Raw genomic sequence first — 445,440 nt, 5'->3', positions numbered from 1 at the left:
CGACCCTCCGACCTTTTCGGATTCAAGGCGCATTTTACCGGCGCAGCCCTTGCGCCCGACCTGATGCCGTTGCTGGTGTTCCCGGGCGGCTATGGCGGAATGGTCACGGCCGATCGCGGCCGGGTTTCGATTTCCTGCTGTATCCGCAGGGATGTTTTATCCGGGCTGCGCGAGCGCTTTGGAAACATCGCGGCCGCCGATGCACTGTCGCGCCACGTCCTGGCTTCGTGCCGAGGCGTAGGGACTGTGCTGTCCAGTGCGGAACTCGATGGTCCATGGCTCGCCGCCGGACCGATTCATCCCGGCATTCGGGCTGGCTACGATCAGGGCATCTTCCGCGTCGGCAACATCGCAGGCGAGTCGCACCCTGTCATCGCCGAAGGCATTTCGATGGCGCTGCAATCCGGCTGGCTGCTTGCGCGGGAACTGATCGCATCAGGCAAAGGCCGCGAGGGCAACGACGAGGCCGGACATCGCTACGAACGCGCATGGCGTCGGCAATTCTCGGCTCGGCTGCGTGCCGCGGCCTTGATTGCCAAAATAGCGCTTGGGCCTGGCGGAGCGACGGCCATGCGTGCCGTGATCAAGAGTTTCCCGGCGGCTTTGACGCTTGGCGCCCGATTGAGTGGAAAGACCCGGCCTGTTCCGGGCTTTTGACGTCGTGTAGCGCGGCCCGCCATTGTCTGCGACGTCTCGAGACTTTGACGCTGAGCGATGTCGGCGCCTCAGGCGCTGAACCACCGTGGCTTGAGCATCCTCATCCACCCCAACAAACCCCAAACGCGACCACCTGATCGACCCGATCTGGATCGGTCTCGCGCCGGCGGTGCATAGAGAAATGCTGGGGGAGGACTAGTCGCTGGAGTTTGAAATACCGAGGCTGGGGCGAGAGGGTGAAATCGTGGCGGCCTAGCACGGCTATCAATCTCTAGATTAGAATCTGCTCTCGCGCGAAATGCATCGGAAGCGGAGCAGGTCAGTTCGCCCCAGGAAACATCGACAGTTGTGCATCGTTTGATTGCGAGGAATCTAAATCGTAGATGGCCCGCATACCGTTCACAAATTCAGCTTGGCCGCCATAGCTTGGGTGGCGAACTTGGACAGCTGCGATGCCCAAATCCGCAAGAGCAGATTGGGCGTCGCGACCAATCGCAACAACATGCTTTGGTTGCAGAGTCGCGATCAGCCAAACAAGAAGCGGTCGACAGGCTTCGCGCTCTGCCCTTGTATGACATCTGTTGGTGAGGGGATCATGCGGCTCGTGAGGGTGAAGAGGAAAGACATTCCAAAAGAAGACAGGGCGGTTGATCCTCTTCACCATTTGCCAGATTACAGTCGCTGTTCGTTCGACAACCACAGGGCCCTTCGTTGCACGAACAAGTGGCAGATCGCCATAAAGATCTGAGTGGTCGGACAAGTGAGCTTCGTCGGTGAGAGCGAGACCGGTTCGCCTTCCCCCTCGATAGCCAAGATCTCGTGCAATCCATAAAGAATCGACAGATGCAGCAAGGGCAGCATCAATCACGAGCTTCAGGTTTCTTTGTCGAATAAGCGGAGCGTCATCTTGATCAAACGCGGTGCATCCCTCGGAATACGGATTGAATGTGTCTTTGAACCGCAGCCTGGCTAAAGTTTCCACAAAGGACGATGGGTTCATCAGGCCATTTCCTCTATGCTCAAGCTGCGAGATTTTAGGTCCATTTTCAGAATCCCGCGACGATGCGTTCGCAAAAATCTGAAGGCTCTATTACCCTGTAAAATTGCATCTTCCCACAACCATAGTGGGCATCTATCGACCTCATAGCCGCGTACGAACTGGCGAACATTTTTCAAGAAAGTGAAGCTGAGATCGCCTGGCCTTTGCCCATCGAAGAAATCGAAGTCCTTAGCGGTGCCGAATACATAGGTAGCCACTCCCTCCTCAATCAGGCCGGCCCTGGCACCATCTTGCCCCTCATCAACTCTTGCTTCACTTTTGCGCTTTCGCCGGAAAAGGGCACGGGTGACGGGCGACCATCCAAGAACTGCCGCGTAGGCATAATGGAAAGCGTCGTGGAACCGGTAGTCATCGGGTCGCATGATATTGTCGGTGAGTCTGTCCCCAATGAAAAGACCGTTGCACCGTTGCAATACATAACGTTTGCCGTTCGCGGCCTCCCGCTCGTAAATCTCGATTGTGAGATCTCTGGAAGCTGCTCCTCTTCGGGATACTGACCGTCGAACAAGGGAGGAAACGTTCTTTCGCTCGGCCAACGATCAGCCGCCTTCTCTAGATTCTGCAAGGCGGCTGTTTCCAGCGTGACGCCGGCTTCATTGGCCGCGACTATAAGCAGTCGGAGCACGTTTCGAAGGTCGGCCACAAATCTTTGCCTGTCGCCGTTGTGGCTGCTGTCAACCATGCCGCCAGCCAGTGAACCAGCGGCTGCGGCTAACGCTAACAAGGTTCGCTCAAACTGGCCTGCAGGGCTATTTAGCTCTAGCACTCGTTGAGGTTGCAACGCCGAAAACGAAACCTCGTCGTTTGTCGCAGGCGATGACCGATCTTTGTCTACGACCAGTGCAGAAAGAGAAATCCCAGCGAGGCGGGCGATGGTCGCTAGATACCAAAGAGTATCGCCTAGCTCCTCGAGAACGGTTCCTTCATGGTTTACGTACGCGGCAGAATCGCGCTGCTTCTTTTTGACCTCACTTAGCAAACTCCCTATTTCGCCCACGAGCCCGAGGGTATGCAAACCGAGGCCTTGGTCCTTCGCGCCAAGTCTGTCGGTTCGCAAAGCTCGAACCTGATACTCGTTGAGTCCCAACGCAGATGGCGCTTGCATATTTACCCCCGATTTTGTTTGCAAACGTCATGCTTGGCGACGAAGGCTTAGCCACTCGAAAGGCGGTCCCTGATATCCCCAATCGCCAAGTGACTGAAGCCAGGTCTTGAAGTCTTCTTCGAGAGACACGTCGTCGAAACGCGATCGTCCTCGACCGGTGTGGACCATATGCCTGCCACCAGCGTCTCTAAGCGTTTGCGGAATTTTTGGTCCATTTCCCCCGTAGTAGACAAATTTATCACTTACCAACACACGGTTGACCCCAGTATCACGTGTAACATGCTTCGGATTGGTAGTTCCGTCGGGCAAACTGTGAAAAGAATCCCGTTGTGCCCAGGGGCCAGGAAGTGTGGTGCGCGAATAGATATTATCGCCACAGCTCTGTTTTCGGCTCCCCGTCCGGTACGGCTTCTTCCTGCTAAAGCGCAGATCGGAATCGTATTCGTCGAACGTAAGGGTTTCCGTTACCAGCATGGCGTAGACCATTTGGCCTTCGCGCCTGACACTTTTGTCACCGCTCCCGCATCCGACTACCCAATCGCCAATGGAGGCGTGCTGACGAATATCTGGCTTGCAGGTTGCAAGTGTGCAAAATCCATAGAATGGATTTGGCGCAAAGCCACTGTCATAGCGAACAACATAGGAATGAAGCGACATTTGAAACTCAGCAGGGATGGCGCTTGAGAGATACAGCCGATGTCGGGCTTCCTTCCGTCGTTTCCCATTCATCCTTTTCTGCAACGATAGCGTCGATGATGGAGTTTCCATGCCAACCGACCATTGCGTCTCCATACTCTAAAAGCGCCTCTGGCAGCTCACAATCCTTGGCGCCCTGTTCCCAAACACCGACGATTCGCTTACCGAGCTTGGCGGCGTACTCGATTTCCCAGTTGACCCATTCGCTGTTTTTTGTATCAGGTGATACATAAACCAACAATGTTCCCGCCCATTTTATCTGTGGTGCAAGAATCTCGCTTTTTATATATGATTCGCTTTTAGCTTGATTTGGATTACTTGAATTTATTGACGAATCACGAATATCCATTCCGTTATTGGCAAGGAGTTGTTTAAGTTTTGAAAGACCTGCGTCGTCTTCGTGAATATGACTTATGAAGACGTTATTTACGTGCTTAGCCATCCAAGTCCCCTCCGCTACCCATCGCAATATTGCCATGTCGGTAAAAATGTACAAGGGCCTTAAATCTAAAGGCCCAATCTTCCACAAGTGCTACAATTGAAGAGCTCTCAACAAGCGGATTGGCGAGCGTCGTGGATGCCAATATGATGAAGCTGCAAAGAAAGTGGGGGGCGTCTTGAGTTCGAAAGCAAAAAAAACGACTTGGAGGGGCTGCTTGGCTGACTCGAGCGAAGGTCCGTCAGGGGTTTTCGGTCCAGATTTCATGCGTGAGTTTGGCGATCGGTTATGGGCGCCCTCTGAGGCGGATATGTTGGCCGCCCACGAGCTTCACATCGAGCTGATATCCCGAATTGCCACGCAACCACTAGGATACGCGAGTGGTGTTGAGAAAAGAGCGTTAGGAAGCATCTTTGAAATTTTTGGAAAAGCGCGGGAAATCACCAAGGGTAATCCCAAGTGCCAAACTTTTGAGACTATCGTCTGGCACGTATTTAATGCCTACGTTCGACCATTCACGGCGAAATGGCATGCTAAGAGCGAATCTGGGGAGTTGAACGCGCTCGATAGTAGTGATTTGTTTCGAGCAGAACTCGAAGTAACTCAGAACAGCTTAGTTGCGCTGGATAATGTTCTGACGCTGATTCGCGGCACCGAAGGCATATCGGCCATCGCTATCGGACGTCCTATCAATCAATCTCTGAAGCGAGAGATGGAAAGGCTCGTTGGCTGGCGCCCGATGGGTGAAGTCAGGACGGACGGCGCATCCGCTCTAAGTTCGTCGGAAGAAGCCAAGGTGCGAGAAAGGCAGAGTTGGTATGGAATTTCTGCGAGAGATTGGGCCGCAGGATTGGCGCTTTCGGGCGGCGGTATAAGGAGCGCGACATTCGCGATGGGGGTTTTGGTCGCGCTATCAAAGAGAGGGTTACTGGAGCAATTCGACTATCTTTCCACTGTCTCTGGCGGCGGCTACACTGGGTCCTTTTTGACGCAGTTACTTGGGGGTACAATATCGAAAGAGAATTTGAGTCTCAGGCAAGAAGATTTGCCGTTCAAGCGAACTGAAGGGGAATCCGAGCTTCTACAGCGTATACGCCAGGGGGCGAGTTATCTGTCAGGTTCCGGATGGGAGCGTTTTGCAGTCGCGATGGCGCAGGCACAGGGCGTCCTTTTGAATGTCTTCTTTGTCTTTTGTTTTGTAAGCAGCTTCGCGTACTTTGACTACGTAGCTCGCCAGCTCGTTACTGAGTCCGTTTGGAGAGGCTTGGCCCTTGCCTCGTCGGCTGGCTTAGTTGGGCTATTTCTCGGGATGCCGATTGCCCGTAGTTGGGCGAAGAGGTCATTAGCCGGAAAAGATAGGTCAATGGCCTTGATAGGCGCATTACTTCTTTTGCCGTCACTGTGGTGTATGCTTGGCATTGTTCACTGGGCGAGTAATTTTATATCGGATGTTAGTTATAGGGCGGATTCTCAAGGTATAAATCAGTTATTCTTGATATGGACTGTTATAGGATCTACAGTTATATTGTTTGCTGTTGTATTTTCATATATGAAAATTCTTAGGCCGATGATTTTGTCGATGACAAGTTTAATATCAATCATTGTAATAGAAGCTATTGCTTATGACATGTTTATATGGTCAGGTGTTGAAAACGCTACGGTATTTGTTGCGACCATGGTGATTTTCGCAATTTTTTTGTTTTTTGTTATAGATATAAACACAACATCTCTCCACGGATATTATCGACTTAAGCTTTCGCAGTCATTCTTGATAGATGACAATTTCAACGCTGCCACAGCGTTGAAGCTAGGGAACGTAAACGGATCGCGCACATTTTTTCCAATATGGAATTGTGCATTGAACGTACCCGGGTCAACCGATCCAAGGATGCGTGGTCGCCAAGCCGATCTTTTTTCATTCACGCCCGTATCGGCAGGCGCGACTCTAGTTGGGCACTCCTCTATCCAGGAATGGGAACAAGCGAATCCGACCATGGATCTTGCCACTGCCATGGCTCTCTCTGGGGCTGCGCTTTCGCCTCAGATGGGGCTACGCACTTCGCGATATGGCAGTTTCTGGTTGACGCTCCTGAACCTTCGTCTGGGAGCCTGGCTGAAGAATCCCGGAACTAAGGCCAAGAGTAGGAAATTTCCGAACGCCAGAAATTTATTTCAAGAGCTTTTTGCCACGGCAAATGAGCACGACGCCTTTCTTCAGATATCAGACGGAGGGCATATTGAGAACCTAGGGGTATACGAGCTGTTACGTCGCCGATGCCGCTTCATCGTGGCAGTCGATGGTGAGCAAGACGAGAAGATGACTTTCAACGCACTTACAAATCTTCAACGCCTTGCGTATATTGATCACGGAATAATAGTCGAGGCCAATCTCGAGGACTTACGGATTACTGAAAAAGGTTTCAGTAGGTCGCACTTTAGGTTTTGCCGAATAAGGTACCCGTTGGGCAATTTAGATCAACACGAGGAAATAGGATATCTTGTTTATCTAAAGCTATCTTTGACTGGAAATGAGGGGGAATTTATCCGGCGCTACAAGCTTGATGAGCCTGCGTTTCCACATCAGTCGACGGTCAATCAGTTTTTTACCGAGGTTCAATTTGAGGCGTATCGTGCGCTGGGCGAGCATGTTGGCGACAAGATGTTTCTCACGGCAATCACAGGGTTGCCGGAACACGAAAAGCTTGACTTAGAGCGGTGGTTTCAGAGCCTAGGGTACAGCTTTCTCGACCCGCTAATCTGAGGATGGTTCAGTGCCTTAGTTGAGCCCAGATGTTGGCTTCCGTTGTAGTGCGAGGCGCATTTGTATGCACGATTCGGCGGATCCTCCCCAGCCGCCCCCCCCATTAACCCCCAGCGAGCCTTGGCAGCAGAAAAATCTCCGCCCCCTCCGGCAGCTTCTTCCCCACGTATCCCGATAAATCACCCCGTCGATCGAAACCGCGATCCCCTTCTCGATCCACGGCTCCAGCGCCGGATACTGCTCAGCCAGTTTCCGGAACAGCTCCCTGATATCCCGCGCCTCGACCTCGACCTTGCTTTGGCCCCCGCGAGCTGGCCGAGCGCGCCCCAAAGCGTCACCTCGACCATGAGGGATAATTCCCATACGACAGTGGCTGAAAGCTGCTGCGCACCTTTCAGCCTTTACCCTTCCCGTTCCGCCTCGATCGCCGCCAGGATCCTCGGCGGCGACATCGGGATATGCGTCATGCGCACGCCAGCTGCGTTCGAGACCGCGTTGGCGATCGCCGCCAGCGGCGGCACGATCGAGGTTTCGCCGACGCCGCGCACGCCATAGGGGTGGTTGGGGTTGGGGATTTCCAGGATCTGCGTGTCGATCATCGGCAGGTCGGAGCAGACCGGGATGCGGTAGTCGAGGAAGCCGGCGTTCTGCAGCCGGCCGTCCTTGCCGTAAATATACTCCTCGTTGAGCGCCCAGCCGATGCCTTGCGCGGCACCGCCCTGGTATTGGCCCTCGACATAGGTCGGGTGCACCGCCTTGCCGGCGTCCTGCACCACCGTGTAGCGGATCACCCTGGTCGCGCCGGTCTCGGGGTCGATCTCGATGTCGCAGATATGGGTGGCGAAGGAGACGCCGGCGCCGTCGGCGACCAGCTCGCTGTGGCCGGCGATCGGCCCGCCGGTCTTGCCGGATTGCGCGGCGATTTCCTTCAAGGAAAGCGGCGAAAGGTTGCCGTATTTCTCGCCCCTGGCGACCGCATGGCCCATTTCCCAGTGCACGTCGTCGACCGGGATATCCCACATCTGCGCGGCGCGATCCCTCAGGATCTTGATTGCGTTGCGGGCGGCCGAGATGGTCGCCATCGAGGACGAGAAGGTGCCGCGGCTGCCGTCGGTCATGTCGTTGTAACCGAGCGAAGAGGTGTCGGCGACGACCGCCTTGAGCTGCGAATAGTCGATGCCGAGCTCTTCGGCGGCCACCAGCGACAGCGACGCGCGCGAACCGCCGACGTCCACCGTGCCGACGGCCAGTGACACCGAGCCGTCCATGCCGATGTTCAGATCCACGCAGGTCTGGCCGCCGAAATTGAACCAGAAGCCGCAGGCCATGCCGCGCCCCTGGTTCTTCTTCAGCGGCGCCTTCATATGCGGATGGTGCTTTGCCGCCTCCAGCGTCGGGCCGATGCCGATCGGGCCATAGACCGGGCCGTAGGAGGAGCGGGTGCCTTCCTGCGCGGCGTTCTTGATGCGGAACTCGACCGGGTCGATGCCGAGCTCCTTGGCGAGCTCGTCGACAGCGCTTTCCACGGCGAAGGCCGCCATCGGCGCCGAAGGCGCGCGATAGGCCGCGGTCTTCGGCCGGTTGACCAGCACCTCGTAGCCGACGGTCTTGACGTTATCGAGCTTGTAGCAGGCAAACGCCGTCATGGCGCCGATCTCGGCCCAGGTGCCGGCATAGGGCCCGCTGGTGTAGCGCAGCGTGGCTTCGGCCGCCGTGATGGTGCCGTCCTTGCGGGCGCCTATTCTGACGTCGATCGAGGTGGCGCTGGTCGGCCCCGAGGCGCGAAACACCTCGTCGCGGGTCATCACCAGTTTTACCGGACGTCCGGCCTTGCGCGACAAAGCGAGCGCCACCGGCTCGGCCCAGACATGCGTCTTGCCGCCGAAACCGCCGCCGATCTCCGACGAGGTGACGCGCAGCTTGAGGCCTCCATGCCCAGCAATTGCGCGCAATGCTGGCGGTAGACGAAATGGCCTTGCGTGCACACCCACAATTCAGCCGTGCCGTCGGAACTCACGCTCGCCACGCAGGCATGCGGCTCGATATAGCCCTGATGCGTCTGCTCGGTTTTATACGAGCGCTCGATGATATGGTCGGCGTGGCCGAAGCCGACATGCACGTCGCCATGGCCGAACTGGCTGCGCTTGGTGACGTTGGAGGGTTTTACCGGCTTCTCCTCGAGACCCTCGGTGAATACAGTGTCGTTGATCAGCGGGGCATGGTGCTGCATCGCCTCGTCGACATCGGTGACATGCGGCAGCACCTCGTAGTCGATCTCGATCAGCTTCAGCGCCTGCCTGGCGGTGCGCGCATCGACGGCGGCCACCGCGGCCACCGCATGGCCGTCATAGAGCGCCTTGGTGCGCGCCATGCAATTGTCGAGGATGTCGTACATGCCGGCATCGCCGTCGGTGAGGTCGGGCAGGTCTTTCGCCGTGATCACCGCCTTCACGCCCGCGAGCTTTTCCGCTTTGGAGGTGTCGATCTTGCGGATGATCGCATGGGCATGCGGGCTTCTGAGCACGCGGCCGACCAGCTGTCCGGCCATGTTGAAGTCGGCGCCGTAGCGGGCGCGGCCGGTCACCTTGTCGATGCCGTCGGGACGGATGGGCCGCGTGCCCACGGAGGCGAATTTGCGGCCTGAAAAGCGCGGATCGAAATTCATGGCTCAGGCTCCCTTCATTACGTTTGCGGCGTCCTGGACGGCGCGCACGATCTTGTCATAGCCGGTGCAGCGGCAGAGATTGCCGGCGAGGCCAAAGCGGATTTCCTCCTCGGTGGGCGAGGGGTTCTTGGCCAGCAGGTCCTTCGCTGCGATCAGGAAGCCCGGCGTGCAGATGCCGCATTGCAGGGCGGCATGCTCCAGGAATTTCTGCTGCAGCGGGTGCAGCTGCTCGCCATGCGCCATGCCTTCGATGGTCTCGACCTTGCGCCCTTCCGCCTCCGCGCCCAGCACCAGGCAGGAGCAGACGAGACGGTTGTCGAGAATGACGCTGCAGGCGCCGCAGTCGCCGGTGCCGCAGCCTTCCTTGGCGCCGGTCAGCCCCAGGCGGTCGCGCAGCACGTCGAGCAGCGTCTCGTCGGGCTGGCACAGATATTCGACCGTATCGCCATTGATCGTCGTTGAAACCGCTATGCCGGCCATCATTTGCCTCCCGCGCGCTTGTAGGCGGTAGCGGCGACACGTTGCGCCAGCACACCCGCGACTTTCCGTCTGAATTCGATTGTGCCGCGCTTGTCGTCGATCGGACGGCAGGCGCCCGCGCAGATTTTTGCCAGCCGCTCCAGCGTCGCTTCGTCGAGCTTGGAGCCGATCAGCACCTGCGCCGCTTCCTCGACTAGAAGCACGGTGGGCGCGGCGGCGCCCAGCGCCACACGCGCGGTCTTGATCGCGCCCTTGTCGTCCAGCGTCAAATTGATGCCGGCGCTGACCACCGCAATGTCCATCTCGGTGCGCGGAATGAAGCGCAGATAGGCGTCGCCCGCATGCGCCGGCCGCTTGTCGAGCAGGATCGCCTCGACGATCTCGCCCTTGGCCAGAGACGTCCGGCCAGGCGCCGTCGGCACGCTCTCGACGGCAATGGTGCGCTTGCCCGACGGCCCGGCGACGATGGCCTTGGCGCCGGCAGCCACCAGCGCCGGCACGCTGTCGGCGGCGGGCGAGGCGTTGCACAGATTACCGGTTATCGTACAACGGCCCTGCACCTGTTTGGAGCCGATCAGCTTCGCCGCCTCGACGACGCCCGGCCAGGCTTGTCTCAGCGCCGCATTCTCGCCCAGCACCGCGCAGGGCACGGCCGCACCGATGCGAAAGCCGTCCGGGGTCTGCTCGATATCGCTGAAACCGCCGATATGCTTGATGTCGACGATCAGCTCCGGCTCGATGAAGCCACCCTTCATCCTGACCAGAAGGTCGCTGCCGCCGGCCAGGATGGCGGCCGGCCCAACCGCCTTGGCGAGCTCGCCGACGGCATCTTCGATTGAAAGCGGACGTATGTAACGCATCGTCTCCCCTTATTCCGTGCAATGTCGCCGACCGTTATGAGGGGCCGGGCTATAGCGACCGTTATAAAGCCTCTGTTTATAATGACCACCCGCTACGTGGCACGCCGCGATTGGGCCAGAGGCGGCAGAAGTCGGTCCAACCGCAACCGCCACGCGTTCCACCGGCACGCGCTGCCACCGGCGATGGAGTTTGCGGCCAGCGATCCCGCCACACCCGTCACTCACCCCCAGGCGCGCAGGCGCGGCTATCTCCTCCATGAACCCGTTGCAAGGAGACAGCCGGCGCAGACGGTGTTCGAGAAGATGCCGTGAGGCCGGCGTCCTTGCAAAATCGCGAGGCGTTAGGCACGTTGGTCCGCCAGCTTTGGAGCAAGCCGCCGCATGGATTCGCCAGCGCCACAATCGGTCCGCCGTGCGCCGAACCGCCTGAACCTGTCCATCCATGCCGGCAATGCGCGTGAGTTCGAGCTTTGGCAGTCGGGATATGCCCCGCTCTACGAAATGGACGCCGAAAGCCCCGCGGCCCGCCCGTCGTTCAGCGCCGGGTTGACGAGCTACAATTTGGCGAACGTCGTCATTATCGACGGATACTCCTCAGCGGAGACCCTGGAGCGCACGGCGCGCACGATAGCGCGCAGCAACATCGACCACATCAGCCTCACGCTCCGCTCGCAGGGCGGGTTCGGCCTCGACGTCGAGGGGCGCGCGAGCGAGGTCCACACCGGCGATCTGTGCGTCCTCGACATGACACGTCGCAGCATATTGCGCTCGTCCGACTACAAAAGCCTGACACTCGTTTTGCCGAGGACATTGCTGGAGCCGTATATTGCCGATCTCGACGCGCTTCACGGCAGGATCCTGCCGAGGGCCAGCGCGCTGAACGCGATGCTTACCGCGCACATCCGCCAGCTCTACGCGCAGGCTCCCTCGCTGGCGCCGGCCGAGATTCATGCCGCCGCGCAGGGGACGGTAGCCATGGTCGCGGCATTTGCGGGGGCATCCGGCGACGGGCGCGACATGATCGCTCAAGTCGCCGCCGGTGCCTCGCTCAAAGCCTGCCGGAAGGTGATCGACGCCAATCTTCATGATCCGTCGATGGGCCCGGAGTTCCTGTGCGACAAGCTCGGCGTGTCGCGGGCGAAGCTCTATCGCATGTTCGAACAATTGGGCGGTGTCACCCTGTATATCCAACGGCGGCGGCTGGCGCGCGCCTATCGGATCATAGTCGATCCGGCGCATGCTCGCGAGCGCATCAGCGCCATCGCCGCTCGGTGCGGCTTCGGCAATGTCTCTGTCTTCAACCGGGCTTTTCGCCAGGCTCATGGGATGTCGCCAACCGAATTGCGCCTCGCCTCCATCAGCGGGGAGCTGGACGTGACCGAGCTGGTTGGCGATCCGGCCTTCAGGACCATGGGCCGCTGGCTTCGTGGTGAGGATGCAACGGCGACGTAGACCGCCCGTTTCCAGCGCCGAGGCTTTCGAATCTCCCTGTCGCTCACTCTGCTTGGCCCGCGCTTGCAGGAGAGCGGCGAAGCAGCCCGGCAACGCGCCGCGGGCCTTCGACAATCTTCGCCTCCATCCATCGTCAATGGCGGCGCGCCGCGCCGGTCCTGCTTTGCAAGGCGTCTCATTTTCTTGACCCGGCGTCTCATTCCTCTCTGCCCGCCTTGCAGGTCCGGATGCGTCTGCGAATTGTCCGGTGTGTTCAAGGGGGAGGCGGACGGTGGGCGAAACAGCGACGGCAGAGGGGCCAGATGAAAGTCTTGTGGTGGCTTGCGCGTGCCCGGCGCCCGCGCTGCCCGGCCGCCTGCGCCAAGGCCTGACGGATCGCGGTCGAGCCTTCCCCGATGCGCGCCGGCCCACCATGCGGCGAGGCATCACGCGAAGCGTAGCCCTTCTGCTTCTGGCAAGCACGACATTGTGGATCGGCCCCGCGCTGGCGGGTGGTGGGCGCGGAGGCCTCAACGCCAGCGGTGACGGCGGAGGAGACAGCGCGACCGGCGCCGGCGGCGGCGGTCAGAATGGCGGCGGCGGTGTCGGTGGTGGCGGCGGCGGTGGTGGCGCCGGCGTCACCGGCGGCACCGGAGGAACGGGCAGCAGGGCGGGCGGCGCCGGCGGCATCGGCGGACAGACGGCCGGAGCGGATGGCGACGACGGCAAGAATGGCCAATCATTCAACGCCTCTGGCGGCGGCGGTGGCGGTGGAGCGCACGGGTTCGTCGGTGTGGCGCTTCCGCAGACGGCCTCGACCGGCGGCGATGGCGGCAATGGCGGCAATGGCGCGGCAGGGGTCAGCGGCGGCGGTGGCGGCGGCGCCGGCGGCTATGGCGCGGTTGTCACCGGCGCCGACGCTTTTCGCGCGCTTGGCGTGGCGGTAACCGGCGGCAATGGCGGTGCCGGCGGCGGCGGCTTTATCGGCGGCGATGGCGGCAACGGCGGCATCGGACTGCTGTTCACCAATCTCGGCGGGGTCCAGTTCGCTATCGCCAGCGCTGTCTCCGGAGGCAACGGCGGGCTCGGTCGATCACTCAGCACAGGCGGCGCCGGCCTCGTCGGCGGCAATCTGACCTTCACCCTTTCCGGGACGATCTCGGGAGGTTTGGGCGGCGACGGCGTGACCCGCGCCAACAGCATCATCTTCACCGGCGGCGACAATTTCCTCACCTTCGCCAACCCGACATCCGGCCTCACCGGCGCCATCTCGGTCACTGGCTCGCTCACCTTCAATCAGTCGACGGCCGCGACCCTCGAGCAGGCCGTCACCGGCAGCGGATCGGTGACGAAAGCCGGCGGCGCCATGCTGATCCTGTCGGGAACAAGCACCTACACCGGCGCGACCACGGTAAGCTCGGGCACGCTCGGCGTGACCGGCTCGATCGCGGCGTCATCGCTGACCACGGTTGAAAGCGGCGCCCATCTTGCCGGAACCGGCAGCGTCGGCGCCACGGTGGTCAATTCAGGGGGATCCTTACGGCGGGTGACGGCACGCCGGGAACGTCGATGACCCTCTCCAGCCTTACGATGCAGTCGGGCGCCTATTACGGCGTGGTCGTCGATCCTGCAGCGTCTTCTTCCGCCACCGTCACCGGCAACGCCTCGCTTGGCGGCGCCACCGTTTTCCCGCTGTTTGCCAGCGGCAGCTATGTCGCCAAGCAATATACGATCCTGACCGCCGACAGCATCACCGGGAAGTTCAGCCCCACGGTCCTCAACGCGAACCTGCCGTCCGGCTTCCAGACCTCGCTCAGCTACGACGACACGCATGCCTATCTCGACCTGGAGCTGAGTTTCGTCCCGCCGCCGGGCACAGGGCTTTCCGGCAACCAGCAGAATGTCGCCGACGCCATCGTCGGTTACTTCGACACCAATGGCGGCATCCCGATGGTGTTCGGCGGCCTGACCTCGGCGGGCTTGACGCAGCTTTCCGGCGAGATCGGCACCGGGGCGCAGCAGGCGACGTTCTATGCCATGGATCAGTTCCTGGGCCTGATCACCGATCCGTTCATCACCGGGCGCGGCGGTGCGGCCGGCGGCGATCGCGACACCCAGGCCATGGGCGGCCTGGCCTATGCCGAGGAAGGCCCGGCCAAGCACGACGCCTATGCGGCGCTATCCACCGAGGCATCGCCCAACCAGCCTGTCGAGCGGCGCTGGCGCGCCTGGGCGGCCGGCTATGGCGGCTCGCAGCTGACCGACGGCGACGCTACTGTTGGGTCGAACGATACCCGGACCAATCTCTACGGCTTCGCCGTCGGCGCCGATTACAGCCTGTCGCCCGATACGGTCGCCGGCTTCGCCCTGGCCGGCGGCGGCACACGCTTCAGCGTCGATGGTCAGGGCAGCGGCCGCTCCGACCTGTTCCAGGCCGGCGCCTTCTTCCGCCACAATGCCGGCGCCGCCTACCTGACCGGCGCGCTTGCCTATGGCTGGCAGGACTTCACCACGGACCGGTTCGTGACCGTCTCCGGCACCGATCACCTGCGCGGCGAATTCGACGCCAATGCCTGGTCCGGCCGCCTCGAGGGCGGCTATCGCCTCGCCGCCGGCGGCATCGGCTTCACGCCTTACGCGGCGGCCCAGTTCACCGCCTTCGACATGCCCTCCTATGCCGAGCAGGCGGTCGGCGGCGCCGATACGTTCGCGCTGGCCTACAATGCCAGAAACCTGACCGACACCCGCGCCGAGCTCGGCCTGCGCCTGGACAAGTCGTTTGCGATGGCCGACGGCGACCTCACGCTGCGCGGACGCCTGGCTTGGGCGCATGACTTCAACCCCGACCGGAACCTGACCGCGACCTTCCAGACGCTGCCCGGCGCCAGCTTCGTCGTCAACGGCGATGGCGCGGGATTCCGCGCTGGTGACGGCGGCGGTCGAGAAGAAATGGCTGAACGGCTGGTCGGCGGCGGCAAGCTTCGAGGGCGAGTTCTCCGATGTCACCCGGTCCTATTCCGGCAAGGGCGTGCTGCGCTACGCGTGGTGATCCGGCGCGCGAGCCGGGCATGGCGCGTCCGAGTCGTCGGCAGCGGTTCCGGACAATGTCCATCCGGCCAGGCCGGCGCGCCCCTGCCGGCTCTGATTTGCAAGGCGTCTCATTTTCTTGACCTACGGTCTCATTCCCGCTCCCTTGCCTTGCCCGTCCGGGTTGCCCCGGTAAGGTCGCCATAAAAAAGCGGCGCAGGCTGCGAACTGGCCCTGGGGATCGGATTTGACCGGATCAATCAAACTTGCGCGCCGAAGGCCGGCGTCCCTTCTCCTCGCCCTGCGCGACAGTTCCTCGGTTGCGGTTCTCGGGCTGGTGTTTGCGGGCGCCACGCCCGCTCTGGCGGCGGAGACGGACTGGACCGGCAGCACGTCCAACGATTGGTTCACCGGCTCGAACTGGTCGGCCGGGGTGCCGGTCGCTGCCACCGACGTGGTGATACAGACCGTCACCCCAAACCCGACGGTGATCGGCGCCGCCGGCGCCCAGGCAAAGAACATCTTTGTCGGGCTGCCCGGAGCCGTGGGCTCCTTGACCATCCAGAATGGCGGAACCCTTGCTAATTTCGACAGCAGCATCGGTGCCTACACCGGTTCCACGGGCACCGCGACCGTGTCGGGCGCCGGCTCGCAATGGACCAGCGCCGGCAGCTTCTTGGTCGGCAATTTCGGCGATGGCACATTGACCATCGAGAACGGCGCATCCGTCAGCGATAATTTCGGCCTCATCGCGAGCGTCGTGGGTTCGACCGGCAAGCTGACGGTAACGGGCCCAGGCTCGACCTTGACCAATCTCGGCAACCAGAATGTCGGCAACTCCGGCAACGGCACGCTTTCCATCGAGGACGGCGGCAAGGTCACCGACACGTTGGGGCTGATCGGTGTCAATGCCGGATCGGTCGGTACCGCCACGGTCGACGGCACCAATTCGTCCTGGACCAACTCCAGCGATCTCTATGTCGGCATGGACGGCACCGCCACGCTGACGATCAAGAATGGCGGCAGCGTCAGCAACGTTGGGGGCCAGATCGGCAGCGGCGCCGATTCGACGGGCACGGCGACCGTCGAAGGCGCGGGATCCTCCTGGACGAATTCCGATGAGCTCTATGTCGGCAACTCAGGGACCGGCACGCTGGCCATTCAGAACAGCGGCAAAGTAAGCGATACCTACGGCTATATTGGCTACGCCGCCGATTCCACGGGCACGGCGACCGTCGAAGGCGCGGGATCGTCCTGGACGAATTCCGGTCAGTTCTATGTCGGCAACTCCGGCAACGGCACGCTGAACATCCTGAGCGGCGGCATAGTGAGCGACACCTACGGCTATATTGGCTACACCGCAGGTTCGACCGGTGCGGCGACGGTCGATGGCGCCGGATCGTCCTGGGCCAATTCCGGCAATGTCTATGTCGGCCTTTCCGGCGGCGGCACCCTGGCCATTCAAAACGGTGGCAAAGTAAGCGATACCTACGGCTATATTGGCTACGCCGCAGGTTCGACCGGTGTGGCGACGGTCGATGGTGCCGGATCGTCCTGGGCCAATTCCGGCCACCTCTTTGTTGGCGGGTCGGGCGTCGGTACGCTGACAATCCAGAATGGCGGCGCGGTCAGCAATGCTGTTGGCTATATCGGGTTGAATACCGGCTCGACCGGCACGGTGACGGTCGATGGCGCCAACTCGACCTGGACCAATTCCGGCGATCTCGTCGTCGGTAACTTGGGAACCGGCACGCTGAACATCCAGGACGGGGGCAAGGTCACAGATGCCAACGGCACTATTGGCTCGCTTCTAGGTGCGACGGGCACTGTGACCGTCGATGGCGTCAACTCCACCTGGATCAACTCCAGCGACCTCTATGTCGGCGTGGACGGCACCGCCACGCTCACGATCAAGAATGGCGGCAGCGTCAGCAACGTTGGGGGCCAGATCGGCAGCGGCGCCGATTCCACGGGCACGGCGACAGTCGAAGGCGCGGGATCCTCCTGGACGAATTCCGATGAGCTCTATGTCGGCAAATCCGGCAACGGTACGCTGACCATTCAGAACGGCGGCAAAGTAAGCGATACCTACGGCTATATTGGCTACGCCGCCGATTCGACGGGCACGGCGACCGTCGAAGGTGCGGGATCCTCCTGGACGAATTCCGATGAGCTCTATGTCGGCAAATCCGGCAACGGCACGCTGAACATCCTGAGCGGCGGCATAGTGAGCGACACCTACGGCAATATAGGCGACGCCGCAGGCTCGACCGGTAAGGTGACAGTGGATGGATCGGGCTCGACCTGGATCAATTCCGTCGACCTTCTTGTCGGCTTCTCCGGCAACGGCACATTGAACATCCAGAACGGGGGCAAGGTCACCGATGCTGCTGGCTCTATTGGCATTAACCCCGGCTCGACCAGCAGCGCGACAGTCGATGGCGCCAACTCGACCTGGATCAATTCCAGCAACCTTTATGTCGGCTTCTTCGGCACCGGCACGCTTTCCATCGAGGGCGGCGGCAAGGTCACCGACAAGTTCGGGCTCATCGGTGTCAATGCCGGATCGACGGGTGACGCCACGGTCGACGGGACCAATTCGTCCTGGATCAACTCCAGCGACCTCTATGTCGGCGTGGACGGCACCGCCACGCTGACGATCAAGAATGGCGGCACCGTCAGCAACGTTGGGGGCCAGATCGGCATCAACGCCGATTCGACGGGCACGGTGACGGTCGATGGCGCCGGATCGTCCTGGGCCAATTCCGGCAATCTCTATGTCGGCCTCTCCGGCGGCGGCACGCTGACCATCCAAAACGGCGGCAAGGTCGCAGATGCCATGGGCTATATTAGCTCCCTTCCAGGTGCGACGGGCACGGTGACCGTCGATGGCGCCAACTCAAGTTGGACCAATTCCGGCAGCCTCCATGTCGGCGCCTACGGCCTCGGCACACTGACAATCCAGAATGGCGGCGCCGTCTCAAGCACCAATGGCTTTATTGGCACCACGGGCGGCTCGCTTGGGAGTGTGACAGTGGATGGCGCGGGTTCTTCCTGGGTCAACTCTGGTCTTCTCAATATCGGCATTTTCGATACCGGTACCCTGACCGTTCGGAACGGGGCAACGGTCGATGTCGGTGGACCGCTCACCATCGCTTTTGCCGCCGGTTCGACGGGAACCATCAACATTGGCGCGGCTGCCGGCGACGCCGCAACCGCGGCGGGCACGCTTAGCGCGAACCAGGTGAATTTCGGCCTGGGCACCGGCACCTTGGTATTCAACCACACCAGCACGAGCTACGATTTTGCCGCCCCGTTGAGCGGCAACGGCAGCGTGCGCCAGTTGGCCGGCTTCACCAACCTCACCGGCAATTCGGCGGGTTTCACGGGCGCCACCACCGTCGAGGGCGGCACGCTGGCCGTCAACGGCTCGCTCGGCGGCACGCTCGACGTGCTTGCCGCCGGCCGCCTGCAGGGCGGCGGCACGGTCGGGAATACGGTCGTTTCAGGGACGGTAGCGCCCGGCAATTCGATCGGCACGCTCAATGTCGCCGGCGATATCGAATTCAAGGCGGGATCGACCTACGAGGTCGAGGTCGATGCCGCCGGGCAGGGCGACAGGATCGCCGCGTCGGGGACAGCCACTATCGACGGCGGCACCGTCGAGGTCCTGAACGCTCCGGGCACCTATGTCGTCGGCACCCGCTATACCATCCTCACCGCAGCCAATGGATTGGCCGGAAGCTTCAGCGATTTGACGCAGGCCGCGCCGCTGTCGACGCCGTTCCTGTCCTTCACGCTGGATTACGACGCGGGCGCGGCCTATCTCGACGTGACGCGCAGCGACCTGACCTTCAGTTCGATCGGCACGACCCCGAACCAGAAAGCTGTCGGCGGCGGCCTGGACAGCCTGCCGCTGTCGAGCCCGCTGCTCAACGCGGTTAGCCAGCTCGATACCGTGTCGGTGCAATCGGCCCTCGACCAGCTCTCGGGCGAGATCCACGCCTCCGTCGTCTCCGCTCTGATCGAGGACAGCCACTTCGTTCGGGATGCGGCGACGGAGCGGCTGCGCTCGGCCTTCGACACGGCCGGCGCGACCGAACTTCCGGTCATGAGCTACGCGTCCGGCGGTCCGGACCTCGTGCCCGCGACCACCGATCGCCTGGCGGTCTGGGGGCAGGGCTTCGGCTCCTGGGGCCACGCCGACGGCGACGGCAATGCAGCTCGCCTCAGCCGCTCGACCGGCGGTTTCTTCGTCGGCGCGGATGGCGTTGCGTTCGAGACATGGCGGCTCGGCCTCCTGGCCGGCTACAGCCGCACCGATTTCGACGTGACGGATCGTGGCTCGTCGGGCGAAAGCGACAACTACCATCTCGGTGTCTATGGCGGCACGCGCTGGGGCGATCTCGCCTTGCGCGCCGGCGCTGCCTACACCTGGCACGATATCCGCACGGACCGTTCCGTCGACTTCACCGGCTTTGCCGACAGCCTGAAGGGCGACTACCACGCCGGCACGGGGCAGGTATTTGGTGAACTCGGCTACGGCATCCGCGCCGGCGGCCTGGCCCTCGAACCATTCGCCAACCTCGCCTATGTCAATTTTCACAATGATGGCTTCATGGAAACCGGCGGCGCCGCCGCGCTATCGGGATCGGGTGGTTCGGCCAGCACAAGTTTCACCACGCTCGGCCTGCATGCCTCCAGCGATTTCACGCTGGGCGACGTCAACGCCACCGCCAGGGCAACGCTCGGCTGGCGTCATGCCTTTGGCGACACCACGCCGAGCCTCGCCATGGCCTTCGAAGGCGGCGCGCCATTCACGGTTTCCGGCGTGCCGATCGCCCGCGATGCGGCCGTGCTGGAAACCGGGCTCGACCTGGCTCTTTCTCCGTCCGCCAAGCTTGCGATCGCCTATAGCGCGCAACTGAGCTCGGGCAGTTCCGACCAATCGGTGCAGGCCAGCTTCGCCGTGAAGTTCTGACTTCTGAAAACAAGCCAATCGCCATCGGCCGACAGGGCCATTCACCCCAAGAGATTGCGCGCCGTGCGCATGAAAATCCGCGCGCCGATCGGGATCAGATCGTCGGGAAAATCATAGTCGGGGTTGTGCAGCGACGGGTATTTTTCGCCGGCGCCGAGGAAGAACATCGCCGACTTGGCGCTGTGGCCGAAAACGCCGAAATCCTCCGAGGCGCGCATCGGCAGCGTCGCCTCGCTGCGTACCACGCCTTCCTCGTCGAGCGCCTGGTTGAGATGCTCGACCGCATCGGGCGCGTTGATGCTGGCGACGAAGATCTCGTGATAGTCGAAGGCGACGCTCAGGCCATGCTTGGCGGCGATCCTGCTGGCCAGCGCTTCGGCAGCGGCGACCTGCTCGGCCATGCGTTCGTCGCGCCTGGTGCGCAGCGTCGCCCACACTTCCGCATGCGCCGGCGCGATGCCGAACACGGCCTCGCCCATGGTGCAATGGGTCACCGTCACCATGCCGAAATCGTCGTCGGCAAACGTGCCATGGCCGAGCGCGGGCAAGGCCGGCATCAGCTCGCTCACCGCCAGCATCGGCGAAATTCCGGTTTCGGGCATCGAGGAATGCGCGGTCTTGCCTTCAAAAATGATGCGCATGCCACGCGAGGCGCAATTGACCACACCATCCTTGAGCCGCACTTCGCCGAACGGCACGCCGGGCAGATTGTGCAGCGAAAAGGCGAAGTCAGGCGTGATCTCGTGAAAACGCGGATCGGCGACGACGCCGGCGGCACCATTGCCGGTCTCCTCGGCCGGCTGGAACATCAGCACGACACGCCCGTGCGCCGGCCGCTCGCGGCCGAACTGCCGGCCAAGCGCCGCCAGGATCGCGGTGTGCCCGTCATGCCCGCACATATGCGATTTGCCCGGCACCTGCGACGCATGCTCGACGCCCGAAAGCTCCTCGATCGGCAGCGCGTCGAGCTCGGAGCGGAACAGCACGGTCGGCCCGACCCGGCCGCTGTCATAGACCGCCGCCACGCCATGCCCGCCAAGTCCGGTCAGCACCTTGTCCGGCCCGGTATCGGCGAGGAAGGCGACGACTTCCTTCGCCGTGTTCTCCTCCTCATTGGAAATCTCCGGCTGCCGGTGCAGCTTGCGCCGCCATTCGGTCAGCTCGACGAGGTCCCGGTTGGTGAGGGTCATGGTGGGGCTCCCTTTGGCTTGCCGGTCACACAAACACGATAGGGTTTTTCGCGCGCCGTGCCATGGCGATCAATTCCGATAGGCCATCGGCCTAGGGTTTTGCCGGCTGACGCCCCACCAGCGGTAAAGCCAGGCCGAGGATGGCAAACACGAACAGGCCTCCAAGCATCAGCCACTGGATCATCACGGACCGCTCATTGTGCCCGAGCACGCGGTAGAGGCCGTTAATCTCGACCATCTCCCGCTCGGATAGCCGCTTCTTCGGCAAGCTCCGGTCGGTGTAGAAATACTTGGTCATCGCGTTGAATTCGAGCTCGCTGCCGACGAACATCTCGTTCGGGTCGATGTCCGACGTGACATTGCCCTGGTAGCTCAGTTCCTGCGTGGAGCGGATGTCGACAGTGTTGAAGTCAGGTTTGATCGCCCCTTCGTGGAACCAGCCCGGCGAGAACACCGACACCGCGCCTGAGCGGGCGAGATGCGTGATTGGCTGATTGACTATCGCGACTATCTTTTGTTGCGCCTGCGCGGTTTCACCATTGAGCGCCTCGATGTGCGGCAGCGTCCACAAAATGGCGAACGCAATCACGAACGGAATGCCCGCCAGGCCGGCTAGTCTAAGCGCAAAGCCGTTGCCACGCGTCTTCTCCTGCGCACGGACGGGCGGTGCCGCCGGCGTGCCGACAGGGCGCCCGCGTTGACCGAACGCGGCATTGGACGGGTTGGCAGCCTTCATCCACCTATTCTGGGCAGCGCGGGCTAATGCACCATTAACGGAGCGGTCCGCCGGGGCGCTCGTCGCGCTACTCTAGCGCCAGATGGCCACCCGCGCCGGCGCCAAGACTGTGGAAGTGCCCGGCAGCCACGCGGTCTATGTCTCCAATCCCAAGGCCGTCGCCGACCTGATCGAGCAGGCCGCCAAGAACTGAACGCAGATCTTCCCCCAAAGCCCGGGCGTCGGATGACGCCCGGGCTTGCTCCCTGGTCATAGAGGTCAGCGCGGCAGCCCTGATCGCGCGCCGTCAAAAATAGCGCAGTTGGAGTGTCGGGATCGCCGGCGCTCGTCCGTCCTTGGGCATGAACGGCGCCAGCCGCCGACGAGACCGCCAGCACGGAGCTTCCAATGACCCCGACCATCACCGCCTTCGAACGCTCGCCCGATCGCGGGGCGGGACAGGCGCGCGACATGCGCGTCCGCTGGGCGTTGGAGGAAGTAGGCCAGCCTTACGATGTCCGCCTCGTTTCGTTTGCGCAGATGAAGCAGCCCGCGCATCTGGCGCTCCAGCCTTTCGGGCAGATCCCGACCTACGAGGAGGGTGGCCTCGTCCTGTTCGAGACGGGCGCGATCGTCCTGCATATTGCGGAGCGCCACGTCGGTTTGCTGCCGCAAGAAGCCAACGCCCGGGCGCGCGCGATCAGCTGGATGTTCTGCGCGGTCAACACCATCGAGGCACCGATCCTCGAGCTGCAGGTCGCAAAGTTCGCAGAGGCCAACGAGAGCTGGAACGAGCAGCGCATGCCCATGGTCAAGGATCGCATCCGCGAGAGGCTCAGTCCGCTTTCCAATCGCCTCGGCGACGCCGAATGGCTCGACGGCGCCTTCAGCGCCGGGGACATCATGATGGTGACGGTGCTGCGCAGGTTGAACCTATCAGGCCTGCTGGATGAATATCCGAACCTTGCCGCCTATGTCGCGCGTGGCGAAGCGCGGCCGGCTTTCAAGCGGGCGTTCGACGCGCAATTCGCGGTGTTTAAAGCTTTGGAAGAGGGCGGTCGGCCGTAATAAACCCGGCCGGCTGTTTTAAGCTTGGAAGAAAAGTGGGGGCGACCGGCTGAAAAGCCGCTCGGCTGTTTTAAGGAAGAAAAGGAGGGCGACCGGCTGAAAAGCCGCTCGCCTGGGCTTGAGCGAATTACCGCTTCAGCGCGATGCTGATGCCGCTGAGATCGGCATTGACCTGCAGGCCCACCTGTCGGCCGGAGAGCTCGAGCTGCGCTCCCTTGTCATTGGTCATGACGATCACCTGGGCGCCTTTGCCGATCGTGCCGCCGCCGCCGGCAGCACCATAGACGCCGGTCACGTCGCTGGCGCGGCGAATGTGGCGCACGGTGCCCTGGAAATAGGTCTTGGAAGCGCCGAAGGCGAGGCCGCCCGAGACGCCGCCGACCGAGATCGGATAGCGTTTGCCATGGAAGGTCAGCGTGCCTTCGCCGCCGGAGCCGCCGATGAAGAAGGCCGCCTTGTAGACGGCGAAACGGATCGTGCCTGAATCGGCATGCGCGGCGCTGGCAAGGCTGACGCCCGCGGCGGCGATCGCCGCGACAGCGACGGAATGGAATCCGGACGAAAGGTTCATGGTGGCAACTCCTCAAGATGGCAGCATGCCCGGTCGTCCAGGCAGGTCAGCGTAAACACTTTTGGCCCGTCATTGGTTCCAGCCACGCGGACCGAATCCGATAGCGAGAAAGCAACGAGGCGAGTCGGATGGTGGACGCAATATGCTCCTCACGACAAGAACGTTTGCCGATCGTGCAATGTCGCCGTGATGGCGGCGATGCCCTCCTCGATTTCGCGTTTGCCGGCCAGGATCTTGTCGCCGGCGGCGCCTTCGACGATCGACCGCAACAGGTCCGCCTGGCCGACGAGAACCGCATCCTTGTCGGCGAGCGCGGCGAGTGTTGCGGCTTCCTGCCGGTAGCGCTGCATCATGCGGTCGTTCTCCGGCACCGGCTGGTGGCGGATCAGGCCTTCGAGCGCGCCGACCTCGCGGCCCAGCCGCTCGAGCGCCTGGGCATTGGCGACGATTGTCCCGTCGGGAAACGGATTGGCCCGCGTCGGCGGGGCAATGTTCTCGCGGCGGTAGCGGCTCTCGGCGTCGTCTATCGCCGCCCGAGCGCGCCCGAGCAGCGTGCACGCCATCTGGCGCACCCGCTGGTCGTCGGACCGCAACTGGTTTTCCTGGCGGTAGAAATTGTAGCCATAGCCGTAGAAAAGGTTGATGCCGACTTTTGCGAGCGGCCCGGCCTCGTAGAAGCGGCTCATCTGGTGGCGCCCACTTCATCGCCGAGCGGATAGAAGCCGGTCGGCTGGCCGCCGATCTGGAAGGGCACGCCGGCCGCGGCGTTGGGCGCCGAAACCAGGCCTTTGTCGGCCATGCGCAACGCCAAATAATAGCGCACCGCCTCGATCGGGCTGAGGCCGATCGCCTGCAGCGAGATCAGCTCGCGCATGCGCTCGTCGCGCGGCGTGATCAGCACCTTGAGGTCGTTGAGCATGATGCCGTAGACTTTTAGGAAATCGGTGAGGTGCAGCTTCACCGCCTCGCGCACATCGCTGATGCGCTCGTTGATGTTCTCCATCTTGGTGACCTGGATGATCTGGTTGATCGCCTGCTCGATGGCCGGTCCGGCATAGTCGGCGATTTCCTTGGTATCGATCACCGCGCCCGCGAAAGGCATGTGGGTGATGAGATCGAGCGCCTCTTCCTTGCTGTCGATGTGGATGTAGTAATCCACGACATAGGACATCTCGGCCATCTCGGCGCTGGTGGCAATGCCCTCGTTGCGCACCAGGAGCTTGGAGCGATTGATGTAGATGACTTCGTAGACCCAGGGCGACGAGCCGCCGAAAAATCCCTGGACGATCGAACCGACCAGCGGCTTGTCGGGCGTCTGCAGCGCATATTGACCGGTCTCGTAGACGTTGAGCACCGCGCCGCGCGACTTCAGGATGCAGAAATGGTTGCTTTCGACAGTCAGCAGCGAGCCTGAAACGATGCTCTCGTCGACGATCTTCATCGCCACGGTCCTGGTGCCCAATGCGTCCGTGCCGTCGCGCTGCAGTGACGTGATGACCTGTCTGGTGATAGCCATTTTGAATTGCCCTCCGTTGTGTTGAAACCGTCGATTTGCGGCTGAGCGGACCTGGTTGGCGCCACCAACACGGCGTCCGCTTAGGTCATTTGTTTGTTGCCTGGCGCGGTGAACACAGGCCCTTGCCCCTGAAGGATTGCTCAAGCCGTGCGGTGCGGTCGGTGCGCTGCCGGTAGCCCGCATCGCTGTCGAGCAGATATTTGACCCGCCGTTGGTCGCGCGCCTTGGGCCTCGCTGATGAGAGCGCCTTGACGATCGGTTCAATCGCCTGGGGGTATTCGCGGCCGGCGCCGGCCCTGGAATCACGGATGACCCGTTCGACGGCCTGGTCGATAAGATCCTGGCCTTTCGCGCCAAACAGGTTCGAGACCAGCCCGGCGACATCGGTTTCCTCGACCTCATCGTCGTCATCATCAGTGGATGCGGCCAGCGGCGAACCGGGCCGATCGGCATCCGGTCGAATGTCTTTCTTCGGACGCAGGCGCCTGCTCCAACGCCAGGCAATGAATGCGAGGGCAAGTATAAATAAAAGATGCGACATGGAAACCTGATCAAATCGGAAATGTCGGACAACAAATAAAATGTTGGATCCACGCAGTGGCCCGCGTTGATGCCGGATTTCAAGATGTTGGGATCGCCGTCATTCGCTCCGGAACGCCAATGTGTCGCGCCCTGAAGCATCCCCTCCCGCAATTCGTCAAAAAAATTCTTCCCCGGACGATGCCGTCCGGGAGCTATGGATAAGCAATGTTGCATCGTTGATAAGCGAAGTCTTAAACGTCGGCCATACACATTATCGAGAGGTATTTGCCAGGCATTCGTAGGCCGCGTTGTCACGATCGCGTAAATCCACCGTAAAGCGCTGAAATCCTTAACACGATTTTCATCCCGCTCGCCTAACCACTAAGAGCATGGCGAGACACTATGAGCGGCTGGTCGCGGGCCCCGATCCCCGGGCGCAGAGCGAAGCCGTGGCCGCCGGGATTTCCCGCGACCAGCTCGCCGATCTGCGCAAGGGCATTTTCATTTCGATGCCCATCGGCACGGTGCTCTCGGCGCTGATCCTGGCCGTGCAGCTGCTTTCGGGCGGCCGCCTTGCCGCGGTGCTGTGGTTCGCCGCGATCAGCGCGATAAACGTCGCGCGCGTGGCGCTTGCAGCGGCCCAATCGGATACAGCCGACTCGACCCGGCTGGCGGTCGGCGCCCGGCTTTCGCTTTACGGCCGGCTGGCGCTGGCGTCGGGCGCTGCCTGGTCTTTCCTGGCCGTGCTGTCGGACGGCTACACCACGCCCCAGGCGCCGCTTTATCTGATCGTGCTCGCCGGCACGTCGGCCGGTTCGGTCACCTACAGCCCGTCCTACGCGCGGACTTCGATCAACTTCATTGTGCTGCCGCTTCTGATCGCCGCCGGATGCCTGGCTGCGAAAGGCGGTCTCGAAAACTATGTGCTCGCCTTCACGGTTGTGCTTTTCCTCGGCGGGATGATCAGAAGCTCGCTCATCGGGCAGGACCGCTTCCGCGAGACCAGCCGTCTCAAATACGAGGCGCGGGAATTCGCCGCCGAGATGGAGCGCAACTCCAGGCGCGATCCGCTGACCAACCTGCTCAACCGGCATGGGCTCGATCAGGCCATTGGCCAGCTCGGACTTGCCGACGGCCCGTTCGTGGCCATGCTGATCGACCTGGACGGCTTCAAATCGGTCAACGACACCTATGGCCACAACATCGGCGATGATCTGCTGGTCAAGGTTGCGCGCCGGATAGAGGACCATGCCCCACAAGGCGCGACGATCGCGCGCATCGGCGGCGACGAGTTCGTCCTGCTTTTCCCCACCGGCGGATTCCTGCATTCGACCGGCCCGCTTGCATCCGCGATCATCGCCGCCATCGCAAGTCCGGATCCGGCATTGAAATCGGTGCGTGTCGGCGCCTCGATCGGCATCTATGTATCGGAAAAGCCGCGATTGACCGAGATGCTGCTGAGGGCCGATTTCGCGCTCTATGCGGCCAAGCGCAGCGGCAGGAACGAATACTGCCTGTTCGATGCCGAGCTCGACCAGGCGCTCGAGCGCAAGCAGTGCATCGAGCGCGACCTGCGCGGCGCCATCGAGGCCGGCGCGCTCTGCTCCTGGTTCCAGCCCGTGATGCGGCTGGACACCAGTGCGGTGGTCGGCTTCGAAGCGCTGCTGCGCTGGCAGCATGACGTCCACGGGCCGATTTCCCCACCCGAGATCGTCACAGCAGCGCGCGAAACTGGCCTGCTGTCGCTGCTGACCGAGACCGTGTTCCTCAATTGCTGCTCGATGATCGCGGCGTTGGTAAAGAAGGGGCGTCATGATGTCCGGGTGGCGATGAACCTGTCGCCGCGTGAGCTCGAGGCAGGCAATGTCGACGACATGATCCTGGACGGCCTGAAGGCGAGAGGCGTGCCCGCCGCCATGCTCGAGATAGAGATCACGGAAGAAGCACCGGTCGACCGCGACCGCGTCGACGAAAAGGTCGGCCGCCTGGCGGATGCCGACATTTCGATCGTGCTCGACGATTTCGGCACCGGCTTTTCGACGCTGGTGTCGCTGAAGGACAGCCGCATCCGCAAGATCAAGATCGACAAGGATTTCGTGCGCGACCTTGCGAAGTCGGTCGAGGACCAGGCGCTCGTCGAGGCGGTCATCGGCCTCGGGCGCACGCTCGGCATCGAGGTGATGGCCGAGGGCGTCGAGACCGACGCCGACCGCATGATCCTGCGCTCGCTGGGTTGCACGATCGCGCAAGGCTTCCTCTTCTCGGCGGCACTTCCGATCGCCGATGCGCTTGCCTTCAGCGTGGCCGGCAATTCCGTCGCCGCCGAAACGCTCTTCGACCCGGCACGCAATCGCCAAAGCGGCAACGCTGCCTGATCTTTCCCTCCGCTGGGCGATCGGTGCCAGTCGACATCGTTCAACCGAGCGGAATGACGGCGGTTCCTGTTGGGCGGCCATGATGAAACCTTTGATTTCGAGCCCGTTGTCAGGGCGCATGTCCGAGGCGAAACCCAAACCGAAGTCGGCCGGTGGCGCCAGGTCAGGTGGCGCTGAGAAGCCGCGGCGAGCAAAGCCGCGTCGCAAGACGTTGCACCGGGATGCGCCTGAATCGAAAGCTTCAAGTCAAAAGGCTGCCGGCCAAAAAGCGTCGGACCAGGCGAAATCGGATACCAAGCTTCCGCTCGAAAGCAAAACCTCTGGAAACGGCACATCGCCTGACCAAAGGTCTGTCGGCGCCAAGCCGGCGCTGGACAACGGGCTGCCCGAGAACACGCAGTCGGAGCAGAAGCCAAAACCGCGCCGCAAGAAGGCGCCGGCCGTCGAGGCAGCAGCCGATCCAAACACTCAGGAAGCGCCGCCGCCCGATCCGATCGAGCCCGATCGACAACAGTCGCGCGAGGAGGCCGAAAAGGCGCGCAAGAAATACCTACTGAGACGCTTCTGGATCACCGGACGCGGCTACTGGGGCAGGCATGGCGACAAGTTCGCCTGGCTGCTGACGATCGGGCTTCTGGTCATGATCGGCGTCAATGTCGGTTTCCAGTACGGCATCAATCGATGGAACCGCGCCATCTTCGACGCCATCGAAAGGCGTGACGCCCATACCGTCTATGTGCTGAGCGCCGTCTTCCTGCCGCTGGTCGCCTGCAGCATCAGCCTTGTGGTGGCGCAGGTCTATATGCGCATGACCATGCAGCGGCGCTGGCGCTCCTGGCTGACCACATCGGTCATCGCGCGCTGGCTCGACCACGGCCGCTACTACCAGCTCAACCTCGTCAAGGGCGACCATGCCAACCCGGAAGCCCGCATTTCGGAGGATCTGCGCGTCGCCACCGAATCGCCCGTCGATTTCATCGCCGGCGTCATTGCCGCCTTCCTGTCGGCCTCGACCTTTATCGTCGTCTTGTGGACCATCGGCGGCTCGCTGAGCTTTACGCTTGGCGGTTCGACCATTACCGTGCCTGGCTTCCTCGTCGTCACCGCCATCATCTATGCAGGGATCACCTCGACCTCGATGTTCGCGATCGGCCGCCGTTTCGTGCAGCTCTCAGAGGACAAGAACCAGTCGGAAGCCGAATTCCGCTACGTGCTGACGCGGGTGCGCGAAAACGGCGAGAGCATTGCGTTGTTAGGCGGCGAGGAGGAGGAGAATGCCGGCATCGACCGGACCTTCGGTGGCGTGCTGCAGCGCTGGGCGAGCCTCACCGGCCAGTACATGCGCACCGCGCTGGTCTCGCAGGGATCCAGCCTGTTCGCGCCTGTCGTTCCGGTGCTTTTGTGCGCGCCAAAATTCCTCGACGGTTCGATGACGCTCGGCCAGGTCATGCAGGCCGCGTCCGCCTTCGCCATCGTGCAGGGCGCTTTCGGTTGGCTGGTCGACAATTATCCGCGATTGGCCGACTGGAATGCCTCGGCGCATCGTATCGCCTCGCTGATGATGTCGCTCGATGGGCTGGAGCGGGCCGAGCAATCGCAGGAGCTCGGCCGCATCAAGCATGGCGAGACCAAGGGCAGCGCGATACTTGTCCTCGACGATCTCTCCGTCACACTCGACGACGGCACCTCGGTGGTCAAGGAAACCGAGGTGGTGATCGAACCCGGCGAGCGCGTGCTGGTTTCGGGCGAATCCGGCACCGGTAAGTCGACATTGGTGCGCGCCATCGCCGGACTGTGGCCATGGGGCAGCGGCAGCGTCAATTTCCATCCTGAACGGCGGTTATTCATGCTGCCGCAACGCCCCTACATCCCGTCCGGCACGCTGCGTCGCGCCACCGCCTATCCCGCTCCGGCCAAAAACTGGAAAGCGGCCGAGATCAAGGCCGCGCTGGACAAGGTCGGCCTCGGTTATCTGAAAACCCGGCTTGGGGAGGCAGCGCCCTGGGACCAGACGCTGTCGGGTGGCGAAAAGCAGCGCCTGGCCTTCGCGCGCCTGCTGCTGCACGCCCCCGACATCGTCGTGCTGGACGAGGCGACCTCGGCGCTGGACGAGAAGAGCCAGGACCAGATGATGGCGACGGTGATCGGCGAACTGCCCAAGGTCACCGTCATCAGCGTCGCGCACCGCGCCGAGCTCGAAGTGTTTCACACGCGCAAGATCACGCTGGAAAGGCAGAAGGGCGGGGCGCAACTGGTCAGCGACATCGAGCTTGCGCCGCGCAAGAAGAAGCGCAGCCTGCTGCAGCGCGCGCTGTGGGGCTCAGGCTCAGGGCCGGAAGAACGGCGCGGGAAGTAGGTTCGGAGGCGTGCATCGGGCGAGCGTTTCACCGTTTCACGGAAACGGCGAAGCGCTCTAACTCTTTGTTTTTGTGCAATTCCTGGCGGAAAACCGCTCACACTTTTCCTGGAATCGCTCTAAACCGCCAGCGAATAGCCGAGGTCGCGCAGCGGCAGGCGTCGCACACGTTCGCCGGTGGCGGCGAAGATCGCGTTGCCGAGCGCCGGCGCCAGCGCCGGGAAGGCGGGTTCGCCCATGCCGGTCGGCGGATTGTCCGACTGGATGAAATAGGCATCGATGGTCATTGGCGCGAACGGCATGCGCAGGATCGGATAGGCGTTGTAATTCTGCTCCTCTATGCGGCCGTTCTCGATGGTGATCTTGAGGCCCATCGCCGTCGACAGCGCGTCGGTCGACGCGCCTTGCGCCTGCGCTTCGGAGCCGGCCATGTCGATGATCGGGCCTACATCGAGAACCACCACGATGCGGGCGATCTTGATCCGCTTGTCGGCGTCGACGCTGAGCTCGACGGCTTGTGCGACGTGACCGGCATGCGAATAGCACCAGGCGAACCCCAGGCCGCTGCCCCTGGGCAGCGTCTTGTCCCAGCCGGCCTTGTCGGCGCACAGCTTGATGACATCGGTCGCCCGGCCAGGGCTGAAATTGACGCTCTTGTCCTTGGCCACGAGTTCGGGCACGTCACGGTTCACCGCGTCGATCAGGAACTCGACATGGTCGCGCCCCGAAGCGAGCGACAATTCGTGCATGAAGCTCTGCGCGGCGAAGACCTGCGCATTGTCGCCCGGCGCGCGCCAGGCGCCGGTCGGGATTTTCAGCGGGAACATCGTCTTGCCGCGGCGCAGATTGGGCGCCTTGATCGAGTATCGGAGATTGTCGGTGAGGTTTGCGCCCGAGGCTTCCTTCTTGCCGTCGGCGGTGAAGGTGATGAAATGCTCCTGCCAGGCGTCGAGCCGGCCGTTCTTGTCGACCGCGCCCTTGAACTGGTGGTAGCCGGCGGGCCGGTAGAAGTCGTGCGCGAAATCGTCCTCGCGGCTCCATTGCAGCTTGACCGGCGCGTTGACCTTGAGCGCGATGGCCGCCGCCTCGCAGGCATAGTCGTTGACCAGCCGCCGCCCAAAACCGCCGCCGACGCGGGTCTGATGCATCACGACTTTCTCGGGTGCGACGCCGGCAACCTTGCCGATCAGCGGCAGGCCGCGATCGGGCTGCTGCGTCGGCACCCACAGCTCCATGATCCCGTCATGCCAGTGCGCGGTGGTGTTCATCGGCTCCAGTGGCACATGGGCGGCGAAGGGATATTCGTAATAGGCCTCGATGGTCTTGGCGGCATTGGCGAAGGCCTTGTCGACGTCGCCGACATTGTCATCAGGCTTTTGCGGGAAATTCATAGCGATCTTCCTCGCATCGGCCGAGAAGCGTGTGGAAGAATCCTTCGAGGCTTCGCTGAGATCCCAGTCGACCCGGAGCTTGTCCCGGGCCTGGAAGGCGCTCCACGTGTCCCTGGCGATGATGGCGACGCCCGGCATCACCTCGACCGCCAGGCCCGTGCCCTCGACGGCGAAGGCATCGAGCACGCCAGGCCCGGCCTTGATCTCGTCGGCGTTGAAGGATTTCACCTTGCCGCCCGCCGCGGGGCATTTGGTGTAGGTGGCATAGACCATGCCGGGACGCTGGACATCGATGCCGAACAGCGGCTGGCCGCTGACCACCTTGGGATCGTCGACGCCGCGATAGCGCTTACCGATTAGGCGGTATTGCGCGCGGGTCTTCAGCTTCAGGCTCTTGGGGTCGGGCACAGGCATTTTCGCGGCCGCCGCGGCAAGCGAGCCATAGGTGGCGGAACGGCCGCTGGCGGTGTGGGTCAGCACCGAATCCTGCGCGGTGATCTGCGATGGATCGACCGCCCACGCTTGCGCGGCGGCGGCAACCAGCATCGCCTTGGCGCCGGCGCCGGCCTGGCGCAATTGGTTCCAGGCGCGCGGGATCGACGTCGAGCCGCCCGCGCCCTGGCTGCCATAGACTTTCGGATTGATGTCGGCCTGTTCCATCACGACGTGCGTCCAGTCGGCATCGAGCTCGTCGGCGATGATAACGCCGAACGACGTCTTGATGCCCTGTCCGATCTCCGGGCATTTCGAATAGATGGTGATCGTGTTATCGGGCGCGATGCGGATGAAAGCGTTCATCGCCTGGTCTTTGGCATCGGCGGCATTGCCGCTGGCGGGCTCGGCCGCGAAGGCGGTGTCGCCGAGGTGGAAGCCCAGCACCAGCCCCGCCACGCCCGCGCCGGTCAGCTTGAAGAAGGCGCGGCGTCCCATCGTCATCGCCGTGTTCGCCGCCACCGAATGGACCTCGTTGAGCAGCGCTGAGAGATAGACGTCGGACTGAGCGAAACTGGTTTGGGTGTCAGCCATTGGGAGCGTCCTTCGATTGCTGCGCCGCCTGCTCGCGCAGGCCAGCCACATCCTTGGCCGTCAGATGCGCGCCCTTGGCGCCGAAGCGTGCGGTGACGTAGTTGGCAACGGCGGCGATGTCGTCGTTCGAATAACCCTCGCCGAAGGCCGGCATGAATATTTTGCCGTCCGCCGTGGTGCGGCTGACGCCGTTGATGACCGTCTGCGCCACATTGGTGGCGCTGGGATCGTTCACCGCGCGCACGCCCGTCAGCGTGGCAAAGCCGGTGACCGGGCTGACGCCCGTCCAGTCGTGGCAGGAGGCGCAAGCGCCGGCGAAAATCTTTTCGCCGCGTATATTGGCGTCGGCCACGACGCCTTGCTTGTAGGAAGCCGGTGCTGCTGTCGTGACGGTGCGCGGCAGGTCGCTGGCATGGGCCGGCACGCTGCGCAGATAGGCGACCAGCGCATGGGTGTCGTCCGGCACCAGGTAACTCAGGCTATCGTCTGCGGCTTCGCCCATCGGCCCGGCGGCGCCGCCATGGCCATTGGCATGACCGGTCGAGAGATAGGCGTAAAGGTCTTCGTCGCTCCAGTCGCCGAGGCCCGAAACCTTGTCGCTTGAAATGTTGTAGGCGCGCCAGCCGGCGGTGAGCGCGCCGGCGAATTTGCCGTGATTGTCGAGCCCAAAGGCAAGGTTGCGCGGCGTGTGGCACTCGCCGCAATGGCCCATGGCTTCGGCCAGATACGCGCCCCGGTTCCATTGCGGGCTCTGGCCGGTGTTGGGGCGAAAGCGCTCGTCGCGATTGAACGCCACATTCCACAGCGCAATCAGGCTGCGCTGGTTGAACGGCCAGGACAATTGGTTCGGCTTTGCCGGCGCGTTAACCGGCTTGAGCGTGAACAAATAAGCCTTGATCGCCAGCGCGTCGGCGTCGGTCATCAGGCTGTAGGAGGCGTAGGGCATGGCCGGATAGAGCTTTGCACCATCGGCGCGAATGCCACGGTGCACCGCCGCCAGGAACTCGGCGTCGTTGTAGCTGCCGATACCGGTCTCTTTGTCCGGCGTGATGTTGGTGGAATAGATCGTGCCGAACGGCATGTTGAAGGCGAAGCCGCCGGCGAACGGCGCGCCGCCCGGCGCGGTGTGGCAGGCCTGGCAGTCGGCGGCATGGGTGAGATACTCGCCGCGCTTCACGAGATCGGCGCTGGCAAGCTGAGGAGGCACGCCGGCCACGGTCCCGCCATTATAGTCGGCCAGCGCCACGGTCGAGCCGCCGGCGAACGCAAGCGGATTGCGGCCAAGCAAAAGCCAGCCCGCGAAGCCCAGCGCGGCAACCACAACGACTGCAACGAGGATGCCGATCGCTTTTCTCATGGTCAGGCCGATTTGGCGGCGGCGTTCTTGATGGCGCGACGGATGCGGATATAGGTCCCGCAGCGGCACAGGTTGCCGGCCATCGCCGCATCGATGTCGGCATCGTCGGGCTCGGGGTTGGTATCGAGCAGCGCCGTCGCCGACATGATCTGCCCGGCCTGGCAATAGCCGCATTGCGGCACGGCGATCTCCATCCAGGCCTGCTGCAACTTGGCGCCGTTCGGCGTGCGGCCGATCCCTTCAATGGTGACGACCGCGCGCGTGCCGACATCGCCGACGGTCAATTGGCAAGACCGCACCGGCTTGCCGGCGACATGCACGGTGCAGACGCCGCATTGCGCGACGCCGCAGCCATATTTGGTGCCGACCAGGTTGAGATGGTCACGCAACACCCACAAAAGCGGCATGTCCTCCGGCACGTCGACGTCGCGCGATTGCCCGTTGACGGTAAGGGTGAGCATTCGAGCCTCCCTGGCTGGCGATGGAATCCGCGCGGAGACGGGGCTTGCTTGGGAGAAGGGTAGGGGATGACCACGCCCTGGGTAGGGTTCGTCGGATCACATTTAGGGGATTGGGCAGCGAAATTGGGTAGTGTCTCAGTTTGAAATTTGCGCCAACGCCTAATTCGGTTGGCTGACTTGTGCAAACGCCCATATGGTTAGCGCAAAGCATAGGAGGTTTGCGTGTCATATACCGTCCAGACATGCCCAGACGACGTTGAGAGGTTAAAAACGCTTCTCCACAGCTTGGGCGAAGAGGGCAGTCGGATCATCAACGTTATCTGGCAGCCCAAGCGGGATATTCCGACAGAAATTGGCCCCATCACGTCGCCGTCTGGCTACGTCATCGTTTTGGAATACCCACGCTAATGCCCACCGACCTAAAGGCCAGAAGCGCCCCGCCGACGTGATCGGCAATGCCGTCTGCGTCATGCGCATTGCTACAGGCAAGGACGCCGACTACGTGATTGACGACGGGCAAGCGCGGTCCTTACAAAAAGCGGAGTGAGGAAATTTGAAGTACGAGTGGGCGAGCAATCCTCATCTGTTTATTCCAGTAACTTTCTTCTTTGTGGTCGCGTTCCTGAGCGCCGCAGCCATCATCATTGCAATGTTGAGCATTTTTTTGCGGACCGATTCTTATGGATCGATTGATGAGCAGAATCTTCCATGGAGTGAACGATGGGGAAAGCGAGATACACGTCGGTATGCTGACTTTTGGTCGCCTCGTTTCCTAACCGCGCGCCGAGTGATCGCGTATGGCGCCCTTGTCTTTATCTGCAGTTTCGGTGGGCTCGCACTTATTACCGCCGTCTTCGGCCATCCATCCTGATCAAATTTCAAACTGAGACACTATCCGGAATTGACTGCGATTCACAACGCCGCCACGGCAAGGGTAGGCTTCGTTGCTTCCCGAAAGCGGACACCCCACCAGCCGCTGAGTACGCATGATTCAAGCGTCTGGCCGTTGACAAGCGTGCGCTCGCTCGTGTTCTATTTCGCAAGCGCACATTTTTCCGCGTAACACATCGCGTCCGGCAAGGCCGGACAAGGGCAGCATGGCCCCACCGCGTCTCATCGAGCATGGGGTGCGTGTGGGGCCTTTGTTTTTTGAGGTCCGGGTGAAGATTTTCAGGGTCGGTATCCTCTATTCGACCACCGGTCCCTACGGGGCGATCGGCCGCGACTGCCGCGCCGGCGCCGAATTCGCCATCGAGGAACTCGAGAAAGCCGGCAGCCCGGTGCGCATCGAGCCGGTCTTCGGCGATCCCGCCGGGCAGCCGGAGCGCTACCTCGATCTGATCCGCACCATGCTGCGCGACGAAGGTTGCCGCAATGTGATCGGCACCATCACCTCGCTGTCGCGCAAGGACGTCATCCCGCTGGTCGAGAAATATGACGGGCTGCTCTGGTACATCTGCCCCTATGAAGGTTTCGAGGCCAACGAGAACGTCATCTACACCGGCGCCTGTCCCAACCAGCATCTGATACCGCTGTTCGACTATATGCTGCCCCGCCACGGCAAGCGCGTCTATCTCGCCGGCGCCAATTACGTCTGGGGCTGGGAGATGAACCGGCTGGCGCGCGAGCTTCTGCTGCGCGCCGGCGGCGAGGTGCTGGGCGAGCGCTGTCTGCCGATCGAGGAGACCGATGTCGGCCTGCTGATCGCCGATCTGGAGCGTCACCGGCCGGATTTCATCCTCAACAACATGATCGGCCCTTCGAGCTATGCCTTCCTTGCCGCCGTCAAGCGGTTGGCCGAGCGCGATCCCGCCTTCGCGCCGGAACGCTGCCCGGTGCTGAGCTGCGACCTGACGGAATGCGAGCTGGGCGAGATCGAGCCGGGCGTGGCCGTCGGCCAGCTCTCGACGGCTTCCTATTTCGAAAGCCTGGCGTCGCGCGAAAACCACGCCTTCAAGCAACGCGTCGCTGCCCGCTTCGGCGGTGAGCGGCGCGTCTCCAGCTTCTTCGCCGGCGCCTACGCCGCCGTAATACTTTTCGCCGAGGCGGTTTCGGAGGCCGGCCGCGACGATCCGGCCAGCGTGCGCGGCTTCCTGCATGCCCGGCCGCGGCAGACCGTGCTCGGGACGCTGGCTATCGATCCGCGCACCAATCATGCCGCCTTGCCCTTCCATCTCGGCCGCATCAATGAGCGCTCCGGCTTCGACATCATCGCCTCGCATGGCGCCATCGCCGCCGACCCGTATCTCGTCGGCACGCTGCCCATCCAGCACGCCCCGCATCTGAGGGTGGTGCAATGACGCGGACGCCGAATTTCGTTTCCTGGCGCGCCGCGATCCTGCATCGCGCCGACGACAACATCGAGCGCCTGAAGCGACAGCTCGAACGTCTGGGCGTCACCGCCCTGGTGCAGTGGAAGCCACTCGATCTTGCCGAGACGCCGGCCGATATCGTCCTCGTCGACGCCGACCAGGGCTGGGACGACCTGTTGCCATGGGATGGCGACGACGCGCCCGTTCCTGTGGTAGCACTGCTTGGTTCCGAAGCGCCGGGCCGCATCGCCTGGGCGCTGGCAAAGGGCGCCGGGGCGATCATGGCAAAGCCGGTCGTCGCCTCCTCGGTCTACCCGGCGCTGGTGCTCGCCACACATGCCCACCACGAACGCACGGCGGTGCGGGCGCGCATCGCCGGCCTCGAGGAGCGTCTGCGGCTGCGGCCGATCGTCTATGACGCGATGCGCTCCATTGTGGCCGCGCAGGGCACGGACGAGGCCGGCGCCTATCGCATCCTGTGTCACCTCGCCATGCAGCGCCGGCTCACCGTCGAGCACGTCGCTGCGGCAATCGTCGCCGGGCACGAGCCCGTGCCGCGGGCGATGTAAGCATGCGGGTCCTGCGCGAACTTGTCAGACGGCCTTCCGCCCTGTTCGGGCTGATCGTGGTTGCGATCGTTCTGCTTGCGGCGCTCTTCGCGCCATGGATCGTGCACTTCTCGCCGGACAACCAGCTCACCGACGGCCTGTCGCTCGAAGGCGCGCCGCTGCCGCCGGGCGGCGAGCATCTGTTCGGCACCGACACGCTCGGCCGCGACCTCTTCTCCCGCGTGCTGTTCGGCGCCCGCACGTCGCTCATCATCGGTCTCGTCGCCAATGGCGTCGCCGTCGCGATCGGCCTCCTGGTCGGGCTGCTCGCCGGCTATCTGCGCGGCGCAATCGGCAATCTCTTGATGCGTTTCACCGACCTGATGATGGCGTTCCCAGCGCTGCTGCTTGCAATCGCGCTCGCGGCGCTGCTCAAACCCAGCCTGTGGATCGTCGCCATGGTGATTGCCCTGGTGAACTGGGTGCAGGTCGCCCGCATCGTCTACACCGAAACGCGGGGCCTGGTGGAGCGCGACTTCATCGTCGCCGAGCGCTCGCTCGGCGCCGGCAACAGCCGCATCATCTTTCTGCACATCCTGCCGCATCTGATGCCGACGGCGATCGTCTGGGGCACGCTCGGCATCGCCACCACGGTGCTGCTCGAGGCGACCTTGTCCTTCCTCGGCATCGGCGTGCAGCCGCCGCAGCCCTCCTGGGGCAACATCATCTTCGAAAGCCAGAGCTATTTCCAGGATGCGCCCTGGCTGGTGTTCATCCCCGGCGCGATCATCCTCGCCACGGCGTTGTCGTTCAATTTGATCGGCGACGCCTTGCGCGACATCCTCGACCCGACCCAGCGCGGGAGGCTGTGACGATGGCCGTGTTCCTTGCCCGCCGTCTCGTCCAGGCCGTGCTGATCCTGCTCGGCGTCGCGGCCATCACCTTCCTTTTGCTCTATTACCTGCCGGCCGACCCCGCCGTGCTGATTGCCGGGCGCTCCGCGACACCGCAGATGGTGGCCGCCATCCGCCACGAGCTCGGCCTCGACCAGCCCTTGGTCATGCAGTTCCTGCATTATGTCGGCTCCTTGCTGCATGGCGATCTCGGCCGCTCCTATACGCAGAAGACGCAAGTACTGCCGCTGATCCTGGCGCGCCTGCCGGCGACGCTGATGCTGATGGCCGCCGGCATCGTCGTCGAGGTCGCGCTTGGCCTGACCTTCGGCATCATCGCCGCGGTCTGGCGCGGCGGCTTCGTCGACCGCTCGATCATGATGCTGTCCTTCGTCGGCGTCTCGTCGCCGCAATTCGTCGTCGCGCTGCTGCTATTGTACGTCTTTGCCGCCACGCTCGGCTGGTTCCCGATGTCCGGCTTCGGCACGGCGCGCCATGTCGTGCTGCCGGCGCTGACGCTCGGCGTGCTCGGCGCCGGATGGTACGCGCGCATGGTGCGCTCGGCGATGATCGAAGTGCTGCGCCAGGACTATGTGCGCACCGCCCATGCCAAGGGCCTCAGCGGCCGCCGCGTGGTGCTCAGCCATGCGCTGCCCAACGCGCTTTTGCCGATTATCGCCATGGTCGGCATCGACATCGGCCAGTTCATGAGCGGGGTGGTTGTGGTCGAGGCCGTCTATGGCTGGCCCGGCATCGGCCAGCTCGCCTGGCAGGCCATCCAGCAGGTCGACGTGCCGATCATCATGGGTGTCACCCTGGTCTCGGCGCTGGCCATTGTGCTCGGCAATCTGCTCGCCGACTTCGTTGCGCCCTTCGTCGACCCGCGCATCCGCAGCCAATAACCAACAAGACCAACAGAGGAGTGAACTCAATGAACAAATTCGCCAAAAGAATAGGCCTGGCGGCCTTGCTCGCCACCTCGGCCCTGGTGCCGGCCAAGCTTGCCTTTGCCGACACGCCGACCAATGGCGGCGACATCATCGTCACCTACAAGGACGACATCGCCACGCTCGACCCGGCCGTCGGCTATGACTGGCAGAACTGGTCGATGATCAACGCGCTGTTTTCGCGCCTGGTCGACTACAAGCCCGGCACAACGGAACTCGGGCCGGCGCTTGCCGACAGCTACGACGTCTCCGATGACGGCAAGATCTACACCTTCAAGCTGCATCCCGGCGTCAAGTTCACCAATGGCCGCGAGGTGACGGCGGCGGACGTGAAATGGTCGATCGAGCGCGCGGTCAATCCGAAGACGCAAGGCCCTGGCGCCGGCTTCTTCCACTCGATCGTCGGCGCCGACAAGATGACCGCCGGCACCGTCGACACGTTGGACGGCATCACCGCGGTCGACGACCACACGGTCAAGTTCACCCTGTCGCAGCCCGACGCCACCTTCCTCAACGTGCTGGCGCTGAACTTTGCTTCCGTCGTGCCGAAGGAGGCCGTGGAAGCCGCCAATGGCGACTTCGGCAAGCACCCGGTCGGCAGCGGCGCCTTCACGCTCAAGGAATGGACGATCGGCCAGCGCCTCGTCTTCCAGAAGAACCCCGACTATTTCGTCAAGGACCGGCCGCATGTCGATAGCTTCACCGTCGAGGTCGGCCAGGAGCCGCTGGTGGCGCTGCTGCGCCTGCAGAAGGGCGAGGTCGACATCGCCGGCGACGGCATCCCGCCGGCGAAATACCTGGAGATGAAAAAGTCGGCCGAGTTCGAGGGCATGATCGTCGATCGCCAGCAGCTCGAGACCAGCTATGTCACCTTGAACACCCAGGTAAAACCCTTCGACAACGCCAAGGTGCGGCAGGCCGTCAACATGGCCATCAACAAGGACCGCATCGTGCGCATCATCAACGGCCGCGCCACGCCGGCCAGCCAGGTGCTGCCGCCGCTGATGCCGGGCTTCGACCAGAACTACAAGGGCTACGCCTACGATCCCGAAAAGGCCAAGGCGCTGCTCGCCGAAGCCGGGTTGAAGGACGGTTTCTCGACGCAGATCTACACCTCCAACACCGACCCGCAGCCGCGCATCACCCAGGCGATCCAGCAGGACCTGGCGGCGATCGGCGTCAAGGCCGAGATCAAGGCGGTGGCCAACCCGAATGTACTTGCCGCCGGCGGCACGCAGGGGCAGGCGCCGATGGTCTGGTCGGGCGGTCTCGGTTGGATCGCCGACTTCCCGGATCCGTCCGACTTCTACGGGCCGATCCTGGGCTGCGGCAGCGCCGTTGCCGGCGGCTGGAACTGGTCGTGGTACTGCAACAAGGACATCGACGCCCGCGGCCAGGCGGCCGACGCCATGCCGGTGCCGGCCAAGGCCGAGGAACGCAACAAGGCCTGGGCGCAGATCTTCACCGACATCCAGACCAATGACGCACCCTGGATCCCGGTGTTCAACGAGCGCCGCGTGGTGGCCAAGTCCAAGCGCATGGGCGGGCCGGACGAGATCTACATCGATCCCACCCGCGTCATCGATTACGAAGCGATCTACGTCAACAAATAGACCGCTCCCCGGCGGCGCGCGTTCAGCCGCCGCCGGGACCTTTCCATGATGCCGCCTGAACGGGAGAGGCGGCTTGCCCAAGACAACGAGAAAAAACCATGTGCGTGAAGTGCGACTACACCATCCACCGCGCCAGTCATCATTTCGGCTGGAACCGCGATTTCGAGCCGGCGCTGACGGCCAAGCCGGGCTCGACCATCCATTTCGAGTGCCTCGATTCCGGTGGCGGGCAGTTCAACGCCAGCTCCACGGTCGAAGACGTCAGGGCGATGGATTTCGGCAAGGTCAATCCGGTGACCGGACCGGTCTATGTCGAGGGGGCAAAGCCAGGCGATGCGCTGAAGATCACGCTGCGCCATTTCGAACCGTCGGGCCTCGGCTGGACCGCCAACATTCCGGGCTTCGGCCTGCTTGCCGACCAGTTCGAGGAGCCGGCCCTGCACATCTGGAAATATGATGCCGCCGCGATGACGCCGGCGCTCTATGGCCCTGGCGGGCGCGTGCCGCTGAAGCCCTTCGCCGGCACGATCGGCGTCGCACCTGCCGAACCCGGCCTGCATTCGGTGGTGCCGCCGCGCCGTGTCGGCGGTAATCTCGACATCCGCGACCTTTCCGCCGGCACCACGCTTTATCTGCCCGTCGAGGTCGAAGGCGCGCTGTTTTCGATCGGCGACACCCACGCCGCCCAGGGCGACGGCGAGGTCTGCGGCACCGCCATCGAGAGCCGCATGGATGTCGAGGCGACGATCGATCTCGTCAAGGACGCGCGGCTGCAAAGCCCTCGCTTCACAACGCCGGGGCCGGTGACCCGCCATCTCGACGCCGCCGGCTACGAGGCCACCACCGGCATCGGGCCGGACCTGATGACCGCGGCGCGCGAAAGCGTCATGCGCATGGTCGACCTGCTGGCCGCCGACCATGGGCTGAAGCCCGTCGACGCCTATATGCTCTGCTCGGTCTGCGGCGACCTGCGCATCAGCGAGATCGTCGACATGCCGAACTGGGTGGTCTCGTTCTATTTCCCAAGAATCGTCTTCAATTGATGCCGGAGGTTTCCAGAGGCGAGCAAAATGCCGTCCTGACCGTCGACAATCTGTCGGTGGACGCGCTGACGCCCGAGGGCGCCCGGCGCGTCATCGACGGCATCAGCTTTGCATTGGCGCCGGGCGAGACATTGTGCATCGCCGGCGAGTCCGGCTCGGGCAAGTCGGTGACGGCGCTTTCGATCATGCGGCTGTTGCCGCGCACCTCGCTGCGCATCGCCGGCGGCGACATCAGGCTCGACCGGCAGAGCCTGCCGCGCCTGTCCGAGCGGGCCATGCGCGACGTGCGCGGCGGCGAGATCGCCATGATCTTCCAGGAGCCGATGACGTCGCTCAACCCTGTACACTCGATCGGCGCGCAGTTGACCGAGGCGATCCGGACGCATCAGGGCGCGGAAGGCGCCAGCGTCGAAAATCGCGCCCGCGCCATGCTCGACGTTGTCCACATCAACGATCCGGCGCGGCGCATGAACCAATATCCGCACGAGCTCTCCGGCGGCATGCGCCAGCGCGTCATGATCGCCATGGCGCTGTCGTGCCGCCCCAAAGTGCTTCTCGCCGATGAGCCGACGACGGCGCTCGACGTGACGGTCCAGGCGCAGATCCTGAAACTGATGCGCGAGCTGAAGCAGGAATTCGGCACCGCCATCATCCTCATCACCCACGACATGGGCGTTGTCGCCGAGATGGCCGACCGGGTGGCCGTCATGCGCGACGGACGCATCGTCGAGGCAGGCTCCGTGCTCGATATTTTCGAGCGGCCGCAAGCCGACTATACGCGCGAACTGCTCGCCGCCGTGCCGCGCCTCGGCGCATTCGCGGCGACGGATACGCCGCCGAGGGTCACCGCCTCCGCACGGCCGCCCGCGCCGGATGGCGCCGCCCCGGTGCTGTCGGTCAAGAACCTTGTCGTCGATTACGGCGCATCCTCCAGCCTTTTTAGCCGCCGCGCCGCAGAAGCGCCGGCGGTGCAGGACGTCTCCTTCGACATCATGCCGGGCCAGACGCTGGGCCTCGTCGGCGAAAGCGGCTCCGGTAAATCGACCACCGGCAAGGCCGTGCTCGGCCTTGTCCCGTTCACCGGTGCGGTGACCATCGGCGGCACGGCCATCCAGGGCCTCTCCGCCGCCGCGATGCGGCCGGTGCGGCGGGCCGCCCAGATGATCTTCCAGGACCCTTACGCCTCGCTCGACCCGCGCATGACGGTGGGTGCTGCCATCGCCGAGCCGCTTGTCATCCATGGCATCGGCGCCAGGAGCGACCGGGCCGAACGGGTGGCGTCGCTTTTAGGGCGCGTCGGGCTCGCCGCCGACCACGCCTCGCGCTATCCGCACGAGTTTTCCGGTGGCCAGCGCCAGCGCATCTGCATCGCCCGGGCGCTGGCGCTCGAACCGAAGCTGATCGTCGCCGACGAGAGCGTCGCCGCGCTCGACGTGTCGGTGCGGGCGCGCGTGCTCGACTTGATGCTGGAGCTGCAGGAGACGCTCGGGCTTTCCTATCTGTTCATCTCGCACGACATGGCCGTGGTCGAGCGCATGAGCCATCATGTCGCCGTGATGCGCGCCGGCCGGATCGTCGAGGCCGGTCCGCGCCGTACGGTGCTGTCGTCACCGCGCGAGGCCTATACGCGCGAATTGATCGCCGCCGTGCCTATTCCAGACCCACGCGTCGCAAAGCCAGGACGGGCAGGCCTCGCCTGACATTGCGTTGTTCATCTCCGACGTCATGCGCCTTTCGCTGACACGCTCCCGTGCCAAACCATCCGCGATAATGCACCCACCACAACTTGACGGGCGGCTCCGACATGGCCAGGCGGTTTGCGTTTCTCCTCGTGCGCGACTTCACGCTGTCGCCGTTGTCGCTGTTCATCGATACGCTCAGACTGGCCGGCGACGAGGGCGACCGCAGCCGCAGGATCGAGTTTGACTGGGATGTCGTGGGCGAGCGCGGCCTGCCGATCCGGGCGAGCTGCGGCGTCGAGCTGTTGCCGACCAAGGCGATCGGCAACCCCGAGGATTTCGACAACATCGTCGTGGTCGGCGGCCTGCTCGACACCAACCGCGCCTTGAGCTCCGAGAAGGAGGCGTTCCTGTTGCGCGCCGCGGAAAAGGGCGTGCCGCTGACCGCGCTCTGCACCGGCAGCTTCACGCTGGCGCGCTATGGCCTGCTCGATGGCTACAGCGCCGCCGTCAGTTGGTTCCACATCAAGGATTTCCGCAACCGGTTTCCCGAGGTGAACGCCCACGCCGACAGCCTCTACACGGTCGACCGCGGCCGCGCCACCTGCGCGGGTGGCACCGGCGCTGCCGACCTTGCCGGCTATTTCGTCTCGCAATTCATCGGCAGCAAGGCGGCCGAGAAGGCCGCCAAGATCCTCGTGCTCGACCGCATCAGGAGCAGCCGCGATGTCCAGCCCGTCGGCGATCTCTTTCCCGCGGCCGCCAGCCGCGCGGTGAAGCGGGCGCTCCTCTTGATGGAAAGCAATCTGCAGGAGACGCTGCCGGTCACTGAAATCGCCAGCCGCCTCAACGCTTCGCGCCGCCAGCTCGAGCGCCTGTTCGGCGCCGAGCTCGGCATCGGCCCGATGGCGGCCTATCTGGCGCTCAGGGTCCATCACGCCAAGTCGCTGCTCGAAGGCAGCGACCTGCAGGTCGGCGACATCGCCTATCGATGCGGCTTCACCAATGCCGGCCATTTCAGCCGCGTCTTCCGCCAGCAGACCGGCATCACGCCGACGCATCTGCGGCACCCGAGCCGCGGCTCTAACGGCGCGGCGAAAGGGTAGCCAGCTGGGGCGGAGCCGGGCGGAGAGATTGCCAGGCCTAATGCATGTCGCGCAGAAGTGTGCAGCGGTTTTGCGGCAACGACATGCATAAAAATAAGGACCTAAAGCGCGTCGCGTGAATCCGTTTCAGCGCGACGCGCTTTAGGCCGAGAAGCTGAACAGTCGGAACAGGTCCGAGGTCGATCGATAGTGTTCTCGCATCCGGGCAAATCCGGCCCGATGGCCAAGCTCCCGCCAATCAGACACCGCTTCCGGATAATCCATGCTGTGCACATGGGTGGTGAGCAGCAGCCATTCGAGGCCGCTGAATGCCGAAAAGTGTTTCCGCTGCCGATCCCAGCGTTTCATCCAGCCAGCCCGGTCCTCCGCTCTCCTGCAGGTGTTTTCGTAGACCAGAAGCGTGCCTGACTGACCGGCCAGTCGCCGCAGGTGATGCATGGCTTCCAGCTTCCGCTCGAACGGCAGGTGGTGCAGCGACAAGCCGATCCAGGCGACGTCGATCGGTGCCTCGCAGGCGCTCAACCATTCGACGAAGTTGCCGCGCCGCAATTCGCTTGGGCAAGGCAACGCGGCAATATTGACGGCGGCGTCGTCGAGAGCCGGCTGCGACAGGTCGATGCCGATATAGCTGCCGACCGGCAGGTCTGCCAGGGCGGCGGCGCTGAAGGAGGCGTCGCCGCAGGCGATGTCCAGGAACGAGAAGTCCGGCCGCTGATGCCGCAGAAGCTGACGCAGTGCAGCGTAGGCTTCGCGGTGATTGAGGTAATTGTTGTCCACGACCTTGCGGTATATCCCCCACATGTCCTGGAACAGGCGGGCGGAGGAATTCGCGGTGACTTCGTTCCTGATGATGGCAGTCATGATCGCTCCTCCTGGTTAAGTGCGATCACAGTGGAACCCAGGCCGCTAAAAGTAGCGAAGGGTGCCTCTAAAACTTCCGAAATCTTCCAAAATGTTGCTCATTGTATTAGCGTTCGATGATGAGGGAGCAGCGATATATGTTCGGTCCCTTCCTGCTCGATGCGGGAGCGGGCGTGCTTTACCGGCGTGGCGTGCCGATCTCCGTCGGCTATCGCGCCATGCTGCTTCTGGAGTGCCTGTTGCGCTCCGCCGGAACCGTCGTTGGCAAGGACGAACTTCTCGATGCCGCCTGGAAGGGGTGGCTGTGGAGGAAGGCAACCTTTCGGTGCAGATCGCCGGCCTGCGTAAGGTGCTGGGCGAAGGACCCGAGGGTTCGCATTCCATCGTTTCGGTGGCGCGCGTCGGCTATCGACTGGTTGGCGATGTACAGCCGCAGGCAAGCGAGGCGCGAAACGGCGCGGTCGATCCTGAGGATGGGCCGTCCATCGCGGTGACCCGCTTTCGCGCGATTGGCGATGATCCCGACAAGGCTTACTTCGCCGACGGTTTGTCGGAGGACATCATCACCGGCCTGTCGCGGCTGCGCGGCCTGCACGTGCGCGACCGCAGTGCTTCCTTCGCCTATGATCCGCAGCATGTCGAGCTCGATCGCCTGCGCCGCGAGTTGAAGGTGCGTTACGTGCTGCAGGGCAGCGTGCGCCAATCCGGCCGCGCCTTGCGCATCACCGCGAGTTTGAGCGATGCCAGCGCGGGCACGCAAGTGTGGGCCGAGCGCTTCGACATCGAGTCCGGCGACTTCCTGGCGCTCCAGGACCAGATCACGCACAAGGTTATGGCCTCGATCGAGCCCCAGCTTTATGAAGCCGAACGGCTGCGCCTGCACAGCCGGCCGGCCGAGAGCCTCGATGCATGGGGCTTCGTCATGAAGGCGATGCCGCATGTCTGGACGTGGGGATCGCAGAAAGACCTCGACATAGCCGAGGGCCTGCTGGCCAGGGCGCTCGACATCGATCCCGACTATGCGCGCGCCAACAGCCTGCTTGCCTGGACCACCGGCGCCCGCGCTGCGCTTGGTCTGACGCCGGAACCCCGCGATCTGCTGGCCTCCGCGCTGGCGCGGGCGCAAGCCGCCGTCGTCCGTGACCAGGACGATCCATGGGCGCATCTGTCGGCCGGCTACGTTCATATGGTGTCGCGCAATTTTCGCCCAGCCGTGGACGAATTGCTGGAAGCGATCGACCGCAATCCGAGCCTGTCGCTCGCGCATTGCATCCTGGGCTCGACCTATGGCTATGGCGACATGGCCGAGGACGGCCTTCATCATCTCGGGATTGCCGCGCGCCTCAGCCCGCGCGATTTCACCCAGGCAGCGATCTTCTCGACGATGGGGATCTGCCACTTCACCGCCGGGCGGTTCGACGTGGCGGCCGACCTGGAGCGCCGGGCGATACAACTGCGGCCAGCCTTTGGAACGGCTTGGCGCACCTATGCCGCGACCGCGGCGCTCGCCGGCGACACCGCCACGGCCGCCATGGCGCTGGGAGAGGCTCGGCGCTTGCAGCCGAACCTGACGGTCGCCTGGATTGAAGAGCATCATCCGATAGTCAAGCCGGAGAAGCGCGCGCTTTACATCAGCGGCCTTCGCATTGCCGGGCTGTCATAGCGCGCGCCGACGGGGCAGGACGCCGTGGTCGCCTCGCATGCCTCGCCTGGCCGATTGCGCCGGTGCGGAAACCAACCGTAGCATCCGAACAAGCGGTGTTGCCGCCGCTGTCTCAACACTCACATCCGACTGGAAAATTCATGCCGCATTATCCCGACGCCATGCCCGGATCGAAAAGCCTCTTCGAGCGCGCCAGGAAGGTGATGCCGGGCGGCAACACGCGGACTACGGTCTTTGTCGACCCGTTCCCGATCTACGCGGCGCGCGGCGAAGGCTGCCGCGTCTGGGATGTCGACGGCAATGTCTATTACGACTGCATCAACAATTTCACCTCGATGATCCATGGCCACACGCATCCCGATGTCGCGGCGGCGGTGGTCGAGCAATTGCCGTTCGGTACCGCCTTCGGCGCGCCGACGCTGAGCGAGATCGAGCTTGCCGAGCTTCTGGTCGGTCGCCTGCCATCCGTCGATCAGATCCGCTTCACCAATTCCGGCACCGAAGGCGTGATGATGGCGATCAAGGCAGCGCGCGCCTTCACCGGGCGGCCGAAGATCGTCAAGATCGAGGGCGCCTACCACGGATCCTACGATTTTGCTGAAGTTAGCCTGGACTCCTCGCCCGCCAATTGGGGCGATCTGCCGAAATCGACCGCCTACTCCAGGGGCACGCCGCGCGGCGTGCTGGACGATGTCATCGCCGTGCCCTTCAACGACATCGAGGTTCTGCGCGCGATCTTTGCCGCGCAGGGCGAGACCATCGCGGGCGTTTTGATCGACCCGATGCCCAACCACGCAGGGCTCATTCCGGCGCGGCGTGATTATCTCGACGCCATGGTCGAGATCGCCCATGCGGCGGGCAGCCTGGTCATCTTCGACGAAGTCATCTCGTTTCGCCTCGGATGGTCGGGCGCGCAAGGCTTGTGGGGCATCGCGCCCGACCTGACTGCGCTCGGCAAGATCATCGGCGGCGGCTTTCCGGTGGGCGCGGTCGGCGGACGCGCCGATATCATGGCGGTGTTCGATCCGACCGCCGGCAAGCCCGCGCTTCCGCATGGCGGCACATTCACCGCCAACCCGGTGACGATGCGCGCCGGGCTTGCCGCGATGCGCGCGCTGACGATAGAAAGCTTTGCCCACCTCGACCGTCTCGGCGCCTTGTTGCGCGAGGGCATCGCCGCCTCATTCGAGAGGCATGGCCTTGCCGGCCAATGCGTGGGCCTTGGTTCGCTGTTCAAGGTCCATTTCACCTCGCACCCGGCAACGGATTACCGGTCCGTCTATCCCGGCCAAGCCGAGCGCAGGAAGCTCGATGCCTTCCACAAGGGCCTGCTCGGTCGCGGGGTACTCGCCGCCAGCTACGGCCTGTTCGCGCTGTCGACGCCGATGACCGAGGCGGATGCCGGCGCCATTCTTCAGGCGATCGACGAGACCCTGGGCGAGATCGGCGCGCAGTCCTGATTGGGGTGGACGACAAAATGACAGCTTCTCCGCATGTCGTGGTGATCGGCGCCGGCACGTTGGGCATGTGCACGGCGCTGAACCTGGTCGAGCAGGGCGCGCGCGTGACCGTGCTCGAGGCCCAGTCGATCGCTTCGGGCTCGAGCGGCAGGTCGGTCGGCGTTGTCGGATCGCAATTGACCGATCCGTTCGAGATCGCGTTGCGCGTGCACTCGCTGCGCCGCTTCCGTCAGTGGGAAGGCGAGGGGCTGCGCTTCAACCATATCGGTTATCTCAGGCTGGCGCGCACATCGGCGCAGATGGCGCTTTTTGAGCGATCGGTCGAAATCCAGCACGAGGCGGGTTTGAGGTCGCGCCTGATCCGCGCCAACGAACTCAGGGAATTCGTTCCGCACATCAATCCTGATGGCCTCGAAGGTGGGCTGTTCGGGCCCGACGATGGTTTCCTCGACCCTCACGAAATGTGCAATTTGCTGGCGGGGATGGTTCGCGCCAAGGGCGGCGCTATCAGCCAGTACCGCAAGGTGCTTGGCGTACAACGGCCACGGGGCGGCTACAGGCTGCAGACCAATGGCGGTCCGGTCGATCGCAAGCGACGACTGATCGATTGCGATGTGGTGGTCAATGCGGCTGGTGCCTGGGCGCCGCAGGTGGCCGAACTTTTCGGCCAGCGCCTGCACATCTGGCCCGAGCGCCATGAGGCGATCGTCATCCATCTGGACGAGCCGCTCGCCTACACGATGCCGATGGTGATGGATCTGGTGAACGGCGAAGGCAGCGGCCTCAATTTCCGCCATGAAAAGCCAGGCGAGCTGATCGCCGAGGTCCATAAGGTCGATGCGATCGCGCCGGAGGACCCGGACAATTACAACGACCAGTGCGAGGAGCGGTCGAAGGTCGATCTGGCTGAGTTGCTGCTCGAACGCTTGCCCGATCTGCCGGGCGCGCGGCTCGGCCGGGGCTGGGCTGGCCTTTATCCCGTCACCGCGGATCATCGCCCGTTCGTCGGACCGATCGATGCGTCGGAGCCGTCGCTGATCACGGCCGCCGGCGCCGGCGGCTACGGCATCCAGCTCGCCCCGGTGATCGGGCAGATCGCGGCCGACTGGGTTCTTCAGGGCGCGCCGGTTTCAGTGCCCGGTGCGCGGAGCCTGGCGCCGTCGGCTGAGCGAAACAGACCCGGCCGCTGACGACTAAAACCCGACCGTTCCCGTTAACCATCGATTAACTATCCGGTCGCTTTTAATAGCGTTCTGGAGGATACTGATTTTGGTCGCGATCAAGCGCGGCCGGGAAAAGAAGCGGCGGGAAACGTCGCGGTCTGCCGGGGAGGCGCCCCAGCATCTTTGATCAGGAGCGCCGCAATGAAAATCGAAGAAGCAGTCACTGCAGCGACGGCGGAGTCGGGTGCACTTCTGTCCTGTCTTGGCCAGCCTGTCGTCGCTTATCACGTCACCGCCATCATGCGCGAACCCGACAAAAACCATGCGCGGCAAATGCAGCTCGCCTTGATGCAGCGAAGCATCGAGGCCCTGGTCGACGATGGGCTGGACGACAGCGAGGCCGAACACTGCGTCTCCCAGTTCAGCGGTCGTCTCGGCTCGACCTGGGATCTGCTGCACATGTCCGACACGGCGCATTGATCTCGGCGGCGTCCGGCCGGGGCGCAGCCATCGGCTGATGATCCGACCGCAACGCCCGGCAAGGCGATGCCAAAAAAGTCGACTAACATATGTGGCTGTTTGCCTCGAAAGATGGGCGTATGCCCGCGGATGGCGGGGAGAGTCGCAATTGGAATTCTTCGATCGGCTGGAAGCGTTGATCGAGGCCGGCGGCGCGGATGCGGCGGCCGAGGCGCGCATCTTGATGCGGCACGCTGAAGGCCGGTCGCGTGCTAACCGTCGAGGCCGTCGACGATTTCCTCATCGACCTGATGACCATGGGCTTTCTGGCCGAGGCTGGCCTGGAAGCCTTCCAGCATCCGGCGCGGCGGCTGGCACGTGCCAGGCTGTCGAGGCTGAGGCTGCTGCTGGCCTGATGCAGACGGCCTGCGGCAAGACAAACGAGCCAAAGAATATCGACCCTGGCCTTCTGTCCTACCCGGAGCGTCCGCCGCCGATGCTAGATTATGGCGATGACCTTCCCCTTCGCATCAAGCCGGCACAGAACTTTTGCCTGGCGCAATTGGATAGCGCCTTTGCGCACGTAATTTATTCGTACCTCGATCGGTGCCTCCAGACCGGCTTGGCGTTGTCGCATCCGACCCGCGCTGACCGTGGATACGCTTGTAGCGCCTAACGGCGTCGCGGCAGACACGATCGCCGCGCGGCAGGCGCTCACGACTTTCAACGGCGTACCTGGTCTCGCTTTAAGCGACACCATTGGCGCAAAGGGATAGCCTGCCGTAACGCGCGTGTCGCTCCCGGTCCTCGCAGGTTTGAGGGTTGACGGGAGGCTGACGGGATTGCCTCCGCTCTGGGACGAAAAAACGGCGGTATTGTTCGGGCTTCCGGTCGTCTCCGACGTTCCGGTGCTAGTGCTGGTCGACGCACCTGCGCTTGCGCTGCCGACGGTGCTGCCAGTTGTAACGCCCGCGCCGATGGAACTGTTGCCGGCACTCACCGACGCGCCCACGTTTGCGCCTCCAGCGCCCACTGATGCGCCGACATTTGCGCCCAACGAGCCGGCGCTTGCCCCCACACCGGCGGAAACCCCTTGCGAGCCGGCACTTACTCCCGCACCAATTCCAAGTCCGCCGACTTTGCCGCCACCGCCAACGTCAAGGGCCCCTGCTGGTCCAGTGGCGGCTGCGATCATCAAGACGACTGCCACGTATCTGCGCATGTCGGAAACCCTCCCGCACCCTTGCGTAAACCCAGCGCTCTTCATCATTGTCATGGCGGGGTGGGAAGTAATGCGTCGGGAAGCGCAATCGTCGTAGCCACGAGTACCCGCTTCGGTGATTTTGCAATCTTCGGTCTGCTTTTGTCTTGGTCCGTTTGGAGGATGGGTTTGCTGTCTTGTCCTGAAAGCGAGATTGCAGCGGAACGCGCCTTGGGTGTGAGCTCCATGCGCGCGGTGCTGGGCGAGCGTTGCGCTTTGACAAGCTCGATCGCCTTGCGCGCAGCGGTGAGGGCAACGGACATGTCAGTCAGTTTTTGGCGCTCTTGCTCCAATGCGGCGCTCAATTGGTCGGAAGCCTGCTTTGCGGCGTCCCTTTCCCGACGGGCATTATCGAGATCGTTTGCGGCCGCGACAGCCCGCGCTCGCTCCAAACCCAACACGTCGTTGGTACGCTTTACAGCGGCGAGGGCGACCTGGAGGTCCTTGCGGGCATCGGCCCGCTCGGCTGTTGCCGAATTTGCACGTTTGTCGGCGGCATCGCTTGCTTGACGGGCTGTGTCGAGTTGTTGTCTGGATAACTCAGCCTTCCGCCGCTCTTCGTTAAGAGATTGATTTGCCTCGGCCAGGGAGACTTCCATCGAGTGGCGGCCTGAGTCCGCGACGACGGTCTGTGTCTTCAGGTCTTTGATGATCCGCTGCGCCGCCGCCAAATCGAGTTCGAGCGTTTCGCCCTTTTGATTTGCCTCGTTCAGGGCCCGTTCTTGGTTTACCGCTGTGGCCGTCAATTCACTGAGCCGCGCGCTGGCAGCTAGCCCTTCGCGCTGACTGAGGTCCAGTTGCGTCTTTATCGATGCCAATTGCTGGCGGCCGGCCAAAATCTCCTGCTGCAGCGCAGTGCCGTTGTCTTGCGGTGATATCAGGAACAGAAAGAGAATGCATACGGGAACTGCGCTCCACCGCCAGTGGCGGGTTATAAATCGGACCCAAACGGTCTGCGCTGCGTCCTCGAAATCCGCCGAAGATCCATGCCTGAATGTCACTGGTCACGATCCTTTCAAAGATTCCGGATATTCACGTTGATACCTGTGGTGCACGCCGCGCGGCGGCGCTCGCAGTGATCAAGGCTTCCTGTTGTAGATTTCGCCCATACAAAATTCGACCTATAAGTCTGATTATAGGTCTGACAATCGATATTTCTCAGAGCATCGAGCCGGATAATCCATCAGGATTACCCGGCATAATCCTTTGGTTTAGATATTTTAGATGTTTGTTTCGAAATGAAACATTTGAGCGCGGGCTGATCAACGGACCCTATCGCTGGAGATTGCCTGATGCACAAAGCGGCCGGGCCGACCGTTCGAGTGCGGGACTGTCCGTTCCTACCGCTCCGTGAACGCTCTCGCGAACGAGTCCAGCATCGGCCGCGCCAGATAGTCGAAGAAGGTGCGGTCCCCCGTGCTGATAAACGCCTCGACCGGTGTCCCGGGATAAAGCTGCCCGGGCTTCACGCCCGGCGGCAGGGGTTCGGCAATCTTCAGCCGGGCGCGGAAATAGGGCTGGTGCGTCGCCTCGTCGATCAGCCGGTCGGCGGAGATCTCGCTCACCGTGGCGTCGACCTCCGGCGTCAGCCGCGCGTTCAGCGCCGACAGCCTGAGCTTGGCCGGCTGGCCGACGCGCACTGCGTCGACGTCTTGCGGCTTGAGCTTCGCATCGACGGTGAGGCCCGACGCCGTCGGCAGGATCTCCATGATCTTTTCGCCCGGCGCAATCACGCTGCCTTTCGAATTGTAGGTCGACGACACCACGATGCCGTCGGTGGGCGCCGTGATCGTCGTGCGCTTCAGCACCGCTTCGGCGGCCCTGATCTGCTCGCCGATATCGGCAAGGTTGGTGCGCACATCGTCGAGCTTGGTCAGCGCCTCCTCGACGCGCTGCGTGGTGGCGCGCTCGGCCTGGGCTTCAGCCTCGACGATCTGCGTGTTGGTCGCCGCAACGTTGGCCTCCAGCGCGCCGGCCTGGCCGACGAGGTCGGCTTCCGAGCGCAGGAGCTGCGAATATTCGTTGCGGTTGGTCAGGCCCCTGTCGAGCAGGTCGGTCTTGATCGCAAGCTCCTTCTTGACGATGCCGGCCTGCTCATCGATGGCACGCTTTTGCGCGGCCAGCCCCTTCACCGACTCGCGATGCATGGCGACGCGCTGCGCCAGGATCGATTGCTCCGAGTGGAAGCGGGCGAGCCTGGCGTCGAACTCCTTGCGCTGCTCCAGGAGCAGCCTTTCGAAATCCTGCTGGAAGGCCGCCGGCGGGGCGTCCGCGACCGGCGCCAGCGCGGCGAGGCCGTCGCGCTCTGCCTCCAGCCGGGTCGCGCTGGCCTTCAGCGCCATCGATTGCCGCGTCAGCCGGTTGAGGTCGGCTTGCGCCGCCGTGCGGTCGAGCAAGACGAGGTGCTGCCCCTGTCGCACATGGTCGCCTTCATGGACCAGCAATGTGTCGATAAGGCCGCCCTCGCGATGCTGGATGAGGATGTTGCCGCCGGTCGCCGCGATCGTCCCTTGCGTGATCACGGCGCCGGCCAGCGGCGCGCTCGCCGCCCAATAGCCGAAGCCGCCGATGAACAGCGCGACCGCCGCGTAGCCGATCAGCGCCGTGCGGCGGAAATCGGTGCTGGGCTCGGTTGCAAAGGCCAGCGTCAGTGTCATCGTTCAGGACCCGAAGCGGATGGCATGCGGGCGCATCGTCGGCGCGAACGAGCCCGTCGCCACCGTGGCGCCTGACGCGGCCTTGGCGCCTGGCTGTCGCAGCACCTCGCCGCTCGGCGCAAACGCCTCGATCACGCCGCCGCGCAGCAGCATCACGCGGTCGCAGGCGGCCGCGATGGCAGGGCGATGGGTGATGACGATCATCGTCACCCCGGCGGCCCGTGCAGCGGCAAGCGTCGCTTCGAGCGCCGTTTCGCCGGCGCCGTCGAGATGCGTGTTGGGCTCGTCCAGCACCAGCAGGCGCGGATTGCCGTAGAGCGCGCGGGCCAGCGCGATCCGCTGCCGCTCGCCGCCCGACAGCGTGGTCGTGACCTGCGTCTGGTAGCCGTCGCGCAGCGCCACGATCGTCTCGTGCACGCCTGCGCGCCTGGCCGCGTCCACGATCGCGGCATCGTCGGCCGCAGCGTCGAAGCGGGCGATGTTTTGCGCGATCGTGCCGGGGAACAGCTCCGCGTCCTGCGCCAGATAGCCGACATGCCGGCCGCGCTGGCCGTCGTCCCAGTTGCGAAGGTCCGCGCCGTCGATCCGCACCGCGCCGCCGCTGGGCTGGAGCGCGCCGACCATCAGCTTTGCCAGCGTCGATTTGCCGGCGCCGCTCGGCCCGACGATCGCCACCGCCTCACCGGCTTCGATCGAAAAGTTCAGCCGCTTGAGGATGGGCTCGGTGCCGAACGCGGCGTTCGGCGCGATGCAGAAAAGGTCCTGCGCTGACAGCGCGCCGGACGGGTCGGGCAGGATGGTCCTGCGCGCCTCCTGCGGCTGTGCCGCCAGCGCCGTATTGAGCCGACCCCAGGCGCGGCGCGCGTCGATGATCTGCCGCCAGGCGCCGATCAGCTGGTCGAGCGGCTGCAGCGCGCGCGCCGACACCAGCGACGAGGCGAAGATCATGCCGGCCGTCATCCGTCCATCGAGCACCAGCCACGCGCCGGAACCGAGGATGGCGAGCTGCAGCATCATGCGCAGCGCCCGCGACGCACCGCTGAAGACGGCGTTGGCACCGGCCGAGCGGTCATGCAGGGCGAGCGCCTCGGCGACATGCCTTTGCCAGGCGCGCGCGGCGTTTCCCACCATGCCCATGGCGCGCAGCGTGTCGGCATTGCGCGTAAAAGCCTGTTCAGCCTGGCTGGCCAGCGCCGAACGCTCCGCCGACATGGCATCGTTGCGGCCGATGGCGATCTGGTTGGCGATCACCAGCATGACGAGCAGCGCAGCGCCACCCAGCGTCACCCAGAACAGCACCGGGTGGATGAGATAGAGCAGCGCCAGGAACAGCGGCGCGAAGGGCAGGTCGAACAAGACCGCCACGCCACGCGAACGGATGAAGGCACAGATCGAGGCGAGGTCGCGCAACGGCGCCCCGGCGTTGCCGAGCGCGGCGGCGAAGGTGTCGGCGCCAAGCGCCTGGTCGACGGTGGCAGCTATGCGCTGCATGTAGATGGCGCGCACCGCATCGAGGAAGCCGAGGAAGGCAAGTGCAGCAACCGCGATGGCCGACAGATAGGCGAGCGTCTCGGCGCTGGAGGAAGGCAGCACGCGGTCATAGACCTGCAGCAGATAGAGCGGGATCACCAGCAGCAGGATGTTGATCAGCGCCGAGAACAGGCTGGCATCGGCAATGGCGCGCCGGAAGACCCTGCGCAAAGCCAGGGCGCGCGGCTCGACGCGCTGCCCTGGCTGGCCGGTTGTTGCATCCGCGCGCATCGCGCCGGCCGCCTAGAGCCGGAAGATTTCAGGTCGATCCGACCTGAAATCTTCCGGCTCTAAATCAAAGAGATAGAGCATGATGTCGTCCGAAAACCGCTTCACACTTTTCGGCATCATGCTCTAAGCCGTGTGCTCGCCTGTTACGCTGACATGGTTCTGCTGCAGATCGTTCAGCGTGTAGGCGTGGATATAGTCGATCTTCATCTGCGCCGGTGTCGCCAGGTGGTCGGGCGGCGCGCCGGCCTGGCCGCCGACCGCGAGATCGACCAGCATATACATCGGCTTGTTCATGTCGGACGGCGTCGCCGCTTCCGCGACCTGCACGCCGTCATAGGTCCAGACCAGCTTGTCCGGTGTCCACAACAGACCATAGGTGTGAAAACCGGCGGTGTTCGAGACACTCACCGTCGACCCGACCGTGGTGTGCTGGCCCGTCTCATTGGTGTGCGCGGTCATCAGCAGCGAATTCGGGTTCTGCCCGTACATTTCCATCACGTCGAGCTCCGGCGGCCACGAGCCGTCTTCCGGCAGCAGCCAGAAGGCCGGCCACGCCCCGGCGTTTTCCGGCAGGTCGGCGCGCATTTCGAAATAGCCGTAGGTCTGAGAGAAGCTGTCATGGGTGTTGAGCAAGCCGGACGTGTACTCGTAATTGTTGATCAGCGGTTTGATGTCGGCCGAGGCGTGCGCCGCCGTGATGGTGAGCACGCCATTGTTGACGCTGAACGGATGCACCGAGCTCGTCGGGGCGTAATTGGCGTCGATATACCATTGCAATTCGTTGTTCTGGGTCAGCGTGCTGCCGTTCGCGGCACCCCACCAGAAATTGGTGTCCCAGGTACCGCCTTGGGCATTGTGAAGGTTCAGCGAGTTGAATTCATCGCTGAAGGACAGTGTCATGCCGGACTTGTCGATCGGCAGCTCGAACTGCCCGGGCTGGAACTTGTCGATGGTGGTGTCCTTGAACTCGAGGATCTCGCCGGATCCGAGGTTCAAAAGCACGTTCGGTCCCGCCTGTATCATGTTCGAGTGGATGGCGTCGAACGAGGTGAACCCGTAGCCATCGAGCCGCACCGTGTCTGTCGCGGCGAAATTCGCAATCAGGTCACTGCCATTGCCCTTCGAGACAATGAAGGTGTCATAACCATTGCCGCCATCGATCAGCACATCGTTGCCCGCTCCGCCGTCCACGGTCTGGTGGCCGCCCGTGGCGGTGATGATGTTGTCCAGCCCATTGCCGAACGCAAAGCTTTTGGCGTTGGTGACGGTGAGGTTCTCGACATTGTCGGGGAGCTTGTAGCTCATCCATGTGCTGATCGTGTCGATGCCTGCCCCATAGCCCTCGGCTACCTTGTTGCCGGCGCCATAGAGGTAATAGATGTCGTCGCCCGTGCCGCCATGCATGGTGGTGTTGACGCCCGATGCTCCATAGAAGGAATCGTTGCCGGAGCTGCCCCACAAATCCGGCCCCGCGCCCGAAGCCGAGTACCAGTGGTTGGAAGAGCCGCTATAGGGAAGGGCAACGCCTACCGCGTTGACGAAGGTGCTCATCGCTCAGTCCTCCTCGTGCCATCCCGCCGCCCGAGACGCTCGATCGAACCCGCCGCTTCCAGTCCAACCTGCGAGTCACCCCATCGTTCCAAGGTTTTGCGTCATAGTACAGATAAAAATCTGTTCTTCATCGATTAATGATTACGAATTGAATGGGATGAGCTCTGTCTAATACAATTATGGCGTGAGTGCTTTGCAATTTTACTTAATTTTGCGAGGTTTTCTGCCAAAATATTGTGCAGGTAGCCATGGATGGATGCAGTTGGCTCAACAGTCTCAAACAGGTCACTTCCTGCACCTGACGCGGGAAAACAGGCCCCCGGCATGCCGCTGTATCAGATCCTTCTATCGGATGGACAAAGGCAGCGCCGCAACAGCACGGGGATGCCTTGTCAGTTGTTCCAGTCGTCCCAGTTGTCGTCGCCCCCGGGATCGCTGGGTATGACCCGGATGATCGGCCGCCGGCGCTGGTAGCGCCAGTCATACTCGTCCGGCGGCTGCGGCTCGTAGGTTTCGTAGATGCGCCGGTGGTAATGCCGGTGCTTCCAATATTTGTGCGCCTTATGCGGCCGCACGCAGTAGCCGTCCTCCGTCAGGTAAGCGCATCTGACATCCGCCTGGTACACAAGGCTGTTCCTTGGCGGAGCGGCAAGCATCGGCGCAGCCTGGGTTGCGGGCAAGGGCAACAGCACAGCGCCGGCAAGGGCAATAACGAACGGTTTCATCGGCTCTCCATCATCTCGTTCGAGGCGGAACAAACCCGACGCGTTGCGCGATTTGAAGGTGGCCGGAGATCACTTTGTTTTTCCGCCGCAAACAAAGCGGCGCTGCCGGCCGAACGCGGGGGCCATAGGCCCCTGCGGCACGCTTTCGGCCGACGGAATCCAGCACCGCAAGATCGGCGAAAACCAGAAGGATTCCAAAGGCTTGGTTAACAGCAGGTAAAGGTGTTGCCTGGCAATTTCGGCAGTTTCGCCCAACGCCGAACCCACCCTTACGACCTTGGTCCCCGAACGGCGGCGAAAAGGTCTGTCCGTCCAAGGCAGGGGTCGTGGGCCGCTTCCGGCGCCGCGCCAAACCCGTGATCCTTGCGGCGGTTTCGCGCTGATTCAAAGCTGATCGCTGGGTCGGCTCGAAGAGGCCCCGACGACGAGGAGAAGATCGGATGATCAAACTTCCCTTTAACCGGTTTGCCTGGCTCATGCTGCGCGCCTCGACGGCGCTGGTGCTCACCATCGCCCCCTATCACATGACGTTGGACGGTTCGGCCAAGCTCGTTCCGGCCGCAGCCCACGCCGAGTCCGAGGGCGGTGGTGACGGTGGCCACGGTGGCGGTGACGGTGGCCACGGTGGCGGCGAGGGGGGCACGATGGCGGCGATGGCGGCGACGGCGGCGATCACGACGGCGGTGATAGCCACAGCAGCGGCGGTGCCGCCGGCGCCCATGGATCCGGTGACGACCAGGGCGACGACAACCAGGGCGAGGACCACACGGATACGTCGGGTACCGGTACCGATACGGGCTCGAGTGAGACCGACGAGACAGATGACTCGTCGTCCACGACCACGTCCGAAACGGACGACTAAATCCGGGAAAATAGCGCGGCGCCGTCGCAGGGGATATGCGCGGCACCCCTCGCCATCTGTTAGGATGTAAGCCGCTCGCTCGCTGGTCGGAGGCGGCCGTGAAAAAGATCATTCTCGGCGTTGCGGCGTCGCTGTCCCTGGTGGCTATCTTGTCCACCGTCTATTCATTGGCGGCGGTCGTGCCGCGATAGCCGAGGAGGCTTCGACGGTGTCGGCCGGCGAGACGTCCTTCAAATCGAGCAGCCGGCCAACCTCGGGCGCGAGGCCTGGTTGTCGTCGGTGCAGAAACGCGTCGGAAAACGATCCGGCCTTGCGCTGCGGTAGAGATCCTGCGCACGAATGACGCCGGCTTGAAGCGCGGCGCCCGCGATGGCGCCGCCCAGCCAGCCCGCGCCGCCGACGATGCCCAGCCTGATCGAAACGCTCTTGTCCTTAGTCTCCGTTGCAGAGGCGGCACGGTAGCCGCCGGGCAGAAAATTTGGCAGCCTCTGTCGGATCGGCCGGAGCCCGCCCGTCCTTGGGGCATCGATCAACGAACAACAAAGGATACCGAAGACATGCCCAGCACCATCCATTTGCACCGCGTGCTCACCACCAAGCCGGAGAAGGTCTATCGCGCCTTCCTCGAAGCCGATGCGCTGGCGAAATGGCTGCCGCCGAACGGCTTCACCTGCACGGTGCACAGCCTCGACGCGAAGGTCGGCGGCACGTTCAGGATGTCCTTCCGCAACTTCACCACCGGCGGCAGCCATGATTTCGGCGGCGAGTATCTCGAACTCGTCCCCGGTGAACTGATGCGCTACACGGACCGCTTCGACGATCCCAACCTGCCCGGGCAGATCGAGGTGACGGTGAGCCTGAAGAAGGTTTCGGTCGGCACCGAAATCAACATCACCCAGGCCGGCATCCCGGATGCCATCCCCGCCGAGGCCTGCTATCTCGGCTGGCAGGATTCGCTGAAAAACCTGGCCAAGCTGGTCGAGCCGGAGATCAACCAGTAGGTCTGAGAGCGAGCGGCGGCTGTGTCTCGGCCGCCGCCTCACCCAAGGTAAGCAAAATTTCACCAAGTCCGGTTAAAAGCCGCCTTATGGATCGCAACAAGAACAACGACCTCTTTGTTCTGATGGCGGCGCTCGCCGCCGTGGCGATCTACAACATTGCCTGCGGCATCAAGACAGGCGAAGTCAGGGGCACGTTGCATTGGGTTGCCCTGGCGGACGATCCGACACGTTTTTGGAATATCGTGGTCGGCAATTCGATCGTCCTGGTGGCTTCGATAGCCTTTCTATGGGTGCTCAATATGCGCAGGCCCGGGTGACTTGAGGCAGCGTCCTCCTTACCTCACACCGCCCTTGTAATCCCACCATCGACACGGATGTTCTGCCCGGTAATGTAGGCTGCTCCATCCGAGGCAAGGAAGGCGATCGTCGCGGCGATCTCATCCGACGTGCCGTAGCGCTTCATCGGCACGCTGCCGCGGCGCTCCTCCGTCGTGGGCAGGCTGTCGATCCAGCCGGGCAGCACATTGTTCATGCGGATGTTGTCGGCTGCATAGGTATCGGCGAAGATCTTTGTGTAGGCGGCAAGTCCGGCGCGCGCCACCGCCGAGGTCGGGAACATCGCGCTCGGTTCGAACGCCCAGGCGGTCGAGATGTTGATGATGACGCCCGACTTCTGCTTCTGCATCACCGGCGTCACCAGCCGGGTCGGCCGCACGGCGTTGAGGAAATAGGTGTCGATGCCCTTGTGCCAGTCTTCGTCGGAGATCTCGATGATCTGCGCGCGCGGCCCATGGCCGGCGCTGTTGACCAGGACGTCGATGCGGCCCCAGCGTTCCAGCGCGCCGTCGGTAAGCCGCTTGAGATCATTTCGACTGGTTGGAGCCGGTGACGCCGAAGCCGCCGAGTTCCTTGCCTAGCGCCTCGCCCTTGCCGGAGGAGGACAGCACGCCGACCTTGAAACCGTCGGCCGCCAGGCGCTTCGCCGCCGCCGCCCCCATGCCGCTGCCGCCCGCCGTCACCAGAGCTACCTTGTCCACCATATCGCGATCCATCCTGGCTAGGGGCAGGGGAACCCGCCCGTGTTGAAAGAGGTCCTGTTAGCATGCGCCAATGCGGGGCGCGAACCGCTTCCGATTATGCCAATGACGCCAGGTGATTGGCGAAGACAGCGGAGCAGCCAATCTCCTCCACGAGGGAGGAGATTGGCAGTTCGAGCGCCGTCGCTCACACCCCGAACACCCCCATCACCGCCTTCGAAAGCTTCGCGCAACGCCCAGGCGTCACGTCGCCCGCCTTCAGCGGCACGCCGGTTCCGGTCGGCACCGCCGGCTGATACCAGCCGCGCAGCGCCTGGTCGGAGGCTGAGTAGCCCCAGTTGACCAGATCGATCGTCTCCTTGGCTCCCAGGAAATGCAGCGAGGTGGCGATGTCGGCCGGCGCGGTCGCCGCACTTTGCACGAAATGCGGCGCGGTCGCGTCGGGTTTGCTGGTGATCGACCAGTAGACGCCGCGCGTGGCGGCATAGTCGGGCCGGGTGGTGTCGTTGGGCAGGCCGCGGTCGTCGGCGTCCTTAGCCGCCTGGAAGCGGGCGACAAGGTCGCGGCGACGCAGCGACCGCACCTGGTTGTCGGTGGTGTCGGAGACACGCTTCAATTGCGAGTACCAGTTCCACAGCCCGGAATTCGACGCCCGCCACGGCGCGCCGGCGTCGCTGACCAGAAGCCAGCGGCAGCGCTTCAGCGCCGGCTCGATGCCATGATTGTCGTAGACGCCGCCATCGGTAAGAACCGCGCGGCGCGGCGGCACCGGCGGGCCGACCGTCGGGTCGAGCTTGTCGTTCTTCCATTGGAACGGCGTCAGGTCGAGCCTGAGCGGCGACAGCAATGGCGGAAAGGCCGACGAGGCGGCGACAGCAAGCGCGACCGGCAGGTCGGCATGATAGGCAACGCCGATGCGGTAATCGGCGATGTAGCGCCGCGACAGGCGAAACAGCGAGCCGGTGCTGAGATTGCTGGAGCAGAACACGAACCAGGGTTTTTCCGGCAGGCCTTTCAGCATCGGCATTGCGCCATCGAACAGATGCCGTTCATAGCAGGCAGCAACGGCGCGCGCCGCGCTGGAAAACGGATTGAACAGTCCCGTGGCGATCGAAGGCGCGTCGAGAAACACTTGCGAGAATTCCAGTATCTTGCTGAGATAGATGCCGAAATTGGTGGCAACGCCGTTGACGAAGGTGAGGCGCGGCCACAGCACCGCCAACAGTCCGGCGGCGATCGAGCCGCCCGAGACCGAGCTCACCATGTCGAGCTTACCGAGCAGGCCAGCTTCGTTGAGCCGCGCAAGCGCCCCGGCATGGAACAGCATCGCGCGATAGCCGCCGCCCGACAGGCAAAGGCCAAGCCCCTGGCGCACTGTCGTCGCTCCGTTTGCGGTGACCTGGACCGAATCCGGGCTCATTCCAGTCCCCCTTGCCAGTCCCCCTTGCCGCCGTTCCTCAGGCGAGCCAGTCGGCCGTCACTGTCGTTCCGGCCTGCGGCCCTTTGTCCGATGTGTCGTAGACGACGAGGATACCGGGCCGGCCGTCGATGGCAAACGGGCACAGGCCTTCCGGGTGCCGGGCGCTTGTGTTCCATTCGTAAATCAGCTGCGGCGCGCAGGCCGCCGAAGACATCGAGGGATTCGAGATCGGCCTCATGGCCGGCCGGCAGGTCGGGGAAGAAATCGTCGAGCTTGTATTGCTCTTCCAGCGTGAAGCCGGCGTCGTTGATCCTGAGGCACTCGAAGGTCCGGCCCTCGTCGGAAACCGTCCACGCGAACTCGCGGTCGATGGCGATGCCAGACACGTTGCCGATGACATCGCCGATATCACGCGCACCGGCATAGTCGAAGGTCACCTGGCGCATGCGGGTAAGCCGGTTTTCCGACGGCGCCATCTCGATCGTCCCCGAATTTTCCCTGCAAAGCCGGCCGCCGATCATATCGTGGCGGACCACAAACCGGAAGGTGCAGAAATTTCGTCGCGAAACTGTGAAGTGGATCACATGTTGTTGTCGTCAAAGGCTGCAAGCATAATCCACGGATAATATTATCGAGGCATCGCGAGGACCAGGCGAACACATTTGCCGATACATTTGCCGGCAAAGTAGAGATTGTTGAGCGAGGCGTTTCGCCAGAGTAGAGAGCGATTTTCTGTTTATCGCCGGAGGATGGACAATGGGAAAGTTGGTCAAGGCGCGTGCATGGTGCAATGGCGAGGTCGCCTACCTGTCGTGGGAAGCGGACGGACCGATCGACAATTGCATCGGCTTCATGGTCACGCGCATTCACGAGACGGGCGCCGACGCCGGACAGAACCGGATATTGCCCACCTGGATCGGCTTCACCGACCAGTCGAACCCGGATTGGCTGGACCAGGACAGTTCGGTATGGCCGATCCAGCAATATGAATGGCGCGACCTGACGCTGCGCCGCTCTCGCGACACGACCAAGGTGCGGCCGATCGACTTCAGGGTCCGCTACAGGATCACGCCGGTCGGCCTGGCGGGGCCGGCGCGTCCAGCGCTTCCGGCTTCGCCGACAGCGCCTTACCTCGATGATCAGGGCAAGCCGCGCTATGGGGGTCCGCAGCATCCGCTGGCCGAGGTCGGCGAAGTTATCGAGACGGATTCGATCGATGTCACCCATGACTACGCCGGCATACGCGCCACTTACACCAACGGCATCTTGTCGACGCAGAACCTGCTGCAGCAACTGAAAGCGGCGCAGGCAAGCACGCCGCAGGACTTGGCCCCCGGACCGGCCCCGAAGTACACCACCGGCCTGTTGAAGACGCTGCAGGACCACATCCCCGCGCAGGACGATCCGATCAGGATGTTCCTCACCGCCGACGTGCTGGGCTTCCTGCTATCGATGATCGACCGCGCCGAGCAGGGCGGCGGCGAGCTTTACCTGGCGCTCTACGAACTGCACGATCCGGAACTGATCAAACGCCTGACCAAGTTGACGGCGGCCGGCAAGGCGCATGTCATCCTGTCGACGGCGGGCGATGTCGATCCCAATCCCCGCGGGACGTCTCCGGGGCAGAAGCAGCCCGTCGTCTGGGACACTGAGAACCATCCGGCGCGGGCCGGCCTGCACGCGGCCTCGGCGGCCAATGTAGAGGACAGGCTGTTCAACAACACGGCGCATATCGGCCACAACAAGTTCGCCGTCTATGTCGAGGGCGGTGTTGCGAAATCCGTGCTCGCCGGCAGCACGAACTGGACCTCGACCGGTCTCTGCACGCAATCCAACAACGTCATCATCATCGAGGACGAGCAGGTCGCCGCGCAGTATCTGGACTATTGGAAGCGACTGCTCGACGACCCGCAGCCCGCTGGCGAGGAGGTCGACATCACCTACCGGAACAAGCCGCTGCAGGGCTTCGCCCAGAACAGCGGCGTGCAGGGCGCGGCGCTGCGCGCCGCGAACGCGACGCCGGCCGTGGCCAACACGCTTGCCGGCGGCGGCACGGTCGAGGTTCTCTTCTCGCCCAACACGAAGGCGAAGACGAAGAACATCAGTTCGCCCACACCCGTCGATCTCAGCCGGGTCTATTCGCTGATGGAGCACGCCAGCCACGCAATCCTCTTCCTAGCGTTCCTGCCCGGCTACAACGGCGTGCAGAACATCATCGGCGAGGCGGCCAAGCTTGCCGCGGACCGTCCGGACCTCCTGGTCCAAGGCGCGGTCAGCGACCCGAAGGCGCTGCCGCCACCGGCCAAGGCCGGCCAGCCCACGACCTACAAGGCGCCGGACGGGACGATGCAGAAACTGCCGTCGCCGGCGGTGTGGTGGCCCGGCGGCGATGCCAGCCGCATAGCGGTGATCCGCGCCGCCGCCGTCACCGTGCCGACCGGCCCGCTGCAACCGGAACTGCTGTCGGCCGGCCCGGCCATCATCCACGACAAGATCATCGTCATCGATCCGCTGGACCCCGTGGCATGCACGGTCGTCACCGGCAGCCACAACTTCGGCTACAAGGCTTCTTACCAGAACGACGAGAACCTGCTTATCATCCGCGGCAATCAACCACTGGCGGTCGCCTATGCGGTCCACGTTCTGGACGTCTACGACCACTACCTCATGCGGGCGAAACTCTCGGACAAGCTGCGGGACTCGTTGATCAAAACGGGCAAGCCTCCGGTCACCGGCGTCGGCGGCTTCCTGAGGATGACGGCGGACTGGCAGCAGCGCTGGTTCATGCCGAACCCCATCCCGACCAGCCGCGACTATTTCCTGTCGTAAGCGGTTCCTTCAAGGCCAGCGGCTGGAAAAGTCAACCGCAAGATGAACTGGAACTGCCGATCTCCCCGGCAAGGGTCGTGCAATGGGCGGGGTTGTGCACTTTGCCCCTTTGCAACCCATTGCTTGTGCTACATCCCCCTCGCGCCACCTCTCGAAATGCGCCATAGCGGTCTGCAAGGCACGGGGAGGTGAATCGCATGCTCTTCTGGATGGCAGCCGTGGCCGGACTGGCGGTCGCTTACCTCTTCGGTTCGATCCCGACCGGCTATCTGGCGGGCCGGCTGGTCCGGGGCATCGACATCCGCGAGCATGGCTCGAAATCCACCGGCGCGACCAACGTGCTGCGCACGCTGGGCAAAGGAGCAGCTCTGGTGGTGCTTCTGGTGGATGTGCTGAAAGGCATGGCGGCGGTCGTCTTTGCCCGCTGGTTCTATGCCTGGCTCGACACCATACCCTCGCTGGCGCCGCCATCCGGGGCGCAAAGCCTGGTGCCTTGGGGCGTGTGCCTGGCTGGGCTTGCGGTCTTGCTCGGGCATGGCCGGTCGATCTGGCTAAGTTTCACCGGCGGCAAATCCGCCGCGACCGGGCTCGGCGTGCTCTTGGCATTGTCCTGGCCGGTCGGCCTCGGCGCCGCGGTGGTTTTCGCCGCTGTGCTCGGCCTGTCCCGCATCGTCTCGCTGAGCTCGATGCTGGCGGCGCTGGCCGCGATCGCGCTGGTCTTCGCCCTGGACCAACCGCTTGCCTATCGGCTGCTGGTGATCGCCGGCGGCCTTTATGTCATTGCGCGCCATCGCGCCAACATCGGCCGGCTGCTCGCCGGCACCGAGCCGCGCCTGGGGCAGGCGAGCTCCTGAATTTCACAGCTCCTTCTCGGCCAGTTCCCTGAACTCGTCCGGCACCGAGCGCGCTGCCTCCAGCGCCACCGTGCCGTAGCCCACGGCCTCCTTGCCGAAGCGTTGGCGGATCTTGTCGATGGCCCGGTCGGCGCCGAAGCGGGCGAGCCCCTTGCGGCTGCCGGGCTTCAGCTTCTCGTCGGCGAGGCCGAGCGGCAGTTCGAGCTGCAGCGTCGCATGTTCCTCCAGGTGCGAGACGGAAATCGCGAGCAGCGAGATGTCCTTTTCGCTCGGATGGGCGGCCAGCACCCCGCGCACCAGCTCCTCGGCGATTTCGGCGAGCATCGTCGTGGCCTGGATCGGCTGCTCCAGCGTCACCGAGCGCGAGACGGCGCGCATATCGGCGAAGCGCACGCGCACCGTCACTGTACGACCGGGCCGGTCCTTGGCGCGCAGGCGGCTGGCGACGCGGTCGGCGAGATGCAAGAGCGTCGGCACGAAGACGCGCGGCACGGCGGGCTTGCGGCCAAGCGCCGACTGCGCGCCGGCTGAAATCGCGCGGCGCTGCGTTTCCAGTTTGCGCGGGTCGCGGTTCCAGGCAAGTGCCGCGAGCTTCTGGCCGGCGGCCGGGCCGAGCAGCCGTTCCAGCGCGCCGCCATGCGTGCGCGCCAATTGGCCGATGGTCTCGATGCCGATCTCGGCCAGCCGCGCCCTGGTCGCCGGGCCAACGCCCCACATCAGCGTGACCGGCAAATCGTGCAGGAAGGCAAGCTCGCTGCCTGGCGCTACCACCACCAGCCCGTCTGGCTTGGCCACCTGCGAGGCGATCTTGGCCAGATGCTTGGTCCGCGCCACGCCGATCGAGATCGGCAGGCCGAGTTCGGACTTCACGCGCTGGCGGATTTTTCGCGCGATCTCGTCCGGCGGGCCGAACAGGTGCGTGCAGCCGGCGACGTCGGCAAAGGCCTCGTCGATCGAGATGCGCTCGACCAGCGGGGTGAAATCGTCGAGCACCTTGATCGCGGCGTCGCCGAGCCGCTGGTATTCGCCGAAGCGGCCGCCGACGAAGATCAGCTGCGGGCAGAGCTCGCGCGCCTTGCGGCCGGGCATGCCGCCGCGCACGCCGAAAACCTTGGCTTCATAGGAGGCCGCCAGCACCACGCCGCCGCCCACTGCGATCGGCTTGCCGCGCAGCGACGGGTCGAGCAGTTGCTCGACCGAGGCATAGAAAGCGTCGAGATCGGCATGCAGGATGGTGGCTTCGCCGCAAGCAGCGTTCGTGGCGAGCATGCCGCGCTCCCGTCTCCATCCGGCCCGTCGTCTTCACGCCGCACTGCAGCATTAGCCGGACGTGTTTTAAGGGAAGTTGCGTGAACATAAAGAGAACAAAGCAGGTTTTTTGTCAAGCCAGGGCAGGGCCGTCCGGCGCTGTCTGTGACCGATCGCACGCAAGCGCATCATCGCCAGTCTCGCCGCGACGCAAAAAGAAGCCCGCGCGGCGAACAAGGCCGCGCAGGCAAAGGCTGGAGTAGTCATAGGACCAACGCGGTGGCACGGTATTGGTTGCGGTCATCCGGGCCGGCGGGAACAATTGCCGGCGCCACGCCGTTGTTTTGAACCGGAGGCTGTCATGGATAGTTTCGAACTTATCGATCTTCTCTGCGTCGTGGAGGCGTGCGCCAGCGACCATGTCGCGGGCCGGGTCGTCCCGATGTCGAAAGCCGTCGAGGAACTGCGTGTGCTGACCGGCGATTTCATCTCGTCGGACCAGGACGCTGCCAATGCGCTGTCGTGGATAGCGCTCGAGCGCGGCTGCGCGGTGCTGTTCGACGAAAGGCCGGGTGCTGATATCGTGGATATCGTGGCCGCGCCGTAGCTTGTGTCCTCCTCATATTTTGGCCGAAGGCCGTGCCCTTCGCGCTCCTCCGCGCCGCTTGCCTTTGAAGTTCGCTAAGACCTCAGTCTGCCCTGCGTGATATAGCTAACATACGCAGGAAGGTGTAATTTGCCAAACGGGTCAACGCATCGGAGGGACAACAAAATGCCAAGGATTTCAGAGCTTTTCTTCAAGACGGGCGTCGTATTTTTGCTGCTGGGCATTGCGATCGGCATCAAGATGGGGATCTCGGGCGACCATGGCGCCTTCCCGGCGCACGCGCATTTCAATCTCCTGGGCTGGGTCACCAGCGCTATTTTCGGCGGCTATTATGCGCTCAATCCAGCTAAGGCCGAGAAGCGCCTGGCCATGATCCATTACGGCCTTTACACGCTCGGCCTGGTGGTGATGCTGCCGCCACTTTATCTGAAATACGCGCAGGGCAACGATGCGATGGAGCCGATCCTCGGCATAGGCTCGCTCATTGTCGCTGCCGGCGTGCTGGTCTTTGCCGTCGTGGTATTCTCGCCTGCGCAATCCACGCGCCAGGTCACCATGGCGGCGCGCTAGAACGGTTCACCGTGTCACGGAAAAATCGCGCCGGACGGCTTTGCTGCTCGGCGCGATTTCACACTTTTCTAAAGCAGGCGCGAGATCAGCGTATGGATGATGCCGTCGCGCTTGAACGGACCGGGCAGCTCAGCGGGCGCGGCCTCGCTCGCCTTGCTTTCAGCAGCCGCGCGGCCTTCGCGCTGGATGATCAACAGCACGATCAGGAAATAGCCGGCCTGCAAGAGCACGGCCGCCAGCAACATCCAACCTAGCGACGCCCAGACCGATCCCGTGGACGCGTATGTCCACCCGAGGACCAGCAACAGCGTTGCCGTCATTCCCACAAGAAAACGCGGAAAATACATCTGCCCAATCGAGCGCCTGAACCGATCAAGGTCCCGGCAATCTCGCCCATTCTCTACCCGCCTTGAGCCTTGCACCTTTCCTGCGCGGCCGCAAGCGGTGGTTGCCGGCTGGCCCTATGGCCGGCCCTTTGGCCGATGCCACTGGGACCAGTGTCCAGGGACTTCTGCTTGGGGAACCACGAGCCCCGGCATCTCGTTCCCAACGCGCAATCAATTCAGGAACCGCTAATCGAGCGTCACCACGCGCGGTAGACTGAAATCGCCGAGAACGTCCCTTCATCGGCGCATGGCCGATTTCCCGCCGCCTTTCCTGCGAGGGCGGTGGGAGATCGGTTCGGCATGCGGGCACTGCCGAGACGGATGGAGGTGCCGGGCACAAAAAAAGCCCGTCGTGCCGGAGCATGACAGGCTTTTTGCGGCTGGCCGCCCGATCAGGTCAGGATCAGCACGATCTTGTAGCTGTCGGGGTCGACGATCACAATACGCCCGTCGGCAAGCACGAAATACTCGTAGCTCTCATATTCCGGGACGATCTTGACGATGCGCGACGGCAGGCGGTGCAGACGCACCTTGTGCCGGGGCACTTCGACGCCGACCGAGATGTCGAAGCTGATATCGCGAACCGGCTCGACCTTGGTTTCGTGAATGACCTGCGTGATCTGCGTCTTCTGCTCGACCGTCACGTTGTTGATCGAGGCGGTTTTGCCCTGGTCGGTTTGCGTGTTGGTCTGGGCGTTCTGCTGGGTGGAGGTGCCGGCCTTGCCCTGGGCCTGCTGGTCGGTCTGGACCTTGGTCTTGTCCTGGGCGCTCTGCTGGGTGGAGGTGCCGGCCTTGCCCTGGGCCTGCTGATTGGTCTGGACCTTGTTCTTGTCCTGTGCCTGCTGGCTCTTCTTCAGCTTGGTGTTGTCCTGGGCGTTCTGCTCGGTGGAGGTGCCGGCCTTGCCCTGGGCCTGCTGATTGGTCTGGACCTTGTTCTTATCCTGCGCCTGCTTCTTCAGCTTGGTGTTATCCTGGGCGTTCTGCTCGGTGCTGCTGCCCGTTTGGCCCTGAGCGTTTTGCTCGGTCTGGGACTTCATCTTGCCCTGGGCCTGGTCATTGGTCTTGGCGCCAGCCTGGCCCTGGGCGTTCTGTTCGGTCTGCGATTTCATCTTGCCCTGGGCCTGCTCGCCCGCCTTGCCACCCTTCTGACAATCGGCGGTGCCGGCTGCGCAGTTGGTGTCGCCGCTCGGCTGCGCGGATTCGGTCTGCGCCATTGCAGCGCCGCAACCGACGCCAAGTGCGATCATGCTCGTGATAAGCAGATGTTTCATCGGATATCTCCTTGGAAAGTCGGTCCCTTCACCTGAGGAACACGCGTTCGCAGCCATTGTTCCGAAATTGCTTGGGAATCGGAATTGTTACGAGGAGCCGGCGCCGGCGTCGTGGATCCCGGCGGTAATTTAGGAACAAGACTTGTCGATCGGCGTTTGAGCGGTGCCGACCGGCTGTGGGAAATCGCAGGCGCAGCGAAGGAGGCGATTGACCCAAAGGAGACGACCATGAAAATGCACCTCACGACAGCCGCGGCCAGCCTTCTGCTTCTAGCCGGCGTAGGCGCCGTAGCTGCGCAGGATGTTGTTATCGCGCCGGAGCAGGAGACGGTCATCCGCGAATATGTGCACAAGCAGCCGTTGGCCTCGGTGAAGGTTCCCGGTATTGAGCTCAACGTCGGCTCGGCCCTTCCCGATACGGTCGAACTGCACGAAGTGCCGAACGTCAAATATCGCTACGTCGTCGTCGATAATCGTACCGTCATTGTCGACCCCGGCACGCGCAAGATCGTCAAGGTCCTTGATTGACGTGGGCTGGCCCCGCCGGCCTCCGCGGCTGGTGGGGCAATTAACCCAGTTTTATTTTGTTACCGAATGCTAACGGAACCTTCGCTCGGAGCACGCGTTGGCGGCTTTGTGTTCGCATTTGCCTCATCAAGAACACAAGCATGCGCAGGATGCGGATTCGGGCGGCGGCGTAACAGGCACGGGTTGGGGGAGGAGACTGACCAAGATGTCGAAACGAGAAATCGGAACATCCCGCACGCTCGGGATGCGTGTCGCCGATCTGCGAGCCAGGATGCAGGACGCCAGGATCACCGAACATGACATGAAGGCTTTCCAGAAGGTCGCGGCCATCATGGGGGGCGGCGAGGGCTCCCTACGCATCGACGCGGACGACCTGATCGCCGCGTCCTTTCTTACCGAGGCGCTGGGCGAGCAAACGCCAGGCTGATTTCGGCCTTTCCCATCATCCGATACCGATACGCTGTCGGCCTGGCCCGTTACCTGCGTGATGGAGGGCGGCGAACTGTGCCGCCTGCCACGGTGCCGACAAGGTTCGGGTCGAGCCGATCGACCGCGCCGGGCGAGCAGCTATTCTGGCGCATCGGAACGAGTGGGGCGTCATGAAGATTTACCAAAAGCCAGTGCTGACAAAGCGCGAGAAACTGTCGTCGGCAACGGCGGCCGTTCCGTCGTCGCAGCACTGACCCCGTCGTCGCAGCCGCGCGCAGCATCGGGTTGACAGCAAGCTGCAACTTGTTGCCAGCAAGCTGCAACTTATTGGCGGCAAGAACGGAAAACCGCTCACACTTTTTGCTCTGGTCAGTGCCGCGCCTGGTTTTCGCGCGCCTTTGTGCGCCTGATCTTTGCTTCGCGCAGCATCGCCACCGGATCGGCGCCCGTCCACACGATGCCCGCCTGCCTGGCGAAGACGAGGAAGGTCCGCCGGACTTCGCCGAGATCCATTCGTCCGCCACGCGCCGCCTCGCAGGCGCGCAACGCCGCCCGATAGCTCTCGCCGCGCGTCCCTGGCCATTCCTTGAGGAAATTCTGCATTTCGCAAAGTGAGGCGATCTCACGCTTGAAGCCGGCCCCGACGGCAACAGCCACCGGCGCTCCAAAAGCCATGTCGCTCCTGATCAGACCTTCATGCATGGCGCTGCCTTTTTTGCAGGCGTCAAAGCCTTAAAATGCAGAGCGCTCCGAACCGTTCCGCGCCAATGCATCGAGTCCAGTGGATCAATTAGGCGCCGCTGACGGAACAAGTCCTAAACAAGGGCGTTTGCCCCGGAGCTCCCATGTTGACCTGCCTGTGTTTCCGCGCCCGCGGAGGCCAGGCGGAGCTCACCAACACAACAGGAGAGTAAGATGAAAACCACCCTCATTCCTGCTGTCGCAGGTCTCGCTTTGATGGCCGGTATTGGCGTCGCCGCCGCTGACGAGGTGATCGTCACCCCTGAGCAGCAGACCGTGGTCAAGGAATATGTCCACAAGCATCCGGTCGCTTCCGTCAATGTGCTCGGCCTTGAGCTGGGCATCGGCTCAACGGTGCCTGACACCGTCGAGCTGCAGCAGGTGCCGGATGTCCGGTACCGCTATGTGGTCGTCAACGACCACACAGTGCTGGTCGACCCGTCGACGCGTCGCGTCGTCCAGGTCATTCAGTAGTGTAGTTGGGCGCTGACGAGCCCCGACCCTCCCGCCGTGCAGCGGCGGGAGGGTGTCGGCTTCTCTGAACGAAGCAAATTCAGAAAGGAGTCGTTATGCATCACCCCCATGTCGAATCGCCCAACCTCGTCCAGCATGTCGATAAGCTGCTGGCTGAACGTCGAACCGCGCTGCTGTCGATGGGGCAGGCAATCTCATTGCTGCGCGAGCGCACCGGAACCGACCGCTCGGACGCCGACCTCGCCGGGCTGATCACCAAGAAAGCCGCGCAGTTGGGTGTCGCGATGGTATCCGACCCACATTGAGACGGCTGCATGCGAAACCCGGCGACAACTCGAGTCTCCGTGCAAGACGGCGCGCGAAAATTCGGCTAATGTTTCTCTTCGGTGATCGGTCCCAAGCCAAGGAGACGACAGTGACGGACGACAGGCACGAGCGTATTCGCCAGCGGGCGCACGAAATCTGGGAACAGGCCGGCCGGCCGGAAGGCTCGCATATGGAGCATTGGGACCAGGCGACAGCCGAGGTCGACGGCGAGAAGCCGAAAGCCAAAAAGGCGGCGGCAAAAGCTGGCAAGCCGAAAGCCGCCAAGGCGGAAAAACCCGCCAAGGCAAAGGCTCCCGCCAAGAAGAAGGCCTGACGGCCCGGTCCATTTTCAACAGCTCACGCAAGGGTGCGTTTGACCGCCTTGGGAGGTTATGTCCGAGGGCTGTGGCGATGCGCCCGGTCGGCCTCCGGAGCGGCTACGGTCTCACGCATCCCACGCATCGCTCGACTTCGCAAACCTTACCCCGGCGGCGATCATCGCGCTCTCGCACTCGCTGATCAGCCTGAGGTTTCTCAGATACCGCGCCTCGGTTTCCGGCAGCCATGCCGCGCATGCTGCGACATAGGCGCTGCCATGCACCAGCGTTCCGGTCGACAGGCGCACATTCCTCTCGGCAATCACCTTAAGATATTGCCGGATGAAGCGGATGTCGTCGGCGATGTCCTGGCTCGCCATGCGCCAGGCGCCGGCGAGACGCTCCCGTTCGTCCAACGGCAAAGGCGACAGCAAAGGGCGGGAGAGGTCGGCGAAAGCGGCATGGTTGGCGGTGCTCAAGGAGATTCCCTCAAAGAAGAAATCGTACTTTATGTACGAAGAGCAGTCAAGCGGGATTCGTACAATTTGAACGATTTAGCGGTAATTTGCCCGTTATAGGAAATTCGCAAGAATCTTATAACGGGCCATCTCCCCTTAAGGGGAGATGGTCTGCCTGACCCAACCGACGATCGCAAAAACCGCTTCCCCATCGTCGCAAACAGTGCTTAAATTCCGCATCCACAGGGGTGCTCCGTATGGTCGGGGCTGAGATGGCGGCGGCAAGCTTCCGGACCCTAAAGCTGATCTGGATAATACCAGCGGAGCGAGGCGGGCGATGTTTTCCGGTGCACAGATTTCCCTTTATCCGATGACCGACGATTTCGTCGGCGTCATCCTCGGCGCGTTGGGCGCGCTCGGTCCCTACCGCGACAAGCTGCGCATCGAGACCGATGATATCTCGACGCTTCTGGTCGGACCGCCCGAGGTGCTGTTCCCGGCCATGCGCGACCTGTTCGTGGCGGCGGCCAGAAGCGGCAAGCACTGCGTGCTTTCGGCGGCCGTCTCGCGCGGCTGCCCCGGTGAGCCCGACGATCCGATCTGCCGCTCCGAGGAGATCGGGGGCCCGGTGATCCCGCTTGACGAACGCAAGGCCGCAGCCCTGCGCGCCGTCGCGCAAACCCCTCGACCGGCCAACCGACAGCGGCGCAATTCTCGCTCTATGTGATGGGCACCGGCGACCACATGGACGAGATCTATGGCTGCATCGATTTTCTGAAGAACTCCGGCGTCTTCGATCGCTCCAAGAATTTCTGCACCAAGCTGCGCGGCGATGCCGGCGCGGTGTTTGCGACGCTTAATGAAGCCTTCTGCCGCTTCGGGCCGGGCGCTGGGCATGTGACCCTCGACATCACGATTTCGGCGAACAGCCCAAGCGCGGTTTGAGCGCGCGTTCGTCGAGGAGAGCGTGGTGGCTGTTATGTGTGATTCCGCGCCGCAAGAGGAATCGTCCGAGATTGGCGAAGCACGCGGTGACGGCCAATCTCCCCCTTGTGGGGGAGATGCCTGGCAAGGCAGAGGGGGCGCTGTCCCGCCGACCTATCAACTGGTTACACGCGCGGCGTTCGCCTAATCCTGCAATGCAAACATCGGACGTTGGCGTTCCTTCGCGCCCCCCTCTGGCCTGCCGGCCATCTCCCCCACAAGGGGGAGATCAGCCTTCACCTCGGCCTTCGCCAAAGCCTTCCCCGCCGCCGTCGCATTCGCCGTCCTGCTCCTCGCCTGGGAGCTCTACGCCCGCCTCGGCGGCATCGCGCCCACCGTGCTGCCGGCACCATCCCGCGTCTTGGCGCAGGCCTGGGAGAACCGCGCGGCGCTGGCCGAAAACACTCCCCACCATCCGCGCCACGCTGGCCGGCTTTGCCTGCTCGCTCGCCGCGGCTTTCACCTTTTCGGCGCTGGTGGATTTCCTGCCGCGCCTGCGCCGCGCGCTGTTTCCCTTGCTCATCGCCAGCCAGACTTTGCCGCTGGTGGCGATCGCGCCGCTGGTGGTGCTGTGGTTCGGCTTCGGGCTGTTGCCAAAAATCATGCTGGTGGCTTTGGTCACCTTCTTTCCGATGATGGTGGCGCTGGTCGAGGGCTATGCTTCGACGTCGAGCGAGATCGCGCAGATGCTCGCCGCCATGGGGGCAGGGCGCTGGCGCGTCTTCTGGCTGGCGCGGCTGCCGTCGGCGCTGCCCTATTTCTTCGCCGGCTTGCGCATCTCCATCACCTATGCGGTGGTCGGCGCGATCTTCGCCGAATATGCGGGTGCTGCGAAGGGGCTCGGCATCTACATGCTCAGCGCCAAGAACAATTTCCGGCCCGATCTGGTGCTTGCCGCCGTCGCCGTCAGCTCGGCGCTGACGCTGGCTTTGTTCGGCCTCGCCGTGCTCGTCCAGCGCCTTGCCATGCCCTGGGAGCGGACAAGGAGTGAGCGGGCGGGGCGCGAGGTGGAGCGTTCGAACGAGGGTCGGCCATGACCCGGCTCGAGCTCCGCGACGTGCGCAAAAGTTTTGGCGCGCTCGATGTGCTGGCTGGCATTTCGCTTGACGTCGGCGCGGGCGAGTTCGTCTCGATCCTCGGACCGTCCGGTGCCGGCAAGTCGACGCTGTTCCAACTGCTCACCGGCGCGCTCAAGGGCGGCGGCGAGATGCATTTCGACGGCGCGCCGCTCGACGACCACGGCCGCTGCTTCGCCTTCATGCCGCAGCGCGACGCGCTGATGCCGTGGCGGCGCGTCATCGACAATACGACGCTGGGGCTTGAGGTGCAGGGCGTGCCGCGCCGAGCCGCGCGGCTACGCGTGGCGCCATTATTTGCCGAGTTCGGCCTTGCCGGCTTCGAGCGCGCCTGGCCGGCCGAGCTTTCCGGCGGCATGCGCCAGCGCGCCGCACTGTTGCGCACCGTGGTGCAGCAGCGCGATATGCTGCTGCTCGACGAACCCTTCGGCGCGCTCGATGCACTGACCCGCGCCGCCATGCAGCGCTGGCTGGAGACGATGTGGCAAAGCCACCGCTGGACGGCGCTGCTGATCACCCATGACGTGCGCGAGGCCGTGCTTCTGTCCGACCGTATCTATGTGCTGTCGGCGCGGCCCGCGCGCGTGGTGCGCGAAGTCGCCGTGCCGCTGCCGCGCCCGCGCAGCGCAAGTGCAGCCCTTGCCCGCGAAGCGGCGGCGATCGAGGCCGACATTCTCGACACGCTGCTTGGGCAGACGAATTCCCGAACCGGAGAAACCAAATGACCAACCTTACCCGCCGCCAGACATTGCTTCTGGCCGCCGGCCTGCCTTTGGCCCCGCTCGCTGGGAGCGTCACCCGCGCCCGTGCCGCCGCGCAAAAAATCACCGTGGCGCTCGACTGGACAGTCAACACCAACCATATCGGCCTGTTCGTCGCCCGCGACAAAGGGTTTTACCGCGATGTCGGGCTCGACGTCGAAGTCCTGCCCTATGGCGACACCGGTTCGGGCACGCTGGTTGCCAACCGTGTCGCCGATTTCGGCATTTCGGGCTCGCTCGGCCTGTTCACCCAGAAGAGCGCCGGCGCCGATCTGAGAGCCGTCTACGCCGTCGTCCAGTCGGAGACCGGCCGTGTCGTCTTCAATGCCCGCGCGACGATCAAAAGCCCCAAAAATCTCGACGGCCTGACCTATGGCGGCTTCGGCAGCGCCTGGGAGAACACGCTGCTGCAGACCATCATCCGCCATGACGGCGGTAAGGGCGATTTTGCGACGGTGACATTGGGCACTTCGGCTTACGAGGCACTGGCCAACGGCGCGGTCGACTTCACGCTGGAAGTCTCGACCTGGGAAGGCGTGGAGGCTGAACTGAAGGGTCTCAAGCAGCGCAGCTTCCGCTATGCCGATTACGGCGTGCCGGACGAGCACACCACGCTGATCGCCTCCAGCAACGCTTTCCTCGCGGCCAACCGGCAAGCGGCCACCGCTTTCGTCCAGGCCACGCGGGCTGGCTACGAACTCGCTGTCGATCAGCCGAAGCAAGCCGGCGAGCTGCTGATCGCCGCCAACAAGGACACGCTTACCGACCCGGCGCTGATCCATGCCTCGCTGAAGGCGCTGAACGACGGGCACTTTTTGAAAAGCGCCGACGGCGCCATCGGCACGATGGACAAGGCGAAGATGGAAGCGATGGGCGGGTATTTGTTTGCCTCGGGCATATTGCTTGGTGGCGACGGCAAGGCGCTGAAGGAGCGGCCGGATCTGGGCGCGTACTTCACGAATGAGTTTTTCGGGTAGGGGAGGCTAAGAAGCCGTCGGCTGGCGAGACAGAGGGGGCGCGACGGAACGCAGCCTGTCAGTCCTTGCACCCTTGCTCAACTATCCGCCTTCTTCCGGCCGAACAACCGCCGCAACCACACCAAAGGCAGCAGCACGAGGAAGGCGCCCTTCTTCAGCGCCAGCAGCGCGAGCGCGATCAGCCCGGCGCTCGCGGCCCCGCCATATTTGACGCCGAGCATTGTCGCCAGCACGCCGAGCGCGCCATAGCCGGCCACCTTGTCGCCGCTGGAGAATTCCAGATAGGTCGAACCGGCTTGTGGCTTGTAGGCGGCCGCCGATGCCGTGACGATCTTTTGCACGTCATCGCCTGTGATGTTGCCGTTCACCGGCACGATCTTGATGGGGACATAGCCTTGCCGGTCGAAGATCGAGACCGAGATGTTGATCGTCCTGTCGCCGCCCCAGTTGAGGATGTTGGCGTAGTAGAGGATGTTCTTGCCCTTATCGATCTGCGGGTAGACCAGCCAGCCGTCGAAGCGGATGTCCTGCCCGAGCCGCTGCGACTGCGCCTTGACCGAATCCTTGAAGCTTTCCTCGATCGAGCCGATTTCCTGGCTGCGATCGCCGCTGTCCCAGTCGGCCAGGCTGACATAACCGTCCGACACCGGCTTCTCGACGGTGAGATTGTCGATCTCCGGCGTGAAGCCGAAGATCAGCTGGTCGATCGTGCCGCACTGGTCACGGTCCCAGCCAAATTCCTTCACCACCAGGTCGCAGCGGTCCTCCGGCTTCAGATAGACGGCGTCACCACTGGACGGAGCGATTGTGCCTCTTGCAGCGCTCAGAGGCTGGGTGAATTTTTGCGGATGATAGTTCGTATCTTCCGCGTGCACGATGGCCGGCTGCCCCAGCAAACAGGCATGCGCCACCAGGATGAAAATCAGATTTTCCCTGACCGATTTGTTCATGACCCCCTCCGGCAGACCGGACCCCCAACCTCACGCTCCCGTGATCTAAAGGGATTTCGAAGGCAAGTACAAGACGGCAAGGTTCTTTTTTTGTTCTTGATGTTCAGGGCGACGCGGTAATCCTTCGTGCCGGCCCTTACTTGAGCCGAAAGCTCGGTTTCCCGTTTCCAACAGGACATCCGCAGGCCCTCCCGATACCGGACGCTTAATTCGATTGGAGACTCAGCGCTTTCTTGCGGTCGGCCTCGGCGCGCTTGTGGTTGCCCTTGGCCTCCCAGGCGCGACTTCGCGCCTCATACAGCCCGTCGAAGTTCGGATTGAGCTGGATGCCTTTGCTGAGGTCGGCAAGCGCGCCATCATAGTCTCCCCTGGTTCCTCGGATCACGCCTCGGCCATAGTAGCCGTAGACGTTTTTGGGATCGAGACTGAGCGCTTTTTGGAAATCGCTGTAGGCGCCGTCGCCGTCGTGGCGGCCCATCCGCACCAAACCGCGATCCGCATAAATCTTCGCTTCGCCGGGGGCAAGGCTGATGGCCTTGTCGTAGTCGCCAAGAGCCTGCTCGAAGTCATGTTTCAAGGTAAGGCTCTGAGCACGGCCGTAATAGGTCGCGGCATTGTTCGGATCGAGCGTGATCGCTTGATTGTAGTCGGCAATGGATCGATCGTAGTCGTGCCGGGCATATTGGGCCAGGGCGCGCCCGAAATAGGCATCATGGAACGTTGGCGCGAGCGCAATCGCGTGGTCGAATTTTGCGATGGCGCCATCATAGTCGCCCTCGTCATGCAGTGCACGACCTTCCTTGAAGAACACCATGGCGCTTGCCTGCTTGATCTTCTGGGAAAGGTTGTCTCCCGCGAACGGCCCCTGAGGGAGCTTGCCGGGCTTTTTCGAGCGAGGTGCTTTTTCCTTGGCGGCTGTTGCCAATTTTCGGCCCTGACGGGCCATGTCGGATTTAGGATCGAGCTTGAGCGCCCGGTCGAGATCGGCGACAGCGCGGTCGAAGTCGCCCATATAGTACCAGGCGCCGCCACGTCCGAAATAATAGGGGGCATAGTCCGGTTTCATTTCGATCGCACGGTTGAAATCGGCGATCGCCTTTTCCGGCTCGCGCTTCTTCACCAGCGCGAGAGCGCGGCCATGATAGGCTTCAATATAGGACGGATCGATCTCAAGCGTCCGGCTGTAGTCGGCCAGGGCGCCGTCGTAATCACCTTTCTGCAGGCGCGCCAAAGCGCGCGCTGAATAGGTAGACGGTTCGTTTGGCGCGAGCGTTACGGCGCGACCGTACTCGGCGATGGCGCGATCGTATTTGCGTTTTTTGTAGAAGGCATCGCCGCGCTCCAACAATGCCATGACAGCCTGCGGATCCAGGCTGGCCGCGGCATCGGCCTCATCGCTTTGTCCTTTCATCGCCAACGCCGCCTTGCGGCTGACGGCATAATCGGCATTGCCAGGATCGAGCTTGAGCGCCTGGTCGAAGTCGGCAATAGCGCCGGCATAGTCCTTGCGGTCGGCTCGCGCCATGCCGCGCGCATAATAGCTGGCGTCGTCTTTCGCATCGATCCCGATCGCCACCGAATAGGCCGCGATCGCGCGTCCGGCGTCGCCCTTGGCGTGCCATGCCATGCCCTTGCAGTAGTGGGCGTCACGCGCCTTCGGATCGAGCTTGGCGGCCCGCTCGCAGTCGGCAAGAGCGCCATCGGCGTCGCCGGACGTCACCTTGGCCAGGCCGCGGCCAAAATAAGCGGCGGCAAAATTCGGGGCGAGCTGGATGACCCTGTCGAAATCGGCGATCGCCTGACCGTAGTCGCCTTTGGCGGCGCTCGCTCTGCCCCGGCCGAAATAGCCGAAGCGATAGTCAGGGTCGAGCGCGATCGCCTGGCCATACGCATCGATCGCCTTGTCGTATTTTCCCATGTCCAGCCAGGCATCGCCGCCGAGGATAGCTTGCAGGGCCCGCGGATCTTTCGCCTCCAGCGACTTTGCCGCCAGTGTGTCCTGCGTGGCCGTCAAATTCGGACGAACGGCTTGCGGCTTTGATGCGGCGGTCGATGGCTTCGCAGCGGCGATCGCTGGCTTCGGCTGGCCCAGGTCCTGCGCCGGCGCGGTTTTGCCGTTGTCGCCGGCAGCCTGCTCGTTGCAGCTTCCCGACCGGGCAGGGTCCAGGTCGACGGCGCGCCGGCAATCCTCCGCTGCTCCGGCCTTGTCGCCGTTGAGCGTCCTAGCACGACTGCGGCCCAGATAGGCGTCGGCATTTTTGGGATCGAGACTGATTGCCTTGTCGAAATCGAGCAGCGCGCCGTCCACGCCGTATTTTGCCAGGCGCGCGCCGGCGCGGTCGACCAATATCCTGGCGGCGGCCTGTGTCTCGGCGATCTGAACGGTTTGCTGGCCGGCCATGAGCGCGGCGCACGCGCTGGCGTATTGCGGATCGAGTTCGACGGCGCGCCGGCAATCCGAGGCGGCAAGATAGTTGTGACCCTGGGAGGCTTCGGCAAACGCCCGGTCGAAATACGCAACGGCATTGTCGGGATCGAGCTTGATGGCATAGCTGAACAAATAGACCGCGCCCGGTACGTCGCCTTCCTGCTGATCCTGCAATCCTTGCTTTATGTACCAGGTAGCGGGGTTGGAAGGATCCAGCGTGGCGGCTGCCTGAACAGCGTTGCCCGGGGACGACATCACGGGCTTGGGCGCAGTGTCCGCCGCTTCGGCGACAACCGGCCCAGTATCGCAAGCGCCTGTCCTTTTCGGATCGAGCGCGATCGCCTTTCGGCAGTCGGTGGCCGCGCCGGCCGAGTCGCCATTTCGAGCCCGTGTCAGCGAACGGCCGATCAAGGCTGTGGCGTCGTTCGCATCGAGGGCGATCGCCTGGCTGAAATCGGCGATGGCGCGGTCGTTGTTGCCTTTGTTGGCCCAGGCGACGGCCCGGTAGTAGTGGGCATCGGTGTTGCCGGCATCTAGCGCGATCGCCTTGTTGGCGTCGGCAATCGCGCGGACCCATTCCTTCTTGTCGAGCCAGGCCCCGCTGCGGGTGGCATAGGCAACCGCGCTTTCGGGATCCACGCCTATCGCGGCGTCATAATCGGCAATGGCGCGGTCCAACTCGCCTTTCTTGGCGCGGGCGAAGCCGCGACCGATCAGGGCGATCAGGTCCGTCGGGTCGAGAGAGATCGCCTCGTCATATTCCGCGATCGCCTTGTCCTGATCGCCCTTCTTGTTCCAGGCCGTTCCAAGGCCGGCATGGGCCCCGCCATTTTGCGGATCCGCCTGGATCGCCTGTTGGTAATCGACGATGGCCGCGTCGATCTTGCCCTGGTGCAAGAAGGCCGCGCCGCGGCTGGCGAAGGCATCACCGGCGGACGGCTCCAGGGCGATCGTGGCGGTGAAGTCCGCGATCGCCCTGTCGTCGTCGCCCTTGTTGAACCAGTCGGCGCCACGGTTGAAATAGGCCGCAGCCTGCTTCGGATCGAGCGCGATCGCCTCGCCATAGTCGGCGATCGCCCTATCCCAGTCTTCCTTGTCGTCGCGGGCGAAGGCCCTGTAGAAATAGGCCTTGGCGCGCAAAAGCGATGTTTCCGTGACGTCCTCGGCAATCACGGTGCAGGCGACGATGCGGTGGTCGGCTGCCGCGGCTTTGTCATCCCCGGCGCTTTTTTCATCGCCGAAGCAAAGGGCATAGTCTCTCACAATGGCGGACGCCGGCTCGCTCAACCCGCCAAGCATCGCCATCGCCGCCAGGACCACCAGCGGTCCGCGCGGAAGCCAGGCAACAAATGCGCGCGCCAGCGCGCCGATGCGGCGTGACATGGTTTTTGATCCTCCCCCGGAGTTGCTGCGGCTGCGGCCGCGGTTGCTTATATAGTTCTGCCTTTGTTCCAAAATGCAAGCAGAAATTGCAGTGGCCGCATTCATATCGTTGCAGTGGGCCAAGCAAGGGGGAAGTCGGCTTGAAGGGCGAGAGCAGAGGCAGGCGGGAAAAAACGCGGTTCCTCGTTCCAACTCCGCCGCGACCGGCACCCTCACATATCGATCATCGACCGCTTCACCCGCCCGATGATCGTAATCGCGCCCTCCAGTTCCGGCGGCGGGATGTCGAGATAGGAGGCCGGCTGGAAGGGCGGGGTGTCGTTGGGGCGGTAGCGCTTGTAGGTGGCGCGGCCGGTTTCGTCGGAGATCACGTAGCAGCCATTGGTCACCAGCCGCTTGTCGCGCAGATTGACGAAGATGATCGAATCCGGCGGCGAGATCTTGTTCATCGACGGGCCGTCGACACGCAGCGCGATCCACTCGCCTTCCTCGAGGTCGGCGGTGGGGATGGTCGGGTAGTCGGAGAGGTTGACCACGGTCTCCTGGCCGCCGAGCTCGCCGGCGCTGATCCAGGACACGATCGGCACATCGACGGTGACGGGCGAGGCGGCAAGATTGACGGGCGCCGTCTCGCTGCCGTCGGCATTGAACAGCAGCCAGCCCGGGTCGACGTCGAACAGCCGGCCGTATTTCTCGGCAGCTTTGCGAGACAATGGCCGGTTGCCGTTCTCATGGCTGATCAGGGTGTTCTTGTTGATGTCGCGCAAGGCCCGCGCCGCATCGCTGGGCGAAGCATAGCCGGCCTGGGCGCGCGCCTGCTGCAATCTGTGCCGTGAATCCATCATCGTACAAAATGCCTGAAAATTATCGTCCGATACGTACGATTTCACTTGCGACTCTTTCGTACATAACGTACGCTTAACCCATGATCGAACATCCCGCAAGCCTTTCCGCATTCCCGGCCGCCGCCCCGGCGCTGGCCGCTGGCATCGCGGCTCCGCCTACGAGTATCTCGGAGCCGCCCGCGAGCATCTCGGCGCTTATCGACCGCTGGCAAGGCATCGGCGCTTTCGCCGCCGATGTCGGCTGCGGCTACGAGGCCGCCCGCCAGATGCGCCGTCGCGGCCGCATCGCGCCGCAGCACTGGCCGCATGTGGTGGCCGCGAGCCGCAGGCGCGGCATTGACGGCATCACCTACGAATGGCTGGCGGGCCATCGCATCGCCGCCATGCCAGGGGAGGCGGCATGAACGCGCCGCCCCCGTTTTTCGAATTCGAATCGTCCGGACTGTCCTCCTCCCCGGTCCGGACGCATTCCGGGGCATTTGCCCCGGATCCGGTTGAACCGCCCGCACCCCGGTTCATCGGAACGGCCGGAGCCGCTCCTCCCGCGGCTCCGGCCACCAATTCCGGCCCGCCAGGCCCAAGCTGCATCCGCACCGAGGATGGCACCGTCATCCTGTTCGACCGGGCGAGCGGCCGGGCGGTGTCGGGCCTGACGCGAGCTTCGGCTGAAGCGGCGTTTCTTCGATTGATCGGCGCGGCGTCTGGCGCCGCCTGATCAGCTCCTTTTCCTCGAACCTGACATGCGGCCTCGCGGCCGAACCCTGGCGCTTGGCCCGGAGCCCAACTCTTCGGAAGCCAAAGCCCGTCGCAAGCAAACGGATCAAGACATGCCTGCCGCCTATACTGAAAAGGAAATCGACGAGATCGCCGCCTGGCTGAAAGAGGGGCTTTCGGCCTCCCGCATCGCCGGCCGCTTCAGCGCGCTGCGCGGCGCCCCGGTCTCGCGCAACGCCATCATCGGCATCGTCCACCGCAATGCCGGCCTGCGGGCCATCGGCTTCGCCAATCCCAAAGGCGGCCGCGCCGGCGGCCGGCCGCGGAAAGACGCGCGGATTTCGCCGCGACGCAGACCGAGCAAGATGGCTGGAGGCGTCACACTGTCCGAACCGGCAGCGCTTTCGAGACGCGCGGAGCTGGTGGAGATCGCCGGCGCCGAGGCTGCCAATCTCCCCCCAACCCTCCACTAACAAGTAGGGGAGATGTCCGGTCCACCCTCCGAAGCGGCAGCGCAGCTGTTGCGGAGGACGGGCAGGGCAGAGGGGGGCGCTGTCCCGCCAGTGTATCCAGCAACGAAATTCCCGCGCCGACAGATCGTATCGTTGAGGCACGCACCGCCACCAAGCTAGAAAAACCCAAGCCGCGTAAATCCGCCCGCGCCCTGCCGCCAGCTTGGCTCTCGCCGGGCGGTGCCAGGCGCGAGAAACCCGAAGCCTACAAGCTGCCGGCCCCACCGCCCGCAGTAAACCCCGGCCGCCAGCCGCATGTCGCGGCGATGCGCTTCCTCGATTGCCTGTTCAGCCGCTGCCGCGCGCCGCTCGACCTGGCGCTGCGCGAGGATGCGGATGCCGACCCGCCCGGCGCGCGCCCAGGCACCGACATGCTCTGCTGCGGTTTGCGCACGTCAGGCACACGCTCTTACTGCGCGCATCACCATGCAAGGTTTCACGGCCATCGCGGGAGGGGGATGTGAGGGAGGAACTGCTAATCTCCCCGCTCGTGGGGAGAGGTCCGGTCCACCCTCCGAAGCTGCAGCGCAGCTGATGCGGAGGACGGGCAGGGCAGAGGGGGCGCTGTCCCGCCAGCCTTTCCAATTGCCCATCTATCCGAACAAGGAGCCTCCATGCCGCGCAAGCCCTCCAAAAAGCCGCAACCGCCAAAACTCGCCAAGGGCGAAGCCGAGCAGGTGCGCATCCGCCGCGAGCTCGGTCATGATTTCGCGCTGAAGGCCGACACCTTCGGCCGGCAGCGTCTCACCCCCGGCACCGCCGATGCGCGTCGCGTCTATGAAGTGTCGAACGGCGGCTACACCTCGACCGGCGGCATCGTGCGGCTGCGCAATGTCGATCCGCTGGTGGCGATCACCTCGCTGTCGCGCCAGCAGCGCGAGGCCGGCGGGCGTTTTCGCGACGATTTCGAGCGCACCCAGCGCGAGGGCCTGCAGCCGCAATCCTGGAGCGAGCGCATCGACGGCTGCCGCATCGGCGGCGGCATCCCCGACCGCGTGCTCTCCGCCGGCCGGGCGCACGCTCACGCCGCCGCTGCCCTTGCCCATTGGGAGGTGGCAGAGGTTGTGCGCAAAACCTGCCTCGAAGGCCAGTCGGTCAAGGCGATCGCCGAACGCACCGGCGAGGGCCGCGACGTGGTGGTGAAGCTGCTGAAGGTCGGGCTGGACCTGCTGGCGGTGCATTACGGGATGATGGGGCGGAAGGCGGGGTGAGAGAGTCGCAGTGCCAGGGGGATAAGAATGAGCTTGTCATCTGAAAACAAGCGTTTGGCGCGGAAAAGTGAATCAAAGGCTGAGGGGGCGGTTGGCTCGGAGGCCCGAAATTGCGGAGGTCGGTATTACCCCTCATCCGCCCTCCGGGCACCTTCTCCCCGTAAACGGGGCGAAGGAAGAGGCGCGGCGCTGGCGTTACCCTCTTTCTCCCCGTTTACGGGGAGAAATGCCCGGCAGGGCAATGAGGGGCAGCGCTGACCTGCGAGGTTATCTGGCCTCTTGCAAAGAATCTCAGCGCTCGTCGCTTCCGCCCTCAGGCGCCCCCTCCCATCCAAACACACTCCGCCCGCCCAGCAGATGCGACTGGTCGAACTCCCCCGCCACGATCTCCTTCAGGCTCGGCCCGGTCACGTAGCGCTCCATCCGCCGCGACTCGCCATCCAGCCGCCTGAGCGCCTGCAACTCTTCCTCGCGCCCGAGCTTCGCCTTGCCCACCGCCGATTTCAGCACCGAAATCGTCTCGTCATAGACTTTGAGCGGCACCGGGAAGGGATGGCGGTCCTTGCCGCCATGGGCGAGCGAGAAGCGCGCCGGATCGGAGAAGCGGAACGGCGCCCCATGCACCACTTCCGAGACCATGGCGAGAGCCCGTACCGTGCGCGGGCCGACGCCGGGCACAAGCAGCAATTCGGGGAAATCCTTCGGGCCGCTTTCGATCGCCGACGCGATGTTGCCGTGCAGGCGGCGCATGACGATGTCGCTCTCGCGCACGTCGTGATGCGCAGGCATGATGAGGTTGGGCAACAGCGGCTGCGCGGCGGGTTCCGGCTTCGTGATTTCAGGGGGCTCCAGCACGGCAAGCTCGGCCAGGATCTTTTCCAGGCTCATTGTCTTCAACAGCTCGATCTGGCCACCGCGGGCTTTTGCCGCGCGGCGGTCGGTGAGGTTGACGATCTCGCCTTGTGTTTCGCCCTCGATCGCCGCATGCGGCTGGTCGACGAAACTGGTCAGCCCTTCCGATAGCCAGTGGTAGCGGCGCGCCTGGCGGGCGTCGCCGTTCATGCCTTGCTGCACCACCACCCAGCGCCCGTCATCGGTGACGATGAAGCCGTGCAGATAAAGGTCGTAGCCATCCTGTACGGCCGCGCTGTCGACCTTGGCGACCAGCCGGCTGGCGCTGGCGAGCGCCTCGCCGTCGAGGCCGACGCGCTCGCCGATCGCCAAGAGCTCGCCCGGCGTCTTGCGCGAATGCGCGCCGCGGCCGCCGCAGACATGGATGCCGAGTTCGTTGCTGAGCGGATCTCAGCCGCGCTTCAGCGCGCCGATGACCGAGGTGGTGATGCCGGACGAATGCCAGTCCATGCCCATCACGGCGCCGAAGGACTGGAACCAGAACGGGTGGGCCAGGCGCCTGAGCAACTCGTCGCGGCCGTAATGATGGATAATGGCTTCGCACAGTACCGTGCCGAGCTTGGTCATCCGGTCGCCCAGCCATTTCGGCACCCGACCGCCATGCAGCGGCAGGTCCGCGCTGCCGCTTCGCTGCGTCACTTTTTGTTCTCCTCGGAACCGGTGACTTAGATGGCATTTCGGCGGGGATTTGCAACATGCGCCGAAGCTGATCTCCCCACTGGGAGATCAGCTTCTGCTGGCGGCCGCTGCTACCTGCGCCCGTAGATCCTGTGATGGTAATGATGGTGGTGGTAGTGCCTGACGTAGTAGCGGGGGTGGTAATAGGAATGCCGGTAGTACCGGTGGTGCGGGTAGCGCACGATATAACCGGGATAATAGTCGTCGTAATAATCGTCGTAGTACGGACCGCCATAATATGGACCGCCGTAATACGGCAAATAGCCGCCGAAGGGTGCGAAGCCGAAGCCGAAGAACACGTGGGCGTCTGCCGGTGCGACCGTGGCCACCGCCGACGCAACGGCGATTGCCGAGGCTAGTAGAAGCTTTTTCATGGCAACCTCCTCCTGAAGGTTCACATTGACAACGCTTTACGCGCGGAAAAGCTGCCAACGAGTCGGGGCGCCTGCCCGGAAATCACCGGGATTTGAAGTCGCGCCCCGCTCGCCGGCGGTGGATAAGGCTGGAGCGCTTCACCGATTTACGGAAACGGCGAAGCGCTCTAACTCTTTGTTTTGACACAATTCCGGACGGAGGGTTACGGCGAAGTCGCCGAACTTAACCGCTCACACTTTTCCCGGAATTGCTCTAGTCGCAGACGCGCACCTGCCGCATGAACCGGTGGTCACCGCTGCGGGTTCTCACCATTTCGGTCCGGCAATGGCGGCGGGCGTGTACGGCATTCGGCGGGGCGACATAGCTGCTATCATAGTTGTCGTGCTCACCGGGGGCGTAGTTGAGATAGGGGCCGCCCCAATAAGAGCCGTAGACCGGTACGGAGCTGTAGCTGTCGTAAAAGTCGCCGAAGGGGCCGTAGTCGAAATAACTGCCGCCGAGGAACACATTGCCCGCATCCGCCGGCGTGGCGATGGCGGCCGCCGAGGCGATGGCGATAACCGAGGCAAATAGAAGCTTTCTCATGGCAACCTCCTCCTGAAGGTTCGTCATGATAACGCGCGACGAGCCGAAAAGGCCGCGCCGGCCGTGCCGGGATCAGCAACATTTGAAGGCTGCGCGAATGCCAGGAGCGGGCGCCGCAAGAAAAATCGCGCGGCAAGCCGCTCCGCGCGATTTTCAGACTCGTTTAGTAGCCGTCGTAGCCACCATAGCCGTTACCGCAAACCCGCACTTCTTCCGTCACGCGGTGGTGGTGACGCCAGTGGCTGACCAACTCGGTGCGGCAATGATGGCGGTGATGGTAGCGCACCACGTAGCCGCCATTGTCGTAGTCGTCATTATAGACATGACGGTAGTAGCGGTGAGGGTAATACCCGCCATAGTTGTCGCCGTAATAATCATCATTATAACCCGGACCGACGCCAATGCCGAGCTCGACGCTGGCTGCACTGGCCGGCGCGATCGCAAACGCCGAGGCGATGGCGATCATCGAAGCAAGCAGAAGCTTTTTCATCGCTGCCTCCTGTGAGGTTTTGCCCCTTCGATGGGTTAACGGTTTCGTGATCGGGGTGTTCCAAGCAAAATCGGGCGGCGCGGCGTGTCGCGATATCGCGCGCGAATCCTGGCGCGATCCGCTATCTCGTCCTGAACAAGCCATATCCAACCGCAGGAGCCATTCCATGACCCATCCAACCATCCTCAAATTCGGCGCCGTCGAGCATGCCGATGGCGGCGACCTGCCGGGCTGGGTCGCGGTCGAGGGCTCGCCGACCATGCAGACCGCCGTCCAGCACACCACCGAGGACGGCAAGGTGATGTCGGGCACCTGGCGCGCTTCGGTCGGCACCTACCACGCCACCTACACAGATTATGAATTCGTCCACATGATCGCCGGCCGCATCATCATCACGCCGGACGGCGGCACGCCGGTCGAAGTCGGCCCGGGCGATGCCTTCGTGGTCGAGGCCGATTTCAAGGGCACCTGGAAAATCCTCGAGCCGGTGACCAAGCACTTTGTGGTTGTGGTGGGGTAAGCACGGATAATCTCCCCCTTGAGGGGGAGATGTCGCCGAAGGCGACAGAGGGGGTCGTTGCGCGTGAAGCGCTAACGCCTTCTTCGTGTCGCGCGGGGCGTCGGCGCTCTACGCGCCAGGACCCCTTCTGGCCTGCCGGGCATCTCCCCCACGAGGGGGGAGATCGGCAGCCTCTACCTCCCCACCTTCGAAATCACCCGTCTTTCCACCTCCGGCTCCAGCGATTGCGCGAACGGCGTCGCCATGTGGTGCTGGTCGCGGAAGGCGAGCATGCCATCGATGAAGACGTGGCAGGTCGTCGTGCCGCAGAAGCGGTCGGTGAGGTCGACATAGGATGCGCCCGGCACGCTGTCGACGATGGCGCGTTCCACCGCCGCCATCTGGTCGTTGGCGGCATAGGCGCGCGTCTGGTCGCAGAGCGAGGGCGTCTTGTCGCGCCACAAAGCGCGGGCGACGCAGGTGTCGATGTTCTCGTCGTTGAATGGCACGTCGCGGATGAAGGCGATTTTCAGTCCGGCCTGGCTGAGGCTTGTCAGCGTCGCCCGCAAGCCGGCCTGCCAGTCGGCATCTTGGCTGTCCGGCTCGCCTTTGCCCGCCGCCATCTTGCGCTGCGAGGTAAGCGCCAGCTCCGAGATCACCACCAGTTCCGGCTTCGCCGCGATGATCTCGGCGATCGCCTGTTCTCGCCAGCGGTCGCACTCCGAATAGTCGCGCTTGAGCTTCGACGACCATGTCGTGAACCGCGAGGCGCGGCAGGAGCTTTTCAGCCACGTCACCACCCGGAAGCCATTCTTCTTTCCCGCCTCGATCAGCGGCGTCGACCAGTGGTCGGCGTGCGAGTCGCCAAACAGCGCGATGGTGCGTTGTCCGTTGCCGAACACGCATGGCTTCGGCGTCACCGTCACGTAATCAAGCACGCAGCCGGTCTTGGCGCGCGCCGTGGAAGGCTCGGCCGCGCTTGCCGCGATGATGCGCTGCTCGGAATCGAGATCGCGCACGGCGAGCTTTGCGTTGCCATAGGCGGCTGCGACGCCGGTGCCGGTGAGGAGGAGCGCCGGCACCAGCGCCCGCGCCGCTTTGGCCGTCAGCCAGCCGTTGCGACGGATTGGATTTTCGATGAGGTGGTAGCTGAGCACCGACAGCGCCAGCGTCAGCCCGGCGCAGGCGAGGCGCTGCGCGATGGTGAGTTGCGGCGTCAGCATGCCGGCATAGACGATTATCGGCCAGTGCCAGAGATAGAGCGAATAGGAGAGTTTGCCGATCCACTGCAAGGGCGGCAGCGCCAGGGTGGCATCGACGCAATTCGACGAAAAATGCCCCGCATTTTTCCGTTCGAAACTGCGTGAAGAAATGCCGTCCCTGACGCCGGCCGCTCCCGCCATCAGCAGAAGGACCGCGCCGGCCACCGGGAGGAGCGCCAGGAAGCCGGGGAAGGGAGAGTCCTCGCTGAAGGTAAGGTATGCGGTCGCAATCATCGCCAGCCCGGTCAGGCCCAGCGCCAGGCGCAGCCTTGGGTAGCGTGTAACGAGTTGTCCCGGCGCCATCGCGCAGAGGCCGCCGGCGGCGAACTCCCAGGCGCGCAGCGGCGAGAAATAGAACGCCCAGGGCTGCGACACGCTAGTCAGCCAGGCGCAGGCCGCGAAGGAGACGAGCCCGGCAATGGTGATGGCAAGCACAATCGCACGCTTGCCTGGCCTCAGCCAGGCGGCCAGCATCAAAAGCGCAGGCCAGGCGAGATAGAACTGCTCCTCGACCGACAGCGACCAGTAGTGGATGAAGGGGTTCGACGCCGCGTCGTTGGCGAAATAGTCGAACGACCAGCGGATCAGCCACAGATTGATCATATAGGCCGAGGCGAACATCGCGCCCTTGGAGTAAAGCGCCTGCTCCTCCGGCGACAGGATCACCGCGCCGGCCGCAAGTGTCGCCGCAATGACGAACAGTGCCACCGGCAAAAGCCTGCGGGCGCGGCGCGCATAGAAGCGCAGCAGATCGAGCCGGCCGGTTTGCGAAATCTCGGCGGTGAGATGGCGGGTGATCAGGTAGCCGGAGATGACGAAGAAGATATCGACGCCGGCAAATCCGCCGGGCAGCGCGGTCAGGCCGAAATGGAAGGCGACGACGCCGGCCACGGCCAGCGCCCGCAACCCTTCGATATCGGGCCGGAAATTCCGCGCAGATGCTGACACGAAGACGAACCTCGCACTTGCTCGTTCGCATCCCGCCTGTCTGGGAGACTCGGACCTATACGGCCATATCGCAATGCAACAAATCTAACGCAGTGCAACATAACGGGAGTTTTTGCTTCGAGGAGACCGCGATCATCATCTCATCGGACCCACCCAGCACATCATTTGCTGAGCGCCAGAACCTCACCATGCGGATGCACATGCGCCGCTTTACCCGCCTGACCAATGGTTTTTCCAAAAAGGTGGAAGCTCACGCCAATGCGGTTGCCCTGCATTTCATGTATTACAATTTCGTCCGCATCCATGCTTCTCTGCGCATGACCCCGGCCATGGCAGCTGGCGTTACCGGTAAGCTTTGGGAAATCGCAGACATCGTTGCGCTGATCGAGGCGAAGGAAGCCGAAAAGCCGATGGTGCGCGGTCCACACAAGAGGCGTGGCTAAGGCCTGGTCTCGTCTCCGCCCGCATATCTCGGCAGGCCTGCCACGGCTGCCTCGAAAGCTTCGCGTATCTCTGTTTGGCTAAAGTAATGATCCCATAATTCGGTCATAAGGTAGTTCATGGCAAAAGGTAGCAGGGGTAGGTCAGGCCAAGGATTGCTGTCGTGCAGTTCACGTAAAGCGATGCCGAAATCGCAGATGGTCGTCGAAACGCGCATCTGCCATGCGTCTTTTGGGTCGTCTGGATTCATCGGTATGGTCATGCTGCGTATCTCAGCAGCATTTCTCGCTTTTGCGCAATGGGCGCTTAAGGCAACCGCTATAATTTCAAACTGACCCACTACCGAGCATTCGTAGGACTTGACAGGGGCGGGCTCGCTCGCTCTCCTGCGCTTGATTGCGCACCCATGCGGGCAGACGATGAAGAAGCCATATAGCAAGCCGACAATCGAGCGACGTGACAGGCTTTCGGCCGTCACTGCGGCCGTGCCGGCCTCCGGGTTCACGTTCTGATATCCGATGACGCGTCGAGACGCTGTGTTATTGCTTAGGCAAAGCTCTACAACGGCGCCGCGCCGGGCTCCTTGGCCGCCATCATTTCGGGGGCAGGCAGAATATCTATGAAGAAAAACTATAGCAGGCCGACGCTTGAAAAACGCCAGAAGCTGTCGGCCGTGACGGCGGACGCGATACAGTCCAACAGATGATAGCAGCCGGCTTGGTTCGTTGAAGCGCACCGCCTCGGCAGGAAAAACCCGGGACTGGCCAGGAGCGGGCGGAACACTGCGCAGGTGTCCGCCCGTCCGGCGCCGCCGCCAGACTGTTGAAACCCCGTCCGTCCCCAACAATCACGGTCATGGCGTGACCAGTGGCTGCGGAGTGCCATTGCCGCAGGGTCGTGTCAACGTCATCGGCATGGCCCTCCGGAGAGGCATTTTCGCCGATTTTTCGGGACCGAGACGCCCCTCCGTCATTACGCCATTGCGAGATGGAAAAGCCCGGAATGGCGGAATTCCGGGCTTTTTCGAGGCCCCGGCGGCTCTGTCCGGCTTATATGTCTATGCGCTTGAATAAGCTTGTTTTTCGCCGGCTGTCGCGTTTTCGGCCCGCGCCGCGATCCTGACTTTTTTTGGGTGCATCAGTGCATTGCAGCAAATGACGCCGAACGCGCCGGTTTGGCTCTTGCGCGGGGCACCGGCGGCCTTTGTGAACCGCTTCATGGTGTCCTGGTCCCAATGTGATAGGATGCGCGATGGCGAATGGGGAATGTTCCAATGGGCAATGCATTGTTCGAGCTTCTTGCCAGGCGCCGAACCTGGCTGGACCGCGTTGCAATAGGACTGCTTGTTTTCCTGGCGACACTGGTCGCGGCGCTTATGGGCGGCGCCAGCACTTAAGGCAGTTTTCAGGAAAGCAGATCGAGCGGTTCGTCATTTCCGGATAAAATGCTGCAGTTGGTCAAAGCCGCCTCAGCCCCTTTGACCGATCGCCCTGAACTCGAAGATCTGCGGTCGGAGCCTGACCGGCCGGTTCCGCTCGGTGAGGTCGACAACGCGGACCCATGTGTCGGCTCCGCCGCGCAGGGTCACCTTCAGCCCAAGCGCTTTCTCGGCGGCTTCGAACGGGGTCTTCGCCTCGACCGCATGGCTGGCGACGGTGGTGTCACCGCTCATCTCTTCGACGCGATATGCCTTCATGCGCGCGCGCCCGCATGTTCTCCGTTTGACCTCTATTACATTAGTAATAACGAATATAGCGTGAGGTTCCAATGGCGATGCGTGCGGGGAGGGCGCAATCCTCCCTTCAAAGCCGTCATGCCGCCTTCTTCCCCGCCACTGGGTTGAGGCTGTCGACCAGCCCGGTCGGGATCAGGATGGTGGCGCCACGCTCCTTGGTCGTCTCGTAGATGATGTTCATGGCGCGCAGTTGCAGCGCCGCCGGATGGTTGGCGTAGGTCACGGCCGCTTCGACGAACTTGCCGGCGACCTCCGCCTCCGCCGAACCCAGGATGACGCGCGCTTGCTTCTCGCGCTCGGCCTGCGCCTGGCGCGACATGGCATCCTGCAGTGCCACCGGGATGGCGACGTCACGGATCTCGACCGACATCACGGTGATGCCCCATTGCGCCGTCTTGGCGCCGATAACGTCCCTCAGATGCTCGTCGGCCGCCTTGCGGTCGGCAAGCAGCGACGACAGCATCGAGGAGCCGATCATCTCGCGCAGCGAGGTCTGCGCCACGCGGTCGATCGCCTCGCGGTAATTGGTGATCTCGAGCGCCGCCTGGCGCGCGTCATGCACGTGCCAGAAGATGACCGCGTCGACATTGACCGGCACGGTGTCCTTGGTCAGCGCCTGCTCGGCGTTGAAGGCGGTGGTCTGGATGCGCTCGTCGATCACCGCCACGACGTTGTCGACGACCGGGATGATCATGAACAGGCCGGGGCCACGCACACCCTGCAGATTGCCTGCGCGCAGGACGACGAATTTCTGCCAGGTATTGGCCATTTTCAGCGAGGCTGCAATCAGCGCCGCGATGACGAAGAACGGCCCGCCCGCCCATGGCCCGGCGAGTGCGCCGACGCCGGCGCCGATGAGCGCGAAGACAGCGGTGAGGAAAAGGGTGATCGAGTTCATGGATAATGCTCCTTGTCGCGGCCGAGTAGGGGTCGCGCGATGCCGCAACGGGCCTCGCGAGGAGCGTCGTCGGTCCGGGATGGACCGCTTGGCCGGCTTGTCTGGGATCGATCACGCTTGTCGCGAGGACAATCATCGCCGGCGAGGAGTCATATGGTGTGGGGCGAGGGGGTTCGCCAAGGGGCGAGATCGGCTCTCTTCAATCCGCTTCCCCGGCCGAACCCTTGCCGCACTCCGCCAACACCTTGCCGATTGCCCCGCCGGAGCCTTTCAGCGAAAAGCTCGCCGCGCCATATTTGTCGGCGGATACCGTCACATCGCCCTTGCCGCGCAGCAGCGCCAGCAGCGGATCGGACGGGCCGGCAAGTTCGGCGGTGAAGTAATTGTACATCGCCTCGAGGTCGAGCTTCCTGGTCACGCTTTTGTCGCCGGCCTTGAAGGTGAAGGATGAGCTGATGCCGGGTTCGAGCTGCTGACCGGCGGCGCCGAGATCGTAGCTCAGCACCGGCTTGTCGAAACAGGCCAGCATCAGATGCGCATCGCCCCTCGGCCCGCCGCAGACCGAAGCCGTCATCACGCTGCCGCCCTCGTCCTCCTCCATCTTGGCGTTCCAGCCGCAGGAAGCGGCCTCGGCCTGCTGGGCGGCAAGCAGCGCCAGGATGAGTGTTGCCAATGCGCGTTTCATGATCCTCCCCCCTTTGAGAACGGACTTGATCGTACAGGGATTGGGCTAGGCACGCGAGAGGGTGCCCCCCAAGAGCGGAGAGGGGTTCCGCATACCTCTTTCACCACACCACGCAGCCAGCGATGCGCCGGGTCGGCGTCGAGGCGCGGGTGCCACAACAGCGAGATCGTGAGTTCCGCGAGCTTCACCGGCAGCGCGAAGCTGAACAGCCCGTGGCGCAGCGTCTGCGTGTAGCGCTCCGGTACAACTGCGATGAGGTCGGAGCCGCGCGCCAGCGCCAGCGCCTCGGCAAAGCCGCCGACCACGGTCGCGATCTCGCGCGACAATCCCACCATCTCCAGCGCCGCGTCGACCGGCCCGCGATCGAGCCCGCGGCGCGAGACCAGGATGTGCCTGCCGGCAGCGAAACGGGCGGCGGTGATCTTGCCTTCGCTTAAAGCGTGTCCGGCGCGCGCGACGCCGACGAAGCGGTCGCGGAACAGCGCCTGGGCGCGCACCTCCGGACCGACCGAGCCGCCGACCACGCCGGTTTCGAGGTCGACCGCGCCCTCGCGCATCGGGCCAGAATCCTTGTCGGGTTTTGGCACGAAGCGCAACTGGACGTCGGGCGCTTCCTGGGCGACCCGGGCAATCAGCGCCGGGCCGAAATTCTCCACGAAACCGTCGCTGTTGCGCATGGTGAAGGAGCGGACAAGCCTTTTGAGATCGAGTCGCTCTGCCGGCCGCAGCACGGCTTCCGCCTGGCTGACCAACGGGCCGACTTGCGTGCCCAATTCGATGGCGCGCGGCGTCGGCACCAGGCCGCGACCGGCGCGCACCAAAAGCGGATCGCCCGTCGCCTCGCGCAGCCGCGCCAGCGCCCGGCTCATCGCCGAGGGGCTGAGCCGGAGTTTGCGCGCGGCCTTTGCCACGCTACCTTCTGAAAGCAGCACGTCCAGCGTCACCAAGAGGTTGAGATCGGGTCGCGACATGGCGCGATGATAGCACGGGGCGAGCAATATGACATGGCGTTTCATGCACTGATCAAGTGCAAACACTGCGCATTCCGCCCTATCTCGCCAGCGCCTATCTTTCCGGCAAGTCCCACCCTACCGGAGAACAACAATGGCCGACGTCATCGCATCGCAATCGCTCCCTACAAGCCGCTCGGCCGCCGGCGCGCTGGCCAGCCTGTCGCTGGCAATGCTCTTGTCCTCGCTCAGCACCAGCATTGCCAATGTCGCGCTGCCGACGCTGAGCACGGTTTTCAACGCGTCGTTCCCGGCGGTGCAATGGGTGGTGCTGGCCTATCTGCTCGCCATCACCGCGCTCATCGTCAGCGTCGGGCGCCTCGGCGACCTCGTTGGCCGCCGGCCGCTGCTTGTCGCCGGCCTCGCGCTGTTCAGCGTCGCCTCGCTGGCGGCGGCGCTCGCCCCGTCGCTGGCGCTGCTGATTGCCGCGCGCGCCGCGCAAGGCCTTGGCGCGGCGGTGATGATGGCGCTGACCATCGCTTTCGTCGGCGAGACGGTGGCGAAGGAGCGCACCGGCAGCGCCATGGGCCTGCTCGGCACCATGTCGGCCATCGGCACCGCGCTCGGGCCTTCGCTCGGCGGCGTGCTGATCGCCGGTTTCGGCTGGCGCTCGATCTTCCTCGTCAATGCCGGGCTCGGTGTTGTCGCCATGCTTGCCGCCTGGCGCTTCCTGCCTGCGGCAAGCATCGTCCGTCAGGCGGGCAAGCGGGCGCGCTTCGACATCATTGGCACGCTGCTGCTTGCCGCGACGCTCGTCGCCTATGCGCTGGCGATGACGATGGGGCGTGGCCATTTCGGCGCCCTGAACCTCGCGCTGCTGGCCCTGGCCGTGTTTGGCGCCGCGCTGTTCGTCTTTGCCGAGGCAAAGGTGGCGTCGCCGCTGGTCAAGCTCGCGCTGCTCAGCGACCCGGTGCTGTCGCCGAGCCTCGCCATGAACGCGCTGGTCTCGACGGTGATGATGGCGACGCTGGTCGTTGGCCCGTTCTTCCTGTCGCGGGCGCTGGGCCTGAGCGAGGCGATGACCGGCGTGGTGCTCTCCATCGGTCCGGTCGTCTCGGCGCTGTGCGGTGTCGTTGCCGGCCGTATCGTCGACCGCCTTGGCGCCTCCGCCATGGTGCTTGCCGGGCTGGCGCTGATGGTCGCCGGCTGTGCGGCGCTCGGCCTGCTGCCGCAGTTGTTCGGCGTCGCCGGCTACGCGGCTGCGATCGTGCTGCTGACACCGGGCTACCAACTCTTCCAGGCGGCCAACAACACCGCCGTCATGGCCGATGTCGGCCAGGGCGAACGCGGCGTGGTGTCGGGCATGCTCAGCCTGTCGCGCAATCTCGGCCTCATCACCGGCACGGCGGTGATGGGTGCGCTGTTTGCCTTTGCCGCCGGCACCAGCGAGATCGCGAACGCCGCGCCGGCAGCCGTCGCGCACGGCATGCGCTTCACCTTCGGGATGGCGGCGGCTTTGGTGCTGGCGGCGATTCTGGTGGCGGTCCTCAGCCCATCTGCAAGGCGCGCCGCCTAGCGCTTCCGCGATCGCGTAATTTCGCCGCCGCCCTCAACGTCTGTGTTTGCTGGCGGCGGCGCCTATCCGCCTTCGGCCGGTGCCTCAGCTACCCCAACGAACCCCACCCACTGCGGCGTCGGCCTCGTTCATTGCGCCCGTCGAGCCCTCCGGAGCCGCCGGGCGCTCGGCCTCCATCTCCAGTTCCGCCAGTTTCGACCTGATCTCATGCGGGTCCGCATGCTCGAGCCCGCTTCCAGGATACTGTTGCGGTGGTGGTCCATGTCGATAGCTCCTGTCGGCGGTCTGCGCGTTGCGATTTCAAGCTGGCAAACGGCGGCCGGCGGCCTTCGCTCCGCCGATCGGGCAACGGTCCGAAAGTCTTATCGGACTGAAGTCGCACGGCCCCGGGAGAGGGCTGAATGCCGCAACCAAAGCCCGGGCTTCGCATTGGCAAACGCGCAAATTTTACCGCTGACAGGAGCACCCGCCAATGAGCCTTGAGAGACCTCTCGACGACCAGGATGAGGAGCCATACGACACGGCGTTCTTCGCCAAGAAATACGGCCTGTCCCAACGGCTCGCCAAGACGATGATCGAGGCAAACGGTCACGCACGGCGCGCCTGCGATGCCGCGGCCACGACCTATCTCGAATATGTGGCGCTTCGGCGCCAGCGCGGAAGCCGAGGCCCGCCGGAAGCTTAGCCGCAATGGTTTCTTTCAGCGCCACACGGAACTCGCAACAGGCCGGAACAAAAATGGTGGGCGGCAATTTACCCGCAGAAGGGGCATTTCAGGAGATAGGAATAGAACAATGAAAACAGTACTTTTTGCCGCCTTGGCGCTTTGCGTCGCCGCGCCCGCCATTGCTACCGCGGCTGAGACCGAGATCGTTATCGGAACGCATCACAGGCACTATTATCATCATCATCATCGGCCGACCGTGATCATCGGCGACGAGGGGCATCGTCTCCATCATCGCCATCACGGCACGATGGCCTTCTATGACCACGGCCGGCGCGATTGGCATCGCTATCATCGCTCGGACAGCATGGTCGTCACCGGCTCCATCCAGAACCGGCGCCATCACCGTCCGGTCGTGGTCGAGGGCGACACCGACTATTGATGATGAACCGGTCCGGCCTGGGCGCTGGGATGCGCGGGCCGGACAGTTCCTTCGCCATTTGCAACCGTGGGCGCGGTCTTCGCCTTGCCGCCGGCGCCGGATAGATCGCCAGAGCCGCGCCCGCCGCGATCGACGAAAACGACAGGGCGATCGATTTTCCCCTTGCTGGGCAATCGCGTGTGGCCCTTCTCCGGAGAGGAGATCGCTCTCAGAGGCCGTGCCAGGGCTTTGACGGAAAATGCCTCCGCATCGGCATGTCCCGCCAGCCGATGTCCATCCGGTTGAAGGACGGCAACCCATCCTGCATCGGCCTCGTCAGGCGCGGATCCTGCGCGTATTTCAACGCCGCGCCCAGGCGGCGGAGAGTTTTCAACATCGACATGGAATTTATCCTTCATCGTCCAAGGCTGTCCCGAGATGATCTTCGGCCGCCTTCGGATCTAAATCGTCGATGATTGTTTCAGCCGCATCGCACAAAAACATGCCGTGCGTAACAGAACACGCACCGCTGCAATGTTTGCAGGCAAACGAATTCGCTCCGTCTTGTTTGGTACGTGACGGGGTCCATGGTTGAACATCTGAACTTCACCGCCGGGTATGGCTCTGGAGGCGTGCCGCTTATGGTTCAGCGCGTGCGCGTTGCCAAATCGAAACAAAACCGCACTCAAGCGCCATCAAACCGAAACACAATCGCTGCAAAACGCCGTCGACCGGCATCGACCGGAAATCGAGACAAAGGAAAATTCGAAATGACCAAGATCCTTCGCAATGCAATTCTCGCCGCTATTGCCGCTTCTGCTTTCGCCGGCACGGCTTTTGCTCAGCAGAAAATCGTTCCGTGCTCAGATCACGACACCTACTTGGGCCAGTGCCTCGGCGGCGGAAACCATGGCGGCGACCATGAGGGTCGCGGCCGCGCTGCCTGATCGGCGGTCTTCGCCGATAAGGAGCCCCGCCGGCGGACCGCCGGCGGGGCTCTTTGCGTTCCGAAGGGATTGCGCACGGCCTGCCGGGGGCGTCGGCGATGCAGCCGGACAACCACGCGCTAGGCCGGCAGGCAGAGGAGGGCGCCTCGCGCCGGCCTCTTAGATCAGCTTCTCCAGCGTGATCGGCAAATCCCTTACCCTTTTCCCCGTCGCATGGAACACCGCGTTGGCGATCGCCGGCGCGATGCCGACGATGGCGAGCTCGCCGACACCCTTGCCGCCGAGCGCCGAGGAATGCGGGTCGGGGATGCCGACGGAGATCGTCTGGATGTCGGGGATGTCGGCATTGGTAGGCAGCATGTAGTCGGCAAGATTGCCGTTGACGACGCGGCCGTGGCGGCGGTCGACGATGCCTTCCTCGAGCAGCGCCTGGCCGATGCCCATGATGATGCCGCCCTTCCACTGGCTCTCCGCCAGCTTCGGGTTGTAGAGCCGGCCGGAATCCAGCGCCGACACCACGCGCGACACGCGCACCGTGCCGAAATCCTCGTCGACCCGGACCTCGACGAAATGCGCGCACCAGGAATGGCGCGAGTAATTGCCTTCGGTATGCGGGATCGACATGGCGATGGTGGTGTAGTTCTTGTAGCGCTCCTCCGGCGTTGTGCTCGCCGGCAGGGTGTCGCCCTTGGCCTCGATCCGGTCGCGGCCGACAGCTTGCATCAGTTCGGCGATCGACAGGTCCGGCCCGTCGCCGCGCGGCGAGGCGATGCGGCCGTCCTTGACCACAAGCGTGTTGGCCTGGACCTTCTGGAAGGGCGAACGCGGGTCGGAGAGTGCGAGCCCGATCAGCTCGTCCAGCGCCTGGCCGGCCGCCTTGTAGACGGCGCCGGTCATGACGCCGGCAAGCCGCGAGCCGCCGGTGACGCCGGCGCGGGCAAAGTGCGAATCGCCGAGCTTCACCGAGACCTGGTCGACCGGCACGCCGAGCGTTTCGGCCGCGGTCTGTGCCAGGATCGTGTAGGTGCCCTGGCCCATGTCGATCGACGAGCTTTCGACCTCGACCGAGCCGTCGGCCAGGATCTTGACCACCGCCTCGCCATGGGCGCGGCGCACCGGATAGGTGCCGGCCGCCATGCCCCAGCCGATGAGCTGGTGGCCGTCGCGCATCGAGCGCGGCTGTGGCGAGCGCTTGGCCCAGCCAAAGGCTTCCGCCCCGGCGGCGAACGCCTCGCGCAGCTGGCGCGTCGACCACGGCTTGTTCACCTGCGGGTCCTGTTCGGCATAGTTGATCAGCCGGACCTGCAACGGATCCATGCCAAGCTCATGGGCAAGCTCGTCGATGGCGCTTTCGATGCCGAAGGCGCTGGGATTTTCGCCCGGCGCGCGCTTTGCCCCCGGCACCACCGTGTTGACGCGCACGACATTCTGCTTCGAGGAAAAGTTGGGCGTGGCATACATGATCGAGGTGACGGATCCGAGCGGCTCGACCCACATGCCGTCGACCGACGTCTCGTTGACGCCGCGATGCACGATCGACTGGATGCGGCCGTCGCGGTCGGCTCCGATCGTCACCGTCTGACGGGTCGCGGCGCGGCCGCCATAGGAGGTGAAATTCTGCGGCCGGTTGAGCACCAGCTTGACCGGGCGGTTCAGCATCTTGGCCGCCGCCGCCGCCACCGCGCTGTGCGCCAGCGCCAGCGCCTTCGACCCGAAGCCGCCGCCGATATAGGGCGACACCAGTCGCACATTCTCGAACGGAATGCCGAACCATTCGGCGTAGGTGCGCGCCATGCCGTCGAGCCACTGGCTCGGCTCCCAGATGGTGAGCGCGTCGCCTTGCCATCGCGCGATCAGCCCATGCGGCTCCATCGCCGCCTGGAATTCGCGCGGCGTGTTGTAGGCGGCGCAGACCCGCACGGGCGCCGCGGCAAACGCAGCCTGGGCGTCGCCCCATTCCTTGGTCATAACGTCGATGGGGATGCCGTCGCCGGCCTTGCCGTCGCTGAGGTCCACGATCGCCGGCGTCTCCTCATAGGTCACCTTGACCAGCGCCGCCGCGGCGACCGCCTGCTCGAAGGTTTCGGCGACCACGGCCGCGACGTGCTGGCCGGAAAAGGTGACGGTGCGCGCCAGGGGCGCGTAGGTCGGCAGCGCCGGCGGATTGCCCAACCAGTCCGATGCGCCCTTGAGTTCCATGATGGTGTCGGGCGTCAGTACCGCAAGCACGCCCGGCGCCGTTTCGGCCGCGCGTGTGTCGATCGCCGTTACCTTGCCGGCGGCGATCGTCGCGCCGACCAGCACCGCATGCGTCAGGCCTTCCAGCTGCTGCTCGAAAGCGTACTTCGCGGCACCGGTGATCTTGGCCGGCCCGTCGACGCGCGACAGCCGTCCGCCGACGGCTTCGAGGCGCGCGCTGTCGGAGCCTGCATGTTTCATGTCATGAGCGGTCATGCCGTCTCTCCCAATTTGAGGATCGCCCGGGCGGCAACGCGGGGGCCGAGCGCGATCTTGTAATGATTGGCGCCATGGTCGACGGCGCCTTGCATGGCGAGCTCGCAGGCCTCGCGCACGATCGTCTCGTCGAGCGGCTTGCCTCTCAGCGCATCTTCGACGGCGCGCGCCCGCCACGGCCTGGTGGCGACGCCGCCAAGCGCGACGCGGATGTCGCGGATGGTGCGGCCGTCTGCTTCGAGCTCCAGCCCTACCGCCGCACTTGCCGCGGCGAATTCATAGGACTGGCGGTCGCGCACCTTGATGTAGGTCGAGCGCCTGGCTGCAGCCGAAGCGGGAATTTCGATGGCCGTGATCACCTCGCCGGGGCGGATGTCATGCTCGCGCTCGGCGGTGGCGCCTGGCGCGAGGAAGAAGTCCTCGAGCTTGAGCGTGCGCTCGCCCAGATGCAACTCGGCGTCGAAGGCGACGAGCGCGATGGCGAGGTCGCCCGGATAGGTGGCGATGCAGGCTTCGCTCACGCCAAGCACCGCATGGCCGCGCGTCACGCCGCCGATCGCCGAGCAGCCGCTGCCCGGCGAGCGTTTGTTGCAGGCCGGGAAATTGGCGGGGTCGCGGAAATACGGGCAGCGGGTACGTTGCATGAGGTTGCCGCCGATGGTCGCCATGTTGCGCAGCTGCGCGGAAGCCGCCTGCCACAGCGCTTCGGAGGCCGCCGGGAAGTGGCTCTTCACTTCGGCGTTGTCGGCGACATGGCTCATCTTGGCTAGCGCGCCGATCATGGCGCGGTCAGCCGTGATGTCGATGGCGTTCAGCCCCTCTATATGGCTGATGTCGATGACCGTCGAGGGCTCGGCGACGCCGCATTTGGCGAGATCGACCAGCGTCGTGCCGCCGGCCAGCAGCATGGCGCCGGGCAGCGCCGAGGCATTGCGCGCGGCCTCGATGGTGTCGGCGCGGAGGTAGGAAAAATCTCTCATGCGTTGAGCTCCTTCGCGGCCTGGCGCACGGCGGCGACAATGTGCGGGTAGGCGCCGCAGCGGCACAGATTGCCGGCCATGTATTCACGGATCTCGTCGTCGGAGCCGGCATGGCCTTCGCGGATGCAGGCCACCGCCGACATGATCTGTCCCGGCGTGCAGTAGCCGCACTGGAAAGCATCCTGTTCGAGGAAGGCGGCCTGCACGGCGTCGAGCGTGCCGTCCGCGTCCGCCAGCCCTTCGATTGTGGTGATCGAGCGGCCCTCGACCTGGGCGGCGAGCGTCAGGCAGGCGAGCACGCGCTCGCCATCGACATGCACGGTGCAGGCGCCGCACTGGCCCTGGTCGCAGCCTTTCTTGGTGCCGGTAAGATGCAGCCGCTCGCGCAGCGCGTCGAGCAAGGTGACGCGCGGCTCGATGTCGAGGGAATGGTCGCGGCCGTTGATGGTGAGATGGATGGACAGCGTGGTCGGGCTGATGGTGACTTGGTCATTCATGGCGTCGGGCTCCAATTGCTGGACGCTTATGCGGATGGAAATGGGGCTTGGCAGGAGAGGGGCAAGGCGTGGAAGCTGCTAATCTCCCCCTCGTGGGGGAGATGCCCGGTTCACCCTCCGTAGCTGCGGCGCAGCTGCTGCGGAGGACGGGCAGGGCAGAGGGTGGCGCTGTCCCGCCGACTTTCGAATTCGTCATCCTCGGGCTTGACCCGAGGATCCATGCCGTGACGTTTGCCGAGTAACGCGGCGGGCCAGAATTCCGCACCGTAGCCGCGCTCGCAGGGAATGGCATGGATCCTGGGGTCTGCGCCGCGTCGCTTCGCTCCTTGCTTCGCCCTAGGATGACGAACTCACGGGCGAAGCCGTTATTCGCGGACGTCGCGAAAGGCGCCGCACTCCAGCGGGCAGGGACAGCTTTCCGTCCTTCTCTACGTGACATTCCGCTTCCCCTGGTTATACGATGGAACCACTCCACTTAAGCGGAGGTGCCTCCGTTTATTTAACTGGGGTCTGGCCAGCGATGGTTCAAGCCCCCATATTGCGTTGGTGGAGAAAAAAGTGTCCGACCAGGAAATGACCGCCGAGGCGACGCGCGAAGCGTCGGCGCCAAAGCAATTGCGCGTCGACGCGCAGCGCAACCGCGACAAGCTTGTCGAGGTAGCGGCGCAGACCTTTGCCGCCGACGGCGTTGATGCTTCGCTGGAAGAGATCGCCAAGCGGGCAGGGGTCGGCATCGGCACGCTCTACCGTCATTTCCCGACCCGCGAGCATCTGGTCGAGGTGGTCTATCGCCGCGAGGTCGAGGGCCTGTGCCACGCCGCCGAAGAACTCGCGCGTGAGCATCCGGCCGACGTCGCACTGGAGCTGTGGATGCAGCGCTTCGTCGACTACATCGCCACCAAGCGTGGCCTGGCCACCAGCCTGCGGCTTCTGCTCACCACAAACTCGACGCTGTTCTCCGACACGTCGGGCCGTGTTTCCGGCGCGATGCGCAACCTGATCGACGCGGCCGCCGCCTCGGGAAAAATCCGCGCCGATGTCGACGCCTCGGATGTCATGCACGCGCTCGGCGGCATCTACTCCGCCCCCAACACACCCGACTGGCGCGACCGGTCAGGGCGGCTGGTCAAGCTGCTGATGGATGGGTTGCGGTTCGGCGCGAAGGGCTAGCCAGCTGGTCCGTCGAAAGGCACCGCGAGGCGCCTTGGCCTTACTTCCCAACCGCCTCCACTTTATAGCGCAGCCACACCACGCCGCCTTCCAGCGTCTCCGTGCCGAAATGGCGAAGCGCCTTGCCGGCGGCCGGACGATCGTCGGCAACGCCCAGGGGCGCCGTAAAGTGTTGGTGTGGAGAAGGGCGAGGCGTCGAAGCTGCTGATCTCCCCCGGTAGTGTGCTGAGAGTTCTGCAAATTCGCTGAGAGGGGGCGGTCATGGCAGGCTGGTGATTGTTCACGTCACCGATTCCCGCGAAGGAACGCCACCATGACCAAGATTGAAAGTAAGACCGCCAGCGCTGCCGTCAAAGACATTCTGCTTTCGAACCCGGATGGACTGCACGAAGTGATCCGCGCGGTGATGCAGGAGGTGCTCGAGGCCGAGATGGACGAGGCGCTTGGTGCTTCGAAAAGCGAACGCACGCCGGAGCGGCTGGGCTACCGCTCGGGCTACTATGGCCGCACCCTTGTCACGCGTGTCGGCAAGCTTGAGCTGCGGGTTCCGCAGGACCGCTCGGGGCGCTTCTCGACCGAATTGTTCGAGCGCTACCAGCGTTCGGAGCGAGCCTTGGTGGCGACGCTGGCCGAGATGTATGTGCAGGGTGTGTCGACCAGGAAGGTGAAGGCGATCACCGAGGAGCTGTGCGGTCATGCGTTTTCGGCCTCGTCGATCTCGGCCATCAACAAGCGGCTGGACGAGAGCCTCGCTGCCTTTGCCAGGCGCCCCCTTCAAGAGCCGTTCCCTTACCTCATCCTCGACGCGCGCTATGAGAAGGTGCGTGAAGCCGGCGTCGTCATGAGCCAGGCGGTGCTGATCGCTGTCGGCATCGACTGGGACGGAAGGCGCCAGATCCTGGCTGTGGAGATGGCCAATCGCGAGAGCCGTTCGGCCTGGAAAGACTTTCTCGTCTCGCTGAAGGCGCGCGGCCTCAAGGGTGTCGAGCTGGTCGTCTCCGACGACCATGCCGGCCTCGTGGCGGCGATCGGTGAGGTGATCCCGGAAGCGGCATGGCAACGCTGCTACGTCCACTTCCTCAGGAACGCGCTCGATCATCTGCCGCGCAAGCACGGCGACGACTGTCTGCAGGAACTGCGCTGGCTCTACGACCGGCGCGATCTCGCTGAGGCCAAGGCCGATCTCGCCGCATGGCTCGCCAAATGGTCGCCTCGTTATCCGCGCCTGACAGGCTGGGCCGAGGATGCCATCGAACAGACCCTGACCTTCTTCAGGCTGCCGAGACAGCACCACAAGCATCTCAAGTCCACCAACATGCTCGAACGGCTCAACGAGGAAATCCGCCGGCGCACCTATGTCGTGCGCATCTTCCCCAACGCCGAAAGCTGCCTGCGCCTCGTCAGGGCCTTGGCTGTCGAGACCAACGAAAACTGGATGGAGGCCAACCGCTACATCAACATGGACGACCTGCGCGAGCACAAGAAGCTCGCTCTGCGCCAAGCCGCATGACCAGCATCGTGGCCGCCCCAATTTGCAGAACTTGACGCACACAACCTCTCCCCCCTCGTGCAGGGCTGTCCGGGGAAAGTTATTCATATATGAAGGCCATCTGATTGGGGGAGGATCGGTCTCTTGGTCGGCTCGGATTGACCGGCGGCGGCTTGTCGATGGCGTGTATTTTTCGCCGCCCGAACAAGTATTGGGCGACCATCTCTGTGAACCTCAGGATTGGAATGGCGACGCAGCGGGTGCGCGCGACGATGCGCAGCAGTGCATAGGCCATCATTGCCGCGAAGAGCTGCAGGCGGATTGCATTGGCGTTATTGCCCAGGAACTTGCGGATATTGAGGTGCTGCTTGATCCAGCGGAACAGAAGCTCGATTTGCCAGCGGCCTTTGTAGAGCTGCCCGATCTCGACTGCGGAGCGCTCCAGGTCGTTGGTCAAAAGCATGATGGTGTCGCCCTGCTCGCGCTGAATGCGCAGGCGCCGCAGGCGCATCGGCAGCTTGCAAACGCCCTTGCTGACCAGGCTCACCTCACTGTCTTCCAGGACCAGGAAGCCGTCGCCCTGCGGCTCGGCTATGGGGCGATTGCACACCTGCGCCAGCCCCATGTTGGTCTTGGGCCGCGTCACGAAGACCGACCCGGCCTCGGCGATCGCCGTCCACCAGCCATAGTGGCAATAGCCCTTGTCGAACACATAGGTCGCCGCGGGTTCGATGGTGATCCGGCGGCCGATCTGGGCGTCGTTGACGTTGGCGTCGGTGATGTCGAGGACGCGCGGATGGTCGGCCTTCGGGTCATAGACGACATGCACCTTCATGCCGCGGATGCGGCCGTTCGACTTGGCCCAGTCGCACAGCTTGCCGAGTGGAATGGGGGTCGAGTCGATCAGCCGCAGCATGTCTTGGCCCTCTTGCCGCGTCTGTCGGTCGAGCAGGCCCGCCACAAGGCTGAAGGCCTCGGCAAAGATGGCGACCGGACGCCGTCTGTTGGCGTCCGACAAGGTCGAACGCATCAGCGGACCGCTGCCCAGGTGGTAATGGTGCTGGCGGTTGGCGTTCCAGCCGGCCTCCAGGCCGCGCAGACCGCTGCTGCCGCAGAACTGGGCATAGATCAGCACCACCAGATGATCCCAGCTCCTGAACGATTTGTCGTAGGCATCCCCGTCGTGGCGATCCACAATTGCCTGGAATTGACGGCGATCGACGGCTTCAAGAAGCTGCCCGAAGATGCTAGGTGCAAAGCGCATGCCCCGTTCCTTTTCTGAGTCTCGACAACCAGAGAAAAGACGGACAAACCCCGTTTTACGGGGCATGCACATGCGGCATTTCGATTCACTCAAAACTTTCCCCGGACAGCCCTGCCCCTCGTGGGGGAGATGTCCGGCAGGACAGAGGGGGGCGCCGTAGAGTAGAAGCGTTGCCGGGACAACCTCAGCCTAGTTGCGACCATGCCGCATACACCTCTGCCGCCTCGACATCGTGACAACGCCAAATCGATGCGCAAGGTCATGACCAGCGCGGAGCTGAAATTGTGGAACGAGCTTCGTGCCCACCGGCTGATGGGTTTGGGCTTTCGCAGGCAATTTCCGGTCGCGGGATATATAGTCGACTTCGCTTGCCCACAGATGAAGCTGGTCGTCGAAGTAGACGGGTCACAGCACGGCGACACCCATCTTTTGGAGATCGACAGGCTTCGGACCGAGCGCCTTGAGCAGGACGGCTGGATCGTCCTGCGTTTCTGGAATGACGATGTCATTCGCGACATCGACAATGTCTGTCAGCATATTGTCATTGCATCGGGATTGGCTGGACCGAGTTGAGATGCTGGCGGGACAGCGCCCCCTCTGTCCTGCCGGACATCTCCCCCACGAGGGGGAGATCAGCAGCTTCGACGTCGCGCCACCGTCTTCGCCGTCACCCTCGCATTATCCGCCATGCAGCCTACATAGACGGCTCCACCCACCTCGCATAAGGAACCCCCCATGCCTGAACAGCTGACATTGAACGACGGCGCCACCATCCCGCAGATCGGGCTCGGCGTGTGGCAGGTCGATGCGGACATCACGGCCAAGGTGGTGCGCTGGGGCATCGAGGCCGGCTACCGGCTGATCGACACCGCCGAGGGTTATCGCAACGAGGAAGGCGTCGGCGAGGCGATCCGTTCCGCCGGCGTGCCGAGGAGCGGGCTCTTCATCACCTCGAAACTGCGCAATGGCGCGCATCAGCGCGACGCGGCGCTGCGTGCCTTCGACGACACGATGCAGAAACTCGGCATCGACCGGATCGACCTCTTCCTCATCCACTGGCCGGTGCCCAGCCAGAACAAATATGTCGAGGCCTGGAAGGCGCTGGTCGAATTGCAGAAGGCCGGTCGCATCAAGTCGGTCGGCGTGTCGAACTTCAACCAGAACCATCTGGAGCGCATCATCGGCGAGACCGGTGTGACGCCGGTGGTCAACCAGATCGAATTGCATCCGCGCTTCCAGCAGCGCGACAAGCGCGATTTCCACAAGCAGCACAACATCCATATCGAAAGCTGGAGCCCGCTGGGCAGCGGCCGGCTGCTTGCCGATCCGACGCTGGAAAAGATCGGCAAGAAGCACGGCAAGTCGGTGGCGCAAGTCATCATCCGCTGGCACTTGCAGGAAGGACTGGTCGTCATCCCGAAATCGGTCCACCAGGAGCGCATCGCCGGCAATTTCGATGTGTTCGATTTCGAACTGGATGGCGACGACATGCAGACCATCCGCGGCATGGACGCGCGTGACGGCAGGACGGGGCCGGACCCGGCCACGGCGGCGTTTTTGTTCTGAAGGATTGAGCTGCCAAGCCCCCTGCGGGGAGATTGGCAGCTTCGGCGCGCTGATTCATTTCTCCACGGAGGAGAAGGACCAGGTCGCCAACTATCCCTTCTCTTCCACCAGGATCACCAGCGATTCAGGTACCACGCCGTCGAACGCCATGGCATCGGCTGCTTGCTTGCTCTGCATCAGGGCCGCAAGCTTGTCCATGTCTGGAACGTCCATCATCAGCGCCACACGCGTCGGGTCGCGCGGATCGACGAAGGTGCGCATATTGGTGATCCCGAGCGCGCCGCAAATCTCCTTGCGCTTCGGCGAGTTGAGCCAGTGCTTGGCGCCTTTGGTGATGTTGTGATGGCCGATGACCGTTGGCATTTCAGACCCTCCCGAGGTGACGTCCGACGGGTCCGAGATCGCCCGTCCGCAATCTACGCGGACGCCACTCAGCGCCGTTTCCATCTGACTGTCAATTAGCATTAACTAAATAAGGGCCGCGCATCATGCGAGGGCGGCCGCGACGGCCAATCCACCATGCGGAGGAGGGAAAATGGCGGCTTCGGCGTCGCTCACCTCCTCGAACTGAACCGCCATTCATCCCCCCGGCTTGCATGCCGGTCACGCGACCTGTTACATTCCTCACATTTTAATGTGATCGACAGGCCCGGTGAATGACAGCTCGCAAGGCGGAGAGGACGGCAAGGTTGATGCACTTGCTGTCGGAGAGGCGTGTCATCCATCTCAGCGAGGCCGCAAGCCTGCTTGGTGTTTCCGAAATGACGGTGCGCCGCGACATCGCCACCAACCAGGACCAGATCGCCTATCTCGGCGGCCATATACTGGCAGCGGCCGAGATCGATGCCGATGTCCCTTACGAGTTGGCGACAGCGGCCGACAGCCATGCCGCGGCCAAGCGCGCGGCATGCCTCAACGCGGTGCGCAGGATCCGTCCCGACGAGACGATCTTCATCGATTGCGGCACGACGCTGGTTCATCTCGTCGACCTTTTGCCGGATAATTATCAAATAACCGCAATATGTTACGCCATGAACGTGGCGGAACGCCTGACCCGCAAGGCCAATGTCACCACCATCATGCTGGGCGGCGTCTACCATCCCGCATCGGCCTCGTTTTCCGGCACGCATGACTTCGACATCCTGAGCACTGTCGGCATCAACGCCGCCTTCCTGTCGGCCGCCGGCATCGATGCCGAGCGCGGCGCGACCTGCGAGCATTTCCACGAGGCGGTGGTCAAGCAGAAGGTGATGGGGCTGGCGCGCGAGAATTTCCTCGTCGCCGACTCCAGCAAATTCGGCAAGCTCAAGCGTGCCTACTTCGCGCCGGTCGGCGCCTTCGACGCCATCATCACCGAGCATGGCGAGGTAGCGCCGGACGCTCTTTGAGGCGCGATCGCGATTTGACATTTCGCCGGGCTGATGGAAAAGTCACAAAAAAAGTAAGAAAAGTCTCAAGGGGTAGAGTCGGCGTGCCGGGGCGCCGGAGGAGGAAACACGGGCCTCATGACCGAACCGGGTTCGACTTCGCTATTGCCCGCGGCTCCCTTGCTTCGCGTCGAAGGTGTTCGCAAGCGCTTCGGCGGCGTCATTGCGCTGCGCGGTGTCGACCTCTCCGTGCTGCCCGGCGAGGTGCATGCGCTGCTCGGCGAGAACGGCGCCGGCAAGTCGACGCTGATCAAGATACTGAGCGGCGTGCAGGGCCATGACGGCGGCTTGATCGAGATCGACGGCAAGCCCGCCAGTTTCTCCTCGCCGGCGCAATCGCGCGAGGCCGGCGTCGCCGTGGTCTATCAGGATCTGAGCCTGGTGGAATCGCTGTCGGTGGCCGACAATCTTTTGCTCGGCCGCGAACCGCGCAACCGCTTCGGCTTCCTGCGCAAGCGGCAATTGCTCACCCAGGCGCAAAATTTCCTGCGCGCGCAAAACATCGCGCTCGACGCGCGCGCCATGGTCGGCTCGCTGCCCTTCGCCTACCGGCAGATGACCGAGATCTGCAAGGCGCTGATGGGCGATGTACGTCTGCTGATCCTCGACGAGCCGACATCGGCGCTGACCGACGATGAAGAGCGCATCCTATTCGACGCGATCCGCAAGGCGGCCGCGCGCGGCGTCGGCGTCATCTACGTCACCCACAGGCTGAACGAGGTGTTCCGCATCTCCAACCGCGTCACCGTCTTCCGCGACGGGCAGAACGCCGGCACCTTCGTCACCGCCGACACCAACATGCGCCAGCTTGTCGGCGCGATCGTCGGGCCGGACCATGCGGTGCTGAAGGCGCCGGTGGCTGAAGCCGGCGATACCGCCCCGTCACTTCAGCCGCGCGAAACGGTGCTGCGGCTGAGCGGCGTTTCCAACGACCGCCTCGACCGCGCCGAACTCGAAGTGCGCGCCGGCGAGATCCATGGGCTCGCCGGCCTGATCGGCAGCGGCCGTACGGAAATCCTGCAGACGATCTTCGGCCTGCGGCCGGTCTTGATGGGGCAGGTGAGCCTCGACGGCAAGTCGCTCAAGGGCGTCGATCCGGCGGCGGCGATCGCGCGCGGCATCGCGCTGGTGCCGGAAGACAGGCAGGTGCAGGGCCTGGTGCTCGAGCATTCGATCGAGCGCAACCTGACGCTGCCCAGGCTGCCGCATTTCTCGCGTATGGGATGGCTGGAGCGGCGGCCGGCGGCCGAGCAGGCCGACAGCGCCATGCAGCGTCTGCGCGTGCGCGCGCCGAACGCTTCGACCGCGGTCAAGAACCTGTCCGGCGGCAACCAGCAGAAGGTGGTGTTCGGCAAATGGAACCAGCCGGTGCCACGCGTGCTTCTGCTCGACGAGCCGACGGTCGGCGTCGATGTCGGCGCGCGCGAGGAGATCTACGGCGTCATCCGCGCCGCCGCCGCCGCTGGCAGCGGCGTGCTGATGGTCTCGTCCGACCTGCCTGAACTGGTGCAGCTTTGCGACCGTGTCTCGATCGTCGTCGATGGCCGCATCGTGAGCACGGTCGCGCGCGCCGAAATCGGCAGCGCCGAGGAACTCCACCATCTGATCCAGCTTTCGCAGACTTCGGAAGAGCACGCCGCATGAGCGATACCCAAACCGCCGCACAGCCGGCCCCGGCCAGCCAGGGGCGCTCGCTGCTCCAGCATCTCATCAAGGGCGAGCGGCCCTATATGCTCTATGTCGCCTTCGTCATCATGCTGGTCGTCTTCAGCCTGGCCTCGCCATGGTTCCTGTCGATCGACAACTTCCTCAACATCGGCCGGCAGACGGCGCTGGTCTCCATCATTGCCGTCGGCATGACCTTCGTCATCATCGCAAGACAAATCGACCTGTCGGTCGCCTCGACGCTGGCGTTGTCGGGCATGGCGGCCTCGCTGGCGATGAGCCTCGTCTTCAACAACTGGGCCTTCGGCGCGCTGGCCGGCCTGGCGACGGGCGCGCTGATCGGGCTGATCAACGGGCTGCTGACGACCAGGCTGGAGATCCCGTCCTTCCTGGTCACGCTGGGGTCGCTGAGCGCCGCGCGCGGGCTGGCGCTGATGGTCACCAACACCAAGCCGGTGATCATCACCAACGACTATTATTTCAAGATCTTCGGCGAGGGCTCGGTGCTCGGCGTGCCGGCGCCGATCCTGTGGACGCTGGCTGTCACCGTCGCCGGCATCCTGCTCCTGCATTACAGCGTCTACGGACGGCGCATCTATGCCGCCGGCGGCAACCCGACCGCCGCGCTTTATTCCGGCGTCCACATCAAGCAGGTGACGACGCTGGCCTTCGTCATCACCGGCACGCTGGCCGGGCTTGCCTCGCTCATCCTGTCGGCGCGCTCGCACGCCGCGCGTCCGGATGTCGTCCAGGGCATGGAGCTCGATGTCATCGCCTCGGTCATCCTTGGCGGCTGCAGCCTGTTCGGCGGGCGCGGCTTCGTGCTCGGCACACTGCTCGGCAGCCTGATCATCGGCACGCTCAACAACGGACTGGTGCTGCTCGGCGTCAGTTCCTCGCTGCAGCTCGTCATCAAGGGAGCAATCATCGTGGCCGCCGTCGCATTCACAAGGAGGTAGGGGCGAGGGGAGCGGCAAAGCATTCAACAGGGACGTGAAACAACCAAACGGAGGAGAATCATGAGAAAGCTTGCAACACTGGGTTCTATCGGCATCGCCGTCAGCGCGATCACCCTTTCGACATCGATCGGTATGGCGCAGACCGCGCCAGGTTGCGTCACCAGCGTCGACCTGGCGACGCTCGGGCCGAAAGGCATCGTCGGGCAGGGCCCGCATGGCGAGAAGGCAGCCTCGCCCGATGAGTTGAAACTGACCGACGACGAGGCCGCCAAGGTCAAGGCCGGCAAGTTCAAGGTCGGCATCTCCATGCAGACGGTGAACCTCGACTGGTCGCAGCTGCAAGTGGCGGGTATCAGCGAGACGCTGGCCAAATATGGCGTCGCCGTTACCGGCGTGGCGTCAGCCGAATATCAGGTCGACAAGCAGATCGCCGATATCGAGAACACCATCCAGCAGCACCCGGACGGCATCATTTCCATCCCGGTCGACTTCACCGCGACGGCGCCGACCTACAAGAAGGTGGGTGAGGCCGGCATCAAGCTGGTGTTCATGGACTCTATCCCGGTTGGCCTCTCATCGCCAAAGGATTTTGCCTCGATGATCTCGGCCGACAGCCAGGGCAACGGCCAGATTGCGGCGACTATCCTGGCGTCTTGCATGCCCAAGGGCGGCACGATCGGGCTGGTCAATTTCGGCGTCGACTATTTCTCCACCAACGAGCGCACCAAGGGCGTCAGCGAGTGGATGAAGAAGAACCGGCCCGACATCGTCATGAAGCAGGTCGACTTCACCGATCCTTCGAAAGTGTCGCAGATCGCCGGCGACTTCCTCACCGGCAATCCCGACGTCAAGGGCATCTTCGCGGTCTGGGACCAGCCAGCGCTGGACACGCTGTCGTCGATGCGCGCGCAGAGCATCGACATTCCCATCGCCACTGTCGATCTCGGCCTGCAGTCGGCCATCGAGATCGCCAAGGGCGGTCCGCTCAAGGCGACCGGCTCGCAGCGTCCCTATGACCAGGGCGTCGCCGAGGCGCTTGCCATGATGAAGGCGCTGATCGGTCAGCCGACGCCGGCCTGGGTCGGCGTGCAGTCGCTGCCGGTGGTGCAGTCCAACGTGCTGGAATCCTACAAGACCGTCTTCCACAAGGATCCGCCGGCCGAACTGGTCGACGCCTGCAACGCCGCCAAGCCGGCCTGCAACTAACCAGATGCTTCGCCATGGGCACGGGCAGGCCCCGTGTCCATGGCGTATCTTCTAAGTTGAAAAATCGGCGTCAGATCCCGTCGCCGTCCACCAGCGGCACGTCCTCGCCTTCCCACGGGCTCGGCATCGAAGCACGGCCGGCCGACGGCAGCGCCATCCAGCATCTGAGCTCCGGCTCGGCATATTCGACGATGCGGCCGGGCGAAGAGTCCGACGCCCGCCAGCCTTCCGGGCCGAACTGGTCGGCGCGGGCCCAATAGGCCATGTCGACCTCGGCCGGCCCCTGCTCGGACGAACGCACCGTCACCAGGATGCGGCTGCCGTCCCGCGGCGCGCTCGCCATGTTGCGCCATTGGTCGGTGTCGTCCATGCGATTCCTCCAAAAACAAATGCTTGGCCGGGCCCGGCGATTCAAAGCTTGAACTGCCCTGATATGGCGATAGTCGCCGTCCTCCGGGAAGGGGTCAACCCGAACTTGGTGCGAGACAGAAATATCATCTGGAGCTAATATATTTGCCGACCGCAATCGGACAGACGACGATGGAAAAAGGATTGCTGTCTCAAGCCACCCGTCTCGGGCCGGTCCATCTCAGGGTGACCGACATCCCGGCGGCCTTGACTGTCTGGCGCGGCACGCTCGGGCTCACGCTATTCAATGAGGATGATGCCATTGTGGAGCTCGGTGCCGGCGGCCGGGTTCTGATCATGCTCCATGCCGGCGCGGAAGTCGCCCTGCCGCAGAAGTCGCGCGATCTCTTCCATGTCGCCATCCATGTCACGACCCGCCGCGACCTCGCGCACACGGCTGCCCGCCTCAAGGCGTCGGGCTTGCGATACAGCGCCCAGGACCACCTTATTTCGGAATCGCTCTATGTCTCCGACCCGTCGGGCAACGGCATCGAGATATGCTTCGACACGCCGGAGCGCTTCCTGCGCCGGCAAGTATCGCCCGACGGCCGTGTGGCGCTGATCGCCGTCGACGGCAGCTCGCATACCGGGCTCGAGCCGCTGGACGTATCGGGCCTGTTGCGCGATCTCGGCAATTCCGGCCATGTCGAGCCGAAGATGGCGCGGGACGCCTTCATCGGCCACATCCACCTGCGCGCCCGCGCCCCGGAGACGCTGATGGAATTCTATCTCGGCGTGCTCGGCTTCCGGCCGCATATCCAGTCGCGGACCTTCGGCATGTTCGACTGCGGCACCCAGCGCCGCGCGCATATGATCGCCTTCAATATCTGGGCGCGCGATGAGCTGCGCGAGCCGCCGCCGAATGCCGCCGGCCTCGACCATTTTACCATCGAGCTTGGTTCCGCACAGGAGCTTGCCGCCGTGGAGCGCAGGCTCGAAGCGGCCAACGTGCCAGCGAAAAGGGATGGCGACGTGGTTTCGACTGCTGATCCGGAGGGCAACCGCTTGCAGCTCCTGGTCCAGGGAGGTTGACCGCGGCCATTTGACGAGGGGAAGGTGGAGAGGGGAGATGTCGCTCACAGTGATAGGAACCGGCTTCGGCCGAACCGGCACGGATTCGATGCGCGAGGCGCTGAACATGCTTGGTTTCGGTCCTTGCCATCATATGTCGGAGGTGATGGCGGATGCGCAGCAGAAGCTGCTTTGGCGGGCGCTGGCCAAGGGCGCCGCACCCGATTGGGAGAGGCTCTTTGCCGGTTACAAATCCTGCGTCGACTGGCCCTCGGCGCATTACTGGCGTGAGTTGGTCGAAACCTACCGCCAAGCACGCGTCATCCTTACCTGGCGCTCGCCCGAAAGCTGGTGGGAGAGTTTCCAAAAGACCATCCTGCCGGGCATCGCCGACAGCAAGGACCAGGACTCGCTGGGCATTGCCCTTCTCACCAAGCAGGTCTTCGGCGGCCGCCCGCAGGATCGCGCTCATGCGATCGCCGTCTACGAGGCCAATGTCGACGCCGTGCTGAACACCGTGCCGGCGGAGCGCCTTCTGATCCACAAGCTCGGCGACGGCTGGGACCCGCTTTGCGCCCATCTCGGCGTTCACGTGCCGGACGAGCCCTATCCCGCTCGCAACACCACGCAGGAATTCCGGACGGCGTTTTCGATGAACTGAGGGGAGCAGGGGATAGAAGTCGCGGCGTCGACGGAGTCCGATCCCTTGCTCCTTCCTCACACATGCACGTCGCCGAAGGAGAGCTCGCCATCGTCGGCGCGCACCAGGAAGGCGGCGGCAACGAGCGCGAGATAGCAGAGCGCCACGCCGCACACCACGACGACGCCCGGGATCGGCCCCAGCGTCGCCACGCGGAACGTGTCGACCAGCGAGGCGCCGAAGCCGAGCGGCGAGCCGTCGCGCGTGAGGCTCGGTGTGGTGATCTTCAGCACCCAGGCCAGCATCAGGATCGTGTACATGAAGATGTAATTGCGCCTGAGCCGCCTGATCAGCGCCGCGCGTTGCGAAATCAGGAAGCGCGGCGAACGCAGGCCTTCGCCGACAATCGCCAGCCAGTTGGAGGCGTAGTCGGGCTGCGGCGAGAAAACTTGAGCGAAATAATAGCGCTCGAACTGGCGCACGCGGGCGCGGTAGACGTCGAAGAAGCGATAGCGCCGCGCCTCGATCCACAACAAGAGCGTGATCAGAAGCATGGCGAAGAGCAGCACGCCATGATGCGCGGAGGGTGTCGACAGCGACACCGAAAGCATCGCCGCCACCACCGTGATCGCCCAGTTGCTGGTGCGGTCGAGCCGGTCGCGCCAGCCGGCCATGCGCGCGATCTCGGCGCGGTGGAAATGCGACAGCGTGGTGGTGAATTCGGAGGAGCTGAGTTTCAGCGCCAGCGTATCGGAAGCGCGCGGCGGTGCGGCCGCCTCATTGGATTTTGCCGGTACAGCCGCCTCTGTCGACCTTGCCGCGTCGGTGGATCTTGCGGCCTTCGTCTGGGACATTCCTCTGCCATGCGCCTCCCGCCGCCGTGACCGGCCGAGCGACCGGCCACACCCCAACTTTCATAACGTGCGGCCGGCCGGAATGTTCCGGCCTTTTCAGGCGGATAAGTCAGGATGCAAGGGGTGGCAGGGGCCCTTCGACGGGCGGGAAAACGGCACCACGTCGGCGGTGGGACGGGCATATTGCGCCGTGGCGACCGCTTCGATCACCAGGTCGAGCGCGGCAAGGGCAGCGCGGCTCACTTCATCGTCGCCGCGCAGATAGTGGCAGGCCCGATCCAGATGCAGATGGGCGGCGGCAAAGTCGCTTTTCATTAGCTTCTCCTTATTGCCCCGCCTGGCGGCCAACATCGTCGAGTCGATTTACCGGGAAGCAAACAAGGGCGCTGGCATTTGATTAGAATTTTAGGGATGTGGGGCGCGGATGATCTCCCCCTTGAGGGGGAGATGGCCGCGAAGCGGTCAGAGGGGGTCCTAGCGCGTAGAGCGCTAACGCTGTTCCTTGCGGCAAGGTGCGTGGCGCTCCACGCGCGGCGACCCCTCTGTCGCCTTCGGCGGCATCTCCCCTCAAGAGGGGAGATCAGCAGCGTCGACGCCCTGCAACCGAACCACCCTCCAAACCGTTATGGCGATGCTCAAATTGAGGGGTGCATCATCTTGCCTTTCCTGCTCAATCGGCGCTGGTCGGTCGCTTCTGCCGCCATTGCGCTTCTGTTGATGCCAGTCGTCGCCTTCGCCGCCGAAAAGACCGGCATGTCCTCCGAAGGCATTTTCGTTCTCGAGCTTATCCTGCTGCTGGTCGTCGGCCGCGGCATCGGCGAGATACTGGAAAATCTCGGCCAGCCGGCGGTGATGGGCCAGTTGATCGGCGGCATCCTGCTCGGGCCCTCGCTGCTCGGCTGGTTGTGGCCGGCAGCCGAGCGGCTGGTCTTTGCCGACGATCCGTCGCAGAAGTCGATGATCAACGCCATCGCCCAGCTGGGCGTGCTGATGCTCCTGCTGCTCACCGGCATGGAAACGGACCTCAGGCTCGTGCGCCGCGTCGGCCGCGCCTGCTTTTCGATCTCCGCCGCCGGCGTCGCGGTGCCTTTCGTGCTCGGCTTCATTGCCGCGCAGTTCATGCCCGACGCGCTGCTTGCGGCCGGCAGCGAGCGCATCGTTGCCGGGCTGTTCCTCGGCACGGCGCTCTCCATTTCCTCGGTCAAGATCGTCGCCATGGTGGTGCGCGACATGAATTTCATGCGCCGCGACCTCGGCCAGGTTATCGTCTCCTCGGCCATCATCGAGGACACCATCGGCTGGGTCATCATCGCCATCACCATCGGCATCGCCAGCAAAGGGCATATCGCCGTCGGCAGCCTGGCCTTCATTGTCCTCGGCGTTGCCGCCTTCATGGCGTTTTCCTTCACGCTCGGGCGCCGCATCGTCTTCGACGCCATCCGCTGGACCAACGACACCTTCCGTTCCGAATATGCGGTCGTCACCGTCATCCTCGCCATCATGGGCGCCATGGCCTTGATCACCGACCTGATCGGCGTCCACACCGTGCTCGGCGCCTTCGTCGCCGGTATATTGGTCGGTGAATCGCCGATCCTGTCGCGCCACATCGAAGGGCAATTGCGTGGAATTATTACGGCCCTCTTCATGCCGGTGTTCTTCGGCGTCGCCGGCCTGTCGGCCGATCTCACCGTTCTGATCGATCCGCAGTTGGCGCTGCTTACCGTTGCGCTGGTGGTGATTGCCTCGATCGGCAAGTTCGGCGGCGCCTTCATCGGCGCCGAGGTCGCCTGCATGAGCCGCGCCGAAGGCATCGCGGTCGGCTGCGGCATGAACGCGCGTGGTTCCACGGAAGTGATCGTCGCTTCGATCGGCCTGTCGATGGGCGTGCTGTCGCACAACCTCTTCACCATGATCGTCACCATGGCCGTCATCACCACGCTGGCCATGCCGCCGACGCTGCGCTGGGCGCTGGGCCGCTTGCCGATGGCCGAGCAGGAGAAGAAGCGGCTTGAGCGCGAGGAGATCGACCAGCGCGGCTTCGTCGCCAGTCTGGAGCGGCTGCTGGTGGTGGTCGACGAGGGTGTCGTCGGCCGCTTCGCCGCTTACCTCGCCGGCGTCATCGGCGCCGGTAAGCCGACGACGGTGCTGCATTCGAGCGGCGAGATCGACGCCGAGCCGACCGAGGGATTGCATCTCGACGAGATCGAGAAGGGTGCGGAGGACAGCCGCGAGGCGGCCAGGAAGTCCGACGAGAGGCCCACCCGCGAGGCGCCGGTCACCCGTCGCCAGCATGACGTGTTGTCGGCGGAGGCGGTCGCCAAGGAGGCGCGCAAGGGTTATGGCATGCTGCTTGTCGGTCTCGGCCGCGCGGTAACCGCCAAGGGCGGTTTCTCGCATCGGCTGAACGAGGTCGCCAGCGCCTTCGAGGGACCGCTCTGCCTGGTGCTGAAGCCGGCATCGGCCGGCCGTCAGATTCCCGGCTTGGTCCGGATTCGGGCAAGATCCTGGTGCCGGTCAACGGCACGGCGGTTGCCCGCCGCGGCGCCGAGCTGGCTCTGGCCATCGCGGCGGTCACCGGCGCGCCGGTCAAGATGCTCTATGTCGCCCGCGTTGGTCGAGACGAGCCGCGCGACACCGTCTCGCATCGCCGCCGGGAGGCGGTGCTGAAGGACATCGTCGCGCTTGCCGACCGTTATGGCGTCGAGATCGAGACCGCGATCCGCTCAAGGGCCGCCGCCGCCGATGCCATTGCCCGCCAGGCCGGCAGGAACGCGGCATTGATCGTCATGGGGGTGGCGCGGCGCCAGGGCGAGGAGCTCATCTTCGGCGAGACGACGACGGCGGTCCTGCAGCGCAGCCCGTGCCCGGTGGTGCTGATCTCCGACGAGCGCCTGCGCCGCGACGAAAGCGACCGCGAGGCGGTGCGCACCGGGACGGGGACTGGGTGAGACGGTTGGCTCCGGCGCAGGAATCGGAAATCGATGTGAAGCGTCTCACAGGCTGACGGCTGATCGCCCTGTATCCCGTATCCCGGGTGGCTTGGGAGATGCGCGATGACGTTTGGCAGGGTGCCGGCTTCCAAGCTTGCCGTCACTGCAGTGCTCCCGGACCATGGATCGCGCCGGCACGCGGCCGGCCTGCCTTGCCGAGCGTTTCACAGTCGCCGGCCTCGGCAACGGATTTTCGCGGCGCTGGAGCTGCCAATCTCCCGCGCGAGGGGAGATCAGCAATACGCTACGCCGCCTGCAGCCGCTGCCGGCTGGGCTGCGGCGGAAACGCAATCGCGATGCCGGCCGCACCGAGGCCGATCAGCGCCGAGCCGATGAACAGCCAATGATAGCTGGCATAGGCGTCGTAGATCATGCCGCCCGCGAGCGGGCCGAACGACATGCCGAGGCTGGAGAGCATGGTGGCGGCGCCGAGCACCGTGCCGATGATGCGCAGGCCGAAATATTCGCGCGCCAGCACCGCGTAGAGCGGCATGACACCGCCATAGGTGGCGCCGAAGATGATGGCCAGAAGGTAGAATTGCTCCAGATTGCCGACGGCGAGGTAGGCCGCGATCACCAGTCCCTGGATGACGAGCCCGGTGACCAGCACCGGCTTGACGCCGAGGCGATCGCCGGCAATGCCGTAGAGGATACGCCCGCCGAGACCGGCGAGGCCCTCGACGCTGTAGATCGAGACGGCCGCCATCGGCGCCACGCCGCACGACATGGCATAGCTCACCATGTGGAAGATCGGGCCGGAATGGGCCGCGCAGCAGGCGAAGAAGGTCAAGCCCAGCACGATGAATTGCGGCGAGCGCAGCGCCTGGCCGACACTCATGCCCGGGTCGTCGGTGACAGGCGCCGGCGCGCCGTCGCTCGCCGCGACCGCCACTGGCGGCTGGCGCACCAGGAAGACGGCTGGCAGCAGAAGCACCCAGGCCATGACACCGATGTCGAACATGGCGGTGCGCCAATCATAAGCCGAGATCAGCCAGCGCGCGAAGGGCGAGATCGTCATCGGCGCCACCCCCATGCCGGCCGAGACCAGCGACACGGCGAGGCTGCGGTTAGTGTCGAACCAGGCGGTGGTGAGCGCGATCATCGGCGCGAAGAAGGCGCTGGCCGCCAGCCCGACGATGACGCCGTAGCTGAGCTGGAAGACGAGGAGCGATGAGGCGCGGCTCGCCACCACCAGCGACAGCCCGAGCAGCACGGCGCCCGCAAGCACCACGGGCCGCGCGCCGACCCGGTCATAGATGGCGCCCCAGGCGAAGCCGCCGAGGCCCATCACCAGGAAATTCAGGGTCATGGCACTGGAAATGCCGGTGCGCGACCAGTTGGTGTCGAGCGACATCGGCTCCAGAAAGATCGCCAGCGAAAACATGGCGCCGAGCGCCACACAGGTCATCAGCGCGCCCGCCGCGACGATCACCCAACGATAGGAATGGTTCATGGTTCTGCTCCCATGCCGTAAGGCATCCTGTTGATGTCCGAAGGACGTGGGCGCGGATGCCGATCCTACAATCCGGTTGCAGTTTTTATCTGGATTTTTGAAGGGAGCGCCGGCGTCTGCAAAGCAGCGTTGCTTCGCACCAACATCAACCCCCGCCCAAAAACGCCGCGATCAGCTTCAGCATGTTGCCGTTCTGGCCGAATTCGACCTTGTCGAAGTCGCGGCTGCCCTGGCGCTGCGCCTTGGAGAGCTGGTCGAGATATTGCGTCAGCTGCGTGCGGATCTTCTTGCAGCCGGGATCGTCCGCGACGGTGAGGCCGGTACTGAAGGCGACGATCTTGTCCACCATGTCGACGATGCCGGCGCCGTGCACCTTCTCATGCGCGATCAGCCCAGCGGCGAAGGTATTCCAGCGTGCCTGCAAGGCCGGCGCGAGTTTTCCCGCCGGCCTCGGCAACGTGTAGGTGATGACGAGCTTCGGTCGCGCCGTCTTCAGCACGCAGGCGCCGCCTTGCGGCTGGTAGTCGCGCTGCCAGGTCAGCTTGAAATTGGTATGCGCGATGACCCGCCGTTCGGTTCCAGCGCCATCCTTGCCGATCACCGGTCCCTTGGCGCCGATCGAGGCGTAGAGCTCGGCCGGGCTCTGGCCGGTGATGGCATAGGTCGAGATTGTCTCGATCGGCTTCCAGTCGGCGGCGAGTGCCGGCGAGGACGCAAGCAGGGCTGCGAGGAGGAGGGCGACAGATTTCATGAGCACTATGAATGTCCGGACGAGGCTTCGTCCATAGCGCTTATCGGCTGCTGCGGCAAAGAGGCATGGATGCTCTCCCTCTGTCCCGCCGACGCCCCAATGTTGAAGAAGGCGGAACCCGCTCCACCGCCGATCGTTTCCCTGCCACCGTCCCGACCACAGGAGAGAAAGATGACCCGCAACGACATCATTTCCGTGCTTGGACCGGTCGACGAGGCTGTCATCGCCGACATCGCGCTGACCGGCGCCAGCCTGGACGAACTGCGCGAGGCCTTCGCTTGGATCGGCGCCGACGAGGCGCTGGTGAATGAAGGCCATGCCATGCCCGGCGCCCGCGTGGCGAAACTGATCGAGATTCTCGAACCGCCCGAGGACGAGCCCGAGGCGCCGGGCGCAATGGAATAGCGCGCCGACAAGTAGGTGCTTCTCCCTACTTGTCGCCTGCACACCTCCCGTCATAGGTTTTGCAGCTTCGGCGGGAGGAAAAGTGTTTGGATGCCAATGTCGTCATTGTCGGCGCCGGCCCCGCCGGGCTCGCCGTAGCCGCCTGCCTGAAACAGGCGGGGGTCGATTTCGTCATTCTCGAGAAGGCCAATGAAGTGGCCCCGGCCTGGCGCCGGCACTACCGGCGGCTGCACCTTCACACGGTAAGGTCCTTCTCCTCGCTGCCTTTCGTGCCGTTCCCGAAAACCCATCCGCGCTACGTGCCGCGCGAAAAAGTGGTTGCGTATCTCGATGCCTATGCGCAGCGCTTCGGCTTGAAACCACGCTTCGGCGTCACCGTGAAATCCGTCCGCCGCGACGGCGAGAAATTCCTGGTCGAGACCGATGACGGCGCGATCGGCGCCAGGAAAGTGGTCATCGCCACCGGCAACAACGCCGAGCCGATCCAGCCTTCCTTCCCCGGCATCGAGGCGTTCAACGGCAAGGTGCTGCACAGCGCCGCCTACACCGAGGCCGCACCTTATGTCGGCAAAAACGTCCTGGTCATCGGCATGGGCAACACCGGCGCCGAAATCGCGCTCGACCTTACTGAGAGCGGTGCGAAGCCGACCATCTCGGTGCGCAAGGGCGTCCACATCGTACCACGCCAGCTCTTCGGCATCCCGATCCAGATGGTCGGCATCGCCAGCCAGCCGATGCCGCAGGCGCTGAACGACTGGATGTTCCCGAAAATCCTCGACCTTGCGCTGGGCAGGCTTGAGAAATACGGCATCGTGCGGCCGAGGCAGGGCATCCTGGCGCAGATCGATGCTGGCCGCATTCCGGTGATCGATGTCGGCACGGTGGCGGCCATCAAGGCCGGCAAGATCGGCGTCGCGCCGGACATTGCCCGCTTCACCGAGGATGGCGTGACATTCACCGACGGGCGCGCGCAAAAATTCGACGCCGTGATCTTCGCCACCGGCTACCGTCCTGGCTATGACGGGTTCCTGCCGGCGGAACTGACGCCGGTGAAAAGCGGCGTGAATGCGCGGGCAAAGGAGTTGGGTCTGTATCTCGTCGGGTTCTACAATCCGGTCACTGGGCTGCTGCGCGAGATCGGCATCGAGGCGCAGGCGGTGGCGAAGGATATTGCGGGGCGGTGAGGGTTCGATGGGTGCAGGTGGCCTAGAGCACGTCCTGTGATCGATGAATCGATTGTGAAGTGACGGCTGCGTTTTGTGCTGATTCAACGTCCACCTCGATGGAGGTTGACGATGGGAAAAGCATTGAGCGTGGATCTTCGGTCGCGGGTCTTGAAGGCTTCGGACGAGGGCATGTCGGCGCGGCAAGCGGCGGCGCGGTTCGGCGTGGGAGTATCCAGCGCGATCCGCTGGATTGCGCGGGCGAAGATCGGCGAACTGGCGCCCCGCCCACAGGGCCGCCGCCGCGCCTCCAGCCTCGATACGCATGAAGCGTTCATCGTCGGGCTGATCGAGGAGCGCAAGGACATCACGCTGAACGAGATGGTGGAGCGGCTCGTCGCCGAGCAGTCGGTGCGCATCAGCCGCAGTGCCTTGAGCGCCTGGCTTCGCCGCCACGGCTGGACATTCAAAAAAGTCCGCGCACGCGCTGGAGCAGGATCGCCCCGACATCCTGAAGCGGCGCCGGGACTGGTTCGACGGCCAGCTCGACCTCGATCCGGCGAAGCTCGTGTTCATCGATGAGACCGGCCTCTCCACAAAGATGGCCCGCCTGCGTGGAAGAGCGCCGCGCGGCGAGCGCTGCCGGGCCGGCGTGCCGCATGGCCACTGGAAGATCACGACCTTCACCGGAGCGCTGCGGCTGACGGGCATGACTGCGCCCTTCGTCTACGACGGCGCCATGAACGGCAACGTGTTCCTGGCCTATGTCGAGCAGGTGCTGGTCCCGACATTGTCGGAGGGCGACATGGTCGTCATGGACAACCTGCCCGCCCACAAGGCCGCCGGCGTGCGCGACGCGATCGAGGCCGCGGGCGCGAGCCTGCTCTACCTGCCGCCTTACAGTCCCGACTTCAATCCGATTGAGAACGCCTTCGCCAAACTCAAGGCGCTGCTACGGGTAAAGGCCGAGAGAACCATCAAGGCGTTGTGGGACGCGGTCGGCGCGGTCGTCGACCTCTTCACCCCAGCCGAATGTGCCAACTACTTCAAAGCCGCAGGATATGAACCGGATTAAACAGGACGTGCTCTAGATTGAGTTTCGTCGCCCCCCTCTCTGTCCTGCCGGACATCTCCCCCTCAAGGGGGAGATTAAACTTCACCTCGACCTTCGCCAATCTCCAGCGCTGCAAGATGACGGCCCGACGCTGAAGCTGCCAATCTCCCCCAAGTGGGGGAGATGCCCGGCAGGGCAGAGGGGGGCGCCTCGCGCAGACGTCTCAGTCTGGTCGCCCGCCTGAATCGGGTGGCTCTCTCGACCGCGCCATGCAAAGCCAATCCCATCAACCCGGGAACCGCTCCATGCTCACGCTCTACGATTATCTCCCATCCCAAAACGCCTGGAAAATCCGCGTCCTGCTCGGCCTTCTCGGCATCGGCTACGAAACCCGCATCATCTCCATCTTCGAGGGCGAGAGCCACACCGACGCTTTCCTGAAGCTCAACCCGGCCGGCGCGGTTCCCGTGCTCGGGCTGGAAAACGGCGAGGCGATTGCAGAGTCAAACGCCATCCTCAGCTATCTCGCCGAGGGTACGCGCTACCTTCCATCCGACCGCGTCCAGCGCGCGAAAGTGATGCAGTGGCTGTTCTTCGAGCAATATCATGTCGAGCCGGTCATCGGCTCGCTGCGCTACTGGACGCTGACCGGGCGGCTGGAGCGCAACCAGGCGATGGTTGCCGGCAAGCGCGAGGCGGGCGTCCGCGCGCTTGCCGCACTGGAGCGCAGCCTCGTGGATACGCCCTTCCTGGTCGGCGATGCGCTGACCATCGCCGACATCGCCGTATACGCCTACAGCCACCGCGCCGAGGATTGCGGTTTTTCGCTCGCCGACTATCCGGCGGTCGCCGCCTGGGCGGGCCAGGTCAGCGCTGCGATCAGCCCGGACTATCCCGTCCATCCCTACAGCATCGATCCGCGTTCCGGCGGGTGAGGGACGGCCGACTGCGACTCTCTAATTTAGGCAATTCCAGGCGGAACGCTTCCTGGAATTGCTCTTGCCTATGTGCCGGCCGGCCTTCAATGCTTGCTCTTGGTGGAGCCGGCACCGGCACCGCCGACCGGGATACGCCTGGCCTTCGCCTGGGCGCGCTGGGTCTTGGGCAGCGTCACCGTGAGCACGCCGTTGTGGAAGTCCGCGCGCACCTTGTCTTCCTCGATCTCGGTGCCGAGCGGAATGCGCCGCTCGAAGCGGCCATAGAAGTGCTCGGAAAACTGCCTGTCCTTGTCCTCGGACTGCGACTTCTTCTCGCCGCGCAGCGTCAGCACGCCGTCGTCCAGCATCAGTTCGACGTCTTTCTCCTCCATGCCGGGCATCTCGGCCGTGATGCGGACTTCGGAGTCGGTGTCGGAGATTTCGACGCTCGGCCATCCGGCGCGTCCGCCGAAGTAGTCGCCGAACGACGGCATCCTGCTGCCAAAATCGCGGAATGCGTCGTCGAACAGACGGTTCATCTCGCGATGCAGCGCCACGAAGGGATCGCGATCGCCGTCGCGATAGAGACCGGGGACCTTATTGCCTTCCCTGGCCCACGGGATGAGATCACGCATTGCCATTTCGATGTCTCCTTCTCGGTTGCATGAGGCGATGCAGGTGCCTGGCACCGGACAGCTTCAAGGCTGTGCTGGCCTGACTGGTCCTCCGGGCGTCGGCCGCGCTTCGAACACACCCGGCATGTCCAGCGCTTGCGCACGAGATCGGCTAGCATCGATCTGGGGAACGGCTCCGCGAAGTCAAGGCCCGCTTTCCCATCGCGCCGGGCTTTCTTCGATGGGTCGCCGGACGCACTGATTTTGAGCCTCTTTGTCGCCGCCCAGGAACGCTGGGCGATGCCGGAACAGAAGGCCGCTCAGGGCGTTTCGTTCAAGCAGTTTCGGGAAGCGCACGTGGGTTTTCCGTCATGGTTGGATCAATGCCGCCCACGCAAGGGTGCCACGAGTTCCGGCCTGCTTTCCCGACAGCACAGTGGAGATCCGCAATGGTGCGCATCATCGCTATCGCTATTCTCGCCACCGGCATAGCCAGCCTGCCCGCCATGGCAGCCGAGCAATACTGGGTCGCCAGGGATGCCGTCTCGAAACAGTGCGAGATCGTGCCGAAAAAGCCCGACGGGACGCTTGTCGTCGATCTCGGCAAGAAGAAATACGCCAGCGAGGAGGAGGCCAGGAAGGCGATGGAGGCGTTGCCGGATTGCAAGAAGAAGTAGGCGCAGGCAAACGCCTACCGATCCACCATCGACATCGCCCGCTCGGTATATCTTGGCCCCGAGACCTTGTCGGGCGCCAGCGCCATGTCGAGGCCGAGCATCTCGGTCGCATCCAGCTTTATGTCCGCCGCCGCGACATTCTCTTCTAGGTAACTCCGCCGCTTGGTGCCGGGAATCGGCACGATGTCGATGCCGAACTCCGATCCCCGGGCGAGCAACCAGGCGATCGCGATCTGGCCGGGCTTTGCGCCCCTGGCGTCGGCAATGTCGCGCACCGCGCTTGCCGCCGCGACGTTGGCATCGAAATTCTCGCCCTGGTAGCGCGGGTCGCGGTGGCGATGATCGTTGTCCGGATACTCTTCCGCGCGCTTGACGTCGCCGGTGAGGAAGCCGCGGCCGAGCGGCGCGAACGGCACCAGGCCGATGCCGAGCTCCTTCAGCGCCGGGATGACTTCCGGCTCGAGATTGCGCTCCCACAGCGAATATTCGCTCTGCAGCGCAGAGACCGGATGCACGGCATGGGCACGGCGGATGTTGGCGATGCCCGCCTCCGACAGGCCGAAGAAGCGCACCTTGCCTTGCTTGACCAATTCGCCGACGGCGCCGGCGACATCCTCCATCGGCACATCGGGGTCGACGCGGTGCTGGTAGAGCAGGTCGATGCGATCGGTGGCGAGCCGCTTCAGCGAGGCCTCGACCACCTCGCGTATATGCTCGGGACGGGAGTCGCGGCCGGCCTGCTTGCCGTCCTTGATCTCGAAGCCGAACTTCGTCGCGATGGTCACTTGATCGCGCCGGCCTTGCAGCGCGCGTCCCAGCAGTTCCTCGTTGATGAAGGGGCCGTAGACCTCGGCCGTGTCGAGGAAGGTGCAGCCGAGCTCGATCGCCCGGTGCAGCGTCGCGATCGATTCCGCCTCGTCGGCCGGACCGTAGGACTGGCTCATGCCCATGCAGCCGAGGCCGATGGCCGAGACTTCGAGCCCTTGATTGCCGAGCTTGTGCTTGCCGAGACTCATGCGTTTTTCTCCGGTCAAATGAACCGGCAAAATATAGGGCCGGAACCGGATGCGTCCAGCGGCGAGGGCAAGATGGTGGCCGCGCGAAGCCGGTTTAGGCGCCCCGGCAGGCCGCGTCGTAGTCGGCAAGGACCAGGTCGACGGCTGAGATCAGCACCGTCTCCGGATCGCCAGCGGCACCCAGCGCGGCCGGCAGCGTCGGCAGGAACTGCCGCATCAGTGTCTCGGGAATGGCGACGCCGCTCAGCGCCTCGCGCAGCCGGGCGACGGCGACGCTTGCGGCGGGCGTGCTCCAATAATAGCGGATGCGGTCGCTGTAGCTGTAATGCCGCTGTAGATAGAGGCGCCTTTCGTCGCCGTGATAGTGGCTGCGCCAGTGGTTGGGCGCGGAAAGCATCAGCTTTTCCATCGCCTTGGCGAGCGAACGCTCGCCGTAACCGGCGACCATCTCGGACGCCACCAGGTCGAGCCCGTAAAGCGCCTCGCGCAGCGCGAAGGTCAGGCCCGGCCCCACTTTAAGAATGGGAAAGCCGTTGGCGACCAGCGCCGTCAGCGCGGCGCGGCTCTGATAGTCGGTCGAATGCGCCTCATAGACCAGCGAGGCTTCCTGATCGAGCAGCCTGGTCAGCGACTGTGAGGCTTCCGGCCGGTAGGCGACGACATTCTCGCTGCCGAACTCGACGCCCGGCTGCACGACGACGGCGATGACGCGGCCAAAGGCTTCGTCGAGCCCTTCGCGGGCAAAGATGTCGCGATGGATATCGATGGTGCGGCGCGCCGCTTTTGCCTCGGTGGGTTTCAAATCGCTGATGGCGTGGTCGGCGCCGCCGGGCACCGGAACCTCGGTGCCGATGATGTAGAGCGGCATGACGCCGCCACGCGCCCGCGCGGCTTTTTCCGCTGCCTTGGCGAGTCTCGCGGCCCGCGCGGCGATGGTCTCGTCGTCGAGCGCCGCCGGCTCGCCGGCGCAGCCCATCGAGGCGTCGAGGTGGATCTTGCTGAAACCGGCCCAGACATAGGCCATGACCATCGCCTCTGCCTTGGCCATCGCTTCCGAAGCCGGTTCGGCTTTCCACGGGTTCGGCCCCAGATGATCGCCGCCGAAGATGATGCGCGAGGCGTCCAGTCCCTCACGGTTGGCGATCTCCTTGACGAAGGCGACGAACAGATCCGGCGTCATGCCCGTATAGCCGCCGAACTGGTTGACCTGGTTGCACGTCGCCTCGATCAACAGCACCACGTCCTTGTCGTCGACGGCGCGCCGCACCGCCGCCCGGATCACCAACGGATGCGCCGAGCACACCGAGGTGATGCCGTAGGGTTTGCCTTGCCTCCGCGCGGCGGCGAGGCCCTGGAGCGGGTTTATCGTCATTTAGCCCGATCCGCGCCGGCCCGATCTGCACCAGCAATGAAACGGTCGAGCGTTTCGAAGCCGGCAAGGCCTTCCATCGGCCCGCGCCGCGTCACGTTGAGCGCGCCGGCGGCGTTGGCGTAGAGCAGCGCTCGGCCGGGCGCCATGCCCTTGCGCCGGCAGGTGAGGTAAGTCGCGCCGAAACAGTCGCCGGCGCCGGTCGGGTCCAGTTCCTCGACGAGGAAACCAGGGCAGTCGGTGCGGCTGCCGTCGGCGCCGAAGCGGGTCGAGCCGGCCGCGCCGCGCTTCAGCACGATCTCGCCGACGCCGCGCGCGATCAGCGCCGCAACGGCTTCGGCCTCGTCCGCGACGCCGGCTGCGGCGAGCAGCTCGTCGCCGGAGGGCAACAGCAGGTCGGCGTCGTCGACGAGCGCCGAAAACAGCCCGCCATCGGCGCCATCGATCAGTTCCTTGCGCACATTGGGATCGAACGAGGTCGAGCCGCCACGTGCGCGGATCGCTTTCAACGCGTAGGCGACGATCTCCTTGAGGCCGGCGATCGACAGCGCCGAACCCATGACATGCAAATGCCCGGCGCCGTCGGCCAGCCGCCGCGCTTCAGCGGTAAGCGTGATGCGGCCGGCGGCGGATTCGGCGATGTTGTAGACGAAGTCGCGGCCGCCATCGGGCCGATAGCGCACGAAGGCGCTGCCTGTGGGATAGCGCTCGCTGACGGACACGGCCGAGATGTCGACGCCGTCGCGCTTCAGCCGCTCCAGGTTGATCGCGCCGAAATCGTCGCGGCCGACGCAGGCGATAATGCCGGCGCCGCCGCCGAGTTTTGCCACCTGGTCGATGAAGATGGCCGGCGCGCCGCTCGGATAGGGCCCCATCAGCGTCAGCGGCTCGAGGAAGCCGTGGCCGGCTTCCGTCGCCATGATCTCGACCAGGATCTCGCCGGCGACGATTGTCGGCCCAGCACTTTCGGACGCGATCTCGCTTCGGCGGCTCATTCCTGCACTGTCCTTTTCTCCCAAGCCCGGTCGCGCATTGTCGCGGCGCGTTGGCCGCACGATAGCGCCAGGTTCCCGCCGAGGTAAATCGCGGCGTATGTGAAGTCAACAAAAACTACACGCGCGTTCACTTAACTTTCCGCATGTGAAATCTTTCATTCATGGGAATTTGCGCGCCCAACCGAGAGGTAACATAAAATCATCGAAAGAGGCGGCTTGACGAGGTCGCCTTGTAGCGCAATAGGATATATACGCATGTTCAGTTTCACATGCGCATTCGTAAAGGAGGAGACGAAATGCCTATGCGTAAGCTTTTTGGAATTCTGGCTGCGGCGACCGCCGCTTTAGCGCTTATGGAGGGTGCTGCCCTGTCGGAGGAGATCACTGTCGCCACCGTCAACAATGGCGACATGATCATCATGCAGAAACTGTCGTCGGAGTGGGAAAAGGCGACCGGAAACAAGGTCAACTGGGTGGTGCTGGAGGAAAACGTGCTGCGCGAGCGCGTCACAACGGACATCGCCACCAAGGGCGGCCAGTTCGACGTCATGACCATCGGCGGTTACGAAACGCCGATCTGGGGCAAGGCCGGCTGGCTGATGCCGCTCAACGACCTCGGCGCCGACTATGATTACGATGACCTCATCGCTCCGGTGCGCAGCGGCCTGACCGTCGACGGCAATCTCTACGCCGTGCCGTTCTATGCCGAGAGCTCGTTCACGCTTTACCGCAAGGATCTGTTCGACGCCGCCGGCCTGAAGATGCCGGAGCAGCCGACCTACGACCAGATCACCGAATTCGCCGACAAGCTCACCGACAAATCGAAGGAGCAGTACGGGCTCTGCCTGCGCGGCAAGCCGGGCTGGGGCGAGAACATGGCCTTCGTCGGCACGCTGGTGAACACGTTCGGCGGTCAATGGTTCGACATGAACTGGAAGCCGCAGATCAACTCCGACGCCTGGAAGAAGGCGATCGGCTGGTATGTCGACACGATGAAGAAGGACGGGCCTCCGGGCATCAGCTCCAACGGCTTCAACGAGAACCAGACGCTGTTTGCCTCCGGACATTGCGCCATGTGGATCGACGCGACCTCGGCCGCCGGCCGCGTCTATGACCCGAAGCAGAGCAAGGTCGCCGACAAGGTCGCCTTCGCCAAGGCGCCGGTCGCCGTCACGCCCAACGGCTCGGCCTGGGGCTGGGCCTGGAGCCTCGCCATTCCGGCCTCGACCAAGAAGGCCGATACGGCGAAATCCTTCGTCAAATGGGCGACCTCGAAGGCCTATGTCCAGCGCGTCGGCGAGACCGAAGGCTGGGTCGCGGCACCTCCGGGAACGCGCAAATCCACCTATGCCAGCCCGGACTACCAGAAGGCGGCGCCATTCGCCGCGACCGTGCTTGCCGCGATCGAATCCGCCGATCCGACCAAGCAGACCAAGGACCCGGTGCCCTATACCGGCATCCAGTTCGTCGCCATTCCCGAATTCCAGGGCATCGGCACGCAGGTCGGCCAGGCGGTCGCCGCCGCGGTCACCGGCGAGCAATCGGTGGACGACGCGCTGAACGGCGCGCAAGGCGCCGTCGAGAAGACGATGGAGGAGGCGGGCTACATCAAATAGCTGAGCTCAGGCAGGCCGGAGAGCGTAACGTGTGTCGCCTCCGGTTCCGGCCCGCCGCACCACTCCCTTGCGGCGGGCTGGAGATGCGCGGATACGCTGTCTAAGCGGGTCCGTGCTTTCTCGAGCCGGGCTGCAACGAAACGCGGACAGGACTGGAAACTGCAATGAAACTCGACAACAAAACTGCCCTGATCACCGGCGGCGCGCGCGGCATCGGCCTTGGCTTCGCGCAGGCCTTTGTGCGCGAGGGCGCGCGCGTGGTGATCGCCGACATCGACATCGAGCGCGCGATCAAGGCAGCGGCCGGGATCGGCCCGCAGGCCAGCGCCACGAAGCTCGACGTCACCGACCTTGCCGCCATCGATAGCGTCGCCGCAGAGGTCGACCGCGAATTCGGCGGCATCGACATCCTGGTCAACAACGCCGCCATCTTCGACATGGCGCCGATCACCGACATCACGCCCGAGAGCTACGAGCGCGTCTTCAACATCAACCTCAAGGCGCCGCTGTTCATGATGAAGGCCGTCTCGAACCTGATGATCGCGCGCGGCCGCGGCGGCAAGATCATCAACATGGCGAGCCAGGCGGGCCGCCGCGGCGAGGCGCTGGTGACGCTCTACTGTGCCTCGAAGGCGGCGATCATCTCGGCCACGCAATCGGCGGCCCTTGCCCTGGTCAAGCACGGCATCAACGTCAACGCGATCGCGCCCGGCGTCGTCGATGGCGAGCATTGGGATGTCGTCGACGCGCATTTCGCCAAATGGGAAGGCCTGAAGCCCGGCGAGAAGAAAGCGGCGGTGGCGAAGTCAGTACCGATCGGCCGCTTCGCCAATCCCGAGGACATTGCCGGGCTCGCCGTGTTCCTGGCTTCGCCCGACAGCGACTACATCCTGGCCCAGACCTACAATGTCGACGGCGGCAACTGGATGAGCTGAGGGTTTGGAGCTTTGGAGAAGATGAGAAAATGAAAGCTGTCCGATTTGCCGCCGCAGGCGTTGCCGGCATGGCGGAACTCGACACGCCGAAGGTCAAATCCGGCCACGCACTGGTGCGGGTCCGCGCGGCCGGCCTTTGCCACACCGACATCGAGGTGCTGCATGGCCGCTACGGGGAAGGGGCGTTTCCGCTGGTTCCCGGCCACGAATATGCCGGCACCGTGGAAGCTGTGGCCGAGGATGTGACGTCGCTGAAGCCCGGCGACCGGGTGGCTGTCGACCCCAACATTCCCTGCGGCCATTGCGCCGCCTGCCGCAAGGGGCTGACCAATCTCTGCGCCACGCTCAAAGCCTATGGCGTGACGGAAAATGGCGGCTTTGCCGAATACAGCCTGGTCAAGGTGGACCATCTGCATTCCATCGGCGATCTCGATTTCGCCACCGCCGCCCTGGCCGAGCCGCTCGCCTGCGTGCTCAACGGGCTTGGCGCGGCAGGGGTCGAGGCGAGCCGGCCGGACTCCGCGCTGGTCTTCGGCGCCGGGCCGATCGGCCTGTTGATGGCGCTGTCGCTCAAGGCCAAGGGCGTGGCGGAGGTCGGCGTCGCCGACATCAGCGAACCGCGCCTGGCCTTCGCCGAGGCGCTCGGATTGACCCCCTTCGTCTCAGGCTCGCAGGCGCTGGTCGCGCGATCGGGGAGCTTCGACTTCGTCGCCGACGCCACCGGTGTCGCCAAAGTGGTCGAAGGCATGATCGGCTTCACCGCCGATGGCGGCACGGCGCTCATCTTCGGCGTCTGCGCGCCGGACGCCCGCATCGCGGTCGCCCCGTTCGAGATCTTCCGCCGCCAGATCAGGCTCGCCGGCTCGCATTCGCTGAACCGAAACATCCCGCAAGCGCTCGAGATCCTCAGCCGCGACGACGGCACGATGTCTAGGCTGGTCAGCCACCAGCTGCCGCTCGCCGAGATGCTGCCGTTCTTCTCCAGGCACAGCGGCGATCCGTCAACGATGAAGGTGCAGTTCTCGGCCGACAGGTGAGGCGGCTAATTGGCAGGCGACTAAGAAGGGGCGCCCGCCTTTGCGCCAGAGGGTGACTCACGTAGACAGTCGTGACGGCGGTACCGACAGGGGCAGAAGGATGGCAAAGACGATCCGGACGATGGAGGATTTTTCCGACTTTGTCGGCCTGTCGCGCACCACGGTCTCAAAATACTTCAACGATCCGAATTCGGTCAGGAAGAACACCCGCAGCGCCATCGAGGCGGCGCTGAAGAAATCCGATTTCCGGCCAAGCATGTTCGCCGTCAATTTGAACCGGCGACGCTCGAACATCCTTGGCGTCATCGTGCCGAACTCCACCGATCCGTTCTACATGGCGCTGACGCGGCGCATCGAGACGATCGCCAACGAGGCCGGCTTCCTCGCTTTCGTGCTCTCCTCCGACGGCCGCGCAGAGATGGAGGACCAGGCGATCCAGACCTTTCGGTCGATGAACATCGCCGGCGCCATCATCGCACCGCTCGGCGTGCGTTCGCACCACCGCATCCTGGCCGAGCTCGGTGCGTCGATCCCGCTGATCTATGTCGACTCGCCGCTCGACGAGACCTCGTCCTTCGTCGGCACCGACAACCGGCAGAGTTTTAGGCTGATCGTCGATTATCTGTGCCGCTCCGGCGAGCCGCCCTGCTACTTCGCCATGCCGCTGGTCAACAACAACGCCGGGGCCAGGCAAGAGGCCTATGTCGAGGCCATGCAGCAGTTCAAGATGACGCCGGTGATCGTGCCGGTCGAGGACGCGCGCTCCTGGGATTTCGAGAAATTCGGCTATGACGAGGCGCTACGCATCCTGAAGGCCGGCGGCTTCCCGACCGGCACGGTGCTGTGCGCCAACGACCGCATCGCCTTCGGCGTCATCAGCGCCGCCTATGAGCTCGGCCTCAAGGTCGGCCACGGCGCCGACTGCGACCTGCGCGTCGCCGGTCACGACGACCATCCCTTGTCGCGCTACGCCTGCCCGCCGATCACCACCGTGGCGCAGAACTACAACGAGATCGGCCGCCTGGCGATCGAGCTGTTGCTGAAGCGGCTCGACGAACAGCCCCCGCCGCAAAGCGCGGTGGAGAGCGGATACTGCTCAACGCCGAACTGATGCTGCGCCGCTCGGCCTGAAGGGGAATTCACTGAAGGCGCCGCTCCCGCAACGGCGGCGATTGGCGAAAGCCGGTGCGACAGCTGATCTCTCTCTCTCCCACGAGCGGGAGATTGGCAGCTTCGCCGACAGCGCTGTTCCTGCAACATCGCCTAAGCCCTCGACAGCATGCACCGCACGATCAACGAGACGTGACTACCGTGGCCGTACGAGCGGAGAGCGCCTGTGATCGCGCGGCTTTGCGTCCGACGGCCCTATTGGTGGCACAATCTTCGCCTCCGCTGGACGGGAGAGGAACGGAATTCGGATCACGTGCGGCACGACAGACTTGTCCTGACACTGCTCTGGCGCGAACTGGCGGGTGGCGTGCGCGCCATGCGCCGGGGCGACATTGCTTGGATCGTGTTCGGCGGTGGCGGGTTGTTGACCTACGCGATCGCCGACGTCGCCGTCGCCTTACACGCCGCCGCGGAGAAGCTGCGCGACGACCAGTTGCTGTGGGCACTCGTACTTCCCTTCACACTAGCCACGCTGGGATGCCTGGCAGGCGGTACGGTCTCGCGGCTTTGCCTGGCGCGCGCCTTCGCGCCGTTCCTGAAGGCGCTGCCGCTGGCTGATGTGGAGCGCCGGCGAATGGCGGGCGTGGCGGCGTTTACGCTTGGTTTCCCGCTCACGCTGCTCGCCGCCATGTCGGTCGGGCTTGCCTGCACGACCATTGCAAAGCCATCGGCGCCGGCATGGGGCATTGGCGCGGCCGCCCTGTTCGCCGCGGCCTTTACGGCCGTCACCCGGTGGCGTCTGCGGCACCCGTTCGTCCTGATCGAAGAGCAGGCAGGTGAGGAGGCACCGACCGGCAGGTCCTGGTTCGGCCGCTTCGATCGCGCCCGGCCGCGCTGGCTTTCGAGCTGGGCGTGGAGACTGCCGGGCGGCTATGTGCACCCGACATGGAAGCTGGCCATCGTCTGCCTGTCGCTTGGCTTGGCCGCCTTGCTCGGCGCCTGGATCAGTCTCGCCGGCCACTCGGCCGGGCCGGCGGCGGTTGCCGGCCTTGGCGGCGGTCTGATCGTCTTCATGCTCAGCCTGCGCTGCCAGCCGCTCGGCTCGCCGGTCCTGCGCACCGCGCCTATCGGCTTCACCCGCCTCTGGCTACGGTTGGTGCGGCTGCCGCTGCAATTGTCGCTCGCCTTCTTTCTGCTGCCCGCCGGCGCAGCGCTCGCGGCCGAGCCTTCAGCGTGGTCCATTCCGGCGGCAGGTGGCCTCTGGCTTATAGCGCTGAACGGCGTCTACGCGGTCTTCGGCGCCTATTTCATGAATTCGCCCTTTCTGGCGATGCTGAGCTTCCTCGGCGCGCTCGGCTACGCCGGTTACGAGACGCTCGAATACGGCCGCACGGTGCTCATCGGTCTGGCATTGCTCGTGCTTTTCCTGTGGCGCCGGACAAGACAGAGGTATCGCAATGGATAGATTGGAAGTCCTCGCCGTCAGGGCGCTAGGCGCCGGCTATCGCGGGCGACCCGTGGTCCACGGTATCGATCTGTCGCTTGCCCGTGGCGAGATACTTGGCTTGCTCGGCGCCAATGGCTCCGGCAAGTCGACGCTTATCCGGGCGATCACCGGCCAGATCCCTTGCTCGGCGGCGGCGTGGTGATCGACGGCATCGATCTTTCCAGGGCGCCGGAACAGGCCAAGGCCGGCTTCGGCCTCGCCATCGAGCCGCACGAATTGCCTGCATCGCTTTCGGGGCGCCAATATATCGAGCTCGTCGCCTCGATCCGTGCCTGCGCGCCGGACGACCCGCCGGGCCACGATCTCATCGAGCGGCTCGATCTCGGCCGTTGGCTCGACCGGCCGATCGCGGAATACTCGCTCGGCACCCGGGCCAAGGTCGCAATCGCCGCCACGCTCATCGGCGCGCCGGCGTTGCTGATCTTCGATGAGACGCTGAACGGTCTCGACCCCGTTGCCGCCTGGGAGGCAAAGCGCGTCATGACCGCTCTGGCCGCAAGCGGACGCCACGCCATCATCGTCTCCACCCACGTGGTCGAGGCGGTGCCTGCGCTCTGCAACCGCGCCGTGCTGATGGCTGAGGGGCGCTTGAGCCGGGATTGGGACGCGGCTGAGCTGGCTAAGGCGGGGAGCGTGCCTGGGGCGTTTGAGGAGGGCGTGATGCAGGCGCTCAGGACGCAGGTTGCGGCCTGAAGTGCTTTGAACCAGCCCTCGGCGCGAGGCGCCCCCTCTGTCCTGCCGGACATCTCCCCCACGAGGGGGAGATTGGCTATTTCGCCCTAGGCGCCAGAACCGCTCGAAGCTCTAAGCCCTCGCCAGCAACCGCCGCATGATCAGCGAGGCGTGGCCGCCGACGCCGTGCGCGGCCTCCCGGCGCTCGACCACCTGGAAGCCATGCTTGCGATAGAAGGCGACGGCGCGTTCGTTGCCTTCGATCACCTCCAGCGCAATGCTCGGAAGGCCAGCATGCGCGGCAAGCACGGCGTGCAGGAGGTCGACGGCCAGCCCGCTGCCAAACTCGCTTGGCTCGATATGCAGGCGTTCCAGCATGACGTCGCCGTGCCCGTCCATTGCCGCCATGGCGTAGCCGGTGATCGAGCCGTCGTTGCGCTCGGCGACGAAGGACATCTTGTCCTCGTCCTCCAGCTCGGTCGCCAGCATCTCGGGCGCGTGCTTCTCATCGGAAAGCCGGGCGGCGTTTTCAGCGCCCATGATCGGCGAATAGGTGCGCCGCCAGGAGGCGCCGAGCAGCCGCGACACGTCAGCCAGATCGTTGCTTGCCATCGCCCGGATGTGAGTCATCGCAATCTCCTCTTTCAAGGAATATAGCGAAGCGAGGGCGACAGCCAATCTCCCTGAAATTGGGCCACGCCAAGGAGCGCCGGCCTATGCGTCTGCCATTTAATTTTTCGAAAGAGAGGTGCCGGGCGGAGCCAGGCGAGGACCTGCGGCAGGGCACGGGTTCGCCTTTCCGGGGAGGGGGCTCGGCCCGGGCATATTCCCCGCACAAAGGGCACACTAGTTGGTTCCCGCGGTCGGGAACCTCGGGTGCCCCGGCGAGGGGGATCGGCTGGATCTGTGGTTGCCCTGAAAACAGGGCGATGGGATAAGGCTCCCTAGAGCGGTTCATCGTTTCCGCGGAACCGCTCCACTCCCAATAGTCTTTGCGCAATTCCGGACGGAGGGTCACGGCGAAGTCGCCGAACTTAACCGTTCACGCTTTTCCTGGAATTGCCGTTGCTTACGCCATGCGCGGCATGCCCGGTTGTCCGGCGTGGCGGAATTTGCGACCGAAGATCATCAACTGGCGGGCGGCGTTGTTGCGCAGTCGGCGCAGCCGCCATTCCAGTCCGGTCTCGATGGTGATCTGCTTGGCGTAGAAGCTGGAACGCATGCTGGCTTCGTCGGTCGCGGTTTTCACCGGATCGTCGTAGAACGCGCAGATCTTGTCGGCGTCCATGCCGGGCGTCTCAAGCCATTGCGGGATGTAGGTCGAGGCAAGCCGGTCGACATCGGTAACCACGCGGTTGATGCCGATGCCGGGCGTCGGGCATGTCGTCCAGAACGCGTCGCCAATGGCGACGACGCCGGCGCGACGGTGGCCCTTGGTCGTCGTCAGGCTGACCTGCCTGACCTCGACCGGACTGGCGACGGCGAAATTGCCGCATTGGCCGGCGATCTCCGGCATCAAGTCGCACAGCATCTGTTGCGGATTTTCGCGGAACCTGCGCGTCCAATCGTCGGCCACTGTATGGTAGCCGAACATGTTGCCGCGCATGCGGTCGCCGATCGGGAACACGCTGAGATAGGCGATGCGGTCGGACGGGCGTTTCGCATAGCAGGTAACGGCGCTGAAGGCGCATTCATCCGGCTTGATCGCGAGGTCGAAGCCGATCGACAGCGAATGCGCCTTGGATTCCTCGACGCGTTCGATGCCGATGGCGCGCCGGATAGCCTCGCTGTAGCCGGTGGCCACCACCAGCAGGCGGGCCTCGATGACGGCGCCGTTGGTCAGCACCAGGCGTTGTTTGTCCGGGCCGGTCGACACCTCGGCGACCTTGCCCACGGTGAGCGGCACTTGCGGCGGCAGCGCCTGGCGCATGCCGTTGACCAGCGCGCCATAGGAGAAGGCGAACTCCCATTTCTGTTCGCGCTGGAAGAACTGGCCGAGGCGATAGACATGGATGTCGGTCATCGGCGTCACTAAGGGCCTGATGGCGGGACCGAGGCCGATCTTCTCGAACACCTGCATCTGCTGCATGCCGATCTTCTCGGCCCGGAACTCTTCATGATGGACCAGATGCGGGTCGATCAGCGCCACTTTATAGCCGGCCTTGCCCAGCACCGCGGCCAGGCTTGTGCCTGCCAATCCGGCGCCGACGATCGCCACTTCGACTTCGGCCAAACCTGCCTGTACGGCAGGGGTTTCATGGCCTTTCACGCTGCTCATTTCCCTACTCCAAAGTCCATTGGGGCAAATATCCCTGGTGGCCGAAACAATCTCAAGCAACCCAGGCGCGAGCCCGGTAGCAATGAAAAGTTAGGTTAATTCCCGAGACTTAGCTTGTTTCCAGCGCGGCGCCATCGCCGAACCGTCGATGAATTCCAGTCCGCCAGCATCGTTGAGCGTGTGCAGCTTGCGGCCGGCCCAGCCGGCACCCGGGGTCAGGATCGTCTCCACGACTTGCTCGAAGCCGTCATCGTCCAGCCTGGTGACGCGCGCGATGCCAAGGGCCGCGCCATAGCTGCGCCGGCAGTCCTGCACCGGGCGCAGAAGCGCTCCACCGCGGCTGACCATGCGGCCTGCCGGCCGCGCCGAGGCAATGTCGATCATGACAGGGTTCTTCGGGTGCGGCGTCCACGGTCCGCGGAAGTCGGGCGCCGACCACAGATGCAACTGATCGGAAAAGGCGCCGCCGTCGCGCACGGTGGCGAACATCCACCAGCGGCCGCCATGCTCGGTCAATGTGGCGTCGCTGGCGACGATGTCGGACAATAGAGTCGCTTCCTTCACCCAGCCCCCGGGTAGGCGGTGGCGCGATAGAGGTCGACGCTGCGGTTGGCCCCGCTTTCCGGCACCATCCACATCTGGCCGTCGCGCTCGAACACGAAGGGGTAGGAGAGGTGATAGGGCAGTTCCAGCACCGGCTTCGGCTGGCCGATCGGCCCGTTAGGCCCGAACGCCACCGCCGACAGGATCGCCTTGCCGGTGCGGTGGATGTAATCCTCGACGAACAACGTCACCTGGCCCTTGTAGAGGACGGGGAAGGGATCGGCGTAGAAGCGGCTGCCGTCGTCGGGCAGGTCGCGCCAGCCCGACTGCGGAAGGGCGCGCAGCTCGAAGAGATCGCATCCTTGCGTCTCGCGCCAGCCGACCCGCCAGTGCGGGGCGTTGTAGCACAAATGATAGATCTGCTGGACGATGCGGCGTGCCGTCGCCTTGGCGGCCCGCACGCCGAGTTTTGCCGCCGACGGCATGGCCGGCGGCAGCGCCTCGGATGACGGTTCAGGCAGCACCGGCAGGGCCGAACGCGCCGCGCCGCTGACGGCCGCCACGATCAGGCTGGCGGAACGCGCCAGCATGTCCTGCAAGGAGGCAAGCGCGATGCCGTGATATTCCGTGCCAAGCCGCGCCTCGGCGACGATTGCGCCGTTCTGCTCGAGGCGGGCAGTGGGCGTGCGGCCGGCAAGGATCAGCGCCAGCAGCGCCGCCTCGCCGCATGCGCCGTCGTAGCTGAGGCGCCAGACGCGTCGCCCCTCCAGCCCGACGTCGCCGCACAGGTCGACGGTGAGATCGGCCGGCCCCGACGGCTTGGCATAGCCTGCGAATGCCGAAATCGGCACACGCCGGGCCGTGCCATTGGCGGGCAGGCGGTGGATCAGCGTTTCAAGCTGGAACAGCGCCTCGGCCTCGCGCGGCACAGCGCCCGCCGCCGGGCGGGCGTCGATGGTGAGTTCCATGCCGGGAAGCAGCGCCAGCCGCTCGGCCAGGCTGACATGGAAAGCGCGCACGCAATCCCCGTTGAGACGCAGAGCTAGCCGCATGGCCAAGACCCCGGCTGTTCCTGTCCGGTGTCGGGCCAGCCCGCCAAGTCGAATTCCCGCCGCATGCGCCCCGTTTCTCCGCTACCGGTTGCAACCAGGTTGTACTTCTGAAAAGCAAGCTTCATGCCAGGATCCCCATGAATAATTAACATAATTAACAATGTTTTAATCGTTGCCGGGAATAGCTAGATCGACGCCGCGATTTCGACTTTGCCGGCAGATGGAGCGTTGTCGGAGCGACCTTTGCAATCATCCCTGCTCATGGTGCCTCAGCAGTACGCTCCGGACGGGTCGGCGCCGATGCCCGTCTATGCGCCCGCGCCTGCGCCGCAATCGGCCATGGTCGAGCTCGGCGATCTCGGCCGCATCCTGTTGCGCCGCCGCTTCCTGATCTTCGCCACCGTCGCGCTGCTGACTCTCGTGACGCTGGCCTATGCCTTGCTGACGCCGGCGCTCTACTCATCGACGGCGCAGATCATCGTCGACCCGGAAGATCTCCAGGTCGTCACCAACGACGTCAATCCAAGCCGCATCTCGCCCGATGGCGGCATCACCCAGGTCGAGAGCCAGGTCAGCGTGATGCAGTCGAATGGCGTGCTGCTGCGTGCGATCGAAGCGACCCACCTTACCGATAATCCGGAGTTCAACGGACAAGGCGGGCTGAGCCGTTGGATGGCCATGCTGTTCGGCGCGGATGACGCCGACAGGACGGCAACAACATTGGATTCGCTGCGCCGCCGCCTGGCGGTGAAGCGCGACGACAAGGTGCTGGTGCTCAACATCATCATCACAGCCAAGAGCGCCCAGACGGCATCGGACTTGGCCAATGCCATCGCCAAGGCCTACCTTGCCGACCAGGCGGATGCGCGCAAGGGATAAGGCGGCCAACGCGTCGAAGGCGATCACCGCGCGGCTCGACGAGCAGCAGCGGCGCGTCGAGCAGGCGGAGAACGCCGTCGAGGCCTACCGCTCGCAGCACAACATGGTGATGGCCCAGGGCAATCTGGTCAGCGACCAGGAACTGACCGGGCTCAATGCCGAGCTGACCGCCGCGCAGGCGCGCACCCAGCAGCTCAAGGCCCAGGTCGACCAGCTGCGCCGGCAGGGCGGCGCGCCGGACGCGACCTCGGAAGCGATGCGCTCCTCGACCATTTCCAGCCTCAGGGCGCAGGAAGCCTCGTTGGTCGACCAGATATCGCAGCTCGGCACCGGGCTCGGGCCGCGCCATCCCTCGATGATCGCCGCGCAGCAGCAGCTGCGCGATCTGCATGTGCTGATCCAGCGCGAGCTTGGCCGCATCGTTACCGCCGCGGAAACCGATTACGGGCGGGCTCTGGCCAACCAGCAGGCGCTGGAGGGCCAGGTCGCGGCGCTCAAGTCGAAATCGCTCGACACCGACCAGGCTTCGGTGCGGCTGCGCGAACTGCAGCGCGATCTCGACGCTGTGCGCACCGTCTACGCCAACTACCTGCAGCGCGCCCAGGAAACGCGCGAGCAGACCAATGTCGACAGCACCAACGCGCGCATCATCTCGGACGCCATGCCGGCGCTGAAGAAGAGCTGGCCGCCGAAATGGCTGTTGCTGTTCGGCGCCATCTTCGGTGGTCTGGCGCTGGGCACCGGCCTGGCGCTGGTCGCGGAATATCTCGCGCCGACCGTGCTGTCCTCCAACCAGATGCAGTCGGCCATCGATGCGCCGGTGCTGGGCGTGCTGCCGGGCAAGACCGTGCGCAAGCGCCCCTGGCCGTTCAGCCGATCCAATGGTCCGGCGCAAAGGACCGATGCCGTCGCCGGGCTGGCGCTGCAGCGCATCGCAGCCGCCACCAGGCGGCCGCCGGATTGGCCGCTGGTGCCCTCGATCCTGGTGACGTCGCCGCATGAGGACAAGGCGCAGCGCGCCAGGGTGTCGTGGCAGCTCGCCAATGCGGCCGCGGCGAGGGGCCGCCGCGTTCTGTTCATCGACACCAATGCCGGCAAGGACCAGAAGGACCCGCAGCCCGGCATACTCGACGTCATGCGCGGCGACTATCCGCTGGAGGCGATCAGCCGCTACGCGCCCGGCAGCAGCGTGGCGCTGGTCGGCCGGGGTCGGCCGACGGCGGTGTTCCAGGAATCGCAGGCGCTCTATTTCGCCCATCGCATGCTGGCCGAGGCCAACCGCAGTTTCGAGCTCGTCGTCATCGACGGCGGCGCACTCACCGACGACCTCAACGTCTCGCCGCTGGTTGCCATGGCCGACGAGATCCTGCTCGTCGCCAGGCTGAACACCACGCCGATGCGCGACGTCGCCACGACCTCGCAGGCGATCTCGGTCATGGGGCGGCTGCCGACTGGCGCCGTGCTGGTCGACGAGGCGGCCTGAGATGGCCTCGCTGCTGTCCATTCCGACCCAGTCCGGCTCGATCGAAGCTGGCCCGACCCAGGCTCGTCCAGTCCCGGCCAGCCCGCTCCGGACACCCCTGCGGGCTCCTATCGCAAAGCCGGCCCGCGCATCGTCCCCGTCGATGCGCTGACCCGCCTCGGCCTCACCGGCGTGGTGCTGCTTTTGTTTGGCATGTCGGGCGGCATGCTGTGGCTGGCCGGCTATAATTACGATGGCCTGCAGGGCAGCCCGCTGAGCAAGATCCACCCGTCTACCTATCTTTTGGTGCTGGTGTTTATCTGGCGCTCCTGCGTCTTCGGCAATCCGGTTGGCTATATGGTCCATGTCGCCGACAGGAGGCCGGCCTCGGCGCTAATGGCGGTGATCTCGACGGTGCTGCTCGTCGTCGTCATTCTGAGGCAACGCCCCGGCATGGCCGGCATGATCGACACCTTCGTGGCGCCGGCGCTGCTTGTCTTGATGCTGGGGGAGGACGACGAAAAAACCTTCGCCAGGCTGGCGGTCGTCGTCCACGCCGTCATGACGGTGAATGCGCTCCTGGCGCTGTTCGAATTCGCCACCAAGCATCTGGTCTTCCCCTACCGCTTCGACGGCGTGACATTCACCCAGGATTTGCGCTCGACGGCGCTGCAGGGCCACCCGCTTTCCAATGCCACCGTCACCTCGGTCTATGTGCTGGCGCTGCTGTCTGGTTCGCGCTCGCTGCCGCCGCCGCTCAAATGGGGGCTGGTCGGCCTGCAATTCGCGGCGCTCGTCGCTTTCGGCGGCCGCTCGGGCATGGTGCTGACGATTGTGCTCGGCGGCTTCTATATGTTGCTGCGGGGCATGGCGCAGCTCAGGACGGGGCGCGTCAATCTGCTCGGCGTGGCGGTCGTCGTCATGCTCTGCGCGCTTTTGCCGGTGGTCATCGCGGTCGCTGGCTATCAGGGCTTCTTCGACGCGCTGCTCGAGCGCTTCGTCTCCGACAACGGCAGCGCCAACGCGCGCGTCGAGATGTTCGATCTGTTCAGGCATCTGGAACTGCGCGACATCATCGTCGGGCCGGATGTCGACTTCGTCGACAGCCTGCGCCGCATCAGCGGCCTCGAGCAGGGCATCGAGAACCCGCTCATCCGCATGATCCTTTACCAGGGCGCTTTTTTCACCTTGCTGATCGCCTTCGGCTTTGCCCTGTTCATGCACGAGGTGGCGCGCCGCTGCCATTCCGGCGTCTGGCTGGTGATGCTGGGCTGGCTGATCCTGATCAACACTTCCGAAAGTCTCGCCTCCAAGACGACGCTGATGACCAAGTTCGTGGTGATCGCGCTAGCGCTGTATCGGCCGGCGCGGTCTCATGTGCGCCAAGCGATGCAGGCGTAGCGCTCTGTAGCAACGCGGCGAGGCGTACTACGCCCGCGTCCCGACGAGAACCAGCGGCACCGGACATTCCGGCAGACGCGCGACAGGGGCAAGGACGTCTTCCTGGCGCTGGTCGACAAGGGCACTGCAGGCCTCAACGCGGCGATGGCGAGCACGCCTTATGTCTGAAGGTGTGTGACGGTCTGGGAGAGCGGCACGCATGAAAACAAAGGTTTAAGCGCGTTGTCCGAGATCGACGCGTTAACCGCGGGCTCACTCAGCCGGCATCGTCAGCCCCAGCGCCTCGACCATCGCCGGGTCGAGCACGCGCGATGTGTCGTCCATCATGCCCATGCCGTCGAACAGGTCCCAGAACGCCCAGGGGAAGCCGGCGGTTTCGGCGCTCTGCCGTACGTCGGTTATGTAGCGGGCGCGGTCCGGGTTGGGCGCGGCGACATAGCGGGCGTCGGTGCGCAGCGCGCCGAATTCGCCCATGACGATGCGTTCGGGCGCGATGCCGTGACCATCTGCCCAGTCGCTCACCTGCTTGAGGTAGCCGTCGATTAAACGGCGATCGGGCCGGGCGTCGAAATAGACCTGCAGCACGCGCTCGGTCTCGGCATAGGCGGCCTGCCTGTCCGCTTCCGAGGTCTCCGTATCCCGCGCCATCCGCGCCTTGACGGAGGCCAGCGTCGCCTCGAGCGTACCGGCGGAAGCCGGCCACGGCACGTTGTTCAGCGCTCGATAGACCGGCTCGCGCATCCACGGCGCGCCCTGGTGGCTGAACAGATACGGCTCATAGAAGTGGAAGGTGAACAGGATCGGCTCGAAGGTTGCCAGCGGCGCCGGATCGAGCGCGGTCAAGCCGCGCACCATCGAACCGCAACCGCCGGTCGTGACCAGCGGCAGGTTTTGCGCCGTGGCCCGCGCGGCGGTGAGCAGCGCAGCCTGCACCGCCGGCCAGGTCTCGGAGGTGCAGTCCTGTGGCGGTTCGTTGACCGGCTCCAGCGCGATCTTTCCGGGGGCGATGCCTTCCAGCCGGCCGGCGAGCTCGCCGACGAAAGCCTGGTAGCGCGTGAATTCCGGCGCTTGGCGGCTGGAAACCATGCGGTCGGGATTCCAGTAATGCGTGGCGCCGTTGGCCTGCACATTGACGATGACGCCGAGATCGGCGGCAAGGGCCGCGTTGACCGCGTCGATCAGCATTGTCATCAGCTTGGCGTGGTGATCGCCTGCAAAAGCGAGGAACGGGCCGGGATCGACCGGCAGGCGGATGAAATCGAGGCCGCTGGCGCGCAGCCGGGCAAGGTCGGCTGGCGTCGGCACCGGCCGCTGCGACTGGAAAGCCGGCCAGTCGTAATCGGTGCGCGGCGCGGGAAATTCGCGCGTCAGCGCAAACCACGGCCAGGCGTTGACGCCGCGCCTGAACGGCCACACGCCGGTCGCGGCACGGGCGTGCGATGGGAGCGGTGGCAGCAGCGGCGCCGTCGCCGTGGCGAGCGCCGCCTTTAGGATCCGGCGGCGCGACCAGCCGGTCATGCGGCGCCGGGCTTGACGCGATCGATCGCGGCTGGCGCCGGGGCTGTGGCGCCGAGCAGGTCCAGCGCTTCCTTCTCATAGGCAAGCAGGATGTCATCCCAGCGGAAGGCCGCGCGGGCGCGTTCGCGCGCCGCCTTGCCGCAGCGCTTCACCAGCGCGTCGTCGGCCAGCGCCTCGTCGATGCGCTCGCTCAGGCTGTCGGCATTGTCGAAAAACAGCGCGGCTTCGCCGGCGGTCCAGCGGTTGTAAGGGTTGTCGTGGGCGATCACCATGTTGCCGGCGGCCAGCGCCTCGACCAGCGAGGGATTGGTGCCGCCGACCGTGTGGCCGTGCATATAGGCGCGCGCATGATAGCGCAGCGCCTTCACCGTCGCCTGATCGTAGATCGCGCCCGGCAGCACCACCGTGTTGCCCGCCGCCTCGCGCACCGCGCGGTGATAGGGAATGTCGTCGTTGAGCGTGCCCAACACCACCAACTTGATGTCGCCGCGCTCGCGGCGGCGGAAAGCTTCGACGATCGGCAGGATGTTGTTGTCGGGCTCGACGCGTGCGATCGAGACCAGGTATTTGCCGGGCTCCAGCCCTAGCGCGCGGATAGGTTCTTCCGGCGAGGATGTCACCGGGTCGCCGCCATAAGCGATCGTGGCGATGGCGCTGCGCGGCCGCCTGGTCGCCAGATGGTCGGCGATCGCCGGGTGGTCGGCGACGAGCCGGTGCGACAGCCAGGCGCCGATCCATTCGTTGAGCCAGAACCAGCTGCGCGCCGCCGGCCCCCATTTAGGCCGCCGCCACTCGATGCCGTCCATATTGGTGATGATCTTGCGCCGCATGATCCTGAGCCAGGTCAGGAACAGCGCGCCATTATAGCCCAGCACCAGGCACACGCCCGGCCGCCTGGCGGCGTCGAGCACGCATTGCCAGTCAAATTCCAGCGTCGCGCGCGGACCCTTGGAAGCAACCTCGATAGTGATGCGCTCGATGCCGCGCCAGGTGTCGGTGGCCACCCGCTGGCCGACGCGCTCGACCTCTTTCTGGCAGTAGACGCCGACGTTCCAGCCGCGCCCGGCCAAGAACAGCGCCAGCCGCTCGGCGAAAGTCTCGAAGCCGCCATGGGAAGCGGGGATGCCGCGCGTCCCAAGGATCAGGATCGAAGGTTTTTCGATCAGAATGGAAGGTCGTTCCGGTTTCAAAGCAAAGGGTTCCCCGGGGTCCGGTCAAGATCGTTGTTATGTCAATGACACGCCCAGCAACTTCCGTGCCAGGGCACCCCCAGTGCGAACATTCTCATGAAGGTGTAAAATTTCTCTTCAGAACACATGCTTTGCTTCATTATCGGTCAACTTTCGCGACGTATCTGTATCGATACGGGGCACGGTCGGGGTTCCTGGGTCGCAGCCGGGCAATTCAGACCCGGCATGATCCTTGCTCCTGGGCTGCGGTGGCCACCGCTGGGTAGAGCGGCGTGCGGATTTGGCATGAGTTTCTTCCGCGCTTGAGGGTCCGGTGTACGGAGCGGACTCGGGGTGCAAGGTAGAAAGATAGCAATGCGCATTGCCTGCGTTCATCAGGGCTACGAACTCTATGGTTCGGACCGCAGCTTCGCGGAGAGCGTGGCTGCGCTGCGCGCCGCCTTTCCGGCCGCCGACATCGAGGTCGTGCTGCCGCGTGACGGCCCGATCGTCCCGATCCTCGAGCCGCATGCCAGCCGCATCGTCTTCGAGCCGCTCTGGATCTTGCGGCGCCAGGCGGCGATACGGCTTGCCACCGTCGAGATGGCGCGGCTGCCGGTGGCGCTGTGGCGTGCCTGGCGGCGTATGCGCGGCGCCGACATAACCTATGTCAACACTTCGATCGTCGCCGACTATGCGATGGCCGCGCGGCTTCTGCCGCGCAAGGCGCTGCTGCATATCCACGAGATCCCCGAAGGCATTTTGCGCAAGGTTCTTGTCGGCCTGATGCGCTTCAGCCGCGCCGACCTCATCTTCAATTCGCGCGCCACGCGCGCCACCTTCGGCGATCCGCCGGTGCTCGATGCTCGCGGGCGGCGTACGTATGTCGTCTATAACGGCGTTGCCGGCCCGAGCGCTGCCCTGCCGATGACCTATGACGGCAATCGGCCGCTCAAGGTGCTTCTGCTTGGCCGCGTCAACCGCATCAAGGGGCAGGAGGTGCTGCTCGAAGCGGTGGCCTCGCTGCCGCCCGCATTGCGCGATCGTGTCGAGGTCCGCCTGGTCGGCGGCGCCTTCGAGAGCGTCGAGCGCGAGCGCGCTTTGGCCGAGCTGGTCGAGCGCATGCGGCTGACCGGCCATGTCGAAGTGCTGCCGTTCATATCCGATCCCTCCGAGCACTACCGCTGGGCCGATATAACAGCGGTGCCCTCGCGGCGACCGGAATCGCTCGGCCGCGTCGCCATCGAGGCGATGGCCTGGGGCCGGCCGCCGCTGGTGTCGGCGATCGGCGGACTGGTGGAAGTCGTGGCCGACGGCGAGACCGGCTGGCACGTTCCGCCGGGCGATGCCGCCGCACTTGCCGCCAAGCTTGAAAAGATCATCCTGCGGCCGCAGGACTGGCGCGGCTTCGCCACTGCCGGGCGTGCCCGCTTCGAGGCGATCTTCAGCGAGGCTATCGCGGCCGCGGCGATCGTCTCGATCGTCGCCGACAAGCTGAAAGCCGCGCCGGCGCGGCAAGGCCGGGCGCCTGTCGCCCGCGAGGCTGAGACCCGCTCGTGAAACTCGCTTTACCAAGCCATCTGGTACGGCGCCTGATCCTGATGATCGGCGGCGAGGCGATGCAGAGCGGCTTTCACTTCGCCCTCAACATCGCGCTCCTGCATCTGTTGTCGGCCGAAGGCTACGGCCTCTTCGCCATCGCCATGGTGATGGGCGGCGTCGGCCTGTCTTACATCCGCTCGCTGACCGCCGTTCCCGCCAGCATCTGGATGGGAAAGAGCACGACCGCCGCCGGCGTCGACGCGCATGACGTGACTTTCGGATCGGCGGCGCTGGTGGTGGCAATCGTGATGGCGCTTTGCACCGGGCTGCTGATGCATGTGCTGGGTGACCCGAGCGGCATTGCCGCCGGATGCTTCGTCGGCGCATGGTCGTTGCGCAGCCACATGCGCACCGCCTTCTTCGCGCGCCGCATGCAGGTTGTCGTCTCGATCAGCGACGCCGTTTTCACTTTTGCCGGCGTCATGCTTGCCGCGCTGGCGATCTGGTTCTTCAGCGACGACCTGGAAGGCAGCTTCTACGCGCTTGCCGCAGCCAATGTGATCGGCATCGTAGTGCTGGTCCGCCTGTCGCCCCGCACGATGCGCATCTCGTTCAGGGCGCCCACCTGGCGGCGTTATGCCAAGCTCTGGTCGCAGCTCTGCTGGTCGGCTTTCAGCGCCACCACCACCAACATCCAGGGGCAGTGCTTGGCGCTGCTGGTCGCCGGCATTGCCGGCCCGGCCGCCTTCGCGCCGCTGGCGGCGGTGATGCTGCTGTTTGCGCCGCTGCGCATCATCAGTCTGGCTTTCGTCAACATGACGCAACCCGAGCTCGCCAAGCTGCTGTACAGAAACGAGGCCGCCCGGGTCTGGACGCAGGCCAGGATCTGGACGCTCGTCATGGGCCTCGGCAGCGTAGCCTATGGTTGCGCCATCCTGTTCATCCTGCCGATGATAAAATCCCAGACCCTGCAGGGCGCCTCGATCAGCTTCATCGGGCTTCTGGCCATCGCCAATTACGTGCCGATCATGCTCTACGTCATGCCGCGCGTGGTGCTCGAGATTATCGGCGACTTCCGCATCGTCGCGATCATCAACATGGGCGGCGCGGTCGTCGGGCTGTCGCTGATCGCGATAATCCTCGCCATCGCGCCGCCGACCTGGGCGCTGGCCGGCTCGGCGGCCTCCGAGACTTTCGTGTTTGCGCTCTGCTGGTATTTTGCGCGCCACCGCATGTGGAATTTCGAACATCCGAACGAGCGGCGCGACAGCTGGTTCGGATCATGGCGTCGCGCGGCCGCGCTCGCGGCCCACAGGCGATAGGAGAGAGATCTTGGCAAGCGAGACGATGCCGATGCACGCCGTGGCCGGCCTGGTCGACGACCAGGCCGAAACGCCTTCGGTTCGCACCGTCAGCGGCGCTTATGTCGCGCGGCTCTACACCACCCTCGAGGCGGTCAAACCGCTCTGGCTGCGTCTCGAGACAACCGGCGTGTGCACCGGCCATCAGCACTTCGCCTGGGCCGAAGGCATCGTTGCCCGGCTGCTGCCCGAAAAGGCCGAGCTCCTCATCGTCGAAGTGCGGGATGCCGCGACCGGCGAGCCGGCAATGCTTCTGCCGCTGATGCGACGCCGCGCTTTTCACCATTGGGTAGTCGAATGGCTGAGCTGCGGCGTGTGCGACTATGCGGCGCCGCTGCTCGTCGATGCCAGCCCCTGGACCAGCCAAGCCGCGGAGGCGGCCTGGGCGGCGGTGCTTTCAGTGCTGCCGCTGGCCGACCGCATCCACATCATCGGCATCCCGAAGGAAATCGGCGGCGTCGCCAATCCCCTGGCGCTGCTCTCGCCGGCGCGTGACTCCATCCATTCCCACTACGGCATCGCCATGGACGGCGACGCCGAAACCGTCGTCAAGCGCATCTGCCGCCCGTCCTTCGTCAAGGCGCTCAACAAGGACCTGCGCCGGCTCGATCGCAATGGCGGCCTGGCGCTGGTGGAGGCCGATACGCCGGCCCTGGTGGATTCCACCTTCGGCCGGTTGGTCGAGATGCGGCTCAGCCGCTTTCGCGAGCTCGGCCGGTTCGATCTCCTGGCGCAGCCAGCGGTCGTCGATTTCTATCGCAGCGCCGCGCATCGCGGCCTGACGGATGGCTCAGTGCGGATCTTCGGTCTGCGCGCCGGTGACGTCATGGTCGCGGTCCAGTACCTGGCGGTCCATCTCGGCACCTTGCATGCGCTTCTGATCGCGATCGACCAGGGCGCGGTGCCCAACGTTTCGCCGGGGCTTTGCATCATGGGCGAGCTGATCAGATGGGGGCGGGGCGCCGGCTTCGACTATTTCGACCTGTCGGTCGGCAACCAGAGCTACAAGGAACATATGGGCGCGGTGAAGTCGGTTCTGTCCGAGCTTTGCTACGGCGTTACGCTGAGGGGCGTGGTCGCCAGCAAGGCCATTAAGTACCGTGGCAAGGGCGTGGCGTTCGTGCGCTCCAACCCGCGCCTGCACAAGGTCGCGCAGGAAGCCATGCAGCGCTGGCGCCGGCTGCGGGCGGGCCGCTGAGCAGCGGCGCAAAGCTGAAAATTGACTCGCACCCCGCTCTCCGCCATCCTTAAGGCAGCCGCCAGTCCAGCGGCAGCGTGTTCGAGTAAAGCCATGGCCAGTCCCACCGCCAGAGAAAATTCCCGCCGCGCCGCGGTGAAGAAGGCGCTTGATCGCCACCAGGTCTATGTCGCCGCGCAGCGTTTTTCCGGCGGCAGCTACAGCGCCCGCGTATTGGTCGATGGCGAAGCCTACTGGGTCGACGAGTTCCGGCTGAGCCAGCTCAGGCAAGGGCTGACGCCCGCCGAGCTGGAATTGACGCCGGCCGCCGACGATTGAGTTTTCACGGATGAAGACGGCAAGGCTGGCGGGAACTCGGCCTTTGTCTTTGGCCGCCGCGGACTCCGGGCACTGATGCCGCCCAAACTCAAATCCTACCGTGCCAAGCGCGAATTTTCCCGCACCCCGGAACCCGCGGGTGGCACACCCAGCGACGGCGGCAACCGCTTTGTCGTCCACAAGCACCACGCCACCGCCGACCACTATGATTTGCGCCTCGAACTCGGCGGCGTCCTGAAGAGTTGGGCGGTGCCGCGCGGGCCGTCGCTGAACCCGGCCGACAAGCGCCTTGCCGTCGAGACCGAGGACCATCCGATCGAATATATCGACTTCGAAGGCGTCATTCCCGCAGGCGAATATGGCGGCGGGCCGATGATCGTCTGGGACACCGGCACCTGGGCGCCGATGGAGGATGTCGAAAAGAGCTTGCGCACCGGCGCCTTCAAGTTCCGCCTGGCCGGCGACAAGCTGAACGGCGGCTGGATGCTGACCCGGCTGAAGCCGAAGCCGGGCGAGGACGAGCACAAGAAGAACTGGCTCCTGTTCAAGGAGCGCGACCTTGCCGCCGACGCCAAGCTCGACATCCTTGCAGCGCGGCCGGAAAGCGTGAAGTCGGGCCGCCTGATCGAGGAACTGGTGGCGCCATCTAGGAAGCGCGAGCGCCTGCCGCCCAAGCCCGGCTCATTGAAGCCCGGCGCGCTGCCCGGCGCGGTGAAGGCCGAGCCGCCTGCCCGCATCGAGCCGCAGCTTGCCACGCAGGTGCAAAAGCCGCCGGGGAGCGACGACCCCGCCGGAAACACCGGTGAGCTTTGGCTGCACGAGATCAAATTCGACGGCTACCGCACCATGGCGCATGTCATGGATGGCGAGGTGCGGCTGATCACCCGCGGCGGCATCGACTGGACGAAACGCTATGGCGATCTCCCGCAAGCCTTTTCGCGCCTGCCGGTCAGCCAGGCGATCATCGACGGCGAGATCATGGTGCTCGACGACAAAGGCATCTCGCGTTTCGCGCTGCTGCAGGATGCGCTCTCGGCCGGCGCCGGCTCAAAACTGCATTTCTACGCTTTCGATCTTCTGCATCTCGACGGCTGGGACCTGCGCAAGGCGCCGCTGCGGAGGCGCAAGGCGCTGCTGGCCGAACTGCTTGCCGGCCAGGCCACCAATTCCGCGATCCAGTATAGCGATCATGTCGAAGGCGACGGGCAGGGCCTCTTCGACCAGGCTCCGGACCTTGGCCTGGAGGGGGTAGTCTCCAAGCGCGCCGATGCCATCTACATCAGCGGCCGCACCAAGAGCTGGACCAAGGCCAAGGCGCCGAAGACCGACGATTTCGTCATCGCCGGCTATACGGTGTCGGAGCAGGCGGAGGGGCTGGCAGCGCTGGGCATGGCGGAGTTCGTCGATGGTGAACTCCACTATCGCGGCAAGGTCGGCACCGGCTTCGATGCCCAGATGGCGGCGGACCTTTTGGCAAGGCTGGAGCGGCTGACGGCCGGCGCCACACCGCCCGAAAGTGTGCCGCGCGAGATCATGCGCGAAATGCATTGGGTGAAGCCGCTGCTGTCGGCCCGTATCCGCTATGCCAACCGCACCGCCGACAATTCGCTGCGCCACGGCGTGTTCCGCGGCCTGCGCGATGTCGGCGGGCTGACGACGCCGGTGAAAGTCAAGCGCAAGCGGCTGATCGCCGAATCCGACCTTGCCACCATCTGGGTCACCAATCCGGAGCGCCGCCTGTTCGGCAAGACCGGGCCGACCAAGCTCGACATTGCCGTCTATTACGCGCTGGTCGGCGACTTCATGCTGCCGCACATCATCGGCCGCCCGGTGTCGCTGGTGCGCTGCCCGACCGGCAAGCCGCAGGACTGTTTCTTCCAGCGCCATGCCTTCACCGGCATGCCGCCTTCGGTTGCCGTGTTCGAGAGCATCAATTCGGAAGAAGAGGCGAAAACCTATCTCTCGGTCGAGGACGCCAAAGGCTATCTGGCGCTGGCGCAGTTCGGCGTGGTCGAGTTCCACACCTGGGGCACGCATCGCGCCAAGCTCGACAGGCCGGACCAGATCGTCTTCGACCTCGACCCCGGCGAGGGGATTGCGTGGCGCGAGGTGGTGGAGGCGGCGGTCCACATCAAGGGCGGGCTGGAAAGCCTCGGGCTGGTGCCTTTCGCCAAGACGTCCGGCGGCAAGGGCATCCACATCACGGTGCCGGTGACCAGAAAGCAGAACTGGAAGAAGCTGCATCAGGCATCAAGCGCGATTTCGACGTTGCTGGCGGCGACCGCGCCCGACACCTTCACCACGACGATGGGCAAGGAGAACCGCAAGAAGCGCATCTTCATCGACTTCCACCGCAACGCGCGCGGCCACACCTCCGCCGCGCCCTATTCGCTGCGCGCCCGCACCAACCTGCCGGCCTCGACGCCGGTCAGTTGGACGGATCTGGAGGCGATCGATGCGCCGGAGGATTTGAACTACGCCTCGCTGCCGGGTCTTTTGGAGACCTCGGGCGATCCATGGGCGGAGATCGACGCCTTCGCCAGGGATTTGCCGGCGCTTGAGGGGAAAACGCCCCCTCGCGTTCGTCATCCTAGGGCGGAGCACGACCGCGTGGAGGTCCAACGGCCGTGCCGGTGAAACGCTCAGCCGTAGATCTGCTTGTGGATCTGGTAGAGCATTTCCGAACGGTCGGCGCGCAGATCGGCGAGATCGCGGCTCGACAGGTTCTCGATTTCGGCGACGAGGCGGTTGTAGTGGCGGCGCTTGGCCATGCTGGCGCGGGCGCGGGAGACGAGGTTGTCGAACATGGTGACAGGGTTCCTTCTATGCCGCGCTCATGCGGCCGGTTGTTCCTCCCTGATCAATTGCAGCATGACATAGGAATGGTGCATCGCAAAAGAAAGATGTTGCAATGCACCATTGCGCCCAGTGCATAGCCGGTTAATGCAGGCTAAAGCATGATCCCGAAAAGTGGGAACCGGTTTTCGGGACAAGATCATGCTCTGGCAGACCGCCATGATCCCGCCCGCGGAGCTCTTGTCTGCGGCGGCATCACGTCTTTCTCATCAGTCTTGTCATACAAATTGCTGCTTGCCGTCTTGCCAGATCGGTCGCGTGCTGGCTTGATCCGCCCGTCACCGATGCCGGGAGGAAAAGCATGGCGGCCGCCGACTATTACGAAGTTCTCGATCCGCGTTTCGCGCGCCTGTTCAACGGCAGCGCTCAGGTGGAAAAGCTGTTCACCGGATGCCGCTGGGCGGAAGGCCCGGCCTGGTTCGCCGCCGGCCGCTATGTCGTGTGGTCCGACATCCCCAACAACCGCATGCTGCGCTTCGACGAGACCGACGGCAGCGTCAGCGTCTTCCGCCAGCCGTCGGGCAATTCCAACGGCAACACCGTCGACCGCCAGGGCCGGCTGGTGACCTGCGAGCATTCCGGTCGCCGCGTCAGCCGCACCGAGCATGACGGGTCCATCACCACCATTGCCGCAAGCTGGAAGGGCAAGCGGTTCAACTCGCCCAACGATGTCGTCGTGCGCTCCGACGGCTCGATCTGGTTCACCGACCCGAGCTACGGCATCGATAGCGACTATGAGGGTGACAAGGCTGAAAGCGAAATCGGCGCCTGCTATGTCTATCGCGTCGATCCGGAGACCGGCGATGTCGAGGCCGTCATCACCGACATGGTGCGGCCGAACGGGCTTGCCTTCTCGCTCGACGAAAGCCTGCTCTATGTCGTCGACACCGGCCGTACGCATGGCGAGAAGAACCCGGCGCATATGCGTGTCTTCAACGTCGGCAAGCACGGCAAGAAGGTTTCCGGCGGCAAGGTTTTTGCCGACTGCACCGCCGGCCTGTTCGACGGCTTCAGGCTCGATTCGGACGGGCGCATCTGGACCAGCGCGGCCGACGGCATCCATTGCTACGACCCCGACGGCACGCTGATCGGCAAGGTGAAAGTACCGGAAGTGACCGCCAATTGCGTGTTCGGCGGCAACAAGCTGAACTGCCTCTACATCGCCGGCACGACGTCGCTCTACATGGTGCGGCTGATGGTGAACGGGGCCAAAACCTATTGAGGCGAGACAGTCTCTCGACGGCGTAAGCAGACTTTCAAGGGGAGGGCATCATGCCATTCGTCAACATCCGCATCGTCAAGGAAGTGATCGCCGCCGATCCGACCGGCAAGAAGGCCGACATCGCCAAGAAGGTGACCGCCGCCATCATGGACGCCACCGGGCTCGGCAATGACGACGTCTGGGTCGTGTTCGAGGAAGTCAACGCCCGCGACTGGTATGTCGGCAAGACCGACGTCGAGACGCTGCGGAAGAGGTAGAGCGCGTTACGCGGCGTGAAGCAGCGAGGGGCGCGCGAAGGATCGCAAGCGAAGAAGGCCGGCGCTAACGCGCCCCTATAAACCCCGCGAAACCCTGCAAGGCGTCGCGCATCGCCTGCCGGTTCGCGCCGAGGATCGTCGCCATCTCCGCCGGCTTCTTGCCCAGCAGCGCGATCTCCAGCGCCGCCTCCTCGTAGAGCGCGAACGACATGGTGCGCATGATCTCGGCAAGTGCCGCGCGCGCATGGAGCGACCGGGCCGAGGCGTGCACCAGGATGGCCGGCTTGCCGACGGCGGCGTCGCGCGAGACCAGCCAGTCGAGCGCGTTCTTCATACCGCCGGGAACGCCATGCGCATATTCCGGGCAGGAGACGATGACGCCGTCGGCCTGGGTGACGGCGCCGATCAGCCGCGCCGCTTCGGCCGGCGTGCGCTCGCCCTCGTCATCCGGGTTGAAGATCGGCAGCCGGCCAAGGCCGTCATAAAGGGTTACGCGGCAAATCTCGGGCGCGCTGGCGGCCAAAGCCGCGAGCAGCGCCGAATTGGTCGAGGCGGCGCGCAAGCTGCCGGAGATGGCGAGGATTTCGATCAAGGGGTTCGAACGGATGAGTCGTCGCCGAGGCTACCACAAGGTCTTCTGGTAATCCTCGTCCAGTTCGCGGTCGATCTCGCCGGCGCTTTCCGATAGCGCCAGCTGGTCGCGGATGATCTGGCCCAGCGTCGGCAGGCCCGCGCGGTCGTACCAGGTCTCCGGCCTCCACAATTCGGAGCGCATGAAGGCCTTGGCGCAGTGCATGTAGGCGGCCTTGACGGTGACGACGACGATGCTCGGCGGCTCCTTGCCGTCCACGGCCAGGCGCTCGCGCAAGCCGGCATCGGCGGTGATGCGCGCGTCGCCGTTGATGCGCAGCGTCTCGTTCATGCCCGGAATGAGGAACAGCAGCCCGACCGACGGGTTGCGCAGGATATTCTCCAGCGTGTCCAGCCGGTTGTTGCCGGGACGGTCGGGGATGGCGATGGTGTTGTTGTCGAGGATGGCGGCGAAGCCGGGGCGGTCGCCTTTCGGGGTCACATCGGCATTGCCGACGCCATCGGAGGAGCCGATCAGCACGAAAGGGCTTTTGCCGATGAAGGACCGGCAATGGCCGTCGAGGAAGTTGAGTTCCTTGCGGATCGAGCCGTCGGTCGGCCGCGGCGTCTTGTAGATCGCCCTCAGCTCGTCATGCGTGGCGAGGAATTCCATACGTCCCCCTGACTGCCCCTATTTGCCGGCCTGTTCTTCCTTGGCCGTCTTGTCCTCGAGCGAGTGGCGCATGATCAGCGGCATCTGGCTGAAGGTGAACAGCAAGGTGATCGGGATCGTGCCCCAGACCTTGAAATATAGCCAGGTCGCTTCCGAGAAGTTGCGCCACATGACTTCGTTGAGCACGGCCAGGAACAGGAAGAACAGCCCCCAGCGGAAACTCAGCTTGCGCCAGCCCTCGGCATCGAGCTGGAAGGCGGAATCGAAGACATAGCCGAGCAGCGACCGGCCGAAGGCGAGGCCGCCGAGCAGCGTGACGCCGAACAGCGAATTGATGATGGTCGGCTTCATGAAGGCGAAGGTCTTGTCCTGCAGATAGAGCGCCAGCGCGCCGAAGCCGAACACGACGACGGCCGAGACCAGCGGCATCAGCGGCAGGCTGCGCATCAGCAGCCAGGAGACGCTGAGCGAAAGCGCGGTCGCGACCATGAAGAAGGCGGTGGCGATCAGGATCGGCTCGCCGAGATGGATGAGCACCGGGAACTTCTCGGCCAGCCATTCGCCGCGGATGGTGGCGAAGAAGAACACCAGGCCGGGCCCGAGCTCGAGCAGGAACTTCAAGCCGGGGTTGATCGGCTTGCGGCGTGGATCTGACGGGTCGCGTTCGAGGATGTTCATAAAAGTCCTTCTTGCGCATGATCTGGCCAAAATGCAGGCCGTTTCAAGAGACCATGCCTTGTTTCAGGCCACGCCGGCGATTGCCCTGGCGAATTCGCTCGCCGAAAACGGTTCGAGGTCGTCGACCTGCTCGCCGACGCCGATGAAATAGACCGGCAATTTGTGCTTGGCCGCGATCGCCACCAGAATACCGCCGCGCGCCGTGCCGTCCAGCTTGGTCATCACCAGGCCGTTGACACCGGCGACGTTGCGGAAGATCTCGACCTGGTTCAGCGCATTCTGGCCGGTGGTGGCGTCGACCGTCTGCAGCACGGTGTGCGGGGCATCAGGATCGAGCTTGCCCAGCACGCGCACGATCTTTTCCAGCTCCGCCATCAGCTCGGTCTTGTTCTGCAGGCGCCCGGCAGTGTCGATGATCAGCACGTCGGAGCCGGCTTCTCTTGCCCGTTCGAAGGCGTCATAGGCAAGGCCGGCGGCATCGGCGCCGATCTTGGAGGCGATAACGGGCGATTTGGTGCGCTCGCCCCAGATCTTCAGCTGTTCGATCGCGGCGGCGCGGAACGTGTCGCCGGCCGCCAGCATCACCTTCAGCCCGCCATCGGTGAGCTTGGCAGCCAATTTGCCGATGGTGGTGGTCTTGCCGGTGCCGTTGACGCCGACCACCAGGATGACATGCGGCTTGTGGCTGAGGTCGAGCTCCAGCGGCCTGGCGACCGGGGTCAACACCTTCTCCACCTCCGCCGCCATCACGGCGCGAACCTCGGCATCCGAGACATCCTTGCCGTAGCGGCTGGAGGCCAGCGAATCGGTGACGCGCAACGCCGTCTCGACGCCGAGATCGGCGCGGATCAGCACGTCTTCCAGGTCCTGCAGCGTCTCTTCGTCCAGCTTGCGCTTGGTGAAGACGCCGGCGATGTTGCCGCTGAGCTCGCGCGAGGAGCGGGCAAGCCCGTCGCGCATGCGCTGGAACCAGGAGCGACGCACCACCGGCTCCGGCGCTTTCACCGGCTCGGCTTTCTGCTCGACCTTTTTCGCAACTGTCACCTTGCCAGCAGCGGGCGCAGGTGAAAGAGGCGCGGGCGGTGAAGCTTCTCTTTCTCCCCATCACTATACGGGGAGAAGGTGCCGGCAGGCGGATGAGGGGCGGCGCTCACTTCCGAAGTTGGCTCGATCGAAGGCGGCGCAGCCGGCGGCACCTCGATCGGCGCTGGCGTCTCGGCCGGCACTTCGCTCGGCGGCGCCGGCACTTCGACAGGCGCCGGCTCAGGCTGCGGCTCGGGCCGCGAAGGCTCGATTTCCGGCTTGGCCGGTGCCGGTGCAGGCACTTCCTGCGGCGCGGGCTCCGGCTCGGGAGTAGGTTCCGGTTCGGGCTCCGGCACTTCCTCAGGGGCCGGTGGCTCCGGCGTCAAGGGCGCCGGTTGCGGCTCTTCTTCCGGCGCGGGCTCTGGCCGTGGTTCCGGCTCGGCCGGAACGGTTGGTTCCGGCGGCTGTGGAATGGCCGGAGCCGGCTCGGGCTTAGGCTCTTCCGGGGCAGGTTGAATCGCAGCCCCTACCTCCCCCTCGATGGGGGAGGTCCCGAGCACAGCTCGGGAGTGGGTGTGACTGGCGCCGGCGTCGGCGCTGTCACCGCGCCCCGCCACTTCGTGGCGACCCTCCCCATCGAGGGGAGGGTGGGGTGCCTGCTCGGCCTCCGGCTTCAGCGCCTCCAGCGCATCCCATTTGATCGGCGGCAGCGGCGCGGTCTCATCGACGCGCTCCTCGACGACCTCTTTCTTGCCGAACGAAAATATCTTCTTGAAAAAACCAGCCATGCTCTTTGCTGTCTCAGGCGGCTTGCGCGGCAGAAGGCGCCGCCATCAGCCGGGCGCCGTCATGGCCGGTGACCACGGCGTCGACGATCTCGCCCGGTTGTCCCGCAGCGATTGCGGCGAGCGTAAACCCTTCGGTGCGGCCAAGCCCGGCACGCTCGATCAGGATCGATTGCCGGCTGCCGCCGAGCGACGTCAGGTGACGGCGATACGCCGCTTCACCTGCGGCGCGCAGCCTTGCGGCGCGCGCCTTCACCACCTCGCGGCGAACCTGCGGCATGCGCGCGGCGGGCGTGCCTTCGCGCGGGCTGAACGGGAAGACGTGGAGATGCGTCAGTCCGCATTCCTCGACGATCTTCTCGGAGTTCTCGAACATCGCCTCGGTCTCGGTCGGAAAACCGGCGATGATGTCGGCGCCGAAGACGATGCCAGGACGCAATTTGCGCACGTCCTCGCAGAAGCGGATCGACTGGTCGCGCAGATGCCGGCGCTTCATGCGCTTCAGGATCATGTCGTCGCCCGACTGCAGTGACAGATGCAGATGCGGCATCAGCCTGGGCTCGGTAGCGATGGCGTCGAGCAGATCGTCATCGGCCTCGATGGAATCGATTGAGGACAGCCTGAGCCGCTTCACGTCGGGCACCTGTTTGAGAATGGTCTTCACCAGTTTGCCCAGTTTCGGCGCGCCCGGCAGGTCGGCGCCGAAGCTGGTCATATCGACGCCGGAAAGCACGATCTCGGCATAGCCGTTGTCGGCCAGCCGCTTGACCTGTTCGACGACCGCGCCCATCGGCACCGAGCGCGAATTGCCGCGTCCATAGGGGATGATGCAGAAGGTGCAGCGATGGTCGCAGCCATTCTGCACCTGCACGAAGGCGCGCGCCCGGCCTTCGATGGCGTCGACCATATGGCCGGCCGTCTCGCGCACCGAAAAAATATCGTTGACGCGCGCCTTCTCGGTGTCGTTGACGCCGAAATCGGGCAGCGCGCGATAGGAATTGGCTTTGAGCTTCTCCTCATTGCCGAGCACGAGGTCGACCTCGTCCATGGCGACGAAATTCTGCGGCTCGGTCTGCGCCGCGCAACCGGTGACGATGATGCGCGCTTCAGGGTTCTCGCGGCGCGCCTTGCGGATCGCCTGCTTGGCCTGGCGCACCGCTTCGGCGGTGACGGCGCAGGTGTTGAAGATGACGGCGCCGCCTTCGAGCGCGCCGAGCCCTGCGTTCTCGGCCTCGCGGCGCATCACTTCCGATTCATAGGTGTTGAGGCGGCAGCCGAAGGTGACGACGTCGATGCCTTTGGTCCGCGCCTTTTTCAAGGGCGGACATCAGGCGGCGCTTTCGGTGTCGCGGGCCCAGGCGCCGGTCGAGGGATCGAAGCTGCCGGAAAACTCCCATTCGGCGGCACCCGTCAGGATGACATGGTCGTCGTCGCGCCATTCGACCTTGAGTTCGCCGCCGCCGGGCGTCATCAGCGAGACGCTGCGGCCGGTGCGCTTGGTGCGGGCGGCGGCGACCACCGCCGCGCAGGCGGCCGAGCCGCAGGCCTTGGTCAGGCCGGCGCCGCGCTCCCAGGTGCGGATGATCATCGTTGAAGGCGAGGTGACCTGCGCGATGGTGATGTTGGCGCGCTCGGGAAAGATCGGATGGTTCTCCAGCAGCGGGCCGAAACGCTCGAGCTCGTAAGACCAGACATCGTCGTCGACCCAGAAGATCGCATGCGGATTGCCCATCGACAGAGCCGAGGGCGAATGCAGCGCCGGCGCGTCGATCGGGCCGATCTGCAGCTCGATCATGCGGGTGTCGCGGAATTCTTCCGCCAGCGGGATATCCTGCCAGCCGAAGCGCGGCGTGCCCATGTCGACCGAGATCAGGCCATCGGCATGTTCCTTGGCGTTCAGGATGCCGCCACGGGTCTCGAAGGTGAAATTCTTCTGCCCGGTCTCGGCGGCCAAGGCCTGCACGACGCAGCGCATGCCGTTGCCGCAGGCCTGCGCGCCCGAGCCGTCCGAGTTCAGGATGTCGACATAATAGGCAGTGCCTTGCGTTCGCGGGTCGTGGATCGCCATGATCTGGTCGAACTTCGTCGCCGCGTCGGCATTGAGCGCGATCGCAGCCGAAGCCGTCACCTGATCGGCGCGGCCGCGCATGTCGGCAACGATGATCTCGTTGCCGATGCCGTTCATCTTGGCGAAGGGGGCGCTGCCTGCCATCTAACCGGTAAATCCAATTCCGTTGGCCAATTCCATTTGGCGCTATATGGCGGAAACGGCCAGGAATTACCAGTCTGGCTAAGTGGCGACGGCGAAGACGCCGCGCCTGCGACGGCGAAGACGCCGCGCCTAGGTTACCGCAAAGACCCCGAGCACGATCAGTAGGAAGATGATCAGCACGATGCCGATCAGGACGCGCGCGCCGGTGGCGGCGGCTCCAGCCAGCGCCGGCATGCCGAGAAGGCTCGCCGCGGCAGCGACAATCAATAGGATGATGATCCATCTGATCATGGAGGAACCTCGCAAATCCACTTTGTTTGCAGTGACTTAGGAAACGCGTTGGCCGCGCCCTGGTTCCTTTGCGAGATCGATTCCCTGCCGACTCTATTGCGCGATCTCGAAGTCGGTCGTGAAAGGCGCCGTCTTTTGCGAGTTCTCGTCATGCATGAGGAAGTCGGCGCGGTATTTGCCGGGCGGCACGCCATCCAGCGAGACGTTGAGCTTGAAGAACATCTCGCGGTTATGCGAGCGCGAGGCGAGCTGGACGCGGCCGAGCTTCTCGAAAGTGCCGAGCTTTTCGCCGGCGTCGCTCAACACGGTGAGGTCGACATAAAGCGCGATCTGGTTGTTGCCGAGCCCGTCGGAACCGTAGCCATAGCCGGCGGGCTCCATGTAGAGCACGATCTCCTCGCCGGGCTTGTAAATATGGTTCGGGCGTTCATTGTAGATGCCGAAACCGCTGGCCCCGGTAATGTGCTTCACATTCATCACTTCGAGCGGCATTGCTTTCCACAGCGCCTCCTCGGCGTCGCGGAATTTCGTCAGCGCGCCCACGCCGTCATTGGCTTGCAGCGCCTTCTCCGCCTCGGCGGCCTTGTCGGCGATTTCGCCGGCGTAGGCGGCAGTCGAGGTCGAGATGATCAGCGCAGCTAGGCTCGCGGCAAGGGACTTCATAAGCTTTCCTCCAGAAGACGACATATCCCCATCGTCTTCGAAAAAACTAGCCGGGTAAACCCGCCTGGATCATCGCGAAGCCGCGTTCGGCACGTCCCACACTTCGCCAGGCCGCATGGCGCGAAAATGCGTCTCGGGCAGGCCTTCGGCGGCCAGCGCCTCGGCGAGCTTCGTGGCGGGCTCGTCGATAGGCTCGTCGGTGAGGTGGAACGTGCCCCAGTGGCAGCCGGCGGCATGCGCAGCGTTGCACAGCTTCATGCCTTGCACGGCTTCCTGCGGGTTCTGGTGCTGCGGCGCCATGAACCAGCGCGGCTCATAAGCGCCGATCGGCAGGATGGCGAGGCGGAAGCCGCCATGTTTCTCAGCTATCAGCCGGTAGTTGATGCCATCGTGAAAGCCGGTGTCGCCGGCGAAATAGACCTTGCTGCCCGCCGTTTCGATGACGAAGCCCGCCCACAGCGCCATGCGGCGGTCGCGTCCGCCGCGTGCCGACCAGTGATGCGCCGGCTCGATATGGATCACCGCGCCGTTGCCGGCGTCGACCCGGTCGCCCCAATCATGCGCGCTCAACCGCATGCCAGGTGCCGCTCGACCGATGATGGCGTCGTTGCCGAGCGGCGTGATCACCAGCGGGTCGTGGCTCTCTTTCAGCCGCTTCAGCGTCGCGAGGTCGAGATGGTCGTAATGGTTGTGGCTGACCACGACGATGTCGATCGGCGGCAGGTCGGCGAAGGCGATGCCCGGCGCATTGACCCGCTTCGGCCCGGCAAAGCTGAAGGGCGAGGTGCGCTCAGACCACACCGGATCGGTCAGGATGTTCAGGCCGGCGGTCTGGATGAGCATTGAGGCATGACCGACCATGGTGAGCCTGAGCGCGTCGCCTTCGATACGGCTGTCCGGTTTCGCCGGCGGGTAGCGGCTCGGCCAGGCGGCTGGCCATTTCGCCCTGTTGCCGCTGAACTGCCATCTCAGGATATCGGCGAAGCGCCCCGGCGGCTTGCCGCCGGGATTGAAGAAAAGACTGCCGTCGAAATGGTCGCTCGCCGGGCCGCTGTAATAGCGGTTGGCGCTTTTTGGTCCTGCGGCCATTTTTTCTCCGAGCAGCTTCTTGTCGCTTCCGGCGATATATGCGGACGCGGTCGGGCTAACGCCAGCCCGATCTGTCAGGCAGGATCGGTGGCAGTCGACGGGTTCACCGGCGCCGTCGCGTGCCAGCGGATGAACTCCACTTCTTTGCCGGTGACATCCCTCACCGTCCGCAGCAGCCTCTCATGCAATGCCCGCATCGAGCGGTAGTGGTCGCATTGGGGCGATATGAGTGGACTGACGATACTGCGATGCATCCCTTCCGCCGCTTGCAGAAACCGCTCCAAATCCGGACCCGATAATTGTTTGGGCCTGTTGCGCCTTACCATTGCGATCTCCATTTTTTGAATCGCCCCATCCAAGGACAATATTCCTATATTCTAATCGAAGGGCAAGGCCCTTGCGTCTGGCGCAAGCATTTTGCTGGCGAATGCCAACGGCTTACGGAAAGCCGTCGTCTAGGATCGGGGATGTTGGGGGTAATTCGCCATGGCGATGAAGCGGACCAAGACACCCTGGATGAAGGCCGAGGATTTCGGCCGCTCGCTGCCGCTTGGGCTCGGCGTCAACCTTCTGGTCACCGACATGGCGGCGATGGAGGCTTTCTGCCGCGACGTGCTTGGCGCTCACATCATCTACGCGGACGAGGATTTCGCCGCGATCGAGCTGCTGGGCTCGATATTCATGCTGCACGCCGACCATTCCTATCTCGACAACCCTCTGACCGGTTTCGTCACCGGCGCCGAGGCGCGCGGCGCCGGCATCGAGCTCAGACTCTATGGCGCCGATCCGGATCAGATCGAGAAAAAGGCGATAAGCGCCGGCCACGTCGCACTCGCCGGCGCGCTCGACAAGCCGCACGGCCTGCGCGAATGCTACATTGTCGGCCCGGATGGCTATGTTTTCGTGCCGAGCGCCCGGATATAATGTCGATATTTCAGGCTTTTAGGCGGCCTTGTTACGACGCCGTTCCGGCGCGACGCGATTGCTGCGATAAATTTGCAACAGCAGCTTCGAAAACCCTATTTTAACCATATCAGGTTGAAATTCTGCCACCTTCGCCATCTTGGTGAGGTGAAGATTACGCGGATGGGCTCCCCCGGCCGGATCCGACGGAGGTTTGAATGAATTTTTCCATGACCCGCCCCTTTTTGCGGAGCACCCTTTTGGCCGTGTCGCTGGCCGCGCTTGTTGCGGGCGGTTGCTCGACCTCGCGCTTTTCGTCGATGGACGACCAGCAGCCGGCGCCGCTTAACCCGGCTCCCGCCGGCACGGTGACGCAGAATCAGCTGCCGCCGCCGGCATCGCCCGGCACGACCGACCCGTCGCAATTCCCGACCGCGCCGAAGAACGCGCAGGTCGCTTCGCTGCCGCCGGATGGCACCGCGCCCGCCGGCGCCACCGATCTCACCGCGGCCAGTGTCGCCGGTGTGTGGAGCGTCAATGTCGCCGGACAGAGCTGCAAAGTGGCGACGCCGCAGACCAAGTTCGGCGCCGGCTACCGCGCCGGTCCGCTGCATTGCCCGGCGCCGATGGACGGCATCAAGTCGTGGAATGTCGCCGGCAAGCAGCTGACGCTCTATGATGAGAATGGCGGCACGCTCGCGCGCCTCTATTCCTCGGGCGGCGAAAAGTTCGACGGCCAGACTTCCAACGGCCAGCCCATCTCGCTTACAAGGTAAGGCGAAACCGCGCCCTCAACTGTTGATGCAATTCCGGCGGCTTTTGCTGGAATTGCTTCGGAACCACGTGACCTATGCATCTGCGTGACGGCCTCCAGACCCATGCGACCGTCAGGCAGCGTTACGACCATCTGGTTCAGAGCGGCGCCACCGAGCGCGATCCGGCGCAGGAGCGCATCGTCGCCGCCCTCGACCGGCTGACCGGGGAGATCGCCTCCAAAAGGCTGGCGCAGAAATCGAGCGCGCTCGGCTGGCTGTTCGCCGCCAAGCGGCCGTCGCGCGAGCCGGTCAAGGGTCTCTACATCCATGGCGGCGTCGGTCGCGGCAAGACCATGCTCATGGACTTCTTCTTCGAGCTGTTGCCGGTCAGGCGCAAGCGCCGCGTTCATTTCAACGACTTCATGGCCGATGTGCAGGACCGCATCCAGAAGCATCGGCAGGCGCGCAAGGACGGCACCGTCAAGGAAGATGATCCGATCCCGCCGGTGGCCCGCGCCTTGGCCGAGGAAGCCTGGGTGCTTTGTTTCGACGAGTTTTCGGTCACCGACATCGCCGACGCGATGATCCTGTCGCGCCTGTTCGCGGCGCTGTTTGCCAGCGGCGTGGTGCTGGTCGCCACGTCCAATGTCGCGCCCGAAAACCTCTATCGCGACGGGCTGAACCGCCAGCTCTTCCTGCCCTTCATCGCGCTGCTGGAGCGCAACGTGCAGGTGATGACGCTCGATGCACAGAAGGACTACCGCCAGGACAAGCTCAACCGCCAGCCCGTCTATGTCACGCCGGACGACGACGCGGCCGAACGCGCGCTGGACGAAGCCTGGAAGGCGATCACGCATGGCCAGCCGGCAACCGAGGTGACGCTGACGCTCAAAGGCCGCCAGCTCGTCGTGCCGCGCGCCGCCGGCGAGGCCGCGCGCTTCACCTTCGCAGATCTCTGCGAAAAGCCGCTTGGCGCGCGCGACTACCTGGCGATCGCCGGCCGCTTCTCGACCGTCTTCATCGACCATGTGCCGGTGCTGGGCGAAGGCAAGCGCAACGAAGCCAAACGCTTCATCCTGCTGGTCGACACGCTCTACGACCACCATATGCGCCTGGTGGTGAGCGCGGCGGCACCGCCCGAAGGGCTCTACACGGCCAGGCGCGGCAACGAGGTCTTCGAGTTCGAGCGCACCGCTTCGCGCCTGGTCGAGATGCAAAGCCGCGACTGGCTGGACGATTGGGCCGAGCGGCGGAAGGGCGAGCGGACTGGAGAGCCGGACGAGTTGCGTCCCGGCCAGGCCGCGCAGTGATCGCCGACGGCCGTCATCCCATCTCCATCGACGCTTGCTACAATTTGAATTATTCTGGGCCCAACCTCGCGGTGGCCCCGAAAAACATTTCGCTAGGGATTTGCCGTTATCGTGAGGGGTCTGTGTAGGATTTCCAGGGTGCCGCTCGTCCTTTGGACGAAAAGCACTGCAAAGGGCATGATCCCGAAAAGTGGGAACCGGTTTTCGGATAAGATCATGCTCCAGCTAATATAAGTGCGTGGCCGCGTAGGAGTTCATCATGGCGCCCAGGGCAAGTTGGAAGGGTTATCTCAAGCTCAGCCTCGTCAGCTGTCCGGTCCGGCTGTATCCGGCCACCAGCGCGAGCGAGCGTATTTCGTTCAACCAGCTGCACAAGAAGACCCACAACCGCATCAACATGAAGCCGGTCGATCCCGAGCTCGGCCTGGTCGAGCGCGCCGACCTTGTGCGCGGTTACGAATATGAGGACAAGCAGTACATCATCATCGATGACGCCGACCTCGACGCGGTCAGGATCGAATCCAACCACACGATGAATATCGAGGCCTTCGTCGACGAGGGCGAGGTCGATGTCATCTATCAGGACGCGCCCTATTACATGGCGCCCGATGGCGCGATGGCGGAGGAAACCTTCGCCGTGCTGCGCGAGGCAATGCGCCAGTCCGGCAAGCTCGCCATTGCCCGTCTTGTGCTGTCCAGCCGCGAGCGCATCGTGACGATCGGCGCGCGCGAGAACGGCATGTTCGTCTGCACCTTGAGGAACCCCAACGAAGTGCGCGGCACGGCTGAATATTTCGGCAACATCCCGGCCGGCAAGCCGGATGCCGAAATGCTGCAGCTCGCCGAGGCGCTGATCAAGCAGAAGGAAACCCACTTCGATCCGAAGAATTACGAGGATCGCTACGAAGTGGCGCTGATGGCGATGATCCGCGAGAAGCTCAAGGGCCACAAGCCGATCATCGCGGCGGCGCCGGAGCGCGGCAACGTCATCAACCTGATGGATGCGCTGAAGGCCAGCCTGTCGCAGCAGGCGAAGCCCCCGGCCAAGTCGAAGAGCAAGGCCGAGGAAGCGCCCGCGAAACCCGCCAAGAAGGCGGCTGCCGGCGGCGCGGCTGAGAATCCGCTGAAGGCGAACCTGCTCAAGGCGGTCGGCAAGAGCAAGAAGTGACGGGAAGCATCGGGCCAGTGATCGTCCCCGGCGCCGTTTATGGCGTCGTCGGCGCGCTGGCCGCGTTTCCGTTGCGGCTCGCCGCGCGCGAGGTCGAGCGCCGCCATGCCGAGCTCAGGCGCGGCGTCACGCGGCGCACCTCGCATGTCGTGTTCGGCCGCGCGCTGCTCGCCAAGGCGGGGCTTTCGAGAACCGGCGATGCCGAGATCGAACGCCGTGTGAGGGCCGAGCGGGAAGCCGGCCGCGCGCTGATCAGCGAAAACGGGTTTCTACGCCTGCTCGGTCTGATGAAAGCGCCCGAGGCCTCGTCGCTATCCCGGCAATCGCTGATCGACCAGTCGCGGCTTGCCGGCGCCGATCTCGACATGCTGTCGCTGTTCGACGCCTTCGAGCATGACGGCGGGCCCTATTCCTTCCGCGACCTGATCCTGGCCCGCAAATATGCCGGGCTGATTGCCAGCGGCGCCTCCTGGGGCGCCATCGCGCGCTCTGTGCACCGCTCCGGCCCGGTCGCCTCGCTCACCGCAAAGTCGCTCAACCTCGGTTCCCAGCACGGCCGCCCGGACGCCATCTATCTCGACGAAGGCACGAGCGAGCTCGACGGGCAGTTGCTGTTCGATCTCGGTTCATCGGAAGACGACACCCTGGAGGACCTCTTCGCCGAGGCTGAAAGCGCCGAAGAGGAGGGGCGTCACGAAGATGCCGCCGCCCTTTACCAGCGCTGCCTGGCGATCGACCCCAAGGACGCCATCGCCGCCTTCAACCGCGCCAACTGCCTCCGCGGCGCCAGTCGCGTCGCCGAAGCCGCGCATGACTATGCGCGCGCGATAAAACTCGATCCGGGTTTCGTCGAGGCCTGGTTCAACCTCGCCGGCCTGATGAGCGACGAGGGCAAGGTCGCTTCGGCGCGCCGGCACCTGCAAAAGGCGATCACGCTCGACAAGGCCTACGCCGACCCGGTGTTCAACCTCGCCCGGCTGGAATTCGACGCCGGCAACCTCGCCGAGGCGCGACGGCTGTGGGCGCGCTATCTGGAACTGGACGCGGAGTCCGAATGGGCGCGGTTGGCGCGGAAGGGGATCCAGTTCGTCGATTTGCACATGGCGCGCACGGCGGGGTGAGGATGATTGGCGAGGGCCGAGCTAACAGCCAATCTCCCCCTTGTGGGGGAGATGTCCGGCAGGACAGAGGGGGGCGCTGTCCCACCAGCCTCTCGATTGTTGGCCGCTAAGATCTCTAGAATTCTCTTTTTGTAACGGTGGAAGTCGGCGTTCCTTCACTCCCCCCTCTGCCCTGCCGGGCTGCCCGGCCCTTCGCTATCGCTCCGGGCTTTCGTCGCTCAGAAAGCCAAGCAATTGGCTTTCCGTCCGCTGCGCGGAGCACTCCTCAGCCCCCACGAGGGGTGAGATCAGCAGCGTCGCCGCCTCGCGGAATAACATCCCATGACCCACTTCCTCTTCGACGGCCACGACACCGCCCCCGTCACCATCCTGCTCGCCCATGGCGCCGGCGCTTCGATGGATTCGCCCTCGATGACCGCCACCGCAAAGGCCCTTGCCGCCGCCGGCTTCCAGGTCGCGCGCTTCGAGTTCCACTACATGGCCGCCCGCCGCTACGGCCATCGCAAGCCGCCGCCGCGCGCCGAGACGGTGAACCCGGAATACATCAAGGCGATCGCCGATCTGCGCGCCAGGGGTGTGACCGGCAAGCTCATCATCGGCGGCAAGTCGATGGGCGGGCGCGTCGCCTCGATGGTCGCCGACGAGATGTTCGCCAAAGGCGAGATCGCCGGCCTCGTCTGCCTCGGTTATCCGTTCCATCCGCCGGCCAAGCCCGAGCAATTGCGGACAAAACATCTCATCGACCTGAAGACGCCGACGCTGATTTTCCAAGGCACGCGCGACGAGTTCGGCACGAAGGAAGAGGTCGCGGGTTATGGCCTGTCTAACGCCATCGAGGTGGTCTGGCTGGAGGACGGCGATCACGATTTGAAGCCCCGCAAGGCGATCTCGGGGTTTTCGACTGGGGATCATCTGAAGACGGTGGCCGAGACGATAGCGACTGAATTCGCGCAACCCTCAGCGTCGTCATCCTAGGGCGGAGCAAGGAGCGAAGCGACGCGCGCAGACCCTAGGATCCATGCCGTGACGCCAAGGCGTTGCAACGGTTCAGAATTCTGCCCCGCTGCGTTCCACGGCAGGCGTCACGGCATGGATCCTTGGGTCAAGCCCAAGGATGACGAAGCGAGGGGCGCCTTCGGCATCCAAAAATGAAACTCGCCACCTTCAACATCAACAACATCAACAGCCGGCTGGAAAACCTGCTCGCCTGGCTCGCCGCCGCCAAGCCCGATGTCGTCTGCCTGCAGGAGCTGAAATCGCGCGACACGCAGTTTCCGCTGACCAGGCTCGCCAAGGCCGGCTACGGTGCGGTCTGGAAGGGCGAGCCGACCTGGAATGGTGTTGCGATCCTTGCGCGAGGCGCCGAGCCGGTGCTGACGCGCGATGCGTTGCCCGGTGACGAGGACGATCGCCAGGCGCGCTACATTGAGGCCGCCGTCGACGGCGTCGTCATCGCCTGCCTCTACGCGCCCAACGGCAACCCGCAGCCGGGCCCGAAATTCGATTACAAGCTCGCCTGGCACGAGCGCTTCGCCGCCCACGCAAGCGAGCTCCTCGACACCGGCCTGCCGGTGGTGCTGGCCGGCGACTTCAACATTGTGCCTGAGCCGCGCGACATCTACCAGACCCGCTCCTATGACGACAACGCGCTGGTGCAGCCTGAGAGCCGTGCCGCCTTCGCCGCGCTCATCGAGCAGGGCTGGACGGATGCGCTCCGCAAAGTCTTTCCGAACGAAGAGCGGCTCTACACCTTCTGGGATTATCGCCGCAACCGCTGGCCGCGCGACGCTGGGCTGCGGCTCGACCACATCCTGCTGTCGAAGGAGCTTGCGCGAAAGTTGCAGGCGGCCGGCATCGACCGCGAGGTGCGGGCAGGCGACGGCGCGAGCGATCATGCGCCGGTGTGGGTGGGGTTGGCGACCTGATTTTTCCCCGGTCCAAGCTGAGACGCTGGCACCATCCCGCCAGCGTCTCAATACTGGAGGGGCCCTTGCAGCATCAGCCTCCATCGCTAGGACGGCAAAGCAGCTGAGTTCTGGTGGCTGGCGGCTGCGAAGACGGGCAACGCCGATGCCAAGTTTAGCCTGGGCAAACTCTACTTTCTCGGGGTGCGGGGAAAGCCAAACTACCCGGAGGCCGCCAAGTGGTTCCTGAAAGCAGCGGAACACGGTAACGCCCAGGCCAAGACCTATATCGAGCTCATGAAGGAAAACGGCCAGATCGACAGCAAGGCGTTGTGAACTGCGTTGCCGGCGATTGGCGAAAGCGATCGTGACATCAATTCTCCTTGCGGAGAGGTGCCGGGCAAGGCAGAGGTGTGAGACCGCCACCGCCCGAAGGCTGAACACATGAGCAGTTTCCTGGACGAGGTTGAAGGATCGTTTCCCGCGGCGCTGCGACTCCCGGAAGAGCTTAGGATGGCACTCCGCTGGATGGAGCAAAATGGCTTCGTCCAGCAGGAAGCAGTTCGCTACTGCGGACTTTACCCTGCGATTGTGCCGCGAGCATTGCGCTCGGCATGTGCCCAATTCACCAAGGTTGATCCAAAGCTGGCCGGATACTGGCTTGGCAACCACGCCGATACAATCACGAGCAGATTGGCACCATTCATCTCTACTGGGTATGACGGATCCTGTGCGGGACTCTGGCTGGACGACACCGGACAGCAGCGCTTTGTGCACATGGGGTCAGGATCCGGATCGACATTAGCCTGTGTGTTGGCGAACGATGCTATTGATCTTCTACGCTTTTTGGCAATCGGCTATGAGGAAACGTGCTGGCCCGATGTTTTCGAACTGACACCCGAGGAAGCCCATGCTTTGGAAGATTCAGACGATCCATATCGCTCGCCTGTCGAGTTCCGCCGTTGGGTCGAGACAAGCTTCGGGGTCAAAATTCCGAGAACCGCCTCGGAGATTGTAGGACGGGTGGCAGGTATAGACGACGATCATTCTGATGATCCGTTCTGGCAATGGGCTCGCAAGGTTGCGGGATAGGATCACATGACTTTATTCCATCTCGTCGAAGCCTCGATCGCCGATCTGCGCCGCGCGCTGCAGGACGGCGCCGTCACCAGCGTCGAGCTCACCGGCGCATACTTGCGGCGCATCGCCCATTACGATCGCCACGGCATCGCGCTCAACGCCGTGCCCATCCTCAATCCCAATATGTTCGAGGAGGCGGAGGCCTCGGACCAGCGTCGCCGCGCCGGCAAAAGCCTCGGGCCGCTCGACGGCATCCCCTACACCGCAAAGGATAGCTACAAGGCCAAGGGCCTAACGGTCGCGGCCGGCTCGCCGGCCTTTGAGCATCTCGTCGCAACCGAGGACGCCTTCACCATCGCCAGGCTGCGCGCCGCGGGCGCGGTGCTGATTGGGCTTACCAACATGCCGCCGATGGCCAATGGCGGCATGCAGCGCGGCGTCTATGGCCGCGCCGAAAGCCCCTACAATGCCGATTACCTGACCGCCGCTTTCGCCTCCGGCTCGTCCAACGGCTCGGGCACGGCGACGGCCGCCAGCTTCGCCGCCTTCGGGCTGGGGGAGGAAACCTGGTCGTCGGGCCGCGCGCCGGCTTCCAACAATGCGCTGGTCGCCTACACGCCCTCGCGCGGCGTGATCTCTGCGCGCGGCAACTGGCCGCTGGTGCCGACCATGGATGTGGTGGTGCCGCACACGCGCAGCGTCCCCGATATGCTGGAGCTGCTCGACGTGATCGTTGCCGACGATGCCGAGACGCGCGGCGATTTCTGGCGTGTGCAGCCCTGGGTGAAGATCCCGAAGGCGTCCGAGCTCAGGCCGGCAAGCTACACCGGGCTGGCGCTTCAGGGTGCGCTGCGGGGAAAACGGCTCGGCGTGCCGAAAATGTATATCGGCAAGGATGAGGGCGCTCCGATCGAAACCCGCGCCTCGGTGCTCGACCTCTGGGCACAGGCGGCGCGCGATCTCGAAGCGCTCGGCGCCGAAGTGGTCGAGGTCGATTTCCCGGTCGTCTCCAATTACGAGCGTGACCGCCCGGGCGCGCTGACGATGGTCGATCGCGGGCTGGTGCCGGAGGCATTCGCCGCGCGCGAACTCTGGGACCTCTCCATCTGGTCCTGGGACGATTTTTTGCGCGCCAATGCCGATCCGTCGCTGCCCGATCTCGCTTCGGTCGACGGCCCGAAGATTTTCCCCCAGCCGCCGGGCACGCTGCCCGACCGCTATGGCGACGCCGATTTTGACTTGGCGCAGTATGTCGAACGGGCGAAACAGGGTGTCGCGCCGCTTGAGCAAATCCCCACCGTCGAGGACGGGCTGAAGGGTCTCGAGGCGACGCGCCGCGTCGACTTCGAGGATTGGCTCGATGCCAACCGGCTCGACGCGGTGGTGCTGCCGGCCGTCGCCGACGTCGGGCCGGCCGATGCCGACATCAACGAAGCTTCCGCCCGGCTCGCCTGGCGCAACGGCACCTGGGTCGCCAACGGCAATCTGGTGTGGCGCCATCTCGGCATTCCGACGGTGACGGTGCCGATGGGCACGATGGCCGATATCGGCATGCCGGTCGGCCTCACCTTTGCCGGCAAGGCCTATGACGATGGGACGCTGCTGGCCTTGGCCGGCGACTACGAGCGCGCCACGCAGCGCCGCACAGTCCCGCCGCGCACGCCGGCGCTGGCCGATGATGTGTTTTCGCGCGAGGGCAGGGCCGCCCCGAGTCATGTCGACGATGCACCGCTTGGCCTCGCGCTGAGTGCCGAGACGACCCGCGTCGGGGATGATGACGAGATCGCGATTGTGCTGGAGGTCGACGGGAGCGATCCGGCCGCCGTCAAAGTCCATGTCAACGGCGAGCCTGTCGTCCTGCAGGCGAGCGGCAACCGCTACACCGGCAAGGTGGTGGTGCCGGCCTCGACGCATCAGGGCTCTCACAGCGTCTGGCGCGGTTCCTACGGCTCGATCGTCACGGCGATCGCGCGGCTGAAGGATGGGCGCAGCGCTGGAGCTTATGTTGTGACGGGTGGGATAGGGTGAGGCGCCGAAACAGCTGATCTCCCCCTCGTGGGGGAGTTGGCCGGCAGGCCAGAGAGGGGCGCTGTCCCGCCGGCGTTTCAGTTGACTTGGCAACTGGTAGTGACGCGTCTCGGAAGAGACGAATGCGCAAAGCCTCGTTCCTTCGCGCCCCCTCTGCCCTGCGGGCATCTCCCCCACGAGGGGGGAGATCGGCAGCTTTAGCGCCGCCACTGCTCCACCCAATCCACCACCAGCGCCACAACCCCAAACACCGCGCCCGCCGCGCACACGGCATTCCAGCCGCCCCAGGCCCAGGTCACCCCCGCCAGCAGCGAGCCGAGCGCGCCGCCGATAAAGAAGAGGCCGACGAACAGCCCGTTGATGCGGCCGCGTGCTTGCGGTTGCAAAAGGTTGACGGCGCGGCGGCCGAGCGTCTGGTCGCCGACGACGCCGATGTCGAGCAGCACGGCGCTGACGCCCATCAGGATAAGCGGTAGCCATGGGTTGGCGGCGGAAGCCGCGCCGGCGAAAGCCGCCAGCCCCAGCGCCGCGATCAGGACGAGATGGCACAGGATCGTCGCCGGCCGGGTCCAGCCACGATCGCCGGCGCGGCCGAACAGCGGCGTCACCGCCGCACCGCCGGCGCCGACCAGCGCAAACAGCGCAATGCCTTTTTGGCTGAGGTCGAAAGGCGGTGCGGCGAGCCGCAGCGCCACCGCCGTCCAGAACACGCTGAAGCCCGCCATCACCAGGCTCGCGGTGAAGGCGCGCCGCCGCAGCACCTGCTCCTGGCGCAAAAGCTTGAGCAGCGAAGCGATCAGCGCCCCGTAGCCCGCATTTGCCAGCGGCCGGCGCCTGGGCAGGGCGAAGCCGAGCAGGATGGCGAGCAGCGCCAGCGTCGCGGCGATGATGCCGTAGAAGGCCCGCCAGCCGAAGACATCGGCGACAAGGCTGGCCAAGGGCCGCGACAGGAGGATACCGATCATCAGCCCGCTCATCACGTCGCCGATGACGCGTCCGGCTTGTCCGGGCGGCGCCATGGAGGCCGCGACCGGCACCAGCACCTGGATGCAGGACGACGCCGCGCCGAGTGCGAATAGCACCAAAAGCAGCGAAGCGGCGGACGGCGCGACCGATGCGATGGCGGCGGCGAGCACCGCCGCGCACAGCATGCGCAGCACCAGCACGCGGTTCTCGACGAGGTCGGCGAGCGGCACCAGGAAGAACAGCCCGGCGGCATAGCCCAGCAAAGCCGCCATCGAAACGAGCCCGCCTTCAGCCGTTGCCGCGCCCAATGACGGCCCGATCAGGCCGACCAGCGTCTGCGGCGCAAAGATGTTGGTGACGATGATGCCCACCGAACCGGCAAACAGAAGCGTTTGCGCCCGGGTGATGGTTTGAGCCTCGGCAGGCTGCGCGGCCAACCCGGCCGTAGCGATCTGGCCATTGTCGGTTCCGTCCATGCGTGGTGTTTCCTGTGGTCCGCATATCCAGCAGGGACTTTATTCCGAACCATCATAATGCTACAATTCAATTGACCTGATAATGATTATGCGAGGAACGCATGAACATTCATGATCTCGAAGCCTTTGTCGCTGTCGTCGAGACCGGCTCGATCGTCGGTGCTTCCGCCAGGCTCAACCTCACCCAGCCCGGCGTGACGCGCCGCATCCAGAACCTCGAGGAGCGCCTGGCGACGTCCTTGCTCGACCGCCAGTCGAAACCGTTGAAGCCGACGGTCGCGGGGCGCGAAGCCTATGAGCATGGTCGCCGCGTGCTGCGCACGCTGGAAGACTTGAAGGCCGGGGTTTCGCCGGCCGGCGAGGTGAGGGGCGAGTTCCGCCTCGGCATCATGCCCTATCTGTCGACCAGCGCGCTTTCCGAACCGCTCGATGCTTTGCGCGCGGCCTTCCCGCAATTGACGCTGAAGATCACGTCGAGCCTGTCGCCGCGTCTGGTCGAGCAGGTGCTGCACAGCGAGATCGACGCGGTCGCTGTCTGCCTCCCCGAAGGCATTGCGCCGCCGCCCGAGCTTGCCGGCGACGATCTCGGCGCGCAGTCGGTGCTGCTGGTCGCTTCGCCCGGCCTCGGCGTGCCGAAGCCGGTCGAGATCGACGCGCTGTCGCGTTACCCTTGGGTGCTCAACGAAACCGGTTGCGGCTTCCGCGCCTTCATCCGTCACCGCTTCGAAGTGGCGCGGCTACCCTTCCAGGTCGGCGTCGAGGCGCAGGGCGCGGATCTGCGAATGTCGTTGGTGGCGCGCGGCCATGGCATCGGCGTCGTCACCCCCGGCGCGCTTTCGGGCAGCCAATGGCGTGACCAGGTCGAAGTCCTTGATTGCCCCGGCTTCAAACCGCAAGTGCGCTGCTGGCTGCTCCATCGTCCGCCCGCGGGCAGGCTCGCCCGCCCCATCGCGGTCTTCCGCGAAGCATTGGCCGAAGCGCTGAAAGGCCCGATGCCGCTGATGTCGTAGGGCAGGGCGCCTTATCCTCCCTTGCCAAGGGAACAAAGCGATTTCACCAACTTGGCAAAGCCAAGTTTTAGAGATCGTAAGAAGGGGGCTCTGTGACCACCTTCTCGTCAGTCTTCTCCTGGTCCTCAGACGGGCGGGGTATTGATGGTCGAGTGGGTAAGGAGGCCAGCCATGAATCCCAAAATTTCTGCTGCATGTAGACGAACACAGGCGCCACGTCATAGCCTTCGTCAAATATGTTGACCAAGTCACTCCCTTTAGGATGCTCTCCGGATTTTACCTTGCAGACCACCAATCCACGGCTCATTTCTGTTACGGTGCCCTCGGGAAAAACGTTGTAGCTAGCACCATAGCAAAAGGGCAATATTCCTTCCGCTTCGAGCCGCTTGCGGATTTGACACAAGGCTTCAAAATAGTCGTCTTCCTCTGCCTCGATAACCTTGTTCCGATAGCTGCAGATGAGCCGGCACTTGGATCCTACATCGAGCAACGTGAACACCGCCGGCTCGTTGCCGCCAGTGTCTCCCCCGATCAGAAAAACGGTGTATTGTTGGCCCATTCCAATTTCCAATCACTCGGCGAACAATAGCTGCTGAGGTTTCAAATTTCAACCATAGATTGTTGAATTTGCCTCGGCGGTTGCATTGCCGGTTCTGTTCCATCGCCTTGACCCATTCTCCACCCACGCTAAGTTCGCGCCCATGCCAAACACCGCTCCCTCCGCCGTCGCGCCGCTCATCGTCATCGACCTGCAGACCGGCATGTTCGACGGCCGCCTCGAGCCGCCTATCCATGACGCGGATACCATCGCCGAGCGAACGCGCCGGTTGATCGACTGGGCGCGCAAGTCCGGCCGCAAGGTGGCCTTCATTCGCCATGACGGACCGGCGGGCGATCCGCTGGCGCCCGGCGCTGCCGGCTGGCCGATATGGGCCGCGCTCGGCCAGGCCGCCGACGAGCCGACCTTCGGCAAGAGCGTCGGCAATGCCTTCTCCAATGCCGCGCTCGGCCAGTGGGTGGCGGGGCAGGGCGCGGGCGACGTCGTGCTCATCGGCGCCCAGTCAGACTTCTGCATCGCCGCCACCGTCAAGGGCGCCTTCGCCGAGGGCCTCGGCGTCACCGTGGTTTCGGATGCGCATTCGACGCTGGACAGCGGGGAGCAAAAGGCGCCCGACATCATCGCCCGCCACAACCAGGTGTTTGCCGGTCAGGGCGTATGGCTGGTGACGACGGCGGAGCTGGTCGAGCGTTGAACGCGCCTCTTCCTTCTCCCCTTGTGGGAGAAGGTGGATCGGCGCGCAGCGCCGAGACGGATGAGGGGTGTTCCAGCGGAGTGAGACGTCAGCGTTCCCTGGAACACCCCTCATCCGTCGCCTTCGGCGACACCTTCTCCCACAAGGGGAGAAGGGGAAGAATCCCAACCCCAGGAGCCTCGCCTTGCCCAACCTTTCCTTGCCCGCCGAAGGCGGCTGCCGCTGCGGCCGGGTGCGCCTGAAGATTTCGGCTAAGCCGCTGCTCACCATGGCCTGCCATTGCACCGGCTGCCAGTCGATGTCGTCCAGCGCCTATTCGCTGAGCGCGGCGATCCCCTCGCAAGGTTTTGAGGTCACCGAGGGCGAGCCGGTGGTGGGCGGCCTGCACGGCGCCTCGAAGCATTATTTCTGCGGCCACTGCATGACCTGGATGTTCACCCGGCCGGAAGGGCTCGACTGGTTCGTCAATCTGCGCCCGACGATGCTCGACGATCACGCCTGGTTCACGCCCTTCATCGAAACCTGGACCAGCGAGAAACTGCCCTGGGCAACGACGCCGGCCGTGCACAGCTATGCGGCGCTGCCGGCATTCGAGGAATATGAGGGGCTGGTTGCCGAATACGCCAAGGGCGGGGATTGATCAGAAAACAAAAAACGGCGGCCTCTCGGTCGCCGTTTGGCCTAAAATGGTCGACGCGGGCGTTGGGGGCGCATTGTTGGGGATGTGCTTGGGGCGTCCGCGCCGACCACAGCGGCCTCTTACCGCTGACATAACCATCGCATATTTTTTGCGCGCGGAAACTTCCGTGAAAACGGAATATGAAAGCGGCGCGCCTGCGATTGGCGAAAGCGGTCCGGCGCGTGATCTTCCCCCTTGAGGGGAAGATGGCCGGTCCACCCTCCGTAGCTGCAGCGCAGCTGCTGCGGAGGACGGGCAGGCCAGAAGGGGTCGCCGCGCGTGAAGCGCCAACCTTCATCTGCCGCAGTCGGTCGCGTCCGGTCGAGCCGACCCCTCTGTCGCCTTCGGCGACATCTCCCCCTCGAGGGGGAGATCACTTGGCGCGAAACATTTTCTCCCACAATCCGCATTGACCTCGCGCGCTCGACCGGCGACGACTAACGCTTGCCTTTCAATGGATTGCATCTTGAACCAGACTCATTTTCTCAACGCCAGGTTAGCCGATGGCAGGCTCGCCGACCTCATCGTCACCGACGGTCGCTTCAGCGCGATCACACCCGCTGCCGATGCAGCCACTCCGCTCGCATCCGCCATCGATCTTGCCGGTCATCTGGTGTTGCCGGCTTTTGTCGAGGGCCATATCCATCTCGATACCTCCTTCTATGGCGATGCCTGGCGCCCGCATATTCCCTGCACCGACGGTTTTGACGTGCGCGAGCGCGTCGCTTTCCAGATGCGCAATCTCGCGCTGGCCGCGCCAATGGAAGAGCGCGCGAAAAGCCAGCTTGAGCTCTGCATCGGCAATGGCAGCCTTGCCATGCGCAGCCACGTCATGGTCGACGCCGACGTCGGCCTGAAGCATGTCGAGACCATCCTCGCCGTGCGCGAAAAATATCGCGAGCTGATCGACATCCAGCTCGTCGCCTTCCCGCAGAGCGGTATCCTGTCTTCGCCGGGCACGGCCGAGCTTTTGGACGAAGCGCTCAAGCTTGGCTGTGACCTCATCGGCGGGCTCGATCCGGCGAGTTTCGACCGCGACGTCAACGGCCATCTCGATGTTGTCTTCGGCCTTGCCGAAAAGCGCGGCGTCGGCGTCGACATCCATCTGCATGATGCAGGCACGCTCGGGCTGTTTCAGATCGAGGCGATCGCGGCCCGCGCAAAGGCGCTCGGCATGGGTGGCAAGGTCGTCGTCAGCCACGCCTACGCGCTGGGCGACATTTCGGCCGACGCATTGGCGAAGGCCGGCGAGATGCTGGCCGCTTGTGGTGTCGCCATCATGACCAACGCGCCCGGCAACCATGCCTTTCCGCCGGTGGCTGCGTTGCGCAAGGCCGGCGTCACCGTCTTTGCCGGCTCCGACAACATCCGTGATTCCTGGTGGCCCTATGGCGATGGCGACATGTTGAACCGCGCCAACATGATCGGCTACCGCTCGGGCTTCTACGAGGATCGGGAGCTGCAGGCTGCCTATGATGTGGTGAGCCACGCCGGCGCCAGGGCGTTGGGGCTCGAAGGCTATGGCATAGCCGTCGGCGCCAAGGCGGATTTCGTCGCGCTTAAGGCCGAACATATGCCGGAAGCGGTGGTGGCGGTGCCGAAGGACCGCACCGTCTATCGCGCGGGCAGGGAGGTGGCGCGAGGTGGGCGGGTAGTCGCGTAGGTCTCGGCAAACACGATTGCGCGTCGACCAATCGGGCGGCAACCGGCCTTCAGCTTGACAGATCATGCGCCGATGCCGCACGTTTCTGTGCAGGTTGGGGATTTTGCCATGAAGAAAGAATATGCAAAGCCGACGCTCGTCCGCAAAGGACGGCTCTCGGCGCAGACTGCCGCCAGGATCGTTTCCGGGGATTCGCAGGCGCCGGAGTAAAGCGCGCCCTCCCTTTCGGCGGGACATGAATCAACCCATCGGGCAAGCCCAAGTGTCCGGCATTGCAGGCCCGCGCATTGCGCGCAGGTCGCATGGCCGATCCCGTAAAATTAGTTTGCATGCATATGTTTCAAGCCACTCCGGCTTCGTGAAGCATTTCACCGTTCGCGCGCAATCCACCGGTTACAGGCGCATCGCAAAAGCGACGCCGGGTGAAGAGGCGGCACCGGTTTTCCGCTGCTGATTTTAAGGGGTTTTCATGTTCAAAAGTCTTAACCGAATCCGCGCCGCCTTCGCGCGGGCCAGCCAGCGCCGCCGCACCACGCGCGAGCTCAACGAGCTGCCGCCGGAGATCCGCAAGGACATCGGCTGGCCGGAGGCTTCTCGGGACGACGAGATTCGGCTGCCGTTCTAAAGCGCGTCGCGCCGAAACGGATTCAGGCGACGCGCTTTAAATATTTGTTTTGATACATATCGTTGTCCCAGAACCGCTGCGCACTTCTGGGCGACATGCATTAGCCTAACGGGCGAACGCAGACGCGCCGCGCCAGCGCGGGCACCATATTGCCGAGCTCAGCCGGGGGGCGGCGGCCGGACCGGCCTGGCCGCCGGCCATCGCCAACGGGCAGCTTCCTCAGCCAATTTCCGCGACGACTGTCCCCGACACCGGGTCCGTGACGCCAAGGTCGCCGCCGAGGTCTTCGAGCATGTCGCGGAACGTGTCGAGAATGCCGATCATCGCCGGGCGGGCGGCGGCGAGGCTGTCCATGCTGTTCCATTCGCCGACCATGCAGAATGTGCGATCGCCGGTCTTGATCAGGGCGCCCTTGCGAAAGCCCTTGGCGTTCAGAGTGAGCTTCTGATGTGCGTCGACAAAGGCCTTTTCCTTGCCGGGCTTGGTGCGAAAGCGGACTACGTTGTAGGCGGCCATGGCTTCCTCCGTTCAGTTCGAGATCAGCCGGCGGGCTTGTAGGCGCCGGCGGCCTTGTTGGCGGCCGCGATCACCGCCTTCATGTCGAGTTCTTCGAGGACGACCATGTCGCGCACCGAACCGCTTGCCCGCACGGCAAGCGTCATGCCCATCCCGGCAATCTGATCCGGCACCTCGCCATTGACGATGACGTCATAGATGCCGCGCGTGAACATCAGGCTGCTCATTCTGCCGCCCACGCTTTCAAACAGCGCCTTGATGGCAGCTTCCCGGTTCGATCCTGCCATCAGTCCTTTGGCGGCATGGGGCTCGTAAGTCGCCAGTATTGTAACCTTCATGGGATACTCCTCCAGATATCGTGCCTTGGACTGCCCAATCCTGTAGGCAGCACCGACCTCTTTCCGACATTTGATGTGGTCCGTGGACCGCCTGGGCAATATGGCACCGGGCGGTTCGGTCGGAGCATTGCTCCGGCTTTCCTTAATATGCGCCAATTCTAATATAACGACAATCCCGCCCTGCGCCGGGGGCCCGGGGACCTTGCCGACTTGTCGACTGTCGTGCGTGGCCGGCGCTACCCCAGCCACCACCACAGGGCGCCGATAACCAGCGCGATCAGGGCCGCCACACCGGCAAGCATCAGATAGGATCCCATGATCATCTCGTTGATGATCTTCTTGATCGAGGCGCGGTCGTTGAGGTTGGGGAAGGGCTCGTTGGGCAGCGCGACGCCGAGGAAACCGCAGAGCGGCGCCCAGCCGTCGCTGACCTTGAACACCAGCAGCTTTTCCGGCGGCACCGCCGCCTTCACCTCGTCGATATAGGCATTGTAGCGCGCCACCGCCTTGTCGCGGTCGCCCATGACGCCGGCCAATGTGCGGCCCCAGACCAGTTTCCGCGACATGTCGCCGAACTTGCGGCCGAACGGCGTCAGCCATTCCAGCACCTTGAACTGCCAGACGGTCTCGGTGAAGTAGATCGTGTCGATGGTGCTTTCGTACCAGGCCTCGGCGCCGCGCGGATGCAGCGTCAGGAGCACCTTGGCCTCGGGATAGGCGGCCATCAGCTCGCGCCAGACACAGCAGCCGGGATTGTCGACGGTTGCCTTGTAATTGGCGAAGACGCGGCTCCAGTCGTGCTGGCTGCCCGGCTGGCTGTTCGCCACCTTGCGCCAGAAATCGAGATGGCCCTTGTTGGCCTTGTTGAGGATGACTTCCTGCATGTGGTAGCTGGCAAAGCCCAGCCTGTTCAGCGCGGCGAAGGTCGACCACGTGCCGGTGCGGCCGAATCCAGCCCCGATCAGTTCGAGTGTCATTGCCCCTCCCATTTTTGGACCGGTATTTTTTTTGGCCGGTTTCCTGGAATGAGGTTGCATCCGCTCGCGCTTTCGCGCAACGGGCTTCCCCAGGCAAAGGCTAAATATTCTTGAATTGTTTGGGTGATCGGGGTGGCGGTCCTCTCCAGGGCCGCCACCCGCGCCCGATCAGGCGTGGCCGGCCAGCGCGTTCAACTTCGCGCAGAATTCGGCATGCGGCTTGCTCATCGCCGCGTCCTGGCATTCCTTCATCATTGCCGTCTGGTGCTTCTTGGACATCTTGGCCCAGGCCTTCTTCATGTCGGCATCGGACTTCATCGTCTTCATGGTCTTGTCGGTGAAGAAGGGCGCCATCATCTTGGGCTCGTCGAGAATGCCGGCGAACGCAGTGCCGGCAATGACCGAGGCGGCCAACAGGCTCAGAAGTGCAGTCTTGGTTTTCATGACTTTTATCTCCCATCGTTGTCAGCCCCTTGCAGAGCCACGTCATCAGTATCACCTGCGCTTGCTGAATTAGAGGCGGCTGATATTTAGCGCTGGTAACATTTCGGTGACTACGATGGTCGGTGGCAGGCGGCAGCTACGGCAAGGGGTTGGCCTGCGCCCGATGCGCGGCTGGGCTATTCAACGCGGCGATAAAGCCTGATAATAGGTCAGCCAAGTTGACCTAAATAAAACACACCCCGGGAGGTGCGCCTTGACCCTGTTGAACCTTCTGGCCTCGCGCTCCTCGCGCATGAAGGCCTCCGAAATCCGCGAGCTGTTGAAGCTGCTCGACCAGCCCGACATCATTTCCTTTGCCGGCGGCATTCCCGACCCGTCGCTGTTTCCGGCGCAGGCCATAGCCGACGCCTACCAGGCCGTGCTCGGCGGCAAGGAAGCAGGGGCGGCGCTGCAATACCAGGTCAGCGAAGGTTACCTGCCGCTGCGCAAATGGCTGGCGGCCTATATGGGCAAGCTCGGCGTCCAGTGCGACGAGGACAACATCTTCATCACCTCCGGCTCACAGCAGGCGCTCGACTATCTCGGCAAGCTGTTCCTGTCGCCGGGCGATACCGCTCTGGTCACCTGGCCGACCTATCTCGGCGCGCTGCAGGCCTTCAACGCCTATGAGCCGCGTTACGACCGGCTGAACACCGCCGGCGGCAACATGACGCCCGAGGCCTATCGCGCGGGCGCCGGCGCAAATGGCGGCAAGGTGAAGTTCGCCTATCTGGTGCCGGATTTCGCCAACCCGACCGGCAACACGCTGGATGCCGGACAGCGCGAGACGGTGCTCGATCTCGCCGGCGAGCTCGACATCGCCGTCATCGAGGACGCCGCCTACCGGGCGCTGCGCTATGATGGCGAGGGCGTGCCGCCGATCCTGGCGCTAGACTGCGCGCGTTCCGGCGGCATCGACAACGCCCGCACCCTCTATTGCGGCTCGTTCTCGAAAATCCTGTCGCCCGGCATGCGCGTCGGCTGGGTCTGCGCGGCGCGCAATGTGGTGGAGAAGCTGGTGCTGATGAAGCAGGCTTCCGACCTGCACAGCCCGTCGATCAACCAGATGGTCATGCATCGCGTCGCCGAAAGCATTTTCGACGGCCAGGTCGACAAGCTGATCGGCGCCTATCGCAAGCGCCGCGACGCGCTGCTTGCCGCGCTCGAGCAAAACATGCCCGAAGGCATTTCCTGGAGCAAGCCCGACGGCGGCATGTTCGTCTGGCTGACGCTGCCGGAAGGCACCGACGCCACCGAGCTTCTGGCGCGTTCGGTGAAGGAGGCGCGCGTCGCCTTCGTACCCGGCAACGCCTTCTTCGCCGACGGCACCGGCCGCAACACCCTGCGCATGTCGTTCACTCTTGCCGATGACCGGGCAGTGGCCGAGGGCGTGCCGAGGCTGGCGAAGCTGATGCGGGGGTAAGGCGCGACGCCGAACTGCCAATCTCCCTCCTCTTGGGGGAGATCAGCTGTCGCCTCGGCTTTCGCCAATCTCCGAATCCCACTTCCTTCGCCGACTATCACCTGCCCCTCGCGCAGGCGTGATTGGGAGTGCGCAGGCGTGATTATCCGCGCGACCGAATCTTCTCTAATGTCGCGCTTGATCCAACACCCCCTGGATCGACCGGCCGTGGGGTCCCACCTTCACGGTCCGAACAAAAGAGCCCCGACGGCCTCCACCGGCGGGGCTTTTTCGTTGTCGCGGCCGGCTGCCGCGCTACTTGCCCTGTTTTCGGACCGGTTCTTCTTCGGGCCGGTTCCTCGCCGTGCTGCATTGTTGTGAAGGAGGATAGCCATGACCTTGCACCTCGGTTTCGCCGCGCTTGCCCTCGTTGCGTTCGCCGGCCAGGCGTCGGCTTTCGAAATCTCCAGCCCTTCGGTGTCCGATGGCAAATGGAACGACAAATATCTCGGTGATCGCGCAGGCGGTTGCACGGGAAAAAGCGTCTCGATCGCCTTGAACTGGAAGGATCCGCCGGCCGGCACCAAGAGCTACGCGCTCACCATGTTCGATCCAGATGGCGCGGGCGGCAAGGGTTTCTGGCATTGGCTGGCGTGGAACATCCCGGCAAGCGCCAAGGGCTTGGCCGAAGGCGCTGGCGCCCAAGGCGGCAAGCATATGCCCAAAGGCTCGGTGCTCGGCAAGGGTGGCAGCGGCCGCGCCGGCTATTTCGGTCCATGCCCGCCGCCCGGCAGCGGCACGCATCACTATGTCTTCACGCTCTACGCGCTTGGCGAGAAGACCTTACGCACACCGGAAAACCCGCTGCCGGAGATGGTCTCGACGGCCGCCAAAGCTCCGCGCTCGGCGAAGCGAGCGTGACCTATACGTTCGGGAGGTAGCTAATCTCCCCCTTGAGGGGGAGATGCCCGGCAGGGTAGAGGGGGTCCTAGCGCGTGAAGCGCCGACGCCCTCGAAGCGCAGAAGAGGTCGGCGCTCTACGCGCGGCTACCTCTGTCGCCTTCGGCGACATCTCCCCTCAAGGGGGAGATTAGGCCTTCACCGCTTCCAGCTTGTCCTGCGTCTTGGTCTCGAAGTCGCTTGCGTCGTGGCGCTCGTGCAACTGGAAGGCAGGGTCGCCGAACATGCGGTTGACCATGCGGCCGCGTTGCACCGTCGGGCGGGCGTCGATTGCCTTGGCCCAGCGCTGCACATGCTCATACTCATGCACCGAGAGGAAGGAGGCGGAATCGTTGTATTGCCGACCGAGCGCCAGCCCGCCATACCAGGGCCAGACCGCCATGTCGGCAATCGAGTAGCGGGCGCCGCCGAGATATTCGGTTTCGGCCAGCCTGCGGTCGAGCACATCGAGTTGCCGCTTCACTTCCATCGAGAAGCGGTCGATGGCGTATTCGAATTTCTCCGGCGCATAGGCGTAGAAGTGGCCGAAGCCGCCGCCCAGATAAGGCGCCGAGCCCATCTGCCAGAACAGCCACGACAAGGTCTCGGCCCGCGCCAGCTGTTCGGTGGGCAGGAACTCCCCGAACTTTTCGGCCAGGTACAAAAGGATCGAACCGGATTCGAACACCCTGACCGGCGTCTTGCCGCTATGGTCCATCAGCGCCGGGATCTTCGAATTGGGATTGATCTCGACAAAGCCCGATCCGAACTGGTCGCCGTCATTGATCTTGATCAGCCAGGCATCGTATTCGGCGCCCTTGTGGCCAAGCGCCAGAAGCTCTTCCAGCATGATTGTCACCTTCACGCCATTCGGCGTCGCCAGCGAATAGAGCTGCAGCGGGTGCTTGCCGACCGGCAGCACCTTGTCATGCGTCGGCCCGGCGATCGGCCGGTTGATCGAGGCGAATGCGCCGCCATTCGCTTTGCTCCAGGTCCAGACTTTCGGCGGGGTATATTGGTTCATGTTCGGCAGGCCCTTTTTAAAGCGGTGACGTCGGCGACGGATGAATGGCGATAGAATTAGGTACGGTTCCGCGCGCGTCAAAGAAAAAAGTTCAACTTTTGTTGAACTAGTGCTTGTGCCAGCCTGCAGCTCCCAAAAGTGAAGGGGAAAATCGCCCTTGCACCACGCCGCTTTGGCCATACCTATAGGGAAAGACCCGCACTACAGGTTGGATCGATGACCATCGAAAAAATTTCACGTTCCGTCGTCGCCGTGCGCGCCACGGTTCCGGACGACGCCTTCACCGCCGATGCTCTCGGCACGCGCCGCGAAGGCAGCGGCGTGGTGATCCGCGACAACGGTCTGGTGCTCACCATCGGCTATCTCATCACCGAGGCCGAGGAGGTGTGGCTGACCGACCAGAACGGCCGCGTTATCCCCGCCCATGCGCTGGCCTATGACCAGGAGACCGGTTTTGGCCTGGTGCAGGCGCTGTCGCCGCTCGGCCTGCCGGCGGTCGAGTTCGCCGATGCGGCACAAGCCGATACCGGCGACGCGGTGACGCTTGCCGACGGCATCGGCCAGCAGGTCGACGCCCACATCGTCACCAAGCAGGAATTCGCCGGCTATTGGGAATATCTCCTCGACGAGGCGATCTTCATTGCGCCGGCGCACCCGTCCTGGGGCGGCGCCGGGCTATTCGACGCCGACGGCAGGCTGCTCGGTGTCGGATCGCTGCGCCTGCAGATGAGCCGCGCCGGCGAGGTCGCCGACATCAACATGGTGGTGCCGATCAATCTTCTGACGCCGATCCTCGACGATCTGATCAAGCGCGGCCAGACCGCTAAGCCGCCGCGCCCGTGGCTCGGCGCCTTCTCGGCCGAATCGAACGGCATGGTGGTGGTGATGAGCGTCACCGAGGGCGGCCCGGCCGCCAAGGCCGGCCTGCGCCAGGGCGACATCATCTCCGATGTGCGCGACGGCGAGGTCGACGGTCTCGCCGACTTCTACCGCAAGCTCTGGCAGAACCCGGCCGGCTCGGAGATCCCGCTGCGTGTCGTGCGCGACGGGCGCGAGACCTGGCTCAGGGTAAAATCGGCCGACCGCAATTCCTTCCTGAAGAAGCCGCAGCTGCAGTAGCGCCGGATGCATCCTCGGCTGCTGAAGACTTTCCTCGCGGTCGCGCGCACCGGCAACGTCACGCGCGCCGCGGCCGAGGTCAATCTCGCGCAGTCGAGCGTCAGCGATCAGATCCAGGCGCTCGAAGCCGAGTTCGGCGCCGATCTCTTCACCCGCTCGCGGCAGGGCCTGGAACTGACACCGGCGGGCGCGGCGCTGAAACCTTATGCCGAGGAATTGCTGGCGCTCGCCGACGAGGCGCGCGGCGCCATCGATGCGGCGTCCGGGCGGACCTCCGGCCAATTGTCGATCGGCGCGCTGGAGACGATCGCGGCCGCACGGCTCGCCGGCTGGCTGGCCGCGTTTCGCGCTGCTCATCCCGATATCGACATCAAGCTCAAGATCGCCGGCAGCGGCGAGTTGCTGCGCCGTCTCAGCGAGGGCGAGATTGACGTTGCCTTCTGCTTCGACCGCTCCGGCGCGGATGAGATGGACAGGCGCTTTGCCAGGCGCGTCGTTTCGGCCGAACCGCTGGCGCTGATCGCGCCGCCCGGCGAGAATCGCGCCGAGATCGATCTGGCGACGCTGGCCGAAAAGCATTTCGTCGCCACCGAGACGGGCTGCGTCTATCGCGCCATGGTCGACAAGGCGTTCGCCGAGGCCGGCCTCGGCAAGCCCAGCCTTGCCGCGGAGGCCGGCAGCATCGACGCGATTGCCGGGTTGGTGGCGGCCGGCGCCGGCTTTGGCCTCGTGCCGCGGCTGGCGGTCGCCACCGCGATCGATCGTGGCGAGGTGGCCGAGCTTAACTGGCCTGGGCCGGTCCGCGCGGCGGACCTAATCATGATCTGGCGGCGCCGGCGTGTGCAGCCGCCGGCGCTAAAACTGTTGCTTAGCGAGATCGGCGAGGATTTCGTCGCCGTCACACCAGCCGGTGGCCGCCCTCGACATGCAGCGTCTCTCCCGTCGTAAAACCATTGCCGATCAGGAAGCGCAGCGCGTCGGCAATGTCCTGCGGCCGCCCGACCCGACCGACCGGCAGGCGCTTGGCCATGGCGGCAAGCATGTCGTCCTTCTTGTCGCCGGCGACGAACTCCCAGATCGGCGTATCGACCCAGCCCGGTGATACAGCGTTGACGCGGATCGGCGCCAGTTCGACGGCCAAAGCCCGCACCAGTCCTTCCAGCGCCGCATTGACTGCCGCAACCACCGCGCCGCGCGCCGCCGGCCGGTAGGCGGCAATGCCGGAGACGAAGGTCAGCGAGCCGGTGGCCGGGAGCATCGGTGCGCCATGCTTGGCGAGCAACAGCGGCCCGTACAACTTGCTTTCCACCACGCCGCGCGGCCGAAAGCTCGATCTCCGGCAGCAGCCGGTAAGCGCCCTCGATATCGGCCGCCGTACTGACGATATGGTCGAGCGGCCCGATGTGGGCAAACAGCGCCGCGACCTCATCCTCGCGGCTGATGTCGACCACCGCCGTTTCGAGCCCGCTCGGGTGGCCGAGTTCATCACGCGCGGCGGTCAGTTTTGCCTCGTCGCGCCCCGCGATGATGACACGAGCGCCTTCATCCAGACAGCGCCTGGCCAGCGCCAGCCCCATGCCCGAGCTGCCGCCGACGATGAGTATTTTTGCCTTGTCCATATCCATGCCTTTCCTGTGCATGGACGCTGATGTGGCGGTTCGCAGCCGTCAGCGGAAACGGAAGAAACCGATAGCACCATCGGCGGCTCCGATTGCGGAGCCGAAGGATCGCCAGCTTGTGCTTCTGGACCTGGCACAACCGGTCGAGAGACCTGGCTACCCGTCAAATCCGCGGGCTTCAATTCCCTCCCGAGAAACCGCGGCTGCGGCAGCCTTGACTTGGGCGATGGCCGATCCAGATGCTCGATACGGGGTTTTGGGTTGGTGCGTTGCGCCCTCATCGTCGGCTCGTTCAGGGCGATGAATGGCCGTCGAAAGGAGATATCCCGTGAACAAAAAATCGCTCATCGTGCTGGCAACGTCGCTGGCTTCCGTCTTTGCTTTTTCGCTCGGCCAAACGTCCATTGCGGCCGCGCAAAGCGCGACAACCATCGTGGTCGGCGCTGACACGACCTTCCCACCCTTCGAGACCGAAACGAATGGGCAAGTCACGGGTTTCGACATCGATATGATCAATGCGATCGCCAAGGCCGAGAACATGACGGTCAGCCTGAAAACGCTGCCGTTCGACGGCATCATTCCCAGTTTGCAGGCCGGCTCGATCGACGCCGCGGTCGCCGGAATAACCATCAAGAAGAGCCGCATGCAGAACGTCGAGTTCAGCGACGCCTATTATAAATCCGGCCTTTCGGTGCTGGTGAAGAAGGACTCCGAAATCAAGAGCTTCGACGACCTCAAGGACCATGTGGTCGCGACCAAGAAGGCAACGTCGTCCGTCGACTATCTGACCGGCCACGGAATCGAGCAGGACTATATCAAACAGTTCCAGAGCATCGATGCCGCCTATCAGGCGCTCGAGACCGGCGGGGCGGATGCCGTCATCTTCGACAACCCGGTCAACGTCAACTTCAAGGCCGCCCATGACAATGTCCAGACCGTTGGCTCGCTGCTGACCGGCGAATATTACGGCATCGCCATCAGCAAGCAGAAGCCGGAGCTGGTCGAGAAGATCAATGACGGCCTCGCCAAGATCAAGCAGAACGGCGAATACCAGAAACTGTTCGAGAAATATTTTGGCGGCGATACCAGCGGCGTTGTCAAGGACGTGCAGAAGCCGGACGCCGTGGCGATCTCGGGCTGAGTCTGGCTCTGATCATTTGCGCAGCTGATCCATCAGCTTTCCCGCCAGTCTTGCGAAGACGGCCGGGAAGGCTAACCCAGGGCACGGTTCATGGACCCAATCCGGCAAAACCTACCCGTCCTCCTCGACGGCCTGCGGTTGACCATCCAGTATTCGATCGTCGCCATCATATTGATGGTGGTCATCGGCCTGATCGCCGCGCTGATGCGCCTGTCGAAGGTTGCAGCGTTGCGCTGGATCGCCACCGCCTATGTCGAGATTTTCCGGTCCACGCCGCTGTTGGTGCAACTCTTCTTCATCGTGCTTGGCTTGCCCGCCATCCTGCCCGTCAACCGATGGTTCGGACAGCTGACATATCCCATCGTCGCCGCCGCCTTCACGCTCAGCCTGAATGAAGGCGCCTACGTCACCGAGATCGTCCGCGCCGGCATTCTCGGCGTCGATCGCGGGCAGAAGGAGGCCGCGCAGAGCATCGCCATGAACGGCTTCCAGACGATGCGCTACATCGTGCTGCCGCAGGCGTTCAAGCGCATGATCCCGCCGCTGGTTAACCAGGCGGCCCAGACCATCAAGGACACCTCGCTGCTGGCGCCGGTCGGCATCGTCGAGCTCGTCTACAAGGGCCAGATCGTCATTGCGCAGACCTTTGCGTCCTTCGCCATCTGGGGGATGATCGCCGCCCTCTACTTCGTCCTCATCTTCTCTCTGTCGAAGTTTTCGTCCTACCTGGAGAGGAGGCTTCAAGTTGATAAACGTTAAGGACCTGCACAAGTCCTTCGGCCACAACGAGATCCTCAAGGGGATCAGCACGCATGTGGAGGAGAAGGAGGTCGTCGTCGTCATCGGTCCTTCAGGCAGCGGCAAGAGCACATTTCTGCGTTGCCTGAACGGGCTGGAGGCAGCCACCAGCGGCGAGATCGAGATCGCCGGCATGATTTTAACCGATCCGAAGACGAATATTCACAAGCTGCGCCAGCATGTCGGCATGGTGTTTCAGCAGTTCAACCTGTTCAAGCACCTGACCATTCTGGAGAATGTCACGATCGGGCCGCGCAAGGTCAAGAAGATCGCGACCGAGGAGGCCAACAGGGTGGCGCGCGAGTTGCTGGCCAAGGTCGGCCTGGTCGGCAAGGAAGCGAACTACCCCGATGAGCTTTCCGGCGGCCAGCAGCAACGCGTCGCCATCGCCCGCTCACTGGCGATGGGACCGGACGTCATGCTTTTCGACGAGCCGACCTCCGCGCTCGATCCCGAAATGGTGGGCGAGGTGCTGCAGGTCATGAAGACGCTCGCCATCGAGGGCATGACGATGGTGGTCGTCACCCATGAGATGGGTTTTGCCCGCGAGGTCGGGCATCGGGTGATCTTCATGGATGACGGCATGATCGTCGAGGAAGGCGCGCCGAAGGCGCTTTTCTCGGATCCGCAACGGGACCGCACGAAGAGTTTTCTCGCGAAAATCCTCTAGCTTTTGTCCTGGCCGCCTGAGGCTCGGCGAGACCTTAGTTCAGTCTGGCGCTGGCGAGGACGACGAGATTGTCGTCGGGATCCCGTATGCGCGTGATGTAAAAGTCCTTCGTGTCCTCGACCGGTCCTGGCTCAAGGCCGGCATCGGCCAGGCGTTTGCGCTCGGGCTCCAGAGGCAGCACGCCGATGGTCAGCGTGCTTTTGCCGGCTTTGTCCTTGTCCTCGAAGAGCTGCACTTCGGCGCTATCGGTGAACTGCCATTCGACCAGCCCGGCCATCGGCCGGCGGGCGGGCGCCTTGCCGAACAGTTTCTCGTACCATTGCGTGCTGGCTTCGAGATTGGAACAGCTGACATGGGCGAAGATCGTTTCGATGGCCATTGGGGCCTCCTCGGATCGGTTGCTCTGCATCAGGAACGCGGCGCCACCCGGCGCGTTCCGGCCGGAGAGGACTTCCCGATAGCCTGCGGCCGCCTGCTGACAGAAACTGGCATCAGGGAGGGCTACAAGCGCGACGGAATCGTCCAGACTGCTCGCGAACAAGTGAGGTGAAGATGGCGCCGATCAAGGTTGACCCGGACAAGGTGCGGGAGTTCCCCGACGCTCAAAGCTTCTATGCTTGGCTCGGCGACAATCATGCCAGCGAAAGTGAGGTCTGGATCAAGGTCCACAAGGTCGGCTCGGGCCTGGCCTCGATCACGCCGAAGGAGGCGATCGACGTCGTGCTGTGCTTCGGCTGGATCGACGCGGTGCGCAAGTCGCTCGACGACAAAAGCTTCCTGCAGCGCTACACGCCGCGCGGCAAAAAGAGCATCTGGAGCAAGATCAACATCGACAATGTCGCCCGCCTGGTCGAGGAGGGCCGGATGACCGAGCATGGCCTGCGTCAGGTCGAGGCGGCCAAGGCCGACGGCCGCTGGGACCGCGCCTATGGCGGATCGAAGCAGATGACCATTCCGCCAGACCTGCAGGCGGCGATCGATGCCGAGCCGAAGGCCAGGGCGATGCTGGAAACGCTGACCGCCCAGAACCGCTTCTCGCTCGCCTTCCGCACCCACAACATGAAGACCGAGGCGGGCCGAAAGAAGAAGATCGCCGACCTTGTCGCCATGCTGGCGCGCGGCGAAACGATCCATCCGCAGAAGAAATAGGGCATGATCCCGAACCGAAGGACCGCGTTAGCGAAAAGCGTTGCCGGTTTTCGGAAAAGATAATGCCCCTTCGAAGATGACACAAAAACGCCGCCCGGAAGGGAGGGCGGCGTTTTCGGGAAGCGATGATCCTGAATCCCTTGCAGGCGGTCCGGGATCATCCGGTCATGAAGAGTGTTCGCAACTCCAGGAAGCCACGGAACCGCGCAGAGGCTACGCCTTAGGCGGCCTTCTTCGCGGCATGCTTCTTCACGTGGTGCTTGCGCACGTGATGCTTCTTCACGTGATGCTTCTTGGCATGATGCTTCGAGTGCTTCTTGCCGTGATGATGCTTCTTGGCGTGATGACGGTGATGCTTCTTGGCGTGATGCTTCTTGTGCTCGACCTTGGCGGCCGGCTTCGCAGTCTCGGTGGTCGCGGCCGGAGCAGCGGTCGTGGTGGTCGTCGTGGTCGCGGCGGTCGTCGCGGCAGCGTTGGCTTCGGTGGTGCCGAGCGCCGGCACCGCGAAAGCGAGCGCGACGGCAAGGCCGAGTGCGGAAAGAAGGGTCTTTTTCATAATCGGGATTCCTTGTTTAAGATCGATGTCTCTGTCGCGCGCCGCATTTTCGGCTGCTCCGGTACCGCTTATGACAGGCGCTCTTTTCGCGAGTTTTTCCCAACCGTTGAATCTTGTTTCCGGATTGTGTCTGGCATGCCCCGTACCTCTACGGAATGCGAGAGGTGGCGCCGGTTCGAGATCGCCATCATTCATGAGCTGCATCGCGCAATGCGTGCGAACGCCATGCCCTAATCAATCACTGCGATCGATGCCATCTTGCTGTCGACACGAGGAACCGAAGGAACCCGCGCAATGACCACCGACAAGGACAATTCCGGCAAGGTGGCGCTTGTCACCGGCGGCAATCGCGGCATCGGCCTGGAGACGGGTCGCCAGCTCGCCGCGCTCGGCTTCACCGTGCTCCTCGGCGTGCGCGACCTCGCCAAGGGCGAGGCGGCGGCGAAGCGGCTCGGCGGCAAGGTCGAGGCTATCGAGCTCGACATCGCCGCGCCCGATGCGGCGGCCCGCGCGGCGGCTGGGGTCGAGCGCCGTTTTGGCCGGCTCGACGTTTTGGTCAACAACGCCGCCATCCATTACGACCCTGGCTCGCGGGCGCTGAGGCCCGACTGGACTGTGATCCGCGAGGCGTTCGAGACCAATGTCTTCGGCGCCTGGCGCATAGCTGCTGCCTTCGCGCCGCTGCTCAGCGCCTCCGGTCATGGCCGGCTGGTCAATGTCTCGTCCGAGGGCGGCTCGCTCGCGTCGATGGGCGCCGGCGCGCCGGCCTATTCGACCAGCAAGGCGACGCTCAACGCGCTGACCCGTATCCTGGCCGGCGAGCTGCGCGGCGCCGGCGTGCTGGTCAACTCGATCTGCCCGGGCTGGGTCGCGACCGACATGGGTGGTCCGGGCGGCCGCCCCGTCGCGCAAGGGGCGGCCGGCATCGTCTGGGCGGCGACCTTGCCGGACGACGGCCCGACAGGCGGCTTTTTCCGCGACGGCAAGAAGCTGCCCTGGTGAGCGGCCGTTCAACGAATGCAAGGGAGGCGACAATGAAGATCGGCATCCTGGGAGCGGGCATGATCGGCGGCACGGTCGGCCGGCTTTGGGCCGAGGCTGGACACGGGTGGCTTTCAGCGTTGTTTTTATGCAGTTTTCCACTACCGAGACCGATGGTCATCGTATGAGTGGAAAAAATGAGGTAACGTATTGCAGTAGAATATTTTTCCACTACATTGTCAGGAAATTGACTGAAGAGTGGAAAATTGGCTCTGAGAGATTTGACGGGCGAGCAAAGGCGCCAGTTCATCGACACGCAGCAGGTCTACGAGGCCTGGCTGAGTGCCGAGGATGAGCGTTTGAGACGTTTCGTTGGCAGCATGCGCTGGGTGGAGCGCAACGGTGCCGACTATCTGTTGCGCAAGGTAAGGCAGGCCGAAACCTCGCTCGGTCCAAGAACTCGGGAAACCGAAAAGGCGTTTGCCGCTTTCTCCGACGGTAGGCAACGTAACAAGGATCTGCTGGCCGGCTTGTCCGACCGGCTGAACAGTTTGGCCAAGGTCAATGTGGCCATGGGGCTGGGGAGGGTGCCGGTCATCGCCGCGCGCATCCTGAGGCGCTGCGCCGAGACAAATCTGCTTGGCTCGCAGCTGTTGGTCGTTGGCACGAATTCCTTGTTCGCCTACGAGGCACTGGCAGGGGTCCAGATTTCCAGTGGCCTCGTTGCAACCGGAGATATCGATCTGCTCTTCGATTCCCGTCGGCGCATCAGCTTCGTAACGCAGGAGAAGATAACGCAGTCGGGCCTGATAGGCATCCTGCAGAAAGTGGACAAATCCTTCAGACCACTTCAGCCAAGAGCCTTCAGAGCAACGAACCGGGACGGCTATCTGGTCGACCTCATCCGGCCGCAGGTGAAGAACGTCCTTAAGGACAAGTCGCCGACGGCGATCACTTCAATCGCGGATGACATGGAAGGCGCGCCGATTGACGGACTGCAATGGCTGATAAACGCGCCGAAGACAGAGGCGATCGCGATCGACGAGCGTGGCTATCCCGTGAAGATTCCGACGATCGACCCTCGCGTGTTCGCGCTTCACAAGGCGTGGCTGGCGCAGCGGCCAGATCGGTCCGCGGTCAAAGCGGCGCGCGATCGCGAGCAGGCGCAAGTGGCCGCCCGCATCGCCACCGGCTATCTCAACCTCCCGCTCGATAGCGAGCGCCTCAGAGGGCTTCCGGCGGCATTGCGCGACGCTGCGGAAAAGACGCTTTCGCCGTCGGTGGCGCAAGGCTTCTCGGAAGATTCTCCAATCGAACCCGACTGGTAGTTATCGCGCATCGTCCAGCCCGAAGTGCTTCCCTCAAGCCGCCTCGCCATTCTTCTCGATCTCATCGAGATAGAACTTCTTGCTTGGCTGCAGATGGTCGACGCAAAGCTGCGCCAGCACCCAATTGTCGCGGCGCTTCAGCGCCTCGATCATGATTTCGTGGTGTTGGCGCGACACATCCAATTGCTCGGGATCGGCCAGCGAATTGGCGCGCACCGGCAGGCTGAGCCGCATATATTGCTCGATCGACGACACCAGGTAGTCGTTGCCGCAGGCCGAGAACATGGTCAGGTGGAAGCGGTCATTGGCCTCGTGGATGCCACGCAGATAATGCGCGTCGACATGGACGCTGTAGAGCCGATGGATTTCCGTCAGCACCTCGATCAGCGCCTCGCTCGCCGGTAGCGGGATCATCAGCGCCGCTTGCCGCTGCAGAAGCTCGCGCACCTCGTAGATCTGCCTGACCTCCTCGGGCGAAAGCCTTCTCACCATCGCGCCCTTGTTGCGCTCGCGGGTGACGACGCCGAGCTTTTCGAGCTGGTAGAGCGCCTGGCGGATCGAGTGGCGCGAGACGGGAAAGCGGGCGAGCAGCACGTCCTCGACCAGCCGCCTACCGGGCGCCAGGCGGCCGAAGATGATGTCTTCCTCCAGCGCCCGCACGACATCGGCTTCCTTGCCGCCATAATCGGTCGTGGTGAGCATCCCGTCGTCCTCGCTTGCGTCGGTCATTCTAAAGCATGATCCCGAAAAGTGGGAACCGGTTTTCGGAGAAAGATCATGCTCCGACAAAGAGTTAGATCGTGATGGCGATTCAAGGAAACGCTATCGCGATCGAACATCGCAACATGCTACGAAAATAGCATTCTGCGTTCACGGGGCTGATGCTAGGGTCTGGTTGCGTCCACACGAAGGGCGGCGCGTGCGTGCGCGGAGGAGGAACAAGAAGCGGGGCGCGCAGGCCCGCATTCTCAGGCAACGGACACAACTGTTGAAACCATCGCGAGGCGGCCGCGTTTGGCGTGGTCGGCCACAAGGGAGGAACCACCAGTGAAAGCATCCTATCTCATTTCCGCCGCCCTGCTCGCGGCAAGCACGGTGCCGGCGGCGGCCGGCGAAATCTCCGACGGCAAGGTCAAGATCGGCATCCTCAACGACCAGTCCGGCGTCTATGCCGATTTCGGCGGCAAATGGTCGGTCGAGGCCGCCAAGATGGCGGTCGAGGATTTTGGCGGCAAGGTGCAGGGCGCACCGATCGAGATCGTCAACGCCGACCACCAGAACAAGCCCGACATCGCCTCCAACATCGCGCGCCAGTGGTACGACACCGAGCAGGTCGACGCGATCATGGAGCTCACCACCTCGTCCGTGGCGCTGGCCGTCCAGGGCATTTCCAAGGACAAGAAGAAGATCGACATCGTCACCGGCGCGGCCGCTACCGATCTCACCGGCAAGCAGTGCTCGCCCTATGGCTTCCACTGGGCTTATGACACGCATTCCCAGGCGGTCGGCACCGGCGGCGCGTTGGTCCAGCAGGGCGGCGACAGCTGGTATTTCATCACCGTCGACTATGCCTTCGGCTATTCGCTGAAGGAGCAGACCGCCAAGCTCGTCGAGGCGAGCGGCGGCAAGGTGCTGGGTGAAGTGCGCTATCCGCTGGGATCGACCGACTATTCCTCCTTCCTGTTGCAGGCGCAGTCCTCAGGCGCCAAGGTCGTCGGCCTGGCCAATGCAGGCCTCGACACCTCCAACGCCATCAAGCAGGCTGCCGAGTTCGGCATCGTCGCCGGCGGCCAGCGGCTGGCCGCACTTCTGTTCACGCTCGCCGAAGTGCACGGCCTCGGGCTGCAGGCGGCGCAAGGCGTGGTGCTGACCGAAGGCTATTACTGGGACCGCGACGACGAGAGCCGCAAATTCGCCGAGCGTTTCTTCAAGCGCACCAACCGCATGCCCAACATGATCCAGGCCGGCACCTATTCGGCGGTGCTGCAATATCTGAAGGCCGTCGACAAGGCCGGCACCGACGAGACCGAGGCGGTGGCCAAACAACTGCATGAGATGCCGGTCAACGATGTCTTCAGCGCCAATGGCAAGGTCCAGGCCGACGGTTCGATGGTGCACGACATGTATCTCTACCAGGTCAAGAAGCCGGAAGAGTCGAAGAAGGACTGGGACTACTACACCTATCTGGCGACCATTCCGGGCGACAAAGCGTTCCTGAAGGCCGAGGAAAGCGGCTGTCCGCTCGTCAGCAAGTGACGCTAGCGGCAGCGACGGCCGTCCGCCGGGACGGTAGCGAACAGATGCCGCGGGTGGTGCTTTCCGCCCGCGGCCTGAGGCGCGACTTCGCCGGCTTTGTCGCCGTGAAGGATGTCGACCTCGACGTCCATCACGCAAAAATCCATGCGCTGATCGGCCCGAACGGCGCCGGCAAGACCACCATCTTCAACCTCCTGACGAAGTTCCTGCAGCCGACCGCCGGCAGGATCGAATTGCTCGGCACCGACATCACTCGCGCGCCGCCAGCAAGGGTGGCGCGCATGGGGCTCGTGCGCTCGTTCCAGATCTCGGCGATCTTTCCGCATCTCTCCGTGCTCGACAATGTGCGCGTCGCTCTGCAGCGCCCGGGTGGGCTGGGCCACCAGTTCTGGCGCCCGGTGTCGGCGCTCGACCAACTGACGCCCCGAGCGCGCGAGTTGCTCGCCATCGTTGGCCTCGAAGACGCCGCACACGGGCTCGCCGGCGATCTGTCCTACGGCAGGAAGCGCGTGCTGGAGATCGCCACCACGCTGGCGCTCGACCCGAAGGTGCTGTTGCTCGACGAGCCGATGGCGGGCATGGGCCATGAGGATGTCGGCATGATCTCCGGCATCATCCGGTCGCTGGCCAAGGACCGCGCCGTGCTGATGGTCGAGCACAACCTCACCGTCGTCGCCGATCTCTGCGACTGGATCACCGTCGTGCAGCGCGGCCAGGTGCTCGCCGCCGGCGACTATGCAACGGTGAGCAAGGACGAGCGCGTGCGCGTCGCTTACATGGGCACCGAGCCTGAGGAAACCGGGCATGAAGGGACCGGGCATGAGTGAGCCGCTGCTTGCCGTGCGCGACCTGCATGCCTGGTATGGCGAGGGCCATGCGCTGCACGGCGTCGACCTCGACATATTTCGCGGCGAGACCGTCACGCTGCTTGGCCGCAACGGCGTCGGCAAGACGACCACCTTGCGCGCCGTCATGGGGCTGATCCGCAAGCGGACCGGCAGCGTCACCTTCAACGGCAAGGATTTGATGCGCCTGCCGCTGCACCGCGTCGCCCATCAGGGCATCGGCTTCGTGCCGGAGGAACGCGGCATCTTCGCCACGCTGACCGTCGACGAGAACCTGATCCTGCCGCCTATCGTCGCCAAGGGCGGCATGAGCGTGGACGAAATCTTCGAGCTCTTTCCCAACCTCAAGGAGCGGCGCAACAGCCAGGGCACGAAACTGTCGGGCGGCGAGCAGCAGATGCTGGCGATTGCGCGCATCCTGCGCACCGGCGTCGAGATGCTTTTGCTCGACGAGCCGACGGAAGGGTTGGCGCCGGTCATCGTCCAGCGCATCGGCGAGTTGCTGGCGACATTGAAAAAGCGCGGCATGACCATCCTTCTGGTCGAGCAGAATTTCCGCTTCGCCGCCCGCATCGCCGACCGCTTCTACCTGATGGACCACGGCAAGGTGGTGGAAGGCTTTGCGGTCGGGCAGCTTTCCGCGCACACCGACAAACTGCACGAGGTGCTGGGGGTATGATGGCGCCATGACCATGATCTTCGGCATCCCCATCCAGGCGCTTCTCGGCCAATTGCTGGTCGGCCTGATCAACGGCTCCTTCTACGCCATGCTCAGCCTGGGGCTCGCCGTCATCTTCGGCCTGTTGCGCATCATCAACTTTGCTCATGGCGCGCTCTATATGCTTGGCGCCTTCATCGGCTATCTGCTGCTTGTCCATCTCGGCATCGGCTACTGGCCGGCGCTGATCATCGTGCCTTTGGCCGTCGGCCTGTTCGGCATGGTGGTCGAGCGTCTGGCGTTGTCCAGGCTCTACCGCCTCGACCCGCTCTACGGCCTGCTCTTCACCTTCGGTCTCGCCTTGGTCATCGAAGGCGTGTTCCGCTACTTCTTCGGCGTCTCCGGCAATCCCTATGCCGTGCCGGCGCTGCTTGCCGGCGGCACCAATCTCGGCTTCATGTTCCTGCCCAATTATCGCGGCTGGGTGGTGGTCGCCTCGCTCATCGTCTGCATCGGCACCTGGCTGCTGATCGAGAAGACCAGGCTCGGCTCCTACCTGCGCGCCGCGACCGAGAATCCCGAGCTGGTGCAGGCCTTCGGCGTCAACGTGCCGCTGCTCTTGACGCTCACCTACGGTCTCGGCGCCGCTCTTGCAGGATTGGCCGGCATCCTCGCCGCGCCCGTCTACCAGGTCAGCCCGCTGATGGGTTCGGACTTGATCATCGTGGTCTTTGCCGTCGTCGTGGTCGGCGGCATGGGCTCCATTCTCGGCGCCATCATCACCGGATATATGCTTGGCCTCGCCGAAGGCCTGACCAAGGTATTCTATCCGGAGGCCTCGAACCTGGTCGTCTTCGTCATCATGGCGATCGTGCTTTTGCTCCGGCCCGCCGGCCTGTTCGGAAGGGACGCGTGAGATGAGCGAGGCGACCCTTCACGAAGAACGCGCCGCTGCCTCGCTCCGGCTGGAACGGGCGCTGGTGGCGCTGGCCGTCGCGGCGCTGATCGCCGCGCCCTTCGTCATCTATCCGATCTTCATCATGAAGATGCTGTGCTTCGCGCTCTTCGCCTGCGCTTTCAACCTTCTGCTCGGCTACACCGGCCTGCTCTCCTTCGGTCACGCCGCCTTCTTCGGAGGCGCCGCCTATTTCTGCGCCTATGCCGTGAAGGCCTGGGGCTGGCCGCCGGAGGCCGGCATCCTGCTTGGCACCGTCGGTGCGGCGGGCCTCGGCCTCGTCATGGGCTTCCTCGCCATCCGCAGGCAAGGCATCTATTTCTCGATGATCACACTGGCGCTGGCGCAGATGTTCTATTTCTTCTGCGTCCAGGCGCCCTTCACCGAGGGCGAGGACGGCATCCAGGGCGTTGCGCGTGGAAAGCTCTTCGGGTTCGTCGATCTCAATGTCACCATGAACATGTATTTCTTCGTGCTGGCGGTCTTCCTGATCGGCGTCTTCGCCATCTGGCGCATCGTCAACTCGCCCTTCGGCATGATCCTGCGCTCGATCAGCGAGAACGAGAACCGCGCCATTTCGCTGGGCTATTCGGTCGGCCGCTACAAGCTCGCCGCCTTCGTCATGTCGGCCGCCCTTGCCGGCCTTGCTGGCGCCACCAAGGCGATCGTCTTCCAGTTCGCCACGCTCACTGACGTCACATGGCAGATGTCGGGCGAGGTGATCCTGATGACGCTGCTCGGCGGCATCGGCACCATGGCCGGCCCGGTGGTCGGCGCCGGCCTCGTCGTCGGCCTTGAGAACACGCTTGCCACCTCCGGCTTCCCGGTGACGATCGCCACCGGCCTGATCTTCATGGTCTGCGTGCTGATCTTTAGGCGCGGCATTGTGGGCGAGGTTTACGCAAGGTGGCTGGGGCGAGCGCGAGGCGGCGGCAATCCTTAGGCGGCCGCTTCATATCGTTTGATCTCCTTAAGCTCTTCCTGTAGCGACGCACCCTCGACAGCCAGATCGTAACTGGCCTGCATGTTCATCCAGAACTGCGGTGTCGTGCCGAAGAACTTCGCAAGACGCAAAGCCGTGTCCGGCGTAACCGGTGTGGTCTCATTGGCAAGGCGCTCGATACGCGTGCGCGGCACATGGAGCTTCTTGGCCAGCGTGTAGGGCTTCAGATCGAGGGGCTTAAGAAATTCCGTCCTCAGTATCTCGCCTGGATGAATTGGAACATCGAGTTTGATCATTTTTTCACTCCCATCGGGAAGAGCGCACTGGCTCGGCTGAATGGTCTGTCCGCCTAATGATAGTCGGTGATTTCCACATCCTCGGCTCCGCCATCCACCCAACGAAAGCAGACTCGGAACTGGTCGTTGATCCGGATCGAATGTTGGCCGGCGCGATCCCTTTTCAGAGCTTCAAGCCGGTTCCCCGGCGGCACCTTGAGGTCGGTCAGTTCGGTCGCGTTATCGAGCATGAACAATTTCCGCTGAGCGACACGGACGAGGTCCGCCGGAAACCCTTTCGGAGCCTTGCCTGTCGAAACCGCTTCGGTTGTCTTGTCCTTGAACGACCGGATCATCTGACTTCCAGGGTTCGTATCTTATCATGATACGTCGCTTTGCGTCAACAAAAAGTATCGCGATATGATACGCAGCACTCCTTCCGAACGCTACGCTGGCCCGTCCACCGGCACCTCCAGTCCCATCTTCACCCGATCCATCGCCACGAACGTGCGGAACCTTTTGACGTTGTTGTTTTCGAAGAACAGCCGCCGTGTCAGCGCCTCGTAGTCGGCCATCGTCGCCACGGTGACGACGAGGATGAAATCGGCCTCGCCGGTGACGTAGTAGCATTGCTGCACCTCGGGCACTTCGGCAAAGCCGCGCTTGGCAGCGTCGATCAGCTCGGCGCGCTCGCTCTCCACCTCGACCTCGACGAAGATGGTGATCGGGTGGCCGACTTTGGCCGGGTCGACCAACGCGACATTGGCGCGGATGACGCCGGTCTCTTCCATCCGCCGGATGCGACGCTGCACCGCCGGCGCCGACAGGTTCACCTTTTCGCCGATCACCCGCTGTGGCGTGGTGTTGTCCTTCTGCAGGATGGCGAGGATGGCGCGGTCGAAGGCGTCGAGATTTGGCGGAACGGGCATCGGCGACATCCAGACGAAACAAACTTGCAATCAGCTGGCCGAAACAGAGCGCATTTCTCAGGCGCTCTGCAATAGATTTCCGGGACACGAAACGGGAGGAAACCATGATCCTGCTCAATCGACGTCCCGAATACAGGCAGTTGCTGGCCGCGGCCGACGCTTCCGCGCTCGGCATCGCCGGCGCCGAGGAGGCCGAGCGTTTCTTGCGGGCGCGCGACAACCACGCCGAGACGCCACTGCATCCGCTGCCGGCGCTCGCGGCCGAACTCGGCATTGCAGCACTTCACGTCAAGGACGAAGGCAAGCGTCTCGGCCTCGGCAGTTTCAAGGCGCTGGGCGGCGCCTATGCCGTCATCCGGCTGGTGCTGGAGGAGGCCGGCAAGCGGTTCGGCCGCAAGCTCGATGTCGGCGAGATCGGCGATGCGAAGGTGCGGGCGATCGCTGCGCAGATGACCTTCTGTTGCGCCACCGACGGCAATCACGGCCGCTCCGTGGCGCAGGGCGCCGGCCTCGTCGGCGCGCACTCGGTGGTGTTCGTCCATGCCGGCGTCAGCGGCGAGCGCGTCGCGGCGATCGCCCGTTACGGCGCCGAGATGGTGCGGGTCGAAGGCGGCTACGATCATTCCGTGCGCGAGGCCGCCCGCATCGCCGCCGAGCGCGGCTGGACGGTGGTCTCCGACACCTCCTGGCGGGGCTATGAGCGCATTCCGGGCCTGGTCATGCAGGGCTACACGGTGATCGTGCGCGAGGCGTTGCGGCATCTGCCGGTGCCGCCCACCCATGTTTTCCTGCAGGCCGGCGTCGGCGGTTTCGCCGCGGCGATTGCCGGCCATCTGGCCATCCTGCTCGGCGAGCGGCGGCCAAAAGTCGTCGTCGTCGAGCCGGCGCGGGCGGCCTGCGTCTACGCCACGGCCGAGGCGGGGCGTCCGGTAAAGATCCCGCATGACCAGCCGACCGTCATGGCCATGCTTGAATGTTATGAGCCGTCGCTGGTTGCCTGGCGGGTGCTTTCGCGCGTCGGCGACGCCTTCATGACGGTGGAGGAGGTCGACGCGGTCGCGGTGATGAACCGGCTGGCGCGGCCCAAGGGCAACGATCCGGCGATCGTTGCCGGCGAGAGCGGCGGGGCGGGGCTTGCCGGGTTGATCCGCGCCACCGGCGACATCGGCATGCGCGCCGCGCTAGGTCTCGACGCCCAATCCCGCGTGCTCATCATCAACTCCGAAGGCGCGACCGACCCCGGCCGTTACGCCGAACTGGTCGGGATGGCGCCGGGCGAGGTTGAGCGGGCAAGGCAGCCGGCGTGAGCAATCTGATGATCAATGCCGATCGCCTCATCCGGCGCATCGAGGAACTCGGCAGCCTTGGCCGCGATGCGCAAGGCCGGCTCGTACGCGTCGCCGCCTCGGATATGGATCGGCTCGGCCGCGACCGGCTGGTCAGCTGGCTGAAAGAAGCCGGGCTCGAGGTCGCCGTCGACCGCATCGGCAACATCTTCGGCATCTGGCGAGGCGGCGGTGGGGGCGATCTGGCGCCGGTCATGCTCGGTTCGCATATCGACACGGTGATCGACGCCGGCATCTATGACGGCTGCTACGGCGTGCTTGCCGCCCTGGAGGCGATCGAGAGCCTGAAGGAGGCCGGATTCGTTCCGGCCCGCCCGCTTGTCGTCGCGGCCTTCACCAACGAGGAAGGCGTGCGCTATTCCCCCGATATGATGGGGTCGCTGGTCTATGCCGGCGGCGTCGACATTGAGGACGCGCTGGCCGCCATCGGTACCGACGGCACGGTGCTGGGCAAGGAACTGGAGCGCATCGGCTATGCCGGCCGGCACCGGCCCGGCTTCATCGAGCCGCATGTCTATGTCGAGCTGCATGTCGAACAGGGGCCGGTGCTTGAGCGCGAAGGCATCGCCATCGGCGCGGTCGAGAACCTGCAAGGCATTTCCTGGCAGCGCATCACGATTGACGGCGAGGCCAATCACGCAGGCACCACGCCGATGGCGATGCGCCGCGATGCCGGCGTCGCCGCCGCGCGGGTGATTTCCTTCATCGCCGACCGCGCCAGCGCCTCGCGGACACGCACGGTCGCCACCGTCGGCACCATCGCTTTCGAGCCGAACGCCATCAACGTCATCCCGGCGCGGGCAATTTTCACCATCGATCTGCGCGATCCCGACGAGGCGAGCCTCAAGGCGGAGGAGGCGGCACTTGCCGCTTTCCTCGACGAACTTGCCGCAAGCGCCGGCGTCACTATCCAGGCCGAAAGCCTGGCGCGTTTCGAGCCGGTGACCTTCGACGCGCGTGTCGTCGCGCTGATCGAGGCCGGCGCCAAGGCCGCAGGTCTTTCCTGCCGGCGCATGACATCGGGCGCCGGGCACGACGCGCAGATGATTGCCCGCATCGCGCCGTCCGCGATGATCTTCGTGCCGAGCCGCGGCGGCATCAGCCACAATCCGGCCGAGTTCACCGCTGCCGGCGAGCTCATCGCGGGCGCCAACATACTGCTCGGTGTCGCCGCCAGGCTGGCGGTTGACTGACCACCGGAGCGGGTGATCAAGAGGAGAAAGCGCGGATGACTGACGTCGAGGGCAGGCAATTACACCCAAAAATAGTTCAGTCGACGGCGTCGTCTTCTATCGCATTTCGCATCTGGCGACATCGGGAAGAAACAAACGTCAATCACTAGCAAAATAGTTCTCACGTTCATCAATACAATTCAGTGCCTAAAAGAAGAATGCCATGATGCTGCTCAACCAACGTCCCGAACACAACCAGCCGTTGGTCGCTGCCGACGCCGAAGCCCTCGGCATGGCGGGCGCCGAGCGGGCCGGGCATTATCTCAAGGCGCGCGACAACCATGTCGAAACACCGCTGCACGCCTTGCCGGCGCTGGCCGGTGAGCTCGGTATCGCCGCCCTGCATGTCAAGGATGAGGGCCAGCGCCTTGGCCTCGGCAGCTTCAAGGCGTTGGGCGGTGCCTATGCCGTCATCCGGTTGGTGCTGGAGGAGGCCGGCAAGCGCCTCGGTCGCGACGTCGATGTCGCCGAGATCGGCGACGCAAAAGTGCGCCAGATCGCCTCGGGGATGATCTTCGTCTGCGCTACAGACGGCAACCATGGCCGGTCGGTGGCGCAGGGCGCCGGCCTGGTCGGCGCGCGTTCGGTGATCTTCGTCCATGCCGGCGTAAGCCGCGAGCGTGTCGAGGCCATCGCCCGCCTCGGCGCCGAGATCGTAGAGGTCGAGGGCGGCTACGATCATGCGGTGCGCGAAGTCGCCCGGGTCGGCGCCGAGCGCGGCTGGAAGATCGTCTCCAACACGTCCTGGCCGGGCTATGAACGCATCCCGGGCCTTGTCATGCAGGGCTATACGGTGATCGTGCGCGAGGCATTGCGGCATCTGGCCGAGCCGCCCACCCATGTCTTCCTGCAGGCCGGCGTCGGTGGCCTCGCGGCTGCGATTGCAGGTCATCTGGCGATCCTGCTTGGCTTGAAGCGGCCGAAAACCGTGGTCGTCGAGCCAACGCGCTCGGCTTGTATCTATGCCTCGGCGGAGGCCGGACGTCCGGCGACGATCCCGCATCGGGGATCGACCGTCATGACGATGCTGGAATGCGCCGAGCCGTCCTTGATCGCCTGGCGTGTGCTTTCGCGCGTCGGCGATGCCTTCATGACGGTCGAGGAAGAAGACGCGGTCGCGGTGATGAACCGGCTGGCGCGGCCCAAGGGCAATGATGCCGCCATCGTTGCCGGCGAGAGCGGTGGGGCGGGGCTTGCCGGATTGATCCGCGCCGCGGGCGACATAGGCATGCGGGCGGCGCTCGGTCTCGACGCCGCGTCCCGCGTGCTCATCATCAACTCCGAAGGCGCGACCGACCCCGACCGCTACGCCGAGCTGGTTGGCATGGCGCCGCAAGACATTGCGCTGCAGACTGCCTGACAAGGAAGCCGCTTATGACCGATCTGGACGGCTTGCATCGCGAGATGACCGCATGGCGGCGCGATCTCCACGCCCACCCCGAATTCGGCTTCGAGGAGAAGCGCACGTCTGCCTTCGTGGCTGATAAACTCCGTGCTTTCGGGCTGGAGGTCGCCGAGGGTGTCGGCGGCACCGGCGTCGTCGGCACCTTGACCCGGGGCAGCGGCAACCGTGCGATCGCGCTGCGCGCCGACATGGACGCGCTGCGCATCGCCGAGCAGGGCACCGCGCCCTGGCGCTCGCGGACGCCCGGCACCATGCATGCCTGCGGCCATGACGGCCACACCGCGATGCTGCTCGGCGCCGCCAGGCTGCTCGCCGACGAAGGCGGGTTCGACGGCACCGTGCGCTTCATCTTCCAGCCGGCCGAGGAATGGGGCAGGGGGCGCTCGCCATGCTCGACGACGGCCTGCTCGAGCGCTTCCCCTTCGAGGAGATTTTTGGCCTGCACAACATGCCGGGCCTGCCTGTCGGCCATTTCGAGACGCGGAGCGGCCCGGTCATGTCGGCCGAGGACAATTTCGAGATCGTGCTGAAAGGCCTTGGCGGCCACGCGGCGCGGCCGCATGCCGGCCGCGAGACGCTGGTCGCCGCCTGCGCGCTGGTGGTCAACCTGCAGGCGATCGTCTCACGCCGCCTGAGCCCCGCCGACATCGGCGTCGTCTCGGTCACCGAGCTCATCACCGATGGCACCCGCAACGCGCTGCCCGGCATGGCCCGCATTCTCGGCGATTGCCGCAGTTTCCGGCCGCAGGTGAGTGCTGCGATCGAAGCGGAGATGCGCCGCATCGCCGAGGGCACCGCGCAGGCCTATAATGTCGATGCCGAGATCACTTACACGCGCGAGTTCGTGCCGTTGCTCAACGACGCTGGACTTGTCGAGGAGGCATTCGCGGCAGCCGGGACCGTGCTGGCCGACGATGCCGTTGGCATCGCGGCGGAGCCGATGACCGCCTCGGAGGATTTCGCCCGCTTCCTGGACCATGTCCCCGGCTGCTTCGTCTTCCTCGGCAACGGCGACACCGCGCCGCTGCACAACCCGGCCTATGATTTCAACGACGCAGGCCTGCTGCACGGCGCGCGGTTCCACGCGGCGGTGGTGAGAAGGCGGCTTGGTAATCTCCCCCTTGAGGGGAGATGGCCGCGAAGCGGCCAGAGGGGGTCCTAGCGCGTAGAACGCCGACGCCCGCTGTAGAAAGACGCTGGCGCTCTACGCGAGGCGACCCCCTCTGTCGCCTTCGGCGACATCTCCCCCTCAAGGGAGGAGATCAGCAGCTCCGCCGGTAACTCTTTCTTCTCTCGTTTCGGGCAGAATTGCGCTCCAGGGGGAGAAGACAAACAGGGCATGGCGGACGACAAGACACGCAAGGCGGAGTTCTGGGCACTGGCGCTTGACCGTGCTCATCTGGGCCTCTGGGACTGGAATCTATCGACCGGCGATTGTTACTACTCGCCGACTTGGTCGAAGATGCTGGGCTATGCCGAGGGCGACCTTGCCAATACGCCCGACCTCTGGCTCAACCTCGCCCATCCCGACGACCGCGAGGGCGCGATCGCCAGCGGCGACCGCCACATTGCCGGGCTGACCCCGTCCATCGAAACCGAGCTCAGGCTACGCCACAAGGACGGCCATTGGGTCTGGGTGCTCGACCGGGGCGGCGTCGTCGAGCGCGATACCGAGGGCAGGCCGTTGCGGATGATGGGCGTGCAGACCGACATCACCCGGCAGAAAGAGGCGGAAGCTGCGCTCGAGCAGATCAATGTCCGCTTTCGCCTGGCGCTCGCCGCCAGTGGCACCGGCATTTGGCACTATGACGTCGGCACCAACAAGAGTTATTGGGACGCTCGCACCCGCGAGATTTTCGGCTACACTGCCGACAGCGACGAGGTTTCGGCCGATCTCTGGCACACTTTCCTGCACCCGGACGAAAAGGAAGTCACCGAGCGCGCTCACCGGATGTCCCTGGACAGCGACAGCGTCGTTGCCGTCCAGTATCGCATCGTCCGCCGCGACGGCGAGGCTCGCCATATCGAGTCGCTGGTTCGCTTTATCGCCAGCGTCGGCTCGGCTGGACAGTTCCTTGGCACCGTGCGCGACATCACCGAAGAGAAGCAGCGCGCCGAGGAACTGGCCTACGCCGCGAACCATGACGCGCTGACCGGGCTGCTCAACCGCGCGGCCTTCGACCGGCTGCTTGCCGAAAACATCGCCATGGCGGAGCGGCTGCCGCTGGCCGTCTTCTATGTCGACCTCGACTACTTCAAGGCGTTGAACGACTATGCCGGCCATGCCGCCGGCGACCTGGCGCTTAAAAGCGTCGCGGCCGGCATCGTCGCCAGCCTGCCGGCGTCCGCGCATGCCGCGCGGCTTGGCGGCGACGAGTTCGCGCTTCTGGTGCCGAATTGCGACGACGCCTGCGTCGAGCGCCTTGCCCGCGCCGTGCTTGCCGCGGTGCGCGATGCCGATCTCGGCTCCGCGGTCACCTCGCGCAGGCTGGCCGCCAGCATTGGCATCGCCTTCGTGCGCGATCGCACCATGGCGGTGGCCGACGCGCTCGCCTGCGCCGACGATGCCTGCTACGCCGCCAAGGCCGGCGGGCGCGACCGCTTCGCCGTATTCTCGCCCGAGACGGCCTCGGGCGCTGGCGGCCTCAACGCCGCGCGGCTTGCGGCCGACCTGGTCGACGCCATGGAGGACGGCCGGCTGAAACTCTTCGGCCAGGAGATCCATCGCCTCGGCCTGCCCTGGGAAGACAGCCGCCATGTCGAGGTGCTGGCGAGGCTTGAGGCGCGCAACGGCAAGATGATCCCGCCGGGCGACTTCATGCCGGTGGCCGAACGCTTCGGCCTTGCCGCAAGGCTAGACCGCTGGATCATCCGCACGGCGCTCACCCGCCATGGCGAGGCGATGCACTCGGGCGCCATCTCACTCGGCTTCAACCTGTCGGCGCAGACATTGTCGGACCCGCAGCTGTGGGATTTCGCCGATCAGGCCATCGCCGACACCGGCGCGCCGCCTTCGGCAATCGGCTTCGAGATCACCGAGACCGCCGCCGTCACCAATTTCACCGCGGCCGCGGACTTCGTGCGCAAGGCGCGCGAACGCCACTGCCGCGTCAGCCTCGATGATTTCGGCGCCGGCATGAGCTCGTTCGAATATCTCAGGCGCTTCCCCATCGACGCCATCAAGATCGACGGCTCCTTCATCGAGCATATCGCCGAGAGCCGCTTCGACCGCGAGATCGTCTCGGCGATCGCCGGCATCGCCCGATCGATGGGCGCGGCGGTGGTGGCCGAGAAGATCGAGGAAAAGAGCGCGCTGGAGATCCTGCAAGGCATGGGCGTCGCCTATGGCCAGGGCTATTTGCTGCACCGGCCCGAACCGCTGGAAGCGATCGTGGCGCGGGCGACGGGTGGCGCTGGGGAGATGCGGGTGGGCTGATACAGCCGATTTCCCCACAAGGGGAGATTGGCAGCCGTCAATGATGCGCGTGGCCTTCATTGCGCTTGCGCGTCGCCGCTGCCTTCTTTGCCGAAGCAGAGCGCTTCGCCGCCGGGCGATCGGCGGACGCCTTGCCGCCCATCCTGCCGCCCTTGTGCGCGGCCGGATTGCCGGTGTGCTCGCCGCGGCCCGAGCCGCCTTCCTTCTTGCCGCCGCCATCGTCCTTGTTGACGGTCGCCCAGGCGCGCCGCTCGGCTTCCTTGTCGGAAACGCCGCGCTTCTCGTAGCCTTCGGCGATGTGGTCGGCCTTGCGTTCCTGTTTGTCGGTGTATTTCGATTTGTCACCACGTGGCATTTTTCTTCTCCTTGGGTATCGCAGATCAATCAGCCCTGCTTGCGCAGCTTCGCCGCCTTCTTGCGGCGCAGCACTTCGTCGGTGCCGACGATGTCCCTGGCGCTGCCGCTGATGGCGGTGGAGACGACCGCCGGCGGGTCGCTTGCCGGAAAACTATCTTCCAGGCCGGACTGCAACTGTTCTTCCAGCGTGTCCGGATTCTCCGAACGGCCCTCGGCGCGGCGGCCTTCGATTTCTTCCATGTCGTGCTTGGCGTTGGGATGCGCGCGAACGTTGCGCAATGTCGACACCACAAGCTCGATGGCGAATTCCTTCATCGCTTCCGCATGTGGCGCGGCGACATCGGTCTGCTCGATCAGATCGATCAGAGACCGTTCGAGCTTGTCCAGTTCCTTGATCCCCTTGGAACGCGCCAGCTTCTCGGCCAGCGCGTTCATCAACAAGGAGCGAAGGTGGAATAGGCATGCATGCGCGCCTCGTCGACGCGTTCGGGGTGAAGTGTGTGCAGCGACATCGGTGCCTCCATCGAAACATCTTGCCAAGCCGGTGCGACCAAGCCTCATGCCGGACGCTTCAAAGGCAACTGGGGGGCAGGCAAGAGGTTCCATCAGTTGGAGGAACCCGGGCTCCGTCCGACATCCGGTAAGCGGACCGGTCGGACTAAAGTCCGAACTCGTGGAGCATAGGGCCGAGGGCTGCAACCAAAGCCAGGTTGGCGAATTGTTGAGCGGCCGGCGAGAACCCCTTCGTCGTCGGCTATTTCTGGGTGCCCGCCGATTCCCCAGTGCCATTCTCGGCGGGCACCCAATCAGCCCCCGCGATTGACTTCGGAGCGAGACGTTTCTTGACCTCTATCTCACCAAAGCCTGCCCGGCACGATGCCGCGAGCCTTCCCGCCAACGACAATCAACCAGACAGCCGCGCCGATCTGTCGTTCATCGACCTCATCAACAGCGATGATGAGGTCGCAGAGATCGCCAGGCGCGCGGAACGTCTTGGCCATATAGTGCTGGTGGTGATCGCGCTTTGCCTCATCGGGGCGCCGGCGCTGTATCTGGCCTCGCTCTACCCCTAGATAGCTGGCCGGCAAAGAAGTCGCCGAGTACCCTGGCCGTTTCAGCCGGTAATTCTTCGGGAAAGAAATGCCCGCCGGGCATCGCCTCGCCGCGGACATCGTCGGCCCAGTTCCGCCACAGGCCGAGCGGCCCGCCTTCGCCCGCGTACCATTCGGCCAGCGCGCCTTGACCGCTCCATAGCGAAAGCAGCGGGCAGGCGATGCGGCAGCCAGCGTTGCGGTCGGCATGGTCGTGCTCACGGTCGAGCGAGGCGGCGGCGCGGTATTCCTCGCAGATCGCATGGATATGGGCTGGGTCGCGCAGCGCCTCGACATAGGCCTGCCGGACCGCGGCCGGGAAAGCTAGCGGAGACGAGCCCCAGCCGCCCAGCGCATTGTCGACGATCGCCTCGGCGGCTGCTGCCAGGATCGCCTCCGGCAGCGGCTCGGGCTGGGCCAGCAGCGACCACGGCCAATAACCGAGCGCCAACCTGGCATCGGCACGATCCCAGACATCGGCGGTTGGAACGATGTCGAGCACGGCAAGTCTGTCGACACGATCCGGATGGTCGAGCGCCAGCCGGTAGGCGACGCGCCCGCCGCGGTCATGGCCGGCGAGATGGAAGCGGTAAAAACCGAGCCTCTCCATCAGCCGTACCAGATCGACCGCCATGGCGCGCTTGGCGTAGGGGGCATGGTCGGCAGCCGATGCCGGGCAGGAGCTTTGACCGTAGCCGCGCAGATCGGCGCAGACGACGGTGAAATCCGCCGCCAGCCTCGGCGCCGCGTCGCGCCACATCAGATGTGTCTGCGGAAAGCCGTGCAGCAAAAGCAGCGCCGGCCCGCCGCCGGCGCGCCGGATGAAAATCCGCGCCTCGCCGGTGTCGACTTCGGCGCTCTCGAAACCCTCGAACATCGGGACAAAACGGCTGGCGCTCACGATGGTTGCCTGGCCGTGGCCGGCAGCTCTTGGCTGCTTAGCTCCAGGCCGAATCCAGGGTCAGAGACGCCTCGAAGACCTCGCGCTTTTCGTCGCGCACCTTCACGGTGATCTTCAGGCTTTTGCCGACCGGCATCTCGTCGCGGGCAACGTCGTGCAGGATGCGCAACGCCTCCATGCCGGCGCGCTCGCGGTCGGCAAACAGCTGGCCTTCGCTGTCGTGCTGGATGTGTTCGGTGTTGTAAAGGTCGAAGTAGAAGCGTTGCATCGTCACCCGGCGATTTCGGGTTCAAATTCATATCGGCGCTTATGGTTCCAGGTGGCTGACCCTGAAAAGAAATCTGCCGCCTCGGGAACCGTTGCCGTGGCGGCTGCCTGCAATCACCCCGATCTTGCAACGTTAGTGCGCCTGCAGGACAGGAACGAGCCGCTGAGCAATCCAGGAAAACTGTGAAGCGGTCGGGCTCGGCGGCTTCGCCGTAGTTTTCTGTCCGGAATTGCGTGAAGACAAGGCTGTCAATTGCCCCGCGAGCCCTTGCCGTCCCGCCACAGCCGGTCGAGCATAGTCAGCGCCGCGCTCGGGCTTGCCGGTTTCAGCAGGCCCTGCTGCGCGGCGGCCTTCTTGAAGGCGGCGAAGGCGATCGCCGGCCGGCATATCCCCGCCATCGCGTCGTCCACCAGGCGCGCCGCTTCGCGATAGGCAGGCGACTCCTTGTTCTTCCATGTGCCTGCAAGCGCCTTCTTCGCGTCGGCGATGGTCGTCACCACCATCGTGCCGCCGCTGACGAAGCGAATGGTGAGCGGTAGGAAACGGCTCATACTCACCATCCGAGCCATTCGCGCGTGCGCCAGGCGAGGCCGACAAAAGGCGCGGCGGTGACCATCGCGGCTGCGAGGACGAGAAGCGGGCTGTTCATGCGAAAAGATTTCATCGGGCGCCACAAACGTTGAAGGTCGCGGTAAACGGCAACGTCGCCATTCAGTTGCATCCGGCCGATATGGCCGCAGCGCTGCATGTTGCTCGCCGGCCGGATCGGCGGCGCCGGCCTGTATGGCGCGGTCGCGGCCGCAATGGCATGTCGGCGAGCGAGGCGCGGATCGGCCTGACGGGGATCGGTGGTGCGGCGGCGCGCCGACGCGGCAAGGCGGCCGAGAGCGTGTCGATCAGACTGCGGATTTCCATGGGACTCCTCCTCGAGAGTCCCCCAATGCGCAAAGGCCTACCACTGCGGCGCGCCGCGCGCATTTAACTTTGATGTAGCCCAAGTCCAAACCGCGCCCGAAACCGCGCGTGACGGGCGAGGGGCCAACCTTTTGCGCCGGCATGCGTTGTCCCCAAAAAGGAGATGACGATGGCAACCAGCATTCGAGCGAAATCAGACGCCTCATCAAACACCGCAAAGTCAGCGCGCAGGCAGCGCGGCGTCCAGCGCAAGGTCGATGCCACCGACCGCCGCAAGCCGAAGCCGAAATCGCCTGACGCCATGCAGGCGGGCGCGCGCGATTATCCGGTGCCGCCATTCCCGAAGCAGCACCATGCCAAACCCGGCGCGGAATGGGCGGTCGAGCCGCCGCCGCTTTACGACGCGCCGTTCTGGCAGGGATCGGGCAAGCTCGCCGGCAAGGTAGCGCTGATCACCGGCGGCGACTCCGGCATCGGCCGCGCGGTGGCCGTGCTGTTCGCGCGTGAAGGCGCCGACGTCGCTATCGTCTATCTGAGCGAGGATCGCGACGCCGAGGTAACGATGGAAGCGATCGGGGCCGAGGGTAGGCGCTGCATCGCGCTGCGCGGCGACGTCGCCAGGCGCGCCTTCTGCCGCAAGGCGGTCGAGCAGACGGTGATGGCTTTCGGCGGCCTCGACGTTCTGGTCAACAACGCCGCCTTCCAGGTGCATTCGGCCGATTTCGCAGACCTTACCGAAGCGCATTTCGATACGACGCTGAAGACCAATCTCTACGGTTATTTCCATATGGCGCAGGAGGCCGTGCCGCACATGAAGCCAGGCTCGGCGATCGTCAACACCGGCTCGGTCACCGGCATCGACGGCTCGAAGGAGCTGATCGACTATTCGATGACCAAGGGCGGCATCCACGCCTTCACCCGGGCGCTGTCCGGCAACCTGATCGGCAAAGGCATCCGCGTCAACGCGGTCGCGCCGGGTCCGGTGTGGACACCGCTCAATCCGTCCGAGAAGAAGGCCGAGGATGTCTCGCAGTTCGGCGCCAAAACGCCGATGAAGCGGCCGGCTCAGCCGGAGGAGATCGCGCCGGCCTACGTGTTTTTAGCTTCGCCACAATGCTCCAGCTACATCACCGGCGAAATCCTGCCGATCATCGGGGGCTACTAGGAGGATCCCATGAAGAAAGCTCTTTTCACGGCGGCCATGCTCCTCATCTCGGCGCTGCCGGCCGCGGCCCAGAGCACTGACCAGCCGAAGGCTCCGCAGGACTGCCAGGCCATGCCCGAAAGCGATAATAGCGGCAATGGAGCGCAGAAGCAGGATGGCCAGCAGAACGACAATCTCTCCAGCAGCCTGGAGCCTTGCGGCGGTGTGCTGAAACCGCCGCCGACCGGTGACAAGAACGCCGCCCAGCCGCCGGACAACGGCAGCCAGATGCCGGTGATCAAACCGGGCCAGGTGCCGCCGCAGACCTCGAAATAGCCGCTACCTCGCGGCGGAGCTTCGAACATTGAACTGTCGGCTCGCGCTAAAGTTCTATGTTCGATGGCGGACTCGGGAAGGCAAGACTTCCGAGGCCATTTTGACGAGACCTTGAAGACCATGCTTCACGAAGCAGCCAAGATCGCCGAACAGGCCCATCGCGGGCAGAAAGACAAAACAGGCAGGCCCTATATCGAACATATCCGGCGCGTTGCCGAGGCCGTTGAAACGCTGGATGAGAAAACTGTCGCCTACCTGCATGACGTGGTCGAGAAAGGCGAGGGCTGGACGCTTGCCCGGCTCGAAGCAGCGGGCTTTGGCGTCGGCATCGTCGCCGCGGTCGACGCTTTGACAAGACGACTCGACGAGAGCGAGCAGGGGTTTATCTGCCGGGCGGGATCGGATCCCTTGGCGCGGCCGGTCAAGCTGGCCGACCTCAAGGACAATCTCTGGCAGGCGCATCAGGCAGGGCTTTCCCCGGCAAAATACGAGACCGGCCTCTACCTTCTTGGAATGACCGCCCACGCCTAGAGCCTTCGCCCCGGGATGGTGCCGCTTCCATGCGCGCGGCCGGACGGCGGGTTGAAATCCTGGGCGTGGGAAGTACTACGCCGGAATCCCTTGCCTCAGGAAAAATTAAACGCTATATACTGGATGTCGATCTTGTTGAACGAACGTTGTTTATGCGCCTTGGCGCCACTGACGATCTTCCCTCTCAATTTCGAAGAAGCCGACGCTTGGCACCTTGCTGGGCTCGGATAATTTGCGTCGATTTGAAAAGGAGATCGCAATGACTACTGGAACCGTGAAGTTCTTCAACGCCACCAAAGGCTTTGGTTTTATCGAGCAGGGCAATGGCCAGCCGGACGTTTTCGTCCACATCTCGGCCGTCGAGCGCGCTGGAATGCGCTCCCTTGTCGAAGGCCAGAAGGTAACCTTCGACGTGGTGAAGGATTCCCGCAGCGGCAAGAGCGCCGCCGAGAACCTGCAGGCAGCCTGATCACAGCACCTCAGGGTCGTTGACCACGGATGTACTGGCATTGGCCGCAGAGGCATATTGGAGAAGGTCGGGCTTGCCCCGGCCTTTTTTGATTGAGAGCAATTCCAGGAAAAGTGTGACGCGGTTTTCCGTCAGGAATTGCGTCAGACTAGGAGCAATTCCAGGAAAAGTGTGACGCGGTTTTCCGTCAGGAATTGCGTCAGACAAGGAGAAAAGAAAAATGAAGTCCATCCCGGATACCGGGCTGTTCAAGCCGGTCCCGTCCAGAACGGAAGCTAAGACCGACGCCACGACCCGCGTCGCGCGGCAGATCGTCGACCTGGAAGCAACAGCACGGATCGCCAAGACGGAACGCTTGCGCGCCGCCAGGCTGGCGCAGGAAGCCGACGCGCCGGTGGTTGCGCCGAAGAAGCCGGCTCCGAAGCGTCAGAAGAAGAAGGCTTGAGCGCCGCATCGGCTCGGCCTAACGAAGCCCGACAGCAGCGTCCGGCTATTCCCGATCCAACTGCAGCAGATCGCCGGCCCTATCACCGCCGGGCGTACGCCGACCCAGCATTTTGTCCAGATCGTTGCGGTTGTCGCGGCCATCCAGACCAGGCAGTTCGAGCGCGGTCAGGGCCTGCTCGTCGAACTCCACCGCCGCGCCGTAGAGTTGGGCCACTTGCAGGACCAGTTCCTCCAGGTCCTCACGGGCGATGTTTTCTTCAAGATTTTCCACTCGTATCTGCTCGGCCACCTGGACCAGGTTGACGATGCTACTGGTCCGCATGGCGGCCTGGACACTGCAATGCGCATCGTTGCGCAGCTTCTTGGAATATCTTGCATTCACGGAAAACCCTCCCTTCGCGGACGGTTTGTCCCTCTGGTGCGTTGGTGCTCCCAAAACCCACTCATGGCAATACACAAACGTTAAAAATAAGAGATAAATCAGTTAGTTAGCATACAACAGCAAATGTGGTTTTGAAGCCTCCTTAGCAGCGTTGGCGTGCGCCTCTTTTGATGTATCGTCCCTTCTTGACCGATTATGAGCCGAAACCTAACTATAGGTGGAACGAGGTGCTTACTCATTCATGGTATTTGGATGGTCATGAGGAGGCGGACGTGGCTGAGCTTGAACGGCTTCAGCGGTTGCAGATCATGCTGACCGATGACGAACTTGCGGCATTGGAGAACTGGCGCTTTGAAAAACGCATGCCGAGCCGTTCGGCGGCCGTGCGGGAACTCTTGCGGCGCGGCTTGGCGGCGGAAGGTTTCCTGACCGCCGAGACCCGCACGAAATCGCAGGATTTCGGTGTGCTGTCGCCGCTGTCGGAACTTCATGGCGAAGCGAAACACTTCGACGGCGATTGACGATTGCCTTTGTGCATGGCCGCGCTAGTTCGAAGTCATGAAGAATAGCGGGGGCGCGTCACGCCAGGATTCCAACGCCGATGCGCGCCTGGCTGCGATCGTCGATTCGTCGTTCGATGCCATTATCAGCAAGGATCTGGACAGCGTCATCACCAGCTGGAACCAGGCCGCCGAGCGCATGTTCGGTTACAGTGCCGATGAGGCGGTCGGTCAATCCATCCTGATGCTTATCCCAGCCCATTTGCAGGGTGAGGAGACCGAGATCATCGCCAGGGTCCGCGGCGGCGAGCGCGTGGCAAGTTTCGAAACCACACGCCAGCGCAAGGACGGCACGCTGATTGCCGTATCGCTCACGGTTTCGCCGATCAGGAGCCCCAATGGCGAGATCGTCGGCGCTTCCAAGATCGCCCGCGACATTTCAGGCGCCAAGGAAAGCGAGCGGCGCATCCGGCTGTTGATGCGCGAGGTCAACCACCGCGTGAAGAACCAGTTCGCGGTGATCCTGTCGATGGTCCGCGAAACCAGCAAGCGTTCCGCCCATCCCGGCGAGTTCGAGGAGCTGATCCGCTCACGCATCATGGCGCTGTCGCGCTCGCACGACCTTCTGGTCACCTCGGAATGGGCCGGCGCCAGCCTGTTCGACCTCATCCAGGAACATCTGAAACCCTTTGGCCATGAGGAGCGGATCTCATTGTCCGGCCCGCTTCTGACGCTGCAGTCGAACGCCGTGCAGAATCTCGGCATGGCCTTCCACGAGCTTGGCACCAATTCGTCCAAATACGGCGCGCTGGCGGCCGATGGCGGCCGCGTTGAAATCACCTGGAAGGTCGCGACCGGCCCGGAAGCGCAGCGGCGCTTCCATCTTCTGTGGCACGAGACATCCGGCGCGATTGGAACCGCGCCCAGGACAACAGAGCGCAAGGGTTTTGGCACGGTGGTGCTGCAGCGGGTGGCGCCGCAGTCGCTCAGCGGTTCCTCAAGCCTCGAACGCTCGCCCGGCGTTGTGAAGTGGACGCTCGACGCGCCGCTCGAGGCAATCGTCATGCCGCAGCTCGGCACCGAGAACGGAAGCGATTTCAACGGTTGAGGCTGCGCGGCCGGCACTCCCCTTGCAGCTCCATAAAAGTGTATTACATCAATTGACAGTGCGTGCCTGATAGCACGCCAAGGCAGTTGCTTTGGTCAAGCTTCATCGATGGAGGTTGTCATGGCAAGCAAACTGATGGAAGAAAGAAAGAGCAAGGACTGGGTCACTCTTGTCCTCGCGATCTGCCTGCTCATCTCTCCCTGGGTCATCGGATTCACCGCGGCAATGGTGCCCGCTTGGAACGCCTGGATTGTCGGCGTTCTGCTCGGCGCCCTGGCCTTGGCAACGCTTTCGGTGTTCGCCGAATGGGAGGAATGGGTAAATATCGTCCTCGGGCTCTGGCTGGTCGTCTCGCCCTGGCTGCTGCGCTTCGCGGCTGACAGGAATGTAATGATCACGCATGTCGTCCTCGGCGTGCTCGTGATCGCGGCGTCGGCCTGGGCTGTCTGGGACGTTCGCCACCCGCACGCGCATGCGTGAGCGGTGAAAGACCGGGAGCCCGCCGCGCAAGCGGCGAGCTCCTTTGACGTCTGGGCATCGGGCTGAACGGCGGTTGCGGCGGCTGCTGCAACCGGAAAGCTTTTCGTGCATTCTTGGGAATGACCTCGATGCTCCACCCCGACACGCCCGCCAAATGCTGCTCCTATTGCGGCGGTCGCGACCATGATTTCGAGGACTGCCCGAAGCGCAAGGCCGACGCCGAGAAAGAGCAGGAGAGGGTGGCCGAGTCGGTTGCGCCTGCGGTCGAAGCTCGGATCTATCGACCAGTGCAATCCGTCTTGCGGTTCCGGCAGGACCGATGCCGCCCGCGCACCCCCGTCGCGACTTAATAAACCGGTTCGACGCCGGTTCTTCGACCATCCCAGAAAAAGTCAGGGCTCGGGTGCGGTGCGTGTGCGGCTGGCAGAGCAGAGGGGCGCTGTTTCCAGTTGCTCGCTCGCCTCATCCCCTCAGCGCGCGCGCCGCCGCCTCGGCGAACGAGATGTCGCCCTTGATCTCGCGCATTGCCATCGACGTCACCGTGCGGCGCACGCCGGGCAGGCGGCTGAGCTCCTCGCGCAGCATGCGATCGAGCGCCATCATGTCGACGGTGATGATCTGCAACAGATAGTCGGCCTCGCCGGTCGTGGCGTAGCAGCGGCGGATCAGCGGGTGTTTCTGCACCGCCGCTTCGAAGGCGTCCGAGACCTCGAAGTCGATCGACACCTGGATGAAAGCCTCGATGCCGAAGCCGATCCTGGCCGGATCGATACGCGTGGAATATCCACGGATGACGCCGGCTTCCTCCAGCGCCTTGACCCGTTTCCAGCACGGCGTCTTGCTCAAGCCGACCGTCTCGGCTAGGTCTCCGAAGGAGATCTGCGCGTCCCGCTCCAGCGCAGCGACGATCCGGCGGTCGATGGCATCAAGCATGCTTCGTTCTCCTGGATCGGCGCAATCGGCGACGATCGTCCTTCAATTTCCGCTATCTGGATAACAGAAAGGAACAATGTTCAAGCGCAAAACGCTATCCTTGGGTCATATCGGCAGGCGCGAGGAGAACGGCATTGGAAACGCATATGAGCAGGCAGGACTACCACGCCCGCATCGAGGCGCCGGAGATGCGCGACTACGGCGTCTACCTGAAATGCGATCAGCTGCTGACCTGCCAGAAGCCGTTGGCCGAGATGGCCAACGCCGACGAATTGCAGTTCCAGATCGTCCACCAGGTCGAGGAATTGTGGATGAAGCTTATCGCCTACACGCTGGTCGATGTCCTGGATTATCTCGACAGGCAGGACACGCACCGCATCGTCACGCTGATGGGCCGCGTCCATAGGCTGATGCGCATGATGACGGCGCAGCTCGATCTCCTGGAGACCATGTCGCCCAAGGAATACCAGCAGATCCGCCTGCAGCTCGGCAATGGCAGCGGCCAGGAATCGCCGGGCTTCAAGCTCATCCTGCGCATGCCGCCGGACCTGTGGCGGGCCTTCAAGGCCGCCTATCTCGACGGTCGCGGGCTGACGGTCGAGGACATCTACGATACCCATTACGACCATGGCGACGCCTATGTCGTGGCCGAGGCGCTGATCGAGTTCGACGAGCTGTTCCAGAAATTCCGCGCCAACCACCTCTATCTCATCCACCGTTCGATCGGCCTTGGCTCGAAGTCGCTGAAAGGCCGTCCGGTCGAGATGCTGGAAGGCGGCGCCCGCCACCGCTTCTTCCCCGAGCTCTGGGACATCCGCTGCGACATGACCGACCGCTGGGGCGCCGCCTACGGCACCGTGCGCGATTCCATCAGCCATCCGCAGGTGAAGGCGGGGTAGAGGAGGTTCTTCCTTCTCCCCTTGTGGGAGAAGGTGTCGCCGCAGGCGACGGATGAGGGGTGTTCCAGGAACGCCAACGCCTCACTCCGCTGGAACACCCCTCATCCGTCTCGGCGCTGGCGCGCCGATCCACCTTCTCCCACAAGGGGAGAAGGGAAGGGCGCTGCCGCCTCCGCCAATAATTTTCCCACCCCCTGTCGGAATCTCCACCCTCCACCCGTCCTTGGGGCATCAACCAACACCCTGGAGGGACATCATGGAAACGCAATCGACCTGGCAGACCGCCGCTATCCTCATCGCCCGCCTGATCTTCGCCGCCATTTTCGCCCTGGGCGTCGCCTTCAAGTTCATGGATATGGGCGCTACCGCCGGCTACATCGCCGCCGCCGGCTTTCCGTTCCCGCTGTTCCTGGCATGGTGCGCGGCCATCCTCGAAACGCTGCTGGTCATCTCCTTCTTGACCGGCGCTTTCATGACGCCGCTGGCGCTGATCGGCGCGGTCTACGTCGTCTTCCTCGGCTTTGCCTTCCACGGCCCATCGCACTGGGCCTCGAACCAGGCCGAGTTCGGCGCCTTCATGTCGCATTTCCCGTTCGCCGCCGGCCTGCTTTACGCCGCCGCGCATGGCCCGGGCAGCGTGCTGGCGCTCAAGCAGGGCTGGCCGGGCAGGGCGTGAGCATTGCCTTCTCCCCGTTCACGGGGAGAAGGTGCCCGCAGGGGCGGATGAGGGGCTGCGCTGACCTATGAGATCGGGTCTACAGCTTTCGCTCACAGCTGATCGTTATACGGCTCCTTCATCTGCCCGACCATGCGGGCAAGCTTCGAGAAGGATGGAATGTCGGCTTCGGGCTGGCACTGGTTGGCAAGCTCCAGCAGACGGATCGGGAAATTGACGGCGTCGCGGCTCGACGCCGACATGCCGACTGAGCGCTCCTCGCCGGTTTCGCTGGCCTCGGCCTTGCGCAGCGCGATGTCGATCTCCTCGACGGTGACCACGCCTTTCCTGACCAGCACGTGATTGATCGCGGCGACGGCCATCAGCAGGCCTTCGAGCTGAAGATTGGCGACGTTCATGGTTTTTCTCCCCATTGGCTGGGGTGAAACGCGCGAGCGCTGTTTCCGATCCGGGGCGCGGGCCGGAACGTTACGGGGTCCGAGGGTGCCGCCCGCTACGCCTCCATCCAGCGCTGGCCGTATTCGGCCCAGAGCCGGCTGATCTCGCGGCTGCCGAGCGCCGGCGTCTGGCGGTCGCCATAGGAGATGAGGACGGCGCTCAGATCGTATTGGCCGTCGGCCTGGACGATGAAGCGGATCGCCTCGCCGAGCGGCCTTGAATGAAACACCGGATCGGCCTGGCCCCGGCCGAGGCTGCGAACGCCCGAAATGCCTGCAGGCGCATGCCGCATCCGAAAGACGGATGCCATGGCAGGTTTGTCCATGCCGCTCTCCGCGATTCTTTCACGGAATGATTCCATAAGCGCTGGCTAATGACCAGAGCGACGCTGGCATGGGCAAAGCGCCTGCGCCGGCCGACCCAAAAAGGTCGGCCAAAGCACGGAAAAAGGCCGGGCGCGCGAGCCCGGCCTTTCCTCCCGCGCGGTTGCCCCTGGGCGGACCGCGCTTGCTATCTTTGTTGCCGGCCTAGCGATGCCAGCGGCGGAACCATTCGGGCTCGGAATCGGAGCTGCTTCTGCCGATCGCCATGCCGACCAGCACGCCGGCGAGGCCGCCGATCAGCACCGCCGTCGAGAAGGCGCCGGGATTCTGCTGCACCGTTTCCGAAACGCTCTGCGCCTGGCCGCGCAACTGCCTGGCCGCGCGGGTCGCCCGCTCGGAGGCGCCGCTGTAGAGGTTCGAGGCGCGATCGGACGCACCGCTGTACAAGCCGGAAGCGCGATCGGCCGCGCCATTGTACAAATCAGAAGCGCGATTGGCGGCGCCCTGGTACCAACCCGCAGCGGTCTCAACAGCTTCCTCGGCCTGCTCTGAAAGCGCCCGATTGAGCCGGCTCACCTCGCGCTTGAGTTCAGCGATCTGTTTCTTCATCGCGTCCTCGGACGCCTTGGACGAGCGAGTGCTGGCGCGGGAAGCGGCACTCCGGGTACGGCTCGCGCTGGTTGCCGGTTTGGCGGTGCCGTTCGCCGTCGAGGTGGTGCTGTCCGAGGCGGTGCTGTCATTGTCTGCCATGGATTTCTCCTGTTTGCTTCTTGCAACGGCCACGGGGCCGCATGGTTCCCCTGTGAGTGCAAAGCCAGCAGGCAAAGGCCGCGGGAAATCCCGCGGCCTTTGCACGACGAAACGATTGACGAACTGCAATCTTACTTGCCGCAATTTTTGTCATTGGTGTTCGGCGACATCGTTCCGGCTGTCGTCGAATTGGCGTCGCCTTGAGCGCCCTGCGGAGTATTCGGGCAGTTCTTGTCGGCGTTCGAGTTCATGTCGCCCGTGGTGGTGCTGCCGGTCGTCGTGCTGGTGTCCGGCGCGGCCTGGTCGGGCGGCGGGTTGGCCGGCGTCCTCGGCTCGACGGTGATGGACTGGCCACTGCCGCCGGAGCCGTCGGTTCCGCTCGTACCGCCGGCAGTCTGGGCCATCGCCGCCGTGGCGAGACCGATCGTCAGGGCCGAAGCCGCAAGGATCCTCGTAAGCATGATCTTCTCCTTCGGTTACATCGAATTGTCACGCTGTGACCAAGGGTAGAACCGACCGGGCGGATGATGGTTCCGAGAAAATTCCGGCCGATTTTTTGGAGACGCTTGATCAACCGCCGGATGCTGGTTCGGCTGTGGTTATAAGAAATATAGGAAAATTTCCCTATTATGTATTGCAGGCTGAGGGCAGCTCTGCTATGATTTTATTCATGGTGCTGATTTGCGCCGATGACCCGCCGCCCCGGCGGGTTTTGTTTTTGACCGCAATCCAATTGCCAGCTTCGGCGGGACAGCGCCCCCCTCTGTCCTGCCGGACATCTCCCCCTCGAGGGGGAGATTGGCAGCTCCGCCGGTAGCGCTCTTTCTGCGATGCTGGCGATTACCCAGCAACGCGAGCATCCCATGCCACGCTACGCCTCCATCATCACCGGCGACGACGGCGCCGAGATCGTCAGCGCCATCGGCGAGTTTGAATCGTCCGGACCGGCGCGCCGCGCCGGTCGCGTCGAGGAAGTTTCGCCTGGCGTGCGTATCGGCATGGTGCGTGGCGGTCCGCTCGAAGCGGTCGCTGGCTTCGGTTTTCCGCGCCAGGGCCTCGTTCAGCCAATGATCGCGGCAGCAACCGCGAAGGTGGCGGCAACAGCCGGCCGGCACACCGCCTCGCCAGGCGCAGTCGCCAAGAAATCAAAACGCGCCAAGCCGCGCAGGAAGCCGGCCCGCAAAAGTGCCAGGGCAAGGGCGGCGTCCAGTGCGCCGGCGCCCGATGCGGGCGCTCATGGCTGAGACCAGGCCGGCGCGTCGCAAGCGCCCCAACGCCAAGCCGACGCGTCGCAAATCGGGAACCGCCCAGGCCGGTCCCGTCCGCCCGAAGCGCGCGAGGAAAACGCTGGGCGACGATTTCGCGGCAGCACTTCGCGCCGATTTTCGCGCCCATGGCGCCGGCGTCATAGCAGCGGTTCGGGCGGAAAAGCCCGAGCAGTATCTGAAGGTCGTGCTGACGGTGCTCCCCAAGGATTTTTCGAACGGTCTCGATGTCAACAAGAACAATCTCGGCCAGTTGAGCGATGAGGAGATCCGCAGCCGCATCCGCGGCCTCGAAGCGAGCGTCCGGCCATTCCTCGATGCAGACCTATCTGGCGCTGCTCGAGGAAGTGGCGAGGAGAACTCGCAATAACCAGTTGGCCAGTTACCGGCCTTATGTCCGGCAGGCTGAGTTTCATGCTGCCGGGGCGAAAAACCGCGAGCGTCTGTTCATGGCCGGCAACCAGCTCGGCAAGACCAGGGCCGGCGGCGCCGAATGGGCTATGCACCTCACCGGCCGTTATCCGGACTGGTGGGTGGGCAAGGTGTTCGACACGCCGGTGCGGCTGTGGGCCGCCGGTGTCACCGGCGAAGGCACGCGCGACAACCCGCAGCGCGTGCTGGTCGGTCCGCCGCAGCAACAGGCCGCCTGGGGCACCGGCATGATCCCGGCCGACGCCATCGCCGACACCGTGATGGGCCGCAACGTTCCCGGTGCAATTGACAGCGTCATCGTGCGCTGGGGCGGTGGCGGCGACGTGCAGGCGTCCGAAAGCGTGCTCTCGTTCAAGTCCTACGAGAAAGGCCGCGAGAAATGGCAGGGCGAGACGCTGCACGGCGTCTGGTTCGACGAAGAGCCTCCGCTCGACATCTATTCCGAAGGCCTGACCCGTACCAACGCGACGGACGGCATAACCATCGTGACCTTCACGCCGCTGCTTGGGATGAGCGATGTGGTGCTGAGGTTTTTATCGGCGCAGGAGCTGGAGAGGATTGGGAAGGGGTAGTGACAGCCAATCTCCCCCTTGTGGGCAGGGCAATCGCATATGAGTTTTTTGCGAAGAGGACCCCCACCCTTAATCCCTCCCCACAAGGGGGAGGGAGACTTGGTAGGCGCCGATCTCCGCAAATCGCCTAGGTTCGACCCAAAAAGGGTGGCGTGCGGCAGCGTTCCCTCCCCCTTGTGGGGAGGGTTAGGGTGGGGGTCCTCTTCGCAAAAACTCATATGCGATTGCCCTGCCCTTGTGGGGGAGATGCCCGGCAGGGCAGAGGGGGCGTAGAGCGACGACCTCTGCTTACCTGTCGGCTGCGTCCCCAACCATTCGGATCGGTTTGACCATTGATACGCCGGCGGGACAGCGCTCCTCTCTGTCCTGCCGGACATCTCCCCCACGTGGGGGAGATTGGCAGCTTCGGCGACGGCGCCCACGGGAAACTGTGCTGAAACCATGATTTGCAATGTCGCTTTGGTCGCAACCGGGAGGCGAGTAATTTACGGCGCAACTTGCTCGGAGATCGACCTTGCGCCAGGCCTCAATCGTGCTTTTTCTCTGCATGCTTCTCTCGGCCTGCAGCGGCTCGAGTGGCGACTGGCGCGCCGACGCGATCGCGGCGGCGAAGGCCAAGATGCAGGGCCTGATCAACGATCCCGCCGCCATCTTCACGCATGTCGAGTTCACAGGCGACAATTCGAGCGGCCAGACGTGCGGCGTTATCACCGCCAAGATCGGCATCTTTACCAAGCAAGCCCGCTTCATCGTCTATATCGACGGCGCCGGCCCCAATGTCGAACCGGGCCTCGGCTCGTCCATGTCGCAGGCCGATTTCGACTGGGCCTGGAAGAGCGAATGCGTCAACGAGGGCTACAAGGGCTGAGCCGTTTCCTCGCCCTGTGCAGAGCGGGAAGGCCCGCGGCGGCCCTGTCGAGCCAAGATTGATCCAGCGCCCTCCTGACCGCCGCCGCTTACCCCCGTGACCTTCCTGGCGGCTGGTCAGGTCGAGCCGATCATCACAAGGGCGGACGAAGTCGAATCAGGGTATTTGCTGCCCGCAAGCTGCCTGGCGCGGGCCTTCGGATCGGTTGCTTTGCGGGTAAGCGGTTCACACCATATCCTTTCGTCGCCCGTGATCTGATTGAACCAGACATTGCATACTTTGTTTGGTGTGTCCGGAGCACAAACCTTGTGTTTGTAACCACTGAGCATGTAGATCTTGCAGGTCTGCTTACTCGTGTCATAAGGCACGTTGGATTGGCATGCCGATGCACTGCCGGCAATGGCTATCACGATTGCTATGCGGATCATGTATTTCCCCCAATTCGCCAGCAGATTTGCACTGATAAGAAGTATTATCAATGGTCGTAACTCTTCACAGCAGATAATTAACGGCAGCTAATATGTCCCGACACGTCACCTTCATGACCATCGACGATGCCGGGCACTATTCGCCTGACCAGCGCGCTGCAATCATCGCGGCATATCCCGAACATGAACGGGAAGCCCGCGCGAAAGGTATTCCGGTGCTGGGCTCGGGCCGCATCTTTCCGGTGCCGGAAGAGATGATCGCCTGCGAGCCGTTCAGATTGCCGCGCTGGTGGCCGCGCATCGGCGCGCTCGATTTCGGTTGGGACCATCCGTCCGCCGCGGTCGAGCTCGTTTGGGATACCGAGGCCGATGTCGTCTACGTTTCAAAAGCGCATCGCGCCCCGCAGCAGACACCGGCGATGCAGGCGCTGGCGCTGAGAGCCTGGGGCGATTGGCTGCCCTTCGCCTGGCCGCGCGACGGCCGCCGCGAAACACTGGAAGGCGCCGGGGTGGCGCTCGCCAAGCAATATGCCGCGCATGGGCTGAACATGCTGACCGGCCACGCCCGCTTCCCCGACGGCTCGGTCTCGGTCGAGGCCGGCTTGATGGACATGCTCGACCGCATGCAATCCGGCCGCTTCAAGGTGTTTTCCACGCTTGGCCAATGGTTTGAGGAATTTCGATTGTATCGCCGTTTCTACTGGGACGCGGTCGCCGGCGCCGAGCTGCCGGACGGTATCGACTATGCCGTCTTCGACTTCGCGGTGAACAGCGGGCCGGGCAGGGCGGCGAAATATCTGCAGGCGGTGCTTGGCATTGCCCAGGATGGCCGCGTCGGCCCGGCTACGCTTGCCGCGGCCAACGCAAAGCCGGCCGGCGTCGTTGTCGACGCGCTCTGCGATGCCCGGCTCGCCTTCCTACAGCGGTTGCCGACCTGGCCGGGCTTCGGCCGAGGCTGGAGCGCGCGCGTCGCTTCGGTGCGCCAGCAGGCGCTGCTGATGTCGGCGGCGCCAAAGGTGGCGGCTGAGGCCTCTTCGCCGGCGCCGGAATCCACCGGCGGCACGACGGCGCCCGCGGCCAGAGCAGGCGAGACCACCGCCGGAGCGCCCGCTGGCGGCCGCGCCACGCCTGCGGCTGAGTCTCCGCCTTCGGGCGACCTCGAACGCCCGGCAAGGCGGCCGGCGTCCTCGTCCTGATTGCGCTGGCGCTCGGCTCGGCCGCCGCCTGGTCCGCGCATCTTCCCTGCAACTTGCTTGGAGTGTTTTGCCAATGACCGCTGTCATCATCAGAATCGCGCTGCGCTATGTTGCTGCCGCGCTTGTTGCTCGAAGCCTGTTCGGCGCCGACGACGCCTCCGCATTTTCAACAGATCCCGACATCCAGGCCGCCATTGAGGCAGGAGTAGGTCTCACCATCGCTGCCGGCACCGAGTGGTGGCACTACCTCGCGCGCCGGTTTGGCTGGGAGCATTGACATGGAAAATCTGCAATCCGTGCTCGCCGCGTATCTCGAAGCCGCCAAGCCCTATGCCATCGTTGGCGCCGCCTGCTTTGTCGCGGGCTTCTTCATCGGGGCGATGCTATGAGCGCGCTTCTCGCCTGGTTCCTCACCAACCCGACCGTCCTTGCGCTCGGCGCCGGCATCGTTGGCGCGCTCGGCTGGGGTTTTCACCAGCGGCTCGCCGGCGCCAGGGCCGAGCGCGACAAGCAGGCGCAGGCGGAGGCTGCCGCCCGCACGCTTGCCGACCAGGTCGACAACGACATCGGCGCGCTGCCGGCGGAAGCGATCAAAAAGGAGCTGAAGTCATGGGCAAGGGATTGATCGCCGTCGCGCTCCTTGTCGCGCTTGCCGGCTGCACGACAGCCAAGGGCGGCTTCTGCGCTGTCTCCTCGCCGTTGCGTCTGTCTACCAAGGCCGTCGAAGCGCTGTCGGACGAAGAGGCGAGGGCGTTGCTCGCCCACAACCGCAAGGGCGAAAAACTCTGCGGCTGGAGGCGCTGATGCACGACATCTTCGATCTGCTCGGCATCAAGGGCCAGGTTGTGGCGGCCGGCCTCGCCGGCGGCGTGCTGAGGGCGCTGTCGCGCCATCGCTACAAACTGCGCGAGATGGTGGCTTCGCCGATTTGCGGCGCCCTGGCCGCCGCTTATCTGACGCTGCCCACGGTCGCCTGGCTCGAGGCGAGCGGCCTGCCGATGCCCACGCCGGACGACACCACCACGCTTGCCGCCGCTTTCCTCATCGGCGTCTCGGCCATGTGGATCTCCGACGTCGTTTTCGAGCTCGTGGTGCGGCGCTTCAAGGCGGCGCGGGAGGAGTGAGTTCCGCTGCCGTCTCCTAGAGCAACTCCAGGAAAGTGTGAGCGGTTAAGTTCGGCGACTTCGCCGTAACCCTCCGTCCGGAATCGCGTAAAAACAAAGAGATAGAGCAGTTCGCCGTTTCCATGAAACGGTAAAACGCTCTATGGGGCCTTGAACGCGACGGCAGGGATTTCTTCCGTTCCCCAAAAGCTGCGGTTGCGAACATGCGCGAGGCCTCGCGAGGCCTCGCTGCGGATCTTGTCGATCAATCGCTTGCGCCGATGCGGCGGATCGACCTGGATGAGTGTCGGAAGCACCTCGCCGCCGACAATGAACTGGCTCTGGGCGCACAGCGCGGGTGTCAGCTGATAGGTGGTGTTGAGCGAGCAGGTGAGCAGGGTCGGGCTGAACAGCACATGGTCGACAACGTGACGCGCAGGCCCGGTGCGCCGGATGAGCTTTTGCGCGGCCACCCTGGACACAAGATAGCCGGCAGCGCCGACATGCTCACCCACAAGGCGTGTGACGGAGTAGCCATTGCCGGCGGCGACATGCTTGCGCGCCAACCGGACTTTGATGAAGAAGCTCTCCAGTTTGACCACGTCGGCGTCGCGCGGCACCCAGCCATCGTCGGAAAGCAGCAAGCCCGCATCGGCGCTGAAGACGACATCGTCCTCAAAGACGACGCCGTACCGGTCATTGCTGTCGGCGATGATCTCCCAGCACCGGCGGTGGCTGAGATAGCAGCAGACTTCCGCGGCACTGAGCGAAGGCGTCGCCGCCACGCCGGCGGTAGCCGCGTCCAGCCCCGAAACGCGCTCGAAGGCAACGCCGATGCGTGCAAATTGCGATGTCATATGCGCCAGTCTATCGGCCGACCGGTCGAGGTTGATTACCAGGCACTTCACCAAGATCACCCTTGTTGGATTGAGAGCCGATAGCACAGCGTCGCCGGGAAGCAAGCCTTGGCGCTTTTGACTTTTTTGCCGATCCTCGGGAACCAACTCGCGGCCTTGGCGGCGAGGGTCAAGACGATCACGGCCGGCAGAGAGGCTGATTTGCATGAACGGCGATGCTGGCGGGTATGACGCAAGCCACCTATCTTATCTCAGCCAGACGCTTGAGCCGCTGGAAGAAACAGGCCACAATTCCTATCTATGGAGCAATCCAAAGGAGGTATGACATGGCTTCTTCCACCGAACGCGCAGTCCTTGCCGGCGGCTGCTTCTGGGGCATGCAGGACCTGATCCGCCGTCTTCCCGGCGTGATCTCGACCCGTGTCGGCTACAGCGGCGGCGACGTGCCCAACGCTACCTACCGCAACCACGGCACCCATGCCGAGGCGATCGAGATCATGTTCGACCCGACCAAGACCAGTTTTCGCTCGCTGCTTGAATTCTTCTTCCAGATCCACGATCCGACGACAAAGAACCGCCAGGGCAACGATGTCGGCCTGAGTTATCGCTCGGCGATCTTCTATGCCAACGATGAGCAGAAGCGCGTCGCGATAGATACAATCGCCGACGTCGATGCATCTGGGCTGTGGCCCGGCAAGGTCGTCACCGAACTCGCTCCGGTCGGCCCCTTCTGGGAGGCCGAGCCCGAGCACCAGGATTATCTGGAGCACTATCCAAACGGCTATACCTGCCACTTCGCGCGGCCAGGCTGGAAGCTTCCGGTCCGTCAACAGGCCGCAGCGTCATAGATCAGCAAGCGGGCCGTCTTTGACATAGCCGCCATCGCCTAACGAATTCCCGCCCGCCGTGCCGCAAGGCATGGCGGGCTTTTTTGCGTTCCGCGCCAGAGCAATTCCAGGAAAAGTGTGAAAACGGCTTTCCGTCCGGAATTGCGTAAAAGCAAAGAGCTAGAGCGTTTCACCGTTTCCGTGAAACGGTGAAACGCTCCAGTCAGCCCTTGGCTCGGCGGCCTTCGTGGTCGTGGCTGCCGATCCAGTGAGCCCGGATGCGATCGCTGGCTTCGAGATATGCCATATCGATGAGGTAAGTCAGAAGCTTCTCGCCATCAGCTTCCGCTTTCTGGCGAAGCTCCCGCAATATTCCCTGCGCGAACTGCAGGTTTTCCATTTTGCTAGGCTGGTCCATGGGTGCCCCAGATGTCTGCGCGGTAAGTTTGGCCCACTATGCTTGTATGAAGGTTGCGGCCCTGCTCACGGTGAAGCTGTACTCGGTTGCACTAACGCTCGATCAACGAACCTGTTGGACATCGCGCAAAATTGTCGATATTTTACGCGCCCAATCGGATAGCGACCATGCACGAAGACGAGGGCAGCACTCCTGACAAGTTGCAAGCCATGCTTGACGTGATTGCCAGGAGCGAACCTTCGAGCGAAAGCGGAGAGGCCGATTTCGTCAGGCTGCGGGCCGATGCCGCCAAGGCCGCCGGCGTGCTGATCGAATTTTACGGCGATGGGGCCCTGGAAAGAGCGAGGCTTATCGAGCGCCGGTCGCCGCAATCGCAGTTTGCGCGCATGGTCACGGCCGAAGTCGGCCGGCGCGACAAGCTGCCGCCCAAAAGCTAAAGCAATTCCAGGAAAAGTGTGAAACGGTTTTCCGTCCGGAATTTCGTAAAAACAAGACGTTGGAGTGGTTCGCCGTTTCTGTGAAACGGTGAGCCGCTCTAACCCGCAAAGAGCCGGGCGCGACACTGGCAAGGGCTGCTTCAGGACGATTTGCGCCTCCCCGGTCTCCCGCCAAGCCGCTGATCGACCTCGACCTCGACGTTGTCCAGCAGATACGACAACATGTCCTGCCCGATCGACTGCGCAATATCCTTGGCCTGTTCGACGTGGTTATGGATCGCGCGCAAGGACTGCTCCTCGCATGCGGCATCCTGCGTCAAGTCGACGATCCAACCGGGGTAAAGCGCAGCCTCGCCGACGTCATCGACATAGCACTGGCCGACAGCCAGAATCTTGCGCAGGCCCATCTTTTCCGAGCGAACCTTGTAGACTTCCCTGAAGCCCGCCCTTCGTTCTATCGCCTTGCGGATGGCCAACCGAACCCTGGGCCGATCGTCCCGCTCGATGCTTTGCATCCAGCGTTCCAGCGGCGCCCCATGCGAGAATTCGTCGAGCGTCAGCCCGAAATAGGCGGAAATATTGGCGTCGCCATAGACCCGGTCGCGCTTGATGTCCCAGGTCCAGAACCCGTCAATCGGTGGATATCGCATGTGTGTTGCAGTCACGTAAAGGCGCCAGCGTCATGGAAACCGCCCATCCGGTTTCAAGATTCGGAAACACCATGTAGCAAAAATTGAAAGAAACAAAGATGGCCTTTTGTACAAGGTCCAAAGGCATACTGCATGCTAGAGACCTGGGTGTCGTATTTGATATATCAAGAAATAGCGGTATTGAAAAATTTCTTGAACCGAAAGAATTTTCACTGCGGTATTGCAACCGCAGCTTGGTAGTTCACTCGGTAAGTAAATCTACCAAAGGATGAAGCGACCCCGAAGCTTGCATTATCCTGGTTGCAAGCGGTTCCTGCCAACATCCTTATATTTTTATAGGACGAATGCGCAGTGTTGACTGAAACCGCGTCGGTGCAAGGCGACCTTCAAGATTCTGCCGTTTCATGGGATGCTAATGGCGCCTGGCAAGACGGCAAACCGACCGGTGGTTGAAAACGCGAAATTGCGGGAAAAAGTGCCGCGCAACGCGGTAATGACCGCGGGCCATGAGCCTGTTGACGGCCCTGTCGGACCGAAGATCATTTGTTGTTGGACCTAAGTCTGATCCGGAGCCACGGATTTAGGCCGATTTTCGTTGCTGCTCATCGGTTTCAAGACCGGCGACACGCGAATCATCGGCCGCCCGGTCGTGCTCGTATTGGCGTGCCTCGGGTACGGCCTGCAACCAGGGTTCGCGTCGATCGATCCAGAGCTCATAGCCCGGCACCAGCCCCTCTGTCGGAGCCACGTCCAGGCTGCCGATCGTCACCTCAACCTCGTCCTCGCCGACAAACGGAACGCGACCGCCGCAGGTCGGGCAAAAACTTCTGGCGCCATAGGTGCCGGTGATGCCGGTTGTTTCGAAGGCCTGGCGTGGCCACACGGCATAGGCATGAAAGGCCGATCCGCTTGTCTTGCGGCAGTCCTTGCAATGGCAAAGGCCGACCCGCAGCGGTTCACCGCTCACCTGGAACTGCACGCCACCGCACAGGCAACTGCCGCTGCGTATGATGTCGTTGGACATGACTGTTCCTCCTGCTGCCCACTAACAACCCGTGGAGGGGTTGCAGCGTTTCTTGCGCCACGGCGCAAGAAACGCCACTCAATTGGGGAAAAGGTTGGAGGCCGGCTCCCCGCAACGATAGACCCAGCACTCGCCGTCCCGTGTCGGAACGCTGATGGAAATCGGTATTTCAGGCCAGTCGCACTCGACACCGAACTGCCGCACGAAGCGGTCATAGGTGTTCGCACCGGTGGTTAGCACAACAGCATGGTTACTCTGGATGAGCGCGCGCGTTTGCGAGCAGGTCATGGCGCGCGTATCCGGCCGCGCATAGGCGGCGCTCGCGGTGCACAGGGCTATGCCGGCAACAAGCAAGATCGACAGGTTGTTCTTCACGGCATACCGGCTTCCAAGATTGGTTCCGGTATCGAATATGGATCGCGGCTAGAACACCGCAAGGTATTTGAGCAGCGAAATGATGCCGATGATGATGACGATGATCTGCGCGATCTGCCTCGCACGGGCGTCAAGCGGCAGGCGCTGCACCAAATAGAGCACGAGGATGATCACCAGGAAGGTGATCAGGATGCCGATGAGAACTGATGCGCCCATATGCTTGTCCCTCCCATATGCTTGTCCCTCCATGTCAATTTTGCCGGCGGGCTGCGTCCAACGTTGCCATGTGGAAAATGGTTCCATGACGAGCCGGGTGAATTCAAAGGGTCGCCGGCTAAATACAGCGGAACATGCGCGCCGTTGGTGAGTTCATTTCCTCGACAACCAGGCGCGGGATCGCGCAATCACAAAGGGGAAAGAACCATGGGCCTCGGCACAATTCTCATCATCATTCTCATTCTGGCTTTGCTGGGTGGCTTCAGCGGCCTGGGCGGCGGACCGTTTTACGGCACTGGCTACTATGGCGGCGGCGGCCTCGGGCTGGTCCTGGTGATCATTATCATCCTGGTCTTGCTCGGACGAATCTAAGACCGGCACAAACCGTCCCGCGGCCAGCGGTAGCTTCTCAATCCGCGGCTAGCACGTCCCGCAGTTTCGTCGCCAGTTGCTCAAGCGTGAACGGTTTGGCGATGAAATGCACATCGTGGTCGAGCACGCCATTGTGCACGATCGCGTTGCGGGTGAAGCCGGTCATGAACACCACCTTCGCCGAGACCCCGCGCTTCCTTGCTTCCTCCGCCAATTGGCGGCCATTCATGCCCGGCATGACGATATCGGTCAGCATCAGCGCGATCGCCGCGTTCTCCGCCAGCTTGCGCAGCGCCTCCTCACTGCCGGCCGCCTCGACGACGGTGTAGCCGAGCTCGAGCAGTACCGCCGCCGTCGACGCACGCACGCGGGCATCGTCCTCGACCAGCAGGATGATTTCGGTCGCCGGCACATCGCCTCTGGCGCTTGGCTTTGCCGGCGCCGCCTCGTCCGAACCGATGAAACGGGGAAGATAAATCTTGATCGTCGTGCCTTCGCCCGGTTCCGAATAGATTTTAACGTGCCCGCCGGATTGCTTGACGAAGCCGAACACCTGGCTCAGCCCCAGCCCTGTTCCCTTGGTCAGCGGCTTGGTCGTGAAGAACGGCTCGAAGGCTCTTGCGATCACATCCGGCGGCATGCCAGCGCCGGTGTCGGTCACCGCGATCATGACATATTGCCCGGCCTTCACTTCCGGATGCGCCGCCGCGTAGGCCTCGTCGAGATAGCAATTGGCCGTCTCGATGGTCAGCTTGCCTTTCTCGTCCATGGCGTCGCGTGCGTTGACCGCCAGGTTGATGAGCGCGTTTTCGACCTGGCTCGGATCGGCATGGGTTTTCCACAATCCGCCGGCCAGCACCGTCTCGATCTCGATCCCTTGGCCCAGCGTGCGGCGCAGCAGGTCCGACATGGCGGTGACCAGGCGGTTGGCGTCGACGATTTGCGGCGCCAGCGGCTGCTGCCTGGAAAAGGCAAGCAACCTTGCCGTCAGATTGGCGGCGCGGGCCGCGGCGTCGGTGGCTGCCTCGACAAAACTCTGCACGTCATGCTCACCACGCGCCAGCTTGCGCTGCGCCAGGTTCATGGCGCTGGTGATGACGGCCAGCATATTGTTGAAATCATGCGCGATGCCGCCGGTGAGCTGGCCGACGGCTTCCATCTTCTGCACCTGGCGCAGTTGCGCTTCCGCCTTTTCGCGCGTCTCGATCTCGTTGACGAGCGCCGCGTTCTTGGCGCTCAGCTCATTCTGGGCGGCGACCACCTCGCTGAAGCGGCGGCTGGACTGGCGGATCGTGTAGATGCCAAGCAGCAAGATGCCAAGCAGCGCCGCGAAGGAGCCGGCGCGCAGCCAGCCCTCGATCTCTTCCATGCGCAAAGCGCGCGCGTTGAAGCTGGCGCCATCGATGCGCCGGATGGCGTCGATATTGGCGCGGATCTGATCCATGTCCAGCTTGCCGCGACCGGCGCGCACGATCTCCAGCGCCTTCGCCATGTTGCCGCTGTCGTAGAGCCGGATCGTCTCGGCCAGTTCCGCCTGCTTGCGTGCCAGCGCATCCTTGATGCCGGCGACTTGCTGCGCCCGGTCGCTGCCGGCCGGCAACATCTCGTCGATGCGCGCAAGCAGGGCCGGCAGGGTCTCGACCGCGTGCTCGTAAGGCTGAAGGTAGCTCTTCTCGCCGGTCAGCAGATAGCCACGTTGGCCCGTTTCAGCATCCTGGGCGAGCGAAAGCAGGCCAGAGAGCAATTGCTGCGCCTCGATCGCCTCCCGGCTGGCTTCACGGTCGACGATCTGGCTTTCGGCAAGAATGGCGCGCGCGCCAATGATCGCGGCGACGATGGCAAAGCCCGCAAGCAGCGGAAGCGCTTGCCAGCGCAGGGCGCGTCGCAGTCTTGCGATCATTGTCTTGCCGAGCCCGAGGAGATCGTGAAGTTCGGCAAGTGGTAAGCGCCGGCAGCGCGCAAGGCAATAGTCAGGTCCATAAAGGCAATGATTGCAGCAGACTAGGCAGGGTTCGCTACATCAAACTTTAATGAGGGCGCCGGCGGGCACGGCATAAGCGCCGCGGACGGCGGGTCGCTCTTGACCGCGACAGTTCCTCGATCGCTAGCCGCTTTCGTGCCCGCCGCAATCCAGGCACGCGATGCTTTGCCCCGGACAACCGAGCCGGTGCGTGCCTTCCGGGCAGCAATGACCGTTCGAGCTTAGCCAGCGCGCGCAAACGAAAACCTGCTTTGCCCCGCGACAGCGCGGGCATTCCTGTGAATGCGTCTCCCTTTGCGGGATGCGACGCTCCGCCTCGACCGTGTTCATCCGTTTCGCCCCCAACGCCTGGGATTATCGGTCAGATATCTTTCAGCATTCTTTACATTAGAGTTTTGACATATTGAAGTCACGAAACGACGCGAAAAAAGTTTAGGCGCGCCCAGGCGCTTTCCCTTTGCGCCGCCCTTGCTAAATGTGGTGCGGCGAAACACCGGCAATCGCGGCCGGGCAGGGCAGGCAGCGGGGATCTCTCCTACATGACATGGATCGGCGTGGGCGCGCTTTTCATCCTCGTGCTGACCTATGCCGGCGTTGCGGTCGGCCGCTTCCCAGGCTTGAGGCTCGACCGCGCCGGCATCGCGCTGCTCGGCGGCGCCGCCATGATCGCCATCGGCGCCATCGGCATCGAGGACGCCTATAAGGCGATCAATTTCGACACCATCACGCTCTTGCTCGGCATGATGATCGTGGTCGCGCATCTGAAGGTCTCGGGCGCATTCAGAGCGCTCGGCGGCTACGCCATCGAGCACGCGCATGCGCCATTCATGCTTCTGGTCATGGTGACGCTGCTCACCGGCGTGCTCTCGGCCTTCCTGGTCAATGACGCGATCTGCCTGGTGATGGCGCCGATCGTCGTCCACGTCACCCGCGTCATCAACCGCAATCCGGTGCCTTATCTTATCGCCACCTGCACGGCCTCCAATTGCGGCAGCGTCGCCACCATCACCGGTAACCCCCAGAACATGGTGATCGGCGCGCTGTCGGGCATTTCCTATCCGGCCTTCGCGCTGGCGCTGGCGCCGGTGGCGTTGTTTGGGCTCGCCGCGGTCATCGTCATCATCCGCATCATCTACCGCGCCGAATTCTCACGCCCCGCCGAGCTCAGCCCGGAGGTCTATCGCGGCCGCATGCTGCCTGGACAGGTGGCGAAAGCCACCATCGTCTGCGTGGCGCTGGCAATCGCCTTCTTCGCCGGCGTGCCGGTCGCCAAGGCGGCGCTGATTGCGGGAGCGCTTTTGCTGGTTACCCGCGCAGTCAAACCGCGGCGCATCTATCGCGAGATCGACGGGCCGCTGCTGTTCATGTTCGCTGGTCTGTTCGTGGTGGTTGCGGGCGCCGAGCGCACGCTGCTCACCCCCGACATGATCGCCTCAGCCAAGACCATCGGCCTCGACGATGTCTGGCGTCTGTCCGGCTTCACCGCGGTGTTGTCCAACGTCATGAGCAACGTGCCGGCGGTATTGGCGCTCAGGCCCTTCATTCCGGGCCTGGAAAACCCCGAACGTGCCTGGCTGGTGGTGGCGATGAGCTCGACGCTGGCTGGCAATTTCACGCTGCTCGGCTCGGTCGCCAACCTCATCGTCGCCGAGCAGGCCAAGGCTGCGGGCAAGGAGCTTTCCTTCACCGCCTTCTTCAGGGTCGGCCTGCCGCTGACACTGGTGACGCTCGCCGCCGGCACGGCCTGGCTCGCCTTCACCGCCTGATTTTGCGAGTTTTCCAGCACCGATAAAATCTGTCGCGCGCTGCTATCGAAGCGATTGCGCAAACGTTTCGATGACTCTATGGTTCGGCATAATCCGCCACAGAGCGGATGGGAAACGCATCGAAGGGAGGAGCGCTTGCCAGCACTGCGCTTGTATCGCCATGCCGACCATGGCTGAAGTCGCGCGCCGCGCCGGCGTCTCGATTTCGACCGTATCGCATGTCGTCAATCGCACGCGCTTCGTCTCGCCCGAGAAGGCGCAGCTGATCAATGACGCCATCGCCGCCATGGGCTATCAGCCCAACGAGCTGGCGCGCTCGCTGAAGGTGGCCTCGACCAACAGCGTCGGTCTCGCCATCTCGGCGATTTCCAATCCCTACTTCACCGACATCATCTGCGCGGTCGAGGCCGAATGCGCGCGCCTCGGTCTGATGGTCTTCCTCTCCGACACGCAGGAAGACCCCGACCGCGAGCTGCAGGTGGTGCGCGCCTTCCACCAGCGCCGCGTCGATGGCGTCATCCTGGCGCCGTCCGGCTCGCCGCAGCGCGCCATCGACTATCTTGCCGAAAAGAAGCTGCCTTGCGTTCTGATCGACCGCTTCGCCGACGACCGCTTCGACCAGATCGGCGTCGAGAACGACACCGCGATGCGCGCGCTGATCGACCATGTCGCCTCGTTCGGCCACAAGCGCATCGGCTACATCGCCGGACAGCCGGGGCTGGCGACGACGCGCGAGCGCATCGAGGCTTTCCAGGCCTCGCTTGCCGCCAATGGACTCGACTGCCTTGAGCACTATGTCTCGCCGGAGAATGTCGACACGGCGAGCGCTACGGCATCGACGCATGCGATCCTGTCGCTGCCTGAGCCGCCCACCGCTTTGGTCACCGGCAACAACATGACCACCATCGGAGCAGTCCGCGCCGTCCGCGAGAAGGGGCTTTCCATCCCCCGCGATCTCTCGCTGGTCGGCTTCGACGATTTCGAATGGGCCGACTGTTTCGAGCCGCGCCTGACGCTGGTCGAGCAGCCCTGCACCGACATCGGCCGCCAGGCGGCCGCGCTGCTAAGCGCCCGCATCGCCTCCAGCGGGGCGCCACCGCGCGCGGTGCGGCTGCAGGCGACATTGCAGGCGCGCCAATCCTGCGCCAAGCCGGCCCCCGGGAGGCCAATATGAGCGCGCCGCTGCTGTCCATGACCGGTGCGGTCAAGAGCTTCGGCGGCGCGCAGGCGCTGCGCGGCGTCGACTTCGACTTGAAGGCCGGCGAGATCCACGCGCTGCTCGGTGAGAACGGCGCCGGCAAGTCGACGCTGATGAACCTTCTGTCGGGCGTCCATACGCCGGACGAAGGCGAGATCCGCATCGACGGCAAGCCGGTGCGCTTCAACAACCCACGCGAGGCTCAAGGCGCCGGCATCGCCACCATCTTCCAGGAGCTCGACCTAGTGCCCTCGCTCGACGTCGCGGCGAACCTTTTCCTCGGCCGCGAGCTGATGCGGGGCGGCATGCTCGACGTGCCGGCGATGCGCCGCGAGGCGAAGCAGCGGCTGCAGGCGATCGAGCTTGCCATCGACCCGGCGCGCCTTGTCGCCGAGCTTTCCATCGGCCAGCGCCAGGTGGTGGCGATCGTCAAGGCGCTGTCTTATGCCTCGCGCGTGTTGATCATGGACGAGCCGACGGCGGCGCTTACGGTCGGTGAGGTCGAGCGCCTGTTCGACATCATGCGGAAGCTCGCCGCGACCGGCGTCGGCATCGTCTACATCTCGCACCGGTTGGAAGAGGTGCCCGAGATCGCCGACCGGGTGACGGTGATGCGCGACGGCCGCGTTGCCGGCGTCACCGAGCCGCACGCGCCGCAGGCCGAGCTGGTGCGGCTGCTGGTCGGGCGGCCGCTGGACGAGCTTTATCCCGCACGCGCGGCTAGCCCCGGCAAGACGCTGCTCAGCCTCAAGCATGCCAGCTTCAAACTCTCCAGCCAGAGCGCTGGCTGGCAGCCGCCGGACGATGTCTCGCTCGAGGTCAGGCAAGGCGAGATCGTCGGCCTCGCCGGCATCATGGGGGCAGGGCGCACCGAGCTTTTGTCCGCCCTCTACGGCACCGGCCTTGCCGGCCGCTGGCGGGGCGAGGTGGCGGTCGACGGCAGGCCGGTAAAACTCCACTCCATCCACGCGGCGCGCAAGGCCGGCATCGCCTTCGTCACCGACGACCGGCGCGGCAGCGGCTTGATGTTGCGGATGGCGGTCGGCCTCAACCTTGTGATGTCGGTGATCCGCCGCATCTCGCCGGCAGGCCTGATGTCGCCGCGCCGCCAGGCCGAGGCTGTCCGACAATCCTTCGGCCAGTTCGATATCCGCCCCAAGAACCCGGATATCGCCGTCGGCTCGCTGTCGGGCGGCAACCAGCAGAAGGTGGTGCTGGCCAAGGAGATCCTCGGCAACCCGCGCCTGCTGCTGCTCGACGAGCCGACGCGCGGCGTCGATGTCGGCGCCAAAGGCGAGATTTACGCCAGGCTGCGCGCGCTTGCCGCGCAGGGGCTGGGCATACTGGTCGCCTCCAGCGAGATGCCCGAGCTGATCGGGCTTTGCGACCGCATCGTGGTGCTGCGCCAGGGGCGCAATGTGGCGGAATTCAAGGGCGGCGTCGACGAGCACACCGTGCTTGCCGCGGCCAATGGCAGGGAGGCCTGATGTCGGACGAGAAGATTGAGGTAGCGGCAAATCCGGCGGTGCTAAGTCCGGCGTCAGCGCCCAAGCGTCGTGTCGACCCGCTGGCCATCGTCGTGCGCTTCCAGAGCCTGATCGGCCTGGTGCTGGTGGCGATCGGCGGCATCATCTTCTCGCCCAGACGCCATGGCGAGATCCTGTTCCTCAACCCCGACAATATCGCCAACATCGTGCGCGCCGTGTCCGAGACTGGCATCATCGCCATCGGCATGACCTTCGTCATCATCACCGCCGGCATCGATCTTTCGGTCGGCGCGGTGCTGGGCCTCTCCAGCGTGGTGACCGCATCGATGATGATTTCCGGCGGCTTCGGCCTGATCCCGACGATCCTGGCCGTGCTCGTCATGGGCATTGTCTTCGGCATTGTCCAGGGCACCATCTCGACGCGCTTCCGGCTGGAGCCGTTCATCGTCACACTGGCCGGCCTGCAGGCGGCGCGCGGTCTGGCGCTGATCGTCTCCGGCAACCAGTATATCAACATCTCCTATGGCGACGGGCCGGGCCTAGCGCCGCCGGTGTTCGCGGTGCTGGGCGAGCGGCTGTTCGACAACACCGTGCCGGTGGCGACCATCGTCTTCATCATCTTCGCCGCCATCGCCACCATCGTGCTCAACACCACGCGCTTCGGTCGCTACGTCTACGCCGTCGGCGGCAACGAGCGCGCCGCGCGCATTTCCGGCGTACCGGTCTCGATGGTCAAGATCGCGGTCTACGCCATCACCGGCTTTGCCTCCGCGCTTGCCGGCATCGTGCATGCCGGCCAGTTCAACTTCGGCAGCGCCAATGACGGCATGGGTTATGAGTTGACGGCCATCGCCGCCGTCGTCATCGGCGGCACCAGCTTGTTCGGCGGTGCCGGCTCGATGGTCGGCACCGTGGCCGGCACCATCATGCTTGGCGCTTTGGCCAACATCCTTCAGCTCAACAACATCACCCCCGCCACGCAGCTGCTCGCGACCGCCGCGATCATCGTGCTCGCGGCAGTGCTTCAATCCCTCGTTCGCCGCCGCGAGGGATTGGGACGATAGGAGGCCGGCGGCACCGGGAAGAGTACCCAACGACTGTAACCAGAGGTCCGGCCCCCCGCCGGACGAGGAGGAGAGTAGATATGAGAACGAGAACAGGATCGCGCGTGCTCAAGGCCGCGCTTCTGGCAGGCGCCGGCCTGTGCATCGCGGGCAGCGCCTATGCGGCCGGCCCGCTGGTAAAAGCCTGCTCGAAGGACGGCCAGTTCGTCATCGGCTTTTCGCAGGCCAACAACGCCGAGCCCTATCGCCAGCACGTCAATGACGAGCTGACGGCGGCGGCCAAGCAAGTGCCGGGCTTCACGCTGCAGATCGCCGACGGCGCCGGCAACGTCAACACGCAGACCTCGCAGGTCGACAACTTCATCACCCAGAAGGTCGACATCCTGTTGATCTCGCCCTTCGAGGCGGCGCCGCTGACGCCGGCCGTGAAGCGCGCCATGGATGCCGGCATCCCGGTGATCGAGCTCGACCGCAAGACCGTCGGCGACCCAGGCAAGGACTACACCGCCTTCATCGGCGGCGACAATTTCAAGATCGCCCAGGAAGCCGGCAAGTACACCGCGTCGAAGCTTTTGCCTGATGGCGGCGAGGCGGCGGTGCTGGAAGGCCTGCCGAGCTCGACGCCGGCGGTGGAGCGCCTCAACGGCTTCAAGGAAGGCGTGAAGGGCAATGCAAAGATCCAGATCGTCGCCGAGCAGGCCGCCGACTGGGTTCCGGATAAAGCCCAGACCGCCTTTGCCGCCATGCTGCAGGCGCACCCGGATATCAAGGTGCTCTACGCCTCCAACGACATGATGGCAGCCGGCGCGCTGCTCGCCGCCAAGGGTGCAGGTAAGGACGTCAAGATCATCGGCACCGACGGCCTGCCGGGCCCGGCTGGCGGCATCGAGGCCGTCGCCAAGGGCGACTGGGCGGCGACCTTTACCTACCCGACGGGAGCCAAGGAAGCGATCGACATGTCGAAGAAGATACTGCTCGACTGCGCCACCTCGGTGGACGCCACGGTGACCGTGGACACCACCGCGATCACGCCGGAGAACGCCAAGGCGATGGCCGGGAAATAGGGCAGGGTTATACAATCGAGTAAGTTGCGAAAAGGCCTCCGAAAGGGGGCCTTTTTTGTTTATCGGCCGAGCGCAATCGCAGATGGCAGCGCTGCTCCGCTCCGTCTCGGCGCTACGCGCCGAGCCACCTCCCCACTTTGTGGGGGCGAGGAAACGCCAATCGCCAATGTCGCGACCTTGGAAAGCCTGGGTTCCTCGCCCCCGCCGAAGGTGGGGGAGGAGGTGGCGTGGCGAAGCCGAGACGGAGAGAGGGAGCGCCCTATGCGATTGTCACCCGAGCGGCACCCGGGCCAGCACCGCGCAAGGCCGGGCTGCGCGGCCGCCCGCCCTTGCCGCCAAAAAGTCAATCGCACGCAGCCACGGTCTTCAGCGCCTGGGCACGGGAAGCTTGGGGCAAATGTCCGATCCGGCGAACCGCCGCATAGAACCTCGGATAATCGCCACCGCACAGATCTAACAGGCGAAGAAATGCCGGAACCTGTTCGCCATAGACCGACGTCGCGGCGAGCTTGGCGTTGTTGATGGGGGCGGCGAACCAGGCGTCATAGCCGCGATACCCGCCCCATCGCCTGTCGCGCATCTGCCGGTAGCGCACCCTGAGCCTGTCGATCGTGGCTGCCTTGGCCGCCGCCATCTTCTCCGGCGTCCGGGGGCTTCGATAGACCTGGGCCAACTCGTCGCGCGTTTGCGCGATCAGCCGCAGGAAATCGGCGCTGCGCCGGCGGTTCGTTTCGTAGCGGCGCAACCCGGCGCGATTTCCCGTGGCGCGCAGCCATTTCCTGGTGCCGCTGGTTTCGACGGAAACCGCGAAAGCCTCGTTGAACGCCGAATCGTTGTTCACATAGATTGTCTGATGCGCCAGCTCATGAAAGATGAGGCTGGCGATATAGGCGTCGTCCTGGCGCAGCATGGTCGAGAGCAGCGGGTCGCTGAACCAGCCCAGCGTGGAATAGGCGGTGACGCCCGAAACATAGACGTCCAGCCCCTTCCGCTGCAGGTCGGCAGCGCTTTCAGCCGCCGATTTCGGGGAAAAATAACCCCGGTAGGGAACGCAGCCAAAGACCGGAAAACACCATGTCACCGGCGTGAGCGAGAAGCGCGGCGCGGCAAAAACGGCATAGGTCACATTGTCCCGATGGATGTCGACATAAGAGCGGTAGCTTGAGTTATCGGGCTCCGCCAGTTCTTCCGAGGCAAAGCGCCGTATGGCGCTGGCCGACGTCAACTTCGCGCGCAAGGGTGCAGGCGTCGCACGATTTTGGATGAGCCCTGCAACATTCTTCCGCGCGGCCATGATCTCGACATGGCCAGCGACGGACTGCGCGTAATAGGAAACGCTGGTGCAGCCGGTGATGGCGGAGGTTAGGATGAGAGCGGCGAGCCATCGAAAGAGGTGCTTCACAGGTTGGCCACCCGGTTGATCGTCTCCGCAGGGAGCGAATGTCTCATTTGCGCTGGAGTCTCAAACAGGCGCGCGGATTTTCGTCAAGAGCTGGGTGGCTTAGTGAGCGTCAGGTTCGCGCCTCAAGCCAGCCGTTGAAGTCGGCCACGCGACCGATCGGAAGCAGACATCTCATAATCATCACGGATATTTGTACACTACTCTTCATTGAGGTATCAGACGAAGTTGGTGTAGCCGTTGACTTGCTCACGCAGTCCTTTCAGCTTGCATGGGTAATGGGGAGGAACCTTTGGCCCGGCTTTTAATCCTGGCGACCGCAAATTTAATTGGATTCATCTGCATCGCCTTGCCCGCCGCAGCGCGCGACATTACCGTAACAAAGCAAAGCACCTGTGGCGATCTGCACTATGCGACCGCGAAATCCCGGTTGAAAAATGAGGTCGCCCAGGGACAAGCCAAGGCCCTTAACAATCTTGGTTTCATTTTTATGCTCGGCTGCGGTGTTTCGCCAGACCCGCAACGCGCTGCTGGCTATTTCCAGAGCGCGGCGGATAAGGGCGACGCGCAGGCTGAACACAATCTGGCATACCTATACGAAGAGGGCATCGGCGTTGGGCGCAGCCACGCCCAGGCCGTTGCTTGGTATAGCAAAGCGGTCGCGCAGGGCTTTGCGCAATCGGAGATCAGCCTTGCTACGATGTATTGGGATGGCCGAGGCGTATCGAAAGATCGGGCAAAGGCGGTTGAGCTTTACCGCCAAGCCGCGGTCCAGGGCGCGGCGCTTGCGCAATTCGACCTGGGTTCCGCCTATGAGAGGGGCGAAGGTGTTGGCCGGGACTATGCGCAGGCCATGGCGTGGTACCAGAAGGCGGCCGATCAGCATGAGCCCCTCGCGCTGACCGGTATTGGCAGCTTGTATGAGCACGGTAGGGGCGTCAATCAGGATATCGCCACCGCCATCCCTTGGTACACCGCTGCCGCGCAGCTTGGAGAGCCGATGGCCCAGAGTCTTCTGGGCGCTTTCTTCGAGAAGGGCAAAGGCGTCGCCCTCGACCCGGCAGAAGCAGCGTTCTGGTATGAGAAGGCCGCGGCGCAGGGCTGGCCTGGCGCCATCACCAACCTGGGTGCGCTCTATGCCGCCGGCCGCGGTGTCACCAAGGACTACCGGCGCGCCGCGGGCTTGTTCGAAATCGCCGCGCGGAAAGGCGACGCTCAGGCCCAGCACAATCTAGCCTGGTGCTACTTCACAGGAAACGGGGTTGAGCAAAGCGACGCGCAGGCTCTGCATTGGTACCAGCTGGCCGCGGAGCAAAATGATCCCGGCGCGGAGCGAAGTCTCGGCCTCATGTACGAGTGGGGTCGCGGCATCGCGGTCGACTATCAGGAGGCTTTTGTCTGGCTGAAAAAAGCGCCGACCTCGGAAATCCCGCCGCGCTGGATGACCTCGGAGCCTTGTACGAAAAAGGACTCGGCCAGGCACCTGATCGAACGAAAGCCCTTGAATTCTACAGGCGATCGGCAGAGCTCGGAAATGCCGCGGGCAAGGCAGACTTGCAGAGGTTGCTCACCGCCCATCCGAGGCAGCGGGGGGCAATGCCGCGTCGCTTCGGATGACGAAGCTCGGCTTCAAACACATCGAGAGCTTCGTCCAATGAGTCCGACGGTGAGCGCTGGGAGCGTTTTTCGATCGGACGCAGACATCGGATCGTCACCGTTGGCGAGCGGCGCGATGCCAGACCGTTACTCTTCCAGCCAGCTGCCAAACGGATTGTTTGTGATGTTTTGGTCCGCAACGGGGCCGCTAGAAAATGGCCGCTGTTGCTGACTTCAGTCCGGAAGCGGACGTTCCTCTCTGCGGCCCCGTAGCCGTCGGTCGGCAAAGCGCCTCATTTCGGCCCTCCGGGGTGGCGATGCGTTCTCCGAAAGGGGTCGTTCGGCTCCAGTCTTGGTCGGTGTCGACGACCCAATGGTGCGCCTTTGTCTGCCCCGCAAGAGACTAGACCATCACGTCGTAGCGCGAATTCGACTACACGAAATAGCGGAATGATGGCCAGCTTGCTGCGGATCAAGGCCAAGCGGGGGGAACTCAAACCAACGCAAGGCCAGTTCGATGCAGCCTGCCATCGGCGATGCGGTCACCTGTCTGCAAGCATTTCTAGTCACAAACCATTGGCCGCCGAGCATGCCCGGCGGCCAATTGTGAGACGGTATGACCCCAGGCTTAGAACGGTATCGCCGGCAACTCCTGGGTGCCTTCGAGCTTCACAGCCTGGAGTTCGTTCGCGTCATAGCCAAGAGCCCGCAGGATGGTGGGCGCTACCTGTGTCGTCTGCACCAGGGTTGGCACCGACATCGGCTTGAGCGAAGGACCGCTGATAAGAAGCGCCACGTTGCGATCGTTTGCATTGGCGCCACCGTGCTCGGCAATCTTCGAACCAGATGTGTAGACCACACCCGGATTGACCGTGGCTATGAAGTCCGGCGTACGGCTGTCGGTGGCCGGATCCTGATAGGCGAGAGCCAGCGCATTCGGCGGCTGGATCTGGGCGATGCCTTCAGCCTTGCTCGATTTCTCGAGATAATCCTGCGCCGCCGCGATGTTCTTGACCCTGTCTTGCGGTTTGAGCCAGATCAGCGCGGCGTCGTCGGCGATGTGGAAGGCATAGCCCGGCGTCTTGGTGTATGGATCATCGTCCAGGGGCTGGAACGTCGCCGGGTCGATGGGCGACTGGCCATGCTTCGAGGCAAGGATGATCAGCGTCGAGTCGGCGAGATGATTGCGCTTGAGTGCAGCCATCAGTTCGCCGAGGGCGCCGTCCACATAGGCGAGTTGCCCGGCAAGACCATTGCTGGGCGCGCCGCTGGCGTCCAGATAGCCGCCGACCAGACCGGCCTCGTCGCCGGGGCCGGCCTTGGGAAGCTTCTGGCCCACGCTCACCGCCTGAAAATTCATGCCGAAAAGCGTGGGAACCGCCGCCGGATGCGAGCCGGTGCTGTCGAGGCCCTTGATTTCGTTGATCACCGCATGGACCCGCGCTTCATCAAAGTCACGCTCGGCCTTGAAGCTGCCCGTCGTCTTGACCTTCGTGCCGGAAATCAAGCTGTCCTGTTCCAAGGCGTAGAGGTCGTCGACGCCTTTGCCCGAAGGTCCGTTCAGCCATTCGTAGGCCGGGTGCTTGTCGGACCAGGCCGTGCGGCCGCCATGCGCTTTCACGATTTCGAAGATATTGTTGACCCGCACGAAATCATGCGGATAGACCACCGAGCATTTGCCGTTGATCAGGGTCATCGGCAGCTTTGCCGGGTCGATCTGACTGCGGAAATCGCCCGGCCTGCCGCCACCATCGAGGCGTGTCGAATCGACGTCGATGTTCTCAGCAAAGGCTACCTCGGCGCCCGCCTCGCCCTTGCAATCCGAAGCCGGGGCAAAATACGTGCGGTCGTAGCTGTCGTCATAGTATACGCCCGTCGATTTGGGCGTGCCACCGGTCACCTGTGCAACAAAGCCAGGGAAAGAGTCGGACGGGGCGCTGGTCAGCGCGTTGGGATAGAAAATCCCCGTATGAGCGAGCGCCGCGAGCGAGCTTGCCGGATTTGCGGCGACATAGTTCGCCAGATCGAGCGCATGAAGCCCGTCGACACTGACGAGCAGCACGTGCTTGTAGGGTGCGGCGACGGCGCTGGAAGCAGACAGCGCACCAGCCAACGCCGCCGTCAGCGTGCCCGCTGCCAGCGCCAGAGATAGCGTTTTCATTGAAGCGTCCCTCATCTCGCAACCCCGCGATGGATCAACGATAGGCGAGCGGACATGACAGGTTCATGAAAACGCGCTGGCAACGGACCTTACGGATTGGTAAGCCAGCGGTGATGCAGCGGAAAGGTTGCCCCGCTAGATACAGGTAACGGACCGTGCGGGAGCATATCCCTATCGAGCACCTCGAGAACCCTAAACGGAACTCTGGTCATTGCCGTCCATTACCGATCTGTGAGAACGCGGCGCGCGTTGCCAGGTACGGCATCGCTGGCGCCGCGAACCTTTTCTGCCGCTACATTATGGCTGAGGCCCATACCATCGATGCTGCCGTCCGCCTGTTCGAGAACCCTCCGCATTTCATGGCCTTCCTTGGAGAAGGCGTGAACATCATGCACTTCCTCACCGACCCTACGCCGACTTGAACATCCGCCAATCGCTTGCTTATGCCAGAAGCCGTCTGTCCGCTTGCGGCCCCGAATACGGCGCTCGGATTGCCTAAAAATCCCCCGCACCTCACCCCACCCCCTTACCAACCGCTCCAGCGCATCCACCACCAAATCGCAGAACTTCGCATGATCCAGCTTCATCGCCACGTTATGCCGGAAATTCACCTGTTCGCTGGCCGTACCACCAAAGTGGTGCATGCCGCCCATCTTTTCGAAATTGCAGACCGTCATGCCCTTGGTCCAGCGTCCGGCGATCTCGACGCGGATGTCGGCTTTTTCGATGGTGAACACGGTCGGGTCGATCATCGCCGCCACGCAGCAGGCGTCGTGGATGGCGGGGTATTCGATCTGCAGCAGGCCGCCATGCGTGGTGGCGATGAATTCCCAGATGTCGAGGATGAATTTGGCCATCGGGCCGCCAACGGCGCGCACCCGGTCCTGCAGGTCCGGGGTGGCCAAGGCCTGGTGGGTGAGGTCGAGCCCCACCATGGTCACGTCCCAGTCGGCGCGGAACACCACGTCGGCGGCCTCCGGGTCGCCGTAGACGTTGAACTCGGCCGCCGGCGTGATGTTGCCGCGCGTGTAGGCGCCGCCCATCGCGACGACCTTCTTCACGCGGCTGACGATTCTGCGGGTCCTTGCGCACGGCAAGCGCGACGTTGGTGTAGGGGCCGACCGGCACCAGCGTCACCGTCTTCGGCTCATGCGCCATCACCGTGTCGATGATGAAGTCGACGGCATGGCGCTTGTCGAGCTCGAACGAGGCGGGCGGCAGTTCGGGGCCGTCGAGCCCGGTCTCGCCATGGATCTCGACAGCCAGCACCTGGTCGCTGATCAACGGCCCGGGCGAGCCCTTGGCCACCGGCACCTTGATGCCATAGGCCGTGCACACCGACAGCGCGTTGCGGGTGGTGTTCTCGACATTGTGGTTGCCCGAAACCGTGGTGATGCCGAGCAGGTCGACGTTGGGATTGCCGGCGGCAAGCAGGATAGCGATCGCGTCGTCGTGCCCCGGATCGCAGTCCAGGATGATCTTTTCCATGATGATGGCCTTTGCTGTCCGCCGGGTTTGCCGCGATTACAGACTGTCGCTCGTCGCGCCGTCAAGGTTCTCGCCCCCAAGGCGGCCGGAGCCAATGCGAGGACGCTAATATTGCCAGCGTCCGGCCGACGTGCCAGTGATGAGGGGGTCCACAGCCGCTGTCCACGCCAATGACGGATCGTGCCTCGAAATTGTCGCTGGAAGCAGGCGCGGCCGCGCCGCTGGTTTCCATCGTCATTGCCAATTTCAACTATGCCCGCTTTCTTCGCGAAGCCGCCGGGAGCGCGCTGTCCCAAAGCTATCCCCTGGTCGAAACCATCATCGTCGACGACGGCTCGACCGACGATTCCGAAACCGTGCTGCGGCAGTTGCAGGCCGAACATCCCGGGCTGACGGTCATACGGCGCGCCAATGGCGGCCAGGCGGCGGCCATGAACACCGGTCTGTCGGCCCTCAGGGGCGAGTGGGTTCTCTTCCTCGATGCCGATGACCGGCTAGAGCCGAATGCCGTCGAGCGCCTGCTGACGGCGACGAGTGCCGATGCCACGCTCGTCCAGTTCTATTTGGCGACCATCGACACCGACGGCGCACGCACGGGGCTCCATCCCTTCTGCGAGAGGGTGGAAGGCGGGCAATTGCTGGAGCAGATCTGCGCCTCCGGGCATTTCCGCTTCATGCCGACGAGCGGCAACCTGTTCCGGCGCTCGGCCCTCGATCGCATCGCTCCGATGCCGGAGGATAGCTGGAAGATTTGCGCCGACACCTACCTGACGCTGACCGCCGCCATGCAAGGCCGGGTCGCGGTCGTGCGCGAGATTCTCGGCGCCTACAGGGTCCACGACGCGAACAATTGGTATAGGGCGCAGGAGGACGACGCGCGCAGCCTGCAGATCGTGCGCAACCACGTCATCGTGTGGCGGCAGATTGTCGAGGCCTTGCCGCGGCTTGTGCCCGGGGCCGACGGCTTCGTCCGCCTCAGCTTGGTCCGGCGCATCGCCGCCTCGCTCTACATGCTTCAGGGAAGGCCGGCCTTCCCGAAAAAGACGCTGCGGGAGATACAGCGCAGCCTGGCCGTCCAGGTGGCCCGAAGCGGGGCGCCGCCCGGCGAGATGGCGCTGCACCTGGCGCTCGTCTTCCTTTCCACCGCTAGAAGTCGGCTGGGGCGCAGCGCCTTCAGGGCGTTGATGGGGGCAGGGGACGGACCTCTTGCGCGATTTGCCGAGCGATTCAGGTCGCCGCGGCGGTTCGCGTGGATGGGCAAGGGATCCGTTCCCGCCGCCGTGTCCACGCTTGACCTCGACCGCTCCTACGATTTCGGACGCGGCGGCGACGGCCGGCACTTTCAACGTTTCGGATTGAGCGAAGTCGACAATTGGCGCAGTTGGGCGACGGCCGAACGGGCCGGGCTGATGTTCCGGCTGCCTCCCGGACGATCGCCTTTTTCGGTGGATCTGACCGTTGCGCCCTTGCCGGCGCGGCGGCAAAGGCTGGCCAGCGGATGATTTTGTCCCTTGAGGGCAAGCCTCTTCTCGAGAGGCTGATCAAGGGCCAGGAGACGATCACCTTCGAGCTTCCGGGCAGGTCGGCGGACGACATCGTGCTGCTCGATTTCGAGTTTCCCGACGCGGCGATACCTGCGGTCTCCGATCCCACGAGTTCATCGACCCGCATAACCTCGGTCGCGCTGGTCACCATTCGGGCGCGCGAGGCGGCGCAGCCGGCCCGGCCCTATCCGCCAGTCCTGATCGGCGGCCGTTTCGAAGCTGGGCAGGAGGGGTTGCGCAGCCTGCTCGGCATCGGCTGGTCGTTCGACGCGGCGGGGCGGCCGCGGCTGTCGCGCCTCAACGGCGTCGTCCGCTTCGCCGTCCTCGACGCGGCGATGGAGCGGCTGCTCGTCCGGATCGAGTTCGAACGCCCGTCAATCCACGCCGACGGCGACTGGCGCGTACAGGCCATCCTGCCCGGCATCGTCGAGGACATCATCGACCTGCGCCGGACACCCACGCTCATGCTGGTGGTGCCGCGCGGCAAGGTCCCGAACCAGGGCAGGATCGGCCTCCACATCCGCTGCTGGAACATCCTGCCTTACGAGGATGAGCCGGACGACGTTCCGGGCGCCCGCCTGCTCAGCCTCACCGTCGAACGTTACAACCCCGGCAGCCATAAGTTCGGCTTCTGGCGACCCTGGCAGGTCGTCGATTTCACCTCCGATGCGGATTGCGGGAAACACTTGCTCGTCGGCTGGCACGAGCCGGACGGCCTGGGCGCCGGTTCGCGGGACACCTTCGCGTCGCTGGGCGGCTTCTATTTCGAGACCGCCGCCGAATCCTTCGTCACCATGCGGGTGAGCGCTCCGGTCCGCAAGGAAGGGCAACGGCCGCAAACGCTGCGCATCTCGCTCAACGGCGTGCTGCTTCTGGACCGGCCGGTTGTCGGGCGCGAGGATGTGCTGCTCATCGTGCCGAAAAGAGCCTATGCGCCCGACCATTACCTGCGGTTCGACTTCGAATGCGCAATGGTCGCGGCCGGCGCGGTCGAGGGCTCACCCGAGGCCAACCGGCCGGTAGGCATAAGAATAGAGAAGTTCGTCATCGAGCCATTGCATGTGACCGGCACCCCGTAGCCGTCGGGCCGCCAACCATGCTAGCCTGACTCAAGGGAACGGGTCGCATTGGGGGGGCGATGAAAAAGCCCAGGCGCGTCAAGCTCGGTCGAAAGATCGCGAAGAGTTCGGTCGCCGCGACTATTTTGGTCGTGGAGACAGCGGTCGTGTCGGCGGCTAGCGTTGAGGTTCCCGTCCTGCCATCGGTCGTGGAGCGAACCCAGGCTGCCTACAAGGCCGATGGCCATGCGCTCGGGCCCATCAGCCAGACATTGCATGGCTACAATCTAACGCCCGCCCAGCTTATTTCGGTGCGCAACTACATTGGCCAATATGACGAAAAACTGAAGGTCGTATCCATAGGCAAGGTCAATGGCGTCGATCTCTTCGTCATCAAGAATCGAACGACCGGCGAATTCTTCGGCGAGGTTGAACTGAGGCCGGGCTCGAATGGCGAGTTGATCGTCGACAAGACCACCGGAGCGGAGCTCGACGTCAGGAAGAAGGTAGAGGTTCCGCTGGTGCTTCCCAGCGAGGATGGCGAAGCCGGCAAGATCCTTAGCGGATCGGACGTGCTGAACGTTCTCCACAGCAAGCACCACAAGAACGAATCCTCGCAGGAAATGCCGTTTGCTTCGGCCGAGGCCGGCGTGGACTATGGCACCGCCCGCGAGGCGACCGGCCATTTCATGCCTGACGGATCCGGTTACGAATACGGCATGGTCTCGAAAATCGGCTCAGCCGGAGCGGAGGCGAAAGCCGGGGTAAGCGACAAGGGCGAGATCGGCGGCTCCATCGGCGGCGGCGCCAAGGGACCAGAGGTCGAACTCTTTGCCAATTATTTCGGCAAGCCGGATGTCGACGAAGACGGCAAGTTCACGCGAACCGTAATGGGCGGCAGCGGCAACCTGCACGCCACCCTGGCTGAAGTCGAAGCGAAACTGGGATGCTTCGACGACAAGCCATGCAAGGTCGAACTTGGAGCTGGGGCGCTTGGCATCGGAAGCGGCGTCGGCCTTGCCTACAGCGAGCACGTGGCGATACAGGTCAAACCGTCCAACGAGATCGAGGACGAGGGCATCGCGGCTCCGGCCAAGCCCGCACCCGACACCTCCGACGCTGTCGAAACGGAGTATCGCCAGGCGATCAGCAGCGACGATCCGGCGGCCCTGGAGGCATTCGTCGAGACCCATCCCGACAGCCTTTTTACGCAGGATGCCGAAAACCTCCTGGATATCCAGGTCCGCCCCGATCCGGAGGCGCAGATCCCGCCCGGCGGCTACTGAAGTGATTGGAGCAAAGGCGCGGCGCAGCTTTTCGCAGAAAGGCGACGGCGGATATCAGCCGCGAAAGTTCTCGAAGAACCGGGCCTGGCCTCTCGTGAGGGCCTGGGCGCTTTCTTCTCGCAGGCCTCGCCTGGAGCGCATGAACGGGTATTTGAAGATCGTTTCCAGAAACCTATTCTTGCCGGCTTCCCAGTCCCTTTCATAGTCGGCAAGCCGGCGGCTTTCGAGGTGTATCGATTTGAGGACCCCTATCTGGGGGATATGGACATGCTCTGCGGCTTTCGCTGCTCCACCCGTGGCGGACTCGGCGGAGCCGAGCAGGCGTATGTAGAGGTCGAGGTCCGAAAAGCGCGGCAATTTTTCATTGAACCCGCTCACCGCGACGAGGTGAGCCATAGGGGCGCTGAAGCAACTCATCGTGTGGATGAACGGACGGGTGATCATGAGTTCGATCGGATCGAACGGCGCCCGTGGCGGATCGAATTGTTTGACAGAGCCGGCGTAACTGGGGCCGTCGCTCAGATAGTCGGTGGAAACGAACAGCGGCAGCCTTGCCGCCGCATAGGCGGCCTGGATGATCGAGAGATAGTGCGGATGCCACGCGTCGTCGCTGTCCAGGAAGGCGGCGACGCTGCCGCCGGCGGCGGCAAGGCTGGCGTTGCGCGCCGCGGGGATGCCCGAATTGTTCGGCAACCGGACGCTCTTGAAGCCGAGCTTCTTGCCGGACAAATAGTCCTCGGCGGCGTTCAGCGAACCGTCGCTCGAGCCGTCATCCACCAGGACGATCTCGAAATCCGGAAACGACTGGCCGGCAACGCTTGCCAGCGCCCTGAGCAGCATGCGCCGCCTGTTGTGAAAAGGGATCAGCACGCTGAACAAAGGCGCCGGCCTGCCCGGTGGACGGTTCGCGTCGCTGCTCGATGTCGACGAAGGATCCCCGCCGGTAGCGCGTCTGTGTCTCGCCGTTGGCCCTCTCATCTCGCTTTGCCCAAAACGCCGGACGGTTCCGCCGCCCCCGCTGAATTTGGGCGATAAAGCGCTGGAAAGCAAAGCGTACCTGCGCGCGCCTCGAAAAACCGGGCTGACTCGCTTCAGGACGGTTGGTGGATGCACATCACAGGCAGGACGTGCTTCGTTTAGGCACGGCCCGTCTGCGCGCCGGCGCTGGCCCGGCAACTGGAAACGCCCGCCGATCTCGCATTGCAGCTTCTGTTGTGGGACACGACCTGGCCCGGCATGGCGCTGCAGGCGGCGGTCGACGGCGCCGGCGTGTTGATGGGCCACGAGGCGCTGGTGTCGCGCGCCTTGGCCGCCGGCTCGCTGGTCGCGCCGTTTCCGGACCGGCGCGTGCCGACCGGCCTCAGCCTTTCGATCCTGGCGCCCGAGCGAGCACCCGCCCACGCCGCCGGCGAGTGGCTGCTGGCGGAGCCGCCATCCGCAGCCTGACCAGCGTCGCCGCTGCTCGTCCGGCCGCTTCGACATATGCCACGTCACGATGCACCAGCATCACCGAGAACGCGCCGTCCAGCAAAAGCACGATCTCGCGCGCCAGCGCCTCGGCGTCGGCGACGCCAAGGCCTGACAGCGCGTCGGCCAGCCACGCCTCGAACCGCGCCTTGTGGCGCGAGCCGGCCTTAACCGCCGGATGCCCGGGCATCGCGGCCAACTCCGCCACCGTGCGCAGGAAACCGCAGCCCTTCCATTTCGGGTGCGTCGCGACGCGGGCGAGGTTGGTGAAGATCGCCTCGACCTTTTGGTCCGGCCCGCCTTCTTGCGCCTCGAACCAGCCGGACATCTGCTTCAGGTTGGGCTGGTCGCGGCCTTCGAGATAGGCGGCGATCAGGTCGTCCTTGCTGCGGAAATGATAGTAGAGCGTGCGCTTGGTGAGCCCGGCTTTCTCGGCCACCGCGTCGACGCTGACGCGCCCGATGCCTTCGGCATAGAAGAGTTTCGTCGCCGCATCGACGATGCGCTGGGCGGTTGGGCTGGTGGCTTGTTCCATCCGCCAAGTATACCGACTAGGGAATATACAAACAATCGCAAAGCTGGTCCGTTGGCGGTCATTCTGGATCGCTGAGGAAAGACCATGACCGAACCCGTGCTTTGCGAGATCCGCGACCGCGTCGCGGTGCTCACGCTCAATCGTCCCGAGAAGCTCAACGCGTTGAACTACGCCCTCATCGACCGGCTGCTCGCCATCCTCGACCGGATCGAGACCGACGACGCGGCCGGCGCAATCATCCTGACCGGGGCAGGCGAGCGGGCGTTTTCAGCCGGTGGCGACATCCATGAATTCTCGCTCAGCGTCGCCGCCGGCGCGGATGCGGCGCTGCGCGATTTCGTCATGCGCGGCCAGCGGCTCACCGCACGGCTGGAGGCTTTTCGAAAGCCCGTCATCGCCGCCGTCAACGGCCTCGCCTTCGGCGGCGGCTGCGAGATCACCGAAGCGGTGCCTTTGGCGATCGCCAGTGACCGCGCGCTTTTCGCCAAGCCGGAGATCCGGCTGGCCATGCCGCCGACCTTCGGCGGCACGCAGCGCCTGCCGAGGCTCGCCGGGCGCAAGCGCGCCTGGAGCTCTTGTTGACCGGCGAGACCTTTTCGGCGGCTCGCGCAGTGGAGCTCGGCCTGGTCAATCATGTCGTCCCGCATGCCGAGCTGATGCCGGCGGCCTTCGACCTTGCCCGCCGCATCATCGGCCACTCACCGGCGGCGGTCGCCGGCATCCTCACCGCGGTGGCGCGCGGCATCAATCTCAGCATCGCCGAGGGCTTGCTGGTCGAGGCCGAGCAGTTCGCCCGCGTGGCGCCGACCGCCGATCTGCGCGAAGGCCTGAGCGCCTGGATCGAGCGGCGAAAGCCCGTCTATGACGGCGCGTGGACGCACATCACCCGGCCGGCCGAGGCAAGCGGCGCTTCGCGGCGGCTCGATCGGGCTGTGGGCGGCGGCAACAGCGGTTACGCCACGGCTTTCAACGGCGCCGGCTGCAGGCGCGGCCGCCGCCAGAAGGTCGGTCTGGGTGATCAGGCCGATGATATGCCGCTCGCCGTCGACGATCACCACGGCATGGCTGCGGCCATCGGTCAGCACCGGCAGCAGGCTCATCGCCGGCGTGTCGGGCGAGGCGGTGCCGGCTTTCGCCATCACGCCTTTCACCGTGTCGGTGGCTTTGGTCAGCTCGCGCAGGCCGACCGCGCCAGTGACCCGCCCGCCGGCATCGACGACCGGCAAGGTGCGGATGTTATGGTCGAGCAGAAGCCCGCGCGCGTCGTCGGCGCTGGCCGTCTCCTGCACAGAGACCACGTCGCGCGACATGATATCGCCGCACAAAAGCGTGCGCTGCGAGCGCACCATTGCCTGCAGCTCGACCTGGCGCAGCAGCCTTTCGAGGTCTTCGCGATCGATGTCGAAACTCTCATCGAGCGTGGCAAGTGCGGCATCGACGTCCTCAGGCCGGAAGCCGACGCGCGCCGTGGGCGGCAGGTCGGTGGTGCCGTGATTGTTGGCGGCCGGCTGATGCACATGCGGATAGTTGCGTCGCGACAATCTGTGGAACAGCAAGCCGAGCGCGACCAGGACGATCGAGTTCAGCGCCACCGGCACGAACGGGAACAGGAAGCCGGCGGCGGCCACGGCCGGCCCGCCGATCACGCCGGTCAGTGCCGCGGCACCCCCGGCGGATGCAGCGAGCGCGTGAACGACATGGCGGCGATCGCCAACGCCACGGCGAGGCCGGAGGCGATCACCGGGTCATGCACGAAACGCGCCACCGTGACGCCGACCAGTGCCGAGATGGTGTTGCCGCCGATGATCGACCAAGGCTGCGCCAGCGGGCTCGACGGCACGGCGAAGAGCAGCACGGCGGACGCCCCGACCGGCGCCACCAGCATCGCGACATATTCGCCCTTGCCCATCGTCAGCCCGCTGATCACGCCGGTCAGCGCGATGGCGATCACCGCGCCGATGCAGGCGATCAGCCGCTCGCGCAACGTGGCGCCGGCAAGGATCGGAACAAAGAGGCGCAACGCCATGGCGGGTCCTGTCGAACGGAATTTCGTGCTGCCGGCAATGCCGCCAACGGCGGCAATTGGAAAGCCAAACCAATCCGCATCGCCGCCGCTTCGGGGAATATTATTGCGCAGCGCGACGTCCACGGCGTGCCACCAACGGCCTCTTCTTTGCCAATCGCGCCAAGGCGTTAGACGGCTTTGCGGAATCGATCCGGTAGCCCGCCGCCCGCAAGCCGCTCACTTCGGGCGGACGATGAAGCCGAGCCCGCCCAGCACCTTGACCGCGCCGCTCTTGCCGCCCTCGAAGTCGGTCGAGGCAAGTCGCTTTCCCGTGGCGAATTCATAGGCGGTGCCCAGGATTGCTTTCGGCGGGTAGGTCCGCTCTTCCCAAACAAGCTCATAGGTCGTGGTCGGGGCAAAGCCGTGCTCGGCAAAAAGCGCGTCGCGCCCAGCCGGTCGTATTCTTGCATCGCGCGCTGAACATGGGCGCGGGTCACACTGTCCCAGGCAATCATGTCATCCTCCAGGGTTTCATCATCTCACGCCGATTTCTCCTTGATCAGCCGTGGAAGTCGAGGATGGCGGCCGCGATCTCGCCAGCATGGGTTTCGAGCGCGAAATGGCCGGTGTCGAGGAAGCGCACCACCGCGTCCGGCATGTCGCGCTTGAACGCCTCGGCGTCGGGCGGCAGGAAGAACGGATCGTTCTTGCCCCAGATGGCAAGGAAAGGCGGCTTGTGGGTGCGGAAATAGGCCTGGAAGGCCGGGTAGAGCGCGACGTTGCTCTTATAGTCGCCGAAGAGGTCGAGCTGAATCTCTTCCGCGCCGGGACGGCTGAGATAGAAACTGTCGAGCGAATGGCCGTCGGGCGACACCAGCCCCGCCGGCGCGCCATGCGTATACTGCCAGGCCACGGCTTCCGGCTTGAAGGCGGGGCGCAGCGCCTCGCGGTTGGCCGGCGAGGGATCGCGCCAATAGGCCTGTATCGGCTTCCAGTCCTCGCCCAGACCCTCCTCATAGGCATTGCCGTTCTGCGAGATGATGGCGGCAATCCGCTCAGGATGTTTCACCGCCAGCCGGAAACCGGTGGGCGCGCCATAGTCGAAGACATAGAGCGCGTAGCGGTCGAAGCCGACCACTTCGGTGAAGCGGTCGATGATCTCGGCGATGCGGTCGAAGCTGTAGGTGAATTCGCTCGCCTGCGGCATGTCGGAGCGGCCGAAGCCCGGCAGGTCGGGTGCAATGATATGGAAGCGGTCGGCAAGCCGCGGGATGAGGTCGCGGAACATATGGCTGGAGCTTGGAAAGCCGTGCAGCAAGAGCAGTTTCGGCGCGCCGGGCTGGCCTGCTTCGCGATAGAAGATGGTGAAGCCGTCGACGTTCGCGGTGCTGTAAGAAGTCATGTTTCTCTCCGTTGTTGTAACTGGGTTGTTCGATTGAATAGGGTTATCTCGCGTCAGGCCTTTGCAGCTTCGAGGATTATCTCGACGACGGCGTCGGGCGCGGTGACCATCGGCATGTGGTCGAGCGGCAGCGCGCGTGTGCGCGCCTTCATGCGCGCCGCCATGAAGCGCTGCGTGTCGGCGGCAATCATGCGGTCGTCCTCGGCGATCAGGAACCACCCTGGCCGGCCCCGCCACAGCGGCCGCTTCACCGGCACCGGGATGCAGGCCGGCGAGATCGGCCGCTGGACCGCACGCAGAGCCGACAGCTCTTCCGCCGAGGCATTTTGGGAGAAGACGGCGGCAAAGGCCTCGTCTGGCAGGTAGATCAGCCCATGCGCATCCGGCGCGAGTTTCGGCGCCTGGGCATGCGGTTCGGCGCGGTAGAAAACATCGGCCACCGTCTCGCCTTCGTCGGGCGCAAGTGCCGCGACATAGACCAGCGCCTTGGTCTTCTCGCTGCGCGTCGCGCCGACAACCGCGCCGGCATAGGCATGACCTGCCAGGATGACCGGTCCGTCGACGCGTTCGATCGTCCGCTCGAGGGCCGCGACGTCGTCCTCGAAGGATGTCAGCGGCAACGGCGCCGCCACGACCTTGAAGCCCTGCGCGGCAAGCGGCGCGATGACCTTCGCCCAGCTCGACCCGTCGGCCCAGGCGCCGTGGACAAGCACGATGGTTTTATCGGTCACGGTCATTGCCGTTTCCTCCAATTTTGATCCGTAACCCGTTTGTTGCTTTCAAAGCGGTTACTGTCTCAGGTGATAACTTGTCAAGAGGCTTCAAACCGGTTATCACCAGATCGTGTTCTCGAAGGAAGCCCGCGGCTTGCCGCTGCCGGCGAGGAATGGAGTTGCGAATGGATCGCTCACCCGCGCTTTTTGTCGGCGACGCGCCCGGCCTTGATTTCCTGAACTCGGTCGCGACGCCGCTCGACACGCCCGTCGACTGGATCGGCGACGGTGAGGGCTTGCTCGACTGGCTGGGACAGGCGCGGCTCGTGCCGGCGGATGTGCTGGCGACCATGCGTGGGCGCGCGCTGCCCGGCGAGCTCGACAACGTCGCCGACCAGGCGCGGCATCTGCGCGAATGGTTCCGGGGCTTTGTGCAGGCGCGCAAGGGGCAAGCGCTGACCGCCGCGGACCTGAAGGAACTCGGCCCGCTCAACCGCTTGCTGGAGCGCGACGAAATTTTTAGCCGGATCGCGGCGGCTGGTGGCGGCGCGCCGTTCGCGCTTCAGACGAGCCGCAAATGGCGCACGCCGGAGCAGTTGCTGCTGCCGATCGGCGAGGCGCTGGCCGGCTTCGTCTGCACCGAGGATTTTTCACATGTGAAGGCTTGCGAAGGCCCGGCCTGCACGCTGCTCTTTGTCGATCATACACGCGGCCACCGGCGCCGCTGGTGCAGCATGGCCGCCTGCGGCAACCGCGCCAAGCAAGCCGCCCACCGGCACCGCCACAAGGATGATCGTCACTAAGTAGCCATTATCGGAGAGCGAGGCGCGGATGCGCCTCGCTCTCTTGTGCTGTTGATCAAGGGGCCACCTCGACATGGCCTTTCATGTTGGGATGGAAGCGGCAGAAATAGTCGACCGCTCCCGCCGCCTTCAGCGTGACCTTGCCCTTCGACTTCGCCGGGATCATCACGTCCCAGCTGCCTTTCACCGTCGCGGTATGGGCGATCACATCCTTGTTCGTCCATTCGATCGTGTCGCCGACCTTGGCCTGGACGCTGGCCGGTGAGAAGACCAGCTTGTCGATCGTCACCTCCACCGTGGCGGCGAGCGCCGGCGAAACGCTGAGCGCCAGCGCCAGGGCAAGAATCGCCGCCCTCATTTCATCATGCCGGCGACGTGTTCGGCATGCTGCTCATGGCCCTGGAAGATCTTGAGCCCGGTCTCGAGCAGGCCCTTCAGCTCGGCATTGCTGGCTGAAGGGATGAGCAGGGTTTCGAGCGCGCTGTCGACCTGCTTGTGATAGGCCACCTCGTTGTCGATATAGGCCTTGTCGAAGGCGGCACCCTTCAGCTTCGCCAGCTTGGCGCGCTCTTCCTTCGCGGCCTTGGCCAGCGCCTTGCTGGTGTCATTGTCCTCGGGCGTGACTTTCAGCTTCTTCACAAGATCCAGTGCCTGCTTGTTCACCGCCGCATGGTCGCGTTCCATGTCCTTGGCGAAGGCGACGATCTCCTTGTTCTTCGACTTCTTGATCGCCTGCTTTGCCGCCTCGATATCGATCGTGCCAGCCGTGTAGGCGATATGCGCGATCTGTGGGTCGGTGGGTTTGTCGGCGGCATGCGCCAGCGGCGAGGCGCTGACGAGGAAAAGAGCGGCCAGGGCCGCGGTCGGTCGCATGAACATGGCATCTCCTTCGCCCGCCGCGCATGGCTTCGGGCTTGATTGGGGGTTGACGGCCATTGGATGCGGGGAGGGGCGAAACGTTCCCGGAAAATTAGGCCTCGAAACCCAGGCGCTTCATCACCTCATGGGTCAGCCGTTCGCAGCGTCGGCCGGCGAAGGGGAAAGCGTCGAGCAGCACCGGGCCGATCTCGTCCTCCAGCGCCTTGCGCATCTGCGCTCGCGCGCGGTGCAGGCGCGTCTTTACCGTCTCAGGCCGCACGCCCAGGAGCTCGGCGGTTTCCTCGATGCTGAGCCCCTCGATGACGCGCGCGACGAAGACGGTGCGATAGACGTCGGGAAGGCTGTCGGTCGCCCGTTCGACAAGCCTCAGGATCTGCCGCTGCGCCATCGTCCGCTCCGGATCGTCGCCTGGATTCAAGTCGTTTGGGTTCAGGGGAAACCGGATGATCTGGGCCTCCGGGTTCTCCGGCATCGGCACATTGCGCTTGCGCTTGCGCAGTCGGCCAAGCGCCTCGTTGATGACGATGCGCGACAGCCATGTGGCTAACGAGGCCTCGCCGCGAAAGGCATCGAGACCGGCGAAGGCGCGCATATAGGCCTCCTGCACGATGTCCTCGGCTTCGGCGTCGTTGCGCACTACGCCCCGCGCGATGCGATAGAGCCGCTGGTTGTGCGCCTTGATGATGGCGCGGAAGGCGTCCGGCTCGCGCGCAAGGGCCCGGTGCACCAGCGCCATGTCGCCGGCCTCAGCTCAATCCCGGCCGCTTGGGCAGCGGCCACATGCATAGCGCGCTTTCTCATCTGGCCCCGATCTCCCGGAGAGGCATCACATCCGGCGATTGGATGCGCCTGCTGACAAAGGTTCCCGAGCCTGTTGCACGGCCATGCTATCGCTTTGGCGCAGCCTTGTCTGCGGCGGCCCCGCCGCCGATCAGCCCATGGCCGCCGCGAGCCCGCGCAAAAGGTCGGCCTTGAGATCCTCGACGTCCTCAAGCCCAATCTGCAGGCGCACCAGCGAGCCGGCGTAAGCTTCCTTGGCGACGGTGCGGTCGCCGAGGAACACCGGCACCGCCAGGCTCTCATAGCCGCCCCACGAATAGCCGAGGCCGAAAAGCTTCAGCGCGTCGAGGAAAGCGTGCTGCGCTTTCTGCCCGCCGCCATCGAGCACGATTGAGAACACACCGCTGGAGCCGGAAAAATCGCGCTTCCAGAGCGCATGGTCCGGATGGCTCTCCAGCGCCGGGTACAGCACCTGCGCCACGCCCGGCTGTTTCTCCAGCCAACGCGCGATTTCAAGCGTGCTCTTGCGGTGATGCTCGAGCCGCACCCCCATGGTGCGCAGGCCGCGCAGCACCTGGTAGATGTCGTCGGGACCGGAACAGCAGCCCAGCGTGCAGAAACTGTCGTAGAGCTGGCTCCAGCAAGCCTCGTGTGCCGAGACCAGGCCGAGCAGCACGTCGGAATGGCCGGCCGGATATTTCGTCGCCGCGTGGATCGAAATGTCGACGCCATGGTCGAGCGGCTTGAAATAGAGCGGCGTCGCCCAGGTGTTGTCCATCATGACGATGGCGCCGGCCGCATGCGCGGCCTTGGCGATGGCCGGAATGTCCTGCACCTCATAGGTGTTCGACCCCGGCGATTCGGTGAACGCGACCTTGGTGTTGGGCTTGATCAGCGAAGCGATGCCAGCGCCGATGCGCGGCGCGTAGTATTCGACCTCGACACCCAGCCGCTTCAGCATCGTGTCGGCGAAGTGGCGCGTCGGGTGGTAGACGCTGTCGACGATCAACAGATGGTCGCCGGCGCCGAGGAAGGCGATCAGCGGCACCGTCACCGCCGCCAGCCCCGAAGGCACCGCGATCGTGCCAGCGGAGCCTTCGAGCGCGTCGACGGCGAGCGTGAGCGCATCCATGGTCGGCGTGCCGCGCGTGCCGTAGGTGTATTTCTGGCTGCGGCCGGCCATCGACGCGGCGTCGGGATAGAGCACGGTCGAGGCGTGCACGACAGGCGGGTTGATGAAGCCGAAATAGTCGCGCGGGTTGTTGCCGGAATGGGCAAGCAGCGTGTTGATGCCCATTTCAATGCCGTCTTTTGCCATGGTTCGTCGCCAGCCAATAATGTCAGGGGTCAAATGATGTCAGGAGGAGAGCCATAGAGCGCCGGCAAAGGCCGCGCAACCGCCGCGGGTCCGCCAAAAGCCGGTCTTCCGCTGGGCCAATCCAGGTGCCTGCCCGCTCAATAACGGCTTGCTATTGGGCAAGCGGATTCTGGCTTAGGCCCCCGGTTTGGCCTGTCGCATTTGACCGATTTGTTTGCACCGCTTGCCGGTTTCCTGGTGCCCTTGTCTGCAATTCAGGCATTTGCGGCAATTGCTTTTCAAACCTGTCGTGAAACGGTCATTTCCCTTGACCTCACAGGAATAATCGCCTTCGATGCGTTTCGTGAATGGGAGGCAGTGCATCGCCAACGGTGCGGGTCCGGGAGTGGGCCTTAAAGTGGGAGCTGCATTCAGATACGAAAAAAGATCAAGCGCCACCTGGGAGCAGGGGTGCCTGTAACAGAAAAGGGTCTGTGGGTCATGAAACACATTGCATTGGGCATTCTTGGCGTCGCGGCGCTCGGCTTCACGGCGTCGGCCGCGTCGGCCAGCACGCTCGACACCGTCAAGCAGAAGGGCTTCATCCAGTGCGGCGTCTCGACAGGTCTGGCCGGCTTCTCCGCGCCGGACGACAAGGGCGACTGGAAGGGCATTGACGCCGATTTCTGCCGCGCCGTCGCGGCCGCCGTCTTCGGCGACGCCACCAAGGTCAAGTTCACGCCGCTCAGCGCCAAGGAGCGGTTCACCGCGCTGCAGTCAGGCGAGATCGACATCCTGTCGCGCAACACCACCTGGACCAGCAACCGCGACAGCGCGCTCGGCCTCGATTTCGTCGGCGTCACCTACTATGACGGCCAGGGCTTCATGATCAACGCCAAGAAGCTGCCGGGCGTGAATTCGGCGCTGCAGCTTTCGGGCGCCGCCGTCTGCGTGCAGAGCGGCACGACGACCGAGCTCAACCTCGCCGACTACTTCAAGAAGAACAAGATGGAGTACAACCCCGTCGTCTTCGAGAAGCTGGAAGAGGTCAACGCCGCCTATGATTCCGGCCGCTGCGACGCCTATACCACCGACCAGTCGGGCCTCTACGGCATCCGCCTGACGCTGTCCTCGCCGGCCGACCATGTCGTGCTACCCGAGATCATCTCCAAGGAGCCGCTCGGCCCGGCCGTGCGCCAGGGCGACGACCAGTGGGCGCATATCGCGCGCTGGACCTATTTCGCGCTGCTCAACGCCGAGGAAGCCGGCGTCACGCAGGCCAATGTCGACGAGATGAAGACCTCGAACGACCCGAACATCCAGCGTCTTCTCGGCACCGAGCCGGATGGCAAGTACGGCGCCGATCTCGGCCTCTCCAACGACTGGGTGGTCAACATCGTCAAGGCTGTCGGCAATTACGGTGAAATGTTCGAACGCAATGTCGGCTCGGGCAGCCCGCTCAAGATCGCACGCGGCATCAACGCGCTGTGGACCAAGGGCGGCCTGCAATATGGCCCGCCGATCCGCTGATCGAAAATTGATCCGGGAGCCAGATCGTCTGGCTCCCGGTTTCTCTTTCCAGGGGACGGTCCATGGCTTCGCAGGAAATCCTTCGCGAGGAGCCGAGTCGAAGCTCCTTCATCAATGACCCGAGAATACGCGGCCTGTTCTTTCAGACCCTGGTCGTGATCCTTCTCTTTGGCTCGATCTGGTGGATCGTCAACAACGTCATCGAGAACCTCCAGCGCCTGCACATTGCGTCAGGCTTCCAGTTCCTCAGGAGCAGGGCCGGCTTCGACATCTCCGACACGCCGATTGCCTACACATCGGACTCGACCTATTTCCGCGCGCTCGTCGTCGGCCTGCTCAACACGATCATCGTCGCGGTCGCCGGCATCGTCCTTGCCACCATCGTCGGCTTCACGGTGGGCATCGGTCGGCTGTCGCACAACTGGCTGATCCGCAAGATCTGCACGGTCTATGTCGAGATCTTCCGCAACATCCCGCCACTGCTGGTCATCTTCTTCTGGTATTCGGGCGTGCTGGCGGTGCTGCCGGCGCCGCGCGACAGCATCCATTTGCCTTTCGGCTCGTTCCTAAATCAGCGCGGTTTCTATTTGCCGCGCGCCGTGTGGGGTGACGGCTCCTGGCTGATCGGCGTCGCTTTCCTGCTCGCGCTCGCCATGGCCTGGTTCGCCGCCCGCAAGGCGCGCCAACGGCAATTGGCGACGGGCCAGCAGTTCCCGGTGTTCTGGACGTCGGTCGGCCTGATCGTCGGCCTGCCGGTGCTCGCCTTCCTGTTCGGCGGCATGCCGCTCAGCTTCGATTTTCCGAAGCAGTCGACCTTCAACCTGACCGGCGGCTTCTGGATCAAGCCGGAGTTCCTGTCGCTGCTTTTGGCGCTCTCCTTCTACACGGCGGCCTTCATCGCCGAGATCGTGCGCGCCGGCATCAGGGGCGTCAGCAAAGGACAGAGCGAGGCTGCCGGTGCACTCGGCCTGCGTTCCGGCCCGATCCTGCGCCTGGTGGTGGTGCCGCAGGCGATGCGCATCGTCATCCCGCCGCTCACCAGCCAATATCTGAACCTGACCAAGAATTCGTCGCTCGCGATCGCCATCGGCTATCCCGATCTCACCGCGACCGCCGGCACCGTGCTCAACCAGACGGGGCAGGCGGTCGAGGGCGTTTTCATCATGATGATCGCCTATCTGGTGCTGAGCCTGGTGACGTCCTTTGTCATGAATATCGTCAACGCCAGAATGGCGCTGGTGGAGAGGTAGGGCCATGCAGGAACACGACATGGCTTGGGTGCGCACCGAGATGGCTCTCGCCCAGCCGGCGCCGCCCAGCGAAAGCGGCGCCTATGCCTGGGTGCGCAAGAATCTGATCGGCTCGGTCGGGGACATCATCCTCACCGTCCTCGGCATCGCCATCATTGCCTGGATCGTCCCGCAGGTTGTCAACTGGGCGTTTATCAACGCGCAGTGGACGGGGCCGGATCGCACGGTGTGCACCACCGCCGCGCAAGGTGGCATCCGGCCCGACGGCTGGACCGGCGCCTGCTGGGCTTTCGTCAACGCCAAGTTCGGCCAGTTCATGTTCGGCACCTATCCGATCGAGGAGCGTTGGCGGCCAATCCTGGTCGCCATCCTGTTCGTGGCGCTGCTGGTGCCGATGCTGATCCCGCGGGTGCCGCGCAAGGGGTTGAACGCCATCCTGCTCTTTGCGGTGCTGCCGATCGTAGCCTTCTTCCTGCTGGTCGGGGGCATGTTCGGGTTGCCGCATGTCGAGACGCCGCGTTGGGGCGGTCTCCTCGTCACGCTCAGCCTTTCCTTCGTCGGCATCGCAGTATCGTTGCCGCTCGGCATTGTGCTGGCGCTCGGCAGACGTTCGAAGATGCCGATCATCAAAACGCTAAGCATCTTCTTCATCGAGACGGTGCGCGGCATCCCGCTGATCGTCGTGCTGTTTTTTGCCAGCGTCATGCTGCCGCTGTTCCTTCCCGAGGGCGTGAGCTTCGACAAGTATCTGCGGGCGCTGATCGGCGTGTCACTGTTTGCCGCCGCCTACATGGCGGAGGTGATCCGTGGCGGCCTGCAGGCGATCCCGAAGGGGCAATATGAGGGTGCGGACTCGCTCGGCCTCGGCTACTGGCAGAAGATGGGCCTGATCGTGCTGCCGCAGGCGCTGAAGCTGGTTATCCCCGGCATCGTCAACACCTTCATCGGCATGTTCAAGGACACCAGCCTGGTGCTCATCATCTCGATGTTCGACCTGCTGGGCGTGGTCAAGCAGAATTTCGCGGACCCCAACTGGGCTTCGCCGCAGACCCCGAAATCCGGCCTGATCTTTGCCGCCTTCGTGTTCTGGTTGTTCTGCTTCGGCATGTCGCGCTATTCAATGTACACCGAACGCCGGCTCGACACCGGTTACAAACGCTGATGTATGTCGCCCAAAAGTGTGTAGCGGTTTTGGGCGACATGCATCAAATGCAACAATAAAGGGGAATTTGGCATGGCCATCGAGAACGCCGTCAGCGCCGAAGAGATCAAGGTCGACGTCAAGAAGATGCACATCTCGACCACCGATGTCGCCATCGACATCGTCGGCATGCACAAATGGTATGGCGAGTTCCATGTCCTGAAGGACATCAACCTCAAGGTGATGCGCGGCGAGCGCATCGTCATTTGCGGCCCGTCCGGCTCCGGCAAGTCGACCATGATCCGCTGCATCAACCGGCTGGAGGAGCACCAGAAGGGTAAGATCATCGTCGACGGCAAGGAACTCACCAATGATCTGAAGAAGATCGACGAGGTGCGCCGCGAGGTCGGCATGGTGTTCCAGCACTTCAACCTGTTCCCGCATCTGACCATCCTGGAGAACTGCACTCTGGCGCCGATCTGGGTGCGCAAGATGCCGAAGAAGCAGGCCGAAGAGATCGCCATGCATTTCCTGAAGCGCGTGAAGATCCCGGAGCAGGCCAACAAATATCCGGGACAGCTGTCGGGCGGTCAGCAGCAGCGCGTGGCGATCGCGCGTTCGCTGTGCATGAACCCGCGCATCATGCTGTTCGACGAGCCGACCTCGGCGCTTGATCCCGAGATGATCAAGGAAGTGCTGGAGACGATGGTGGGTCTTGCCGAGGAAGGCATGACGATGCTGTGCGTCACGCACGAGATGGGTTTTGCCCGCAAGGTCGCCAACCGGGTGATCTTCATGGACCAGGGTCAGATCGTCGAGCAGAACACGCCGGCCGAGTTCTTCGACCATCCACGCCATGAGCGCACCAAACTGTTCCTCAGCCAGATATTGCACTGAAGCGCCCTCGTCATCCTAGGGCGAAGCAAGGAGCGAAGCGACGCGCGCAGACCCTAGGATCCATGCCGTGACGCTAAGGCGTTGCGGCGGTTCAGAATTCTGCACCGCCGCATCCTATGGCGGACGTCAGGGCATGGAAGTCACGAGGCGACCGACTTACCGCGCCCGATGAGAAGAGCCCTGCGATACATTGCGATGCTGGTGGCAGCAGTGGCACTGGCCGCCGCACTCGGCACGCTGGTGCCGCGCCCGCTCTGGCCGGCGGCAGCCGCGGGCGAGGGCACACGGCACATATTGGTGCTGAAGAACGCGATCCACACCGATATCGCCATTCCCATCGATGGCGGCGTCCGCCAGCGCTTCGCCTTCCTTGCCGAGGCCGGATTGCCCACCGACGCACCGGAGGCGCGCTACATCGTCTTCGGCTGGGGCGGCCGGGCCTTCTATCTGGAGACGCCGACCTGGTCTGAGTTGAAGGCCTCGCCGGCGTTCAAGGCGCTGACGCTCGACGTCTCGGTGATGCATGTCGATATCGCCGGAGCCATCAAGGAGCCGCATCCCGACGTCGCCGGCTTCGACATCGACGAAGCGCATTTTGCAGCGCTGCTCGACTATATCGCGGCGAGTTTCCAGCAGGGGCCGAACGGCCCGATGCTGATCGACAATGCCGGCTATTCCACCTTCGACCGGTTTTACGAGGCCAACGGCCATTTCAACGCGCTGGTCGGCTGCAATACCTGGACAGCGGCGGGACTGCGCGTTGCCGGCCTGCGGACAGGGTGGTGGAACCCGTTGCCAGTGTCGCTGTGGTGGTCGATGGGGTTGTATGATTAGACTATCTATCTAGCCCGCTTTGCGGTCGTGCTTCGTCACATATTCCCGCAACGCCTTATTGATCGCGCTCTGATAGCCACGACCGTCTGGCGTGTGCTCTTTGAACCAGGCAACAACATCGGAATCGAGACGCAGGGTCAGCTGCTGCTTGATCGGTTTGAAATACCGATTTCGAACTGCCTTTTGCCAGAACTCTTCCGTCAATTCCGGAATATCGCTGGTATCGACATCCTCCTCCGGTCGCGCCTTCAGACCTGCGATTTCAGCCTTCTGGGCTTCCGTTAGCCGGGGCGGATTTGTCGGATCGAATTTATATCGAACGGTTTTGCTCATAATGTCGTCTTTCCGCTTTCGTCGCCCGTCGTGCCGAAATCAGCCGGACCACTTCTATCCCATCTTCTTCCCGGTCGGCGTGGACAACCAACAATACGAGTGCGCCATCAACCACGCCTGTCGTTTGCCAGCGGTATTCGCCGTTCTCGACTCTGTCCTGTTCCATCAATGCGAAGGGATCGGCGAAAACGCGAACGGCAGTCTCGAAAGTCACTCCGTGTTTGCGCAGATTTGACCTAGCCTTTTCCGCATCCCATTCAAATCGGAGTTCTTCCATATGGTTCAACCACAAAAATGTAACTACAAATAGTCATTAGATCAAGGCGACTTGCCGCGACGTCCTCTACCGCCGAACCACCTTCTGTTCCTCCCACCCGTAAAGCCAGTCGAGATCGGCCGCGAGCTTCTCCGCCGGCCGCGTCGCCAGCACCAGGTTGCGCGCCATCGCCACCGGTCCCCAGGCGTGCCAGGCGAGCCGGTTGAGCGCGCCGCGCTTCAGCACTTTTTCCACGCGCGGCCGCCGGAGATTATCCCAGATGGTCAGGCCCTGCCGCGGGTCACTGGGAAAGTCGGCGACGAGATTGGCGAGCATCGCGGCATCCTCTATCGCCATCGCCGCGCCCTGGGCGGCGAAAGGCGTCATCGCATGCGCGGCGTCGCCGATCAGCGCGACGCCCTCGGGCATCGTCCAGCGCCGTTGCTCGACGGTGTGGATCGGAAACGCCGCCCATGGGCCTGCGAGCCCCACGAGCTTTGCCAGCGCCGGCGCCGTGCCGCGCATGGCGCTGGTGAGGATGGCGGGGTCGGCAAGGCCGGACCAGCCTTCCGCGATGCGCTCGCCCTTGGTGAAGGCGGCAAGGTTGAAGGCGCTGCCCCGGCTGACCGGATAGGCAACCATGTGGAAACCCTGATGCAGGAACGTCGTGACGCAGTCTTGGGCGCCGATTGCCGCAAAGGCCTGGCCTGCTGGGCTGTCGGCCGGAATCGTGGCGCGCCAGGCCAGCTCGCCGGAAAAGCGGCTTTGCGCGAAGCCGGCCGTCTTGCCGGCAAGTTGGGAGCGGACCAAAGACCAGACGCCGTCGGCGCCAACCAAAAGGTCGCCCGGAATTTCCCTGACCTTGCCCTCGATCTCGACCGCCACGGCGATGGTCAGCGGATCGACGGCGATGCCCGTCACCTTTGCGCCGGTGACAAGCTCGATATCGGGCCGCTCCGCCGATGCGGCCATCAGCGCCGCCTGCAAGTCGGCGCGGTGCGCTGTAAGATAAGGCGCGCGCCAACGCTTTTCGCCGGAGGCGCCGAGCGGCACGCGGGCCAGCTCGCGCAGGCTTTTGGCATCCTTCAGCATCACCGCTTCCGGCCGCACGGCATTCGGCAGCAAGCGGTCGAGCACGCCGAGCCGGGCGAGGATACGCGTCGCGTTGGGAGAAAGCTGGATGCCGGCGCCGGCCGCCTCGATCTGCCTTGCCTGCTCGAAGATTTTTACAGGGGTGCTGCGCGCCGAAAAGGCAAGCGCTGCCGTCAGCCCGGCTATGCCGGCCCCGGCGATGATAATTTGCCGGGACCGTTCTTCGCTCATGATCCGGCGATCATCCGCGGATCAGGCGGCCTGATCGATATAGAGGCAGCCCGCCGGCTGCGTTTCCGTCGCCTTCAGCGACGCCGAATAGCGGTAGAGCGTCGAGCAATAGGGGCAGACTTTTTCATTGTCGTCACCCATGTCGAGGAACACATGCGGATGGTCGAAAGGCGGATTGGCGCCGGTGCACATGAATTCCTTGACGCCGATCTCGATGACCGGATGGCCCGCATCGTTCTGGAAATGGGGAATGCTACCGCCTGCCATCGTCGTCTCCAATCGGGTTCGGCCACTGGGTTTGGCCAGCTTGCATCTGGATCATAACAGGTCCGTTTGCAAGATCGATGAAATCAAACTGTCGCAAAAGCCTGTCAGAGGATAAGTTGAGCCGGTTAAGCGCATGAGGCTGGAATCGGAGCGATTCCGTGACGATCATGCGTCATAAAAACATGCTAGAGCGTCCGTTACGGCAACAGGCGGCGCTGCCAAAAGACGGTTGCGGGGCAAGAGCGGGAACCATGAACGAACTGAAGCCTGTGCAGAGCGAGTTCATCACCGTCGAGGCGGCAAGCCCCGATGGCGGCAATCCCGATCGTTTCGTCAACCGCGAGTTTTCCTGGCTGCAGTTCAACCGGCGGGTGCTGGAGGAATCGCTCAACGAGCGTCATCCGCTGCTCGAGCGCGTGCGCTTCCTGTCGATCTCGGCCGCCAATCTCGACGAATTCTTCATGGTCCGCGTCGCCGGCCTCGCCGGCCAGGTGCGCGAAGGAATTACGCTGAAAAGCCCCGACGGCCGTACGCCCGAACAGCAGCTCGAACAGCTGCTGCGCGAGGTCGAGCGCCTGCAGGAAGACCAGCAGAAAAGCCTTTCGGCCCTTACTGTGCTGCTCAACAAGGAAGGCATCGAGAGCATCACCCGCGATGCGCTCACCAAGGACGAGAAGAGCTGGCTGGAAGAGCATTTCCAGGAACAGGTCTTCCCGGTGCTGACCCCGCTGTCGATCGACCCGGCGCATCCGTTCCCGTTCATCCCCAATCTCGGCTTCTCGATCGCGCTGCAATTGCGCCATCGCAAGAATGGCGAGGAGATGAGCGCGCTTCTGCGCCTGCCGGTGGCGTTGCGGCGCTTCATCCGCCTGCCCGACCGCAAGCACCATGTCCGCTTCATCCCGCTGGAGGAGGTGGTCGGCATTCACATCGGCAAGCTGTTCCCGGGCTATGAGGTCAAGGGCTCCGGCACGTTCCGCATCATCCGTGACAGCGATATCGAGGTTGAAGAAGAATCGGAAGACCTGGTGCGCCTGTTCGAGACGGCGCTGAAACGGCGCCGTCGCGGCTCGGTGATCCGCATCGAGTTCGACACGCTGATGCCGGCCCCGCTGCGCGACTTCGTCGCCGGCGAGCTCGGTGTGTCGTCGAGCCGCATCAGCGTGCTCACCGGTCCGCTGGCGCTCAACCAGATCTCCGAGATCGTCGCCATCCCGCGCGACGACCTCAAATTCACGCCCTACAATCCGCGCTTCCCCGAGCGCATCCGCGAGCATGGCGGCGACTGCCTGGCGGCGATCCGCGAGAAGGACATCATCGTCCACCACCCTTACGAATCCTTCGACGTGGTGGTGCAGTTCCTGCGCCAGGCCGCGGCCGATCCGGAAGTGGTGGCGATCAAGCAGACGCTCTACCGCACGTCCAACGACAGCCCGATCGTGCGCGCGCTGATCGACGCGGCCGAGGCCGGCAAGTCGGTGACGGCACTTGTCGAGCTCAAGGCGCGCTTCGACGAGGAGGCCAACATCCGCTGGGCGCGCGACCTCGAACGCGCAGGCGTTCAGGTCGTGTTCGGTTTCCTGGAGTTGAAGACCCACGCCAAGATGTCGCTGGTGGTGCGCCGCGAGGACGGCAAGCTGCGCAATTACGTGCATCTCGGCACCGGCAACTACCACCCGGTCACCGCGCGCATCTACACCGACCTGTCCTTCTTCACCACCGACCCGACGATCGCGCGCGATGTCGCGCAGCTGTTCAACTTCATCACCGGCTATGCCGAGCCCGCCGAGGAGATGCGCATTGCCGTGTCGCCCTTCACGCTGCGCAACCGCATCCTGAAGCACATCGCCGAAGAGGTGGTGCATGCCCGCGAAGGCCATCCGGCGCGCATCTGGATGAAGATGAACGCGCTGGTCGACCCGATCATCATCGACGCGCTGTACGACGCCAGCCGCGCCGGCGTCGAGATCGACCTCGTCGTGCGCGGCATCTGCTGCCTGCGGCCGCAGGTGCCGGGCCTGTCGGAAAACATCCGCGTGAAGTCGATCGTCGGCCGTTTCCTCGAGCACAGCCGCATCTTCTGCTTCGGCAACGGCCACGGCCTGCCGTCGGACGAGGCGATCATCTACATCTCGTCGGCCGACATGATGCCGCGCAATCTCGACCGCCGCGTCGAGACGCTGGTGCCGATCACCAATCCAACTGTGCATGAACAGGTGCTTGGCCAGATCATGCTGGGCAACATCATGGACAATCAGCAAAGTTTCGACGTATTGGCTGACGGCACCTCCCGGCGCGTTGTGCTGGAGGAGGGCGAAGAGCCGTTCAACGCGCAGGAATATTTCATGACCAATCCGAGCCTCTCGGGACGGGGTGACGCGCTGAAATCGCATGCGCCCAGGCGCATCGCCCAGTTCAAGCGCCGCAAGAAGAACGGCGCCGCGTGATTTCTGTTTCCCAGGGCCGGCTCCAGGACCGGCGGCCGCTGTCGATCATCGACATCGGATCGAACTCGATCCGCCTTGTCGTCTATGAGGGGCTGGCGCGCTCGCCGACGCTTTTGTTCAACGAAAAGATGCTGGCCGGCCTTGGCCGCGGCATCGTCTCGACCGGCAAGCTCGACCCCGAGGCGGTGACGCGCTCGATGGAGGAATTCCGCCGTTTCCGCGCGCTGTCGGATCAGGCTGGCGCCGAGCACATGTATGTGCTGGCGACCGCCGCCGCGCGCGAGGCCATCAACGGCCCCGATTTCATCCACCGCGCCGAGGATGTGCTGAAGACCGAGATCCGCGTGCTATCCGGCCGCCAGGAGGCACATTATTCGGCGCTTGGCGTCATCTCGGGCTTCCATCCGGCCAACGGCATTGCCGGCGACCTTGGCGGCGGCAGCCTGGAGCTGATCGACATCAACCGCGAGGCGATCGGCGACGGCATCACGCTGCCGCTCGGCGGCTTGCGCCTGCAGGACATGGCCAAGAACTCGCTCGTCCAGGCGCAGAAGATCGCGCGCCAGGAGCTGGCGCGGGCAAAGCTGCTCAAGGGCGGTCAGGGCAGGGTCTTCTACGCCGTCGGCGGCACGTGGCGAAACCTCGCCAGGCTGCATATGGAAATGAACAATTACCCGCTCGGCGTCATGCATCACTACGAAATTTCGGCCGACAGCGCGATGAACTTTCTCAAGCAAGTGGCCAAAGCCGAGATCGAGAAGGTGCGGGGCATCGAGGGCGTCTCCAAGAACCGCCGCTCGCTGCTGCCTTACGGCGCCGTCGTGCTGCAGGAGATCATGACAGCCATGCAGCCGTCGAAGATCATCGTTTCGGCGCAGGGCGTTCGCGAGGGCTTTCTCTATTCGCTGCTCGACGCCGCCGAACAGAAGGCCGATCCGCTGATCTCCGCCGCCGAGGAACTGGCGCTTTTGCGCTCGCGCTCGGTGCACCATGCGCATGACCTCGTCGAATGGACGGGCAAGGCCTTCAAGGCTTTCGGCATCGACGAGACGGAAGACGAGGCGCGCTACCGCCACGCCGCCTGCCTGCTTGCCGATATCGGCTGGCGCGCGCATCCCGAATATCGCGGCAGGCAGTCGCTCAACATCATTGCACATGCCTCCTTCATCGGTGTCGATCATCCTGGACGCGCCTATCTGGCTTTAGCCAGCGCCTACCGCCATGACGGCATCTTCAACGATGGCATCGCGCCCGAGATCAAGGCGCTGGCGCCGCCGCGCCTGCTCGAACGCGCCCGCCTGCTGGCGGCGATGATGCGCGTCGTCTATCTTTTGACGGCGGCGATGCCGGGCGTCATGCCCAGGCTCAAATGGGAAAGCCGCGGCAATGGCGCGCTGGCGCTGGTGCTGCCGGCTTCGCTCGCCGATCTCTACGGCGAGCGGCCGGCCGGCCGGCTGGCGCAGCTCGCCCGTATCAGCAACCGCCGCCTGATGCTGGCGGTGGAAGGCGGGCCGAGCGTTTCGGTGAAGTAGCTATTCAGGCGCGGCGCCCGTCGATCGACCAGGCGCCGGCGCCGGCCATGCCATGCGCCAGGAAGCCGCCGGCAATGGCAATGTCCTTCATCAGCATCTGCTGGTGCAGGAACGACAGCGTCGCGTCGTCGCCCTGGTGGTAGTGGCCGATGAAGCCGGCGGCGATGCAGAAGGCAGCCAGAAGCAGCGCCACGATCGGCGTCTGGAAACCGACCAGGATCAGCGATCCAGCGATCGTTTCGAACAGGCCTGTGCCCCACGCGGCTAAAGTGGGTAAGGGCAGGCCGAGGCCGGCGAAATAACTGCTCGTGCCGGCTATGTCGCTGAGCGCTTGAAAGCCCGACGGCACGAAGAGCGCGGCGAGCAGCAGTCGTGCGACGAGAAGCAATGCATTGCGGGCCATGGCCACCTCCGTTACCGGTGTAGTCTATGCCTGCAACGAAAAAGCGGCGCGGAAAATTCCGCGCCGCTTTCATTCAGAGCTTGGTAGGCAAGCAATTCCAGGAAAAGTGAAACGGTCAGGTTCGGCGACTCCGCCGTAACCATCCGTCCGGAATTGCTTCCAACCGTCAGCCGCGCTTGGCGTCGATCGAATAGGCGCCGGCGCCGGAAGTGGCGAGCAGCAGGAAGCCGCCGGTGATGGCGACGTTCTTCAGAAAATGGATCATCTGGTTCTGGTCGGCCCAACCGGTGTGGGCGACAAGCGCCGTGGCGATGGTGAAGACGGCGAGCACCCAGGCGGCGATACGGGTCTGGAAACCGAGCAGGACGGCAAGGCCGCCGAGCAGCTCGATCAGGCCGACGATGACGGCCGTCGCGGTCGGCGCCGGCAGGCCCATCGCGCCGAAATAGGCGGCGGTGCCGGAAATGGCGGTGAGCTTGCCGAAGCCGGAAAGCAGGAAGATGACGGCGAGCAGAACGCGGCCGAGGAGAATGGTGAGCGAGCTGTTGGACGTGGTGCCGGCGGCGGCGGAAGAGCTGATGGACATGGCGGTGAATCTCCGAACGGGTTGAATGTCCGGTCAGATAGACGATCAGGACTGTTCACCAAAGTCGCTTATGTGGTGACACATTGTTCACAGGAAAGATGTTTCCGAGATCGTCCGGCGCGCGCGAAAATCATGTCGGCAGATAAGGCTGAGGGAGTAAATTCTGCTGCCGCAAAACGGCCGGACTATCGGGAGCTGGGGTAACGATCGCAGACTTCGGAGATTTGCCGAACCGCCGTTCGCTTCGTCATCCACGGGCGAAGCAAGGAGCGGAGCGACGCGGCGCAGACCCGAGGATCCATTCCGTGAGTCAAAAGCGGCCGCCGCGGTGGAGATTCTGCTCCGCTGCGCCATTCGCCCGAGGTAACGGCATGGATTCCAGGGTCTCCGCGACGGAACTTCGCTCCTGCTTCGCCCTGGAATGGCGACCTCGCGAGGGTTTCGCCTCGCGTCGCAGCGCTTACCCCGGATGCGTCATGTCCGCGGGCCGCACCAGCCGGTCGTAATCGGTCTCGCTGACCAGCCCGGTGGCGAGAGCCTCCTCTCGCAGCGTGGTGCCGTTCTTGTGCGCGGTCTTGGCGATCTTGGCGGCGTTGTCGTAGCCGATGGTCGGCGCAAGTGCCGTCACCAGCATCAGCGAGCGGTTCAATGATTCACGTATATTATCTTCCCGCGCCTCGATGCCGACGACGCAATTGTCGGTGAAGGAGACCGAAGCGTCGGCAAGCAGCTGCACCGACTGCAGGAAGTTATAGGCCATCAGCGGGTTGTAGACGTTGAGCTCGAAATGGCCCTGGCTGCCGGCGAAGGTCAGCGCCGCATTGTTGCCGAACACCTGCACGCAGACCTGCGTCATCGCCTCGCACTGGGTCGGGTTGACCTTGCCCGGCATGATCGAGGATCCAGGCTCGTTCTCTGGCAGCGACAACTCGCCGAGCCCGGAGCGCGGACCGGAGCCGAGGAAGCGGATGTCGTTGGCCACCTTGAACAGCGCCGCCGCAGCCGCGTTGATCGCGCCATGCGAAAACACCATGGAATCGTGCGCGGCCAGCGCCTCGAACTTGTTCGGCGCGGTGACGAAGGAAATGCCGGTGATCGAGGCGATGCGGTCGGCCACCTTCTCGGCGAAGCCGACCGGCGCGTTGAGGCCGGTGCCGACCGCGGTGCCCCCTGCGCCAGCTCCTGCAGGCCGGGCAGCGTCTGCTCGATGCGCTTGATCGACGAGGCGACCTGCGCGGCATAGCCCGAAAATTCCTGGCCGAGCGTCAGCGGCGTGGCGTCCTGCGTGTGCGTGCGGCCGATCTTGATGATGTGGTTGAAGGCCTGGCTCTTGGCCACCAGCGCCTTGTGCAGATGGTGCAGCGCCGGGATGAGGTGGTGCACGACCTGCTCGGCGCAGGCGATGTGCATGGCCGTCGGATAGGTGTCGTTCGACGACTGGCTCATATTGACGTGGTCGTTCGGGTGCACCGGCTTCTTCGAGCCCATGACGCCGCCGAGCATTTCGATCGCCCGGTTGGAGATCACCTCGTTGGCGTTCATGTTGGACTGCGTGCCCGAGCCCGTCTGCCACACGACCAGCGGGAAATGGTCGTTGAGCTTGCCCTCGATGACCTCCTGGGCGGCATCGACGATCGCCTTGCCGACGGCCGGATCGAGCCGCTTCATCTCCATGTTCACTTCGGCCGCCGCGCGCTTGACGATGCCGAGCGCGCGCACGATGGAGGCCGGCTGTTTTTCCCAGCCGATCTTGAAATTGGCCAGCGAGCGCTGCGCCTGCGCGCCCCAGTAACGGTCGGCGGCGACCTCGATGGGACCGAATGTATCGGTTTCGGTTCTGGTCTTTTGAGCGCTCACGGCTGGTCTCCGGTCTGTCGATTTGGGCAAGGGCGTATCGCGTTGCACAAAACGCATCAAGCGGAGATTGCGGGCTGCACGGATGCAAATCGGTTGAAGGAACGCACCTCGCTCCCCGTGGCGCAAACGTGTGCGGCCGGGGTCAAGCCGCAGGCCTATCGGGGGCCGGCTAGGCGCCGGCGATGGTTGGCCGGTGCATGGCGAGCCGTGCTCTGACAAAATCCTTCACCTGGCGCACCGCCTGCTCGCGCGTGACGCTGCCCGGCTGCAAACCGAGCCTGAGCCACAGCCCGTCTATCAGCGCTGTGACGCCGAGCGCAATCTCGTCGGCATCCGCCGGCGAGGCAAGGCCATGCAGGCCCGACAACAGGTTCGAGCGCATGCGCGCGTGAAGTACCTTCTGGATGCGTGCCAGCTTCGCGTCGCGCGGCACCTCCGCGCACAGCGACAACCATGCGTGGCAGAGCGGCGGCAGGAACAGGTGCTCCTCGAAATTGCCCTCAATCACGGCATCGAGCCGCTCCATCGGCGTTCGCGCCTGGCGAAGCCGGGCGACGACCGCGTCGCGCAGCACGGCATTCGCCTCACGCATCGCGTGCTCGAACAGTTCCTGCTTGTTGCGAAAATAGTGCAGCACGATGCCTTTCGAGGCGCCGGCCTGGGCCGCCACCTTCTCCAGCGTAGCGCCGGCAATGCCCTCGCGCTCCAGCACCGAAAAGGCTGCTTGCCGCAACTCCTTGCGGCGTATGTCGCTGAGACGGGTGAGCTTCACCGGATCGATCCATGCATGGCGAATCCACGTTGACATTTTCGCCCGCCCAGATCAAATGATTGACCAATGGGACAATAACATGACCAAATGGTCAATATGAGGAGAACCAATATGCTGCGAGTGCTTGCGAATGGAGTTTGTCTGGCTGCGCTGATGCTGGCCTGTCAGGTGGCCCGGGCGGCCGAGGCGGAAGAGTGCAAAGCGGTCCGCATGGCCGAGCCTGGCTGGAACGACCTCGCTTTCACCACGGGTGTGGCCAAGGTCCTGCTCCAGGCGCTCGGCTATGAGCCGCAGAGCGAGGTGCTTGGCATCAACGTCATCTACGAGGGCATGAAGAACCGGGATCTCGATCTTTTCCTGGGCTACTGGGACCCGGCGATGGTCACTTACTACGAGCCCTATAAGAAGGACGGCTCGGTGGAGAATGTGCGGGTCAATCTGGTCGGCGCCAAATACACCTTCGCCGTGCCGACCTATGTCTGGGAAGCCGGCGTCAAGGACCTGTCGGACCTGCACAAATTCGCCGACAAGTTCAGCAAGAAGATGTACGGCATCGAGCCCGGTTCCAACCAATTGATGATGGATGCCATCGCTGACCCCAAATTCGGCCTCGACGGCTGGCAGGTGGTCGAGTCGAGCGAGGCCGGCATGCTCTCGGAGGTCGGCTACGAGATCAAGGAAAAGCAGTTCATCGTCTTCCAGGGCTGGGCGCCGCATCCGATGAACACGATGTACGATTTCAAGTACCTGACCGGCGGCGACAAGTTCTTCGGTCCGAATTTCGGCGCCGCCACCGTGACGACGCAGGTGCGCAAGGGGTTCCTGCAGGAATGCCCGAACGTGGCGCAGTTCCTGAAGAACCTCGCCTTCGACATCGACATGGAGAATGTCGGTATGGGGTACCTCATCAATGACGGCATGAAGCCGGAGGACGGAGCATTGAAGTCGATCACCTTGCACAAGGACCGGCTCGACGCCTGGCTTGCCGGCGTCACCACCTTCGACGGCAAGCCCGGCCTTGCCGCGGTCAAGGAAAAGCTCGGACTGTGAGGCCGCCGGAATTGCATCCGGCCGGGCAGGACAGTCACGCGGCCGAGCAGGATGCCTGGGCGGGTCGCAAAGAGGTCGTCAATGTTGGCGGCCTTGACCTTGCCTATGTCGAGGTCGCCGGTTCGGAGCCGCCGCTTCTGCTCGTCCACGGCTTCACCGACACCAGCCGCAGTTTTTCGCTGCTGGCGCCGCATCTTTCCGGCCGCCGGCTGATCATGCCGGATCTGCGTGGTCACGGGGATTCGCAAGCGGGTAAGGGCTGCGGCGTCGCCGACTTTGCCGAGGACATCGCGGGGCTGATCCGGCGCCTGCGGCTCAACCGGCCGATAATTGTCGGCCATTCGCTAGGCGCCATGGTGTCGATCGCATTGGCCGCGCGGCATCCGGACTTGATCGGCGGTCTGGTGGTCCTGGCCGGGACACTGATGCCGGATTTTCCGCCGGACCATTCTCTCGTCGCCGGTGTCGGCGCCCTTCGCGATCCAATCTCGCCTGCCGATCCATTCTACGAGTGGTGGCATGCCTGCGATCCCGGCGTGCCGCAGGCCTTCCTTGCCGGCCTGGCAAAGGATGCTTCGGGCATGCCGGCGACCCGCTGGCGTGCCATCCTGGAAGAAATCCGCCGCACGAACCTCACCGACGCGGCGCGCGCCGTGCGGTCCAGGACGCTGATCATCGCCGGCGGGCGCGATCCGCTTTTCGGCGCGGCGCACCAGCAGGCCTTGGCTCAGACACTGCCTTCGGCGAAGCTCCTGTGGGCGCAGGATTGCGGCCACAATCCGCACTGGGAAGACCCGGCCTTTGTCGCGTCGGCGATAGCCGGCATGTTGGCCGACAGGTGACTACCTCAACAGCGATCGTGCCGTAGGCGTCAGGCGCAACGTCTCGGCCGGCTTTGCAAAGTCGGCTTGCATAGTCCGGCGAAGCGCCTGCCACGCCGGCGCGGCGGCGATGGTCTGATCTCTTGCGTCGGCGCCATCATCATCCAGCCCCATGACGGCGACGAAGACATTCTCGCTGGCGCGCACCGGGAGGCGTGGGAAGGTGTTTTCGGCATGTTCCGTCACGAAAGCGCCAAGCAGCCGGGCACCATCTGCCGCGAGCCGCGGCAACGCCTCGCGCTGAAAACGCTCGACAAAGCCGGCCTCGGTTCCGGGGCGCAAATGATGAATCGAAATCTCAACAAACCCGGGCAGGGCACTCTCATTGCTCGCTTTTCCAGGCGCGGCTGTCGCCGGCCGCTGCAGTCCCGTCAGGTTGAAGCCGGCGTCCGCCCAGGCCGGCCGCAACAACAGCACGTCGTCGGAATCGATCATCGTGGCGTTGGCGGCATCCTTATGAGCCGCCCAGGCCGGCCCGTCATAGAAGGCGGTCAGCGCCTCTTTCCGCGCCGCCATGGTCTCGAAGCCGCGCAACCAGACGAACATGTCGGGACGGTCAAGGTCGCGGAACTGGCCGATGACGGTCATGCCGGCCGCTTCCTGCGTTTCGACGAACTCGCGATCGAACAGTGCGATCAGCGTTTCGCGCTGGTGCGGCTTCAACGTGTATTGCCGCAACTCCACGACAGGCGAGGCAAGGCGAAAGGCTTGGTTCATGGCTGGGATCTCAAAACAGAGTGATCGTCCTGTTTATAAACAGACCGGTTGTCCTGTTTTGTCAATCTGATATCGTCATCGGATGTCAGCAGAGATTCCAAAAAACGCACCAACGACCCCGAAGGCATGCGCCGCCGCGTGCTCGACGTGGCCGAGGAATCCTTTCAGGCGCGCGGCTATCACGCGTCGAGCCTTGGCGACCTGATGGCGGCGGCCGGGGTCACCGGCGGCGCGCTGCACCACCATTTTCCGACCAAGAAGGCGCTTGCGCTGGCGGTGATCGCCGAGCGGGTGGCGGGCGCGATTCGACAAACCTGGATCGAACCGCTCCGGGCGGCGCCTTCAGCGCGCGAAGGCGTGCGCGCGGTCTTCGAGGCTGTCGCGGCTGAGCTCGAGCGGCAAGGCTATGTGCGCGGCTGCCCCCTCAACAACCTCGCCCACGAATTGTCGCTCGCCGGCGATGAGTTCCGTGTCGCGCTGGCGGACGTCTTCGCCGAATGGCGGCAAGCGATCGCCGACAAGGTGCTTGACGATCAACGGGGCGGCGGGGAGGACGGGACGGACCCCGACCGGTTCGCGGCGCTGACGGTGGCCACTTATTCCGGCGCCATGTCGATGGCTAAGACGTCGCAGGATGCGAGGGTGCTGCGGGAGTGCTTGAGGGGACTCCTCCCTTCGCCATCATAGCATTCGAATGACGACCCGCTCAATCCTGCCAAGAGGAAAGCTAGAGTTCTTTTGCTCGCAAGGGAACAATCACGTCGGGATTCTGTTGTCGGCGATCAGCCCAATTGCCCCATATTATTTCAACCTTCATTGACTGGCCGCGAACAATCGTCTCCACCACATCGCCAACCACCGGAGCATCGGCATCAATCAAAATGCCGCCCTTGGGGAGAGTGCGCTCAGTAATTATTTCGCCGGTTTTCAGAAGAATTCTCTTGATCCGATAGGGCATGACTCTCCCCTGAGTCCTTTGAAGTCGTGCCGAGGCCAAGTGTTTTGGACCCTACAAAACTGCCTCACTGTGCCAGCGGCTTGATCGTCTCGAACCCGACTTCGCTCTGCGCGCTGGTGCCTTCATCGTACCGGCGCGCGAGCACCGCCTGCAGTTCAGGCGAATAAAGCGCGGTGAAGGCATCGATGACGTTGCCGGTATCGCCGGTGATCGTCTCGTCCACCGCCAGCACATTGTATTTGCAGTCGCCCAGGCTGTAGCTCTCCTTGCCCTTGACCGACAGCGCCAGCGTTTCGGTGCCCTTCGGCGCCGTCTTCGTCGACAGCCGCACGAACTCGATCTTGCTCTTGGCGCCGGCCTTCAGCGGAAACAATTTCTTGATGTCGCCGAGCGGGATCATCGACAGCCTGCCGGTGTCGCTGTCGCGGAACACCTCGATCAGCCCGGCATAGAGATATTGCAGTTGCGGCGAGTCCGACTGGTATTTGTTGGCGACCGCGATCATGCCGCCGGGCGCTGGCTGGAACTCGCTGCGGATGCCTGGTTTTTCCAGCACGAAGCCGGCCTTGGCCGATTTCGCATCGACGCAGTCGGCGGCCTGCGCGGCGACTGCGAAAGTCAGCATGGTCAGCGCCATTGCGGTGGTAACGGATTTCATGCCTTCCTCCGTGGATGCACGCGGAAAGGAATGACAGACCGCCGCCATGCTGTCGACCAAGAGCTTTTCACACCTTCGCGCGTGAAAAGTCTCCAGAGCTTTTCATGCCCTTGCATGAAACGTCTCCAAGGCAATAATCGGGTAAGCCGCCAAGCTGGACGAAGCGATGCCGAGTATGTTCAATCGCTAGCGATGAAACGCCCTTCTGTCACCTCACGCCGCACCTTCCTTGCCCGCATGGGAGCACTTGCCGCCGCCAGCGCCATGCCGAGCGCCGGCTTTGCCCAGACCGGAAAGCGTATCCAGCCGATCGGCGCCACCTTCCTCTTCATCGCCGACATCCACGCCTGCCGCATGGCGAGCGGGCTCAGCCCCCATTGCCTGCAGGAGGGCAAGACCGACGCCGCACTTTTGCGCAATGTCGCGGCGCTGAATGCCATCGCCGACAAGGAGTGGCCGGCCGAGATCAACGGGCTCGCCACAGGTCTCAATTCGGCTGGCAGCCGCATCGGCGTGCCGCTTGGCCTCGTCACCGGCGGCGACATCACCGACGATGGCGGCGGCCAGGTCACCGAACCCAGCGAAGGCACGCAGCTTCTGCAGTTTTCCCAGCGCTACAGCCAGGGCGTCGGGCCGGACCGTGTCCACATGCCGGTCTATGTCGGGCTCGGCAATCACGACCTCGACCAGAACGGCTCGCGGCCGCATGTCGACTGGTACCGCCGCGAACTGCGCGACTATGTCCAGATCAACCATCGCCCTGGCGTGTTCTTCAAGCCGCCGGTGCCGGCGACCGACTATGACGTCGACACCGATTGCTATTCCTGGGATTGGGGCGGCCTGCACCTGGTGCAGACGCATCGCTTCGCCGGCGACATCGGCCACGGCGCGCCGAGCAGCCTGCCTTGGCTGAAGCAGGACCTCGCCACCTATGCCGGCGACGGCCGGCCGGTGATCATCTTCCAGCATTATGGCTGGGATACTTTTTCGATAGAGCGCTGGGATCCGGCCAGGCGCACCTATGACGACGACGGTTCCGGCGCGCCGCATTGGTGGGGAGAGGCCGACCGCCAGGCGCTGCTTGCCGCGCTGAAGGGCTACAACGTCATTGCCATCTTCCATGGCCACCAGCACGAGGTGCCACTGATCTATCGGCGTGACGGGCTCGACATCATCAAGCCGAAGGCCGCCTATATGGGCGGCTTCGCGCTGGCCAAGGTGACCAACGACACGATGGATGTCGTGCTCGGCGAGGCGGCCGGCGATCATGGCGAAATCGTCTTCACCAACGCTTTCACAAAACAGCTCCAGACGTGAAAAAAAGGCCGCCTCGCGGCAGCCTTCTCCCAAAACCTTACTCGCCCATGGCGGGCGCAGGGATCAGAGCGCTTTGCGAACCTTGTCCTTCACGTCGCCATAGGCCTTCTGCACTTTGCCGGCGATCTTGTCGGCCGTGCCTTCCGCCTCGGTCCGCCTGTTGCCGGTCGCCTTGCCGGCGGCCTGCTTGACCGAGCCCTTGACCTGCTTGACCATCCCGGCAACCTGATCCTTGTTCACCATCCGCGCATCTCCTGGGGGTTCATGTCGCGGGAGGCAAACGGAACTGGCTGGATTAAGTTCCCTGCGCCACAATCATCGTCGCCTTGGTCGCGGATATGGTCGCCTCAATGCTTTGCCGCCATCCTATCGAGTGACCACTGTGGTGAAGATTTTTGGGGAGACAGTTTTGGCCGAATTCACGCTCATCATCGCCAACAAATGCTTTTCGTCCTGGTCGCTCAGGCCATGGGTGGCGATGAAGCATCTGGAAATCCCGTTCGAGGAGGGCTTTGTGCGCCTGCGCACGCCCGAGACCTTTGCCAACCTCGCCAAAGTGTCGCCGACCGGCCTTGTGCCCGTCCTGAATCACAAGCCGGTCCAGGGAGGGAGCAGGATCGTCTGGGAAACCCTTGCCATCCTTGAATATCTGGCCGACCTGTTTCCGGAGAAAAAGCTTTGGCCGGATGATCGCGGCGCTCGTCAACTGGCGCGCTCGGTGGCGACCGAAATGCATTCCGGTTTCCGCGAGCTGCGCTATGGCTGGCCGATGAACCTGCGCCGGCCGAAATCGTACAAGCCGCTCGACGCCGAAGGTGATTTGCAGCGGGCGCGGATCGAAGCGATCTGGCGCCAGTGCCGCGAGCAATATGGTCAAGGCGGTCCGTTCCTGTTCGGCCATTTCACCGCGGCCGATGCCATGTATGCGCCGGTCGTCACCCGCTTCGACACCTATGGCGGTGAGTTGGCGCCGATCACCCGGGCCTATGTCGATGCCGTTCTGGCAACGCCGGCGATGCGGCATTGGTATGCCGAGGCAGCGAAAGAGCCGTGGCCGGAGCCTGAGCCTGATGAGTAACCTTGCCACAAGGCTGGGCTTCCAGAAAGGTTCGCCCGGCCTATCTGAGGGAGTGGGCCGGGCATCTGGAGACGATCCGTCATGACATCCTCTAATTCCCCTCTCATGGGCAAGGTCGCGCTCGTCACCGGCGCCTCGTCGGGCATCGGTGAAGCGGCAGCAGTGGCACTTGCCGCCGCTGGCGCCAAGGTGGCGGTCGCCGCCCGCCGCGCCGATCGCCTCAACGTGTTGGCGGGCCGCATCGAGACGGCCGGCAGCAAAGCGCTCGCCATTGAAGCTGATGTTGCCAGGGGCGGCGACGTTATCGCCATGGTCGACAAGGTTATCTCCGAATGGGGCCGGCTCGATGTTCTCGTCAACAATGCCGGCGTCATGCTGCTGTCGCCCGCGGCCGAAGCCGACCTCGACGATTGGCGCCGCATGATCGAGCTCAATCTGATTGGCCTGATGGCCACCACCAAGGCAGCGCTGCCGCACCTCAAGGCCGCCAAAGGCCATGTCGTCAATGTGTCTTCGGTTGCTGGCCGCGTCGCCAATCCCGGTGCCAGCGCCTACGCGGCAACCAAATTTGGCGTCGTTGCGTTCTCGGAATCGCTGCGTCGCGAGGTCTATGTCGACAAGGTGCGCGTCACCGTCATCGAACCCGGCCTGGTGCGCACCGAGCTCGGCGACCACATCACAAATGCTGCTTCGAAGGCCGGTCTCGACCAGCGCCTCGCCACCATGGAAGCGCTGACCGCCGAGGATATTGCGAACGCCATCCTCTACGCCGTCAGCCAGCCGCCGCACGTCAACGTCAACGAAATCCTGATACGCCCGACCGACCAGGAACGCTGAGCAACGGTGCAAAGCTAGAGCAATTCCAGGAAAAGTGTGAGCGGTTAAGTTCGGCGACTTCGCCGTAACCCTCCGCCCGGAATTGCGTTAAAACAAAGGCTTAGAACGTTTCACCGTTTCCGTGAAACGGTGAAACGCTCTAGCGGCCCGGCTCGGGCCACAGCGCCTCCAGCATCTCCGGCAACAGCTCGTCGAGCAGGTGCTGAGACTTCGCCTCAGGCGCAAGCTTCGAAAACTTGCCGCTGAGCGCCAGATGGGCAAAGCCGTGCACGGCTGACCATGCCGCAAGCATCATGGCGCTCGCCCGCGCGTCCAACTCCGCGTCCTCGGGCCGCCCAAGTAAGGCCTGTGTCGTTCTGGCGATCGGACCCTTGGCCAGTTCGGAAGCAGCCGCCAGCCTCGCGTCGTCGGGCAGCAGAAGGTCATAGCGAAACATCAGCTGGAAGCGGCCGGGATAGGCAAGGGCAAAGCGCACATAGCCAACACCTTGCCGTTTCAGCCGCGCGGTCGGGCTCTCGGCTGGGCCCTCGATGGCGAGATGGCGGGCGAGTTCCTCGAAGCCGAGAATGGCGACCTCGGTCAGCAGCCCGGCTGAGCTGCCGAAATGGTGCGCCGGGGCTGCCGGCGACACATGCGCGCGCCGTGCCGCGCCGCGCAGCGTAAACCCTTCGAGGCCGCGCTCGGCCAGGATGGCGTCCGTCGCCTGGATCAGGGCGTCGCGAAGATCGCCGTGATGATAGGCTTCTTTTTCAGTTTCCTCGGCCATTCCGCCTTTCCCATGCCCCAATCTTTACATTGTATAGATTCCAGGTTAGCATGTCACTTAACACTGTTAAGATACTGGCGAAAAACCTATGGCAGCTTTCCGAGACGCTGACGGATGTCAACTTCGATCTGGACAAAAGGGCAAGACCATGAGCTGCGCCATCTCGCAATTCGCGACATCCGACGCTCTGCATTTCTTCCGCGCCTGGATATCCAACCCGCTGCGGGTCGCCTCGATCACGCCGTCGAGCCCGGCATTGGCCAGGCTGATGGTCGCCGCCATCGGTCCGCATACCGGGCCGGTGATCGAGCTTGGCCCAGGCACCGGCGTTTTCACCCGCGCGCTGCTCGGCCAGGGTGTCGCCGAAGCGGATCTGGTCCTGGTCGAAAAGGGCGCCGAATTCGCCGACGTGCTGGCGGGCCGCTTTCCCCGCGCGAGCCTGCTCTGCATCGACGCCGCCGAGATCGGCGCGGCGACCTTGCCTTTCGCGGTTCCGGTCGGCGCCGTGGTCAGCGGCCTGCCGCTGCTCTCCATGCCTGTCGCCAAAGTGGCCGCAATCCTTGCCGGCTCGTTCGTGCATATGCGCGAGGACGGCGCTCTCTACCAGTTCACCTACGGACCGCGTTGCCCGGTGCCGACGGCGATCCTGGAAGGGCTCGGGCTGAAGGCGGAACGCGTTGGCCGAACTTTGAGGAACATTCCGCCGGCCGCGGTCTATCGCATCGGTCGCCTCTCGGTCCGCCCGGCGGCAATGGCATTGCCAAATCCGTCCAACGCAAAGCCGGTACCGGCCGGCTGAGCGGCACGGTCCGGCGCTGCACTCGCCATTGGCGGAGCGGAACGTTAAGCGGCCGACATCTTCGACGCGTTGACGGCGCAGCGTCCTTATCGCGCCGCGATGCCGGTGGCCAGAGCCTTCGAGATCATGGCTGGCGATGCCGGCACGGCAATCGATCCGGCCTGTTTCGAGGCGCTGCGGCGCGTTGTTCTGCAACTGGATCGGATGTAGGCCTGAGCGCATGGCGCTTGCCACTCATCGTCAGGCCTTTGACATCGCGTCGGAATGTCCTTAGAGGAGGGTCGTCGATATTTGTTTGACCGGCTTCTGTTATCCGCGACTCAGAGCGCGCCTTTGACGAACCTCCCGCTTCAAAAATCGAGACAGACGACGTTGTGCATCCGCATGACGGCGAGCGAATATTTGCCAATGGAAAGGGTTCGTCATGAGCACCGGCACAGTTAAATGGTTCAACGCCACCAAGGGTTTTGGTTTCATTCAGCCTGACGACGGCTCGGCCGACGTTTTCGTCCACATCTCGGCCGTGGAGCGCTCCGGCATGCGCGACCTCGCCGAAGGCCAGAAGCTCGGCTACGAGATGGTCCGCGACAAGAAGTCGGGCAAGATGTCCGCCGACCAGTTGAAGGCGGTCTAAACAGGAATTCTGCCCTCCCGGTGACCACGGATGTACTGGCACCGGTGAATGGCGAATTCTGGCGTGCCGGACCGTGGGTCTCCACGGCATGACGCGCCAATACGAAGCGCCGTTGCGTATCCAGTTGGGTGCGCGGCGCTTTTAGGAGGTCAGGCGGTGCCTGGCCTTTTTCATTTTGTGCTGTTGCCGCCGAAAGTGCGCCGCACACTGGCCGGAACGTGCTAAGGGACGCTCCAGCAATTTGAATCCGCCGCCATATTGCTTTGCGCATGGTCCTGACCGAAGAAGCCGGTCTTGCCTGCCGGCACCAGGCTCCTGACAGGAGAAAGATTTTGACCACTCATTCGAAGACACCCGCCGATCCGGCGGTGTCGCTGTTCAGCAAGACCAAGACCCAGTCCATGTCGCTCAACCGCATCATCTCGGAACGCGATGCCGTCAGCGACGCGCGTGAAGCCAAGACGGCACGCCTGCGCGAACTGCGCCTGGAAAAGGAAGCCAGCGACTTGGCTGCTGCGGCCGCGCTCGCGGCTCTGCCGAAACGAGCCGGAAAACGCTGATGGCCACCAAACGTGTGCCGGCGACGCCGATCGCCGCCGACGCGACCATCGCCGACATGGTCGAGATGCTCGACAAGCCGATCGAATATGTTCGCCGCGTCCTGGAAAAGCTCGAGCGCTGCAAGCGCGCGCATGGCGACGCCCAGGTGCGCGTCGGCGTGCGCGGCCGCGCCGAAGCCCCGAACTATCTGATCGAATATGCGCGCGAGGACGCCAAGACCCGTCAGCGCGTCACCTACCAGGATGCCGCCTATAGCGGCAGCACGCATCGCGAGCTGGCCCCGCACCACATCGCGGAAGCCAGGAACTGGTCGCCCGAGGAAATGAACATCACGGCGGTTTCGGCGCTGATCGGCCGCCTGCGCAAACCGAATGCGCCATCATCGCGCTTTTCCGACGAGGACTGACATGGCCATCAAATTTTCCGCCAAGGACCAGCCGGCAACGCCGTCCGCCGCCGCGAAACCGGTCAAGCCGGTTGCCGCGCCGAAGGCCGGCGCGCCGGCCGAAGCCGCGACCGATCTGTTCAAGTCGCCGGCTGAAGCGCCGCCGCGCAAGGCAGGCAAGAAGAAATAGCACCTTGCCGCGGGACACCGGTCGCACCGCCCTCGGGTCCGGACCGTTCGGCCTGGCTGACCCGGCCGTTTTGCCTGCGCGCGAGGGTGTCGAGGCGGCCGCCGTCTTCGACTGCCAGAGTTGCGGCGCCTGTTGCGCCTACGCGGCGGACTGGCCGCGCTTTTCGACCGAGGAGGATGCCGAGCTCGACTGCATCCCCGAAGCGCTGGTCGCCACGGATTTGTCCGGCATGCGTTTCGAAGGTGGCCGCTGCGCCGCCCTGCGCGGCGAAGTCGGCAAGCACACCGCCTGCGGCATCTACGAAGCGCGCCCGCATGTCTGCCGCGCCTGCATGCCGGGCGACCCCGAGTGCCTGATGGCGCGGGCGGCGCATGGGCTGGTGGTGGAGCTGCCAATCTCCCCCTGTGGGGAGATGCCCGGCAGGGCAGAGGGGGCGCTGTCCCGCCAGCATCTCAGTCGATTTTCGCTTCGAACCGATATCCTGCTTCGAAAGATCAACCAGACTGACAGGCGCGGCGTTCCTTCGCGCCCCCTCTGGCCTGCCGGCCATCTCCCCCACAAGGGGGAGATCACGCTTGCCGTCGCCCACACCTCCCGATACCTTCGCCGTCGGGCAGGGCCGTGGAGGAACCATCCGTGAGCATCGAATTCCTGTTGACGTCGCTGATAATCGTGGCTTCGCCTGGCACCGGCGTTCTCTACACGCTGAGCGCCGGCCTCTCGCGCGGCGCGCGGGCCTCGGTCATCGCGGCTTTTGCCTGCACGCTTGGCATCATCCCGCACATGGCGGCGGCCATCACCGGCCTTGCCGCGGTGCTGCACACCAGCGCCGTCGCCTTCGAGACGCTCAAATATCTCGGTGTCGCCTATCTGCTCTACATGGCGTGGAACACGCTGAAGGAGAAGGGTGGCTTGAGCATCGACGAGGATGCCGCGCCGCGCTCGACCGCCAGGACCATCACCACCGGCATCCTGGTCAACGTCCTCAATCCAAAGCTCTCGATCTTCTTCTTTGCCTTCCTGCCGCAATTCGTCAGCACCACCGAGCCGCATGCTTTTGCCAGGATGCTCGAGCTCTCAGGCGTCTTCATGCTGATGACCTTTGTCGTCTTCGCCTTCTACGGCGTGTTCGCCGCCTCGGTCCGCAGCCACATCGTGTCGCGGCCCAAAGTGCTGACATGGATGCGGCGCAGCTTCGCCGCCGCCTTCGTCATGCTCGGCGCGAAGCTGGCGCTGGCGGATCGATGACCGGGCAAATCAACCTTTAACATAGCCCATCGCCTCGACGATCCGGCCGTCCGCGACCCGCATCAGGTTGACGCCGCGCACGGAACTGCCGTTGGCCATCCAGAAGCGCCAGCGGATGGTCGCGCGGTCGCCGGCGACGAAGGTTTCTTCGAGGTCGAAGCGCGTGCCCGGTCCGGTGGCGATCGCCGACCACAATTCGACGCAAGCTGCCTTGCCGGCGCGGCGCGCGCCGTCGGGCGCGGGCGTGGTGTTCTCGATCACGCAGCCGTCGGCAACAAGATCGGCAAGCGCGGACGGGTCGTGGCGCTGAAACACGTCGTTGTAGCGCCGCATGATCTCGGCCGTCTCGGCGGAGCGCGCGGCAGCGGTGCTGTCGATGATCAGTTCCATGGGATTGCCCTTTCCGTTTCAATCGTAGAGAGGTCGGGCCAGCGCCGCCTTGAGCGTGATGCTGGCGACACCGGCCAGCGCCCGCGAGACAAAGCAAGCCGACTTGGCCTGTTGCGCCAGCCGCTCGAAATCCTCGGCCGTAATGCCTGCGATGCTGGCCTCCGTCTCCAGTTCGATGCGGGTGATCGTCGGTCCGGCCGCGGTCGCGCCGAGATGCGCTTTGGCGACGGTGCGGATGCTGCCCGGCGTATGGCCTTCGCTGCCGAGGATGGCGCTCAGCGCCATCGAGAAGCAGCCGGCATGGGCGGCAGCGATCAATTCTTCCGGATTGGTGCCGGGACCGGTCTCGAAGCGGGACGGGAACGAGTAGGCGCCTTCGAAGGCGCCGCTGCCCAGCCGCAGACGGCCGGATCCTTCCTTGAGTGTGCCGTGCCATTCGGCCGAAGCATTGCGTATTGTCATTGGATATCTCCCGATTTGTTCTCAGGCGCCATCGACGACGATTTTCCCGAACACGTCGCCTTGCTGGAAATAGCGGTAGGCCTCGCGCGCCTCGGCGAACGGAAAGACCCTGTCGATGACCGGCTTCAGCTGGTGCTTGTCGACCGCGGCCAGCATCGCCTCCAGCCCGTTGCGGTTGCCGACGAAGACGCGGCTGATCGTAGCGAGGCTGCGCTGATAGACAGCGCCCGGGATCTCGATCGAATTGCCCTTGGGATCCTGCACGGTGAGCACAATGATGCGGCCGTAAAGCGAGCTTGCGATCAGTGACTGCGCGAAGGTCTGCGGACCGCCGGTCTCGACAGTGAGATCGATGCCGCCGGTAGCCTCGCGCAACGTCATGCCCCATTCCGGGGTCTCGGCGGCAGCAATCACGATGTCGGCGCCAAGTGCGCGCAGCCGTTCGGTCTTTTCGGCGCGCGAGGTAATGGCGGCGACGCGGCAGCCGAGCATCTTGGCAAACTGCAGCGCAAACAGCGCCACGCCGCCCGAGCCTATCGTCAGAACCCATTGTCCTGGCTGCGGAACCTCTGCTCCAGTCAACGCGCTCCAGGCGGTCAGCCCGGCGCAGGTGAAAGTCGCGGCCTCGTGCCAGGACAGATGCCCGGGCAATCGCGCCGCCCATTGCTCGTCGAGCAGCGCGTATTCGGCAAGCATCCCGTCCAGCGTGCAGCCGAGCTGGTCGATAATGCCCGGATGAAGCCGCCCGTCGATCCAGCGCGCGAAATAGCTGCCGGTGACGCGGTCGCCGACCGCAAAGCGGGTGACGCCGTCACCGACCGCCACCACCTCGCCGGCGCCGTCACTGAGCGGAACGATGCCTGCGCGCGGCGGCAGCGGGTAGGCGCCCTTGAGGATCATCGTATCGCGACGGTTGAGCGAGGTGGCGTGCACCCGCACCAGGATTTGATGCGGTCCTGGCTGTGGCGTCGCCTCGTCGCGCCTCATCAGATTCTCGATTTCGCCGAAGCCCTCAAGTCGGTAGCTCTGCATTTGTCGCTCCCATAATATGTAGACCGATCTGCATATTATGTAGACCGATTGTCATATTTCGGGCAAGGCCTATAATGCGCATTCCTGACAGGGACTGACATAGCGACTATGGCGACAGACACACGCACCCGGATGATCGAGGCGACGGCGCTGCTTTTGCGGCGGCGCGGCTATCACGGCACCTCGCTCAATGACATTTTGAGCGCGAGCGGCGCGCCGCGCGGCTCGCTCTACTTCCATTTTCCGGGCGGCAAGGACCAGCTGGTCGTCGAGGTGACGCGCGACAGCGTGGCTGGCGTGACGGAGCGCCTCGGCGCTGCGCTCGCGGCCGAACACGATCCGGCGGTCGCCGTCCACCACATCTACCAGTCGGTCGGGCACATGCTGGAGGAAAATGAGTTTTCGCTCGGCTGTCCGATCGCGCCGGTGGTGCTCGACGCGCCGAGCGACGTGCCGGATCTGGCCGAGATCTGCCGCTCGGCCTTCGAACAGTGGATCGGTCTGCTGCGTGAGGCCTTCATGCGGGCAGGGGTGCCAGGGCGCCGCGCCCAGGCGCTGGCGCTGCTGGTCGAATCCTCGCTGGAAGGCCTGATGGTGATCGCCCGCGCCACCCGCGACCGCGCACCGCTCGCTATCGTGGCCGATGAGGTGGCAGCACTCGTCGAGCAGGCGGTGCTTGCCGGCAAGGTGGCGCAACAGTCGGAGAACGCCACTTAAGGCGAAATTCTGGTCCACCAAGGTCGATTGGACAAACGAAAAAGGGCGGCATCGCTGCCGCCCTTTTCGTATGCGTAAGCCAAGTGGCTTGGATTAGAAATCCATGCCGCCCATGCCGCCCATGCCGCCGCCCCCATGCCGCCAGGCATGCCGCCGCCGGCCGAGTCCTTCTTCGGAGCTTCGGCGATCATGGCTTCGGTGGTGACGAGCAGGCCGGCGACCGAGGCCGCGTCCTGGAGAGCGGTGCGAACGACCTTGACCGGGTCGACGATGCCCATGGCGATCATGTCGCCATAGTCGCCGGTCTGGGCGTTGTAGCCGAAAGTCGCGCCCTTGTTTTCAAGGATCTTGCCGGCAACGATCGAAGCTTCCGCACCGGCGTTGGCCGCGATCTGGCGGGCCGGAGCCTGCAGCGCACGACGCACGATGTTGATGCCAGCGGCCTGGTCGGCATTGGCGCCGGCCGCCTTGATGTTGGCCGAAGCGCGCAGCAGAGCCACGCCGCCGCCTGCAACGATGCCTTCTTCCACGGCCGCGCGGGTCGCGTTGAGGGCGTCGTCGACGCGGTCCTTCTTTTCCTTGACTTCGACTTCCGTCGCACCGCCGACGCGGATCACCGCAACGCCGCCGGCGAGCTTGGCCAGACGTTCCTGCAGCTTCTCCTTGTCGTAGTCCGAGGTGGTCTCTTCGATCTGCTGCTTGATCTGGGCAACGCGGCCCTGGATCTCGGCCTTCTTGCCGGCGCCGTCGACGATGGTGGTGTTCTCCTTGGAGATCGACACCTTCTTGGCGCGGCCGAGCATGTTGAGGCCGACGTTCTCGAGCTTGATGCCGAGGTCTTCCGAGATGACCTGGCCACCGGTGAGGATGGCGATGTCTTCCAGCATGGCCTTGCGGCGATCACCGAAGCCCGGCGCCTTGACGGCGGCGATCTTCAGGCCACCGCGCAGCTTGTTGACGACCAGCGTGGCCAGAGCCTCGCCTTCGACGTCTTCCGAGATGATGAGCAGTGGCTTGGAGGTCTGCACGACGGCTTCGAGAACCGGCAGCATGGCCTGCAGGTTGGAGAGCTTCTTCTCGTGCAGGAGGATGTAGACGTCCTCGAGCTCGGCAACCATCTTGTCGGCGTTGGTGACGAAGTAGGGGCTGAGATAGCCGCGGTCGAACTGCATGCCTTCGACGACTTCGAGTTCGGTCTCGGCGGTCTTGGCTTCCTCAACCGTGATGACGCCTTCGTTGCCGACCTTCTGCATCGCTTCCGCGATCATCTTGCCGACCGATTCGTCGCCATTGGCCGAGATCGTGCCGACCTGGGCAACTTCCTCGGAGGTCTTGATCTTCTTGGCAGCCTTGCCGAGAGCCGCGACGACTTCGGTGACGGCGAGATCGATGCCGCGCTTCAGGTCCATCGGGTTCATGCCGGCGGCAACCGCCTTGTGGCCTTCCTGGACGATCGACTGCGCCAGAACGGTCGCGGTCGTGGTGCCGTCGCCGGCGATGTCGTTGGTCTTCGAAGCAACTTCGCGGACCATCTGCGCGCCCATGTTCTCGAACTTGTCCTCAAGCTCGATTTCCTTGGCGACGGTGACGCCGTCCTTGGTGATGCGCGGGGCGCCGAACGACTTGTCGATGACGACGTTGCGGCCCTTGGGGCCGAGCGTGACCTTCACCGCGTCGGCGAGGATGTTGACACCGCGCAGCATACGCTCACGGGCATCGCGGGAGAATTTTACGTCTTTGGCAGCCATTTTTAGCTCCTGGCAGGGGCTTGGGGTAAGCCCGGAATTCAGTTGACGGAAAGGCCGATGATCAGCCGATGATGCCCATGATGTCGGATTCCTTCATGATCAGAAGGTCTTCGCCATTGAGCTTGACTTCGGTGCCCGACCACTTGCCGAACAGGATGCGGTCGCCAGCCTTGACGTCCAGGGGAACCAGCTTGCCGGCTTCGTCGCGAGCGCCGGAGCCGACGGCGATGATCTCGCCTTCCTGCGGCTTTTCCTTTGCCGTATCCGGGATGATGATCCCGCCGGCGGTCTTGGATTCGGATTCGACCCGGCGAACGACCACGCGGTCATGAAGCGGGCGGAACTTGGACTTTGCCATATTGTCTTCCTCGATGAGAACGGTGAGAACTGTTCCTCCATCCGGCGGTGCCGGATATGAGGTTAGCACTCACCAAAGGCGAGTGCTAACGTGGCGCTGAAATAGACCGGTTTGCCAGAGTCAAGGCGCGCGCAAGGGCGCCATGGCGCGAAATTTTATCGGAAAGCCGATAGATCGAGAAACGCGCCGTTCAGCACCGACGCCATTGGCGAAATGCGGCAGCAGGCTTTCCTATCGGCGCTTCGGCGATCGCAGGATCAGCAACGGGCATCGCTCAGCCAGTCCATAGCTGCCGGTCGCGGCCAGCCGGACATCGTCGAAGAAGACGCTGGCCTCCTCGACGAGCGCCGCGGCTGGCGCAAAACTGTAGATGACCGACGAGTTCCTGTAGACGTCGATGGTGCCGATGACAGGCAGTTCCCATCCGGTCCGTACCGAAAGTTCCTCACGGTCAGGAAACAGCTTGTCGAATTGTTCCAGTATGCCTGTGACGGGTATCGTGTAACCCGGCGCGTCGCCGATCGCGGTCATCGCCACCCGCCATTTGAGATCGTGGAAAGTGGATGCGCCACCGGCGAGTGCAAGCGCGCGGACGTCGCGTGGATCGTCGCGGATTTCGGGCGAGGCATAAAGCCTGATGCCGGCGCGCCCGTCTGCTTTCAACGCGCGTGCGATCGATGAAAACAGTGCGCGCCTGTGTTCGGTGCCGCCGATAACCGAGAGGCATCCGTCGCCGATCAGCGCGTCGATGCTTCCCGCGGACAGCGGCAAATCGAACCAATCGCCTTGTACTGCCTTGCGCCGCTCCGTGTTCCCCGGCCAGATTCCGCGATCATGTCGCGGGACTCGTCCACCGCCGTCATGCTGGCGCCCAGCCCGGCCAGTTCCGGCGTCACGCCAAGCATCACGACATCCGACCGGGCAAGATCGAGCTCGCGGTTGTAGCTTTCCACGACCTCCGGCGGGGGCCTGAGCGGCGACCCAAGCAGCTGCCAGTGCTTGCGAATTGCATTCCAGTGGTCAGTCATGCATAGCCCCCGCCCGCATCGCATTGTATTTGAATGCATAGTCGAGGGCGCTGAAGAAACCAAGCGGGGGCGCATGGCACGCATAGCGGTCATCACGCATGAGTTCGACCGGTTCCTGGGCTGGGGCGGCCTGCTGCTGCGCCGCGGCAGCCCCTATATGCTGTTCGACCTGCTGGAGGAGCTGAAACGCCGCGGCCATTCGGTCCAAATCATCAAGGGCACCTCGGCTAAGCCGGAGGCGGACATCGCGGTGCTGCATGTCGACGCGACGGTGACACCGCCCGAATATGTCGAATACGCGCGCGCCTTTCCCTTCTGCCTCAACATCGGCGCCGCCGATATTTCCAAGCGCCGCGTCAGCGGCGCCGCGATCGGCAGGGACGACACCTGGCAGGGTCCCGTCATCGTCAAGAGCAGCCTCAACAACCTTGGAACACGCGAGCGGACGCTCAACCGGCGATCGCGGCGCGCCGGCCAGCCGGAGCCATTTCCCGACGCCGAGGTTCTCGACAGCTACCGTATTCATGCCTCGCTTGCCGATGTTCCGCCGGCGGTGTTCGACCGCCAGGATCTCGTCGTGGAAAAGTTTGTTCCCGAGCCCGAGCCCGACGGCTTTGCCGCCCGCTTCTGGCTGTTCTGCGGCGAGCGCGAGCGCTGCACCCGCCATGTCTCGCCGCAAAGCCTGGTCAAGGGCGAAGACACGATCCGCCGCGAGCCGGTCCCGGTGCCGGACGAGCTTCGCGCGGTGCGACGCGAACTCGGCTTCGACTATGGCAAGTTCGATTTCGTCATGCATGAGGGCAGGGCGGTGCTGCTTGACGCCAACAAGACGCCGGGCAGTGTCGGCAACCTGTCTGCCTTCCTCGCCGCCGGCAATGCCAACCTTGCCGACGGTTTTGAAGGGCTGATCCGCCAGGTTACCTAGAGCATGATCCCGAAAAGTGGGAACCGGTTTTCGGGCAAGATCATGCTCCAACAAGGAGCATGATCCCGAAAAGTGGGAACCGGTTTTCGGGCAAGATCATGCTCCAACAAGGAGCGTGATCCCCGAAAAGTGGGAACCGGTTTTCGGGAAAGATCATGCAACAAAGAGTTGGATCTGGATGGCGGTTCATTCAACCGTCATCCTGAGCGGAACTCAGATGTTCATGCCGCCCGAGACCTCGATGCGCTGGGCGTTGACCCAGCGATTTTCGTCCGACAGCAGCGCGGCGATCATCGGGCCGATATCGTCGGCGACGCCGGCGCGGCCAAGCGCGGTGACGCTCGATACCATGCGGTTGATCTCGGCATTGTCGCGCACATGGCCGCCGTTGAAGTCGGTGGCGATGGCCCCAGGCGCCACGGTGTTGGCGGTGATGCCGCGAGTGCCCAGCTCCTTGGCGAGATAGCGCGTGAACACCTCGATGCCGCCTTTCATCATCGCATAGGCAGACGAACCGGGCGCGGCGAAGCGGGCGAGACCGCTGGAGACGTTGATGATGCGGCCGCTATCGTTGATCAGCGGTAGCAGCGCCTGGGTGAGGAAGTAGACGCCTTTGAGATGGACGTTCATCAGCGCATCGAATTCGTCCTCGCTTGTCTCGGCGATCATCTTGCGCAGGCCGGTGCCGGCATTGTTGACGAGATAGTCGAAACGGTCGCGCTGGAAGGTGTCGCGCAACGTCTTCTTCAACGCCTCGACGAAGGCCGGGAAGCTGGCGACGGCGCTGGCATCGAGTTCGTGTGCGGCGGCGCGGCCGCCGGCGGCTTCGATCTCGGCGATTGCGGCTTCAGCCTCGTCGGCGCGGGAACGGTAGGTGACGATGACGTCGACACCCCGGCGGGCAAGGTTGAGCGCGGTGTTGCGGCCGAGGCCGCGGCTGCCGCCGGTGATGAGAGCGATGGGTTGGGTGGTCATGGCAAAATCTCCTTATCGATGGAGATGTATATACTCGCCCGGGATGCGCATATAATCGGCGCGATATTGCCAACACTATTCAGGATATGAGAACAATAGCCATGGACAGGCTGGACTCCATGCGGCTCTTCACCCGTGTCGTCGAACGGCGCAGCTTCACCGCGGCCGCTGCCGATCTCAGCCTGCCGCGTTCCAGCGCGACCGCCGCGATCAAGCAGCTGGAGGAGCGGCTCGGCGTGCAATTGCTGCGCCGCACGACACGCCACGTCACCACCACGCTCGACGGCGAGGCCTATTACCAGCGCTGCATCGGCATCCTGGCCGACATCGAGGATGCCGAAGGCGGCGTCGGCACCGACGACGTGCGCGGGCGCCTGCGTATCGACATCAACGGCCACATGGCGCGCAACTTCGTCGTCCCGGAGTTGCCGGCGCTGCTGGCCCGGCATCCAAATCTCAGCGTCCATATCGGTGAGGGCGACCGTTTCGTCGACCTCGTGCGCGAAGGCGTCGACTGCGTTGTGCGCGCCGGTCCGCTGCCCGACAGCGACATGATCGCGCGCAGCCTCGGCATGGCGCGCGAGGCGACGCTGGCCAGCCCCGACTATCTCGAAAGGCATGGCACGCCACGCACGATCGAGGGACTGGCCGGGCACGTTATGATCGGCTTCGTCTCGTCGCGCACCGGCCAGGTGATGCCGCTCGAATTCACCGTCGATGGCAGGACCCGCGAAGTCATCCTGCCGGCGCGCGTCACGGTCTCCAATTCCGACACAGCCGCCACGCTGGTGCGCCAGGGCTTCGGCCTCTACCAGGCGCCCCAGCTGCGCTTCACCTCGGACATCGCGGCGGGTCGGCTGGTCGAGGTGCTCACCGACTGTCCGCCGACACCGACGCCGATCTCGGTGCTGTATCCACGCAGCCGCCAGTTGTCGCCACGCGTACGGGTGTTCATCGACTGGCTGGTGGAGATCCTCGGGCCGAGGCTGGAGCCGGGGTAGGGCCCCTACAAAAACAACCGCAGCTGCGTATGAATGATCGTCCGGTAATCCTCGATCGTCCGCCGGCTTTCGACCTCGTCCTGTGTCAGCGCCAGCCGCACCAGGCCGCCGGCGAGCTGGAAGATCAGGAACACGACCCTGGCAAAGGGCTCGCGCTGCTCTGCCTGCAGCATCGGCCCGACACGGTCGCAGAATATCTTCGACTGATGCCGCGTCTCGGCGATGTCGAGATGCTGCAGCGCCTTATCGGCCTGGATGGCGTTTTGCAGATCCTGGATCGCCGGGTCGGCGGCGACGCGGGCATAGTAATCGTCGAGCATGCGGTCGGCTGCCGTCGTCACGTCGCCCAGTTCGCTTATGTCGGCGATGATGGCGCCGAAGCGCGCCCGGCTTTCCTCGGAAAAACGCTCATAGAGCATGGCCAGGATCGCCGACTTCGACGGGAAGTAGTGATAGACGGTGGCGATAGGCCCGCCGGCCAGCGCGCCAACTTCCTTCATCGTCACCGCGTCGATGCCCTTTTCGCCGATCAGCCGCATGGTCGTGGCCAGGATCGCGTCGATGCGCTCGCGGCTGCGCTCCTGCTTTGGCCTGCGCCTTGGCTCCGTCGCTGTTCGCCTTGCTCCCGTCATGCGCGATGTCGTCCCAGGAAAAGTGCAGATTCACGGTTGACAAGAAACATGATCAAGTATCAGTTTCGCCAAATGCTGACAATCTGTCAGTTTTTCGATCGAGCTGCAAGGGAGGGCGCGCCTCGTGACCGTCATCGATGCCGGAAATGCTGAGAGCGGCGATTGGCTGGTCGGCAACCCGACCGGGCTGCAGCTTGCCTCGGCGCTGTGGATCGGCTCGGTCGGCTTGCTCATCCTCGGCCTGCAGCCGGTTTTGCTCGGCGCGCTCTACACCGAAGGCCACGTCACCGGCGACGAGCTGGCGCTGGTCGCCACCGCCGAGATGATCGCGATCGCCATCGGCTCGGCGATCGTGGCGATGCTTTTGCCCGCCCGCAACATGCGCTGGAAGAGCACGCTGCTCCTGATCCTGCTGGCGTTCGCCAATCTGTGGACCGCTTATGCCGTCACCGCCAATTCCCTGATCGGCGCCCGCGCGCTCGCAGGCCTCGCCGAGGGCGGCCTGGTCGCCGTCGCCACCGAACTGATCGCCCGCTCGCGCCGGGCCGAACGCATCGGCGGTTATTTCGTGACGCTGCAGACGCTGGCGCAATGCGCGCTGGCGCTGATCCTGGCGCTCTATGCGGTGCCGAAAGCCGGCGCGGCCGGCGGCTTCATGGTTTTAGCCATAGTCTGCCTGCTGTCGCTGGTCGTCGCCTGGACGGTTGCTGACGACTATGCCGACCTGCCGAAGGACGAGCATTTTTCCAATGTGCTCACCGTGCCGGCGATCACCGCCCTGTTATCGATCTTCTGCTATTTCATGTTCTTCGGCGCGGTCTGGGCCTTTCTCGAACCGCTCGGCGCGCAGTTCGGAATTGACGGCCGCACTATCGGCCTGATGGTCTCGGCGAGCCTTGCCGCGCAGGTGCTTGGCGCGATGACCGCGACGGTGTTCGAAGCGCGCATCGACTATCGCTTCGCCATCACAATCATTGGGATCATCGCTGCGATCAGCTCGGTGCTCTTGGCGACGGGGCCGGGGCTTTTGGTGTTCTGGGCCGTCGCCCTGGTGATGGGCTTCATCCTGCTCTTCATCGTGCCGTACCAGATCCGCCTTGCCATCACCGCCGACGAGACGCGCAACGCCGCACTCCTGGTGCCGGCCGCCCAGCTCTTCGGCCTTGCCATCGGCCCGATCGCCGCATCGCTCCTGATCGACGGCGGGAATTTCCGCCCGGTGCCGGAATTCGCCGCCGTAACCGCTTTGGCCAGTGTGGCGCTGCTCGGCGTCTTCGTGCTGGTCGCGCGGCGCCGCATTCTGACCTGATAGAGGAGGGTTCGAATGGCGAACACCTGGAGCAACTGGTCGGGTTTTGTAACCGCCGCCCCAAAACAGATCGCGACACCGGCCGATGCCGGCGAGCTGGCGGAACTGGTGCGCACCGCGCCGGGTCCGCTGCGTGTCGCCGGCGCGGGTCATTCCTTCACGCCGCTGGTGCAGTCCAACGGCACCATCGTCTCGCTGGAAAAGATCGAGGGACTGGTCTCGCATGACGCCGCAACCAATCGAGCGCGGGTCAGGGCGGGCACGCGGCTTGGGTCCCTGATGCACATCCTTGCGGATATCGGCCAAGGCTTGCCCAATATGGGCGACATCGACAAGCAGGCGATCGGCGGCGCGCTGGGCACCGCCACGCACGGCTCCGGCCCGAAGCTCGGCGCCTATCACACACAGCTGGAAACCGTGCAGATCGTCGACGGGCAGGGCAAGCTGCGCGAGTTCAGCCGGACGAACGACCAGGACATGATCCATGCCACCGGCGTCGCGCTCGGCGCCTTCGGCGTGCTCACCGAAGTGACGCTGAACAACATCGCGACCTACCGGCTTCGCCGCCGCAAATGGGTGCTGCCCATCGCCGATATGCTGCGCGGCTTCCAGACGATGATGGCAGGGCATCGTTCGGCCGAATTCTACTACATCCCGTTTTCCGGCTACGCCCAGTTCATCGCCAGCGATTTCAACGATGGACCGACGACGCCGCGGCCGACCGAGGACGACGAGGACGGTTTGGCGACTTTGCGCAAGCTGCGCACCGTGCTGCGCTGGCTGCCGTCGCTGCGCCGCGCGCTGATCAGGGGCGCGGTGAAGAAGATCGCGTCCGAGGACTATGTGCAGGACTGGCTCAACGTCTACGCCAGCGACCGTCGCACCAAGTTCAACGAGATGGAGTACCACCTGCCTTACGAGGAAGGTCCAAAAGCGTTGGCCGAGATCATCGCGCTGACCGAAAAGCACTTTCCGGAAGTCTATTTCCCGATGGAGGTTCGTTCGGTGGCGCCCGACGAATTCTGGCTTTCGCCCTTCCACAAAAGGCTGACCTGCTCGATCGCCATCCACCACGATGCGGCGAACGATCCGCTGCCCTTCATGCGGGCCGCCGAGCCGATCTTCTTGAAATACGGCGGCAGGCCGCACTGGGGCAAGATGCACAGCCTGAAGGCTGCGGATTTCAAAAAGCTCTATCCGCGCTGGGATGATGCGATGGCGGTGCGCCGCGACATCGACCCGAACAACCGTTTCGTCTCGCCCTATATGGCCGGCCTGTTCGGCATCGAAAGATGAGCGCCTATTTCGCCGAGCTGTCGAAGGCGCTGCAGGCGGCCGATATCCATCGGCCCTGCCTGGTGCTCGACCGCGACCGGCTGGATGCCAACATTGCGCGGGTGAGAGAGACTGGCGCCTGGTCTTGCCGTGCGGTTGGTCGACAAGTCGCTGCCTTGCGTGCCGTTGCTGTCCTATATAGCCAAGGCGCTCGACACCAATCGCTTCATGACCTTCCATCCGCCGGTGACGCAGGCGGTGCTCGACGCCTTTCCCGAGGGCGACCTGCTCTACGGCAAGCCGATGCCGCTGGGGGCTGCCAAGGCGGCGCTGACACGAGGCGGCGCCGGCTGGTGGTCGCGCGTCTGCTGGCTGATCGACACGCCGGAGCGGCTGGCCGAGTACGGCGCTTTGGGCGCCGAGCTCAGCACCGAATTGCGCTTCGCCTTCGAGGTCGATGTCGGCCTGCATCGCGGCGGCTTTGCCAGCCCGGCCGAGATCAAGGCGCTGACGATACCTAAGGGCCTGCGCTGCGAAGGCATCATGGCTTACGAGGCTCACGCGCCAGAAATTCCCGGTATGTTCGGCGGTGCCGACAAGGCGTTGAAGAAAGCCTCGGCGCTGGCGGTGGAGTTCGTCGCCGCGCTCGGGCCGGATCAGCGCCGCATCCTCAACATCGGCGGTTCGAAGACGGCGCTGCTGCATGGCGGCGGCGTGGCGAACGAGGTCTCTATGGGCTCTGCCTTCGTACTACCGAGCGACTTCGACAAACCCGGCCTCGACGGCTTCCAGCCGGCCGCCTTCATCGCGACGCCGATCCTCAAGGTGATCGATGCGGCACTGCCGGGCCCGGCCTGGCTCTCGAAGACCTTGCTGGCGCTCGGCCGCTTCCCGCGCAAGGGCTGCTACCTCTATGGCGGCAAGTGGATGGCCGATCCAGTGTTTCCGGAAGGCATGAAGCCGAACGGGCTGATGGGGTTTTCCTCCAACCAGCAATTCATGGGCCTGCCGGCGGCGGCACATGTGAAACCGGGGGATTATGCTTTTCTGAGGCCGACGCAGAGTGAGGCCGTGCTGCAGCATTTCGGCGCCATCGCGGTACTGTCGGGTGGGCGGATCGTTGAGTTCTGGCCGGTGTTGCCGATGGGGTGAGGGCGCGCCTAGCACTCGCGACTGTCGCCGGCAACTAGGCGGTCGTCATGTAGGGGCCGCTCGTCGTGTTTGTTGACTCTGTCAACTAAATGACTAATCCTGTCAATGACAGGAGACGCTCCCATGACCATCCACAACCATCCCGGCAAGGAACGCATCGATGCCGTGCGCGCCTTCAACCGCTTCTATACGCGCCAGATCGGCCTGCTTGACGAAGGCCTGCTGAAGAGCCCGTTTTCGCTGACCGAGGCGCGGGTGCTTTATGAGCTTGCTCATCGCGACGAGTTGGTCGCCAGCGATCTGCTGCGCGATCTCGGCCTCGATCCTGGCTACGTCAGCCGCCTGTTGAAGAAATTCGAGGAGCGCGGCCTGGTCGAGCGCGCTGCAACGCAGGCCGATGCGCGCCGCTCGGCGATCGCCCTGACGCCAGCCGGCCGCGAAGCCTTCGCGCCGCTCAATCAGGATTCACACGACCAGGTCGCGACCTTGCTCGACAAGCTGCCGCCGGCCGATCAGGACCGGCTGGTCAAGGCCATGCGCACCGTCGAGGACCTGCTCGTCGAACGCCCCGAGTCGAAGGTGCCTTATATCCTGCGGCCGCTGCAGGTCGGCGATATCGGCTGGATCACGCGCCGCCAGGGCATGCTTTACACACAGGACTATGGCTGGGACGGAACCTACGAGGCGCTGGTCGCCGAAATCCTCGGCGAGTTCGTCAAGAAGTTCAATCCGGACTGGGAGCGCGCCTGGGTCGCCGAGCGCGAGGGCGAGGTGGTCGGCTCCGTCTTTATCGTGCGCAAGTCATCCGAAGTGGCGAAGCTCAGGCTGCTCTATGTCGAGCCCTCGGCGCGCGGCCTTGGCATCGGCGCACGCCTGGTCGACGAGTGCATCGCCTTCTCCCGCGCCAAGGGCTACAAGACGCTGACGCTGTGGACCAACGACATATTGGGCTCGGCCCGCCGCATCTACCAGGCGGCGGGCTTCAAGCTGGTCGAGGAAGAGCATCATCATTCCTTCGGCAAGGATCTGGTCGGCCAGACCTGGGATCTCGAGCTTTAGCGCGCGCGGTTTGCCGGGGGTGGTGCGCAATGCTATGACGAAAGCGTCGAAAAGGACCTGGAGCGGCAACCGGTAAGCCCGCTCTCTTTCACCTGATGGAAGCTCCGTTCCCGCCCCATGCGGGAACCCACGGCAAGCTCGAGGCGTGCCCTTGCGCCCGGCTTGGCGTGCGAGGTCTTCGAAAGAATCCTTCGTGTGCCGGGCGCCAACCGAAGGAGAAAGCAATGCCCATCATTCGCGCCAACATCGGCGTCATCACCCAGATCAACGTCTTCACCGTACCGGAGGGCGGCCAGCAGGCGTTGATCGATCTGCTGCAGGAGGCGGCAATGAGTTGCCGCGCGGTTCCCGGCTGGCTATCGGCCAGTCTGCATCGAAGCCTCGATGGCCGTCATGTCGTCAACTATGCCCAAACCGACGATCAGGCGGCCATGCGCAGGGTCTTCGAGCATTTGCAAAGGCAGGGTTTCCTGGAACGCAACAAGGCGTTGGGGCAAGCCAATCCTGGCCTCTATGAAGTCGTATCGACAGTGGAATAGCGCCGCGCTCGGACGGGCCGTCAAACGCGGCCCGTCCGGTATGCCACGCTATGATTTCACCGGCACCCAGATCTCCAGCCCGCCATTGCCGGTGTGGGCGTCGAACTCCGGTCCGTAGCGCTCGAATTCGGGCGCGTCGGCGATCTCGTGGCCGGAGGCCGGCAGCCAGCTGTTCCAGATCGTGTTGATGGTGCGGCGGATGGTCGAGATGTGCTCGCGATGCGAAAACACGGCGTATTTCTGCGCCGGCACCCGGACGCGATAGAAATCCTTGGGCAGGTCGGAGAAATCCGTCACCTCGACGCCGACGATGTAATCGAAATTGCCGGCATCGTCGCCATTAGTGCAGACGCCGTAGAAGGCGTCGGGCACCTGTCCGGGGATGTGGCCGATATAAGGGGCGAAACGTTGCCATTGCATCGGAATGCCGGCCGCGGACTCGCAGCTGTAGCGCTCGCCGAGCCCGGCGATGAGGAAAGGCCGGCTGGTTTCGAAGCGCGGCGGCGCGAGTGTCGTGAGTAGGGAACTGTCCATCAAAATAGGCTCCACGAGGTCGAGATTCCGGGTCGAGCCCTGCGCGCGCACCAGCTCCGGCGTGGTGCCGAACTGCTCGCGAAAGGCCCGCGTGAACGCCTCATGCGAACCATAGCCGGCATCGAGCGCGACGCAGAGGATGTCGCGCGCCCCGCCGGCAAGCCGGCGCGCCGCTTCGCTCAGGCGGCGTGCCCGCATATAGCCCATTACCGACCGACCGGTGGCGGCGCCGAAGGCGCGCGTCACATGGAAGCGTGACACGCCGCTGCTTTGCGCGACATCGTCGAGCGATATCGCATCCGGCAGATGGCTTTCGACAAACCACAGCGCTTTCTCGGTCGGGTTCATGGTTCCTCGCATTTTGGCGAGCCGAAACTAGCGACCGCGCCGGGGGCGAGTTTGATCGAAATTGCGCACTGGGCGAAGACGCAAAGTTTGCAAGCGGTTGACAAGCGGCATCTCGATGTGTTTGTAATGTTATTACATATCAGATAAGATTGATTTCGCATGTTCGATTGGTGCCCGTTGCGACTCTGCCCCGGACAAACTACGCTTTGCGCGTCATGGTCCTCGCGCCGCAAGGCGAGAGGTGAAAAGGGAACACGGTGAGACCTTTGGTCGACCCCGTGGCTGCCCCCGCAACTGTGAGCGGCGAGTTCCATCCGAAACGCCACTGGCCGGCAAGGCTGGGAAGGCGGATGGCGCGACGACCCGCGAGCCAGGAGACCTGCCATCGACACGAGTTGACCGGACGGGGTGTGCCGGGAGGAGACGCGGGCGCCCCTGTCGGCCGTCCGGCTTTCTTCCGTCGCGATTTTGGAAAGTGACGGAATGTCGGAAGACCCTAGCCATCGCATCATCGTGTGTTCGCTTTGCCGCGATGCCGTGACCGGGCACCGCTCCGGCGAAGCTCCGTGCGCCGTCCTACAGTCCAGGCTTCCCGGTTACGATGCGCCATTCTTCGCGATCGAGACCGTCGATTGCATGGCCGGCTGCACGCGGCCGCTGACCGCCGCCTTCCAGGCGCAAGGCAAGGCTTCCTACCTCTTCGGCTCGGTCGGTAGCGGCACCGATGCGGGCGCGCTGGTCGAATTTGCCAGGCTCTATGCGTCGCTCGTCGACGGCTGGTGCAATTGCGGCCAGCGGCCGGCCCGGCTCGCCGGCAAGACGCTGGCGCGCATCCCGGCCAAGGGCAGGGCTTGGCAGCAAGTGAAATGAGCGCGCCGCTGCTCGAAGCCCATGATCTCAGCGCGACGGCCAGCGGTCGCGTGCTGGTCGAGGATGTCAGCCTGTCGCTGGCGGTCGGCGAGCGCCTTGCCATCATCGGCCCCAACGGCGCCGGCAAGACCACGCTTTTGCGCATGCTGTGCGGCGCGCTGCGGCCGAGCGCCGGCGAGGTGCGCCTGTCCGGCCGCCGCCTGGACCGGATCACGACCGCAGAACGGGCGTTGAGCATCGCCGTCGTCGGCCAGACCGACCAGCCTGATCCAAGGCTGGCTTTGATCGACTATGTCGAGCTTGGCCGCGTGCCGCATGCGGGCCTGAGGCGCAGGCATGAAGATCGCGACATCGTTGTCGAGGCGTTGCGCCGCACCGGGCTGCAGCCTTTGCTTGGGCGTGGCATCGGCTCGCTCTCCGGCGGCGAGCGCCAGCGCGCCCAGCTTGCGCGCGCCATCGCGCAGCAGCCGAAAATCCTGTTCCTCGACGAGCCGACCAACCATCTCGACCCGCGCGCCCGCGGCGAGTTGCTCGACCTTGTCGCCAGGCTCAGTATGACCGTCGTCGCCGTGCTGCACGATCTTGCGCTGGTCGCGCCCTTCGCCACCAGCGTGGCGGTGATGAGCAGCGCCAGGCTGCACGCCTTGGCGCCACCGCGCGAGGCCTTGGCGCAGCCGCTCATCCGCGACGTGTTCGGCATCGACGTCTTGCGCCTGCCGCACCCGACCGAGGATCGCGAGCTCACTGTCTTCGACCTGCCCAACCGTACCTCTTCACCCTTCTGAACCAGCCGATCCAAAAAGGAGCACCACGCCCGTGAAACGCCTCGCCTTGTCGCTCGCCTTCTCGCTTGTCGCGTCCGCCGCCTTCGCCTTTCCGGTCACCGTCGACAGCTGCGGCGAGCCGCTCACCTTCGACGCGCCGCCGAAGCGCGCCGTCATCCACGACCTCAACATGACCGAGATGGCCTTCGCGCTGCATTTGCAGCCCTCGATCGTCGGGCTCACCGGCATCACCGGTTGGTACAAGGTCGGCCCGGAATTCAAGGCCGAGCAGGGTTCGATCCCGGAACTCGCGCCGAAATATCCGACAGTGGAGAACCTTGTTGCCGTGCAGCCCGATTTCTTCTTCGCCGGCTGGTATTACGGCATGAAGCCGGGCGGCGACGTGACGCCCGACACGCTCGCCCCGCATGGCATCAAGACGCTGGTGCTGACGGAAAGCTGCGTCCATCTCGACAAGAACCGGCCGGCCGCTTCGATGGACCTGCTCTATGGCGACGTCGAGAAGCTCGGCAGGATTTTCGGCAAGGAGACGGAAGCCGAAAAGCTTGTCGCGGGCTGGAAGACGGAGCTTGCAGACATCACCGCCAAGGTCGGCGACCGCAAGGGCACGCGCGTCTTCCTCTACGATTCCGGTGAGGACAAGCCTTTCACCGCCGGCAAGTTCGCCATCCCCAACGCCATGATAGCCGCCGCCGGGGGCGAGAACATCATGGCCGACATGGAAACGAGCTGGGGCAACACCGACTGGGAGACGGTCGCCTCGCGCAATCCGCAATTCCTGATCCTGCTCGATTACCAGGATGGCGGCGGCTACAAGAAGCTGCTCGATTTCCTCAAATCGCATCCGGCGATGAAGGAGACGGGCGCGGTCAAGAACGAGCGCTTTGTCGCGCTCCGCTATGCCGAGCTGACGCCTGGCCCCGCCAACATCGAGGCGATCGGTAAGATCGCCAGGGCCATGCACCCGGAAGCGTTCTGACCTTGCGCCACCGATCGTTTGCTCTGTCGATCATGCTCGGCGCGGCGTTGCTCGCCGCGCTGGCGCTTGCGTCGATCGCCTATGGCTCGACCCTGATACCGTTGCGCGAGGTGATCGGCGCGCTGGCGCACGCGGCCGGGCTGGGCGGCGAGAGCCCGTCCGGCCCGGTCGGCAGCATCGTCGTCGACCTCAGGCTGCCGCGCACGCTGCTGGCGATCGCGGTCGGCGCCGGCCTCGGCGTGGTCGGCGCGCTGCTGCAGACGGTTACCCGCAACGACCTCGCCGATCCGTTCCTGTTCGGCCTTTCTTCGGGTGCCGCGGCGGGCGCGGTTTCCGTCATCACCGTCTTCGGCGACACGTTCGGCATCTGGACGCTGCCGCTCGCCGCTTTCACCGGCGGCATACTGGCGGCGGCGATCGTGCTGCTGCTTGTGTCGCGGGTGCGGGGGCAGGGCCCTGAGCGGATGATCCTCGCCGGCCTTGCCGTATCGTTCCTGTTCACCGCTTTGACCAACTATCTCGTCTTTGCCGGCGATCAGCGCGCCGCCCATTCCGTGCTGTTCTGGACCATGGGCGGGCTCGGCCTGGCGCGCTGGGACAATATCGGCCTGGCCGTGCTGGGCGCCGGCATCATCCTCGTCTACGGGCTGTGGAACCATCGCCGCTTCGATGCATTCCTGGCCGGCGAAAGTGCTGCCGAAAGCCTGGGCGTACCGGTCGCGCGCATGCGCAAAGTCACATTCCTCGTCGCGGCCCTGGCCACCGCCATCCTGGTCGCGGTCGCCGGTGTCATCGGCTTCGTCGGCCTGATGATCCCGCATCTCAGCCGGCCGCTCTCGGGCCCGCTGCACCGCAACCTGATCGTCGCCTGCGCGCTGTTCGGCGCCATCCTCCTTCTGGCCAGCGATCTCATTGCCCGCACGCTGCTGCCGCCGCAGGAATTGCCGATCGGCATCATCACCAGTTCGCTCGGCGCCTTCTTCGTCGTCACAACGTTGATGCGTAACCGGCTTTGATTTCCTTGGCTTCTGGAGCAACGTCCCCCACTTGAATAGTAAGCACGCTTATTATATCTATCGCTCATGGTTTCAGATGGCATCGATAGACTGGGATTTTTGATCCACGACGTGCAACGCCTGATGCGCAAGCGTTTCGAGACGCGCGCCCGCGGGCTTGGCCTGTCGTCGGCGCAATGGCGTCTGATGGTGCGTGTCGCCAAGGAGGAAGGCATCACGCAGGCGCGGCTGGCCGAGCTGCTCGAAATCGAGCCGATCAGCGTCTCGCGCCTCGTCGACCGGATGGAGGAGGGCGGCTGGATCGAGCGTCGTCAGGACGCGACCGACCGGCGCGTACGCATGATCTTCCCGACCGAAAAGACAACCGCCGCCTACACCGACGTCAAGAGCCTTGCCGGCGAGGTCTATGAGCAATCGCTTACCGGCGTATCGCCGGAAGATCGGCGCGTGCTGATCCGGGTGCTGGACACGATCGTGCAGAACCTGACGGACGGCGAGGCATCCCTGGAGATAACGGGTAAGCAGGGAGCGGCGGCATGAGCGCGGCAGCCAAGAGAGAAGACGACAACGTAACCAAGCTCGAAGCGCCGGCCCAGCCGGCTGCTCCCGTCGCCGTGGCGGCCGAGCCGCTGCCGGCGCCGGCAGCGCCTAGGAAGAAGCGCCGCCTCGGCCGCATGCTTTTGATGGTCGCCTTGCCGTTGGCGCTGCTTGCCGGCGGCGCTTATGTTTGGGTGACCGGCGGCCGCTATCAGGAAACCGAGAACGCCAATCTGCAGCAGGCCAGGATTTCGGTCGTTTCCGACACGGCCGGCCGCATCGTCCAGGTCGGCATTGCCGACAACCAGACGGTCAAGCAGGGTGATCTTCTCTTCATCATCGATCCCGAGCCCTACCGCATAGCGCTGGCCCAGGCCGACGCCGCGGTTGCCGGCGCGCGCCTCAATGTCGAACAGCTGCGCGCCGCCTACAGCCAGTCGATGGCGCAGGAGAAGTCGGCGAGCAGCGAGGTCGACTACGCGCAGTCGCAATATAACCGCGCCGCCGATCTGGCGCAAAAGGGCATCAATGCCAAATCGTCGCTCGATCAGGCCCGCAACGACCTCGACAAGGCCAAGCAGCAGCTGGCCGTCGCAGGGCAGGGTATCGTCAGCGCCAAGGCGGCGCTTGGCGGCAACCCCGACATCGAGACCGATAAGCATCCGAGCGTGATGGCGGCTTTGGCCGCGCGCGACAAGGCGGCCTACGACCTTGCGCAGACCACGGTGAAGGCGCCGGCCGACGGCATCGTCTACCAGGCCGCCTCCTTCAAGCTCGGCCAGTATGTCTCGGTCGGCACGCCGTTGTTTGCGCTGGTCGAGATCGGCGACACCTGGATCGACGCCAATTTCAAGGAAACCCAGCTTACCAACATGAAGCCGGGCCAGAAGGCCGAGATCGTCGTCGACACCTATCCGGGCAGAACTTTCGAGGCGACCGTCAAGGCGATCGGCGCCGGCACGGGCGCGGAGTTTTCATTGCTGCCCGCGCAGAACGCCACCGGCAATTGGGTCAAGGTCACGCAGCGCATTCCCGTGCGCCTTGAACTGACCGACCCGGATGCAAAAATGGCGCTGCGCACCGGCATGAGCGCGACCGTCACCGTCGACACCGGCGTGGCGCGCGGCTGGCCGTCGATCTTCGGTCACGCCACGGCCGGCGAGGCCGGCCAGTAACGAGTTGAAGCAAGTAACGAGTTGAAGCAGGGGATTGGTCTGACGGAGGAGTGTGGAGGATCAGACGGGTGAGCCGCGCTGCGGCTTGATCAAGACTGAAACCTTCGGCACGGACCTGTCGGTCCTTAGATTTCCGGGCGGCAGGCATCCGCTCCATCAGAGACTTTCAGTCGATGCAACCCCGCATCGATAGTCGCGTCCCACCGCGATGAAGGTCTCTCAACGGAAGGCATGCCGCCCGGAAACCCAATAGAGCCGGATGATTTCAGGTCTGTTCGACCTGAAATCTGAATCCGTCTCTAAATCAAAGAGATAGAGCATGATGTCGTCCGAAAACCGCTTCACACTTTTCGGCATCATGCTCTAGTGTACACGGTTTTGTTACCTGCTGGAAGTTCAGCACCATGAGCACGCCCGAACCCTTCAAGGAAGTGCCGCATCGCGGATTGATCACGGTCGCGCTGATGCTGGCCACGATCATGCAGGCGCTCGACACCACCATCGCCAATGTCGCGCTGCCGACCATGACCGGCGACCTCGGCGCTTCGCCCGACAACATCAACTGGGTGCTGACCTCCTACATCGTGGCGGCGGCGATCATGACGCCGGTCACCGGCTGGCTTGCCGACCGTCTCGGCCGCAAGGAATTGTTTCTGGTCTCGGTCGTCGGCTTCACCATCTTCTCCATGCTCTGCGGGCTCGCCTGGAGCCTTGAGACCATAGTGCTGTTCCGCCTGCTGCAAGGCGTGTTCGGCGCGGCCATCGTGCCGCTGTCGCAGACCTTCCTGCTCGATATCAATCCCAAGGAACGGCATGGCCAGGCGATGGCCATCTGGGGCGCCGGCATCATGCTTGGGCCGATCCTCGGGCCCACGCTCGGCGGCTGGCTGACCGAGAATTTCAACTGGCGCTGGGTGTTCTTCATCAACCTGCCGGTCGGCATCGTCGCCTTCCTCGGCATGGCCGCCTATCTGCCGGTCATCGCCAAGCGGGTGCGCGGCTTCGACTTCTTCGGCTTCGCCATGCTCTCGCTCGGCGTCGGCGCGCTGCAGCTCCTGCTCGACCGCGGCGGCGAGGTCGACTGGTTCAACTCAGCCGAGATCTGGATCGAGCTGGCTCTATCGCTCACCGGCTTCTGGGTGTTCATCATCCACACGGTGACGGCCGAGCGCCCCTTCATCGATCCCAAGATATTCCTCGACCGAAATTTCGTGACCGGGCTTGGCTTCATCTTCGTCATGGGCGTGCTGATCCTGGCTTCGATGTCGTTGTTGCCGCCGATGCTCGCCACCATCTTCGGCTACCCGACCGTCACCATCGGCGTCGTGCTGGGACCGCGCGGCATCGGCACGATGATTTCGATGCTGGTCATGGGCCGCATCATGCACAGGATCGATGCGCGCATCCTCGTCGCCATCGGCTTCCTGCTCACCGCGCAGTCGCTCTACACCATGGCGAGCTTCACGCCGCAGATGGACAATTGGCTGATCGTTTCCTCCGGTGTCATCCAGGGCCTCGGCATGGGCATGGTGTTCGTGCCGCTGTCGACGATCGCCTTCGTCACGCTCGACGCGCGCTACCGCACCGACGCCACCTCGCTGTTCAGCCTGGTGCGCAATCTCGGCTCCTCGATCGGCGTGTCGGTGGTTGCGGCGCTGATGGTGCGCAACACGCAGATCAACCACACCGAGCTGTCGTCCTTCATCAACCCGTATAATCCGAACCTGTGGGCCGCCTCGCCTGCGGCAGCGGCCGGCGATCCCGCTGCACTTTCGCAGGTCGACCGTGCGCTGAACCTCCAGGCGATGATGATCTCCTACATCAACGACTTCAAACTCCTGATGGTGATGACGCTGGCCGCGATCCCGTTCGTGATCCTGCTGCGCAAGCCCAAGGCCGCGCCAGCCGGGGCGCGCCGGCCGCGCACATGGATTGAAGAAGTGGTGTAATCTCCCGCTCGAGGGAGATTGCCGCGGCACTACCTGCCGAGCACCAGCGACCAGTAACGGAGCGCGGGATCGCGGCCGTCGCGCACATAAGCGAGGCCGAAGCGGCTGAAATCCGGATCGAGCATGTTGCGGCGGTGGCCGGCCGAATGCATCCAGATGTCGAACAGTTTCTGCTGGTCGAAGCGGCCCTCGGCGATGTTTTCGGCCGCGGCACCGCGCACGCCATTGTCCTGCATGCGGGAAGCAAAATCCTTGCCCCAGCTAGTGGTGTGGCTCATGCGTTCGCGCGAGGCCATGTAGCCGGCCTGCTGCAGCGCGGCCTGTTCGAGCTGGGCGTCCGGCAACAGCGCCGGCAGGCTGGCGCCGCTGCGGATACCCGCCAGCGTCGCCGTGGCGGAGGAGGAGACGCCGGCACCTTCTCCGGTCGGCACCGTGACCGTGCTGCAGGCAGCGATGCCGGCAAGCGCTGTCAGGCTTGCCGCCTTGAGCAGTGTGCGGCGGTTGAGACTGCGTGGCGACGAGGAGGCGGTCGATGAGATCATGCGGTCTCTGATACCGGCGATCATGGCTTTTGCCGGGCAGGGCGGTGAAAATCATCCGCTAGCCCGATTCGATGACAGAGGCCTGGAAATGCCGCACCACATCTCGCTTGGAAGAGGATGCCGGCAGGCAGGTGAGGGCGGCGCCAGGCTTCGGATTGGCCCGCAACGTCAAGGCCGGCGCTGCCCCTCATCCGCCCCTTCGGGCACCTTCACCCCGTATACGGGGTGAAGGCCTTAGCCCGTCGATGAAAATCCCGTGATGCGACGACTTTTCGCGGAAGATCGGTTATGATCGCACCGTTCTTGAAGTGGCAGCCACGGGCGGCCATCATCAGGCGGTGACCGCCCCGCTTTGGTCTGGCGCATGGTCCTTTCACGAAAACCGTTCCGGTTTTCGGGGGCTATGCGTTGACAAACGGAGGACGGTTATGACCGGTTTTCATGTCATGGCGGACGCGCACGGGATGCATGTGCAGCCCACGGTGCGCCATATCACCACCACGGATCTTTGGGACTCGCTCAAGCTTGGCGCCGAGGATTTCTGGGCGAAGCCCTCGCATTATGTGTTCCTGTGCCTGATCTATCCCATCGTCGGCCTGATCCTGACGCAATGGACGTCCGGCTCCAACGCCATCCAGCTCGTCTATCCGCTGATGTCCGGTTTCGCCTTGATCGGCCCGTTCGCGGCCATCGGCCTTTATGAGATCAGCCGCCGGCGTGAGCTCGGCATGAACAGCCACTGGCACCATGCGCTCGATGTCCGCCATTCGCCGGCACTGCCGTCGATCGCGGTGATCGGCATACTGCTCTTCGCGCTGTTCCTGCTCTGGCTGTTCACCGCGCAGTCGATCTACACCAGCCTGTTCGGAACCGAGCCGCCGGCCTCCGTCGGCGCCTTCCTGCGCGATGTGCTGACCACCGGTAAGGGCTGGACGCTGATCCTTATCGGCAATGCCGCCGGCTTTGTCTTTGCCGTCGTGGTGCTTGCTACCACGGTCGTTGCCTTCCCGCTGCTGCTCGACCGCGATGTCGGCGCCGTCTCGGCGATCGAGACTTCCGCTCGCGCCGTCATGGCCAATCCATTGCAGATGGCGCTGTGGGGCCTGACGGTGGCGGTGCTTCTGGTGGTCGGCTCGATCCCGCTGTTTGCCGGCCTTGCCGTCGTCATGCCGATCCTCGGCCACGCGACCTGGCATCTCTACCGCAAGCTGGTCGAGCCGGAGCAGATCCGGCCTGTCCGGCGGCCGATGTAAGGTCTGACGGCTCGCCATTGGGCTGCGTTGAGACTGAGGTCCCCTAGCGCTGCGCCTCTGTGACCATCTTCAGCGCCAGCGCCGTCAGCACCGTGCCCATCATCCAGCGCTGGACGACCAGCCAGAACGGCCGTCCGGCCAGGAAGCTGGCGATCGAGCCCGCGGTCACCGCGATGATGGCGTTGACGGTCAGGCTGATCGTGATCTGCGTCACGCCGAGCACCAGCAATTGCGACAAGACATGGCCCGTGGCCGGATTGATGAACTGCGGCAGGAGCGACAGATAGAGCACCGCCACCTTCGGGTTGAGCAGGTTGGTCATCAGCCCCATGACGAACAGTTTGCGCGGCCTGTCCCTGGGCAACTCGCGGACCTGGAAGGGCGAGCGCCCGCCGGGCTTCAGCGCCTGCCAGGCCAGCCACAACAGATAGAGCGCGCCGGCAAAGCGCAGCGCGTCATAGGCATAAGGCACGGCGAAGATGAGCGCGGTGATGCCGAAGGCCGCCGACACCACATAGAACAGGAAACCGAGCGCCACGCCGCCGAGCGAGATCAGCCCGGCCTTCGGTCCTTGCGACAGCGAGCGCGAGATCAGATAGATCATGTTCGGCCCCGGCGTCAGCACCATGCCGAGGCAGATCAGCGCGAAGGTCAGATGGTTGGCGGCGTCGGGCATCGATGGCTCCAGCAAAGCGCGGCGGCAGATGTGCGCTGGTTCGCTGAAGCGCGCAAGGGCTTGGCGCTGCTGGCCGTTGCGCCAGCGCGTGCCTACCCAACCACGCGCAAATTCGACAGCTCGTTGGCGATTTCCTTGAAATTGTCCGAGAGCGTCGCGCCCGTCGCATTCCAGAAGAGCTTGGCCGGCTTGCTGGGGTCGGTCGGATCCTTGCGGAAGCGCGAGTCGGACGAGCAGGATTTCAGCGCGGCCATCGCCTTCTGGTCGCTCGTACTCGTCGACAGGTCGAGTGCCACCGTCATCACCATGATGTTGCCCGCCTTGGCGTTGGCGCACAGTTTTGCCATCTGCTCGTCCATCGCGGCGGTGTAGTTGCTGGACGAATAGTTGAATTGGCCGATGGCGCTCGACGTGCCGCCGAACAGGCGCGTCACCGACGTGCCGTTGTAGCCGACGCCTGTATAGCCATAGGCGGCATAGGTCGACTTGTTGCCGGCCGGATCCGGATAGACCGTCGAATAGGTGTTTGCGCCGTCGGTAAGGACGATGACGACCTTGTCGTTGCCGCGCTCGGTTTCCGGCCGCCCCTCGGTGAAGGGCTCCGCGCTCGACACCGTGCGCCAGCCCCAGGCCAGGCCTTCCGGCACATTGGTGTTGCCATTGGGCTGCATCAGGTCGATCGCCGCGTTGATCTTGGCCAGTCCGTCGGTGGTGGTGACGTCGGTGAGCGGCGTGATCGGCGTGGTCGTGCAGCTGTAGTTCGGGCCGGCGCCCGAGCTCAGCGCCGGGGCATCGATCGGCCGCGGCTGAAAATACTTGGCCATGTTCGACTGCCTGGTCTTGCCCGTGGTGCTCGACGGGTCGTCGTTCCACCAGCTGTTGGCCGCACCATAAGTCACCGGATTTGCTTCGAGGGGGTTCTGGGTCACTTTCCAATGGTTGCCGGGTTCGTCCGGGGCGAACATCGGCACGAACATGGTGGCGGGATCGCCGACGCCGATGCCGGTGTTGTTGGGCCCGCCCGAGGCCGGCGTGTCGTCGACATTGTAAGGATAGGGGCGGACCTCGACGCAACCCTGCCAACTGGCGAACGGGCCGTAGGTGTCGATGTAATCATATTCCGTGTGGCTGTGCGAGCAGGTGTGGTTCGAACGATAGGTGTCGCAGACCGTGCGCGCGCTGCCGGCGACGCGCTCGTGGTTGGTCACCACCTTCATGTCCTGATAAAGTTCGAAGCGGCTGAGAACCTGGTTTTCCTCGTCGCCCCAGCCGGAGCCTTTCTTGTACCAGATGCCGTTGATCTTCTGGGCGTATTTGTCGGTGGCGTTCAGCGTCGACCAGTCGAAATTCTCGTTGGCGATCGGCGACAGCCCGTAGACGTCCATCCACGAAGCGTTGTCGTTGTCCGGTCCGACATTGACGGAAGCGGCGAAGGGCACCAGGCTGAACTGCACCGGCTTGTCGACCTGCTTGATCTGGGCTGCCTGCTGCGCCAACGTGGTGACGAGCTGCTTGGCGGCCTGCTTGAGCAGGTCGATGCGTTTCTCACCCGAACCCGTTCCGTTCAGGGTCATGGAGCCCGAATTGTCGAGCACCATTGCCACTTCCAGAGTGTTCTTCAGCCGCACCTGGGAGCTGGCGCTGACGTTGATCGGCTTGTTGGCGTCGGTTGACGACACGCCGACAAGCAGTGCCGATGCCGGATAGAAATAGGGGTGGTAGTTGAGCGTCGCGCTCATCGTCATCAGGCCGCCGCCGGCCTGGTTGGTGGGCAGAGTTATGTCGAGCGAGATGTTGGCGGGGTCGATATTGTTGAGGTTGGCGTTGAAGAAGTCGACCGCGTAAGCCCTGATCTGATCGTCGGTAGCGCCCTCGGCCAGCCGCCGCGCCGCGGCAAAATTCGCAGCGTCGAGCGCGTTCAGCACCATCTGTCTCTGACGGCTGAGCTCGCTGTAGTCGACCGCCATCGCCACCGCGCCCATCAGGGGCACCATGGCGATTGCCGTCATCAGGGCATAGTTGCCGCGGCGGTCGCGGCAGAATTGACGCCAGAATTTGCGCATTTCAGGTAAGCGGCCCCCGCCGGCGGATTTGCAGTTGAGCCACAGTTTCACAAAACGCTGAAAGACCTGTTTGGGAAACTGCTCGATTGCGCGCTCCGGGCTTCACCGACCGCTAACCAAACCAAGGGCTTACTGCATGGCACGCAGGAAAAACGCCCGAAAAAGGACGTTCTTGCAGGCTGCGTTACGGGTCAGCTGACGATGCGCAGGTTCGACAATTCGTTGCCGATCGCCTTGAAGTCATCGGACAGCGTGGCGCCGGTCGAGTTCCAGAACAGTTTTGCCGGCTTGGTCGGATCGGTCGGATCCTTGCGGAAGCGCGAGTCCGACGAGCAGGTCTTCAGCGCGGCCATCTGCGCCGCTTCGGCCGTGTTGGTGGAATCGAGGTCGACCGCGATGGTCATGACGATGATGTTGGCGGCCTTGGCGTTGTCGCAAAGCGTGGCCATGTGCTCGCTCATTCCCTTGGTGTAGTTGGCGTTCGAATAATCGGTTTTGCTGACACTGGTGCTCGTGCCAAGGAACAGCCGGCCGTAGCTGTATGGGCTGTTGAGCGGCATGTTCTGACCGCTATAGGCCAGATATCCGAGCGCCGAATAGATCGCCTTGTTGCCGGCAAGGTCATTGCCGCCGCTGTTGGCGTTCGAACCCGAATAGCTTTGCGCGGTGACCGACGTCGGGGTGTAATAGGTGTTGGCGCCGTCGGTCAGCACGATCAGCACCTTGTCGTTGCCCTTTTGGGTTTCCGGCCGGCCTTCGGTGAAGGGCGCTGTGCTGGAAAGCGTGCGCCAGCCCCAGGCCATGCCCTCGGGCACGTTGGTGGCGCCGACATCGACCATGGCGTCTATGGCCGTCTTCACCGTCGTTGCGCCGGCTGTGGTCGAAACGTCGGTCAGCGGCGTGATTGGGGTCGTGCTGCAGCTGGTGTTCGGCCCTTCATTCATGCCGTAGGCCGGCGTCACCTTGGTGCCGACGCCGGCATTGAAGTATTTCGGCATATATTTCTGACGCGTCGTGTTGGTGGAGCTCGTCGTTATGTCGGCGTGCCAATTGTTGTTTGCTGGCCGGCCGCTGCCATCCGTATTGTCGGTCTCATCAGGCGCAAACATCGGCACGAACATCGTCGCCGGCGTCGAGGTCGAGGCGGCCGTATCCTGGATGTTGTACGGATAGGGGCGGGATTCGACACAACCGCCCCAGCTCGCGATCGGCGCATACACGATGTTGGATGTGCAGACGCCGCTCAAGTTCTTGGTGCACGACGAGATGCGCTTCATCCACTTGTAGATCGAAAACCGCGTCAGCACCTGGTCCAACTGCTGCGTCGGGTCCCAGGCGGAACCTTTTGCGTAATAATTGCTGCCGGATTTCACGGCATATTGGTTGGGAGAGTTGGCCGAGGTAAGCGTCGACCAATCGAGGTTCTCCTGGTCGAGTGGCGAGACGCCTGTTTTGTCCATCCAGCTTGCATCGGCGTTCGCCGGGCCGACATTGACCGAGGCGGCGAACGGCACAAGGCTGAACTGAACCGGCTTGGAAACCTGCTTCATCAGCTGTGCCTGGCCGGCCAACTGGTCGACCAACTGCTTGGCGGCGCTCTTCAGAAGGTCGAACCGCACTAGGTTCGACCCGTGGCCGAGCTCGGTCATCGATCCGGAATTATCGAGCACCAGCGACACCTCCAGCGTGTTCTTGAGGCGGATTTCGACCTGGCCGAGAAGTTGAGCGTGGTCTGCCCCACGGTTCCACCAAGCAGCGCGACAGCGGCCGGCAGGAAGTAAGGCTGGTATTGCAGCGTCGCCTGGAGGACCAGCGTGCCGCCGCCGGCGTTGTTGTTGGGCAAGGTGACGGTGAGCGTCGTGTTGGCCGGCAAAACGTGACCGAGATTGGCCTCGAAGAAATTCTTGGCGTAGGTCTTGGCGTCGTCGTCGGTGGCGCCGAGCACGATTTGCTGCGCGGTGGCAAGTCCAGCCGCATCCAGCGAATTCAGCGTCTCCTGCCGCTGCCGCACCAGCTCGGTGTAGTCGACCGCAAGCGCCACGCCGCCCATCAACGGCACCATGGTGATGGCCGTCATCAAGGCATAGTTGCCTCGTCTGTCGCGAAAAAAGTTACGGATCAACGCCCTTAGCCCCCGCCAAGATCCTATAGTTTCTGTCCCAACATGATCATAAATCGTTAAATTTTAGACCTTGCGAAAGCATCAAGATCGGGTCGTCTTTTGACCAGCCGTTAACCTTGTGCCGGCCGTGTCCTGTCGAAGGCCGGCACTGCACGTCGTTCCCGGCCTGCGCGCCGCGGGAAAGCTGGTGACAGGATGAAGCGCTTCGGTTATTCGGAGCCGGCCGCGGCGATGGACGCCTGCTGCGGCTTTGCCCGGGATCAAGGATCAGGATACGAAATGGCGGATTCGCCCGACATCATCGCTTCGCTTGACCCTCTGTCGAAGCGCTACGCCGCCATCCTGTGCGACGTCTGGGGCGTCGTGCACAATGGCGAATGGCATTTTCCCGCCGCCGCCGAGGCGCTGGCAAAGGCCCGCGCGACCAATGTGCCTGTCGTGCTGATCACCAATTCGCCGCGCCGCAGCGCCGACGTGGTTGCGCAGATGAAGGTCATCGGCGTTCCCACTGACGCCTATGACCGCGTCGTCACTTCGGGCGATGTGACCCGCGACCTGATCGCCGAGGGGCCAAGGAAGATTTTCCACATCGGTCCCGAGCGCGACTTCACCCTCTATGACGGGCTCGATGTCGATCTCGTCGAGGAGTTCGAGGCCTCGGGCGTCGTCTGCACCGGCCTCTATGACGACGAGGTGGAGAAGCCCGCCGACTATGCCGAGCTGCTGCAGCGGCTGCGCGCCCGCAATTTGCCCTTTATCTGCGCCAATCCCGACATATTGGTCGAGCGCGGCGAGCGCACCATCTGGTGCGCCGGCGCGCTGGCGCGTGACTACGCGCAACTCGGCGGCCGCACGCTGATCGCCGGCAAGCCGTTCGCGCCGATCTACGATGTCGCCATGAAGGAGGTCGCGGGCCTGCTCGGCCGCGCCGTCGAACGCAACGAGGTCCTCGCCATCGGCGACGGCATGATGACCGACGTCAAGGGCGCGGTCGACAATGGCTTCGACGTTCTTTACGTCTCGGGCGGCATTCATGCCCGCGACTACGGCGATCCATTGCGGCCCGATCCCGAAAAACTCCGGGGCTTTCTCGACAAGCACGGTTACCGGCCGGTCGCCGTCATTGCGCGGCTGCAATAGAGTATAGCCTGGCCATGACGGGCATTTCGACATGACGCAAGCTTTCGAACGCATATCCGCAACCGCACCGCTGCCGGCGCATCTGCGCGGCGGCGTGGTGGCGATCGGCAATTTCGACGGGGTCCATCGTGGCCACCAGTCGGTGCTGGAGCGCGCGCTGGCGGAAGCCCGCCGCGACGGCGTGCCGGCCCTGGTGCTCTGCTTCGAGCCGCATCCGCGCAAGGTGTTCAAGCCCGACGTGCCGCTCTTCGTCCTGACGCCGCCGCCGATGAAGGCGCGGCTGCTCGCCGAGCTCGGCTTTGCCGCTTTGGTCGAACAGCCGTTCACGCGCGACTTTGCAGCGCTTTCCGCCGAGGCTTTCGTCACCGACGTGCTGGAGAAGAACCTCGGCATCCACCACGCCATCACCGGCTTCGACTTCCATTTCGGCAAGGATCGCCAGGGTGGCCCGGCCTTCCTGATGGCGGCCGGCGCGCGTCATGGCTTCGGCGTGACCCTGGTCGACGCTTTTCGCGACGAGGGCGCCGAGGTGGTCTCCTCGAGCCGCATCCGCGCTTTGCTTGCCGAGGGTAAGGTCGAGGAAGCGGCCGGCCTGCTCGGCTATCGCTTCACCGTCGAGAGCGAGGTGATCGGCGGTCAAAAGCTTGGCCGCACGCTGGGTTTCCCGACCGCCAATATGCGGCTTTCACCGGAAGCGGCGCTGAAGGAAGGGATTTATGCCGTGCGCTTCCGCCGTGCCGACGGCACGCTTCATGACGGCGTCGCCAGTTTCGGCCGCCGCCCGACCGTCGACGACAATGGCGCGCCGCTGCTCGAAACCTATGTCTTCGACTTTTCCGGCAACCTCTATGGCGAGGTCTGCCAGGTCTCGTTCTTCGGTTTCCTGAGGCCCGAGCTGAAGTTCGATGGGCTGGATGCGCTTGTGGCGCAGATCAAGCAGGACGAGGTGGAGGCGCGGGCGCTGCTCGCCGGCGTGCGCCCGCTCTCGGAGCTGGACGCCGCGATCGCCTTCTAGACTAGGCCACCTTCGGACACAGCGACTTAGATCAAAGGCTTATACGCTGGGTGAAGCAGTTCACCGACTGCGGACGCGCAAGCATGCAAATCTCTTTGATGAAGATCGATCTGGCCGTCTGGACTGTCGTGTTGGCCTGCGCCGCGCTTTTCATACTCTGCGACGGGCTGAGCGCACATTGGGTAAGACCGGCAGTGGCCGCAGTCTCGCCGTCGTCATGCTTTTGTCGCCGGTGTCCTACTTCGCCTTCGCCTTCATCAATACTCGGCTGAACCTCGCCGTGACCAGCGCGCTGGTCAACACCATCGTGGTTGCCGGCGCGGTGCTGGTCGGCGCGATCGTCTTCAAGGAAGAAGTGTCGACCGCGCAATATCTGGGCATCGCGCTGGCACTGGTCGCTCTGACGCTTCTTAACGTGGACTGACTGGCACGATACCCAAAGCAGGACCCGGCTTGTTCTTGATCGGCTCAACTCAGCCGGCAGTCAGGCTTGCGTACGCAAGCAAATCCATCCACTGCGTAATTTTGCAACTATATTGTAGCTTACTTTTAACAACATTGGAGCATACTTATATGCATAGCGTATAATATAAGAAGCTTCTAATGGATAAGAATTTGAACGAGATACGTCTGTTGACGGTATGCTTTGCAGTCGTATCGACGCTCGCCGTCGTCGTCTTGCTGCAGTGCAGCAAAATCACATTCGTCTACACCGACCTGGGAAAAGTCGGCTATTTTTTCGCAATATTCTTCGTTCCTTCCCTGTATTGTTGGAAGCGCGGGATGCTTCGCCTGGCGGCACCTTTGGAAGCGATTGCGCTGGGCGTGCTCATGGCAATGCCTATACTTGCTTCCACCTATCTGGCCGCATCACTTAATCGGCCGCTTATGGATGAAGCGCTGGTGTGGACCGACGCGGCAATCGGCTTCAATTGGCTCACCTTCATCGGGTTCGTGGATTCTTGGCCGGCTTTGGCTCACAGCTTGAACAACGCGTATTCCACGTTCCTCGTGCAATTGTTTTTGTTGCCGCTTATCCTTGGAGCCACCGGGCGGTACGAGCGCTGTTATACGATGGTTCTTTCCTACGCGGTGATCTGCTACGTCTCATCGATTGTCTCGATCTGGTTCCCCGCCCTGGGGACATACGCGGTTTATGGGGTTCAGCAGGATCAGCTTCACAACATCAACGCCCATTTCGGGTTCTATTTCCTCGACCACTTCAACGCCGTTCGCAGCGAGGCTCAGTTCGTTTTGTCGCCTCTCACTGCAAAAGGGATCATTACATTTCCTTCGGTCCATGCAGCGGTTGCGCTGCTCTGCGCCTGGGCAGCCTGGGATTTGAGGCTTCCCGCGCGACTTTTCTTCTTGGCCTTGAACATCCTCATGGCCGTCGCCGCGATCACACACGGCAACCACTACCTGGTGGATGTTATCGCCGGGCTGGCTATAGCCGCGATTTCAATACTTGGGGTAACGGCAACCGTTTCCGTTTTATCGCGCTTGATCTGGCCCAGTTGGCATGGCCTGTCCGTCGCTGACACCAAAAAAAACGAGGTCGGGCGAAGGACATCTCGCCGACGGCGATTTTAGGATTGCTCCGCCTACCGCTTCAGCGCCAGTCCGATGGCAATGAAACTCCAGCCCTGGAAGACCAGGTCGATGGCGAGGAAGATGCCGAGCACCCAGAGGCTGTTGACCGGCCAGCCCATGGCGATCATCAGGCCGAGCAGGATGGTGATGATGGCCGCCACGAGCAGCCACCCCCAGCCTTGCTCGGGCCGGTGATTGAAGGCGACCCAGGCCCTCAGCAGCCCGGAAGCGACCAGCGCGATGGCCAGAAGCAGCGTCAGCACCGCCGAGGCAAGCAGCGGGTTGTCGAAAGCGAAGAAGCCGGCGACCGCATAAAGCAGGCCGCTCAGCAGCCAGTAGAAGAAGCGCCCCCAGGTCTTGACGCCGAAGGCATGGATGATCTCGATGATGCCGGCCATCAGCATCAGCCAGCCGACGACATAGACCGAGGCGACGGTGGCGATGAACAGATTGCCGAATGCGATGCCGCCAAAGATCAGAAGCAACACGCCCAGCGCCACGAACCATCCCCATTTGTCGCGCGTCTGCCCAATCGCGCCTTTCAGGGCATCACTTGGTAATGTCATGACCTATTCCCTCCAGAATTGGCCGCGCGCGGCGGGGTGATTGAAGGTAATCCCGATGGCTTCGCCCGTCCAGCAAGGCATGCGTTCGAAACAGTCAGCTACGGCATCGCCAATGTTACCGATTTTAAGTCAAATTTTACCGAGTCCGAGCCATGGCTTGAGCGTCGGCGGGTGGTCGTGCCGGCGTGTTTCGCGTAAGGGGTAAGGATGCGTATTGTCCGGACGATTCCGCTGGCGCTGGCAGCCGGCCTGTTGATGACGCCCGCAGCTAATGCCGGCGAGGGCAGCTGGATCTCCGGCGACTGGTACCTGACGCTCGGCGCCACCGGTCTGGTCGCGCCGAATTTCGAGGGCGGCAAGCGCTATATGTTCAGCGCCCAGCCGATCGTCTCGCTCGGCAAGGTCGGCCCCGAGGCGCGCTTCACCTCGCGCAACGACAACATCTCGCTGGCGCTGATCGACGACGGCTCCGTGCGCGCCGGCCTGACCGGCAAGTTCCTGTTCCATCGTGACAGCAAGGATGAGTTGAAAGGCCTCGACCCGGTGCGCTTCGGCGGCGAGGCCGGCGGCTTCTTCGAGTTCTATCCGCTGGATTGGGTCAGGGCGCGCGCCGAACTCAGGCACGGCATCCGATCCCATAACGGCTTCGTCGCCGACATCTCGGCCGACGCCTTCTACGACATCACGCCGAACATCCGCATTTCCGGAGGCCCGCGCGTGTCCTTCGCCTCGTCCAACTATTTCGACGCCTATTACGGCGTCAACGCCAGGGAAGCGGCGGCCTCGGGCCTCAGCCAATACCATCCTGGCGGCGGCCTGAAATCGACTGGGCTCGGCGGCGCCATCACCTGGAAGGTGACCGAGCCGATGACGGCCAGCGTCTTCACCGAATATTCGCGCCTGATGGGGCCAGCGGCCGATTCCAGCCTGGTCAGGAGCGCGGCGACCGCAACCAGTGGATGTTCGGTGTCTCGACCACCTATCGTTTCAATTTCACGATGTAGGCCTGAAAGCGGCTTCGTGCTCTGAAATCCGCGCTTTATTCCTGGCGCGCCATCCGCTAAAAGCCACGCCATGACGAGCTTTTCGCGCCTTTTCGCGATCGCGATACGAATTACGGGCCCGGTGTTCCGGGCGGCTTGAGCGCCGCCGGAGCCGCCGGGACTTTCCGCGCGCGTCCCTCGCGCTTTTTCAAGGAAATGATAGTTGAACACCCAGGCTTTACCGCCGGGTATCTTGAGATGGCAGATCAATGACCGATACACCGACCACCGATACGTCCGCGACGATCGACTATTCCAAAACGCTTTATTTGCCGCAGACGGATTTCCCGATGCGCGCCGGCCTGCCCGAGAAGGAGCCGGTGCTGGTCAAGCGCTGGCAGGACATGGACCTCTACCGCAAGCTGCGCGAGGAGGCCGCCGGCCGCGAGAAATTCGTGCTGCATGACGGCCCGCCCTACGCCAACGGCAACATCCATATCGGCCACGCGCTGAACAAGATCCTCAAGGACGTCATCAACCGCTCCTTCCAGATGCGCGGCTACGACGCCAATTACGTGCCGGGCTGGGATTGCCATGGCCTGCCGATCGAATGGAAGATCGAGGAGCAATACCGCGCCAAGGGCAAGAACAAGGACGAGGTGCCGGTCAACGAGTTCCGCAAGGAATGCCGCGACTTCGCCTCGCATTGGATCAAGGAGCAGGGCGGCGAGTTCCAGCGCCTCGGCGTCATCGGTGATTTCAAGAACCCCTATACAACCATGGCTTTTCATGCCGAGTCGCGCATCGCCGGCGAGCTGTTGAAATTCGCCATGTCGGGCCAGCTCTATCGCGGCTCGAAGCCGGTGATGTGGAGCGTGGTCGAGCGCACCGCGCTCGCCGAGGCCGAGGTCGAGTACCAGGATTATGAGAGCGACACGATCTGGGTGAAGTTCCCGGTTGCGAGCCTCGCCCAGCCGGTGGCCGGCACGGATGCCGCGCCGGCCCTGGACGGAACCGCGCTCGATCTTCTCGAAGCGCATGTCGTGATCTGGACCACCACGCCCTGGACCATCCCCGGCAACCGCGCCGTCAGCTATTCACCGCGCGTCGCCTACGGTCTCTATGCGGTGACGGCGGCCGAGAATGCCTTTGGCCCGCAGCCCGGCGAGAAGCTGATCTTTGCCGACGCACTGGCCGAGGAATGCGCCGCCAAGGCCAAAGTCAGCTTGGACAGACTTCACAGCGTCTCGGTGGAACAGCTTGCAAGCCTTACGCTTTCGCATCCGTTCAAGGGCCTCGGCGGCGGTTATGAATTCCCCGTGCCGATGGTTGCCGGCGAGCATGTCACCGACGATGCCGGCACCGGCTTCGTCCACACCGCGCCCGGCCACGGCCGCGAGGACTTCGACGCCTGGATGGATGCCGCCGCTGATCTGAGAGCACGCGGCGTCGACACCACGATCCCGTTTACCGTCGACGACGCCGGCTTCTTCACCAAGGATGCGCCGGGCTTCGGTCCCGACCGCGAAGGCGGCGCCGCGCGCGTCATCGACGACAACGGCAAGAAGGGCAACGCCAACCAGGCGGTGATCGACGAGCTGATCAAGCGCAACGCGCTGTTCGCGCGCGGCCGGCTGAAGCACTCATACCCGCATTCCTGGCGCTCGAAGAAGCCGATCATCTTCCGCAACACGCCGCAATGGTTCGTCCATATGGACAAGGACCTCGGCGACGGCTCGACGCTGCGCAGCCGCGCGCTGAAGGCCATCGACGACACGCGTTTCGTGCCGGCTGCGGGCCAGAACCGTATCCGCGCCATGATCGAGGAACGCCCGGACTGGGTGCTGTCGCGCCAGCGCGCCTGGGGCGTGCCGATCGCCGTCTTCGCCGACGTCGATGGCAATGTGCTGAAGGACGATGCCGTCAACCAGCGCATCATGGACGCCTTCGAGAAGGAAGGCGCCGACGCCTGGTTCGCCGACGGCGCCAAGGAGCGCTTCCTCGGCAATCACGACGCCACGAAATGGCACCAGGTGAGAGACATCCTCGACGTCTGGTTCGATTCCGGCTCGACGCATGTCTTCACGCTGGAGGACCGACCCGACCTCAAATGGCCGGCCGATGTCTATCTCGAAGGCTCCGACCAGCATCGCGGCTGGTTCCACTCCTCGCTGCTCGAAAGCTGCGGCACCAGGGGCAGGGCGCCTTACGAAACGGTCATCACCCATGGCTTCACCATGGACGAGGAAGGCCGCAAGATGTCGAAATCACTCGGCAACACGGTGGTTCCGCAGGAGGTCATCAAGCAGTCGGGTGCCGATATCCTGCGGCTCTGGGTGGTGACGACCGATTATTGGGAAGACCAGCGGCTCGGCAAAAACGTACTGCAGACCAACATCGACGCCTACCGCAAGCTGAGGAACACGATCCGCTGGATGCTGGGCACGCTTTCCCATGACGATGGCGAGGAGGTGCCGCTGGCGAAGATGCCGGAGCTGGAGCGGCTGATGCTGCATCGGCTGTCGGAGCTCGACGAGGTCGTGCGCCAGGGCTACGACGCCTTCGAGTTCAAGCGCATCACCCGCACGCTGATCGACTTCATGGTGGTCGAGCTGTCGGCCTTCTACTTCGACATCCGCAAGGACGCGCTTTACTGCGATGGGCCGTCGAGCTTGCGCCGCAAGGCGGCCGTGCAAGTGGTGCGGCATCTGTTCGAATGCCTGGTGAAGTGGTTGGCGCCGATGTTGCCCTTCACCACGGAGGAGGCCTGGCTCGACCGTCATCCCGACGCCGTGTCGGTGCATCTCGATCAGTTCCCGGCGATCCCGCAAAACTGGCGCGATGAGGCGCTGGCCGAGAAATGGCGCAAGGTCCGCCAGGTGCGGAGCGTCATCACCGGGGCTCTGGAACTAGAACGGGCCCGTAAGACCATCGGCTCGTCCCTGGAAGCCGTACCGATCGTCTACATGACCGACGCGGTGTTGGAGGAAGCCCTGTCGGGGACCGACTTGGCTGAAATCAGCATCACGAGCGATCTAGTCATTTCGCACGACGACGTGCCGGTCGGTGCCTTTGCGCTGCGAGAGGTTCCGGGCGTCGCCGTCACGATAGCGAAGGCCGAGGATCGCGGGCTCACTAAATGCGCGCGTTCCTGGCGCTACACCGCTGATGTTGGGCAGGACCCGGAATTTCCGGATGTTTCGGCCCGTGATGCCGCTGTCTTGCATGAGCTGAAAGCATTGGGACGGCTGTGAGCACGGGTTTACAAGCCGGTGCACAAATGCCACGCCGGGCGGCGCAAATCCGCCCGCGCGTTGCCCTTAATAAGTGGTTGAGGTAAACACGCCAAACTCCGGCAGACAAATTCTCGCCGGATTTCCGTCGCATGTGCGGGGAATAAGGGGACCGTGCCCTTGGCCGGTGGCGACCGAAAGGCTGTTAGAGTGGGACTTTTTGGCATGACCGACAGAACGTTTGCGCGCGCCGCGCTGCTGGCGCCGCTTGTGGTATCGGCCATCGCATTGTCGGGCTGCATGGGCTCGCCGACCTACGGCACCGACAAGACCGCCGCCGCGCAGCTCTTCGACGATGTTTCCGGCGCCGCGACGATCACGCCGAAGCGCCGCGATCCAATCGACTACAAGCCGCGTCCGGAGCTGGTGAAGCCCGCGCCGGGCCAAAAGGAAGCCTGCCGACGCCGCAGCCGAGCATCGAGACGGCGAGCACCGAGTGGCCCGGATCGCCCGAGGCGCGTCGCGCCCGCATCCGCGCCGACGCTACCGCGCACCAGAACGATCCGAATTACCAGCCGGAAGCGGTCGAGGACGTACAAACCGATCCGGAGGCGGTGAAGAAGGCTATGGCCGAATCGGGCTCTAGCCACCCGCCGGCCTGGACGCCGGCAGATTCCAGCCCTGCCCGTGCCGCCGAGATCCAGCGCCGCCTGGCCGACCAGAAGCAGGGCGATCCGACCCAGCGCAAATATCTGAGCGAGCCGCCGCTCGCCTATCGCCAGGCTTCCGCCGACGCGCCGCAGAACGAACTTGGCGAGGACGAGTACAAGAAGCAGCGTCGCATCAAGGCGCAGGCGGAAGGCAAGAAGGGCGGCTGGTTCGACTGGCTGGGCCTCTAGAACCAGCTGGGCGCCCTAGCTTTCCCGTCTTTCGCGGAAGAAATCCCTGAGGACAAGGGCGGCTTCGCTTTCGCCGATGCCTGGATAGATATCGGGCGTGTGATGGCAGGTGGGCGAGGCAAAGAAACGCCCGCCGTTCACCACCGCGCCGCCTTTCTCATCGGTCGCGCCAAAGTAAAGCCGCCGCAGCCGGGCGAACGAGATCGCGCCGGCGCACATGGCGCAAGGTTCCAGCGTCACATAAAGATCGTGGCCAGTCAGGCGCTCGCTGGCGCGTTTTTGGCAGGCTTCGCGGATCGCCAGCATCTCGGCATGCGCGGTCGGATCGGCGAGCTCACGCGTGCGGTTGCCGGCTTTGGCGACGAGCGTGTTGCCGCTGGCAATGACCGCGCCGACCGGCACTTCGCCACGCCTCGCCGCCGCCTCGGCCTCTTCGAGCGCCAACGCCATGAAATCCGGCCGTTTCACGCGGTTTCCATTTCGATTACTCCTCGCCACCCGGCAGTGATCCTGTTATCTAGCGCGAGACCCTGAAAACCGGAATCGGTTTTTGCAGCGCAGACAGATGCGCAAAATCAAATGACACTGCCTTCGTTGACTGTCCGAAAGGGCGCGTGGCGCTGTAGCAGCTTAAGAAGAGCCTGACCAATGGACGACAACGACAAGAAATCTTCGCGGGGACCGCGCAAAGGCGGATCGAAACCGGCGGCACGCGGCGAAAAGCCTTTCCGCAAGGGGCCGCCTCGCGAGAGCAAGCCGTTCGAAAAGCGCGACGGCCCGCGCAAGCCCTACGCACCGCGCGGTGACCGGCCGATGGCCGCCGATGGCGTGCGCGGCGAAAAGCCTTTCCGCAAGGGGCCGCCTCGCGAGAGCAAGCCGTTCGAAAAGCGCGACGGCCCGCGCAAGCCCTACGCGCCGCGCGGTGACCGACCGATGGCCGCCGATGGCGAGCGCAGCGAAAAGCCATTTCGCAAAGGCCCGCCTCGCGACGGCAAGCCGTTCGAGAAGCGCGACGGCCCGCGCAAGCCCTACGCGCCGCGCGGTGACCGGCCGATGGCCGCCGATGGCGAGCGCCGCGACTTCAAGCGCAGCTACAAGCCGCGCGAAGTGGGCGCTGATGGCGGCGAAAAACCTTTCCGCAAGGGCCCCCGCGCGACGGCAAACCCTTCGAGAAGCGTGAAGGCAAGCCCTTCGCACCGCGCGGCGATCGCCCGGCGGCAACCGAGAGCGAGCGCGGCGAGAGGCGGTTTGACCGCCCCAAGCGCGATTTCGCCGACAGACCGAAGCGCGATTTTGCCGACAGGCCGAAACGTGATGATCGCCCTGCATTCGCCGAACGGCCCAAGCGCGACTTCAGCAGCGACCGGCCGCAGGGAAAGCCGGGCGATTTCAAGCCGCGCCCGCGTCCCGCCGATGCAGAACCGGAAGCCGGCGAGCGCATCGCCAAGCGGCTGGCGCGCGCCGGCATCGCCTCGCGCCGCGATGCCGAGGAACTGATCGCTGCCGGCCGCGTCAAGGTCAACGGCAAGGTGCTGGATTCGCCTGCCTTCAACGTCAGCACCGCCGATATCATCCATCTCGACGGCACCGAGATCCCGCCGATCGAGCGCACGCGGCTGTTCCTGTTCCATAAGCCTGCGGGTGTCGTCACCACCAACCGCGACCCCGAAGGCCGCAAGACCGTGTTCGATGTGCTGCCGGCCGACCTGCCAAGGCTGATGACCATCGGCCGGCTCGACATCAACACCGAAGGCCTGCTGCTTCTCACCAATGATGGCGGCCTGTCGCGGGTGCTCGAACTGCCGGCCACCGGCTGGCTCAGGCGCTACCGCGTGCGCGTCCATGGCAAGGTCGAGGAAAGCACCTTGGCCGGCCTGCGCGAGGGCATCGCCGTCGACGGCGTCTTCTACGGGTCGATCGAAGCGTCGCTCGACCGTGAGCAGGGCAGCAATGCCTGGCTGACGATCGGCCTGCGCGAAGGCAAGAACCGCGAGGTGAAGAACATCCTCGGCTCGCTCGGCCTCGACGTGACGCGGCTGATCCGCATCTCCTATGGGCCGTTCCAGCTGGACGACCTGCCCGACGGGCACGTGCTGGAGATCAAGGGCCGCGTGCTGCGCGAGCAGCTCGGCGAGCGCCTCATTGAGGAGTCCGGCGCCAATTTCGATGCCGAGATCCAAAAACCGTTCTCCAACAAGCCAGTGCGCGGCAGCGCGCCGCCGCGCCACGAAGAGGCCGACAGGCCGAAATTCACGCGCGACGGCGACCACCGACCGATCGGCGAGGGCGGGCTGATCAAGGCGCGCAAGCGCCGCGAAGGCAGCCGCGACGAGGCGCTGAGCAAGCTCTCGACGAAGCCAGAACGGACATTTGGCGAGCGCGGTGAAAAACCCGAACGCAGTGGGTTTGGCGATAAGCCTCGCGGTGGCTTTGGTGACAAGCCGCGTGGCGGCTTTGGTGACAAGCCGCGTTTCGGGGCTAAGAAATCCGAGCGTGAGCAGCGGCCGATCGAGCCGCCTGGACAGCGCAAGGCCAATGTCTGGATGGCGCCCGGCGCGCGTCCGATCGGCAAGGGCAGGGCGGAAGCGGATGCCGCCAAGGCGGCCGAGGCGAAGGCGCGCAAGGCTTCGTTCAAGCCGTCTTATGGCAAGCCCGGCGGCAAACCTGGCGGCGCCAAGCCGTTCGGCAAGCCGCGTGGCGAGCGCCCAGAAGGCGGCAACGACAGGCCGCGTGGCCCCAAGGGCCCCAGGGCAAGATGAGAATCGTCGGTGGTGAGTTGCGCGGGCGTCCGCTGGCGACGCCGCGTTCGAATGCCATCCGCCCGACCACCGACCGCACCCGCGAGGCGGTGTTCAACGTCCTGGCGCATCGCTACGCCGACAAGCTCGAAGGCGGCCGCGTCCTCGATCTTTTCGCCGGTACCGGCGCGCTGGGGCTGGAAGCACTGTCGCGCGGCGCCTCCTACTGCGTCTTCATCGAGGAATCGGCGGAGGGTCGCGGCCTGATCCGCGACAATGTCGAGGCCTTCGGCTTGACCGGCCGAACCAAGATATTCCGCCGCGACGCCACCGGCTTGGGTGAAGCGGGCACGCTTTCGCCCTTCAGCCTGGTCTTTGCCGATCCGCCTTACGGCAAAGGGCTTGGCGAGCTTGCGCTGCGCTCGGCGAAAGCCGGCGGCTGGCTTTTGCCCGGCGCGCTCTGCATCGTTGAGGAAGCTGCCTCGGCGCCGTTTGAGGCGGGCGCCGATTTTTCCGTGGTGGACGAACGCAATTATGGCGAAACGGTCATCCGCTTTATCGAGGCCGGATAGATTGCTTCAGCCAGCGCCTCGAAAATGCCGAACAATTCACTTTGCCTCGCTGTTGAACCTTGCCTATCGTCTCGCAGCGATACCGGAGAATTTGATGACATCAACGGGCATTGGGCTCAGCGCGGCCCTTCTGGTCGGCGCGCTGGCGCTCGCGGCGGCGGCTCCTGCCCGTGCGGCTGACGACGAGGTCAAGGATTTCCTGCTTAACAACGGCATGGAAGTGGTCGTCATCCCGGACCATCGCGCCCCGATCGTCACCCACATGGTCTGGTACAAGATCGGCAGCGCCGACGAACCGGCCGGCAAATCCGGCATCGCGCATTTCTTCGAGCATCTGATGTTCAAGGCCACGACCAACCACGCCGCGGGCGAGTTCGATCGCGCCGTCGCCGACATCGGCGGCTCCAACAACGCCTTCACCTCTTATGACTATACCGCCTTCCACGAGACGGTGCCGCCGTCGGCCCTCGAGCAGATGATGGGTTTCGAGGCCGACCGCATGCGCAACCTCATCCTGACCGACGATGTCATCAAGACCGAGCGCGACGTGATCCTGGAAGAGCGTCGCTCGCGCATCGACGGCAATCCGCAGGCGGTGCTCGACGAGGAGGTCGACGCGACGCTGTGGCAGAACCAGCCTTACCGCATTCCGGTGATCGGCTGGATGCAGGAGATGGAGCAACTGAACCGCCCTGACGCGACAGCCTTTTACGACAAATATTATAGGCCGAACAATGCGGTGCTGGTTGTGGCGGGCGACGCCGACCCCGATGCCGTCAAGGCGATGGCGGAGCGCACCTACGGCAAGGTCGCGCCCGGGCCTGACCTGCCGCCGCGCATCCGTCCCGTGGAGCCGGAACAGAACACCAAACGCACGGTGACGCTGACTGACGCGCGCGTCTCCGTGCCAAGCTTCTCGACGCAATGGGTGGTGCCGTCCTATCACACGGGCAAGCCCGGCGAAGGCGAGGCGCTGGATCTGCTTGCCGAGATTCTCGGCGGCGGCAACCGTAGCCGGCTCTACCAGCAACTGGTGGTCAAGCAGGGGATCGCCTCCGACGCCGGGGCCTATTTCCAGGGCACCATGCTCGACGCCACCAATTTCACCGTCTATGGCTCGCCGCGCGGCGACGCCAAGCTTTCGGATGTCGAAGCGGCGGTCGACGTGGAGATCGCCCGCATCGTCAAGGATGGCGTCACCGACGATGAGCTGGAGCGCGCAAAAACCCGTTATGTGCGCTCGATGATCTTTGCCCGCGACAAACAGGACGACATGGCCAACATGTATGGCTCGACGCTGGCCACCGGCGGCAACGTCAAGGACGTCCTGGAATGGCCGGACCGCATCCGCAAGGTCACCGCCGCCGAGGTCAAGGCGGCCGCCCGCTACCTTGTGCTCGACCGCTCCACCACCGGCTATCTCTTGCCACAGCAGCAGGCGGGGAATTGATGATGAGCATGGTTCTTGACCGAATGAACGCTGTTCCTTCGTCCGAATGGGAAGAGGGCAAGCTCTACCGCGTCTTCGTCACGCTCTGCTTCACCCTGTTCTTCCTGCTGCTGCCGGCGCTTGCCGCCCGCGCCGAGATGAACATCCAGGAGGTGAAGTCGAAGAAGGGCATCACCGCCTGGTTGGTGGAGGATCACTCGATCCCGCTGATCGCGATCCGCTTTGTTTTCGATGGCGGCACCGCGCAGGATCCAGCCGGCAAGGAAGGCCTGGTCAACCTGATGACCGGCCTGTTCGACGAAGGTGCCGCCGACCTCGACAGCGACACCTTCCAGCAGAAGCTCGATGATGCCGGCGCCGAGATGGGTTTTCAGGCTTCGCGCGACGGCACCTATGGTTCGATGCGCATGCTGTCGGAGGAAAAGAACGAGGCCTTCGACTTGCTGCGGCTGGCGGTCAACAGCCCGCGCTTCGACCAGGCGCCGATCGACCGCATCCGCTCCCAGGTGCTCTCGGGCGTTCTCGCCAATGAACGCGACCCCAACACCGTGGCGCAGCAGCGCTGGCTGCGCGCCATCTATGGCGAGCATCCCTACTCGCGCTCCGACCAGGGATCGAAGGAGAGCCTGACCGCCATCACCGCGCAGGACATCAAGGCCTTCCACAAGGCGGATTTCGCGCGTAGCGGCCTGCATGTGGCGGTGGTCGGCGACATCGACGCCGCCACGCTCGCCAGCAAGTTGGACGACGTGTTCGGTGATCTGCCGGAGAAACAGGCATTGGCCATGGTCGCCGACATCACGCCCAAGCTCGGGCAACAGCTGGAAGTAAATTACGACCTGCCGCAGACCTCGCTGCAGCTTGCCTGGCCGGGCACCAAGCGCAGCGATCCGGATTTCTTTGCCGCCGTGCTGATGAACGAAATTCTCGGCGGCTCGACCTTCACCTCGCGGCTGTTCCAGGAAGTGCGCGAGAAACGCGGGCTTGCCTATGGCGTCAGCTCCGACCTGGTCGACAATGAGCATTCGCATGCGTTGCTGGTGACGACGGCGACGCGTTCCGACCGCGCCGCCGAGACATTGTCGATCGTGCGCCAGGTGGTGAAGGACATGGCAGAGAACGGGCCGACCGAAGCAGAGCTTGCCGCGACCAAGAAGAATATGATCGGCGCCTATGCCATCAGCAACCTGGATTCTTCGAGCTCGATTGCCGCGACGCTGGTCGAGCTGCAGATCCAAAAGCTCGGTATCGACTATATCAAGCGGCGGACGGCCCTGATCGACGCGGTGACGCTGGCCGACGTCAAGGCGGCGGCTAAGAAGCTTCTGTCGGCCGACCCGGCGGTGATGATCGTCGGCCCGCCGCTGTTCCATGTGGCGGGAGGCGGCGGTAAGGGATGAGCCCGACCTTCGGGGTTGCCTTCGGCGGCGGCGGCGCGCGGGGCCTGGCGCATATCCATATCATCGAGGCGCTCGATGAACTCGGCATCAGACCGGTGGCGATCGCCGGTTCCTCGATCGGCGCCATCATGGGCGCCGGCATGGCTTCGGGCATGACGGGAGCCGAGATCCATGCCTATGCCCGCTCGATCCTCGGCAGCCGGGCTGAAGTCGCGACGCGCATGTGGCGCTCGCGTCCGGGCACGATCGCTGAGGCCATGCAAAGCGGCATTCGTGTCAGCCAGTTCAACATCGAGCGCATCCTGAAGGCTTTCCTGCCGGAAGCCATTCCGCAGACGTTCGCCGAGCTTAAAATCCCGCTCAAGGTGACGGCGACCGACTATTTCGGCCACAAGCTCGCGGTCCTGGATGAAGGCGATCTGCCTTCGGCGCTTGCCGCTTCGGCGGCCATTCCGGCTGTCTTTCGCCCGGTGACGCGCGACGGGCGGGTGCTGATCGATGGCGGTATCTACAATCCAGTGCCTTTCGACCTCATCGAAAAGGACGCCGACATCATCATCGCCGTCGATGTCGTGGGCGCGCCGAGCGAGGCCGAGCGCAAGCACCCGACCACAGTCGACCTGATGTACGGCGCCTCCCAGCTGATGATGCAGTCGATCATCGCCAACAAGCTCAGGCAGCATCGGCCCGACATCCTGATCCGGCCCAACGTCTCGAAATACCGTGTGCTTGAATTCCTCAAGATCGAGGCGATGATGGCCGAGACGGTGGAGATCAAGGACGAACTGAAGCGCGCCATCGAGACGGCGGTCGACGAACGCGGCGGCAAGCGCGGCAAGAAGGCGATTTGAGCGCCTCTCTCCGGCCGCATCCCTGCAGGCGCATGCGATAGCGACCGAGGTCCGACAACCGAAGTCTGATGTGTCGGCGCATAGGTCTATCGCAAAGCTGGACCTAAGAATAAATTTAAGTATTCTTTATGCCGACCGGCGGCGTTCTTGCTTAAATTTGAGGCGGTTCACCAATTCTTCATTGGATTACCCGTTGACGCACGCAGCGGTAGAGTTAATAATGTACTAATGTAGCGTGAATAAACTCCCGAACGGCAACAACGAGTTAGGCGCTACTGCGGGTGGGAATTTTAAGGGCGGCTTCTATAGTCGCCGTAGCCATAAAACATCGCGTCACCGCCTGTCTGTGAACAGCCCTTGGGCCGGCCGTTCACGGGTTGGATGTCGGGTTGCGCCTGGTCGCATGGCACAGTGATCTTTTTCTCCCGCGAAGTTGGGCGCCGGACGCTTTTTCGGCATGGGTAGTTGGCCGCCTTGCGCGGCCAATACGCCATGGCCGCATGAGACTCGTTCGGGGGGATGTAAAAGGCGGGTCGCGGCTGTGGGGTTCAGTAACGTGTCGCTCGGGTTGATGGGCTTTGCTTCGACGCAGACGAAGGTGAGGCTTTTCGGCCTGGTCCTCGTCGCATGCATCGCAATGTTTTTTCTCTTCGGCCCCAGCCGACATGCATCGACAGGCTCGATGCTCATCGCGGCGGCGATAGCGGGTTTCGGTTGCCTGGCGATGTTCCGCGCCCGTGGCGAGATGGTGCAGGATCCGGCGCAAAATACCATCGACGGCGCACCCCGACAGGCCGTGACGCGCGGCAAGCCGGCGGCAAGACCGGCCGGGCGGCGGGCAGCCGGCTCCGCCCGCTCGGAACTGGCCGCGGCACTCACCAGTTGCCGGTCGGCCTTCCTTGCGGTCGGGCTGTTCAGCGGCATGCTCAACCTGCTTATGCTTGCAGGCTCGCTCTATATGCTCGAGGTCTATGACCGCGTACTGCCAAGCCGCAGCGTGCCGACGCTCGTCGGCATTTCGATATTGCTCGTCATCCTCTATTGCGGGCAGGGGTTTCTGGATTTCGTGCGCACGCGCGTTCTGGTGCGGATCGGCGGCGCCCTCGACGAAGCGCTCGGCCACCGGGTCTATACGTCGATGCTGAGGTGGCCGCTAAAGGCCGGGCGCGAGAGCGACAACCTGCAGCCGATGCGCGATCTCGACAGCGTGCGCGGCTTCCTGTCCGGCATGGGACCGACGGCGCTTTTCGACCTGCCATGGATGCCGCTCTATCTGATCATCATCTTCATGTTCCACTGGTTGCTTGGCGTGGCGGCGCTGTTCGGGGCGATGGTGCTGGTCGTGCTGACCCTGCTTGCCGAGCGGTTGACGCGAAAACCGGTATCGTCCGCCACCTTGAGTGGGAACCGACGCGGCGGGCTTATCACTGCCGGCACTCGCAATGCTGAAGTGGTCGCTGCCATGGGCATGGCCGGCGGGCTGGCGTCACGCTGGCAAGATGCCAACCTCGAATTCATTGCCGACCAGCGCAAGGTCAGCGACGTTGCCGGCAGCTTCGGCGCTGTCTCGAAAGTCCTGCGCATGCTGCTGCAGTCGTCCATGCTCGGCATCGGCGCCTGGCTGGTCATCGAGCAGGAGGCGACGGCGGGCGTCATCATCGCCGCTTCCATCCTCAGTGGCCGCGCGCTGGCCCCGGTCGATCTCGCGATCGCCAACTGGAAAGGTTTCGTCAGCGCGCGCCAGGGCTGGCAACGGTTGAGCCGGGTGCTTGCGGCCATGCCCGCCGAGACCGAACCCATGCTGCTGCCGGCGCCAAGCGCCAGTGTCATGATGCAGAATGCCTCGATCGCGGCCCCGGGGGTGCAGCGATTGCTGGTCCACGATGCCAGCTTCGCCATGGAAGCCGGCCACGGGCTCGGCATCATCGGCCCGAGCGGCTCGGGAAAGTCCACGCTGGTGCGGGCTCTCGTCGGGGCTTGGCAGCCTGTAGGCGGCCGCGTCAAGCTCGACGGCGCCGATCTCGACCAGTGGTCGTCGCAAGAGCGCGGACGCCATATCGGCTACCTGCCGCAGGACGTGGAACTGTTTGCCGGCACCGTTGCCGAAAATATCGCCCGTTTCGAACCGGACCCCGACTCGGACGCGATCATCGCCGCGGCCAGGGCGGCTGGCGCGCACGACCTGATCGTGGGCTTCCGACAGGGCTACGAGACCGAGATCGGCGAGCACGGCGAGGCTCTTTCGGCCGGCCAGCGCCAGCGCATTGCGTTGGCCCGCGCGCTCTATCGCGATCCATTCCTCGTCGTGCTCGACGAGCCGAATTCCAATCTCGATATGGAAGGCGAGCAGGCCTTGATCCGTGCGATGCTTGGCATTCGCGAGCGCGGCGGCGTGATTGTCATCGTCGCCCATCGTCCGAACGTGCTGACCGGTGTCGATTTCGTCCTGGCGATGAGCCAGGGGCGCGTTCACGACTTTGGACCGAAGGACGAGGTTTTCGCCAAGATGTTCCCGGCGCTGCGCACGGTCCCCACAGCCAGCCCGCCGCTGAGGGTGGCTGCGGAAGCTGCCCCGCAGGCTGTCGCTAACGGAACCGAGGGAGGGAACTGACATGGCGGCGCTCAGCACCTCCCATGCGTCAATTCGCTTCTACACACGGCTTGGGCTCGGAGCCGTGCTCCTGCTTGGCGGAGGCGTCGGCGGCTGGGCCTCGGTCACCGAGATCGCCGGCGCGGTCATCGCTCCCGGCACGCTGGTTGTCGATTCCCACGTCAAGAACGTGCAGCATTCGACCGGCGGCATTGTTGCCGAGATCGATGCACGCGACGGCGATCGCGTCAAAGCCGGCGACCTTTTGCTGCGTCTCGACCGCACCGTGCCGGCCGCCAATCTCGCCGTGGTGAGCAAAGCCCTCGACCAGCTCACGGCGCGCAAAGCTCGTCTCGATTCGGAGCGTCAGGGGAGCGACGCCATCATCTTTCCGAACACCCTCTTGGACCGCATCGGCGATCCTGACGTCGCTGAGGCAGTGGCCGGCGAAAAGCAGCATTTTGACACGCGGCGCACCTCCCGCGCCGGCCAGAAGGGCCAGCTCGAGGAACGCGTCGCCCAGCTCGAGAAGGAGATCGACGGCGACACCGCGCAGGCGCAGGCCAACAGCAACGAGATCAAGCTGGAGGGACAGGAGCTTGCCTCGGTACGCGCGCTCTGGGCCAAAAAGCTCATCTCCATCGATCGCCTGACCCAGACCGAACGCGAGGCCACGCGCCTCGAGGGCCAAAGCGGACAGCTCGTTGCCGCGCAGGCGCAGGCCGAAGGCAAGATCGCCGAAATCAAGCTGCAAATCATCCAGATCGACCTCGATCTCAGCACCGAAGTGAACAGCGACCTGCGCGACATCGAAGGCAAGATGGGCGAGCTTCAGGAGCGCAAGGTCGCCGCCGAGGACCAGTTGAAGCGGGTCGATATCCGCGCGCCGCAGGACGGCGTCGTGCAGCAGTCGCTCGCCTACACGATCGGCGGCGTGATCACGCCCGGCCAGACGATCATGCAGGTCGTGCCGGACAATGACAGCCTTGCGGTGGAAGCCAGGATCGCGCCCAGCGACATCGACCATCTGTGGGTCGGTCAGTCGGCCTCGCTGCGCTTTTCGGCCTTCAACACCCGCACGACGCCGCAGATCGATGGCGTGGTCGAGAGAACCTCGCCCGACATCACCACCGATCAGCGCACCGGGGTCAGCTACTACACCGTGCGTATCAAGACGACCGCCGCCGAGGTCGCGCGCCTCGGCGAGATCAAGCTGGTGCCCGGCATGCCGGTGGAATCCTTCATCAAGACCGAGGACCGTTCGGTGATGTCCTACTTGGTTAAGCCATTGCAGGACCAGATCACTCGAGCTTTTAGACAGTAAGCCCGTCTTGGGCGGGGACGAAAATAGAAACGACGATGAGTAATCGCAACCAGAGTTACTGCATCAAAGGTTAAGGGGAAATGTCATGGCCTCCAGCGATATTACGAACAATCTGTCGACTGATCTGCTCTCGACGACCGATCCCACCACGACTGGAAGCACCGATCCTGTTCCCCCGCTTGCGGTCTCGCTCGACCAGGCCGATGCGGACTACGCGCCCGGCGAGACGGTGGGGATTACTGCCACCGAAGTCGCCGGTGGCACGCTCACGTTCTCGGTCGCCCACCTCAGCGCCGGCGCCGACGGCGTCCTCGGCACCGCGGACGATGTGCTCACCTACGATCTTCTCGGCACCGGCACGCCCTGGACCGTCACCGACGGCGGCGCCGGCGATCTGGACGGCGTTGTCAACGGCTCGATCCAGACGTCGTGGTACGTCAACGGCGACGCGGCGAACCAGGCATTCGTGCTGACGGCCACTGACGGTTTAGGCAACACGGCCACAACAGCGTTCACGGATGCGCCGAAGACGCCGCCGACGACCTTTGCCTATTCGGACAACCACATCGACATAACCGCCGACAACACGATTGTGAACGCGGCTGGTGCTGTGTTTTCAAGCCGCGACACGGTGATTTTCAACCATCTGGTAAGTGGTTCTTCCGGCACCGGCAATTGGTCGGTGTTTGCGCAGATTCAGAATGCCGGCGCGGAGCAGGGCTTCAACAGCCCCGATGGCGTGTTGGATGAAAAGACGTCCAGCCAGCACAATGCGGTCATTGCCCTGAACTCTCTGGTCAAAGTCGACGCCGACGGCACGATAGACCCGAACGGGACATATTACGCATTCCGTCTTGATATGCATCAGACGGGGGCGAATCCATTCCTCTCGCTTGATCAGCTGAAGATCTACCAGTCGGCCAATGGCAGCCTTGGCGCGGGCAGCTTCGCAGCCGGCTCTGACACCGCCGGAACGGACCCCAACTTCCATTTCACCTCTGGGAACGCCACTTTAGCTTATAATATGAATGCTGGGGGGGCCAACTCGGTCCTGATGGACGCCGAGTATGACGCCGGCAGCGGCGGCGGCGGCGACGTGATCGTTCTGGTGCCGACTGCCAATTTCAATCCTGCGAACGGCAACTTCCTGTATTTCTATACCGCCATGGGATTCCAGGGTGGTGACTGGTCTGGCAGCGGCACCTTTGAGGAATGGAGTGCGCTGAGCCAGCCGGCGACCTTCTCGATCTCCGGGCACAAGTACACCGACGTCAATGGCGACGACGCCACGGCGGGACATAATGGCGACGACACGGCGCTGGCCGGCATCACCATCAACCTCTATGCCAGCGGCGCGCCCAACACGGTGATTGCGTCCACTGTGACGTTGGCCGATGGTTCCTACTCCTTCAATAATCTAGGGGCGTTGACGAATAACCAGAATTACATCGTCAAGGAAGTGCTGCCGAGCGGCGACACCCAGACCTTGGGCAATAATGGCTATATCATCAGTTCGACCATCGGCACCAACAGCACCGGCAACGACTTCGCCAACTTCGTCAACATCAACATCTCCGGGCACAAATACACCGACGTCAAGGGCGACGACACGACGACCCATAACGTCGATGACACCCCGCTGGCCAACATCACCATCAACCTCTATGCCAGCGGCGACCTTATCAATCCGATCGCGCACACGACGACGGCGGCCGACGGTTCCTATTCGTTCAACAATCTCGGCCCGCTCAGCGGCGGCCAGAGCTATGTCGTGCAGGAGGTGCTGCCGAACGGCGATGTCGAGACCCTGGGCAAGGACGGCTATACCGTCGCGGCCACCAGCGGCAACACCACCACGGGCGAGGACTTCGCCAACTTCGTGAAGTTCTCGATCTCGGGCACCAAGTACACCGACGCCAAGGGCGACGACACGACGACCCATAACGTCGATGACACCCCGCTGGCCAACATCACCATCAACCTCTATGCCAGCGGCGACCTTATCAATCCGATCGCGCACACGACGACGGCGGCTGACGGTTCCTATTCGTTCAACAATCTCGGCCCGCTCAGCGGCGGCCAGAGCTATGTCGTGCAGGAGGTGCTGCCGAACGGCGATGTCGAGACCCTGGGCAAGGACGGCTATACCGTCGCGGCCACCAGCGGCAACACCACCACGGGCGAGGACTTCGCCAACTTCGTGAAGTTCTCGATCTCGGGCACCAAGTACACCGACGCCAAGGGCGACGACACGACGACCCATAACGCCGATGACTCCCGCTGGCCAACATCACCATCAACCTCTATGCCAGCGGCGACCTTATCAATCCGATCGCGCACACGACGACGGCGGCTGACGGTTCCTATTCGTTCAACAATCTCGGCCCGCTCAGCGGCGGCCAGAGCTATGTCGTGCAGGAGGTGCTGCCGAACGGCGATGTCGAGACCCTGGGCAAGGACGGCTATACCGTCGCGGCCACCAGCGGCAACACCACCACGGGCGAGGACTTCGCCAACTTCGTGAAGTTCTCGATCTCGGGCACCAAGTACACCGACGCCAAGGGCGACGACACGACGACCCATAACGCCGATGACACCCCGCTGGCCAACATCACCATCAACCTCTATGCGAGCGGCGACCTTATCAATCCGATCGCGCACACGACGACGGCGGCTGACGGTTCCTATTCGTTCAACAATCTCGGCCCGCTCAGCGGCGGCCAGAGCTATGTCGTGCAGGAGGTGCTGCCGAACGGCGATGTCGAGACCCTGGGCAAGGACGGCTATACCGTTGCGGCCACCAGCGGCAACACCACCACGGGCGAGGACTTCGCCAACTTCGTGAAGTTCTCGATCTCGGGCACCAAGTACACCGACGCCAAGGGCGACGACACGACGACCCATAACGCCGATGACTCCCCGCTGGCCAACATCACCATCAACCTCTATGCCAGCGGCGACCTTATCAATCCGATCGCGCACACGACGACGGCGGCTGACGGTTCCTATTCGTTCAACAATCTCGGCCCGCTCAGCGGCGGCCAGAGCTATGTCGTGCAGGAGGTGCTGCCGAACGGCGATGTCGAGACCCTGGGCAAGGACGGCTATACCGTCGCGGCCACCAGCGGCAACACCACCACGGGCGAGGACTTCGCCAACTTCGTGAAGTTCTCGATCTCGGGCACCAAGTACACCGACGCCAAGGGCGACGACACGACGACCCATAACGCCGATGACACCCCGCTGGCCAACATCACCATCAACCTCTATGCGAGCGGCGACCTTATCAATCCGATCGCGCACACGACGACGGCGGCTGACGGTTCCTATTCGTTCAACAATCTCGGCCCGCTCAGCGGCGGCCAGAGCTATGTCGTGCAGGAGGTGCTGCCGAACGGCGATGTCGAGACCCTGGGCAAGGACGGCTATACCGTCGCGGCCACCAGCGGCAACACCACCACGGGCGAGGACTTCGCCAACTTCGTGAAGTTCTCGATCTCGGGCACCAAGTACACCGACGCCAAGGGCGACGACACGACGACCCATAACGCCGATGACTCCCCGCTGGCCAACATCACCATCAACCTCTATGCGAGCGGCGACCTTATCAATCCGATCGCGCACACGACGACGGCGGCCGACGGTTCCTATTCGTTCAACGATCTCGGCCCGCTCAGCGGCGGCCAGAGCTATGTCGTGCAGGAGGTGCTGCCGAACGGCGATGTCGAGACCCTGGGCAAGGACGGCTATACCGTCGCGGCCACCAGCGGCAACACCACCACGGGCGAGGACTTCGCCAACTTCGTGAAGTTCTCGATCTCGGGCACCAAGTACACCGACGCCAAGGGCGACGACACGACGACCCATAACGCCGATGACACCCCGCTGGCCAACATCACCATCAACCTCTATGCGAGCGGCGACCTTATCAATCCGATCGCGCACACGACGACGGCGGCCGACGGTTCCTATTCGTTCAACGATCTCGGCCCGCTCAGCGGCGGCCAGAGCTATGTCGTGCAGGAGGTGCTGCCGAACGGCGATGTCGAGACCCTGGGCAAGGACGGCTATACCGTCGCGGCCACCAGCGGCAACACCACCACGGGCGAGGACTTCGCCAACTTCGTGAAGTTCTCGATCTCGGGCACCAAGTACACCGACGCCAAGGGCGACGACACGACGACCCATAACGCCGATGACACCCCGCTGGCCAACATCACCATCAACCTCTATGCGAGCGGCGACCTTATCAATCCGATCGCGCACACGACGACGGCGGCCGACGGTTCCTATTCGTTCAACAATCTCGGCCCGCTCAGCGGCGGCCAGAGCTATGTCGTGCAGGAGGTGCTGCCGAACGGCGATGTCGAGACCCTGGGCAAGGACGGCTATACCGTCGCGGCCACCAGCGGCAACACCACCACGGGCGAGGACTTCGCCAACTTCGTGAAGTTCTCGATCTCGGGCACCAAGTACACCGACGCCAAGGGCGACGACACGACGACCCATAACGCCGATGACACCCCGCTGGCCAACATCACCATCAACCTCTATGCGAGCGGCGACCTTATCAATCCGATCGCGCACACGACGACGGCGGCCGACGGTTCCTATTCGTTCAACGATCTCGGCCCGCTCAGCGGCGGCCAGAGCTATGTCGTGCAGGAGGTGCTGCCGAACGGCGATGTCGAGACCCTGGGCAAGGACGGCTATACCGTCGCGGCCACCAGCGGCAACACCACCACGGGCGAGGACTTCGCCAACTTCGTGAAGTTCTCGATCTCGGGCACCAAGTACACCGACGTCAAGGGCGACGACACGACGACCCATAACGTCGATGACACCCCGCTGGCCAACATCACCATCAACCTCTATGCGAGCGGCGACCTTATCAATCCGATCGCGCACACGACGACGGCGGCCGACGGTTCCTATTCGTTCAACAATCTCGGCCCGCTCAGCGGCGGCCAGAGCTATGTCGTGCAGGAAGTGCTGCCGAACGGCGATGTCGAGACCCTGGGCAAGGACGGCTATACCGTCGCGGCCACCAGCGGCAACACCACCACGGGCGAGGACTTCGCCAACTTCGTGAAGTTCTCGATCTCGGGCACCAAGTACACCGACGTCAAGGGCGACGACACGACGACCCATAACGCCGATGACACCCCGCTGGCCGGCATCACCATCAACCTCTATGCGAGCGGCGACCTTATCAATCCGATCGCGCACACGACGACGGCGGGCGACGGTTCCTATTCGTTCAACGATCTCGGCCCGCTGACGGGCGGCCAGAGCTATTTCGTGCAGGAAGTGCTGCCGAACGGCTATGTCGAGACCCTGGGCAAGGCCGGCTATACCGTCGCGGCCACCAGCGGCGACACCACCACGGGCGAGGACTTCGCCAATTTCCTGCCACCGGCGGGCCAGGGCTTGACGCCGGGCTTCTGGAAGAACCACGTGGATATCTTGAACCACGAGTTGGGCGAGTTCCACTCGGGCTGGACCGCTAACACCTCCTTTGAGACCGCCTTCGGTTTCCAGACCTCGAACAAGATCCCTGGAACGCCCTCGATCGCGGATGCGTTGGGAGCCAACGGTGGCGGCATTAACCACCTCGAACGCTCCTCGGCGGCGGCGTTTCTCTCCGCTGCCGTCAATGCCGTGCCCGACGGCCCCGGAGGTAAAACGGCACTCAATTTCAGTTTTTCCGCGGCGACCAGTTCGAACCCAGCCATTATCGGTATTCTCAATCAGATTGACGCGAACCACGACCACACGCTCCAAGTAAGCGAGGTGATTGCCGCAGTGCGGGACGTCCTTAACGACACCGGCGCCCCAACTTCCAACTTCGGCCTGTCCGGTCAACCGGGGATCGAGGATATCGCCAACGCCTTCGACGCGATGAACAACCAACTGCATCCGGACGCCAGCGTCTTCCTCGTTTAACGAGCTGTGCGCAAATCTGGCCCAAACAGAGATCGGGGGCACCTTGCCCCCGATCGTTTCGGTCAAACAACGCAATCCGCACCGGTCGCGCGCGATGGCGCCCTCGCGATAAGTTTTCGCCAGGACATGCTGCGCTTTACCCTTTACTCGGATCGCGTCGATGCTGAAGAGCGCGCGAACGTCAATCGCGTCGTTGTCGGGCAACTGGCGATGCCGTCAGCGGGTTTCGTCGATCTCTACAATCAGATGACCGCAGTCATGGCGCGACTGACGCAGGCAGGCAAAGTGCGTGAGGTCGAAAAGCTCCAGCAGCAACCTTCCTAGGGTATCGGAGCGTTTCACCGTTTCTCGGACGATGCCGTCGATGCTGATGAATTCTGTGACGATCAGCTGTCTCATGATGCTCTCCTTTGCCCGTGACGCCCCACGCACGCAGACCCTGACGGCCGTCAACATCGCGGGGAGGGCTCTCGAGGATCGCAACGGGCCAGACCGCAAGCTGAAAGGAAAAAAGCCCGCCGGTTGGCGGGCTCAGACCGCTGACAAACCCCGTCGATTTTCGGCGGGGTTTTGTTTTTGCGGATTGATTTGGCTCAGCAAATTTGTGTCGGGAGGAGATGTCAGGAGACAGCTGGCGGCGATGGGCCTCAGGCGAGGCTCGGTTTGAGCTTTGGCCAGAGGCTGATTGCGATCTTTTTCATGTTCTGGGCGGCGGCTGCGATCAGGCACTGGCAGGCGACACGAGTTCGCCCTCGGAAGCGGGCGTAGCGGTGGCCAAAGAGCTGCTTGGCATCGGCGAAGGAGCGCTCGACCGTCTCCTTGCGGCGCCGGTAGATGGCCTTGCCCCAAGCCGTGAGCCGGTTGGCGTCGACCCGCTCGCGGGCATCTTGCCAGACATGGCGCGTGATGGTGCGCTCGGCCTTGGCGTTTGATGTGCAGGAGGCCAGCAGCGGACAGTCGCGGCAGATGGCTGGATCGCTCCTGTAATGGCGATAGCCACTGCGTTCGGTGGTGACGTAGGTGAGCAGCTGGCCCTGCGGGCAACGATAGCCGTCCGCCTCCGGTTCATAGACGAAGTTGCTCTTTCTCATCTTGCCAGGCTTTGGCGGGGTCGGGTTGCGATAGCCGATGACGCCGCTGATGTTCCTGTCCTCCAGGCCCTTGGCGATGCCCGGCGTGGCATAGCCGGCATCCAGCCCCGCCGCCGCCACGGTGAAGCCGAAGCGCTTAACCTGACGGTCGAGCCGGCCTAGATAGACGATCGAGTCATGCACGTTGGCCGGCGTGGCGTATGTGTCGGTGATGATGCCGCAGCGCCCATCCACCGTGCGGTGATCGAGGTAGAAGAAGCCCTTCGGCTTGCCCTCGCGCACCATGTAGCCGGCATCCGGATCGGCGCGCGAGATCTTGGTCTGCTTCTGCGCAGGCTTGCGCTCCTTGGCCTTCAGCGGCTTTTGGCCATGCAGCGTCCGTTCCGCCTCGATGGCGCGGTCCAGATCGGCCCAGTAGTCGGCGCGCGACTTGGCCACCATGGCAAGGTCGTACTTGCCCTTGTTGGCGTTGGCCTTCAGATGTGTGCTGTCGGTATAGAGCACCGTCCCGTCCACCAGCCCCACCCCGATCGCCTGTTCGACGATGCGGTCGAAGATCGCTTGCGCGACCGTCTCGTCTTGATAGCGACGGCGTCGGTTCTGCGACAGCGTCGAGGCATCGAACACCTTGTCGGTCAGCTTCAGCCGCAGGAACCAGCGATAGGCGACATTGACCTCGATCTCGCGCACCAACTGCCGCTCCGAGCGCACCCCGAACAGGTAGCCGATGAACAGCGCCTTGAACATCAAGGTCGGGTCGAGCGGCGGCCGACCATTGTCGGCACAGTACAAGGGCGCTGTCAGATCGTGGATGAAGGAAAAGTCGATCGCTCGATCGATCTTGCGCAACAAGTGATCAGCCGGAACCAGCTGATCCAACGTTACCATCTCAAGCGCGGTCTGTTCAGGGGCGGGTCGCTTCAACATGACCCAGTGAATCAAAAACCCCCGGCAAATGCCAGGGGTTTGTCAGCAGTCTGAGCCCGCCGGTTGGCGGGCTTTTCTGCTTCGGCTGGAGGGCCTTGCCTAGTTGAACTTGTACTTGGCGTCGATGCGCACGGTGTGGAACGAAGGTGTCGTGGTCACGATGTCATTGACCGGTATCCCGAAATCGGACGAAAGGTCCTTCTTCTGGAACTGCGAGTAACGATATTCGATACCGACCGTCACCTTGTCCGAGACCGCCGTTTCCAGACCGGCACCGACCGAGAAGCCGCTGGAGCCCCAATCGAGATCAAGCGGGGCCGGAGCATCGAGTTTGAAGTGCTGCCAGCTATAGCCAGCTAGCGCATACGCCAGCGTCGTATCGTTGACCTTCATGCCGACACGGCCGAGGACGTCGAAACCGTAGTCGGTGTTGAGGTCGATCGAGCCGATACCAGGGGCAATGACGCCCAGCTCAAGCTTCGACTTGATGCCCGAAAGACGCCCATCGACCATGGCGCCGACAACCCAATTGCCCATGTCCTGATCGTAGCCGATGCTGGCTTCGCCGAACACGCCTTCGCCGCCCAGGCCGTTGAACTTGACGTCAGCCGGCGGAATCTCGAACTGATGGACGACCGCGCCGGCGCCGAGGCCGCCGCCGACGTAGAAGCCGGTCCAGTTATAACTGGGCGTCTCGAAAGTGGCACCGCCGCCGGCACTGGCATTGAAGCGGTAGCTGGCGGCAAGTTCGAACGTATGACGCGAGGTGTCGAGGTTCAGCACACCGCTCGGAACATTCAATCCGGCATCCGAAAGAATGTCGCCGTTGGTGCTGAAGCGGGTGTAGCGATACTCGCCCTTGAGCGTCCAATTGTTGTTGATCGCGGTTTCAACGCCGGCGCCGACGAAGTAGCCGCCCTGATGCCAGTCGAAGCCGAAGCCGCCGATATTGGTATCGAGCTTGTACTTCTGCCAGGAATAACCGCCCAGCACGTAGCCAAGCGTGCTCGGCGTCAGCAGGTAGCCGGCACGAACGCCAACGTCGAAGCCGTAGGTTTCCTTGATGTCGGCGCTCAACCCCAAGGCATCGAGCGAGGTTTTGATGGAGCCGACGTGAGCATCAATAAGGCCGCCGAGCAGGAAACGCTGCGAGACCATGTAGTCGTAACCGACGGTCGCCTGGCCATAGACGCCTTCGCCGCCAATGCCGTTCAGCGACAGACCCGGAATAAAATCGCTGCTGAGCTTGTGAACATTGGCGCCGGCGCCGACGCCGAAGCCGACATAGACGCCACTCCAGTTAAAGCCGGGAGCCGCCTGCTCCTGGACGACGTCAGCGGCATGCGCGGCCGACATCAGGGCGACGACCGAAACGGCGCCCAACAAAATGGATTTCGCAGAAATACGAAGAAACATAGCCCATAACCCCAATTAAACCCGGCGGGGTTCTAGCAAGGGTTGTCGAAATTAGTGGTGGTAAAAATGCCACATCGAGGCCGAACTGCCCAACCCTTGGGCGATTTCCCCATAAGATCCGCAGAGTTACGGCAAATCCACCCAGAAAAGGTCAATTCGGCTGTGGGAAGTCACCAGATCTGGTCCGACCACTTGCCGGACACTGGACCAGTCGCGACAATGGCCTTGTGCGATGCCGGCTTTTCAGTCTACTCTTCAACTGAGAAAACCTTTTCCCAATCCTTCGCTTTCGACATCCGCCCCCGGTCCGAATGCAGCAGGCCTCTGTGAGAAAAGGTTTTCTCAAACTGGGAGGTCCTGCGCCCGTATATGACGTCCGACGCCGAATCAGCGCCTGTCTTTGCCAAGCCGCCGGTCACGCTGCGCGAGGTGGCCGTCGCCGCAGGCGTCAGCGTGGCGACGGCTTCCAAGGCGCTGAACGGGCAGGGGCGCATGACGGCCGAGACCCGCGAGCGCATCCGCGAGGCGGCGCGGCTGCTCGGCTTCCGTCCGAACAGCTTGGCGCAGAGCCTGTTGCGCAAGCGCTCCTTCACCGTTGGCCTGCTCACCAACGATACCTATGGCCGCTTCTCGCTGCCGCTGATGGCCGGCGTTTCGGATGCGCTGGTCGACAAAGGCGTGTCGGTGTTCCTGTGCAATGTCGAGGACGATCAGCGGCTCGGCCAGCTGCATGTCGAGGCCATGCTCGACAAGCGCGTCGACGGCATCATCGCCACGGGCAAACGCATCGACCGCCATCTGCCGGTCGATCTCTCCGATTTGCGCGTCCCTGTCGTCTACGCCTTCACCCAGCCCGACCCCGGCGCGATCGCCTTCGTTTCCGACGATGCCGGCGGCGCGCGGCTGGCGGTCGAGCATTTCTGCCGGCTCGGGCGCCGGCGCATCGCCCATGTCAGCGGCCCGGCGAGCTTCGCCGTGGTGCACGCGCGGGCCCAGGCCTACCGCGATGTCGTTGCCGAGCACGGCCTGCCGGCCTTCGAGCCGCTGTTCGGCGCCTGGTCGGAAGGCTGGGGGCATGAGGCGGTCGGCAAGCTGTTCGGGGGCAGGGGCGAAACACCCGACGCCGTCTTCTGCGGCAACGACCAGATCGCGCGCGGCGTCATCGATGCGCTGCGCGAGCGCGGTATACACGTGCCCGACGACGTCGGCGTCATCGGCTTCGACAATTGGGAGATCGTAGCCGAGGCGACACGGCCGCCGCTGACCTCCATCGACATGAACCTGGCAGCGCTTGGCCGCGAGGCTGGGCTTGCGCTGCTGTCGCTCGTGGGCGGCCAGCCGGCCGCGCCGGGCATAAGGAAACTGCCGTGCCGGCTGGTGGTGCGTCAGTCATGTGGCCGTCCGCCGGGCGGCTGAGACGTCAAAGCAAAGGCCGTTGCCGCCCGAACCCGCCGGGCGGACGACCGAACAGGGAGGAGAACAATGAGGAGGAGGAGAATGATGAACACCATGATCGCGAAACTGGCGCTCGCGGCTGCCGTAATCGGCTGCGGCCTGCAGGCGGCGTCGGCCGAGACCGCAAACATCTGGGTGCGCGCCGACGGCTCGAACTTCATGCCGCGCATCGTCGATGCCTTCAACAAGGCGCATAAGGACCAGATCAAGCTCGATATCATCCCCAACGCCGAGATCATTCCGAAATATGGCGCGGCCGCCGCCGGCGGCACCGCGCCGGACGCGCTCGCTCGACCTGATCTACACGCCGTCCTTCGCCGCCGCCGGCCAGCTCGAGGACATCACCGACTGGGCGAAATCCTTGCCCTATTTTGCCAGCCTTTCGCCGGCGCATGTGAAGACCGGCACCTATAAGGACCGCATCTACGGCCTGCCATTCTCGGCCGATGCCTCGGTGCTGATCTGGAACAAGAAGCTGTTCAAGCAGGCCGGGCTCGATCCGGAAAAGGGGCCGACGAACTGGGCCGAGATCGAGGCCGACGCCGAAAAGGTCAACGCGCTCGGCGGCGACATCAAGGGCTTCTACTTCTCCGGCAATTGCGGCGGCTGCAACATCTTCACCTTCACACCGCTGATCTGGGCATCGGGCGGCGATATCCTGTCGGAGGACGGCTCGAAGGCGACGCTGGACAGCCCGCAACTGCGCGGCGCCATCGACCTCTACCGCTCGATGGTCAAGAAAGGGTTGGTGCCGGAGGGCGCGCAGACCGACACCGGCGCCAATTTCTTCGCGGCCTTTGCCGGCGGTAACATCGGTATCTCGCCTTCCGGCGCTTTCGCCATCGGCGCGCTGAACACGCAATATCCCAACATCGACTACGGCATCACCTTCCTGCCCGGCAAGGATGGCGGCTGGTCATCCTTTGCCGGCGGCGACAATTTCGTCGTCACCAAGGGCACCAAGAAAATCGAGGTGGTGAAGCAGTTCCTCGACTTCGCCTATTCGCTGGAGGGTCAGACCATCCTCGCCAAATATGGCAGCCTGCCGGTGCGCAACGACATTGCCAAGGAGGCGCTGAAGGATCTCGATCCGCGCTACCAGGTGGCGGCCGAGGCGATGGCCAAGGGCAAGACGCCCTATTCGGTGGTGTTCAACGATCTGATCAACTCCGCCAACGGTCCGTGGACGCAGATGGTCAACGAGGTCTTCTTCGGCGACGATGTCGACGGCGCGATCAAGAATGCGCAGGACACCATGCAGTCGATCATCGACCAGGCGCCGCAGAAGTAGGGCTTGCGGCGGCGAGGTATGCGCAACATCTCGCCGCCCAGGGCTCTGACCGGCCGCCCGCCCGTCTCCCTGGCCGGGCGGCCGGATACCGCATCCGTCCAAGAGCAGGACTATCGTGACAAAGCATTCGAAGCGTCGGCAGGCAGGCTCCCCTTCTTCCCCTTGTGGGAGAAGGTGGCCGAGCGAAGCTCGGTCGGATGAGGGGTGTTCCAGCTTGGCGAGACGTTCGCAATCGCCGAGGCCTCATTCCTTCACGCACCCCTCATCCGTCTCGGCGCTCCGCACCGATCCACCTTCTCCCACAAGGGGAGAAGGGGAGGCGGAGCCATGACCACCATCACCGCCGCCCCCGCCCGAGCCCGCGCGCGCACCAGCCGCCGGCAATGGATGGGCCTGCTCTACGTCCTGCCGGCCGTCGTCCTGGTCACCGTCTTCTTCGTCATCCCGCTCGGCATGACGGCGTGGATGTCGCTGCACAACTGGCCGCTGATGGGCGAGCATTCCTTTGTTGGGCTCGATAATTATTTTGCCATCCTGCGCGACACCCGCTTCTGGAACGCGCTCAGATTCACCGCCTATTACACCGTGATCGTCACCATCGCGATCTTCGCCGTTGCCTTCCCGCTGGCGATCTTCATCGAAAAGCCGCGCCCGCTCACCAATCTCTACCGCACCACCTTCTTCATGCCGGCGGTGGTCGGTTTCGCCTCGGCGAGCCTGCTCTGGTCTTGGCTGCTCAACGTCGATTCCGGCCTGTTCAGCCCCGCTGCCTATGAGCTTGGCCTGATCGACAAGAAGTTCAATCTGCTCGCCACCTTCCAGCCGGCCTTCTGGTCGATCATCGCCATGGTGGTGTGGAAGGTCGCCGGCTTCACCATGATCATCCTGATGACCGGTCTGCAGTCGATCCCGCAGGACCTGCAGGAGGCGGCCGTCATCGACGGGGCAGGGCCGTTCGCCAGGTTCAGGGCCATCACCTTGCCGCTGATGCGCCGCACGCTGGCGCTGGCGCTGATCCTGTCGGTGGCCGGCTCGATCCTTGCCTTCGACCAGTTCTACATCATCTTGCGCGGCGGCCCGCGCAACCAGACGCTGACCGCCGTCTACTGGATCTTCAACCAGTCCTTCGTCTCGTTCAAACTCGGCTACGGCGCCGCGCTCTCGATGGTGCTGCTGGTCATCCTGGTGGCGCTCAGCCTCATCCAGCTCTGGCTGCTGCGCAAGCCCGAGGGGCTCGACTGATGGCCGAAGCAATGTCGCAGAACCGCAAGGCCGCCTTCAGCCTCGCCAGACATTCGACCGGCATAATCGTCTCGGTGCTGTTTGTGGCGCCGATCGTGTGGGCCGTGCTGTCGACCTTCAAGCCGGCGCAGGAGGCCCGGCAGCCGCCGCTGCCGCCCTGGCCGACGACCGGCTTCTCCATCGAGAATTACCAGACGCTGAACTCCTTTGGCGACGGGCTCTGGGCGTCGGCGCAAAACAGCATCTACGTCTCGGTGATGACGGTGCTGTTGTCGGTACTGGTCAGCGTGCTTGCCGGCTACGGCTTCTCGCGTTTCCGCTTTCCGTTCCGGGATTTCTTCTTCGTCCTCATCCTGTCGACGATCATGATCCCGTTCCAGTCGATCCTGACGCCGATCTTCCTGGTGCTGACGAAGCTTGGCCTGCACAACACGCTGACCGGGTTGGTCTGCGTCTACGTCACCCTGCAGCTGCCGTTCTCGATCTTCATGATGCGCAACGCTTTCGACGCCGTGCCGCGCGAGATCGAGGAGGCCGCGCGCATGGACGGCGCCAGCAATGTCACCATGCTGTTGAAGGTGATGCTGCCTTTGGTCTGGCCGGGCGTCGTCACCATCGCGCTGTTCGCCTTCCTAGGCGCCTGGAACGAATTCCTGGCGGCCCTCGTACTGATGACCGACCAGTCGAAATTCACGCTGCCGGTGATGATGACGGCACTCCAGTCCGGCCGCTTCGGCGCCATCGACTGGGGCGCCGTTCAGGCCGGCGTCACCGTCATGATGGTGCCTTGCCTGATCCTGTTCCTGGCGCTGCAGCGCTTCTACATCCGCGGCCTCATGGCCGGGGCCGTCAAATAATCCGCCTTCGCATGGAGTGACGTCATGACCGCATCGCAACCCGCCACCGCCGCCCAGACCGGCGCCAAGCCAAAACTCGCCTTCCGGCCGCTGCCCGTGCCGCAGGTCGATGTCCGCGGCTTCTGGAGCGACCGCGTCGATGCGGTCGCTTCGCGCACCGCCGAGATCCTCTACGACCGCTGCGTCGAGGCGCGCATGCTGGAGCAGATCGATCCCGACCGACCGTCGCCGGGCGTCGTCATCCCGTTCCATTCGCCGTCACCCGATGAGGCGGCCAGCCCCACCTTCACCGGCTCGACGGTGACGACGCAGATGTTCTGGGATTCCGACTGGGGCAAGACAATCGAGACCGCCGCCTATTCGCTCTACCGCCGCCGCAATCCGGAGCTGGAGAAAAAGATCGATGCCGTCATCGACATGTTCGGCAAGCTGCAGCAGCCCGACGGCTATCTGTCGAGCTGGTATCAGCGCATCCAGCCCGGACTGCGCTGGACCAATTTGCGCGACTGCCATGAGCTTTACTGCGCCGGCCATCTGATCGAGGGCGCGGTCGCTTACTTTCAGGCGACCGGGAAGCGCAAGCTGCTCGATATCCTCTGCCGCTATGTCGACCACATCGCCTCGATGTTCGGACCGGAGCCGGAGAAGAAGAAAGGCTATTGCGGCCATGAGGAGATCGAGCTGGCGCTGGTCAAGCTCGCCCGCGTCACCGGCAATCGGAAATACATGGACCTGGCAAAGTACTTCATCGACCAGCGCGGGCTTGAGCCGCATTATTTCGACGAGGAGGCGCGCGCCCGCGGCGCCGACCCTAAGGCCTATCATTTCAAGACCTACGAATATAACCAGTCGCACAAGCCGGTGCGCGAGCAGGACAAGGTCGTCGGCCACGCGGTCAGGGCGATGTACCTCTATTCCGGCATGGCCGACATCGCCACCGAATATGGCGACGACACACTGCGCGCGGCGCTCGACCGGCTCTGGGACGATCTGATGACCAAGAGCCTCTACGTCACCGGCGGCCTCGGACCGTCGGCGCACAATGAGGGTTTCACCAGCGACTATGATCTGCCCAACGAAACCGCCTATGCCGAGACCTGCGCGTCCGTCGGCCTGGTGTTCTGGGCAAGCCGCATGCTCGGCATGGGGCCGAATGCCCGCTACGCCGACATGATGGAGCGCGCGCTCTACAATGGCTCGATCTCGGGCCTCTCGCTCGACGGCTCGCTGTTCTTCTACGAAAACCCGCTGGAGAGCCGTGGCGGCCACCATCGCTGGAAATGGCACCGCTGTCCGTGCTGTCCGCCCAATATCGGCCGCATGGTCGCTTCGATCGGCAGCTATTTCTATGGCCTCGCCGACGATGCGCTCGCCGTGCATCTCTATGGCGATTCGAGCGCGCGCTTCGAGATCGCCGGCCGTTCGGTTGGTCTCGTCCAGACCAGCAACTATCCCTGGGATGGCGCGGTCGTGATCGAGATCGGTCCGGAGGCGCCGGTGGAGTTCACGCTTCATTTGCGCGTGCCCGGCTGGTGCCGCCAGGCGGCGCTGCGCCTGAACGGCAAGCTGATCGAGCTCGATGCCGCAACGACCGACGGCTATGTCGCGATCCGCCGCGAATGGCAAAAGGGCGACCGCGTCGAGCTCGACCTCGAAATGTCGATGGCCCGTATCTTTGCCAACCCGCATGTGCGCGAGGACATCGGCCGCGTGGCGCTGGCGCGCGGCCCGCTGATCTATTGCGTCGAGGAAACCGACAATGGCTCAGAGCTGCACCGCATCGCCTTGCCGCGCACCGCTAAACTCGAGGCGCACAGGGAGCCGAACCTGCTCGGCGGTGTCGTCACGCTTTCAGCCCTTGGCAGCAAGGCGGAGACGGACAAATGGGGCAGCGATCTCTATCGGCCCGAGCCGCCCGGCACCGCAGAGACAAAACTCAAGGCGGTTCCCTATTTCGCCTGGGACAATCGCGATCCCGGCGAGATGCTGGTTTGGCTCAGAGAGGGGTAGGGCAGGCTACAGGTGCACGAAGGCCGTCAGCGGCAGGTGGTCTGAGGCGACCCGCGATAGCGGCGTGTCATGCGCTTCCACCGCCGTCACCATGTCGGTGCGGTTGCCCATGATGCGATCGAGCGCCAGCACCGGCAGGCCCGAGGGAAAGGTGGGAACGGCCGGTGGCGTATGGCCGAAGGTCGTATGCAGCGTGTTGAGCGCCGAGCGGTTGCCCAGCCGCCATTCGTTGAGGTCGCCGAGCAGCAGCGTCGGTCTTTCATCGGCGCTGCTCATGATGTCGAGCACGACGCGCGCCTGTTCCGAGCGCGAGCGGCGCAACAGGCCGAGATGCGCGGCAATGACGCGCAGCGAGCGTTTTTCGTCGAGATCGATCTCGGCGACCAGCGCGCCGCGCGGCTCCAGCCCCGGCAGCTTGATCTGGTGGACGTCGCGCACCGTGCCGCGCTTGAACAAAAGCACATTGCCGCGCCAGCCATGGCCCTTGCCGTTGCCCGAGATCGGCACCGGCACCAGTCCGGTTTCGTTTTCGAGCCTGGCTAGGTCAAGCAGGCCCGCGCGGTCGCCGAAGCGGTTGTCGGCTTCCTGGAGCGCAATCACATCGGGGCTCATTTCGCGGATGACGCGCGCCGTCCGCTCGGGATCGAAACGGCGATCGGTGCCGATGCATTTGTGGACATTATAGGAGGCGACCACCATCTCGGCGCCGGCGACACGCTTGCGCGGTGTTGCCTTTGCCTTGCGCGCATTCCTGCCGCGGATCGTGAGCAGAACGGTTTCCGGCAGGCTGCGTCCGTTTATGTCGTTTGTCTCCATCGGTCCTGGTGCTCGATCTCTGCTTTAAAGATAGGGCGATCCCAGCCACAGCAACCCGTCGAAGACACGAATGACGAACGGGCGGGCTTTCAGGGCTTCAAGCGTCACCGGCTTGGCTGTCGCGATGGCGGCTTCGATGCGGGCATCGATCTCGGCGGCGAAGTTTTCATCGAGAACCTCCATGTCGATCTCGAAATTCAGCCTCAGCGACCGGGAGTCGAGATTGGACGAGCCGACATAGGCCCACACGCCGTCGATCGCCATCAGTTTCGAATGGTCGAATGCGCCTTCATGGCGCCAGACCCGGCAATAATGCTTCAACACCTGGTCGAACTGCGCCGTCATCGCATGGTCGACGAGGAAGAGGTTGTTCACAGCCGGCACGACGATATCGATCTCGACGCCGCGCCGTCCCGCCGTGGTGAGCGCGCTGATGAACTCGCGGTCCGGCAGGAAATAGGGCGACATGATGCGGATCGATTTGCGCGCCACCGAAAACGCGCCCATCAAGAGCTTGTGGTTGGTTTCGTTGGAAGCATCTGGCCCGGTCGCCACCGCGCGCACCAGCATCGGTTGCCCGGGCGGCGGCGAGGGTTTTTCGACCTGCCAGGCATCGCCCTTCAGTGCCTCGCTGCCGGCAAAGCGCCAGTCCTCGGCGGCGACCGCGAACAGGTCGGCCACCACCGGTCCGGTGACCTCGAAATGCGTGTCGCGCGAACTTTCGAGCCGGCGAATTCGGTCGAGAATCCCTTGCGGATGTTCATGCCTCCCGTGAACGCCGCCATGCCGTCGACGATCAGGATCTTCCTGTGGGTTCTCAGATCTGCATAGGGAAGTCTCAAACCCATGACGATGTTGCCGTTGAAGAGGTCGACGGGGACGTTGGCTTCCCTGAGTTGCCTCAGGATGCTCGGCACCGAATAGCGCACGCCGACGGCGTCGATCAGCACGCGCACCGCGACGCCGCGCTTGACGGCATTGGCGAGCGACTGGACGAAGATTGCCCCCACAACATCATTGTCGAAGATATAGGTTTCGAGCAGCACGCTTTTCTGCGCACCGTCGATCGCCCGGCACATCGCGCTATAGGCTTCGTCGCCGGTCTTCAGCACCGCGATGGTGTTTCCCGAGGACAGCTGCCTGCGCGCCACCCGGTCGCCCAGCGTCTTCAAGCCGATGAAGCGCTGGCCGTATTCGGCGTTGATCAGCGCTTCGAGCGCGAGATCGCGGTCGTGCCGGGCCGCGGCCGCTTCGGGAGTTACGGGCCGCATGGCGCTGATCGTCGCGCGGCGGATGCGGTTGATGCCGGCGATGGCGTAGATGATGGCGCCAAGGAAGGGCGACAAAAGCATGACGCCGACCCAGCCGGTGGCGGCGCGCACATCCTCCTTGGTCATGATGGCATGCACGATGCCGACAGCCGCCATCGCCATCGACAGGATCAGGATCAATACGGACCAGTGACTCGCAATCGCGTCGAACATCGACGCGACTATTGAGCGAGAGGGTGGGGAAACGCAATGCGGCGGGAGGCGCAGAGATGTAGACAAGCCTTTGACAGGTCCCGATTGAGACAGAGCCTTCCGTGGCTTCGTCGTCGGAACCTCACCGCCAATGATTTGTCGTCATTTCCGGAGTACGGAGGTTCTAATCTTATCGGAGCTGCTTCAAAGTCGGTCCTGGATCGCGCAAGGGAGGTGAAACGGTGGATCGGGGGCGCGCTGCCCACTGAGCGTCTCATCGGTATCGGCGGAGCCGCGAATCTGTGCTAAGCCGCCGGCCAATCAACCAAAGGACGACACCTGTGAGCGAACTGACCGTAGCCGAGGCGATCGAAAATATCTATGCGTCGCTCCGCGCGGACAATGCCGACATCGACACACATATTGCGGCGCTCAAGGCCGCGCTGGCCCGTGAGGGGATAAAACAAGCGGTGTTCGATCCCACCAAACTGGTGCAGAACAACCGCTCGGGCCGCAAGCTGATGCAGGCTTATTTCCGGCAGCGCGGCGTCAGCGTAAGCTTTTCAGAATAGAACCCGTGCGGGCGATCTGAAGGGCGCCGAGGTCGGCGCTGCGCCGCGTCTCAGTCAGTCATTACGCTACGCCGTGCCACCAGCCTCAGCCACGGGGCCAGGTGAAACGCGGCCATCAGCAGATACATCGGCACCATGCCGCTGATCGTCGAAGCGCCGGACATGCACATCATGTCCCCACCGCCATAGGCCGCCGTCAACAGCGCCATACCCGCAAAAGTCGGCGCCGCCGCGAGGCAGATTAAGTCGGCGAGGCCGAAGCCGTTCGGGCGAGGGGCGGGGTTGTCGGTGCTCATCTCTTCGGCCTTTCGGGAAATTTGCCGCGTTGAAGAAAACTCGGCTTTGGCGGCGCTTGGTCTTGCGCCGCCAAAGTCGCTTCGCACTCAGGCGTCCTTGTTGCGGAACGCCGCTTCGCCGACATCCGTCACCTCGACCCATCTCTGGTCGGGGGCAGCACCCTCATCGTAATTGTCGTGCCAGTTCCACCATTTGTAGGTCGCCGTCTGCGGATAGCCTTCGGGCGAATCCTCCCACACCTCCTGGCGGCCGAGCGGGGTGGCGTCGAGATAGCTCCAGACCGTGCCCATCGCCTCGTCGCCGCGCACGTTGATGAAATAGGTGCGGAAGACGCGGTTGCCGTCGCGGATGAAGACATTGTGGCCGTGCCACTCGTCGACGCCGAAATCCTTATCCCAGCTGTCGGTGATGGTGTACCAGGGCATCTTCCACTCCATGCGCTGCTTCAGCCGGGCGATGTCGGCCTGCGGCGCGCGCGAGGCGTAGGCAAGCGTGGTGTCGCGGGCGTTGAGGTGGGCGAGGTTGCCGACCTGGTCGGCGCCGAGCGAGCAGCCGCGGCAGGCATGTTCGGGCCAGCCATAGACGCCGGGCTCGAAGAAGGCGCGGTAGATGATCAACTGGCGCCGGCCTTCGAACAGGTCGAGCAGGCTGGCCTTGCCGTTCGGGCCATCGAACACATAGTCCTTCTCGACAAGCATCCACGGCATGCGCCGGCGCTCGGCGGCCAGCGCGTCGTGGGCGCGGGTCAGTGCCTTTTCCTTGACGAGCATCTCTTCATGCGCGCCTTCCCAGGCTTCCTGCGAAACGATCGGCGGTGTCTTCATCTGGGTCATTGCTCTTGTCCCATTCTTTCGGTTTGGTTGGTGACAAGGACAAACTTAAGGTCGGATTGCGCCATGGCGGGAGTTACAAGTGTGACGGGATTTGTTCTCGCGGGTCGTGTATGGACTCGCTGATCAACGCCGCCGGCCGCGCACTGGCCGCGGGCGATCCGCTCGGCGCGCTGAAGCGCGTTGCGCTGCGCGATGACGCGCCGGCTCTGGCGTTGCGCGGCATTGCGATGGCGCAGCTCGGCGACTTCGCCAAGGCAAAGACGCTGTTGAAAAGCGCTGCCCGCGCTTTCAGTTCGAGGGAGACTGTCGCCCGCGCGCGCTGCGTCGTCGCCGAGGCGGAGATCGCGCTTGTCTCGCGCGACCTCGGCTGGCCGGAGAAAGCGCTGCGGTCGGCGCGCGCGACGTTGCAAGCGCATGGCGACAGGATCAATGCCGCCTATGCCGGCAGCCTCGAAGCGCGCCGTCTCATCCTCATCGGCCGTCTCGACGAGGCCGAACGGCTGCTCGCCGGCTTCGATCCAGCGCCGCTGCCGCCGGTCGCGCGCGTCGCGCATGAGCTCGCCGCGGCCGGCATCGCGGTGCGGCGCCTGCGGACAAAAGCGGCGCGCTCGGCCTTCGGCCGCGCCTCGCTCGCTGCTTACCAGGCCAACATCCCAGCGCTGAAGACCGAGGTCGAAACCGCATCCCTGGTGTTGAACACGCCAGTCGGCCGGCTGATCGCGCAAGGGTCGGAGAAGCCGTTGATGCTCGACGAGGTCGAGGCGCTGCTGGGCTCGGGCGCGCTGGTCGTCGATGCTTGCCGCAACATTGTCCGCCGAGCCGACGCGGTTGTCTCGCTGGCCACGCGTCCGGTGCTGTTTGCGCTGGCGCGATCGCTCGCCGAAGCCTGGCCGGCGGATGCGTCGCGGGAGGTGTTGTTGAGGCGTGCCTTCCGCGCCAGGCATGTCGATGAATCGCATCGCGCGCGGCTCAGGGTCGAGATGGGGCGGCTGCGCGCCGAGCTCACCGCACTGGCCGAAATCGGCGCCACGGCCGCCGGTTTCGCGCTGACGCCGCTCGGCGCCACCGACGTTGTCGTGCTGGCGCCGCCGATCGAGGAGGACCATGGCGCGGTGCTCGCGTTTCTTGCCGATGGCGAATCCTGGTCGAGCTCGGCGCTGGCGATCGCGCTCGGCGCCAGCGCCCGCACCGTACAGCGGGCGCTGGAAGATCTGTCGGCAGGAAGCAAGGTGCAGGCCGTCGGCCGTGGCCGGGCGCGCCGCTGGATGATGCCGCCGGTGACCGGATTCCCGACTGTCTTGTTACTCCCGGGTCCGCTGCCCAGCGACTAAGCATGTCTTCGAAGGCGGCCCGGACCTCAATGGTCCGGCGCCCTGTTCAGATCGATGGAGAGAACGATGAAACGAGCTGCGGCTGAAATCCTGCGGGAATACGGACCGTTTCCCGGCGTCGAGCGCGTCAACGGCGTCACCTATGACGGCGAGAATGTCTGGTTCGCGAGCGGCGACAAGCTGAACGCGGTCGATCCCGAGAGCGGCGCGATCGTGCGCTCGATCGATGTCGCCTCGCATGCCGGAACCGCTTTCGACGGCGAGTATCTCTACCAGATCGCTGAGGACCGCATCCACAAGGTCGACCCGAGGACCGGCAAGGTGGTCGCTACCATTCCGGCCCCCGGTAATGGCGGCGATTCAGGCATGGCCTGGGCCGAGGGGTCGCTCTGGGTCGGCGAATACCGGGCGCACAAGATCCATCAGATCGATCCTGAGACGGGGAAGGTGATCCGCAGTATCGAGTCCAAACGCGTCGTCACCGGCGTCACCTGGGTCGATGGCGAGCTCTGGCATGCCACCTGGGAAGGCGAGGAGGGCGATCTGCTGCGCATCGATCCTGAGACAGGCGACACGCTGCAGGAGGTGAAGATGCCATCCGGCGTATCGGGACTGGAATCCGATGGCGGCGGCTGCTTCTTCTGCGGCGGCGGCAGCAGGGGCAAGATCAAGGCGGTGCGCCGCCCGGAGCATGGCGCCGGCAATAATCGGCTGGTTTAACTTGAAGCGGGCAGGGCGGCCGCGATCAGGCCGCCTCGCGCGCTGGGCGGGTAACGCCCTTGTTGGAGCGTTGTCCGGCCTTGGGGCCGTCGATATGGGCCCAGGCCGGGCGTTCGAACAGGAAATTGCCGAAGCCGGTCCATTTGACCATGGCATAGAGGATCACCGGGCTGATCACGGAGACGAGCAGCACCGCCAGGCTCAGCCAGCCCGTGTCTGTGAGCAGGCCGCTGGAGAGTGCTGCGGCCCGAAACAGCGACATAGGGATGGTGAAGGCGACATAGACGACCAGCGAATGCTCGCCCAGCCAGCGCAGCCATTCCATGGACGTAAATTTCGACAGGAAACCGCCGGCCACGCAAAGCGCCACCGCGCCGGCGACGGCGAGCGTGAGATGCAGCGGCGGCCATGCCGCGAAGCCCATCTTGGTGTCGACCGGCTCGACCACATAGCCGGGCGAATAGACGAGCAGGCCGTTTACGATCGCCCAGGCGAGCAGGCCGGCGACGGCGATAGCCGGACGCTCCTGCGTCCACGCGACCAACCGGAAAATCAGCGGCGCCAGGACAAAGCCGAGATAGAAGAACACGAAATAGGCCGCGAACTGGGTGAGCGCATAGCTGTCGGACTGCGGCGCCCACATCTGCAGCGCGGCGGCAACGGGAATAACCACCCAATGCGGCACGCGAAGCTCGCGCAACAGGCGCGCGGCGAGGCCGAACACCGCCAGCATGTAGATGAACCACAGCACGCCATAGGGCTGGACGACGGCCATTGCCAGGTCGTGCAGCATGCCATTGGGATCGCGGCTGAAAATGCCGATCTTCAGCCCGATCGAGATGATTGCCCACAGCACGTAGAAATAGAAATAATGGACGACGCGGCGGTCGATATAGCGCCGCCACGGCCGGTCGATCACCAGCGACAGGAACAGGCCCGAGATCAGGAAGAATTCCGGCATGCGGAACGGCGTCGCAAAGCCGATGACATAGTGCATGAAGCCGACGCCGCCGGTGTATTCGCCGGTGTTGTAGGCCGAATACATCATCACCACCAGGATGATGGAAAGGCCCTTGGCCGTGTCCACCCACGGCATGCGGTTCGGGTTGCTCATCTGCGATCCCAGGGAAAATTCACCTGCCGCCATAGTAGCGGACAGGCAAATCCCGCGCAGCATCAAGCTTCCATTAACGTAAACACGGCGGATCGCCGCGCTCAGTCCTTGGCGCGCTCGACATAGGAGCCGTCGGCCGTCATCACCACCACGCGCGTGCCGGTGGAGATGTGCGGCGGCACCGTCGTGCGCACGCCGTTGGAAAGGATCGCCGGCTTGTAGGATGATGAAGCCGTCTGGCCCTTGGTGACCGGCTCGGTCTCGACCACTTCGAAAGTGGCGCGCTGCGGCAGCACCAGCGAGATCGGCACGCCGTTGAACTGCGCCAGCTGCACCGCCATGCCTTCCAAGAGATAGGGTGCGAAGTCGCCGACCACGGCTTCCGAGGCCACGACCTGGTCGTAGCTTTCCGGGTTCATGAAGTGAAAGCCTTCGCCGTCGGAATAGAGGAAGGTGTGCTCGCGCTCCTCGACATAGGCGCGCTCGACCATTTCGGTCGTGCGGTAGCGTTCCGAAACCTTCACCCCATCGCCGATGCGGCGCATGTCGAGCTGGGTCACCGGCGTGCCCTTGCCAGGGTGGATGTTTTCGGCAAAGAGGATGACATAGAGCTTGCCGTCCTTATCGACGACGTTGCCTTTGCGTAAGGAGCTGGCGATGACCTTGACCACGGTATTCAATCCCAATCGAGTTTTTTGGCCCGCAAGTATTGATCGCCACAAATCGGCGACGGCGGCCTTCGCCTGCGCCCTAGCGCATCTAGCGCCGAACCGCCAGCCTTACGCGCGATTTTCCTGCCCATGACCGCCGCCTCGCCGTGGTGGACGCCGCATATCCACGCCGACCGCCGGCCCCGGCTGATGGCGCGCAATGCCATCGCGGCAGCGCTGCGCGGCTGGTTCGGGACACGCGATTTCATCGAGGTGACGACCTCGGCGCTGCAGGTTTCTCCCGGCAACGAGGCGCATCTGGCGGCGTTCGCCACCGAAGCGATCGGACCGGACACCACGCGCCAGCCGCTCTATCTTCACACCTCGCCGGAATTTGCCTGCAAGAAGCTGCTTGCCGCCGGCGAAAAGCGCATTTTCAGCCTTGGCGCCGTCTACCGCAACCGTGAGCGCGGGCCGCTGCACCACCCCGAATTCACCATGCTCGAATGGTACCGGGTGGGCGAGACCTATGAACGCCTGATGATCGATTGCGCGCAATTCCTGGCGTTGGCGGCGGAACAGGCCAGTGCAAAAAGCTTCCGCTTTCGCGGCCGCGAAGCCGATCCGTTCGCCGAGCCGGAGCGCCTGTGCGTGGCGGAGGCCTTCACGCGCTATGCCGGCATCGACCTTTTGGCGACCGTTTCGCCCGACGGCAGCACCGATCGCGAAGCCTTGCACGCCGGGCTGGTGCGCGCCGGCTTGCGCACCGCGGCCGACGACAATTGGGCCGATCTGTTCAGCCGGGTCATGGTGGAAAAGGTCGAGCCGCGACTGGGGCTGGGGCGGGCGACGATCCTTTATGGCTACCCGGTCTCGGAAGCCGCCCTTGCCCGGCCAAGCGCCGAGGACCCGCGTGTCGCCGAGCGTTTCGAGCTTTATTGCTGCGGCGTCGAGCTCGCCAACGCCTTCGGCGAGCTCACCGATCCGGCCGAGCAACGCCGCCGCTTCATCGCCGAGATGGACGAGAAGCAGCGCGTCTATGGCGAGCGCTATCCGCTCGACGAGGATTTCCTCGCCGCCTTGGCGGTGATGCCGCAGGCCAGCGGCTCGGCGCTCGGTTTCGACCGGCTGGTGATGCTGGCGACAGGGGCTGCGAGGATCGACGACGTCATCTGGGCGCCGGTCGCGTGTTAGCCTCTGCTCTTTTGATGCCGCTGCGGCAATGCATCCCGCATGAACCACGGCGATTGCCATGAGATTGCCGCATCCGCCATTGCACAAGCGTCGGTGGAACAATAGATGGTGCCCGTGGCATCCATGATGGTGCGGCAGTGACGGGTGTGGCCAGACCTGGCCTCGGCCGTCTTGACAGATTGCTTGAACAAACAGGAATAACTGCATGACCGACAAGCTCGACGGAGCGAAATTGACCGATCGCGTCGCAGCTCTCGTCGAGGCTGCCAAGCGCGCCGGCGCCGACGCTGCCGATGCCGTGACGGTGCGCGGCCGCTCCGCCGGCGTGTCGGTCCGGCTGGGCAAGGTCGAGGCCACCGAATCGTCGGAGAGCGAGGATGTCTCGCTTCGCGTCTTTGTCGGTCAGCGCGTGGCAAGCGTTTCGGCCACCGCCGCGTCCGATCCGAAGGCGCTCGCCGAGCGGGCTGTCGCCATGGCCAGGGTTTCGCCCGAAGACCCGTTCCAGGGCCTCGCCGATCCGGCGTTGCTTGCGCGCAACCTGCGCGATCTCGACCTTTTCGATGCCACCGAGGTTTCCGCCGACCAGCTGAAGGAAGCCGCCCTTGCCGCGGAAGCGGCTGCATTGGCCGTCGAGGGCGTCACCAATTCGGCCGGCAGCAGCGCTGGCGCCGGCTTGGGCGGGCTGGTGCTCGCCACCTCGCATGGCTTCGTCGGCCAGTATGTCGCCTCGCGTTTTTCGCGTTCGGCCAGTGTCATTGCCGGCGAGGGCACCGGTATGGAACGCGATTATGAATTTTCCTCGCGCCAGCATTTTGCCGATCTCGACGCGCCGGATGACATCGGCCGCAAGGCCGGCGAACGCGCCGTGCGCCGCCTCGGCGCGCGCAAGGCGGCGACCGGCCCGGTCGACGTGGTGTTCGACCCGCGCGTCGCGCGCGGCATCGCCGGCCATCTCGCCGGCGCCATCAACGGCGCCGCCGTTGCCCGCAAGACCAGCTTCCTGCGCGACATGATGGGCAAGCAGGTGGCCTCGGCCGCGATCACCGTCACCGACGAGCCGCTGCGCCGGCGCGGACAGGCCTCGCGCCCGTTCGACGGCGAAGGGATCGAAGGCGACAAGCTGCTGATGGTCGAGAAGGGCGTCTTGAACCACTGGTTCCTGTCGACCTCGGCCGCCCGCGAGCTCGGCCTCGTCACCAACGGGCGCGGTTCGCGCAGCGGCTCGTCCGTTTCGCCGTCCTCGACGAACCTCGCCATCGAGCCCGGCGAGCGCTCGCCGGAGGATCTGATTGCCTCGCTGAAGCGCGGTTTCTACGTCACCGAGGTCTTCGGCCAGGGTGTCGACATGGTGACCGGCGAATACAGCCGCGGTGCTTCCGGCTTCTGGATCGAGAACGGCGCGCTCACTTACCCGGTGGCCGAAGTGACCATCGCTTCCAACCTGAAGACCATGTTCCTCAACATGGTGCCGGCAAGCGATCTCGACCGCAATTTCGGCACCGCGGCGCCGACGCTCCTGATCGAAGGGATGACCCTTGCCGGCGCTTGATGCGATCAATCTGGCCGAGGCCCGCGAGGACCTCGCTCTGCTGCGCGACGCCGCTCGCGAAGCCGGCATCATCGCCATGCGCTATTTCGGCAACAACCCGCAGGTGTGGATGAAGGGCGGCACCTCACCGGTGAGCGAGGCCGACCATGCGGCGGACGCCTATCTGCGCGAGACCTTGCTCAAGGCGCGACCCGACTATGGCTGGTTGTCGGAAGAGACCGCCGACGACCACGCCCGCCTTGCGGCGCGCCGCACCTTCGTCGTCGATCCGATCGACGGCACGCGCGGCTTTCTCGACGGCCTGCATTCCTGGTGCGTCAGCGTCGCCGTGGTCGAGGGAGGCCATTCGCTGGCCGGCGTGCTCGAATGCCCGGCCAAGCGCGAGACCTATTGGGCGCTTCCCGGCGAGGGCGCGTATCTCAATGACAGGCGGATCCACGTGCGGCCGATCGGCGATGCCGTCGACATGGGCGGCCCGAAGCCACTGGTCGATCTGGTGCCCGAGCCGTGGCAGGGCAGGCTGCGCCGCACGGCTTACATTCCCTCGCTCGCCTACCGGCTGGCGATGATTGCCGCCGGCAAGCTCGACGCGACCTTCGTCAAGCCGAGCGCGCATGACTGGGATATTGCAGCCGCGGATTTGATCCTCACCGAGGCGGGCGGAGCGCTTGTCGACCGCAGCGGCGCGCCGCCACGCTACGCCGGCGAGATCATCAACCACGGCGCGCTGGCCGCCGGCAGCGGCGCGCTGATTGGCGTGCTCACCGGCGTTCTTGCCGAACTTGACGAAGGGTGAGCCAGACGGCGGTTCCAAAACCGCTGGCTTTGGTCTAGACCTGTCACAATTCAAGAATATGCGAAGGATCGGCATGGCCGTGGAAGACGGAAAGAAACAGCTTTTGCACCTGGTGTTCGGCGGCGAGCTGAAGTCGCTGGGCGAGACCGAATTCCGCGATCTCGACGCGCTCGACATTGTCGGCATTTACCCGGACTATCAGTCGGCGCTCACCGCCTGGAAAGCCAAGGCGCAGGCCAGCGTCGACAATGCCCATATGCGCTATTTTGTCGTTCACCTGCACCGTTTCCTCGACCCTGAAAAGAAGACCGCCGGTTGACATCGATGGAGCATGACGCGGCGAAAGGGGCGACGACGCGCGCCACCAGAAGCGGCGGTACGCGCACGTGGTGGCGGCGTATCCGCCAGCCGCTGGCGGAGTCGAGCTTCGTCAAGAATTTCATCGCCAGCCTGTTCGCCTGGTTCGTGCGTCTGGTTCGCCTCACCAGCCCGCTGGTCGAAGGCTCGACCGCGGTTGCCGGTGGCGCCCAGGCGCATCTCGAACCCGGCATCATCGCGCTCTGGCATGGCCAGCATCTTCTCACCCCGGCTTTTTACCCCAAGGGCCGGCCGCTGGTCGCCATGGTTTCACGCAGCGCCGATGCCGAGCTCCAGGCGCTGATGATCGAGAAATTCGGCATCGAGGCGGTGCGTGGCTCGGGCGGTCGCGAAAACGCCAGGCATCTCGACAAAGGCGGCGCCAAGGCCTTGATCGCGCTCAAGAAAGCGCTGGTCGCCGGCAAGAATGTGGCGATGATCGCCGACATTCCGCATGGCACGCCGCGCGACGCGGGGCTGGGCATCGTGCTTTTGGCAAGGCTGTCCGGCCGGCCTATCCTGCCCGCAGCCATCACCACCAGTCGCCGCAAGGTGCTGGAAAAGAGCTGGGATCAGACCACCATCAATCTGCCCTTCGGCCGCTCCGCGGTGGTCGTCGGCACGCCGGTCTTCGTGCCGGCCGACGCCGATGAGGCCGAAATGGAGCGCAAGCGCCAGGAGGTCACGGATTCGCTCAATGCCGCGACGGCCGAGGCTTATCGCCTTGTGGATGGCGCCAAATGAGCGAGCGCTGGGCGCGTGCCGCGCTGACGGCCTATCGCTACGCCGGGGCCGTCGCCTATCCGCTGATCGGCCCCTATGTCGCCTGGCGCGCCTCGCGCGGCAAGGAAGACCGGGTCCGCCGCCGCGAGCGCTATGGCGTTGCCGGCCGGCCGCGCCCGGACGGGCCGTTGATCTGGATCCACGCCGCAAGCGTCGGCGAAACGATCGCCGTCGTGCCGTTGGTCGAGAGCATCCTCGACTACGGCGTCAACATCGTGCTGACGACCGGCACGGTGACATCGGCCAAGGTTGCCGACGAGCGGCTGGGCGAACGAATCATCCACCAATATGTGCCGCTCGACCTGAAGCCGGCGGTCAGCCGCTTCCTCGACCATTGGCGGCCGGAGCTGGCGATCATCGCCGAATCGGAAATCTGGCCGATGACCATTCTGGAGCTCGGCGCTCGCAACGTGCCGCAGGTGCTCGTCAACGGCCGGCTGTCCGACCGCTCCTTCCTCTCGTGGAAGAAGCGCGCCGGCGTCGCCGAGGCGCTGTTCGAGAACCTCGCCCATGTCATTGCCCAGTCGGATGTCGATGGCGAGCGTTTCCGCGCGCTTGGCGCGCGTCCCGTCACCGTGTCCGGCAACCTCAAGGTCGACACCAACCCGCCGCCGGCGGACGAGCGGGCGCTAGCCAGCCTGCAGCGCCAGCTCGCCGGGCGCCCGACCTGGGCGGCGATTTCCACCCATGACGGCGAGGAGGTCGTCGCGGCGGAAGTTCATGCCAGCCTGCACAAACGCCATCCTGGCTTGCTGACCATCATCGTGCCGCGTCATCCCAACCGCGCCGATACCTTGGCCGCCGAGATTTCCGGCATGGGGCTGAAGGTCGCGCGGCGCAGCAAGGGCGAGCGCATCACGCCCGACACCGACATCTTCCTTGGTGATACGATCGGCGAAATGGGGCTCTATCTGCGCTTGACCGAAATCGCTTTTGTCGGCCGCTCGCTGACTTCGGAAGGCGGCCAGAACCCACTTGAGCCGGCCATGCTCGACACCGCCGTGCTTGCCGGCCGCAACGTGCAGAACTTTCGCGAGGCCTATCAGCGGCTGCTCGACAGCGGCGGCGCCAAGCTGGTGCGCGACCGCGACATGCTGACCGGCGCCGTCAATTTCCTGTTGAGCAACGAGGCGGCGCGCCACGAGATGATGGCGGCCGGCGTCGCGACGGTAGACGAGATGCGGGGCGCGCTCGCCCGCACGTTGAAATCGCTCGAGCCTTACATCCAGCCGCTGGTCGTCAAATCGCGCCTGAAGGGCGCCAGCGGCAAGTGACATGACCAGCGAGGCGCCGCCCTTCTGGTGGGAAAAGCCGGACTGGCGCGTGTTTGCTTTGTCGCCCGTGTCGGCGGCCTATGGCATGGTTGCCGGCCGCCGCATGCGGCGCGCGCCGCGCGAGAAGGTCGCCGCACCGGTGCTTTGCGTCGGCAATCTCACCGTTGGCGGCAGCGGCAAGACGCCGGTCGCCATTGCGCTCGCCAAACAGGCCAAGCGCATGCAGCTCACCCCCGGTTTCCTGTCGCGCGGCCATGGCGGTTCGTTTGCCAAGCCGCATGTCGTCGATGCCCATCACGATGCGGCCAAGCATGTCGGCGACGAGCCGCTGCTCCTGGCCGAACATGCCCCGGTCGCGGTGACGGCCAACCGCGCCGCCGGCGCAAAGCTGCTCATCGAAGAGCATGGCTGCGATTTCCTGATCATGGACGACGGCTTCCAGTCGGCGCGCATCCACATCGATTATGCACTGGTCGTGGTCGATGCGCGCTTCGGCATCGGCAATGGCCGCGTCATTCCGGGCGGACCGCTGCGCGCCAAGGTCGTCGACCAGCTGGTGTTCACCAGCGGTTTGCTGAAAATGGGTGAGGGGACGGCGGCCGATGGCGTGGTGCGCCAGGCGGCGCGCGCCGGCCGGCCGATCTTCCTGGCGCATGTCGAGCCCGCGGATCCGACGCGCCTTGCCGGCGGCCGCTTCCTGGCCTTCGCCGGCATCGGTCACCCGGAAAAATTCTTCGATACGGTGCGCGACGCGGGCGGCGAGGTGGCGTTGTCGCGCGCCTTCCCGGACCATCATTTTTACGCCCAGGACGATCTCGGCGATCTGCTGGCGCTGGCCGAGCGCGAGGACCTGCGCCTCGTGACCACCGCCAAGGACGCCGCGCGGCTGCGTCATGGCACGACGCCCCCAGGCTTCCTCGATCGCCTCGACGTGCTCGACATCGAGGCCAAGTTCGAGCTCGACCACGTGCCGGAGCGCATCATCGATGAAACGCTCGACGCCTGGCGCCAGCGCAAGATGCGTGGATAAAGGGCAAAGCGCTATCAATTTACAGCGGCGGCAGAGAAGAGGCGCGAGGGAACGTTCCTCGCCCGGCAATCTCAGCCGCGCTTGCGCAGTTCCGGATGCATCTCGATCTCACGGCGCAGCGAGGCGGTCGCGCTCACATAAGGCTCTTGCCGTTCGACGCTCCAATATTTGAGCTCGTCGAGCGGGATATTCTCGCCCGTCACCGCGCAGCGCACGAACGACCCCGGGCTGGTGACCTGGAAATCGCCGTCGAGATAGCGGATACGGGCTTCCCTGCCACCCGGGCCTTCAAAACGGTTCATCATGGAGTGACGCTTGGCTTCATTGAGATTCAATCGCCATAAAACTGGGGCGCGGTCAAGCTTGACGCAATGCTCGTGTAATATCGCTGCACCGACACACTGGTTCCCGGGAGCCCGGCATGGACATTACCCCGACCCGTTTGAGCACGCTGATCAATGAGGCGCTGGCCCCGCAGCCGCTGCCGTTAGCCAAGGCGGATCCGGCGACGACGGCGCTGATCAAGGCGCTGGTGCAACCTGCCGCGCCACTGAGCGCGCAGGCGGCGCAGTTTGCGGCGCAGGCACAGACCAATTCCTTGCAGGTGCCACCCGCTCGCGCCACCCAGCGCCCGTCATCCAATCCGGTCGAAGACGCCTATCGCGCGATGATGGAGCCGGACGATGGCGCCGAGGACGCGCCGGCGAGGGCGCCTATGGGCAGGCAAGCGGCCGATGCCGACCAGGCACCACGCGCTAGCGGGCCGGTTCAGCCACCTGTCGCCGACAATGCCGTGAGGGCTGCCGCCATGGCGCCGCAACCGCAGTCGGTTGCCGCCACGGCGCTTTCCTCGCCAGCGCTGGTGGCTGCCAATGCCAACGCGCCGCCGCGTGGAGGCGTTCGCCCCTCCTATCCACCGCGATCCGAACCCACCCCGGTTTCGCTGTGGACGATATCGGTGGTCACCGCGATCGTGTCGGCCGTGACCACCTGCATCATGGTGTTGGTGTTACGCTGACTGGAGCAATTCCAGGAAAAGTGTGAGCGGTCAGGCGCGGCGACTTCGCCGTAACCCTCCGTCCGGAATTGCGTAAAACAAAAGAGTTAGAATCGCGGCCCGAATCTCAATGGTCGTCTTGCAGGAAGGCTTCGACCCTCTCCGGGGCGAGTCCGGCCTGTCTGGCGATTCGACCGGCAAGGTCAGCCGCCGCCGCGCGCGGCCGGCCGACCGGGCGGTCGAGCCAGTAGGATACCGGATTGAGCACCTTGCGATCATCGACCGGAACGATACGGCCGGACCTGAGCTGGTCCTGCGTCAAGGGCGGCCGCGCCAGTGCGATGCCGAGCCCATGCGCCGCCGCGTCAAGCACCAGATTATAATCCTCAAAACGCCGGTCCTGCGGGCGCGGCCGATAATCCATGTCGTTCGCCGCGAACCAGGCGCGCCATCCCGATGCGTCGGAATCGTTGATCAGCGGGAATTTGAGCAGCCGGGCCGGATCGCCGTGGCCGATTTCCTTCGCCAGCCCCGGCGACGCGATTGGAAAAATATGTTCCTCGAAGAGCTGCACCGAGACGCGGCCGGGAATGCCGCCGCGCCCGCAACGCACCGAAAGGTCAATGCCTTCATCGGCAAGGTCGGCCTGGCGGTTGTCGACATCGAGCACGATGCGCAGTTTTGTCGGGCTGTTTTCAAGCGCGGCCATGCGCGGCATCAGCCATAACCCGCTGACCGAGGGGATCGACGCCAGCCGCACCACGGCGGTGCCGCGCGGCTCGACCCAGCGGTCGGAATTGAAGGAGATCAGCGCAAAGGCTTCCGCCGTCCTCAGATGCAGCCGGTTGCCCTCGATCGTCAGCGTCACGCCGCGCGCATTGCGCTCGAACACCTTAAGCCCCAGCCAACCTTCCAGCTTGGCGATCTGCCGGCTCACCGCGCCATGGGTGAGGTTGAGCTTCTCCGCCGCCGCCGAGAAACTCCCGGTACGCGCCGCCGCGTCGAAGGCGCGCAAGGTCTCGAGCGGCAGTATCTGGTCTGAGCTGTGATCCATGCTCACAGCTGACCCTCGAATTGCTCGTTTGTCAATCACATCGCAATCGCGTCTTCTATGCTCATGACACAGAAAGACGAGGCCACGGCAATGAGCGCTTACACCGGCACGTTGAATGAGACACAGCGCATGGACACCACCGCGATGATCGCGGTGGCTTTGACGGTGGTCGGCTGGGCCTCGGCTTTCCCGGCGATCCGCGCCGGCCTCGCCGCCTTCCAGCCGCTGGAGCTCGGCGCGCTGCGCTTCGGCATCGCGGCCGTGCCGGCGGCGATCTTCCTTGCGGTGAAGCGTCCGGCGCTGCCGAGACTCGACGAGTTGTGGCGCTTCGCCTTTGGCGGCGCGATTTTCGTCGCGCTCTACACCGCCATGCTCAATTTCGGCGAGCTGACCGTCTCGGCGGGCGCCGCCGGCTTCATCATCAATGTTAGCCCGATCTTCACCGCCATCATGGCCATGGCGCTGCTCGGCGAGCGCTTCTCGCGCATGGCTTGGCTCGGCACCGTAATTTCGTTCGCCGGTATCGGCATCATCGCGGTGGCCGACGGACACGGCCTGCATTTCAACGCCGGCGCGCTGCTGGTGCTTGGTTCGGCGCTGTGCTCGGCTGTGAACACCATCGTCCAGAAGCCGCTCTTTGGCCGCCATCACCCGCTGACGATTTCCGCTTCTAACATGGTGCTCGGCGCGCTTTGCCTTTCGCCTTTCCTGCCGCAAGCCTTCTCGCAGGCGGCGGTCGCCAATACCGCCGGCCTCGGTGCCGTCATCTATCTCGGCATCGTGCCGAGCCTGATCGCCTACGCCGCCTGGGCAACCGCGCTCTCGCGCCTGCCGGCCGCCCGCGCCTCGAACTTCCTCTATCTGGTCTCGCCGACCTCCGCGCTGATCGGCTTCTTCTGGCTCGGCGAAGTGCCGACGCTGCTCGGCATCATCGGCGGCGCGCTAGCGCTGGGTGGCGTCATCGTGGTGAATTTGAAGCGGTAAAACAAAAGCTTGGAGCCGTTTCCGGACGCAAAGCAGAAGCCCTTCGCCAGCATGCAGACACCCAGGAGAAGCGCGGCTATGGTGAGCTGCCTTGCCTGGGGGACGGAATGGGAAAACTCTTCATATCGGTGGTTTTCTGCCTCTTGGCGCTTACCGGGCAAGCGGCCGCGGGCTGGTATCAGGTCGACAATTACGAAGGCTCCATCGGGCCAAACCCGGTCCATCTGTCGCTGCAGCGCTATGACAGCTTCGGCAGCGGCATCACGGTCGAGGGAAGCTATTTCTACGACGCCAGGCAAAGTCCGAAAGCGCTGTATGGCAAGATCAGCGGCGCCAGCGTCTCGCTTTGCGAGATTGCGGACGACAAGGAATTCGACCGGGTGCTGGTCATCGGCTCGAAAGCGCCCGTCGACACCATCGGATGCCCGTTTTCTCTCGACATCAGCGACAGCGGCGCGACAGGGACCTGGAGCAAAGGCGCGGACAAGCTCCCCGTCACGCTCAAGAAGGTCGCGAGCCTCGACAATACAAGCGAGGGCAAGATCGACGGAACCGTCGAGATCCCGTTCTGGGCCGAGACCACGACGGACAGGTTCGCCGGCATCTACGAGAACACCGGTTCAGGCATCTGCATGACGAAGCTGCTGGTCATCAGCAAGAAGACAGGCAAGCCCGTCCAGCAAATCGGCTTCGGCGGCGACGACTGCAACGCCGGCATGCTGATGACGCCCATCTATATGAATGTCGAGAAGGAGCCGGGCGAGGACGTCATCTCGTTGGGCTTTCGTGATGGCGGCGCCGGCTATACGCAGGACTACGCCTTCGGCCCCAAGGCCAGGAAATACCGGAAGAGTAAATGAGGCGCTGCCTCGGGCAATACCTCACCGCCGTCCGAACAGCCTTTCGATATCCGCAAGCTTGAGCTCGATATAGGTCGGGCGGCCGTGGTTGCAGGTGCCTGAACCGGGCGTCGCCTCCATCTGGCGCAGCAGCGCGTTCATCTCCTCGGCCTTGAGCAGACGGCCTGAGCGCACCGAGCCGTGGCAAGCCATGGTGGCGGCTATTCTGTCCAGCCGCTCCTTCAGCGTCTCGACCGTGTCGTTGTCGGCGATCTCGTCGGCAAGGTCGCGCACCAATTGCTGCACATTGGTCTCGCCAAGCATCGAGGGTGTCTCGCGCACCGCCACCGCGCCTGGGCCGAAGCGTTCCAGTCCAAGCCCGAATTTGGCCAGCGTCTCGGAATGCATCGCCAGCCGTTCGGCATCATCTTCCGGCAGGTCGACGATCTCGGGCAGAAGCAGCATTTGCGAAGGCACCGCGCGGGCATGCAACGCGTTCTTCAGCGCCTCATAGACCAGCCGCTCATGCGCGGCGTGCTGGTCGACGATGACCAGCGAATCCCTGGTCTGCGCGACGATGTAGTTCTCATGCACCTGGGCGCGGGCCGCGCCCAGCACCATGCCGAGCAACGCCTCGGCCGGCTCGGCGATGCCGGCGCGCGCGTCGGCGCTGGCCAGCGGTCCGGTGTCGAAGGCCGCCTGGTCGTTTTCCGCAAAACCACCGGAGCGCGGCCTTGCCTCGCCATAGCCCATGTCGAGCGGCCGCTGCGGCGAGTGTGCCGGGTCGAAGCCGCTGGAGGCGCGATAGGCCGCTTCATAGCTTCGGTGGCCGTTGGCCGGGCCGGGATGCGAATAGGGCGTGGCGCCCGGCCGGAACGCCGCCATCATGCCGGCCGCCCCGCTGGTCGCGGCGCGGATGCCGGCGCCGGCCAGCGCCTCGCGGATGGCGCCGACGATCAGGCCGCGCACCAGGCCGGGATCACGGAAGCGCACATCGGCCTTGGCGGGATGCACGTTGACGTCGACAATTGCCGGGTCGAGCGTCAGGAACAGCACGGTCACCGCGTGCCGGTCGCGCGGCAGAACGTCGGCGAAGGCGCCGCGGATCGCACCGGCGATCAGCTTGTCGCGCACCGGCCGTCCGTTGACATAGGCATATTGCTGCAGCGCGTTGGCGCGCGTGTAGGAAGGATCGAAACGTGGCCGGCGAGATGCACGCCGTCGCGCGTTGCGTCGATGGCGATCGCGTTGTCGGGGAAGTCCTTGCCCATCACCTGCGCGACGCGCCGCAGACTGCCTTCCGCCGTGTCATCCGTCGCCGGCAGCTCCAGCGTCGAGCGGTCGGAGCCGGCCAGCGTGAAACGCACGGTGGGAAAGGCGATGGCGATGCGCTTCACGATATCGCTCGTCGCCGAGCTTTCGGCGCGCTCGCCCTTCATGAATTTGAGCCGGGCCGGCGTGGCGAAGAACAGGTCGCGCACCTCGACCGTCGTGCCGCGATTGGCCGCCGCCGGCTTCACCGCCGAGACGCGGCCGCCCTCGATGCTGATTTCGGCCGCCGCGTCCCCGCCTGCGGTGCGCGAGCGGATCGACAGCCGCGCCACCGAACCGATCGAGGGCAGGGCCTCGCCACGGAAGCCGAGCGAGCGGATGTCGTGGATGTCTTCCGAGAGCTTCGAGGTGCAGTGGCGGGCCACCGCCAGCGCGAGTTCCGGCTCGGGAATGCCCGAGCCGTCGTCGGTGACGCGGATGAGGCTCAAGCCGCCGCCAGCCGTGACGACCTCGACGCGCGAAGCACCCGCATCGAGTGCGTTCTCCACCAGTTCCTTCACCACGCTTGCCGGACGCTCGATAACCTCGCCGGCGGCGATCTGGTTGATCATCGTTTCGGATAGCTGGCGAATGGGCATGTGGCGATTATAGGCGGATTCGAGTGGCGTGGGGGAGAGCGGAATTGCGAGAATGGATCAGTTTGCGGCACGGATTTCGCGTACGCCCTTGCGCAGCCGCCGGCGCAACAGATTGCGCAACGTCACCCCGTCGCCATAGCCGACCTTGGCGGCGATCTCATCGACGCTGTCGGATGTGGTTTTCAGCAAATGCACGGCCTGCTCGACGCGCAGATCCTGGAAATAGGACAGCGGCGTCTTGCCGAGCACGTCGTTGACCCGTCGCGACAGCGTCCGCTTGCTGGCGCCCAGCGCCGCGGCCGCTTCGTCGAGATTGAAGCCGGCAGCGAGATTTCCGCGCGCCCAGCGTTCGAAACGCTCGACCAGCGGGTTCGAATGGGCGAGATGGTCCGAGATCGCATAGGCCGATTGCAGCGGCCGGCTGTCGACGATGAGGTATTTCGCCGTCAGCGCTGCGAGCTCGGGACTGGTCTGGCGGATCACCATCAAAGCGAGGTCGATATGGCCGAGCGCCGCCCCGGCGGTCGCGAACTGCCCGTCATTGATCAGCATGCGCGAGGCGTCGAGCCGCACTTGCGGGTAACGTTGCCGGAACATCGGCGCCAGCCACCAGGTCGTGGTTGATGGCCGCCGGTCGAGCAGGCCGGTTTGCGCGAGGATGAAAGTGCCGATGCAGGCGGCCCCGATGCGCGTGCCGGCTTCGGCGGCGGCGCGCAACGCCTTGGTCGCCTCGGCGATGTCGTCTCGCTTTAGCGCGTCGCCAAGCGGGCCCGGCATCTTCTGGCCGATCGCCGGGATCACCAGCCAATCGGGCGCCGGCTCGGCGCCCATCGAGATGACCGGCACCTGAAGGCCTTGCCCGGTGTGGACGGTGTCGGTCACTCCGACAATTGTCGTGACGAAACGGCCGGGCGGCGACGCCAGCATCCCGGCCAGTTCGTTGGCGGTGCCGAAAACGTCGAGCATGGTGGCCAGTCCGGTGTCGAAGACGCCGTCAAGCGCGAGGACGGAAATGTTCATGGCAACAATGATATCAAAGATGTCATTTTTGCCAATACGGTTTCCAAGCCGATGCTGCGATTGTGCCCTCGACGGCCCTTGGCCGTGCAAAACGACGAGGAGAAGATAAAAATGATCAAACTCGCATTGTTCGCGCGCTTCGAAGCCAAGCCCGGCAAGGAGAAGGACGTCGCCGCGTTCCTCGCGACCGGGTTGCAACTGGCCAATCAGGAATCCAGAACACCGATCTGGTTCGCCTTGCAGCTTTCGCCAAGCGTCTTTGGTGTATTCGATGCGTTCCATGACGAGGCAGGACGGCAGGCGCATCTCACCGGCGAGATCGCCAAGGCACTGATGGCCAATGCCGAAACGCTGTTCGTTGGCCCGCCGACCATCGACAAGATTGACGTGCTCGGCCTCAAGAATGACGGTTCGGCCTGATTGTTTCAGCCCGCAAGGCAATCCGGTCACGCGCCGGATTGCGCCGGGCCTCTCAAGCCTGCGCCACCAGCCAGTCCCTGACCTTGCGCGCATTCTCACGCAAATCGCGGTTCTTCGGCCAGATCACATGGAACCCAATACCGGTCCGCATCACATGGTCGGTCACCGGCACAAGCAGGCCTGATGCGACCAGACGCTCGACCAGGTGTCGCCAGCCAAGCGAGATGCCTTGGCCTTCCATCACCGCCTGGATGACCAGCGCATAGTCGTTGATGCGCAGGCCGCGCTCGGCGTTGCGCAGGCTGGTTCCGGCGGACGCGAACCATTCGTCCCAGTTCGGCGCCTCGCGATAGGGCTCCTCGAGATGGATGAGCCGGTGCGTCGCCAGTTCCTCGACGGTTCTCGGCATGCCGAATTTGGCGAGGTAGTTTGGGCCGGCGACCGGAAAGATCTCTTCGTCGGAGAGCGACAGCGAGTGGTAATCCGGCCAGTCGCGCGGCACGCCGCCGCGCACACCGAGCGGAATGCCCTCGGCGATGATGTCGAGATCGCGGTCGGCCGTCTGGATGCGCAGGTCGACGCCCGGCAACTCGTCGCGGAACTGCTGCAGCCGCGGCATCATCCAGAACGAACCGAAAGCCGTCGAGGCGGCAAGCGTGACATGGCCGCCGCTTGCCTGCAGGCGCAGATCCTCGGCCGACTTGCGGATATGCGACAGCCCGAGCGACACATCGGCATGGAAGCGCTCGCCGGCCTCGGTCAAAAGCACCTGGCGATGGCGGCGCTGGAAGAGCTGGGCGCCGAGCTGTTCCTCCAGCCCGCGCACGGCATAGGAGACGGCGGCCTGCGTCATGCCGAGCTCGCGGCCCGCCGCGGTGAAGCTCGACAGCCGGCCCGCCGCCTCGAAGACGATCAGGCTGCCGGCGGAGGGGAGGAGGTGGCGCAGGCTTCGCATAAGCGCAGCTTATACAAGCCATCAGGATTTTCTAGCGTCACAGCCATATTTTGCCTCGCTAACTTGGTCGGCGGGAAGAAGGAGGCTCTATGAACGCACCGGCCGCTGAATTGATCGAGCAGACCCACCGTCGTGGCGGCGGTCGTCTTGGGCGCAAAGCGCTGAGAAGCGCGCCGATCGCGTCTTTCCCGACTCTGGTCCGCAATATACCCGTTTACGAGATCGTGCCCGACGAGGCGGTGGAGCTGATCCACGACGAGTCGCTCAAAATCCTCGAAGAGGTGGGTTGCGAATTCCGCGACGACGGGGCGATCGAGCTCTGGAAGGCGGCCGGCGCCGATGTCAGGCAAACGCGCGTCCGCATCGACCGCGCGTTGCTGATGGAACTCGTCTCGAAGGTCCCGCCGGAGTTCACGCTCAACGCGCGAAATCCCGAGCGCACGGTGCGGGTCGGCGGCAAGAACTCGATCTTCGTGCCGATGTATGGCGCGCCCTATGTCCGCGACCTCGACAACAAGCGCCGCTACGGCACGCTCGACGACCTCAACAATTTCCACAAGCTCGCCTACATGGCGCCGGCGCTGCATTCCTCGAGTTCGGTCATCTGCGAGCCGATGGAAATCGCGGTGCCGAAGCGGCATCTGCATATCATCCACTCGGCGCTGAGGCATTCCGACAAGCCGTTCATGGGCATCGTGACGTCGAAGGAGCGCGCCGAGGACACGATGGCGATGGCTGCAATCGTCTTCGGCGAGGACTTCGTGCGCGACAACCCGGTGCTGGTCGCGATCACCAACTGCAATTCGCCGCTGGTGTGGGATGCCACCATGATCGATGCGATGCGGGTCTATGCGAGCCACAATCAACCGCTGATCCTGGCGCCGTTCGCGCTGTGCGGCGCCTCGACTTCCGCCTCGGCCGTCGGCGCGGTGGCGCAGGTCAATGCCGAGGCGCTGGCTGGCGTTGCTCTCACCCAGCTCATCCGTCCGGGCTCGCCGCAGCTCTACGGCCAGTTCATGGTCACCGTCGATATGAAGACGGGCGCGCCCATGGGTGGCACGCCGGAAGCCGCGCAGATGATGTATCTGATGGGCGCCCTGGCGCGGAAATACAAACTGCCCTGGCGCACCTCCGGCTTCCATGTCGGCTCCAAGCTCAATGACGCCCAGGCCGGCTACGAAGCGAACATGCTGATGCATGCCGCGATCCTGTCCGGCGCCAACTACATCTGGCATTCCGCCGGCTGGCTGGAGGCGGGTCTCACCTGCGGCTATTCGAAATTCGCCACCGACTGCGAGCAGCTGGTCGGCTGGTACAAATATGCCGGCGGCGTGTCCTTCGACGATTTCAAGGAAGCGATGGCGGCGATCCGCGAGGTCGGCCCGCAGGGCCATTTCCTCGGCACGCAGCATACGCTCGAGCATTTCGAGAGCGCCTTCTTCATGCCCAACATCATGGACTTCAATTCCTTCGAGCAATGGAGCGCCGAAGGCGCGAAGGACCATGACACGCGCGGCCGCGAAAAGGCGCGCAATATGTTGGCCGACTATCAGGAACCGACGCTCGACGAGGGCATCGCCGAGGGTCTTAGGGATTTGATCGCGCGGCGCGAGGAAAAGCTGCCCGACACCGTAAGCTAAAGCACGGACCATGCTCATCTTGAACGACAGGCAAAGACCTGCAGGGAACAGAAGTGGGAGAACAACATATGACGATTTTCAAAAGCAATGGCGATCGCGTTCCTCATGCTATCGAGGCGATGGCCGAAGAGGCGCGCGCGGGCCGTGTCGACCGGCGCGAATTCCTGGCTTTGGCCAGTGCCTTCGGCGCATCGACGGCCTTCGCCTATGGCATGATCGGCCTGGCCGTGCCGACGAAAGCCTTGGCCGACGAGCCGAAGAAGGGCGGAACGCTGCATGTCGCCATGTCGGTCAAGGCGCAGAAGGATCCGCGCACCTATGACTGGACGGAGATGGCAAACGTCACCCGCACCTGGCTGGAGCCGCTGGTGCGCTACACGCACCAGTTCACTTTCGAGCCGGTCCTGCTCGAAAGCTGGGACGTCAATGACGACGCGACCGAATACACGCTGCATGTGCGCAAAGGCGTCACCTGGAACAATGGCGATACCTTCAACGCCGATGACGTGATCGCCAATCTGAACCGCTGGTGTGAGAAGGGCGCTTCCGGCAATTCCATGGCAGCCCGCGTCGGCGCGCTGATCGATACCAAGACCGGCAAGGCGAAGGATGGCGCGATCACCAAGGTCGACGACCACACCGTCAAGTTGAAGCTCGGCGAAGCCGATGTCGCCATCATACCGGGCTTCACGGACTATCCGGCGCTTGTCGTCCATCGCGACTTCGACAAGGACGGCGCCGATCCGATCAAGAAGCCGATCGGCACCGGAGCGTTCGAGCTGGTCTCCTACGATGTCGGCCAGAAAGCGGTGGTCAAGCGCCGCGCGAACGGCAAATGGTGGGGCGGCGAAGCGCCGCTCGACTCCGTCGAGTTCATCGACTACGGCACCGATTTCAATGCCACGCTGAATGCCTTCGATTCCGGCGAGATTGACCTCGATTTCGAAACCCCGGCCGACTTCATCGACCCGTTGGACAAGATGGGTCTGGTAAAATCGGAGGTCGCGACGGCGACCACGCTGGTTGCCCGCACCAACGTCACCCACAAGCCCTATGATGACAAGCGGGTGCGCAACGCGCTGCAGATGGCGGTCGACAACAATGCAGTGTTGCAACTCGGCTACAATGGCCGCGGCACTGTCGGCGAGAACCACCATGTCGCCCCGATCCATCCGGAATACTATCCGCTGCCGAAGAAGGAGCGCGATGCGGCGGCCGCCAAGAAGCTGATGGCGGAGGCCGGCCAGGCCGACTTCGAGCACGAGCTGATCACCGTCGAGGACGAATGGCAGAAAAACACCGGCGATGCCATTGCAGGCCAGCTGCGTGAAGCCGGGATCAAGGTCAAGCGCACCGTGCTGCCGGGCTCGACCTTCTGGAACGACTGGACCAAATATCCCTATTCGATGACCATCTGGTACATGCGCCCGCTCGGCGTCCAGGTGCTGGCTTTGGGCTACCGCACCGGCGAGGCCTGGAACGAGACGGCCTATTCCAACCCGGACTTCGACGCCAAGCTGAAGGAAGCGCTTTCGCTGGCCGATCCCGCCAAGCGCAAGGAGGTGATGAAGGACGTGGAGACGATCCTGCAGGATTCCGGCGTCATCATCCAGCCATTCTGGCAGAAGCTCTACTGCCATATGAATAAGAAGGTGAAGAATTACACGATGCACCAGACCTACGAAATGGACTTCCAGAACGTCTGGCTGGATGCCTGAGACGCGGGACTTCATGAGCCGCAAAAAAGCCGGTATGCAGGATGCGTGGTGGTGATCTTGCCGCCACGCCGAACGTCCGGAGATCCTGCATGAAACCGATAGTGGTTGCCGCTGTCCTGTCGATTGTCTTGCCCGTCGCGGCCTTTGCCGGGCCGGCTTCCAATGCGGTGAAATTCTTCTACGTGCCTGAAGTGAGGTTCGAGGGCGACGCCAAATACCGCGACCGCTTCACCGAGCCGGTGACCAAGCTCTTCGATCTCAACGACAAGGCGACCAAGAACAATCCCGACGAGGTCGCCTGTCTCGATTTCGATCCCGGCCTCGACGCCCAGGACTTCGACCAGAAGACCTTGGCCAAGACGCTGAAGCTCGCCGAGACCGTCAATGGCGATACGGCCGAGGTGACGGCAACATTCAACCTTTTGCCGGAAGGCGATGATTCCAAACGTGAAATGGTCTGGTCGCTGAAGAAAGTAGACGGCAAGTGGAAGATCGCCGACATCACCTCCAAGACCAGCAACTGGACGCTGAGCGCGCTGGAATGCATGCCCGACAAGACGCCGGAGTGATGCAATGCTCCGCCGTCTGGTCCTCGCGCTGTCGACGCTACCGATGCTTGCCGCGGGACTGAATGGCGGCGCCTTGGCGCAAGGCCTGTTCGGCGCGCCGCCGGCCGCATCGCCCGGCGGCAATCAGCCCTCGGACAACAACACAGCGCCGCCGGCTGCGACGCAGCCGCCGCTGACCGCACCGGTCGAATCGCCACCGCCGGCGCCCATTCTGCCCGGGTCACCGACCGCTGTGGTGAAGCCGTTTTACGATCATGTCGGGCTGGAGCTCGATCCGGCCCAGCGCAAGAACTTCATCGATCCGGCCAAGACCGTGCTCGACAAGAGCGATGCGCTGCGCGCCTCGGGAGCAGGCGAGTGCCTCGATCCCAACATGGCGCTCGACAACGCCGATTACGACAAACTCGCCATCGACAGGAGCCTGCGCACCATCGAGGCCGTCAATGGCGACGAGGCCAAGGTGGTCGTCGCCTTCGTCGTCGAGGGCAACAAGCACCGTCTCGAATGGAAGCTGAAGAAGGTCGGCGGCGACTGGAAGATCTCCGATCTCCTGTCGGTGACCGGCGAATGGGCGCTCAGCCAGTACCAGTGCGAATGAGCCTTGATGACGCTTCCCGGTGATCGCCGATGAGATTTCGTGGGTTTGTCGGCCTGGCATTGCTCGCGCTATGCATCGCCGGCTGCATTGGCGTGTGGCGCGTCGGCTCGATGCTGATCGCTCGCGAACCCCGTCAGGTTCTTGCGGTGCCTGCCGACCTGCCCTTCGAGAGCGTCAAGCTCAAGGAGGCCGGCGGCCCCGATTTGGCGGGCTGGGTGGCTGATCGCAAGGGCAGTTGCGGTGCCATCGTTTTGTTGCACGGGCGCGGCGCCAACCGGCTTGCCGCGGTGCAAAGGGCCAGGATGCTGTTCGATGCCGGCTACTCGGTCGTCCTCTTCGACCTGTCCGGGCATGGCGAAAGCGGCGGCGCCGTCCAGGGCTTCGGCTATACGGAAGGCGAGGACGCCACCCGCATCCTGACCTATGCGCGGCAGCGTTTTCCGGGCCAGAAGCTCGGCGCGCTCGGATCCTCACTGGGCGCCGCTGCGCTGGTTTTCGCCACTCCGCGGACGCTCGCCGATGCCTATGTGCTGGAGCAGCTTTACGCGACATTGCGCGAGACGACGGCTTGGCGCATGCCGTTCAACATTCTGCGCGGCCTGCAGACCGATGTGCTGCTGGCGCAGATGCCGTTGCGCCTTGGCTTCAGCGCCGACGATGTCAGGCCCGTCGATCGCCTCGGCCAGATCGGCAGGCCGTTGATCCTGTTGGCGGGAACTGTCGATCCGTTCATCGATCGCGGGCAGGTGACGGCCTTGCATGACGCAGCGCCCGGAGTCGAACTCGTCTGGTTCGAAGGCGCTGGCCATGTCGACCTTCTGCGTTTCGACCAGTCGCGATACATGAACGCGGTGCTGCCATTCCTGTCAAAGAACCTCTGCCAGCCCGGCAGCAGCCATGGTTGATCGTTCAGCCTCTTCCGCGATAGGGCGCAACGCCGGTGTCGGGCAGCCATGCGCCTTCCGGCGGCGCGCCGGTCTGCCAGAAGACGTCGATCGGAATGCCGCCGCGCGGATACCAATAGCCGCCTATGCGCAACCAGAGCGGCTTGGTGGCGGCCACAATGCGACGGCCAATCATCACCGTGCAGTCCTCATGAAAGGCGCCATGGTTGCGGAAAGAGGTCATGAACAGCTTCAGCGACTTCGATTCCACCAGTGCGTTATCGGGAGCGTAGTCGATGACGATATGGGCGAAATCCGGCTGGCCGGTGACCGGGCAGAGCGAGGTGAACTCGGGGCAGGTGAAGCGCACGATGGCCGGCGGGCCGTCGCCGCGCTGGAACGGCACGGTCTCCAGGACCGCATCTTCGGGATTCTGTGGCGGCTCGACGTGCTTGCCGAGCTGGGTGAGGGTTTTGGTATCGATCATCGCGGGTTCCTAAGGGACTTTCGGCGCTCATTAGCACAAATTGAAACGGCAGGAAGAAGATGACCAGCAACGACCCGCTTCTCCAACCTTACCAGCTCAAGCACCTGACGTTGAAGAACCGGGTGATGTCGACAAGCCATGAGCCGGCCTATTCCGAGGACGGCATGCCGAAGGCGCGCTACCGGCTCTACCATGCCGAGAAGGCCAAAGGCGGCATGGCGCTGACGATGACGGCGGGCTCGGCGATCGTGTCGCGCGACAGCCCCGCCGCCTTCGGCAATCTGCATGTCTATGACGACAGGATCGTGCCGTGGCTGGCCGAGCTTGCCGATGCCTGCCACGAGCATGACTGCAAGGTGATGATCCAAATCACCCATCTCGGACGCCGTACAGGCTGGAACAAGGCCGACTGGCTGCCGGTGCTGTCGGCCTCGCCGGTGCGCGAGCCGGCGCATCGCGCCTTCCCGAAAACCATCGAGGACTGGGACATGGAGCGCATCGTCGCCGACTATGCGTCCGCCGCGCAGCGCTGCCGGGCGGCCGGCCTCGACGGCATCGAGTTCGAATCCTACGGCCACCTGATGGACGGCTTCTGGTCGCCGGCGACGAATCATCGCGACGACGAATTCGGCGGCTCGCTCGACAACCGGCTGCGCTTCACCGACATGGTGCTGGACGCGGTGCGCAAAGCCGTCGGCGAAAAATTCGTCGTCGGCATCCGCATGGTCGCCGACGAGGATCTCGACAAGGGCATCTCGAAGGCGGAGGGCGTGGAGATCGCAAAGCGGCTCGCCAATTCCGGCAAGGTCGATTTCCTCAACATCATCCGCGGCACGATCGAGACGGATGCCGCACTGACCAAGGTCATTCCGGTGACCGGCATGCGCTCCTCGCCGCATCTCGATTTCGCCGGCGAGGTGAGGGCGGCGACAAAATTCCCGACTTTCCATGCGGCGCGCATTTCCGATGTCGCCACCGCCCGCCACGCGATCGCCACCGGCAAGCTCGACATGGTCGGCATGACGCGCGCCCACATCGCCGATCCGCACATCATCCGCAAGGTGATGGAGGGCCGCGAGCATGAGATCAGGCCTTGCGTCGGTGCTACCTATTGCCTCGACCGCATTTATGAAGGCGGCGAGGCGCTTTGCGTCCACAATGCCGCGACGGGGCGCGAGGCGGAGATCCCTCATATCATCGCCAAGACTGATGGACCTGCCAAACGCGTTGTTGTGGTCGGCGCTGGCGCCGGCGGTCTCGAAGCGGCGCGCGTCGCGGCCGAGCGCGGCCATCAGGTCACGGTGCTCGAGGCTTCGAGCCAGGCCGGCGGCCAGGTCCGGCTGGCTACCCAGAACCCGCGCCGCAAGGAGCTGATCGGCATCATCGACTGGCGGCTGGCCGAGCTCGACCGCCTGGGCGTGGAAGTCCGCTACGACACCTGGGCCGAAAAGGACGACGTGCTGGCGCTGTCGCCGGACGTGGTGATCGTGGCCACCGGCGGGGTGCCACAAAATCCACCTCTGGAGGTCGGCGACAATCTGGTCACGTCGAGCTGGGACATCATGGCGGGCGGCGTCAAGCCAGCCGAGAATGTGCTGCTTTATGACGACAATGGCGGCCATCAGGGCATGGGCGCGGCGGAGCTGATCGCCAACACTGGTTCGAAACTGGAGCTGGTCTCGCCGGAGCGTTTCTTCGCGCCGGAAATGGGCGGCATGAACCACGTGCCCTATATGCGCGCCTTCCACGAGAAGGGCGTCACCGTCACCATCAACACCAGGCTGCGGTCGGTGCGGCGCGAGGGCAACCAGCTCGTCGCCGAGCTCGCCTCGGACTTCGCCGAGGGCTGGCGCGCCGAGCGGCGCGTCGACCAGGTGGTGGTCGAGCACGGCACGGCGCCGCTCGATGATCTTTATCTTGCGCTCAAACCCCTGTCGAAGAATGGCGGCGCGGTCGACTATGAGCGGCTGGTGAATGGTGGCGACATTTTCCCCGCGCGCAATGCCGAAGGCGGCTTTGTTGTTTTCCGCATCGGCGACGCGGTCGCTTCACGCAACATCCACGCCGCCATCTATGACGGCATCAGGTTCGGCATCCGGATCTGATGTTTGATGACGCGCAACGAGCCATTGCAAGGAGAGCCACCTGCCGCCCTGGTCCGTTGCGCGCCGCGCATGATCAGCTTTCGCTGGCCGTGCGATTTCAAAACATCTTGGCGGTCGCCATGCAAAGCACGGTGATGACCAGCAGCCCGCCGGCAATGCGCTCGCCTCGGGTCATTTTCGCCCGCAATTGGGTCTGCGTCGCTTGATCGGCGCCGATTAGCTGCCTGCTGGCGGAAGCTACGAGGGCGCCCTGCACCCCGGCGGCGATCAGCGCCGTTAGAATGCCCAGCGCCAGCACCTTCTCCATCGAGCCGAAGGCACCCTCGTGGAAGAAATACCAGAGCAATATGCCGGTCAGGAAAACCAGGCCGGAGGCGCCGAGCTGCGGCCGGATGAAGCGCTCCGCCTTGATTTCGGGGTCGCGGGCAACCGCGATGGTCGTGCCGGCCCAGAACACGCCGGCCATGACGTGCAGGCCGATGACGACGATGTAGACATATTGCATGACTGCACTCCTCTCTGCCGCCCGCCGCACATCGCAGCCGTGTTGCGATGCCATCAATACGACAAAGTTAGATATCTAACGGTTAGATGTCAATGCGATAACCTGAGTTTCACCTTCTCATCGCTTGCTCTACTGTCCGGCCATGACACCATTCGATCGCCCGCCCATCGGCATGAACCTCGCCCGCACCTCCAAGATTGTGGCGCAGGCCTTCGACGCCGCGATGGTCGAGGCCGGCGGAACGCTGCCGGTCTGGGTGACCTTGCTCTCCGTCAAGTCCAAGGAGCTTGCCAACCAGCGCGAACTCGCCGGCATGATCGGCATCCAGGGCGCGACGCTGACGCATCACCTCAACGCGATGGAGAGGCAAGGGTTGCTGACGCGGCGCCGCGATCCGGAAAACCGCAGGGTCCACCAGGTTGCGCTGACCGGGGCCGGCGAAGCGCTGTTCGAAAAGCTCCGTCTCGCCGCTGTCGGCTTCGACAAGCGGCTGCGGGCCGGCATTCCCGATGAAAGATTGGCCGAATTCGCCGAAGTGCTTGCGGCGTTAAGACGGAACGCCGAACCAGCTCAGTCGTAGCCCGCGATAGCGCCGAAGGCGTAGTGGCGCAGCTGGAGCGCGGCAATCAGCGCGGTCAGCTTCGCCTTGCCGTCGAAAGCGTCCTGGAACATCTCGTCATGCATGAGCAGGATCAGCTTGCGCGGCTTGGCGAAACGGCCGTAGCTGAACAGATGGTCGATCTCGCTCACCAGATGATCGACGCTCTGCACCGGCTTGCCGCTGTCTTCATGCACCCATTCATGGTCCCAGCCGTAAAGCCAGAAGCCTGACGCCGCGACGAATTCGTAATCGGGATCCTCGCGCCCCGCCTGCGCCAGACCGAGCGGATCGTCGTTCTTGGAGTAATTGGGCAATCGGAAGACGTCGCGCCCTGGCAACCGCGCATGCACGGCCGGCTTCAGGCCCAGCACGGCATTGGCCTTGAGCATATCGGCGACCACTCCCTCGGTGTCGCCGTAAAAGTGCCGATAGTGGTTGTAGGCGTGGCTGTAGCTGTGGTTGCCGATCGTCACCAGCGGCATCGATTTCGCCCGCTGCAGCAAAGCTCGATTGGTTGTGCTGGCCTCGGCATGCATGCCGACCATGAACAACGTTGCCGGCACCTGCTCGGCCTGCAGCACATCGAGAATGTTGCTGGTGCCGTTCAGCGGACCATCGTCAAAGGTGAGATAGATGGTGCGGTCGGCGGCCAAGGTCGGCGAGGCGACCAACAACAGCAACGACAGGACAAAACGAAGCGGCATGCGCGAGATCCGGTTGATCGCACAGGCCGCCATGCCGGCACGGTCGTGTCAAGTTTGTCGACGCGCGTGCCTACGCCACACTGCCCCGCACCACCTTGAGCTTTGCCTTCTTCGGGCTGCGCGCCAGCAGCCATTCGCGCGCCTTGTCCTGCGGCATCGGGAAGGCGATGGAGTAGCCCTGCACCTGGTCGCAGCCGATCGCCATCAGCAGATCGAGCTCGGCCTCGGTTTCCGCGCCTTCGGCGACGATCGAGATGCCGAGCCCCCGCGCAAGCTCGGTGATGGCGCGCACGATCTTGGTGTTGTCGCCATTCTCGTTGATGTTCTGGACGAAGCGGCGGTCGATCTTCAGCCGGTCGATCTCATTCGGGTTGACGTGGCTGAGCGAGGCATAGCCGGTGCCGAAATCGTCGAGCTCGAGATGGACGCCGGCGGCGCGGATGTGGCGCAGCTTGGCGGCAATGCCGGTCTTCTCGTCGTCGAGGATGACGGATTCGACGATTTCCAGCGATAGCTTCTGTGGCGGCAGTCCGACGCGTTCCAGGGTCGAGAACAGGAAATTGTCGAAGTCGGCCTCGCGCAACTCGGTGCCTGAGACGTTGACGGCGAGGCGGCCGAAATCGATGCCGGCGCGGTTCCATTCGGCGGCTTGCTCGATCGCCTTGGTGATGACGATGCGGCCGATATCCGGCATGAAGCCGCATTTCTCGGCCACGGGAATGAACTCGCCGGGCGAGATCATGCCGCGTGTCGCATGCTTCCAGCGCACCAGCGCTTCGATGCCGCTGATCTTGCCGCTTGTCAGCGATACCTGCGGCTGGAAATAGACCTCGAAGGCCTTGTCGGCGATCGCGGTGCGGATGTCCTGCTCGAGCTGTTTGCGATAGTCGAGTTCGCGCCTCAATTCCTCGGAGAAGAAGGAGAAACTGCCGCCGCCAAGCTTCTTGGCGGAATAGAGCGCGAGGTCGGCATGGACGAGCAGGTCCTGCGCATTGTCGGCGTCGACCGGATAGACCGCGATGCCGGCGCTGGCGCCAGGCATGATGGTCGCGCCCTGGAAGGCGATCGGCTCGTTGATCTCGCCCAGGATGCGTTTGGCCAGTGCATGGATGTCTTCGGTGGAGCCGGCGCCGTTGAGGATCATGACGAACTCGTCGCCGCCGAGCCTGGCGCAAAGGTCGGACGCCCGGCAGGAATCGCGCATGCGCTGCGCCGTCACCACCAGCACATAGTCGCCGGCGGCGTGGCCGAGCGTATCGTTGATCTGCTTGAACCGGTCGAGATCGAACTGGATCACCGCCAGCCGCTCACGGCGGCGGTGCGCGCCCTTGATCAGCGTTTCGAAATGTTCGGTGAGGAAGGTGCGGTTGTGAAGCCCGGTGAGGCCGTCATGCACGGCGATAAAGGCCATCGAATTGCGCGCGTCGACCAGCTCACGGGTCTTGCGCAGGATGGCGTTGGACATCGGCCGGAAGATGAACAGCGCCACCAGCACGATGACGCCAAGGGTGGCGAAGAACAGCGTGCGGTGCAGGTCGAGGATGTTGCTGGCCTTTTCGTTGGCGAAGGCGCTGATGCGCTGGCCGAGCGCGGCGTAGCCTGACATCGTCGCGTTGGCGACGGAGGCGTCGAGGCCGACGCGGTCGACGCCACCCTTGTAGCTCTGCGCCTGCATGCCGAGTTGGGACTCGAACGAAGAGGCGAGCCGCTGGCCGTTGGCGACTAGGCCGACCGAGAAATAATCGAGGTGGAACGGCTTGCTGAACAGCACATATTCGATCGACTTCGGATCGTTAAGCGCCGGCGACTGCGGGTCGGCGCCGGTCTCCGTCAGCAAGCGGTCGTAATTGGTCTCGAACTCTTCCGTCGCCTGCTTGAGCGCGGTGACGAGCGCCGGCTGCTTGTCGCGCGTGGCGGCCCCGGTGGCGCTCGCCAGGAAGACGATGCGCTGCGACAGCGCCTTTTGCGTCGAGACGATGTCGAGCAGCAAGTCGTTATGTTGCTGCTGCGCCATCAATTGCTGGAGAAGCACGAAGGAGGCTATCACCATCGCGGCGATGATCGTCAAAGCCAGCCAGTAGCCGCTCTTGATCAGCAGAACGAGCTTGCGCGAAACGCTATGCACTGGCTGCTGCGACATGATTGGTGCCCCCTCCCGTCGACGGAATCCTGCCCGGGATTCGCGACGGGTAAACGCTTGCCTTGAAAGGGTTAACAGGTCGGCAAGCAGGCCGGGACGGCGATCGCGGCGGCGCGACAAGCTTATAAGATGGTTATCATGTCGTTTCCCGCGCACCCCATTTTTGAGCGTGTTGTCATTGCGCTGTCGCCAAGGATTGCGGGGTCGCTTTCGCAACCCCACCGAAGCGGTCGTTTTTGCGGTGGATTTTTCTCGGGAGCGGCGCGACAGTCCCGCCTCGAACGCAACAGGGCAGGACCATGAGCGCAGCATTCCTCTCTCACATCGACAATGAGCTTAAGGGCCTGAAATCGGCCGGGCTCTACAAGTCCGAGCGGGTCATTTCCTCGACGCAGTCGGCGCAGATCGAGGTCGGTGGCGAAAAGGTGCTGAATTTCTGCGCCAACAATTATCTCGGCCTCGCCGACAACGCGGATCTGCGGCATGCCGCAAAGCAGGCGCTCGACCGCTATGGCTACGGCATGGCCTCGGTGCGCTTCATCTGCGGCACGCAGGAAGAGCACAAGCAGCTCGAATCGACGATCTCGTCCTTCCTCGGCTTGGACGACACCATCCTTTACGGCTCCTGCTTCGACGCCAATGGCGGCCTGTTCGAGACGCTGCTTAGCGAGGAGGACGCCATCATCTCCGACGCGCTGAACCATGCCTCGATCATCGACGGCGTCAGGCTGTCGAAGGCCAAGCGCTTCCGCTACGCCAACAACGACATGGCAGATCTCGAAGCGCGGCTGAAGGAAGCCAAGGATTGCCGCTTCCGGCTGATCGCCACGGACGGCGTGTTTTCGATGGACGGCATCATCGCCAATCTGAAGGGCGTTTGCGATCTGGCCGAGAAATACGACGCCATGGTCATGGTCGACGACAGCCACGCCGTCGGCTTTGTCGGCAAAAACGGCCGCGGCTCGGTCGAGCATTGCGGCGTCGAGGGCAGGGTGGACATCATCACCGGCACGCTCGGCAAGGCGCTGGGCGGCGCTTCCGGTGGCTACACGTCGGGCAAGAGCCAAGTGGTCGACTGGCTGCGCCAGCGCTCGCGGCCCTATCTCTTCTCCAACACGCTGATGCCGGCGATCGCCGGCGCCTCGATCAAGGTGTTCGAGTTGATCCGCCATGGCGACGCCCTGCGCCAACGCCTATATGCCAATGCGGAAAGATTCCGGTCCGAGATGGGCAAATTGGGCTTCACGCTGGCCGGCGCCGATCATCCGATCATCCCGGTGATGCTGGGCGATGCCAGCTTGGCGCAGGAGATGGCGGCGCGCATGCTGAAGCGCGGCATCTATGTCATCGGCTTTTCCTTCCCGGTGGTGCCGAAAGGCCAGGCGCGCATCCGTACGCAAATGTCGGCGGCGCATTCCAGCGCCGACATTGACCGGGCGGTGGAGGCGTTCGGCGCGATCGGCAAGGAACTGGGTGTGATAGGCTGAGAGTTTTTACCCTCCCCTTGTGGGGAGGGTCGACGATCTGCCCGCTTGCATGGCAAGCGGGCAAGAGACGGGGCGGGGTCTGCAGGTAGCGACCTTCGCCAGTTTGTTTGACCCCACCCGGCCCTTCGGGCCACCCTCCCCACAAGCGGGAGGGTAAGGAGCTACAAAATGTCGAACATGATGAAGGCGCTGGTGAAGGCCAAGGCCGAGCCGGGCATCTGGATGGAAGACGTGCCCGTGCCGGAGATCGGCCCCAACGACGTGCTGATCAAGGTCAAGAAGACCGCGATCTGCGGCACCGACGTGCATATCTACAATTGGGACCAGTGGGCGCAGAAGACCGTGCCGGTGCCGATGGTGACCGGCCACGAATTCGTCGGCACGGTCGCGGATTTCGGCGCTGCGGTCACCGAATACAAGGTCGGCCAGCGCGTCTCGGGCGAAGGTCACATCGTTTGCGGCCATTGCCGCAACTGCCGGGCGGGCAGGGGTCATCTGTGCCGCAACACGCTTGGCGTCGGCGTCAATCGTCCCGGCGCCTTCGGCGAATATCTGGTGATCCCGCAGCACAATGTCGTGCCGATCCCCGACGATGTGCCCGACGAAATCGCCGCGATCTTCGATCCCTTGGGCAACGCCGTCCACACAGCATTGTCCTTCGATCTGGTCGGCGAGGACGTGCTGGTCACCGGCGCCGGGCCGATCGGCATCATGGGCGCACTCGTTGCCCAATGTGTGGGCGCGCGAAAAGTCGTCATCACCGACATCAACCCGGTGCGGCTGGACTTGGCGCGAAAACTCGGCGTCCAGCATGTCGTCGATGCATCGAAGGAGAAATTGCGCGACGTCATGCCGGCGCTCGGTATGACCGAAGGTTTCGACGTCGGCCTGGAAATGTCGGGTGCTGCGCCCGCCTTTCGCGACATGATCGACACCATGAACAATGGCGGCAAGATCGCCATTTTGGGCATCGCGCCGACCGGCTTCGAGATCGACTGGAACAAGGTCATCTTCAAGATGCTGCATCTCAAAGGCATCTACGGCCGCGAGATGTTCGAGACCTGGTACAAGATGATCGCCCTGGTGCAGGGTCCGCTGGACGTATCGGGGCTCATCACGCATCGGATTAGGATCGACGATTTCCAGGTCGGCTTCGACGCGATGCGCAGCGGCAGTTCGGGCAAGGTGGTGATGGATTGGTAAGGGCCTCTGCGGAGACGTTGAGTTCCTTCGCCCCCTCTCTGTCCTGCCGGACATCTCCCCCTCAAGGGGGAGATCAGCGGTGACACCGGCCTTCGCCAATCGCAGAAGTTGCAAGACGAGCGCCGTCGCCAAGGCTGCCGATCTCCCCACTTGAGGGGGAGATGTCCGGCAGGACAGAGGGGGGCGCCTCGCGCCAACGTCTATTTCCTGTCTGATGCCAGACTTGCCTCCAGCGCCGTCACCCCACTCACAATCGCCGACCGCTCCTGCGCGCTCAACCTCGCCAGCAGCTCTCGCTCAAATGCCTTCGCCAGCGGCACCATCTCGCGATAGGCACTAAGCCCAGCTTTGGTCAGCGCCAGGTGCTCGATCCGCCGATCATTTTCGTCCGGCGTGCGCGTCAGCCAGCGGCGGCGCTCGAGTTCGGCCACCGCGCGCGACACCTTGGTCTTGTGCATAGCCGATTGTTCGCCGAGCTCCGTCGCCGTCATCGTGCCGCGCTGGCCGAGACCTGACAGCGTGCGCCATTCCGGCCGCGTCAGGCCGTGGCGTTCCTTGTAGATGCGCGAGAATTCGCGGCTGACGGCGTCGGCCAGCCGGTAGAGCCGGTAGGGCAGGAAGCTTTCCAGCTCCAGTGTGTCCATGATGTGCCCCTGGGATGCGGCGTGGCTGTTGATAGTTACATTTTCAATGGTTACAAATGAAACCAGTTTGGTCAACATCGCCGGCAGGCAGGGCGTCGTGAAGCTTGAGGCCGGGATCAGGGAGGATCGGATGGCCTTTTCCTACATGCCGGGCTTCGGCAATGATTTCGAGACCGAGACGCTGCCAGGCTCGCTGCCGCAGGGTCGTAACTCGCCGCAGCGGCCGGCTTACGGCCTTTATGCCGAGCAGCTCTCCGGCTCGCCCTTCACCGCGCCGCGCGGCACCAATGAACGCTCATGGCTCTACCGCATCCGCCCGAGCGTAAAACACACCGGGCGCTTTCAGGGCGTGAGCTATCCCTTGTGGAAGACAGGGCCCAACATCGCCAACCACGAACTGGCGCTCGGCCAGTATCGTTGGAACCCGACGCCAATGCCGACCGAGCCGACGGACTTCATCTCCGGCATGCGCACCTTCACCACGGCTGGTGACGCGATCGGCCAGTCCGGCATGGCGGCGCATGTCTATGTCGCCAACCGCTCGATGGTCGACGACCATTTCTTCAATGCCGATGGCGAACTTCTGGTCGTGCCGCAGATCGGCGCGCTGCGCTTCGTCACCGAGATGGGCGTGATCGAGCTCAAACCCGGCGAGATCGCGGTGCTGCCGCGCGGCCTGGTCTTCAAGGTCGAGCTAGCCGACAAGGAGGCGCGCGGCTATGTCTGCGAGAATTACGGCGCCAAGTTCACCATGCCGGACCGCGGCCCGATCGGCGCCAATTGCCTGGCCAATCCGCGCGACTTCAAGACGCCCTGCGCCTGGTTCGAGGAGAAGGAGACGCCGTGCCGGCTGATCGTCAAATGGTGCGGCACTTTGCATGTCACCGAGCTTGGCCATTCGCCGCTCGACGTCGTCGCCTGGCACGGCAATTACGCGCCCTATAAATATGATCTGGCGACGTTTTCGCCGGTCGGCGCCATCCTGTTCGACCATCCCGATCCCTCGATCTTCACCGTGCTGACGGCGCCGAGCGGCGAGGAAGGCACGGCCAATGTCGACTTCGTCATCTTCCCGCCGCGCTGGCTGGTGGCCGAGAATACGTTCCGTCCGCCATGGTACCACCGCAACATCATGAGCGAGTTCATGGGCCTGATCCATGGCCAGTATGACGCCAAGGAGGAAGGCTTCGTCCCCGGCGGTATCAGCCTGCACAACCAGATGCTGGCGCATGGGCCGGACGCGACAGGTTTCGAGAAGGCGACGCGCGCCGACCTGAAGCCGGTCAAGCTCGACAACACCATGGCCTTCATGTTCGAGACCCGCTTCCCGCAAATGCTGACGCGCTACGCCGCCGAACTCGGCACCTTGCAGGAAAACTACATCGACTGCTGGGCCGACCTGAAGAAGCGCTTCAATGGCACTCCGGAGGGCGACTGGTCCTGAAAGAAATTCGCTTGCGCGGGAAAACTTAAGCCGGCGGCTTGACGATTGCCGATAACGGCCTTGTTGTGGGGCCAAGCGGCGCACGCCGCGTCAGGAGAGGAAACCGCATGAAGCTTGCCACTTTGAAGAACGGGACGCGCGATGGAAAGCTGGTCGTCGTCTCGCGCGACCTGACGCGGTTCACCGACGCTTCTTTCCTGGTGCCGACGCTGCAGGCCGCGCTCGACGACTGGCGCCGCATCGCGCCGCATCTGGCGGCGATGGCGGAATCGCTCGAGACTAGCGCAGTGCCGTCCGCCCGCTTCCACGAGCATGACGCGCATTCGCCGCTGCCGCGCGCCTATCAATGGGCGGACGGCTCGGCCTATGTGAACCATGTCGAGCTGGTGCGCAAAGCGCGCGGCGTCGAGATGCCGGCGAGCTTCTGGACCGATCCGCTGATCTACCAGGGCGGCTCGGACGCCTTCATTGCGCCGCGCGATCCGATCCGCATGGTGGACGAAGCTTTCGGCATCGACATGGAAGCGGAAGTCGCCGTCATCGTCGACGACGTGCCGATGGGCGCCGGACCGGATGCGGCGAGGGCGGCGATCCGCCTCGTCATGCTGGTCAACGACGTGACGCTGCGCACTATTACCGGGCCGGAACTGGCGAAAGGCTTCGGCTTCTTCCAGTCGAAGCCGCCATCGGCCTTCTCGCCGGTCGCGGTGACGCCGGACGAGCTGGGCGACGCCTGGGACGGCGGCAAGGTCAATCTCGCTCTGCTGGTCGACCTCAACGGCAAGGCGTTCGGGCGCGCCAATGCCGGCATCGACATGACGTTCGATTTCCCGGCGCTGATCGCGCACGCGGCCAAGACCCGGCCGCTCGCCGCCGGCACCATCATCGGCTCGGGCACCGTCTCCAACAAGCTCGATGGCGGGCCAGGCAAGCCGGTCTCGGCCGGCGGCGCCGGCTATTCCTGTGTAGCCGAACTGCGCATGATCGAGACCATCGAGAGCGGCGAGCCGAAGACGTCCTTCCTACATTTCGGCGACACGGTGCGCATCGAGATGAAGGACAAGACGGGACATTCGATCTTCGGCGCCATCGAGCAGAAAGTCGAGAAGTACGCGGGGTAGGCAGGCTGATGCCGGGCGCCGCAAACAGGTTTACGTTTCAGGCCGCCTTGCCGTCCATCTTGATCACGCCGCGTTTGATCTGGTCCTGCTCGATCGATTCGAACAGAGCGCGGAAATTGCCCTCGCCAAAGCCTTCGTCGCCTTTCCTCTGGATGAACTCGAAGAAGATCGGCCCGATGACGGTTTTCGAAAAGATCTGCAGCAGGATCTTGGTCATGCCGCCGTCGACGACGCCTTCGCCGTCGATCAGGATGCCGTGCTTCTTCATGCGTTCGATCGGCTCGTCATGGCCGTTCACGCGGTCGTACGACATGTCGTAATAGGTCTCCGGCGGTCCAGGCATGAATTTCAGCCCGTTGGCGGCAAGCTTGTCGGTGGCGGCGTAGATCTCGTCGGTGCCGACCGCGATGTGCTGGATGCCTTCGCCATTGTACTTCTTCAGATACTCGGCGATCTGGCTGGTGTCGTCCTTGGACTCGTTCAGCGGAATGCGGATCTTGCCGCAGGGCGAGGTGATGGCGCGGCTGACCAGCCCGGTGATCTTGCCGTCGATGTCGAAGAAATGGATCTGCTTGAAGCCGAACAGCTCGCGATAAAAATCCCACCATTTGTCCATCTGGCCGCGATAGACATTGTGGGTGAGGTGGTCGAGGAAATAGAAGCCGACGCCTTCGGGCTTCGGGTCGCGCTCGCCCAGCCACTCGAACTCGGCATCATAGGCCGAGCCTTTGTCGCCATAGGCTTCGATGAAATAGAGCAGCGAGCCGCCGATGCCGACGATGGCCGGCACGTCGAGCGCCTTGTCGGCGCCTTCATAAGGCGTGGCGCCCTTGGACACGGCATGGTCGAAAGCGTGTTTCGCGTCGACCACGCGCCAGGCCATCGAGGCCGCGCAAGGACCGTGCTTGTCGACGAACTTCATCGCATGCGAGCCGGGCTCGGCATTGACGACGTAGTTGATGTCGCCCTGCCGCCAGACGGTGATGTCCTTCGAACGGTGCTTCGCCACCGCGACATAGCCCATGCGGGTGAAGAGTTCGGCAAGCTTCTGCGGTTCGGCATGCGCGAACTCGACGAATTCGAAACCGTCGGTGCCGGCGGGATTGGCCTTGCTGATCTTCGCGGGCGGGGCGTCGTGCGGGAAGGGGCCCATGGTAGTCCTCCGAAAGCTTGTTGCAGCCAGTTTTGGCCGTCTTTCACCATGATAGCGCGGAGCCGCCGCACGGTGCTTGCATTCAACCGCTTGAAATGCACTAGATGTGCGTAAATTGTGCATGGTCGGAGGAAACTTCGTGGACGATACGCGCATTGATCGATTTGACCGCAAGATACTGGCGCTTTTGCAGGACGATGCGCGTTACACCAACAACGACCTTTCGGAGCGCGTGAACCTCTCGCCGTCGCAGTGCTCGCGCCGTCGCCTTCGGCTTGAGGAAGACGGCTACATCAAGGGCTACCGCGCCGTGCTCGACCGCGACAAGCTCGGCTTTTCGCTCGTCAACGTCATCTCGGTGACGCTGGCCACCCACAACCGCGACAATGCCCGCCGCTTCGGTGAACTGGTGGCGCGCCTGCCCGAGGTGCAGGAGGCGCATGCGCTGACCGGCGAGATGGATTATATCCTGAAAGTGGTGACGCCCGATCTCAAATCTTTGTCTGAGTTCGTCAACGGCGTGCTCTTGCCGCATGAATCCGTGCAGCATGTGAAGACGGCGATCGTGCTGGAGACACTCAAGGAAACCGGCGCGCTGCCGATTTAGCTTTGGTGGATTTTATTGATACGCTGGCGGGACAGCGCCCCCCTCTGTCCTGCCGGACATCTCCCCCACGAGGGGGAGATCAGATGTCGCGTCGGCTTTCGCCAACCTCGGGCGTTGCAAGATTGGGCGAGGCGCGGAAACTGCCAATCTCCCCACTTGTGGGGGAGATGTCCGGCAGGACAGAGGGGGGGCGCGAAGGAACGCCAGCTTGCGGAATTGGCTTTCTTCAACCGCACCGCGGCGTTCACCCCTTCTGCTGCTGGATCAGCCCATAAAGGTTGGTGCAACGCGCGCCCGACCGGCAATACGCAAACACCGGGCCTTCGAGCTCATCGAGCGCCTTGCCTTGGTCATCGACATTATCTTGTGTGATCTGGCCGCTGATCACCGGGATATAGCGGAAGGCAAGCCCTGCCGCTTCGGCCGCCGAAGCGACGCTCTCGGCCGAAGGCTGGCCTGGCTGCTCGTCATCCGGCCGGTTGCAGATCACGCTCTTGAAGCCGGCTTGCTTGATGGCGGCGACGTCTTCCGGCTGGATCTGGCCGGAGACCGAATAATCATCGCTGATCTGGCGATATTCCATGGCTGCATCCTCGCATTTGATTTGACGCAAAGTCTTGCCACTCTCGCACGAGGTCGGCAATCCGCGCTGAAGGAAATCCTTTTGCGCAGATAGACATTCCCCGAACAAAAATCAGTTCAGCCATTTGTCCAGTTCGGGAACGGGTCGGGCAGCGCGCACCACAATTCGGGCTCGAACCCCGTCGCCTCGACAAGGCAATCGTCCAGCTCGGCGCGGATCTTCGCCTCGTCCATCGGCTCGCAACCGATGAAGACCAATTCCTGGCGCCGGTCGCCCCAGACCGGATCGAGATAGGGCGCCATGCTCTCGCGCCATTCCGCGTGGTCTGGCCATCGCGCTGGCGGCACCGAGGCCCACCACAGGCCACGCTTTTGCGTCCGCACCAACGCGCCCGCCTGGCTCATTTCGCCGACATGATCCGGCCGTGTCGCCAGCCAGAAGAAACCCTTGGCGCGCACCACGCCCGGCCAGGCGCGATTGATGAAGGTCTGGAATTTCGCCAGCTCGAACGGTTTTCGCGCGCGGTAGACGAAGGAGCGGATGCCGTACTCCTCGGTCTCGGGAACATGGTCGCGAAAACCGTTGAGTTCCTTGAACCAGAGCGGGTTCTGCTGCGCCTTGTCGAAATCGAAGCGGCCGGTGGCCAGCACCTTGTCGAGCGGCACCTGGCCGAAATCGGCTTCCACGATCTCGGCCTCGGGATTGAGGGCCCGCACGATCAGCCGGGCCATGTCCCGCTGATGACGGCTCGCCATGCCGATCTTGTTCAGCACAACGATGTCGGCGAATTCGATCTGCTCGACCAGAAGATCGACCAGCGCGCGCTCATCCTGCTCGCCAAGCGACTGGCCACGCTGCTTGAGGAAATCGGAGGACGAATAGTCCTTGAGCAAATTGAGCGCGTCGACGACGGTCACCATCGTGTCGAGCCGCGCGACGTCGGAGAGACTGTCACCATGCTCGTCGCGGAAATCGAAAGTCGCGGCGACGGGCAGGGGCTCGGAAATACCGGTGGATTCGATGAGCAGATAATCGAAGCGGCCCTGTTCGGCGAGCGCACGGACCTCCTTCAACAGGTCGTCGCGCAGCGTGCAGCATATGCAGCCATTCGACATCTCCACCAGTTTCTCATCGGTGCGCGACAGATCGGCGCCATCGCGAACAAGCTCGGCATCGATGTTGATCTCGCTCATGTCGTTGACGATGACAGCGACGCGGCGGCCCTCGCGGTTCGACAGGATGTGGTTGAGCAGCGTGGTTTTGCCTGCGCCGAGGAAACCGGACAGCACAGTCACCGGTAGGCGTTTGGAGTCGTTTTTCTGAAGCATGGATTCTTCCGATTTAATGTTATTACATAACAAAAGGTGCGCCGAAAAGGGCGGAGTCCTGGCTCCGCCTTCTCAACGGCAGCTATGTCAACTGCCAAGGATCGCGCCTTTTGATCTGGCGAATGTTGTTGTGCATCATGTCGATATAGGTCGAGCCAGGGGCATCAGGCTGCGACAGCGCATCTGAATAAAGCGTGCCGCCGACCTGCTGCGGGCGAAAACTGGGGACTTGTCGATATGTGATGTTATTACATTAGTCAACAAGGCAAGCCGGCGGATTTATGGCGTGCCGGTCAACTCGGTGTGTGGGTGAACCGGACAAGCTCGGACAATTGGCTCAATTGGTTTCGCGCCCGCGCCCTTGCCCGGAGCCGGCGCGGACTCTAAACAGGCCCGACTCCAAAACGAAGGGACACCCAATGAGCATTCGTCGCATCGATGTCGGCCCGCGCATGAGCCAGATCGTCATCCACGGCAACACCGTCTATCTGGCCGGCCAGGTCGGCGAGCCCGGCGGCAACGTGGCCTCGCAGACCCGCGATATCTTGAAGACCATCGACGAATTGCTGGCCAAGGCCGGCACCGACAAGACCAAGATCGTGCAGGCGATCATCTGGCTGGACGACATGGGCAAATTCGCCGAGATGAATGCGGAATGGGACAAATGGGTCCCGCAGGGTCACACGCCGGCCCGTGCCACCGGCGAAGCCAAGCTCGCCGGCCCGGAATATCTGGTTGAGATTATCGTGACGGCGGCGATTTAAGGCGCGAGCCTTCTACCTCCCCCTTGTGGGGAGGTCGGGCCGAAGGCCCGGGTGGGGATTGCGCCGACCCCGCCCCGCCGCTTCGCGGCGACCCTCCCCACAAGGGGGAGGGTAAAGACGCCACTACCCCTGCGACGGCGTGAACCGTGCTACCAGCGTGTGGCTGTCCGCCGGATAGACGAACCGGACATGCGTCACCGGGTGCTCGGCGCTCCAGGTGCGGCGCTCGACCACCAGGCAGGGCGCGCCGGGGTCGATGTCGAGCGCGTCCGCGATGGTTTCGTCGGCGGCCATGGCGCGGATGCGGTGTTCGGCTTCGCTCCACGGCACGCGGCCGATCAGCCAGGGGCCTGGCGCGATGTCGAGAAACTCCTCCTCGCCGGCTCCGGATACCGCGGACAGGTTGATCAGTCGCTCTTCCAGCGCGAACGGCCGTTCGCCGGCGAAATGCAGCCCTTCCAGCGCCAGCACCGGACCCGCGGCGGCAAGCCCGAGCAGCGTCCGGTCCTCGGCGTTGCTGCGCCGTTTCACCCGCTTCAGCCGGTCATAGCGATAGGCAAGGCCGAGCGCCTCGACCTCGATCCTGATGTCGTGCAATTCCAGCACCGCGGCCTGCGACTGCGGCTGGCGCACGAAGCTGCCGGAGCGGCGGCGGCGCTCGATCAGCCCGGCCTTGGCGAGCTGCGACAGCGCCTTGTTCACGGTCATGCGCGAGCAATTGTATTCGGCCGTCAGCTCATGCTCGAACGGGATGCGATGTCCGGGCGGCCAGGCGCCCGACAGGATCTTTTTCGCGGATGTCGGACAGGATGCGCTGATGCAGCGAGAGGATCTCGCCACCGTCAACATCATCTGTCTCGATCAAGCTCATCAGACGTCCTGCTTCAGGTCTGCGACAAGTCGGTCATGACTTTGCGGAATCGCTCGGCGACTGCCGCGCGCTTGGCATGCCTGCCGCCGCTGACCTGCTTCTTGCCATGCACCCAGACGCAATCGACCGTGCTGCCATTGGCGAAGATCCAGGCATCGAGGATGGCGTCGCCCGCCTTGCCTGCCAGCGACGGATGGTTTTGGTCGAGCGAGATGAAATCGGCCGGGCCGCTGGCGGCAATCTGTGACGAGCCGGCGCCGAGCGCCTGGCTGCCGCCATCGAGCGCGGCGTCGAACAGCGCGCGTCCGGTCGAGCCGCCGGCGCGCGCCAGCACGTTGCGGGCGCGGTGGGCGAGGCGCTGCGAATATTCGAGCTGCCGAAGCTCGTCCGGCAGGCCGATCAGCACGTTGGAGTCGGAGCCGACGCCGAAGCGGCCGCCATGCTCGATGAACAGCGGCGCCGCAAAGGTGCCGTCGCCGAGATTGGCCTCGGTGATCGGACAAAGCCCGGCGATCGCGCCGCTTTTTGCCATGGCGATGGTTTCGGCTTCGGTCATGTGCGTGGCGTGGATCAGGCACCAGCGCTTGTCGACCGTGGCGTCGGACAGCAGGAACTCGACCGGACGCTTGCCCGACCAGGCGACACAGTCCTCGACTTCCTTGACCTGCTCGGCGACGTGGATGTGGATCGGGCCGTCCGGCGCCATCGCCGCGACCGCGTTGAGCTCGTCAGGCGTCGCGGCGCGCAGGCTGTGCGGGGCAACGCCGACAATTGCTTGATTCAAACCACGAACGGCCTCGCGGCTCTTCTCAAGCAGTCGTCCGAACCGCTCGACATCATTGATGAATCGCCGCTGGCCCTCATTGGGTGCTGCGCCGCCGAAGGCGGAATGGGCGTAAAAGACCGGCAGCAGCGTCAGCCCGATGCCGGTCTCCGAAGCCGCCGCCGTGATGCGCTCCGCCATCTCGGCGATGTTGGCGTAAGGTTGTCCGTCGCGGTCGTGATGCAGATAGTGAAACTCGCCGACGCGCGAGAAACCGGCCTCCAGCATCTCGACATAAAGTTGCGCCGCCACCGCCTCGACCTGGTCGGGCGTCATCGACAGCGCGAAACGGTACATCACCTCGCGCCAGCTCCAAAAGCTGTCGGACGAAGGGCCGCGCAGTTCGGCAAGCCCGGCCATCCCGCGCTGGAAGGCATGGCTGTGCAGATTGGGCATGCCGGGCACGAGAATGGCGTGGCGTTCGTCGCCAAGCTGAGGCGCGGCGCTGGGCTCGACCGTAGCGATACGGCCGCCATCGAAGGCGATCCTCACCTTGGATTGCCAGCCACCGGGCAACAGCGCCTGTTCCGCAAAGATCGCCGTCACTTGTCTCTCCAAATCTCGATGCGTGAGCGACGATACCACTTGCGTCGCGTTTCAATATGTATATACATAATCGCCATCCTTTCAAATGGAAAAGATGATGGTTGGAGCAAACGGGAAGAGCGGCCTGCGGCTATGGCGCAATGCGCGCCTGGCGACCATGGCCGATGGCTTAGGTATCGTCGAGAAAGGCGCGGTCGCCGCGCGCGACGGGCTGATCGTCTATGCCGGCGCCGAGGCGGATATGCCGGCTGCCGCCGGGCAAGGCGCCGATACAGTCGATTGCGAGGGGCGCTGGATCACGCCGGGCCTGATCGACTGCCACACGCACCTGATCTATGCCGGCAACCGCGCCAATGAATTCGAGATGCGGCTGGCCGGCGCCACCTATGAAGAGGTGGCCCGCGCCGGGGGCGGCATCGTCTCCTCCGTCAAGTCGCTGCGCGCTGCCAGCGAGGACGAGCTCGTCGCCGAGACGCTGCCGCGCCTCGACGCACTGATTGCCGAAGGCGTCACCACTGTCGAGGTGAAGTCCGGTTACGGCCTCGATCTCGACAATGAGAAGAAGTCGCTGCGCGCGGCCCGCCGGCTGGCCGATGAGCGTCCGGTCACGGTGCGAACCACCTGTCTGGCCGCCCATGCGCTGCCGCCCGAGGCCAAGGGCGACAAGGACGCCTTCATCGATCTCGTTGCCGGCACCATCCTGCCGGCCGTCGCTGCCGGAAAGCTCGCCGACGCGGTCGACGGGTTTTGCGAAGGCATTGCGTTCTCGCCGGAACAGATGGCGCACGTCTTCGACAAGGCGAAGGCGCTCAGCCTGCCGGTGAAACTCCACGCCGACCAGCTTTCCAATCTGCATGGAGCGGCCCTTGCCGCCCGCTACGGCGCACTCTCGGCCGACCATCTCGAATACACCGACGATGCGGGCGCCGCGGCGATGGCCGAGGCCGGCACCGTGGCGACGATCCTGCCCGGCGCCTTCTATTTCATCCGCGAGACCAAGAAGCCGCCGGTCGACCTGTTCCGCCGCCATGGCGTGAAAATGGCGCTGGCGACGGACTCCAACCCGGGCACTTCGCCGCTCACCTCGCTGCTGCTCACCATGAACATGGCCGCGACTTTGTTCGGCATGACGGTCGATGAATGCCTGGCCGGCGTCACCCGCGAGGCCGCGCGTGCGCTCGGCCTTCTCGAAAAAACCGGCACGCTGGAAGCCGGCAAATCGGCCGATCTCGCCATCTGGGACATAGAGCGTCCGGCCGAACTCGTTTACCGCATGGGCTTCAATCCGCTCCATGCTCGCATCTGGAGAGGACAATGACCGAACTGACCCTCAAGCCCGGTAACGCCACGCTTGCCGATTGGCGCACTATCTATCGCGGCGCCGTGCCGAAGCTCGACAATTCCTGCCGGCCGAAGATCCGGGCCAGCGCCGAGGCCGTCGCCCGCATCGTCGCCAAGGGCGAGCCGGTTTACGGCATCAACACTGGTTTCGGTAAGCTGGCGAGCGTGCGCATTCCGGCGGCTGACCTCGAAACCCTGCAGCGCAACATCGTGCTCTCGCACGCCGCCGGCGTCGGCGAGCCAATGCCGGTCGCGGTGGTGCGGCTGATGATGGCGCTGAAGCTTGCCAGCCTCGCCCAGGGCGCCTCCGGCGTGCGGCCGCAGACGATCGAATTGCTCGAAGCCATGCTTGCCAACGACGTCATCCCGGTGGTGCCGGCGCAGGGCTCGGTCGGCGCTTCAGGAGATCTTGCGCCGCTGTCGCATATGACCGCCGTCATGATCGGCGTCGGCGAATGCTTTACCCCGCATGGCCGCGTCCCGGCCAAGGTCGCCTTTGTCTCGCACGGGTTGGAGCCGGTGACGCTCGGCGCCAAGGAAGGCCTGGCGTTGCTCAATGGCACGCAGTTCTCGACCGCCTATGCGCTCGCTGCCTTGTTCGAGGCCGAAGTGCTCTACCAGTCGGCGCTGGTCGCCGGCGCGCTGTCGACCGACGCCGCCAAGGGCTCCGACGCGCCGTTCGACCCGCGCATCCATCTCTTGAGAAAGCATCGCGGCCAGATCGAGACGGCGGACGCGTTGCGCAATCTGATGGCCGGCAGCGCTATCCGTGAATCGCACCGCGTCGGCGACGAACGCGTGCAGGATCCCTATTGCCTGCGCTGCCAGCCTCAGGTGATGGGTGCGTCGCTCAACGTGCTGCGCCAAGCCGCCGATACGCTTCAGACCGAAGCCAATGGCGTCACCGACAATCCGCTGATCTTCGCCGAGGACGACACTGCGCTCTCAGGCGGCAACTTCCACGCCGAGCCGGTGGCCTTCGCCGCCGACATGATCGCGCTGGCCGTCTGCGAGATCGGCTCGCTGTCGGAACGCCGCATCGCCATGCTGGTCGATCCGGCGCTTTCCGGCATGCCGGCTTTCCTGACGCCCAAGCCCGGCCTGAACTCCGGCTTCATGATCCCGCAGGTGACGGCGGCGGCCCTTGTTTCGGAAAACAAGCAGAAGGCCTATCCGGCAAGCGTCGATTCGATCCCGACCTCGGCCAACCAGGAAGACCACGTCTCCATGGCCGCGCATGGCGCCCGCCGGCTGATCGGCATGGTCGAGAACGCCACCGCCGTTATCGGCATTGAATTGCTGGCGGCCGCGCAAGGCTGCGATTTCCACCAGCCGCTGGCGTCGAGCAATGCGCTGGAAGCCGTGCGCAAGCTGGTGCGTGCCGAGGTCCCGCATCTCGACAATGACCGACATTTCCATCCCGACATGGAGAAAGCGATCGCCATGGTGCGCAGCGGCGCGGCTGTGGCCGCAGCCAGCGCGGTGGCGCTGCCGGGGATTGCGTCGTGAGAACGCACGCCCTGATAGGCCGCGTTCTGTCGCGCCCCCTCTGTCCTGCCGGACATCTCCCCCACAAGGGGGAGATCAGATGTCGCGTCGGCTTTCGCCAATCTCCAACGTTGCAGGATCGGGCAGGGCGCCGAAGCTGCCAATCTCCCCCAAGTGGGGGAGATGCCCGGCAGGGCAGAGGGGGCGCCGTAGAACTCCAGTGTTTGGAGGCCTCGCATGACTTCACCCAACTGGCTCACCGTCACTCGAGGCACAGCGCCGCTGCTGGTGTCGATCCCGCATACCGGCATCGATCTCGACGGCCTCGACTCCCGGTTGGTGTCAATCTGGCTCGGCCGCCGCGATTGCGATTGGTGGATCGACAAGCTTTATGATTTCGCCAATGACCTCGGCGCGACGGTGGTGCACACTGCCATCTCGCGCACCGTGATCGACGTCAACCGCGATCCGTCCGGCGTCTCGCTCTATCCGGGCCAAACCACAACTGGTCTGTGCCCGACCGAGACCTTCGACGGCGACCCGCTCTACCGCATGGGCGAAGAGCCGACCCCGTCCGAGATCGATCAACGCCGCGAAACCTATTTCAAGCCCTATCATGCTGCCCTGCAGGCCGAGATCGAACGACTACGCGGCCAGCACGACAAGATCGCGCTCTATGATTGCCATTCGATCCGCTCGGTGCTGCCGCGCCTGTTCGAAGGCACGCTGCCCGTCTTCAATCTCGGCACCAATGACGGCAAGAGCACCGATCCCATTCTTCAGGACAAGGTCGCAGCCATCCTCGCCGCGACCGGCGAGACCTGGGTGGTCAATGGCCGCTTCAAAGGCGGCTGGATCACCCGCGGCTTTGGCCGGCCGCGGGACGGAGTCCACGCCCTGCAGATGGAGCTCTCCAATCGCGGCTACATGCGCGAGCCGGCCGAGAAAGGTTCGCCGGAGAATTGGCCGGTGCCTTACGACGCAACCTATGCCGCGCCGATCCGCGCGACACTGAAGACCATCCTCGAAACCGCCATTGATTGGGCCGGCCGCTGATGCGCCGCCTTACTCGAAAGGGACATTGATGAACGATCCCCGCCACAACATCCGTGAAGTGCGTGCGCCCCGCGGCGACAAGCTCAACGCCCGCTATTGGACGACCGAAGCGCCGCTGCGCATGCTGATGAACAACCTCGACCCGGAAGTGGCCGAGAACCCGAACGAGCTGGTCGTCTATGGCGGCATCGGCCGGGCCGCGCGCACCTGGAACGATTTCGACCAGATTGTCGCGTCGCTGAAGACACTCGGTGAGGACGAGACGTTGCTTGTCCAGTCGGGCAAGCCGGTCGGCGTCTTCAAGACCCACGCCAATGCGCCGCGCGTGCTGATCGCCAATTCCAATATCGTGCCGCACTGGGCGACCTGGGAGAAATTCAACGAGCTCGATCGGAAGGGCCTGATGATGTACGGCCAGATGACGGCCGGCTCCTGGATCTATATCGGCACGCAAGGCATCGTGCAGGGCACCTATGAGACCTTCGTCGAGGCCGGCCGCCAGCATTACAACGGCAACCTCAAGGGCAAGTGGATCCTGACCGGTGGTCTCGGCGGCATGGGCGGCGCCCAGCCGCTCGCCGCTGTCATGGCCGGCGCCTGCTGCCTGGCCATCGAATGCAATCCGGACTCCATCGATTTCCGCTTGCGCACCCGCTATGTCGACGAAAAGGCCGAGACGCTCGACGAGGCGATGGAAATGATCGATCGCTGGACCAAGGCCGGCGAAGCGAAGTCGGTCGGCCTGCTCGGCAACGCCGCCGAGATCGTGCCGGAGATGTTCAAGCGCGGCATCCGCCCCGATATGGTCACCGACCAGACCTCGGCACACGACCCGATCAACGGCTATCTGCCCAAGGGCTGGACGATGGCCGAGTGGCGCGAGAAGCGTGTCAGCGACCCGAAGGCCGTCGAGAAAGCCGCGCGTGCCTCCATGCGCGAGCATGTCGAGGCGATGGTGGCGTTCTGGAACGCCGGCGTGCCGACGCTCGACTATGGCAACAACATCCGCCAGGTCGCCAAGGACGAAGGTTTTGAAAACGCCTTCGCGTTCCCGGGCTTCGTGCCGGCCTATATCCGGCCGCTGTTTTGCCGCGGCATCGGTCCGTTCCGCTGGGCCGCACTCTCCGGCGACCCGGAAGACATCTATAAGACCGACGCCAAGGTGCGCGAACTCACCCCCGGCAACACCCATCTGCACAACTGGCTCGACATGGCGCGCGAGCGCATCTCCTTCCAGGGCCTGCCGGCGCGCATCTGCTGGGTTGGCCTCGGCGACCGTCACCGGCTCGGCCTTGCCTTCAACGAGATGGTGGCCAAGGGCGAGCTCAAGGCGCCGGTCGTCATCGGCCGCGACCATCTCGATCTGGGCTCGGTCGCTTCGCCCAATCGCGAGACGGAAGCGATGAAGGACGGCTCAGACGCTGTTTCCGACTGGCCGCTGCTCAACGCGCTGCTCAACACCGCCTCAGGCGCCACCTGGGTGTCGCTGCATCATGGCGGCGGCGTCGGCATGGGATTCTCGCAGCATGCCGGCATGGTCATCGTCGCCGACGGTACGGCCGATGCGGCGAAGCGCCTGGAGCGGGTGCTGTGGAACGACCCGGCGACCGGCGTCATGCGCCATGCCGATGCCGGCTACGACATCGCCATCAAGTGCGCCAAAGAGCACCAGCTGAACCTCCCAGGCATTCTGGGCTGAGCTGATGCGCATCCTTCGTGCCGCCGGCTACCGCGTCATGCCGTGGAAGAATGGCGGCGGCACGACCACCGAGATCGCCGTTTCGCCCGAAGCCGCCGGGCTCGACGATTTCGACTGGCGCATCTCCATGGCCCGCGTCGAGACGAGCGGGCCGTTCTCCAGCTTTCCCGGCGTCGACCGCACGCTCTCGGTGCTGGAGGAGGAGGGGATCGTGCTCGATATTGCCGGCCGGCCCCCGGCGCGGTTGACCGCCACCTCGGCGCCGCTGTCCTTCCCTGGCGATGTGCCGACCGGCGCTACGTTGATCGGCGGTCCGATCACCGACCTTAACGTCATGACGCGTCGTGGGCGGACGATACACCAGGTTGAGCGCCTGACGCCGTCGGCTCCGTTGGATGTGGAGGCGAACGCGGGCACGACCCTAATCCTGCCTCTTGGCGGAGAACTCATCGTGCCTGGCGACAAGGCGGTCCAGGTTGGCCCGTTGGACGTAGTGGTGCTCGATCAGGGCGCCCCGGATATTCGGCTCGAATCAGTGGGAAACCCGGTGCTGTTTGTGATCCGCATCGATCGGACCAAGCCGGCCAGCTGAGATTCAAGGATTGGCCGTCAAGTCGGGGCAATTCTGCGATAATTCCGCCCATGCCTTATCCAGTTCAAGTTTCGACTGGGTGGTCTCAATTTTCTCTGCCGTCGCATTGTCGATGAAGTTGCTCTCGGCGCGCATGACGTGGAAAGGCCCTCCCGAAGGCTGCTGGTAGAGCACGATATATCCACAGTGCCGGTCGATCCGCTCAAACTTCGTGGCGATGTCGACCGCCACATAGATGCCCGGGAAGGGGCGTCCGCCGGGTCCCTAAGCCATGTAAACTTGAGCAGTTTCCGCTCCAGCAGCGGACCGGCCTGAGAACGGAATTTTTCGCTTTGCTCTGAGAAGGCAGTTATCGGGATCGATGATTTGGCGGCACCGTCCATCATTTCATAGGCCTGCTTGGGGTTGCCGCCGTCGAGCATTGAGAAATAATTGGCAATCACCCGTCTCGCAGCCAGAGCCGAATCTTCAGACGGCGTCCACTCTTGCGAATGTGCGAATCGGCCCCCAATCAATGTCGAAGCGACCAACACAATTAGAGTTGCGGCTGCACGCATCTGTTACCTTCCCATGCCTTCGAAAGGTATCCTGACCAATAAAGGCCGATATCCATATTTCAAACTGACCCACCCGACCATTAACGCCTGTTGCCAAACATGATCGCGGCGCGGGCGAAATATCGCCCGGCCCCTTGCATGTATCACGAAAAAGCCCGAATCCTTGCCCTGATCCAACCGGGGCGGAGAGCGAGGGGCGTTCGCCCACGAACTGTCGAAAGGGCATGCCCCTGTCATGGTGCGCAGAACAAACTTTCGGCCGACCTGTCATGCAACCAATTGCAATTGAACCGGTTTTAGGGACATTGCCGTGGCGGTGACGCCGCATTGCGCCCCGCTTACGGAATTTTCAATGAACATTCAGACGAACCCCGCCAAGATCGAACAGTCGAGCACCAGCTTCCCGGGAACTACGGAAGCACCGATACGCTCAATTTCCTGCCTGAAGACAGGCTGCGCGCCTTGGGCGTTGCGCTTGCCAAGGGCGAGGTCAAGGACCTGTTCGGGCTAGCGCCGTTCGAATTCCAGGCCCGCATCCGCGACAGCGCCAAGAAGATCCTCGAAGTCTACCGCTCGACCAATGCCGCTCAGGCCAAGGGCGAGACCATCACGCCGGCCGCGCAATGGCTGCTCGACAACAATTATCTGGTCGAGGAGACCATCTTCCAGGTCAAGCGCGATCTGCCGCGCCGTTTCTACCGGCAACTGCCGACATTGACGCTTGGCGACGGCACCGTCCTGCCGCGCGCCTTTGTCGTTGCCTGGAGCTATGTCGAGCATTCCGACAGCTCGGTCTCGGCTAACATGTTCAAGGCCATCGTCGAAGGCTTCCAGTCGGTCGAACCGATGAAGATCGGCGAGCTGTGGGCGCTCCCTTCGCTGCTGCGCTTCGTGTTGATCGAGAACCTGCGCCGTATCGCCGTGCGCGTCGAGCGCACCAGGCAGATGCGCCATATCGCCAACGACGTCGCCGACAAGGTGCTGGCGACCGACGACAATGCCGACCGCACCAGGATCCTGTCGAATTTCAGCGCGCATGCGCAGGACACGACTTTCGCCACCCAACTGCTCTATCGCCTGCGCGACGGCTCGCAGAATGCCGGCCGGGCGCTGGAATGGCTGGAGGGCGAGCTCGAAAAGACCGGCTCCGACGCCGAGGAGATCATCATCTCCGAGCATCAGACGCTGTCGAGCGGCAACGTCACCACCGGCAATATCATCCGTGGCCTGCGCCTCATCAACGACATCGATTGGACGGTCTGGTTCGAAGGTGTCAGCCGCACGGACGCATTGCTGCGTAACAAGACCGATTTCGCCGCGCTCGATTTCTTTTCGCGCGACCAGTACCGCACCGCGATCGAACAGATGGCGCGGCGTTCGGATCTTTCCGAATATCGCGTTGCCGAAAAGGCGATCGAACTCGCCGGTCATCTCCCCGGCATCACCGATGCGTCCGGCGTGCCGGAGACCGCTGATCCTGCCGTGCACACCGATGTGGGCTTCTTCCTGATCGGCCCGCGCCGGCCGGAACTGGAAAAGGCGATCGGCTACCGCCCGCCCTTCTACGTTACCTTCAAGCGCGCTTTTGCCGCCACCGGATGGCTGGGTATCGTCGTGCCTGTCTTCCTGCTGACGGTGCTGCTGCTCTTCCTCGCCGGACGGGCGCTTGGCAATCTTGGCCTGTCGGTCGAGTCGATCACGCTGATGCTGGCGCTGTTTGCAGTGCCGGCCAGCGAAGGCGCGCTGGCCTTCTTCAACACTGTCGTGGCGTTGTTCCTGAAACCCACCCGGCTTGTCGGCTACGATTTCAACAAGAATGGCATCCCGGATGAGGCGCGCACCCTGGTCGTGGTGCCCTCGCTGATCGGCTCGCGCGACGATGTCGAGGAAAACATCCGCAACATCGAGGTGCATCACCTCGCCAACACGGCCGCAGAGATACACTTCGCGCTTCTATCCGACTGGCCGGATTCCAAGACCGAGATCGACGCGGCCGACATCGAGATCCTGCAATATGCCCGCGACGAGATTGCCAGGCTCAACGCCCGCTACCCGTCGCAAGGCGCGCCGTACTTCTACATCCTGCATCGCCGCCGCCTCTACAATCAGGCGCAGGGCTGCTGGATGGGCTGGGAGCGCAAGCGCGGCAAGCTGCATGAGCTGAACCTTCTGCTGCGCGGCGACAGCGATACCACCTTCCTGCCGCTCGAGGTGCCGCTGCCGGAAAAGGTCGTCTATGTGATGACGCTGGACGCCGACACGCGCACCACCCGCGACGCGGTTTCGAGCCTGGTAGGCAAGCTGGCGCATCCGCTCAACCGCCCGCATTTCGATCCGGTGAAGCGTGTCGTCACCGCCGGTTACACGATCCTGCAGCCGCGCATCACCGCGTCGCTCACCAGCGGCGACGACGCTTCGTTCTTCCAGCGCGTCTTCTCCGCCAATCGCGGCCTCGACCCTTACGTCTTCGCCGTGTCGGACCTCTATCAGGACGTCTTCGGCGACGGCTCCTTCACCGGCAAGGGACTCTACCATGTCGACGCCTTCGAGGCGGCGCTCAAGGACCGCATCGACGAAAACACCATTCTCAGCCATGATTTGCTCGAAGGCGCGTTGGCGCATGCGGCCCTGGTCACCGATGTCGAGCTGGTCGAGGACTATCCGACCCGCTACTCGGTCGATGCCTCGCGCCATCATCGCTGGGCGCGCGGCGACTGGCAGCTGCTCGGCTTCATTTTCGATCCGCGCTCAGCCGTTCCGGCGCTGTCGCGCTGGAAGATGGTCGACAATCTTCGCCGCTCGGTTACCCCGATCTTCTGGGTGATGGCCTGTATCGCCGGCTGGACGCTTTTGCCGTTCACCCAGGCCGCGCAGTGGCAGGCGCTGATGATCCTCAGCCTGTTCATGGCGCCGACCTTCGATATCGTGAACGGCATCCTGCCCAAGAGCGGCGACCAGACGCCGCGCGGCCATTTCTCCGCCCTGGCCCGCGACACCGTCTTCGGCACGGCGCTCGTGGCGCTGAAGGTGCTCTTGATGGCGCATCTCGCCTGGATGATGGGCGATGCCATCGTGCGCACCATCTACCGGCTTTTCGTCAGCCGCCAGAACCTGCTGGAATGGCGCACCGCCTCGCAGGCCGCCAAGGGCGGCAACGATCTCGCCGCCTATTACGGCATGATGTATGGCGCCGTGATCATCGGCGTCGTCGGCCTCGCCATTCCGGTGCTGGCCGATTCGACCGGCGCTTTCGTCGCCTTCTTCTTCGCGATCTTCTGGATCGGCTCGCCGGCGGTCGCCTGCTGGATCAGCCGCTCGGCCGAGACCGAGGACAGGCTGCGCATCTCGGCCGCCGACATCCACGCACTGCGCACCGTGGCGCGCCGCACCTGGCATTATTTCGAGACCTTCGTGACGCCCGAGCAGCACCATCTGCCGCCGGACAATTTCCAGGAAAGCCCGGCGCCGGTGGTGGCGCCGCGCACCTCGCCGACCAATATCGGCGTCTATCTGCTTTCGGTGGTATCGGCGCGCGATTTCGGCTGGATCAGCCTGTCCGACGCCATCACCCGCATCGACGCCACGATGACGACGATCGAGAACATGCCGCGCGACCGTGGCCATCTCTACAACTGGTATGACACGACGACGCTGAAGCCGCTCTATCCGCTTTATATTTCGGCGGTCGACAGCGGCAATCTCGCCGGCCATCTCGTCGCCGTCGCGGCCTCCTGCGCCGAATGGGCCGAAGCGCCCTCCGTCCATCTGCAGGGCGACTTCGAAGGCATCATCGACACCGTTACCATCCTCGACGAAAGCCTGGACGAACTGCCGGACGACCGCCGGCAGCTCAGGCCACTGCGCCAGCGGCTCGCCGATCGCCTCGACGGCATGCGCCGCGCCGTGGCGACCATCAAGGCGCAGCCCGAGATGGCGTCGATCCGCACCATCAATCTTGCCGTGCTGGCGGGCGAGATCCGCAAGCTCGCCACCGCCATCCACTCAGAGGCAGCATCGCCCAAGAGCGACGTCATCGCCGACTGGTCGGGACGGCTGGAGGCGACCTGCGAAGCCCATGTGCACGATTCGCACAATGACGAGAGTGCGGTCTCGGCGCTGCGCGCCAAGCTGCTCGCGCTGCGCGAGCGCTGCCGCCGCTATGCCTTCGAGATGGATTTCTCCTTCCTGATGCGCCAGGAGCGCAAACTTCTGTCGATCGGTTACCGGGTCGAGGACCGCCAGCTCGACGAGAGCTGCTACGACCTGCTCGCCTCGGAAGCGCGTCTTACCAGCCTGTTCGCCATCGCCAAGGGCGACCTGCCGACCGAGCATTGGTTCCGCCTCGGGCGCCCGATCGTCGAGATCGGCTTCCAGGGCGCGCTGATGTCCTGGTCGGGCTCGATGTTCGAGTATCTGATGCCGCCGCTGGTGATGAAGGAGCCGCAAGGCTCTATCCTCAACCAGACCAGCAAGCTCATCATCAAGCGCCAGATCCAGTATGCGCGCTCGAAGAACGTGCCTTGGGGCATTTCGGAAGCGGCCTACAACGCCCGCGACCGCGAGCTTACCTACCAGTACACCAATTTCGGCGTGCCCGGCCTAGGCTTGAAGCGCGGCCTTGGCCAGAACACCGTGATCGCGCCCTATGCGACGATCCTGGCCGCGCAGTTCAGCCCGCGCGAGGCGGTGCAGAACCTGCAGCGGCTGCGCTCGATCGGGGCGCTCGGCCGTCATGGCTTCTACGATGCGGTCGACTTCACGCCGCAGCGCGTGCCGGAAGGCACCGACCACGCCGTGGTGCAGAACTACATGGCGCATCATTCCGGCATGTCGATCGCCGCGGTCGCCGATGCCATTTTCGAGGGCCGGCTGCGCGAGCGCTTCCACAGTGACCCGGTGATCGAATCCGCCGAGCTCCTCTTGCAGGAGAAGGCGCCGCGCGACATCCCGACCGCCACCGTCAGGACAGAAGCCGACGAGCGCGAAAAGGACGAGACCGAGACCGAGAGCCCGGACAGCCGCGTCGTCCTCGATCCGATCAGAGCGCTGCGCGCCACCAACGTCATGTCCAACGGCCGCTATTCGGTCATGGTGACAGCGACCGGCTCCGGCTACAGCCGCTTCGGCGAGCTTGCCGTCACCCGCTGGCAGCCGGATCCGAGCGAGGACCGGCTCGGCTCCTACATCTTCCTGCGCGACACCGCGACGGGCGACTGGTGGTCGGCCACCGCCGAACCGAAGCGCGCCGAGGGCGAGCGCGTCCAGACGCTGTTCGGCGACGACAAGGCAAGCTTCACCAAGACGGTCGGCTCGCTGCGTTCGGAAGTCGAATGCATTGTGATCTCCGAAGGCAATGGCGAAGGCCGCCGCATCACGCTCTACAATGACAGCGCCACCGACCGGTATATCGAGGTGACGTCCTTTGCCGAACTGGTGCTTGGCAACGAGGTCTCCGACAACGCCCATCCGGCGTTCTCGAAAATGTTCGTCGAGACCGAGATCGCCGCGAACAATGGTGCGATCTTCGCCACCAGACGCAAGCGCGACAAGAACGAGCCCGACATCACGATGGTGCATTTCGTGACTGACCCGGCGGGCCCTTCGCGCGATGCCGAGGCCGAGACCGATCGGCGCGCCTTTATCGGCCGTGGCCGCACCATTGCCGATGCCGTCGCTTTCGACCCCGGCGTCAGGTTGCCCGGCAACCAAGGCTTCACGCTTGACCCGGTCGCCGCTTTGCGCCGCCAGGTGCGCGTGCCGGCCAACAAGAAGATCTCGCTGACCTTCTGGACGGCCGTCGGCGCCAACCGTGAGGAACTCGACGAGGCGATCGCTCGCCTCGACCATCAGGAGAGCTTTGCCCGCCAGGCTATGCTTGCCTGGACGCGCAGCCAGGTGCAGACGCGCCATCTGGGCTTGAGCCTCACCGACGCGGCCAATGTCCAGAAGCTGGCGCGCTATCTGATCTATCCCGATCCGTTCCTGCGCCTGCCGGCGGAGTCCATCGCATCGGGCCTCGGCCGTCAGTCGAGCCTGTGGCCGACCAGCATTTCGGGCGATTTCCCGATCTTCCTCGTGCGCATCGGCGATGTCGCCGATCTCGAGATCGTCGCCCAGGCGTTGCGCTTCCAGGAGTATATGCGTGCTCGCGGTATGATGATCGACTTCGTCGTCGTCAACGAGCAGGCGTCTTCCTACGTGCAGGACCTGCAGCGCGCGGTGGAGACGCTGTGCGAGAACAGCCGGCTACGCGGTCGCGAACTCGGGCCCCGCCAGCACATCTTCGCGGTGCGCCGCGACCTGATGGACGAGCCGACCTACAAGACCCTGCTGTCGGTCGCGCGCGTCGTACTGCACACCCGCAACGGCACGATCTTCGACCAGCTTGAACGCGCCGATACGGCGGCGCTCCAGGCGCGCGACGCGCTTGCGCAGACCGAAGGCGGCGCGCCGCGCGAGGCGACACCGCCGCTGCCCTTGCCGGTCCCGGCAAGCCAAGGCGGACAGGACGTGGCCGCCGACGGCGGCGGCCTCAGCCTGTGGAACGGCTTTGGCGGCTTCGACGGCGACGGTCGCCATTATGTGACGCGGCTGACCGGCCGGCGCTCGACGCCGCAGCCATGGATCAACGTCATCGCCAACGCTTCCTTCGGCTTCCACGTCTCGGCCGAGGGCGCCGGCTTCACCTGGAGCCGCAACAGCCGCGATTACCAGCTGACGCCATGGTCGAACGACCCGGTGTCGAACCGGCCGGGCGAGGGCTTCTATATTTTCGACCAGGCCAGCGGCAAGGCGTTCTCGCCGATGGCGGCAACGGTCCGCGATCCTTCGATGACCTACGAGACCTGGCACGGCCAGGGCTTTTCGACGTTCCGCTCGAAGCGCGGTCCTTTGTCGATGGACCTGACCCAGGTGGTCGATGCCACCGACCCGGTGAAAGTCACCCGGCTGCGCATCCAGAACAGCGGCTCCGTGCCGGTGAGGCTGCGCGTCTATGCCTATGCCGAATGGGTGCTGGGCGGCCACCGTTCGCGCACCGCGGCGACCATCGTGCCGTCGCGCGACGCGGCAACCGGCGCGCTTCTGGCGCAAAATCCATACGGTCTCGACTTCGGCGAGCGCGTGGCTTTCCTGGCTGCGGCCCATCCCGTGCATTCGGTGACCGCCGATCGCTCCGAGTTCATCGGCAGGCACGGCACGACGGAATATCCGCAGGCCGTGCTCGGCGGGCTCGCGCTCTCGGGCCGTATCGAGGCAGGCGACGACCCGTGCGCCGTGGTCGCCAGCGATGTCGAGATCCCGGCGGGTGGCGACGTCACGCTGCTCTGGCTGCTTGGCGACGCGGCGACGCCGGCCGAGGCAAGCGCCTTGGTGCAGACGCATCGCGGCAAGGACTTCGACCGGCGGCTGGCCGACAATGAAAAGGCCTGGCGCGGCTTCCTCGACACGATCCAGGTCGAGACGCCCGACAAGGGGCTCAACGCCATGGTCAACCATTGGCTGCCTTACCAGAGCCTTGCCTGCCGTATCCGTGCACGCTCGGCCTTCTATCAGGCGAGCGGGGCCTTCGGCTTCCGCGACCAGTTGCAGGACACGCTCGCCCTTCTGGCGCATGACCCGAAGCTGGCGCATGACCAGATCCTCAACGCCGCGCGCCGGCAGTTCCCCGAAGGCGATGTGCAGCATTGGTGGCTGCCGCGCACCGATGCCGGCGTGCGCACCATGATCTCCGACGACGTGGTGTGGCTGGCCCACGCTACCGCCCGCTACATCGAGGTGACCGGCGACGCCGCGATCCTCAAGGAGCAGATCCCGTTCATCGACGGGCAGCAGCTCGGCGAGGACGAGCACGACGCCTTCTTCACGCCGGAGATCACCAAGACCACCGCCTCGCTCTACGACCATTGCGCGCGAGCGCTCGATCTCGCGATCAAGCGCAGCAGCCCGGCCGGCCTGCCGCTGATCCTCGGCGGCGACTGGAACGACGGCATGAACCGGGTCGGCGAAGGCGGCAAGGGCGAGAGCGTCTGGCTGGGCTGGTTCCTGCTCAAGACGCTCATCGACTTCGCGCCGGTCGCCAAAGGCCAGGGCGACGCCAAGCGCGCGCAGGCCTGGGCCAAGCATGCCGAGGCGCTCAAGCGGGCGCTGGAAAGCACGGCCTGGGACGGCCAGTGGTATCGGCGCGGCAGCTATGACGACGGCGCACCGCTCGGCTCGCACACCTCCGACGAGTGCAAGATCGACTCCATCGCGCAATCCTGGAGCGTGCTGTCGGGCGAAGGGGATCCGGCCCGCTCGACCACCGCCATGCAACAGGCGACCGAAATGCTGGTCGACGACGAGCTCCAGATCGTCAAGCTGTTCACGCCGCCCTTCTCCAAGAGCGCGAAGGACCCGGGCTACATCAAGAGCTACCCGCCGGGCGTGCGCGAGAATGGCGGCCAGTACACCCATGCCGCCACCTGGTTCGTCATCGCGCTGGCCGAGATGGGCCGCACAGACGAGGCCTATCGCTGCTTCTCGATGCTGAATCCGGTCAACCACGCTTCCGACGAGGCGGCGACCGAGCACTATCGCGTCGAGCCCTACGTGGTGGCCGCCGACATCTATGCGGGCGAAGGCAAGGGCGGCCGTGGCGGCTGGACGTGGTACACGGGCTCGGCCGGCTGGCTCTACCGCGCGGCGGTGGAAGGCATCCTCGGCATCGAGCGGCGCGGCAAGGAGATCACGTTTAGGCCCAAGCTGCCCGGGCACTGGGACGGTTACGCCGCCACGCTCAAGATGTTCGACGGCGAGATCAAGGTTCGTGTCATCCGCGACAAAAAGACCAAGTCGATCTCGCTCGAAGTCAATGGTTCGAAGAAAAAATCGACGTCCTTCGAGCCAAAAGCCGGCGACAAGACCGAGGTTGTCGTCAGGATTCCCGCATAATATCAGAAGCTTGGGCTGTTGGCCGCGCATCCTTCGGGGTGCGCGGCAAAGCCTTGCGTTTTACTTGGCTGCAAGCCGGCCAAGCATCCAGCCCGGTCTTTTAGGGTCAGCTAACCAAGCAGGCGGTGATTAAAAATGTGGCAGTGCGAGGCAGCTGCCATTATTTTGCCGCAAGGCTGACATTTCACCTTTTATCTCAAACCGTTAGGTGATCACGTCAGATTTCGTACCGTCGTCATCTTTTGTTCGCTAAATGGGAACGCAAGGGATAGATGGGGCATTGTTTCGCGACACGTTAACCGATACGTGTCAAAAAATGGTGCGGTGCACAATACCGGCATTGAGCACAGACAAGAGTTTGGCGGAGTAGCTGAAGTGTCACTTCTGCAAGTCTACTTACGAGCGCTGAGTTATCTGGCTGCGGACAAGAAGCGCGTCGCGCTGATCTGCGGCGCAAATGTCGCGCTCGCTGCGATCGCAATCCTCGAGCCGATCCTGTTGGGTCGGGTCATCGGCGCTATTTCCGAAAAAGGCCCGGTGTTTTCGACGCTTGCCGTCTGGGCAACTCTCGGCATCTTCAACGTCATAGCCTTCGTGCTGGTGGCGCGCGGCGCCGACCGCTTCGCCCATGCCCGTCGTTCGGAAGTGCTTTGCCAGTCCTTCGAACGCGTCATCACCATGCCGCTCGCCTGGCATCACCAGCGCGGCACTTCCAATTCGCTGCATACGCTGCTGCGCGCCATCGAGACCCTGTTCAGCCTGTGGCTCGAATTCATGCGCGTGCATCTGTCGACGGCCATCGCGCTGGTGCTGCTGGTGCCGACCGCGCTTGCCATGGACATCCGCATGTCCGTCGTGCTGCTTGGCCTCGGCGTGCTGTACGTCGGCATCGGCCGTATCGTCATGCGCCGCACCAAGTCGGGGCAGACCGCCGTCGAACGCCATTACCACACCGTCTTTGCCCATGTGACCGACTCGGTCAGCAACGTCGCCGTGCTGCAGAGCTACAATCGCATCGGCCATGAGACCGCGGCGCTGAAGCGTTACGTCAAGGACCTGCTCGACGCGCAGAACCCCGTGCTCGACTGGTGGGCGATCGCCAACGCGCTGAACCGCCTGTCGTCGACCATCTCGATGATGATCGTGCTGTCGATCGGCGCTTATCTCGTCACCCGCGGCGAGCTCCGCGTCGGCGATGTCGTCGCCTTCACCGGCTTTGCCGGAATGCTGATTGCCCGTCTCGACCAGATGTCGGCCTTCACCAGCCAGATTTCCGAGGCGCGCGCCAAGCTGGAGGACTTCTATCGTCTTGAGGACTCGGCCGCCGATACTGCCGAGCCGGACGGCCTGCGCGAGCTGACCAATGTCACCGGCCATATCCGCTTCGAGGACGTCAGCTTCGAGTTCGCCAATTCCGGCCATGGCATCGAGAATGTGTCCTTCGAGGTCCAGGCTGGCCAGACGGTCGCCATCGTCGGCCCGACCGGCGCCGGCAAGACGACGCTGATCAACGTCTTGCAGCGCGTCTTCACGCCGTCCAGCGGTCGTATCCTGATCGATGGTATCGACACCAAGACGGTGACCCGCAAGTCGCTGCGTCATTCGATCGCCACCGTCTTCCAGGACGCCGGCCTACTCAACCGCTCGATCGAGGACAACATCCGCGTTGGCCGCGCCGATGCGAGCTATGACGAGATCCACGCTGCCGCCAACGCCGCGGCCGCGCAGGACTTCATCCTCTCCAAGAGCGGCGGCTACGACACCGTCGTCGGCGAGCGCGGCGGCCAGCTTTCCGGTGGCGAGCGCCAGCGCATCGCCATCGCCCGCGCGGTTCTCAAGGACGCGCCGATCCTGGTGCTCGACGAGGCGACCAGCGCGCTCGACGTCGAGACCGAGGATCGCGTCAAGGAAGCGATCGACGAGCTGCGCCGCAACCGCACCACCTTCATCATCGCCCACCGCCTGACCACGGTCCGCGACGCCGATCTGGTCGTCTTCATGGACAAGGGCAGGGTGGTCGAGATGGGCGGCTTCACGGAACTGTCGCTGCGCAACGGCCGCTTCGCCAGCTTGCTGCGCGCCGGCGGCCTGCTCAACGACGAAGAGGTCCGCCGCCTCAGCCGCCCGGTCACCGAAGCGGCGTAACGGCACCAGCTTTCCCTTCTCCCACAAGGGGAGAGGGAAAGAGTGCGACACTCCCCCGATTGCCCCGGACTTGTTGCCGGTCTATTTAGGTCCGCATGAGCGATACCACTTCACGCCTTGCCGGCTGGACCGATCTCGCCAACCCGACCCGTTTCGTCGGGCTGGCCGACAAGGTCATTCCATGGCTGGCCGGAATAGCCGCGATCCTGCTCGTCGTCGGCCTTTATATGAGCTTCACAGCGCCTGAGGATTTCCAGCAGGGCATCACGGTGCGCATCATGTATATCCACGTGCCTTTCGCCTGGCTCGCCATGATGTGCTACACGATCATGGCGATCTCGGCGCTGGGCACGCTGGTCTGGCGCCATCCGCTGGCCGATGTCGCGCTGAAATCGGCCGCCCCCATCGGCGCCACCTTTACGGCACTTGCGCTGATCACCGGATCGATCTGGGGCAAGCCGATGTGGGGCACCTGGTGGGTGTGGGACGCGCGGCTGACCTCGGTCTTCGTGCTTTTCCTGATGTATCTCGGCATCATCGCGCTGACCCGCGCGCTGGACGATGCCGGCCGCTCCGCCTGGGCCGCGGCCATCATCACGCTGGTCGGCTTCATCAACATCCCGATCATAAAATTCTCGGTCGACTGGTGGAACACGCTGCACCAGCCGGCATCGATCTTCCGGCTCGGTGGGCCAACCATAGACCCGTCGATGCTGTGGCCGCTCGCCGTGATGGCTCTGGGCTTCACCGTGCTGTTCTTCGCGCTGCACCTGATGGCGATGCGCACGGAAATTTTCCGCCGTCGCGTGACCGCAATGCGCAGGGTCGCGGCGCGGCAGGCGGAGCGGCAATAGGCCTATCCCATCCGGCCACGCGCTGCCACCGGCAGCGTTTCCAGCACCTTGTCGCCTTCGATCAGATGCACCTGGTCGAAAAGGTTCGTCACCACGCAGCAATGATCGGGAACGACCCGCACGCGTTCTCCGATGCGCAAGGCGGCGCCATCCGAGAGCGTCACGGTGCCGTGCTCTTCGCTCAAGCCCGTGACGCGGGCGCCGGGCAGGCCAAGCAACTCGCCGAACTCGGGCAATCCGAGCGTGTCGGAGGACAGCGCCTTGCTGCCGCTGTCGAGGATGGCGCGGGTGGCCGTCGGATGGCTGACCACCGTGGCAAACACCGTCAGCGCGCAGTCGTCCAGCGTGCCGACGCCTTTGGCGACCTGGTAGCGGTCCATATAGATATAGGTGCCCGGCCGGTATTCGGTGACGACCCTGTCTTCGCCCGAACGCCACATATCCGGCGTGCCGCCGCTGGAGATGCGCGCGCATGCCAGCCCCGCCGCGGCAAGCGCGTCGCGCGCGCTTTTGAGCCATGCTTCGGCCTCGGCGGCGCGGCCGGCCGCCGGATAGGTCATCAGGCCGCCGAAGGCGAGGCCCTGGGCCCGGTCGATCACCTTCGCCAGCGCCAGGGCTTCCGTCAGGCCCTGCACGCCGCAGCGGCCCATGCCGGTATCGCATTCGACCAGCACGGACAGCGGATGGCCGGCATCGGTAAAGGTGGCGGCAAGGCCTTCCAGCGTCTCGTGGCTGTCCACGGTCACCGACAGCGTGACGCGGCCATGCAGCGCCTTCAGCCGTTCCAGCTTGGCGCGGCCAAGGATGTTGTAGGGCAGGAAAATGTCGCTCAAGCCGGCATCGGCCATCACTTCTGCCTCGCCGATCTTCTGGCAGGTGATGCCGACCGCGCCCGCCGCCACCTGCTTCTTTGCCCAGTAGGGCAGCTTGTGCGTCTTGATGTGCGGCCTAAGCTTCAGTCCATGCGCATCGGCATGCGCCTGCGCCTTTTTGATATTGGCTTCGGCGCGAGCCGCATCGATCAGGATCGCCGGCGTATCGAGGTCGTCTATGCTTGGCATAAATCACCATCTCAAAGCATGCCTCCCGAAAGTGGGAACCGGTTTCGGGACAAGACATGCGTTTAATCAAATACGGGTGGGGTTATGGCCTCGATCCGGTTGGATGTCACGGGCCAGAACGCCCTGTTTGCGTCGACAGTGGACCTGTTGGTGTCGGAGATGGACGGGATGGGACAAAACGTTCACCGGACGACGGCAAGCTGGCTCTCGGCCGATGCTCGAATAGCGCTCTCTCAAATCCCAAATTGGGTTCTGACAGCGGAAAGCCAGTTAGCGTCGTTGTCTACTATGGCCCTCGATACATATATGATTCTAGTATCCCCGATTAATTCCTTGTTGCAGTGTGACTTAATGGATCGCACCGCCGTTTTATAGATGTCAATAAGATTCCTGGGCGCCTGTATGTGCACTCCATTCTTTTTGACGAAAAAGGAGGTGTAACCAATCAAAACGTAGAAATATGGATACGCTACCGCTGAGAACTTTCTTGAGGTTATCTTAAGGTGACCATCTCCATGCAATTCCTTGAATTGATGCCAAGCGATGTTGCCATTTTTATAAATAACTATCTCTGGTTCGTCGGTTGCAAATGAGGGGTGTTTTAAAGCCATGGAGGCGTTTTGTTTGGCGGTTACGTTTGTTATGGTATCAATTGTAAGATAAATAATATTATTCTTATCCAGAAAATCGTATCCAATTTTTGAGCCTGATTCAACTAAATGGCGAAGTAGATCTTCATACTGTTCCCCTGTAATAACAAATTCAGTCGAAGCCATATTTCCCAGACCTTCAACCTGAGCGTCTACCGCGCGTATTTATCCGCCTTGCGATTCCCTAGCAGCAGCTTGCGTTCCAGATGCGCGCGCAACTCTCCGTAATAAGCGGTGAGGAACGCCTTTGAATCGATCGGCTCGACCCTGGCGTTGATCTTGCGGCTGATCGTTTCCGCCACCGCCTTCAGCGCGTGATAGTCGTCGCGGCGCAGCACTTCCTCGAGCTTCTGCAGCTCGGCGATGCCGTAGGCATCCAGCTGCGCGGCGCTGAACTGGAAGCGGGCCGCGAACGGGTCCTTGCGCTGCGAAAGATCCTCGACCAGCGCCACTTTCGGCGCCTCGACCACCCAGGTGCCGGCGAGCAGGTCGCCGATCCTGAGCCGGTCGCGGTTGAAGAGCGGGAACAGCGAAAACAGCAGCGCCCATATCAGGCCGAAGACGGTCGACAGCGTGTCGGCGAAGCCGGCGCTGCCCCTGGCCGCGATGATCGACAGCGGCAGGAACACTTCGATCTCGCGCATCAGGTTGCGCGCGATGACCTGATCGATGGTGAGGCCGGCGCCACTGCGCGACGCCACCCGTATGCCGACCATGCGCTTGCCGGGCGTCGCGGCCCGTCGGCCCGCCTCGAAGGCGATGAAATAGACGTTGCGCAGGAAGAACATGAAGATGATCCAGACGATGAACAGCGGCTGTGCGTCCTGGAGGCCAAGTCCGGCCAGGCCGAAGATTATGACCAGCGAGACGACCACGGCCGCGATGACGATGATGACCACGTCGAGCAGGAAGCCCGAAGCGCGTGTGCCGGCATCCGCCAGCTTGACGCGCAGGTCGACGCCTTCGGGCGTGACCAGCGGGCGGATCAGCGCTGCCGGATCCTTGGCCTTCGCGGGCTTAGCCTTCGCCATGCCGCACCATCCGCAACAGGTAGAAATAACAGATCCAGAGTGCCAGCATGCCGCCGCCGATCGCATAGCGGGCGATGTCGCTGGTGATCGTCTGGCGGCCGATGCCTTCGAGCAGGCCGGCAAACAGAAGCATGATCGTTACGCCGACCATGGCGATCGCCGCCACGCGCCCGGCCTGCGCCGCGGCCGCCATGCGCGTCAATTCGCCGGGGAAGGCAATGCGCGTGCCGATGCGCATGCCGGCCGCGCCGGCGATGGCGATGGCGAACAGTTCCGTCGTCCCGTGGATGGACAGCCAGCCGCCGAGCTCGAAGCCCAGCCCCTTGGCGGCATAGATCTGGAAAATCGCGCCGAGCATGCAGCCATTCATCAGGATGATCAGCACGCTGGGCACGGCAAAGGCGAAGCCCAGGGCGAAAGCCAGGATCGACACCTGCGTGTTGTGGGTGAAAAGAAGCGCTGCAAAGCCCGACAAAAAGTGGTGGTCGCCGCCGTAAAGCACGCCGCGAAGCATCTCGGCCGAGGAGTCCGGATTACGGCCGCCGGCGAGGCTTGGCGGGATGATGGCGTCGTACCAGCGCTTGTCGGAGGCGACCAGCCAATAGCCGGCTATGGCGCCGATGACGGTGAGCCCGACCGATGTCCAGACCTCGCGCCACAGGTCGCGGATCGCGCCCGGCCAGTCGCGCAGGAAGAAGTCGCCGATGCGCGACCGCATGGTTCGCCGCGCGCCGTAGAGATAGAAGTAGCCGCGCAGGCACAGCGCCTCCAGGTAGGCGATCAGCGCGTTGTCGAGCGAGGTCGCGCGCGCCACCGACAGCGATGACAGCGCCGAGCGGTAGAGCAGGGGCAGCGACAGCAATTCGTCTTCCGAAAGCGCGCGCGGCGCGCGTTTCTCGACGCGCGCCAGCAACGCCTCGAACGCCTTCCAGTCGGCCTCGCGTTCCTTGCGGAAGCTTGCCAGCGACTGGCGCACCGCATCGGTGCCGACAGACAGCGTCATAAGAGGTCCTCCTCCTTGAGCTGGATATAGCGTTCGACGAGCGCCGGGCCGAGCCGCTGGTGGTCGGCCTCGATGACATGTGCGCCAAGAAGCCGCAGCCTGCCGATCACCACTTGTCGCTGCCGGAGCAGATCGCCCGCGGTGACCGAGCGGGCGACGTCCTCGGGTGCGGCCGGCGCCATGTCTGCCAGGGTCTCCAGCTCGACATCCCGCATCAGCATGAACAGCACCAGATGCCGTTCGGTCAGCCGGCCGACGGTGCGCAGCATCAGTTCGGCGCTGATCGGGTCGACGAAATCGGTGAAGACGATCACCAGCGAGCGCCGGTCGAGCTTCGCCGACAGCGTCGTCAGCGCCAGGGTGAAATTGGTCTCCTCGGTCGAATAGTCGATCTCGGCGGCGCGCTTCTGGATCATGGTGAAGCTTGGCGAGCCGCGCACCGCGCCGCTCGAGACGCGCGGCCTGGCGTCGAAGGAAAACAGGCTGACAAGGTCGCCGCTCTTGAGCGCAATGAAGGCCGACAGAAGTGCCGCCGTCACCGCGCGGTCGACCTTCGGCACGCCGTCGACCGGCTCGCACATCAGGCGGCCGCTATCGATGGCCAGAACGATGTTGTTGTTCTCCTCGATGCGGAATTCGCGTGCGAGCAGCTTGCCGTGGCGGGCGCTGCGCTTCCAGTCGATCATGCGCCGGCCCATGCCGGGCTGGTAGTCCTTCAGCGATTCGAATTCGCGACCCTGCCCGGCGCGCTTCTGCGCGTGGCCGTCGGCAAGGGTCGAGCGCTGCAGCAGCGTGATCGCCTCGTCGCGGGCGCTGTTGACATTGGGCAGCACCGCCACCTTGCGTTCGACCGGCAACACGGCCTGACTCCAGACCAGCCCGAACGGTCCCTGCCAGCGCAGCCACAGCCGGTCGAAGCTGGCGATGCCGCGTCTCACCGCATCGAATTCGAGGTCGAGCGTGCCGCCATTGGCCGGCAGCGCACCGCCCGTGCTCTTGACCGGCTCCAGCCGCTGGTCATGGCCGACGCGCGCCTGCAGGCGCCGCAGCTTCGCGCCGACGCCAGCCGCGATGTGCAGGGTGAAGCGCCCGCCGACGCCGACGACCGGTGGCGCCGTCAGCGTCGCGTTCAGCGAAGCGCGGCCGCGCCCGGCCGCGGCATCGACCGCCAGGAAAGCCAGCAGCACGCAGATCCACAACAGGCCGAGATACCAGACCTGCGGCAGCACGAGCGCGATCAGGAAGGCGGGGATCGCCCCCGCCGCCGCTGCCCACACTGCTCGCCCGCTCGGATAGATCAACGCGGCGCTTCCGTCTGGTCGACGAGATCGGAGACGATCTGCTCGACCAGCCTTCCGTCGATCTGCGCGGCCGGCGAAAGCACGACGCGGTGGCGCAGCGCCGGCACGGCCAACGCCTTGACGTCGTCGGGGATGACATAGTTGCGCCCGTCGAGTGCTGCCCGGGCGCGCGCGGCGCGCGCCAGCATGGCGCCCGCGCGCGGGCTGGCGCCGACCTCGAGGTCCGGGCTTTCGCGTGTGCCGCGCACCAGGGCGGCGATATAGCCGACGACATTGTCGACCAGCGTGACCTCGCCGACCGTGGCCAAGGCGGCTTGCAGCGTCTCGCGGTCGGTCCGCGCCTTGATGCCATATTGCTCGATGTCGTGCGAGGCCGAGCCGCCGCCATGGTTGACGATGATGGCGCGTTCCTCCTTGAGGTCGGGATAGCTCACCCGGTGCTTGAACAGGAAACGGTCGAGCTGCGCCTCGGGCAGCGGATAGACGCCCTGGTGCTCGATCGGGTTCTGCGTCGCCACCACCATGAAATTCTGGCCGAGCGCGTGCGTCGTGCCGTCGAAGGTGACGGCATGCTCCTGCATGGCTTCAAGCAGCGCGGCCTGCGTCTTCGGCGGCGTGCGATTGATTTCGTCGGCCAGCAACAGGTCGCAGAAGATCGGGCCGTGCGTCAGCGTGAACTGCCCGGTCTGGAAATTGTAGATGTTGGAGCCGACGATGTCGCCAGGCATCAGGTCGGGCGTGAACTGGATGCGCCCGTAGAGGACGCCGAGCGCCTGCGCGAAGCAGCGCGCGGTCATGGTCTTGGCGGTGCCCGGCGGTCCTTCGAGCAGGATATGGCCGCCGGCAAACAGCGCCGTCAGCATCAGGTCGACCGTGTCACGTTGCCCGGTGATCGCTTTGGCCACCTCTTCCCTGATCGCATTCGCCAGGGCTTTCACTTCATCGACGTTCACCAAGCCTCCTTGCCGTCCAGTCATGCAGCTGTTCGGCTGCTTCATGCATTGCGGCCAAATTGTTGGAATCGTTCACCGCTTTGTAGCGTTGCGTGAAGCCGTGCGTCTCGCCCTTGTCGCGGAATCGAGCCAGCGGTCGAGCGCCTCGCTTTGCAGCCCCTGCGGCGCGCCGAGCAGGGCGCCGGCGCGCTGACGCATCAGCGCCGCGTAGCGGTCGCCGAGACCGTCGAGCCGCCCGGCGCGCTTCAGAAGCATCGCCGTGGTGTCGACCAGCGCGCGCTTGCCGAACGCGATAGCGCGCCCCTCGGCACGTGGCGGCCCGAAACGGCCGAGCCCATGCAGGAAGGCAAGGGCGGCCGCGATCAGCACCGACAATGTCAGCGCCAGGAAAGGTGGTTCGATCAGCAGCTTGGCCAGATCGTAGCTCTGGCCGATGCCGTGCAGGCTGAGGTCGAACATCACCGCGCCTTTGCCGGGTTCCAGCATGGCGATCATGTCGAGTGCTGCGGCCGCCTTCTGCTCATCACCCAAAGCCGCGTTGTTGATGAAATCGGGATCGGTCAGGACATAGAACGGCTCGTCGTCAAGCTCGGTGAGGATAGCCCGGCCGTCGCCCGCCGCGATCAACGGATGATTATCCGGCACCCATTGCAGTTCGTCCGGCGCAGCCACCATACGGCCGGCGATATTGATCTGCGAGACGGTGCTCTTTGCTTCGCCGAGCTTCGCCTTGGCGATGCGGCCGAGCCACTCATTGACGGTGCTGTTGGGCAGCCGCTCGACCTTTTCCTCCCAACCTTCATGACCGAACAGAGGAAAGGTCTGCCATTTCGGCAGCACGAAGAGCGTGTCCTTGCCCGAGCGCAGCTTGACGATCTGCTCGAGCGCGGCCGGATCGCTGCTCGGCGCGATGGTGACGACCAGCAGGAATGTCGATGCCAGCGGGGACTCCAGGTCCTTCTCGCCGCGCTCCATCGGCGGCGCCTGCCCGTTGGTGAGCTTCAGCCATTCGACAAGCCCGGCATAACCGGTCCCGCCCTTGGAAAGCGGCGTCGGGCCGCCTTCGGGCTGGCGGAAATCGGGCGCGTAAGTCGACAGCAGGAAAAACCCGGCCGCCGCCAGCAGACTGGCGAAAATGCCCCAGAACAGCGTTCTGCGGCTGAACGGCTCCTGTGCCGCCTCGGCCGGTTGCGCGCTCATGCCCAGCCCTCCCGGAAGGCGAAGCGCTCATAAGCGCCGCGCGCCTGCCGCCAGCCCTCGACGCCGACCGGGCGACGGGCAAACAGCGCGGCCTCGACGATGCGCGCGATTTCGCTGAAGGCCACGCGGGGCCGGCTCGGGATCGAATTGGCGGCGGAGATGTCGCGCGCGGTGAGCGACGGACGCAGGAAATCGGGCAGGCGGCTGGAGATATCAGCGACGCTGCGGCGCAAGAGCAGATGGACCGCCTCGTCATATTCGCCGCGCGCGGCGAGCGCATCGGCCTCGGAGAGCAGGATCTGCGCAGCCTCGGCGTCCGGGCGCCATTCCTCCTTCGCCTCGGCCTGCTTGTGTTTGCGCCACCATGGCAGTTGCCAGGCGACGCCCTTGGCTTCAAGCGCGAGCAGGAGGATGATGATCGCGGCGGCGCCGATGACGGCGGCCCAGAACATATAGATCATATAGGGGCCGAGCTTGCCGAGGCCGTCCAGCAGCGGCTTCAGCCATTCCGGCGGCTCGGTCCGCACGTAGCCGGGCAGGGTAAACTGGATCGAATCATCGCTGAGCAGCTGCTTGTGCAACTGCGCCAGCCGTCCGGCCTCTTCCGTCCCTGCGGCTGCCACCCGCGCGTCCCCCTGCAACCTGCGGTTCGGCGCCGACACTGGCAACATGCTAGGATAATTGCAAGCGCACTGGACGCGACCCTTCAAACTTGGCAAATTTACTTTGAAATCGCCAATTTGATACGATGGCGACTCGGGGGGAATTATCATGACAACTGCGACATTGGGACGACCCGGCAGATTCGAGATCGGCAGGGTGTTCAGCAACACCTTCGAGGTGATTGGCCGGAACATCGGGCTTTGTGTGGGGCTTGCTGCGCTGTTCGCCGGGCTGCCGTCACTGATTATCCGGCTCTTGACCCAGCCGCAGATCGACAGGATGCTACATCAGGATCCGGCCACCGTGGCCGATCCAAGTGCCATGTTTCGCAATTCTTACATAACCATCGTCGCCGGCCTGATTTCGTTCGTGTGCGCGCTGCTGCTGCAATCGGCGCTGGTGCGGGCAACCATCGAAGACCTCAACGGCAAGCGGCCGTCCTTCGGGGACTGCATTCAGATCGCGCTTCGCTTCCTGTTGCCGACGCTTGCGGTCGGCCTGCTGGTCGGCATCGGCGCGGGTCTCGCCGCCATTGCCCTGATCGTGCCCGGCGTCATCCTTTGGCTTGGCTGGTCAATGGCGGTGCCCGTGCTCATCCAGGAGCGGCAGGGTGTGTTCGGCTCGATGTCGCGCAGCCGGGTCTTGACCAAGGGCAGCCGCTGGTCACTGTTTGGCCTGTTCCTCATTCTGTTCATCATCGCGATGATCATTCAATGGGGAATGCTGCTCGTGCTTGCAATGTTCGGCGGCATCATTGCCGAGATCGGAGCCGCGCTCGTGCAGACGGTTGTTTCGATGGTGCTGTCGATCGCCACGGCGGTCAGCTATGTCGAACTGCGCCAGGCGAAGGAAGGTGCCAGCATCGACGAACTGGCGAAAATATTCTCGTAAGCACACGCTTGCGAAATGATCCGGGCTGGCAAACATAGCCAGCCCTTGTCGGATGGGTTTAGCTGCAACCTGTGGTTCGGTGGCCGCGCCGACGGTTGCAGATTCACCTGATCGTAAGTATCAATCTAGGTGATTTATACTTTCCAATTTCGGCTATTCATTAGCAGGGGGGAATATAGGATGGCATCGATCGCAAGCGATAGGTCGGAGAAATTCCGGATCGGTCGGGTGTTCAGCAACACGTTCTCGGTCATCGGCCGCAGTTTCGGTCCGTTGATCGCAATCGTCGGTCTTTTTACGACACTGCCGGCATTGATCTACAACTATTGGAACTTCAGCCGGATCGCTGGCCTTGGAGCAGGCGGTGTTGCCGGCATGGAGCGCTCAGCGCTGGCAAGCTACGGCGTCATTTCGCTGATTGCTGGACTGGTGATTTTCGTGCTGGCGTTTCTCGCGCAGGCAGCGCTGGTTCGGGCGACGGTCGAGGACCTGAACGGCAAGCGCCCGGCGATCGGCGACTGCATACAGATGGCGCTGCGCAGTTTCTTTCCGGCGCTTGGGATCGGTATCATCGCCGTTTTCGCAATGGCGCTGGCCGGCGGCGTAATGGCTCTCCTCGGCTCGCTCATCCCCTTGCTGGGTTGGCTTGTAGGACTTGCGATCTTCATCGCCGCCGCGATCTGGGTGCTCAGCATTTCGGTCGCGATACCAGTCGTGGTCCAAGAGAGGCAGGGCGTATTCGGTTCGATCTCGCGCAGCAGGGCGTTGACCAAGGGCAGTCGCTGGTCGGTTTTCGGACTGTTCCTGGCCATCGGCATAGTAGCGATGGTCATCCAGCTCGGTTTCTCTTTGCTGTTCGGACTCACGGTCGCATCGGCCGGTGGTATCTCCTCCGCCGGAGCGGTGGTCGGAGCTGTTGGGAGCAGCCTTGTCTCCAGCATCTTCTCAACCGTCTTTTCGGTGGCGATCGCGGTGACCTATGTCGAATTGCGCCAGGTCAAGGAAGGCGCCAGCATCGACCAATTGGCCGAAATCTTCTCGTAAGAATAGGGCGGTAGGGCGATCATGGCGTCGATTACGAACAGTAGCGACCGATTTCGAATCGGCCGGGTATTCAATGACAGCTTCGCGGTGATCGGCCGCAATCTGGCCTTGTGCCTTGGCCTGGGCGTGGCGTTCCACGCCCTGCCAAGGTTCATCGCTTGGCTTTGGTACATGAATAGCCGCGCGGCCGGCATGACGGGTTCGGCATTTGTTTCCCAACACGCAATCCTCGTGGTGCTGGGCGCGGTGGTGTATCTCGTTGTCACCGCTGTCCTTTAGACATCGCTCATCCGTGCCGCGATCGTGGATTTGCGGGGCGAAAAGCCTACTTTTTCGGATTGCTTCGGCGTCGCGATCATATTGTTTTTGCCGATTCTGGGCGCCTCGTTGCTGGTGACGCTTGGCATCATAATCGGCTTTGTCCTGCTGATAGTACCCGGCATTCTTGTTCTGCTTCGCTGGGCGGTTACGATGCCCGTCCTCATTCAGGAAAGACGAGGCATTCTCGACAGCATGGCACGCAGCCGCGATCTGACCGCGGGAAGCCGTTGGCCAATGCTGGGGCTTTGGGTGATCCTCATCGTGGTGAGTGTCTTGGCGAGCCTGGTGATCAGTCGTGTCGCCATCCCTTTGAACGTCACGTTCGGATTGTTGGCGGACTCCGTGATCAGGGCTGCTCTCCTGGTGCTTTCGTCCGTGGCCATGGCCGTCACCTACATCGAATTGCTGCGGATCAAGGAAGGCACCGGCGTCGAGGACCTGGCGGAGATCTTCTCGTAGTTAGAAGGGACCGACCCGATCGCACAGGAAACCCGGGCGCAGCCGGAAAATTTCGGCTGGGCGGGATAGTCGGCGATACGGCTTCGTTCATTGGGCGGAATCTGGTTCTCTCGCTTGCGGTCGCCGTTCTCTTTTTCGCTCTCCCGTCAGTGCTGATCGGTCTGCTGACCTTCGCCTATCGGATGAGAGCGGGCTATCCGGCCGGTGGCGTCGAACCTTTCGCCGTTGCGGTCCATGTGGGTTTTTCCCTGTCTTGATGGCCGGCGCGATCTTCATCGCCATTCCCGGAATTCTGGTGTGGGTTCGTTGGTTCGTGGCTATCCCCGTGCTCGGGCGCGAGAAGCCGGGCATACTGAAGAGCCTCGCCCGTAGCCGCGACCTCACCAAGGGATGCCGATGGTCATTGGTCATGTTTTGGCTCGTCACGTTCGCCGTGTCCTTCCTGACAACCATGATATCAAGACATTGGGTGCTGCCTTTTGGCGTTCCATCCCGCGTCGTGTTCGGCAGGGTCGAGGCTGCGGCCGGCTCTTTCCTGACTGCTGTGGTCATAGCGGTCACCTACATCGAGTTGCTGAGGGTCAAGGAAGGGATCAGCGTCGAAGACGTGGCTGAGATATTCTCTTAAGCTAGGCGGCTTGGCTGGCATTGCCCTCAATGACAGCAGTCGTCCTCTGATCGGCCGTTTGGCTCTACGCTCGTTCGGCACAGGCATGACGAGGTGATCGGCACATCCGCCTTGGCCACCGCCGCTGCAAGCTTGGCCTGCAGTCCCGGCAATTCGTCCTTCTCGCCGCGCCGCTTGAGGCACTCGACCAGCCCATGCAGCGCCCAGACATTGTCCGGGTGCTGGGCGCAGCGCTGCACGGCATTGCTTAAGCCGAGATCATCGCGATAGACCTGCTCGGCCTCCGCCGCATGGCCCTGGTCGAGCAACAGTGCCGCCAGCGCATGGCGCGGCGGGTGCATCCAGGCCCATGGCTCGGTGTAGGACAGATTGTCGTCGATCTCGACCGCGCGCCGCAAATGCTCATAGGCCTCATCGTGGCGTCCCTGGTGGTAGGCGAGCTCGCCGTCGAGCAGCGCGGCGCCAACCCCAAGCGAGGCCCGCGTCGGGTTGCTGAGGAAGCGGCGTTCGGGGGAAATGAGATCAATTTGCCGGCTAAACAAATCGCGCTCGCGCTCCGCCGCCGCGAATTCGCGCAGCGTCGCGTGCGCCACGCCCTTGGCGTAATGCTGCATGGCCGTCGTCAAGACATAGAGCTCGGGCTCGCCATTCATCGGCTCATCGATGATCTCGCGCCAGCGCCCGAAGCGCACCTGCACATGCGATTTCATCGCATGGTACCCCTCGACCGTCTGGGTCAGCTTCGGCCGTTCGGCGATGCTGACCACATCGCGCGTCACCAGGCTGCGCACCTTGTCCGCGGCCCAGATCGCCGGCTGATATTGGCCGAGGAACATGCAGGTGAACATCATCAGATGCAGGTCGTGGCAGCATCCAAGCAAATAGTAGGTCGGCTCGCCGGCATAGGCGAGGTAGAGGTCGTTGGCGCGCACCGCCTTTTCGCTGGCGAGCTTTGCCTTGTCATACGCGCCGCACAGCACATGGATATGCCCCGGCATATGGTTCATGTGGCCTGCATCCGGGCACATGGTTCCCAGCCGTTCCGCCGAGCGCATGCCGCGCTCCGGCTGCGTCGACATTTCGAGCAGATGGATGTGGAGATGCAGGGCGGCCGGATGCGGCGCGGTGCCTGCCTCGTCCGAAAGCCGGATCGAGCGCTCGCAGATCTCAAGCGCCTCGAGCACGTCCGAATTCGGTGCCGGCGCGCCTGTCTTGAGGTTCCACAGCCGCCGCACCGTGCGCATCATCAGCGCCTCGACCGTCAGCGCCATCACATCGTGGTCGTCGGGAAACTCGCGAAAAACCTGCCGCATCGCGGCGGCGTAGGCGTTGTCCCATTGCTCGAACTCGGCCGGGCTCACGCCACGCGGCTCTTGGAAGCGCGCGGCCAGCGCCTCGATCAGCCGCTGCTCGACAGCGCTGGCGCCCGCCGCATTGGCTTGCGCGAGCTGCACATGCTCGAAGCAGCGCCTGGCGACATGATCGGCCTCGGCCTTGCCATGCTCCTTCCATGTCAGGTTATAAAAAGGCCCGGTGGCATAGGCGATGCCCCAATGCACGAAGGCGCAGCCGGGATCGGTCTCCAGCGCCTTTTCGAAGCATTTTATGCCTTCCTCGTGGTTGAAGCCGTAACACCAGTTCAGCCCGATATCGAACCAGCGCTGCGTCTCGGCTGAGGATGTCGAGATGGGGCGGCGATAGGTGCCAAGGTCGAAGTGGTCCATGTCTGATTGCTTCTCTTACTGCGAGCCGGCGAGGCGCAATCTGTGCCGAAAGGCACGTATTTGGCAAACAGCTTATCAACTGTCGAACCGCGCGGGGCGAAATGGCTCAAGCAGCGGGCTAGGCGTGCCGCAGGTGATCTCCCCAGCGAGCAATTCACCCGCGATCAGACCGAGCGTCGCACCACTGTGGCTGAAGATGACATGGTAGCCGGGAATGCCGGTCAGTTGACCGATCACCGGTTCGCCGTCCGCCGGTATCGGCTTCGGACCCATATGAAAGCTTTCCATCGCCAGTTTCGGATTGCCTGCCAAAACCTTCGAGGCTTCATCAAGCAGGCCCGCGATCGTTGATGGCCTCGCCTCGTAGCTGCCGTCGTCGTGCACGACGACCTCATCCTCTGACCAGGCGGAATCGAGCGCGAAGGCGCCGTTCGGCGTCGGCCGGATGGCGACAGGCGGCGTGTTCAGCACGGCGCGCAGCGGGTGCGGCATCGGTTTGCTGATGACGAGAAGCGCGCGTGTCGTGCCGTCGCCTATGCGCCTGCCCACTTTCGCCGCCATGGCAGGCACGGCCGAGCCCGTCGCGACCACCACGGCGTCGGCTTCGACGACGTGGCCGGAGGCTGTTCTCACGCCGCTGGCGCGGCCATTGGCCAGGATGACCTCGGCGGCGCCGCCATCGGTGATGATCCGGCCGTCGCGTTCGCCGAACTCGCGCAGCAGCAGGTCGATGAGCGACGGCAGATCGACCCAGCCTTCGCCAGCGTTGAAGATCGCCCCTTGTGGTGAAACCGCCCTTGCGTCGATACCCGGCGTGACGGCCGCAATGTCATCGGGCGCAAGCAGGCGGGTCTCGTAGCCGATCGCCTGTTCGTGGCGAAAGATTTCCGCAATCTGGTTGGCGGCATCGTCGGCGTCCCAGGTCAGGCCACCATCCAGGCGCAGCCAGGCGCCGCAGTCCTGCGCCGCGGCCAACTTCCGGTAGCGATCGAGGCCCGCCATGCGCAGGCTGTGATAGGCAGCCGAGCGCTTTCGCGCCGAATTGAGCCAGGCCAGCGAGCGCGACGACGCTCCCCTGGCAAGCGGGCCGTCATTGATGATCGTCGTTTTGACGCCGAGCCTGGCGAGGTGGACGGCCGTGGAGACGCCGAAGATGCCTCCGCCGATGACGGCGACCTGGAGGGCGGTGTTGTTGCTCATGAATGCAGCTTTCAATGATCGGATCGTTGGTTTTGAAGTCGGCGCCGCGGCATCGGTCACAGCACCTCGGCGAGGAATTGCCGGAGTCGTGGGCTCTTCGGCTTGTCGAAGATTTCCGCCGGCGGGCCGACCTCGACGATGCGGCCTTCGTCCATGAAGGCGACCTGGTCCGCCACTTTGCGGGCAAAACCCATTTCATGGGTGACGACGACCATCGTCATGCCGCGCCGGCCGAGATCGGCCATCAGGTTGAGCACGCCCTTGACGAGTTCGGGGTCGAGCGCGCTGGTCACCTCATCGAACAGGATGACTTCAGGGTCCATGGCGAGCGCGCGCGCAATCGCCACGCGCTGCTGCTGGCCGCCCGAAAGACGGCTCGGCCGGTAGTCGGCGCGCGCCTCGAGGCCGACCTCGGCAAGCCGCGCTTCAGCGGTGCGCCTGGCCTGGCTGCCCGCCATGCCTTTGATCCTGGTCAGCGCCAGCATGACGTTCTCGATCGCGGTGTGGTTGGGGAATAGGTTGAAATGCTGGAAGACCATGCCGACGCGTCGGCGCAGTTTTTCCGGCTTCATCGCCAGGATGCTTTCGCCGTCGAGCAGGACATCGCCCGCCTTGGGCTCGACCAGCCGGTTGAGGCAGCGCAGCAACGTCGATTTTCCCGAGCCCGACGGGCCGATGACGCAGGTGACGGTTCCCGGCTCGACCTTGAGCCGGATCTGCCTCAGCACCTGCAACTCGCCATAAGCCATGTCGAGATCGCGGACTTCGAGGCCGGCTGCCTTGATCGCTGGTCGCGCCGCCAGGGCGGAGGTTTCCTTCAACTCGCCGACCTCGACGAGCCCGCTGACCACGCCGCCCGGCTTCTGCTTGCCGAGCCGCAGGCGGCTGTCGATGCTGTTGACCAGATGCGTCAGCGGCACCGTGATGACGAGGTAGAACATGCCGGCCACGAGCAGTGGTGACAAATTGCCGGTGACCACCGCCTGGTCCTGGCCGATGCGGAAGATCTCGCGTTCGGAGGCAAGCAGGCCGAGGAAGTACACGAGGCTGGAATCCTTGACGTTGCCGATGAACTGATTGACCAGGGCAGGCAGCACCCGGCGCACGCCTTGCGGGATCACGATCAGCCGCATGCCCTGGCCATAGCTCATGGACAGCGCGCGGCAGGCTTCCATCTGACTGTTCTCGACGCTCTGGATACCCGAGCGGAAAATCTCGCCGATATAGGCGCCGGCGATCAGGCTGAGCGCCAGGATCCCGAGCGGGTAGGGCGAGGGGCCGAATATCTCACGGCCGATACGGGCAAAGCCCTGGCCGATCAAAAGGATGGTGAGGATCGCCGGCAGCCCGCGAAAGACGTCGGTGTAGACGCGCGCCGGGATGCGCAGCCAGGCGGAGCGCGAGATGCCCATCACCGCAAGGATCATGCCGATGAGGATGCCGAGCACGGTGGAGGCGGCGGCCAGGATCAACGTGTTCTTTAGCCCAATGGTGAGCAACGACGGCAGCACCTCAGCCATCGCGTCCCAGTCGAAGAAACTGCGCTGAAGGTTCTCTAACCAGTCCATCCGTCAACCTGCCTTGCGCGGCGGCAAAGGCCGCGCGATCTCTCATCACCTGCCAGAAAGGCCGCCGGCATTCGCGCCGGCGGCATGACGCAGATCAGTTCTTCTTGGGGAGATATTGCTCTGGCATCGGCGATCCGGGGAACCATTTCTGGTAGAGGTCCCGCCAGGTGCCGTCCTGCATGGCTTCGTGAATGCCCTTGTTGAGCGCTTCGCGGAATGCGTCGTTGCCCTTGCGTATGACAAAGCCGGCCGGCGCGTCGAAGGACGGGATGTTGATGGCGATCTTCAGGGCCGGATAGCGCTCGCCATATTGTTTGGCCGCCTCATAATCGAGGAAATGACCGTCGATCGTGCCGTTGTTGAGCGCGGCGATGGCCGAGTTGTTGTCGGGGAATTTCACCAGGTCGGTGTTCGTGAAGGTCTTGGTGGCATAGATTTCCTGCAGCGTGCCCTGCACGACGCCAAGGCGCTTGCCGGCGAGGCCTTCGGCGCTGGTGATCTTGGGGTCGGACGTCAGTACCGACAGGTAGCCGGCGAGATAACCGTCGGAAAAATCGACCGTCTTCTTGCGCTTCTCCGTGGTTCCGATTGCCGCGACGGCGACATCGAAGCGCTGATTGGCGACCGATGGCATCAGCGCCGAGAAATCCTGACCGGTGAAGGTCACCTGATCCGGCTTGAAGCCCATCCGGCCGACGACGTTCAAGAAGAATTCGAGATCGAAGCCGGTGAATTTGCCGTCGGCGGTGGTGAAGGCATAGGGCTTGGCGTCGCCCATCGTGCCGACGCTGATCACTTTGGGATCGATGAGATTATAGGGATTGTCCGCCGCCCACGCCTTGGGCAAGGACAGCGCTGCCAGCGCAATTGCGAAGACGAGCGCGCCGAGGCTCTGCCGCCGGCTCGCTGTGAAAAGACCTTTGATGCTCATTGGTTGTTCTCCACTCTGAAGATCGGTGCGCGCTGGGCATTGAAACTGCACAGCGGACAATTTCGACACGGGCTTCCGATGCGACGCCTCCGGGCGTTCTTCTTCTAATGAGACCGGTCTCAAGCGTGAATGAGACCGGTCTCTTGACATTTGTAGGCATAGGAACGACCATCCGTCAACGAATTTGAAAGCGACTTTTCCAAGAATGAAGCGCCCACCCAAGGCTCCTTCCATCACCGTCAGCGACGTCGCCCGCGAGGCCAAGGTCTCCAAGGCGACGGCTGCTCGCGTGCTCGGCGGCTATGGCCGGGTGAGCAAGACGGTGCGCGCCGCTGTGCTGGAGGCGGCGAAGGCGCTCGACTACCGGCCGAACGAACTGGCGCGCAGCATGACGACCGGCCGCTCGGGCAGCATCGGCGTGGTCGTCGGCGACATCGAGAACCCGTTCTTCTCGCTCGCCGTGCGCGGCGTCAGCGATGCGGCGCGCTTGTCCGGCATCAACGTCATCCTCGCCAATTCCGGCGAAGACGTCGAAGCGGAGAAGAATGCGATACGCGTTCTGATGGCAAAGCAGGTCGACGGACTGATCGTGACGCCGGCACAGTCGGGCGAGATCGGTCATCTCAAGGAGATCGCCTGTCCGCTCGCGCTGCTCGACCGCGCGCTGCCGGAGCTCGATGTCGATACCGTCACCGTCGATGACCACGACGCTGCCTGGCGCGCCACGCGCATCCTGACGCAAGCTGGGCACCGAAAGATCGCCTATGTCACCGCCGCGGTGTTGTCCGGAGACTTTCGCGGCGCCGCTTCGAGGATCAACACCTCGACGGTGCGCGAGCGCATCCTGGGCTTCCTCGATGCTTGCCGCGAGGCCGGCGTGGACGGGGCGGAACGCAACATCCATTTCGGCAGCGGTCGGTCGCAAGGCGCACACGCCTTCATGCAGGACCTGCTGCGCAGCCAGGATCGGCCGACGGCGATCCTGGCGTCCGACAGCGTCGTGGCGCTGGACCTGTTCAAGGCGATCCGGGAATGCGGCCTTGGCATCCCGCGCGACATATCGCTGATCACCTTCCACGATGCCGACTGGACCAGCGTGACCACGCCGCCGATCACCGTCATCGACCAGCCTGTCTACGCGCTGGGAAAGTCGGTGGCGGAGTTGTTGATACGCCGGCTGAAAGGCGACGACCGTCCGCCCGAAAGGATCGTGCTGCCTACGACGATCATCGAGCGGATGTCGGTCGGTCCGTCGCCACAGGCCGCTGAGGCTTCACGCTTGCGGCAAGATCGATAGTCGGCCGGCGCGGCTCGTCGAACCGAGCCGGCCGACGGCGCCCTGGGAGGATCAGGACTCCAACCACACCGTCTCGAAATGCTGCTCGAGCGCCTGGTGCTGCACGCAGCCATGCACGCCCTTGCGGTAAGTGCGGTAGACCGAACGCCAGTAGGGCTGGATGATGATGCCGCTATCGCGCAAATTCGTCTCGATCTTGGCCATGATCTCCTTGCGCTGGGCGGCATCGGGCGTTGCCAGCGCCTTGTCGAGAAGTTCGTCGAACTCCTTGTTGGCATAGGCGCTTTCGTTCCAGGCGCCGCCCGACTTGTAGGCCAAAGCCAGCACCTGGACGCCAAGCGGGCGTCCGAGCCATTCGGTGCAGGAATAGGGGAACTTGGCCCAGTCGTTCCAGAAAGTCGCGGCCGGCAGCACGGTGCGCTTGATCTTGAGGCCCGCCTCGCGGATCTGCGCGGCGATCGCGTCGGCGGTGCTTTTCTGCCATTCGATATCGACCGAGATCAGCTCATATTCGTGGTCGGCCTTGCCGGCTTCCGAGATCAGCTTCTTTGCCTGGTCGACGTCGCGCTTGGCCGGTCCGATGTCGGCGAATTCCGGATGCATCGGACCGACGTGATGGTTGTCGGCGGGCTTGCCCCGGCCGTCGAGGCCAAGCTTGAGCACCGCCGCATTGTCGACGGCAAGCTGGGCGGCGCGGCGCACCTTGACGTCGTCATAGGGCGCGTTGGCGACATTGAAGCGGGCAACGATGGTCGAACCGGTGGCGATCTCGGAATTCTGCAAACCCATCTTATCGGTCTGCGACACGGCGTCGGAAGCCGTCTCGTGGTCGGTATCGATCTCACCGGATTCGAAGGCCGACAGCATGGCGTTGGGATCGGAGCCGTAGTCGACCCATTTGATGCCGTCGAGATAGAACTCGCCCTTCCACCACGGCTTGTCCTTGCGCTTCACCTCCGCGCCCGTCTCGGCGTCCCAGCTCACCAGCTCGCAGGGACCGGTGGTGATGGCGAGCGCCTTCTTCGGGTCGGCGTCGCCGTCATAGGAGCGATGCATGATCAGCGCCGGATAGTCGGCCATGCCGGCGATCAGCGAGATGTCGGGCTTCGGCAGGTTGATCTTGATCGTGTGGTCGTCGACTTTCTGGATGCCGCCATCGACCGCTTTCTTGGTGTCGGCATTGACCAGCGCGCCCATGCGCGCCGCGACCGAATTGCCGGCGACCGATGCGTCGCACCAGCGGTTGAGGTTGTGGATCACGTCGTCGGCGTTGAAGGTATCGCCATTCGACCAGGTGATGCCTTTGCGGACATGGAGCGTGACCGTTTTCGCATCGTCGCTGGTTTCCCAGCTTTCCAGCAGCCACGGCTCGAAGGAAAAGTCGGTGTTCCAGCGCACCAGATATTCATTGCAGTGGCGCGCGACATTCGACATCTCGACGCCGTCGAAAGTACGCGGATCTTTAAAGCCCTTGACGTTCATGGCGACGCGCAGCGTGCCGCCGCGCTTCGGCTCTTCGGCGCGCGCAGGCGAGGGCGCCAGCCCACCCAGCGCCAGCGCGCCGGCGGCGCTGACGCCGAAGCCGGCCATCAGCGCCAGATATTCGCGCCGGCTGATCGCGCCCTTCTTGAAATCGTCGGCAATCGGCTTGGCGCGCGGGTGCAGTTTTCTGTCGGTCAGCATGAATTTCATCGTCGTTCCCTCTTTTGTTGGTACCTGTCGCTCAAGGTCTGCCAGCGCAGTGCGCAGGGCCGGCGATAGGCACAAAAGACAACGAACGCCCCGGCCGCCGTCAGGCGCGGGGGCGGATACGACCGCCAGAGCGCCGTTGCCTGTGGAAGGATGATAGGTCCGCTTTCCGCGGCGAAATGTTTGGATTTCCGCAATTCTTGTGCGCGGTTCCGCAGGGGTACAGCCAATCTCTCCGCTTGTGGGGAGAAGCCCGGTCCACCCTCCGTAGCTGCGGCGCAGCTGCTGCGGAGGACGGGCAGGGCAGAGGGGGACGCTGTCCCGCCGGCATATCAGCTTGGGGCTGAACCTTCCGCGCTTCGTCATCCTCGGGCTTGACCCGAGGATCCATGCCGTGACCTCCACCATAAGCGCAGCGGTGCAGAATTCTGTAGTCGTTGCAACACCTTAGCGTCACGGCATGGATCCTAGGGTCTGCGCGCGTCGCTTCGCTCCTTGCTTCGCCCTAGGATGACGATCTCAAGGCTAGCGATCCTTCGCGCCCCCCTCTGGCCTGCCCGTCCTTCGCAGCAGCTGCGCTGCAGCTACGGAGGGTGGACCGGCATCTCCCCCACGAGGGGGGAGATTGGCGCTTCATCGCTGGCTCCCAGCTTTGCAATATCGCCAATAATCGCCGCAAACGCCTCCGCCGCGCGGCGCACGGTCATGCGGGCGCGCAGAAAACTGTGCACCAGCCGTGGTTCTTCGCGCCACACGGCGCGGCCGCCGGCGGCGAGAATGCAATCGCGATAGGCCTCGCCATCGCACGACAGTGGATCGCATTCGGCGGTGACGATTACTGTCGGCGGCAGGCCGGAGAAATCGCGGTCCTTGAGCGGCGAGAAAGTGGGATCGTCGGGAGGCTGTCCTGGTGTTGAACGGATGCGGCGATAGAAGTCGATATCGGCAAGCGTCAGCAGCGGCGCCTCGGCATGCTCGACATAGGAGCGCCCGGTCCCGTCGCCGCCGAGGCCGGGGTAGATCAGCATCTGGCCGACGGCATGGCGAGGATGGTGCCGTGTCGCCTGCGCCACCGCGGCGGCCAAGTTGCCGCCGGCGCTTTCGCCGCACAGCACGATCGGCAGGCTTGTCATCGCCGCCGCGCTTTCGAAGATCGCAAGCGCATCGTCGAAAGCAGCCGGATGCAAATGCTCCGGCGCCAGCCGGTAGTCGCCGGACACGACGTCGAAGCCGGTCCCGGCGCAGATTTCGGCGCAGATGTCGTCGTGGCTGTTAAGGTCGCCGAGCACGAAGCCGCCGCCGTGATAATAGACGACAAGCGCGCGCGCCACTTTGCCCGTCATACGGTAGTGGCGCACCGGAACGGCGCGACCTTCCGCGGCGAATATGCCGTCGTTGGCGGTGACCCCTTTGGGACAGTGCAGATGGAAGGCCCGGCACATCGCATCGTAGACGGTCCGTTGCTCGGCAATCGGCAGCTCGCCGATTTCGGGCGGATAAACGCTGTTGACCCGGTCGATATAGTCCCACAGCGCCGGGTCGAGCCGGGTGGCGTATTTCCCGCGTCCGGCTGTCTTGAACTTGTGGACCGTGCCCATAAATCCGCCCTCGGTCAGAGCTCGTTGTAGAGCCGCTCCGCGTTCTCGAAGGTGAAACGCAGCGGCACCGAGCCTTCGACCTGCCACACATTGACAGTGTCGCCCGCCATCAGCCGGCAGGCGTCGAGCGTGTTGGTGACGGCGCCGCCATAAAGCCGGTTGGCGAGGTTGAGGATGCCGGTCTGGTGCATGGCCGCGCTACCGCTGCCGCAGGCATCTTTCACCAGGAGCACGCGAAATCCGCGCGCCACCGCATCCTTCACCGTGGCGTCGATGCAGGCCTCAGTCCACACGCCGGCAATGACCAGCCATTCGATGCCGGACGCCTTGAGTTTATCGGCGAAGTCGTTCCTGCCGAAGGCGCTCGCTTCCTGCTTGACCAGCATGGCTTCGCCGTCCTTGGGGCCGACCTCATGGCAGATCGCCGTCAGCGGATCATCCTTGTCGGAGAAGGCCGACTTGCCGGTGTTGTCCAATGGATGAAAGGGCCGCGCCTCGGCAAGGTCGACGATATAGGCCCAGTGATGGAGCGGCACGAAGTTGCGCCGCGCCGCCTCCTGCAGGCGCCGGACGTTGGCGAGGATGTCGCCAAAGCCCTCGACCAGATAGCGCTTGTCCCGGCGGTGCTCCTCCTGGAGATCGATGAACACCGCGGCCACCGTGCCGCGCCGGATGGAGACAGGGGTTTTCATGCGGATGCGCCTGTGTGTGTGGCCGCCAACACCGCTCCGTTCAGCGAATCGGC

General features: G+C 64.0%; 424 protein-coding genes, 28 pseudogenes and 2 riboswitches (1 of these 454 only partly in view). Of the genes and pseudogenes, 254 read left to right on the top strand and 198 right to left on the bottom strand.

Annotated features, from left to right (window positions below; all coding sequences use genetic code 11):
• On the top strand, positions 1-657 hold the 3' portion of the coding sequence (locus ACVDG8_RS04890) for an NAD(P)/FAD-dependent oxidoreductase (protein WP_447253692.1). It extends 516 nt beyond the left edge of the window; only the last 657 of its 1,173 coding nucleotides appear in the window; its start codon lies beyond the left edge, outside the window; it ends in the stop codon at positions 655-657.
• Between the two features lie 319 nt (positions 658-976).
• Here the strand turns inward: ACVDG8_RS04890 and ACVDG8_RS04885 are convergent, their stop codons facing one another.
• The 4 genes from ACVDG8_RS04885 to ACVDG8_RS04870 form a co-directional block, all read right to left on the bottom strand.
• Positions 977-1,657 (bottom strand): uracil-DNA glycosylase, encoded by a 681-nt coding sequence (locus tag ACVDG8_RS04885; RefSeq protein ID WP_447253691.1) that lies wholly within the window; start codon positions 1,655-1,657, stop codon positions 977-979.
• Positions 1,657-2,253, bottom strand: a complete 597-nt coding sequence (locus ACVDG8_RS04880; protein WP_447253690.1) for a hypothetical protein — start codon at positions 2,251-2,253, stop codon at positions 1,657-1,659. The genes ACVDG8_RS04885 and ACVDG8_RS04880 overlap by 1 nt, the downstream gene beginning before the upstream one ends.
• Before the next feature lie 596 nt (positions 2,254-2,849).
• The gene (locus ACVDG8_RS04875; RefSeq protein WP_447253689.1) at positions 2,850-3,479 is read right to left on the bottom strand and encodes an Nmad2 family putative nucleotide modification protein; all 630 of its coding nucleotides are present in this window, start codon (positions 3,477-3,479) and stop codon (positions 2,850-2,852) included.
• A 7-nt stretch (positions 3,480-3,486) separates the two neighbouring features.
• Positions 3,487-3,960, bottom strand: a complete 474-nt coding sequence (locus tag ACVDG8_RS04870) for a TIR domain-containing protein (RefSeq protein ID WP_447253688.1) — start codon at positions 3,958-3,960, stop codon at positions 3,487-3,489.
• A gap of 214 nt (positions 3,961-4,174) precedes the next feature.
• Between ACVDG8_RS04870 and ACVDG8_RS04865 the strand changes: the two genes are divergently transcribed.
• A complete protein-coding gene (locus ACVDG8_RS04865) occupies positions 4,175-6,718 on the top strand; it encodes a patatin-like phospholipase family protein (protein WP_447253687.1) in 2,544 nt (847 codons plus the stop codon).
• Between the two features lie 103 nt (positions 6,719-6,821).
• On the opposite strand, the pseudogene ACVDG8_RS04860 reads toward ACVDG8_RS04865, so the two are convergent.
• The 4 genes and pseudogenes from ACVDG8_RS04860 to ACVDG8_RS04845 form a co-directional block, all read right to left on the bottom strand.
• Positions 6,822-7,065, bottom strand: a pseudogene (locus ACVDG8_RS04860) (MoaD/ThiS family protein).
• A gap of 54 nt (positions 7,066-7,119) precedes the next feature.
• A pseudogene (locus ACVDG8_RS04855) lies at positions 7,120-9,383 on the bottom strand (xanthine dehydrogenase family protein molybdopterin-binding subunit).
• A gap of 3 nt (positions 9,384-9,386) precedes the next feature.
• Positions 9,387-9,863 (bottom strand): (2Fe-2S)-binding protein, encoded by a 477-nt coding sequence (locus tag ACVDG8_RS04850; RefSeq protein WP_447253684.1) that lies wholly within the window; start codon positions 9,861-9,863, stop codon positions 9,387-9,389.
• Positions 9,863-10,723 (bottom strand): FAD binding domain-containing protein, encoded by an 861-nt coding sequence (locus tag ACVDG8_RS04845; RefSeq protein WP_447253683.1) that lies wholly within the window; start codon positions 10,721-10,723, stop codon positions 9,863-9,865. Before ACVDG8_RS04845 ends, ACVDG8_RS04850 begins: the two co-directional genes overlap by 1 nt.
• Positions 10,724-11,104: 381 nt before the next feature.
• Here ACVDG8_RS04845 and ACVDG8_RS04840 point away from each other — a divergent pair, with 381 nt between their 5' ends.
• The 4 genes from ACVDG8_RS04840 to ACVDG8_RS04825 all read left to right on the top strand — a co-directional run bounded on the left by ACVDG8_RS04840 (position 11,105) and on the right by ACVDG8_RS04825 (position 20,162).
• The gene (locus tag ACVDG8_RS04840) at positions 11,105-12,175 is read left to right on the top strand and encodes a helix-turn-helix domain-containing protein (protein WP_455707566.1); all 1,071 of its coding nucleotides are present in this window, start codon (positions 11,105-11,107) and stop codon (positions 12,173-12,175) included.
• A gap of 271 nt (positions 12,176-12,446) precedes the next feature.
• Entirely contained in the window at positions 12,447-13,727 is a 1,281-nt protein-coding gene (locus ACVDG8_RS04835) for a hypothetical protein (protein WP_455707565.1), read from the top strand.
• Positions 13,724-15,388 carry an autotransporter outer membrane beta-barrel domain-containing protein gene (locus ACVDG8_RS04830; protein ID WP_455707564.1) on the top strand — a complete coding sequence of 555 codons (1,665 nt, stop codon included), beginning with the start codon at positions 13,724-13,726 and terminating at the stop codon, positions 15,386-15,388. The genes ACVDG8_RS04835 and ACVDG8_RS04830 overlap by 4 nt, the downstream gene beginning before the upstream one ends.
• A 40-nt stretch (positions 15,389-15,428) precedes the next feature.
• Positions 15,429-20,162 carry an autotransporter domain-containing protein gene (locus ACVDG8_RS04825; protein ID WP_447253680.1) on the top strand — a complete coding sequence of 1,578 codons (4,734 nt, stop codon included), beginning with the start codon at positions 15,429-15,431 and terminating at the stop codon, positions 20,160-20,162.
• Positions 20,163-20,203: 41 nt separating this feature from the next.
• On the opposite strand, the gene ACVDG8_RS04820 is transcribed toward ACVDG8_RS04825, so the two are convergent.
• Together ACVDG8_RS04820 and ACVDG8_RS04815 are read right to left on the bottom strand one after the other, a co-directional pair.
• The gene (locus ACVDG8_RS04820) at positions 20,204-21,352 is read right to left on the bottom strand and encodes an amidohydrolase (protein ID WP_447253679.1); all 1,149 of its coding nucleotides are present in this window, start codon (positions 21,350-21,352) and stop codon (positions 20,204-20,206) included.
• A gap of 91 nt (positions 21,353-21,443) precedes the next feature.
• Entirely contained in the window at positions 21,444-22,088 is a 645-nt protein-coding gene (locus ACVDG8_RS04815; RefSeq protein WP_447253678.1) for a hypothetical protein, read from the bottom strand.
• Positions 22,089-22,475: 387 nt separating this feature from the next.
• On the opposite strand from ACVDG8_RS04815, the gene ACVDG8_RS04810 reads away from it, so the two are divergent.
• A complete protein-coding gene (locus ACVDG8_RS04810) occupies positions 22,476-23,135 on the top strand; it encodes a glutathione S-transferase family protein (protein WP_447253677.1) in 660 nt (219 codons plus the stop codon).
• A 127-nt stretch (positions 23,136-23,262) separates the two neighbouring features.
• Here the strand turns inward: ACVDG8_RS04810 and ACVDG8_RS04805 are convergent, their stop codons facing one another.
• The 4 genes from ACVDG8_RS04805 to ACVDG8_RS04790 all read right to left on the bottom strand — a co-directional run bounded on the left by ACVDG8_RS04805 (position 23,263) and on the right by ACVDG8_RS04790 (position 25,763).
• The gene (locus ACVDG8_RS04805; RefSeq protein WP_447253676.1) at positions 23,263-23,706 is read right to left on the bottom strand and encodes a hypothetical protein; all 444 of its coding nucleotides are present in this window, start codon (positions 23,704-23,706) and stop codon (positions 23,263-23,265) included.
• A gap of 149 nt (positions 23,707-23,855) precedes the next feature.
• Positions 23,856-24,392, bottom strand: a complete 537-nt coding sequence (locus ACVDG8_RS04800; RefSeq protein ID WP_447253675.1) for a hypothetical protein — start codon at positions 24,390-24,392, stop codon at positions 23,856-23,858.
• Entirely contained in the window at positions 24,389-25,222 is an 834-nt protein-coding gene (locus ACVDG8_RS04795) for an SPFH domain-containing protein (protein WP_447253674.1), read from the bottom strand. Before ACVDG8_RS04795 ends, ACVDG8_RS04800 begins: the two co-directional genes overlap by 4 nt.
• An 85-nt stretch (positions 25,223-25,307) precedes the next feature.
• Positions 25,308-25,763, bottom strand: coding sequence for a hypothetical protein (locus ACVDG8_RS04790; RefSeq protein ID WP_447253673.1), 456 nt, complete (start codon positions 25,761-25,763; stop codon positions 25,308-25,310).
• 370 nt (positions 25,764-26,133) lie between these two features.
• Between ACVDG8_RS04790 and ACVDG8_RS04785 the strand changes: the two genes are divergently transcribed.
• Together ACVDG8_RS04785 and ACVDG8_RS04780 are read left to right on the top strand one after the other, a co-directional pair.
• Positions 26,134-28,119 (top strand): putative bifunctional diguanylate cyclase/phosphodiesterase, encoded by a 1,986-nt coding sequence (locus tag ACVDG8_RS04785; protein WP_447253672.1) that lies wholly within the window; start codon positions 26,134-26,136, stop codon positions 28,117-28,119.
• A gap of 82 nt (positions 28,120-28,201) precedes the next feature.
• A complete protein-coding gene (locus ACVDG8_RS04780) occupies positions 28,202-30,475 on the top strand; it encodes an ATP-binding cassette domain-containing protein (RefSeq protein WP_455707563.1) in 2,274 nt (757 codons plus the stop codon).
• A gap of 119 nt (positions 30,476-30,594) precedes the next feature.
• Here the strand turns inward: ACVDG8_RS04780 and ACVDG8_RS04775 are convergent, their stop codons facing one another.
• From ACVDG8_RS04775 to ACVDG8_RS04765, 3 genes are read right to left on the bottom strand one after another with little or no spacing between them, the layout of a single operon-like run.
• Entirely contained in the window at positions 30,595-32,892 is a 2,298-nt protein-coding gene (locus ACVDG8_RS04775; RefSeq protein WP_447253670.1) for a molybdopterin cofactor-binding domain-containing protein, read from the bottom strand.
• Positions 32,885-34,249 (bottom strand): c-type cytochrome, encoded by a 1,365-nt coding sequence (locus tag ACVDG8_RS04770; RefSeq protein ID WP_447253669.1) that lies wholly within the window; start codon positions 34,247-34,249, stop codon positions 32,885-32,887. Before ACVDG8_RS04770 ends, ACVDG8_RS04775 begins: the two co-directional genes overlap by 8 nt.
• 2 nt (positions 34,250-34,251) lie before the next feature.
• Complete coding sequence (locus tag ACVDG8_RS04765; protein ID WP_447253668.1) at positions 34,252-34,710, bottom strand: (2Fe-2S)-binding protein; 459 nt, start codon at positions 34,708-34,710, stop codon at positions 34,252-34,254.
• Positions 34,711-35,263: 553 nt separating this feature from the next.
• Between ACVDG8_RS04765 and ACVDG8_RS04760 the strand changes: the two genes are divergently transcribed.
• The 9 genes from ACVDG8_RS04760 (at position 35,264) to ACVDG8_RS04720 (ending at position 44,851) form a co-directional block, all read left to right on the top strand.
• Complete coding sequence (locus ACVDG8_RS04760) at positions 35,264-35,581, top strand: hypothetical protein (RefSeq protein WP_447253667.1); 318 nt, start codon at positions 35,264-35,266, stop codon at positions 35,579-35,581.
• Positions 35,582-35,870: 289 nt separating this feature from the next.
• On the top strand, positions 35,871-37,010 hold the full coding sequence (locus ACVDG8_RS04755; RefSeq protein ID WP_447253666.1) for a transporter substrate-binding domain-containing protein: 1,140 nt from the start codon (positions 35,871-35,873) through the stop codon (positions 37,008-37,010).
• Positions 37,007-37,591, top strand: coding sequence for an ANTAR domain-containing response regulator (locus tag ACVDG8_RS04750; protein ID WP_447253665.1), 585 nt, complete (start codon positions 37,007-37,009; stop codon positions 37,589-37,591). The genes ACVDG8_RS04755 and ACVDG8_RS04750 overlap by 4 nt, the downstream gene beginning before the upstream one ends.
• 2 nt (positions 37,592-37,593) lie before the next feature.
• The gene (locus ACVDG8_RS04745) at positions 37,594-38,442 is read left to right on the top strand and encodes an ABC transporter permease (protein WP_447253664.1); all 849 of its coding nucleotides are present in this window, start codon (positions 37,594-37,596) and stop codon (positions 38,440-38,442) included.
• Between the two features lie 2 nt (positions 38,443-38,444).
• Entirely contained in the window at positions 38,445-39,365 is a 921-nt protein-coding gene (locus ACVDG8_RS04740) for an ABC transporter permease (RefSeq protein ID WP_447253663.1), read from the top strand.
• Between the two features lie 29 nt (positions 39,366-39,394).
• The gene (locus ACVDG8_RS04735) at positions 39,395-41,023 is read left to right on the top strand and encodes an ABC transporter substrate-binding protein (RefSeq protein WP_455707562.1); all 1,629 of its coding nucleotides are present in this window, start codon (positions 39,395-39,397) and stop codon (positions 41,021-41,023) included.
• Positions 41,024-41,121: 98 nt separating this feature from the next.
• Entirely contained in the window at positions 41,122-42,066 is a 945-nt protein-coding gene (locus ACVDG8_RS04730; RefSeq protein WP_455707561.1) for an acetamidase/formamidase family protein, read from the top strand.
• A complete protein-coding gene (locus ACVDG8_RS04725) occupies positions 42,066-43,766 on the top strand; it encodes an ABC transporter ATP-binding protein (protein ID WP_447253661.1) in 1,701 nt (566 codons plus the stop codon). The genes ACVDG8_RS04730 and ACVDG8_RS04725 overlap by 1 nt, the downstream gene beginning before the upstream one ends.
• A gap of 104 nt (positions 43,767-43,870) precedes the next feature.
• On the top strand, positions 43,871-44,851 hold the full coding sequence (locus ACVDG8_RS04720) for a GlxA family transcriptional regulator (RefSeq protein WP_447253660.1): 981 nt from the start codon (positions 43,871-43,873) through the stop codon (positions 44,849-44,851).
• 141 nt (positions 44,852-44,992) lie between these two features.
• Here the strand turns inward: ACVDG8_RS04720 and ACVDG8_RS04715 are convergent, their stop codons facing one another.
• Positions 44,993-45,712: a class I SAM-dependent methyltransferase gene (locus tag ACVDG8_RS04715; RefSeq protein ID WP_447253659.1), complete on the bottom strand. Its 720-nt coding sequence runs from the start codon at positions 45,710-45,712 to the stop codon at positions 44,993-44,995.
• A 304-nt stretch (positions 45,713-46,016) separates the two neighbouring features.
• On the opposite strand from ACVDG8_RS04715, the gene ACVDG8_RS04710 reads away from it, so the two are divergent.
• From ACVDG8_RS04710 to ACVDG8_RS04690, 5 genes are all read left to right on the top strand, one after another.
• Positions 46,017-47,375 (top strand): hypothetical protein, encoded by a 1,359-nt coding sequence (locus ACVDG8_RS04710; protein WP_455707560.1) that lies wholly within the window; start codon positions 46,017-46,019, stop codon positions 47,373-47,375.
• 140 nt (positions 47,376-47,515) lie between these two features.
• Positions 47,516-48,835: an aspartate aminotransferase family protein gene (locus ACVDG8_RS04705; RefSeq protein WP_447253657.1), complete on the top strand. Its 1,320-nt coding sequence runs from the start codon at positions 47,516-47,518 to the stop codon at positions 48,833-48,835.
• A gap of 17 nt (positions 48,836-48,852) precedes the next feature.
• A complete protein-coding gene (locus tag ACVDG8_RS04700; RefSeq protein ID WP_447253656.1) occupies positions 48,853-50,025 on the top strand; it encodes an NAD(P)/FAD-dependent oxidoreductase in 1,173 nt (390 codons plus the stop codon).
• A gap of 174 nt (positions 50,026-50,199) precedes the next feature.
• A complete protein-coding gene (locus ACVDG8_RS04695) occupies positions 50,200-50,478 on the top strand; it encodes a hypothetical protein (RefSeq protein ID WP_447253655.1) in 279 nt (92 codons plus the stop codon).
• A gap of 248 nt (positions 50,479-50,726) precedes the next feature.
• Complete coding sequence (locus ACVDG8_RS04690) at positions 50,727-50,873, top strand: hypothetical protein (RefSeq protein ID WP_447253654.1); 147 nt, start codon at positions 50,727-50,729, stop codon at positions 50,871-50,873.
• An 856-nt stretch (positions 50,874-51,729) separates the two neighbouring features.
• Here the strand turns inward: ACVDG8_RS04690 and ACVDG8_RS04685 are convergent.
• The 6 genes from ACVDG8_RS04685 to ACVDG8_RS04660 all read right to left on the bottom strand — a co-directional run bounded on the left by ACVDG8_RS04685 (position 51,730) and on the right by ACVDG8_RS04660 (position 59,849).
• The gene (locus tag ACVDG8_RS04685; protein WP_447253653.1) at positions 51,730-52,719 is read right to left on the bottom strand and encodes a hypothetical protein; all 990 of its coding nucleotides are present in this window, start codon (positions 52,717-52,719) and stop codon (positions 51,730-51,732) included.
• A 339-nt stretch (positions 52,720-53,058) separates the two neighbouring features.
• Positions 53,059-54,375, bottom strand: coding sequence for an HlyD family type I secretion periplasmic adaptor subunit (locus ACVDG8_RS04680; RefSeq protein ID WP_447253652.1), 1,317 nt, complete (start codon positions 54,373-54,375; stop codon positions 53,059-53,061).
• 3 nt (positions 54,376-54,378) lie between these two features.
• Entirely contained in the window at positions 54,379-56,136 is a 1,758-nt protein-coding gene (locus ACVDG8_RS04675) for a type I secretion system permease/ATPase (protein ID WP_447253651.1), read from the bottom strand.
• A 123-nt stretch (positions 56,137-56,259) separates the two neighbouring features.
• Complete coding sequence (gene eglC / locus ACVDG8_RS04670) at positions 56,260-57,687, bottom strand: endo-1,3-1,4-beta-glycanase EglC (RefSeq protein ID WP_447253650.1); 1,428 nt, start codon at positions 57,685-57,687, stop codon at positions 56,260-56,262.
• A gap of 392 nt (positions 57,688-58,079) precedes the next feature.
• Positions 58,080-58,412 (bottom strand): hypothetical protein, encoded by a 333-nt coding sequence (locus tag ACVDG8_RS04665; RefSeq protein WP_447253649.1) that lies wholly within the window; start codon positions 58,410-58,412, stop codon positions 58,080-58,082.
• Between the two features lie 1,092 nt (positions 58,413-59,504).
• Positions 59,505-59,849, bottom strand: coding sequence for a hypothetical protein (locus ACVDG8_RS04660; protein WP_447253648.1), 345 nt, complete (start codon positions 59,847-59,849; stop codon positions 59,505-59,507).
• Here ACVDG8_RS04660 and ACVDG8_RS04655 point away from each other — a divergent pair.
• Together ACVDG8_RS04655 and ACVDG8_RS04650 are read left to right on the top strand one after the other, a co-directional pair.
• Positions 59,832-60,275, top strand: coding sequence for an SRPBCC family protein (locus tag ACVDG8_RS04655; protein ID WP_447253647.1), 444 nt, complete (start codon positions 59,832-59,834; stop codon positions 60,273-60,275). The genes ACVDG8_RS04660 and ACVDG8_RS04655 overlap by 18 nt on opposite strands.
• 86 nt (positions 60,276-60,361) lie before the next feature.
• Positions 60,362-60,592 carry a hypothetical protein gene (locus ACVDG8_RS04650; protein ID WP_447253646.1) on the top strand — a complete coding sequence of 77 codons (231 nt, stop codon included), beginning with the start codon at positions 60,362-60,364 and terminating at the stop codon, positions 60,590-60,592.
• A gap of 23 nt (positions 60,593-60,615) precedes the next feature.
• Here the strand turns inward: ACVDG8_RS04650 and ACVDG8_RS04645 are convergent.
• The 3 genes and pseudogenes from ACVDG8_RS04645 to ACVDG8_RS04635 all read right to left on the bottom strand — a co-directional run bounded on the left by ACVDG8_RS04645 (position 60,616) and on the right by ACVDG8_RS04635 (position 63,178).
• A pseudogene (locus ACVDG8_RS04645) lies at positions 60,616-61,315 on the bottom strand (SDR family oxidoreductase).
• Between the two features lie 184 nt (positions 61,316-61,499).
• Positions 61,500-62,732 carry a patatin-like phospholipase family protein gene (locus ACVDG8_RS04640; RefSeq protein ID WP_447253645.1) on the bottom strand — a complete coding sequence of 411 codons (1,233 nt, stop codon included), beginning with the start codon at positions 62,730-62,732 and terminating at the stop codon, positions 61,500-61,502.
• Entirely contained in the window at positions 62,729-63,178 is a 450-nt protein-coding gene (locus ACVDG8_RS04635) for a DUF3616 domain-containing protein (protein ID WP_447253644.1), read from the bottom strand. Before ACVDG8_RS04635 ends, ACVDG8_RS04640 begins: the two co-directional genes overlap by 4 nt.
• 310 nt (positions 63,179-63,488) lie before the next feature.
• Here ACVDG8_RS04635 and ACVDG8_RS04630 point away from each other — a divergent pair.
• From ACVDG8_RS04630 to plsY, 3 genes and pseudogenes are all read left to right on the top strand, one after another.
• A pseudogene (locus tag ACVDG8_RS04630) lies at positions 63,489-64,571 on the top strand (phospholipase D-like domain-containing protein); the annotation flags it as partial.
• Between the two features lie 531 nt (positions 64,572-65,102).
• Positions 65,103-65,561 (top strand): phospholipase D-like domain-containing protein, encoded by a 459-nt coding sequence (locus tag ACVDG8_RS04625; RefSeq protein ID WP_447257230.1) that lies wholly within the window; start codon positions 65,103-65,105, stop codon positions 65,559-65,561.
• 197 nt (positions 65,562-65,758) lie between these two features.
• A complete protein-coding gene (gene plsY, locus ACVDG8_RS04620; protein WP_447253643.1) occupies positions 65,759-66,415 on the top strand; it encodes a glycerol-3-phosphate 1-O-acyltransferase PlsY in 657 nt (218 codons plus the stop codon).
• Between the two features lie 3 nt (positions 66,416-66,418).
• Here the strand turns inward: plsY and dinB are convergent, their stop codons facing one another.
• Positions 66,419-67,684: a DNA polymerase IV gene (gene dinB / locus ACVDG8_RS04615; RefSeq protein ID WP_447253642.1), complete on the bottom strand. Its 1,266-nt coding sequence runs from the start codon at positions 67,682-67,684 to the stop codon at positions 66,419-66,421.
• Between the two features lie 340 nt (positions 67,685-68,024).
• On the opposite strand from dinB, the gene ACVDG8_RS04610 reads away from it, so the two are divergent.
• Complete coding sequence (locus tag ACVDG8_RS04610) at positions 68,025-68,270, top strand: hypothetical protein (protein WP_447253641.1); 246 nt, start codon at positions 68,025-68,027, stop codon at positions 68,268-68,270.
• Between the two features lie 165 nt (positions 68,271-68,435).
• The gene (locus tag ACVDG8_RS04605; RefSeq protein WP_447253640.1) at positions 68,436-68,840 is read left to right on the top strand and encodes a hypothetical protein; all 405 of its coding nucleotides are present in this window, start codon (positions 68,436-68,438) and stop codon (positions 68,838-68,840) included.
• Positions 68,841-68,908: 68 nt separating this feature from the next.
• Here ACVDG8_RS04605 and ACVDG8_RS04600 read toward each other — a convergent pair whose 3' ends face one another.
• Both ACVDG8_RS04600 and ACVDG8_RS04595 read right to left on the bottom strand, forming a co-directional pair.
• Entirely contained in the window at positions 68,909-69,085 is a 177-nt protein-coding gene (locus ACVDG8_RS04600; protein ID WP_455707559.1) for a hypothetical protein, read from the bottom strand.
• A 533-nt stretch (positions 69,086-69,618) separates the two neighbouring features.
• Positions 69,619-70,440, bottom strand: a complete 822-nt coding sequence (locus ACVDG8_RS04595) for a DUF1236 domain-containing protein (protein ID WP_447253638.1) — start codon at positions 70,438-70,440, stop codon at positions 69,619-69,621.
• A 285-nt stretch (positions 70,441-70,725) separates the two neighbouring features.
• On the opposite strand from ACVDG8_RS04595, the gene ACVDG8_RS04590 reads away from it, so the two are divergent.
• Positions 70,726-71,025: a DUF1236 domain-containing protein gene (locus ACVDG8_RS04590; RefSeq protein ID WP_447257229.1), complete on the top strand. Its 300-nt coding sequence runs from the start codon at positions 70,726-70,728 to the stop codon at positions 71,023-71,025.
• Positions 71,026-71,230: 205 nt separating this feature from the next.
• Complete coding sequence (locus ACVDG8_RS04585; protein WP_447253637.1) at positions 71,231-71,452, top strand: hypothetical protein; 222 nt, start codon at positions 71,231-71,233, stop codon at positions 71,450-71,452.
• 371 nt (positions 71,453-71,823) lie between these two features.
• Here the strand turns inward: ACVDG8_RS04585 and ACVDG8_RS04580 are convergent, their stop codons facing one another.
• The gene (locus ACVDG8_RS04580; protein WP_447253636.1) at positions 71,824-72,156 is read right to left on the bottom strand and encodes a DUF982 domain-containing protein; all 333 of its coding nucleotides are present in this window, start codon (positions 72,154-72,156) and stop codon (positions 71,824-71,826) included.
• Between the two features lie 213 nt (positions 72,157-72,369).
• Here ACVDG8_RS04580 and ACVDG8_RS04575 point away from each other — a divergent pair, with 213 nt between their 5' ends.
• The 3 genes from ACVDG8_RS04575 (at position 72,370) to ACVDG8_RS04565 (ending at position 73,309) form a co-directional block, all read left to right on the top strand.
• Entirely contained in the window at positions 72,370-72,669 is a 300-nt protein-coding gene (locus ACVDG8_RS04575; protein ID WP_447253635.1) for a DUF1236 domain-containing protein, read from the top strand.
• A 95-nt stretch (positions 72,670-72,764) separates the two neighbouring features.
• Positions 72,765-72,974, top strand: a complete 210-nt coding sequence (locus ACVDG8_RS04570) for a hypothetical protein (protein WP_447253634.1) — start codon at positions 72,765-72,767, stop codon at positions 72,972-72,974.
• Between the two features lie 110 nt (positions 72,975-73,084).
• Positions 73,085-73,309, top strand: a complete 225-nt coding sequence (locus tag ACVDG8_RS04565; RefSeq protein ID WP_447253633.1) for a DUF2934 domain-containing protein — start codon at positions 73,085-73,087, stop codon at positions 73,307-73,309.
• A 111-nt stretch (positions 73,310-73,420) separates the two neighbouring features.
• Here ACVDG8_RS04565 and ACVDG8_RS04560 read toward each other — a convergent pair whose 3' ends face one another.
• Positions 73,421-73,771 carry a hypothetical protein gene (locus ACVDG8_RS04560; RefSeq protein WP_447253632.1) on the bottom strand — a complete coding sequence of 117 codons (351 nt, stop codon included), beginning with the start codon at positions 73,769-73,771 and terminating at the stop codon, positions 73,421-73,423.
• Positions 73,772-73,984: 213 nt separating this feature from the next.
• Positions 73,985-74,097, top strand: a riboswitch (TPP riboswitch).
• On the opposite strand from ACVDG8_RS04560, the pseudogene ACVDG8_RS04555 reads away from it, so the two are divergent.
• The 4 genes and pseudogenes from ACVDG8_RS04555 (at position 74,088) to ACVDG8_RS04540 (ending at position 77,548) form a co-directional block, all read left to right on the top strand.
• Positions 74,088-74,695, top strand: a pseudogene (locus ACVDG8_RS04555) (YkoF family thiamine/hydroxymethylpyrimidine-binding protein). Its footprint overlaps the riboswitch before it by 10 nt.
• 238 nt (positions 74,696-74,933) lie before the next feature.
• Positions 74,934-75,771: pseudogene (locus tag ACVDG8_RS04550) on the top strand (ABC transporter permease).
• Complete coding sequence (locus tag ACVDG8_RS04545; RefSeq protein WP_447253630.1) at positions 75,768-76,535, top strand: ABC transporter ATP-binding protein; 768 nt, start codon at positions 75,768-75,770, stop codon at positions 76,533-76,535. Before ACVDG8_RS04550 ends, ACVDG8_RS04545 begins: the two are co-directional and overlap by 4 nt.
• Positions 76,532-77,548 carry an ABC transporter substrate-binding protein gene (locus ACVDG8_RS04540; RefSeq protein ID WP_447253629.1) on the top strand — a complete coding sequence of 339 codons (1,017 nt, stop codon included), beginning with the start codon at positions 76,532-76,534 and terminating at the stop codon, positions 77,546-77,548. The genes ACVDG8_RS04545 and ACVDG8_RS04540 overlap by 4 nt, the downstream gene beginning before the upstream one ends.
• A 77-nt stretch (positions 77,549-77,625) precedes the next feature.
• On the opposite strand, the gene ACVDG8_RS04535 is transcribed toward ACVDG8_RS04540, so the two are convergent.
• The 3 genes from ACVDG8_RS04535 to ACVDG8_RS04525 all read right to left on the bottom strand — a co-directional run bounded on the left by ACVDG8_RS04535 (position 77,626) and on the right by ACVDG8_RS04525 (position 83,154).
• Entirely contained in the window at positions 77,626-78,498 is an 873-nt protein-coding gene (locus ACVDG8_RS04535; RefSeq protein ID WP_447253628.1) for a DUF2167 domain-containing protein, read from the bottom strand.
• Positions 78,499-78,703: 205 nt separating this feature from the next.
• Complete coding sequence (locus ACVDG8_RS04530) at positions 78,704-82,309, bottom strand: tetratricopeptide repeat protein (protein WP_447253627.1); 3,606 nt, start codon at positions 82,307-82,309, stop codon at positions 78,704-78,706.
• 212 nt (positions 82,310-82,521) lie between these two features.
• A complete protein-coding gene (locus ACVDG8_RS04525; protein WP_447253626.1) occupies positions 82,522-83,154 on the bottom strand; it encodes a LexA family protein in 633 nt (210 codons plus the stop codon).
• Between the two features lie 80 nt (positions 83,155-83,234).
• Between ACVDG8_RS04525 and ACVDG8_RS04520 the strand changes: the two genes are divergently transcribed.
• The 4 genes from ACVDG8_RS04520 to ACVDG8_RS04505 all read left to right on the top strand — a co-directional run bounded on the left by ACVDG8_RS04520 (position 83,235) and on the right by ACVDG8_RS04505 (position 85,591).
• Entirely contained in the window at positions 83,235-83,558 is a 324-nt protein-coding gene (locus ACVDG8_RS04520) for a hypothetical protein (RefSeq protein WP_455707558.1), read from the top strand.
• Entirely contained in the window at positions 83,555-83,869 is a 315-nt protein-coding gene (locus ACVDG8_RS04515; RefSeq protein WP_447253624.1) for a hypothetical protein, read from the top strand. Before ACVDG8_RS04520 ends, ACVDG8_RS04515 begins: the two co-directional genes overlap by 4 nt.
• Before the next feature lie 112 nt (positions 83,870-83,981).
• Positions 83,982-84,341 carry a GcrA family cell cycle regulator gene (locus ACVDG8_RS04510; RefSeq protein ID WP_455707557.1) on the top strand — a complete coding sequence of 120 codons (360 nt, stop codon included), beginning with the start codon at positions 83,982-83,984 and terminating at the stop codon, positions 84,339-84,341.
• Positions 84,342-84,994: 653 nt separating this feature from the next.
• Positions 84,995-85,591 (top strand): DUF6456 domain-containing protein, encoded by a 597-nt coding sequence (locus tag ACVDG8_RS04505; RefSeq protein ID WP_447253622.1) that lies wholly within the window; start codon positions 84,995-84,997, stop codon positions 85,589-85,591.
• A gap of 291 nt (positions 85,592-85,882) precedes the next feature.
• Here the strand turns inward: ACVDG8_RS04505 and ACVDG8_RS04500 are convergent.
• The 4 genes and pseudogenes from ACVDG8_RS04500 to ACVDG8_RS04485 all read right to left on the bottom strand — a co-directional run bounded on the left by ACVDG8_RS04500 (position 85,883) and on the right by ACVDG8_RS04485 (position 88,631).
• Positions 85,883-87,142 (bottom strand): annotated as a pseudogene (locus tag ACVDG8_RS04500) (DUF763 domain-containing protein).
• 110 nt (positions 87,143-87,252) lie between these two features.
• The gene (locus ACVDG8_RS04495) at positions 87,253-87,555 is read right to left on the bottom strand and encodes a hypothetical protein (protein WP_447253620.1); all 303 of its coding nucleotides are present in this window, start codon (positions 87,553-87,555) and stop codon (positions 87,253-87,255) included.
• A 253-nt stretch (positions 87,556-87,808) separates the two neighbouring features.
• Positions 87,809-88,141 carry a hypothetical protein gene (locus tag ACVDG8_RS04490; protein ID WP_447253619.1) on the bottom strand — a complete coding sequence of 111 codons (333 nt, stop codon included), beginning with the start codon at positions 88,139-88,141 and terminating at the stop codon, positions 87,809-87,811.
• A gap of 163 nt (positions 88,142-88,304) precedes the next feature.
• Entirely contained in the window at positions 88,305-88,631 is a 327-nt protein-coding gene (locus ACVDG8_RS04485; protein WP_447253618.1) for a hypothetical protein, read from the bottom strand.
• Positions 88,632-88,797: 166 nt separating this feature from the next.
• Between ACVDG8_RS04485 and ACVDG8_RS04480 the strand changes: the two genes are divergently transcribed.
• Entirely contained in the window at positions 88,798-89,151 is a 354-nt protein-coding gene (locus ACVDG8_RS04480; RefSeq protein ID WP_447253617.1) for a cupin domain-containing protein, read from the top strand.
• 173 nt (positions 89,152-89,324) lie between these two features.
• Here ACVDG8_RS04480 and ACVDG8_RS04475 read toward each other — a convergent pair whose 3' ends face one another.
• A complete protein-coding gene (locus ACVDG8_RS04475; RefSeq protein ID WP_447253616.1) occupies positions 89,325-91,340 on the bottom strand; it encodes an acyltransferase family protein in 2,016 nt (671 codons plus the stop codon).
• 119 nt (positions 91,341-91,459) lie between these two features.
• Here ACVDG8_RS04475 and ACVDG8_RS04470 point away from each other — a divergent pair.
• Positions 91,460-91,783 (top strand): annotated as a pseudogene (locus ACVDG8_RS04470) (hypothetical protein); the annotation flags it as partial.
• Here ACVDG8_RS04470 and ACVDG8_RS04465 read toward each other — a convergent pair.
• Together ACVDG8_RS04465 and ACVDG8_RS04460 are read right to left on the bottom strand one after the other, a co-directional pair.
• Entirely contained in the window at positions 91,780-92,286 is a 507-nt protein-coding gene (locus tag ACVDG8_RS04465; RefSeq protein WP_447253615.1) for a hypothetical protein, read from the bottom strand. The pseudogene ACVDG8_RS04470 and the gene ACVDG8_RS04465 sit on opposite strands and share 4 nt — an antisense overlap.
• Positions 92,287-92,838: 552 nt before the next feature.
• Positions 92,839-93,000 (bottom strand): hypothetical protein, encoded by a 162-nt coding sequence (locus ACVDG8_RS04460; RefSeq protein WP_447253614.1) that lies wholly within the window; start codon positions 92,998-93,000, stop codon positions 92,839-92,841.
• Between the two features lie 54 nt (positions 93,001-93,054).
• Here ACVDG8_RS04460 and ACVDG8_RS04455 point away from each other — a divergent pair, with 54 nt between their 5' ends.
• Positions 93,055-93,177: a hypothetical protein gene (locus ACVDG8_RS04455; protein ID WP_447253613.1), complete on the top strand. Its 123-nt coding sequence runs from the start codon at positions 93,055-93,057 to the stop codon at positions 93,175-93,177.
• A gap of 72 nt (positions 93,178-93,249) precedes the next feature.
• Here the strand turns inward: ACVDG8_RS04455 and ACVDG8_RS04450 are convergent, their stop codons facing one another.
• The 4 genes from ACVDG8_RS04450 to ACVDG8_RS04435 all read right to left on the bottom strand — a co-directional run bounded on the left by ACVDG8_RS04450 (position 93,250) and on the right by ACVDG8_RS04435 (position 96,070).
• A complete protein-coding gene (locus tag ACVDG8_RS04450) occupies positions 93,250-93,477 on the bottom strand; it encodes a hypothetical protein (RefSeq protein WP_447253612.1) in 228 nt (75 codons plus the stop codon).
• Positions 93,478-93,592: 115 nt separating this feature from the next.
• Positions 93,593-94,414 (bottom strand): slipin family protein, encoded by an 822-nt coding sequence (locus tag ACVDG8_RS04445; RefSeq protein ID WP_447253611.1) that lies wholly within the window; start codon positions 94,412-94,414, stop codon positions 93,593-93,595.
• Between the two features lie 199 nt (positions 94,415-94,613).
• The gene (locus tag ACVDG8_RS04440) at positions 94,614-95,099 is read right to left on the bottom strand and encodes a hypothetical protein (RefSeq protein ID WP_447253610.1); all 486 of its coding nucleotides are present in this window, start codon (positions 95,097-95,099) and stop codon (positions 94,614-94,616) included.
• Entirely contained in the window at positions 95,096-96,070 is a 975-nt protein-coding gene (locus ACVDG8_RS04435) for a LysR family transcriptional regulator (protein WP_455707815.1), read from the bottom strand. Before ACVDG8_RS04435 ends, ACVDG8_RS04440 begins: the two co-directional genes overlap by 4 nt.
• A 133-nt stretch (positions 96,071-96,203) precedes the next feature.
• Between ACVDG8_RS04435 and ACVDG8_RS04430 the strand changes: the two genes are divergently transcribed.
• The 3 genes from ACVDG8_RS04430 (at position 96,204) to ACVDG8_RS04420 (ending at position 98,731) form a co-directional block, all read left to right on the top strand.
• A complete protein-coding gene (locus ACVDG8_RS04430) occupies positions 96,204-97,625 on the top strand; it encodes an MFS transporter (protein WP_447253609.1) in 1,422 nt (473 codons plus the stop codon).
• A gap of 472 nt (positions 97,626-98,097) precedes the next feature.
• Entirely contained in the window at positions 98,098-98,310 is a 213-nt protein-coding gene (locus ACVDG8_RS04425) for a hypothetical protein (protein WP_447253608.1), read from the top strand.
• 109 nt (positions 98,311-98,419) lie between these two features.
• Positions 98,420-98,731 carry a hypothetical protein gene (locus ACVDG8_RS04420; protein WP_447253607.1) on the top strand — a complete coding sequence of 104 codons (312 nt, stop codon included), beginning with the start codon at positions 98,420-98,422 and terminating at the stop codon, positions 98,729-98,731.
• Here ACVDG8_RS04420 and ACVDG8_RS04415 read toward each other — a convergent pair.
• Positions 98,725-99,129 carry a hypothetical protein gene (locus ACVDG8_RS04415; RefSeq protein WP_447253606.1) on the bottom strand — a complete coding sequence of 135 codons (405 nt, stop codon included), beginning with the start codon at positions 99,127-99,129 and terminating at the stop codon, positions 98,725-98,727. The genes ACVDG8_RS04420 and ACVDG8_RS04415 overlap by 7 nt on opposite strands.
• A 168-nt stretch (positions 99,130-99,297) precedes the next feature.
• On the opposite strand from ACVDG8_RS04415, the gene ACVDG8_RS04410 reads away from it, so the two are divergent.
• On the top strand, positions 99,298-99,657 hold the full coding sequence (locus ACVDG8_RS04410; protein WP_447253605.1) for a hypothetical protein: 360 nt from the start codon (positions 99,298-99,300) through the stop codon (positions 99,655-99,657).
• A 159-nt stretch (positions 99,658-99,816) separates the two neighbouring features.
• On the opposite strand, the gene ACVDG8_RS04405 is transcribed toward ACVDG8_RS04410, so the two are convergent.
• Genes ACVDG8_RS04405 through ACVDG8_RS04395 form a run of 3 tightly spaced genes read right to left on the bottom strand, consistent with a single transcriptional unit; the run spans position 99,817 to position 103,588 of the window.
• Positions 99,817-102,111, bottom strand: a complete 2,295-nt coding sequence (locus ACVDG8_RS04405; RefSeq protein ID WP_447253604.1) for a xanthine dehydrogenase family protein molybdopterin-binding subunit — start codon at positions 102,109-102,111, stop codon at positions 99,817-99,819.
• Positions 102,108-103,091, bottom strand: a complete 984-nt coding sequence (locus ACVDG8_RS04400; protein ID WP_447253603.1) for an FAD binding domain-containing protein — start codon at positions 103,089-103,091, stop codon at positions 102,108-102,110. Before ACVDG8_RS04400 ends, ACVDG8_RS04405 begins: the two co-directional genes overlap by 4 nt.
• Positions 103,088-103,588 (bottom strand): (2Fe-2S)-binding protein, encoded by a 501-nt coding sequence (locus ACVDG8_RS04395; protein WP_447253602.1) that lies wholly within the window; start codon positions 103,586-103,588, stop codon positions 103,088-103,090. The genes ACVDG8_RS04400 and ACVDG8_RS04395 overlap by 4 nt, the downstream gene beginning before the upstream one ends.
• A 573-nt stretch (positions 103,589-104,161) precedes the next feature.
• Here ACVDG8_RS04395 and ACVDG8_RS04390 point away from each other — a divergent pair.
• Both ACVDG8_RS04390 and ACVDG8_RS04385 read left to right on the top strand, forming a co-directional pair.
• Positions 104,162-104,758, top strand: a complete 597-nt coding sequence (locus tag ACVDG8_RS04390; protein WP_447257226.1) for a TetR/AcrR family transcriptional regulator — start codon at positions 104,162-104,164, stop codon at positions 104,756-104,758.
• A 313-nt stretch (positions 104,759-105,071) separates the two neighbouring features.
• Positions 105,072-106,268 (top strand): IS256 family transposase, encoded by a 1,197-nt coding sequence (locus ACVDG8_RS04385; RefSeq protein ID WP_447253601.1) that lies wholly within the window; start codon positions 105,072-105,074, stop codon positions 106,266-106,268.
• A 79-nt stretch (positions 106,269-106,347) separates the two neighbouring features.
• On the opposite strand, the gene ACVDG8_RS04380 is transcribed toward ACVDG8_RS04385, so the two are convergent.
• Positions 106,348-107,511: an IS4 family transposase gene (locus tag ACVDG8_RS04380; protein ID WP_447253600.1), complete on the bottom strand. Its 1,164-nt coding sequence runs from the start codon at positions 107,509-107,511 to the stop codon at positions 106,348-106,350.
• A gap of 249 nt (positions 107,512-107,760) precedes the next feature.
• On the opposite strand from ACVDG8_RS04380, the gene ACVDG8_RS04375 reads away from it, so the two are divergent.
• Together ACVDG8_RS04375 and ACVDG8_RS04370 are read left to right on the top strand one after the other, a co-directional pair.
• Positions 107,761-108,084, top strand: a complete 324-nt coding sequence (locus ACVDG8_RS04375; protein WP_455707556.1) for an endonuclease domain-containing protein — start codon at positions 107,761-107,763, stop codon at positions 108,082-108,084.
• A gap of 162 nt (positions 108,085-108,246) precedes the next feature.
• A complete protein-coding gene (locus tag ACVDG8_RS04370) occupies positions 108,247-109,077 on the top strand; it encodes an aldo/keto reductase (protein ID WP_447253598.1) in 831 nt (276 codons plus the stop codon).
• A 90-nt stretch (positions 109,078-109,167) separates the two neighbouring features.
• On the opposite strand, the gene ACVDG8_RS04365 is transcribed toward ACVDG8_RS04370, so the two are convergent.
• Complete coding sequence (locus ACVDG8_RS04365; RefSeq protein WP_447253597.1) at positions 109,168-109,440, bottom strand: hypothetical protein; 273 nt, start codon at positions 109,438-109,440, stop codon at positions 109,168-109,170.
• 293 nt (positions 109,441-109,733) lie between these two features.
• Here ACVDG8_RS04365 and ACVDG8_RS04360 point away from each other — a divergent pair, with 293 nt between their 5' ends.
• The 4 genes from ACVDG8_RS04360 (at position 109,734) to ACVDG8_RS04345 (ending at position 114,334) form a co-directional block, all read left to right on the top strand.
• On the top strand, positions 109,734-110,465 hold the full coding sequence (locus tag ACVDG8_RS04360; RefSeq protein WP_447253596.1) for a DeoR family transcriptional regulator: 732 nt from the start codon (positions 109,734-109,736) through the stop codon (positions 110,463-110,465).
• Between the two features lie 117 nt (positions 110,466-110,582).
• Positions 110,583-112,148, top strand: coding sequence for a sugar ABC transporter ATP-binding protein (locus ACVDG8_RS04355; protein WP_447253595.1), 1,566 nt, complete (start codon positions 110,583-110,585; stop codon positions 112,146-112,148).
• Positions 112,145-113,128, top strand: coding sequence for an ABC transporter permease (locus tag ACVDG8_RS04350; RefSeq protein WP_447253594.1), 984 nt, complete (start codon positions 112,145-112,147; stop codon positions 113,126-113,128). The genes ACVDG8_RS04355 and ACVDG8_RS04350 overlap by 4 nt, the downstream gene beginning before the upstream one ends.
• 60 nt (positions 113,129-113,188) lie before the next feature.
• Complete coding sequence (locus ACVDG8_RS04345) at positions 113,189-114,334, top strand: substrate-binding domain-containing protein (RefSeq protein ID WP_447253593.1); 1,146 nt, start codon at positions 113,189-113,191, stop codon at positions 114,332-114,334.
• Between the two features lie 70 nt (positions 114,335-114,404).
• Here ACVDG8_RS04345 and ACVDG8_RS04340 read toward each other — a convergent pair whose 3' ends face one another.
• Positions 114,405-114,704 (bottom strand): hypothetical protein, encoded by a 300-nt coding sequence (locus ACVDG8_RS04340; RefSeq protein WP_447253592.1) that lies wholly within the window; start codon positions 114,702-114,704, stop codon positions 114,405-114,407.
• 143 nt (positions 114,705-114,847) lie between these two features.
• Between ACVDG8_RS04340 and ACVDG8_RS04335 the strand changes: the two genes are divergently transcribed.
• Entirely contained in the window at positions 114,848-115,774 is a 927-nt protein-coding gene (locus tag ACVDG8_RS04335) for a VOC family protein (RefSeq protein ID WP_447253591.1), read from the top strand.
• A 37-nt stretch (positions 115,775-115,811) separates the two neighbouring features.
• Positions 115,812-116,414, top strand: coding sequence for a sulfotransferase family protein (locus ACVDG8_RS04330; protein ID WP_447253590.1), 603 nt, complete (start codon positions 115,812-115,814; stop codon positions 116,412-116,414).
• 56 nt (positions 116,415-116,470) lie between these two features.
• Here the strand turns inward: ACVDG8_RS04330 and ACVDG8_RS04325 are convergent, their stop codons facing one another.
• The gene (locus ACVDG8_RS04325) at positions 116,471-117,247 is read right to left on the bottom strand and encodes a DUF2270 domain-containing protein (RefSeq protein ID WP_447253589.1); all 777 of its coding nucleotides are present in this window, start codon (positions 117,245-117,247) and stop codon (positions 116,471-116,473) included.
• A 96-nt stretch (positions 117,248-117,343) separates the two neighbouring features.
• Positions 117,344-117,562: a hypothetical protein gene (locus ACVDG8_RS04320; protein WP_447253588.1), complete on the bottom strand. Its 219-nt coding sequence runs from the start codon at positions 117,560-117,562 to the stop codon at positions 117,344-117,346.
• Positions 117,563-117,904: 342 nt separating this feature from the next.
• Between ACVDG8_RS04320 and ACVDG8_RS04315 the strand changes: the two genes are divergently transcribed.
• A complete protein-coding gene (locus ACVDG8_RS04315) occupies positions 117,905-119,914 on the top strand; it encodes a cation:proton antiporter (RefSeq protein WP_455707555.1) in 2,010 nt (669 codons plus the stop codon).
• Positions 119,797-120,195, top strand: coding sequence for a universal stress protein (locus ACVDG8_RS04310; protein WP_455707814.1), 399 nt, complete (start codon positions 119,797-119,799; stop codon positions 120,193-120,195). The genes ACVDG8_RS04315 and ACVDG8_RS04310 overlap by 118 nt, the downstream gene beginning before the upstream one ends.
• 286 nt (positions 120,196-120,481) lie before the next feature.
• Here the strand turns inward: ACVDG8_RS04310 and ACVDG8_RS04305 are convergent, their stop codons facing one another.
• Together ACVDG8_RS04305 and ACVDG8_RS04300 are read right to left on the bottom strand one after the other, a co-directional pair.
• Complete coding sequence (locus tag ACVDG8_RS04305; protein WP_447253587.1) at positions 120,482-121,690, bottom strand: MFS transporter; 1,209 nt, start codon at positions 121,688-121,690, stop codon at positions 120,482-120,484.
• A gap of 145 nt (positions 121,691-121,835) precedes the next feature.
• Positions 121,836-122,441 (bottom strand): DUF922 domain-containing Zn-dependent protease, encoded by a 606-nt coding sequence (locus ACVDG8_RS04300; RefSeq protein ID WP_447253586.1) that lies wholly within the window; start codon positions 122,439-122,441, stop codon positions 121,836-121,838.
• A 171-nt stretch (positions 122,442-122,612) separates the two neighbouring features.
• On the opposite strand from ACVDG8_RS04300, the gene ACVDG8_RS04295 reads away from it, so the two are divergent.
• The 4 genes from ACVDG8_RS04295 (at position 122,613) to ACVDG8_RS04280 (ending at position 125,998) form a co-directional block, all read left to right on the top strand.
• Positions 122,613-122,846, top strand: coding sequence for a hypothetical protein (locus ACVDG8_RS04295; protein ID WP_447253585.1), 234 nt, complete (start codon positions 122,613-122,615; stop codon positions 122,844-122,846).
• 86 nt (positions 122,847-122,932) lie between these two features.
• Positions 122,933-124,030 carry a flavin-containing monooxygenase gene (locus tag ACVDG8_RS04290; RefSeq protein ID WP_447253584.1) on the top strand — a complete coding sequence of 366 codons (1,098 nt, stop codon included), beginning with the start codon at positions 122,933-122,935 and terminating at the stop codon, positions 124,028-124,030.
• Between the two features lie 111 nt (positions 124,031-124,141).
• Positions 124,142-125,084, top strand: a protein-coding gene (locus ACVDG8_RS04285; protein WP_447252761.1) for an IS630 family transposase whose coding sequence is annotated in 2 segments (ribosomal slippage) — positions 124,142-124,479 and positions 124,478-125,084 — 945 coding nt in all. Because the reading frame shifts where the segments join, the coding sequence is not laid out codon by codon here.
• Positions 125,085-125,368: 284 nt separating this feature from the next.
• Positions 125,369-125,998: a glutathione S-transferase family protein gene (locus ACVDG8_RS04280; protein ID WP_447253583.1), complete on the top strand. Its 630-nt coding sequence runs from the start codon at positions 125,369-125,371 to the stop codon at positions 125,996-125,998.
• Positions 125,999-126,084: 86 nt separating this feature from the next.
• Here ACVDG8_RS04280 and ACVDG8_RS04275 read toward each other — a convergent pair whose 3' ends face one another.
• Positions 126,085-126,621 carry an Hsp20/alpha crystallin family protein gene (locus ACVDG8_RS04275; protein ID WP_447253582.1) on the bottom strand — a complete coding sequence of 179 codons (537 nt, stop codon included), beginning with the start codon at positions 126,619-126,621 and terminating at the stop codon, positions 126,085-126,087.
• Positions 126,622-127,043: 422 nt separating this feature from the next.
• On the opposite strand from ACVDG8_RS04275, the gene ACVDG8_RS04270 reads away from it, so the two are divergent.
• Complete coding sequence (locus ACVDG8_RS04270) at positions 127,044-127,271, top strand: hypothetical protein (protein ID WP_447253581.1); 228 nt, start codon at positions 127,044-127,046, stop codon at positions 127,269-127,271.
• 14 nt (positions 127,272-127,285) lie between these two features.
• Here the strand turns inward: ACVDG8_RS04270 and ACVDG8_RS04265 are convergent, their stop codons facing one another.
• From ACVDG8_RS04265 to ACVDG8_RS04255, 3 genes are all read right to left on the bottom strand, one after another.
• The gene (locus ACVDG8_RS04265; protein WP_447253580.1) at positions 127,286-128,287 is read right to left on the bottom strand and encodes an aldo/keto reductase; all 1,002 of its coding nucleotides are present in this window, start codon (positions 128,285-128,287) and stop codon (positions 127,286-127,288) included.
• A 94-nt stretch (positions 128,288-128,381) separates the two neighbouring features.
• Entirely contained in the window at positions 128,382-129,659 is a 1,278-nt protein-coding gene (locus ACVDG8_RS04260; protein WP_447253579.1) for a D-tagatose-bisphosphate aldolase, class II, non-catalytic subunit, read from the bottom strand.
• Positions 129,656-130,651 carry a tagatose kinase gene (locus ACVDG8_RS04255; protein WP_447253578.1) on the bottom strand — a complete coding sequence of 332 codons (996 nt, stop codon included), beginning with the start codon at positions 130,649-130,651 and terminating at the stop codon, positions 129,656-129,658. The genes ACVDG8_RS04260 and ACVDG8_RS04255 overlap by 4 nt, the downstream gene beginning before the upstream one ends.
• A 302-nt stretch (positions 130,652-130,953) precedes the next feature.
• On the opposite strand from ACVDG8_RS04255, the gene ACVDG8_RS04250 reads away from it, so the two are divergent.
• From ACVDG8_RS04250 to ACVDG8_RS04220, 7 genes and pseudogenes are all read left to right on the top strand, one after another.
• On the top strand, positions 130,954-132,267 hold the full coding sequence (locus ACVDG8_RS04250; RefSeq protein WP_447253577.1) for an ABC transporter substrate-binding protein: 1,314 nt from the start codon (positions 130,954-130,956) through the stop codon (positions 132,265-132,267).
• Between the two features lie 164 nt (positions 132,268-132,431).
• Positions 132,432-133,202, top strand: a complete 771-nt coding sequence (locus ACVDG8_RS04245) for an L-iditol 2-dehydrogenase (RefSeq protein ID WP_447253576.1) — start codon at positions 132,432-132,434, stop codon at positions 133,200-133,202.
• A 29-nt stretch (positions 133,203-133,231) separates the two neighbouring features.
• Positions 133,232-134,239 (top strand): zinc-dependent alcohol dehydrogenase family protein, encoded by a 1,008-nt coding sequence (locus ACVDG8_RS04240; protein WP_447253575.1) that lies wholly within the window; start codon positions 133,232-133,234, stop codon positions 134,237-134,239.
• 121 nt (positions 134,240-134,360) lie between these two features.
• Positions 134,361-135,370, top strand: a pseudogene (locus ACVDG8_RS04235) (LacI family DNA-binding transcriptional regulator).
• A gap of 292 nt (positions 135,371-135,662) precedes the next feature.
• Entirely contained in the window at positions 135,663-136,814 is a 1,152-nt protein-coding gene (locus tag ACVDG8_RS04230; protein ID WP_447253574.1) for a hypothetical protein, read from the top strand.
• Positions 136,807-136,998, top strand: a complete 192-nt coding sequence (locus ACVDG8_RS04225; protein WP_455707554.1) for an ATP-binding cassette domain-containing protein — start codon at positions 136,807-136,809, stop codon at positions 136,996-136,998. The genes ACVDG8_RS04230 and ACVDG8_RS04225 overlap by 8 nt, the downstream gene beginning before the upstream one ends.
• Entirely contained in the window at positions 136,977-137,549 is a 573-nt protein-coding gene (locus tag ACVDG8_RS04220; RefSeq protein ID WP_455707553.1) for an ATP-binding cassette domain-containing protein, read from the top strand. The genes ACVDG8_RS04225 and ACVDG8_RS04220 overlap by 22 nt, the downstream gene beginning before the upstream one ends.
• Positions 137,550-137,660: 111 nt before the next feature.
• Here the strand turns inward: ACVDG8_RS04220 and ACVDG8_RS04215 are convergent, their stop codons facing one another.
• The 3 genes and pseudogenes from ACVDG8_RS04215 to ACVDG8_RS04205 form a co-directional block, all read right to left on the bottom strand.
• A complete protein-coding gene (locus ACVDG8_RS04215) occupies positions 137,661-138,158 on the bottom strand; it encodes a GNAT family N-acetyltransferase (RefSeq protein WP_447253572.1) in 498 nt (165 codons plus the stop codon).
• A 439-nt stretch (positions 138,159-138,597) separates the two neighbouring features.
• Positions 138,598-139,806: an FAD-dependent monooxygenase gene (locus ACVDG8_RS04210; protein ID WP_447253571.1), complete on the bottom strand. Its 1,209-nt coding sequence runs from the start codon at positions 139,804-139,806 to the stop codon at positions 138,598-138,600.
• A 90-nt stretch (positions 139,807-139,896) separates the two neighbouring features.
• Positions 139,897-140,834: pseudogene (locus tag ACVDG8_RS04205) on the bottom strand (glucosamine inositolphosphorylceramide transferase family protein).
• An 810-nt stretch (positions 140,835-141,644) separates the two neighbouring features.
• Between ACVDG8_RS04205 and ACVDG8_RS04200 the strand changes: the two are divergent.
• From ACVDG8_RS04200 to ACVDG8_RS04190, 3 genes are all read left to right on the top strand, one after another.
• On the top strand, positions 141,645-142,280 hold the full coding sequence (locus ACVDG8_RS04200; RefSeq protein WP_455707552.1) for a Wzz/FepE/Etk N-terminal domain-containing protein: 636 nt from the start codon (positions 141,645-141,647) through the stop codon (positions 142,278-142,280).
• Positions 142,264-143,763, top strand: coding sequence for a GumC family protein (locus tag ACVDG8_RS04195; protein WP_455707551.1), 1,500 nt, complete (start codon positions 142,264-142,266; stop codon positions 143,761-143,763). Before ACVDG8_RS04200 ends, ACVDG8_RS04195 begins: the two co-directional genes overlap by 17 nt.
• Positions 143,764-143,934: 171 nt before the next feature.
• A complete protein-coding gene (locus ACVDG8_RS04190) occupies positions 143,935-145,143 on the top strand; it encodes a VpsF family polysaccharide biosynthesis protein (protein WP_455707550.1) in 1,209 nt (402 codons plus the stop codon).
• Between the two features lie 252 nt (positions 145,144-145,395).
• Here ACVDG8_RS04190 and ACVDG8_RS04185 read toward each other — a convergent pair whose 3' ends face one another.
• Together ACVDG8_RS04185 and ACVDG8_RS04180 are read right to left on the bottom strand one after the other, a co-directional pair.
• A complete protein-coding gene (locus ACVDG8_RS04185; protein WP_447253568.1) occupies positions 145,396-146,661 on the bottom strand; it encodes a glycoside hydrolase family 5 protein in 1,266 nt (421 codons plus the stop codon).
• The gene (locus ACVDG8_RS04180; protein WP_447253567.1) at positions 146,658-147,851 is read right to left on the bottom strand and encodes a DUF1972 domain-containing protein; all 1,194 of its coding nucleotides are present in this window, start codon (positions 147,849-147,851) and stop codon (positions 146,658-146,660) included. Before ACVDG8_RS04180 ends, ACVDG8_RS04185 begins: the two co-directional genes overlap by 4 nt.
• A gap of 354 nt (positions 147,852-148,205) precedes the next feature.
• Between ACVDG8_RS04180 and ACVDG8_RS04175 the strand changes: the two genes are divergently transcribed.
• The 5 genes from ACVDG8_RS04175 to ligD all read left to right on the top strand — a co-directional run bounded on the left by ACVDG8_RS04175 (position 148,206) and on the right by ligD (position 154,886).
• Positions 148,206-149,390 carry a glycosyltransferase family 4 protein gene (locus ACVDG8_RS04175; protein ID WP_447253566.1) on the top strand — a complete coding sequence of 395 codons (1,185 nt, stop codon included), beginning with the start codon at positions 148,206-148,208 and terminating at the stop codon, positions 149,388-149,390.
• A complete protein-coding gene (locus tag ACVDG8_RS04170; RefSeq protein WP_447253565.1) occupies positions 149,387-150,694 on the top strand; it encodes a hypothetical protein in 1,308 nt (435 codons plus the stop codon). The genes ACVDG8_RS04175 and ACVDG8_RS04170 overlap by 4 nt, the downstream gene beginning before the upstream one ends.
• A gap of 10 nt (positions 150,695-150,704) precedes the next feature.
• Positions 150,705-151,931, top strand: coding sequence for a GNAT family N-acetyltransferase (locus ACVDG8_RS04165; RefSeq protein WP_447253564.1), 1,227 nt, complete (start codon positions 150,705-150,707; stop codon positions 151,929-151,931).
• Positions 151,932-152,024: 93 nt separating this feature from the next.
• A complete protein-coding gene (locus tag ACVDG8_RS04160) occupies positions 152,025-152,249 on the top strand; it encodes a hypothetical protein (protein ID WP_371009684.1) in 225 nt (74 codons plus the stop codon).
• Between the two features lie 75 nt (positions 152,250-152,324).
• On the top strand, positions 152,325-154,886 hold the full coding sequence (gene ligD, locus ACVDG8_RS04155) for a DNA ligase D (RefSeq protein ID WP_455707549.1): 2,562 nt from the start codon (positions 152,325-152,327) through the stop codon (positions 154,884-154,886).
• Between the two features lie 5 nt (positions 154,887-154,891).
• Here the strand turns inward: ligD and ACVDG8_RS04150 are convergent, their stop codons facing one another.
• Positions 154,892-155,056, bottom strand: a complete 165-nt coding sequence (locus tag ACVDG8_RS04150) for a hypothetical protein (protein ID WP_224584863.1) — start codon at positions 155,054-155,056, stop codon at positions 154,892-154,894.
• Positions 155,057-155,406: 350 nt separating this feature from the next.
• On the opposite strand from ACVDG8_RS04150, the gene ACVDG8_RS04145 reads away from it, so the two are divergent.
• Positions 155,407-156,327 carry an SMP-30/gluconolactonase/LRE family protein gene (locus ACVDG8_RS04145; protein WP_447253563.1) on the top strand — a complete coding sequence of 307 codons (921 nt, stop codon included), beginning with the start codon at positions 155,407-155,409 and terminating at the stop codon, positions 156,325-156,327.
• A 50-nt stretch (positions 156,328-156,377) separates the two neighbouring features.
• Positions 156,378-156,584 (top strand): tautomerase family protein, encoded by a 207-nt coding sequence (locus ACVDG8_RS04140; protein ID WP_447253562.1) that lies wholly within the window; start codon positions 156,378-156,380, stop codon positions 156,582-156,584.
• A gap of 64 nt (positions 156,585-156,648) precedes the next feature.
• On the opposite strand, the gene ACVDG8_RS04135 is transcribed toward ACVDG8_RS04140, so the two are convergent.
• The 11 genes from ACVDG8_RS04135 to ACVDG8_RS04085 form a co-directional block, all read right to left on the bottom strand.
• Positions 156,649-157,176, bottom strand: a complete 528-nt coding sequence (locus tag ACVDG8_RS04135) for an NADPH-dependent FMN reductase (protein ID WP_447253561.1) — start codon at positions 157,174-157,176, stop codon at positions 156,649-156,651.
• A gap of 30 nt (positions 157,177-157,206) precedes the next feature.
• A complete protein-coding gene (locus ACVDG8_RS04130) occupies positions 157,207-157,827 on the bottom strand; it encodes a pyridoxamine 5'-phosphate oxidase family protein (RefSeq protein ID WP_447253560.1) in 621 nt (206 codons plus the stop codon).
• An 18-nt stretch (positions 157,828-157,845) separates the two neighbouring features.
• Positions 157,846-158,505: a septation protein A gene (locus ACVDG8_RS04125; protein WP_455707548.1), complete on the bottom strand. Its 660-nt coding sequence runs from the start codon at positions 158,503-158,505 to the stop codon at positions 157,846-157,848.
• A 63-nt stretch (positions 158,506-158,568) separates the two neighbouring features.
• Positions 158,569-159,549: a signal recognition particle-docking protein FtsY gene (gene ftsY / locus ACVDG8_RS04120; RefSeq protein ID WP_455707547.1), complete on the bottom strand. Its 981-nt coding sequence runs from the start codon at positions 159,547-159,549 to the stop codon at positions 158,569-158,571.
• Complete coding sequence (locus ACVDG8_RS04115; RefSeq protein ID WP_455707546.1) at positions 159,546-160,316, bottom strand: hypothetical protein; 771 nt, start codon at positions 160,314-160,316, stop codon at positions 159,546-159,548. Before ACVDG8_RS04115 ends, ftsY begins: the two co-directional genes overlap by 4 nt.
• A 13-nt stretch (positions 160,317-160,329) precedes the next feature.
• Positions 160,330-161,556 carry a tRNA (N(6)-L-threonylcarbamoyladenosine(37)-C(2))-methylthiotransferase MtaB gene (gene mtaB, locus ACVDG8_RS04110; protein ID WP_455707813.1) on the bottom strand — a complete coding sequence of 409 codons (1,227 nt, stop codon included), beginning with the start codon at positions 161,554-161,556 and terminating at the stop codon, positions 160,330-160,332.
• 84 nt (positions 161,557-161,640) lie between these two features.
• A complete protein-coding gene (gene dapF / locus ACVDG8_RS04105) occupies positions 161,641-162,525 on the bottom strand; it encodes a diaminopimelate epimerase (protein ID WP_447253556.1) in 885 nt (294 codons plus the stop codon).
• A gap of 129 nt (positions 162,526-162,654) precedes the next feature.
• Complete coding sequence (locus ACVDG8_RS04100; protein ID WP_447253555.1) at positions 162,655-162,816, bottom strand: DUF1328 domain-containing protein; 162 nt, start codon at positions 162,814-162,816, stop codon at positions 162,655-162,657.
• A gap of 93 nt (positions 162,817-162,909) precedes the next feature.
• A complete protein-coding gene (locus ACVDG8_RS04095) occupies positions 162,910-163,479 on the bottom strand; it encodes a hypothetical protein (RefSeq protein WP_447253554.1) in 570 nt (189 codons plus the stop codon).
• Positions 163,480-163,548: 69 nt separating this feature from the next.
• Positions 163,549-164,568 carry an MBL fold metallo-hydrolase gene (locus tag ACVDG8_RS04090; RefSeq protein WP_447253553.1) on the bottom strand — a complete coding sequence of 340 codons (1,020 nt, stop codon included), beginning with the start codon at positions 164,566-164,568 and terminating at the stop codon, positions 163,549-163,551.
• Between the two features lie 74 nt (positions 164,569-164,642).
• Positions 164,643-164,927, bottom strand: a complete 285-nt coding sequence (locus tag ACVDG8_RS04085) for a hypothetical protein (RefSeq protein ID WP_455707545.1) — start codon at positions 164,925-164,927, stop codon at positions 164,643-164,645.
• A 127-nt stretch (positions 164,928-165,054) separates the two neighbouring features.
• Here ACVDG8_RS04085 and ACVDG8_RS04080 point away from each other — a divergent pair, with 127 nt between their 5' ends.
• The 10 genes from ACVDG8_RS04080 (at position 165,055) to ACVDG8_RS04035 (ending at position 174,837) form a co-directional block, all read left to right on the top strand.
• The gene (locus ACVDG8_RS04080; protein ID WP_447253551.1) at positions 165,055-165,492 is read left to right on the top strand and encodes a hypothetical protein; all 438 of its coding nucleotides are present in this window, start codon (positions 165,055-165,057) and stop codon (positions 165,490-165,492) included.
• A gap of 197 nt (positions 165,493-165,689) precedes the next feature.
• Entirely contained in the window at positions 165,690-166,247 is a 558-nt protein-coding gene (locus ACVDG8_RS04075) for a protease inhibitor Inh/omp19 family protein (RefSeq protein ID WP_447253550.1), read from the top strand.
• 74 nt (positions 166,248-166,321) lie between these two features.
• Positions 166,322-167,536 (top strand): cell division protein ZapE, encoded by a 1,215-nt coding sequence (zapE, locus tag ACVDG8_RS04070; RefSeq protein ID WP_447253549.1) that lies wholly within the window; start codon positions 166,322-166,324, stop codon positions 167,534-167,536.
• Between the two features lie 259 nt (positions 167,537-167,795).
• Positions 167,796-168,704 carry a non-homologous end joining protein Ku gene (ku, locus tag ACVDG8_RS04065; RefSeq protein WP_447253548.1) on the top strand — a complete coding sequence of 303 codons (909 nt, stop codon included), beginning with the start codon at positions 167,796-167,798 and terminating at the stop codon, positions 168,702-168,704.
• Positions 168,705-168,721: 17 nt separating this feature from the next.
• Positions 168,722-169,825: a tetratricopeptide repeat protein gene (locus tag ACVDG8_RS04060; protein WP_447257223.1), complete on the top strand. Its 1,104-nt coding sequence runs from the start codon at positions 168,722-168,724 to the stop codon at positions 169,823-169,825.
• Between the two features lie 321 nt (positions 169,826-170,146).
• Positions 170,147-170,800, top strand: a complete 654-nt coding sequence (locus ACVDG8_RS04055) for an alpha/beta hydrolase family protein (protein WP_447253547.1) — start codon at positions 170,147-170,149, stop codon at positions 170,798-170,800.
• A gap of 173 nt (positions 170,801-170,973) precedes the next feature.
• Positions 170,974-171,750 carry an exodeoxyribonuclease III gene (locus tag ACVDG8_RS04050; RefSeq protein ID WP_447253546.1) on the top strand — a complete coding sequence of 259 codons (777 nt, stop codon included), beginning with the start codon at positions 170,974-170,976 and terminating at the stop codon, positions 171,748-171,750.
• A 183-nt stretch (positions 171,751-171,933) separates the two neighbouring features.
• The gene (locus tag ACVDG8_RS04045) at positions 171,934-172,065 is read left to right on the top strand and encodes a hypothetical protein (RefSeq protein ID WP_455707544.1); all 132 of its coding nucleotides are present in this window, start codon (positions 171,934-171,936) and stop codon (positions 172,063-172,065) included.
• A 108-nt stretch (positions 172,066-172,173) separates the two neighbouring features.
• Entirely contained in the window at positions 172,174-172,821 is a 648-nt protein-coding gene (locus ACVDG8_RS04040; protein WP_447253545.1) for a hypothetical protein, read from the top strand.
• A gap of 6 nt (positions 172,822-172,827) precedes the next feature.
• Positions 172,828-174,837, top strand: coding sequence for an amidase (locus ACVDG8_RS04035; protein WP_455707543.1), 2,010 nt, complete (start codon positions 172,828-172,830; stop codon positions 174,835-174,837).
• A 197-nt stretch (positions 174,838-175,034) separates the two neighbouring features.
• Here ACVDG8_RS04035 and ACVDG8_RS04030 read toward each other — a convergent pair whose 3' ends face one another.
• Positions 175,035-176,279, bottom strand: coding sequence for an MFS transporter (locus tag ACVDG8_RS04030; protein WP_447253542.1), 1,245 nt, complete (start codon positions 176,277-176,279; stop codon positions 175,035-175,037).
• Between the two features lie 101 nt (positions 176,280-176,380).
• Between ACVDG8_RS04030 and ACVDG8_RS04025 the strand changes: the two genes are divergently transcribed.
• Positions 176,381-177,289 carry a LysR family transcriptional regulator gene (locus tag ACVDG8_RS04025; protein WP_447253541.1) on the top strand — a complete coding sequence of 303 codons (909 nt, stop codon included), beginning with the start codon at positions 176,381-176,383 and terminating at the stop codon, positions 177,287-177,289.
• A 67-nt stretch (positions 177,290-177,356) separates the two neighbouring features.
• Here ACVDG8_RS04025 and ACVDG8_RS04020 read toward each other — a convergent pair whose 3' ends face one another.
• On the bottom strand, positions 177,357-177,848 hold the full coding sequence (locus ACVDG8_RS04020) for a hypothetical protein (protein WP_455707542.1): 492 nt from the start codon (positions 177,846-177,848) through the stop codon (positions 177,357-177,359).
• A gap of 142 nt (positions 177,849-177,990) precedes the next feature.
• Between ACVDG8_RS04020 and ACVDG8_RS04015 the strand changes: the two genes are divergently transcribed.
• From ACVDG8_RS04015 to ACVDG8_RS04000, 4 genes are all read left to right on the top strand, one after another.
• Positions 177,991-178,542 (top strand): isochorismatase family protein, encoded by a 552-nt coding sequence (locus ACVDG8_RS04015; protein ID WP_447253539.1) that lies wholly within the window; start codon positions 177,991-177,993, stop codon positions 178,540-178,542.
• Positions 178,543-178,726: 184 nt separating this feature from the next.
• The gene (locus tag ACVDG8_RS04010) at positions 178,727-179,182 is read left to right on the top strand and encodes a GFA family protein (protein WP_447253538.1); all 456 of its coding nucleotides are present in this window, start codon (positions 178,727-178,729) and stop codon (positions 179,180-179,182) included.
• A 493-nt stretch (positions 179,183-179,675) separates the two neighbouring features.
• On the top strand, positions 179,676-180,884 hold the full coding sequence (locus ACVDG8_RS04005; protein ID WP_447253537.1) for an amidohydrolase family protein: 1,209 nt from the start codon (positions 179,676-179,678) through the stop codon (positions 180,882-180,884).
• Between the two features lie 469 nt (positions 180,885-181,353).
• Complete coding sequence (locus ACVDG8_RS04000; protein WP_447253536.1) at positions 181,354-181,509, top strand: DUF1127 domain-containing protein; 156 nt, start codon at positions 181,354-181,356, stop codon at positions 181,507-181,509.
• 219 nt (positions 181,510-181,728) lie between these two features.
• On the opposite strand, the gene ACVDG8_RS03995 is transcribed toward ACVDG8_RS04000, so the two are convergent.
• The 4 genes from ACVDG8_RS03995 to ACVDG8_RS03980 all read right to left on the bottom strand — a co-directional run bounded on the left by ACVDG8_RS03995 (position 181,729) and on the right by ACVDG8_RS03980 (position 183,784).
• A complete protein-coding gene (locus ACVDG8_RS03995; protein WP_447253535.1) occupies positions 181,729-182,025 on the bottom strand; it encodes a putative quinol monooxygenase in 297 nt (98 codons plus the stop codon).
• Between the two features lie 23 nt (positions 182,026-182,048).
• A complete protein-coding gene (locus ACVDG8_RS03990; protein WP_447253534.1) occupies positions 182,049-182,363 on the bottom strand; it encodes a GYD domain-containing protein in 315 nt (104 codons plus the stop codon).
• Between the two features lie 236 nt (positions 182,364-182,599).
• Positions 182,600-183,340, bottom strand: a complete 741-nt coding sequence (locus ACVDG8_RS03985) for a sulfotransferase family protein (protein WP_447253533.1) — start codon at positions 183,338-183,340, stop codon at positions 182,600-182,602.
• A 168-nt stretch (positions 183,341-183,508) separates the two neighbouring features.
• A complete protein-coding gene (locus ACVDG8_RS03980) occupies positions 183,509-183,784 on the bottom strand; it encodes a hypothetical protein (protein WP_447253532.1) in 276 nt (91 codons plus the stop codon).
• A 292-nt stretch (positions 183,785-184,076) separates the two neighbouring features.
• Here ACVDG8_RS03980 and ACVDG8_RS03975 point away from each other — a divergent pair, with 292 nt between their 5' ends.
• The gene (locus ACVDG8_RS03975; RefSeq protein WP_447257221.1) at positions 184,077-185,246 is read left to right on the top strand and encodes an aminotransferase-like domain-containing protein; all 1,170 of its coding nucleotides are present in this window, start codon (positions 184,077-184,079) and stop codon (positions 185,244-185,246) included.
• Positions 185,247-185,618: 372 nt separating this feature from the next.
• Positions 185,619-186,146 carry a YbhB/YbcL family Raf kinase inhibitor-like protein gene (locus ACVDG8_RS03970; RefSeq protein WP_455707541.1) on the top strand — a complete coding sequence of 176 codons (528 nt, stop codon included), beginning with the start codon at positions 185,619-185,621 and terminating at the stop codon, positions 186,144-186,146.
• A 169-nt stretch (positions 186,147-186,315) separates the two neighbouring features.
• On the opposite strand, the gene yghU is transcribed toward ACVDG8_RS03970, so the two are convergent.
• Positions 186,316-187,188 carry a glutathione-dependent disulfide-bond oxidoreductase gene (yghU, locus tag ACVDG8_RS03965; protein ID WP_447253530.1) on the bottom strand — a complete coding sequence of 291 codons (873 nt, stop codon included), beginning with the start codon at positions 187,186-187,188 and terminating at the stop codon, positions 186,316-186,318.
• 216 nt (positions 187,189-187,404) lie between these two features.
• On the opposite strand from yghU, the gene ACVDG8_RS03960 reads away from it, so the two are divergent.
• The gene (locus tag ACVDG8_RS03960) at positions 187,405-188,307 is read left to right on the top strand and encodes a S1C family serine protease (protein ID WP_447253529.1); all 903 of its coding nucleotides are present in this window, start codon (positions 187,405-187,407) and stop codon (positions 188,305-188,307) included.
• A 6-nt stretch (positions 188,308-188,313) separates the two neighbouring features.
• Positions 188,314-189,255, top strand: coding sequence for a LysR family transcriptional regulator (locus tag ACVDG8_RS03955; protein ID WP_447253528.1), 942 nt, complete (start codon positions 188,314-188,316; stop codon positions 189,253-189,255).
• Here the strand turns inward: ACVDG8_RS03955 and ACVDG8_RS03950 are convergent.
• A pseudogene (locus ACVDG8_RS03950) lies at positions 189,206-189,932 on the bottom strand (SDR family oxidoreductase). The gene ACVDG8_RS03955 and the pseudogene ACVDG8_RS03950 overlap by 50 nt on opposite strands.
• A 322-nt stretch (positions 189,933-190,254) precedes the next feature.
• On the opposite strand from ACVDG8_RS03950, the gene ACVDG8_RS03945 reads away from it, so the two are divergent.
• The 3 genes from ACVDG8_RS03945 (at position 190,255) to ACVDG8_RS03935 (ending at position 192,535) form a co-directional block, all read left to right on the top strand.
• Complete coding sequence (locus ACVDG8_RS03945) at positions 190,255-191,067, top strand: basic amino acid ABC transporter substrate-binding protein (RefSeq protein ID WP_447253526.1); 813 nt, start codon at positions 190,255-190,257, stop codon at positions 191,065-191,067.
• Positions 191,068-191,157: 90 nt separating this feature from the next.
• Positions 191,158-191,826: an amino acid ABC transporter permease gene (locus ACVDG8_RS03940; RefSeq protein ID WP_447253525.1), complete on the top strand. Its 669-nt coding sequence runs from the start codon at positions 191,158-191,160 to the stop codon at positions 191,824-191,826.
• The gene (locus ACVDG8_RS03935; RefSeq protein WP_447253524.1) at positions 191,813-192,535 is read left to right on the top strand and encodes an amino acid ABC transporter ATP-binding protein; all 723 of its coding nucleotides are present in this window, start codon (positions 191,813-191,815) and stop codon (positions 192,533-192,535) included. Before ACVDG8_RS03940 ends, ACVDG8_RS03935 begins: the two co-directional genes overlap by 14 nt.
• Before the next feature lie 34 nt (positions 192,536-192,569).
• On the opposite strand, the gene ACVDG8_RS03930 is transcribed toward ACVDG8_RS03935, so the two are convergent.
• Complete coding sequence (locus ACVDG8_RS03930; RefSeq protein ID WP_447253523.1) at positions 192,570-192,914, bottom strand: VOC family protein; 345 nt, start codon at positions 192,912-192,914, stop codon at positions 192,570-192,572.
• 173 nt (positions 192,915-193,087) lie between these two features.
• Between ACVDG8_RS03930 and ACVDG8_RS03925 the strand changes: the two genes are divergently transcribed.
• A complete protein-coding gene (locus ACVDG8_RS03925; RefSeq protein ID WP_447253522.1) occupies positions 193,088-193,684 on the top strand; it encodes a YdeI/OmpD-associated family protein in 597 nt (198 codons plus the stop codon).
• A 220-nt stretch (positions 193,685-193,904) separates the two neighbouring features.
• Here ACVDG8_RS03925 and ACVDG8_RS03920 read toward each other — a convergent pair whose 3' ends face one another.
• On the bottom strand, positions 193,905-194,240 hold the full coding sequence (locus tag ACVDG8_RS03920; protein ID WP_447253521.1) for a hypothetical protein: 336 nt from the start codon (positions 194,238-194,240) through the stop codon (positions 193,905-193,907).
• A gap of 294 nt (positions 194,241-194,534) precedes the next feature.
• Here ACVDG8_RS03920 and ACVDG8_RS03915 point away from each other — a divergent pair, with 294 nt between their 5' ends.
• From ACVDG8_RS03915 to ACVDG8_RS03905, 3 genes are all read left to right on the top strand, one after another.
• Positions 194,535-195,242, top strand: coding sequence for an SDR family oxidoreductase (locus tag ACVDG8_RS03915; protein WP_447253520.1), 708 nt, complete (start codon positions 194,535-194,537; stop codon positions 195,240-195,242).
• A 32-nt stretch (positions 195,243-195,274) separates the two neighbouring features.
• Entirely contained in the window at positions 195,275-195,409 is a 135-nt protein-coding gene (locus ACVDG8_RS03910) for a hypothetical protein (protein ID WP_447253519.1), read from the top strand.
• A gap of 78 nt (positions 195,410-195,487) precedes the next feature.
• Complete coding sequence (locus ACVDG8_RS03905; protein WP_447253518.1) at positions 195,488-196,549, top strand: GSU2403 family nucleotidyltransferase fold protein; 1,062 nt, start codon at positions 195,488-195,490, stop codon at positions 196,547-196,549.
• Positions 196,550-196,582: 33 nt separating this feature from the next.
• On the opposite strand, the gene ACVDG8_RS03900 is transcribed toward ACVDG8_RS03905, so the two are convergent.
• Positions 196,583-197,251 (bottom strand): GntR family transcriptional regulator, encoded by a 669-nt coding sequence (locus tag ACVDG8_RS03900; protein ID WP_447257220.1) that lies wholly within the window; start codon positions 197,249-197,251, stop codon positions 196,583-196,585.
• A gap of 345 nt (positions 197,252-197,596) precedes the next feature.
• Between ACVDG8_RS03900 and ACVDG8_RS03895 the strand changes: the two genes are divergently transcribed.
• From ACVDG8_RS03895 to ACVDG8_RS03875, 5 genes are read left to right on the top strand one after another with little or no spacing between them, the layout of a single operon-like run.
• Positions 197,597-198,805 carry an ABC transporter substrate-binding protein gene (locus tag ACVDG8_RS03895; protein WP_447253517.1) on the top strand — a complete coding sequence of 403 codons (1,209 nt, stop codon included), beginning with the start codon at positions 197,597-197,599 and terminating at the stop codon, positions 198,803-198,805.
• Positions 198,806-198,849: 44 nt separating this feature from the next.
• A complete protein-coding gene (locus ACVDG8_RS03890) occupies positions 198,850-199,632 on the top strand; it encodes an ABC transporter ATP-binding protein (protein ID WP_447253516.1) in 783 nt (260 codons plus the stop codon).
• Complete coding sequence (locus ACVDG8_RS03885) at positions 199,625-200,329, top strand: ABC transporter ATP-binding protein (RefSeq protein ID WP_447257219.1); 705 nt, start codon at positions 199,625-199,627, stop codon at positions 200,327-200,329. The genes ACVDG8_RS03890 and ACVDG8_RS03885 overlap by 8 nt, the downstream gene beginning before the upstream one ends.
• 7 nt (positions 200,330-200,336) lie before the next feature.
• Positions 200,337-201,224 (top strand): branched-chain amino acid ABC transporter permease, encoded by an 888-nt coding sequence (locus ACVDG8_RS03880; RefSeq protein ID WP_447253515.1) that lies wholly within the window; start codon positions 200,337-200,339, stop codon positions 201,222-201,224.
• A gap of 1 nt (position 201,225) precedes the next feature.
• Positions 201,226-202,206: a branched-chain amino acid ABC transporter permease gene (locus ACVDG8_RS03875; protein ID WP_447253514.1), complete on the top strand. Its 981-nt coding sequence runs from the start codon at positions 201,226-201,228 to the stop codon at positions 202,204-202,206.
• On the opposite strand, the gene ACVDG8_RS03870 is transcribed toward ACVDG8_RS03875, so the two are convergent.
• From ACVDG8_RS03870 to ACVDG8_RS03860, 3 genes are all read right to left on the bottom strand, one after another.
• Complete coding sequence (locus ACVDG8_RS03870) at positions 202,203-202,502, bottom strand: HigA family addiction module antitoxin (protein WP_447253513.1); 300 nt, start codon at positions 202,500-202,502, stop codon at positions 202,203-202,205. The genes ACVDG8_RS03875 and ACVDG8_RS03870 overlap by 4 nt on opposite strands.
• Positions 202,503-202,555: 53 nt before the next feature.
• A complete protein-coding gene (locus ACVDG8_RS03865; RefSeq protein ID WP_447253512.1) occupies positions 202,556-202,837 on the bottom strand; it encodes a type II toxin-antitoxin system RelE/ParE family toxin in 282 nt (93 codons plus the stop codon).
• A gap of 90 nt (positions 202,838-202,927) precedes the next feature.
• Positions 202,928-203,419 (bottom strand): Lrp/AsnC family transcriptional regulator, encoded by a 492-nt coding sequence (locus ACVDG8_RS03860; RefSeq protein WP_447253511.1) that lies wholly within the window; start codon positions 203,417-203,419, stop codon positions 202,928-202,930.
• A gap of 95 nt (positions 203,420-203,514) precedes the next feature.
• Between ACVDG8_RS03860 and ACVDG8_RS03855 the strand changes: the two genes are divergently transcribed.
• From ACVDG8_RS03855 to ACVDG8_RS03835, 5 genes and pseudogenes are all read left to right on the top strand, one after another.
• Positions 203,515-204,717, top strand: coding sequence for a diaminopropionate ammonia-lyase (locus ACVDG8_RS03855; RefSeq protein ID WP_447253510.1), 1,203 nt, complete (start codon positions 203,515-203,517; stop codon positions 204,715-204,717).
• An 8-nt stretch (positions 204,718-204,725) separates the two neighbouring features.
• Entirely contained in the window at positions 204,726-205,949 is a 1,224-nt protein-coding gene (locus ACVDG8_RS03850; protein ID WP_447257218.1) for an allantoate amidohydrolase, read from the top strand.
• A 202-nt stretch (positions 205,950-206,151) separates the two neighbouring features.
• The gene (locus tag ACVDG8_RS03845) at positions 206,152-207,348 is read left to right on the top strand and encodes a diaminopropionate ammonia-lyase (protein ID WP_447253509.1); all 1,197 of its coding nucleotides are present in this window, start codon (positions 206,152-206,154) and stop codon (positions 207,346-207,348) included.
• Positions 207,349-207,362: 14 nt separating this feature from the next.
• Positions 207,363-208,555: pseudogene (locus ACVDG8_RS03840) on the top strand (M20 aminoacylase family protein).
• A 177-nt stretch (positions 208,556-208,732) separates the two neighbouring features.
• Positions 208,733-210,829 (top strand): EAL domain-containing protein, encoded by a 2,097-nt coding sequence (locus ACVDG8_RS03835; RefSeq protein ID WP_447253507.1) that lies wholly within the window; start codon positions 208,733-208,735, stop codon positions 210,827-210,829.
• Between the two features lie 37 nt (positions 210,830-210,866).
• Here the strand turns inward: ACVDG8_RS03835 and ACVDG8_RS03830 are convergent, their stop codons facing one another.
• The 7 genes from ACVDG8_RS03830 to ACVDG8_RS03800 all read right to left on the bottom strand — a co-directional run bounded on the left by ACVDG8_RS03830 (position 210,867) and on the right by ACVDG8_RS03800 (position 214,194).
• Positions 210,867-211,184: a plasmid stabilization protein gene (locus ACVDG8_RS03830; RefSeq protein ID WP_447253506.1), complete on the bottom strand. Its 318-nt coding sequence runs from the start codon at positions 211,182-211,184 to the stop codon at positions 210,867-210,869.
• Between the two features lie 29 nt (positions 211,185-211,213).
• A complete protein-coding gene (locus ACVDG8_RS03825) occupies positions 211,214-211,621 on the bottom strand; it encodes a hypothetical protein (RefSeq protein WP_455707540.1) in 408 nt (135 codons plus the stop codon).
• A 419-nt stretch (positions 211,622-212,040) separates the two neighbouring features.
• The gene (locus ACVDG8_RS03820) at positions 212,041-212,187 is read right to left on the bottom strand and encodes a hypothetical protein (protein WP_447253504.1); all 147 of its coding nucleotides are present in this window, start codon (positions 212,185-212,187) and stop codon (positions 212,041-212,043) included.
• A 28-nt stretch (positions 212,188-212,215) separates the two neighbouring features.
• Positions 212,216-213,154 carry an alpha/beta fold hydrolase gene (locus ACVDG8_RS03815; RefSeq protein ID WP_447257217.1) on the bottom strand — a complete coding sequence of 313 codons (939 nt, stop codon included), beginning with the start codon at positions 213,152-213,154 and terminating at the stop codon, positions 212,216-212,218.
• A gap of 61 nt (positions 213,155-213,215) precedes the next feature.
• The gene (locus ACVDG8_RS03810; protein WP_447257216.1) at positions 213,216-213,446 is read right to left on the bottom strand and encodes a DUF6894 family protein; all 231 of its coding nucleotides are present in this window, start codon (positions 213,444-213,446) and stop codon (positions 213,216-213,218) included.
• A 248-nt stretch (positions 213,447-213,694) separates the two neighbouring features.
• Positions 213,695-213,997 carry a DUF982 domain-containing protein gene (locus ACVDG8_RS03805; RefSeq protein WP_447253503.1) on the bottom strand — a complete coding sequence of 101 codons (303 nt, stop codon included), beginning with the start codon at positions 213,995-213,997 and terminating at the stop codon, positions 213,695-213,697.
• A gap of 2 nt (positions 213,998-213,999) precedes the next feature.
• A complete protein-coding gene (locus ACVDG8_RS03800) occupies positions 214,000-214,194 on the bottom strand; it encodes a hypothetical protein (RefSeq protein WP_447253502.1) in 195 nt (64 codons plus the stop codon).
• Between the two features lie 330 nt (positions 214,195-214,524).
• Between ACVDG8_RS03800 and ACVDG8_RS03795 the strand changes: the two genes are divergently transcribed.
• The 4 genes from ACVDG8_RS03795 to ACVDG8_RS03780 all read left to right on the top strand — a co-directional run bounded on the left by ACVDG8_RS03795 (position 214,525) and on the right by ACVDG8_RS03780 (position 216,841).
• The gene (locus ACVDG8_RS03795; RefSeq protein ID WP_447253501.1) at positions 214,525-215,526 is read left to right on the top strand and encodes an SDR family oxidoreductase; all 1,002 of its coding nucleotides are present in this window, start codon (positions 214,525-214,527) and stop codon (positions 215,524-215,526) included.
• A 9-nt stretch (positions 215,527-215,535) separates the two neighbouring features.
• Complete coding sequence (locus ACVDG8_RS03790; protein ID WP_447253500.1) at positions 215,536-215,841, top strand: hypothetical protein; 306 nt, start codon at positions 215,536-215,538, stop codon at positions 215,839-215,841.
• 120 nt (positions 215,842-215,961) lie between these two features.
• Complete coding sequence (locus ACVDG8_RS03785; protein WP_447253499.1) at positions 215,962-216,372, top strand: HD domain-containing protein; 411 nt, start codon at positions 215,962-215,964, stop codon at positions 216,370-216,372.
• 259 nt (positions 216,373-216,631) lie between these two features.
• Entirely contained in the window at positions 216,632-216,841 is a 210-nt protein-coding gene (locus ACVDG8_RS03780; protein WP_371009772.1) for a cold-shock protein, read from the top strand.
• Here ACVDG8_RS03780 and ACVDG8_RS03775 read toward each other — a convergent pair whose 3' ends face one another.
• Complete coding sequence (locus ACVDG8_RS03775) at positions 216,842-217,072, bottom strand: hypothetical protein (RefSeq protein WP_447253498.1); 231 nt, start codon at positions 217,070-217,072, stop codon at positions 216,842-216,844. It lies immediately after the preceding gene.
• Here ACVDG8_RS03775 and ACVDG8_RS03770 point away from each other — a divergent pair.
• Entirely contained in the window at positions 217,062-217,286 is a 225-nt protein-coding gene (locus ACVDG8_RS03770) for a hypothetical protein (RefSeq protein WP_447253497.1), read from the top strand. The genes ACVDG8_RS03775 and ACVDG8_RS03770 overlap by 11 nt on opposite strands.
• A 45-nt stretch (positions 217,287-217,331) precedes the next feature.
• Here the strand turns inward: ACVDG8_RS03770 and ACVDG8_RS03765 are convergent, their stop codons facing one another.
• Positions 217,332-217,670 (bottom strand): hypothetical protein, encoded by a 339-nt coding sequence (locus ACVDG8_RS03765; protein ID WP_447253496.1) that lies wholly within the window; start codon positions 217,668-217,670, stop codon positions 217,332-217,334.
• Between the two features lie 272 nt (positions 217,671-217,942).
• Between ACVDG8_RS03765 and ACVDG8_RS03760 the strand changes: the two genes are divergently transcribed.
• The 3 genes from ACVDG8_RS03760 (at position 217,943) to ACVDG8_RS03750 (ending at position 219,758) form a co-directional block, all read left to right on the top strand.
• Entirely contained in the window at positions 217,943-218,191 is a 249-nt protein-coding gene (locus tag ACVDG8_RS03760) for a hypothetical protein (RefSeq protein ID WP_447257215.1), read from the top strand.
• Between the two features lie 37 nt (positions 218,192-218,228).
• The gene (locus ACVDG8_RS03755) at positions 218,229-219,278 is read left to right on the top strand and encodes a sensor histidine kinase (protein WP_447253495.1); all 1,050 of its coding nucleotides are present in this window, start codon (positions 218,229-218,231) and stop codon (positions 219,276-219,278) included.
• A 120-nt stretch (positions 219,279-219,398) separates the two neighbouring features.
• Positions 219,399-219,758, top strand: coding sequence for an SPW repeat protein (locus ACVDG8_RS03750; protein ID WP_447253494.1), 360 nt, complete (start codon positions 219,399-219,401; stop codon positions 219,756-219,758).
• Positions 219,759-220,220: 462 nt separating this feature from the next.
• Here ACVDG8_RS03750 and ACVDG8_RS03745 read toward each other — a convergent pair whose 3' ends face one another.
• On the bottom strand, positions 220,221-220,691 hold the full coding sequence (locus ACVDG8_RS03745; protein ID WP_455707539.1) for an Lrp/AsnC family transcriptional regulator: 471 nt from the start codon (positions 220,689-220,691) through the stop codon (positions 220,221-220,223).
• A gap of 146 nt (positions 220,692-220,837) precedes the next feature.
• Here ACVDG8_RS03745 and ACVDG8_RS03740 point away from each other — a divergent pair, with 146 nt between their 5' ends.
• Together ACVDG8_RS03740 and ACVDG8_RS03735 are read left to right on the top strand one after the other, a co-directional pair.
• Complete coding sequence (locus ACVDG8_RS03740) at positions 220,838-221,590, top strand: tryptophan 2,3-dioxygenase family protein (RefSeq protein WP_447253492.1); 753 nt, start codon at positions 220,838-220,840, stop codon at positions 221,588-221,590.
• A gap of 256 nt (positions 221,591-221,846) precedes the next feature.
• Complete coding sequence (locus ACVDG8_RS03735) at positions 221,847-222,266, top strand: DoxX family protein (RefSeq protein WP_447253491.1); 420 nt, start codon at positions 221,847-221,849, stop codon at positions 222,264-222,266.
• A gap of 92 nt (positions 222,267-222,358) precedes the next feature.
• On the opposite strand, the gene ACVDG8_RS03730 is transcribed toward ACVDG8_RS03735, so the two are convergent.
• From ACVDG8_RS03730 to ACVDG8_RS03715, 4 genes are all read right to left on the bottom strand, one after another.
• Positions 222,359-222,664, bottom strand: coding sequence for a hypothetical protein (locus tag ACVDG8_RS03730; protein ID WP_447253490.1), 306 nt, complete (start codon positions 222,662-222,664; stop codon positions 222,359-222,361).
• 95 nt (positions 222,665-222,759) lie between these two features.
• Entirely contained in the window at positions 222,760-223,029 is a 270-nt protein-coding gene (locus ACVDG8_RS03725) for a hypothetical protein (RefSeq protein ID WP_447253489.1), read from the bottom strand.
• Between the two features lie 202 nt (positions 223,030-223,231).
• Complete coding sequence (locus tag ACVDG8_RS03720) at positions 223,232-223,777, bottom strand: hypothetical protein (protein ID WP_447253488.1); 546 nt, start codon at positions 223,775-223,777, stop codon at positions 223,232-223,234.
• Between the two features lie 131 nt (positions 223,778-223,908).
• Positions 223,909-224,238, bottom strand: a complete 330-nt coding sequence (locus ACVDG8_RS03715) for a hypothetical protein (protein WP_447253487.1) — start codon at positions 224,236-224,238, stop codon at positions 223,909-223,911.
• A gap of 402 nt (positions 224,239-224,640) precedes the next feature.
• Between ACVDG8_RS03715 and ACVDG8_RS03710 the strand changes: the two genes are divergently transcribed.
• From ACVDG8_RS03710 to ACVDG8_RS03695, 4 genes are all read left to right on the top strand, one after another.
• Positions 224,641-225,021 carry a hypothetical protein gene (locus tag ACVDG8_RS03710; RefSeq protein WP_447253486.1) on the top strand — a complete coding sequence of 127 codons (381 nt, stop codon included), beginning with the start codon at positions 224,641-224,643 and terminating at the stop codon, positions 225,019-225,021.
• The gene (locus ACVDG8_RS03705; protein ID WP_447253485.1) at positions 225,014-225,412 is read left to right on the top strand and encodes a hypothetical protein; all 399 of its coding nucleotides are present in this window, start codon (positions 225,014-225,016) and stop codon (positions 225,410-225,412) included. The genes ACVDG8_RS03710 and ACVDG8_RS03705 overlap by 8 nt, the downstream gene beginning before the upstream one ends.
• Entirely contained in the window at positions 225,360-226,046 is a 687-nt protein-coding gene (locus ACVDG8_RS03700; RefSeq protein WP_447253484.1) for a terminase large subunit domain-containing protein, read from the top strand. Before ACVDG8_RS03705 ends, ACVDG8_RS03700 begins: the two co-directional genes overlap by 53 nt.
• 514 nt (positions 226,047-226,560) lie before the next feature.
• A complete protein-coding gene (locus ACVDG8_RS03695) occupies positions 226,561-226,914 on the top strand; it encodes a hypothetical protein (RefSeq protein WP_447253483.1) in 354 nt (117 codons plus the stop codon).
• Between the two features lie 116 nt (positions 226,915-227,030).
• Here the strand turns inward: ACVDG8_RS03695 and ACVDG8_RS03690 are convergent, their stop codons facing one another.
• On the bottom strand, positions 227,031-227,342 hold the full coding sequence (locus ACVDG8_RS03690; protein ID WP_455707538.1) for a hypothetical protein: 312 nt from the start codon (positions 227,340-227,342) through the stop codon (positions 227,031-227,033).
• A gap of 92 nt (positions 227,343-227,434) precedes the next feature.
• On the opposite strand from ACVDG8_RS03690, the gene ACVDG8_RS03685 reads away from it, so the two are divergent.
• The 5 genes from ACVDG8_RS03685 (at position 227,435) to ACVDG8_RS03665 (ending at position 229,662) form a co-directional block, all read left to right on the top strand.
• Entirely contained in the window at positions 227,435-228,538 is a 1,104-nt protein-coding gene (locus ACVDG8_RS03685) for a phage terminase large subunit family protein (RefSeq protein ID WP_455707537.1), read from the top strand.
• Between the two features lie 73 nt (positions 228,539-228,611).
• Positions 228,612-228,815, top strand: a complete 204-nt coding sequence (locus tag ACVDG8_RS03680; protein WP_447253480.1) for a hypothetical protein — start codon at positions 228,612-228,614, stop codon at positions 228,813-228,815.
• A 108-nt stretch (positions 228,816-228,923) separates the two neighbouring features.
• Positions 228,924-229,163: an ABC transporter permease gene (locus ACVDG8_RS03675; protein ID WP_447253479.1), complete on the top strand. Its 240-nt coding sequence runs from the start codon at positions 228,924-228,926 to the stop codon at positions 229,161-229,163.
• The gene (locus ACVDG8_RS03670) at positions 229,148-229,342 is read left to right on the top strand and encodes a hypothetical protein (RefSeq protein WP_447253478.1); all 195 of its coding nucleotides are present in this window, start codon (positions 229,148-229,150) and stop codon (positions 229,340-229,342) included. Before ACVDG8_RS03675 ends, ACVDG8_RS03670 begins: the two co-directional genes overlap by 16 nt.
• The gene (locus tag ACVDG8_RS03665) at positions 229,342-229,662 is read left to right on the top strand and encodes a hypothetical protein (RefSeq protein ID WP_447253477.1); all 321 of its coding nucleotides are present in this window, start codon (positions 229,342-229,344) and stop codon (positions 229,660-229,662) included. The genes ACVDG8_RS03670 and ACVDG8_RS03665 overlap by 1 nt, the downstream gene beginning before the upstream one ends.
• Positions 229,663-229,802: 140 nt before the next feature.
• Here the strand turns inward: ACVDG8_RS03665 and ACVDG8_RS03660 are convergent, their stop codons facing one another.
• Positions 229,803-230,549 carry a glycosyltransferase family 25 protein gene (locus ACVDG8_RS03660; protein WP_447253476.1) on the bottom strand — a complete coding sequence of 249 codons (747 nt, stop codon included), beginning with the start codon at positions 230,547-230,549 and terminating at the stop codon, positions 229,803-229,805.
• Positions 230,550-230,824: 275 nt separating this feature from the next.
• Here ACVDG8_RS03660 and msrA point away from each other — a divergent pair, with 275 nt between their 5' ends.
• A complete protein-coding gene (msrA, locus tag ACVDG8_RS03655) occupies positions 230,825-231,346 on the top strand; it encodes a peptide-methionine (S)-S-oxide reductase MsrA (RefSeq protein WP_447253475.1) in 522 nt (173 codons plus the stop codon).
• Positions 231,347-231,548: 202 nt separating this feature from the next.
• Here the strand turns inward: msrA and ACVDG8_RS03650 are convergent, their stop codons facing one another.
• The gene (locus tag ACVDG8_RS03650; protein WP_371009843.1) at positions 231,549-231,725 is read right to left on the bottom strand and encodes a hypothetical protein; all 177 of its coding nucleotides are present in this window, start codon (positions 231,723-231,725) and stop codon (positions 231,549-231,551) included.
• A gap of 185 nt (positions 231,726-231,910) precedes the next feature.
• On the opposite strand from ACVDG8_RS03650, the gene ACVDG8_RS03645 reads away from it, so the two are divergent.
• Complete coding sequence (locus tag ACVDG8_RS03645; RefSeq protein ID WP_447253474.1) at positions 231,911-232,180, top strand: hypothetical protein; 270 nt, start codon at positions 231,911-231,913, stop codon at positions 232,178-232,180.
• Positions 232,181-232,320: 140 nt separating this feature from the next.
• On the opposite strand, the gene ACVDG8_RS03640 is transcribed toward ACVDG8_RS03645, so the two are convergent.
• The 4 genes from ACVDG8_RS03640 to ACVDG8_RS03625 all read right to left on the bottom strand — a co-directional run bounded on the left by ACVDG8_RS03640 (position 232,321) and on the right by ACVDG8_RS03625 (position 234,445).
• On the bottom strand, positions 232,321-232,845 hold the full coding sequence (locus ACVDG8_RS03640) for a PAS domain-containing protein (RefSeq protein WP_447253473.1): 525 nt from the start codon (positions 232,843-232,845) through the stop codon (positions 232,321-232,323).
• A 565-nt stretch (positions 232,846-233,410) separates the two neighbouring features.
• Positions 233,411-233,854 carry a GFA family protein gene (locus tag ACVDG8_RS03635; RefSeq protein WP_447253472.1) on the bottom strand — a complete coding sequence of 148 codons (444 nt, stop codon included), beginning with the start codon at positions 233,852-233,854 and terminating at the stop codon, positions 233,411-233,413.
• 78 nt (positions 233,855-233,932) lie between these two features.
• The gene (locus ACVDG8_RS03630; RefSeq protein ID WP_447253471.1) at positions 233,933-234,229 is read right to left on the bottom strand and encodes a hypothetical protein; all 297 of its coding nucleotides are present in this window, start codon (positions 234,227-234,229) and stop codon (positions 233,933-233,935) included.
• Positions 234,230-234,277: 48 nt separating this feature from the next.
• On the bottom strand, positions 234,278-234,445 hold the full coding sequence (locus ACVDG8_RS03625) for a Thivi_2564 family membrane protein (RefSeq protein ID WP_447253470.1): 168 nt from the start codon (positions 234,443-234,445) through the stop codon (positions 234,278-234,280).
• Positions 234,446-234,652: 207 nt separating this feature from the next.
• On the opposite strand from ACVDG8_RS03625, the gene ACVDG8_RS03620 reads away from it, so the two are divergent.
• Positions 234,653-234,817, top strand: a complete 165-nt coding sequence (locus ACVDG8_RS03620; RefSeq protein WP_447253469.1) for a DUF3309 family protein — start codon at positions 234,653-234,655, stop codon at positions 234,815-234,817.
• A gap of 37 nt (positions 234,818-234,854) precedes the next feature.
• Here ACVDG8_RS03620 and ACVDG8_RS03615 read toward each other — a convergent pair whose 3' ends face one another.
• Complete coding sequence (locus tag ACVDG8_RS03615; protein ID WP_447253468.1) at positions 234,855-236,717, bottom strand: CHASE3 domain-containing protein; 1,863 nt, start codon at positions 236,715-236,717, stop codon at positions 234,855-234,857.
• A 620-nt stretch (positions 236,718-237,337) separates the two neighbouring features.
• On the opposite strand from ACVDG8_RS03615, the gene ACVDG8_RS03610 reads away from it, so the two are divergent.
• The 5 genes from ACVDG8_RS03610 (at position 237,338) to ACVDG8_RS03590 (ending at position 243,377) form a co-directional block, all read left to right on the top strand.
• Positions 237,338-238,564 carry an anion transporter gene (locus ACVDG8_RS03610; protein WP_447253467.1) on the top strand — a complete coding sequence of 409 codons (1,227 nt, stop codon included), beginning with the start codon at positions 237,338-237,340 and terminating at the stop codon, positions 238,562-238,564.
• A gap of 160 nt (positions 238,565-238,724) precedes the next feature.
• Entirely contained in the window at positions 238,725-239,738 is a 1,014-nt protein-coding gene (locus ACVDG8_RS03605; RefSeq protein WP_447253466.1) for a LacI family DNA-binding transcriptional regulator, read from the top strand.
• Positions 239,735-241,249: a sugar ABC transporter ATP-binding protein gene (locus ACVDG8_RS03600; RefSeq protein ID WP_447253465.1), complete on the top strand. Its 1,515-nt coding sequence runs from the start codon at positions 239,735-239,737 to the stop codon at positions 241,247-241,249. The genes ACVDG8_RS03605 and ACVDG8_RS03600 overlap by 4 nt, the downstream gene beginning before the upstream one ends.
• Positions 241,249-242,313, top strand: coding sequence for an ABC transporter permease (locus tag ACVDG8_RS03595; protein WP_447253464.1), 1,065 nt, complete (start codon positions 241,249-241,251; stop codon positions 242,311-242,313). The genes ACVDG8_RS03600 and ACVDG8_RS03595 overlap by 1 nt, the downstream gene beginning before the upstream one ends.
• 80 nt (positions 242,314-242,393) lie before the next feature.
• Positions 242,394-243,377, top strand: a complete 984-nt coding sequence (locus ACVDG8_RS03590) for a substrate-binding domain-containing protein (RefSeq protein ID WP_447253463.1) — start codon at positions 242,394-242,396, stop codon at positions 243,375-243,377.
• A 343-nt stretch (positions 243,378-243,720) separates the two neighbouring features.
• Here the strand turns inward: ACVDG8_RS03590 and ACVDG8_RS03585 are convergent, their stop codons facing one another.
• A complete protein-coding gene (locus tag ACVDG8_RS03585; RefSeq protein ID WP_447253462.1) occupies positions 243,721-244,779 on the bottom strand; it encodes an aminopeptidase in 1,059 nt (352 codons plus the stop codon).
• Between the two features lie 289 nt (positions 244,780-245,068).
• On the opposite strand from ACVDG8_RS03585, the gene ACVDG8_RS03580 reads away from it, so the two are divergent.
• The gene (locus ACVDG8_RS03580) at positions 245,069-246,604 is read left to right on the top strand and encodes a tetratricopeptide repeat protein (RefSeq protein WP_447253461.1); all 1,536 of its coding nucleotides are present in this window, start codon (positions 245,069-245,071) and stop codon (positions 246,602-246,604) included.
• A 396-nt stretch (positions 246,605-247,000) separates the two neighbouring features.
• Here ACVDG8_RS03580 and ACVDG8_RS03575 read toward each other — a convergent pair whose 3' ends face one another.
• The 3 genes and pseudogenes from ACVDG8_RS03575 to ACVDG8_RS03565 all read right to left on the bottom strand — a co-directional run.
• Positions 247,001-248,533, bottom strand: coding sequence for an alkaline phosphatase family protein (locus ACVDG8_RS03575; protein ID WP_447253460.1), 1,533 nt, complete (start codon positions 248,531-248,533; stop codon positions 247,001-247,003).
• Between the two features lie 221 nt (positions 248,534-248,754).
• Positions 248,755-249,594, bottom strand: coding sequence for a nucleoside hydrolase (locus tag ACVDG8_RS03570; RefSeq protein WP_455707536.1), 840 nt, complete (start codon positions 249,592-249,594; stop codon positions 248,755-248,757).
• Positions 249,595-249,676: 82 nt separating this feature from the next.
• Positions 249,677-250,021, bottom strand: a pseudogene (locus ACVDG8_RS03565) (nucleoside hydrolase); the annotation flags it as partial.
• A gap of 170 nt (positions 250,022-250,191) precedes the next feature.
• Here ACVDG8_RS03565 and ACVDG8_RS03560 point away from each other — a divergent pair.
• Genes ACVDG8_RS03560 through ACVDG8_RS03550 form a run of 3 tightly spaced genes read left to right on the top strand, consistent with a single transcriptional unit; the run spans position 250,192 to position 253,909 of the window.
• Positions 250,192-251,523 (top strand): glycosyltransferase family 2 protein, encoded by a 1,332-nt coding sequence (locus ACVDG8_RS03560; RefSeq protein ID WP_455707535.1) that lies wholly within the window; start codon positions 250,192-250,194, stop codon positions 251,521-251,523.
• The gene (locus ACVDG8_RS03555; protein WP_455707534.1) at positions 251,520-252,644 is read left to right on the top strand and encodes a hypothetical protein; all 1,125 of its coding nucleotides are present in this window, start codon (positions 251,520-251,522) and stop codon (positions 252,642-252,644) included. Before ACVDG8_RS03560 ends, ACVDG8_RS03555 begins: the two co-directional genes overlap by 4 nt.
• Before the next feature lie 59 nt (positions 252,645-252,703).
• Entirely contained in the window at positions 252,704-253,909 is a 1,206-nt protein-coding gene (locus ACVDG8_RS03550) for a hypothetical protein (protein WP_447253458.1), read from the top strand.
• A gap of 54 nt (positions 253,910-253,963) precedes the next feature.
• On the opposite strand, the gene ACVDG8_RS03545 is transcribed toward ACVDG8_RS03550, so the two are convergent.
• On the bottom strand, positions 253,964-255,085 hold the full coding sequence (locus ACVDG8_RS03545) for a glycosyltransferase family 2 protein (RefSeq protein WP_447253457.1): 1,122 nt from the start codon (positions 255,083-255,085) through the stop codon (positions 253,964-253,966).
• 24 nt (positions 255,086-255,109) lie between these two features.
• On the opposite strand from ACVDG8_RS03545, the gene ACVDG8_RS03540 reads away from it, so the two are divergent.
• Positions 255,110-255,355 (top strand): hypothetical protein, encoded by a 246-nt coding sequence (locus tag ACVDG8_RS03540; RefSeq protein WP_447253456.1) that lies wholly within the window; start codon positions 255,110-255,112, stop codon positions 255,353-255,355.
• Here ACVDG8_RS03540 and ACVDG8_RS03535 read toward each other — a convergent pair.
• A complete protein-coding gene (locus tag ACVDG8_RS03535; RefSeq protein ID WP_447253455.1) occupies positions 255,270-255,911 on the bottom strand; it encodes a TetR/AcrR family transcriptional regulator in 642 nt (213 codons plus the stop codon). The two genes, ACVDG8_RS03540 and ACVDG8_RS03535, sit on opposite strands and share 86 nt — an antisense overlap.
• Positions 255,912-255,995: 84 nt before the next feature.
• Between ACVDG8_RS03535 and ACVDG8_RS03530 the strand changes: the two are divergent.
• Positions 255,996-256,780 (top strand): annotated as a pseudogene (locus ACVDG8_RS03530) (crotonase/enoyl-CoA hydratase family protein); the annotation flags it as partial.
• Positions 256,781-256,897: 117 nt separating this feature from the next.
• On the opposite strand, the pseudogene ACVDG8_RS03525 reads toward ACVDG8_RS03530, so the two are convergent.
• The 3 genes and pseudogenes from ACVDG8_RS03525 to ACVDG8_RS03515 form a co-directional block, all read right to left on the bottom strand.
• Positions 256,898-257,937 (bottom strand): annotated as a pseudogene (locus ACVDG8_RS03525) (HPP family protein); the annotation flags it as partial.
• A 538-nt stretch (positions 257,938-258,475) separates the two neighbouring features.
• Positions 258,476-259,318 (bottom strand): alpha/beta fold hydrolase, encoded by an 843-nt coding sequence (locus ACVDG8_RS03520; protein WP_447253451.1) that lies wholly within the window; start codon positions 259,316-259,318, stop codon positions 258,476-258,478.
• A gap of 53 nt (positions 259,319-259,371) precedes the next feature.
• On the bottom strand, positions 259,372-260,055 hold the full coding sequence (locus ACVDG8_RS03515; RefSeq protein WP_447253450.1) for an alpha/beta fold hydrolase: 684 nt from the start codon (positions 260,053-260,055) through the stop codon (positions 259,372-259,374).
• Between the two features lie 161 nt (positions 260,056-260,216).
• Here ACVDG8_RS03515 and ACVDG8_RS03510 point away from each other — a divergent pair, with 161 nt between their 5' ends.
• Entirely contained in the window at positions 260,217-260,834 is a 618-nt protein-coding gene (locus ACVDG8_RS03510; protein ID WP_447253449.1) for a CGNR zinc finger domain-containing protein, read from the top strand.
• A gap of 55 nt (positions 260,835-260,889) precedes the next feature.
• Here ACVDG8_RS03510 and ACVDG8_RS03505 read toward each other — a convergent pair whose 3' ends face one another.
• The 4 genes from ACVDG8_RS03505 to ACVDG8_RS03490 form a co-directional block, all read right to left on the bottom strand.
• The gene (locus ACVDG8_RS03505; protein WP_447253448.1) at positions 260,890-261,192 is read right to left on the bottom strand and encodes a cupredoxin domain-containing protein; all 303 of its coding nucleotides are present in this window, start codon (positions 261,190-261,192) and stop codon (positions 260,890-260,892) included.
• Complete coding sequence (locus ACVDG8_RS03500) at positions 261,189-261,713, bottom strand: DUF4142 domain-containing protein (protein ID WP_447253447.1); 525 nt, start codon at positions 261,711-261,713, stop codon at positions 261,189-261,191. The genes ACVDG8_RS03505 and ACVDG8_RS03500 overlap by 4 nt, the downstream gene beginning before the upstream one ends.
• 91 nt (positions 261,714-261,804) lie before the next feature.
• Entirely contained in the window at positions 261,805-262,449 is a 645-nt protein-coding gene (locus tag ACVDG8_RS03495; RefSeq protein ID WP_455707533.1) for an RNA polymerase sigma factor, read from the bottom strand.
• 195 nt (positions 262,450-262,644) lie between these two features.
• Positions 262,645-263,811, bottom strand: a complete 1,167-nt coding sequence (locus ACVDG8_RS03490) for a cystathionine beta-lyase (protein ID WP_447253445.1) — start codon at positions 263,809-263,811, stop codon at positions 262,645-262,647.
• 480 nt (positions 263,812-264,291) lie between these two features.
• On the opposite strand from ACVDG8_RS03490, the gene ACVDG8_RS03485 reads away from it, so the two are divergent.
• The 5 genes from ACVDG8_RS03485 to ACVDG8_RS03465 all read left to right on the top strand — a co-directional run bounded on the left by ACVDG8_RS03485 (position 264,292) and on the right by ACVDG8_RS03465 (position 269,442).
• A complete protein-coding gene (locus tag ACVDG8_RS03485) occupies positions 264,292-265,320 on the top strand; it encodes an amino acid ABC transporter substrate-binding protein (RefSeq protein ID WP_447253444.1) in 1,029 nt (342 codons plus the stop codon).
• 62 nt (positions 265,321-265,382) lie between these two features.
• Positions 265,383-266,570, top strand: coding sequence for an amino acid ABC transporter permease (locus tag ACVDG8_RS03480; protein WP_447253443.1), 1,188 nt, complete (start codon positions 265,383-265,385; stop codon positions 266,568-266,570).
• A 4-nt stretch (positions 266,571-266,574) separates the two neighbouring features.
• Positions 266,575-267,732, top strand: coding sequence for an amino acid ABC transporter permease (locus ACVDG8_RS03475; protein ID WP_447253442.1), 1,158 nt, complete (start codon positions 266,575-266,577; stop codon positions 267,730-267,732).
• Between the two features lie 126 nt (positions 267,733-267,858).
• Complete coding sequence (locus ACVDG8_RS03470) at positions 267,859-268,608, top strand: amino acid ABC transporter ATP-binding protein (RefSeq protein WP_176477089.1); 750 nt, start codon at positions 267,859-267,861, stop codon at positions 268,606-268,608.
• 168 nt (positions 268,609-268,776) lie between these two features.
• Positions 268,777-269,442: a TIGR02117 family protein gene (locus ACVDG8_RS03465; RefSeq protein WP_447253441.1), complete on the top strand. Its 666-nt coding sequence runs from the start codon at positions 268,777-268,779 to the stop codon at positions 269,440-269,442.
• Between the two features lie 9 nt (positions 269,443-269,451).
• Here ACVDG8_RS03465 and ACVDG8_RS03460 read toward each other — a convergent pair whose 3' ends face one another.
• The 4 genes from ACVDG8_RS03460 to ACVDG8_RS03445 all read right to left on the bottom strand — a co-directional run bounded on the left by ACVDG8_RS03460 (position 269,452) and on the right by ACVDG8_RS03445 (position 271,621).
• On the bottom strand, positions 269,452-269,775 hold the full coding sequence (locus ACVDG8_RS03460) for a BrnA antitoxin family protein (protein WP_447253440.1): 324 nt from the start codon (positions 269,773-269,775) through the stop codon (positions 269,452-269,454).
• Positions 269,753-270,052 (bottom strand): BrnT family toxin, encoded by a 300-nt coding sequence (locus ACVDG8_RS03455; RefSeq protein WP_447253439.1) that lies wholly within the window; start codon positions 270,050-270,052, stop codon positions 269,753-269,755. The genes ACVDG8_RS03460 and ACVDG8_RS03455 overlap by 23 nt, the downstream gene beginning before the upstream one ends.
• 66 nt (positions 270,053-270,118) lie before the next feature.
• Positions 270,119-271,354, bottom strand: coding sequence for an FAD-dependent monooxygenase (locus ACVDG8_RS03450; protein ID WP_447253438.1), 1,236 nt, complete (start codon positions 271,352-271,354; stop codon positions 270,119-270,121).
• 21 nt (positions 271,355-271,375) lie between these two features.
• On the bottom strand, positions 271,376-271,621 hold the full coding sequence (locus ACVDG8_RS03445) for a zinc-finger domain-containing protein (protein WP_447253437.1): 246 nt from the start codon (positions 271,619-271,621) through the stop codon (positions 271,376-271,378).
• A gap of 251 nt (positions 271,622-271,872) precedes the next feature.
• Here ACVDG8_RS03445 and ACVDG8_RS03440 point away from each other — a divergent pair, with 251 nt between their 5' ends.
• Positions 271,873-274,068 (top strand): RNA degradosome polyphosphate kinase, encoded by a 2,196-nt coding sequence (locus ACVDG8_RS03440; protein ID WP_447253436.1) that lies wholly within the window; start codon positions 271,873-271,875, stop codon positions 274,066-274,068.
• Complete coding sequence (ppx, locus tag ACVDG8_RS03435) at positions 274,065-275,600, top strand: exopolyphosphatase (protein WP_447253435.1); 1,536 nt, start codon at positions 274,065-274,067, stop codon at positions 275,598-275,600. The genes ACVDG8_RS03440 and ppx overlap by 4 nt, the downstream gene beginning before the upstream one ends.
• A 4-nt stretch (positions 275,601-275,604) precedes the next feature.
• On the opposite strand, the gene ACVDG8_RS03430 is transcribed toward ppx, so the two are convergent.
• The 4 genes and pseudogenes from ACVDG8_RS03430 to betI form a co-directional block, all read right to left on the bottom strand.
• The gene (locus ACVDG8_RS03430; protein ID WP_447253434.1) at positions 275,605-276,003 is read right to left on the bottom strand and encodes a DoxX family protein; all 399 of its coding nucleotides are present in this window, start codon (positions 276,001-276,003) and stop codon (positions 275,605-275,607) included.
• A gap of 166 nt (positions 276,004-276,169) precedes the next feature.
• Positions 276,170-276,589: a DoxX family protein gene (locus ACVDG8_RS03425; protein WP_447253433.1), complete on the bottom strand. Its 420-nt coding sequence runs from the start codon at positions 276,587-276,589 to the stop codon at positions 276,170-276,172.
• A gap of 460 nt (positions 276,590-277,049) precedes the next feature.
• A pseudogene (fumC, locus tag ACVDG8_RS03420) lies at positions 277,050-278,446 on the bottom strand (class II fumarate hydratase).
• A gap of 169 nt (positions 278,447-278,615) precedes the next feature.
• Positions 278,616-279,254, bottom strand: coding sequence for a choline-binding transcriptional repressor BetI (gene betI, locus ACVDG8_RS03415; RefSeq protein ID WP_447253431.1), 639 nt, complete (start codon positions 279,252-279,254; stop codon positions 278,616-278,618).
• Positions 279,255-279,329: 75 nt separating this feature from the next.
• On the opposite strand from betI, the gene choX reads away from it, so the two are divergent.
• Together choX and ACVDG8_RS03405 are read left to right on the top strand one after the other, a co-directional pair.
• The gene (choX, locus tag ACVDG8_RS03410; RefSeq protein ID WP_447253430.1) at positions 279,330-280,268 is read left to right on the top strand and encodes a choline ABC transporter substrate-binding protein; all 939 of its coding nucleotides are present in this window, start codon (positions 279,330-279,332) and stop codon (positions 280,266-280,268) included.
• Positions 280,265-281,110, top strand: a complete 846-nt coding sequence (locus ACVDG8_RS03405) for an alpha/beta fold hydrolase (RefSeq protein WP_447253429.1) — start codon at positions 280,265-280,267, stop codon at positions 281,108-281,110. The genes choX and ACVDG8_RS03405 overlap by 4 nt, the downstream gene beginning before the upstream one ends.
• On the opposite strand, the gene ACVDG8_RS03400 is transcribed toward ACVDG8_RS03405, so the two are convergent.
• Positions 281,111-281,866, bottom strand: coding sequence for an NIPSNAP family protein (locus tag ACVDG8_RS03400; RefSeq protein ID WP_447253428.1), 756 nt, complete (start codon positions 281,864-281,866; stop codon positions 281,111-281,113).
• Positions 281,867-281,992: 126 nt separating this feature from the next.
• Between ACVDG8_RS03400 and ACVDG8_RS03395 the strand changes: the two genes are divergently transcribed.
• Positions 281,993-282,553, top strand: coding sequence for an LmrA/YxaF family transcription factor (locus ACVDG8_RS03395; RefSeq protein ID WP_455707812.1), 561 nt, complete (start codon positions 281,993-281,995; stop codon positions 282,551-282,553).
• Positions 282,554-282,593: 40 nt separating this feature from the next.
• On the opposite strand, the gene ACVDG8_RS03390 is transcribed toward ACVDG8_RS03395, so the two are convergent.
• Both ACVDG8_RS03390 and ACVDG8_RS03385 read right to left on the bottom strand, forming a co-directional pair.
• Positions 282,594-282,824 (bottom strand): hypothetical protein, encoded by a 231-nt coding sequence (locus tag ACVDG8_RS03390; RefSeq protein ID WP_447253426.1) that lies wholly within the window; start codon positions 282,822-282,824, stop codon positions 282,594-282,596.
• Between the two features lie 64 nt (positions 282,825-282,888).
• A complete protein-coding gene (locus ACVDG8_RS03385; RefSeq protein WP_447253425.1) occupies positions 282,889-283,482 on the bottom strand; it encodes a hypothetical protein in 594 nt (197 codons plus the stop codon).
• 192 nt (positions 283,483-283,674) lie between these two features.
• Between ACVDG8_RS03385 and ACVDG8_RS03380 the strand changes: the two genes are divergently transcribed.
• Positions 283,675-284,799 (top strand): metallophosphoesterase, encoded by a 1,125-nt coding sequence (locus ACVDG8_RS03380; RefSeq protein ID WP_447253424.1) that lies wholly within the window; start codon positions 283,675-283,677, stop codon positions 284,797-284,799.
• A 63-nt stretch (positions 284,800-284,862) separates the two neighbouring features.
• On the opposite strand, the gene ACVDG8_RS03375 is transcribed toward ACVDG8_RS03380, so the two are convergent.
• Positions 284,863-285,042, bottom strand: coding sequence for a CsbD family protein (locus ACVDG8_RS03375; RefSeq protein ID WP_447253423.1), 180 nt, complete (start codon positions 285,040-285,042; stop codon positions 284,863-284,865).
• A 166-nt stretch (positions 285,043-285,208) separates the two neighbouring features.
• Between ACVDG8_RS03375 and ACVDG8_RS03370 the strand changes: the two genes are divergently transcribed.
• Positions 285,209-285,877, top strand: coding sequence for a glutathione S-transferase family protein (locus ACVDG8_RS03370; RefSeq protein ID WP_447253422.1), 669 nt, complete (start codon positions 285,209-285,211; stop codon positions 285,875-285,877).
• An 81-nt stretch (positions 285,878-285,958) separates the two neighbouring features.
• A complete protein-coding gene (locus ACVDG8_RS03365) occupies positions 285,959-286,714 on the top strand; it encodes an SDR family NAD(P)-dependent oxidoreductase (RefSeq protein WP_447253421.1) in 756 nt (251 codons plus the stop codon).
• 139 nt (positions 286,715-286,853) lie between these two features.
• On the opposite strand, the gene ACVDG8_RS03360 is transcribed toward ACVDG8_RS03365, so the two are convergent.
• Positions 286,854-287,480, bottom strand: coding sequence for a TetR/AcrR family transcriptional regulator (locus tag ACVDG8_RS03360; RefSeq protein WP_447253420.1), 627 nt, complete (start codon positions 287,478-287,480; stop codon positions 286,854-286,856).
• Positions 287,481-287,628: 148 nt separating this feature from the next.
• Between ACVDG8_RS03360 and ACVDG8_RS03355 the strand changes: the two genes are divergently transcribed.
• From ACVDG8_RS03355 to ACVDG8_RS03320, 8 genes and pseudogenes are all read left to right on the top strand, one after another.
• The gene (locus ACVDG8_RS03355; RefSeq protein WP_447253419.1) at positions 287,629-288,279 is read left to right on the top strand and encodes a class I SAM-dependent methyltransferase; all 651 of its coding nucleotides are present in this window, start codon (positions 287,629-287,631) and stop codon (positions 288,277-288,279) included.
• 51 nt (positions 288,280-288,330) lie between these two features.
• A pseudogene (locus tag ACVDG8_RS03350) lies at positions 288,331-288,489 on the top strand (HD domain-containing phosphohydrolase); the annotation flags it as partial.
• Between the two features lie 214 nt (positions 288,490-288,703).
• Positions 288,704-288,913 carry a cold-shock protein gene (locus tag ACVDG8_RS03345; RefSeq protein WP_371009901.1) on the top strand — a complete coding sequence of 70 codons (210 nt, stop codon included), beginning with the start codon at positions 288,704-288,706 and terminating at the stop codon, positions 288,911-288,913.
• 332 nt (positions 288,914-289,245) lie between these two features.
• Complete coding sequence (locus ACVDG8_RS03340; protein ID WP_447253418.1) at positions 289,246-289,473, top strand: hypothetical protein; 228 nt, start codon at positions 289,246-289,248, stop codon at positions 289,471-289,473.
• Positions 289,473-289,880, top strand: a complete 408-nt coding sequence (locus ACVDG8_RS03335) for a hypothetical protein (RefSeq protein WP_447253417.1) — start codon at positions 289,473-289,475, stop codon at positions 289,878-289,880. Before ACVDG8_RS03340 ends, ACVDG8_RS03335 begins: the two co-directional genes overlap by 1 nt.
• A gap of 1 nt (position 289,881) precedes the next feature.
• Complete coding sequence (locus ACVDG8_RS03330; RefSeq protein WP_447253416.1) at positions 289,882-290,049, top strand: hypothetical protein; 168 nt, start codon at positions 289,882-289,884, stop codon at positions 290,047-290,049.
• A gap of 52 nt (positions 290,050-290,101) precedes the next feature.
• Positions 290,102-290,434 (top strand): annotated as a pseudogene (locus ACVDG8_RS03325) (YkgJ family cysteine cluster protein); the annotation flags it as partial.
• Between the two features lie 251 nt (positions 290,435-290,685).
• Positions 290,686-291,297 (top strand): LysE family translocator, encoded by a 612-nt coding sequence (locus tag ACVDG8_RS03320; protein WP_447253415.1) that lies wholly within the window; start codon positions 290,686-290,688, stop codon positions 291,295-291,297.
• Positions 291,298-291,306: 9 nt separating this feature from the next.
• On the opposite strand, the gene ACVDG8_RS03315 is transcribed toward ACVDG8_RS03320, so the two are convergent.
• The 3 genes from ACVDG8_RS03315 to ACVDG8_RS03305 are packed head-to-tail and all read right to left on the bottom strand — an operon-like array spanning position 291,307 to position 293,181.
• Positions 291,307-291,687, bottom strand: coding sequence for a nuclear transport factor 2 family protein (locus ACVDG8_RS03315; protein WP_447253414.1), 381 nt, complete (start codon positions 291,685-291,687; stop codon positions 291,307-291,309).
• Positions 291,688-291,705: 18 nt separating this feature from the next.
• Entirely contained in the window at positions 291,706-292,149 is a 444-nt protein-coding gene (locus ACVDG8_RS03310) for an OsmC family protein (RefSeq protein ID WP_447253413.1), read from the bottom strand.
• 21 nt (positions 292,150-292,170) lie between these two features.
• The gene (locus ACVDG8_RS03305) at positions 292,171-293,181 is read right to left on the bottom strand and encodes a zinc-dependent alcohol dehydrogenase family protein (RefSeq protein WP_447253412.1); all 1,011 of its coding nucleotides are present in this window, start codon (positions 293,179-293,181) and stop codon (positions 292,171-292,173) included.
• A 108-nt stretch (positions 293,182-293,289) separates the two neighbouring features.
• Here ACVDG8_RS03305 and ACVDG8_RS03300 point away from each other — a divergent pair, with 108 nt between their 5' ends.
• Positions 293,290-293,898, top strand: a complete 609-nt coding sequence (locus ACVDG8_RS03300; RefSeq protein ID WP_447253411.1) for a TetR/AcrR family transcriptional regulator — start codon at positions 293,290-293,292, stop codon at positions 293,896-293,898.
• 93 nt (positions 293,899-293,991) lie between these two features.
• Here ACVDG8_RS03300 and groL read toward each other — a convergent pair.
• The 4 genes and pseudogenes from groL to ACVDG8_RS03280 all read right to left on the bottom strand — a co-directional run bounded on the left by groL (position 293,992) and on the right by ACVDG8_RS03280 (position 296,957).
• Positions 293,992-295,646: pseudogene (groL, locus tag ACVDG8_RS03295) on the bottom strand (chaperonin GroEL).
• A gap of 61 nt (positions 295,647-295,707) precedes the next feature.
• Positions 295,708-296,004, bottom strand: a complete 297-nt coding sequence (gene groES, locus ACVDG8_RS03290) for a co-chaperone GroES (protein WP_006203049.1) — start codon at positions 296,002-296,004, stop codon at positions 295,708-295,710.
• Positions 296,005-296,235: 231 nt separating this feature from the next.
• Positions 296,236-296,775 (bottom strand): hypothetical protein, encoded by a 540-nt coding sequence (locus ACVDG8_RS03285; protein WP_455707532.1) that lies wholly within the window; start codon positions 296,773-296,775, stop codon positions 296,236-296,238.
• Positions 296,742-296,957: a hypothetical protein gene (locus ACVDG8_RS03280; RefSeq protein WP_455707531.1), complete on the bottom strand. Its 216-nt coding sequence runs from the start codon at positions 296,955-296,957 to the stop codon at positions 296,742-296,744. The genes ACVDG8_RS03285 and ACVDG8_RS03280 overlap by 34 nt, the downstream gene beginning before the upstream one ends.
• 148 nt (positions 296,958-297,105) lie before the next feature.
• On the opposite strand from ACVDG8_RS03280, the gene ACVDG8_RS03275 reads away from it, so the two are divergent.
• The gene (locus ACVDG8_RS03275; protein ID WP_447253408.1) at positions 297,106-297,957 is read left to right on the top strand and encodes a hypothetical protein; all 852 of its coding nucleotides are present in this window, start codon (positions 297,106-297,108) and stop codon (positions 297,955-297,957) included.
• Between the two features lie 213 nt (positions 297,958-298,170).
• Here the strand turns inward: ACVDG8_RS03275 and ACVDG8_RS03270 are convergent, their stop codons facing one another.
• The gene (locus ACVDG8_RS03270) at positions 298,171-298,932 is read right to left on the bottom strand and encodes an SDR family NAD(P)-dependent oxidoreductase (RefSeq protein WP_447253407.1); all 762 of its coding nucleotides are present in this window, start codon (positions 298,930-298,932) and stop codon (positions 298,171-298,173) included.
• 101 nt (positions 298,933-299,033) lie between these two features.
• Here ACVDG8_RS03270 and ACVDG8_RS03265 point away from each other — a divergent pair, with 101 nt between their 5' ends.
• A complete protein-coding gene (locus ACVDG8_RS03265) occupies positions 299,034-299,933 on the top strand; it encodes a LysR family transcriptional regulator (RefSeq protein ID WP_447253406.1) in 900 nt (299 codons plus the stop codon).
• A 5-nt stretch (positions 299,934-299,938) separates the two neighbouring features.
• Here ACVDG8_RS03265 and ACVDG8_RS03260 read toward each other — a convergent pair whose 3' ends face one another.
• Complete coding sequence (locus ACVDG8_RS03260; RefSeq protein ID WP_447253405.1) at positions 299,939-300,565, bottom strand: TetR family transcriptional regulator; 627 nt, start codon at positions 300,563-300,565, stop codon at positions 299,939-299,941.
• A 124-nt stretch (positions 300,566-300,689) separates the two neighbouring features.
• Here ACVDG8_RS03260 and ACVDG8_RS03255 point away from each other — a divergent pair, with 124 nt between their 5' ends.
• From ACVDG8_RS03255 to ACVDG8_RS03235, 5 genes are all read left to right on the top strand, one after another.
• On the top strand, positions 300,690-301,874 hold the full coding sequence (locus ACVDG8_RS03255) for an MFS transporter (RefSeq protein ID WP_447253404.1): 1,185 nt from the start codon (positions 300,690-300,692) through the stop codon (positions 301,872-301,874).
• 15 nt (positions 301,875-301,889) lie between these two features.
• The gene (locus ACVDG8_RS03250; protein WP_447253403.1) at positions 301,890-303,170 is read left to right on the top strand and encodes a D-arabinono-1,4-lactone oxidase; all 1,281 of its coding nucleotides are present in this window, start codon (positions 301,890-301,892) and stop codon (positions 303,168-303,170) included.
• Positions 303,171-303,299: 129 nt separating this feature from the next.
• Complete coding sequence (locus ACVDG8_RS03245) at positions 303,300-304,301, top strand: alanine racemase (protein ID WP_455707530.1); 1,002 nt, start codon at positions 303,300-303,302, stop codon at positions 304,299-304,301.
• Positions 304,302-304,424: 123 nt separating this feature from the next.
• A complete protein-coding gene (locus ACVDG8_RS03240) occupies positions 304,425-305,360 on the top strand; it encodes a bifunctional helix-turn-helix transcriptional regulator/GNAT family N-acetyltransferase (RefSeq protein WP_447253401.1) in 936 nt (311 codons plus the stop codon).
• A gap of 224 nt (positions 305,361-305,584) precedes the next feature.
• The gene (locus ACVDG8_RS03235; protein WP_447253400.1) at positions 305,585-305,899 is read left to right on the top strand and encodes an antibiotic biosynthesis monooxygenase family protein; all 315 of its coding nucleotides are present in this window, start codon (positions 305,585-305,587) and stop codon (positions 305,897-305,899) included.
• A gap of 48 nt (positions 305,900-305,947) precedes the next feature.
• Here ACVDG8_RS03235 and ACVDG8_RS03230 read toward each other — a convergent pair whose 3' ends face one another.
• Positions 305,948-306,781 carry an AraC family transcriptional regulator gene (locus ACVDG8_RS03230; protein ID WP_447253399.1) on the bottom strand — a complete coding sequence of 278 codons (834 nt, stop codon included), beginning with the start codon at positions 306,779-306,781 and terminating at the stop codon, positions 305,948-305,950.
• Positions 306,782-306,980: 199 nt separating this feature from the next.
• A riboswitch (cobalamin riboswitch) is annotated at positions 306,981-307,183 on the top strand.
• An 81-nt stretch (positions 307,184-307,264) separates the two neighbouring features.
• Here ACVDG8_RS03230 and ACVDG8_RS03225 point away from each other — a divergent pair.
• The 7 genes from ACVDG8_RS03225 (at position 307,265) to ACVDG8_RS03195 (ending at position 314,092) form a co-directional block, all read left to right on the top strand.
• Entirely contained in the window at positions 307,265-307,651 is a 387-nt protein-coding gene (locus tag ACVDG8_RS03225) for a DUF1636 family protein (RefSeq protein ID WP_447253398.1), read from the top strand.
• Positions 307,648-308,436 (top strand): ABC transporter ATP-binding protein, encoded by a 789-nt coding sequence (locus tag ACVDG8_RS03220; protein WP_447253397.1) that lies wholly within the window; start codon positions 307,648-307,650, stop codon positions 308,434-308,436. Before ACVDG8_RS03225 ends, ACVDG8_RS03220 begins: the two co-directional genes overlap by 4 nt.
• 31 nt (positions 308,437-308,467) lie before the next feature.
• Positions 308,468-309,415 carry an ABC transporter substrate-binding protein gene (locus ACVDG8_RS03215; protein WP_447253396.1) on the top strand — a complete coding sequence of 316 codons (948 nt, stop codon included), beginning with the start codon at positions 308,468-308,470 and terminating at the stop codon, positions 309,413-309,415.
• 32 nt (positions 309,416-309,447) lie between these two features.
• Positions 309,448-310,431, top strand: a complete 984-nt coding sequence (locus ACVDG8_RS03210) for a FecCD family ABC transporter permease (protein WP_447257214.1) — start codon at positions 309,448-309,450, stop codon at positions 310,429-310,431.
• Positions 310,432-310,497: 66 nt separating this feature from the next.
• Complete coding sequence (locus ACVDG8_RS03205) at positions 310,498-310,971, top strand: MarR family winged helix-turn-helix transcriptional regulator (protein WP_447253395.1); 474 nt, start codon at positions 310,498-310,500, stop codon at positions 310,969-310,971.
• Positions 310,968-312,143 carry an HlyD family efflux transporter periplasmic adaptor subunit gene (locus tag ACVDG8_RS03200; protein WP_447253394.1) on the top strand — a complete coding sequence of 392 codons (1,176 nt, stop codon included), beginning with the start codon at positions 310,968-310,970 and terminating at the stop codon, positions 312,141-312,143. The genes ACVDG8_RS03205 and ACVDG8_RS03200 overlap by 4 nt, the downstream gene beginning before the upstream one ends.
• Positions 312,144-312,547: 404 nt before the next feature.
• Complete coding sequence (locus ACVDG8_RS03195; RefSeq protein ID WP_447253393.1) at positions 312,548-314,092, top strand: DHA2 family efflux MFS transporter permease subunit; 1,545 nt, start codon at positions 312,548-312,550, stop codon at positions 314,090-314,092.
• A 29-nt stretch (positions 314,093-314,121) separates the two neighbouring features.
• On the opposite strand, the gene ACVDG8_RS03190 is transcribed toward ACVDG8_RS03195, so the two are convergent.
• On the bottom strand, positions 314,122-314,658 hold the full coding sequence (locus ACVDG8_RS03190; RefSeq protein WP_447253392.1) for a CAP domain-containing protein: 537 nt from the start codon (positions 314,656-314,658) through the stop codon (positions 314,122-314,124).
• 404 nt (positions 314,659-315,062) lie between these two features.
• Between ACVDG8_RS03190 and ACVDG8_RS03185 the strand changes: the two genes are divergently transcribed.
• A complete protein-coding gene (locus ACVDG8_RS03185) occupies positions 315,063-315,887 on the top strand; it encodes a DUF2189 domain-containing protein (RefSeq protein WP_447253391.1) in 825 nt (274 codons plus the stop codon).
• Between the two features lie 43 nt (positions 315,888-315,930).
• On the opposite strand, the gene ACVDG8_RS03180 is transcribed toward ACVDG8_RS03185, so the two are convergent.
• From ACVDG8_RS03180 to ACVDG8_RS03170, 3 genes and pseudogenes are all read right to left on the bottom strand, one after another.
• Positions 315,931-316,563 carry a LysE family translocator gene (locus ACVDG8_RS03180; protein WP_447253390.1) on the bottom strand — a complete coding sequence of 211 codons (633 nt, stop codon included), beginning with the start codon at positions 316,561-316,563 and terminating at the stop codon, positions 315,931-315,933.
• 92 nt (positions 316,564-316,655) lie between these two features.
• Positions 316,656-318,626 carry a pilus assembly protein TadG-related protein gene (locus ACVDG8_RS03175; protein WP_447253389.1) on the bottom strand — a complete coding sequence of 657 codons (1,971 nt, stop codon included), beginning with the start codon at positions 318,624-318,626 and terminating at the stop codon, positions 316,656-316,658.
• 191 nt (positions 318,627-318,817) lie between these two features.
• Positions 318,818-320,748, bottom strand: a pseudogene (locus ACVDG8_RS03170) (pilus assembly protein TadG-related protein).
• Between the two features lie 279 nt (positions 320,749-321,027).
• On the opposite strand from ACVDG8_RS03170, the gene ACVDG8_RS03165 reads away from it, so the two are divergent.
• From ACVDG8_RS03165 to ACVDG8_RS03150, 4 genes are all read left to right on the top strand, one after another.
• On the top strand, positions 321,028-321,888 hold the full coding sequence (locus ACVDG8_RS03165) for a TIGR01459 family HAD-type hydrolase (RefSeq protein ID WP_447253387.1): 861 nt from the start codon (positions 321,028-321,030) through the stop codon (positions 321,886-321,888).
• Between the two features lie 31 nt (positions 321,889-321,919).
• Positions 321,920-322,903 carry a bifunctional riboflavin kinase/FAD synthetase gene (locus ACVDG8_RS03160; RefSeq protein WP_447253386.1) on the top strand — a complete coding sequence of 328 codons (984 nt, stop codon included), beginning with the start codon at positions 321,920-321,922 and terminating at the stop codon, positions 322,901-322,903.
• A gap of 178 nt (positions 322,904-323,081) precedes the next feature.
• On the top strand, positions 323,082-323,327 hold the full coding sequence (locus tag ACVDG8_RS03155) for a hypothetical protein (RefSeq protein WP_447253385.1): 246 nt from the start codon (positions 323,082-323,084) through the stop codon (positions 323,325-323,327).
• A 179-nt stretch (positions 323,328-323,506) separates the two neighbouring features.
• Positions 323,507-324,496, top strand: a complete 990-nt coding sequence (locus ACVDG8_RS03150) for a phosphatase PAP2 family protein (protein ID WP_455707529.1) — start codon at positions 323,507-323,509, stop codon at positions 324,494-324,496.
• A gap of 11 nt (positions 324,497-324,507) precedes the next feature.
• Here ACVDG8_RS03150 and ACVDG8_RS03145 read toward each other — a convergent pair whose 3' ends face one another.
• A complete protein-coding gene (locus tag ACVDG8_RS03145) occupies positions 324,508-325,062 on the bottom strand; it encodes an HdeD family acid-resistance protein (RefSeq protein ID WP_447253383.1) in 555 nt (184 codons plus the stop codon).
• Between the two features lie 207 nt (positions 325,063-325,269).
• Between ACVDG8_RS03145 and ACVDG8_RS03140 the strand changes: the two are divergent.
• The 4 genes and pseudogenes from ACVDG8_RS03140 (at position 325,270) to ACVDG8_RS03125 (ending at position 330,177) form a co-directional block, all read left to right on the top strand.
• Positions 325,270-326,066, top strand: a pseudogene (locus tag ACVDG8_RS03140) (MipA/OmpV family protein).
• 248 nt (positions 326,067-326,314) lie between these two features.
• A complete protein-coding gene (gene ileS / locus ACVDG8_RS03135; protein ID WP_447253381.1) occupies positions 326,315-329,299 on the top strand; it encodes an isoleucine--tRNA ligase in 2,985 nt (994 codons plus the stop codon).
• Between the two features lie 204 nt (positions 329,300-329,503).
• Entirely contained in the window at positions 329,504-329,896 is a 393-nt protein-coding gene (locus ACVDG8_RS03130) for a hypothetical protein (protein ID WP_455707528.1), read from the top strand.
• 8 nt (positions 329,897-329,904) lie between these two features.
• A complete protein-coding gene (locus tag ACVDG8_RS03125; protein WP_455707527.1) occupies positions 329,905-330,177 on the top strand; it encodes a hypothetical protein in 273 nt (90 codons plus the stop codon).
• A gap of 15 nt (positions 330,178-330,192) precedes the next feature.
• On the opposite strand, the gene ACVDG8_RS03120 is transcribed toward ACVDG8_RS03125, so the two are convergent.
• Complete coding sequence (locus ACVDG8_RS03120) at positions 330,193-330,645, bottom strand: nucleoside deaminase (RefSeq protein ID WP_447253379.1); 453 nt, start codon at positions 330,643-330,645, stop codon at positions 330,193-330,195.
• A gap of 180 nt (positions 330,646-330,825) precedes the next feature.
• Here ACVDG8_RS03120 and ACVDG8_RS03115 point away from each other — a divergent pair.
• The 9 genes and pseudogenes from ACVDG8_RS03115 to ACVDG8_RS03075 all read left to right on the top strand — a co-directional run bounded on the left by ACVDG8_RS03115 (position 330,826) and on the right by ACVDG8_RS03075 (position 347,048).
• Positions 330,826-332,936, top strand: a pseudogene (locus tag ACVDG8_RS03115) (pseudouridine synthase).
• Positions 332,933-333,487: a 16S rRNA (guanine(966)-N(2))-methyltransferase RsmD gene (gene rsmD / locus ACVDG8_RS03110; protein ID WP_447253378.1), complete on the top strand. Its 555-nt coding sequence runs from the start codon at positions 332,933-332,935 to the stop codon at positions 333,485-333,487. Before ACVDG8_RS03115 ends, rsmD begins: the two are co-directional and overlap by 4 nt.
• 94 nt (positions 333,488-333,581) lie before the next feature.
• Entirely contained in the window at positions 333,582-334,937 is a 1,356-nt protein-coding gene (locus ACVDG8_RS03105) for a M16 family metallopeptidase (RefSeq protein ID WP_455707526.1), read from the top strand.
• An 8-nt stretch (positions 334,938-334,945) separates the two neighbouring features.
• Positions 334,946-336,337, top strand: a complete 1,392-nt coding sequence (locus tag ACVDG8_RS03100) for a M16 family metallopeptidase (protein ID WP_455707885.1) — start codon at positions 334,946-334,948, stop codon at positions 336,335-336,337.
• The gene (locus ACVDG8_RS03095) at positions 336,334-337,188 is read left to right on the top strand and encodes a patatin-like phospholipase family protein (RefSeq protein ID WP_447253375.1); all 855 of its coding nucleotides are present in this window, start codon (positions 336,334-336,336) and stop codon (positions 337,186-337,188) included. The genes ACVDG8_RS03100 and ACVDG8_RS03095 overlap by 4 nt, the downstream gene beginning before the upstream one ends.
• Before the next feature lie 682 nt (positions 337,189-337,870).
• Entirely contained in the window at positions 337,871-339,799 is a 1,929-nt protein-coding gene (locus ACVDG8_RS03090) for a type I secretion system permease/ATPase (RefSeq protein ID WP_447253374.1), read from the top strand.
• A gap of 1 nt (position 339,800) precedes the next feature.
• On the top strand, positions 339,801-341,102 hold the full coding sequence (locus tag ACVDG8_RS03085) for an HlyD family type I secretion periplasmic adaptor subunit (protein ID WP_447253373.1): 1,302 nt from the start codon (positions 339,801-339,803) through the stop codon (positions 341,100-341,102).
• Positions 341,103-341,187: 85 nt separating this feature from the next.
• Positions 341,188-343,626 (top strand): hypothetical protein, encoded by a 2,439-nt coding sequence (locus tag ACVDG8_RS03080; protein ID WP_455707525.1) that lies wholly within the window; start codon positions 341,188-341,190, stop codon positions 343,624-343,626.
• Positions 343,515-347,048 carry a beta strand repeat-containing protein gene (locus tag ACVDG8_RS03075; protein ID WP_455707524.1) on the top strand — a complete coding sequence of 1,178 codons (3,534 nt, stop codon included), beginning with the start codon at positions 343,515-343,517 and terminating at the stop codon, positions 347,046-347,048. The genes ACVDG8_RS03080 and ACVDG8_RS03075 overlap by 112 nt, the downstream gene beginning before the upstream one ends.
• A 216-nt stretch (positions 347,049-347,264) precedes the next feature.
• Here ACVDG8_RS03075 and ACVDG8_RS03070 read toward each other — a convergent pair whose 3' ends face one another.
• From ACVDG8_RS03070 to ACVDG8_RS03060, 3 genes are all read right to left on the bottom strand, one after another.
• The gene (locus ACVDG8_RS03070; RefSeq protein ID WP_447253370.1) at positions 347,265-347,447 is read right to left on the bottom strand and encodes a hypothetical protein; all 183 of its coding nucleotides are present in this window, start codon (positions 347,445-347,447) and stop codon (positions 347,265-347,267) included.
• A 248-nt stretch (positions 347,448-347,695) separates the two neighbouring features.
• Positions 347,696-349,066: an IS1182 family transposase gene (locus ACVDG8_RS03065; protein WP_447252026.1), complete on the bottom strand. Its 1,371-nt coding sequence runs from the start codon at positions 349,064-349,066 to the stop codon at positions 347,696-347,698.
• A 99-nt stretch (positions 349,067-349,165) separates the two neighbouring features.
• On the bottom strand, positions 349,166-350,482 hold the full coding sequence (locus ACVDG8_RS03060) for an outer membrane protein (RefSeq protein ID WP_447253369.1): 1,317 nt from the start codon (positions 350,480-350,482) through the stop codon (positions 349,166-349,168).
• A 369-nt stretch (positions 350,483-350,851) separates the two neighbouring features.
• Between ACVDG8_RS03060 and ACVDG8_RS03055 the strand changes: the two genes are divergently transcribed.
• The 5 genes and pseudogenes from ACVDG8_RS03055 (at position 350,852) to ACVDG8_RS03035 (ending at position 357,337) form a co-directional block, all read left to right on the top strand.
• Positions 350,852-351,898: a LacI family DNA-binding transcriptional regulator gene (locus ACVDG8_RS03055; RefSeq protein ID WP_447253368.1), complete on the top strand. Its 1,047-nt coding sequence runs from the start codon at positions 350,852-350,854 to the stop codon at positions 351,896-351,898.
• Between the two features lie 66 nt (positions 351,899-351,964).
• Positions 351,965-353,228 (top strand): annotated as a pseudogene (locus ACVDG8_RS03050) (ABC transporter substrate-binding protein).
• 327 nt (positions 353,229-353,555) lie between these two features.
• Positions 353,556-354,470: a carbohydrate ABC transporter permease gene (locus ACVDG8_RS03045; RefSeq protein WP_447253366.1), complete on the top strand. Its 915-nt coding sequence runs from the start codon at positions 353,556-353,558 to the stop codon at positions 354,468-354,470.
• On the top strand, positions 354,470-355,327 hold the full coding sequence (locus ACVDG8_RS03040; protein WP_447253365.1) for a carbohydrate ABC transporter permease: 858 nt from the start codon (positions 354,470-354,472) through the stop codon (positions 355,325-355,327). Before ACVDG8_RS03045 ends, ACVDG8_RS03040 begins: the two co-directional genes overlap by 1 nt.
• Before the next feature lie 24 nt (positions 355,328-355,351).
• Complete coding sequence (locus ACVDG8_RS03035) at positions 355,352-357,337, top strand: glycoside hydrolase family 127 protein (protein ID WP_447253364.1); 1,986 nt, start codon at positions 355,352-355,354, stop codon at positions 357,335-357,337.
• Positions 357,338-357,343: 6 nt separating this feature from the next.
• Here ACVDG8_RS03035 and ACVDG8_RS03030 read toward each other — a convergent pair whose 3' ends face one another.
• The gene (locus ACVDG8_RS03030; protein ID WP_447253363.1) at positions 357,344-358,153 is read right to left on the bottom strand and encodes an endonuclease/exonuclease/phosphatase family protein; all 810 of its coding nucleotides are present in this window, start codon (positions 358,151-358,153) and stop codon (positions 357,344-357,346) included.
• A gap of 24 nt (positions 358,154-358,177) precedes the next feature.
• Positions 358,178-359,637, bottom strand: a pseudogene (locus tag ACVDG8_RS03025) (phospholipase D-like domain-containing protein).
• 320 nt (positions 359,638-359,957) lie between these two features.
• Here ACVDG8_RS03025 and ACVDG8_RS03020 point away from each other — a divergent pair.
• Positions 359,958-360,188 (top strand): hypothetical protein, encoded by a 231-nt coding sequence (locus ACVDG8_RS03020; protein WP_447253361.1) that lies wholly within the window; start codon positions 359,958-359,960, stop codon positions 360,186-360,188.
• Between the two features lie 50 nt (positions 360,189-360,238).
• On the opposite strand, the gene ACVDG8_RS03015 is transcribed toward ACVDG8_RS03020, so the two are convergent.
• Entirely contained in the window at positions 360,239-360,484 is a 246-nt protein-coding gene (locus ACVDG8_RS03015) for a hypothetical protein (protein WP_447253360.1), read from the bottom strand.
• Positions 360,485-360,571: 87 nt separating this feature from the next.
• The gene (locus ACVDG8_RS03010) at positions 360,572-361,318 is read right to left on the bottom strand and encodes a DUF899 domain-containing protein (RefSeq protein WP_447253359.1); all 747 of its coding nucleotides are present in this window, start codon (positions 361,316-361,318) and stop codon (positions 360,572-360,574) included.
• Positions 361,319-361,428: 110 nt separating this feature from the next.
• On the opposite strand from ACVDG8_RS03010, the gene ACVDG8_RS03005 reads away from it, so the two are divergent.
• Entirely contained in the window at positions 361,429-362,649 is a 1,221-nt protein-coding gene (locus ACVDG8_RS03005; protein ID WP_447253358.1) for a helix-turn-helix domain-containing protein, read from the top strand.
• 66 nt (positions 362,650-362,715) lie between these two features.
• Complete coding sequence (locus ACVDG8_RS03000; protein WP_447253357.1) at positions 362,716-363,369, top strand: Vgb family protein; 654 nt, start codon at positions 362,716-362,718, stop codon at positions 363,367-363,369.
• 25 nt (positions 363,370-363,394) lie between these two features.
• On the opposite strand, the gene ACVDG8_RS02995 is transcribed toward ACVDG8_RS03000, so the two are convergent.
• Both ACVDG8_RS02995 and efp read right to left on the bottom strand, forming a co-directional pair.
• A complete protein-coding gene (locus ACVDG8_RS02995) occupies positions 363,395-364,483 on the bottom strand; it encodes an acyltransferase family protein (RefSeq protein ID WP_447253356.1) in 1,089 nt (362 codons plus the stop codon).
• A gap of 101 nt (positions 364,484-364,584) precedes the next feature.
• Entirely contained in the window at positions 364,585-365,154 is a 570-nt protein-coding gene (gene efp, locus ACVDG8_RS02990) for an elongation factor P (protein ID WP_371013681.1), read from the bottom strand.
• A 129-nt stretch (positions 365,155-365,283) separates the two neighbouring features.
• On the opposite strand from efp, the gene epmA reads away from it, so the two are divergent.
• The 7 genes from epmA (at position 365,284) to lpxK (ending at position 372,116) form a co-directional block, all read left to right on the top strand.
• A complete protein-coding gene (gene epmA / locus ACVDG8_RS02985; RefSeq protein ID WP_447253355.1) occupies positions 365,284-366,327 on the top strand; it encodes an EF-P lysine aminoacylase EpmA in 1,044 nt (347 codons plus the stop codon).
• 205 nt (positions 366,328-366,532) lie between these two features.
• Entirely contained in the window at positions 366,533-367,876 is a 1,344-nt protein-coding gene (locus ACVDG8_RS02980; protein WP_447253354.1) for a TldD/PmbA family protein, read from the top strand.
• Complete coding sequence (locus ACVDG8_RS02975; protein ID WP_447253353.1) at positions 367,863-368,672, top strand: 3'(2'),5'-bisphosphate nucleotidase CysQ; 810 nt, start codon at positions 367,863-367,865, stop codon at positions 368,670-368,672. The genes ACVDG8_RS02980 and ACVDG8_RS02975 overlap by 14 nt, the downstream gene beginning before the upstream one ends.
• A 73-nt stretch (positions 368,673-368,745) precedes the next feature.
• A complete protein-coding gene (locus tag ACVDG8_RS02970) occupies positions 368,746-368,991 on the top strand; it encodes a DUF4170 domain-containing protein (protein ID WP_447253352.1) in 246 nt (81 codons plus the stop codon).
• 5 nt (positions 368,992-368,996) lie between these two features.
• The gene (locus ACVDG8_RS02965; RefSeq protein WP_447257213.1) at positions 368,997-369,773 is read left to right on the top strand and encodes a lysophospholipid acyltransferase family protein; all 777 of its coding nucleotides are present in this window, start codon (positions 368,997-368,999) and stop codon (positions 369,771-369,773) included.
• Complete coding sequence (waaA, locus tag ACVDG8_RS02960; protein WP_447253351.1) at positions 369,770-371,086, top strand: lipid IV(A) 3-deoxy-D-manno-octulosonic acid transferase; 1,317 nt, start codon at positions 369,770-369,772, stop codon at positions 371,084-371,086. Before ACVDG8_RS02965 ends, waaA begins: the two co-directional genes overlap by 4 nt.
• 1 nt (position 371,087) lies before the next feature.
• Entirely contained in the window at positions 371,088-372,116 is a 1,029-nt protein-coding gene (lpxK, locus tag ACVDG8_RS02955) for a tetraacyldisaccharide 4'-kinase (protein ID WP_447253350.1), read from the top strand.
• A 71-nt stretch (positions 372,117-372,187) separates the two neighbouring features.
• Here lpxK and ACVDG8_RS02950 read toward each other — a convergent pair whose 3' ends face one another.
• Complete coding sequence (locus ACVDG8_RS02950) at positions 372,188-372,421, bottom strand: DUF2093 domain-containing protein (protein WP_447253349.1); 234 nt, start codon at positions 372,419-372,421, stop codon at positions 372,188-372,190.
• A 116-nt stretch (positions 372,422-372,537) separates the two neighbouring features.
• Here ACVDG8_RS02950 and ACVDG8_RS02945 point away from each other — a divergent pair, with 116 nt between their 5' ends.
• The gene (locus ACVDG8_RS02945) at positions 372,538-373,134 is read left to right on the top strand and encodes a hypothetical protein (RefSeq protein WP_447253348.1); all 597 of its coding nucleotides are present in this window, start codon (positions 372,538-372,540) and stop codon (positions 373,132-373,134) included.
• A 106-nt stretch (positions 373,135-373,240) separates the two neighbouring features.
• Here the strand turns inward: ACVDG8_RS02945 and ACVDG8_RS02940 are convergent, their stop codons facing one another.
• Entirely contained in the window at positions 373,241-374,167 is a 927-nt protein-coding gene (locus ACVDG8_RS02940; protein WP_447253347.1) for a LysR substrate-binding domain-containing protein, read from the bottom strand.
• 90 nt (positions 374,168-374,257) lie between these two features.
• Here ACVDG8_RS02940 and ACVDG8_RS02935 point away from each other — a divergent pair, with 90 nt between their 5' ends.
• Both ACVDG8_RS02935 and ACVDG8_RS02930 read left to right on the top strand, forming a co-directional pair.
• Entirely contained in the window at positions 374,258-375,151 is an 894-nt protein-coding gene (locus ACVDG8_RS02935) for a DMT family transporter (protein WP_447253346.1), read from the top strand.
• Positions 375,152-375,258: 107 nt separating this feature from the next.
• Positions 375,259-376,011, top strand: coding sequence for a hypothetical protein (locus ACVDG8_RS02930; RefSeq protein WP_447253345.1), 753 nt, complete (start codon positions 375,259-375,261; stop codon positions 376,009-376,011).
• A gap of 21 nt (positions 376,012-376,032) precedes the next feature.
• On the opposite strand, the pseudogene mutL reads toward ACVDG8_RS02930, so the two are convergent.
• Both mutL and ACVDG8_RS02920 read right to left on the bottom strand, forming a co-directional pair.
• Positions 376,033-377,900, bottom strand: a pseudogene (gene mutL, locus ACVDG8_RS02925) (DNA mismatch repair endonuclease MutL).
• A 57-nt stretch (positions 377,901-377,957) separates the two neighbouring features.
• Entirely contained in the window at positions 377,958-378,920 is a 963-nt protein-coding gene (locus ACVDG8_RS02920; protein ID WP_447253343.1) for a GlxA family transcriptional regulator, read from the bottom strand.
• Positions 378,921-379,031: 111 nt separating this feature from the next.
• Here ACVDG8_RS02920 and ACVDG8_RS02915 point away from each other — a divergent pair, with 111 nt between their 5' ends.
• Positions 379,032-379,340 carry a putative quinol monooxygenase gene (locus ACVDG8_RS02915; protein ID WP_447253342.1) on the top strand — a complete coding sequence of 103 codons (309 nt, stop codon included), beginning with the start codon at positions 379,032-379,034 and terminating at the stop codon, positions 379,338-379,340.
• A 52-nt stretch (positions 379,341-379,392) separates the two neighbouring features.
• Here ACVDG8_RS02915 and ACVDG8_RS02910 read toward each other — a convergent pair whose 3' ends face one another.
• Complete coding sequence (locus ACVDG8_RS02910) at positions 379,393-380,295, bottom strand: LysR substrate-binding domain-containing protein (RefSeq protein WP_447253341.1); 903 nt, start codon at positions 380,293-380,295, stop codon at positions 379,393-379,395.
• 89 nt (positions 380,296-380,384) lie between these two features.
• Here ACVDG8_RS02910 and ACVDG8_RS02905 point away from each other — a divergent pair, with 89 nt between their 5' ends.
• From ACVDG8_RS02905 to ACVDG8_RS02885, 5 genes are all read left to right on the top strand, one after another.
• The gene (locus ACVDG8_RS02905) at positions 380,385-381,935 is read left to right on the top strand and encodes a trimethylamine methyltransferase family protein (protein WP_447253340.1); all 1,551 of its coding nucleotides are present in this window, start codon (positions 380,385-380,387) and stop codon (positions 381,933-381,935) included.
• A 68-nt stretch (positions 381,936-382,003) separates the two neighbouring features.
• Positions 382,004-383,653: an ABC transporter substrate-binding protein gene (locus ACVDG8_RS02900; RefSeq protein WP_447253339.1), complete on the top strand. Its 1,650-nt coding sequence runs from the start codon at positions 382,004-382,006 to the stop codon at positions 383,651-383,653.
• 89 nt (positions 383,654-383,742) lie between these two features.
• Positions 383,743-384,222 carry a DUF3828 domain-containing protein gene (locus tag ACVDG8_RS02895; RefSeq protein WP_447253338.1) on the top strand — a complete coding sequence of 160 codons (480 nt, stop codon included), beginning with the start codon at positions 383,743-383,745 and terminating at the stop codon, positions 384,220-384,222.
• Positions 384,223-384,226: 4 nt separating this feature from the next.
• The gene (locus ACVDG8_RS02890) at positions 384,227-384,820 is read left to right on the top strand and encodes a hypothetical protein (RefSeq protein ID WP_447253337.1); all 594 of its coding nucleotides are present in this window, start codon (positions 384,227-384,229) and stop codon (positions 384,818-384,820) included.
• Between the two features lie 29 nt (positions 384,821-384,849).
• Positions 384,850-385,725 (top strand): alpha/beta hydrolase, encoded by an 876-nt coding sequence (locus ACVDG8_RS02885; protein WP_447253336.1) that lies wholly within the window; start codon positions 384,850-384,852, stop codon positions 385,723-385,725.
• A gap of 4 nt (positions 385,726-385,729) precedes the next feature.
• Here the strand turns inward: ACVDG8_RS02885 and queF are convergent, their stop codons facing one another.
• The gene (queF, locus tag ACVDG8_RS02880; RefSeq protein ID WP_447253335.1) at positions 385,730-386,191 is read right to left on the bottom strand and encodes a preQ(1) synthase; all 462 of its coding nucleotides are present in this window, start codon (positions 386,189-386,191) and stop codon (positions 385,730-385,732) included.
• A gap of 59 nt (positions 386,192-386,250) precedes the next feature.
• Here queF and ACVDG8_RS02875 point away from each other — a divergent pair, with 59 nt between their 5' ends.
• Complete coding sequence (locus tag ACVDG8_RS02875) at positions 386,251-388,296, top strand: oxidoreductase (protein ID WP_447253334.1); 2,046 nt, start codon at positions 386,251-386,253, stop codon at positions 388,294-388,296.
• 97 nt (positions 388,297-388,393) lie between these two features.
• Here the strand turns inward: ACVDG8_RS02875 and ACVDG8_RS02870 are convergent, their stop codons facing one another.
• Positions 388,394-388,801, bottom strand: a complete 408-nt coding sequence (locus ACVDG8_RS02870) for a hypothetical protein (protein ID WP_447253333.1) — start codon at positions 388,799-388,801, stop codon at positions 388,394-388,396.
• 142 nt (positions 388,802-388,943) lie between these two features.
• On the opposite strand from ACVDG8_RS02870, the gene ACVDG8_RS02865 reads away from it, so the two are divergent.
• On the top strand, positions 388,944-389,381 hold the full coding sequence (locus tag ACVDG8_RS02865) for a MarR family winged helix-turn-helix transcriptional regulator (RefSeq protein WP_447253332.1): 438 nt from the start codon (positions 388,944-388,946) through the stop codon (positions 389,379-389,381).
• Here the strand turns inward: ACVDG8_RS02865 and ACVDG8_RS02860 are convergent.
• Both ACVDG8_RS02860 and ACVDG8_RS02855 read right to left on the bottom strand, forming a co-directional pair.
• A complete protein-coding gene (locus ACVDG8_RS02860) occupies positions 389,372-390,106 on the bottom strand; it encodes a polysaccharide deacetylase family protein (RefSeq protein ID WP_455707523.1) in 735 nt (244 codons plus the stop codon). The genes ACVDG8_RS02865 and ACVDG8_RS02860 overlap by 10 nt on opposite strands.
• A 70-nt stretch (positions 390,107-390,176) precedes the next feature.
• Entirely contained in the window at positions 390,177-392,246 is a 2,070-nt protein-coding gene (locus tag ACVDG8_RS02855) for a putative bifunctional diguanylate cyclase/phosphodiesterase (protein ID WP_455707522.1), read from the bottom strand.
• Between the two features lie 299 nt (positions 392,247-392,545).
• On the opposite strand from ACVDG8_RS02855, the gene ACVDG8_RS02850 reads away from it, so the two are divergent.
• Together ACVDG8_RS02850 and tdh are read left to right on the top strand one after the other, a co-directional pair.
• Positions 392,546-393,733 (top strand): glycine C-acetyltransferase, encoded by a 1,188-nt coding sequence (locus ACVDG8_RS02850; protein WP_447253329.1) that lies wholly within the window; start codon positions 392,546-392,548, stop codon positions 393,731-393,733.
• Between the two features lie 168 nt (positions 393,734-393,901).
• Entirely contained in the window at positions 393,902-394,936 is a 1,035-nt protein-coding gene (gene tdh / locus ACVDG8_RS02845) for an L-threonine 3-dehydrogenase (RefSeq protein ID WP_447253328.1), read from the top strand.
• Positions 394,937-395,136: 200 nt separating this feature from the next.
• On the opposite strand, the gene ACVDG8_RS02840 is transcribed toward tdh, so the two are convergent.
• On the bottom strand, positions 395,137-395,580 hold the full coding sequence (locus ACVDG8_RS02840; protein WP_447257212.1) for a MarR family winged helix-turn-helix transcriptional regulator: 444 nt from the start codon (positions 395,578-395,580) through the stop codon (positions 395,137-395,139).
• 130 nt (positions 395,581-395,710) lie between these two features.
• Between ACVDG8_RS02840 and hmgA the strand changes: the two genes are divergently transcribed.
• Together hmgA and ACVDG8_RS02830 are read left to right on the top strand one after the other, a co-directional pair.
• Positions 395,711-397,024 carry a homogentisate 1,2-dioxygenase gene (gene hmgA / locus ACVDG8_RS02835; protein ID WP_447253327.1) on the top strand — a complete coding sequence of 438 codons (1,314 nt, stop codon included), beginning with the start codon at positions 395,711-395,713 and terminating at the stop codon, positions 397,022-397,024.
• A gap of 107 nt (positions 397,025-397,131) precedes the next feature.
• Positions 397,132-398,145, top strand: coding sequence for a fumarylacetoacetate hydrolase family protein (locus ACVDG8_RS02830; RefSeq protein ID WP_447253326.1), 1,014 nt, complete (start codon positions 397,132-397,134; stop codon positions 398,143-398,145).
• 37 nt (positions 398,146-398,182) lie between these two features.
• Here the strand turns inward: ACVDG8_RS02830 and hppD are convergent, their stop codons facing one another.
• A complete protein-coding gene (gene hppD / locus ACVDG8_RS02825) occupies positions 398,183-399,298 on the bottom strand; it encodes a 4-hydroxyphenylpyruvate dioxygenase (protein WP_447253325.1) in 1,116 nt (371 codons plus the stop codon).
• Positions 399,299-399,437: 139 nt separating this feature from the next.
• On the opposite strand from hppD, the gene ACVDG8_RS02820 reads away from it, so the two are divergent.
• On the top strand, positions 399,438-399,905 hold the full coding sequence (locus tag ACVDG8_RS02820) for an Lrp/AsnC family transcriptional regulator (protein WP_447253324.1): 468 nt from the start codon (positions 399,438-399,440) through the stop codon (positions 399,903-399,905).
• Positions 399,906-400,149: 244 nt separating this feature from the next.
• On the opposite strand, the gene ACVDG8_RS02815 is transcribed toward ACVDG8_RS02820, so the two are convergent.
• The 3 genes and pseudogenes from ACVDG8_RS02815 to ACVDG8_RS02805 all read right to left on the bottom strand — a co-directional run.
• Complete coding sequence (locus tag ACVDG8_RS02815) at positions 400,150-400,488, bottom strand: TIGR01244 family sulfur transferase (RefSeq protein WP_447253323.1); 339 nt, start codon at positions 400,486-400,488, stop codon at positions 400,150-400,152.
• A gap of 116 nt (positions 400,489-400,604) precedes the next feature.
• Positions 400,605-401,816 carry a zinc metallochaperone GTPase ZigA gene (zigA, locus tag ACVDG8_RS02810; RefSeq protein ID WP_447253322.1) on the bottom strand — a complete coding sequence of 404 codons (1,212 nt, stop codon included), beginning with the start codon at positions 401,814-401,816 and terminating at the stop codon, positions 400,605-400,607.
• An 87-nt stretch (positions 401,817-401,903) separates the two neighbouring features.
• Positions 401,904-402,024 (bottom strand): annotated as a pseudogene (locus ACVDG8_RS02805) (metal ABC transporter substrate-binding protein); the annotation flags it as partial.
• A gap of 211 nt (positions 402,025-402,235) precedes the next feature.
• Here ACVDG8_RS02805 and ACVDG8_RS02800 point away from each other — a divergent pair.
• A complete protein-coding gene (locus ACVDG8_RS02800) occupies positions 402,236-402,580 on the top strand; it encodes a RidA family protein (RefSeq protein ID WP_447253321.1) in 345 nt (114 codons plus the stop codon).
• Between the two features lie 123 nt (positions 402,581-402,703).
• On the opposite strand, the pseudogene hutC reads toward ACVDG8_RS02800, so the two are convergent.
• Positions 402,704-403,451 (bottom strand): annotated as a pseudogene (hutC, locus tag ACVDG8_RS02795) (histidine utilization repressor).
• Positions 403,452-403,464: 13 nt separating this feature from the next.
• Positions 403,465-404,820, bottom strand: coding sequence for a formimidoylglutamate deiminase (locus ACVDG8_RS02790; RefSeq protein WP_447253319.1), 1,356 nt, complete (start codon positions 404,818-404,820; stop codon positions 403,465-403,467).
• A 97-nt stretch (positions 404,821-404,917) separates the two neighbouring features.
• Between ACVDG8_RS02790 and hutI the strand changes: the two genes are divergently transcribed.
• The 5 genes from hutI (at position 404,918) to ACVDG8_RS02765 (ending at position 410,996) form a co-directional block, all read left to right on the top strand.
• A complete protein-coding gene (gene hutI / locus ACVDG8_RS02785; protein WP_447253318.1) occupies positions 404,918-406,138 on the top strand; it encodes an imidazolonepropionase in 1,221 nt (406 codons plus the stop codon).
• Entirely contained in the window at positions 406,135-407,670 is a 1,536-nt protein-coding gene (hutH, locus tag ACVDG8_RS02780) for a histidine ammonia-lyase (RefSeq protein WP_455707521.1), read from the top strand. The genes hutI and hutH overlap by 4 nt, the downstream gene beginning before the upstream one ends.
• A 216-nt stretch (positions 407,671-407,886) precedes the next feature.
• Positions 407,887-408,705, top strand: a complete 819-nt coding sequence (gene hutG / locus ACVDG8_RS02775) for an N-formylglutamate deformylase (RefSeq protein WP_447253317.1) — start codon at positions 407,887-407,889, stop codon at positions 408,703-408,705.
• A gap of 28 nt (positions 408,706-408,733) precedes the next feature.
• Positions 408,734-410,404 carry a urocanate hydratase gene (gene hutU / locus ACVDG8_RS02770; protein WP_455707520.1) on the top strand — a complete coding sequence of 557 codons (1,671 nt, stop codon included), beginning with the start codon at positions 408,734-408,736 and terminating at the stop codon, positions 410,402-410,404.
• A gap of 4 nt (positions 410,405-410,408) precedes the next feature.
• The gene (locus ACVDG8_RS02765) at positions 410,409-410,996 is read left to right on the top strand and encodes a HutD/Ves family protein (protein ID WP_455707519.1); all 588 of its coding nucleotides are present in this window, start codon (positions 410,409-410,411) and stop codon (positions 410,994-410,996) included.
• Positions 410,997-410,999: 3 nt separating this feature from the next.
• On the opposite strand, the gene ACVDG8_RS02760 is transcribed toward ACVDG8_RS02765, so the two are convergent.
• On the bottom strand, positions 411,000-411,227 hold the full coding sequence (locus ACVDG8_RS02760; RefSeq protein WP_455707892.1) for a hypothetical protein: 228 nt from the start codon (positions 411,225-411,227) through the stop codon (positions 411,000-411,002).
• A 71-nt stretch (positions 411,228-411,298) separates the two neighbouring features.
• Positions 411,299-411,379: pseudogene (locus tag ACVDG8_RS02755) on the bottom strand (hypothetical protein); the annotation flags it as partial.
• A 519-nt stretch (positions 411,380-411,898) separates the two neighbouring features.
• Between ACVDG8_RS02755 and ACVDG8_RS02750 the strand changes: the two are divergent.
• From ACVDG8_RS02750 to ACVDG8_RS02740, 3 genes are all read left to right on the top strand, one after another.
• The gene (locus tag ACVDG8_RS02750) at positions 411,899-420,484 is read left to right on the top strand and encodes a GH36-type glycosyl hydrolase domain-containing protein (RefSeq protein WP_455707884.1); all 8,586 of its coding nucleotides are present in this window, start codon (positions 411,899-411,901) and stop codon (positions 420,482-420,484) included.
• A 375-nt stretch (positions 420,485-420,859) separates the two neighbouring features.
• Positions 420,860-422,629, top strand: a complete 1,770-nt coding sequence (locus ACVDG8_RS02745) for a glucan ABC transporter ATP-binding protein/ permease (protein WP_447253313.1) — start codon at positions 420,860-420,862, stop codon at positions 422,627-422,629.
• A gap of 95 nt (positions 422,630-422,724) precedes the next feature.
• Positions 422,725-423,483 (top strand): heme ABC transporter permease, encoded by a 759-nt coding sequence (locus tag ACVDG8_RS02740; protein WP_447253312.1) that lies wholly within the window; start codon positions 422,725-422,727, stop codon positions 423,481-423,483.
• A gap of 2 nt (positions 423,484-423,485) precedes the next feature.
• On the opposite strand, the gene ACVDG8_RS02735 is transcribed toward ACVDG8_RS02740, so the two are convergent.
• From ACVDG8_RS02735 to ACVDG8_RS02700, 8 genes are all read right to left on the bottom strand, one after another.
• Positions 423,486-424,544 carry a D-TA family PLP-dependent enzyme gene (locus ACVDG8_RS02735; protein WP_447253311.1) on the bottom strand — a complete coding sequence of 353 codons (1,059 nt, stop codon included), beginning with the start codon at positions 424,542-424,544 and terminating at the stop codon, positions 423,486-423,488.
• 233 nt (positions 424,545-424,777) lie between these two features.
• Positions 424,778-425,320 carry a hypothetical protein gene (locus ACVDG8_RS02730; protein WP_447253310.1) on the bottom strand — a complete coding sequence of 181 codons (543 nt, stop codon included), beginning with the start codon at positions 425,318-425,320 and terminating at the stop codon, positions 424,778-424,780.
• A gap of 26 nt (positions 425,321-425,346) precedes the next feature.
• A complete protein-coding gene (locus tag ACVDG8_RS02725; protein ID WP_447253309.1) occupies positions 425,347-426,225 on the bottom strand; it encodes an RDD family protein in 879 nt (292 codons plus the stop codon).
• Positions 426,212-427,228: a stage II sporulation protein M gene (locus ACVDG8_RS02720; protein ID WP_447253308.1), complete on the bottom strand. Its 1,017-nt coding sequence runs from the start codon at positions 427,226-427,228 to the stop codon at positions 426,212-426,214. The genes ACVDG8_RS02725 and ACVDG8_RS02720 overlap by 14 nt, the downstream gene beginning before the upstream one ends.
• Positions 427,225-428,529 (bottom strand): DUF58 domain-containing protein, encoded by a 1,305-nt coding sequence (locus ACVDG8_RS02715; RefSeq protein ID WP_447253307.1) that lies wholly within the window; start codon positions 428,527-428,529, stop codon positions 427,225-427,227. Before ACVDG8_RS02715 ends, ACVDG8_RS02720 begins: the two co-directional genes overlap by 4 nt.
• Positions 428,526-429,482 (bottom strand): AAA family ATPase, encoded by a 957-nt coding sequence (locus ACVDG8_RS02710; protein WP_447253306.1) that lies wholly within the window; start codon positions 429,480-429,482, stop codon positions 428,526-428,528. The genes ACVDG8_RS02715 and ACVDG8_RS02710 overlap by 4 nt, the downstream gene beginning before the upstream one ends.
• 72 nt (positions 429,483-429,554) lie before the next feature.
• Positions 429,555-430,682 (bottom strand): DUF4350 domain-containing protein, encoded by a 1,128-nt coding sequence (locus ACVDG8_RS02705; RefSeq protein ID WP_455707518.1) that lies wholly within the window; start codon positions 430,680-430,682, stop codon positions 429,555-429,557.
• Positions 430,679-431,305 carry a DUF4129 domain-containing protein gene (locus tag ACVDG8_RS02700; protein ID WP_447253304.1) on the bottom strand — a complete coding sequence of 209 codons (627 nt, stop codon included), beginning with the start codon at positions 431,303-431,305 and terminating at the stop codon, positions 430,679-430,681. The genes ACVDG8_RS02705 and ACVDG8_RS02700 overlap by 4 nt, the downstream gene beginning before the upstream one ends.
• A 148-nt stretch (positions 431,306-431,453) precedes the next feature.
• Here ACVDG8_RS02700 and ACVDG8_RS02695 point away from each other — a divergent pair, with 148 nt between their 5' ends.
• The 5 genes from ACVDG8_RS02695 (at position 431,454) to ACVDG8_RS02675 (ending at position 434,688) form a co-directional block, all read left to right on the top strand.
• Positions 431,454-432,236, top strand: a complete 783-nt coding sequence (locus ACVDG8_RS02695) for a hypothetical protein (RefSeq protein WP_447253303.1) — start codon at positions 431,454-431,456, stop codon at positions 432,234-432,236.
• Between the two features lie 180 nt (positions 432,237-432,416).
• Complete coding sequence (locus tag ACVDG8_RS02690) at positions 432,417-433,280, top strand: hypothetical protein (protein WP_447253302.1); 864 nt, start codon at positions 432,417-432,419, stop codon at positions 433,278-433,280.
• 21 nt (positions 433,281-433,301) lie between these two features.
• A complete protein-coding gene (locus ACVDG8_RS02685) occupies positions 433,302-433,559 on the top strand; it encodes a hypothetical protein (protein WP_447253301.1) in 258 nt (85 codons plus the stop codon).
• A 24-nt stretch (positions 433,560-433,583) separates the two neighbouring features.
• The gene (locus ACVDG8_RS02680; protein ID WP_447253300.1) at positions 433,584-434,060 is read left to right on the top strand and encodes a hypothetical protein; all 477 of its coding nucleotides are present in this window, start codon (positions 433,584-433,586) and stop codon (positions 434,058-434,060) included.
• A gap of 256 nt (positions 434,061-434,316) precedes the next feature.
• Positions 434,317-434,688: a hypothetical protein gene (locus ACVDG8_RS02675; protein ID WP_447253299.1), complete on the top strand. Its 372-nt coding sequence runs from the start codon at positions 434,317-434,319 to the stop codon at positions 434,686-434,688.
• Positions 434,689-434,714: 26 nt separating this feature from the next.
• Here ACVDG8_RS02675 and ACVDG8_RS02670 read toward each other — a convergent pair whose 3' ends face one another.
• The 4 genes from ACVDG8_RS02670 to ACVDG8_RS02655 all read right to left on the bottom strand — a co-directional run bounded on the left by ACVDG8_RS02670 (position 434,715) and on the right by ACVDG8_RS02655 (position 440,111).
• Positions 434,715-436,412 (bottom strand): tetratricopeptide repeat protein, encoded by a 1,698-nt coding sequence (locus ACVDG8_RS02670; protein WP_447253298.1) that lies wholly within the window; start codon positions 436,410-436,412, stop codon positions 434,715-434,717.
• A gap of 75 nt (positions 436,413-436,487) precedes the next feature.
• A complete protein-coding gene (locus ACVDG8_RS02665) occupies positions 436,488-437,612 on the bottom strand; it encodes an NAD(P)/FAD-dependent oxidoreductase (RefSeq protein ID WP_447253297.1) in 1,125 nt (374 codons plus the stop codon).
• 56 nt (positions 437,613-437,668) lie between these two features.
• Positions 437,669-439,180, bottom strand: a complete 1,512-nt coding sequence (locus ACVDG8_RS02660; RefSeq protein ID WP_447253296.1) for an amino acid ABC transporter permease/ATP-binding protein — start codon at positions 439,178-439,180, stop codon at positions 437,669-437,671.
• Between the two features lie 94 nt (positions 439,181-439,274).
• Positions 439,275-440,111 (bottom strand): ABC transporter substrate-binding protein, encoded by an 837-nt coding sequence (locus tag ACVDG8_RS02655; RefSeq protein WP_447253295.1) that lies wholly within the window; start codon positions 440,109-440,111, stop codon positions 439,275-439,277.
• Positions 440,112-440,316: 205 nt separating this feature from the next.
• Between ACVDG8_RS02655 and ACVDG8_RS02650 the strand changes: the two genes are divergently transcribed.
• Complete coding sequence (locus tag ACVDG8_RS02650; protein WP_447253294.1) at positions 440,317-441,408, top strand: LacI family DNA-binding transcriptional regulator; 1,092 nt, start codon at positions 440,317-440,319, stop codon at positions 441,406-441,408.
• Positions 441,409-441,459: 51 nt separating this feature from the next.
• Here ACVDG8_RS02650 and ACVDG8_RS02645 read toward each other — a convergent pair whose 3' ends face one another.
• The 3 genes from ACVDG8_RS02645 to ACVDG8_RS02635 form a co-directional block, all read right to left on the bottom strand.
• On the bottom strand, positions 441,460-443,100 hold the full coding sequence (locus tag ACVDG8_RS02645) for an ABC transporter substrate-binding protein (RefSeq protein WP_447253293.1): 1,641 nt from the start codon (positions 443,098-443,100) through the stop codon (positions 441,460-441,462).
• Between the two features lie 581 nt (positions 443,101-443,681).
• Positions 443,682-444,695, bottom strand: coding sequence for an alpha/beta hydrolase (locus ACVDG8_RS02640; RefSeq protein ID WP_447253292.1), 1,014 nt, complete (start codon positions 444,693-444,695; stop codon positions 443,682-443,684).
• Positions 444,696-444,709: 14 nt separating this feature from the next.
• A complete protein-coding gene (locus tag ACVDG8_RS02635) occupies positions 444,710-445,387 on the bottom strand; it encodes an isochorismatase family protein (protein ID WP_447253291.1) in 678 nt (225 codons plus the stop codon).
• Positions 445,388-445,440 lie beyond the last annotated feature (53 nt).

Source organism: Mesorhizobium sp. ORM8.1 (assembly GCF_053005525.2).
The sequence above is the reverse complement of the archived record's forward strand: the minus strand, read 5'-3'. Positions and strand labels throughout refer to the sequence as shown.

What these genes read in the sequence shown, in the direction of transcription:
- ACVDG8_RS04885 (WP_447253691.1), bottom strand. Translation starts at nt 1,657, where the DNA reads ATGAACCCATCGTCCTTTGTGGAAACTTTAGCCAGGCTGCGGTTCAAA.
- ACVDG8_RS04875 (WP_447253689.1), bottom strand. Translation starts at nt 3,479, where the DNA reads ATGTCGCTTCATTCCTATGTTGTTCGCTATGACAGTGGCTTTGCGCCA.
- ACVDG8_RS04870 (WP_447253688.1), bottom strand. Translation starts at nt 3,960, where the DNA reads ATGGCTAAGCACGTAAATAACGTCTTCATAAGTCATATTCACGAAGAC.
- ACVDG8_RS04850 (WP_447253684.1), bottom strand. Translation starts at nt 9,863, where the DNA reads ATGGCCGGCATAGCGGTTTCAACGACGATCAATGGCGATACGGTCGAA.
- ACVDG8_RS04845 (WP_447253683.1), bottom strand. Translation starts at nt 10,723, where the DNA reads ATGCGTTACATACGTCCGCTTTCAATCGAAGATGCCGTCGGCGAGCTC.
- ACVDG8_RS04840 (WP_455707566.1), top strand. Translation starts at nt 11,105, where the DNA reads ATGGATTCGCCAGCGCCACAATCGGTCCGCCGTGCGCCGAACCGCCTG.
- ACVDG8_RS04830 (WP_455707564.1), top strand. Translation starts at nt 13,724, where the DNA reads ATGACCCTCTCCAGCCTTACGATGCAGTCGGGCGCCTATTACGGCGTG.
- ACVDG8_RS04820 (WP_447253679.1), bottom strand. Translation starts at nt 21,352, where the DNA reads ATGACCCTCACCAACCGGGACCTCGTCGAGCTGACCGAATGGCGGCGC.
- ACVDG8_RS04815 (WP_447253678.1), bottom strand. Translation starts at nt 22,088, where the DNA reads ATGAAGGCTGCCAACCCGTCCAATGCCGCGTTCGGTCAACGCGGGCGC.
- ACVDG8_RS04810 (WP_447253677.1), top strand. Translation starts at nt 22,476, where the DNA reads ATGACCCCGACCATCACCGCCTTCGAACGCTCGCCCGATCGCGGGGCG.
- ACVDG8_RS04805 (WP_447253676.1), bottom strand. Translation starts at nt 23,706, where the DNA reads ATGAACCTTTCGTCCGGATTCCATTCCGTCGCTGTCGCGGCGATCGCC.
- ACVDG8_RS04800 (WP_447253675.1), bottom strand. Translation starts at nt 24,392, where the DNA reads ATGAGCCGCTTCTACGAGGCCGGGCCGCTCGCAAAAGTCGGCATCAAC.
- ACVDG8_RS04795 (WP_447253674.1), bottom strand. Translation starts at nt 25,222, where the DNA reads ATGGCTATCACCAGACAGGTCATCACGTCACTGCAGCGCGACGGCACG.
- ACVDG8_RS04790 (WP_447253673.1), bottom strand. Translation starts at nt 25,763, where the DNA reads ATGTCGCATCTTTTATTTATACTTGCCCTCGCATTCATTGCCTGGCGT.
- ACVDG8_RS04785 (WP_447253672.1), top strand. Translation starts at nt 26,134, where the DNA reads ATGGCGAGACACTATGAGCGGCTGGTCGCGGGCCCCGATCCCCGGGCG.
- ACVDG8_RS04780 (WP_455707563.1), top strand. Translation starts at nt 28,202, where the DNA reads ATGAAACCTTTGATTTCGAGCCCGTTGTCAGGGCGCATGTCCGAGGCG.
- ACVDG8_RS04775 (WP_447253670.1), bottom strand. Translation starts at nt 32,892, where the DNA reads ATGGCTGACACCCAAACCAGTTTCGCTCAGTCCGACGTCTATCTCTCA.
- ACVDG8_RS04770 (WP_447253669.1), bottom strand. Translation starts at nt 34,249, where the DNA reads ATGAGAAAAGCGATCGGCATCCTCGTTGCAGTCGTTGTGGTTGCCGCG.
- ACVDG8_RS04765 (WP_447253668.1), bottom strand. Translation starts at nt 34,710, where the DNA reads ATGCTCACCCTTACCGTCAACGGGCAATCGCGCGACGTCGACGTGCCG.
- ACVDG8_RS04750 (WP_447253665.1), top strand. Translation starts at nt 37,007, where the DNA reads ATGACGCGGACGCCGAATTTCGTTTCCTGGCGCGCCGCGATCCTGCAT.
- ACVDG8_RS04745 (WP_447253664.1), top strand. Translation starts at nt 37,594, where the DNA reads ATGCGGGTCCTGCGCGAACTTGTCAGACGGCCTTCCGCCCTGTTCGGG.
- ACVDG8_RS04740 (WP_447253663.1), top strand. Translation starts at nt 38,445, where the DNA reads ATGGCCGTGTTCCTTGCCCGCCGTCTCGTCCAGGCCGTGCTGATCCTG.
- ACVDG8_RS04735 (WP_455707562.1), top strand. Translation starts at nt 39,395, where the DNA reads ATGAACAAATTCGCCAAAAGAATAGGCCTGGCGGCCTTGCTCGCCACC.
- ACVDG8_RS04730 (WP_455707561.1), top strand. Translation starts at nt 41,122, where the DNA reads ATGTGCGTGAAGTGCGACTACACCATCCACCGCGCCAGTCATCATTTC.
- ACVDG8_RS04725 (WP_447253661.1), top strand. Translation starts at nt 42,066, where the DNA reads ATGCCGGAGGTTTCCAGAGGCGAGCAAAATGCCGTCCTGACCGTCGAC.
- ACVDG8_RS04720 (WP_447253660.1), top strand. Translation starts at nt 43,871, where the DNA reads ATGGCCAGGCGGTTTGCGTTTCTCCTCGTGCGCGACTTCACGCTGTCG.
- ACVDG8_RS04715 (WP_447253659.1), bottom strand. Translation starts at nt 45,712, where the DNA reads ATGACTGCCATCATCAGGAACGAAGTCACCGCGAATTCCTCCGCCCGC.
- ACVDG8_RS04705 (WP_447253657.1), top strand. Translation starts at nt 47,516, where the DNA reads ATGCCGCATTATCCCGACGCCATGCCCGGATCGAAAAGCCTCTTCGAG.
- ACVDG8_RS04700 (WP_447253656.1), top strand. Translation starts at nt 48,853, where the DNA reads ATGACAGCTTCTCCGCATGTCGTGGTGATCGGCGCCGGCACGTTGGGC.
- ACVDG8_RS04695 (WP_447253655.1), top strand. Translation starts at nt 50,200, where the DNA reads ATGAAAATCGAAGAAGCAGTCACTGCAGCGACGGCGGAGTCGGGTGCA.
- ACVDG8_RS04680 (WP_447253652.1), bottom strand. Translation starts at nt 54,375, where the DNA reads ATGACACTGACGCTGGCCTTTGCAACCGAGCCCAGCACCGATTTCCGC.
- ACVDG8_RS04675 (WP_447253651.1), bottom strand. Translation starts at nt 56,136, where the DNA reads ATGCGCGCGGATGCAACAACCGGCCAGCCAGGGCAGCGCGTCGAGCCG.
- eglC (WP_447253650.1), bottom strand. Translation starts at nt 57,687, where the DNA reads ATGAGCACCTTCGTCAACGCGGTAGGCGTTGCCCTTCCCTATAGCGGC.
- ACVDG8_RS04665 (WP_447253649.1), bottom strand. Translation starts at nt 58,412, where the DNA reads ATGAAACCGTTCGTTATTGCCCTTGCCGGCGCTGTGCTGTTGCCCTTG.
- ACVDG8_RS04655 (WP_447253647.1), top strand. Translation starts at nt 59,832, where the DNA reads ATGCCCAGCACCATCCATTTGCACCGCGTGCTCACCACCAAGCCGGAG.
- ACVDG8_RS04660 (WP_447253648.1), bottom strand. Translation starts at nt 59,849, where the DNA reads ATGGATGGTGCTGGGCATGTCTTCGGTATCCTTTGTTGTTCGTTGATC.
- ACVDG8_RS04650 (WP_447253646.1), top strand. Translation starts at nt 60,362, where the DNA reads ATGGATCGCAACAAGAACAACGACCTCTTTGTTCTGATGGCGGCGCTC.
- ACVDG8_RS04640 (WP_447253645.1), bottom strand. Translation starts at nt 62,732, where the DNA reads ATGAGCCCGGATTCGGTCCAGGTCACCGCAAACGGAGCGACGACAGTG.
- ACVDG8_RS04635 (WP_447253644.1), bottom strand. Translation starts at nt 63,178, where the DNA reads ATGCGCCAGGTGACCTTCGACTATGCCGGTGCGCGTGATATCGGCGAT.
- plsY (WP_447253643.1), top strand. Translation starts at nt 65,759, where the DNA reads ATGCTCTTCTGGATGGCAGCCGTGGCCGGACTGGCGGTCGCTTACCTC.
- dinB (WP_447253642.1), bottom strand. Translation starts at nt 67,684, where the DNA reads ATGCTCGCCACGAACGCTGCTTGCGGCGAAGCCACCATCCTGCATGCC.
- ACVDG8_RS04610 (WP_447253641.1), top strand. Translation starts at nt 68,025, where the DNA reads ATGGATAGTTTCGAACTTATCGATCTTCTCTGCGTCGTGGAGGCGTGC.
- ACVDG8_RS04605 (WP_447253640.1), top strand. Translation starts at nt 68,436, where the DNA reads ATGCCAAGGATTTCAGAGCTTTTCTTCAAGACGGGCGTCGTATTTTTG.
- ACVDG8_RS04600 (WP_455707559.1), bottom strand. Translation starts at nt 69,085, where the DNA reads ATGTTGCTGGCGGCCGTGCTCTTGCAGGCCGGCTATTTCCTGATCGTG.
- ACVDG8_RS04595 (WP_447253638.1), bottom strand. Translation starts at nt 70,440, where the DNA reads ATGGCGCAGACCGAATCCGCGCAGCCGAGCGGCGACACCAACTGCGCA.
- ACVDG8_RS04590 (WP_447257229.1), top strand. Translation starts at nt 70,726, where the DNA reads ATGAAAATGCACCTCACGACAGCCGCGGCCAGCCTTCTGCTTCTAGCC.
- ACVDG8_RS04585 (WP_447253637.1), top strand. Translation starts at nt 71,231, where the DNA reads ATGTCGAAACGAGAAATCGGAACATCCCGCACGCTCGGGATGCGTGTC.
- ACVDG8_RS04580 (WP_447253636.1), bottom strand. Translation starts at nt 72,156, where the DNA reads ATGCATGAAGGTCTGATCAGGAGCGACATGGCTTTTGGAGCGCCGGTG.
- ACVDG8_RS04575 (WP_447253635.1), top strand. Translation starts at nt 72,370, where the DNA reads ATGAAAACCACCCTCATTCCTGCTGTCGCAGGTCTCGCTTTGATGGCC.
- ACVDG8_RS04570 (WP_447253634.1), top strand. Translation starts at nt 72,765, where the DNA reads ATGCATCACCCCCATGTCGAATCGCCCAACCTCGTCCAGCATGTCGAT.
- ACVDG8_RS04545 (WP_447253630.1), top strand. Translation starts at nt 75,768, where the DNA reads ATGACCCGGCTCGAGCTCCGCGACGTGCGCAAAAGTTTTGGCGCGCTC.
- ACVDG8_RS04540 (WP_447253629.1), top strand. Translation starts at nt 76,532, where the DNA reads ATGACCAACCTTACCCGCCGCCAGACATTGCTTCTGGCCGCCGGCCTG.
- ACVDG8_RS04535 (WP_447253628.1), bottom strand. Translation starts at nt 78,498, where the DNA reads ATGAACAAATCGGTCAGGGAAAATCTGATTTTCATCCTGGTGGCGCAT.
- ACVDG8_RS04530 (WP_447253627.1), bottom strand. Translation starts at nt 82,309, where the DNA reads ATGTCACGCCGCATCGGCGCGCTGGCGCGCGCATTTGTTGCCTGGCTT.
- ACVDG8_RS04525 (WP_447253626.1), bottom strand. Translation starts at nt 83,154, where the DNA reads ATGATGGATTCACGGCACAGATTGCAGCAGGCGCGCGCCCAGGCCGGC.
- ACVDG8_RS04520 (WP_455707558.1), top strand. Translation starts at nt 83,235, where the DNA reads ATGATCGAACATCCCGCAAGCCTTTCCGCATTCCCGGCCGCCGCCCCG.
- ACVDG8_RS04515 (WP_447253624.1), top strand. Translation starts at nt 83,555, where the DNA reads ATGAACGCGCCGCCCCCGTTTTTCGAATTCGAATCGTCCGGACTGTCC.
- ACVDG8_RS04510 (WP_455707557.1), top strand. Translation starts at nt 83,982, where the DNA reads ATGCCTGCCGCCTATACTGAAAAGGAAATCGACGAGATCGCCGCCTGG.
- ACVDG8_RS04505 (WP_447253622.1), top strand. Translation starts at nt 84,995, where the DNA reads ATGCCGCGCAAGCCCTCCAAAAAGCCGCAACCGCCAAAACTCGCCAAG.
- ACVDG8_RS04495 (WP_447253620.1), bottom strand. Translation starts at nt 87,555, where the DNA reads ATGAAAAAGCTTCTACTAGCCTCGGCAATCGCCGTTGCGTCGGCGGTG.
- ACVDG8_RS04490 (WP_447253619.1), bottom strand. Translation starts at nt 88,141, where the DNA reads ATGAGAAAGCTTCTATTTGCCTCGGTTATCGCCATCGCCTCGGCGGCC.
- ACVDG8_RS04485 (WP_447253618.1), bottom strand. Translation starts at nt 88,631, where the DNA reads ATGAAAAAGCTTCTGCTTGCTTCGATGATCGCCATCGCCTCGGCGTTT.
- ACVDG8_RS04480 (WP_447253617.1), top strand. Translation starts at nt 88,798, where the DNA reads ATGACCCATCCAACCATCCTCAAATTCGGCGCCGTCGAGCATGCCGAT.
- ACVDG8_RS04460 (WP_447253614.1), bottom strand. Translation starts at nt 93,000, where the DNA reads ATGAAGCGGTTCACAAAGGCCGCCGGTGCCCCGCGCAAGAGCCAAACC.
- ACVDG8_RS04455 (WP_447253613.1), top strand. Translation starts at nt 93,055, where the DNA reads ATGGGCAATGCATTGTTCGAGCTTCTTGCCAGGCGCCGAACCTGGCTG.
- ACVDG8_RS04450 (WP_447253612.1), bottom strand. Translation starts at nt 93,477, where the DNA reads ATGAAGGCATATCGCGTCGAAGAGATGAGCGGTGACACCACCGTCGCC.
- ACVDG8_RS04445 (WP_447253611.1), bottom strand. Translation starts at nt 94,414, where the DNA reads ATGAACTCGATCACCCTTTTCCTCACCGCTGTCTTCGCGCTCATCGGC.
- ACVDG8_RS04440 (WP_447253610.1), bottom strand. Translation starts at nt 95,099, where the DNA reads ATGAAACGCGCATTGGCAACACTCATCCTGGCGCTGCTTGCCGCCCAG.
- ACVDG8_RS04435 (WP_455707815.1), bottom strand. Translation starts at nt 96,070, where the DNA reads ATGTCGCGACCCGATCTCAACCTCTTGGTGACGCTGGACGTGCTGCTT.
- ACVDG8_RS04430 (WP_447253609.1), top strand. Translation starts at nt 96,204, where the DNA reads ATGGCCGACGTCATCGCATCGCAATCGCTCCCTACAAGCCGCTCGGCC.
- ACVDG8_RS04425 (WP_447253608.1), top strand. Translation starts at nt 98,098, where the DNA reads ATGAGCCTTGAGAGACCTCTCGACGACCAGGATGAGGAGCCATACGAC.
- ACVDG8_RS04420 (WP_447253607.1), top strand. Translation starts at nt 98,420, where the DNA reads ATGAAAACAGTACTTTTTGCCGCCTTGGCGCTTTGCGTCGCCGCGCCC.
- ACVDG8_RS04415 (WP_447253606.1), bottom strand. Translation starts at nt 99,129, where the DNA reads ATGAAGGATAAATTCCATGTCGATGTTGAAAACTCTCCGCCGCCTGGG.
- ACVDG8_RS04410 (WP_447253605.1), top strand. Translation starts at nt 99,298, where the DNA reads ATGGTTGAACATCTGAACTTCACCGCCGGGTATGGCTCTGGAGGCGTG.
- ACVDG8_RS04405 (WP_447253604.1), bottom strand. Translation starts at nt 102,111, where the DNA reads ATGACCGCTCATGACATGAAACATGCAGGCTCCGACAGCGCGCGCCTC.
- ACVDG8_RS04400 (WP_447253603.1), bottom strand. Translation starts at nt 103,091, where the DNA reads ATGAGAGATTTTTCCTACCTCCGCGCCGACACCATCGAGGCCGCGCGC.
- ACVDG8_RS04395 (WP_447253602.1), bottom strand. Translation starts at nt 103,588, where the DNA reads ATGAATGACCAAGTCACCATCAGCCCGACCACGCTGTCCATCCATCTC.
- ACVDG8_RS04390 (WP_447257226.1), top strand. Translation starts at nt 104,162, where the DNA reads ATGACCGCCGAGGCGACGCGCGAAGCGTCGGCGCCAAAGCAATTGCGC.
- ACVDG8_RS04385 (WP_447253601.1), top strand. Translation starts at nt 105,072, where the DNA reads ATGACCAAGATTGAAAGTAAGACCGCCAGCGCTGCCGTCAAAGACATT.
- ACVDG8_RS04380 (WP_447253600.1), bottom strand. Translation starts at nt 107,511, where the DNA reads ATGCGCTTTGCACCTAGCATCTTCGGGCAGCTTCTTGAAGCCGTCGAT.
- ACVDG8_RS04375 (WP_455707556.1), top strand. Translation starts at nt 107,761, where the DNA reads ATGCGCAAGGTCATGACCAGCGCGGAGCTGAAATTGTGGAACGAGCTT.
- ACVDG8_RS04370 (WP_447253598.1), top strand. Translation starts at nt 108,247, where the DNA reads ATGCCTGAACAGCTGACATTGAACGACGGCGCCACCATCCCGCAGATC.
- ACVDG8_RS04365 (WP_447253597.1), bottom strand. Translation starts at nt 109,440, where the DNA reads ATGCCAACGGTCATCGGCCATCACAACATCACCAAAGGCGCCAAGCAC.
- ACVDG8_RS04360 (WP_447253596.1), top strand. Translation starts at nt 109,734, where the DNA reads ATGACAGCTCGCAAGGCGGAGAGGACGGCAAGGTTGATGCACTTGCTG.
- ACVDG8_RS04355 (WP_447253595.1), top strand. Translation starts at nt 110,583, where the DNA reads ATGACCGAACCGGGTTCGACTTCGCTATTGCCCGCGGCTCCCTTGCTT.
- ACVDG8_RS04350 (WP_447253594.1), top strand. Translation starts at nt 112,145, where the DNA reads ATGAGCGATACCCAAACCGCCGCACAGCCGGCCCCGGCCAGCCAGGGG.
- ACVDG8_RS04345 (WP_447253593.1), top strand. Translation starts at nt 113,189, where the DNA reads ATGAGAAAGCTTGCAACACTGGGTTCTATCGGCATCGCCGTCAGCGCG.
- ACVDG8_RS04340 (WP_447253592.1), bottom strand. Translation starts at nt 114,704, where the DNA reads ATGGACGACACCGACCAATGGCGCAACATGGCGAGCGCGCCGCGGGAC.
- ACVDG8_RS04330 (WP_447253590.1), top strand. Translation starts at nt 115,812, where the DNA reads ATGTCGCTCACAGTGATAGGAACCGGCTTCGGCCGAACCGGCACGGAT.
- ACVDG8_RS04325 (WP_447253589.1), bottom strand. Translation starts at nt 117,247, where the DNA reads ATGTCCCAGACGAAGGCCGCAAGATCCACCGACGCGGCAAGGTCGACA.
- ACVDG8_RS04320 (WP_447253588.1), bottom strand. Translation starts at nt 117,562, where the DNA reads ATGAAAAGCGACTTTGCCGCCGCCCATCTGCATCTGGATCGGGCCTGC.
- ACVDG8_RS04305 (WP_447253587.1), bottom strand. Translation starts at nt 121,690, where the DNA reads ATGAACCATTCCTATCGTTGGGTGATCGTCGCGGCGGGCGCGCTGATG.
- ACVDG8_RS04300 (WP_447253586.1), bottom strand. Translation starts at nt 122,441, where the DNA reads ATGAAATCTGTCGCCCTCCTCCTCGCAGCCCTGCTTGCGTCCTCGCCG.
- ACVDG8_RS04295 (WP_447253585.1), top strand. Translation starts at nt 122,613, where the DNA reads ATGACCCGCAACGACATCATTTCCGTGCTTGGACCGGTCGACGAGGCT.
- ACVDG8_RS04280 (WP_447253583.1), top strand. Translation starts at nt 125,369, where the DNA reads ATGCTCACGCTCTACGATTATCTCCCATCCCAAAACGCCTGGAAAATC.
- ACVDG8_RS04275 (WP_447253582.1), bottom strand. Translation starts at nt 126,621, where the DNA reads ATGGCAATGCGTGATCTCATCCCGTGGGCCAGGGAAGGCAATAAGGTC.
- ACVDG8_RS04270 (WP_447253581.1), top strand. Translation starts at nt 127,044, where the DNA reads ATGGTGCGCATCATCGCTATCGCTATTCTCGCCACCGGCATAGCCAGC.
- ACVDG8_RS04265 (WP_447253580.1), bottom strand. Translation starts at nt 128,287, where the DNA reads ATGAGTCTCGGCAAGCACAAGCTCGGCAATCAAGGGCTCGAAGTCTCG.
- ACVDG8_RS04260 (WP_447253579.1), bottom strand. Translation starts at nt 129,659, where the DNA reads ATGACGATAAACCCGCTCCAGGGCCTCGCCGCCGCGCGGAGGCAAGGC.
- ACVDG8_RS04255 (WP_447253578.1), bottom strand. Translation starts at nt 130,651, where the DNA reads ATGAGCCGCCGAAGCGAGATCGCGTCCGAAAGTGCTGGGCCGACAATC.
- ACVDG8_RS04250 (WP_447253577.1), top strand. Translation starts at nt 130,954, where the DNA reads ATGCGTAAGCTTTTTGGAATTCTGGCTGCGGCGACCGCCGCTTTAGCG.
- ACVDG8_RS04245 (WP_447253576.1), top strand. Translation starts at nt 132,432, where the DNA reads ATGAAACTCGACAACAAAACTGCCCTGATCACCGGCGGCGCGCGCGGC.
- ACVDG8_RS04240 (WP_447253575.1), top strand. Translation starts at nt 133,232, where the DNA reads ATGAAAGCTGTCCGATTTGCCGCCGCAGGCGTTGCCGGCATGGCGGAA.
- ACVDG8_RS04225 (WP_455707554.1), top strand. Translation starts at nt 136,807, where the DNA reads ATGGATAGATTGGAAGTCCTCGCCGTCAGGGCGCTAGGCGCCGGCTAT.
- ACVDG8_RS04215 (WP_447253572.1), bottom strand. Translation starts at nt 138,158, where the DNA reads ATGACTCACATCCGGGCGATGGCAAGCAACGATCTGGCTGACGTGTCG.
- ACVDG8_RS04210 (WP_447253571.1), bottom strand. Translation starts at nt 139,806, where the DNA reads ATGAGCAGCGTGAAAGGCCATGAAACCCCTGCCGTACAGGCAGGTTTG.
- ACVDG8_RS04195 (WP_455707551.1), top strand. Translation starts at nt 142,264, where the DNA reads ATGCGCGCAAGGGATAAGGCGGCCAACGCGTCGAAGGCGATCACCGCG.
- ACVDG8_RS04185 (WP_447253568.1), bottom strand. Translation starts at nt 146,661, where the DNA reads ATGACCGGCTGGTCGCGCCGCCGGATCCTAAAGGCGGCGCTCGCCACG.
- ACVDG8_RS04175 (WP_447253566.1), top strand. Translation starts at nt 148,206, where the DNA reads ATGCGCATTGCCTGCGTTCATCAGGGCTACGAACTCTATGGTTCGGAC.
- ACVDG8_RS04160 (WP_371009684.1), top strand. Translation starts at nt 152,025, where the DNA reads ATGGCCAGTCCCACCGCCAGAGAAAATTCCCGCCGCGCCGCGGTGAAG.
- ligD (WP_455707549.1), top strand. Translation starts at nt 152,325, where the DNA reads ATGCCGCCCAAACTCAAATCCTACCGTGCCAAGCGCGAATTTTCCCGC.
- ACVDG8_RS04150 (WP_224584863.1), bottom strand. Translation starts at nt 155,056, where the DNA reads ATGTTCGACAACCTCGTCTCCCGCGCCCGCGCCAGCATGGCCAAGCGC.
- ACVDG8_RS04145 (WP_447253563.1), top strand. Translation starts at nt 155,407, where the DNA reads ATGGCGGCCGCCGACTATTACGAAGTTCTCGATCCGCGTTTCGCGCGC.
- ACVDG8_RS04140 (WP_447253562.1), top strand. Translation starts at nt 156,378, where the DNA reads ATGCCATTCGTCAACATCCGCATCGTCAAGGAAGTGATCGCCGCCGAT.
- ACVDG8_RS04130 (WP_447253560.1), bottom strand. Translation starts at nt 157,827, where the DNA reads ATGGAATTCCTCGCCACGCATGACGAGCTGAGGGCGATCTACAAGACG.
- ACVDG8_RS04125 (WP_455707548.1), bottom strand. Translation starts at nt 158,505, where the DNA reads ATGAACATCCTCGAACGCGACCCGTCAGATCCACGCCGCAAGCCGATC.
- ACVDG8_RS04115 (WP_455707546.1), bottom strand. Translation starts at nt 160,316, where the DNA reads ATGGCTGGTTTTTTCAAGAAGATATTTTCGTTCGGCAAGAAAGAGGTC.
- mtaB (WP_455707813.1), bottom strand. Translation starts at nt 161,556, where the DNA reads ATGCGCCGCGAGGCCGAGAACGCAGGGCTCGGCGCGCTCGAAGGCGGC.
- dapF (WP_447253556.1), bottom strand. Translation starts at nt 162,525, where the DNA reads ATGGCAGGCAGCGCCCCCTTCGCCAAGATGAACGGCATCGGCAACGAG.
- ACVDG8_RS04100 (WP_447253555.1), bottom strand. Translation starts at nt 162,816, where the DNA reads ATGATCAGATGGATCATCATCCTATTGATTGTCGCTGCCGCGGCGAGC.
- ACVDG8_RS04095 (WP_447253554.1), bottom strand. Translation starts at nt 163,479, where the DNA reads ATGAAGTCCCTTGCCGCGAGCCTAGCTGCGCTGATCATCTCGACCTCG.
- ACVDG8_RS04090 (WP_447253553.1), bottom strand. Translation starts at nt 164,568, where the DNA reads ATGGCCGCAGGACCAAAAAGCGCCAACCGCTATTACAGCGGCCCGGCG.
- ACVDG8_RS04080 (WP_447253551.1), top strand. Translation starts at nt 165,055, where the DNA reads ATGGCGATGAAGCGGACCAAGACACCCTGGATGAAGGCCGAGGATTTC.
- ACVDG8_RS04075 (WP_447253550.1), top strand. Translation starts at nt 165,690, where the DNA reads ATGAATTTTTCCATGACCCGCCCCTTTTTGCGGAGCACCCTTTTGGCC.
- zapE (WP_447253549.1), top strand. Translation starts at nt 166,322, where the DNA reads ATGCATCTGCGTGACGGCCTCCAGACCCATGCGACCGTCAGGCAGCGT.
- ku (WP_447253548.1), top strand. Translation starts at nt 167,796, where the DNA reads ATGGCGCCCAGGGCAAGTTGGAAGGGTTATCTCAAGCTCAGCCTCGTC.
- ACVDG8_RS04055 (WP_447253547.1), top strand. Translation starts at nt 170,147, where the DNA reads ATGACCCACTTCCTCTTCGACGGCCACGACACCGCCCCCGTCACCATC.
- ACVDG8_RS04050 (WP_447253546.1), top strand. Translation starts at nt 170,974, where the DNA reads ATGAAACTCGCCACCTTCAACATCAACAACATCAACAGCCGGCTGGAA.
- ACVDG8_RS04040 (WP_447253545.1), top strand. Translation starts at nt 172,174, where the DNA reads ATGAGCAGTTTCCTGGACGAGGTTGAAGGATCGTTTCCCGCGGCGCTG.
- ACVDG8_RS04035 (WP_455707543.1), top strand. Translation starts at nt 172,828, where the DNA reads ATGACTTTATTCCATCTCGTCGAAGCCTCGATCGCCGATCTGCGCCGC.
- ACVDG8_RS04030 (WP_447253542.1), bottom strand. Translation starts at nt 176,279, where the DNA reads ATGGACGGAACCGACAATGGCCAGATCGCTACGGCCGGGTTGGCCGCG.
- ACVDG8_RS04025 (WP_447253541.1), top strand. Translation starts at nt 176,381, where the DNA reads ATGAACATTCATGATCTCGAAGCCTTTGTCGCTGTCGTCGAGACCGGC.
- ACVDG8_RS04020 (WP_455707542.1), bottom strand. Translation starts at nt 177,848, where the DNA reads ATGGGCCAACAATACACCGTTTTTCTGATCGGGGGAGACACTGGCGGC.
- ACVDG8_RS04015 (WP_447253539.1), top strand. Translation starts at nt 177,991, where the DNA reads ATGCCAAACACCGCTCCCTCCGCCGTCGCGCCGCTCATCGTCATCGAC.
- ACVDG8_RS04005 (WP_447253537.1), top strand. Translation starts at nt 179,676, where the DNA reads ATGGATTGCATCTTGAACCAGACTCATTTTCTCAACGCCAGGTTAGCC.
- ACVDG8_RS04000 (WP_447253536.1), top strand. Translation starts at nt 181,354, where the DNA reads ATGTTCAAAAGTCTTAACCGAATCCGCGCCGCCTTCGCGCGGGCCAGC.
- ACVDG8_RS03995 (WP_447253535.1), bottom strand. Translation starts at nt 182,025, where the DNA reads ATGGCCGCCTACAACGTAGTCCGCTTTCGCACCAAGCCCGGCAAGGAA.
- ACVDG8_RS03990 (WP_447253534.1), bottom strand. Translation starts at nt 182,363, where the DNA reads ATGAAGGTTACAATACTGGCGACTTACGAGCCCCATGCCGCCAAAGGA.
- ACVDG8_RS03985 (WP_447253533.1), bottom strand. Translation starts at nt 183,340, where the DNA reads ATGACACTCGAACTGATCGGGGCTGGATTCGGCCGCACCGGCACGTGG.
- ACVDG8_RS03980 (WP_447253532.1), bottom strand. Translation starts at nt 183,784, where the DNA reads ATGAAAACCAAGACTGCACTTCTGAGCCTGTTGGCCGCCTCGGTCATT.
- ACVDG8_RS03975 (WP_447257221.1), top strand. Translation starts at nt 184,077, where the DNA reads ATGAAGGCCTCCGAAATCCGCGAGCTGTTGAAGCTGCTCGACCAGCCC.
- ACVDG8_RS03970 (WP_455707541.1), top strand. Translation starts at nt 185,619, where the DNA reads ATGACCTTGCACCTCGGTTTCGCCGCGCTTGCCCTCGTTGCGTTCGCC.
- yghU (WP_447253530.1), bottom strand. Translation starts at nt 187,188, where the DNA reads ATGAACCAATATACCCCGCCGAAAGTCTGGACCTGGAGCAAAGCGAAT.
- ACVDG8_RS03960 (WP_447253529.1), top strand. Translation starts at nt 187,405, where the DNA reads ATGACCATCGAAAAAATTTCACGTTCCGTCGTCGCCGTGCGCGCCACG.
- ACVDG8_RS03955 (WP_447253528.1), top strand. Translation starts at nt 188,314, where the DNA reads ATGCATCCTCGGCTGCTGAAGACTTTCCTCGCGGTCGCGCGCACCGGC.
- ACVDG8_RS03940 (WP_447253525.1), top strand. Translation starts at nt 191,158, where the DNA reads ATGGACCCAATCCGGCAAAACCTACCCGTCCTCCTCGACGGCCTGCGG.
- ACVDG8_RS03930 (WP_447253523.1), bottom strand. Translation starts at nt 192,914, where the DNA reads ATGGCCATCGAAACGATCTTCGCCCATGTCAGCTGTTCCAATCTCGAA.
- ACVDG8_RS03925 (WP_447253522.1), top strand. Translation starts at nt 193,088, where the DNA reads ATGGCGCCGATCAAGGTTGACCCGGACAAGGTGCGGGAGTTCCCCGAC.
- ACVDG8_RS03920 (WP_447253521.1), bottom strand. Translation starts at nt 194,240, where the DNA reads ATGAAAAAGACCCTTCTTTCCGCACTCGGCCTTGCCGTCGCGCTCGCT.
- ACVDG8_RS03915 (WP_447253520.1), top strand. Translation starts at nt 194,535, where the DNA reads ATGACCACCGACAAGGACAATTCCGGCAAGGTGGCGCTTGTCACCGGC.
- ACVDG8_RS03910 (WP_447253519.1), top strand. Translation starts at nt 195,275, where the DNA reads ATGAAGATCGGCATCCTGGGAGCGGGCATGATCGGCGGCACGGTCGGC.
- ACVDG8_RS03900 (WP_447257220.1), bottom strand. Translation starts at nt 197,251, where the DNA reads ATGCTCACCACGACCGATTATGGCGGCAAGGAAGCCGATGTCGTGCGG.
- ACVDG8_RS03890 (WP_447253516.1), top strand. Translation starts at nt 198,850, where the DNA reads ATGCCGCGGGTGGTGCTTTCCGCCCGCGGCCTGAGGCGCGACTTCGCC.
- ACVDG8_RS03885 (WP_447257219.1), top strand. Translation starts at nt 199,625, where the DNA reads ATGAGTGAGCCGCTGCTTGCCGTGCGCGACCTGCATGCCTGGTATGGC.
- ACVDG8_RS03880 (WP_447253515.1), top strand. Translation starts at nt 200,337, where the DNA reads ATGACCATGATCTTCGGCATCCCCATCCAGGCGCTTCTCGGCCAATTG.
- ACVDG8_RS03875 (WP_447253514.1), top strand. Translation starts at nt 201,226, where the DNA reads ATGAGCGAGGCGACCCTTCACGAAGAACGCGCCGCTGCCTCGCTCCGG.
- ACVDG8_RS03870 (WP_447253513.1), bottom strand. Translation starts at nt 202,502, where the DNA reads ATGATCAAACTCGATGTTCCAATTCATCCAGGCGAGATACTGAGGACG.
- ACVDG8_RS03865 (WP_447253512.1), bottom strand. Translation starts at nt 202,837, where the DNA reads ATGATCCGGTCGTTCAAGGACAAGACAACCGAAGCGGTTTCGACAGGC.
- ACVDG8_RS03860 (WP_447253511.1), bottom strand. Translation starts at nt 203,419, where the DNA reads ATGTCGCCGATGCCCGTTCCGCCAAATCTCGACGCCTTCGACCGCGCC.
- ACVDG8_RS03855 (WP_447253510.1), top strand. Translation starts at nt 203,515, where the DNA reads ATGATCCTGCTCAATCGACGTCCCGAATACAGGCAGTTGCTGGCCGCG.
- ACVDG8_RS03850 (WP_447257218.1), top strand. Translation starts at nt 204,726, where the DNA reads ATGATCAATGCCGATCGCCTCATCCGGCGCATCGAGGAACTCGGCAGC.
- ACVDG8_RS03845 (WP_447253509.1), top strand. Translation starts at nt 206,152, where the DNA reads ATGATGCTGCTCAACCAACGTCCCGAACACAACCAGCCGTTGGTCGCT.
- ACVDG8_RS03835 (WP_447253507.1), top strand. Translation starts at nt 208,733, where the DNA reads ATGGCGGACGACAAGACACGCAAGGCGGAGTTCTGGGCACTGGCGCTT.
- ACVDG8_RS03830 (WP_447253506.1), bottom strand. Translation starts at nt 211,184, where the DNA reads ATGCCACGTGGTGACAAATCGAAATACACCGACAAACAGGAACGCAAG.
- ACVDG8_RS03825 (WP_455707540.1), bottom strand. Translation starts at nt 211,621, where the DNA reads ATGAACGCGCTGGCCGAGAAGCTGGCGCGTTCCAAGGGGATCAAGGAA.
- ACVDG8_RS03820 (WP_447253504.1), bottom strand. Translation starts at nt 212,187, where the DNA reads ATGGCCAAGACGTTCCGCGCGCCTGGCGATCTCTGCGACCTCATCATC.
- ACVDG8_RS03815 (WP_447257217.1), bottom strand. Translation starts at nt 213,154, where the DNA reads ATGTTCGAGGGTTTCGAGAGCGCCGAAGTCGACACCGGCGAGGCGCGG.
- ACVDG8_RS03810 (WP_447257216.1), bottom strand. Translation starts at nt 213,446, where the DNA reads ATGCAACGCTTCTACTTCGACCTTTACAACACCGAACACATCCAGCAC.
- ACVDG8_RS03805 (WP_447253503.1), bottom strand. Translation starts at nt 213,997, where the DNA reads ATGAGCCGTTTCCTACCGCTCACCATTCGCTTCGTCAGCGGCGGCACG.
- ACVDG8_RS03800 (WP_447253502.1), bottom strand. Translation starts at nt 214,194, where the DNA reads ATGCAGCGCTGCGGCCATATCGGCCGGATGCAACTGAATGGCGACGTT.
- ACVDG8_RS03795 (WP_447253501.1), top strand. Translation starts at nt 214,525, where the DNA reads ATGACGATGGCAACCAGCATTCGAGCGAAATCAGACGCCTCATCAAAC.
- ACVDG8_RS03790 (WP_447253500.1), top strand. Translation starts at nt 215,536, where the DNA reads ATGAAGAAAGCTCTTTTCACGGCGGCCATGCTCCTCATCTCGGCGCTG.
- ACVDG8_RS03785 (WP_447253499.1), top strand. Translation starts at nt 215,962, where the DNA reads ATGCTTCACGAAGCAGCCAAGATCGCCGAACAGGCCCATCGCGGGCAG.
- ACVDG8_RS03780 (WP_371009772.1), top strand. Translation starts at nt 216,632, where the DNA reads ATGACTACTGGAACCGTGAAGTTCTTCAACGCCACCAAAGGCTTTGGT.
- ACVDG8_RS03770 (WP_447253497.1), top strand. Translation starts at nt 217,062, where the DNA reads ATGAAGTCCATCCCGGATACCGGGCTGTTCAAGCCGGTCCCGTCCAGA.
- ACVDG8_RS03775 (WP_447253498.1), bottom strand. Translation starts at nt 217,072, where the DNA reads ATGGACTTCATTTTTCTTTTCTCCTTGTCTGACGCAATTCCTGACGGA.
- ACVDG8_RS03755 (WP_447253495.1), top strand. Translation starts at nt 218,229, where the DNA reads ATGAAGAATAGCGGGGGCGCGTCACGCCAGGATTCCAACGCCGATGCG.
- ACVDG8_RS03750 (WP_447253494.1), top strand. Translation starts at nt 219,399, where the DNA reads ATGGCAAGCAAACTGATGGAAGAAAGAAAGAGCAAGGACTGGGTCACT.
- ACVDG8_RS03745 (WP_455707539.1), bottom strand. Translation starts at nt 220,691, where the DNA reads ATGCTTGATGCCATCGACCGCCGGATCGTCGCTGCGCTGGAGCGGGAC.
- ACVDG8_RS03740 (WP_447253492.1), top strand. Translation starts at nt 220,838, where the DNA reads ATGAGCAGGCAGGACTACCACGCCCGCATCGAGGCGCCGGAGATGCGC.
- ACVDG8_RS03735 (WP_447253491.1), top strand. Translation starts at nt 221,847, where the DNA reads ATGGAAACGCAATCGACCTGGCAGACCGCCGCTATCCTCATCGCCCGC.
- ACVDG8_RS03730 (WP_447253490.1), bottom strand. Translation starts at nt 222,664, where the DNA reads ATGAACGTCGCCAATCTTCAGCTCGAAGGCCTGCTGATGGCCGTCGCC.
- ACVDG8_RS03725 (WP_447253489.1), bottom strand. Translation starts at nt 223,029, where the DNA reads ATGGACAAACCTGCCATGGCATCCGTCTTTCGGATGCGGCATGCGCCT.
- ACVDG8_RS03720 (WP_447253488.1), bottom strand. Translation starts at nt 223,777, where the DNA reads ATGGCAGACAATGACAGCACCGCCTCGGACAGCACCACCTCGACGGCG.
- ACVDG8_RS03715 (WP_447253487.1), bottom strand. Translation starts at nt 224,238, where the DNA reads ATGCTTACGAGGATCCTTGCGGCTTCGGCCCTGACGATCGGTCTCGCC.
- ACVDG8_RS03710 (WP_447253486.1), top strand. Translation starts at nt 224,641, where the DNA reads ATGCCACGCTACGCCTCCATCATCACCGGCGACGACGGCGCCGAGATC.
- ACVDG8_RS03705 (WP_447253485.1), top strand. Translation starts at nt 225,014, where the DNA reads ATGGCTGAGACCAGGCCGGCGCGTCGCAAGCGCCCCAACGCCAAGCCG.
- ACVDG8_RS03700 (WP_447253484.1), top strand. Translation starts at nt 225,360, where the DNA reads ATGCAGACCTATCTGGCGCTGCTCGAGGAAGTGGCGAGGAGAACTCGC.
- ACVDG8_RS03690 (WP_455707538.1), bottom strand. Translation starts at nt 227,342, where the DNA reads ATGATCCGCATAGCAATCGTGATAGCCATTGCCGGCAGTGCATCGGCA.
- ACVDG8_RS03685 (WP_455707537.1), top strand. Translation starts at nt 227,435, where the DNA reads ATGTCCCGACACGTCACCTTCATGACCATCGACGATGCCGGGCACTAT.
- ACVDG8_RS03680 (WP_447253480.1), top strand. Translation starts at nt 228,612, where the DNA reads ATGACCGCTGTCATCATCAGAATCGCGCTGCGCTATGTTGCTGCCGCG.
- ACVDG8_RS03675 (WP_447253479.1), top strand. Translation starts at nt 228,924, where the DNA reads ATGAGCGCGCTTCTCGCCTGGTTCCTCACCAACCCGACCGTCCTTGCG.
- ACVDG8_RS03670 (WP_447253478.1), top strand. Translation starts at nt 229,148, where the DNA reads ATGGGCAAGGGATTGATCGCCGTCGCGCTCCTTGTCGCGCTTGCCGGC.
- ACVDG8_RS03665 (WP_447253477.1), top strand. Translation starts at nt 229,342, where the DNA reads ATGCACGACATCTTCGATCTGCTCGGCATCAAGGGCCAGGTTGTGGCG.
- msrA (WP_447253475.1), top strand. Translation starts at nt 230,825, where the DNA reads ATGGCTTCTTCCACCGAACGCGCAGTCCTTGCCGGCGGCTGCTTCTGG.
- ACVDG8_RS03650 (WP_371009843.1), bottom strand. Translation starts at nt 231,725, where the DNA reads ATGGAAAACCTGCAGTTCGCGCAGGGAATATTGCGGGAGCTTCGCCAG.
- ACVDG8_RS03645 (WP_447253474.1), top strand. Translation starts at nt 231,911, where the DNA reads ATGCACGAAGACGAGGGCAGCACTCCTGACAAGTTGCAAGCCATGCTT.
- ACVDG8_RS03635 (WP_447253472.1), bottom strand. Translation starts at nt 233,854, where the DNA reads ATGTCCAACGACATCATACGCAGCGGCAGTTGCCTGTGCGGTGGCGTG.
- ACVDG8_RS03625 (WP_447253470.1), bottom strand. Translation starts at nt 234,445, where the DNA reads ATGGGCGCATCAGTTCTCATCGGCATCCTGATCACCTTCCTGGTGATC.
- ACVDG8_RS03620 (WP_447253469.1), top strand. Translation starts at nt 234,653, where the DNA reads ATGGGCCTCGGCACAATTCTCATCATCATTCTCATTCTGGCTTTGCTG.
- ACVDG8_RS03615 (WP_447253468.1), bottom strand. Translation starts at nt 236,717, where the DNA reads ATGATCGCAAGACTGCGACGCGCCCTGCGCTGGCAAGCGCTTCCGCTG.
- ACVDG8_RS03610 (WP_447253467.1), top strand. Translation starts at nt 237,338, where the DNA reads ATGACATGGATCGGCGTGGGCGCGCTTTTCATCCTCGTGCTGACCTAT.
- ACVDG8_RS03605 (WP_447253466.1), top strand. Translation starts at nt 238,725, where the DNA reads ATGCCGACCATGGCTGAAGTCGCGCGCCGCGCCGGCGTCTCGATTTCG.
- ACVDG8_RS03600 (WP_447253465.1), top strand. Translation starts at nt 239,735, where the DNA reads ATGAGCGCGCCGCTGCTGTCCATGACCGGTGCGGTCAAGAGCTTCGGC.
- ACVDG8_RS03595 (WP_447253464.1), top strand. Translation starts at nt 241,249, where the DNA reads ATGTCGGACGAGAAGATTGAGGTAGCGGCAAATCCGGCGGTGCTAAGT.
- ACVDG8_RS03590 (WP_447253463.1), top strand. Translation starts at nt 242,394, where the DNA reads ATGAGAACGAGAACAGGATCGCGCGTGCTCAAGGCCGCGCTTCTGGCA.
- ACVDG8_RS03575 (WP_447253460.1), bottom strand. Translation starts at nt 248,533, where the DNA reads ATGAAAACGCTATCTCTGGCGCTGGCAGCGGGCACGCTGACGGCGGCG.
- ACVDG8_RS03560 (WP_455707535.1), top strand. Translation starts at nt 250,192, where the DNA reads ATGACGGATCGTGCCTCGAAATTGTCGCTGGAAGCAGGCGCGGCCGCG.
- ACVDG8_RS03555 (WP_455707534.1), top strand. Translation starts at nt 251,520, where the DNA reads ATGATTTTGTCCCTTGAGGGCAAGCCTCTTCTCGAGAGGCTGATCAAG.
- ACVDG8_RS03550 (WP_447253458.1), top strand. Translation starts at nt 252,704, where the DNA reads ATGAAAAAGCCCAGGCGCGTCAAGCTCGGTCGAAAGATCGCGAAGAGT.
- ACVDG8_RS03535 (WP_447253455.1), bottom strand. Translation starts at nt 255,911, where the DNA reads ATGGAACAAGCCACCAGCCCAACCGCCCAGCGCATCGTCGATGCGGCG.
- ACVDG8_RS03520 (WP_447253451.1), bottom strand. Translation starts at nt 259,318, where the DNA reads ATGACTTCTTACAGCACCGCGAACGTCGACGGCTTCACCATCTTCTAT.
- ACVDG8_RS03515 (WP_447253450.1), bottom strand. Translation starts at nt 260,055, where the DNA reads ATGACCGTGACCGATAAAACCATCGTGCTTGTCCACGGCGCCTGGGCC.
- ACVDG8_RS03510 (WP_447253449.1), top strand. Translation starts at nt 260,217, where the DNA reads ATGGATCGCTCACCCGCGCTTTTTGTCGGCGACGCGCCCGGCCTTGAT.
- ACVDG8_RS03505 (WP_447253448.1), bottom strand. Translation starts at nt 261,192, where the DNA reads ATGAGGGCGGCGATTCTTGCCCTGGCGCTGGCGCTCAGCGTTTCGCCG.
- ACVDG8_RS03500 (WP_447253447.1), bottom strand. Translation starts at nt 261,713, where the DNA reads ATGTTCATGCGACCGACCGCGGCCCTGGCCGCTCTTTTCCTCGTCAGC.
- ACVDG8_RS03495 (WP_455707533.1), bottom strand. Translation starts at nt 262,449, where the DNA reads ATGGCGCTGGTGCACCGGGCCCTTGCGCGCGAGCCGGACGCCTTCCGC.
- ACVDG8_RS03490 (WP_447253445.1), bottom strand. Translation starts at nt 263,811, where the DNA reads ATGGCAAAAGACGGCATTGAAATGGGCATCAACACGCTGCTTGCCCAT.
- ACVDG8_RS03485 (WP_447253444.1), top strand. Translation starts at nt 264,292, where the DNA reads ATGAAACACATTGCATTGGGCATTCTTGGCGTCGCGGCGCTCGGCTTC.
- ACVDG8_RS03480 (WP_447253443.1), top strand. Translation starts at nt 265,383, where the DNA reads ATGGCTTCGCAGGAAATCCTTCGCGAGGAGCCGAGTCGAAGCTCCTTC.
- ACVDG8_RS03475 (WP_447253442.1), top strand. Translation starts at nt 266,575, where the DNA reads ATGCAGGAACACGACATGGCTTGGGTGCGCACCGAGATGGCTCTCGCC.
- ACVDG8_RS03470 (WP_176477089.1), top strand. Translation starts at nt 267,859, where the DNA reads ATGCACATCTCGACCACCGATGTCGCCATCGACATCGTCGGCATGCAC.
- ACVDG8_RS03465 (WP_447253441.1), top strand. Translation starts at nt 268,777, where the DNA reads ATGAGAAGAGCCCTGCGATACATTGCGATGCTGGTGGCAGCAGTGGCA.
- ACVDG8_RS03460 (WP_447253440.1), bottom strand. Translation starts at nt 269,775, where the DNA reads ATGAGCAAAACCGTTCGATATAAATTCGATCCGACAAATCCGCCCCGG.
- ACVDG8_RS03455 (WP_447253439.1), bottom strand. Translation starts at nt 270,052, where the DNA reads ATGGAAGAACTCCGATTTGAATGGGATGCGGAAAAGGCTAGGTCAAAT.
- ACVDG8_RS03450 (WP_447253438.1), bottom strand. Translation starts at nt 271,354, where the DNA reads ATGAGCGAAGAACGGTCCCGGCAAATTATCATCGCCGGGGCCGGCATA.
- ACVDG8_RS03445 (WP_447253437.1), bottom strand. Translation starts at nt 271,621, where the DNA reads ATGGCAGGCGGTAGCATTCCCCATTTCCAGAACGATGCGGGCCATCCG.
- ACVDG8_RS03440 (WP_447253436.1), top strand. Translation starts at nt 271,873, where the DNA reads ATGAACGAACTGAAGCCTGTGCAGAGCGAGTTCATCACCGTCGAGGCG.
- ACVDG8_RS03430 (WP_447253434.1), bottom strand. Translation starts at nt 276,003, where the DNA reads ATGGCCCGCAATGCATTGCTTCTCGTCGCACGACTGCTGCTCGCCGCG.
- ACVDG8_RS03425 (WP_447253433.1), bottom strand. Translation starts at nt 276,589, where the DNA reads ATGTCCATCAGCTCTTCCGCCGCCGCCGGCACCACGTCCAACAGCTCG.
- betI (WP_447253431.1), bottom strand. Translation starts at nt 279,254, where the DNA reads ATGTCAACGTGGATTCGCCATGCATGGATCGATCCGGTGAAGCTCACC.
- choX (WP_447253430.1), top strand. Translation starts at nt 279,330, where the DNA reads ATGCTGCGAGTGCTTGCGAATGGAGTTTGTCTGGCTGCGCTGATGCTG.
- ACVDG8_RS03400 (WP_447253428.1), bottom strand. Translation starts at nt 281,866, where the DNA reads ATGAACCAAGCCTTTCGCCTTGCCTCGCCTGTCGTGGAGTTGCGGCAA.
- ACVDG8_RS03395 (WP_455707812.1), top strand. Translation starts at nt 281,993, where the DNA reads ATGCGCCGCCGCGTGCTCGACGTGGCCGAGGAATCCTTTCAGGCGCGC.
- ACVDG8_RS03390 (WP_447253426.1), bottom strand. Translation starts at nt 282,824, where the DNA reads ATGCCCTATCGGATCAAGAGAATTCTTCTGAAAACCGGCGAAATAATT.
- ACVDG8_RS03385 (WP_447253425.1), bottom strand. Translation starts at nt 283,482, where the DNA reads ATGAAATCCGTTACCACCGCAATGGCGCTGACCATGCTGACTTTCGCA.
- ACVDG8_RS03380 (WP_447253424.1), top strand. Translation starts at nt 283,675, where the DNA reads ATGAAACGCCCTTCTGTCACCTCACGCCGCACCTTCCTTGCCCGCATG.
- ACVDG8_RS03375 (WP_447253423.1), bottom strand. Translation starts at nt 285,042, where the DNA reads ATGGTGAACAAGGATCAGGTTGCCGGGATGGTCAAGCAGGTCAAGGGC.
- ACVDG8_RS03365 (WP_447253421.1), top strand. Translation starts at nt 285,959, where the DNA reads ATGACATCCTCTAATTCCCCTCTCATGGGCAAGGTCGCGCTCGTCACC.
- ACVDG8_RS03360 (WP_447253420.1), bottom strand. Translation starts at nt 287,480, where the DNA reads ATGGCCGAGGAAACTGAAAAAGAAGCCTATCATCACGGCGATCTTCGC.
- ACVDG8_RS03355 (WP_447253419.1), top strand. Translation starts at nt 287,629, where the DNA reads ATGAGCTGCGCCATCTCGCAATTCGCGACATCCGACGCTCTGCATTTC.
- ACVDG8_RS03345 (WP_371009901.1), top strand. Translation starts at nt 288,704, where the DNA reads ATGAGCACCGGCACAGTTAAATGGTTCAACGCCACCAAGGGTTTTGGT.
- ACVDG8_RS03335 (WP_447253417.1), top strand. Translation starts at nt 289,473, where the DNA reads ATGGCCACCAAACGTGTGCCGGCGACGCCGATCGCCGCCGACGCGACC.
- ACVDG8_RS03330 (WP_447253416.1), top strand. Translation starts at nt 289,882, where the DNA reads ATGGCCATCAAATTTTCCGCCAAGGACCAGCCGGCAACGCCGTCCGCC.
- ACVDG8_RS03315 (WP_447253414.1), bottom strand. Translation starts at nt 291,687, where the DNA reads ATGGAACTGATCATCGACAGCACCGCTGCCGCGCGCTCCGCCGAGACG.
- ACVDG8_RS03310 (WP_447253413.1), bottom strand. Translation starts at nt 292,149, where the DNA reads ATGACAATACGCAATGCTTCGGCCGAATGGCACGGCACACTCAAGGAA.
- ACVDG8_RS03305 (WP_447253412.1), bottom strand. Translation starts at nt 293,181, where the DNA reads ATGCAGAGCTACCGACTTGAGGGCTTCGGCGAAATCGAGAATCTGATG.
- ACVDG8_RS03300 (WP_447253411.1), top strand. Translation starts at nt 293,290, where the DNA reads ATGGCGACAGACACACGCACCCGGATGATCGAGGCGACGGCGCTGCTT.
- groES (WP_006203049.1), bottom strand. Translation starts at nt 296,004, where the DNA reads ATGGCAAAGTCCAAGTTCCGCCCGCTTCATGACCGCGTGGTCGTTCGC.
- ACVDG8_RS03275 (WP_447253408.1), top strand. Translation starts at nt 297,106, where the DNA reads ATGGCACGCATAGCGGTCATCACGCATGAGTTCGACCGGTTCCTGGGC.
- ACVDG8_RS03270 (WP_447253407.1), bottom strand. Translation starts at nt 298,932, where the DNA reads ATGACCACCCAACCCATCGCTCTCATCACCGGCGGCAGCCGCGGCCTC.
- ACVDG8_RS03265 (WP_447253406.1), top strand. Translation starts at nt 299,034, where the DNA reads ATGGACAGGCTGGACTCCATGCGGCTCTTCACCCGTGTCGTCGAACGG.
- ACVDG8_RS03260 (WP_447253405.1), bottom strand. Translation starts at nt 300,565, where the DNA reads ATGACGGGAGCAAGGCGAACAGCGACGGAGCCAAGGCGCAGGCCAAAG.
- ACVDG8_RS03250 (WP_447253403.1), top strand. Translation starts at nt 301,890, where the DNA reads ATGGCGAACACCTGGAGCAACTGGTCGGGTTTTGTAACCGCCGCCCCA.
- ACVDG8_RS03240 (WP_447253401.1), top strand. Translation starts at nt 304,425, where the DNA reads ATGACCATCCACAACCATCCCGGCAAGGAACGCATCGATGCCGTGCGC.
- ACVDG8_RS03235 (WP_447253400.1), top strand. Translation starts at nt 305,585, where the DNA reads ATGCCCATCATTCGCGCCAACATCGGCGTCATCACCCAGATCAACGTC.
- ACVDG8_RS03230 (WP_447253399.1), bottom strand. Translation starts at nt 306,781, where the DNA reads ATGAACCCGACCGAGAAAGCGCTGTGGTTTGTCGAAAGCCATCTGCCG.
- ACVDG8_RS03225 (WP_447253398.1), top strand. Translation starts at nt 307,265, where the DNA reads ATGTCGGAAGACCCTAGCCATCGCATCATCGTGTGTTCGCTTTGCCGC.
- ACVDG8_RS03220 (WP_447253397.1), top strand. Translation starts at nt 307,648, where the DNA reads ATGAGCGCGCCGCTGCTCGAAGCCCATGATCTCAGCGCGACGGCCAGC.
- ACVDG8_RS03210 (WP_447257214.1), top strand. Translation starts at nt 309,448, where the DNA reads ATGCTCGGCGCGGCGTTGCTCGCCGCGCTGGCGCTTGCGTCGATCGCC.
- ACVDG8_RS03205 (WP_447253395.1), top strand. Translation starts at nt 310,498, where the DNA reads ATGGTTTCAGATGGCATCGATAGACTGGGATTTTTGATCCACGACGTG.
- ACVDG8_RS03200 (WP_447253394.1), top strand. Translation starts at nt 310,968, where the DNA reads ATGAGCGCGGCAGCCAAGAGAGAAGACGACAACGTAACCAAGCTCGAA.
- ACVDG8_RS03195 (WP_447253393.1), top strand. Translation starts at nt 312,548, where the DNA reads ATGAGCACGCCCGAACCCTTCAAGGAAGTGCCGCATCGCGGATTGATC.
- ACVDG8_RS03190 (WP_447253392.1), bottom strand. Translation starts at nt 314,658, where the DNA reads ATGATCGCCGGTATCAGAGACCGCATGATCTCATCGACCGCCTCCTCG.
- ACVDG8_RS03185 (WP_447253391.1), top strand. Translation starts at nt 315,063, where the DNA reads ATGACCGGTTTTCATGTCATGGCGGACGCGCACGGGATGCATGTGCAG.
- ACVDG8_RS03180 (WP_447253390.1), bottom strand. Translation starts at nt 316,563, where the DNA reads ATGCCCGACGCCGCCAACCATCTGACCTTCGCGCTGATCTGCCTCGGC.
- ACVDG8_RS03175 (WP_447253389.1), bottom strand. Translation starts at nt 318,626, where the DNA reads ATGCGCAAATTCTGGCGTCAATTCTGCCGCGACCGCCGCGGCAACTAT.
- ACVDG8_RS03165 (WP_447253387.1), top strand. Translation starts at nt 321,028, where the DNA reads ATGGCGGATTCGCCCGACATCATCGCTTCGCTTGACCCTCTGTCGAAG.
- ACVDG8_RS03160 (WP_447253386.1), top strand. Translation starts at nt 321,920, where the DNA reads ATGACGCAAGCTTTCGAACGCATATCCGCAACCGCACCGCTGCCGGCG.
- ACVDG8_RS03150 (WP_455707529.1), top strand. Translation starts at nt 323,507, where the DNA reads ATGGATAAGAATTTGAACGAGATACGTCTGTTGACGGTATGCTTTGCA.
- ACVDG8_RS03145 (WP_447253383.1), bottom strand. Translation starts at nt 325,062, where the DNA reads ATGACATTACCAAGTGATGCCCTGAAAGGCGCGATTGGGCAGACGCGC.
- ileS (WP_447253381.1), top strand. Translation starts at nt 326,315, where the DNA reads ATGACCGATACACCGACCACCGATACGTCCGCGACGATCGACTATTCC.
- ACVDG8_RS03130 (WP_455707528.1), top strand. Translation starts at nt 329,504, where the DNA reads ATGACCGACAGAACGTTTGCGCGCGCCGCGCTGCTGGCGCCGCTTGTG.
- ACVDG8_RS03125 (WP_455707527.1), top strand. Translation starts at nt 329,905, where the DNA reads ATGGCCGAATCGGGCTCTAGCCACCCGCCGGCCTGGACGCCGGCAGAT.
- rsmD (WP_447253378.1), top strand. Translation starts at nt 332,933, where the DNA reads ATGAGAATCGTCGGTGGTGAGTTGCGCGGGCGTCCGCTGGCGACGCCG.
- ACVDG8_RS03105 (WP_455707526.1), top strand. Translation starts at nt 333,582, where the DNA reads ATGACATCAACGGGCATTGGGCTCAGCGCGGCCCTTCTGGTCGGCGCG.
- ACVDG8_RS03100 (WP_455707885.1), top strand. Translation starts at nt 334,946, where the DNA reads ATGGTTCTTGACCGAATGAACGCTGTTCCTTCGTCCGAATGGGAAGAG.
- ACVDG8_RS03095 (WP_447253375.1), top strand. Translation starts at nt 336,334, where the DNA reads ATGAGCCCGACCTTCGGGGTTGCCTTCGGCGGCGGCGGCGCGCGGGGC.
- ACVDG8_RS03090 (WP_447253374.1), top strand. Translation starts at nt 337,871, where the DNA reads ATGCTCATCGCGGCGGCGATAGCGGGTTTCGGTTGCCTGGCGATGTTC.
- ACVDG8_RS03085 (WP_447253373.1), top strand. Translation starts at nt 339,801, where the DNA reads ATGGCGGCGCTCAGCACCTCCCATGCGTCAATTCGCTTCTACACACGG.
- ACVDG8_RS03080 (WP_455707525.1), top strand. Translation starts at nt 341,188, where the DNA reads ATGGCCTCCAGCGATATTACGAACAATCTGTCGACTGATCTGCTCTCG.
- ACVDG8_RS03070 (WP_447253370.1), bottom strand. Translation starts at nt 347,447, where the DNA reads ATGAGACAGCTGATCGTCACAGAATTCATCAGCATCGACGGCATCGTC.
- ACVDG8_RS03065 (WP_447252026.1), bottom strand. Translation starts at nt 349,066, where the DNA reads ATGTTGAAGCGACCCGCCCCTGAACAGACCGCGCTTGAGATGGTAACG.
- ACVDG8_RS03060 (WP_447253369.1), bottom strand. Translation starts at nt 350,482, where the DNA reads ATGTTTCTTCGTATTTCTGCGAAATCCATTTTGTTGGGCGCCGTTTCG.
- ACVDG8_RS03055 (WP_447253368.1), top strand. Translation starts at nt 350,852, where the DNA reads ATGACGTCCGACGCCGAATCAGCGCCTGTCTTTGCCAAGCCGCCGGTC.
- ACVDG8_RS03045 (WP_447253366.1), top strand. Translation starts at nt 353,556, where the DNA reads ATGACCACCATCACCGCCGCCCCCGCCCGAGCCCGCGCGCGCACCAGC.
- ACVDG8_RS03040 (WP_447253365.1), top strand. Translation starts at nt 354,470, where the DNA reads ATGGCCGAAGCAATGTCGCAGAACCGCAAGGCCGCCTTCAGCCTCGCC.
- ACVDG8_RS03035 (WP_447253364.1), top strand. Translation starts at nt 355,352, where the DNA reads ATGACCGCATCGCAACCCGCCACCGCCGCCCAGACCGGCGCCAAGCCA.
- ACVDG8_RS03030 (WP_447253363.1), bottom strand. Translation starts at nt 358,153, where the DNA reads ATGGAGACAAACGACATAAACGGACGCAGCCTGCCGGAAACCGTTCTG.
- ACVDG8_RS03015 (WP_447253360.1), bottom strand. Translation starts at nt 360,484, where the DNA reads ATGAGCACCGACAACCCCGCCCCTCGCCCGAACGGCTTCGGCCTCGCC.
- ACVDG8_RS03010 (WP_447253359.1), bottom strand. Translation starts at nt 361,318, where the DNA reads ATGACCCAGATGAAGACACCGCCGATCGTTTCGCAGGAAGCCTGGGAA.
- ACVDG8_RS03005 (WP_447253358.1), top strand. Translation starts at nt 361,429, where the DNA reads ATGGACTCGCTGATCAACGCCGCCGGCCGCGCACTGGCCGCGGGCGAT.
- ACVDG8_RS03000 (WP_447253357.1), top strand. Translation starts at nt 362,716, where the DNA reads ATGAAACGAGCTGCGGCTGAAATCCTGCGGGAATACGGACCGTTTCCC.
- ACVDG8_RS02995 (WP_447253356.1), bottom strand. Translation starts at nt 364,483, where the DNA reads ATGAGCAACCCGAACCGCATGCCGTGGGTGGACACGGCCAAGGGCCTT.
- epmA (WP_447253355.1), top strand. Translation starts at nt 365,284, where the DNA reads ATGACCGCCGCCTCGCCGTGGTGGACGCCGCATATCCACGCCGACCGC.
- ACVDG8_RS02980 (WP_447253354.1), top strand. Translation starts at nt 366,533, where the DNA reads ATGACCGACAAGCTCGACGGAGCGAAATTGACCGATCGCGTCGCAGCT.
- ACVDG8_RS02970 (WP_447253352.1), top strand. Translation starts at nt 368,746, where the DNA reads ATGGCCGTGGAAGACGGAAAGAAACAGCTTTTGCACCTGGTGTTCGGC.
- ACVDG8_RS02965 (WP_447257213.1), top strand. Translation starts at nt 368,997, where the DNA reads ATGGAGCATGACGCGGCGAAAGGGGCGACGACGCGCGCCACCAGAAGC.
- waaA (WP_447253351.1), top strand. Translation starts at nt 369,770, where the DNA reads ATGAGCGAGCGCTGGGCGCGTGCCGCGCTGACGGCCTATCGCTACGCC.
- lpxK (WP_447253350.1), top strand. Translation starts at nt 371,088, where the DNA reads ATGACCAGCGAGGCGCCGCCCTTCTGGTGGGAAAAGCCGGACTGGCGC.
- ACVDG8_RS02950 (WP_447253349.1), bottom strand. Translation starts at nt 372,421, where the DNA reads ATGATGAACCGTTTTGAAGGCCCGGGTGGCAGGGAAGCCCGTATCCGC.
- ACVDG8_RS02945 (WP_447253348.1), top strand. Translation starts at nt 372,538, where the DNA reads ATGGACATTACCCCGACCCGTTTGAGCACGCTGATCAATGAGGCGCTG.
- ACVDG8_RS02940 (WP_447253347.1), bottom strand. Translation starts at nt 374,167, where the DNA reads ATGGATCACAGCTCAGACCAGATACTGCCGCTCGAGACCTTGCGCGCC.
- ACVDG8_RS02935 (WP_447253346.1), top strand. Translation starts at nt 374,258, where the DNA reads ATGAGCGCTTACACCGGCACGTTGAATGAGACACAGCGCATGGACACC.
- ACVDG8_RS02930 (WP_447253345.1), top strand. Translation starts at nt 375,259, where the DNA reads ATGGGAAAACTCTTCATATCGGTGGTTTTCTGCCTCTTGGCGCTTACC.
- ACVDG8_RS02920 (WP_447253343.1), bottom strand. Translation starts at nt 378,920, where the DNA reads ATGAACATTTCCGTCCTCGCGCTTGACGGCGTCTTCGACACCGGACTG.
- ACVDG8_RS02915 (WP_447253342.1), top strand. Translation starts at nt 379,032, where the DNA reads ATGATCAAACTCGCATTGTTCGCGCGCTTCGAAGCCAAGCCCGGCAAG.
- ACVDG8_RS02910 (WP_447253341.1), bottom strand. Translation starts at nt 380,295, where the DNA reads ATGCGAAGCCTGCGCCACCTCCTCCCCTCCGCCGGCAGCCTGATCGTC.
- ACVDG8_RS02905 (WP_447253340.1), top strand. Translation starts at nt 380,385, where the DNA reads ATGAACGCACCGGCCGCTGAATTGATCGAGCAGACCCACCGTCGTGGC.
- ACVDG8_RS02900 (WP_447253339.1), top strand. Translation starts at nt 382,004, where the DNA reads ATGACGATTTTCAAAAGCAATGGCGATCGCGTTCCTCATGCTATCGAG.
- ACVDG8_RS02895 (WP_447253338.1), top strand. Translation starts at nt 383,743, where the DNA reads ATGAAACCGATAGTGGTTGCCGCTGTCCTGTCGATTGTCTTGCCCGTC.
- ACVDG8_RS02890 (WP_447253337.1), top strand. Translation starts at nt 384,227, where the DNA reads ATGCTCCGCCGTCTGGTCCTCGCGCTGTCGACGCTACCGATGCTTGCC.
- ACVDG8_RS02885 (WP_447253336.1), top strand. Translation starts at nt 384,850, where the DNA reads ATGAGATTTCGTGGGTTTGTCGGCCTGGCATTGCTCGCGCTATGCATC.
- queF (WP_447253335.1), bottom strand. Translation starts at nt 386,191, where the DNA reads ATGATCGATACCAAAACCCTCACCCAGCTCGGCAAGCACGTCGAGCCG.
- ACVDG8_RS02875 (WP_447253334.1), top strand. Translation starts at nt 386,251, where the DNA reads ATGACCAGCAACGACCCGCTTCTCCAACCTTACCAGCTCAAGCACCTG.
- ACVDG8_RS02870 (WP_447253333.1), bottom strand. Translation starts at nt 388,801, where the DNA reads ATGCAATATGTCTACATCGTCGTCATCGGCCTGCACGTCATGGCCGGC.
- ACVDG8_RS02865 (WP_447253332.1), top strand. Translation starts at nt 388,944, where the DNA reads ATGACACCATTCGATCGCCCGCCCATCGGCATGAACCTCGCCCGCACC.
- ACVDG8_RS02860 (WP_455707523.1), bottom strand. Translation starts at nt 390,106, where the DNA reads ATGCCGCTTCGTTTTGTCCTGTCGTTGCTGTTGTTGGTCGCCTCGCCG.
- ACVDG8_RS02855 (WP_455707522.1), bottom strand. Translation starts at nt 392,246, where the DNA reads ATGTCGCAGCAGCCAGTGCATAGCGTTTCGCGCAAGCTCGTTCTGCTG.
- ACVDG8_RS02850 (WP_447253329.1), top strand. Translation starts at nt 392,546, where the DNA reads ATGAGCGCAGCATTCCTCTCTCACATCGACAATGAGCTTAAGGGCCTG.
- tdh (WP_447253328.1), top strand. Translation starts at nt 393,902, where the DNA reads ATGTCGAACATGATGAAGGCGCTGGTGAAGGCCAAGGCCGAGCCGGGC.
- ACVDG8_RS02840 (WP_447257212.1), bottom strand. Translation starts at nt 395,580, where the DNA reads ATGGACACACTGGAGCTGGAAAGCTTCCTGCCCTACCGGCTCTACCGG.
- hmgA (WP_447253327.1), top strand. Translation starts at nt 395,711, where the DNA reads ATGGCCTTTTCCTACATGCCGGGCTTCGGCAATGATTTCGAGACCGAG.
- ACVDG8_RS02830 (WP_447253326.1), top strand. Translation starts at nt 397,132, where the DNA reads ATGAAGCTTGCCACTTTGAAGAACGGGACGCGCGATGGAAAGCTGGTC.
- hppD (WP_447253325.1), bottom strand. Translation starts at nt 399,298, where the DNA reads ATGGGCCCCTTCCCGCACGACGCCCCGCCCGCGAAGATCAGCAAGGCC.
- ACVDG8_RS02815 (WP_447253323.1), bottom strand. Translation starts at nt 400,488, where the DNA reads ATGGAATATCGCCAGATCAGCGATGATTATTCGGTCTCCGGCCAGATC.
- zigA (WP_447253322.1), bottom strand. Translation starts at nt 401,816, where the DNA reads ATGCTTCAGAAAAACGACTCCAAACGCCTACCGGTGACTGTGCTGTCC.
- ACVDG8_RS02800 (WP_447253321.1), top strand. Translation starts at nt 402,236, where the DNA reads ATGAGCATTCGTCGCATCGATGTCGGCCCGCGCATGAGCCAGATCGTC.
- hutI (WP_447253318.1), top strand. Translation starts at nt 404,918, where the DNA reads ATGGTTGGAGCAAACGGGAAGAGCGGCCTGCGGCTATGGCGCAATGCG.
- hutH (WP_455707521.1), top strand. Translation starts at nt 406,135, where the DNA reads ATGACCGAACTGACCCTCAAGCCCGGTAACGCCACGCTTGCCGATTGG.
- hutG (WP_447253317.1), top strand. Translation starts at nt 407,887, where the DNA reads ATGACTTCACCCAACTGGCTCACCGTCACTCGAGGCACAGCGCCGCTG.
- hutU (WP_455707520.1), top strand. Translation starts at nt 408,734, where the DNA reads ATGAACGATCCCCGCCACAACATCCGTGAAGTGCGTGCGCCCCGCGGC.
- ACVDG8_RS02765 (WP_455707519.1), top strand. Translation starts at nt 410,409, where the DNA reads ATGCGCATCCTTCGTGCCGCCGGCTACCGCGTCATGCCGTGGAAGAAT.
- ACVDG8_RS02740 (WP_447253312.1), top strand. Translation starts at nt 422,725, where the DNA reads ATGAGCGATACCACTTCACGCCTTGCCGGCTGGACCGATCTCGCCAAC.
- ACVDG8_RS02735 (WP_447253311.1), bottom strand. Translation starts at nt 424,544, where the DNA reads ATGCCAAGCATAGACGACCTCGATACGCCGGCGATCCTGATCGATGCG.
- ACVDG8_RS02730 (WP_447253310.1), bottom strand. Translation starts at nt 425,320, where the DNA reads ATGGCTTCGACTGAATTTGTTATTACAGGGGAACAGTATGAAGATCTA.
- ACVDG8_RS02725 (WP_447253309.1), bottom strand. Translation starts at nt 426,225, where the DNA reads ATGGCGAAGGCTAAGCCCGCGAAGGCCAAGGATCCGGCAGCGCTGATC.
- ACVDG8_RS02720 (WP_447253308.1), bottom strand. Translation starts at nt 427,228, where the DNA reads ATGACGCTGTCTGTCGGCACCGATGCGGTGCGCCAGTCGCTGGCAAGC.
- ACVDG8_RS02705 (WP_455707518.1), bottom strand. Translation starts at nt 430,682, where the DNA reads ATGAGCGCGCAACCGGCCGAGGCGGCACAGGAGCCGTTCAGCCGCAGA.
- ACVDG8_RS02695 (WP_447253303.1), top strand. Translation starts at nt 431,454, where the DNA reads ATGACAACTGCGACATTGGGACGACCCGGCAGATTCGAGATCGGCAGG.
- ACVDG8_RS02690 (WP_447253302.1), top strand. Translation starts at nt 432,417, where the DNA reads ATGGCATCGATCGCAAGCGATAGGTCGGAGAAATTCCGGATCGGTCGG.
- ACVDG8_RS02685 (WP_447253301.1), top strand. Translation starts at nt 433,302, where the DNA reads ATGGCGTCGATTACGAACAGTAGCGACCGATTTCGAATCGGCCGGGTA.
- ACVDG8_RS02675 (WP_447253299.1), top strand. Translation starts at nt 434,317, where the DNA reads ATGGCCGGCGCGATCTTCATCGCCATTCCCGGAATTCTGGTGTGGGTT.
- ACVDG8_RS02670 (WP_447253298.1), bottom strand. Translation starts at nt 436,412, where the DNA reads ATGGACCACTTCGACCTTGGCACCTATCGCCGCCCCATCTCGACATCC.
- ACVDG8_RS02665 (WP_447253297.1), bottom strand. Translation starts at nt 437,612, where the DNA reads ATGAGCAACAACACCGCCCTCCAGGTCGCCGTCATCGGCGGAGGCATC.
- ACVDG8_RS02660 (WP_447253296.1), bottom strand. Translation starts at nt 439,180, where the DNA reads ATGGACTGGTTAGAGAACCTTCAGCGCAGTTTCTTCGACTGGGACGCG.
- ACVDG8_RS02655 (WP_447253295.1), bottom strand. Translation starts at nt 440,111, where the DNA reads ATGAGCATCAAAGGTCTTTTCACAGCGAGCCGGCGGCAGAGCCTCGGC.
- ACVDG8_RS02650 (WP_447253294.1), top strand. Translation starts at nt 440,317, where the DNA reads ATGAAGCGCCCACCCAAGGCTCCTTCCATCACCGTCAGCGACGTCGCC.
- ACVDG8_RS02645 (WP_447253293.1), bottom strand. Translation starts at nt 443,100, where the DNA reads ATGAAATTCATGCTGACCGACAGAAAACTGCACCCGCGCGCCAAGCCG.
- ACVDG8_RS02640 (WP_447253292.1), bottom strand. Translation starts at nt 444,695, where the DNA reads ATGGGCACGGTCCACAAGTTCAAGACAGCCGGACGCGGGAAATACGCC.
- ACVDG8_RS02635 (WP_447253291.1), bottom strand. Translation starts at nt 445,387, where the DNA reads ATGAAAACCCCTGTCTCCATCCGGCGCGGCACGGTGGCCGCGGTGTTC.